At 64.6% G+C, this 451,034-nt stretch carries 417 protein-coding genes, 4 tRNA genes, 1 other RNA gene, 4 pseudogenes and 1 riboswitch (1 of these 427 only partly in view); of the genes and pseudogenes, 214 read left to right on the top strand and 212 right to left on the bottom strand.

Annotated elements, in window-relative coordinates; all coding sequences use genetic code 11:
• Positions 1-756, top strand: the 3' portion of a protein-coding gene (locus V9L20_RS03215) for a type II secretion system F family protein (RefSeq protein WP_258504941.1). Its footprint begins 153 nt before the window's first position; only the last 756 of its 909 coding nucleotides appear in the window; its start codon lies beyond the left edge, outside the window; its stop codon occupies positions 754-756.
• Positions 757-772: 16 nt separating this feature from the next.
• Here the strand turns inward: V9L20_RS03215 and V9L20_RS03210 are convergent, their stop codons facing one another.
• From V9L20_RS03210 to V9L20_RS03200, 3 genes are all read right to left on the bottom strand, one after another.
• On the bottom strand, positions 773-1,468 hold the full coding sequence (locus V9L20_RS03210; RefSeq protein WP_337295469.1) for a response regulator transcription factor: 696 nt from the start codon (positions 1,466-1,468) through the stop codon (positions 773-775).
• Positions 1,469-1,490: 22 nt separating this feature from the next.
• Positions 1,491-3,179, bottom strand: a complete 1,689-nt coding sequence (locus V9L20_RS03205; protein ID WP_258504944.1) for a sensor histidine kinase — start codon at positions 3,177-3,179, stop codon at positions 1,491-1,493.
• 338 nt (positions 3,180-3,517) lie between these two features.
• A tRNA-Ala gene (locus V9L20_RS03200) sits at positions 3,518-3,593 on the bottom strand.
• A gap of 103 nt (positions 3,594-3,696) precedes the next feature.
• Between V9L20_RS03200 and V9L20_RS03195 the strand changes: the two genes are divergently transcribed.
• Positions 3,697-4,563, top strand: coding sequence for an alpha/beta hydrolase (locus V9L20_RS03195; RefSeq protein WP_337295468.1), 867 nt, complete (start codon positions 3,697-3,699; stop codon positions 4,561-4,563).
• A gap of 21 nt (positions 4,564-4,584) precedes the next feature.
• Here the strand turns inward: V9L20_RS03195 and V9L20_RS03190 are convergent, their stop codons facing one another.
• On the bottom strand, positions 4,585-5,562 hold the full coding sequence (locus V9L20_RS03190; RefSeq protein WP_337295467.1) for a GMP reductase: 978 nt from the start codon (positions 5,560-5,562) through the stop codon (positions 4,585-4,587).
• Positions 5,563-5,767: 205 nt separating this feature from the next.
• Between V9L20_RS03190 and V9L20_RS03185 the strand changes: the two genes are divergently transcribed.
• The 3 genes from V9L20_RS03185 (at position 5,768) to V9L20_RS03175 (ending at position 13,618) form a co-directional block, all read left to right on the top strand.
• Positions 5,768-8,173, top strand: a complete 2,406-nt coding sequence (locus V9L20_RS03185; RefSeq protein WP_337295466.1) for a UvrD-helicase domain-containing protein — start codon at positions 5,768-5,770, stop codon at positions 8,171-8,173.
• Positions 8,174-8,294: 121 nt separating this feature from the next.
• Positions 8,295-12,101, top strand: a complete 3,807-nt coding sequence (locus tag V9L20_RS03180) for a DUF2339 domain-containing protein (RefSeq protein ID WP_337295465.1) — start codon at positions 8,295-8,297, stop codon at positions 12,099-12,101.
• Positions 12,098-13,618: a DUF3999 domain-containing protein gene (locus V9L20_RS03175; protein ID WP_337295464.1), complete on the top strand. Its 1,521-nt coding sequence runs from the start codon at positions 12,098-12,100 to the stop codon at positions 13,616-13,618. Before V9L20_RS03180 ends, V9L20_RS03175 begins: the two co-directional genes overlap by 4 nt.
• Positions 13,619-13,652: 34 nt before the next feature.
• Here the strand turns inward: V9L20_RS03175 and V9L20_RS03170 are convergent, their stop codons facing one another.
• The 3 genes from V9L20_RS03170 to V9L20_RS03160 are packed head-to-tail and all read right to left on the bottom strand — an operon-like array spanning position 13,653 to position 15,936.
• The gene (locus V9L20_RS03170; RefSeq protein ID WP_337295463.1) at positions 13,653-14,474 is read right to left on the bottom strand and encodes a BPSS1780 family membrane protein; all 822 of its coding nucleotides are present in this window, start codon (positions 14,472-14,474) and stop codon (positions 13,653-13,655) included.
• 9 nt (positions 14,475-14,483) lie between these two features.
• Positions 14,484-15,530, bottom strand: a complete 1,047-nt coding sequence (locus tag V9L20_RS03165) for a homoserine kinase (RefSeq protein ID WP_337295462.1) — start codon at positions 15,528-15,530, stop codon at positions 14,484-14,486.
• Positions 15,531-15,573: 43 nt separating this feature from the next.
• Positions 15,574-15,936, bottom strand: a complete 363-nt coding sequence (locus V9L20_RS03160; RefSeq protein ID WP_337295461.1) for a hypothetical protein — start codon at positions 15,934-15,936, stop codon at positions 15,574-15,576.
• A gap of 97 nt (positions 15,937-16,033) precedes the next feature.
• Here V9L20_RS03160 and polA point away from each other — a divergent pair, with 97 nt between their 5' ends.
• Positions 16,034-18,856 carry a DNA polymerase I gene (gene polA, locus V9L20_RS03155; RefSeq protein WP_337295460.1) on the top strand — a complete coding sequence of 941 codons (2,823 nt, stop codon included), beginning with the start codon at positions 16,034-16,036 and terminating at the stop codon, positions 18,854-18,856.
• On the opposite strand, the gene V9L20_RS03150 is transcribed toward polA, so the two are convergent.
• Positions 18,812-20,350, bottom strand: a complete 1,539-nt coding sequence (locus V9L20_RS03150) for an MFS transporter (protein ID WP_337295459.1) — start codon at positions 20,348-20,350, stop codon at positions 18,812-18,814. The genes polA and V9L20_RS03150 overlap by 45 nt on opposite strands.
• An 83-nt stretch (positions 20,351-20,433) precedes the next feature.
• Here V9L20_RS03150 and V9L20_RS03145 point away from each other — a divergent pair, with 83 nt between their 5' ends.
• Genes V9L20_RS03145 through V9L20_RS03135 form a run of 3 tightly spaced genes read left to right on the top strand, consistent with a single transcriptional unit; the run spans position 20,434 to position 23,594 of the window.
• Positions 20,434-21,396, top strand: coding sequence for a LysR family transcriptional regulator (locus V9L20_RS03145; protein ID WP_337295458.1), 963 nt, complete (start codon positions 20,434-20,436; stop codon positions 21,394-21,396).
• Entirely contained in the window at positions 21,393-22,688 is a 1,296-nt protein-coding gene (locus V9L20_RS03140; RefSeq protein WP_443098533.1) for a M20/M25/M40 family metallo-hydrolase, read from the top strand. The genes V9L20_RS03145 and V9L20_RS03140 overlap by 4 nt, the downstream gene beginning before the upstream one ends.
• A 3-nt stretch (positions 22,689-22,691) precedes the next feature.
• A complete protein-coding gene (locus tag V9L20_RS03135; protein ID WP_093018504.1) occupies positions 22,692-23,594 on the top strand; it encodes a LysR family transcriptional regulator in 903 nt (300 codons plus the stop codon).
• 15 nt (positions 23,595-23,609) lie between these two features.
• On the opposite strand, the gene V9L20_RS03130 is transcribed toward V9L20_RS03135, so the two are convergent.
• On the bottom strand, positions 23,610-24,830 hold the full coding sequence (locus tag V9L20_RS03130) for a D-amino acid dehydrogenase (RefSeq protein WP_337295457.1): 1,221 nt from the start codon (positions 24,828-24,830) through the stop codon (positions 23,610-23,612).
• Between the two features lie 235 nt (positions 24,831-25,065).
• Between V9L20_RS03130 and V9L20_RS03125 the strand changes: the two genes are divergently transcribed.
• The 5 genes from V9L20_RS03125 (at position 25,066) to V9L20_RS03105 (ending at position 29,169) form a co-directional block, all read left to right on the top strand.
• Positions 25,066-25,953 (top strand): transporter substrate-binding domain-containing protein, encoded by an 888-nt coding sequence (locus V9L20_RS03125; protein ID WP_337295456.1) that lies wholly within the window; start codon positions 25,066-25,068, stop codon positions 25,951-25,953.
• An 18-nt stretch (positions 25,954-25,971) separates the two neighbouring features.
• Complete coding sequence (locus V9L20_RS03120) at positions 25,972-26,709, top strand: aspartate/glutamate racemase family protein (protein WP_337295455.1); 738 nt, start codon at positions 25,972-25,974, stop codon at positions 26,707-26,709.
• Between the two features lie 131 nt (positions 26,710-26,840).
• Entirely contained in the window at positions 26,841-27,740 is a 900-nt protein-coding gene (locus tag V9L20_RS03115; protein WP_337295454.1) for a dienelactone hydrolase family protein, read from the top strand.
• 105 nt (positions 27,741-27,845) lie between these two features.
• Complete coding sequence (locus V9L20_RS03110) at positions 27,846-28,820, top strand: ZIP family metal transporter (RefSeq protein ID WP_337295453.1); 975 nt, start codon at positions 27,846-27,848, stop codon at positions 28,818-28,820.
• Between the two features lie 133 nt (positions 28,821-28,953).
• Positions 28,954-29,169, top strand: coding sequence for a hypothetical protein (locus V9L20_RS03105; protein ID WP_126749779.1), 216 nt, complete (start codon positions 28,954-28,956; stop codon positions 29,167-29,169).
• A gap of 25 nt (positions 29,170-29,194) precedes the next feature.
• Here V9L20_RS03105 and V9L20_RS03100 read toward each other — a convergent pair whose 3' ends face one another.
• Positions 29,195-30,376, bottom strand: a complete 1,182-nt coding sequence (locus V9L20_RS03100) for an NAD(P)/FAD-dependent oxidoreductase (protein ID WP_337295452.1) — start codon at positions 30,374-30,376, stop codon at positions 29,195-29,197.
• 201 nt (positions 30,377-30,577) lie between these two features.
• On the opposite strand from V9L20_RS03100, the gene V9L20_RS03095 reads away from it, so the two are divergent.
• Positions 30,578-31,279: a helix-turn-helix domain-containing protein gene (locus V9L20_RS03095; RefSeq protein ID WP_258504976.1), complete on the top strand. Its 702-nt coding sequence runs from the start codon at positions 30,578-30,580 to the stop codon at positions 31,277-31,279.
• Positions 31,280-31,301: 22 nt separating this feature from the next.
• Here V9L20_RS03095 and V9L20_RS03090 read toward each other — a convergent pair whose 3' ends face one another.
• Genes V9L20_RS03090 through V9L20_RS03060 form a run of 7 tightly spaced genes read right to left on the bottom strand, consistent with a single transcriptional unit; the run spans position 31,302 to position 37,581 of the window.
• The gene (locus tag V9L20_RS03090) at positions 31,302-31,940 is read right to left on the bottom strand and encodes a DUF3299 domain-containing protein (RefSeq protein ID WP_337295451.1); all 639 of its coding nucleotides are present in this window, start codon (positions 31,938-31,940) and stop codon (positions 31,302-31,304) included.
• A gap of 4 nt (positions 31,941-31,944) precedes the next feature.
• Positions 31,945-33,207 (bottom strand): ABC transporter permease, encoded by a 1,263-nt coding sequence (locus V9L20_RS03085; RefSeq protein ID WP_337295450.1) that lies wholly within the window; start codon positions 33,205-33,207, stop codon positions 31,945-31,947.
• A 10-nt stretch (positions 33,208-33,217) separates the two neighbouring features.
• Positions 33,218-33,964, bottom strand: coding sequence for an ABC transporter ATP-binding protein (locus V9L20_RS03080; protein ID WP_337295449.1), 747 nt, complete (start codon positions 33,962-33,964; stop codon positions 33,218-33,220).
• A 4-nt stretch (positions 33,965-33,968) separates the two neighbouring features.
• Positions 33,969-34,556, bottom strand: a complete 588-nt coding sequence (locus tag V9L20_RS03075; RefSeq protein WP_337295448.1) for a DUF2796 domain-containing protein — start codon at positions 34,554-34,556, stop codon at positions 33,969-33,971.
• Positions 34,553-35,461, bottom strand: coding sequence for a sulfurtransferase (locus V9L20_RS03070; protein ID WP_337295447.1), 909 nt, complete (start codon positions 35,459-35,461; stop codon positions 34,553-34,555). The genes V9L20_RS03075 and V9L20_RS03070 overlap by 4 nt, the downstream gene beginning before the upstream one ends.
• A gap of 37 nt (positions 35,462-35,498) precedes the next feature.
• A complete protein-coding gene (locus tag V9L20_RS03065) occupies positions 35,499-36,416 on the bottom strand; it encodes a DMT family transporter (RefSeq protein ID WP_337295675.1) in 918 nt (305 codons plus the stop codon).
• Positions 36,417-36,438: 22 nt separating this feature from the next.
• Positions 36,439-37,581, bottom strand: coding sequence for an aromatic ring-hydroxylating oxygenase subunit alpha (locus V9L20_RS03060; RefSeq protein ID WP_337295446.1), 1,143 nt, complete (start codon positions 37,579-37,581; stop codon positions 36,439-36,441).
• Positions 37,582-37,864: 283 nt separating this feature from the next.
• On the opposite strand from V9L20_RS03060, the gene xseB reads away from it, so the two are divergent.
• From xseB to V9L20_RS03040, 4 genes are all read left to right on the top strand, one after another.
• The gene (xseB, locus tag V9L20_RS03055; protein ID WP_126749770.1) at positions 37,865-38,131 is read left to right on the top strand and encodes an exodeoxyribonuclease VII small subunit; all 267 of its coding nucleotides are present in this window, start codon (positions 37,865-37,867) and stop codon (positions 38,129-38,131) included.
• Positions 38,128-39,042 (top strand): polyprenyl synthetase family protein, encoded by a 915-nt coding sequence (locus V9L20_RS03050; protein WP_337295445.1) that lies wholly within the window; start codon positions 38,128-38,130, stop codon positions 39,040-39,042. The genes xseB and V9L20_RS03050 overlap by 4 nt, the downstream gene beginning before the upstream one ends.
• 39 nt (positions 39,043-39,081) lie before the next feature.
• Positions 39,082-40,938 carry a 1-deoxy-D-xylulose-5-phosphate synthase gene (dxs, locus tag V9L20_RS03045; protein ID WP_337295674.1) on the top strand — a complete coding sequence of 619 codons (1,857 nt, stop codon included), beginning with the start codon at positions 39,082-39,084 and terminating at the stop codon, positions 40,936-40,938.
• Positions 40,939-41,050: 112 nt separating this feature from the next.
• Positions 41,051-42,133: a TRAP transporter substrate-binding protein gene (locus tag V9L20_RS03040; RefSeq protein WP_126749767.1), complete on the top strand. Its 1,083-nt coding sequence runs from the start codon at positions 41,051-41,053 to the stop codon at positions 42,131-42,133.
• Positions 42,134-42,236: 103 nt separating this feature from the next.
• Here the strand turns inward: V9L20_RS03040 and V9L20_RS03035 are convergent, their stop codons facing one another.
• Together V9L20_RS03035 and V9L20_RS03030 are read right to left on the bottom strand one after the other, a co-directional pair.
• Positions 42,237-44,051 carry a TRAP transporter large permease gene (locus V9L20_RS03035; RefSeq protein ID WP_337295444.1) on the bottom strand — a complete coding sequence of 605 codons (1,815 nt, stop codon included), beginning with the start codon at positions 44,049-44,051 and terminating at the stop codon, positions 42,237-42,239.
• An 11-nt stretch (positions 44,052-44,062) separates the two neighbouring features.
• The gene (locus V9L20_RS03030) at positions 44,063-44,662 is read right to left on the bottom strand and encodes a TRAP transporter small permease subunit (protein WP_258504994.1); all 600 of its coding nucleotides are present in this window, start codon (positions 44,660-44,662) and stop codon (positions 44,063-44,065) included.
• Positions 44,663-44,854: 192 nt separating this feature from the next.
• Here V9L20_RS03030 and V9L20_RS03025 point away from each other — a divergent pair, with 192 nt between their 5' ends.
• Positions 44,855-46,144 carry an SUMF1/EgtB/PvdO family nonheme iron enzyme gene (locus tag V9L20_RS03025; protein ID WP_337295443.1) on the top strand — a complete coding sequence of 430 codons (1,290 nt, stop codon included), beginning with the start codon at positions 44,855-44,857 and terminating at the stop codon, positions 46,142-46,144.
• 32 nt (positions 46,145-46,176) lie between these two features.
• Here the strand turns inward: V9L20_RS03025 and V9L20_RS03020 are convergent, their stop codons facing one another.
• From V9L20_RS03020 to V9L20_RS03010, 3 genes are all read right to left on the bottom strand, one after another.
• Positions 46,177-47,613 (bottom strand): MFS transporter, encoded by a 1,437-nt coding sequence (locus V9L20_RS03020; protein ID WP_337295442.1) that lies wholly within the window; start codon positions 47,611-47,613, stop codon positions 46,177-46,179.
• 50 nt (positions 47,614-47,663) lie between these two features.
• Positions 47,664-48,770 (bottom strand): substrate-binding domain-containing protein, encoded by a 1,107-nt coding sequence (locus V9L20_RS03015; RefSeq protein WP_337295441.1) that lies wholly within the window; start codon positions 48,768-48,770, stop codon positions 47,664-47,666.
• A gap of 71 nt (positions 48,771-48,841) precedes the next feature.
• A complete protein-coding gene (locus tag V9L20_RS03010) occupies positions 48,842-50,197 on the bottom strand; it encodes an aspartate aminotransferase family protein (RefSeq protein ID WP_337295440.1) in 1,356 nt (451 codons plus the stop codon).
• A gap of 107 nt (positions 50,198-50,304) precedes the next feature.
• Between V9L20_RS03010 and V9L20_RS03005 the strand changes: the two genes are divergently transcribed.
• On the top strand, positions 50,305-51,261 hold the full coding sequence (locus tag V9L20_RS03005) for a LysR family transcriptional regulator (protein ID WP_337295439.1): 957 nt from the start codon (positions 50,305-50,307) through the stop codon (positions 51,259-51,261).
• Between the two features lie 351 nt (positions 51,262-51,612).
• Here V9L20_RS03005 and V9L20_RS03000 read toward each other — a convergent pair whose 3' ends face one another.
• Complete coding sequence (locus V9L20_RS03000) at positions 51,613-52,398, bottom strand: FadR/GntR family transcriptional regulator (protein ID WP_337295438.1); 786 nt, start codon at positions 52,396-52,398, stop codon at positions 51,613-51,615.
• A gap of 188 nt (positions 52,399-52,586) precedes the next feature.
• Between V9L20_RS03000 and V9L20_RS02995 the strand changes: the two genes are divergently transcribed.
• The 10 genes from V9L20_RS02995 to V9L20_RS02950 all read left to right on the top strand — a co-directional run bounded on the left by V9L20_RS02995 (position 52,587) and on the right by V9L20_RS02950 (position 62,321).
• Positions 52,587-53,792 carry an ABC transporter substrate-binding protein gene (locus tag V9L20_RS02995; RefSeq protein WP_337295437.1) on the top strand — a complete coding sequence of 402 codons (1,206 nt, stop codon included), beginning with the start codon at positions 52,587-52,589 and terminating at the stop codon, positions 53,790-53,792.
• A gap of 26 nt (positions 53,793-53,818) precedes the next feature.
• On the top strand, positions 53,819-54,679 hold the full coding sequence (locus V9L20_RS02990; protein ID WP_062362478.1) for a branched-chain amino acid ABC transporter permease: 861 nt from the start codon (positions 53,819-53,821) through the stop codon (positions 54,677-54,679).
• Between the two features lie 8 nt (positions 54,680-54,687).
• A complete protein-coding gene (locus V9L20_RS02985; protein ID WP_337295436.1) occupies positions 54,688-55,656 on the top strand; it encodes a branched-chain amino acid ABC transporter permease in 969 nt (322 codons plus the stop codon).
• Positions 55,653-56,426, top strand: coding sequence for an ABC transporter ATP-binding protein (locus V9L20_RS02980; RefSeq protein WP_337295435.1), 774 nt, complete (start codon positions 55,653-55,655; stop codon positions 56,424-56,426). The genes V9L20_RS02985 and V9L20_RS02980 overlap by 4 nt, the downstream gene beginning before the upstream one ends.
• Positions 56,423-57,136, top strand: coding sequence for an ABC transporter ATP-binding protein (locus tag V9L20_RS02975; RefSeq protein WP_337295434.1), 714 nt, complete (start codon positions 56,423-56,425; stop codon positions 57,134-57,136). Before V9L20_RS02980 ends, V9L20_RS02975 begins: the two co-directional genes overlap by 4 nt.
• A gap of 34 nt (positions 57,137-57,170) precedes the next feature.
• Positions 57,171-58,427, top strand: a complete 1,257-nt coding sequence (locus V9L20_RS02970; protein WP_337295433.1) for a Zn-dependent hydrolase — start codon at positions 57,171-57,173, stop codon at positions 58,425-58,427.
• Entirely contained in the window at positions 58,424-59,896 is a 1,473-nt protein-coding gene (locus tag V9L20_RS02965) for a M81 family metallopeptidase (protein WP_337295432.1), read from the top strand. The genes V9L20_RS02970 and V9L20_RS02965 overlap by 4 nt, the downstream gene beginning before the upstream one ends.
• Positions 59,897-59,992: 96 nt before the next feature.
• Positions 59,993-60,751: an ABC transporter permease gene (locus V9L20_RS02960; RefSeq protein WP_157612973.1), complete on the top strand. Its 759-nt coding sequence runs from the start codon at positions 59,993-59,995 to the stop codon at positions 60,749-60,751.
• Positions 60,752-60,765: 14 nt separating this feature from the next.
• Positions 60,766-61,467 (top strand): ABC transporter ATP-binding protein, encoded by a 702-nt coding sequence (locus tag V9L20_RS02955; protein ID WP_337295673.1) that lies wholly within the window; start codon positions 60,766-60,768, stop codon positions 61,465-61,467.
• Positions 61,464-62,321, top strand: a complete 858-nt coding sequence (locus V9L20_RS02950; RefSeq protein ID WP_443098532.1) for a substrate-binding domain-containing protein — start codon at positions 61,464-61,466, stop codon at positions 62,319-62,321. The genes V9L20_RS02955 and V9L20_RS02950 overlap by 4 nt, the downstream gene beginning before the upstream one ends.
• Before the next feature lie 499 nt (positions 62,322-62,820).
• Here V9L20_RS02950 and V9L20_RS02945 read toward each other — a convergent pair whose 3' ends face one another.
• From V9L20_RS02945 to V9L20_RS02915, 7 genes are all read right to left on the bottom strand, one after another.
• Positions 62,821-63,165 (bottom strand): hypothetical protein, encoded by a 345-nt coding sequence (locus V9L20_RS02945; RefSeq protein WP_337295431.1) that lies wholly within the window; start codon positions 63,163-63,165, stop codon positions 62,821-62,823.
• Positions 63,166-63,219: 54 nt separating this feature from the next.
• A complete protein-coding gene (locus tag V9L20_RS02940; RefSeq protein ID WP_337295430.1) occupies positions 63,220-63,630 on the bottom strand; it encodes a hypothetical protein in 411 nt (136 codons plus the stop codon).
• Positions 63,627-64,076, bottom strand: a complete 450-nt coding sequence (locus V9L20_RS02935; RefSeq protein ID WP_337295429.1) for a hypothetical protein — start codon at positions 64,074-64,076, stop codon at positions 63,627-63,629. The genes V9L20_RS02940 and V9L20_RS02935 overlap by 4 nt, the downstream gene beginning before the upstream one ends.
• Complete coding sequence (locus tag V9L20_RS02930; protein ID WP_337295428.1) at positions 64,073-64,792, bottom strand: RHS repeat-associated core domain-containing protein; 720 nt, start codon at positions 64,790-64,792, stop codon at positions 64,073-64,075. The genes V9L20_RS02935 and V9L20_RS02930 overlap by 4 nt, the downstream gene beginning before the upstream one ends.
• Positions 64,793-64,997: 205 nt before the next feature.
• A complete protein-coding gene (locus tag V9L20_RS02925) occupies positions 64,998-65,381 on the bottom strand; it encodes a hypothetical protein (protein WP_337295427.1) in 384 nt (127 codons plus the stop codon).
• A gap of 89 nt (positions 65,382-65,470) precedes the next feature.
• Positions 65,471-70,108, bottom strand: a complete 4,638-nt coding sequence (locus V9L20_RS02920; RefSeq protein ID WP_337295426.1) for an RHS repeat-associated core domain-containing protein — start codon at positions 70,106-70,108, stop codon at positions 65,471-65,473.
• 148 nt (positions 70,109-70,256) lie between these two features.
• Positions 70,257-70,436, bottom strand: a complete 180-nt coding sequence (locus V9L20_RS02915; RefSeq protein WP_337295425.1) for a hypothetical protein — start codon at positions 70,434-70,436, stop codon at positions 70,257-70,259.
• Between V9L20_RS02915 and V9L20_RS02910 the strand changes: the two genes are divergently transcribed.
• Positions 70,435-70,812 carry a nuclear transport factor 2 family protein gene (locus V9L20_RS02910; protein WP_337295424.1) on the top strand — a complete coding sequence of 126 codons (378 nt, stop codon included), beginning with the start codon at positions 70,435-70,437 and terminating at the stop codon, positions 70,810-70,812. The two genes, V9L20_RS02915 and V9L20_RS02910, sit on opposite strands and share 2 nt — an antisense overlap.
• A gap of 12 nt (positions 70,813-70,824) precedes the next feature.
• Here the strand turns inward: V9L20_RS02910 and V9L20_RS02905 are convergent, their stop codons facing one another.
• Positions 70,825-71,961, bottom strand: a complete 1,137-nt coding sequence (locus V9L20_RS02905) for a helix-turn-helix domain-containing protein (protein WP_337295423.1) — start codon at positions 71,959-71,961, stop codon at positions 70,825-70,827.
• A gap of 185 nt (positions 71,962-72,146) precedes the next feature.
• Here V9L20_RS02905 and V9L20_RS02900 point away from each other — a divergent pair, with 185 nt between their 5' ends.
• Genes V9L20_RS02900 through V9L20_RS02870 form a run of 7 tightly spaced genes read left to right on the top strand, consistent with a single transcriptional unit; the run spans position 72,147 to position 79,809 of the window.
• On the top strand, positions 72,147-72,644 hold the full coding sequence (locus tag V9L20_RS02900; protein WP_337295422.1) for a (2Fe-2S)-binding protein: 498 nt from the start codon (positions 72,147-72,149) through the stop codon (positions 72,642-72,644).
• Positions 72,645-72,657: 13 nt separating this feature from the next.
• Entirely contained in the window at positions 72,658-75,108 is a 2,451-nt protein-coding gene (locus tag V9L20_RS02895; RefSeq protein WP_337295421.1) for a xanthine dehydrogenase family protein molybdopterin-binding subunit, read from the top strand.
• Between the two features lie 22 nt (positions 75,109-75,130).
• Positions 75,131-75,922 (top strand): FAD binding domain-containing protein, encoded by a 792-nt coding sequence (locus tag V9L20_RS02890; protein WP_337295420.1) that lies wholly within the window; start codon positions 75,131-75,133, stop codon positions 75,920-75,922.
• A gap of 60 nt (positions 75,923-75,982) precedes the next feature.
• Positions 75,983-76,885 (top strand): AAA family ATPase, encoded by a 903-nt coding sequence (locus V9L20_RS02885; protein ID WP_337295419.1) that lies wholly within the window; start codon positions 75,983-75,985, stop codon positions 76,883-76,885.
• 24 nt (positions 76,886-76,909) lie between these two features.
• Complete coding sequence (locus tag V9L20_RS02880) at positions 76,910-78,124, top strand: vWA domain-containing protein (RefSeq protein WP_258505026.1); 1,215 nt, start codon at positions 76,910-76,912, stop codon at positions 78,122-78,124.
• Positions 78,125-78,154: 30 nt separating this feature from the next.
• Positions 78,155-78,763, top strand: a complete 609-nt coding sequence (locus V9L20_RS02875) for a CoxG family protein (protein WP_337295418.1) — start codon at positions 78,155-78,157, stop codon at positions 78,761-78,763.
• 14 nt (positions 78,764-78,777) lie between these two features.
• Positions 78,778-79,809 carry an XdhC family protein gene (locus V9L20_RS02870; RefSeq protein WP_337295417.1) on the top strand — a complete coding sequence of 344 codons (1,032 nt, stop codon included), beginning with the start codon at positions 78,778-78,780 and terminating at the stop codon, positions 79,807-79,809.
• 26 nt (positions 79,810-79,835) lie between these two features.
• Here V9L20_RS02870 and mnhG read toward each other — a convergent pair whose 3' ends face one another.
• The 21 genes from mnhG to gyrA all read right to left on the bottom strand — a co-directional run bounded on the left by mnhG (position 79,836) and on the right by gyrA (position 102,239).
• Positions 79,836-80,201 (bottom strand): monovalent cation/H(+) antiporter subunit G, encoded by a 366-nt coding sequence (gene mnhG / locus V9L20_RS02865; RefSeq protein WP_337295416.1) that lies wholly within the window; start codon positions 80,199-80,201, stop codon positions 79,836-79,838.
• Entirely contained in the window at positions 80,198-80,476 is a 279-nt protein-coding gene (locus V9L20_RS02860; protein WP_157612985.1) for a K+/H+ antiporter subunit F, read from the bottom strand. Before V9L20_RS02860 ends, mnhG begins: the two co-directional genes overlap by 4 nt.
• The gene (locus tag V9L20_RS02855) at positions 80,473-80,964 is read right to left on the bottom strand and encodes a Na+/H+ antiporter subunit E (protein ID WP_337295415.1); all 492 of its coding nucleotides are present in this window, start codon (positions 80,962-80,964) and stop codon (positions 80,473-80,475) included. The genes V9L20_RS02860 and V9L20_RS02855 overlap by 4 nt, the downstream gene beginning before the upstream one ends.
• Positions 80,961-82,661: a monovalent cation/H+ antiporter subunit D gene (locus V9L20_RS02850; RefSeq protein WP_337295414.1), complete on the bottom strand. Its 1,701-nt coding sequence runs from the start codon at positions 82,659-82,661 to the stop codon at positions 80,961-80,963. Before V9L20_RS02850 ends, V9L20_RS02855 begins: the two co-directional genes overlap by 4 nt.
• A complete protein-coding gene (locus tag V9L20_RS02845; RefSeq protein ID WP_157612988.1) occupies positions 82,661-83,014 on the bottom strand; it encodes a Na+/H+ antiporter subunit C in 354 nt (117 codons plus the stop codon). Before V9L20_RS02845 ends, V9L20_RS02850 begins: the two co-directional genes overlap by 1 nt.
• Positions 83,014-85,956 (bottom strand): monovalent cation/H+ antiporter subunit A, encoded by a 2,943-nt coding sequence (locus V9L20_RS02840; RefSeq protein ID WP_337295413.1) that lies wholly within the window; start codon positions 85,954-85,956, stop codon positions 83,014-83,016. Before V9L20_RS02840 ends, V9L20_RS02845 begins: the two co-directional genes overlap by 1 nt.
• A gap of 83 nt (positions 85,957-86,039) precedes the next feature.
• Positions 86,040-86,417, bottom strand: coding sequence for a fluoride efflux transporter CrcB (crcB, locus tag V9L20_RS02835; RefSeq protein WP_258505037.1), 378 nt, complete (start codon positions 86,415-86,417; stop codon positions 86,040-86,042).
• A gap of 30 nt (positions 86,418-86,447) precedes the next feature.
• On the bottom strand, positions 86,448-87,749 hold the full coding sequence (locus V9L20_RS02830) for a TRAP transporter large permease (RefSeq protein WP_337295412.1): 1,302 nt from the start codon (positions 87,747-87,749) through the stop codon (positions 86,448-86,450).
• Positions 87,742-88,251, bottom strand: coding sequence for a TRAP transporter small permease (locus V9L20_RS02825; protein ID WP_337295411.1), 510 nt, complete (start codon positions 88,249-88,251; stop codon positions 87,742-87,744). Before V9L20_RS02825 ends, V9L20_RS02830 begins: the two co-directional genes overlap by 8 nt.
• Before the next feature lie 21 nt (positions 88,252-88,272).
• Entirely contained in the window at positions 88,273-89,241 is a 969-nt protein-coding gene (locus tag V9L20_RS02820; protein ID WP_258505043.1) for a TRAP transporter substrate-binding protein, read from the bottom strand.
• 215 nt (positions 89,242-89,456) lie between these two features.
• Positions 89,457-89,822, bottom strand: a complete 366-nt coding sequence (locus V9L20_RS02815; RefSeq protein WP_337295410.1) for a ComEA family DNA-binding protein — start codon at positions 89,820-89,822, stop codon at positions 89,457-89,459.
• A gap of 146 nt (positions 89,823-89,968) precedes the next feature.
• On the bottom strand, positions 89,969-91,147 hold the full coding sequence (lapB, locus tag V9L20_RS02810) for a lipopolysaccharide assembly protein LapB (protein ID WP_258505046.1): 1,179 nt from the start codon (positions 91,145-91,147) through the stop codon (positions 89,969-89,971).
• A complete protein-coding gene (locus tag V9L20_RS02805) occupies positions 91,137-91,478 on the bottom strand; it encodes a LapA family protein (protein WP_337295409.1) in 342 nt (113 codons plus the stop codon). Before V9L20_RS02805 ends, lapB begins: the two co-directional genes overlap by 11 nt.
• Before the next feature lie 49 nt (positions 91,479-91,527).
• Positions 91,528-91,854 carry an integration host factor subunit beta gene (locus V9L20_RS02800; protein WP_258505049.1) on the bottom strand — a complete coding sequence of 109 codons (327 nt, stop codon included), beginning with the start codon at positions 91,852-91,854 and terminating at the stop codon, positions 91,528-91,530.
• A 71-nt stretch (positions 91,855-91,925) separates the two neighbouring features.
• The gene (gene rpsA / locus V9L20_RS02795) at positions 91,926-93,614 is read right to left on the bottom strand and encodes a 30S ribosomal protein S1 (protein ID WP_126747498.1); all 1,689 of its coding nucleotides are present in this window, start codon (positions 93,612-93,614) and stop codon (positions 91,926-91,928) included.
• Positions 93,615-93,818: 204 nt separating this feature from the next.
• Positions 93,819-95,831 carry a bifunctional 3-phosphoshikimate 1-carboxyvinyltransferase/cytidylate kinase gene (locus V9L20_RS02790; RefSeq protein WP_337295408.1) on the bottom strand — a complete coding sequence of 671 codons (2,013 nt, stop codon included), beginning with the start codon at positions 95,829-95,831 and terminating at the stop codon, positions 93,819-93,821.
• Position 95,832: 1 nt separating this feature from the next.
• Positions 95,833-96,714, bottom strand: a complete 882-nt coding sequence (locus V9L20_RS02785; RefSeq protein WP_337295407.1) for a prephenate dehydrogenase — start codon at positions 96,712-96,714, stop codon at positions 95,833-95,835.
• Positions 96,715-96,728: 14 nt separating this feature from the next.
• On the bottom strand, positions 96,729-97,850 hold the full coding sequence (gene pheA, locus V9L20_RS02780) for a prephenate dehydratase (RefSeq protein WP_157613000.1): 1,122 nt from the start codon (positions 97,848-97,850) through the stop codon (positions 96,729-96,731).
• A 24-nt stretch (positions 97,851-97,874) separates the two neighbouring features.
• The gene (gene serC, locus V9L20_RS02775; protein ID WP_337295406.1) at positions 97,875-99,008 is read right to left on the bottom strand and encodes a 3-phosphoserine/phosphohydroxythreonine transaminase; all 1,134 of its coding nucleotides are present in this window, start codon (positions 99,006-99,008) and stop codon (positions 97,875-97,877) included.
• 1 nt (position 99,009) lies between these two features.
• Positions 99,010-99,597, bottom strand: a complete 588-nt coding sequence (locus tag V9L20_RS02770) for a DUF2059 domain-containing protein (RefSeq protein WP_258505055.1) — start codon at positions 99,595-99,597, stop codon at positions 99,010-99,012.
• Positions 99,594-102,239 (bottom strand): DNA gyrase subunit A, encoded by a 2,646-nt coding sequence (gene gyrA / locus V9L20_RS02765; RefSeq protein ID WP_337295405.1) that lies wholly within the window; start codon positions 102,237-102,239, stop codon positions 99,594-99,596. The genes V9L20_RS02770 and gyrA overlap by 4 nt, the downstream gene beginning before the upstream one ends.
• Before the next feature lie 223 nt (positions 102,240-102,462).
• Here gyrA and ompA point away from each other — a divergent pair, with 223 nt between their 5' ends.
• The 16 genes from ompA (at position 102,463) to ntrC (ending at position 118,840) form a co-directional block, all read left to right on the top strand.
• Positions 102,463-103,116, top strand: a complete 654-nt coding sequence (gene ompA, locus V9L20_RS02760) for an outer membrane protein OmpA (protein ID WP_126747491.1) — start codon at positions 102,463-102,465, stop codon at positions 103,114-103,116.
• Between the two features lie 125 nt (positions 103,117-103,241).
• Positions 103,242-103,973, top strand: coding sequence for a bifunctional 2-polyprenyl-6-hydroxyphenol methylase/3-demethylubiquinol 3-O-methyltransferase UbiG (ubiG, locus tag V9L20_RS02755; protein WP_337295404.1), 732 nt, complete (start codon positions 103,242-103,244; stop codon positions 103,971-103,973).
• Positions 103,970-104,638 (top strand): HAD-IA family hydrolase, encoded by a 669-nt coding sequence (locus tag V9L20_RS02750; protein ID WP_337295403.1) that lies wholly within the window; start codon positions 103,970-103,972, stop codon positions 104,636-104,638. The genes ubiG and V9L20_RS02750 overlap by 4 nt, the downstream gene beginning before the upstream one ends.
• 12 nt (positions 104,639-104,650) lie before the next feature.
• Positions 104,651-105,035, top strand: a transfer-messenger RNA (tmRNA) gene (gene ssrA / locus V9L20_RS02745).
• A 144-nt stretch (positions 105,036-105,179) separates the two neighbouring features.
• A complete protein-coding gene (locus tag V9L20_RS02740; RefSeq protein WP_337295402.1) occupies positions 105,180-106,775 on the top strand; it encodes a class I SAM-dependent methyltransferase in 1,596 nt (531 codons plus the stop codon).
• A 52-nt stretch (positions 106,776-106,827) separates the two neighbouring features.
• Positions 106,828-108,564: a gamma-glutamyltransferase gene (ggt, locus tag V9L20_RS02735; RefSeq protein ID WP_337295401.1), complete on the top strand. Its 1,737-nt coding sequence runs from the start codon at positions 106,828-106,830 to the stop codon at positions 108,562-108,564.
• A gap of 56 nt (positions 108,565-108,620) precedes the next feature.
• A complete protein-coding gene (locus V9L20_RS02730) occupies positions 108,621-109,355 on the top strand; it encodes a pseudouridine synthase (protein ID WP_337295400.1) in 735 nt (244 codons plus the stop codon).
• Positions 109,356-109,432: 77 nt separating this feature from the next.
• Complete coding sequence (locus V9L20_RS02725) at positions 109,433-110,440, top strand: YncE family protein (protein ID WP_337295399.1); 1,008 nt, start codon at positions 109,433-109,435, stop codon at positions 110,438-110,440.
• Between the two features lie 76 nt (positions 110,441-110,516).
• Positions 110,517-111,263: a polysaccharide deacetylase family protein gene (locus V9L20_RS02720; RefSeq protein ID WP_337295398.1), complete on the top strand. Its 747-nt coding sequence runs from the start codon at positions 110,517-110,519 to the stop codon at positions 111,261-111,263.
• A gap of 10 nt (positions 111,264-111,273) precedes the next feature.
• Complete coding sequence (locus V9L20_RS02715) at positions 111,274-112,248, top strand: sterol desaturase family protein (RefSeq protein ID WP_337295397.1); 975 nt, start codon at positions 111,274-111,276, stop codon at positions 112,246-112,248.
• 38 nt (positions 112,249-112,286) lie between these two features.
• Positions 112,287-113,162: an EI24 domain-containing protein gene (locus V9L20_RS02710; RefSeq protein WP_337295396.1), complete on the top strand. Its 876-nt coding sequence runs from the start codon at positions 112,287-112,289 to the stop codon at positions 113,160-113,162.
• Entirely contained in the window at positions 113,159-113,959 is an 801-nt protein-coding gene (locus V9L20_RS02705) for a competence/damage-inducible protein A (RefSeq protein WP_337295395.1), read from the top strand. Before V9L20_RS02710 ends, V9L20_RS02705 begins: the two co-directional genes overlap by 4 nt.
• A gap of 146 nt (positions 113,960-114,105) precedes the next feature.
• On the top strand, positions 114,106-115,521 hold the full coding sequence (gene glnA, locus V9L20_RS02700) for a type I glutamate--ammonia ligase (RefSeq protein WP_126747480.1): 1,416 nt from the start codon (positions 114,106-114,108) through the stop codon (positions 115,519-115,521).
• 143 nt (positions 115,522-115,664) lie between these two features.
• Complete coding sequence (locus V9L20_RS02695) at positions 115,665-116,183, top strand: hypothetical protein (RefSeq protein ID WP_337295394.1); 519 nt, start codon at positions 115,665-115,667, stop codon at positions 116,181-116,183.
• Between the two features lie 15 nt (positions 116,184-116,198).
• Entirely contained in the window at positions 116,199-117,278 is a 1,080-nt protein-coding gene (gene glnL / locus V9L20_RS02690; protein ID WP_126747478.1) for a nitrogen regulation protein NR(II), read from the top strand.
• A 23-nt stretch (positions 117,279-117,301) separates the two neighbouring features.
• Positions 117,302-118,840 carry a nitrogen regulation protein NR(I) gene (ntrC, locus tag V9L20_RS02685; protein ID WP_337295393.1) on the top strand — a complete coding sequence of 513 codons (1,539 nt, stop codon included), beginning with the start codon at positions 117,302-117,304 and terminating at the stop codon, positions 118,838-118,840.
• 21 nt (positions 118,841-118,861) lie between these two features.
• On the opposite strand, the gene V9L20_RS02680 is transcribed toward ntrC, so the two are convergent.
• Together V9L20_RS02680 and xth are read right to left on the bottom strand one after the other, a co-directional pair.
• Positions 118,862-119,368 carry a hypothetical protein gene (locus V9L20_RS02680; protein WP_337295392.1) on the bottom strand — a complete coding sequence of 169 codons (507 nt, stop codon included), beginning with the start codon at positions 119,366-119,368 and terminating at the stop codon, positions 118,862-118,864.
• 5 nt (positions 119,369-119,373) lie between these two features.
• Positions 119,374-120,159 (bottom strand): exodeoxyribonuclease III, encoded by a 786-nt coding sequence (gene xth / locus V9L20_RS02675; protein ID WP_337295391.1) that lies wholly within the window; start codon positions 120,157-120,159, stop codon positions 119,374-119,376.
• Positions 120,160-120,899: 740 nt separating this feature from the next.
• Between xth and V9L20_RS02670 the strand changes: the two genes are divergently transcribed.
• From V9L20_RS02670 to V9L20_RS02610, 13 genes and pseudogenes are all read left to right on the top strand, one after another.
• A complete protein-coding gene (locus V9L20_RS02670; protein ID WP_337295390.1) occupies positions 120,900-121,790 on the top strand; it encodes a LysR family transcriptional regulator in 891 nt (296 codons plus the stop codon).
• 393 nt (positions 121,791-122,183) lie between these two features.
• Complete coding sequence (locus V9L20_RS02665) at positions 122,184-122,825, top strand: hypothetical protein (RefSeq protein WP_337295389.1); 642 nt, start codon at positions 122,184-122,186, stop codon at positions 122,823-122,825.
• A 150-nt stretch (positions 122,826-122,975) separates the two neighbouring features.
• Positions 122,976-125,891: a beta strand repeat-containing protein gene (locus tag V9L20_RS02660; protein ID WP_337295388.1), complete on the top strand. Its 2,916-nt coding sequence runs from the start codon at positions 122,976-122,978 to the stop codon at positions 125,889-125,891.
• Between the two features lie 217 nt (positions 125,892-126,108).
• Positions 126,109-133,377, top strand: coding sequence for a hypothetical protein (locus tag V9L20_RS02655; protein WP_337295671.1), 7,269 nt, complete (start codon positions 126,109-126,111; stop codon positions 133,375-133,377).
• 2 nt (positions 133,378-133,379) lie between these two features.
• Positions 133,380-140,618: a prealbumin-like fold domain-containing protein gene (locus V9L20_RS02650; protein WP_337295387.1), complete on the top strand. Its 7,239-nt coding sequence runs from the start codon at positions 133,380-133,382 to the stop codon at positions 140,616-140,618.
• Between the two features lie 2 nt (positions 140,619-140,620).
• The gene (locus V9L20_RS02645; RefSeq protein ID WP_258505086.1) at positions 140,621-141,526 is read left to right on the top strand and encodes a response regulator transcription factor; all 906 of its coding nucleotides are present in this window, start codon (positions 140,621-140,623) and stop codon (positions 141,524-141,526) included.
• Between the two features lie 89 nt (positions 141,527-141,615).
• Complete coding sequence (locus V9L20_RS02640; RefSeq protein ID WP_126747474.1) at positions 141,616-141,795, top strand: DUF3606 domain-containing protein; 180 nt, start codon at positions 141,616-141,618, stop codon at positions 141,793-141,795.
• Positions 141,796-141,841: 46 nt separating this feature from the next.
• The gene (locus tag V9L20_RS02635; RefSeq protein ID WP_337295386.1) at positions 141,842-142,765 is read left to right on the top strand and encodes a cation diffusion facilitator family transporter; all 924 of its coding nucleotides are present in this window, start codon (positions 141,842-141,844) and stop codon (positions 142,763-142,765) included.
• A 108-nt stretch (positions 142,766-142,873) separates the two neighbouring features.
• Positions 142,874-143,062: a hypothetical protein gene (locus tag V9L20_RS02630; protein ID WP_157613021.1), complete on the top strand. Its 189-nt coding sequence runs from the start codon at positions 142,874-142,876 to the stop codon at positions 143,060-143,062.
• Positions 143,063-143,245: 183 nt separating this feature from the next.
• On the top strand, positions 143,246-144,742 hold the full coding sequence (locus V9L20_RS02625) for an ATPase domain-containing protein (protein WP_258505092.1): 1,497 nt from the start codon (positions 143,246-143,248) through the stop codon (positions 144,740-144,742).
• On the top strand, positions 144,739-146,277 hold the full coding sequence (locus tag V9L20_RS02620; protein WP_337295385.1) for a hybrid sensor histidine kinase/response regulator: 1,539 nt from the start codon (positions 144,739-144,741) through the stop codon (positions 146,275-146,277). The genes V9L20_RS02625 and V9L20_RS02620 overlap by 4 nt, the downstream gene beginning before the upstream one ends.
• Positions 146,278-146,284: 7 nt before the next feature.
• Positions 146,285-147,298 carry a lysylphosphatidylglycerol synthase domain-containing protein gene (locus V9L20_RS02615; protein WP_337295384.1) on the top strand — a complete coding sequence of 338 codons (1,014 nt, stop codon included), beginning with the start codon at positions 146,285-146,287 and terminating at the stop codon, positions 147,296-147,298.
• Positions 147,277-148,023: pseudogene (locus V9L20_RS02610) on the top strand (DNA polymerase ligase N-terminal domain-containing protein); the annotation flags it as partial. The gene V9L20_RS02615 and the pseudogene V9L20_RS02610, both read left to right, overlap by 22 nt.
• A gap of 236 nt (positions 148,024-148,259) precedes the next feature.
• On the opposite strand, the gene V9L20_RS02605 reads toward V9L20_RS02610, so the two are convergent.
• From V9L20_RS02605 to V9L20_RS02595, 3 genes are read right to left on the bottom strand one after another with little or no spacing between them, the layout of a single operon-like run.
• Positions 148,260-149,504 carry a phosphorylase family protein gene (locus tag V9L20_RS02605; RefSeq protein WP_337295383.1) on the bottom strand — a complete coding sequence of 415 codons (1,245 nt, stop codon included), beginning with the start codon at positions 149,502-149,504 and terminating at the stop codon, positions 148,260-148,262.
• Complete coding sequence (locus V9L20_RS02600; protein WP_337295382.1) at positions 149,501-149,953, bottom strand: response regulator; 453 nt, start codon at positions 149,951-149,953, stop codon at positions 149,501-149,503. The genes V9L20_RS02605 and V9L20_RS02600 overlap by 4 nt, the downstream gene beginning before the upstream one ends.
• Positions 149,950-153,489 carry a hypothetical protein gene (locus tag V9L20_RS02595; RefSeq protein ID WP_337295381.1) on the bottom strand — a complete coding sequence of 1,180 codons (3,540 nt, stop codon included), beginning with the start codon at positions 153,487-153,489 and terminating at the stop codon, positions 149,950-149,952. The genes V9L20_RS02600 and V9L20_RS02595 overlap by 4 nt, the downstream gene beginning before the upstream one ends.
• Positions 153,490-154,228: 739 nt before the next feature.
• Here V9L20_RS02595 and V9L20_RS02590 point away from each other — a divergent pair.
• The gene (locus V9L20_RS02590; RefSeq protein ID WP_337295380.1) at positions 154,229-158,101 is read left to right on the top strand and encodes a PIN domain-containing protein; all 3,873 of its coding nucleotides are present in this window, start codon (positions 154,229-154,231) and stop codon (positions 158,099-158,101) included.
• A 99-nt stretch (positions 158,102-158,200) separates the two neighbouring features.
• Here V9L20_RS02590 and V9L20_RS02585 read toward each other — a convergent pair whose 3' ends face one another.
• Positions 158,201-158,842, bottom strand: coding sequence for a hypothetical protein (locus V9L20_RS02585; RefSeq protein WP_337295379.1), 642 nt, complete (start codon positions 158,840-158,842; stop codon positions 158,201-158,203).
• Positions 158,843-159,225: 383 nt separating this feature from the next.
• On the opposite strand from V9L20_RS02585, the gene V9L20_RS02580 reads away from it, so the two are divergent.
• Complete coding sequence (locus tag V9L20_RS02580) at positions 159,226-162,306, top strand: NACHT domain-containing protein (protein ID WP_337295378.1); 3,081 nt, start codon at positions 159,226-159,228, stop codon at positions 162,304-162,306.
• 685 nt (positions 162,307-162,991) lie between these two features.
• On the opposite strand, the gene V9L20_RS02575 is transcribed toward V9L20_RS02580, so the two are convergent.
• The 13 genes from V9L20_RS02575 to V9L20_RS02515 all read right to left on the bottom strand — a co-directional run bounded on the left by V9L20_RS02575 (position 162,992) and on the right by V9L20_RS02515 (position 177,389).
• Complete coding sequence (locus V9L20_RS02575) at positions 162,992-163,648, bottom strand: LutC/YkgG family protein (protein WP_337295377.1); 657 nt, start codon at positions 163,646-163,648, stop codon at positions 162,992-162,994.
• Complete coding sequence (locus V9L20_RS02570) at positions 163,645-165,114, bottom strand: lactate utilization protein B (protein WP_337295376.1); 1,470 nt, start codon at positions 165,112-165,114, stop codon at positions 163,645-163,647. Before V9L20_RS02570 ends, V9L20_RS02575 begins: the two co-directional genes overlap by 4 nt.
• Positions 165,111-165,881, bottom strand: a complete 771-nt coding sequence (locus V9L20_RS02565) for a (Fe-S)-binding protein (RefSeq protein ID WP_337295375.1) — start codon at positions 165,879-165,881, stop codon at positions 165,111-165,113. The genes V9L20_RS02570 and V9L20_RS02565 overlap by 4 nt, the downstream gene beginning before the upstream one ends.
• A gap of 50 nt (positions 165,882-165,931) precedes the next feature.
• Positions 165,932-166,876, bottom strand: coding sequence for an AEC family transporter (locus tag V9L20_RS02560; RefSeq protein ID WP_337295374.1), 945 nt, complete (start codon positions 166,874-166,876; stop codon positions 165,932-165,934).
• A gap of 81 nt (positions 166,877-166,957) precedes the next feature.
• The gene (locus V9L20_RS02555; RefSeq protein ID WP_337295373.1) at positions 166,958-167,830 is read right to left on the bottom strand and encodes a cyclopropane-fatty-acyl-phospholipid synthase family protein; all 873 of its coding nucleotides are present in this window, start codon (positions 167,828-167,830) and stop codon (positions 166,958-166,960) included.
• A complete protein-coding gene (locus tag V9L20_RS02550) occupies positions 167,827-168,105 on the bottom strand; it encodes an acyl carrier protein (RefSeq protein WP_337295372.1) in 279 nt (92 codons plus the stop codon). The genes V9L20_RS02555 and V9L20_RS02550 overlap by 4 nt, the downstream gene beginning before the upstream one ends.
• 53 nt (positions 168,106-168,158) lie before the next feature.
• Positions 168,159-169,109, bottom strand: a complete 951-nt coding sequence (locus tag V9L20_RS02545) for an acyl-CoA desaturase (protein WP_337295371.1) — start codon at positions 169,107-169,109, stop codon at positions 168,159-168,161.
• Entirely contained in the window at positions 169,093-171,807 is a 2,715-nt protein-coding gene (locus V9L20_RS02540; protein WP_337295370.1) for an AMP-binding protein, read from the bottom strand. The genes V9L20_RS02545 and V9L20_RS02540 overlap by 17 nt, the downstream gene beginning before the upstream one ends.
• Before the next feature lie 2 nt (positions 171,808-171,809).
• Entirely contained in the window at positions 171,810-172,244 is a 435-nt protein-coding gene (locus V9L20_RS02535; RefSeq protein WP_124962111.1) for a PaaI family thioesterase, read from the bottom strand.
• Entirely contained in the window at positions 172,241-173,227 is a 987-nt protein-coding gene (locus V9L20_RS02530; RefSeq protein ID WP_337295369.1) for a TauD/TfdA dioxygenase family protein, read from the bottom strand. Before V9L20_RS02530 ends, V9L20_RS02535 begins: the two co-directional genes overlap by 4 nt.
• Positions 173,228-173,359: 132 nt before the next feature.
• Positions 173,360-174,235 (bottom strand): LysR substrate-binding domain-containing protein, encoded by an 876-nt coding sequence (locus tag V9L20_RS02525; RefSeq protein ID WP_337295368.1) that lies wholly within the window; start codon positions 174,233-174,235, stop codon positions 173,360-173,362.
• 139 nt (positions 174,236-174,374) lie between these two features.
• Entirely contained in the window at positions 174,375-176,855 is a 2,481-nt protein-coding gene (locus tag V9L20_RS02520; protein ID WP_337295367.1) for an arsenate reductase (azurin) large subunit, read from the bottom strand.
• Positions 176,856-176,867: 12 nt separating this feature from the next.
• On the bottom strand, positions 176,868-177,389 hold the full coding sequence (locus V9L20_RS02515; protein ID WP_337295366.1) for an arsenate reductase (azurin) small subunit: 522 nt from the start codon (positions 177,387-177,389) through the stop codon (positions 176,868-176,870).
• Between the two features lie 225 nt (positions 177,390-177,614).
• On the opposite strand from V9L20_RS02515, the gene V9L20_RS02510 reads away from it, so the two are divergent.
• From V9L20_RS02510 to V9L20_RS02435, 17 genes are all read left to right on the top strand, one after another.
• Complete coding sequence (locus V9L20_RS02510) at positions 177,615-178,583, top strand: Bug family tripartite tricarboxylate transporter substrate binding protein (RefSeq protein ID WP_337295365.1); 969 nt, start codon at positions 177,615-177,617, stop codon at positions 178,581-178,583.
• A gap of 108 nt (positions 178,584-178,691) precedes the next feature.
• Positions 178,692-179,060: an ArsR/SmtB family transcription factor gene (locus V9L20_RS02505; protein ID WP_337295364.1), complete on the top strand. Its 369-nt coding sequence runs from the start codon at positions 178,692-178,694 to the stop codon at positions 179,058-179,060.
• A 7-nt stretch (positions 179,061-179,067) separates the two neighbouring features.
• Entirely contained in the window at positions 179,068-179,415 is a 348-nt protein-coding gene (locus V9L20_RS27300) for an ArsR/SmtB family transcription factor (RefSeq protein ID WP_185738444.1), read from the top strand.
• A gap of 369 nt (positions 179,416-179,784) precedes the next feature.
• The gene (locus V9L20_RS02500; RefSeq protein WP_337295363.1) at positions 179,785-180,615 is read left to right on the top strand and encodes a phosphate ABC transporter substrate-binding protein; all 831 of its coding nucleotides are present in this window, start codon (positions 179,785-179,787) and stop codon (positions 180,613-180,615) included.
• Between the two features lie 51 nt (positions 180,616-180,666).
• Entirely contained in the window at positions 180,667-181,566 is a 900-nt protein-coding gene (gene pstC, locus V9L20_RS02495) for a phosphate ABC transporter permease subunit PstC (RefSeq protein WP_337295362.1), read from the top strand.
• The gene (pstA, locus tag V9L20_RS02490; protein WP_337295361.1) at positions 181,567-182,466 is read left to right on the top strand and encodes a phosphate ABC transporter permease PstA; all 900 of its coding nucleotides are present in this window, start codon (positions 181,567-181,569) and stop codon (positions 182,464-182,466) included. It abuts the gene before it with no gap.
• A 3-nt stretch (positions 182,467-182,469) separates the two neighbouring features.
• Positions 182,470-183,303, top strand: a complete 834-nt coding sequence (locus V9L20_RS02485) for a phosphate ABC transporter ATP-binding protein (protein ID WP_337295360.1) — start codon at positions 182,470-182,472, stop codon at positions 183,301-183,303.
• Between the two features lie 245 nt (positions 183,304-183,548).
• Positions 183,549-184,904 carry a 3-phosphoshikimate 1-carboxyvinyltransferase gene (gene aroA, locus V9L20_RS02480; RefSeq protein WP_337295359.1) on the top strand — a complete coding sequence of 452 codons (1,356 nt, stop codon included), beginning with the start codon at positions 183,549-183,551 and terminating at the stop codon, positions 184,902-184,904.
• A complete protein-coding gene (locus tag V9L20_RS02475) occupies positions 184,901-186,415 on the top strand; it encodes a hypothetical protein (RefSeq protein ID WP_337295358.1) in 1,515 nt (504 codons plus the stop codon). The genes aroA and V9L20_RS02475 overlap by 4 nt, the downstream gene beginning before the upstream one ends.
• A gap of 35 nt (positions 186,416-186,450) precedes the next feature.
• Positions 186,451-187,494: an Ldh family oxidoreductase gene (locus V9L20_RS02470; RefSeq protein WP_337295357.1), complete on the top strand. Its 1,044-nt coding sequence runs from the start codon at positions 186,451-186,453 to the stop codon at positions 187,492-187,494.
• A gap of 208 nt (positions 187,495-187,702) precedes the next feature.
• The gene (locus V9L20_RS02465) at positions 187,703-188,713 is read left to right on the top strand and encodes a permease (RefSeq protein WP_337295356.1); all 1,011 of its coding nucleotides are present in this window, start codon (positions 187,703-187,705) and stop codon (positions 188,711-188,713) included.
• A 66-nt stretch (positions 188,714-188,779) separates the two neighbouring features.
• Positions 188,780-189,634 carry a transglutaminase-like domain-containing protein gene (locus V9L20_RS02460; RefSeq protein WP_337295355.1) on the top strand — a complete coding sequence of 285 codons (855 nt, stop codon included), beginning with the start codon at positions 188,780-188,782 and terminating at the stop codon, positions 189,632-189,634.
• A gap of 38 nt (positions 189,635-189,672) precedes the next feature.
• Positions 189,673-190,002, top strand: coding sequence for an ArsR/SmtB family transcription factor (locus V9L20_RS02455; RefSeq protein ID WP_337295354.1), 330 nt, complete (start codon positions 189,673-189,675; stop codon positions 190,000-190,002).
• 218 nt (positions 190,003-190,220) lie between these two features.
• On the top strand, positions 190,221-191,333 hold the full coding sequence (arsB, locus tag V9L20_RS02450) for an ACR3 family arsenite efflux transporter (protein ID WP_337295353.1): 1,113 nt from the start codon (positions 190,221-190,223) through the stop codon (positions 191,331-191,333).
• 278 nt (positions 191,334-191,611) lie between these two features.
• Positions 191,612-192,100: an ATP-binding protein gene (locus V9L20_RS02445; RefSeq protein ID WP_337295352.1), complete on the top strand. Its 489-nt coding sequence runs from the start codon at positions 191,612-191,614 to the stop codon at positions 192,098-192,100.
• A complete protein-coding gene (locus V9L20_RS02440) occupies positions 192,097-192,408 on the top strand; it encodes an STAS-like domain-containing protein (RefSeq protein ID WP_337295351.1) in 312 nt (103 codons plus the stop codon). Before V9L20_RS02445 ends, V9L20_RS02440 begins: the two co-directional genes overlap by 4 nt.
• Before the next feature lie 2 nt (positions 192,409-192,410).
• The gene (locus V9L20_RS02435; protein WP_337295350.1) at positions 192,411-192,854 is read left to right on the top strand and encodes a hypothetical protein; all 444 of its coding nucleotides are present in this window, start codon (positions 192,411-192,413) and stop codon (positions 192,852-192,854) included.
• A gap of 166 nt (positions 192,855-193,020) precedes the next feature.
• Here V9L20_RS02435 and V9L20_RS02430 read toward each other — a convergent pair whose 3' ends face one another.
• Entirely contained in the window at positions 193,021-193,371 is a 351-nt protein-coding gene (locus V9L20_RS02430) for a hypothetical protein (RefSeq protein WP_337295349.1), read from the bottom strand.
• A 138-nt stretch (positions 193,372-193,509) separates the two neighbouring features.
• Here V9L20_RS02430 and V9L20_RS02425 point away from each other — a divergent pair, with 138 nt between their 5' ends.
• The gene (locus V9L20_RS02425; protein WP_337295348.1) at positions 193,510-193,728 is read left to right on the top strand and encodes a hypothetical protein; all 219 of its coding nucleotides are present in this window, start codon (positions 193,510-193,512) and stop codon (positions 193,726-193,728) included.
• Between the two features lie 15 nt (positions 193,729-193,743).
• On the opposite strand, the gene V9L20_RS02420 is transcribed toward V9L20_RS02425, so the two are convergent.
• Together V9L20_RS02420 and V9L20_RS02415 are read right to left on the bottom strand one after the other, a co-directional pair.
• Positions 193,744-194,151 (bottom strand): hypothetical protein, encoded by a 408-nt coding sequence (locus V9L20_RS02420; protein WP_337295347.1) that lies wholly within the window; start codon positions 194,149-194,151, stop codon positions 193,744-193,746.
• 31 nt (positions 194,152-194,182) lie between these two features.
• The gene (locus tag V9L20_RS02415) at positions 194,183-194,659 is read right to left on the bottom strand and encodes a hypothetical protein (RefSeq protein WP_337295346.1); all 477 of its coding nucleotides are present in this window, start codon (positions 194,657-194,659) and stop codon (positions 194,183-194,185) included.
• Here V9L20_RS02415 and V9L20_RS02410 point away from each other — a divergent pair.
• Positions 194,658-194,858, top strand: coding sequence for a hypothetical protein (locus V9L20_RS02410; RefSeq protein WP_337295345.1), 201 nt, complete (start codon positions 194,658-194,660; stop codon positions 194,856-194,858). The genes V9L20_RS02415 and V9L20_RS02410 overlap by 2 nt on opposite strands.
• A 187-nt stretch (positions 194,859-195,045) precedes the next feature.
• Here the strand turns inward: V9L20_RS02410 and V9L20_RS02405 are convergent, their stop codons facing one another.
• Complete coding sequence (locus V9L20_RS02405; protein ID WP_337295344.1) at positions 195,046-195,897, bottom strand: hypothetical protein; 852 nt, start codon at positions 195,895-195,897, stop codon at positions 195,046-195,048.
• A gap of 338 nt (positions 195,898-196,235) precedes the next feature.
• Entirely contained in the window at positions 196,236-197,687 is a 1,452-nt protein-coding gene (locus V9L20_RS02400; protein WP_337295343.1) for a hypothetical protein, read from the bottom strand.
• 225 nt (positions 197,688-197,912) lie between these two features.
• On the opposite strand from V9L20_RS02400, the gene V9L20_RS02395 reads away from it, so the two are divergent.
• The 5 genes and pseudogenes from V9L20_RS02395 (at position 197,913) to tnpC (ending at position 202,671) form a co-directional block, all read left to right on the top strand.
• Complete coding sequence (locus tag V9L20_RS02395) at positions 197,913-198,647, top strand: hypothetical protein (protein ID WP_337295342.1); 735 nt, start codon at positions 197,913-197,915, stop codon at positions 198,645-198,647.
• 215 nt (positions 198,648-198,862) lie between these two features.
• Entirely contained in the window at positions 198,863-199,609 is a 747-nt protein-coding gene (locus V9L20_RS02390; protein ID WP_337295341.1) for a hypothetical protein, read from the top strand.
• Positions 199,610-200,373: 764 nt separating this feature from the next.
• The gene (tnpA, locus tag V9L20_RS02385) at positions 200,374-200,721 is read left to right on the top strand and encodes an IS66-like element accessory protein TnpA (RefSeq protein ID WP_337295340.1); all 348 of its coding nucleotides are present in this window, start codon (positions 200,374-200,376) and stop codon (positions 200,719-200,721) included.
• Entirely contained in the window at positions 200,718-201,050 is a 333-nt protein-coding gene (tnpB, locus tag V9L20_RS02380) for an IS66 family insertion sequence element accessory protein TnpB (RefSeq protein ID WP_337295339.1), read from the top strand. Before tnpA (V9L20_RS02385) ends, tnpB begins: the two co-directional genes overlap by 4 nt.
• Before the next feature lie 57 nt (positions 201,051-201,107).
• Positions 201,108-202,671, top strand: a pseudogene (tnpC, locus tag V9L20_RS02375) (IS66 family transposase).
• A gap of 54 nt (positions 202,672-202,725) precedes the next feature.
• On the opposite strand, the gene V9L20_RS02370 reads toward tnpC, so the two are convergent.
• A complete protein-coding gene (locus V9L20_RS02370) occupies positions 202,726-203,184 on the bottom strand; it encodes an SRPBCC family protein (RefSeq protein ID WP_337295338.1) in 459 nt (152 codons plus the stop codon).
• Positions 203,185-203,247: 63 nt separating this feature from the next.
• On the opposite strand from V9L20_RS02370, the gene V9L20_RS02365 reads away from it, so the two are divergent.
• Together V9L20_RS02365 and V9L20_RS02360 are read left to right on the top strand one after the other, a co-directional pair.
• Positions 203,248-203,616: a MerR family transcriptional regulator gene (locus V9L20_RS02365; RefSeq protein ID WP_337295337.1), complete on the top strand. Its 369-nt coding sequence runs from the start codon at positions 203,248-203,250 to the stop codon at positions 203,614-203,616.
• Positions 203,617-204,996: 1,380 nt separating this feature from the next.
• The gene (locus V9L20_RS02360; protein ID WP_337295336.1) at positions 204,997-205,263 is read left to right on the top strand and encodes a helix-turn-helix domain-containing protein; all 267 of its coding nucleotides are present in this window, start codon (positions 204,997-204,999) and stop codon (positions 205,261-205,263) included.
• Between the two features lie 54 nt (positions 205,264-205,317).
• Here V9L20_RS02360 and ligD (V9L20_RS02355) read toward each other — a convergent pair whose 3' ends face one another.
• The 5 genes from ligD (V9L20_RS02355) to V9L20_RS02335 form a co-directional block, all read right to left on the bottom strand.
• On the bottom strand, positions 205,318-207,831 hold the full coding sequence (ligD, locus tag V9L20_RS02355) for a DNA ligase D (protein ID WP_337295335.1): 2,514 nt from the start codon (positions 207,829-207,831) through the stop codon (positions 205,318-205,320).
• Between the two features lie 134 nt (positions 207,832-207,965).
• Positions 207,966-208,439, bottom strand: a complete 474-nt coding sequence (locus V9L20_RS02350; protein WP_337295334.1) for a hypothetical protein — start codon at positions 208,437-208,439, stop codon at positions 207,966-207,968.
• Positions 208,436-210,358 carry a hypothetical protein gene (locus tag V9L20_RS02345; RefSeq protein ID WP_337295333.1) on the bottom strand — a complete coding sequence of 641 codons (1,923 nt, stop codon included), beginning with the start codon at positions 210,356-210,358 and terminating at the stop codon, positions 208,436-208,438. The genes V9L20_RS02350 and V9L20_RS02345 overlap by 4 nt, the downstream gene beginning before the upstream one ends.
• Positions 210,355-211,845 carry a site-specific integrase gene (locus tag V9L20_RS02340; protein WP_337295332.1) on the bottom strand — a complete coding sequence of 497 codons (1,491 nt, stop codon included), beginning with the start codon at positions 211,843-211,845 and terminating at the stop codon, positions 210,355-210,357. The genes V9L20_RS02345 and V9L20_RS02340 overlap by 4 nt, the downstream gene beginning before the upstream one ends.
• Positions 211,842-212,615: a tyrosine-type recombinase/integrase gene (locus tag V9L20_RS02335; protein WP_337295670.1), complete on the bottom strand. Its 774-nt coding sequence runs from the start codon at positions 212,613-212,615 to the stop codon at positions 211,842-211,844. The genes V9L20_RS02340 and V9L20_RS02335 overlap by 4 nt, the downstream gene beginning before the upstream one ends.
• 440 nt (positions 212,616-213,055) lie before the next feature.
• Here V9L20_RS02335 and ligD (V9L20_RS02330) point away from each other — a divergent pair, with 440 nt between their 5' ends.
• Positions 213,056-214,930, top strand: coding sequence for a DNA ligase D (ligD, locus tag V9L20_RS02330; protein WP_337295331.1), 1,875 nt, complete (start codon positions 213,056-213,058; stop codon positions 214,928-214,930).
• On the opposite strand, the gene V9L20_RS02325 is transcribed toward ligD (V9L20_RS02330), so the two are convergent.
• From V9L20_RS02325 to V9L20_RS02310, 4 genes are all read right to left on the bottom strand, one after another.
• Positions 214,917-215,159 carry a hypothetical protein gene (locus V9L20_RS02325; RefSeq protein WP_281149893.1) on the bottom strand — a complete coding sequence of 81 codons (243 nt, stop codon included), beginning with the start codon at positions 215,157-215,159 and terminating at the stop codon, positions 214,917-214,919. The two genes, ligD (V9L20_RS02330) and V9L20_RS02325, sit on opposite strands and share 14 nt — an antisense overlap.
• A 161-nt stretch (positions 215,160-215,320) precedes the next feature.
• Positions 215,321-216,406 (bottom strand): phosphatidate phosphatase App1 family protein, encoded by a 1,086-nt coding sequence (locus V9L20_RS02320; protein ID WP_337295330.1) that lies wholly within the window; start codon positions 216,404-216,406, stop codon positions 215,321-215,323.
• Positions 216,407-216,441: 35 nt separating this feature from the next.
• A complete protein-coding gene (locus V9L20_RS02315) occupies positions 216,442-216,963 on the bottom strand; it encodes a dihydrofolate reductase (RefSeq protein ID WP_337295329.1) in 522 nt (173 codons plus the stop codon).
• Between the two features lie 19 nt (positions 216,964-216,982).
• Entirely contained in the window at positions 216,983-217,822 is an 840-nt protein-coding gene (locus V9L20_RS02310; protein WP_258505100.1) for a thymidylate synthase, read from the bottom strand.
• 36 nt (positions 217,823-217,858) lie between these two features.
• On the opposite strand from V9L20_RS02310, the gene nthA reads away from it, so the two are divergent.
• Genes nthA through V9L20_RS02295 form a run of 3 tightly spaced genes read left to right on the top strand, consistent with a single transcriptional unit; the run spans position 217,859 to position 219,533 of the window.
• Positions 217,859-218,500 carry a nitrile hydratase subunit alpha gene (nthA, locus tag V9L20_RS02305; protein ID WP_337295328.1) on the top strand — a complete coding sequence of 214 codons (642 nt, stop codon included), beginning with the start codon at positions 217,859-217,861 and terminating at the stop codon, positions 218,498-218,500.
• Positions 218,497-219,162, top strand: coding sequence for a nitrile hydratase subunit beta (gene nthB / locus V9L20_RS02300; RefSeq protein WP_337295327.1), 666 nt, complete (start codon positions 218,497-218,499; stop codon positions 219,160-219,162). The genes nthA and nthB overlap by 4 nt, the downstream gene beginning before the upstream one ends.
• Entirely contained in the window at positions 219,159-219,533 is a 375-nt protein-coding gene (locus V9L20_RS02295) for a nitrile hydratase accessory protein (protein ID WP_337295326.1), read from the top strand. Before nthB ends, V9L20_RS02295 begins: the two co-directional genes overlap by 4 nt.
• Positions 219,534-219,674: 141 nt before the next feature.
• Here V9L20_RS02295 and V9L20_RS02290 read toward each other — a convergent pair whose 3' ends face one another.
• Positions 219,675-221,117 (bottom strand): FAD-binding oxidoreductase, encoded by a 1,443-nt coding sequence (locus V9L20_RS02290; protein ID WP_337295325.1) that lies wholly within the window; start codon positions 221,115-221,117, stop codon positions 219,675-219,677.
• Positions 221,114-221,521 (bottom strand): DUF2069 domain-containing protein, encoded by a 408-nt coding sequence (locus tag V9L20_RS02285; RefSeq protein WP_337295324.1) that lies wholly within the window; start codon positions 221,519-221,521, stop codon positions 221,114-221,116. Before V9L20_RS02285 ends, V9L20_RS02290 begins: the two co-directional genes overlap by 4 nt.
• A 64-nt stretch (positions 221,522-221,585) precedes the next feature.
• Between V9L20_RS02285 and V9L20_RS02280 the strand changes: the two genes are divergently transcribed.
• A complete protein-coding gene (locus tag V9L20_RS02280) occupies positions 221,586-222,797 on the top strand; it encodes a YihY family inner membrane protein (RefSeq protein ID WP_337295323.1) in 1,212 nt (403 codons plus the stop codon).
• A 6-nt stretch (positions 222,798-222,803) separates the two neighbouring features.
• On the opposite strand, the gene V9L20_RS02275 is transcribed toward V9L20_RS02280, so the two are convergent.
• Positions 222,804-223,142, bottom strand: coding sequence for an Mpo1-like protein (locus V9L20_RS02275; RefSeq protein WP_337295322.1), 339 nt, complete (start codon positions 223,140-223,142; stop codon positions 222,804-222,806).
• A 100-nt stretch (positions 223,143-223,242) separates the two neighbouring features.
• On the opposite strand from V9L20_RS02275, the gene V9L20_RS02270 reads away from it, so the two are divergent.
• Complete coding sequence (locus V9L20_RS02270) at positions 223,243-223,626, top strand: thioredoxin family protein (RefSeq protein WP_337295321.1); 384 nt, start codon at positions 223,243-223,245, stop codon at positions 223,624-223,626.
• A gap of 2 nt (positions 223,627-223,628) precedes the next feature.
• Here the strand turns inward: V9L20_RS02270 and V9L20_RS02265 are convergent, their stop codons facing one another.
• Positions 223,629-224,573 carry a LysR family transcriptional regulator gene (locus V9L20_RS02265; RefSeq protein ID WP_337295320.1) on the bottom strand — a complete coding sequence of 315 codons (945 nt, stop codon included), beginning with the start codon at positions 224,571-224,573 and terminating at the stop codon, positions 223,629-223,631.
• A 112-nt stretch (positions 224,574-224,685) separates the two neighbouring features.
• Here V9L20_RS02265 and V9L20_RS02260 point away from each other — a divergent pair, with 112 nt between their 5' ends.
• Together V9L20_RS02260 and V9L20_RS02255 are read left to right on the top strand one after the other, a co-directional pair.
• The gene (locus V9L20_RS02260; RefSeq protein ID WP_337295319.1) at positions 224,686-226,104 is read left to right on the top strand and encodes a M20 family metallopeptidase; all 1,419 of its coding nucleotides are present in this window, start codon (positions 224,686-224,688) and stop codon (positions 226,102-226,104) included.
• A gap of 20 nt (positions 226,105-226,124) precedes the next feature.
• Positions 226,125-227,114, top strand: a complete 990-nt coding sequence (locus V9L20_RS02255; RefSeq protein ID WP_337295318.1) for a Bug family tripartite tricarboxylate transporter substrate binding protein — start codon at positions 226,125-226,127, stop codon at positions 227,112-227,114.
• Between the two features lie 7 nt (positions 227,115-227,121).
• On the opposite strand, the gene V9L20_RS02250 is transcribed toward V9L20_RS02255, so the two are convergent.
• The 3 genes from V9L20_RS02250 to V9L20_RS02240 are packed head-to-tail and all read right to left on the bottom strand — an operon-like array spanning position 227,122 to position 231,702.
• Positions 227,122-227,937, bottom strand: a complete 816-nt coding sequence (locus V9L20_RS02250; protein ID WP_337295317.1) for an alpha/beta fold hydrolase — start codon at positions 227,935-227,937, stop codon at positions 227,122-227,124.
• Positions 227,938-227,980: 43 nt separating this feature from the next.
• Positions 227,981-230,398, bottom strand: a complete 2,418-nt coding sequence (locus tag V9L20_RS02245; RefSeq protein ID WP_337295316.1) for a hypothetical protein — start codon at positions 230,396-230,398, stop codon at positions 227,981-227,983.
• Complete coding sequence (locus V9L20_RS02240; protein ID WP_337295315.1) at positions 230,395-231,702, bottom strand: O-acetylhomoserine aminocarboxypropyltransferase; 1,308 nt, start codon at positions 231,700-231,702, stop codon at positions 230,395-230,397. Before V9L20_RS02240 ends, V9L20_RS02245 begins: the two co-directional genes overlap by 4 nt.
• A 143-nt stretch (positions 231,703-231,845) precedes the next feature.
• Here V9L20_RS02240 and V9L20_RS02235 point away from each other — a divergent pair, with 143 nt between their 5' ends.
• A complete protein-coding gene (locus V9L20_RS02235; RefSeq protein ID WP_337295314.1) occupies positions 231,846-232,286 on the top strand; it encodes a CBS domain-containing protein in 441 nt (146 codons plus the stop codon).
• A 134-nt stretch (positions 232,287-232,420) separates the two neighbouring features.
• On the opposite strand, the gene V9L20_RS02230 is transcribed toward V9L20_RS02235, so the two are convergent.
• Positions 232,421-233,413: a Bug family tripartite tricarboxylate transporter substrate binding protein gene (locus V9L20_RS02230; RefSeq protein ID WP_337295313.1), complete on the bottom strand. Its 993-nt coding sequence runs from the start codon at positions 233,411-233,413 to the stop codon at positions 232,421-232,423.
• 8 nt (positions 233,414-233,421) lie between these two features.
• On the bottom strand, positions 233,422-234,513 hold the full coding sequence (add, locus tag V9L20_RS02225) for an adenosine deaminase (protein WP_337295312.1): 1,092 nt from the start codon (positions 234,511-234,513) through the stop codon (positions 233,422-233,424).
• An 87-nt stretch (positions 234,514-234,600) separates the two neighbouring features.
• Between add and V9L20_RS02220 the strand changes: the two genes are divergently transcribed.
• Positions 234,601-235,557 carry a LysR family transcriptional regulator gene (locus V9L20_RS02220; protein WP_337295311.1) on the top strand — a complete coding sequence of 319 codons (957 nt, stop codon included), beginning with the start codon at positions 234,601-234,603 and terminating at the stop codon, positions 235,555-235,557.
• Between the two features lie 12 nt (positions 235,558-235,569).
• On the opposite strand, the gene V9L20_RS02215 is transcribed toward V9L20_RS02220, so the two are convergent.
• Entirely contained in the window at positions 235,570-236,787 is a 1,218-nt protein-coding gene (locus tag V9L20_RS02215; protein ID WP_337295310.1) for a polyhydroxyalkanoate depolymerase, read from the bottom strand.
• Between the two features lie 101 nt (positions 236,788-236,888).
• Between V9L20_RS02215 and V9L20_RS02210 the strand changes: the two genes are divergently transcribed.
• Complete coding sequence (locus V9L20_RS02210; protein ID WP_258505127.1) at positions 236,889-237,545, top strand: glutathione S-transferase; 657 nt, start codon at positions 236,889-236,891, stop codon at positions 237,543-237,545.
• Between the two features lie 14 nt (positions 237,546-237,559).
• On the opposite strand, the gene V9L20_RS02205 is transcribed toward V9L20_RS02210, so the two are convergent.
• Genes V9L20_RS02205 through V9L20_RS02180 form a run of 6 tightly spaced genes read right to left on the bottom strand, consistent with a single transcriptional unit; the run spans position 237,560 to position 241,698 of the window.
• Positions 237,560-237,907, bottom strand: a complete 348-nt coding sequence (locus V9L20_RS02205; RefSeq protein WP_126747444.1) for a DOPA 4,5-dioxygenase family protein — start codon at positions 237,905-237,907, stop codon at positions 237,560-237,562.
• A 6-nt stretch (positions 237,908-237,913) separates the two neighbouring features.
• Entirely contained in the window at positions 237,914-238,534 is a 621-nt protein-coding gene (locus V9L20_RS02200; RefSeq protein ID WP_337295309.1) for a DUF4166 domain-containing protein, read from the bottom strand.
• Positions 238,531-239,577, bottom strand: a complete 1,047-nt coding sequence (locus tag V9L20_RS02195) for an SRPBCC domain-containing protein (RefSeq protein ID WP_337295308.1) — start codon at positions 239,575-239,577, stop codon at positions 238,531-238,533. The genes V9L20_RS02200 and V9L20_RS02195 overlap by 4 nt, the downstream gene beginning before the upstream one ends.
• A gap of 56 nt (positions 239,578-239,633) precedes the next feature.
• Positions 239,634-240,593, bottom strand: a complete 960-nt coding sequence (locus tag V9L20_RS02190) for an SAM-dependent methyltransferase (RefSeq protein ID WP_258505132.1) — start codon at positions 240,591-240,593, stop codon at positions 239,634-239,636.
• Between the two features lie 20 nt (positions 240,594-240,613).
• Positions 240,614-241,039, bottom strand: coding sequence for a thiol-disulfide oxidoreductase DCC family protein (locus V9L20_RS02185; protein ID WP_258505134.1), 426 nt, complete (start codon positions 241,037-241,039; stop codon positions 240,614-240,616).
• 56 nt (positions 241,040-241,095) lie between these two features.
• Positions 241,096-241,698 carry a GbsR/MarR family transcriptional regulator gene (locus tag V9L20_RS02180; RefSeq protein ID WP_258505135.1) on the bottom strand — a complete coding sequence of 201 codons (603 nt, stop codon included), beginning with the start codon at positions 241,696-241,698 and terminating at the stop codon, positions 241,096-241,098.
• 118 nt (positions 241,699-241,816) lie between these two features.
• Between V9L20_RS02180 and V9L20_RS02175 the strand changes: the two genes are divergently transcribed.
• Positions 241,817-242,911, top strand: coding sequence for a PA0069 family radical SAM protein (locus V9L20_RS02175; RefSeq protein ID WP_337295307.1), 1,095 nt, complete (start codon positions 241,817-241,819; stop codon positions 242,909-242,911).
• A gap of 138 nt (positions 242,912-243,049) precedes the next feature.
• The gene (locus V9L20_RS02170; RefSeq protein WP_337295306.1) at positions 243,050-243,541 is read left to right on the top strand and encodes a gluconokinase; all 492 of its coding nucleotides are present in this window, start codon (positions 243,050-243,052) and stop codon (positions 243,539-243,541) included.
• 31 nt (positions 243,542-243,572) lie between these two features.
• Here V9L20_RS02170 and gnd read toward each other — a convergent pair whose 3' ends face one another.
• The 11 genes from gnd to V9L20_RS02115 form a co-directional block, all read right to left on the bottom strand.
• Complete coding sequence (gnd, locus tag V9L20_RS02165; RefSeq protein WP_337295305.1) at positions 243,573-244,991, bottom strand: decarboxylating NADP(+)-dependent phosphogluconate dehydrogenase; 1,419 nt, start codon at positions 244,989-244,991, stop codon at positions 243,573-243,575.
• Between the two features lie 105 nt (positions 244,992-245,096).
• On the bottom strand, positions 245,097-245,705 hold the full coding sequence (locus V9L20_RS02160) for a 3'-5' exonuclease (protein ID WP_337295304.1): 609 nt from the start codon (positions 245,703-245,705) through the stop codon (positions 245,097-245,099).
• On the bottom strand, positions 245,702-246,121 hold the full coding sequence (locus V9L20_RS02155; RefSeq protein WP_337295303.1) for a TfoX/Sxy family protein: 420 nt from the start codon (positions 246,119-246,121) through the stop codon (positions 245,702-245,704). The genes V9L20_RS02160 and V9L20_RS02155 overlap by 4 nt, the downstream gene beginning before the upstream one ends.
• Before the next feature lie 43 nt (positions 246,122-246,164).
• Positions 246,165-246,554 carry a VOC family protein gene (locus V9L20_RS02150; protein ID WP_337295302.1) on the bottom strand — a complete coding sequence of 130 codons (390 nt, stop codon included), beginning with the start codon at positions 246,552-246,554 and terminating at the stop codon, positions 246,165-246,167.
• 28 nt (positions 246,555-246,582) lie between these two features.
• Positions 246,583-247,086 (bottom strand): GNAT family N-acetyltransferase, encoded by a 504-nt coding sequence (locus tag V9L20_RS02145; RefSeq protein WP_258505149.1) that lies wholly within the window; start codon positions 247,084-247,086, stop codon positions 246,583-246,585.
• A gap of 49 nt (positions 247,087-247,135) precedes the next feature.
• Entirely contained in the window at positions 247,136-248,011 is an 876-nt protein-coding gene (gene fghA, locus V9L20_RS02140) for an S-formylglutathione hydrolase (RefSeq protein ID WP_337295301.1), read from the bottom strand.
• Positions 248,008-248,934, bottom strand: a complete 927-nt coding sequence (locus V9L20_RS02135) for an alpha/beta fold hydrolase (protein WP_337295300.1) — start codon at positions 248,932-248,934, stop codon at positions 248,008-248,010. The genes fghA and V9L20_RS02135 overlap by 4 nt, the downstream gene beginning before the upstream one ends.
• Before the next feature lie 22 nt (positions 248,935-248,956).
• Entirely contained in the window at positions 248,957-250,063 is a 1,107-nt protein-coding gene (locus V9L20_RS02130; RefSeq protein ID WP_055799863.1) for an S-(hydroxymethyl)glutathione dehydrogenase/class III alcohol dehydrogenase, read from the bottom strand.
• Between the two features lie 51 nt (positions 250,064-250,114).
• Positions 250,115-250,753: a glutathione S-transferase family protein gene (locus tag V9L20_RS02125; RefSeq protein ID WP_337295299.1), complete on the bottom strand. Its 639-nt coding sequence runs from the start codon at positions 250,751-250,753 to the stop codon at positions 250,115-250,117.
• Complete coding sequence (locus tag V9L20_RS02120) at positions 250,750-251,613, bottom strand: aromatic ring-hydroxylating dioxygenase subunit alpha (protein WP_337295298.1); 864 nt, start codon at positions 251,611-251,613, stop codon at positions 250,750-250,752. Before V9L20_RS02120 ends, V9L20_RS02125 begins: the two co-directional genes overlap by 4 nt.
• 8 nt (positions 251,614-251,621) lie before the next feature.
• Complete coding sequence (locus tag V9L20_RS02115; protein ID WP_337295297.1) at positions 251,622-252,317, bottom strand: Rieske 2Fe-2S domain-containing protein; 696 nt, start codon at positions 252,315-252,317, stop codon at positions 251,622-251,624.
• Positions 252,318-252,392: 75 nt separating this feature from the next.
• Here V9L20_RS02115 and aroQ point away from each other — a divergent pair, with 75 nt between their 5' ends.
• Positions 252,393-252,833 (top strand): type II 3-dehydroquinate dehydratase, encoded by a 441-nt coding sequence (aroQ, locus tag V9L20_RS02110; protein WP_337295296.1) that lies wholly within the window; start codon positions 252,393-252,395, stop codon positions 252,831-252,833.
• A gap of 19 nt (positions 252,834-252,852) precedes the next feature.
• Here aroQ and V9L20_RS02105 read toward each other — a convergent pair whose 3' ends face one another.
• From V9L20_RS02105 to V9L20_RS02015, 19 genes are all read right to left on the bottom strand, one after another.
• A complete protein-coding gene (locus V9L20_RS02105; RefSeq protein ID WP_337295295.1) occupies positions 252,853-254,406 on the bottom strand; it encodes a SpoVR family protein in 1,554 nt (517 codons plus the stop codon).
• Complete coding sequence (locus V9L20_RS02100; protein ID WP_258505161.1) at positions 254,403-255,695, bottom strand: YeaH/YhbH family protein; 1,293 nt, start codon at positions 255,693-255,695, stop codon at positions 254,403-254,405. The genes V9L20_RS02105 and V9L20_RS02100 overlap by 4 nt, the downstream gene beginning before the upstream one ends.
• Positions 255,696-255,758: 63 nt before the next feature.
• Positions 255,759-257,681, bottom strand: a complete 1,923-nt coding sequence (locus V9L20_RS02095; RefSeq protein ID WP_126747425.1) for a PrkA family serine protein kinase — start codon at positions 257,679-257,681, stop codon at positions 255,759-255,761.
• Between the two features lie 629 nt (positions 257,682-258,310).
• The gene (dnaJ, locus tag V9L20_RS02090) at positions 258,311-259,447 is read right to left on the bottom strand and encodes a molecular chaperone DnaJ (RefSeq protein ID WP_258505162.1); all 1,137 of its coding nucleotides are present in this window, start codon (positions 259,445-259,447) and stop codon (positions 258,311-258,313) included.
• Between the two features lie 97 nt (positions 259,448-259,544).
• The gene (gene dnaK / locus V9L20_RS02085) at positions 259,545-261,482 is read right to left on the bottom strand and encodes a molecular chaperone DnaK (protein WP_337295294.1); all 1,938 of its coding nucleotides are present in this window, start codon (positions 261,480-261,482) and stop codon (positions 259,545-259,547) included.
• Positions 261,483-261,599: 117 nt separating this feature from the next.
• A complete protein-coding gene (gene grpE, locus V9L20_RS02080) occupies positions 261,600-262,175 on the bottom strand; it encodes a nucleotide exchange factor GrpE (RefSeq protein ID WP_337295293.1) in 576 nt (191 codons plus the stop codon).
• 152 nt (positions 262,176-262,327) lie between these two features.
• Entirely contained in the window at positions 262,328-262,678 is a 351-nt protein-coding gene (locus V9L20_RS02075) for an FKBP-type peptidyl-prolyl cis-trans isomerase (protein WP_012746856.1), read from the bottom strand.
• Positions 262,679-262,771: 93 nt separating this feature from the next.
• The gene (locus V9L20_RS02070; RefSeq protein WP_337295292.1) at positions 262,772-263,227 is read right to left on the bottom strand and encodes a winged helix-turn-helix transcriptional regulator; all 456 of its coding nucleotides are present in this window, start codon (positions 263,225-263,227) and stop codon (positions 262,772-262,774) included.
• 176 nt (positions 263,228-263,403) lie between these two features.
• Entirely contained in the window at positions 263,404-264,255 is an 852-nt protein-coding gene (gene asd / locus V9L20_RS02065; RefSeq protein ID WP_258505166.1) for an archaetidylserine decarboxylase, read from the bottom strand.
• 150 nt (positions 264,256-264,405) lie between these two features.
• Entirely contained in the window at positions 264,406-265,398 is a 993-nt protein-coding gene (locus tag V9L20_RS02060; protein ID WP_258505168.1) for a Bug family tripartite tricarboxylate transporter substrate binding protein, read from the bottom strand.
• Between the two features lie 35 nt (positions 265,399-265,433).
• Complete coding sequence (locus tag V9L20_RS02055; protein WP_337295291.1) at positions 265,434-266,522, bottom strand: lactonase family protein; 1,089 nt, start codon at positions 266,520-266,522, stop codon at positions 265,434-265,436.
• The gene (locus tag V9L20_RS02050) at positions 266,519-267,505 is read right to left on the bottom strand and encodes a Bug family tripartite tricarboxylate transporter substrate binding protein (RefSeq protein WP_258505172.1); all 987 of its coding nucleotides are present in this window, start codon (positions 267,503-267,505) and stop codon (positions 266,519-266,521) included. The genes V9L20_RS02055 and V9L20_RS02050 overlap by 4 nt, the downstream gene beginning before the upstream one ends.
• A gap of 67 nt (positions 267,506-267,572) precedes the next feature.
• A complete protein-coding gene (locus V9L20_RS02045) occupies positions 267,573-268,334 on the bottom strand; it encodes an SDR family NAD(P)-dependent oxidoreductase (protein WP_126747416.1) in 762 nt (253 codons plus the stop codon).
• Between the two features lie 30 nt (positions 268,335-268,364).
• Positions 268,365-269,972, bottom strand: a complete 1,608-nt coding sequence (gene garD / locus V9L20_RS02040) for a galactarate dehydratase (RefSeq protein WP_337295290.1) — start codon at positions 269,970-269,972, stop codon at positions 268,365-268,367.
• Positions 269,973-270,006: 34 nt separating this feature from the next.
• Entirely contained in the window at positions 270,007-271,305 is a 1,299-nt protein-coding gene (locus tag V9L20_RS02035; protein WP_337295289.1) for a TRAP transporter large permease, read from the bottom strand.
• Positions 271,296-271,742, bottom strand: coding sequence for a TRAP transporter small permease (locus V9L20_RS02030; RefSeq protein ID WP_260590673.1), 447 nt, complete (start codon positions 271,740-271,742; stop codon positions 271,296-271,298). The genes V9L20_RS02035 and V9L20_RS02030 overlap by 10 nt, the downstream gene beginning before the upstream one ends.
• Positions 271,743-271,942: 200 nt before the next feature.
• Positions 271,943-272,911 (bottom strand): TRAP transporter substrate-binding protein, encoded by a 969-nt coding sequence (locus V9L20_RS02025; protein WP_126747413.1) that lies wholly within the window; start codon positions 272,909-272,911, stop codon positions 271,943-271,945.
• Between the two features lie 35 nt (positions 272,912-272,946).
• Positions 272,947-273,846: an SMP-30/gluconolactonase/LRE family protein gene (locus V9L20_RS02020; RefSeq protein ID WP_337295288.1), complete on the bottom strand. Its 900-nt coding sequence runs from the start codon at positions 273,844-273,846 to the stop codon at positions 272,947-272,949.
• Positions 273,847-273,854: 8 nt separating this feature from the next.
• A complete protein-coding gene (locus V9L20_RS02015) occupies positions 273,855-274,688 on the bottom strand; it encodes an NAD-dependent epimerase/dehydratase family protein (protein WP_337295287.1) in 834 nt (277 codons plus the stop codon).
• 188 nt (positions 274,689-274,876) lie between these two features.
• Between V9L20_RS02015 and V9L20_RS02010 the strand changes: the two genes are divergently transcribed.
• The 6 genes from V9L20_RS02010 (at position 274,877) to V9L20_RS01985 (ending at position 281,134) form a co-directional block, all read left to right on the top strand.
• Positions 274,877-275,692 carry a FadR/GntR family transcriptional regulator gene (locus V9L20_RS02010; protein ID WP_337295669.1) on the top strand — a complete coding sequence of 272 codons (816 nt, stop codon included), beginning with the start codon at positions 274,877-274,879 and terminating at the stop codon, positions 275,690-275,692.
• A gap of 81 nt (positions 275,693-275,773) precedes the next feature.
• On the top strand, positions 275,774-276,751 hold the full coding sequence (locus V9L20_RS02005; RefSeq protein WP_337295286.1) for a Bug family tripartite tricarboxylate transporter substrate binding protein: 978 nt from the start codon (positions 275,774-275,776) through the stop codon (positions 276,749-276,751).
• A gap of 67 nt (positions 276,752-276,818) precedes the next feature.
• Positions 276,819-277,730: a 5-dehydro-4-deoxyglucarate dehydratase gene (kdgD, locus tag V9L20_RS02000; protein WP_337295285.1), complete on the top strand. Its 912-nt coding sequence runs from the start codon at positions 276,819-276,821 to the stop codon at positions 277,728-277,730.
• Between the two features lie 50 nt (positions 277,731-277,780).
• Positions 277,781-278,230, top strand: a complete 450-nt coding sequence (locus V9L20_RS01995) for a nuclear transport factor 2 family protein (protein ID WP_337295284.1) — start codon at positions 277,781-277,783, stop codon at positions 278,228-278,230.
• Positions 278,231-278,258: 28 nt separating this feature from the next.
• The gene (gene gudD, locus V9L20_RS01990) at positions 278,259-279,614 is read left to right on the top strand and encodes a glucarate dehydratase (protein WP_337295283.1); all 1,356 of its coding nucleotides are present in this window, start codon (positions 278,259-278,261) and stop codon (positions 279,612-279,614) included.
• 83 nt (positions 279,615-279,697) lie between these two features.
• A complete protein-coding gene (locus tag V9L20_RS01985) occupies positions 279,698-281,134 on the top strand; it encodes an aldehyde dehydrogenase family protein (RefSeq protein WP_337295282.1) in 1,437 nt (478 codons plus the stop codon).
• A 21-nt stretch (positions 281,135-281,155) separates the two neighbouring features.
• On the opposite strand, the gene V9L20_RS01980 is transcribed toward V9L20_RS01985, so the two are convergent.
• Positions 281,156-282,394, bottom strand: a complete 1,239-nt coding sequence (locus tag V9L20_RS01980; RefSeq protein ID WP_337295281.1) for an MFS transporter — start codon at positions 282,392-282,394, stop codon at positions 281,156-281,158.
• Between the two features lie 73 nt (positions 282,395-282,467).
• Here V9L20_RS01980 and V9L20_RS01975 point away from each other — a divergent pair.
• Positions 282,468-283,307, top strand: a pseudogene (locus V9L20_RS01975) (LysR family transcriptional regulator); the annotation flags it as partial.
• Between the two features lie 49 nt (positions 283,308-283,356).
• Here V9L20_RS01975 and V9L20_RS01970 read toward each other — a convergent pair.
• Positions 283,357-284,910 carry an ABC transporter permease/substrate-binding protein gene (locus tag V9L20_RS01970; protein ID WP_443098531.1) on the bottom strand — a complete coding sequence of 518 codons (1,554 nt, stop codon included), beginning with the start codon at positions 284,908-284,910 and terminating at the stop codon, positions 283,357-283,359.
• Between the two features lie 113 nt (positions 284,911-285,023).
• Here V9L20_RS01970 and V9L20_RS01965 point away from each other — a divergent pair, with 113 nt between their 5' ends.
• Positions 285,024-286,076 (top strand): ROK family protein, encoded by a 1,053-nt coding sequence (locus V9L20_RS01965; RefSeq protein WP_337295280.1) that lies wholly within the window; start codon positions 285,024-285,026, stop codon positions 286,074-286,076.
• Here V9L20_RS01965 and V9L20_RS01960 read toward each other — a convergent pair.
• The 5 genes from V9L20_RS01960 to V9L20_RS01940 form a co-directional block, all read right to left on the bottom strand.
• On the bottom strand, positions 286,073-287,614 hold the full coding sequence (locus V9L20_RS01960; protein ID WP_337295279.1) for an efflux transporter outer membrane subunit: 1,542 nt from the start codon (positions 287,612-287,614) through the stop codon (positions 286,073-286,075). The genes V9L20_RS01965 and V9L20_RS01960 overlap by 4 nt on opposite strands.
• 15 nt (positions 287,615-287,629) lie before the next feature.
• Positions 287,630-288,748, bottom strand: a complete 1,119-nt coding sequence (locus V9L20_RS01955) for an ABC transporter permease (protein ID WP_337295278.1) — start codon at positions 288,746-288,748, stop codon at positions 287,630-287,632.
• A gap of 13 nt (positions 288,749-288,761) precedes the next feature.
• Complete coding sequence (locus V9L20_RS01950; RefSeq protein WP_258505196.1) at positions 288,762-289,898, bottom strand: ABC transporter permease; 1,137 nt, start codon at positions 289,896-289,898, stop codon at positions 288,762-288,764.
• Positions 289,895-291,703 (bottom strand): ATP-binding cassette domain-containing protein, encoded by a 1,809-nt coding sequence (locus V9L20_RS01945; protein WP_337295277.1) that lies wholly within the window; start codon positions 291,701-291,703, stop codon positions 289,895-289,897. Before V9L20_RS01945 ends, V9L20_RS01950 begins: the two co-directional genes overlap by 4 nt.
• A gap of 165 nt (positions 291,704-291,868) precedes the next feature.
• The gene (locus V9L20_RS01940; RefSeq protein WP_337295276.1) at positions 291,869-292,879 is read right to left on the bottom strand and encodes an HlyD family efflux transporter periplasmic adaptor subunit; all 1,011 of its coding nucleotides are present in this window, start codon (positions 292,877-292,879) and stop codon (positions 291,869-291,871) included.
• Between the two features lie 97 nt (positions 292,880-292,976).
• On the opposite strand from V9L20_RS01940, the gene V9L20_RS01935 reads away from it, so the two are divergent.
• A complete protein-coding gene (locus V9L20_RS01935; RefSeq protein ID WP_337295275.1) occupies positions 292,977-293,699 on the top strand; it encodes a TetR/AcrR family transcriptional regulator in 723 nt (240 codons plus the stop codon).
• On the opposite strand, the gene V9L20_RS01930 is transcribed toward V9L20_RS01935, so the two are convergent.
• From V9L20_RS01930 to V9L20_RS01920, 3 genes are read right to left on the bottom strand one after another with little or no spacing between them, the layout of a single operon-like run.
• Positions 293,677-295,056 carry a phospholipase D-like domain-containing protein gene (locus tag V9L20_RS01930; protein WP_337295274.1) on the bottom strand — a complete coding sequence of 460 codons (1,380 nt, stop codon included), beginning with the start codon at positions 295,054-295,056 and terminating at the stop codon, positions 293,677-293,679. The genes V9L20_RS01935 and V9L20_RS01930 overlap by 23 nt on opposite strands.
• A gap of 40 nt (positions 295,057-295,096) precedes the next feature.
• Positions 295,097-295,771 carry a glutathione S-transferase family protein gene (locus tag V9L20_RS01925; protein ID WP_337295273.1) on the bottom strand — a complete coding sequence of 225 codons (675 nt, stop codon included), beginning with the start codon at positions 295,769-295,771 and terminating at the stop codon, positions 295,097-295,099.
• 56 nt (positions 295,772-295,827) lie between these two features.
• A complete protein-coding gene (locus V9L20_RS01920) occupies positions 295,828-296,949 on the bottom strand; it encodes a 5-methyltetrahydropteroyltriglutamate--homocysteine S-methyltransferase (protein WP_337295272.1) in 1,122 nt (373 codons plus the stop codon).
• Between the two features lie 145 nt (positions 296,950-297,094).
• On the opposite strand from V9L20_RS01920, the gene V9L20_RS01915 reads away from it, so the two are divergent.
• From V9L20_RS01915 to V9L20_RS01875, 9 genes are all read left to right on the top strand, one after another.
• Positions 297,095-298,201 carry an aromatic ring-hydroxylating dioxygenase subunit alpha gene (locus V9L20_RS01915; RefSeq protein WP_337295271.1) on the top strand — a complete coding sequence of 369 codons (1,107 nt, stop codon included), beginning with the start codon at positions 297,095-297,097 and terminating at the stop codon, positions 298,199-298,201.
• Positions 298,198-298,971: a GntR family transcriptional regulator gene (locus tag V9L20_RS01910; RefSeq protein ID WP_337295270.1), complete on the top strand. Its 774-nt coding sequence runs from the start codon at positions 298,198-298,200 to the stop codon at positions 298,969-298,971. The genes V9L20_RS01915 and V9L20_RS01910 overlap by 4 nt, the downstream gene beginning before the upstream one ends.
• Positions 298,972-299,013: 42 nt before the next feature.
• Positions 299,014-300,000: a PDR/VanB family oxidoreductase gene (locus V9L20_RS01905; RefSeq protein WP_337295269.1), complete on the top strand. Its 987-nt coding sequence runs from the start codon at positions 299,014-299,016 to the stop codon at positions 299,998-300,000.
• Between the two features lie 154 nt (positions 300,001-300,154).
• Positions 300,155-301,330 carry an ABC transporter substrate-binding protein gene (locus V9L20_RS01900; RefSeq protein ID WP_337295268.1) on the top strand — a complete coding sequence of 392 codons (1,176 nt, stop codon included), beginning with the start codon at positions 300,155-300,157 and terminating at the stop codon, positions 301,328-301,330.
• Between the two features lie 315 nt (positions 301,331-301,645).
• Entirely contained in the window at positions 301,646-302,518 is an 873-nt protein-coding gene (locus V9L20_RS01895) for a branched-chain amino acid ABC transporter permease (protein ID WP_258505215.1), read from the top strand.
• Positions 302,519-303,508, top strand: coding sequence for a branched-chain amino acid ABC transporter permease (locus tag V9L20_RS01890; RefSeq protein WP_337295267.1), 990 nt, complete (start codon positions 302,519-302,521; stop codon positions 303,506-303,508). It abuts the gene before it with no gap.
• The gene (locus V9L20_RS01885) at positions 303,505-304,266 is read left to right on the top strand and encodes an ABC transporter ATP-binding protein (protein ID WP_337295266.1); all 762 of its coding nucleotides are present in this window, start codon (positions 303,505-303,507) and stop codon (positions 304,264-304,266) included. Before V9L20_RS01890 ends, V9L20_RS01885 begins: the two co-directional genes overlap by 4 nt.
• Positions 304,259-304,963, top strand: coding sequence for an ABC transporter ATP-binding protein (locus V9L20_RS01880; protein WP_337295265.1), 705 nt, complete (start codon positions 304,259-304,261; stop codon positions 304,961-304,963). Before V9L20_RS01885 ends, V9L20_RS01880 begins: the two co-directional genes overlap by 8 nt.
• Positions 304,964-304,993: 30 nt before the next feature.
• Positions 304,994-306,694, top strand: coding sequence for a tannase/feruloyl esterase family alpha/beta hydrolase (locus V9L20_RS01875; RefSeq protein ID WP_337295264.1), 1,701 nt, complete (start codon positions 304,994-304,996; stop codon positions 306,692-306,694).
• A 21-nt stretch (positions 306,695-306,715) separates the two neighbouring features.
• On the opposite strand, the gene V9L20_RS01870 is transcribed toward V9L20_RS01875, so the two are convergent.
• The 3 genes and pseudogenes from V9L20_RS01870 to V9L20_RS01860 all read right to left on the bottom strand — a co-directional run bounded on the left by V9L20_RS01870 (position 306,716) and on the right by V9L20_RS01860 (position 309,372).
• Positions 306,716-307,447 (bottom strand): DsbA family protein, encoded by a 732-nt coding sequence (locus tag V9L20_RS01870; RefSeq protein WP_258505220.1) that lies wholly within the window; start codon positions 307,445-307,447, stop codon positions 306,716-306,718.
• Positions 307,441-308,334: pseudogene (locus V9L20_RS01865) on the bottom strand (MBL fold metallo-hydrolase); the annotation flags it as partial. The pseudogene V9L20_RS01865 and the gene V9L20_RS01870, both read right to left, overlap by 7 nt.
• A 135-nt stretch (positions 308,335-308,469) precedes the next feature.
• Complete coding sequence (locus tag V9L20_RS01860; protein WP_337295263.1) at positions 308,470-309,372, bottom strand: LysR family transcriptional regulator; 903 nt, start codon at positions 309,370-309,372, stop codon at positions 308,470-308,472.
• 118 nt (positions 309,373-309,490) lie between these two features.
• Between V9L20_RS01860 and V9L20_RS01855 the strand changes: the two genes are divergently transcribed.
• The 3 genes from V9L20_RS01855 to V9L20_RS01845 are packed head-to-tail and all read left to right on the top strand — an operon-like array spanning position 309,491 to position 312,703.
• Complete coding sequence (locus V9L20_RS01855; RefSeq protein ID WP_337295262.1) at positions 309,491-310,465, top strand: hydroxymethylglutaryl-CoA lyase; 975 nt, start codon at positions 309,491-309,493, stop codon at positions 310,463-310,465.
• A complete protein-coding gene (locus tag V9L20_RS01850; protein ID WP_337295261.1) occupies positions 310,462-311,676 on the top strand; it encodes a CaiB/BaiF CoA transferase family protein in 1,215 nt (404 codons plus the stop codon). The genes V9L20_RS01855 and V9L20_RS01850 overlap by 4 nt, the downstream gene beginning before the upstream one ends.
• Positions 311,677-311,716: 40 nt before the next feature.
• A complete protein-coding gene (locus V9L20_RS01845) occupies positions 311,717-312,703 on the top strand; it encodes a tripartite tricarboxylate transporter substrate binding protein (RefSeq protein ID WP_337295260.1) in 987 nt (328 codons plus the stop codon).
• Positions 312,704-312,725: 22 nt separating this feature from the next.
• Here the strand turns inward: V9L20_RS01845 and sugE are convergent, their stop codons facing one another.
• The 4 genes from sugE to rpoD form a co-directional block, all read right to left on the bottom strand.
• Complete coding sequence (gene sugE, locus V9L20_RS01840; RefSeq protein WP_337295259.1) at positions 312,726-313,046, bottom strand: quaternary ammonium compound efflux SMR transporter SugE; 321 nt, start codon at positions 313,044-313,046, stop codon at positions 312,726-312,728.
• 20 nt (positions 313,047-313,066) lie between these two features.
• On the bottom strand, positions 313,067-314,200 hold the full coding sequence (locus V9L20_RS01835) for an HPP family protein (protein ID WP_337295258.1): 1,134 nt from the start codon (positions 314,198-314,200) through the stop codon (positions 313,067-313,069).
• Positions 314,201-314,204: 4 nt separating this feature from the next.
• The gene (locus V9L20_RS01830) at positions 314,205-315,440 is read right to left on the bottom strand and encodes a multidrug effflux MFS transporter (protein WP_126747377.1); all 1,236 of its coding nucleotides are present in this window, start codon (positions 315,438-315,440) and stop codon (positions 314,205-314,207) included.
• Between the two features lie 89 nt (positions 315,441-315,529).
• On the bottom strand, positions 315,530-317,797 hold the full coding sequence (gene rpoD / locus V9L20_RS01825; protein ID WP_281149989.1) for an RNA polymerase sigma factor RpoD: 2,268 nt from the start codon (positions 317,795-317,797) through the stop codon (positions 315,530-315,532).
• Here rpoD and V9L20_RS01820 point away from each other — a divergent pair.
• A complete protein-coding gene (locus V9L20_RS01820; RefSeq protein ID WP_337295682.1) occupies positions 317,712-318,284 on the top strand; it encodes a hypothetical protein in 573 nt (190 codons plus the stop codon). The genes rpoD and V9L20_RS01820 overlap by 86 nt on opposite strands.
• Here V9L20_RS01820 and dnaG read toward each other — a convergent pair.
• Positions 318,221-320,203: a DNA primase gene (gene dnaG / locus V9L20_RS01815; protein ID WP_258505232.1), complete on the bottom strand. Its 1,983-nt coding sequence runs from the start codon at positions 320,201-320,203 to the stop codon at positions 318,221-318,223. The genes V9L20_RS01820 and dnaG overlap by 64 nt on opposite strands.
• Positions 320,204-320,296: 93 nt before the next feature.
• Between dnaG and V9L20_RS01810 the strand changes: the two genes are divergently transcribed.
• Complete coding sequence (locus V9L20_RS01810; protein ID WP_258505233.1) at positions 320,297-321,238, top strand: YihY/virulence factor BrkB family protein; 942 nt, start codon at positions 320,297-320,299, stop codon at positions 321,236-321,238.
• Here V9L20_RS01810 and V9L20_RS01805 read toward each other — a convergent pair.
• Together V9L20_RS01805 and V9L20_RS01800 are read right to left on the bottom strand one after the other, a co-directional pair.
• Positions 321,186-321,944: a 3-hydroxyacyl-CoA dehydrogenase gene (locus V9L20_RS01805; RefSeq protein WP_337295257.1), complete on the bottom strand. Its 759-nt coding sequence runs from the start codon at positions 321,942-321,944 to the stop codon at positions 321,186-321,188. The genes V9L20_RS01810 and V9L20_RS01805 overlap by 53 nt on opposite strands.
• Before the next feature lie 226 nt (positions 321,945-322,170).
• Positions 322,171-322,722 (bottom strand): phasin family protein, encoded by a 552-nt coding sequence (locus V9L20_RS01800; protein WP_126747372.1) that lies wholly within the window; start codon positions 322,720-322,722, stop codon positions 322,171-322,173.
• A 185-nt stretch (positions 322,723-322,907) separates the two neighbouring features.
• On the opposite strand from V9L20_RS01800, the gene V9L20_RS01795 reads away from it, so the two are divergent.
• Complete coding sequence (locus V9L20_RS01795; RefSeq protein WP_337295256.1) at positions 322,908-323,834, top strand: histone deacetylase family protein; 927 nt, start codon at positions 322,908-322,910, stop codon at positions 323,832-323,834.
• A complete protein-coding gene (locus V9L20_RS01790; protein ID WP_337295255.1) occupies positions 323,831-324,274 on the top strand; it encodes an acyl-CoA thioesterase in 444 nt (147 codons plus the stop codon). The genes V9L20_RS01795 and V9L20_RS01790 overlap by 4 nt, the downstream gene beginning before the upstream one ends.
• 67 nt (positions 324,275-324,341) lie before the next feature.
• On the opposite strand, the gene V9L20_RS01785 is transcribed toward V9L20_RS01790, so the two are convergent.
• Both V9L20_RS01785 and V9L20_RS01780 read right to left on the bottom strand, forming a co-directional pair.
• On the bottom strand, positions 324,342-324,749 hold the full coding sequence (locus V9L20_RS01785; protein ID WP_258505237.1) for a hypothetical protein: 408 nt from the start codon (positions 324,747-324,749) through the stop codon (positions 324,342-324,344).
• Positions 324,750-324,835: 86 nt separating this feature from the next.
• Positions 324,836-325,069 carry a CsbD family protein gene (locus V9L20_RS01780; RefSeq protein ID WP_157613120.1) on the bottom strand — a complete coding sequence of 78 codons (234 nt, stop codon included), beginning with the start codon at positions 325,067-325,069 and terminating at the stop codon, positions 324,836-324,838.
• A 174-nt stretch (positions 325,070-325,243) separates the two neighbouring features.
• Here V9L20_RS01780 and pncB point away from each other — a divergent pair, with 174 nt between their 5' ends.
• From pncB to V9L20_RS01755, 5 genes are read left to right on the top strand one after another with little or no spacing between them, the layout of a single operon-like run.
• A complete protein-coding gene (gene pncB, locus V9L20_RS01775) occupies positions 325,244-326,464 on the top strand; it encodes a nicotinate phosphoribosyltransferase (protein WP_157613121.1) in 1,221 nt (406 codons plus the stop codon).
• A gap of 25 nt (positions 326,465-326,489) precedes the next feature.
• The gene (locus V9L20_RS01770; RefSeq protein ID WP_258505241.1) at positions 326,490-327,902 is read left to right on the top strand and encodes a sodium:proton antiporter; all 1,413 of its coding nucleotides are present in this window, start codon (positions 326,490-326,492) and stop codon (positions 327,900-327,902) included.
• Between the two features lie 13 nt (positions 327,903-327,915).
• Complete coding sequence (locus V9L20_RS01765) at positions 327,916-328,902, top strand: 2-hydroxyacid dehydrogenase (protein WP_337295254.1); 987 nt, start codon at positions 327,916-327,918, stop codon at positions 328,900-328,902.
• Between the two features lie 50 nt (positions 328,903-328,952).
• Positions 328,953-330,308 (top strand): DNA recombination protein RmuC, encoded by a 1,356-nt coding sequence (locus tag V9L20_RS01760; RefSeq protein ID WP_337295253.1) that lies wholly within the window; start codon positions 328,953-328,955, stop codon positions 330,306-330,308.
• Entirely contained in the window at positions 330,305-331,468 is a 1,164-nt protein-coding gene (locus V9L20_RS01755; protein ID WP_258505243.1) for an MFS transporter, read from the top strand. Before V9L20_RS01760 ends, V9L20_RS01755 begins: the two co-directional genes overlap by 4 nt.
• Before the next feature lie 39 nt (positions 331,469-331,507).
• Here the strand turns inward: V9L20_RS01755 and V9L20_RS01750 are convergent, their stop codons facing one another.
• The 4 genes from V9L20_RS01750 to earP form a co-directional block, all read right to left on the bottom strand.
• Positions 331,508-332,371, bottom strand: a complete 864-nt coding sequence (locus V9L20_RS01750) for a TIGR00730 family Rossman fold protein (RefSeq protein WP_337295252.1) — start codon at positions 332,369-332,371, stop codon at positions 331,508-331,510.
• Between the two features lie 61 nt (positions 332,372-332,432).
• Entirely contained in the window at positions 332,433-333,212 is a 780-nt protein-coding gene (locus V9L20_RS01745; protein WP_337295251.1) for a crotonase/enoyl-CoA hydratase family protein, read from the bottom strand.
• Between the two features lie 85 nt (positions 333,213-333,297).
• Positions 333,298-333,852 carry an elongation factor P gene (gene efp / locus V9L20_RS01740; RefSeq protein WP_012746921.1) on the bottom strand — a complete coding sequence of 185 codons (555 nt, stop codon included), beginning with the start codon at positions 333,850-333,852 and terminating at the stop codon, positions 333,298-333,300.
• Between the two features lie 176 nt (positions 333,853-334,028).
• Complete coding sequence (gene earP, locus V9L20_RS01735; protein ID WP_337295250.1) at positions 334,029-335,126, bottom strand: elongation factor P maturation arginine rhamnosyltransferase EarP; 1,098 nt, start codon at positions 335,124-335,126, stop codon at positions 334,029-334,031.
• Positions 335,127-335,215: 89 nt separating this feature from the next.
• Between earP and V9L20_RS01730 the strand changes: the two genes are divergently transcribed.
• The 4 genes from V9L20_RS01730 (at position 335,216) to V9L20_RS01715 (ending at position 340,207) form a co-directional block, all read left to right on the top strand.
• Positions 335,216-336,661, top strand: coding sequence for a M20/M25/M40 family metallo-hydrolase (locus V9L20_RS01730; protein WP_337295249.1), 1,446 nt, complete (start codon positions 335,216-335,218; stop codon positions 336,659-336,661).
• A gap of 77 nt (positions 336,662-336,738) precedes the next feature.
• Positions 336,739-338,700 (top strand): excinuclease ABC subunit UvrC, encoded by a 1,962-nt coding sequence (gene uvrC, locus V9L20_RS01725; RefSeq protein ID WP_337295248.1) that lies wholly within the window; start codon positions 336,739-336,741, stop codon positions 338,698-338,700.
• Between the two features lie 56 nt (positions 338,701-338,756).
• Positions 338,757-339,323 (top strand): CDP-diacylglycerol--glycerol-3-phosphate 3-phosphatidyltransferase, encoded by a 567-nt coding sequence (gene pgsA, locus V9L20_RS01720; RefSeq protein WP_126747358.1) that lies wholly within the window; start codon positions 338,757-338,759, stop codon positions 339,321-339,323.
• On the top strand, positions 339,320-340,207 hold the full coding sequence (locus V9L20_RS01715) for a DMT family transporter (RefSeq protein ID WP_337295247.1): 888 nt from the start codon (positions 339,320-339,322) through the stop codon (positions 340,205-340,207). The genes pgsA and V9L20_RS01715 overlap by 4 nt, the downstream gene beginning before the upstream one ends.
• A 16-nt stretch (positions 340,208-340,223) precedes the next feature.
• Here V9L20_RS01715 and V9L20_RS01710 read toward each other — a convergent pair whose 3' ends face one another.
• A complete protein-coding gene (locus V9L20_RS01710; protein ID WP_337295246.1) occupies positions 340,224-341,186 on the bottom strand; it encodes a LysR substrate-binding domain-containing protein in 963 nt (320 codons plus the stop codon).
• 70 nt (positions 341,187-341,256) lie between these two features.
• Here V9L20_RS01710 and V9L20_RS01705 point away from each other — a divergent pair, with 70 nt between their 5' ends.
• From V9L20_RS01705 to V9L20_RS01680, 6 genes are all read left to right on the top strand, one after another.
• The gene (locus V9L20_RS01705; RefSeq protein WP_337295245.1) at positions 341,257-342,171 is read left to right on the top strand and encodes an alpha/beta fold hydrolase; all 915 of its coding nucleotides are present in this window, start codon (positions 341,257-341,259) and stop codon (positions 342,169-342,171) included.
• The gene (locus V9L20_RS01700) at positions 342,168-343,253 is read left to right on the top strand and encodes a tartrate dehydrogenase (protein WP_337295244.1); all 1,086 of its coding nucleotides are present in this window, start codon (positions 342,168-342,170) and stop codon (positions 343,251-343,253) included. Before V9L20_RS01705 ends, V9L20_RS01700 begins: the two co-directional genes overlap by 4 nt.
• A gap of 213 nt (positions 343,254-343,466) precedes the next feature.
• Complete coding sequence (locus tag V9L20_RS01695) at positions 343,467-343,739, top strand: HU family DNA-binding protein (protein ID WP_007830705.1); 273 nt, start codon at positions 343,467-343,469, stop codon at positions 343,737-343,739.
• Between the two features lie 27 nt (positions 343,740-343,766).
• Positions 343,767-343,842 (top strand) — tRNA-Val (locus V9L20_RS01690).
• Between the two features lie 75 nt (positions 343,843-343,917).
• The gene (locus V9L20_RS01685; RefSeq protein ID WP_337295243.1) at positions 343,918-345,828 is read left to right on the top strand and encodes a SurA N-terminal domain-containing protein; all 1,911 of its coding nucleotides are present in this window, start codon (positions 343,918-343,920) and stop codon (positions 345,826-345,828) included.
• A gap of 60 nt (positions 345,829-345,888) precedes the next feature.
• Positions 345,889-346,563, top strand: a complete 675-nt coding sequence (locus V9L20_RS01680) for a histidine phosphatase family protein (RefSeq protein WP_337295242.1) — start codon at positions 345,889-345,891, stop codon at positions 346,561-346,563.
• 41 nt (positions 346,564-346,604) lie between these two features.
• On the opposite strand, the gene V9L20_RS01675 is transcribed toward V9L20_RS01680, so the two are convergent.
• Positions 346,605-346,937: a hypothetical protein gene (locus tag V9L20_RS01675; RefSeq protein ID WP_126747351.1), complete on the bottom strand. Its 333-nt coding sequence runs from the start codon at positions 346,935-346,937 to the stop codon at positions 346,605-346,607.
• Between the two features lie 20 nt (positions 346,938-346,957).
• Positions 346,958-347,206 carry a GlsB/YeaQ/YmgE family stress response membrane protein gene (locus V9L20_RS01670; RefSeq protein WP_126747350.1) on the bottom strand — a complete coding sequence of 83 codons (249 nt, stop codon included), beginning with the start codon at positions 347,204-347,206 and terminating at the stop codon, positions 346,958-346,960.
• Positions 347,207-347,415: 209 nt separating this feature from the next.
• On the opposite strand from V9L20_RS01670, the gene V9L20_RS01665 reads away from it, so the two are divergent.
• The 3 genes from V9L20_RS01665 (at position 347,416) to V9L20_RS01655 (ending at position 348,820) form a co-directional block, all read left to right on the top strand.
• A complete protein-coding gene (locus V9L20_RS01665) occupies positions 347,416-348,048 on the top strand; it encodes a YbhB/YbcL family Raf kinase inhibitor-like protein (protein ID WP_337295241.1) in 633 nt (210 codons plus the stop codon).
• Positions 348,049-348,123: 75 nt separating this feature from the next.
• Positions 348,124-348,199, top strand: a tRNA-His gene (locus V9L20_RS01660).
• Positions 348,200-348,475: 276 nt separating this feature from the next.
• Entirely contained in the window at positions 348,476-348,820 is a 345-nt protein-coding gene (locus V9L20_RS01655; protein WP_258505272.1) for an H-NS histone family protein, read from the top strand.
• A gap of 87 nt (positions 348,821-348,907) precedes the next feature.
• Here V9L20_RS01655 and V9L20_RS01650 read toward each other — a convergent pair whose 3' ends face one another.
• Positions 348,908-349,894, bottom strand: coding sequence for an NADPH:quinone oxidoreductase family protein (locus tag V9L20_RS01650; RefSeq protein ID WP_337295240.1), 987 nt, complete (start codon positions 349,892-349,894; stop codon positions 348,908-348,910).
• Between the two features lie 128 nt (positions 349,895-350,022).
• On the opposite strand from V9L20_RS01650, the gene surE reads away from it, so the two are divergent.
• Genes surE through rlmD form a run of 5 tightly spaced genes read left to right on the top strand, consistent with a single transcriptional unit; the run spans position 350,023 to position 354,981 of the window.
• Positions 350,023-350,781, top strand: a complete 759-nt coding sequence (gene surE / locus V9L20_RS01645) for a 5'/3'-nucleotidase SurE (protein WP_126748846.1) — start codon at positions 350,023-350,025, stop codon at positions 350,779-350,781.
• A gap of 2 nt (positions 350,782-350,783) precedes the next feature.
• Complete coding sequence (locus tag V9L20_RS01640; RefSeq protein WP_258505276.1) at positions 350,784-351,557, top strand: protein-L-isoaspartate(D-aspartate) O-methyltransferase; 774 nt, start codon at positions 350,784-350,786, stop codon at positions 351,555-351,557.
• Between the two features lie 11 nt (positions 351,558-351,568).
• The gene (locus V9L20_RS01635; protein ID WP_337295239.1) at positions 351,569-352,459 is read left to right on the top strand and encodes a peptidoglycan DD-metalloendopeptidase family protein; all 891 of its coding nucleotides are present in this window, start codon (positions 351,569-351,571) and stop codon (positions 352,457-352,459) included.
• 4 nt (positions 352,460-352,463) lie between these two features.
• Positions 352,464-353,468, top strand: a complete 1,005-nt coding sequence (locus V9L20_RS01630) for a sigma-70 family RNA polymerase sigma factor (RefSeq protein WP_337295238.1) — start codon at positions 352,464-352,466, stop codon at positions 353,466-353,468.
• 52 nt (positions 353,469-353,520) lie between these two features.
• Positions 353,521-354,981, top strand: coding sequence for a 23S rRNA (uracil(1939)-C(5))-methyltransferase RlmD (rlmD, locus tag V9L20_RS01625; RefSeq protein WP_258505281.1), 1,461 nt, complete (start codon positions 353,521-353,523; stop codon positions 354,979-354,981).
• Between the two features lie 61 nt (positions 354,982-355,042).
• On the opposite strand, the gene V9L20_RS01620 is transcribed toward rlmD, so the two are convergent.
• On the bottom strand, positions 355,043-355,744 hold the full coding sequence (locus tag V9L20_RS01620) for a Bax inhibitor-1/YccA family protein (RefSeq protein WP_258505283.1): 702 nt from the start codon (positions 355,742-355,744) through the stop codon (positions 355,043-355,045).
• A 163-nt stretch (positions 355,745-355,907) separates the two neighbouring features.
• Between V9L20_RS01620 and V9L20_RS01615 the strand changes: the two genes are divergently transcribed.
• Positions 355,908-356,315, top strand: a complete 408-nt coding sequence (locus tag V9L20_RS01615; protein ID WP_028258861.1) for a GlcG/HbpS family heme-binding protein — start codon at positions 355,908-355,910, stop codon at positions 356,313-356,315.
• Between the two features lie 195 nt (positions 356,316-356,510).
• On the opposite strand, the gene hemP is transcribed toward V9L20_RS01615, so the two are convergent.
• The 5 genes from hemP to V9L20_RS01590 all read right to left on the bottom strand — a co-directional run bounded on the left by hemP (position 356,511) and on the right by V9L20_RS01590 (position 359,061).
• Positions 356,511-356,723, bottom strand: coding sequence for a hemin uptake protein HemP (hemP, locus tag V9L20_RS01610; protein WP_018903010.1), 213 nt, complete (start codon positions 356,721-356,723; stop codon positions 356,511-356,513).
• A gap of 95 nt (positions 356,724-356,818) precedes the next feature.
• Positions 356,819-357,232 carry an ExbD/TolR family protein gene (locus tag V9L20_RS01605; protein WP_126748853.1) on the bottom strand — a complete coding sequence of 138 codons (414 nt, stop codon included), beginning with the start codon at positions 357,230-357,232 and terminating at the stop codon, positions 356,819-356,821.
• 5 nt (positions 357,233-357,237) lie between these two features.
• Positions 357,238-357,954 carry a MotA/TolQ/ExbB proton channel family protein gene (locus V9L20_RS01600; protein ID WP_258505287.1) on the bottom strand — a complete coding sequence of 239 codons (717 nt, stop codon included), beginning with the start codon at positions 357,952-357,954 and terminating at the stop codon, positions 357,238-357,240.
• Between the two features lie 22 nt (positions 357,955-357,976).
• Positions 357,977-358,681: an energy transducer TonB gene (locus V9L20_RS01595; RefSeq protein WP_443098541.1), complete on the bottom strand. Its 705-nt coding sequence runs from the start codon at positions 358,679-358,681 to the stop codon at positions 357,977-357,979.
• A 107-nt stretch (positions 358,682-358,788) separates the two neighbouring features.
• Complete coding sequence (locus V9L20_RS01590; RefSeq protein WP_258505289.1) at positions 358,789-359,061, bottom strand: (2Fe-2S)-binding protein; 273 nt, start codon at positions 359,059-359,061, stop codon at positions 358,789-358,791.
• Positions 359,062-359,324: 263 nt separating this feature from the next.
• Here V9L20_RS01590 and V9L20_RS01585 point away from each other — a divergent pair, with 263 nt between their 5' ends.
• From V9L20_RS01585 to V9L20_RS01570, 4 genes are read left to right on the top strand one after another with little or no spacing between them, the layout of a single operon-like run.
• The gene (locus V9L20_RS01585) at positions 359,325-361,766 is read left to right on the top strand and encodes a TonB-dependent receptor (protein ID WP_337295236.1); all 2,442 of its coding nucleotides are present in this window, start codon (positions 359,325-359,327) and stop codon (positions 361,764-361,766) included.
• Positions 361,767-361,812: 46 nt separating this feature from the next.
• Complete coding sequence (locus V9L20_RS01580; RefSeq protein WP_258505291.1) at positions 361,813-362,499, top strand: Fe2+-dependent dioxygenase; 687 nt, start codon at positions 361,813-361,815, stop codon at positions 362,497-362,499.
• Between the two features lie 37 nt (positions 362,500-362,536).
• Complete coding sequence (locus tag V9L20_RS01575) at positions 362,537-362,839, top strand: PepSY domain-containing protein (RefSeq protein WP_337295235.1); 303 nt, start codon at positions 362,537-362,539, stop codon at positions 362,837-362,839.
• An 11-nt stretch (positions 362,840-362,850) separates the two neighbouring features.
• A complete protein-coding gene (locus V9L20_RS01570) occupies positions 362,851-363,405 on the top strand; it encodes a cytochrome b/b6 domain-containing protein (RefSeq protein ID WP_258505293.1) in 555 nt (184 codons plus the stop codon).
• A gap of 50 nt (positions 363,406-363,455) precedes the next feature.
• Here the strand turns inward: V9L20_RS01570 and bfr are convergent, their stop codons facing one another.
• The gene (gene bfr / locus V9L20_RS01565; RefSeq protein ID WP_126748857.1) at positions 363,456-363,932 is read right to left on the bottom strand and encodes a bacterioferritin; all 477 of its coding nucleotides are present in this window, start codon (positions 363,930-363,932) and stop codon (positions 363,456-363,458) included.
• A 262-nt stretch (positions 363,933-364,194) separates the two neighbouring features.
• Here bfr and ahpC point away from each other — a divergent pair, with 262 nt between their 5' ends.
• The 7 genes from ahpC (at position 364,195) to V9L20_RS01530 (ending at position 372,718) form a co-directional block, all read left to right on the top strand.
• Positions 364,195-364,758, top strand: a complete 564-nt coding sequence (gene ahpC, locus V9L20_RS01560; protein WP_157613151.1) for an alkyl hydroperoxide reductase subunit C — start codon at positions 364,195-364,197, stop codon at positions 364,756-364,758.
• 89 nt (positions 364,759-364,847) lie between these two features.
• Entirely contained in the window at positions 364,848-366,404 is a 1,557-nt protein-coding gene (gene ahpF / locus V9L20_RS01555; protein ID WP_337295234.1) for an alkyl hydroperoxide reductase subunit F, read from the top strand.
• Positions 366,405-366,646: 242 nt separating this feature from the next.
• On the top strand, positions 366,647-368,785 hold the full coding sequence (locus V9L20_RS01550) for a TonB-dependent hemoglobin/transferrin/lactoferrin family receptor (protein WP_337295233.1): 2,139 nt from the start codon (positions 366,647-366,649) through the stop codon (positions 368,783-368,785).
• A 44-nt stretch (positions 368,786-368,829) separates the two neighbouring features.
• Positions 368,830-369,933 carry a hemin-degrading factor gene (locus V9L20_RS01545; protein ID WP_337295232.1) on the top strand — a complete coding sequence of 368 codons (1,104 nt, stop codon included), beginning with the start codon at positions 368,830-368,832 and terminating at the stop codon, positions 369,931-369,933.
• 45 nt (positions 369,934-369,978) lie between these two features.
• A complete protein-coding gene (locus V9L20_RS01540) occupies positions 369,979-370,878 on the top strand; it encodes a heme/hemin ABC transporter substrate-binding protein (protein WP_337295231.1) in 900 nt (299 codons plus the stop codon).
• Positions 370,875-371,915 (top strand): FecCD family ABC transporter permease, encoded by a 1,041-nt coding sequence (locus V9L20_RS01535; RefSeq protein WP_337295230.1) that lies wholly within the window; start codon positions 370,875-370,877, stop codon positions 371,913-371,915. The genes V9L20_RS01540 and V9L20_RS01535 overlap by 4 nt, the downstream gene beginning before the upstream one ends.
• Positions 371,912-372,718, top strand: a complete 807-nt coding sequence (locus V9L20_RS01530) for a heme ABC transporter ATP-binding protein (RefSeq protein WP_337295229.1) — start codon at positions 371,912-371,914, stop codon at positions 372,716-372,718. The genes V9L20_RS01535 and V9L20_RS01530 overlap by 4 nt, the downstream gene beginning before the upstream one ends.
• Before the next feature lie 36 nt (positions 372,719-372,754).
• Here the strand turns inward: V9L20_RS01530 and ppsR are convergent, their stop codons facing one another.
• The gene (gene ppsR / locus V9L20_RS01525) at positions 372,755-373,576 is read right to left on the bottom strand and encodes a posphoenolpyruvate synthetase regulatory kinase/phosphorylase PpsR (protein ID WP_021006527.1); all 822 of its coding nucleotides are present in this window, start codon (positions 373,574-373,576) and stop codon (positions 372,755-372,757) included.
• A gap of 192 nt (positions 373,577-373,768) precedes the next feature.
• Here ppsR and ppsA point away from each other — a divergent pair, with 192 nt between their 5' ends.
• The 7 genes from ppsA to dnaB all read left to right on the top strand — a co-directional run bounded on the left by ppsA (position 373,769) and on the right by dnaB (position 380,090).
• A complete protein-coding gene (gene ppsA, locus V9L20_RS01520) occupies positions 373,769-376,162 on the top strand; it encodes a phosphoenolpyruvate synthase (protein WP_337295228.1) in 2,394 nt (797 codons plus the stop codon).
• A 205-nt stretch (positions 376,163-376,367) separates the two neighbouring features.
• Complete coding sequence (locus tag V9L20_RS01515) at positions 376,368-376,928, top strand: hypothetical protein (RefSeq protein WP_337295227.1); 561 nt, start codon at positions 376,368-376,370, stop codon at positions 376,926-376,928.
• Positions 376,929-377,043: 115 nt separating this feature from the next.
• Positions 377,044-377,418: a 30S ribosomal protein S6 gene (rpsF, locus tag V9L20_RS01510; RefSeq protein ID WP_126748861.1), complete on the top strand. Its 375-nt coding sequence runs from the start codon at positions 377,044-377,046 to the stop codon at positions 377,416-377,418.
• A gap of 7 nt (positions 377,419-377,425) precedes the next feature.
• On the top strand, positions 377,426-377,743 hold the full coding sequence (priB, locus tag V9L20_RS01505) for a primosomal replication protein N (RefSeq protein WP_242631045.1): 318 nt from the start codon (positions 377,426-377,428) through the stop codon (positions 377,741-377,743).
• A 21-nt stretch (positions 377,744-377,764) separates the two neighbouring features.
• Positions 377,765-378,046: a 30S ribosomal protein S18 gene (gene rpsR / locus V9L20_RS01500; RefSeq protein WP_007830781.1), complete on the top strand. Its 282-nt coding sequence runs from the start codon at positions 377,765-377,767 to the stop codon at positions 378,044-378,046.
• Between the two features lie 12 nt (positions 378,047-378,058).
• Positions 378,059-378,511: a 50S ribosomal protein L9 gene (gene rplI / locus V9L20_RS01495; RefSeq protein ID WP_126748862.1), complete on the top strand. Its 453-nt coding sequence runs from the start codon at positions 378,059-378,061 to the stop codon at positions 378,509-378,511.
• A gap of 172 nt (positions 378,512-378,683) precedes the next feature.
• Positions 378,684-380,090 carry a replicative DNA helicase gene (gene dnaB, locus V9L20_RS01490; protein WP_157613155.1) on the top strand — a complete coding sequence of 469 codons (1,407 nt, stop codon included), beginning with the start codon at positions 378,684-378,686 and terminating at the stop codon, positions 380,088-380,090.
• Here the strand turns inward: dnaB and V9L20_RS01485 are convergent.
• From V9L20_RS01485 to V9L20_RS01455, 7 genes are all read right to left on the bottom strand, one after another.
• Positions 380,084-380,824 (bottom strand): helix-turn-helix transcriptional regulator, encoded by a 741-nt coding sequence (locus tag V9L20_RS01485; protein WP_337295226.1) that lies wholly within the window; start codon positions 380,822-380,824, stop codon positions 380,084-380,086. The genes dnaB and V9L20_RS01485 overlap by 7 nt on opposite strands.
• Positions 380,824-381,291: a 6-O-methylguanine DNA methyltransferase gene (locus tag V9L20_RS01480; RefSeq protein WP_337295225.1), complete on the bottom strand. Its 468-nt coding sequence runs from the start codon at positions 381,289-381,291 to the stop codon at positions 380,824-380,826. Before V9L20_RS01480 ends, V9L20_RS01485 begins: the two co-directional genes overlap by 1 nt.
• Positions 381,288-381,755 (bottom strand): GyrI-like domain-containing protein, encoded by a 468-nt coding sequence (locus V9L20_RS01475; RefSeq protein WP_258505306.1) that lies wholly within the window; start codon positions 381,753-381,755, stop codon positions 381,288-381,290. The genes V9L20_RS01480 and V9L20_RS01475 overlap by 4 nt, the downstream gene beginning before the upstream one ends.
• Before the next feature lie 54 nt (positions 381,756-381,809).
• A complete protein-coding gene (locus V9L20_RS01470) occupies positions 381,810-382,187 on the bottom strand; it encodes a VOC family protein (RefSeq protein ID WP_337295224.1) in 378 nt (125 codons plus the stop codon).
• 163 nt (positions 382,188-382,350) lie between these two features.
• A complete protein-coding gene (locus V9L20_RS01465) occupies positions 382,351-384,162 on the bottom strand; it encodes a PhoH family protein (protein WP_337295223.1) in 1,812 nt (603 codons plus the stop codon).
• A 211-nt stretch (positions 384,163-384,373) separates the two neighbouring features.
• A complete protein-coding gene (locus V9L20_RS01460; RefSeq protein ID WP_007830801.1) occupies positions 384,374-384,850 on the bottom strand; it encodes a peroxiredoxin in 477 nt (158 codons plus the stop codon).
• A gap of 135 nt (positions 384,851-384,985) precedes the next feature.
• A complete protein-coding gene (locus V9L20_RS01455; RefSeq protein WP_258505309.1) occupies positions 384,986-385,369 on the bottom strand; it encodes an Mth938-like domain-containing protein in 384 nt (127 codons plus the stop codon).
• A 100-nt stretch (positions 385,370-385,469) separates the two neighbouring features.
• Here V9L20_RS01455 and V9L20_RS01450 point away from each other — a divergent pair, with 100 nt between their 5' ends.
• The 6 genes from V9L20_RS01450 (at position 385,470) to V9L20_RS01425 (ending at position 391,648) form a co-directional block, all read left to right on the top strand.
• The gene (locus tag V9L20_RS01450; protein ID WP_337295222.1) at positions 385,470-386,699 is read left to right on the top strand and encodes a pyridoxal phosphate-dependent aminotransferase; all 1,230 of its coding nucleotides are present in this window, start codon (positions 385,470-385,472) and stop codon (positions 386,697-386,699) included.
• 25 nt (positions 386,700-386,724) lie between these two features.
• On the top strand, positions 386,725-388,047 hold the full coding sequence (locus V9L20_RS01445) for a homoserine dehydrogenase (RefSeq protein ID WP_337295221.1): 1,323 nt from the start codon (positions 386,725-386,727) through the stop codon (positions 388,045-388,047).
• Between the two features lie 21 nt (positions 388,048-388,068).
• The gene (gene thrC, locus V9L20_RS01440) at positions 388,069-389,484 is read left to right on the top strand and encodes a threonine synthase (RefSeq protein WP_337295220.1); all 1,416 of its coding nucleotides are present in this window, start codon (positions 388,069-388,071) and stop codon (positions 389,482-389,484) included.
• An 84-nt stretch (positions 389,485-389,568) separates the two neighbouring features.
• Positions 389,569-390,114 (top strand): molybdopterin-guanine dinucleotide biosynthesis protein B, encoded by a 546-nt coding sequence (gene mobB / locus V9L20_RS01435; protein ID WP_337295219.1) that lies wholly within the window; start codon positions 389,569-389,571, stop codon positions 390,112-390,114.
• A complete protein-coding gene (locus V9L20_RS01430) occupies positions 390,107-391,384 on the top strand; it encodes a molybdopterin molybdotransferase MoeA (protein WP_337295218.1) in 1,278 nt (425 codons plus the stop codon). Before mobB ends, V9L20_RS01430 begins: the two co-directional genes overlap by 8 nt.
• A gap of 12 nt (positions 391,385-391,396) precedes the next feature.
• Positions 391,397-391,648, top strand: a complete 252-nt coding sequence (locus V9L20_RS01425; protein WP_258505314.1) for a MoaD/ThiS family protein — start codon at positions 391,397-391,399, stop codon at positions 391,646-391,648.
• Here V9L20_RS01425 and V9L20_RS01420 read toward each other — a convergent pair.
• Positions 391,635-392,531: a 4-hydroxy-tetrahydrodipicolinate synthase family protein gene (locus V9L20_RS01420; protein WP_337295217.1), complete on the bottom strand. Its 897-nt coding sequence runs from the start codon at positions 392,529-392,531 to the stop codon at positions 391,635-391,637. The two genes, V9L20_RS01425 and V9L20_RS01420, sit on opposite strands and share 14 nt — an antisense overlap.
• A gap of 26 nt (positions 392,532-392,557) precedes the next feature.
• Between V9L20_RS01420 and V9L20_RS01415 the strand changes: the two genes are divergently transcribed.
• Positions 392,558-392,764: a hypothetical protein gene (locus V9L20_RS01415; protein WP_337295216.1), complete on the top strand. Its 207-nt coding sequence runs from the start codon at positions 392,558-392,560 to the stop codon at positions 392,762-392,764.
• A gap of 20 nt (positions 392,765-392,784) precedes the next feature.
• Positions 392,785-393,261, top strand: coding sequence for a molybdenum cofactor biosynthesis protein MoaE (locus V9L20_RS01410; RefSeq protein ID WP_309953354.1), 477 nt, complete (start codon positions 392,785-392,787; stop codon positions 393,259-393,261).
• Between the two features lie 13 nt (positions 393,262-393,274).
• Here the strand turns inward: V9L20_RS01410 and V9L20_RS01405 are convergent, their stop codons facing one another.
• The 4 genes from V9L20_RS01405 to V9L20_RS01390 all read right to left on the bottom strand — a co-directional run bounded on the left by V9L20_RS01405 (position 393,275) and on the right by V9L20_RS01390 (position 397,673).
• The gene (locus tag V9L20_RS01405; protein WP_337295215.1) at positions 393,275-393,817 is read right to left on the bottom strand and encodes a hypothetical protein; all 543 of its coding nucleotides are present in this window, start codon (positions 393,815-393,817) and stop codon (positions 393,275-393,277) included.
• Positions 393,818-393,870: 53 nt separating this feature from the next.
• On the bottom strand, positions 393,871-395,550 hold the full coding sequence (locus V9L20_RS01400; protein WP_337295214.1) for a hypothetical protein: 1,680 nt from the start codon (positions 395,548-395,550) through the stop codon (positions 393,871-393,873).
• A 3-nt stretch (positions 395,551-395,553) separates the two neighbouring features.
• Positions 395,554-396,261: a hypothetical protein gene (locus tag V9L20_RS01395; protein WP_337295213.1), complete on the bottom strand. Its 708-nt coding sequence runs from the start codon at positions 396,259-396,261 to the stop codon at positions 395,554-395,556.
• A gap of 419 nt (positions 396,262-396,680) precedes the next feature.
• The gene (locus V9L20_RS01390; protein ID WP_337295212.1) at positions 396,681-397,673 is read right to left on the bottom strand and encodes a Bug family tripartite tricarboxylate transporter substrate binding protein; all 993 of its coding nucleotides are present in this window, start codon (positions 397,671-397,673) and stop codon (positions 396,681-396,683) included.
• Positions 397,674-397,783: 110 nt separating this feature from the next.
• On the opposite strand from V9L20_RS01390, the gene clpB reads away from it, so the two are divergent.
• A complete protein-coding gene (gene clpB / locus V9L20_RS01385; protein ID WP_337295211.1) occupies positions 397,784-400,405 on the top strand; it encodes an ATP-dependent chaperone ClpB in 2,622 nt (873 codons plus the stop codon).
• A gap of 9 nt (positions 400,406-400,414) precedes the next feature.
• A complete protein-coding gene (locus V9L20_RS01380; protein ID WP_337295210.1) occupies positions 400,415-400,753 on the top strand; it encodes a hypothetical protein in 339 nt (112 codons plus the stop codon).
• 16 nt (positions 400,754-400,769) lie between these two features.
• On the opposite strand, the gene V9L20_RS01375 is transcribed toward V9L20_RS01380, so the two are convergent.
• From V9L20_RS01375 to V9L20_RS01350, 6 genes are all read right to left on the bottom strand, one after another.
• The gene (locus V9L20_RS01375) at positions 400,770-402,590 is read right to left on the bottom strand and encodes an AMP-dependent synthetase/ligase (RefSeq protein ID WP_337295209.1); all 1,821 of its coding nucleotides are present in this window, start codon (positions 402,588-402,590) and stop codon (positions 400,770-400,772) included.
• Entirely contained in the window at positions 402,587-403,432 is an 846-nt protein-coding gene (locus V9L20_RS01370; protein ID WP_337295208.1) for an ABC transporter ATP-binding protein, read from the bottom strand. Before V9L20_RS01370 ends, V9L20_RS01375 begins: the two co-directional genes overlap by 4 nt.
• A gap of 3 nt (positions 403,433-403,435) precedes the next feature.
• Positions 403,436-404,620: an ABC transporter substrate-binding protein gene (locus V9L20_RS01365; protein WP_337295207.1), complete on the bottom strand. Its 1,185-nt coding sequence runs from the start codon at positions 404,618-404,620 to the stop codon at positions 403,436-403,438.
• A 16-nt stretch (positions 404,621-404,636) separates the two neighbouring features.
• Positions 404,637-405,674: a branched-chain amino acid ABC transporter permease gene (locus V9L20_RS01360; RefSeq protein ID WP_258505324.1), complete on the bottom strand. Its 1,038-nt coding sequence runs from the start codon at positions 405,672-405,674 to the stop codon at positions 404,637-404,639.
• 336 nt (positions 405,675-406,010) lie between these two features.
• On the bottom strand, positions 406,011-406,892 hold the full coding sequence (locus tag V9L20_RS01355) for a branched-chain amino acid ABC transporter permease (RefSeq protein ID WP_337295206.1): 882 nt from the start codon (positions 406,890-406,892) through the stop codon (positions 406,011-406,013).
• Entirely contained in the window at positions 406,889-407,752 is an 864-nt protein-coding gene (locus tag V9L20_RS01350) for an ABC transporter ATP-binding protein (protein ID WP_337295205.1), read from the bottom strand. Before V9L20_RS01350 ends, V9L20_RS01355 begins: the two co-directional genes overlap by 4 nt.
• Before the next feature lie 169 nt (positions 407,753-407,921).
• On the opposite strand from V9L20_RS01350, the gene V9L20_RS01345 reads away from it, so the two are divergent.
• The 3 genes from V9L20_RS01345 to arfB are packed head-to-tail and all read left to right on the top strand — an operon-like array spanning position 407,922 to position 410,228.
• The gene (locus V9L20_RS01345; protein ID WP_337295204.1) at positions 407,922-408,575 is read left to right on the top strand and encodes a TetR/AcrR family transcriptional regulator; all 654 of its coding nucleotides are present in this window, start codon (positions 407,922-407,924) and stop codon (positions 408,573-408,575) included.
• A gap of 44 nt (positions 408,576-408,619) precedes the next feature.
• Positions 408,620-409,804: an acetyl-CoA C-acyltransferase family protein gene (locus V9L20_RS01340; RefSeq protein ID WP_337295203.1), complete on the top strand. Its 1,185-nt coding sequence runs from the start codon at positions 408,620-408,622 to the stop codon at positions 409,802-409,804.
• Between the two features lie 16 nt (positions 409,805-409,820).
• Entirely contained in the window at positions 409,821-410,228 is a 408-nt protein-coding gene (gene arfB / locus V9L20_RS01335) for an alternative ribosome rescue aminoacyl-tRNA hydrolase ArfB (RefSeq protein ID WP_157613180.1), read from the top strand.
• Here the strand turns inward: arfB and V9L20_RS01330 are convergent.
• Positions 410,197-410,727 (bottom strand): hypothetical protein, encoded by a 531-nt coding sequence (locus V9L20_RS01330; protein WP_337295202.1) that lies wholly within the window; start codon positions 410,725-410,727, stop codon positions 410,197-410,199. The two genes, arfB and V9L20_RS01330, sit on opposite strands and share 32 nt — an antisense overlap.
• 114 nt (positions 410,728-410,841) lie before the next feature.
• Between V9L20_RS01330 and V9L20_RS01325 the strand changes: the two genes are divergently transcribed.
• Positions 410,842-411,411: a DUF3299 domain-containing protein gene (locus V9L20_RS01325; protein WP_337295201.1), complete on the top strand. Its 570-nt coding sequence runs from the start codon at positions 410,842-410,844 to the stop codon at positions 411,409-411,411.
• A gap of 6 nt (positions 411,412-411,417) precedes the next feature.
• Here V9L20_RS01325 and V9L20_RS01320 read toward each other — a convergent pair whose 3' ends face one another.
• From V9L20_RS01320 to V9L20_RS01295, 6 genes are all read right to left on the bottom strand, one after another.
• Positions 411,418-412,302 carry a LysR family transcriptional regulator gene (locus V9L20_RS01320; RefSeq protein WP_337295200.1) on the bottom strand — a complete coding sequence of 295 codons (885 nt, stop codon included), beginning with the start codon at positions 412,300-412,302 and terminating at the stop codon, positions 411,418-411,420.
• An 18-nt stretch (positions 412,303-412,320) separates the two neighbouring features.
• On the bottom strand, positions 412,321-414,057 hold the full coding sequence (locus V9L20_RS01315; protein ID WP_337295199.1) for a SulP family inorganic anion transporter: 1,737 nt from the start codon (positions 414,055-414,057) through the stop codon (positions 412,321-412,323).
• A gap of 67 nt (positions 414,058-414,124) precedes the next feature.
• On the bottom strand, positions 414,125-415,333 hold the full coding sequence (locus tag V9L20_RS01310) for a beta-ketoacyl-[acyl-carrier-protein] synthase family protein (protein WP_337295198.1): 1,209 nt from the start codon (positions 415,331-415,333) through the stop codon (positions 414,125-414,127).
• Positions 415,330-415,572 carry an acyl carrier protein gene (locus V9L20_RS01305; protein WP_337295197.1) on the bottom strand — a complete coding sequence of 81 codons (243 nt, stop codon included), beginning with the start codon at positions 415,570-415,572 and terminating at the stop codon, positions 415,330-415,332. The genes V9L20_RS01310 and V9L20_RS01305 overlap by 4 nt, the downstream gene beginning before the upstream one ends.
• Positions 415,573-415,666: 94 nt before the next feature.
• On the bottom strand, positions 415,667-416,383 hold the full coding sequence (locus V9L20_RS01300; RefSeq protein WP_337295196.1) for a phosphatase PAP2 family protein: 717 nt from the start codon (positions 416,381-416,383) through the stop codon (positions 415,667-415,669).
• Between the two features lie 92 nt (positions 416,384-416,475).
• Positions 416,476-417,372: an AraC family transcriptional regulator gene (locus tag V9L20_RS01295; RefSeq protein WP_258505336.1), complete on the bottom strand. Its 897-nt coding sequence runs from the start codon at positions 417,370-417,372 to the stop codon at positions 416,476-416,478.
• Positions 417,373-417,460: 88 nt separating this feature from the next.
• On the opposite strand from V9L20_RS01295, the gene V9L20_RS01290 reads away from it, so the two are divergent.
• Positions 417,461-418,714: an MFS transporter gene (locus V9L20_RS01290; RefSeq protein WP_258505337.1), complete on the top strand. Its 1,254-nt coding sequence runs from the start codon at positions 417,461-417,463 to the stop codon at positions 418,712-418,714.
• A 54-nt stretch (positions 418,715-418,768) separates the two neighbouring features.
• Positions 418,769-419,521, top strand: a complete 753-nt coding sequence (locus V9L20_RS01285; RefSeq protein ID WP_337295195.1) for a sulfite exporter TauE/SafE family protein — start codon at positions 418,769-418,771, stop codon at positions 419,519-419,521.
• Between the two features lie 17 nt (positions 419,522-419,538).
• Here the strand turns inward: V9L20_RS01285 and arsC are convergent, their stop codons facing one another.
• The 9 genes from arsC to V9L20_RS01240 form a co-directional block, all read right to left on the bottom strand.
• Positions 419,539-419,922, bottom strand: coding sequence for an arsenate reductase (glutaredoxin) (gene arsC, locus V9L20_RS01280; RefSeq protein WP_337295194.1), 384 nt, complete (start codon positions 419,920-419,922; stop codon positions 419,539-419,541).
• Positions 419,923-419,931: 9 nt separating this feature from the next.
• Positions 419,932-420,618 carry a glutathione S-transferase family protein gene (locus V9L20_RS01275; RefSeq protein ID WP_337295193.1) on the bottom strand — a complete coding sequence of 229 codons (687 nt, stop codon included), beginning with the start codon at positions 420,616-420,618 and terminating at the stop codon, positions 419,932-419,934.
• Between the two features lie 32 nt (positions 420,619-420,650).
• Positions 420,651-421,166, bottom strand: coding sequence for a 6,7-dimethyl-8-ribityllumazine synthase (locus V9L20_RS01270; RefSeq protein ID WP_258505341.1), 516 nt, complete (start codon positions 421,164-421,166; stop codon positions 420,651-420,653).
• 108 nt (positions 421,167-421,274) lie between these two features.
• Positions 421,275-421,448: riboswitch (FMN riboswitch) on the bottom strand.
• A gap of 114 nt (positions 421,449-421,562) precedes the next feature.
• The gene (locus tag V9L20_RS01265; RefSeq protein ID WP_337295192.1) at positions 421,563-422,654 is read right to left on the bottom strand and encodes a DNA glycosylase AlkZ-like family protein; all 1,092 of its coding nucleotides are present in this window, start codon (positions 422,652-422,654) and stop codon (positions 421,563-421,565) included.
• A gap of 336 nt (positions 422,655-422,990) precedes the next feature.
• Complete coding sequence (locus tag V9L20_RS01260; protein ID WP_337295191.1) at positions 422,991-423,869, bottom strand: sugar phosphate isomerase/epimerase family protein; 879 nt, start codon at positions 423,867-423,869, stop codon at positions 422,991-422,993.
• Positions 423,870-423,958: 89 nt separating this feature from the next.
• A complete protein-coding gene (locus tag V9L20_RS01255; protein ID WP_337295190.1) occupies positions 423,959-425,146 on the bottom strand; it encodes a dihydrodipicolinate synthase family protein in 1,188 nt (395 codons plus the stop codon).
• 10 nt (positions 425,147-425,156) lie between these two features.
• A complete protein-coding gene (locus V9L20_RS01250; RefSeq protein ID WP_337295189.1) occupies positions 425,157-426,320 on the bottom strand; it encodes a Gfo/Idh/MocA family protein in 1,164 nt (387 codons plus the stop codon).
• 51 nt (positions 426,321-426,371) lie between these two features.
• A complete protein-coding gene (locus V9L20_RS01245) occupies positions 426,372-427,355 on the bottom strand; it encodes a tripartite tricarboxylate transporter substrate binding protein (RefSeq protein ID WP_337295188.1) in 984 nt (327 codons plus the stop codon).
• Positions 427,356-427,500: 145 nt separating this feature from the next.
• Positions 427,501-428,157 carry a TetR/AcrR family transcriptional regulator gene (locus V9L20_RS01240; protein WP_126748897.1) on the bottom strand — a complete coding sequence of 219 codons (657 nt, stop codon included), beginning with the start codon at positions 428,155-428,157 and terminating at the stop codon, positions 427,501-427,503.
• 93 nt (positions 428,158-428,250) lie between these two features.
• On the opposite strand from V9L20_RS01240, the gene V9L20_RS01235 reads away from it, so the two are divergent.
• Positions 428,251-429,969, top strand: a complete 1,719-nt coding sequence (locus V9L20_RS01235; protein WP_337295187.1) for a thiamine pyrophosphate-binding protein — start codon at positions 428,251-428,253, stop codon at positions 429,967-429,969.
• Between the two features lie 99 nt (positions 429,970-430,068).
• Here the strand turns inward: V9L20_RS01235 and V9L20_RS01230 are convergent, their stop codons facing one another.
• Both V9L20_RS01230 and V9L20_RS01225 read right to left on the bottom strand, forming a co-directional pair.
• On the bottom strand, positions 430,069-430,509 hold the full coding sequence (locus V9L20_RS01230; RefSeq protein WP_019653319.1) for an SWIB/MDM2 domain-containing protein: 441 nt from the start codon (positions 430,507-430,509) through the stop codon (positions 430,069-430,071).
• Positions 430,510-430,664: 155 nt separating this feature from the next.
• Positions 430,665-431,591: a DMT family transporter gene (locus tag V9L20_RS01225; RefSeq protein WP_337295186.1), complete on the bottom strand. Its 927-nt coding sequence runs from the start codon at positions 431,589-431,591 to the stop codon at positions 430,665-430,667.
• A 37-nt stretch (positions 431,592-431,628) separates the two neighbouring features.
• Here V9L20_RS01225 and V9L20_RS01220 point away from each other — a divergent pair, with 37 nt between their 5' ends.
• From V9L20_RS01220 to V9L20_RS01170, 11 genes are all read left to right on the top strand, one after another.
• The gene (locus V9L20_RS01220; RefSeq protein WP_443098540.1) at positions 431,629-432,057 is read left to right on the top strand and encodes a gamma-glutamylcyclotransferase family protein; all 429 of its coding nucleotides are present in this window, start codon (positions 431,629-431,631) and stop codon (positions 432,055-432,057) included.
• A 254-nt stretch (positions 432,058-432,311) separates the two neighbouring features.
• Positions 432,312-433,631 (top strand): isocitrate lyase, encoded by a 1,320-nt coding sequence (gene aceA, locus V9L20_RS01215; protein WP_337295184.1) that lies wholly within the window; start codon positions 432,312-432,314, stop codon positions 433,629-433,631.
• A gap of 325 nt (positions 433,632-433,956) precedes the next feature.
• Entirely contained in the window at positions 433,957-435,864 is a 1,908-nt protein-coding gene (thrS, locus tag V9L20_RS01210) for a threonine--tRNA ligase (RefSeq protein WP_126748902.1), read from the top strand.
• A gap of 104 nt (positions 435,865-435,968) precedes the next feature.
• Entirely contained in the window at positions 435,969-436,583 is a 615-nt protein-coding gene (gene infC, locus V9L20_RS01205; protein ID WP_157616638.1) for a translation initiation factor IF-3, read from the top strand.
• A gap of 165 nt (positions 436,584-436,748) precedes the next feature.
• Positions 436,749-436,952: a 50S ribosomal protein L35 gene (rpmI, locus tag V9L20_RS01200; protein WP_007832497.1), complete on the top strand. Its 204-nt coding sequence runs from the start codon at positions 436,749-436,751 to the stop codon at positions 436,950-436,952.
• Between the two features lie 24 nt (positions 436,953-436,976).
• Complete coding sequence (gene rplT / locus V9L20_RS01195) at positions 436,977-437,336, top strand: 50S ribosomal protein L20 (RefSeq protein WP_012747009.1); 360 nt, start codon at positions 436,977-436,979, stop codon at positions 437,334-437,336.
• Between the two features lie 115 nt (positions 437,337-437,451).
• A complete protein-coding gene (gene pheS, locus V9L20_RS01190; protein ID WP_337295183.1) occupies positions 437,452-438,528 on the top strand; it encodes a phenylalanine--tRNA ligase subunit alpha in 1,077 nt (358 codons plus the stop codon).
• A 39-nt stretch (positions 438,529-438,567) separates the two neighbouring features.
• On the top strand, positions 438,568-441,009 hold the full coding sequence (gene pheT / locus V9L20_RS01185) for a phenylalanine--tRNA ligase subunit beta (RefSeq protein ID WP_337295182.1): 2,442 nt from the start codon (positions 438,568-438,570) through the stop codon (positions 441,007-441,009).
• Between the two features lie 5 nt (positions 441,010-441,014).
• Positions 441,015-441,386 carry an integration host factor subunit alpha gene (locus tag V9L20_RS01180; protein ID WP_012747012.1) on the top strand — a complete coding sequence of 124 codons (372 nt, stop codon included), beginning with the start codon at positions 441,015-441,017 and terminating at the stop codon, positions 441,384-441,386.
• 73 nt (positions 441,387-441,459) lie between these two features.
• Positions 441,460-441,921 carry a MerR family transcriptional regulator gene (locus V9L20_RS01175; RefSeq protein ID WP_337295181.1) on the top strand — a complete coding sequence of 154 codons (462 nt, stop codon included), beginning with the start codon at positions 441,460-441,462 and terminating at the stop codon, positions 441,919-441,921.
• Between the two features lie 26 nt (positions 441,922-441,947).
• Positions 441,948-442,024: transfer RNA gene (locus V9L20_RS01170), tRNA-Pro, on the top strand.
• A 97-nt stretch (positions 442,025-442,121) separates the two neighbouring features.
• Here the strand turns inward: V9L20_RS01170 and V9L20_RS01165 are convergent.
• Genes V9L20_RS01165 through V9L20_RS01155 form a run of 3 tightly spaced genes read right to left on the bottom strand, consistent with a single transcriptional unit; the run spans position 442,122 to position 443,680 of the window.
• Positions 442,122-443,258: a site-specific integrase gene (locus tag V9L20_RS01165; protein ID WP_337295180.1), complete on the bottom strand. Its 1,137-nt coding sequence runs from the start codon at positions 443,256-443,258 to the stop codon at positions 442,122-442,124.
• A complete protein-coding gene (locus V9L20_RS01160) occupies positions 443,236-443,460 on the bottom strand; it encodes an NrdR family transcriptional regulator (protein ID WP_436317981.1) in 225 nt (74 codons plus the stop codon). Before V9L20_RS01160 ends, V9L20_RS01165 begins: the two co-directional genes overlap by 23 nt.
• 22 nt (positions 443,461-443,482) lie before the next feature.
• On the bottom strand, positions 443,483-443,680 hold the full coding sequence (locus V9L20_RS01155; protein ID WP_337295178.1) for a hypothetical protein: 198 nt from the start codon (positions 443,678-443,680) through the stop codon (positions 443,483-443,485).
• Positions 443,681-443,809: 129 nt separating this feature from the next.
• Here V9L20_RS01155 and V9L20_RS01150 point away from each other — a divergent pair, with 129 nt between their 5' ends.
• Positions 443,810-444,589 (top strand): DUF4145 domain-containing protein, encoded by a 780-nt coding sequence (locus tag V9L20_RS01150; RefSeq protein ID WP_337295177.1) that lies wholly within the window; start codon positions 443,810-443,812, stop codon positions 444,587-444,589.
• Here the strand turns inward: V9L20_RS01150 and V9L20_RS01145 are convergent.
• Positions 444,501-444,800: a hypothetical protein gene (locus V9L20_RS01145; protein WP_337295681.1), complete on the bottom strand. Its 300-nt coding sequence runs from the start codon at positions 444,798-444,800 to the stop codon at positions 444,501-444,503. The genes V9L20_RS01150 and V9L20_RS01145 overlap by 89 nt on opposite strands.
• Before the next feature lie 11 nt (positions 444,801-444,811).
• Here V9L20_RS01145 and V9L20_RS01140 point away from each other — a divergent pair, with 11 nt between their 5' ends.
• The 6 genes from V9L20_RS01140 to V9L20_RS01115 all read left to right on the top strand — a co-directional run bounded on the left by V9L20_RS01140 (position 444,812) and on the right by V9L20_RS01115 (position 447,285).
• Positions 444,812-444,955 carry a hypothetical protein gene (locus tag V9L20_RS01140; RefSeq protein ID WP_337295176.1) on the top strand — a complete coding sequence of 48 codons (144 nt, stop codon included), beginning with the start codon at positions 444,812-444,814 and terminating at the stop codon, positions 444,953-444,955.
• Positions 444,956-445,109: 154 nt separating this feature from the next.
• Positions 445,110-445,457 carry an IS66-like element accessory protein TnpA gene (tnpA, locus tag V9L20_RS01135; protein ID WP_337295175.1) on the top strand — a complete coding sequence of 116 codons (348 nt, stop codon included), beginning with the start codon at positions 445,110-445,112 and terminating at the stop codon, positions 445,455-445,457.
• On the top strand, positions 445,454-445,666 hold the full coding sequence (locus tag V9L20_RS01130; RefSeq protein WP_337295174.1) for a hypothetical protein: 213 nt from the start codon (positions 445,454-445,456) through the stop codon (positions 445,664-445,666). The genes tnpA (V9L20_RS01135) and V9L20_RS01130 overlap by 4 nt, the downstream gene beginning before the upstream one ends.
• 555 nt (positions 445,667-446,221) lie before the next feature.
• A complete protein-coding gene (locus V9L20_RS01125) occupies positions 446,222-446,461 on the top strand; it encodes a hypothetical protein (protein WP_337295173.1) in 240 nt (79 codons plus the stop codon).
• Positions 446,462-446,491: 30 nt separating this feature from the next.
• Positions 446,492-446,746: a hypothetical protein gene (locus V9L20_RS01120; protein ID WP_337295172.1), complete on the top strand. Its 255-nt coding sequence runs from the start codon at positions 446,492-446,494 to the stop codon at positions 446,744-446,746.
• The gene (locus V9L20_RS01115) at positions 446,743-447,285 is read left to right on the top strand and encodes a hypothetical protein (protein ID WP_337295171.1); all 543 of its coding nucleotides are present in this window, start codon (positions 446,743-446,745) and stop codon (positions 447,283-447,285) included. The genes V9L20_RS01120 and V9L20_RS01115 overlap by 4 nt, the downstream gene beginning before the upstream one ends.
• A gap of 115 nt (positions 447,286-447,400) precedes the next feature.
• Here the strand turns inward: V9L20_RS01115 and V9L20_RS01110 are convergent, their stop codons facing one another.
• Positions 447,401-448,123 (bottom strand): hypothetical protein, encoded by a 723-nt coding sequence (locus tag V9L20_RS01110; protein ID WP_337295170.1) that lies wholly within the window; start codon positions 448,121-448,123, stop codon positions 447,401-447,403.
• A 335-nt stretch (positions 448,124-448,458) separates the two neighbouring features.
• Here V9L20_RS01110 and V9L20_RS01105 point away from each other — a divergent pair, with 335 nt between their 5' ends.
• A complete protein-coding gene (locus V9L20_RS01105; protein ID WP_337295169.1) occupies positions 448,459-448,875 on the top strand; it encodes a hypothetical protein in 417 nt (138 codons plus the stop codon).
• A complete protein-coding gene (locus V9L20_RS01100; RefSeq protein WP_337295168.1) occupies positions 448,853-449,431 on the top strand; it encodes a terminase large subunit domain-containing protein in 579 nt (192 codons plus the stop codon). The genes V9L20_RS01105 and V9L20_RS01100 overlap by 23 nt, the downstream gene beginning before the upstream one ends.
• 1,333 nt (positions 449,432-450,764) lie before the next feature.
• Here V9L20_RS01100 and V9L20_RS01095 read toward each other — a convergent pair.
• Positions 450,765-451,013, bottom strand: coding sequence for a hypothetical protein (locus V9L20_RS01095; protein WP_337295167.1), 249 nt, complete (start codon positions 451,011-451,013; stop codon positions 450,765-450,767).
• Between the last annotated feature and the right edge of the window lie 21 nt (positions 451,014-451,034).

The raw sequence follows: 451,034 nt of genomic DNA, 5'->3' as shown, positions 1-451,034 counted from the left end.
GGCCCTTTCGCCCAGCTGTCTTCGCCCACGGGCGATGGCGAGACGTCTCCGCTGCGGCTGAAGTTCCTGAACGCGGGCATCCGCCACCCGGACGCGAGCCTTTTCTACTTCGGCTTGAAGACGCTGCTGCCGCTGGGCTTTGCGGGGCTCGCCTTTGTGGCGGTACGCGCGGCAGGCGCGGACGACGGAGTCACGACCTTGCTGTGGCTGGCGGTGGTGGCGTTGTTCGGCTGCTATCTGCCCAACATCGTGCTGCGCATGATGATCAAGGAGCGACAACGCGACATCTTCGAGAATTTCCCCGATGCCGCCGACCTGATGCTGGTGTGCGTCGAGGCAGGCCTGGGGCTGGACGCCGCGCTGGTCAAGGTCACCGAGGAAATCCGCGTCAAGAGCGAGGCCCTGGCGCAGGAGCTGCACTGGACCAATCTCGAGATGCGCGCCGGCGGCACACGCGAGAAGTCACTGCACAACCTTGCGCTTCGCACCGGCGTGGAAGAAATCGGAACCTTCGCGACCATGCTGACCCAGGCCGACCGCTTCGGCACCAGCGTGGGCGAGTCGCTGCGCGTGTTCTCGGACGACCTGCGCCACAAGCGCCAGGTTCGCGCGGAAGAGCTTGCCGCGAAGGTCCCGACCAAGATGCTGCTGCCGCTGGTGCTGTGCATCTTTCCGTGCATCTCGATGGTCATCCTGACGCCCGCGGCCATCCGGGTGATTCGCATCATCTCGCCGATGCTCAGTGGCGGGCTTTGAAGCCCCGACGCCCCGTTCAGTGGGGCGCGGCGGCGTCGAGCTGGTGCTTGATGGCGTAGATGTACAGCTCGAGCCGGTTCGCCACGCCCAGCTTCTGGTAGATCGACGTGAGATGGTTGCGGAACGTGTGCTCGGTCACGAAGAGCCGCGAAGCCAGCGTCTTGTTGGGGGCGCCGCTGCCCTGGACGACCGCCTGGATGACCTGCCGCTCTTTCTGCGTGAGGCTGGCCAGCCTGGCTGCTTCGGGGTTGACCTTCGCGGGCTTCCTGGGCGCGGTCAGTTCCGAGAAAACACGGCTCATGGCCTGCGGGTCGACGCACAGCTCGCCCTTGTGCACGCGCTCGATCGCGTCGAGCACCTGCTCCGCGGAAGCGTCCTTGTGCAGCACGCCCCTTGCGCCGCGCAGCACGGCAAGATCCAGCGTCTGCTGGCTGCGCTCCCCGGTGAGGATGAGCGCACGCGACACCTCGTTCGACAGCAACATCGGAAGAATGTCCAGCGCAGACCGGCCGCCCAGGTCCAGGTCGAGCACGATCACGTCGGGCGCGAATTGCCCGGTTCGCTCCAGCGCGTCTTCGCAGCAGTTGGCGGTGGCAACGACCTTCATGCGCGGCTGCTCGCCGTCGATCAGTCTCGACAGGCCCCACAGCATGGTCTGGTGGTCGTCCACCAGCATGACGCCGATGGGCTGGGTGGTGGTAGCGGGTTGCATGGTTGCACCTCTTCCTTCTTCATCAGATGGGTATTTCGACCAAAACGGCCGTGGCGCCGCCCGCGCCCTGGGTGACTTGCGCGCGGCCGCCAAGGGCCGCCGCGCGTTCGCTGATGGAGCGGGGGCGGAAGTTCGCGAACTCCGTGCCGCAGCTCTCGTTTTCGATCCGGATGTGCAGCTTGCCGTTCGTGCAGCCGATACGGATGCAGCCGCGATGTGCGTGCGTGTGCTTGCAGATGTTGTTCAGCCCCTCGCGCACCAGCTGAAGCACTTCGGCCGTCATCCGGTCGTCCAGGTGGACGTCGCTTTCGAGCAGGATCGCAATGTCGATCCCATAGAGCGTCTTGATGCGCGCCGCCTGCTTGTGCAGGTGCGGAAGAATGAATTCGCAGCGCGCGTCGCCGCCGTGCTTGACGGCGCCGGCATAGCGCCGCAGGTCCGTCACCACGCTCTCGGCCATGCTGGCCAGCTTTTCAAGGTCGTCGATCAGCGGGTTGTCGGCGGCCGCCTTTTTGCGCAGGGCGCTCAGCCCCAGCTTGAGGCCGATGTAGGGCTGGATTGCCGTGTCGTGCAGGTCCAGCGAGATCTTCAGGCGCTCCTTCGAAGCTGCTTCCGAAGCCATCCGGTCCAGCACCTCGATGGTTTCGATCACCGGGAAGACGTGTCCCATGATGTGCGCCAGGAACAGCGCATCGGACTTGCGGAATTGCCCGTCGCGAGACGACACGAAGACCCGGCCCTCGCCCAGCCGCATCGGCAGCGGTGCGCTCATGAAGGAGCGGGCCTCCAGCATTGCGGCAACGGCCGAACTGCGGCGTGCTCCGTGTTCGTCCAGCGCAAACCAGCGGTGGTTGCGCGGCTCGCAGGCATGGCCCTCGGCCCGCAGCCAGTTCAGCGGCCAGGGCCGGCGGTTGTTCAGCACGATGCGTTCTCCGGACAGCGCCATGAGCGGCGAGTCGGAAATGCGGTTGATCGTCTCGACGCTGACGGCGTCCGCCGCATCGCCTTCCTTGAGCGTGCGCATGACCCAGCTGCCGGTTTCCGAATCCCGCATCAGCAGGATGCAGTGGCTCGCCTTGAAGAAGTCGAGCGTTCTTTCCATGGTGCTGGCAATCGTGCGGTTCACGCCGAACCGGGGGTTCGACAGCCGGCTTACCTGGCCCAGCAGCGAGAGGCGCCGCCGCAGCTCGACCTTCGATCCGCCCCAGTGGCCGATCATGTGCCCCAGCGCCAGCAGGAACGTGGTGCGCATGAGCAACTGCGGCGTGTAGGTGTCGGTACCGGTGGCCAGGCTGCAGGCGGCGAACGACGCCACGGAGGCCATCGTCACCCTGGCACCTTCTTCATAGCCCCAGCGGAACGACGAAGTGAGGATGACGAAGAAGTAGAAGAGAAAGTAAAGGCTCGGAAGACCGCCCGTTACGAATATGAGCACCGTGAACCACAGCACATCGAACCAGTGGATCGCCTTGCCCCGGAAATAGCGCTGTCCTGTGCGTGTGCAGATGTAAACACTGACGCTGTAGAGCAGGTAGCTGGCGAATGCCAGCCACATGGGGCTGCTGATGTGCCTTTGTGCCTCGCCTGCGTCAACCGCAACCGCCAGCACGGCGGAGATCGACAGCACCAGCCGCATCCTTGCGACCATGACCGCGTCGGCGGTAAGGTTGAAGTCGGTCCCGCAGTCCGGGTCGAAGGAGGTGGCTGGCACGGCGTTGTTCCAGTACGTTGAGCAATCTCATGCTCCGCTGGTGTGTCCGGAGGGCCGCCAGCCTTGGCGTTCCGGAAAATTGAGTACTGGGCCCGCTCTGTTCACGTTTGATACCAAAGGTTTAATGTGAAGATTTCACAATACTACTTTGGTAGTCAAATGCAATACTTTGTTTCTGTGGTTACGCGGGTAATTTTGTTACCAAATGAAAACTTTCGTCTTCTTTTATGTAACTGTAACCGGCGGCTGGTGAAGGGCGCAACAGCGATAAACCGGAGTCAACGCCAGTGCAAGAAAAAAGGGCTCGGAAGAAATCCGAGCCCTTTTTGCATGGGTGTTGGTGGAGAGGATGAGGATCGAACTCACGACCTCCGCATTGCGAACGCGGCGCTCTCCCAGCTGAGCTACCCCCCCAACGCAGGCCGGATTTTAACCAGAACACCCCTGCAAGCGCATGCGGCAAACCCAGGATGCGCCAAGATGCACGGTCTCCAAAAAAGAAGGAAGCAGGAACCGCATGGCATCGCACGACCCCGCCTGGCTGGAAGGCATGTACAACAACCTCGCGAGGGTGAAAGACCACCCGGCGTACTTCAAGCGATGGGCGGGCGATTCCGTTGCCGCGCGCGAGGCCCTCGCCGGCCGGATCGACGTGCCCTACGGCCAGGGCATCAACGAAACGCTCGACATATTTCCCGCTCCCGTGCCCGGTGCGCCGGTGCTGGTGTTCATTCACGGCGGCTATTGGCGTGCGATGGACAAGCGCGATCATTCCTTCATTGCGCCCGCATTCAACGACCGCGGCGTGTGCGTGGTCATGCCCAACTACGCGCTGTGCCCCGGAACGGCGGAGCAGCCCGTGACCGTGCCGGGCATCCTCATGCAGATAGTGCGTGCGCTCGAGTGGACCTGGCGGAACGCCGCGAGCTTTGGCGCGGACCCGTCGCGCATTACCGTGGCCGGGCATTCGGCCGGCGGCCACATGGCGGCCGCGCTGCTCGCCTGCAACTGGAAGGCGCTTGCGCCCGATCTTCCGGCGCAAGTGGTGCGCAATGCGTTGTCGATCTCGGGCCTTTACGACCTTCGGCCGCTGCAGCGCACGCCGTTCCTCGCGAACGTGCTCAAGCTCAGCGATGCGGACGCGTTGCGCGCCAGCCCGGCGCTGTGGCCGGCCCCGGCGCGCGGCCAGCTGCATGCGGTGGTGGGCGGCGATGAGAGCGAGGAGTTCCTGCGCCACAACGAGTTGATCCGCGAGGCATGGGGCCGCAACACCGTGCCCGTGTGCGAAACGCTGCCGGGCCTGAACCACTTCAGCGTCGTCGATGCGCTGGCCGATCCCGCCCACAGCTTGCATCGGCAAGCGGTGCAACTCCTGGAGGCTTGACCATCGAGCCGGGCAGGGCGCCTACATCAGCAGGTGCTCGCCCGCGTTGTCGCCGCCCAGCGTGACGTAGTTGACCTTCCGGATGTCCATCAGCGCACGGCCGCCGGCGTAGCTGATGGAGCTCTGCACATCCTGCTCCATCTCTACCAGCGTGTCGGCCAGCTTGCCCTTGATGGGCTCGAGGATGCGCTTGCCCTCGACGTGCTTGTATTCGCCCTTGTTGAAGTCGCTGGCCGAGCCGTAGTACTCCTTGAAGAGCACGCCGTCGACTTCGACCGTCTTGCCCGGCGATTCCTCATGGCCCGCGAAGAGCGAGCCGATCATCACCATCGACGCACCGAAACGCACGCTCTTGGCAATGTCGCCGTGGTCGCGAATGCCGCCGTCGGCAATGATCGGCTTGGCGGCCACGCGCGCACACCACTTGAGCGCGCTGAGCTGCCAGCCACCCGTGCCGAAACCTGTCTTGAGCTTGGTGATGCACACCTTGCCCGGGCCGATGCCGACCTTGGTGGCATCTGCGCCCCAGTTCTCCAGGTCGATCACGGCTTCGGGCGTGCCAACGTTGCCGGCAATCACGAAGGAACCCGGCAGCTTCTGCTTCAGGTAGCCGATCATGTTCTTCACGCTGTCGGCATGGCCGTGCGCAATGTCGATGGTGATGTATTCGGGCACCAGGCCCTCGGCCGCCAGCTGGTCGACCGTGTCGTAGTCGGGTTTCTTCACGCCCAGCGAGATGGAGGCGAACACGCCCTTGCCCTGCATCTCCTTGACGAACTTGACGTTGTCCAGGTCGAAGCGGTGCATCACGTAGAAGTAGCCGTTCTGCGCAAGCCAGAAGCAGATCGACTCGTCGACCACCGTCTTCATGTTGGCCGGCACCACCGGCAGGCGGAAGCTGCGCGCGCCCAGCGTCACGCTGGTGTCGCACTCCGAGCGGCTTTCCACGCGGCACTTGCGCGGAAGCAAAAGGATGTTGTCGTAATCGAAAATCTGCATGACCAGGCTCCTGAAAAGGAATCGTTGAAACGAACGAATGAGCGCTTGGTCCGGCCGGTTTCCGGGGCGTTTCGGAAAAGAAACGCCCACAAAAAACCGGACGCAAGAAACTTGGGCCCGGTGATTGATTTTACGCAGGGTGTCGAAGGCAGGTCTTCCAGTTCTTCGTATAACCCGCATACGAGTTGGTTTCTACAATCGACGGATGTTGTTTAACGAACCTGCGGCTGATGCCAACCCCTCGGAACTGCCATTGCTGCAGAACCTGAACCCGGAGCAGCGCGCCGCGGTCACCCTTCCCGCGGGCAATGCCCTCATTCTTGCCGGTGCCGGCTCGGGCAAGACGCGGGTGCTGACCACCCGCATCGCCTGGCTGCTGCAGACCGGCCAGGTTTCCGCCGGCGGCATCCTGGCCGTGACCTTCACCAACAAGGCCGCCAAGGAAATGATGACGCGGCTCACGGCCATGCTGCCGGTCAATGTGCGGGGCATGTGGATCGGCACCTTCCACGGCCTGTGCAACCGCCTTTTGCGCGCGCACTGGAAGCTGGCCAACCTGCCTTCCATCTTCCAGATCCTCGACACGCAAGACCAGCTTTCGGCCATCAAGCGGCTGATGAAGCAGTTCAACGTGGACGACGAGCGTTTTCCGGCCAAGCAGACGCAGTGGTTCATTGCGGGCGCCAAGGAAGACGGACTGCGCCCGCGCGACGTGGAGATCCGCAGCGACGACGACCGAAAGAAGGTCGAGCTGTACCAGCTCTACGAAGAACAGTGCCAGCGCGAAGGCGTGGTCGACTTCGGCGAGCTCATGCTGCGCAGCTACGAACTGCTGCGCGACAACGACCCGGTGCGCGAGCACTACCAGCGGCGCTTCCGCCACATCCTGATCGACGAGTTCCAGGACACCAACCGGCTGCAGTACGCGTGGATCAAGATGCTTTCGGGCAACACGGTGGCGGGCCAGTTCACGCCCGGCCAGAACAGCGTGATTGCGGTGGGCGACGACGACCAGAGCATCTACGCCTTTCGCGGCGCGCGCGTGGGCAACATGGCCGACTTTGTGCGCGAGTTCGACGTGCAGCACCAGATCAAGCTCGAGCAGAACTACCGCAGCTACAGCAACATTCTCGATTCGGCCAACGAGCTCATCAGCCACAACAAGAAGCGCCTGGGCAAGAACCTGCGCACCGACCAAGGCCCCGGCGAGCCGGTGCGTGTGTACGAGTCGCCCACCGACCTGGCCGAGGCGCAGTGGATGGTCGAGGAAATGCGCCAGCTCGTGCGCGATGGCTTCGACCGCAAGGAAATGGCGGTGCTCTACCGCAGCAATGCACAGAGCCGGGTGATCGAAACGGCGCTTTTCAACGCCTCGGTGCCGTACCGCGTGTACGGCGGCCTGCGCTTCTTCGAGCGGGCTGAAATCAAGCACGCGCTGGCCTATCTGCGCCTGCTCGAGAACAAGGACGACGACACCAGCTTCCTGCGCGTGGTCAACTTTCCGCCGCGCGGCATCGGCGCGCGCACGCTCGAGCAGCTGCAGGACGCGGCGCGCACGGCCGGCCGCTCGCTGCACGATGCGGTGAGCGTTGTCGGCGGCAAGGCGGGGGCGAACCTTACGGGCTTCGTCGCCAAGATCGACGTGCTGCGCGAGCAGACGCAGGGCGTCAGCCTGCGCGAGATCATCGAGCTGGTGCTCGACCACAGCGGCCTTGTCGAACACTACAAGGCCGACCGCGAAGGCGCCGACCGCATCGAGAATCTGGAAGAACTGGTGAACGCGGCCGAGAGCTTCGTCACTCAGGAAGGCTTCGGCCGCGATGCGGTGGCACTGCCCATCGACGAACTGCGGCAGTCGCCCGCCAGCCAGGGCATTGACCTGACCCGCCCCGTGGTCGACGAGCCGCTGGCGCCCGACGCCGAAACCGGCGAAACGCTGAGCCCGCTGGCCGCGTTCCTCACGCACGCGGCGCTCGAATCGGGCGACAACCAGGCACAGGCCGGGCAGGACGCCGTCCAGCTGATGACCGTTCACGCGGCCAAGGGCCTGGAGTTCGACTGTGTGTTCATCACCGGCATGGAAGAGGGCCTGTTCCCGCACGAAAACTCGATGAGCGATTTCGAAAGCCTCGAGGAAGAGCGCCGCCTGATGTACGTGGCGATCACGCGGGCACGCAAGCGCCTGTACCTGAGCCATTCGCAAACGCGCATGCTGCACGGCCAGACGCGCTACAACGTGAAGAGCCGCTTCTTCGAAGAGCTGCCCGAAGGCGCGCTCAAGTGGCTCACGCCCAAGAACCAGGCCTTTACGCCCTCGGCCTTCGGCTACGGCGGCGGCTATGCGAGCACGCGCGGCGGTGGCGGCAGCTACAGCAGCGGCAGCGGGTACGGCAGCAGCAAGGACACATTCGCGAGCCCGCCGGTGCCGCCGCAGAAAACCGCACCGTCGCACGGCCTGCGGTCGGGCATGCAGGTGTTCCACAACAAGTTCGGCGAAGGCACCGTGCTGTCGCTCGAAGGCACGGGCGACGATGCGCGCGCGCAGGTCAAGTTCACGCGGCATGGCGTCAAGTGGCTTGCGCTGTCGGTCGCCAAGCTCACGCCGGTGTAAGCGCCGCCAAGTTTGCTATTAAACAAATAGCTGACCGTGCAATAGCCACGGGCGTTTGCGGCGGTTTTTAAAGAAGCAATCGCCGTACACTCCATGCTCGCCAAAACAAGGGGAGCTGGGGATGTGGTTCATTGGCATGATTGCCGGCCTTTTCATAGGGGCCATCGCAGAGTCGGTTCCGGCTGCGCTGATATTGGCCGTCGTCGGAGCTTTCGCGCTGTCGAAAATCGTCGGCAAGAAGAGCACCGCCGAGCCTGAGCGTACCGAGGCCGAGCGCGCGCAGCCTCCCGGCATTGCATCCGCGTCCGGCACCGCTGCGTCAACGGCCCCGGCGGGCGGCATGCTGAAGCTGCAGCAACGCGTGGCCGAACTCGAACAGCGCGTGAGCATGCTCGAGCGGCGGCTCACGCAGGGCGCTGGCGAAGCGGCGCCTGCCGATGAACAACCCATGTCGGCAGCGAGTGCCCCCGCGACGCTCGTGGCGCAGCCGGTTCCCCAAGCCGCGCCGGCGACGCCGATCCCACCAGCTACGCCGAGCCCCCTCGCGCGGCCTGCGCAAGCGGCCGCAGCCGCAGCCGCCGCAGCGCGTGCCTCGATGCCGGCCACGCCGTCCGCAGCCGCCGAACCAACTCCCGCACCGGCACCAGCCAAGCCGCCGGTTGCCGCGCCAGCACTCCAACGGCGCCTGCCTCCACCGCCGCCCCCGCCAGCAATTCCGCTGCGCGACCGCCTGCCCGCACCCATCGCCAACCTGATCTTCGGCGGCAACATGCTGGTGAAGCTCGGCGTGCTGATCCTGTTCCTGGGGCTGGCCTTTTTGCTGCGCTACACGGCCGAGCGGGTGACGGTGCCTGTCGAGCTGCGCTATGCCGCCGTGGCGCTGGTGGGCGCGGGCCTGCTGGCACTGGGCTGGTTCCTGCGCCGCAAGCGCACCAGCTATGCGCTGATCCTGCAGGGCGCCGGCATCGGCGTCTTCTATCTGACGACGCTCGCGGCGATGAAGGTGCACGAGCTGCTGCCACCGACGGCCGGCTTCGCTTTCCTGTTCGGCGTGGCCGCGCTGAGCGCGGTGCTGGCGGTGCTGCAGAACGCACCGCTGCTGGCCATTGTTGCGGCGCTCGAAGGCTTTGCAGCGCCGGTGCTTGCCTCCACCGGGCAGAACCGGCCCGTGGGCCTCTTCACCTACCTGCTGGTGCTCGACGTCGGCATTGTGCTCATCGCCTGGTTCAAGGCCTGGCGGGTGCTCAACCTGATCGGCTTTGTCGGCACCTTCACGCTGGCTGCGGGCTGGGCGCAGAAGTACTACACAGACGACCAGTACGGCATCGTGCAGCCGTTCCTGTTGGTGTTCTTCCTGATGTTCGTCGCGGTGGGCCTGCTGTTCGCGCGCCGCACGCTGTTCGACGCACCCGTGCAGCCCGCACAGCCGCTGGCCACCCGCGCGCTCGACACGCTGCGGCGCGCGGGCCGGGTCGACAGCTCGCTGGTGTTCGGCACGCCGATGGTCGCATTCGGCATGCAGTACCTGCTCATGCAGCCGTGGGAATACGGCGCCGCCTTCTCGGCGATGGCGCTCGCGGCCTTTTACCTGGTGCTGGGGCGGCTGGTGTTCGCCACACAGCCCAAGGGCCTGGCGCTGCTTGCGGAGGCCTACGCCATCGTGGGCGTGATCTTCGGCACGTTGGCCATTCCGCTCGGCCTCGAAGGCCGCTGGACGGGCGCGGCCTGGGCGGTCGAGGCAGCTGGCATGTACTGGCTGGGCGCGCGGCAAGGGCGCGTGTATGCGCGGGCGTTCTCGTTCCTGGTGTTCGCCGGTGCGGTGTGGAAGCTGCTCGAAGCCACGCAACTCGATGCGGCGCCGGGGCATCCGCTGCTGCAGGGTTCGGTGATCGGCCCGATGCTGGTGGCGGTGAGCGCGTTCGCGATGTGGGCCATTCACCGGCGCGCCAAGCTCGACGAGGGCAACGGCTGGGAAGCGCTGGTGGGCACCGCCTTGCCGTGGCTCGGCATGGGCGCGCTCACGCTGCTGCTGTGGCAGTGGTTCACGCCGCCGTGGGCGGCGGCTGCGACGGCTTTGCTCGCCTCCGCCGCTTTTGCGGTGGCGGTGCGCTTCAAGCTCCGGCCCCTGGCTTTCGTGACCTACGGCATGCAGGCGCTGGCGGTGGCTGGCTTCATCGCCACCCTGCATCGCGCGGCCGATGTGCGCGGCAGCGCCGACGAGGTGCTGGCAAGCGGCTGGCAGGGCGCGGTGGTGGCAAGCCTCATTGCGCTGAGCCTGCTCGGCAGCGCCGCATGGTCGATGCTGCAGGCGCACCGCGCCGCATTGGCACGCGGCATTCAGCCGGTGTGGTCGCTCGGCAATGCCGTCGCGGTGATCGCCGGCGTGGGCCTGCTGCACCTCGCAATGCTGTTCCAGGTGAGCCTGGCGCAGGCCGCGCTGCTGTGGCCGCTCACGGCCACGGTCGTGCTTTGGGTGGCGCTGCGCATTGCGCACAAGCCGCTCGCCGCGTTGGCGGGCGTATTGCAGGCCGTTTCGGCGGTGCTGTACGTCTTCGGCCAGATCTGGATCTTCGACGGCAATACCCCGCCGTCGGCCTTCGCGCACCTCGGCTTCTGGACACCGGTGGTGCTGGGGCTCGCAGCCCTGCTGGCCGGCGCGTGGATGAGCGGCGAGGCATGGCGGCGCGCCACCGAAGGCACCACCACGGCCAAACGCACGCGCTGGATCAACGACTGGTGCGCCAACCCGGCCGTGCTGTGGGCACCGGTGATCTGGGGGCTGGGCTGGTGGCTCTTCGGCTGGCTTGCCGAAACCGCCGCAGTGCTGCAGCGCAACGCAATGGCCGGCCATGTGGCCGCGGCTGCTTTCGCCGTCGTGCTGGTCACTTCGGCGCTGTCGGCCGTGGTGGCGCACCGGCGCGGCTGGCCGCAGTTGGGCCAGGCCACGTTGGCCACGCTGCCGGGCCTGGTGCTGATCGCGGCCTACGGTGTGGCCTTGGCTGCGCCGCTGGTCTACGTGCCTTCGAGCGCGCTGGGCTGGGCGGCCTGGCCGCTGGCGCTGCTGTGGCACCTGTGGCTGCTGCATGCGCAAAAACGCTGGCTTGCTCCGGCGGCGCTGGCGCCTTTCCACGTGGCGGGTTTCTGGTTCTTCCTGCTGCTGGCGGCGCGCGAATGCCAATGGCAGCTGGGGCGCATCGGCGCGGAATGGTCGAGCTGGCAGCTGCTGGGCTGGGCCATGGTGCCCGCCGTCGCGCTCTGGCTGCTGCGCTCGCGCGCACTGCTGCAACGCTGGCCGCTCTCCGAGTACCGCGCCGCGTATATCGAGTTCGCGGCAATGCCGGTGGCTGCCTACCTGCTCGCATGGGTGTGGGTGACCAACGGCACGAGCCCGGGCAATGCCGCGCCGCTGCCCTATGTGCCGCTGCTGAACCCGCTGGAACTGGCGCAGTGGCTGGTGCTGTTTGCGCTGGTGCTCTGGTGGCGGGCCTTGCCGCAAGGGTCGTTCGCGCGCGTGCAGCCGATGGTGGCAAAGGGCGTGCTCGGCGTTACCGGCCTGGCACTGCTGAGCGGCGCGGTGCTGCGCACCTGCCACCACTATGCGGGCGTGGAATGGCGCTTCGATGCGCTCTATGCATCGTGGCTCACGCAGGCGGCGCTCTCGATCACCTGGGCGATCTGCGGCGTGATCGCGATGGTGCTCGGCCACTCCCGCGGCGTGCGCACGCTGTGGGTCGGCGGCGCCGCGCTGCTGGGCGTTGTGGTGTTGAAACTGTTCTTCGTCGAGTTGGCGGACCGGGGCGGCCTGTTCCGCATCGTGTCGTTCATTGCGGTGGGTGCATTGCTGCTGCTTGTAGGTTATTTCGCCCCGGTGCCGCCGAAGAAAAACGAAATGGAGAAAGATGTGTTGGCTGAAGGAGGTGCAGCATGAAGCTGGGTAATGAACCCTCGCACTGCGTGGTGCGAATTGGTCTGGCCGTGGCGTTGGCAACGGCCGGGTTCGGTGCTGCCTGGGCGCAGCCTCCCGCCACCGCGCCCATCGCCTTGCAAGGCAGCGGCCCGTACTACCGGCTCACGCTGCCGCTCGGCATCTACGCCCACGCCGCCTACGGCGATCTGCGCGACCTTCGGGTGCGCAATGCGGCCGGCAACGCGGTGCCCTACGCATGGCTGCGCAACGACGCGGCGGAGCCTCGCCTTGCGTCCAAAGAGGTGCCGGTCTTCGCGCTGCCTGCAAGTGCCGCGGATGCATCTGAAGACGCGGCGCTGAGCTTCAAGGTGCGCCCCGACGGCTCCCTGGCGCTCGCCCGCAGGCCCGCGCGCAAGCAAGCCGAGGCCGCGCAATGGCTCATCGATGCGAGCCAGCTCAAGGGCAGCCTGCTGCAGGCGCGTTTCGAAATGGCGCCCGAGGCGCGCGGCCTGTTCGCCTTCAGGCTCGAGGCCAGCGACGACCTGCGGAACTGGCGGCCCGTCGGGGGCGAAGAGCAACTGGTGCGGCTGGCCCATGGCGGACAGACCATCGAGCGGCTGGCCGTCGACCTGGACAACGTGCAAGCACGGTTCCTGCGCCTGCGCTGGAGCGATCCGAAGAACGGCGCGCCGCTGACCAGCGTGGCGATCGACAGCGTGCAAGAGGTGGAACCCGTCGCGCCGCTCGAATGGTCGGGCGCGCTGAGGCCGGAGCGCTGCGGCACCGACCATTGCGACTACGCGTTGCCGCGCGGCGTTCCGGTCGAAAGCCTCCGCGTCGACCTGGCCGACGTCAACACGCTGGCGCAGGTCGGGATTTCAGGACTGCCTGCTGCCGTTCCGTCGGCTGCCTCCGAGCCGCCGCGCGCGTCGCGCAATCCGCTGTATGCCTTGCGGCACCAGCAGCGCCGGCCGGTATCCTCTTCTTCAGGCACGCCGGGCGAAGTCCCGCTGCTCGACACCGTGGTGTATCGCCTCGCGCAGGCCGGCGGCGAAGCGCGCTCGCCGCTGCTGGCGCTCGACGGCACGAGCTATTCGCACCTGCGGCTTCGCACCTCGGGCCCGGTGAGCCTGCTGGGCGCAACGCCCCCGACGATTTCGGTGGCCGCCACGCCGCGCACGCTGGTGTTCCTGGCACAAGGCGCCGCGCCGTTCTCGCTCACGTGGAGTACGGCACCCGAAAAGAACGCAGTGCAGGGTAGCGCGCCGGGCGCGGCCCTGGCGCTGGCCACGCTGGTGCCGGGCTACAACCCGAACAAGCCCGTGGCGGCAGACCAGGCCACCGTTGCGTTGCCGCCGCCGCCGGTGGCGGCCGTCGATGCCGTGGTGGCAGCTACGGCGCAGCTGCCGGTGCCCACGCAGCCGGATCCCTCGCGCAAGTGGTGGCTGTGGGGAGCGCTGGGCGTCGGCTTTCTGCTGCTGGCCGGCATGGCGTGGTCGCTTTTCGCCAGCCTGCGCAAGGACCGAGCCCCGGCTTGATGACGAGATTCCGGCCGCGGGCCGGGGGCTCGCCTCAGTTCGGGTCGAAGCTGTCGCGGAAGGTGAACCAGGTCGAGCTCATCGACATGGCCGCGAGCACCAGGGCAGAGCCCACGATCAATATGTTTCCCATGGCCGCGGCGGCGCCGCCTCCGCCAACGCCGATCAGCACCGTGGCCACCAGGCCCATGCCGATGCCCGCGAGCAGGAACACGCCGAGCCATGCGAGGCCGAACAGTGCATAGGCGCCGAAGTTGCGAAACACCGCGACCACGCTGAAGAAGATGCTCTTCACCGGCTCCACGCCATGCCAGTGCACCAGTGCCGGCGCATGCCACATGGCGAGCGACAGCGGCAGGTTCAGGCACATCAGGAACATGCGCGCCACGTGGAAGTCGCTGCTCGCCATGATCTCGGGCGTCAGCGCTTCGTCCAGCAGGTAGGCCTTGGCCAGCTGCCCGCCGTCGATGAACGAGGTCAGCAGCACCGCGAACACGAAGTACACCGCGGAGATCACACCCAGCTTGACCAGCGAGCGCCATTCGGTGCGCATGGCGGTAATTACCGCCACGAACATGGCGGAGCCGGTGGGGCGCTGTGCGTGGCCGGTGGTGCCGATGCCCTCGGCGTTGTCGGTGTAGGCGATCGACGTGGCAACCATCAGCCCCAGCGTCATGAAGGGCAGGAGCACCGGCGCCAGCACGCTACCGAGCAGCGGCAGCAGCGACGCCGTCGAGATCAGCGCCATCAGCAGGAAGAACAGCGAAATGAAGGCAAGCGGCTGCCGCCAGAAGGTCTTGAGTCCGAGGCGGACCCATGTAGCGCCGGTTCGCGCCGGCACGAGGTTGAGTTTCATTTTTAAGGGTCAGGCGGCCAGCGGCTCGAGCGATTGCGCCATGGCATGCGGATGGGAGGCGCGCCCGCGCAGCACGCGCTCGAAGTGCGCGGGATCGTGCGGCTTCAGCATGCTGGCTTCGCGCGGAAGATGAAAGTCCCAGAGCCGCGAAATCCAGAAGCGCAATGCCGCGGCGCGCAGCATGGCGGGCAGCAGGGCGCGTTCGGAGGCATTCAGCGGACGCACGGTTTCGTAGGCGGACAGCAGCGAGTCCGCGCGTTCGGCGTCGTGCTCGCCGGTGGGCAGGTCGATGGCCCAGTCGTTCAGGCACACCGCGAGGTCGAACAGCCAGGTGTCGGTGCCTGCAAAGTAGAAGTCGAACACGCCGGTCAGGCGCGGCGCCGCGGCGGCGTCGTCGCCGGTTGCGAACATCACGTTGTCGCGGAACATGTCGGCATGCACCGGGCCGCGCGGCAGTGCGGCATAGGCCGAAGTATCGGCCACATGGTTCTGGTAGGCCAGTTCGGCGCGCAGCAGTGCGGCTTGGGACTCGTCGATGTAGGGGAGCACCACGGGAACGGTCTCGTTCCACCACGCCAGGCCGCGCAGGTTCGGCTGGATGCGCGGAAAGTCGCGCGCCGCCAGGTGCATGCGCGCCAGCATTTCGCCCAGCTGGGCGCAATGCGCAGTGCCCGGCGCCAGTTCGCTGCGGCCCGAGAGCCGTTGCACCAGTGCGGCCGGCTTGCCCGCCACCTTGAGCAGCAGCTCGCAAGGCGCGTTCGCGGGAATCGTCAGCGCATGGCCCGACGGCGGCGCGATGGCCGGGTCGGCCACGGGTTCCGGCACCGGCAGGCCGCGGCCTGCCAGGTGCTTCATGAGACAAAGGTAGTAGGGGAGCTGCTCGGCGCTGAGGCGCTCGAACAGGGTCAGCACGAACTCACCGGTTTCGGTGGTGGCGAAGTAGTTGGTGTTCTCGATGCCGCCCTCGATGCCGCGCAACTCGCGCAGCGGGCCCAGGCCCAGGCGCTGCACGAGCGCGTCTGCCTCGCCGAATTCGACTTCGGTAAAAACTGCCATGGCGGTGCTCAGCGCTGCGCTGACGATTGAACGCGCAGCACGGTCAGAACTTCATCACGTTCCAGACGCGCGGGCCGTTGCCGTTCGAGTCGGCCGAGCCCGGGCGTGCGGTGCCTGCGTCGTTGGGCAGCACTTCATAGCCGGGCACGTTGGCCTTGGGCTTCACGTTGATGCTTTGCGTGCGTCCGCCGTAGCGGACCTCGTCGACCGAAGCGCCGCTGTCTTCGGTGTGGATGTGCTCGACCTTCTGGTTGCGTCGGCCGTCGGGTTGCTCCTGATTTTGTAGCGGCTCGGCCGGTGCAGGCACCCGGGCGGGTGCGGACTGCGCCTGAACGGCGGCAAAAGGAGCGGCAAAGGCCAGCGCCAGCAGAATGCGGCGGGCGACCAGGAGTGTGGGGCTAGGCATGCAAGGATTGTAGGCTTGGCGCCGCTTTCGAGGTGTCGGTCGCCAGCGTACGCCGCCGTGGTTCAGGGCGCCGCGCCGGGCACGGCAAAATGGCCTGATGACCGACAAGAAAACGCTGCTGCTCGTCGATGGCTCGAGCTATCTCTACCGCGCCTTCCATGCCATGCCCGACCTGCGGGCCGTGCCCGGCGACCCGAAGAGCCCGGCCACCGGTGCCATCCGCGGAATGATCAACATGATGACGGCGCTGCGCCGCGAGGTTCGCGCGGACTACGCGGCCTGCATCTTCGACGCGCCGGGCAAGACGTTTCGCGACGACCTGTATCCCGAATACAAGGCCAACCGCTCGCCGATGCCCGACGACCTGCGCAGCCAGATCGATCCCATCCACCAGGTGGTGAAGCTCATGGGCTGGCCCGTGCTCTGCGTGCCCGACATCGAGGCCGACGACGTGATCGGCACGCTCGCCAAGACGGCCGCGGCGCAGGGCGTCGAAGTGATCGTGTCCAGCGGCGATAAGGACCTGAGCCAACTGGTGGACGAGCACATCACCATCATCGACACGATGAACGGCAAGAAGCGCGACGTGGCCGGTGTCACGGCGGAATTCGGTGTGCCGCCCAACCTGATGATCGACTACCAGACGCTGGTGGGCGACGCGGTCGACAACGTGCCCGGCGTCGAGAAGGTCGGCCCCAAGACAGCGGCCAAATGGCTGCTCGAATACGGTTCGCTCGATGCGCTGATCCAGCGCGCCGCCGAGGTGAAAGGCCAGGCCGGCGAGAACCTCCGCAAGGCCTTGGACAAGCTGCCGCTGAGCCGCCAGTTGGTCACCATCCGCACCGATTGCGACCTGGCCGGGCACGTCACAGGCCTGCCTTCGCTCGAAGGCCTGCCCGTCGGCGCCCCGCAAACGGCCGAGCTCAAGCCCTTCTACGAAAAGTTCGGCTTCAAGAGCCTCGTCAAGTCGCTCGAGGCCATGGAAGTGCCGCCCGAGCTGATCGAGGAAAACATCAAGAAGCAGCAGGCCCGTGGCGGCGCTGCGAGTGCCGACCAGGGCGGCCTGTTCGATGAATCGTCGAACCTGGGCGCCATCGAAGCTGCATCGCCCGCGAGCAACCTGAAGTACGAAACCATCACGACCTGGGAGCAGTTCGACGCGTGGCTCGCAAGGCTGGAGGCCGCCGACCTGGCCGCCATCGACACCGAGACCACGTCGCTCGATGAAATGGTTGCGCAGATCGTCGGCGTGAGCTTCAGCGTGGAGCCCGGCGAAGCGGCCTACGTGCCGCTCGCGCACAACTACGGCGATGCGCCCGCACAGTTGCCCATCGACGAAGTGCTCGCCAGGCTGAAGCCGTGGCTCGAAAACCCCGAGAAGAAAAAGCTCGGCCAGCACATCAAGTACGACCGCCACGTGTTCGCCAACCATGGCATCGAAGTGCAGGGCTATGCGCACGACACCATGCTGCAGAGCTATGTGCTCGAAGCGCACCGGCCGCACGGGCTCGCGAGCCTGGCCGAGCGGCACCTGGGGCGCAGCGGCATTTCGTACGAAGACCTGTGCGGCAAGGGCGCGCACCAGATTCCGTTCAGCCAGGTCGAAATTGCCAAGGCCGCCGAGTATTCATGCGAGGACAGCGACCAGACGCTTGACGTTCACCTGGCGCTGTGGCCTCAGATCGAGCGCGACGAAAAGCTGCGCTTCATCTATCAGCTCGAAATGGATTCGAGCGAGGCACTCTACCGCATCGAGCGCAACGGCGTGCTGATCGATGCGCCCACGCTCGCCGCGCAAAGCCATGAGCTCGGCACGCGCATCATGGCGCTGGAGCAAGAGGCCTACGAGATCGCCGGGCAACCGTTCAACCTGGGTTCGCCCAAGCAGATCGGCGAGATCTTCTTCACCAAGCTGGGCCTGCCGGTGGTCAAGAAAACGCCGAGCGGCGCGCCGAGCACCGACGAAGAAGTGCTCGAGAAGCTGGCCGAGGACTACCCACTGCCGGCCAAGATCCTGGAGCACCGCGGCCTGTCCAAGCTCAAGGGCACGTACACCGACAAGCTCGGCCAGCTGGCCAACCCGCGCACCGGCCGCGTGCACACGCACTATGCGCAGGCAGTGGCGGTTACCGGGCGGCTGTCGAGCAACGATCCCAACCTGCAGAACATTCCGATCCGCACGCCCGAAGGCCGCCGCGTGCGCGAAGCTTTCATTGCGCCGCCCGGCAGCGTGATTGCAAGCGCGGACTACTCGCAGATCGAGCTGCGCATCATGGCGCACATCAGTGGCGACGAGTCGCTGTTGCGCGCGTTCCGCGAAGGCATCGACGTGCACCGCGCCACTGCGGCCGAGGTGTTCGGCTCCACGCCTGACCAGGTGTCGAGCGAGCAGCGCCGCTATGCCAAGGTGATCAACTTCGGGCTCATCTACGGCATGAGCAGCTTCGGGCTGGCGCGCAACCTGGGCATCGAGACCAAGGCCGCGGCTTCGTACATCGAGCGCTACTTTGCGCGCTATCCGGGCGTGAAGGCCTACATGGACGAGACCAAGGCGCTTGCGAAGGAAAACGGCTATGTCGAGACCGTGTTCGGCCGGCGCCTTTACCTGCCCGAGATCAATTCGCCCAACGGCCCGCGCCGCGGCGGCGCCGAGCGCGCGGCCATCAACGCGCCGATGCAGGGCACGGCGGCCGACCTGATCAAGCTCAGCATGATCAAGGTGCAGGACGTGCTCGACGCCGAGAAGCGCGCCACCAAAATGATCATGCAGGTGCACGACGAACTGGTGTTCGAAGTGCCCGAGGCCGAGGTCGAATGGGTGCGCACCGAAATCCCGCGCCTGATGGCCGGCGTGGCCGAGCTGAAGGTGCCGCTGCTAGCCGAGATCGGCATCGGCCCCAACTGGGACAAGGCTCACTGAGCGACGGCCGCGCCTGAAGAAGGCGTGGCTCGCAAGCGCCAGCAATCCCACGCCGACGCCGGCGTAAAGCATCACGTCGCCGAACCCCTGGCGCAGGGCGGCCTGCGCGAGCGCCGGCGCAACCGCATCCGGCACGACGTCCAGCTTGCCCGCTGCCACGCCCTGCGCCAGTTGCAGCAGTTCGCCGGCACCTGCGCGCAGGCCGGCTTCGCTCAGGTGGCGCGCAATGCCGCTCACCAGCACGAAGCCCATCAGCGCGATGTTCAATGCGAGCGTGATCAGCCGCGCGCTGAAGTCGATGCCCGAGGCCATGCCCGCGCGCGCGGCCGATACCGCGCCGGTGCTCGTGTTGGTAACGGGCGAGTTCGTGAGGCCGAGCCCGACGCCCGCGGCAAGGCAGGCGGCGATCACCACCGCATCGATGCCGCGCGCATTGCCCGCGGCCATGAGCAGGAAGGCCACGGCCATCAGGCCGAGGCCGCCGGGAATCACCCGCTCGGCGCCATGGCGCAGCGCCAGCCGCTCGGCCAGCGGCGGCACCAGCAGCGTGGGCAGTGTGTAGGCCAGCAGGGCCCAGCCGGCGTGCATCAGGTCATGGCCCAGCGCCGACTGGAAGTGGATCGGCAGGTAGATCATGAAGGGCCAGAAGCTGAGGTTCATGCCGACCGAACCCATCATTGCGCCGTTGAAGCGATGGATGCGAAAGACCGAAAAGTCGAACATGGGGTGCGCACTGCGCCGCTCGGCCGCGACGAACAGCGCGAGGAGCGCCAGCGCGCCCGCCAGCAGCGCCAGCCCCACGCGGTTGCCGAAGCCCTGCACCGTGCCCAGCGTGATGAAGTAGACCAGCGCGAACACCGCAAGCGTGAGCGTGAGCATGCCCGCCACGTCGAGGCGGTGCGCGTCGGGGTCGCGCGACTCCTGCACGCTGGCGCGCACCAGGCCCAGCGTGAGCAGCGCCAGCGGCGCGTGCACCAGAAAGACCCAGCGCCAATCGGCCAACGCCACGATGGCGGCGCCCACCAGCGGACCGAAGCCCAGCCCGATGCCCGCAACCACGCCCCACACTGCAAAGGCGCGCGAGCGCGCCGCCGGTTCACGGAACTGCTGCGACAGGATGGCGAACTGGCAGATCATCATGGTGCCGGCGCCCACGCCCTGCACGAAACGCGCGGCAATCAGGAGCGGCGCGCTCGTCGCCCAGCCGCACGCCAGCGACGCCATGCCGAACAGCCAGAGGCTCGCCACCAGCACGCGGCGGCGGCCATACCGGTCGGCCAGGGTGCCGGCCGCCATCAGCACCGAGGTGCAGGCCAGCGTGTAGGCATTCATGATCCATTGCGCGTCCTGGAAGTCCGCGTGCAGCACGCGCTCGAGCTCCGGAAGGATCACCGGCACGCTGGAGATTTCGAGGCCGAACATGAGTGCGACGAGGCAGATGGCCGTGAGCGCGGCAGCATCGCGGCGGGGGGTGGAAGTAGAAGACGGTGTCATGCCGTCATCTTGTCGGGAAACAGGTTCTTCATTGAGGACATCGATTCGGCAGATTCGGGAACCAAAAGGCACAATCCCAAGCCATGACCGATCGTTTCGATGGCATCCAGACTTTTCTCGAGGTGGTCGAAAGCGGCAGCCTCACGTTCGCGGCCGAGCGGCTGAACCTCACGCGTTCGGCCGTGGGCAAGGCACTCGCGCGGCTGGAGGCGCGGCTCGGCGTGCGCCTGCTCCAGCGCACCACCCGCAGCCAGACCCTGACCGAAGAGGGGCAGGCCTATTACGAACACTGCCTTCGCGCGCGGGCCGAACTGGAGGCGGCGGAGTCCGGACTCGAAAGCGGCCGGCGCGAGCCGCGCGGCCGACTGCGCGCCAGCGTGCCGCTGGCCTTCGGCCACCACTACGCGGCGCCGGCGCTGCTGGGCCTGATCGAACGCTATCCGCAACTGCAGGTAGACATTGCCATCAGCGACCGCGTGGTCGACCTGGTGCAGGAGGGCTACGACCTGGCGGTGCGCATCGGCGAACTGCCCGACACCGACCGGCTGGTGGCCCGCCGGCTCGGCGAGCAGACCATGAGGCTCGCGGCCGCGCCGGCCTACCTGGCGCGCTTCGGGCGGCCGGCTGACGTGGCCGCGCTGGCGCAGCACCGGGGCATCGACTATTGCGGTCCTGGTCAGTCGCAGCGCTGGGAACTGCGCGATCCGCAAGGCCGCGCGCACACCGTGCATCTGCCCTGGCATGCGCGGCTGAACGACCTGCAGGCGGTGGCCGACGCGGCCATTGCAGGTGCCGGGCTCGCCTGGTTGCCGAACTGGCTGCTGGCACGCTACGTGCAATCCGGACAGCTCGAGCCCGTGCTGGCCGACCACCGCGCCGCGGCCATGCCCATTCACGTGCTGTGGCCGCGCTCGCGCCACATGCCCGCCAAGACGCGCTGCGCTGTCGATGCGCTGGTCGCCGCGATGCCGGCCTGCATGGAAGAATGCCGAACCCGCCCGGTGTACACCGTGCGGACCAGAAAAACACAAGGAAGCCGTTCATGACCCTGTTCCCCGTTCGTTCCTGGTGCCGCGCAGGCGGCGCACTCCTGATGGCCGCAGCCTGCCAGGCCGCGCTGGCCGCACCCGATGCGCGCATCGCCTCGCTGGCGGCCGAGCAGAAGCAGCCGCTGCTCGATTCGCTGTCGCAGCTCGTGGGCATCGAGTCCGGCAGCCGCGATCTTGAGGGCCTGGAGAAGATCTCCGACCTCATCGCCGGCAAGCTCAAGGCGCTGGGCGGCGAGGTCGAGCTCATCGACACCAGCGCCGAGGCCTACCGCATGGAGGACACGCCCGAGAAGATGGGCCGCGTGGTGCGGGCCACCTTCAAGGGCACGGGCAAGAAGAAGATCATGCTCATTGCGCACATGGACACGGTCTACACCGTGGGCATGCTCGGCAAGCAGCCGTTCCGCGTCGAAGGCGACAAGGCCTACGGCCTCGGCATTGCCGACGACAAGCAGGGCGTGGCGGTCATCATCCACACAGTAGCAATGCTGCAGGCGCTCAAGTTCAAGGAATACGGCACGCTTACCGTGCTGATCAACGGCGATGAGGAAATCAGTTCGCCGGCGTCGCGCGGGCTCATCACACGGCTCGGCGGCGAGCACGACGCGGTGCTGTCGTTCGAGGGCGCCTCGGTCAAGGAAGACAAGCTTTCGCTTGCCACGGCGGGCATTGCCTCGGTCACGCTCAACGTCACGGGCAAGGCATCGCATGCGGGCTCAGCGCCCGAGCTGGGTGTGAACGCGCTCTACGAACTCTCGCACCAGGTGCTGCAGATGCGCGACCTGTCCGACCCGGCAACGGGCCTGAAGATGAACTGGACCATCTCCAAGTCAGGCAGCAACCGCAACGTGATTCCGGCCAGTGCCACCGCCAGCGCCGACGTGCGCGTGCTGAAGGTGAGCGACTACGACCGCATCGAGCAGCAGGTGCAGGAGCGCGTGAAGAAGCAGCTGATCCCCGAGGCCAAGGTCGAGCTGAAGTTCGAGCGCCGCCGTCCGCCGCTCGAAGCCACCGACGCCTCGCGCGCGCTGGCCGCGCACGCGCAGCGCATCTACAAGGACGAGATCGGCAAGCCGCTGGGCGCCGACGACAAGGCCGCCGGCGGCGGTACCGATGCGGCGTTTGCCGCGCTCAAGACCAAGGCCCCGGTGGTCGAGCGCTTCGGCCTGCAGGGCTTTGGCGCGCACTCGGCCGACGCCGAATACGTGCTGATCGATTCCATCGAACCGCGGCTCTATCTTGCGACCCGCATGGTGATGGACCTCTCGCGCAACAAGATCGGCAACTGACCGATGCGGCTGCGCCATATCGAGGTCTTCAACGCCATCATGCTCACGGGCAGCGTGAGCGCGGCGGCGCGGCTCATCAACATCACGCAGCCGGCGGTGAGCCGCACGCTGCAGCATGCCGAGCTGCAACTGGGCTTTCCGCTGTTCCAGCGCGCCAAGGGCCGGCTCACACCGACCACCGAGGCGCTCACGCTGTATCCGCACATCGAGCGGCTGTTCGCGCAACTCGACGAGGTGCAGCGCCTGGCGGCCAACCTGCGTGCGGGCAGCGATACCGGCGAGCTGCGCATCCTGAGCGTGCTGGCATTGAGCTACGAGGTGCTGCCGCGCGCGCTCAAGGCCTTTCGCGAAAAGCATCCGGGTTATTCGATCACCGTCGAGTCGCTGCATTCGCCGCAGATCATGTCGGCGCTGCTGCTGCAAGAGGCCGACGTGGGCTTTGTCTTCAGCCCCGCGGTGCACCCCTCGCTCACGCAGGAAACGCTTGCGGACACGCGCATGGTGTGCATCGCGCCGAAGGGCATGCTTCCGCGCGCACTGGTGCGCAATGGGTCGGTGGCGCTGCATGACCTGGTCGACCGGCCCGTCATCGGGCTGGACAGCCGAGACCCGGTGGGCACCAGCCTGAGCCAGGCCTGCCGCCAGGCCGGCGTGGGCTTTCAGCAGGCGGTGGTCACGGTGCAGACCTATCACGCCGCGCTGTCGATGGCCCACCACGGGCTGGGCGTGGCGCTGGTCGATGGCTGCACGGCGCGCTCGGCCGACGGCACCAAGGTCGACGTGCTGGCGCTGGAGCCGCACATTCCGGTGCCGGTGCGCGCATTGCGGTTTGCGGGAAAGCCCGATTCAGTGGCGGTACGCGGCATTACCCGCTGCATGCGCGAGGCGATAGAGCAGGCGGCCTGAACCTCGTGGCGTGGCTCAGGCTGCGGCGGGCTCCAGCGCATCGGCAATCCGCCGCGCCGAGCCGAAGGCCAGCGTGAAGCCCAGCGCGCCGTGCCCGGTGTTGAACAGCATGTTCGAAGGCGCGCTCGGCAGCCGCCCGATGATCGGCAGGCCCTTCGGCGTGGCCGGGCGCATGCCCGTCCACGGATGCAGTTCTTCGAGCGGGCTCGCATGCGGGAACACGGCGCGTGTCGCGGCTGCCAGCGTTTCGATGCGCGTCGCCGGAATGCTCGCGTCGTGCCCCACGAGTTCCGCCATACCCGCCACGCGCAGCCGTGAGCCGATGCGCGCGAACACCACCTTGCGTGCACTGTCGGTCACGTTCACGCTGGGCGCTGCACCGGGCGAAGGATCGACATCGACCGTGATGCTGTAGCCCTTGAGCGGGTACACCGGCAGGTAGGCGCCCAGCGCGCGCCCGAGCTTGTGCGAGGCCGATCCCAGTGCCATGACGAAGGCGTCGGCCTCCACGTCGCCATCGCTCGTTTTCACGGCGGCCACGCGGCCGTCGCTGCGCGCGAAGCCGTGCACGTCGGCGCCGAGCAGAAAGTGCACGCCGCGCCCGCTGAGCACGCGCATCAGTTCGGCGCAAACCTTCAGGCAGTCGGCTGCGCACTCGCTGGGCGTGTAGACGGCCCCGGCCATCTGGCCGCGATAGCCGGCGAGCGCGGGCTCGATGGCGGCGCATTCGTCAGGCGACACGATGCGCTGCTCGCTGCCCATGGCGCGCTGCAATTCGAGCTGCGCGCGTGCGCCTTCGAGCGATTCGGGGCTGGCACAGAGCACCAGCTTGCCGGTGGCGGAAAAATCGCAATCGGGCGCAACGTCGGCCTGCATGGCCTCGAACCCGCTGCGGCTCAGCGCGGCCAACGCCAACAGCTGCGCCGTGGTGTCGCGCGAGGTCTGCGCATTGCAGGCCGCAAGAAAGGCCAGGCCCCAGCGCCACTGCAGCGGATCGAGTTGCGGGCGTAGCTTGAGCGGGGAGGAGGGCGAGAGCAGCAGCTTGGGCAACTGCTTCCAGATCGAAGGATCGGCCAGCGGCTGCACGTACGAGTAGCTGAGCTGCGCGCCGTTGCCGCCGCTCGCGCCCGCACCAGGGGCCGCGCGGTCGATCACCGTGACTTGATGGCCCAGGCGTTCGAGTTGCCAGGCGGTGGCCAGGCCCACGATGCCGGCGCCGAGCACACACACATGCATGGAGGCAACTTTCCGAAAGAGGGGAGCAAAGAGAGGGGAGTGCTGAATGTAGGCGCGCGCACGCCAGCCCGGAAATGCCAAAAGCGCGGTGGCCCATAGCCAAAGCGCATGCCTTGGTGCCCGGTCTTCCTAACCCATAACCTTTGGGTATGGCCTAGGGTTCATTTGGAATTGTCGCCATGTGTCACTCCTTCTTACACTGGTCGCTCTGTTCAACCAACTGAAGAAGGCTCGCATGAAACTCTCCGCATTGGTGGCCGCTGCTGCCGTGGTGCTGCTTACCGCCACCGGCGTCCAGGCCGCCGACACGCTGGCCAAGATCGCCGAGTCCGGCAAGATCACGCTCGCCTACCGCGAGTCGTCGGTGCCCTTCAGCTACCTGGACGGCCCCAACAAGCCAATCGGTTTCTCGGTCGAACTCTCCAACGCCGTGGTCGAGGCGGTGAAGAAAAAGCTCAACAAGCCCAACCTGCAGGTACAGCTGATGCCGGTGACCTCGCAGAACCGCATTCCGCTGATCACCAACGGCACGGTGGACCTGGAGTGCGGCTCCACCACCAACAACACCGCGCGCGGCAAGGACGTGGCCTTTGCCGTCAATCACTTCTACACCGGCACGCGCCTCTTGACCAAGAAGTCCTCCAAGATCAAGGACTACGCCGACCTGGCCAAGAAGACGGTGGCCAGCACCACCGGCACCACCAACGCGCTGGTCATGCGCAAGTACAACACCGAGAAGAACCTCGACATGGACATCGTGCTCGGCAAGGACCACGCCGACGCCTTCCTGCTGGTGGAAAGCGACCGCGCCGTGGCGTTTGCCATGGACGACATCCTGCTGTTCGGCCTGATTGCCAACGCCAAGAACCCGGCCGACTACGAAGTGGTGGGCGAGGCGCTGCAGGTCGAGCCCTATGCCTGCATGCTGCCCAAGGACGACCCGGTCTTCAAGAAGCTGGTGGACGACACCTTCACCGGCATGATGAAGAGCGGCGAGTTCGAGAAGCTCTATACCAAGTGGTTCATGTCGCCGATCCCGCCGAAGAACGTGCCGCTGAATCTGCCCATGAGCCAGCAGCTCAAGGACAACCTCAAGACGCCGTCCGACAAACCGGCGACCTGACGCGAGTGGACGTACGCAATGGCTTCGACGAACGTAGTGGGCATTCTGGGCGGCATGGGCCCTGCGGCGGGGGCGGACTTCGTCCGGCTCTTCGTGCAGGCCTGCGCCCAGCAGATGCGCGCTCGCGGGGAGCCGGTGCGGGACCAGTCCTTTCCGGAGCACTGGCTGGCGCAGGTGCCGGTGCCTGACCGAACCGACGCGCTGGGTTCGGCAGAAACCGGCGCGCACCAGCCGCTCGAGCCGATGCTGCAGGCACTGGGGCGGCTGGCCGCGCTGGGCAGCCGGGCCGTGGCCATTGCCTGCAACACCGCGCATGCCTGGCATTCGCGGCTGCAGGAACGTTTTCCGCAGGTGGAACTGCTGCACATGGCGCGCGAGGTGGCGCAGCATCTTGCCGCGCAAGGGGCAGGCAATGTGGCGCTGATGGCCACCGAGGGCACCTACCGCGTGCGCCTCTATGAACATGCGCTGGCCGAAGCGGGGCTCGATTGCCTTGTGCCGCTGCAGGAAGAACGCCGCATCATCACGCGCGGCATCTTCGACGGCGTGAAGGCCGGAAACATGCGGCTGGCCGAAGAATGTTTTTCGCAGGTGGCGCTGCGGCTCGCGGAACGCCACGGGCCGGTCACCATCATCATGGGCTGCACCGAGGTGCCGCTCGGCCTGCAGGGCTCGACCGCGGTCGCCGGGCTGAACCTGGTCGATCCGGCGCAGGTACTGGCCGCCGCATTGGCGCGCCGCGCCTATCGCGACTGAAGACTTTAGGCCGCACTGCAACCCTGTTGACATCCGGGCCCTTGGGATACGGACCGCGCTGAATTCGCCTACATTGCGGCGTGCGTTTTCACGCATGTCCCTTGTCCGACGATTCAACTGGAGCCCTTCCCATGTCCCTTCGCGACGACAGCCGTTCCGATTTCGATTCGCTTCGCCCCGGCGAGAGCACAGAGCAGGGCGCCACGCGCCGCACCGCACTCAAGGCCGCCATCGGCGTGGGCTATGCGGCCGCCGTGATGCCGGTCGTGGCACAGACCGCCGTCAGCACCTCGGCCGAGGGCCTGAAGGCCGGGCCGATCAAATACACCGTCAACGGCTTCGAGGTGCCCGGCTATGCGGCCGCGCCGGCCGGCAAGACCGGCCTGCCGGTGATCCTGGTGATCCAGGAAATCTTCGGCGTGCACGAATACATTGCCGACACCTGCCGCCGCTTTGCGCAGCTCGGCTACCTGGCCATTGCCCCCGAGCTCTATGCGCGCCAGGGCGATCCGCGCGGCTACACCGACATTCCCAAGCTGCAGGCCGACATCGTGACCAAGGTGCCCGATGCGCAGGTCATGGCCGACCTGGACGGCGCGCTCGCGTATGCCGCGGCCAACGGCGGCAATGTTGCCAAGGCAGGCATCACCGGCTTCTGCTGGGGCGGCCGCATCGTGTGGCTCTATGCCGCCACCGGCAAGGTCAAGGCCGGCGTAGCCTGGTACGGCCGCCTGGTCGGCCAGCCGAGCGAATTGACGCCCAGGCACCCCGTCGATGTGGCGGCCAGCCTGCAGGCGCCGGTGCTCGGCTTGTACGGCGGAAAAGACCAGGGCATCCCGCTTGACACGGTTGATAAGATGAAAGCAGCGTTGGCAAATGGAACCCCGGCTGCCAAGGCTTCGAGCTTCGTCGTGTATCCCGAAGCAGGCCACGCGTTCCATGCCGACTACCGCCCGAGCTATGTGAAGAGCTCGGCCGATGACGGATGGCAGCGAGCCACGGCCTGGTTCAAAGCCAATGGCGTCGTCTGACGACGGCCTGTAGCCACTCACCGCCGAAGGCCGTCCACGTGACGGCCTTTCTCTTTTTATGAACGTTGTCGGGCGTCGGTGCCCATCGAAATTGCGCAAGCAGCTATGAATTTGATAGTGATCATCGCGGCGACCCTGGTTGCCGGCATCGGAAGCGTGTGGCTCGCGGCCTTGCTCTTGCGCGTGGGCGTGCGCAGCGGCTCGGGCGGAGTGAATTCGCAGCACCTGCTGAGCCTGGCTGCGGGGGCGCTGCTTGCCACCGCGTTCATGCACCTGTTGCCCGAGGCCTTCGAAAGCCGCATTCAGCCCGCGCTGCTGTTCGGCGTGCTGCTGTTCGGCCTGGTGTTCTTCTTTCTGCTCGACAAGGCCGAGCTCTGGCACCACGGGCACGAGCATCACCATGGCAGCCCCGCGCCAGGGCCGGTCGGCGCAGGGCACCAAGCGAATCACGCCGCGCACGATCATGCGCACGGCCACGCCCACGACCATGACCACGCCGACCACGGCCATTCGCACAGCCACGCGCCTCGCGCGGGCGGCGGCTGGGCCGTGCTCACCGGCGACAGCGTGCACTGCTTCGGCGACGGCATCCTGATTGCGTCGGCCTTCATCGCGGACATCCGCCTTGGCCTGGTGGCCGCCATTGCGGTGCTCGCGCACGAGGTGCCGCACCACATCGGCGACCTTGTCGTGCTGCGCCAGAGCTCGGCCAACCAGCGCGCGGCGCTGGTCAAGGTGTCGCTCGCCGGCACCATGACCATGCTGGGCGGCATCGTCGGATGGTGGCTGGTCGACCAGCTGCACGGCTGGTTGCCTTACTTCCTGGTGCTGGCCAGCAGCAGCTTCGTCTACGTGGCGCTGGCCGACCTGATTCCACAATTGCAAAAGCGCCTGCCCGCACGGCAGACCGCGGCGCAGATCGTGTGGCTGGTGGTGGGCATTGCACTCGTCACGCTCGTGAGCCGGCTTGCGCACGGCGAGCACGATCATGGCCACTCGGAACACGGTCACGCCGAGCACGGCCACTCGGAGCACGGCCATTCTCACGAAGGCGAAGGAGCCCCGGCGCACAAGGACTGACCTACAGCGCCGGCTCGATGGATACGTTCCGAAACCGACGCTGTTCCGGGGAATTGACGCACGGCACCTGAAAGAGGTGCAACATTGGGGGTCTGACGAATGTCTCGCTCATCCCATCGCCGAGGAACCGATCATGAACAACGTCGACGCCAAGAAGCGCCCCGCTCCGCCATCGCCCGAAGATGACGACGACGATTCGCCTGTCGACGACTTCGAGGAATCGGAATCGGAAGCCGCGGACGACCTGTCGGATGCAACCGGCATCGACCTGACCGATGCCAGCGAACTCGACGCCGACAACGTGCCGGCGGACGAAGAGTTTGCCCGCGTGATGAACGCGCCCGACTAAGCCGCTTTCGACGAGCTCTCTCGAGCTATCCAGCTGTTGCCGCAGCCGCTGCTGCCGCTGCTGCACGCAAGCGCTGCGGGCCGAGCATTTCGGCCGTAAGACCGAAGCCCGCAATGCGCTGCGGCACAGGCAGGCCCCGCGCGAGTGCCGCACATGCCTCGCCCATGGCTGCCGAAGTCTGGATGCCATAGCCACCCTGCGCCGCAAGCCAGAAGAAGCCGGGCGCCTCTGGCTCGAAGCCGCCCACCAGGTCGCCGTCGGCCACGAAGGAACGCAGGCCCGCCCAGGTGCGGGTGGGGCGGCGAATGGTGAGCGTGGTGGCTTCCTCGATGCGGTGGATGGCGAAGGCGACGTCCAGCTCTTCGGGCTGCACGTCCTGCGGTTCGACCGGATCGGCATTGGCCGGAGAACCGAGCAGCATGCCGGCGTCGGGCTTGATGTACCAGCCTTCATCGGCGCTGAACACCATGGGCCAGTGCGCCACGTTGCTGCCTTCGGGCGGCGCGAAGATGAAGGCCGAGCGCCGCCGCGGCTCGATGCCGATGGGCCGCACGCCCGCCAGTTGCGCAATGGTGTCGACCCACGCGCCCGCCGCGTTGATGACCACCGGCGCTTCGTAGACGACGTCGCCTGCCGTCACGCGCCAGCGGTCGTCCACGCGCTCGAGCGCGGTCACGCCGGCGTCGCACACTAGCTTGCCGCCGGCCTGCCGCATGCCGCGCAGATAGCCCTGGTGGATGGCGTGCACGTCCATGTCGGACGCATCGGGCTCATAGACGCCGCCCGCCACCTGTTCGGGCCGCAGCGCCGGCACCATCTCGATGGCTTCTTCGCTGCTGAGCCGCTGTGCGCCGGTGTTCATGGCGCGCAGCACCTCCCAGTGGGCTTCGAGCTCGGCCACATGATCGGCGTCGGCCACCATCAACGCGCCGCGCGGCGTGAGCAGCGGGTGCTCGGCAAAGCCCTCTGGCGGATGTTCGAGAAACGCGCGGCTTGCCATGGTGAGCGCGCGCACCTGCGCCGTGCCGTAGCTTTCCATGAAAAGCGCGGCCGAGCGGCCGGTGGAGTGGTAGCCGGGCTGGGCCTCGCGTTCGAGCAGGATCACGCGGGCATGCGGCGCGAGCCAGTATGCCACCGAGGCACCGGCAATGCCGCCGCCAATCACGAGATAGTCGGCCGCAACGGGCGCTGGTGTGTTGGAAGTCATTGGCGGAGTGTAGGTAGAAATTTGCGTATACGCAAATTTGCCCCGGGCCTGCTGAGAGGAGGTGGGACGCACCATGGTGGTGAAATTTGCGTCTCCGCAATTTGCGCATACGCAATTTCCGTGCATCGGCTGCGGGTACCGTGGCACGGATTCGGGCACTGGACTGGCAGAATCGTGCTGCACTACAAGAGAAAGCCAAGCGTGAATCCACACACGGGCAACAAGCCGCGAGCCAAGCCGGGGACAAAGCCGAAGGACGAACAGCCGGCGCTGGACCGCACCACCTTCGGCAACCGCCTGCGCACCGCGCGCAAGCGCTTCGGCTGGACGCTGGCGCAGCTGGCCGAGCGCTCGGGCGTGTCGATCACCACCATCTCGCGCGCGGAACGCGGGCAACTCGCGCTCGGGTACGAGAACTTCACCGCGCTGGGCCGCGCGCTCGAGATGGACATGAACGCGATGTTCGCGGGTGCCGGCGTCAAGCCCGCGCAGCTCGACGGGCCGGTGGTCACGCGCGCGGGCAAGGGCGTGGTGTACCGCGGCCTTTCAATCGCCTACGAGTTCCTGGGCACCACGGCCGCAGGCAAGCAGATGAGCCCGATCGTCGGCACCGTGCACGCGCGGCGCATTCACGGGCCCGAGGACTTCGTGAGGCATGCGGGAGAAGAGTTCGCCTATGTGCTTTCAGGCGAGATCGAAGTGCATTTCGACAACGGCAAGGTGGTGCGCCTTGCGCGCGGCGATTCGCTGTATTTCGACAGCCGCATCGGCCACGCCTACGTGAGCGTCAGCCGGCAGCTTGCAAAGATCGTGGGCATGACCACGGCGGAAAGCGGGCACATGAAGTCGGCGCGCGAGGCGCCTGAGGCGCCCGCTCCAAAGCCGGTACGCAAGGCCCGCTGAGGCGTCGCGCCACTGGGCCGGTCTACTTGGCGCCGCCCGAATACTTGGTGACGCTCGTCGCGTTCACGTGATAGCCGCTCACGCCCATCATCGAGTCGTTGCGCATGGTCTGCAGCTTGCCGGTGACCCACACGGTGTCCATGGCGCGGAACTTGGCGCCCTTTGACGTGACCACGTGCAGGATCTGGTTGGCCGGCGGCGGCGGCGTGTGAATGCAGGCGCCGAAGTAGGGCACGAGCAGGAACTCGGTCACTTCGCCCTTGGCTTCTTCGAGCGGCACGATGAAGCCCGGGATCTTGATCTCGGCGCCGTTCATCGCGGGATTGGTCGGCGCGTTGTTCGACACTTCCTGCATCTTCATGAGCAGCTCGTTGGCGCGCGGGTCGCCGTCGTTGAGCGAGCTCAGGTCCATGCCTTTGAACTCCTTGGCCGGGTCCCAGTCTTTCGGCACCAGTTCTTCCCAGGTGATCTGGCGCGGCTGGCCCGGCGTGCCCTTGGCTGCAGCAGCAGGTGCGGCCTTGCCGCCGAGTGGGTTCGATGCGGTCGTGTCCTTGGGCGCGGGGTCGGCGGCCCATGTCGCGGCTGCGAGGCCCGCACCGGCGAGCAGCATCGAAAGCCGGGTGAAAGCTCGGAACGTGGGGGTCTTCTTTGCAATGCGCATGGTTTCAAATCCTGGGTGAGAGACCGTCGGCAAGAGAGAGCCGGTAGGCACGAACGCCGGGCAGCAAGCTGGCAAGCCAGCCGGCCACCAGCAGGCTCGCCATCAGCAGCCATTCGTTCAGTGTAGGTTCTGAAAGGCTCAGTGTCAGCCCGAACTGCGACTGCAGCCATGGCGCGAGCAGGGCAATGCCCAGCACCGCCATGACCACACCCAGCGCCACGCCCAGCACGGTGACCATGGCGCCCTCGAGTGCAAGCAGCGCCAGCACCTGGCGCAGGCCGGCGCCCACGGCGCGCAGCACGGCAAGTTCGCGCCGCCGCTCGTTCAGGCTCGCCATCACCACTGAGACAAGGCCCGCAAGGCTCACCAGTGCGACCAGTGCCGACATCAGCAGCAATGCGTTTTCGCCGATGCCGATCACGCTCCACAGTTCGTCGAGCGCCACGCCCGGCAGGATGGCCATCAGCGGTTCGCCGTTGTAGGTGGAAATCCAGCGCTGCACGCCGAACACGGCGGAGCGGCTCTTCAGGCCCACGAGCGCGGCCGTCACGTTCTTGGGCGTGAGGTCGAACTTGCGCACCTGCTCGGCCGGGATCTTGACGCCGGGCATCGGCGCGCCGCCCACCCATTCGAGATGAATGGCCTCCATGGCCTCGAGTCCGATGTGCACCGTGCGGTCGACCGGCGTGCCGGTGCGGGCGAGCACGCCCACCACCGTGAAGGGCTTGTCGGCATGTTCGGCCGAATTGAGCTCGCCGCTGCCGTGGGCAAGGGTGATCTTCTGGCCGACGTGGTAGCCGAGCTTGTCGGCCACTTCGGCGCCCACCACCGCATCGAACAGCGCGCTGAAGGGCTTGCCCTCGCGCAGCTGCAGCGACTGGCGGTTGCCGTAGCGAAAGCGGGTGAAGTATTCGGGCGAGGTGGCCAGCACCGAGAAGCCGCGGTGCGAATCGCCGAGCGAAAGCGGCACCACCCAGTCGACGCCCTGGTGCGCGGCCAACGCCTGCACGCTCTTCCACGAGATGTTGTTGGTGGCCGCGCCGATGCGAAACACCGAATACAGCAGCAGCTGCGTGGAGCCCGTGCGCGCACCCACGATCAGGTCGGTGCCCGAGACGGAGGACGCGAAGTTCTCGCGCAGCTCGGTGCGGATGCGCTCCACACCCAGCAGCAGAAAGGTCGACAGCGCAATCGAGAACACGGTGAGCGCGAGCGTGAAGCGCCGGTTCCAGGCGCTGCGCCAGGCAATGGAAAAAAGGGCGCTCATCGGCGTGCCTTCATGCGTCCGCCGCCATTGCCGCGGTTGCTGCGCGATTGATGTCGGGCAGCAGCACATGCCGTGCAAAGCGCTGCGCAATGCGCTGGTCATGGCTCACGAACACCAGCGCGCTCTGGTTGGTTGCGCAGGCCGTCAGCAGCACGTCGAGAAAGGCCTCGCGCCGGTCTTCGTCGAGTGCGGAAGTGGGCTCGTCGGCAATCACCACCTCGGGATGGCCGATGAGCGCGCGCGCGGCCGCCACGCGCTGCTGCTGGCCGACCGACAACTGCATGGCCTGGCGCTTCCACAGGTTGTGGTCGAGACCCATCTGGTCGAGCAGGTGTTCGGCCTGTTCACGGGAGCTGCCACCGCGAGCGGCCTGCGCCTCGCGCCGCTGCGAGAAGCGGCAGGGCAGCAGCACGTTGTCGAGCACGCTCAGGTACGGCAGCAGGTTGAACTGCTGAAAGATATAGCCCACGTGCGCAACACGGCAGCGGTCGCGCGCGGCGCCGGAGAGCTGCGACCAGTCGTGCCCCAGCAGCGTGACGCGGCCTTCGTCCGCCACCAGCACGCCGGCCAGGAGCGACAGCAGCGTGCTCTTGCCGCAGCCGCTCGGGCCGTGCAAGAAGACCAGTTCCCCGGCCGTGATGCGCAAGGCCTCGATGTCGATGCAGGGCGTTTTCATGCCAGGCCACGCAAAGCACAGCGCTTCGGCGGCGAGCACAACGCGCAGCGGCGCCGACTCGGCCTCGGGGGCGATGCTCACGGTGTCACTTGCCCCAGCCAAGGCGCACGGGCTGGCTCGCCTGCGCACCGGCCGGGCGCTTGAGCTGGCGCTTGAACTGCCCTTGGGCCGAAGCAATCTGCGAATCGATCTGGCGCGTGCCCTTGAAGGCGGTGAACAGATTCACGTCGATGAACTTGGCCGCGGCCGCGTTGGTGCAGTTGAAAGAAAAGGTGGCGTCCAGGTCCGCATGGCCGGGTGGCTCGTTCGGGTCGGGGTTGCCGAGGCCCAGCGCGCTGGAGCGCAGGTCGACCGGGCCGAGCTTGCAGTTGGCGGCGGGGTCGACAACAAAGAGCTTGTCCGCTGCGCGCAATTGCGCGATGGCGTCTTCGGCGGTTTTCTTCTCGGCAGCCGTCTTGGGCGCGCGCTCGAAGCCAACGATGTTGTCGAGCGGCGACTCCATGTCGATCACCACCGTGGGGCCGTCGATGGCCACGTCGAGCTTGATCTGGCCGTGCACATGCGCGTGCTGCTGCTGGGCCTGCGCGGAAATCGAAAGAAAGGGTGCTGCAAACAGTGCAGCTGCTGCGAATGCGAGTCCGGATGAAATGCGTCGAAGTCGGATGTGTTTCATGGTTCTGCGCCTTGCCGGGTCGGCAGCCCCGGCGTGTTGCTCCATTCGCTCCAGCTGCCGGCATAGAGCGCGGTCGTCCCAAGCCCTGCGATCTGCATCGCAAGCAGGTTGGGCACCGCGCTCACGCCGCTGCCGCATTGGTGGACAACCGTCGCCGGATCGCGTTCCGCGAGCAGCGCTTCGAACTCGGCACGCAATTGCGATGCCGGCTTGAACTTGCCGTCGGGGCCGAGGTTTTCGGCGAAGGGCCGGTTCAGAGCCCCGGGGATGTGACCCGCAATCGGGTCCAGAGGTTCCATCTCTCCGCGATAACGCGCGGCGGCACGCGCGTCGATCAGCTGCTGGTCAGGCTGGCCGAGCCGGCGCGCTACCGTTTCGGTCGTCACGAGTTGCGCGAGCGGCTCGCCCGGCACAAAGTTCGACTGGAAGCGCGCAGGCTCCTCGCGGCTTGTGACTTCGCCGCCCGCGGCTTGCCATGCCTGCAGGCCGCCGTCGAGCACGGCCACTGCGTCGTGGCCCATCCACTTCAGCATCCACCAGAGCCGGCCGCAATAGTTGGCGCCGTTGCGGTCGTACACCACGGCCTGCATTTCGTTCGAAAAACCGATGCTCGACAGCCAGGCCGCGAACTTCTCGCGGCTCGGCAGCGGGTGGCGTCCGCCCGAGGCCGGCACGCCGTCTTCCTGGGCCACCACCACGTCGCCGTGCGCACCGGGCACACCGTGCTTCGCGCTGAGATCGGTGTCGAGGTTCGCAAACACGGCGCCCGGAATGTGGGCGGCGGCATATTGCTGCGCGCCGGCGTCGGGCTTCATGAGGTCGAAGCTGCAGTCGAAAACCATGAGCGGCGTACCGCCGGCTTGCAGCTGCTGGAGTTGTTCGACGCTGATGAGGGTGGTGTACATGGCGGGCTCCTTCGTTGTCGATGGGGTTCGATGCGATTCAGTGTTCTTCGGCCGGCGCCTTGGGCACTGCCCGCTGGCGAAGCACGGTGGCTGCGATGCCGCTCACGATGATGAGCGCCATGCCGGCCCAGCCGGCGGCATCGATGCGGTCGTCGAACAGCACCACGCTGTAGAACGCCGCGAAGACGATGCCGGAGTACTGCAGGTTGGCCACCACCAGCGTGCCGGCCTGCGTCTTGGCCGTGGCATAGGCGCGCGTCATGCAAAGTTGCCCGAGCGCGGCCAAAAGGCCGATCGGCAGCAGCCACAGCGCATGCTGCCACGTCCAAGAATTGCCACCCGAAAACCCGGTCGTGGCCGTGGCAAAGGCGCCGGCCACGGCCGAACCGACCGCGAAATAGAACACCGTGCGCAGTTCGGGTTCGCCGATGCGCGACAGCGCCACCACCTGCATGTACGCGAATGCGGCTGTGAGGCCGGACAGCAGGCCGAGCAGTCCCGCAAAGCCCTGGCTCGCATCCACGCTGGGCTTGAGCATGAGCACCACGCCCACAAAGCCGGCCAGCACGGTCAGCGCGAGCGTGCCCTGCAGCGGCGGGCGCTCGACACGGCCATCGCGCCCGGGCACCGGCACCCAGGCCAGCAGCGTGCCGCCGACCAGGAAGGCCGCAATCCACACGCTGCTCATGTAGTTGAGCGTGACGGCCGTGGCCAGCGGCATGTGGGCAATGGCATAGAACCACGCGCCGAGCGACACCACGCCGATGATGCTGCGCCAGGCATGCATGCCGGGATAACGGGTGCCGAGGGAAACGCCGCGGTTGCGCGCCAGCAGCCACAGGAACACGATGCCGATCAGGCCGCGGCCGAGCACCATTTCGCCGCTGTTGAACCAGGCCGAGGCGATCTTGACGACCACGCTCATGGTGGCGAACAAGAAGGCGCCGAGCACCATCCAGAGTGCTTGCACTATGGACTCAGGCGTTGTTCTGCATTGCGCCGCGGTACCACTCGTGGAACTGCTGCATGCCGTCTTCCATCGGGCTCTGGTAGGGGCCGCTCTCGTCGTCGCCGCGCAGCATCAGCGCGCGGCGGCCGGCATCCATGCGCTCGGCAATCTCGTCGTCTTCCACGCAGGTTTCCATGTAGGCGGCCTGCTGGGCCTCGACGAATTCGCGCTCGAAGGCGACGATTTCCTCGGGGTAGAAGAATTCCACCATGTTGAGGGTCTTGGTGGGGCTCACCGGGTGCAGTGTCGACACCGTGAGCACGTGCGGATACCACTCGATCATCACGTGCGGATAGTAGGTGAGCCAGATCGCGCCGTACTTCGGCGGCTTGCCCTCGCGGTACTTGAGCAGCTGCTCTTGCCACTTTTGATAGATGGGGCTGCCCGCGCGGCCGAGCCGGTTGGCCACGCCTACGGTTTGCACCGAGAAGTTGCGGTTGAACTCCCAGCGCAGGTCGTCGCAGGTCACGAAGCTGCCGAGGCCGGGGTGGAACGGACCGACGTGGTAGTCCTCGAGGTAGACCTCGATGAAGGTCTTCCAGTTGTAGTTGCACTCGTGCAGCTCGACGCGATCGAGCGCGTAGCCGGTGAAGTCAAGGTCGGCGCGCGGGCCGAGCTCGGCCATGTCGGCTGCCACGTCGCGCCCCACGCCGTTTGCGCCGCGCTCGAACAGGAGGCCGTTCCACTCCGTGAGCGGATAGTTGTGCAGGTTGAGGCAGGGGTCCTGGTCGAAATGCGGCGCGCCGATCAGCGTGCCCGTGGTGCGCGGGTCGCTCGCGGCGTAGGTCCAGCGATGCAGCGGGCAGACGATGTTGCCGCCGGTCTGGTTGTCGAGCTGGCCGCGGCCCTGCAGGATGAGCGCCTGCCGGTGGCGGCACACGTTGGAAATGAGTTCCACCCCCTTGGGCGTGTGCACCAGCGCGCGGCCCTGGTGCTCTTGCGGCAGCGTGTGGAAGTCGCCCAGTTCGGGCACCGCCAGGCGATGGCCCACGTAGCGCGGACCTTGCGCGAACAGCGTTTGCATTTCGCGCGCGTAAAGCGACTCGTCGAAGTACGCGGAAACTGGAAGTTGGCTCGTGGCCTGCTGCAGTTGAAGACTTAAATCAGACATGGAGGACCTGACCAAGCTCCCCACAGGGAGAAAAAAGAGAAAAACGGAAGGCGCCGTCTGGGAGGGCAACGGCCCGAAGAGTTGTGCCGGCGCGGCCGGCAGGGGAACACGCGATTGTACCCAAGGGGGCACCGCAGTGCCCGCAGCCTTTCGTATGCCATTGCGGCAGATCCGGAACCGCGGCGTCCGCTCATCGGTGCGCCCTTTGCCGGGCGCTCCGGGAAGACCGGCGGCCATTCGGTTCCCCGCCCTAAAATGCCCGATTTCATACTTGTTCTCTCGCATGCCCAAGGTCCCTTCTTCCGCCGCCTCCAGCCCGGCGCCCACGCCCGACACCGGGCCGCTGCCGGCCAGCTACGAAGCCGGGCTCCAGGAGTTGGAACAATTGGTTGCAGAGCTCGAGTCGGGCCAACTGCCGCTCGACCAGTTGCTTGGCAGCTACCAGCGCGGTGCCGCGCTGCTCGCTTTTTGCCGCGAGAAGCTCCAGGCTGTCGAAGACCAGATCAAGGTGCTGGACGCGGGCAGCCTCAAGCCCTGGACGGCCGAATGAGCGCCGCGGTAGTGGACTGGGACGCCGCGCGGCTCACCAACTGGAGTGAACCGCATCTGGCGCGTGTAGAAGCCGCGCTGTCGCGCTGGGTCGGCGTCGATGCACCGGTGCTGCTCGGCGACGCGATGCGCTATGCCGTGCTCGACGGCGGCAAGCGGCTGCGGCCTTTGCTGGTGCTGGCCGCGAGCGAAGCGGTGGGCGGCAATGTGGCCGCGGCGCTGCGCGCGGCCTGCGCAACCGAACTCATCCATGCCTATTCACTTGTGCACGACGACCTGCCCTGCATGGACAACGACGTTCTGCGCCGGGGCAAGCCCACCGTGCATGTGAAATTCGGCGAGGCCGATGCGCTGCTGGCCGGCGATGCCTTGCAGGCCTTGGCCTTCGAACTGCTGACGCCCGAAGGCGACGAGATTCCCGCAGCCACCCAGGCCACGCTGTGCCGCCTGCTAGCGCGTGCCGCAGGCAGCCAGGGCATGGCCGGCGGGCAGGCGATCGACCTGGCCAGCGTCGGCCTGGCGCTGAATGAAGCGCAGTTGCGTGAAATGCACCGCCTGAAAACCGGCGCGCTGCTGCAGGGCAGCGTCGAGATGGGTGCCGCCTGCGCCGCCAACGTGGCGCCCACCGCGCTGGCCTCGCTGCGCGACTACGGCGCCGCCATTGGTCTGGCGTTCCAGGTGGTCGACGACATCCTCGACGTGACCGCCGATTCGCAAACCCTTGGCAAGACGGCCGGCAAGGACGCGGCCGCGGACAAGCCCACTTATGTCTCGCTGTGGGGCCTCGACGGCGCGCGTGCGCAGGCAAAACAGCTGCTCGCCGAATCGCTCGCGGCACTCGAGCGCAGCGGCCTCGCCGATACCGCGGCACTGCGTGCGCTGGCCCACATGGTCGTCGACCGCGACCGATGAACTGCTGAACAGATGGACAAGAAGAACCACGACGCTCCCATGGCCCCGCTGCTTCCCACGCTCCACGATCCCTCGCCCATCCGCCAGTTCGACCGGGCCCAGCTCAAGCAGCTGTCCGACGAAGTGCGCGCCTGCGTGCTCGACAACGTCTCGCGCACCGGCGGGCACCTGAGTTCCAACCTTGGAACGGTAGAGCTCACGGTCGCGCTGCACCATGTGTTCAACACGCCGCACGACCGCCTGGTGTGGGACGTGGGCCACCAGACCTATCCGCACAAGATTCTCACGGGCCGGCGCGAGCGCATGCCCACGCTGCGGCAGATCGGCGGCATCTCGGGCTTTCCGCAGCGCAGCGAGAGCGAATACGACACCTTCGGCACCGCGCACTCGTCGACCAGCATCTCGGCCGCGCTCGGCATGGCCATGGCCGCCAAGCAGAAGGGCGAAGACCGCCATGCGGTCGCGATCATCGGCGACGGCGCGCTCACGGCCGGCATGGCCTTCGAGGCGCTCAACAACGCCGGCGTGTGCGACTGCAAGCTGCTGGTGATCCTGAACGACAACGACATGTCGATCAGCCCGCCAGTGGGCGCGCTCAACCGCTACCTTGCGCAGCTGATGAGCGGCAACTTCTACGCCGCCGCCAAGAACGTGGGCAAGAGCGTGCTGCGCGCCGCGCCGCCGCTGTTCGAGTTGGCCAAGCGCTTCGAGCAGCATGCCAAGGGCATGGTGGTTCCGGCCACGCTGTTCGAGCAGTTCGGCTTCAACTACGTGGGCCCCATCGACGGGCACGACATCGATTCGCTGGTGCCCACGCTCGAAAACCTCAAGCACCTGGACGGCCCGCAGTTCCTGCACGTGGTCACCAAGAAGGGGCAGGGCTACAAGCTGGCCGAGGCCGACCCCGTGGCCTATCACGGCCCCGGCAAGTTCGATCCTCAGGTGGGGCTGGTCAAGCCCGTCGCCGTGGCCAAGCAGACCTTCACGCAGGTCTTCGGCCAGTGGCTCTGCGACATGGCAGCGCATGACGGCCGCCTGGTGGGCATCACGCCGGCCATGCGCGAAGGCTCGGGGCTGGTCGAGTTCGAGCAGCGCTTTCCCGATCGCTACTACGACGTCGGCATTGCCGAGCAGCATGCCGTGACCTTCGCGGCCGGCCTTGCATGCGAAGGCCTGAAGCCGGTGGTTGCCATCTATTCGACCTTTCTGCAGCGCGCCTACGACCAGCTGATTCACGACGTTGCCATCCAGAACCTGCCCGTGGTGTTTGCGCTCGACCGCGCGGGCCTGGTGGGTGCCGACGGCGCCACGCATGCGGGCGCCTACGACATTCCGTTCCTGCGCTGCATTCCCAACATGAGCATTGCGTGCCCGGCCGACGAGCGCGAATGCCGCCAGCTGCTGTCGAGCGCCTACGAACAGAACCATCCGGTGGCCGTGCGCTATCCGCGCGGGGCCGGTGCCGGCGTTACGCCGCACCTGGCGCTCGATGCATTGCCGTTCGGCAAGGGCGAAGTGCGCCGCGAAGGCAAGCGCATTGCGATCCTCGCGTTCGGCACCTTGCTGTACCCCGCGCTCACCGCGGCCGAATCGCTCGACGCGACGGTGGTCAACATGCGCTGGGCCAAGCCGCTCGACGTCGAGCTGCTGCTGCAGGTGGCGGGCACGCACGACGCCATCGTCACGCTCGAAGAAGGCGCGGTGATGGGCGGCGCGGGCAGTGCGGTGCTCGAGGCGTTGCAGGCGGCCAACGTTCAGAAGCCGGTGCTGCAGCTGGGCCTGCCCGACCGCTTCATCGAGCATGGCGATCCGGCCAAGCTGCTCGCGTCCATCGGCCTCGACGCGACGGGCATCGAAGCCTCCATCGCTCGGCGCTTCGGCTCCGTCGCAGGGTAAACCCCGGCGGGTTGCCTGTAAGCAGGTTTTTACAATCGCCACGACTTACGAAAGTCGTCGACGCGGCCACAAGCCGCGTTTCGTTTTTTCCAATGCACTCGGAGTGAATTCAATGGATCGTCGTTCCCTCATTAAAAACGCCGGCATCGCTGGCGTTCTGGCCGCCGGCATTGCGCCCGCAGTTCATGCGCAGGCCGCCGTCCGCTGGCGCCTGGCCTCCAGCTTTCCCAAGTCGCTGGACACCATCTACGGCGGCGCGGAAGTGTTTGCCAAGGCGGTCAAGGCCATGTCGGGCGGCAAGTTCGAGATCTCGGTTCACGCCGGCGGCGAGCTGATGCCTCCCTTCGGCGTGGTGGACGGCGTGCAAAACGGTTCGGTCGAGATGTGCCACACCGTGCCTTACTACTTCTACGGCAAGAACCCCGCATTCGCGCTGGGCTCGGCCATTCCGTTCGGCCTGAACTCGCGCCAGATGAACGCGTGGATGATGCACGGCAACGGCCGCAAGCTCATGAACGAGTTCTACGCCAAGTACAACATGCTGAGCCTTGCCGGCGGCAACACGGGCTGCCAGATGGGCGGCTGGTACCGCAAGGAAATCAAGTCGCCGGCCGACTTCAAGGGCATGAAGATGCGCCTGGGCGGCGGCCTCATCGGTGACGTGATGACCAAGCTCGGCGCGGTGCCGCAAAGCATTCCCGGCGGCGAGATCTACCAGTCGCTCGAAAAGGGCACACTGGATGCGGCCGAATGGGTCGGTCCTTACGACGACCAGAAGCTCGGCTTCAACAAGGTTGCGCCGTTCTACTACTACCCCGGCTGGTGGGAAGGCGGTCCTGAAGTGGACTTCTTCATCAACCAGAAGGCGTTCGACGGCCTCTCGGCAGAGAACAAGGCCATCGTGGAAGCCGCCGCGGCCGTCGCTTCGTCCGACATGCTCGCCAAGTACGACGCGCTGAACCCCACGGCGCTGAAGCAACTGGTGGCGTCCAAGACCAAGGTGCTGCCGTTCTCGCAGGCCGTGCTCGACGCGTCCTTCAAGGCTTCGATGGAAGTGTTCGCAGAGAACGACGCCAAGAGCCCCGAGTGGAAGAAGATCTACGCCGACCTGCGCACGTTCCAGCGCGACCAGGTGCTGTGGTTCCGCTTCGCCGAATCGGCTTTCGACAACTTCATGTCCAAGCAGAAGCTCTGATACGCGGCTTCGGCCCGGCAAAGAAAAAGCCCGCATCGCGCGGGCTTTTTTTCGTCTGGGGCCTGCGCGCGGTGCGCAGGCCCTGGAGCACGGGTGAGGGGGCTTACTTCTTTTCCCGCTCCATCGATTCCAGCATGGCCTTCATCGGGTCGTCCTCGGCCGCGGGAGCCGCTGCACCGCCCGCGGGCGCGGAGGCTCCGGACTCCGGTGCGGGCGCGGTGCCCGCGTCGGGCGCCGGCACTTCGGGGGCGGGAATCTCGGGCGCAGAGCCCGGCATGTTGGCTTCCATCTCGCGCATGACCTTGTCGAGGTCGTAGACCTCTTTTTCGTCCAGCCCGCTCGACACGATGCCCGGGAACGCAATGATCAGGCCCACCATCGTCAGCTGGATCAGCAGGAACGGCACGGCACCCCAGTAGATCTGCATCGTGGTGACGGGCTCGATCATCTGGCCCGTGACGCGGTCCTTGTAGGCCTTGGTGGGTGCCACGCTGCGCAGGTAGAAGAGCGCAAAGCCGAACGGCGGATGCATGAACGAGGTCTGCATGTTCACAGCCAGCAGCACGCCGAACCAGATCAGGTCGATGCCCAGCTTGTCGGCCACCGGGGCCAGGAGCGGCACCACGATGAACGACAACTCGAAGAAGTCGAGGAAGAACGCCAGGAAGAACACCATGACGTTCACCACGATCAGGAAGCCCAGCTGGCCGCCCGGCACCTTGGCCAGCAGGTGCTCGACCCAGCGCGGTCCGTCCACGCCCTGGAACACCAGGCCGAAGATCGTTGCGCCGATCAGGATGAACACCACGAAGCACGACAGCTTGGTGGTGGTGTTGAGCGCCTGCTTGAGCAGCGACATGCTCATGCGCCCGCGCACCATGGCCATGATGAGTGCGCCAATGGCACCCATGGCGCCGCCTTCGGTGGGCGTTGCAACGCCAAGGAAGATGGTGCCGAGCACCAGGAAGATCAGCAGCAGCGGCGGAATGAGCACGAAGGTCACGCGCTCGGCCATGCGCGAGAGCAGGCCCAGGCGCGTGACGCGGTTGATGACCGCGATGACCAGCGCCAGCAGCACGCCGGCACACATGGAGACGACGATGGTCTCGTCGGTGGCCACGCGCGTGACTTCTTCGCCCTTCCACCACGTGTGGATGTCGGCAATGTGCCGTGCGAACCACACCGACGCAACCACGCAGACCGCGGTGAGCACCAGCAGCGAGGGGCCGCCGCTCTTGCCGTTGTCTTCGCGCATCGTACGTGCTTCCGGCGGCAGCGCCGGCACCCATGCCGGCTTGAACACCGCGAGCAGGATGACGTAGAGCGCGTACATGCCCATCAGCAGGAAGCCGGGCAGGAAGGCGCCCTTGTACATGTCGCCGACGCTGCGGCCGAGCTGGTCGGCCAGGATGATCAGCACCAGCGAAGGCGGAATGATCTGCGCCAGCGTGCCCGAGGCCGCGATCACGCCCGTCGCCAGGCGCCGGTCGTAGCCGTAGCGCATCATGATCGGCAGCGAGATCAGGCCCATCGAGATCACCGATGCAGCCACCACGCCGGTGGTTGCCGCGAGTAGCGCGCCCACGAACACCACGGCCAGCGCCAGGCCGCCGCGAATCGGGCCGAACAGCTGGCCGATGGTCTCGAGCAGGTCTTCGGCCATGCCGCTGCGCTCGAGGATCAGCCCCATGAGGGTGAAGAACGGAATGGCCAGCAGCGTGTCGTTCTGCATGATGCCGAAGAGCCGCAGCGGCATGGCCTGCAGCAGCGCTTCGGGCAACAGCCCGAGTTCGATGCCGACGAAGCCGAAGAACAGCCCGCAGGCGCCCAGGCTGAATGCAACGGGGAAACCGACCAGCAGAAAGCAGATCAGGCCCGCGAACATCAGCGGGGCGTAGTTCTGAATGATGAATTCCATGATGGTCCGATTCAGCTGGATTTGGTTTGGGCTTCGGCCAGCCGGCGGATCGACTCGGCGAGCTCTTCTTCAGCCGTTTTTTCGCCACGCTTGGCCGTCGGATCCTCGATGCGGCCCTGCAGGAAGGCAATGCGCTTGATCAGCTCGGACCACCCCTGCAGCATCAGCAAGCCGAAGCCGAGCGGAATCATTGCGTAGATCGGCCAGCGGATCAGGCCGCCCGCGTTGTTCGACATTTCGCCCGAGCGGTAGCCCTGCATGAAGAACGGAATGCCGTACCAGAGCACGGCCAGGCAGAACGGGGTGAGAAAGAAGACAAAGCCGATGATGTCGATCCAGATCTGCCCGCGCTTGGACAGCTTGCCGGCGAGTACGTCGACCTTCACGTGCTCCTGGTTCAGCAGCGTGTAGCCCGCGGCAATCAGGAACGATGCCGCGAACAGGTACCACTGAACCTCGAGATAAGCGTTGGAGCTGATGTTGAAGGCCTTGCGGACTACCGCGTTCAGGGCGCTGATGACCGTGGACGCAAGGATGAGCCAGATCACGTACTTGCCGATCTGGCCGTTCAGCCAATCGACCGCGCGCGAAAATCTGAGCAGGAAATTCATGCTCTTCTCCAGAAGAATGGATGCTTGGATGCAGAAGCGGCCCGGACTCGGCCGGCAGGCGGCGGTCGGAGCTTTTGCGGACGCGCGATTTTATCGGCGCGGGAAGCCGTTTTCAGGCGGGGCCGGGCGGTGTATTCCCGTAGACGCGCCCGCCGTGCGCCACGCTGGTGCCGCGGCTCGCCATAATGAAACATGCCATCGTCGCCGCCCCTGCTGCCCACGGGCCTGCCGCACTCCATCGATTCGCCCGACATGCGGCGAGCCGGCCGCGAGCTGCTGTCGCTGGCCCTCATGGACGCGCGCAACCACACGCTTCACCTGCTGTCGCTTTATGAAGAGGCGCTGGGTTCGCCCGATCTTGCGGTGCCACGCACCGAAGACGCGGGCGTGGTGCCGCCGGTCTGGCTGGCCGGGCACATCGGCTGGTTTGCCGAATGGTGGATCGGCCGCAACACGCAGCGTGCCTTCGGCGCCGATTGCCCGGTGCGCCCGACGCGGCTGGCCGCCATCGATCCGCATGCCGACAGCTGGTGGGACCCCGCCCAGGCCACGCGGGAGCGGATCTGGGCGCCCGGCCTGCCGGACCTCGGCCAGACCAAGGCCTACCTGCTCGAAACGCTGGAAAGCACGCTCGAGCTGCTCGAGCATGCGGCCGAGACCGACCCGGGCCTGTACTTCTATCGCCTCGCGCTTTTCCATGAGGACCTGCGCGGCGAGCAGTTCATCGTGATGGCGCAGACGCTGGGGCTCTCTCTCGGCATCGAGCCGCTGCCGGTTTCGGTCACGCGCGAGCCGCTGGTGCTGCCTTCCACGCAATGGGAGCTCGGCCTGCCGGCCGGCGGCGGATTCGCCTTTGCGCAGGAGCAGGGTGCGCACCGCGTCGACGTGCCCGAATTCGAGATCGATGCCCAGCCCGTGACCTGGAACCAGTTCATCGAGTTCGTCGACGAAGGCGGCTATGACCGCGAGGAGCTCTGGCACCCCGAAGGCTGGCGCTGGCTCTCCGCGCAGATCGATGGACGGCGCGGGCCGCGGCATGTCGAGCAGATCGGCGCTGCGCGCAACGGCACCGGCGGCTCGGTGCTTCAGCACCGTTTCGGTGCAACCGTGCGTGCGGCCGGCCACCACGGCGCCGTTCACCTGAGCTGGTGGGAGGCCGACGCCTGGGCGCGCTGGGCCGGCCGGCGCATCGCAACCGAGGTCGAATGGGAGATTGCGGCGCACACCGCCGCGCGGCGCGGCTTTCGTTGGGCCGACGTGCACGAATGGACGGCGGGTACGCTGCGGCCATGGCCCGGCTTCAGGGCCGACCCGTGGAGCGGGGGCGGAGAGTTCGACCCGACCCCTGCGTTCGGCCAGGCCCGCGTGCTGCGCGGCGCGTCTTTCGCGACCCGGGCACGCCTGCGCTCACCACGCCGCCGCGGGTTCGCCTTGCCGGGCCGCGACGACGGTTTCTTCGGCTTCCGGACCTGCAGTCTGTAACTCGCCCCGAGCCCTCGCGCATCTGCGCCGCTTCAATGGCCGCCGTCACCTGACGACAGCGGCGGCGCCACTTCCTCCAGCGGCTTGCGCTCCGCATCGGCCGCATAGCGCAGCGCCAGCAGGCCCGCCACGATGACCAGCGCGGCGCCGATGAGATAGCCCACCATCACGGCGCCCCGGCTGCTGGTTTCGATGAGCGCGCCGAACAGCACCGGCGCCACGAAGCCGCCCGCGCCCATGCCGATGGCGTAGAAGATGGCGATGGCCATCGCGCGCATCTCGAGCGGGAACACTTCGCTGACCGTGAGATAGGCCGAGCTCGCCGCCGCCGAGGCCAGGAAGAACACCGCCGACCAGCACAGCGCCTGGCTGCGCGCGTCGAGCCAGCCCATCATGAAGGCCCAACCGGTCAGCGCGAGCCCGACGCCGGCCAGCACATAGGTCAACGCAATCATCTTGCGCCGGCCCACGCTGTCGAACAGCGGGCCCAGGAGCAGCGGCCCCAGCACGTTGCCGAGCGCAAACGGAAAGATATACAGCGCCACGTTGTCATCGGCCACGCCGTAGAAGCGCGTGAGCACCAGCGCATAGGTGAAGAAGATCGCGTTGTAGAAGAAGGCCTGCGACACCATGAGCGCCACAGCGACCACGCTGCGTTCGCGGTAGCGGCGCAGCAGCACGTGCGCCACTTCGCGCATTGTCGGGCTCCGGCGATTGCCAACGTAGGCGACGCGGCCCTGCGCTTCAGGCAGCGGCCCATGCTGCGCCTGCACTTCGGCCTCGATGGCCTCGACGATGCGCAGCGCCTCGTCGGCGCGGCCGTGCGCCATCAGCCAGCGCGGGCTTTCGGGCACGTTGCGCCGTACCAGCAAGATGGCCACTGCCAGGACCGCACCCAGCGCAAAGCCCGCGCGCCAGCCCCATACCGGCCCGATCACGCGCGCATCGAGCAGCACTAGGCTGAGCGCGGCCCCCAGCCCTGCGCCAATCCAGAAGCTGCCGTTGATGGCAAGGTTCACGCGGCCGCGCACGCGGGCGGGAATGAGTTCGTCGATGGCCGAGTTGATGGCCGCGTATTCGCCGCCGATGCCCAGGCCCGTGATGAAGCGGCAGAGCACGAAGAAGGCGAAATCCGACGAGAACGCTGTGGCCAGCGTGCCCAGCGTGTAGACCACCAGCGTGACGAGAAAGAGTTTCTTGCGCCCGAGCCGGTCGGTAAGCCGGCCGAAAAGCAGGGCGCCGATGACCGCGCCGGCAATGTAGATCGAACCCGACCAGCCGATCTGGGCGGCGCTGAGGCCCAGTGTGTCGGGCCTCTCGAGCACGGCGCCTATGGAGCCGACCAGGGTCACTTCGAGGCCGTCGAGCACCCAGGCCACGCCGAGCGCGATCACCACGCGCCAGTGCCAGCGAGACCAGGGGAGGCGGTCGAGCCGGGCCGGAATGTCGCTGTGCACAGCATCCGTCATGGGCACAACCTTAACTTATTGGCCAACCGGCGTTGCCTTTGCCGGCAATTTCAGTGCTTGTGCGCCTTCTCGCGCTGGAAGGTCCACCACGGGAGCAACTCGCGCAGCGACTGCACTTCGCCGCTGCCCGCGGCTTGGTAGCCGAGCAGGGTGCCGAGCAGGTGCTGCCAGCTTGCACTCTGCAGCACCGCCACCAGCGCCCGCGTAGCGGGCTGATCGAGTGCCGACTTCAGACAGGCCAGGTGATAGCGCTCATGCACCAGCGGCACGAATCCGAGGCCTTCGGCGTGGGCGGCCGATTCAACCCCGAGTCCGGCATCGGCCTGGCCCGACGCCACCGCGTGCGCCACGGCGGCATGCGAGGTTTCGCAGCGTTCATAGCCCATGAGCGCAGCGGCATCGAGGCCCGCCTGCGACAGCAGTTCATCGAGCAGCACGCGCGTGCCAGTGCCGATCGTGCGGTTGACATAGCGTGCGCGCAGCCGCGCCACGTCCGCCAGCGAGCGCAGTCGCAGCGGATTGCCGGGCGCCACGAGCAGGCCCTGCGTGCGCCGCGCAAAGCCGATGAGCTTGTGCTGCCCGGGCTTGAGCAGCGGCTGGTAGGTGCGCTGTGCCAGCGAACCCTGCGGCGGATGCTCCAGCGTGTGAAAGCCCGCCATCACGCAGCGGCCCTGGTTCAGCGCGCGTATCGCGTCGACGCTGCCCGTGAAATGAATGTCCAGGTGCAACTGCGCCGTGCCCGCCGCATGCGTGCGCAGCAGCGCCAGAGCATCGTCGTGGCTTGCCTGCAGGCTCAGCACATGGGTGCGGTCATCGAAGGCGAGCGCGAAGGCACGCTCGAGTTCGGCATGCATTGCTTCGATCTGCGGTGCCAGTCGCGCCTGCGCCTGGCGCTCGGCCCACAGCAGCTTGTCGCCGAATTCGGAAAGCTGCGCCCGCTGGCCCTGCTCGCTCTGCACCAGTGCATGGCCGAGCGTCTGTTCCCAGTGCTTGAGCTCACCCCACACGTGGCGGTAGGAGAGGCCGAGCGCGCGCGCCGCGGCCGAGATGGAGCCGTGCTCGCGCACCGCCTGCAGCAGTTGCATCAGCGGATTGCGAATCTGCCGCGAACCGCTGCGGCGGGGACGGATCGCGTAGGAAAGGTCAATCTGTTGCACGGAGGCTGGCGGGAGGGAAATGAAGGCCGGCTCATTATGCAGAGCCGCCCATCGCCAACCGCCGCCGTGCGCTAGTTCGTTTCGGCCAGTGCGTCGGCCAGTGCGTTGACGAGGCGGTCGATCTCAGCTTTTTCGGCAATGAAGGGCGGCGCAAGCTGGATCGTGTCGCCGCCATAGCGCACGTAGAAGCCCTTCTTCCAGCAGTTCATCGCAATCTCATACGGCCGGCGCGCCGCCTCGCCCGCCAGGGCAGCGATGGTGATGCCCGCAGCCAGGCCGTAGTTGCGGATGTCGGTGACGTGCTTGCTGCCCTTGAGGCTGTGCACCGCATTCTCGAAATGCGGTGCAAGCGTTTTCACGCGGCCGATCATGTCTTCCTTCTGCAGCACGTCGAGCGCCGCAAGGCCGGCGGCGCAGGCCACCGGATGCGCGCCATAGGTGTAGCCGTGCGGGAACTCGAGCATGTAGTCGGGCCCGCCGGCTGCCATGAAGGTGTCGTAGATGTCCTTGTTGGCAACCACCGCGCCCATCGGCTGCGCGCCGTTGGTCACCTGCTTGGCAATGTTCATGATGTCGGGCGTCACGCCGAAAGCCTCGGCGCCCGTGAGCGCGCCGCAGCGGCCGAAACCGGTGATCACTTCATCGAAGATCAGCAGGATGTTGTTCGCCGTGCAGATGTCGCGCAGGCGCTTCAGGTAGCCCTTGGGCGGAATCACCACGCCGGCCGAACCCGCGAAGGGCTCCACGATCACGGCCGCAATGTTCGATGCGTCGTGCAGCGCAATCAGGTCGAGCAGGCGGTCGGCCAGCTCGGCGCCGTTTTCGGCCATACCGCGCGTGAAAACGTTGGCCGCAATCTGCGTGTGCGGCAGGTGGTCCGCTTCGACCCCTTGGCCGAAGAGCTTGCGGTTGGCCGCAATGCCGCCCACCGAAATGCCACCGAAGTTGACGCCGTGGTAGCCCTTTTCGCGCCCGATCAGGCGCGTCTTGCTGGCGAGGCCCTTGGTGCGCCAGTAGGCGCGCGCCATCTTCAGCGAAGTGTCGGCGGCTTCGGAGCCCGAGCCGGTGAAGAACACGTAGTCCAGGCCCGCTGGCGTCAGTTCCTTGATCTTGTTGGCCAGCTCGAAAGAGAGCGGATGGCCGAACTGGAACGCGGGCGAGTAGTCGAGCTTGGCGATCTGCCGGCTGACCGCCTCGGTGATTTCGGGGCGGCCATGGCCAAGGCCCGAGCACCACAAGCCCGAGAGGCCGTCGAAGATCTTGCGGCCGTCGCCGTCGGTGAAGTAGGCGCCCTTGGCCTCCACGATCATGCGCGGATCGGCCTTGAAGTTGCGGTTGCCGGTGTAGGGCATCCAGTGCGCGTCGAGCCAGGCGGCGTCGGTGCGCAGGGCGGGCGTCGGTTCGATGGCGGGCGTTGCAAGGGTCATGGCGCTTCCCGCGCAGGGCGGGCTCCAAAAGGTAATGAGGTGTGCAGATTGTTGGCACGGCATTCAGTGTGGAGAATGGCGCAATATCAATGTTCACTTGACGTTTCATGCAAGTAAAAGCCAAAGCCCAAAACAGTGCCCAGGGCACGCGCAACCGCGCCGTTCTGGGGCAACTCAGCGACATGGACCTGCGGCTGCTCAAGGTGTTCAAGAGCGTGGTGGACTGCGGCGGCATGGCGGCGGCGGAGCTGGAGCTGAACATCGGCACCTCCACCGTGAGCCGGCACGTGAAAGACCTGGAAACGCGGCTCGGGCTGGTGTTGTGCCGGCGTGGGCGAGCGGGCTTTGCGCTCACGGCCGAAGGCCAGCGGGTATACGACGAGACGCTGCGGCTGCTGGCCTCGGTCGACGCCTTTCGCGGCAGCATCGACGACATCCACAACCGCATGGGCGGGCAGCTGGAGGTGGCGCTGTTCGACAAGACGGCCACCAACCCGAAGGCGCGCATCGGCGAAGCCATTGCCCGCTTCACGGAACTCGCGCCAGAGGTGAACCTGGCGGTGCACGTAGGCTCGATCAACGCCATAGAGCAGGGCGTGCTGGAGGGCAATTTCCAGATCGGCATCATTCCGGCGCATCGCGCGTCGAAGAGCCTGGTGTACGCCGACCTGTTCGACGAGACGATGCTGCTTTATTGCGGCAAGGGACATCCGCTCTTCGAGAGCAACAACGCAAAGCTCACATGGGCCAAGTTGCGGGAGCATCACTTCGCGGGACTAGGCTATCACTCGCCGAACATGGAACTGAGTCATCGGGCCAAGCTGTCGCGCAAGGCGACGGGCTTCGACCAGGAGGCGATTGCGACGCTGATTCTTTCGGGGCGATTTCTCGGCTTCTTGCCCGACCACTATGCGCAGGTGTTCGAGGAGCGCGGGCTCATGAAGCCTGTGCTGCCGGCTCGGTTCAACTACGCGTGCCGGTTCGTGAGCTTGCTGCGGCGGTCGCCCAAGCCTTCGCGGGCTGTGCTGGCGTTTCAAGACTGCTTGGAGAAGGCGCACGCCTGAATTGCCGCTCTGGTTGGTTTGGCGTCGGTGTGATTCAGGGCGGCGCTCCCGCCGACGGGGTACCTTGCTCCGCGAATGTCCCCCGGCCTGCGGCCTCCTCCTTTATTTCGCTGCGCAAGGCACCCCATCGACGTGATCGTTGTTCAGGGCGGTGGTTGATCGCACGGAACAAGCGCGGCGCCCGGTGTGCACAGGGCATCGGGTGCTCCCCGCAGCGAAATAAAGGAGGAGGGCGAAGCCCGGGGGACATTCGCGGAGGGGAGTACCCGGTGGCCTTTGCACACGCCCTGAACAGCAGCGCCCTGAACAACAACCAGAAAAACAGCGCCCCGAATCAGCAGCGCTGAAGAATCACCGCTGCCCGCTAGGCAACAACAAATGCTTGGCCCCGATATGCGCCTCCATCTCATGCATGTGCGCCTCGGCATCGACCATGTGCTCGGCCATCAGCCGGCGCACCTCATCCGCATCTTCCCGCCGGTAGGCCAACAGCAACTGCGTGTGGTAGTCGACATTGGCCTCGCCAAAGTGGTGATGGTCCAGCGCCTTCTTGTAGACCACCAGGTCGCGCAGCAAGTCATTCAAGAAGCGGCACATGAATGAGAGCACCGGATTGGGGCAGGCCTCCGCCAGCATCGTGTGAAACGCGAGCTCGGCCTCACGCTGCGTGCGCAGTTCATCTTCGTTCGTGGGCTCCAGCGTGCAAAGGCGCACATTCGCTTCCAGCCGTTCGAAATGTTCGGGCGTCAGCTTGCCGATCACGCTCACCGCCAACTCGGGCTCCAGCACCTTGCGCAGCTGGTAGATGTGGTGGCCGTCCAAGTGATGAAAGTGCAGAAAGTTGCGTAGCGGCTCCGACGCGTGGTCGACCGACACCTGCTGCAGATACGCCCCGCCGCCCGGCCCCGTGCGGATGGAAATCAGCCCGCGCACTTCCAGCGCCTTCAACGCTTCGCGCACCGTGCTCTTCGAATAGCCGAAAAGCTCGATCAGCTCCTTCTCATTCGGCAGCCGGTCGCCCGGCTGCTTGCGCTCGGCAACGATCCAGCGCTTGACGTCCTCGACGATGACGTCCGAGAGCTTTTGCCGCTTGGGGCGGTTCTGCCCAAAGGCCATGGCGTCCTGCGTCGATTTCATGCGTGGCGAGTCATTTCTGGGAGTGATGGGGCATCTGGAGCAGGTATCGCGCCCGGCCTTGCCCGGATTTTGGCACGGGCATTGCTAGCGGGTTTTTACCAGCATATTAATCATATTTATCCGCTTAAATTCGCAGCCGACCTGAGCCGCACCTTTCTCTTTCCTCCCAACCACGTCCGGAGAATTCCATGCAACGCAGACACCTTCTTCAGCTTGCCGCCCTGTCGGCCGCTCCCGCCTCGCTCCTGGCCGGCCGCGCCGCCTTTGCCCAATCGGCCGAGGCCATTCGCTTCGGCTGCCCGGTGCCCATGTCGGGCGCCTTCGCGGCCAACGGCAAGTTCGCGGACCTCGGCATGAAGCTGGCCATCGAGCAATACGGCAGCGTGCTCAAGCGCCCGCTGGCCTACACGGTGCTCGACACCGAAGGCAAGCCGGCCACCGCCGTTCGCAAGGTGCAGGAAGCCTCGCAGCAGCAAGGCGCCAAGTTCTTCGCGGGCGGCATCCTGTCGTCTGAAGCACTGGCCATGGGCAAGGAGGCCGAAAAGGCCGGCGGCGTGTTCATCACCACCGCGGGCGCCGACGAAATCACGGGCAAGGACTGCAACCCCGCCACGTTCCGCTGGTCGGTGCCCACCTTCGGCGCCATCGAGCAGACAGTGCGCCCGCTGATCGCTTCCATGCCCAAGGCCAAGCGCTGGTACACCATCACGCCGCAGTACGTGTTCGGCGAAGGCCTCCTGGGCGCGGCCAAGAACATCTTCCAGGAGAAGGGCATCGAGCACGTGGGCAACAGCTACCACTCGCTCAACGAGAAAGAGTTCAGCGGCTACCTCACCAATGCGATGGCCGCGAAGCCCGACGTGCTGCTGCTCTTGAACTTCGGCGCGCAATCGTCGGCCGCGCTGCGCCAGGCGGTGAGCTTCGGCATGCACAAGAACATGACCATCCTCATGGCTTGGGCCTCGGGCCTGGAGCAGTTCGACGAACTCGGCGCCGACCTGTGCGACGGCGTGTACTTTGGCGCGCAGTACTGGCACACCGCAGACACAACGCTCAACAAGGACCTGGTGAAGCTCACGGCCGACAAGCTGAAGATCGTGCCCAACTACAGCCTCGCGGGTTCATACATCTGCACCAAGATCCTCATCGACGGGATCGTGAAGGCCGGCACCGTGGATCAGAAGGCAGTGATCGCCGCGCTTGAAGGCATGAAGTACGAGGGGCTCACCGGCACTGAAGAAATCCGCAAGGCCGACCACCAGGTCGTCAAGGACTACTACCTGCTCAAGGGCAAGGCCAAGTCGAAGATGAAGAACGCGGCCGACTATGTGGACGTGGTGAGTTCGGGCAAGTCTTTCCTGCCCGTCGACAAGACCGGCTGCAAGCTGGCCTGAGGCCGCAAAAGGACACCGACGCGCCCATGACCGTCTACCTGCTCCAGACCATCAACGGAATCGGCATTGGCATGCTGTATTTCCTGCTGGCCGTTGGCTTGTCCATCGTGTTCGGCCTGCTGCGCTTCGTGAATTTTGCGCACGGGGCTTTCTATCTGCTGGGCGCGTACCTGTGCTTCCAGGCCATGCAGTGGGGGCTCGACTTCTGGGCTGCGCTGGTGCTGGTGCCCTTGTTCGTGGGCGCGCTCGGCTGGCTGGCCGAAAAGCTGCTGCTGCGCCGCGTCTATGCCAAGGCACACGAGTTCCACATCCTCGTGACCGTGGGCCTTGCGCTGGCGGTACAGGAAATAGTCATCGTGTTCTGGGGACCGCTCGGCAACAGCGTGCCGACGCCCGACCTGCTGCAGGGCGTGGTGATGTGGGGCAGCTTCATCTATCCCAAGTACCGGTTGTTCGTGATCGGTTTCACCGCCGTGCTCGCGGTGCTGCTGTGGTGGGTGCTCGAAGGCACGCGCCTCGGTAGCGCGGTGCGCGCGGGGAGCGAATCGACCGAGATGGTGTCGCTGCTTGGCATCAACGTATTCCGCGTGTTCAGCCTGGTGTTTGCGCTGGGCGCAGCCACCGCGGCGCTGGCGGGTGTGCTGGCCGCGCCGATCCGCGGTGCGGAGCCTTTCATGGGTGTGGAGGCGCTCAGCGTCGCTTTCGTGGTGGTGGTGATCGGCGGGCTCGGCAGCTTTGGCGGGGCGCTGGTCGGCGGCCTGCTGATCGGCATCGTGCAAAGCCTCATGAGCACCATCTGGCCGCCGGGGGCGAGCCTGATGATCTACGTTGCAATGGGTGCGGTGCTGCTGCTGCGCCCGCATGGCTTGCTCGGCCGCAGAGGATGAACATCGCCATGCCAAGAAAAGTAACTTTCCTCCTGGCGCTCGTCGTTGCGCTGGGCCTTCCGCTGGTGCTGCGCTCGGGCTCGCTCGCGAGCGAGGTGCTCATTTATGCGCTTGCCGCGCTGGGCTGCAACCTGCTGCTGGGCTACACGGGCCTGCTGTCGTTCGGCCAGGGCATCTTCTTTGGGCTGGGCAGCTACACCATCGCAATTCTTCTCACGCGGCTGCAGCTGCCGATGCCGCTCGCGCTGCTGGCCGCCATTGCCATGGGCGCCCTCGGTGCGGCGGTGGTCGGCTGGGTGGCCATTCGCCAGCGCGGCACCTACTTCGTGATGCTCACGCTGGCCTTCGCGCAGATGTTCTACTTTGTGGCGTACACCGCTTCCGGCCTCACGGGTGGCGACAACGGCCTGCTCGACGTGCCGCGCCCGGCCTTCATGGACACGCCCTGGAAGTACTACGCCTTCGTGGCGGTGGTGTTCCTCATCGCCTTCGGCCTGCTGCTGCGCGTGACCGATTCGGTGTTCGGCCGCACGCTGCTTGCCATTCGCGACAACGAGGACCGCGCCGCCGCGGTGGGCTACGACCTCAAGCGCTTCAAGCTGCTGGCCTTCGTGATCTCGGGCGCCGTCACGGGCCTTGCGGGTGGGCTGCACGCGATGATGACCGGCATTGCGCCGCTCTCGAATGCCGAGTACCACACCAGCGAAATGATCCTGGTCATTACCGTGATCGGGGGCACCGGCAACCTGTTCGCCTCGGTGCTGGGATCTGCCTTCTACGTGCTGCTGGCCGACTGGCTCTCCACGCTGTGGCCGCGATGGTTGCTCTTGCTGGGCCTCCTGCTGATCGGCGTGAGCATCGGCATGCAACGCGGCCTTTGGGGCCTGGGTGAAAGCGTGTGGCGCCGCGTCTTCCGCAAGGAGCGGGCCGCCAAGAGCGCATTGCAAACAACTCCGGCGCAAGGGGAAAAGGCATGAGCGAAGAACCGGTACTCATCGAAGCCATCGGCGTCACCAAGCACTACGGCAAGTTCGCCGCGCTCGGCGGGGTCGACCTGAAGATCAGGCGAAACACGGTGCACTCGGTCATCGGCCCGAACGGCGCCGGCAAGACCACGCTGTTCCACATGCTCACAGGCACCGGCAGCACGACCGATGGCCGCATCCTGTTCGATGGCCACGATGTGACCCGCGAGCCCGACCACAAGCGCGTGCAGCGCGGCATGGCGCGCTCGTTCCAGGTGACCAGCCTGTTCGCGAGCTTGCCGGTGCGCGAGAACCTGCGCGTCGCGGCACAGGGCATCGCGCCGCGGCAGGCCATGAACTGCTGGCGCGCGCCGGTGGGCGAACGCGCCTGCGCCGAGACGGTGGCCGAGGTGCTGGAACGCGTGGGCCTCACGCGGCTGGCCGACGTGCCCGCCAGCGAGCTTTCGCACGGGCAGCAGCGCCGCCTCGAGGTGGGCATGGCGCTGGCCGCGAAGCCCAAGGCCATCTTCCTGGACGAGCCGACCTCGGGCATGGGCATCGACGATCTGGACGACATGAAGCGACTGATCCGCGGGCTGCGCGACGCGCACACCGTGGTGCTCATCGAGCACAACATGAACATCGTGATGGACATTTCCGACACCGTGACGGTGATGCAACTGGGCCGCGTGCTGGCCGAAGGCTTGCCCGGCGACATCCGGGCCGATGCGCGCGTGCGTACGGCCTACCTGGGCAACATGATCACCGGAGGCAAGGCATGAGCGGGAAGAACATCCTCGAAGTCGAGGCGCTGCACGCGCACTACGGCAAGAGCCATGTACTGCAGGGCGTGTCGATGACGGTGGGCGAGGCTGAACTGGTCACGCTGCTCGGCCGCAACGGCGCGGGCAAGTCGACCACGCTCAAGAGCATTGCCGGTGCGGTCACGCCAACCAGCGGCCGCGTGCGCTTTCAAGGGGCGGACATCGCGGGCATGCCGCCGCACCGCATTGCCACGCGCGGCGTGTGCCTGGTGCCCGAGCATCGCGGCGTCTTCAAGCTGCTGACGGTGGAAGAAAACCTGCTGCTCGGACAGCGGCGCGACTCGCCCTGGCAGCTCGACGACATCTACCGCATCTTTCCGCGCCTGAAGGAGCGACGCCGCAATGGCGGTGGCCAGCTTTCGGGCGGCGAGCAGCAGATGCTGGCCATTGGCCGCGCGCTGATGAACCACCCGCGCCTGCTGATTCTCGACGAGCCCGTGGAAGGCCTTGCACCGGTCATCGTGGAAGAAATCGTCGCGCAGCTCAAGCTCATCAAGGCGGCCGGCGTGGCCATCCTGCTGGTGGAGCAGAACCTGGAAGTCTGCGTGCAACTGGCCGACCGGCACTACATCCTGGAGCAGGGCGTGGTGGTGCACGAGGCCGGCAATGCCGCCTTCATGGCCGACCACGATGTGAAAGACCGCTACTTGGGCGTGGGCCTTGCTTGAGGCCTTCGAACCCCTTCATCTTTTTTGCAAAGCCATGAACTCACCCACCCAACTCCGCATCAACGGCGACCGCCTCTGGAACTCGCTGATGGACCTGGCGAAGCTCGGCGCGACCGAGAAGGGCGGCGTCTGCCGCATTGCACTGACCGACCTCGATCGGCAGGGCCGAGACCTCTTTACCCGCTGGGCGCGTGAAGCCGGCTGCGAAGTGCGTGTCGACCAGATCGGCAACATCTTCGCGCGCCGCGCGGGCCGCGACAACACGCTCCCGCCGGTGGTTACGGGCAGCCATATCGACACCCAGCCCACGGGCGGCAAGTTCGACGGCAACTATGGCGTGCTGGCGGGGCTGGAGGTGATCCGCAGCCTGAACGATGCCAAGATCGTGACCGAGGCCCCGCTGGAAATTGCGGTGTGGACCAACGAGGAAGGCTCGCGCTTCGTGCCCGTGATGATGGGCTCGGGCGTGTTCGTGGATGCCTTTGCGCTCGAGCACGCGCTGGCGCAGCGCGACACCGAGGGCATCAGCGTGGCCGAAGCGCTGGCTTCCATCGGCTACTCAGGCAGCGCGCCGGCTTCGGCCGCGGCATCGCCGGTGGGTGCGTATTTCGAGGCGCACATCGAACAGGGGCCGGTGCTCGAGGCGAATGAACGCGTCATCGGCGTGGTCGAGGGCGCACTGGGGCAACGCTGGTACGACGTGGTGGTGCAGGGCATGGAAGCCCACGCCGGCCCTACGCCCATGGAACTTCGCAAAGACGCATTGCTCGCGGCCTCCGAGCTGGTGATCGAAGTCAACCGCATCGCGCTGGCCCATGCGCCGCACGCGCGCGGCACGGTGGGTTGGATCGACAACTATCCGAACTCGCGCAACGTGATTCCAGGGCGCGTGAAGCTCAGCGTCGATCTGCGCGCGGCGGACGACGTGGTGCTCTCGGCCATGGATGCCGAACTGAAGGAGGCCGTGCAGCGCATTGCCGCCAAGGGCAAGGTCGAGGCCACGGTGGAGCAGGTCGTCTACTTTCCGCCGCAGCCCTTCACTCCCACGCTGGTGTCGGCCATTCGAGAGGCGGCGCAGGCGCAGGGCATGACCTGGATGAACGTGATCAGCGGCGCGGGGCACGACGCGGTGTACCTGGCCCGCGTGTGTCCCACGGCAATGATCTTCGTGCCTTGCCTCGACGGCATCAGCCACAACGAGATCGAGGATGCGCAGCCCGACCACCTCGAGGCCGGCTGCAATGTGCTGCTGCAGGCCATGCTGCAAAGCGCGGGAGTGGCGTCGCAATGAAGGTGCTGATCGCAAGGCTCAACCACGAGACCAATACCTTCTCGCCGGTGCCCACGCCACTCGCGGCCTTCGGGCCCGATGGCCCCACGTTCGGCGAGCAGGCCTACAGGGACAACAAGGGCATGCGCACCGCCATGTCGGCCTTCATCGACCTGGCCGAGCAGGCGGGAGCGACGCTGGTCACGCCGGTGTCGGCCTCGGCCAACCCCAGCGGGCCGGTCGATGCGAAGGCCTACACCACGCTCACGCAATGCATCGTCGATGGGGCGCCGGGCTGCGATGCGATCCTGCTCGACCTGCACGGCGCCATGGTGGCGCAGAACAGCGCCGATGGGGAGGGCGACCTGCTGGTGCGGCTGCGCGCCGCGGCACCTGGCGTGCCCATTGGCGTGGCGCTCGACCTGCACGCCAACGTCACGCCCGCGATGATCGGCAATGCCGATGTGGTCGTCGGCTTCAAGACCTATCCGCACATCGACATGTACGAGACGGGTGAGCATGCCGGCCGCCTGCTGTTCGACCTGCTCGCGGGACGCAGCAAGCCCGCAATGCGCTGGCACCCGCTGCCGTTGATGGCGCACACGCTGCGCAGCGCGTCGTTCACGGGCGCAATGCAGCGGGCCATCGAGGCGGCACGCGAAGCCGAGAAGTCGGAGTCGCTCGCGGTGTCGATCTTTGCCGGCTTCTCGTTGTCGGACATCGAGGCGCCCTGTATGAGCGTGGTGGCGGTCGATGCGCAATCTCCCGAGCGCGCGCAGGCCACGGCCGACCGCATCGCGGCGCGGATGTGGGAAGAGCGTGAGGCGTTCATCTACCGCAGCGAGCCTCTGACTGAATCGGTGGCCCGCGCGAAGGCAATCGCCGAGGGCGCGACGCGCCCGGTGCTGCTGCTCGACCATGGCGACAACTGCATGTCCGGCGGCAGCTGCGACACCATGGATGTGCTGCAGGAAGCGCTGGCGCAGGGACTCGAGGGCATCGGCGTGGGCCCGCTGTGCGACCCGGAAGCTGTGGCCGAACTCATTGCGGCAGGCGAGGGCGCCACGCTCACGGTCGCGCTCGGCAACAAGGTGTCGCTGGAAGGCATCGGCCTGTCGAAGAAGCCCGTCACGCTGACCGGCACGGTGCGCAGCGTCAGCAACGGCGAGTACGTGATTACCGGCCCCACCTACACCGGCCAGCGCAGCAACATGGGCCGCACCGTGCTGTTCGACATCGGCGCGGCGCGCATCGTGGTGACCGAGCGCACGCAGGAGCCCTGGGACATCGGCGTTTTCGAATGCGCTGGGCTCGATCCGCGCAAAGAGCGGTTCGTGCTGCTCAAGTCGCGCATGTACTGCCGGCCGGTGTTCGAGCCGATCTCGGCCGCCCTGGTCGAGTGCGACAGCCCGGGCGTGACCAGTTCGGACTACAGCCTGTTCCCGTTTTCCAAAGTGCGCCGGCCGGTGTTTCCGCTCGACGCGATCTGAGCGAATGAGGTATCCCGACTACCTATGCAAAAAGTTGCATAGGTAATTGGAGGTACACCCCGATACTGCGGCGCTTCCACCCATGAAGCCCACCGCGTGAACACTTTTGCACAGAGCGCCGTCGCCGCTTGGCAGCTGCTCGTGTCGGGCGATCCGGTGCTGCTGGCGATCGTCGGGCGGTCGCTCGCGGTCAGTGCCAGTGCGTGCGCGCTGGCTTGCGGGCTGGGCCTGCTGCTGGGGGCATGGCTTGGCGTGGCGCGCTTTCGCGGCCGCGCCGCGCTGCTCACGGTGCTGAACACGCTGCTGGCGCTGCCCTCGGTGGTGGTCGGGCTGGTCATCTACCTGCTGCTGTCGCGCTCCGGGCCGCTCGGGTTCCTGGGTTGGCTTTTCTCGTTCAAGGCCATGGTGCTCGCACAGACGGTGCTGGTGCTGCCGGTGGTTACGGCGCTCACGCGACAGACCATCGAAGACGCCGAGCGCGCACACGGCGAGCAGCTGCGCTCGCTGGGCGCCGGGCCGCTGGTGCGCGCGCTGCTGCTGGTGTGGGACGAGCGCTACGCGTTGCTCACCGTGCTCATCGCGGCTTTCGGTCGCGCCGTCTCGGAAGTGGGCGCGGTGATGGTGGTGGGCGGCAACATCGACGGCTTCACGCGCGTGATGACCACCGCCATCGCGCTCGAAACCAGCAAGGGCGACCTGCCGCTGGCGCTGGCGCTGGGCATCGTGCTGCTGGGTGTGGTGCTGGTGCTCAACCTGGCCATTGCCGCCGTTCGCGGCTGGCGCGAGCGCGTCGACGGCGGCGGGGGCGAAGGCAGCGGCCTTGCGGCCTGGCGCCGGCCGGAGGTGCGGCCGTGAACGAACAGGTGCAGATGGCGAGCGCCGACAACACCGTGTTCGCGCTGTACGGCGTCGATGTTCGCCTCGGGCGCGTGGCGGCGCTGCAGGGCGCCACGCTCACCATTGCAGCCGGCGAGCGCGTGGCGCTCATCGGCGCCAACGGCAGCGGCAAGACCACGCTGCTGCGGCTGCTGCACGGCCTGGTGCCGCATGCGGCCGGGAGCTTCACCAGCGCGGCGCCGCGGCGCCATCAGGCCATGTTGTTCCAGCGCCCGCACATGCTGCGCGCCTCGGTGGTCGTCAACGTGGCGATGGCGCTGTGGCTGCGGGGCACGCGCTGGCGCGATGCGCGCCGCGCCGCCATTCCGGCGCTGGCGCGCGTGGGGCTCGAAGACCTGGCTGACCGGAATGCCCGCGCCTTGTCGGGCGGCCAGCAGCAGCGGGTGGCGCTGGCACGTGCCTGGGCGCTGCATCCGGCGGTGCTGCTGCTCGACGAGCCCACCGCCAGCCTCGACCCCACCGCCAAGCGCGAGGTCGAAACGCTCATTGCCGAGGCCGCGGTCGGCCGCACGCTGGTGTTTGCAAGCCACAACCTCGGCCAGGTGAAGCGGCTGGCGAGCCGCGTGGTCTATCTGGAGCACGGCCGCGTGCTGGCCGATTTGCCTGTGCATGATTTTTTCCATGGGCCCCTGCCTGAAGAGGCCCGCCTGTTCGTCAAAGGAGAGTTGGCATGAATCCGTTCTTCAAGCGCCGCGGCAATGCGGGCATCCGGGCCTCGCTGGCGATGGCTGTTTTCTTCATGGCCGCGGGGGCCGTGCAGGCCGAGGCCATCACCATGGCCTCGACCACGTCCACCGAGCAGTCGGGCCTGTTCGCCCATCTGCTGCCGGCCTTCAAGAAGGCCAGCGACATCGACGTCAAGGTGGTGGCGGTGGGTACCGGCCAGGCCATCGACATGGCCAAGCGCGGCGATGCCGACGTGCTGTTCGTGCACGACACCGCGGCCGAGGAGAAGTTCGTGGCAGAGGGCTTCAGCGCCAAGCGTTATCCGGTGATGTACAACGACTTCGTGCTCGTGGGCCCGAAGGCCGACCCGGCCGGCGCGAGCGGCAAGGACATTGCCGCCGCGCTGAAGAAGATTGCCGCGGCCAACGCACCTTTTGTTTCGCGCGGCGACAAGAGCGGCACCGACGCCGCCGAGCGCCGCCTCTGGACGCAGGCCGGCGTGGCCGAAGCGGGCCAGCCCGTGCCCAACGACCGCAAGGGCTCGGGCTACAAGGAATGCGGCTGCGGCATGGGGCCGGCGCTCAACATCGCGGCGTCGTCGGGCGGTTACGTGCTGGCCGACCGCGGCACCTGGCTCAGCTTCAAGAACCGCGCCGATCTTGCGGTGCTGGTCGAGGGCGACAAGCGGCTCTTCAACCAGTACGGCGTGATGGTCGTGAGCCGGGCCAAATTCCCCTCGCTCAACAGCAAGGGCGCGCAGAAGTTCGTCGATTGGGTGATCTCGCCCGCGGGGCAGCAGAGCATTGCGGCCTACAAGATCGGCGGCGAGCAGCTGTTCTTTCCGAACGCGCTGGCGAACTAGTTCATTGGGTTCCGTCGAGCTCTGACGCTAGATTCCATTGAGTACTCACCCTTCCGCTGTGTGAGAGTCTCGGGTACTGTCTTGCAGTTCACCCCGCTATGGAGCAAACCCGTTGCTATGCCAGAAGAAAGCCAAGATGAGCGCTTGTACCAGCCACCATTGACCAACAAGAAGGCCGAAGCTGACACCAGCTAGTGGCCCACGCCTTACGCCCGTTTTTGCGAGGACGCGCGCCCCGAGAAGACAACACAGAACTCCGAGTGCCGCGAGATACCCTCGGTACCACTCTGTTGCCCACAGCGTGTGAGAAGCCACGATTGTGGTTATAGAGGCAGCGATGAAAGGCGCCCATATCACTAAAAACGCCGTAAGTCCTTCATTGCCTGCCTTTGAAGTAGTCATAGCTCACGCCTCCAAGGGTCAAGTCTCATCGAATCCGTGTAGCTCAACGGGTTCCGATAGCTGTAAGCGCCATCCAATTCGTGGGTGATTCTCGGCCTCACGGCGACAGCCAGTGCGACGTGGCAAGCACATGCCCATCATCCGCAAGCTCGAATGACCAAGCTTCGAACCCCCTTGGCTGCAGGCGGTTGTAGTACCACGCCCTGCGCACGCACGGCGATTTGCACGGGCTGCTCGCATAAAGCGAGTTGACCTTTTGACCGTAATCAAACTCATGGGGTGTGCCCATCAGTACGACGAGTTCACGTTCAGTCATGCTTGGAGAGACTTTTGCGAAGGCAGCTTCTATGCGAGAGTGATTGAAGGCGCAACCACCGAGATACAGAACAGCGACCGCACAGCTCACCAAAGCCAGTCGCCCCAGCAGTCCACGGGCGGTCATGGCGAGCCTCCATTGAAGCTCGGCAAACAGAGTAAGCCTACAGGCCTCATCGCATCATTTCGTCGCATGAGCATTTAAATAGTCCTGAACCTCTTGGCTCAAGACGACCTGTTTGGCAACGTCGGCTACTTGACTTGGAGTGACAGTAAACAGTGCATCCTCGGGCAGCACCTTGACATCTGGCAGTGTGTCGCTGTTGGCAATGATCCACACGTAACCGTGATCGCTCCCCTTCGAGGGCAGTCCAACCGCGTCGTACTCCGAACCCAGCGCATGTTTGCGAACCAAGGGCGCGCCGGCATGCACCCGGCTTCTTTCTTGCGATTCAACTCCTTCGAGCACGGAGTATTCGCGCTTGGTCGCCATCTCGCCCGACCGCGTGGGATGCGGTTGATCGCCCTGACGATCCGAACACCCGACTACCATCGCCGCCACCGACAGCAGAACATGCACCAGTTTTTTCATTTGCGGTCAAACGCCTTCAGGGCGGCCGGAACAGGATTGCTTTTTTTAATAGACAGTTCGCTCTTGCCGTAGGGGCCAGCGATGACGCAGGTGCTGTATGGGAACGGATTGCCCGGCGGCTGGATGCAGCTGCGTATACCTCCCGCGTTCAGCGCTTGATTTGTCCGAGTGGCGCAGGTGTCATTGGCTGCTTGCCCGGGGGACCTGAGCGGATCAGGCAGCGGAACACCTTCCCATGATTTGAGCGACTCGATCATCTTGGCTTCCTGCTCAGGCGTCGTGGGAATGATGATCACAGTGGTATCGCGGTAGCCCGCTTGCTTGCCGAGATAGTCGGTCAAACTGGACTCTCGCGACGTTCCCGTGCCATAGCTATAGACCCCTTGTCCCGTGAAGCCGATGGCAACGTGACCTGCCGGATTGCCCGATGTTGGGCCGCCGATCATGACGGCTGTGTCCAGTCCTTTGGGATCCGTGAAGTTGAGTGGATTGGCACCCACATAGATGCCTCTGAGCCACCCGCGAGCCCAATGGGATCGGACTGCATATACCGCCCGGTGACCGGATCGTAGAACCTGTTGTGGTTGTAGAGCAGCCCTGACTCTTGATCCTCTACTTGCCCCGGATACCGCAGGTCGAAGTTCGCCAGCGTCGTAGTGCCTGTTATGGCCGGGTTCACCTTCGGGCTCACGAATCGTGTTTTTCCTGTCGTGGACGCCACCTCTCCAAACGCACCCGTCACCCACTGCCACGCCACCTTGCCATCCGTCTGCGTCAGCCTTCTGGGCGTGTTCAGGTGGTCGCTGTGGATGGCGTATTGGGTTCCTTTCACCAGTGCGGCCAGTGGCATCGGCCCGCTGGCCGTAGGCAGGTAGATGATCTCCGTCGCCCCGGTGGCAGCTTGGCTGTTGTACAGGCCCAGGGCCATACTTTCCATGCCTTGCTCTGCCTCGCTGTACAGGGTGATGGTGTTCTGACTGGCATCGAGTTTACGCACGCGCTGGCCCAGCAGGTTGTGCTGGTCGCTGGTGGTGAAGCCCACGCCGGTGCCGAGGTCCTGGATCTCGCTCAGGAAGCCGCGGCTGGCGTTGGGTGCGCAGTTTTTAAGACGAAATTGGGCTCTTGCACTTGTTCTGCGGGCGCAAGCAGCTGTTGATTTCATAGTGAAACTGCGAGAGTGCATGCGTCAGAGATTTTAGGTGGTCTGAATGAGAGCGGTATTGCACTTTCGAGTTGAGACCACCCCAACAGGCAGAAGACAAGACTTGACCCCAGCGGCCGGTAGTGTGGATGGCAGCCTCGAATTAATTTGAGCCTTTAATCACGAGCCCCTTTTTCCGTTCCGCCTGCTGTCACTATCGCCATTCCTAAATCGACTCATCCCAAAGCGAGAGACCGTGAACGTCAAACTCCACCGCATCACCTTCGCTCGGCCTTAAATTACCGAGATCAGCTAGAGACAGCGTAAATGCGGCATCACCAGCAACAACATAGGTAGTTCGATTCCCCATCGGCTCAGAGTGATGGGAAATCATTTTTACCTCGCCACGCACGTGATAACTAAACGCTTCAGCAAGCGGCACTATCTGATGCTGTCGATCTGCCCCAGTGCGCAGGCAGCTTATGCTCTCGTGGGCAATTTCAACGTCGATCTCATTGTCAAGATAGGCTTGAACATTTTCATCGGCAGGAACAAATCTCGCCCACCCATGAAACATGGTGCATCTAAAATGCGCCGGATAACCAATCATGTTCGTACATCCGAGTGGCTTAAGGTCGAGCGGATCAATTTCATCTATAAATATTTTCACAGTTCCTCACATTGGTTTTATGAAACGATTTAGTAGGTGGGCCAGTGGGCGGCACTCGAATTAGAAGGGACTGGGTTACCAAAAATATCTGTCGAACTACCTTGGCCACTGCGCCCCGTTCCAGTCCCGGGCAGATGGCCATGACCATGGGGAGTCGTATTTGGCCCATGACCCTGCGGATTATTACGCATGTAATTCGACCCATTGGGATAATAGGTATGCGTGTCAGGACTATTGAGCCGATGCGGTGGATATGGCCCAGTACTTCCCCCAACAGGCTCTAGCATCACATTGCCGTTTGAATCCGTGATGAACCTACCTATGGGGACGCCGGCCCTTGTACACGCCTGTGCGTTCTGGTAGCCACGAAGTATCCCTATCAATGAAGCAACATCTCCATTGTTGTATGCACTGCCACGCCCCGTACTTGGCTGAACCGTTGGGTACGAGTAGCTGGGGTTGTATTGCCTAATTTGGCTCAACAAAGTTTGCACGCGTGAAGCCGCGAGACCACCCGAATAGGTGACGGATGGCGGCGGTGCCTGCCGCACTTGCAGCCCCTCAGGATCAACAAAACTCAGCGGATTCCCCCCCACATACCCAAACCGGTTCCACCCGCCCTCCAGCCCGATGGGATCACTCTGCATGTAGCGCCCGGTGGTCGGTGAGTAAGAGCGGAAGTAGTTGTAGCTCAGCCCGCTCTCCGCATCGGCATACTGCCCCGGATACCGCAGGTTGAAGGTCACCGGCGTTGCGGTGGTCGTTCCGGTCGTCGGCACGGTCTCCGGCCCCGCGAACCTCTTTGCCGCAGTTGTGGGTGCGGTCTCCCCAAACGCCGAGTAAGCCCACTGCCACATCACTTGCCCGCTGCCGCTGGTGATACGCCGCGGCGTATTCAGGTGGTCGCTGTGCACCGCATACATCACACCGTTGATCACCGCCGCCACCGGCATCGGTCCGCTGGCCGTAGGCAGGTACACGTACTGCGTGTTGCCCCCGCTGCTGGCCCCGCCCATGCCCGTCTCGGCCAGAAGCGTGCCGTCCTCGTCGTAGACGAAGGCGTAGCCCAGCTTCTCCGCATCCACCGTTGATGGCGTCCAGCCCTTGGCGAAGAACGCCTCCAGCGCGCTGCCCGTCGTGCCCTGCGCCGGATACACCGGCTCGGTCTTGAAGACTCGCTGACCCAGCGCGTTGTGCGCATACCGCGTGGTCGGGCTGCTGTCGGTGCGGCCCACGGTGGCGTTGGAGAAGCGCCCCTCGGCGTCGTAGCTGAAGCCGTTGAGTCCGTCGCTTGTCAGGTCGCGGTTCGCGTTGAAGGCATAGTTGACGCTGGTGGTCGTGCTTCCTACCGTTTGACTGAAGCCCATGGCCTGGTTGGAGTCAGACGACGACAGCGCGTAGCTTCTGTTCGTGCTTTGCGTTCCAATCCCTCTCGTGCTGGTCTTGCGGTTGCCATTGGCGTCGTAAGTGAAGCCGGCCGTGTTCGCTGGATTCGTCGCAGTGGCCGGGGTAATGACGTTGAAGCCAGTCACGCGTCCCGTGGGGTCATTGGTCACGCTCCAACTGATGTTGGCATTGGTCACCGTGCTGTTGGTGGCGACCGTGTCCGCAGGCCCGAAAAGATTCTGCGTAAGACTCGTGATCCGCCCGGCGGCGTCGTAGGCATAGCTGCTGAACTCGGTGGCGGTCATGCGCCCTGCCGTGTCGTAGGCGCGCAGGGCGTACAAGGTCGTGGCGGCATCGCTGTCGGCAAAAGCCCACCCCCACTTGAACGGCTGACCCAGCGGGTTCCAGAAGATGTTGGTGACCAGGGGTTGACCCCCCCAGTTCATCTGGATGATGCGCCCGACCGCGTCGTACGCATACGTGAGCACGGCGCCACCCGGATAAGTGACGCTGCCGGGCAGCCCGTTGGCCAGGTAGCTGTAGCTGACCTGCTGCACCGCGCCGTTGGCCAGGGTCTGCTTCTTGAGGGTGACGCGCCCGAAGGCGTCCCGGGTGTAGAGCGTGGTGGCGCTGCGGTCGGCGATGCTGGCGAGGTAGCCTTTGTTCACGCCAGTGGTGCCATAGGTGAGTGTGGTGGATTTGCCGTCCGCGAAAGTGATCACGGTCGGGCGTCCCAGCAGGTCGCGCGTCACGGTGGTGGACTGGCCGAGCGCATCGACGATGGTCTTGGGCAGGCCCAGGGCGTCGTAGGCGACTACGCGCTGGCCTGTGTCGGCGCTGTTCTCGACCGTGGCGTTGCCCTGGGCATCGCGGCCGTAGTGGGTGGTAACGCCCTTGAAATCTCTTGCTGCGGTGACGTCGTCCAGCGCGTTGTAGGCCAGGGTGGCGCTGGCATTGGCCGGGTCGGTGATGGTGGTGACGCGGCGCAGGCCATCCAGGCCGAGCTGGGTGCTCTGGTTCAGGCCATTGGCAGTCGTGATGCGTTCGCCATTGGCGTCATAAGCGAAGCTCACGCTCTGATTCACGCCCTCCGTGGCGGTGCTGACGCGGTTGATGGCGTTGACGCTTTTCACCGTGGTCCAGGCGATGTTGCCGCCGCTGGTCTTAATCTGTTCGACCGTCCGGTTGCCCATGGCATCCAGGGTGAAGGTACCGGATTCGCCTTGCTTGTTGCGCCAGCCCGTCAGGCGATGGGCGGCGTCGTAGGTGTAGCTGAACGCCTGGCCGGTGGGCAGCGTCAATGTGGCGAGGGTGCCGGTGGGGTTGTAAGTGAGCTGGGTGGTCAGTTGCCCGCCGACGGTCTGGGTCAACAGGCGGTCGCGGGCGTCCCATGCGTAGGTGGTGACCAAGCCGTTGGGCGCGGTCTGGCTGAGCACGCGGTTCGCGCTGTCGTAGGTGTAGGAGGTGACGTGGCTCAGCGGGCGCACAACGGTGAGCACGTTGCCTGACGTGTCATAGGTGTAGCTGGTGACGCCGCCGTTGGGGGCGGTCTCCGTCGCCAAGAGGCCTTGCGGGTTGTAGGTCCAACTTCGGGTCTTGGTGGTGCTGGGGCTGACCAGGGTGTCGGTGACGGCTTCGCTGAGCTTGTTGCCCTGGGCGTCGTAGGTGAAGGCGGTGCTTCGGCCGGCTTCGGTGATGAGCACGGGCAAGGCGAAGGTGGGGTGCCATTGCGTGGTGGTGGTCTGGGCTTCGGGGGTGCCGGCTGCGCGCACCACGGTGAGCGGCAGGCGGCGTGCGGTGTCCCAGGTGGTGGTGGTTTGAACGCCCTTGAAATCGGTCTCACTGGTGATGAGGCCGTTCGCATCCTGCACGCGGCTGGCGGCGTCGGCTTCGCCTTCGCCCGAGGGCAAGGAGCCGGATGTCACTGCGAGCTTGCCGGCGGTGGTGGCATAGCTGTAGGTGCGGCTGGTGCCCAGTGCGTCGGTCAGGGTCGATGTGTTTGCCGCCGGATAGCCGACATTGACGCGATCGGCGCCGCCGGCGAGTTCACTCATGGTGGCCCGGCCTTGGCTGTCGTAGCCGAAGCTACCCCAGCGCGCACCGTTTTCGTCGGTGATGCCGGTGAGGGCCTTGGGGAAGGCAGCGTTTTCGTAGAAGAAGCTGCGGGTCTTGCTGTCGGGGTAGGTGACTGTGGACAGACGGCCTGCCGCGTCGTAGCTGTAGCCTAAGACTTTGCCGCCCGGGGCGCTGACGCTGGTGAGCTGGCCGGCGCTGTTGTAGGCCAGGGTCAGCGTGCGGCCGAAGGGATTGGTGACGGTGGTCAGCTGGCCCGCGCCGTTATAGGTATAGCTGCTGACCCAACCATTGCGTTCGGTGCGCGACAGCAGTTTGCCGGCGGCATCGAAGGCGAAGCTGCTGTTGTCGTCGGCACGCTTGTAGGTCCAGTTGGCACCGTTGGGATTGAAGGTATCTGTACCGCCGGTATCGGGTGTCCAGGGTCCCGCGACCTCGGCTTGGGTGAAGCGACGAAGGCTGCCGTCGGGGCTCACGATGCTGGCCGTAGCTGGGGTCGTTGTGGTTTTGGCGATGAGGGCCAGCCGCAGGGCGTGGATGTGGGTCCAATGGGTGCCCAGTGCAGCGCCGGGCTCGGTGCCGGCCGCCCAGATGCTGCGGTAGATGCGCGCAAAGCTCAGCGCGGCGGGGCCGCTGTCGCTCCAGTCGATTTCGTCGCGGGTTTTGATGCCGCTGGCGGGAATGATGGGGTTGCGCGTGCATTGGCCTGCGACCGGAAAACCACCTGAATTAGCATCGCCAGCCGGTTCCGCGGTTGCGGGATCGGTGCCAGGGCCACCGCATTGGCCGGGCGAGGTTTCGGTGGTGTTGGGCGGACACTGGGTTGTTGTTTTAACTCCACCGGTAACGGTGAGTAACGTAGCACCAGTGGTTGAGTTGACGTAGCTGAAAACACACGCTGGTGGGTTGCTTTGTACGCCGTCCGACCTTACGCGGAGGGCTGTTCCGATTGAACTGTAGTAATTGGTCATTGCAGCCGCCCAATCACTGCAAACCGTGGCGAGGTTCGTGCTTTGTACGACGCCTCCTCCGGGGACATCCAGGGAATAGATCACTTGTCCCGGCATGTCCGCACGCGCAGCCGAGAGGCAAAAGATCAGGAGAGCCAAAGTGGCCAGCACTTGGCCTAACCAGCAGGTCACTCTTCTGCGGCAATCGCCGATACCCAAGTCACGACGCACGGTGGCGCCAACAATCTCTGTTGTCATGGTTTTATTCCCCCTGAAATTTCTTGTCGCCGGTCGCTTGGCGCGCGGCTTCTTCTCATCGCTTCAAGCAGGCCTCAGGTCCGTTCACCCGGGCTGCAAGCGCAAGCTTTGACGTCGGAGCCTAGCCAGTTAATGGCGGCAGCTCAAATTAGGTTTCCTGGCAGTTGACATTGATCGCCGCTCGTCGCTTTTCGAGCGGAGTGCCGGCTACTCTGTTATCCGAGCGCGCCATGACCTCCCAGGTCATCGACGCCTGAATCGCCCGGCGCGACCATTCCTTCACCCCGCGATGTTGCGGGTCGAGAACTTCGAAAGGAATCGTCATCATGAACACCGCCGCACACGACGCCACTGCCATCGCCCAACGCTACATCGCCGTCTGGAACGAGACCGATGCCGCACGCCGGGCCGAGCTGATCGAAGCCCATTGGGCCGCCGACGCGCGCTATGTCGACCCGATGGCGCAGGCCAGCGGCCGCGAGCAGATCAGCGCGCTGGTCGGCGCGGTGCACCAGCGCTATCCGGGCTTTCGTTTCAACCTGTTCGGCAAGGCCGAGGCGCATGGCGACAACCTGCGCTTTTCGTGGACCCTGGGGCCAAGCGGTGCCGAAGACCTGATCCAGGGCACCGACTTCGCCCAGCTCGACTCTGGCAAGCTGCGCTCGGTGACCGGCTTTCTCGACAAGGTGCCGGTCGGCGCCTGAACGCCGGGGCTCTTAGTCGACAGATCCGGCGGGCCGCCCGCGCCACAGCTTGCGGTAGACCGTGGCGCGGCTGATGCCGAGGGTGCGTGCGGCTTCGGCCACGTTGCCGCGGGCGTCGGTCACGGCCTTGCGGATCAGGGCGGTTTCAACGTCGCGCAGCCGGGGCTGGGCTTCGGGCGCCGCGCCCCGCGAGCCCTTGCCGCCGCGCCGGGGCTGAACCTGCACGCGCAGGCTCGACCAGAGCGGCACTTCGAGCACGGCGTCGCCGCGCCGGGCGGCGTCGAACAGCATGTTCAGCGGCAGCGCGAACAGGTCGTTGCAATGCAGGGCATGCCGGCTGCGCGCCAGCGGCTGGTGCAGCATCTGCCGCGCTGCAGCATTGGCGCCCGTGACGTTGCCGTTGGCATCCACGCACAGCAGGCCTTCGGTGGCTTCACTGCTCGGGCAACCCGGCCACGAGAGGTGCAGCCGCAGTTCGCAGGGTTCGTTCAGCACCAGCATGTTCTCGATGCTGCGCGCCGAAAGCATGGCCAGGTGACGCAGTTCCGGCCGCTCCACCACCTGCACGCCCGTCAGGTCGAGCATGCCGATGCAGTTGCCCTGCGGACCGAAGAGCGGCGCCCCGGCGCAGCTGTAAACGCTGGTGTCCTCGAAGAAATGTTCGCCGCGGTGCAGCCACACCGACTCCTGTTCGGCCAGCGCGGTGCTGATGGCGCTGGTGCCGACCGCGCGCTCCGACAGATCGACCCCCACGCGCGCGATGTTGCGGGCATGGCGGCTGGCGGTGTCGGTGCCATCGGGAAGCGGGCCCACGTCGACCACCACGCCGTCGGCATCGGTCAAGACCGCGAAATAGCGCGTGTCGGCAATGGCGCGGGACACCCGCTCGATCACCGGCCGGGCCGCTGCCACCAGCGCCCGGTTGCGTTCGGCCACTTCGCGAATGGCCGACTGGGCCACGGGGTTGAAGCTCACGCGCTGCTGCGGTTGCCGCCCTGCTTCGATGCAGCGCTGCCACGAGCGGACGATCCACGGTTCGATGCGCGTGGCGGCCCGCGATCGGGCGGCCTCGCCGTGAATCAGCTCCCGCCGGGCTTGCGCAATGGCGAGGGCGCGCTCGGGAAGGGGCGAAACGGTGGAGGCGGACATCGGGTCGGGGTTCGCTCGGATGGAAGGCGTTTTTTTATGAAGCTTGCCGGACCGCAAGTTGTTCCATTTTGAGAATTTCGTGCGCGCTGCGCAAGCTGCGAGGGTTTTGCCTAGGATAGTGCACGGGGCCGGCATCCAAGATGCCATTCGCTGAACCAGCCATCACCTTCAACGGAGACAGCCAAATGCAGGTAGCTTTTACGGTCAACGGCCGACCGGCCACGGTCGACGCTCCCCCCAACACTTTTCTGGTGCACGCGATCCGCGAGCATCTTCATCTCACCGGCACCCATGTGGGCTGCGACACCGCCCAATGCGGCGCATGCACCGTGCACCTGAACGGGCGCGCGGTGAAGTCGTGCAACATCCTGGTCGGGCAAGTGGCCGGCGCAGAGATCACCACCATCGAGGGCGTGGCCCAACCCGACGGCACCATGCACCCGATGCAGGCTGCCTTCAAGGAGTGCCACGGCCTGCAATGCGGCTTTTGCACCCCCGGCATGGTCATGAGCGCCATCGACCTGTGCACCCACCATCCCAAGTCGAGCGAATCCGAGATCCGCGAGCTGCTCGACGGCAACCTGTGCCGCTGCACGGGCTACCAGAACATCGTCAAGGCCGTGAAGATGGGCGGCGAGGCCATGGCTTCGGGCACCCCGGTCAAAACCACGGCCACGGCCTGAACGGAGCGGCATCATGGGTGCTTCCGACTTCTCGAACCTGCCCCACATCGGCGAGGCGCTGCGGCGCAAGGAAGACTATCGCTTCCTGACCGGCGCGGGCAACTACACCGACGACATCACGCTGGCCAACCAGAGCCATGCGGTCTTCGTGCGCTCGCCGCACGCCCACGCCGTCGTCAATTCTGTCGACACGGCCGAGGCGCTCAAGATGCCCGGCGTGGTCGGCATCTTCAGCGGCAAGGACATCGAAGGAAAAATGGGTGGCCTCCCTTGCGGCTGGCTCATCAACAACCCCGACGGCACCCCCATGAAGGAGCCGATGCACCCGATCCTTGCGATCAACAAGGTGCGCTACGTGGGCGACCATGTGGCCATGGTGGTGGCCGAAACGGTCGAGCAGGCCAAGAACGCGGCCGAGGCGGTGGTGGTCGACTACGACGTGCTGCCCGCGCTGGTGAGCGTGGCCGACGCGGCAAAGACGGCGAGCGGCGTTACCTTGCATGACGAGGCCCCCGACAACCGATGCTACAAGTGGGCGCTGGGCGACAAGGACGCGGTGGATGCGGTGTTTGCCAATGCCGCGCACGTGACCAAGCTCGACCTGGTCAACAACCGGCTGGTGCCCAACCCGATCGAGCCGCGCGTGGCCATCGGCAGCTATAGCCGCGGCACCGACGACTACACGCTGTATGTGTCCAACCAGAACCCGCACGTCGAGCGCCTGCTGATGACGGCCTTTGTGCTCGGCCTGCCCGAGCACAAGGTGCGCGTGATCGCACCCGACGTGGGCGGCGGCTTCGGTTCCAAGATCTTCTTGTACGCCGAAGACGTGTGCCTGACCTGGGCCGCCAAGCAGCTCAACCGCAACATCAAGTGGACGGCCGAGCGCTCGGAGTGCTTCTTGTCCGATGCACATGGACGCGACCATGTGAGCCACGCCGAAATGGCGATGGACAAGGACGGCAAGTTCCTGGCGATGCGCGTGCACACCGACGCCAACCTGGGCGCCTACCTGTCAACCTTCTCGACCGCGGTGCCGACCATCCTCTACGCCACGCTGCTCGCGGGCCAGTACACCACGCCGCAGATCTACGTCGAGGTCGATGCGTGGTTCACCAACACGGCGCCAGTCGATGCCTACCGCGGCGCGGGGCGGCCCGAAGCCACCTACCTGCTGGAGCGGCTGGTGTCGCGCTGCGCCTGGGAAATGAACCTGGGCCAGGACGAGATCCGCAAGCGCAACTTCATCACCACCTTTCCGTACCAGACGCCGGTGGCGCTGCAGTACGACACGGGCGACTTCCATGCCTGCATGGACAAGGCAAAGGTGCTGGCCGAGGTCGAAGGCTATGCGCAGCGCAAGTCGGCGAGCGAAGCCCAGGGCAAGCTGCGCGGCATCGGCTACTCGAGCTACATCGAGGCCTGCGGCATCGCGCCCTCGAACATCGCCGGGGCGCTCGGCGCGCGGGCCGGCTTGTTCGAATGCGGTGAAATCCGCGTGCACCCGACCGGCAGCGTGACGGTGTTCACCGGCTCGCACAGCCATGGGCAGGGCCACGAGACCACCTTTGCACAGGTGGTTGCGGCGCGGCTGGGCATTCCGGTCGACAACGTCGATGTGGTGCACGGCGACACCGGTCGCGTGCCCTTCGGCATGGGCACGTATGGCTCGCGCTCCATTTCGGTGGGCGGTGCGGCCATCATGAAGGCGCTCGACAAGATCGAGACCAAGGCCAAGAAGATTGCCGCGCACCTGATGGAGGCGAGCGATGCCGACATCGAGTTTGCCAACGGCGAGTTCACGGTCAAGGGCACCGACAAGAAGATTCCGTTCGGCCAGGTGGCGCTCACGGCCTATGTGCCGCACAACTACCCGCTCGACAAGCTCGAGCCCGGGCTGAACGAAACCGCCTTCTACGATCCGACGAACTTCACCTTTCCGGGCGGCACCTACATCTGCGAGGTCGAGGTGGACAAGCAGACCGGCGAGGTTCGCGTCGACCGCTTCACCGCCGTGGACGACTTCGGCACCATCATCAATCCGATGATCGTCGAGGGCCAGGTGCACGGCGGGCTGGTGCAGGGCATTGGCCAGGCGCTGCTCGAAAACTGCGTGTACGACAACGAGACCGGCCAGCTGCTCACCGGCAGCTTCATGGACTACGCCATGCCCCGGGCCGCCGACTTTCCGCAGTTCAAGCTCGACACCGTGTGCACGCCCTGCACGCACAACCCGCTGGGCACCAAAGGCTGCGGCGAGGCGGGCGCGATCGGCTCGCCGCCCGCCGTGATCAATGCCGTGCTCGACGCGCTGGCGCCGCTCGGCATCAAGGACCTCGACATGCCTGCCTCGGCCAGCCGCGTGTGGGAGGCGATGCAAAAAGGCAGCGGAAGCGCGGCGGCGGATGCACAGCCGCAGGAGCCCGCACTCTCCGCAAGCACCCAAGGCCGCCCGGCTCCCTGAACATATAAGAAGGAATCACACCATGTACGCCTTCACACTCGAACGGCCCTCTACCGTGGCCGATGCGGCCAAGCTGGTGACCGCCGGCGCCAAGCCGCTGGCCGGCGGGCAAACGCTGCTTGCTTCCATGAAGCTCAGGCTTTCCGCGCCCGAGCGGCTGGTGGACCTTGGCGGCGTCAAGGAACTCACCGGCATCAAGAAAGACGGCAGCGCGATCACCATCGGTGCCATGTCGCGCCACCTCGACGTGGCCAACAACCCCGACGTGAAAGCCGCCTTCCCGGCGCTTGCGGACCTGGCCTCGCGCATCGGCGACCGGCAGGTGCGCGCGATGGGCACCATTGGCGGGTCGGTGGCCAACAACGATCCGGCCGCGTGCTATCCCAGCGCGGTACTGGGCTCCGGCGCCACGGTCATCACCACGAAGCGCGAGATCGCGGCGGACGATTTCTTCCTGGGCCTGTTCACCACGGCACTCGAAGAAGACGAGCTGATCACCGCGATCCGCTTTCCGGTTCCCAAGCGTGCCGTGTACGAAAAGCTGCGCCAGAAGGCATCGAACTTTCCATTGGTCGGCGTGTTCCTCGCGCAGTACGACAGCGGGGTGCGGGTTGCCATTACCGGCGCGGGCAACGGCGTGTTCCGGCATGCGGGGCTCGAAGACGCGCTCAATAAGAGCTTCACGGCGGCGGCCGCCGCAGCCGTGAAGATCGATGCGAGCGAGCTCAACGGCGACCTGCATGCTTCTGCGGCCTACCGCGCCAACCTGATCAGCGTGCTCACGCAGCGCGCGGTGACCAAGGCGCTGGGCTGAAGCAGCCAGGCGAGAAACGGAAGGCGCGACGACATCTCGCGTCTTCCGCTACGCTTTGCCATGATCTTCCCGACCATCGATTCTCTTTCGGACGGCTTGATGAAGGCCGGCTACTTTGCCGACCGACGCCTGGCGACGGCCGTGTTCCTTGCGCTCAAGCTGCAGCGCCCGCTGCTGCTCGAGGGTGAGCCCGGCGTCGGCAAGACCGAGCTGGCCAAGGCGCTGTCGACCGCACTCGGCCGCGAGTTGCTGCGCCTTCAGTGCTACGACGGGCTGGAACAGCGCGAGGCACTTTATGAATGGAACTACGCCGCACAACTGCTGCACATGCGCGCGGCCGAAGCCACCGGCGCGGCGTGCGATGTGGAAGCCGAGGTGTACCAGCCGCATTACCTGATTCGCCGCCCGCTGCTGCAGGCGCTGCAAACTCCGGCGCCCGGCGCCGTGCTGCTGATCGACGAGGTCGACCGGGCCGACGAGCCCTTCGAGGCCTTCCTGCTCGAATACCTTGGCGAATACCAGGTCAGCATTCCCGAGCTTGGCACGGTGCGCGCCGTGGTGCCGCCGGTCACCATTCTTACCAGCAACCGCACGCGCGAGCTCAACGATGCGGTCAAGCGGCGCTGCCTGTATCACTGGCTCGACTACCCCGAGCGCGAACGCGAGCTGGCGATTGTGCGAGCACAGGTGCCGCAGGCCGGTGAGCAGCTTTCGGCCCAGGTGGCCGCTTTCGTCGCCCGGCTGCGCGATGCGCCTTTCGTCAACGCGTTCCAGCGCGCGCCCGGCATTGCCGAAAGCGTCGAATGGGCGAGGGCGCTGATTGCGCTCGATACGGTCGAGCTCGACCCTGAAGTGGTCGTCGACACCGCGGGCATCCTGTTCAAGCAGCGCGACGATGTGGCCGCACTCACGCACGAGCTGGCGTCCGACCTGCTGAAGCCCGAGGAGCCGGTCGCGCCCTGAGCGTGGCTTGCCAAGGCAGCCCGCATGACAGGTATCCAGCAACTAGGCGATGTACGCAGTGGCAAGCTGGCCGGCAACATCACCGCTTTTGGCCGCGCGCTGCGCCGCGCCGGTGTGCGCACCGATGCCATGCGAATCTCCCTCGCCGCCGAAGCGGCCACGCTCGTGGGCGTGGAAAGCCGGCTCGACCTGAGCGCCGCCATGGAAGCCGTCATGGTGAGCCGCGAACAAGACCGCATGGTGTTCCGCGAACTGTTCGATGCGTGGTTTCGCGATCCCGAACTCGCCAACAAGCTGCTCGCGCAGATGCTGCCGAGCGCCGAGGGCAAGGCCGAACCTTCCAAGCGCCGACCGCGCGTGCGCGAGGCACTCACCGCGCCGCGCGACCCGGCCAAGCCTGCCGTAGCCGCCAAGCCCGATAAGGAGGTCGAGTTCGATGCCGCCATGACGTCGAGCGACCGCCAGCGTTTGCAGCATGCAGACTTCAATGCGCTCGGTGCTTCGGAATACCGGCTGGTCGAACGCCTGGCGCGCGATATCTCCTTGCCCATTCCTTCGCTGCCGTCGCGCCGGCTGCGCCCGGCCAACGATGCGGGCTCGCAGCATGCGCGCATGCACTGGCCCGGCGTGCTGCACGAGGCGGCGCGCACGGGCGGCGAAATACTTCGCCTGCCGAAGCTGAGCCGCCGCGAACAGCCGTTGCCGCTCCTGGTGCTGGTCGATGTGTCCGGCTCGATGGAACGCTATGCGCGGCTGCTGCTCGCGTTTCTGCATGCAGCCACCCGCCGCGCCGGGCGCCGCGATGTGTTCGCCTTCGGCACGCGCCTGACCGACCTGACGCCTGCTTTCCGGCTGGCCGATACCGACGCCATGCTGGGCGCGGCCAGCCTTGCCATTGATGATTTCGCGGGCGGCACGCGGCTGGGCAGTTCGCTGGCCGAGCTTCGCCGCGCGCATGCGCGCCGGCTCACGGGCCGCCGCACGCTGGTGCTGGTGATCAGCGACGGGCTCGACACCGGAGAGCCCGCGCTGCTGGAAAGTGAGCTGCTCTGGCTCAAGCGCCATTCGCGCCGGCTGCTGTGGCTCAATCCGCTGCTGCGCTTCGAGGGCTACGCCCCTTTGGCGCGTGGGGCCGGCGTGCTGCACCGGCATGCAGATGCGATGCTGGCAGTCCACAATCTCGGTGCCCTCGAACAGTTGGCCGCCAGCATCGCCGCACTGATGCGATCCGGCCGCTAGGCCTTACAGGAAACAAGAAGGAAACCCACCATGGAAATGCTCGGCAACCGCCGCCTCGGCATCACGCAACAGCAGGCGTGGGAAGCGCTGAATGATCCCGAGACGCTCAAGAAGTGCATTCCCGGCTGCGACAAGTTCGAGCTCACGGGCGACAACCAGTACAGCGTGGCGCTGGCCGTCAAGATCGGCCCGGTGTCGGCCAAGTTCAACGGCAAGGTGATGCTTTCGGACATCGTGGCGCCTGACGGCTACAAGCTCACGTTCGAAGGGCAGGGCGGTGTTGCGGGCTTTGCCAAGGGATCGTCCAGCGTGACGCTCAGGCCGCTGGACGGCGCCGCAGCCGAGCCGGCGCCGGCCGGCTGCGAACTCGACTACACCGTGCAGGCGCAGGTCGGCGGCAAGATCGCCCAGCTCGGGCAGCGCCTGATCGACGGCGCGGCCAAGTCGACCGCTGACGACTTTTTCAAGCGTTTCGAGGCCGAGATGCAGAGCCGTTACGGACCGCCCCCCGCGGCCGCCGAAGAAACGACGGAGGCACCCGCGGAAAAAGCAGGCGTCATGTCCGGTCTCATGAAGAAAATGGGCCTCGGCAAGAAGGACGACAAGGACGCGTCCGCCGCGCCGGGGAACGAAAGCTGAGGGCTGGCGACGCCATGGAAAATCTCGATGTGATGGTGCTGCGCACGCTGCGCGACTGGCGTGAGGCCGGCAAGCGCGCGCTGCTGACCACGGTGGTGCGCACCTGGGGCTCGTCGCCGCGGCCGGTCGGCTCGATCATGGCGCTGGCGGACGACGGCGCGGTGGTCGGCTCGGTTTCGGGCGGCTGTATCGAGGACGACCTGATCGCCCGCTACAGCCACGCCCACGCGAACAACGGTCAGGGCGAAGAGGTGCCGCCGGGTGCGCCGCCCAAGCTCGTGAAGTACGGCATCACGGCCGACGAGGCCCATCGCTTTGGCCTGCCCTGCGGTGGCACGCTGGAGCTTCTGCTCGAATACGACCCCGACGCCGCCTTGCTCGCCGACCTTGTGGCCGAACTCGAGCAGGGCAAGCTCATGCAGCGCACGGTCACGCTCGCCAACGGTGCCGTGCGGCTGAACGAAGCCGAGGCGCCGGACGAGCTCAAGGTAAACGACGCGGAGCTCACCAACACCTTCGGGCCCGAATACCGCATGTTGCTCATCGGCGCGGGGCAGCTGGCCGAATACTTGGCCACGATGGCCAAGTTCAGCGGCTTTGCCGTGACGCTGTGCGACCCGCGCGCGGAGTACCGCACCGCATGGTCGCTGCCCGGCGTGGAAATCACCACCGAAATGCCCGACGATGCGGTGCTCGCCTTCAGGCCCGACCGGCGCAGCTGCGTGGTCGCGCTCACGCACGACCCCAAGCTCGACGACCTGGCGCTGCTTGAAGCCCTGCAGAGCGAGGCTTTCTACGTAGGTGCGATCGGCTCGCGCCGCAATGCCGATGCGCGGCGCGACCGCATGATCGAGCACTTCGACCAGACGGCCGAATCGCTCGCGCGGCTGCGCGGCCCAATCGGCATCTACATCGGCAGCAAGACGCCGCCGGAAATCGCCGTGAGCGTGATGGCGGAGATTCTCGCGGTGAAGAACGGCGTGACGCTGCCGCGCGAAATGGAAGTGGCGCGCGCCAAGGGCCTGCAGCAGCTCGCGATGAGCTGAGGCCCCGGCCGGCTTTTCTGCTCAGTTCAATTCAGCGGGCCCGACTTTGCCGCGGGTGGCACGTCGCCGCCTTTTTGCCGCTCGCGAAAGAGTGCCGCGCGCATCAGGAAGATGGTGGTGATGGGAGCCGTGAGCGCAATGAAGAGAACGATCAGCACGGCGTGCAGGAACAGGCTGTAGCCCTGCACCGAGAAATAGACGATGGTGGCAATCGTCATGCACCACACGCCCACCGTGGCGCCGAGCGTTGGCGCATGAATGCGGCGGAAAAAAGTGGGCAGGCGCACGAGGCCGAAGGAGCCGATGGCGGCGAAGGCTGCGCCGAGCACCGCGAACACGGCGGTGACGATTTCGGCCCACAGCGGCAAAGGCCCAATGATGAAGTCGTTCATTCGATGACCTCCCCGCGCAAGAGAAACTTGGCCATGGCCGTCGAGCCGACAAAGCCGAACAGCGCCGTCAGCATGGCCGCTTCGAAGTACACATTGCTCGCATAGACGATGCCGAGCACCAGCATCATCAGCATGCCGTTGATGTAGAGGCAGTCCAGCGCCATCACGCGGTCTTGGGCGGTCGGCCCGGCCAGGAGGCGGGTAAGCGCGCAGAGCATGGCCACGGCCAACAACAGGAGCGCCAGCTTCAGGGCCCAGAAGAGTACAGGCGTCATGATTCGAAGATCTCCATCAGGGGGTGTTCGTAGCGCTGCTTGATCATGGCGACGAAGGCGGCTTCGTCGTCGACGTCGAACACGTGGATCAGCAGCACGCTGCTGTCGAACGAGATTTCGCCCCAGGCGGTGCCGGGCGTGAGGCACATGATCATGGCCAGCACCGCAAGCCCGTTCGGGTCGCGCAGATCGAGCGGCACATTCACGAACTTCGATTCGATGCGCGATGTGCGGCGCGTGAGCAGCCGGCGTGCCACGAAGAGAGCCGATTGCAGCATGTCGGCCACCGCCCGGCCTGTGAGCCGCAATGCAACCCAGGGCTTGCGCATGCGCACGGCGGCCGGCCGGAGGCCCTTGGTGAGCAGCGGCACCGCAATGGCCAGCACCGCGGCCGATGCCAGCGTGGCGGCCTCCAGCGACTGGTTGAGCAGGAGCCAGACCGCGAACAGCGCAATCGACAGCGGCGGCGAAGGAATCCAGCGCTTCATGGTGCCGTGCCCTTCTGCGCAGGCACGGGGTTGGGCACCTGCCGTGCATTGAGCACGGCATCGCGATACGCAGTCGGCGTGCGCAGTCCTTCGGCGGTGATGAGTGCGTGGCGCATGACAGGGCCGGCCCATATCGTCAACGCCACGCAGGCCGCAAGCAGGCCGGCCACCGGCAGCACCTCGAGGGCGGGCAGCGCGGGCATGGTGGGATGCGGCTGGGTCCAGAAATGGCGGATGCCGGTGCGGCTCAGCGCAATCAGCGCCAGGAAGCCCGACACGAGCAGCAGCGCCAGAAAGATCCATGCCGGCGTGGAGGTGCCGCTGGTCACGAAGGCGCCGGAGAGCATGGCGAACTTGCCCACGAAGCCCGAGAGCGGCGGCAGGCCCGCGAGCAGCAAGGTGCAGCCGATGAAGCTCAGGCCGAGGAACGCCACGCCGGCGGGAATTGCGCGGCCATAGAGCGCCTGCGCCTCGTCGTCGAGGTTCACGTCGTCGAGCACGCGCAGGTCTTCCGCCAGGAAGGGCGCGTTGCCCGCCGCTTCGTGTGGCGCAACGCTCATGCCGGCGTTGCGCCAGCGTTCGATCATGTCGATCAGCAGGAAGAAGGCGCTGACCGCGAGCGTGGAGCTCAGCAGGTAGTAAAGGGCGCCGGCCCATACGGCAGGCTCCCCGAGCCCGATGGCGGCCAGCAGCGTGCCGGCCGACACCAGCACGCTGAAGCCCGCCAGGTTGGAGAGCCGCTGCGTGCCGACGATGCCCATGGCACCCGCGAACAGCGTGGCAAGCCCGATGGCGATGAGTGCGGACTGGCCGAACGCGGCCGAGGCGCCGGCGTCCGGTGCAAAGAGCAGCGTCCACAGCCGCAGCAGCGTGTAGATGCCGAGCTTAGTCAGCAGCGCAAAAACCGCGCCCACCGGCGACACCGCCGCGCTGTAGGCCGGCACCAGCCAGAAGTTGAGCGGCCATGCGCCGGCCTTGGCGAAGAACGCGGTCGCGAGGATGGCGGCCGCCGCATGCACCAGGCCGCGATCGGCCGGCGCGAGCTCGGCGATGCGCACGCTCAGGTCCGCCATGTTGAGCGTGCCCGTCACGCCGTAGAGCAGCGCCGCGCCGATGAGGAAGAGAGACGACGCGGCCAGGTTGATGGCGATGTAGTGCAGCCCCGCCTGCACGCGCAGCCGGCCCGAACCATGCAGCAGCAGGCCGTAGGAGGCAGCGAGCATCACCTCGAAGAAGACGAACAGGTTGAACAGGTCGCCGGTGAGAAAGGCGCCGTTCAGGCCCATGAGCTGCAGCTGCAGCAGCGGATGGAAATGCACGCCGGCACGGTCCCAGCGCGAAGTGGAATAGATCGAGGCCGCGAAGGCGACCACGCCCGTGAGCGCCACCATCATGGTCGACAGGCGGTCCGCCACCAGCACGATGCCGAAGGGCGCTTGCCAGTTGCCGGGCAGGTAGACGCCGATAGAGCCCGGGCCGTCGCCGGTATCGGGCGCATTCACCCAGCGCAGCAGCGCCAGCGCCGCCAGCAGGCCCACCAGCCCCGAGACCACGCTCAGGGCCGACTTGGCGCGGCGCCGGTTTTCTCCCAGCAGCAGCATCAAGGCCGCGGTAAGCAGGGGCACGAGGATCGGCACCGCCACCAGATGCGGCATGCTGAAGTCGAGCAGGCGGTCGAGCAGGTGAACCGGTTCCATCACTCGGCCGCCTCCTGCCGTTCTTCACCGTCCACATGGTCGGTGCCGGCCAGGCCGCGCGAGGCCAGCAGCACCACGAGGAACAGCGCCGTCATCGCAAAGCCAATCACGATGGCTGTCAGCACCAGCGCCTGCGGCATCGGATCTGCGGTGTTGGCCAGCGTGGACGTGAAGCCCTTGACGAGCACGGGCTCGCTGTCGAGTTTGAGCCGCCCCATGCTGAAGATGAAGAGGTTGACCGCGTACGAGATGAGCGTGAGGCCCATGATCACCTGGAAGGTGCGGGGGCGCAGCAGCAGGTACACGCCCGAGCCGGTGAGCACGCCGATGGCGAGTGCGAGCACGATTTCCATCAGTGCACCCCCTCCACGGCTTCGGATCGGGCCTGTGCTTCCTTTTCGGCCTGCTCGTCGGCCCAGCGGTGGCTGCGTATGGACTGGTGGGCCAGCGCGGTAAGAATGAGCATGGTGGCGCCGAGCACCAGCGCGAACACGCCGATGTCGAAGAAGAGGGCGCTCGGCACGTGCAGCTCGCCCAGCACCGGAAGATGCAGGTGAGCCGTGTGCGTGGTCATGAACGGATAGCCGAAGATCACCGCGCCGCTGCCCGTAACCAGCGCCAGCAGCAGGCCGACGGCGATCCAGCGGCGCGGATAGATGCGCAGGTGCTCTTCCACCCATTCGGTGCCCGAGACGATGAACTGCAGCAGCAGCGCCACCGACATCACCAGCCCCGCCACGAAGCCGCCGCCCGGCGAGTTGTGGCCGCGCATGAAGAAGTAGACCGCGACCAGCACCGCGAGCGGCAGCAGCAGCCGCACCAGCACGGCCGGCACCATCAGGTAGCCCACGGCGGTGTCCTTGGCGAGGCGCGGGTTCAGCAGGTCGCTGCTGCCGTCATCGGCCTGCAGGCGCTGCTGCACCGGCAAGGCCATCGATTCGCGTGCCGGACGGAAGCGGCGCAGCAGCGCATACACGGTGAGCGCCACCACGCCAAGCACCGTGATCTCTCCGAAGGTGTCGAAAGCGCGGAAGTCGACCAGCATCACGTTGACCACGTTGGTGCCGCCGCCTTCGGTGAGTGCGCGCTCCAGGAAGAAAGGCGAGATGCTCTGCGGAAACGGCCGCGTCATCATCACCCAGGCCAGCGCCGACATGCCGCCGCCCGCGGCAGCCGCCACCAGCAGGTCGCGCCCGCGCCGGCCCCATGGGCGCAGCCTGGCGCGCGCGGGCTGGATCGCGTCCTTGCTGCGCATCGGCAGCCAGCGAAGCCCCAGCAGGATCAGCACCGTGGTGACGGCTTCGACCACGAGCTGCGTCAGCGCAAGGTCGGGCGCCGAGAACCAGATGTAGGTGACCGAGCACACCAGGCCCGCGCCCGAGGCCAGCATCAGCGCGGCGAGCCTGTGGAACTTGGCCTGCCATGCCGCGGCCAGCGCGCAGGTGCCGCCGATGAGCCAGGTCATTGCGAACATGGTCGAGAAAGGCAGCAGTTCGCGGGTGCCGCGCGCCACGGGCGCGGTCCAGAGCGAAACGGCGGCGCCCGCAGCGGCTACTGCAATCAGCAGCAGCAATTGCGTTTGCAGGCGCCGGGTGCCCAGCACGCGCCGGCTGCGACGGCCGGCTTCGCTGAGTTGCGCGAGCAGATGTTCGAAGATGACCTGTCCGTCAAAGCGGTGCAGCAGCGGCGTGTGCTCGAGGTCGCCTTTCGCACGGCGTCGGCGCTGCGAGAGGTAGAGCGCCATGCCGCCGGCCAACGCCACGAAGCTCATCGCCAGCGGCAGGTTGAAACCGTGCCACACGGCCAGGCTGTATTCAGGCAGCACGCCGCCGACCACCGGCGTGGCGGCAGCGGCCAGCAGCGGGCCGATGGACCACGCCGGCGCCACGCCGACCACCAGGCACACGAGCACCAGCAGCTCGACCGGCACGCGCATCCAGTGCGGAGGCTCGTGCGGCTGCCGCGGCACGTCGGGCCCGCAGGGTGGCCCGAAGAACACGTCGAACACGAAGCGCGCCGAATAGGCCACGCTGAAGACGCCCGCAACGGTCGCGATGATCGGCAGGCTCACGTTGATCCACGGCGTTGCCTGGATGAACACCGTCTCGGCGAAGAACATCTCCTTCGAGAGAAAGCCGTTGAGCAGCGGCACGCCGGCCATCGAAGCGCTGGCAATTACCGCCAGCGTGCCCGTGATCGGCATCAGCCGCATCAGGCCGCTGAGCTTGCGGATGTCTCGCGTGCCGCTCTCGTGGTCGATGATGCCGGCCGCCATGAAAAGCGACGCCTTGAAGGTCGCGTGGTTCATGACGTGGAACACCGCCGCCACCGCTGCCAGGGGGCTGTTGAGCCCGAGCAGCAGCGTGATGAGCCCCAGGTGCGAGATGGTCGAATAGGCCAGTAGCGCCTTCAGGTCGCGCTGGAACATGGCAACAAAGCCGCCGAGCAGCAGGGTGATGGCGCCCGCGCCGCCCACCAGCCAGAACCACATCTCGGTGCCCGAGAGCACGGGCCATAGCCGCGCCATCAGGAACACACCCAGCTTCACCATGGTGGCCGAATGCAGGTAGGCCGAAACGGGCGTGGGCGCCGCCATGGCGCGCGGCAGCCAGAAGTGGAACGGGAACTGCGCGCTCTTGGTAAAGGCGCCGAGCAGTATCAGCACCAGTGCGGCCGGATAGAGCGCGTGCGCACGAACTGCGTTGCCGGAAGCGAGCACCACGTCGAGCTCGTAGCTGCCCGCAATGCGGCCCAGCACCAGCACACCGGCCAACAGGCAGAGTCCGCCGGCACCGGTAACGGTCAGCGCCATGCGTGCGCCGCGCCGCGCATCGCGACGGTGATGCCAGTAGCCGATCAGCAGGAACGAGAAAAGGCTGGTGAGCTCCCAGAACAGCACCATCTGGATGAGGTTGCCCGAGAGCACCACGCCCACCATCGCGCCCATGAACGCGAGAAAGAACGAGAAGAAGCGCGGCACCGGGTCGGAGGCCGACATGTAGTAGCGCGCATAGAGCACCACCAGCGCGCCGATGCCGAGCACCAGCATGCAGAACAGCCACGCAAAGCCGTCCATGCGAAACACGAGGTTGAGGCCGAGCTCCGGCAGCCACGCGATTTCCTGCCGCAGCACATTGCCGTGCGCGATCTGTGGAAAGAGCCATGCGGCCTGCACCGCGCAACCCAGCGCAACGAGCCCCGCCAGCGTCGACTCCCGGTTGCGCGCGTTCGACGGCATCAACGCGGCCAGCACGCTGGCAATGAAGGGGAGTGCGACGAGAAAGACCAGGGGCATTGCGGTCGATTCTATCGACCGGCCCTCTGGAGGGACCTTCTAGAAACCCGGGAACTCCGCGCGATTTAGGCGCGGGCGCGGCGTCAGGCGGCCAGGGCCTGAACGCTGCGGATGCCCAGCCAGGTGAAGAACAGCGAGCCGCCGAGATGTGCTGTTGCCGTGAGCAGGGCTACGCCCAGCCGGCCTTCGAGAAGCATGGTCACCACTTCGGCCGAAAAGCTCGAGAACGTCGTGAGCCCGCCGAGGAAGCCGGTCACCAATGCGAGCCGCCAGACGGGATCGAGATCGGGCAGCAACTGGAACGAGGCAATGGCCACGCCGATGAGATAGCCCCCGATCAGGTTGGCGGCCAGGGTGCCCCACGGCATGAGCCCCCCGGCCCCGAACCAGAGCGCGAGGCCCCAGCGCGCCAGCGCGCCGACGGAGGCGCCGACGCAGATGGCGAGAATCGGAAGCAGCATCGGCCTATTGTCGGGGACGCTTGTCCCTGTTCATGGCGCCATTTGCTGAGGCAGCCAGGTGACCAGTTGCGGCACGAAGTAGATGATGAGCACGGCCGCCACCATCAGGAAGAACATCGGCAGCGTGACGCGGGCGATGTAGAGCAGGTCTTTTCCCGTCATGCCTTGCAGCACGAACAGGTTGAAGCCCACGGGCGGCGTGATCTGCGCCATCTCGACCACCAGCACGATGAAGATGCCGAACCAGATCGGATCGATGCCGGCGGCGGTAACCGTCGGCATGATGACGCCCATGGTGAGCACCACCATCGAGATGCCGTCGAGAAAACATCCCAGTACCACGTAGAACGCCGCCAGCATCACGATCAGCTGGAACTTCGAGAGCCCGAGCGAGCCAATCCATTCGGCCAGGTGGCGCGGCAGACCGATGTAGCCCATGGCGAGCGTGAGAAAGGCCGCGCCCGCGAGAATCAGCGCCATCATGCAGTAGAGCCGCGTGGCGCCGAGCAGCGCTTCCTTGAAGCTGTGCCAGCTCAGCGAACCCTGCGCGGCCGAGATGATCATGGCGCCCACCACGCCCACCGCCGCCGCTTCGGTGGCAGTGGCAATGCCTGCATAGATGGAGCCGAGCACCGACAGGATCAGCAGCGCAACCGGGATCAGCGACAGCGAGGCCCGCAACTTCTCGACGAAGGGCAGCTTGGCATCGGCCGGCGGAATGCGGTCGGGATGGCGCAGCGACCAGAAAACGATGTACCCCGAGAACAGCAGCGCGAGCAGGATGCCGGGGATCACGCCTGCGATGAACAGGCGTGCGATGGACACATCGGCGCTGACGCCGTAGACGATCATGATGATCGAGGGCGGGATCAAGAGCCCCAGCGTGCCGGCCCCGGCCAGCGTGCCGATGACCATGTCGTCGGGGTAGCCGCGGCGCTTGAGCTCGGGCAGGCTCATCTTGCCGATGGTGGCGCAGGTGGCGGCGCTCGAGCCCGACACCGCTGCGAACACGGCGCAGCCCACCACGTTGGTATGCAGCAACCGGCCCGGCAGGCTTTGCATCCAGGGTGCGAGACCCTTGAACATGTCCTGCGAGAGCCGCGTGCGGAACAGGATCTCGCCCATCCATATGAAAAGCGGCAGCGCGGTGAGTGTCCAGCTCGAGGCCGAACCCCAGATGGTTACCGCCATGGCATCGCCCGCGGCGCGCGATGAGAAAACCTGCATGGCGATCCATGCCACGCCGGAGAGCGTGAGGCCGATCCACACACCGCTGCCAAGGATCAGGAAGAGCGCGGCAATCAGCAGGCCTGCAACGGCAATGTCACTCATGGCGCAGGGCCTCCGTTTCGACCGGCTTGGCCGGTCTTCCGCGCCACTCGATCACGAACTCGTCGAAGGCTGCAATGGCGAACACCAGCGCGCCGACTGCCATCGAGAGCTGCGGCAGCCACAGCGGGGTGGCGTCGTTGCCGGTGGAAATGTCGTGAAAGTCGTGGGACTGATACACCAGCCGCACGCTGTACCACGCGAACAGCAACGCGAGCAGGGCGCCCGCGCCCATGGCCCAGCGTTCGAGCCAGCGCTGTGCGGACGGAGGCAGGTTCTGCAGCACCAGGGTCACGCGAATATGCTCGCCGCGCTTGAGCGTGTGCGCGAGTGCAAGAAAACCGGCGCCGGCCATCAGGTACCCCGCATAGGCATCGATGCCCGGAATGTTGAAATGAAGCTGCCGGCCGATGATGGAGAGCAGCACCATCACCAGCAGGCCGATCATGAAAAGCGCCGCCAGGGCGGCGGCGCTGTTGTAGAGGAAATCGAGTGTCTTTCGCATCGCAAGCTGTTCGGCGATGCGTCACATCTTCTTGTAGGCGTCGACCACCGCCTGGCCGTCGGGGCCGGCCTTTTCGATCCACTCCTTGAGCATGGTGTCGCCGACCTTCTTCATGTCGGACTTGAGCGCGGCGGAAGGTACGTGAACCGTCATGCCGTTCTTCTTGAGCAGGTCGAGGTACTCGATGTTCTTCTTCTTCGAAACTTCCCAGCCGCGCTTCTCTGCATCGGCGGCCGCCTTCAATACGGCGTCCTGCGTGGGCTTGTCGAGCGCGTCGAAGGCCTTCTTGTTCATGAGCAGCGCGTTCTTCGGCAGCCAGGCCTGCGTGTCGTAGAAGTTCTTGATGTACTCGTAGGTCTTGGTGTCATAGCCGGTGGAGCCGGACGACATGTACGACTCGATCACGCCGGTGGCCATGGCTTGCGACAGTTCAGCCTGCTGCACGGTGACCGGCTGTGCGCCGACGAGTTCGCCGATGCGCGCGGTGGCGGGGCTGTAGGCGCGCCACTTCACGCCCTTGAGATCGGCGGCCGAGGCGATTTCCTTTTTCACGAAGATGCCTTGTGGCGGCCAGGCCACTGCGTAGAGCAGCACGATGCCCTGTTCGGCCAGCTTCTTCTCGAGCACGGGCTTCTGCGCCTGGTACAGCTTCCAGGCGGCGTCGTAGCTGTCGGCAAGGAACGGGATGCCATCGGCACCGAACATCTGCCATTCGTTCTGGTAGTTGACCAGCAGGATCTCGCCGAGTTGCGCCTGGCCTCCTTGGACCGCGCGCTTGATTTCGGGCGCCTTGAACAGCGAGGCGTTGGCGTGCACCGTGATCTTGAGCTTGCCGCCGCTGGCCTTGTCGACGTCGCTGGCGAACTGCACGTTGTTCTCGGTGTGGAAGTTGCTCGCCGGGTAGGCGGTGGGCAGATCCCACTTGGTCTGCGCGAAGGCTGCGGCGCCGAGGGTGAGACCAGCGAGGGCAATACCGAACTTGTGATTCATGAGCGCTCCGGAACGTATGAAAGTGAAAACGAAAGCGAGCATACGTGCAAATTCCGGGCCACCGCTGAGGCATTTCCCTGCCACGCGGCCGCGCGCGACGGTCGCTTGTTCCCTTTGCAGCGCGCACAAAAAAAGCCGCCTTGCGGCGGCTTCGGTTATCGCGTTGCCGAGGTGCCACGAGGGGCGGCACCGACCGGTAGACGGTGGGTGTGCGATCAGGGCTTGGCGGGCTTCGCGTCGGCGGCGGTGGCCTTCACGGGCTTTGCTGCCGTTTCCGCCTTGGCGGCCTTGGCGGGGGGCGGTGCACTGGCTTGGCCACCGAAGGCCTGGCCGTTGACCGTAAGGCCTTCGGCTGACAACTTTTCTGCCTTCTTTTCCTTCACGCCCTTGATGCGCTGCATGAAGTCGGGCCAGTCCTTGAACTCGCCTTCCTTGCGGGCGTCGAGGATGCGCTTGGACATTGCGGGGCCCACGCCCTTGATGCCGTCGAGATCGGCCGCAGTGCCCTTGTTGACGTCGACAGCGGCGAACGAGGCAACCGCAAACAGCATGGCCATGGTGGCCAGGATTTTCTTGAACATGATCGAACTCCCTGATTTGTTGATTTGAGTGTTTGCCGACGGAGGTGCCGGCTCGCGTTCAACGAATGCAGGGAAGGGGCGTTGACGGCCTTGCGTGCCGCAAGGCCCCTGGTGACCATTGTTCCGAACCATGTTCGGAACGTTGCTCAGAGTTCTTCGACGCGGCGCGGCGGATAGCTGTCCCAGGCCTGGCAACCGGGGCAGTGCCAGAAGTACTGGTGCGCCTCGAAGCCGCATGCGGCACAGCGGTAGCGCATGAGCGGACGGGTGGCCTGGTCGAGCGCGCGCTGCACTTGGGGGTGGAACTGCTCGTGCTCGAAGCGCTCGCCGGCCAGCCAGCGCGATGCGGCGACCAGAGAGGGTTGCTGGGCGAGATGCGCGATGTAGCCGTCGCGCGGCGCGAGCGGTTGGCCATCGGCCGCCGGAACGGCCGCGGTCGGCGAACCGCCGAGTGCCATCAGCGCCTCGAGAACGTCGATCGACGGCGAATCGGCATAGCGCCGTTGCAGCAGCGCGAGCGCTTCGCCTTCGCGGTGCGCGGCAACGGCGGCTTGCTGCAGCGCCGGCGCATACAGCGGCAGCGCGAGCGGGGCGGTGTCGCTCAGGGCAAGCAGGGTGTCGAAGGCTGCGGTTGCCTCGCCGTTGCGCAACTGCAGCGTGGCCGAATCGATGGCCGGGCGCGGTGCCTGCGGCGCCAGTGCCACGGCTTCGGAAAGCAGCCGGCTGGCCGTGGCCAGGTCGCCGGCCGCGACCTGCTCGGCGGCCTGTTCGCACAGATGGTGCGCCCGGCGCGTGCTGTAGCTTGCCTGGTCGGACTCATCGAGCTTCTGCGCCACGTCAGCGGCCTGGGTCCATTCGCGCGAGCGTTCGTAGATGGCCAGCAGCGCCAGCCGTGCTTCGTTCTCGTAGCGCGTGCCTTCGAGCTTCTGAAGCGCGGCTTCGGCGCGATCGAGCAGGCCGGCGCGCAGGAAGTCTTGCGCGAGTGCGTGCTGCGCGCGCTCCCGGTCGGCGCGGCTCAGGTCGCCGCGGCCCAGCAGGTGCTCGTGCACACGCACGGCGCGCTGGTATTCGCCGCGGCGGCGGAACAGGTTGCCGAGCGCAAAGTGCAGTTCCTGCGTGTCGGGGTCGTTCTGCACGGCCTCTATGAACGCGTCGATGGCCTGGTCCTGCTGCTCGTTGAGCAGGAAGTTGAGGCCGCGGAAATAGGCCTTCGGGGCTTGCCTGTTTTCGAGCTTGAGCTGCCGGATGTCGAAGCGCGATGCGAGCCAGCCCAGCACAAAGGCGACGGGCAGGCTGATCAGCAGCCAGCTGGGATCAAAGTCCATGTTGACGTACGGCGGGAAGGTCGGTGGCGGAGATGGCGGGAGCCGGCGCTGGCGCGGTGGCGATCGCCGACCCCGCGGTTGCGGGGGGGTGCTGCGGCGCGGAGGGCTGCTGGGCTGCCGCGGCGGCGCGGTGCTTCCACCATCCGGGCAGCATGCCGAGCGCGCCCACCACGAGTCCGCCGGCGAAGGCTGCGAGCACGACGAGCACCAGCGGCGCGCGCCAGTGGGTGCCGAAGAAGAAATAGACGGTCGCGTCGTGCTGGTTGTTCAGCGCGAAGGCGAAAAGCGTAAAAAAAATGGCTGCCTTGAGCAGCCACAGGAGGTATTTCATAGCCATTCCCGTTGCCGGGAGCATTCTACGTTTGCATCATCCATGCGGATCAGGGCTTGCTGCTCCTGGCTTCCTTGCCGCCACCGAGTTCGGCGGTCTTGGCATCGACCGCTTCGCGCAGCGCCTTGCCCGGCTTGAAGTGCGGCACCCGCTTTTCGGGAATCTGAACGCTTTCGCCCGAACGCGGGTTGCGGCCGATGCGCGGCGGACGCCGGCTGACCGAAAAGCTGCCGAAACCGCGGATCTCGATGCGATGCCCGCGCACCAGCGCGTCGCTCATCGCGTCGAGGATGGTCTTGACGGCGTATTCGGCATCGCGGTGCGTCAGCTGCGCAAAGCGCGCTGCGAGTTCTTCGACGAGGTCAGAGCGGGTCATAGGCCAAACAAAAACGTGGACGAAAAAAAAGACAGAGCGGCCCCAGGGCCTGCTCTGTCTTCTGGCTCAGCTTACTTGCTGTCGTTGTTGTCGAGCTTGGCGCGCAGCAGGGCGCCCAGGCTCGTCGTGCCCGCGTTTTCGCGTGCCGACTGCTGGCTCAGGTTGGCCATGGCGCCTTGTTCGTCGACCATGTCCTTCTGCTTGATCGACAGCTGGATGTTGCGGGTCTTGCGATCCACATTCAGCACGATGGCAGTGACTTCGTCGCCTTCCTTCAGCACGTTGCGGGCATCTTCCACGCGGTCGCGCGAGATTTCCGAAGCACGCAGGTAGCCGAGGATGTCTTCGCCGAGGTCGATTTCAGCGCCGCGGGCGTCAACCGTCTTGACCTTGCCGGTCACGATCTGGCCCTTGTCGTTCACCGTGGTGAACGTGGTGAACGGGTCGCTATCGAGCTGCTTGATGCCCAGGCTGATGCGCTCGCGGTCGACGTCGACTGCCAGCACGATGGCTTCGACTTCCTGGCCCTTCTTGTAGTTGCGAACGGCGGTTTCGCCAGCTTCGTTCCACGAGAGGTCCGAGAGGTGAACCAGGCCGTCGATGCCGGCAGCCAGACCCACGAACACGCCGAAGTCGGTGATGGACTTGATCGGGCCCTTGACGCGGTCGCCGCGCTTGGTGTTTTGCGCGAACTCTTGCCACGGGTTGGCCTTGCACTGCTTCATGCCCAGGCTGATGCGGCGCTTGTCTTCGTCGATTTCGAGGACCATGACTTCGACTTCGTCGCCCAGCGAGACGATCTTGTTCGGAGCGATGTTCTTGTTGGTCCAGTCCATTTCGGAAACGTGCACCAGGCCTTCGATGCCGGGTTCGAGTTCGACGAACGCGCCGTAGTCGGCAATGTTCGTGACCTTGCCGAACAGGCGGGTCGATTGCGGGTAGCGGCGCGAAACGCCCATCCATGGGTCGTCGCCCATTTGCTTGAGACCCAGCGAGACACGGTTCTTCTCGGTGTCGAACTTAAGGATCTTGGCGGTGATTTCCTGGCCGGCCTGAACGACTTCGCTCGGGTGGCGGACGCGGCGCCATGCCATGTCGGTGATGTGCAGCAGGCCGTCGATGCCGCCGAGGTCGACGAACGCACCGTATTCGGTGATGTTCTTGACGACACCGCGCACGACTGCGCCTTCCTTCAGGGTTTCCATCAGCTTGGCGCGCTCTTCGCCCATGCTGGCTTCGACCACGGCACGGCGCGACAACACGACATTGTTGCGCTTGCGGTCGAGCTTGATGACCTTGAATTCCATGGTCTTGTTTTCGTACGGCGTCAGATCCTTGATCGGACGCGTATCGATCAGCGAGCCCGGCAGGAATGCGCGGATGCCGTTGACGAGCACCGTGAGGCCGCCCTTGACCTTGCCGCTGGTGGTGCCGGTGACGAAGTCGCCGGATTCCAGGGCCTTCTCGAGCGCGAGCCACGAGGCCAGACGCTTGGCGGTGTCGCGCGAGAGGATGGTGTCGCCGTAGCCGTTTTCAACGCTGCCGATGGCAACGGAAACGAAATCGCCGGCCTGGACTTCGAGTTCGCCCTTGTCGTTCTTGAACTCCTCGATCGGCACGTACGCTTCGGACTTGAGGCCGGCGTTGACGACGACGTGGTTGTGTTCGACACGCACGACTTCGGCCGTGATGACCTCGCCGGTGCGCATTTCGGAACGCTTCAGGGACTCTTCGAATAGGTCGGCAAAAGATTCAGACATTTATGGTTCCTTCCGTCAGGCAGGGTTGGCAGGCGCTCATGCGAAATTGCGTGCGGCTGCTGTAGGTCTGGAGACGGCGGTTTTGTGGGCTTTTTGGATATAAACCCGGGTTGGTTGAACAACCAGCCGGCCGGTGCGCTGTCGCGCGAGAAGAGCCTGCTGGAGCGGTATGCGCCACCCGGAACACCCGGCTGGCGCGAGCCTTCAAGCGGACTTGAAAGGCTGTACTTGCTGCCACCAGTTCAACACCGTATCGATCGATTGTTCGATGGACAGCTGGGAGTTGTCGAGGTGGCGCGCATCCTGCGCCGGCTTGAGAGGTGCAACGCTGCGGGACGAGTCCCTGGCGTCGCGCGCTTCCAAGTCGGAGCGAAGACTGTCAAGTGTAGTCGAAATACCCTTTGAAATCAACTGCTTATGCCGGCGCTCGGCCCGCTGGGCGGCGCTGGCCGTCAGGAACACCTTGAGCTCTGCATCGGGGAAGATCACGGTGCCCATGTCGCGCCCGTCGGCCACTAGGCCGGGAAGCTGCCGAAACCGCTGCTGCAGGGCCAAAAGTGCCTCGCGCACCGCGGGAAGCGTGGAAACGCGCGAGGCGTCCATGCCCGCGGCTTCGGTGCGGATTTCATCGCTCACATCTTCGCCGGCCAGCAAGACCTTGCCCTCGGCAAAGTGCAGGGGCAGGGTGCGCGCCATGGCGGCAATCTGCGCTTCGTGCTGCGAATCGGCGCTGAGCCCGGCGCGCCGCATGGCCAGTCCGGTGACGCGATAGAGCGAGCCGGAATCCAGGTAGTGGTAGCCCAGCAGGCGCGCCACCTCGGCGGCGAGGGTGCCCTTGCCCGAGGCGGTGGGACCGTCGATGCAGATCACGGGTATTTCCGTGGCCTCGGCAACCGAGAACAGGGTTTCGAAGTAGTCCGGAAAGGTCTTGGCGACGCAATGCGGCTCGAGAATGCGCACCGGTACCCGGGCCGGGTTGAACGCCGCGAGCGAGAAGCACATCGCCACGCGATGGTCGTCGTAGGTGCGGATAGCGGCAGCCTGCCAATCGGCCGGCGCGAGCGGATGCACCCGGATGAAATCGGGGCCGGATTCAACGGTGCCGCCAAGCTTTCTCAGCTCGTTGGCCATGGCGTCGATGCGATCGGTTTCCTTGACCCGCCAGCTCGCAATGTTGCGCAAGGTGCTCGGGCCGTCGGCATAGAGCGCCATCACGGCCAGCGTCATCGCGGCATCGGGAATATGGTTCGCGTCCAGGTCGATGGCCTTGAGCGGCCAGGCGCCGCGGCGCACTTCGAGCCAGTTGGGCCCGCTGTCGACCTGCGCGCCCATTTGCCGGGCCGCGTCGATGAAGCGGATGTCGCCCTGGATCGAATCTGCGCCGACGCCTTCGATCCGGAGGCCGTCGCCGCCCGAACTGCCGGCGGCAATGGCCCCGAGCGCTATGAAATAGCTGGCGGAGGACGCGTCGGCCTCGACGTGGATATCGCCCGGCGAGCTGTAGCTGCTGCCGGCCGGAATGGTGAAGCGCTCCCAGCCGTCGCGCCGCACCGTGATGCCGAAGCGCGCGAGCAGGTTCAGCGTGATCTCGATGTACGGCTTGGAGATGAGTTCGCCCACCACCTCGATGACGATGTCCTTGCGGGCGGCGAGCGGCAGTGCCAGCAGCAGGGCGGTGAGAAACTGGCTCGACACGTCGCCCCGTACGCGAATGGGCACATCGAGCACCAGCGCGCCGTGATCGACCGGGCTGATGCGCAGCGGCGGGTAGCCAGGGTTGCCGAGGTAATCGATGCGGCAGCCGAGCTGGGTCAGCGCATCGACCAGATCGCCGATCGGCCGCTCATGCATGCGCGGGACGCCGCTCAGTTCGAAATCACCGCCGAGCAGCGACAGGGCCGCGGTCAGCGGGCGCATCGCGGTGCCGGCGTTGCCGAGGAAAAGCGGAAGCAGCTTGCCCTTGGACTTCAGTTGCCCGCCGATGCCGGTCACACGCAGCGTGCTGCCCGCGGCGTCGATGCCGCAGCCGAGCGCGCGCAGCGCATCGAGCATCACGCGGGTGTCGTCGGAGTCGAGCAGGTCGTGGATGGTGGTGGTGCCGCTCGCGAGCGCGGCCAACAGCAGCACGCGGTTCGTAATGCTCTTGGAGCCCGGCAGCTGAACGGTGCCCGCAGCCGCGGCCAGCGGGGGAATGTCGAGGAATGCCGTCGAGAACATGTCAGGAGTCCTGGGAGGCGTCGGTGTTGGGCTGCCAGGCGGCGCGCGCCTTTTTCGCGGCGGCAATCGACTGTTCCAGCGCCTGGGCGTCGGCGGCGCCCATCAGCGCTTCGAGGTCGAGCAGTGCCTTGCGGAAGGCCTGCGACTGCAGCAGCACCTGCTCGCGGTTGGCGAGCAGCACGTCGCGCCACATCACCGGGTCGCTGGCCGCAATGCGAGAAAAATCGCGAAAACCCGGCCCGGCAAGGCTCAGGAAGCGGTCGCCCTGCGGCTGCGCGATAAGGGCGTTGACATAGGCAAAGGCCAGCAGGTGCGGCAAATGACTCACGGCGGCGAAGGCACTGTCGTGCTCTTCGTGCGTCATGGTGACCACGTTGGCGCCGATGCCGCTCCAGAGCTGCGAAGCCCGTTGCACGTTGGAACGCAGCGTAGCCTTGACGGGCGTCAGCACGACCTTGCGACCGGTGTAAAGCGAGGCCTCGGCATGTTCGATGCCCGACACCTCCTTGCCGGCGATCGGGTGGGCCGGAACGAAGTTGGCGAACTGGCTTTGCAGGCCATTGCGCGCGGCTTCGATCACGTCGCCCTTGGTCGAACCGACGTCCATGACCAGCGTATCGCTCGACATCCCGTGGCGGATGGCCCTGAAGGTGGCTTCCGACGCAGCCACCGGCACCGCGAGCAGCACCAGGTCTGCCCCTGAGACCGCGAGCAGCGCCGAGGGCGCCACCACGTCGATCACGCCGAGCTGGCGGGCCCGCTCGGTGGTGGAAGGCGACTTGCTGTAGCCGACGACCCGTTTCACAAGCTTTGCGCGCTTGAGCGCAAGCGCAAAGGAGCCGCCCATGAGGCCGCAGCCGATCAATCCCAATTGCTCGAACATGGTGCGCGTCCGGCTCAGGCTTTGACGGGATAGGCGCCAAGCACCTTGTAGAAGGCGCAGAGGCCGCGCAGTTCGGCCAGTGCCGCAGCCACATTGGGCTGCGAAGGATGGCCGTCGAGGTCGATGTAGAAGTAGTACTCCCACTGGCCGGTGCGCGCGGGGCGCGACTCGAAACGGGTCATGGACACGTTGTTGAGCTTCAGCGGCACCAGCAGGTCATGCACGGCGCCGGGGCGGTTGGGTACGGAAACGATCAGGCTCGTGCAATCGCGCCCCGATGCCGGCGGCATGGCGAGCGTCTGGGGCAGGCAGATCACGGAGAAGCGGGTGCGGTTGTACGAGTCGTCCTGGATGGCGTGCGCAACGATGTGCAGGCCGAAGCGGGTGGCGGCGCGTTCACCGGCCAGCGCAGCCCAGGCCGGGTTCGTCGCCGCGAGCCGCGCGCCTTCGGCGTTGCTTGAGACCGCCCGCCGCTCGGCGTTGGGCAGGTGCTTCGAAAGCCAGGTCTGGCACTGCGCAAGCGCTTGCGGATGGGCGAGCACCGCTTCCACCCCGTCGAGCGTGTTGCTGCTGCGCAAAAGATGGTGCCGCACCAGCAGGCTGACCTCGCCGACCACGTGGGTGGGCGAATGCAGGAACAGGTCGAGCGAACGTGTGACCACGCCTTCGGTCGAGTTTTCGACGCCCACCACGCCGTATTGGGCGCTGCCGGCCGCCGTGGCATGAAACACCTCGTCGAAGCTGGCGCAATAGATGAGGTCGGCGGCACCGCCGAAGTATTCGATGGCGGCCTGCTCGCAGAAGGTGCCCTCGGGGCCCAGCACGGCAACGCGCTGCGGCGATTCGAGCGCCAGGCAGGCCGACATGATCTCGCGCCAGATGGCAGCCACATGCAGGTCCTTGAGCGGGCCTGCATTGCTCTTTTGCATCTTCTCGATGACTTGCGCCACGCGATCGGGGCGGAAAAACGGCGTGCCTTCGCGCTTCTTGACCTCGCCGACCAGCTCTGCCACATGGGCCCGCTCGTTGAGCAGGCTGAGCAGTTGCTGGTCGAGCGAATCGATCTGCACGCGCAGACCGGCAAGGCTTTCGGAGTTGTCGGGAGAAGAGGGCGGTGTTGGAGCGGAGGCGGTCATCGGTGCGAGCAGCTGGGCATGCGCCTAGGCATGCGATCGCTCGAATTCTCGCATGTAGCTCACAAGTGCCTGTACGCCTTCCAGCGGCATGGCGTTGTAGATGCTCGCACGCATGCCGCCGACCGACTTGTGGCCCTTGAGCTGCAGCAGGCCGGCTTCCCGGGCGCCCGCCAGAAAGGCGTCGTTGCGGCTTTCATCGGCCAGGAAAAAGGGCACGTTCATGCGCGAGCGGCAACTCGGGTCGATCTTGTTCACGTAGAACGAAGACGCGTCGATGAACCCGTACAGCAGGCTCGCCTTGGCGATGTTGCGCTGTTCGATGGCGGCCACGCCCGTGAGCGCGCCTTCGGTCTGCTGCAGCAGCCACTGGAAAGTGAGCCCGGCCATGTAGATGCCCCACGTCGGCGGGGTGTTGTACATGGACTTGTTGTCGGCCACGATCTTGTAGTTGAACGCACTCGGGCAGATTTCGAGCGCATGGCCGAGCAGGTCGTCGCGCACGATGACGAGCGTGAGGCCGGCCGGCCCGAGGTTCTTTTGCGCGCCGCCGAATGCAAGGCCGACGCGGCTCCAGTCGACGCTGCGCGAGGCCACGTGAGACGAAAAATCGATGACCAGCGGCGCGTTGCTGCCAAGGGCCGCAAGATCGGGCAGCTGCTGGAACTCGATGCCGTTGATCGTCTCGTTGGTGCACAGGTGCACGTACGAGGCGTCTTGGCTCAGCTGCCAGGTCGAGGGATCTGGCAGCCTGGTGTGATGGTCGCCTGCGTTACTTGCGGCGACGTGCGCAGTGCAATAGCGCTGCGCTTCTTTCTGGGACTTGATGCTCCAACTGCCGGTGATCACGAAGTCGGCGGTTTTACCGCGCGACAGGTTCATCGGCACGATGGCGTTTTCGCCCAGCCCGCCACCCTGCATGAACAGGATGTGGAAGTTCTCGGGTACAGCCAGCAGCGTGCGGATGTCGGCTTCGGCCTGGGTGCAGATCGCACCGAACTCCTTGCCGCGATGGCTCATTTCCATCACGCTCATGCCGCTGCCCTGCCAGTCGAGCATTTCGGAGGCGGCGCGTTGCAGCACCGCCTCCGGCATGGCGGCCGGACCTGCGGAAAAATTGAATGGACGCGTGCCGACCGGCTTGGGCTGCTGCTGAGTCACGTCACTTCTTGGCGGGAGCCTTGGCCGGGGCCTTGGCGGGAGCGGCGCCTTGCTGGCCGCCGGTGGGTGCACCCAGTGCCTTGGCCACGTTTTCGTCGAGCGCGCGCATCTTCGGTTCGATGGTGGCGCGCGTTTCGGTCACGAGCTTTTCGGTCAGCGCGGTCTGCATCTTGGGGTTGAGTTCCTGATACTTCTTGCTGAGCGGCGAGTTGATCCAGGCCAGCAGCTGCTTGAGTTCGTCTTCGGTGAAGTTCTGCTCGAGCAGCGGGGTCAGGGCAACGGGTGCCAGTTGCACGGCCTTGTCGCGCACGATCGGGTAGGCGTCGTCGAAGTACTTCTTGAGTTCGGCGTCGGCGGCCTTGGCAGCCGATTCACGCTTGGCTTCGGGCACCTGCGTTTGCAGGTACTGGGAGCCGGCTTGCGCAATTGGAGAGCTCGATTGCTCGACCAGGCCGCGTGCCAACGACTCGATGCCGGGGCGCTGCACGTCGATGAACTGCTTGATGAGCGCAGCTTTGTCCTGGGCCATGGCGGCCATCGAGCTGCCAGCCAGGGCGACAGTCAGAAGTGCGAGCTTGAATTTTTTCACTGAGGGTTCTCCGTTGAAGATATGGAAGTATCGTCTGCGCCCGGCTCGATCTCGCCGTTGGCGTCGTTCTCGACGATACGCTGTAGCCCGCTTAGTTTGGCGCCTTCGTCGAGCCCGATCAGCGTGACGCCTTGCGTTGCGCGACCTAGTTCACGAATCTCGGCAACCCGGGTGCGCACAAGCACGCCCTTGTCGGTGATGAGCATGATCTCATCGTCCGCATGCACGAGGGTGGCGGCAACGACCTTGCCGTTGCGCTCACTCTGTTGAATCGCAATCATGCCTTTGGTTCCGCGGCCATGACGCGTGTACTCGGTAATGCTTGTACGCTTTCCGTAACCATTTTCGGTGGCGGTGAGCACGCTTTGCTGCTCGTCCTCGGCCACCAGCATGGCGATGACGCCTTGTCCAGGGTCGAGCGACATGCCGCGCACGCCGCGCGCGTTGCGGCCCAGCGGACGCACGTCTTCTTCGTCGAAGCGCACGGCCTTGCCGCCGTCGCTGAACAGCATCACGTCGTGCTTGCCGTCGGTGAGCGCCGCGCCGATGAGGTAGTCGCCTTCATCGAGGTTCACGGCAATGATGCCGCCCTTGCGGGGGTTGTTGAATTCGTCGAGCGTGGTCTTCTTGACCGTACCCATCGAGGTGGCCATGAACACGTACTGGTCGGCCGGGAAGTTGCGCTTTTCGCCGGTGAGCGCGAGCGCCACGTTGATCTTCTCGCCCTCTTGCAGCGGAAACATGTTGACGATGGGCCGCCCGCGCGATCCGCGGGAGCCCGCGGGCACTTCCCACACCTTGAGCCAGTACAGCCGGCCGCGGTTGGAGAAGCACAGGATGTAGTCGTGCGTATTGGCGATGAAGAGCTGGTCGATCCAGTCGTCTTCCTTGGTCACGGTGGCCTGCTTGCCGCGCCCGCCGCGCTTTTGCGCGCGGTACTCGTTCAACGGCTGGCTCTTGATGTAGCCGCTGTGTGAAAGCGTGACCACCATGTCGGTGGGCGTGATCAGGTCTTCGGTCGAGAGATCGTAGGCGCTGTGCTCGACCAGGCTGCGGCGCGCGCCGAGCTTCGATTGGCCGAACTCCTGCTTGATGGTGCCAAGCTCTTCACCAATGATGACCGAGACGCGTTCAGGCTTGGCAAGGATGTCGAGCAGGTCGTCGATCTCGGCCATGACCTCCTTGTATTCGGCAACGATCTTGTCCTGCTCGAGGCCGGTGAGGCGTTGCAGGCGCATTTGCAGGATTTCTTGCGCCTGGGTTTCCGACAGGCGATAGAGGCCGTCGGAGCCCATGCCGAATTCGCGCTCGAGGCCTTCCGGCCGGTAGTCGTCGGCATTGACCACGCCGCCGTCGGCGCGTGAACGCGTGAGCATCTCGCGCACCAGCTTGCTGTCCCAGCTGCGGGTCATGAGCTCGGCCTTGGCAACGGGCGGCGTCGGCGCGTTGCGGATGATCGAGATGAACTCGTCGATGTTGGCCAGCGCCACCGCCAGGCCTTCGAGCACGTGGCCGCGTTCGCGGGCCTTGCGCAGCGTGAACACGGTGCGGCGCGTGACCACTTCGCGGCGGTGCTGCAGGAAGACCTCGATCAGGTCCTTCAGGTTGCACAGCTTGGGCTGGCCGTCGACCAGCGCCACCATGTTGATGCCGAAGGTGTCCTGCAGCTGCGTCTGCTTGTAGAGGTTGTTGAGCACCACTTCGGGTACTTCGCCGCGCTTGAGCTCGATGACAAGGCGCATGCCCGACTTGTCGGACTCGTCCTGGATGTGGCTGATGCCTTCGATCTTCTTCTCGTGCACCAGCTCGGCCATGCGCTCCTGCAGCGTCTTCTTGTTGACCTGGTAGGGGAGCTCGTCGACGATGATCGCCTGGCGTTGGCCGCGGTCGATGTCCTCGAAGTGGCACTTGGCGCGCATGACCACCTTGCCGCGGCCGGTGCGGTAGCCGTCTCTCACGCCATTGATGCCGTAGATGATGCCGGCGGTGGGGAAGTCGGGCGCCGGCACGATTTCCATCAGCTCGTCGATGGTGGCCTGCGGATTGCGCAGCATGTGCAGGCAGGCGTCCACCACCTCATTGAGATTGTGCGGCGGAATATTGGTGGCCATGCCCACCGCAATACCGCCGGAGCCATTCACCAGCAAATTAGGCAGTTTGCTCGGCAGGACCTTGGGTTCTTTTTCGGAACCGTCGTAATTGTCTTGAAAATCGACCGTTTCCTTGTCGATATCGGCCAGCATTTCGTGCGCAATTTTGGCAAGCCGGATTTCCGTATACCGCATTGCGGCCGCGTTGTCTCCGTCGACCGAGCCGAAGTTACCTTGTCCGTCCACCAGCATATGGCGCATGGAAAAGTCCTGCGCCAGCCGCACGATGGTGTCGTAGACCGACTGGTCGCCGTGCGGGTGGTACTTACCGATCACGTCGCCCACGATGCGGGCGGACTTCTTATATGCACGGTTCCAGTCGTTGTTGAGCTCGTGCATGGCGTACAGCACGCGCCGGTGCACGGGCTTGAGGCCGTCGCGGGCGTCGGGAAGCGCTCGGCCCACGATCACGCTCATGGCGTAATCGAGATAGCTGCTGCGCATTTCCTCTTCAAGACTGATGGGCAGGGTTTCTTTGGCGAAGGAGGTCATGAGCGAGAGGCTGGCGGCAGAAGGCGGAATTTTACGCTGTGAGGGGTGTCGTACCGCCGCAACACAAGGCCGCTATTCCGCCTCCGTCCTACGCTTCCGGGAGGCGCTGCGGGCTGTTTGCCAAAGACCCTATGGCACAATCGCCTCAACGTTTTGGGTGGTGGTCACTTAAAGCGTCCTTGATTCGCAGCGCGGCTGCGGCTTTTTCCCCAAGAGGAGAACCATGAAGAAACTGAATAAAGTGGCGATGATGTTTGCAGTCGCTGCGCTCGCCACTGCCGCCGGCGCGCAGACCCGTGTCACCGCTGCGAATGGCGGTCCTACGATCGACAACTGGCAAAACGGCACCGGCGAACTGGTTTGGAAGAACGGCACGAACGAACTGTGCTGGCGTGATGCCAACTGGACGCCGGCTACCGCCGCCGCCGGTTGCGACGGTGCTCTGGTTCCGGCAGCTCCCGCTGCAGTGGCTCCCACCCCGGGCGCACCGGCTCCTACGCCTGCTCCGCAAGTCGCTGCTTCGAAGGTTACCTTCGCTGCTGACGCATTCTTCGACTTCGACAAGTCGGTTCTCAAGCCTGAAGGTCGCGCCAAGCTGACCGACCTGGTCTCGAAGATCCGTGACGTCAACCTGGAAGTGATCATTGCCGTGGGTCATACCGACTCGATCGGTTCTGACTCCTACAACCAGCGTCTGTCGGTGCGTCGCGCCGAAGCCGTCAAGGCCTTCCTGGTCTCGCGCGGCATCGAACGCAACCGCGTCTACACCGAAGGCAAGGGCGAGAAGCAGCCTGTTGCGGACAACCGCACCAAGGAAGGCCGCGCCAAGAACCGCCGCGTGGAAATCGAAGTGGTCGGCACCCGCGCCACCCGCTGATTCGATTGAATCGCTAAAAGAAAACCCCGCCTCGGCGGGGTTTTTTTATGCCTGTCGAATTCCTCGGGGCGGTCCCAACCGTCTTTCCAGTGCTCGCGGCGCAATCTCCGTTTCATAATCGGGGCATGACAGATAACGTGAATGCCGATCCGGCGGAACTTGCCAAGTTTTCCGAACTTGCTCATCGCTGGTGGGATTTGGACAGCGAATTCCGTCCGCTCCACGAAATCAATCCGCTTCGCCTGGAATGGATTGACGGTATTGCGCCGATTTCGCAGCGCAAGGTGCTCGATATTGGCTGCGGCGGAGGAATCCTCGCCGATTCGATGGCCCGAAAAGGCGCCGATGTGCTCGGCATCGACCTGGCGAGCAAAGCGCTCAAGGTTGCCAAGCTGCACGCGCTCGAGGCCGAAACCAAGGGCGTCAAATACCGCGAGATCAGCGCCGAGGCATTGGCCGCGGAGCAACCGGGCAGTTTCGACGTCGTGACCTGCATGGAAATGCTCGAACACGTGCCGGAGCCCGCTTCGATCGTTCAGGCCTGCGCCACCTTGGTCAAACCGGGCGGTTGGGTGTTCTTTTCCACCATCAACCGCAATCTGAAGTCTTTCATGCTGGCGATCGTCGGCGCCGAATATGTCCTGGGCATGTTGCCGCGCGGCACGCACGAGTATGCAAAGCTGATCCGGCCCAGCGAGCTTGCAGCCCATTGCCGCGCCGCCGGGCTCGACTTGCGCCATACGCGGGGCATGGAGCACAACCCGTTGACGCGGCGCTACTGGCTCAGCGGCGACACCAGCGTCAACTATATGTTCGCAACGCAAAAACCGGCCTCGGCGACGGGATCCCAAGCGTGAGCGGCGCAGCAGTGCAAGCCGTGCTGTTCGACCTGGACGGCACGCTGATCGACAGCGCGCCCGATCTCGGCGCCGCGGCCGACAAGATGCGTACTGACCGGGGCCTCGAGTCGTACCCGCTGGAGCGCTACCGCTACATGGCGGGCGCTGGTGCGCGGGGCATGCTCGGCGTGGCCTTCGGCATCACACCCGACGCGCCGGAATTTCCGCAGTTGAGGGAAGAGTTCTTCGTTGCCTACGAAAACCGCATGCTGCTCAACACGCATGTGTTCGACGGCGTACAGGCGCTCATCGACGCCATCCGCGCGCGCGGGCTGGCGTGGGGCGTGGTCACCAACAAGTCGGCAAGATTTACCGATCCGCTGACCCGCGCGATTCCTCTTTTCGAGAGCGCGGGCGCTATCGTGAGCGGGGATACGACGCCGTTCTCCAAGCCGCACCCCGAGCCCTTGCATGAAGCGGCACGCCGGCTTGGAATCCCGTCGAGTGCCTGCATCTATGTGGGAGACGACGAGCGCGACATCATCGCGGGCCGCGCCGCCGGCATGAAAACCGTGGCGGCAACCTACGGCTACATGGGGCCGCAGGCCGACGCCACGCTCTGGGAAGCGGACGCCGCAATATCTTCGCCCATGGAGCTCTTGCAGTTTCTCAACCCGGCCTAAAATACGGGTCTTGGGGCTGCACTGGTTTCGACGTGGGTTCGGAGTCGCAGCGGGGCATGTCGAGCTGAATGCGCTCGTAAAACAGATTCAAACAAACTAACTGCAAACGACGAACGTTTCGCACTCGCTGCTTAATTGCCAGTGAGCCTTGCAACAGTTGGCCGATGGGCTGGGCAAGGGGGTCTGGAGCAATCCTGACCTCCCGGCTGCAAGGATAATTACATGGGCTGGCTCCGATCCGGGTACCTTGGGTCGGGGCGAGAAAATAGGGTGCTGGCGTCCGGTTTAGCGTGTGACTGCGCGACTCCGGATGCGAGACTTAAATCAGATCACTAAACATGTAGAACTGCGCGATGAAGGCTTGCGGACGGGGGTTCAAATCCCCCCAGCTCCACCATTCATCACAAAAAAGCCAACCTTCGACAGGTTGGCTTTTTTTTGCCTGGGCGCAAGGCTATAGTCAGCGGGCGCTGTCACGCCGCCATCGCTGTCTGCTCCTCGCAAAGGGCATCGCTGCCCGTCTGACCCAAAAAAGGACGCCGTGCCCGATTCACTGACTTCGACTCTCACCAGCTACTACGACGAGGTGCCCTACGAGTCGCATCCGTTCCCGCAAACCGCTGTCGAGCACCTGGAAGCCCTGGCTTTCCTGTTCGGTCTCGAAGCGCCGCCGCCGGCCAAGGCGCGAGTGCTCGAACTCGGCTGCGCGGCAGGCGGCAACCTGATTCCGTTTGCGGCGCGCCATCCTGAATCAAGCGCCCTGGGCCTCGATTTGTCGAAGGTGCAGGTGGAGCAGGGCCTCACGGCCATTTCGCGCGCCGGATTGCCGAACGTGGAGCTGCGGGCATTCAATCTCGCGGAGGTCGATGCCTCGTTCGGCCAGTTCGACTACATCATCTGCCACGGTGTCTACAGCTGGGTGCCCGGGCCGGTGCAGTATGCGATCCTGCGCGTGTGCTCCGAGAACCTTGCGCCCAATGGCGTGGCTTATGTCAGCTACAACGTGTACCCGGGCTGGAAGGCGAGGGAGATCGTGCGCGACGCGATGATCCTGCGCGGCGCTCCGCGCGACACGCCCGAAGAAAAGCTGTCTTATGCGCGCGGCATGCTCGAATTTCTCGAGCAGTCGGCGCGGCCGGACAGCGTTCTGAAGAAAACGCTCGAGGAGACGATGCCCATCGTGCGCGGCTCCAGCGGCTATTACCTGCTGCATGAATTTCTCGAACCTTGCAATGCGCCGTGCTACTTCAAGGAGTTTGTGGCGCGTGCCGAGGCGAACGGCCTGAGCTACCTGGCAGACGCGGAGCCTTCCACGATGTTCGTGCAGAACTACGGAGAGAAGGTACGAGAGCCGCTGCTGCGCGAATGCGGCGGCAGCCAGATTCTCATGGAGCAGTATCTCGACTTCCTGGTCAACCGCACTTTTCGCCAGACCTTGCTGGTGAAACAGGGCCGCGCCGCCGATATCCGCTACCGGCTCGACCCGGTCCGGATCCGCAGTCTTGAATTCGCGGGCGTGTTCGCCGCCGAGGACGGCACTGCATTGACGCTCGATGCACGCGAGCAGTCTTGTAATGCGCTGCGCAACCTGAAGGTCACGCTGCGCCTTCCGGTGCACAAAGCCGCGGCCCAGGCGCTCGATTCGAACTATCCGGCCAGCCTGTCGCTCGAGGCGCTGGTTGCCTCGGTTCTCGCCGCAACGGGCGAGCCCCGTACCTCGGTCGAACCCATCGTGATGTCGATGCTCGAGGAATTGCTGATCCTCGGCGCGGTTCGGATCCGGCGTACACCGGTGCGGGCCGCAACGCAGGTGTCCGCGCTGCCGCTGGCGTTGCCGTCCGTACGCACCGCGCCGGGCCTGGCGCTGTCCGCTGCGAACTCAGCCACTGTCTGCAACCAATGGCATGAATCCATGGGCCTCTCCGCGCTGGAGCGCTGCCTTTTGCCGCTGCTCGATGGCGCGCATTCGCACGGCATGCTGGCCGACTATCTCGCGGCCGAGGTGGAGGCCGGCCGCCTGCGCTTCGTTCACAACGACAAGCCGCTGACCGATCCCTCCCTGCTGAAGGAATTTGCGCTCAAACAAGTGGAGCTCGGCTTGAGCGACCTGCGGCGCAAGGCGCTGCTCGTTGCCTGACGGCCTGGTGCTTGCCGTTTCTCACTACAAGATTCAAGAAGGGATTTTCTCCATGCAGCAATTCCAATGGACTCCGACATTGCGCGCCGCCGTCGCGGCCGCGCTCGTGCTCACCGGCGCGGGCGCTTCGCACGCCGCATCGCAGGCGCCCGTTGCGGCCGAGCACGGCATGGTCGTGAGCGCGCAGCATCTGGCCACCAAGGTGGGCGTCGACGTTCTCAAGCGCGGCGGCAACGCCGTCGATGCCGCGGTGGCCGTGGGCTATGCGCTGGCGGTGGTGTATCCGGCGGCCGGCAACCTCGGCGGCGGCGGTTTCATGACCGTGCAACTGGCCGACGGCCGCAAGACCTTTCTCGATTTCCGCGAGAAAGCGCCCCTGGCCGCGACGCCCAACATGTACCTCGACAAGGACGGCAACGTCATCAAGGGCCTGAGCACCAACGGCCACCTGGCCGTGGGCGTGCCGGGCACCGTTTCGGGCATGGAATACGCGCGCGAGAAATACGGCACCATGAAGCGCGCCGACCTGATCGCGCCTTCGATCCAGCTGGCCGACCAGGGCTTTGCGCTGGAGCAGGGCGACATCGACATGCTGCGCACCTCCACCAACGACTTCAAGAAAGACCCGGTCTCCGGCGCCATCTTCCTGAACAAGGGCGAGCCTTTCGCGGTCGGCCAGAAGCTGGTGCAGAAAGACCTTGCCAAGACGCTGCGCGCAGTCAGCGCCAAGGGTGTCGACGGCTTCTACAAGGGCTGGGTGGGGCAGGCGATCGTCGCCTCCAGCCAGGCCGGCAAGGGCATCATCACCCAGGCCGACCTCGACCAGTACAAGACGCGCGAGCTGGCGCCGGTCGAGTGCGACTACCGCGGCTACCGTGTAGTGTCGGCGCCGCCGCCGAGCTCGGGCGGCGTGATCATCTGCGAGATGCTCAACATCCTCGAGGGCTACCCGCTCAAGGACCTGGGCTTCCGCTCGGCCGAAGCCGTGCACTACCAGATCGAGGCCATGCGCCATGCCTATGTGGACCGCAACAGCTACCTGGGCGACCCGGACTTCGTGAAGAACCCGCTCGACCGCCTGCTTGACAAGGGCTATGCCGAGAAGATCCGCGCGGCCATCGACCCCAAGAAGGCCGGTGTCTCCAAGGACCTCAAGCCCGGCGTTGCGCCGCACGAAGGCAGCAACACCACGCACTATTCCATCACTGACCAGCAGGGCAATGCGGTGTCGGTCACCTACACGCTGAACGACTGGTTCGGCGCCAAGGTCACTGCCGACAAGACCGGCGTGCTGCTGAACAACGAGATGGACGACTTCACCGCCAAGATCGGCGTGCCCAACATGTACGGCCTAGTGCAGGGTGAGGCCAATGCCATCGCCCCGGGCAAGCGCCCGCTGAGTTCGATGAGCCCGACCATCGTCTCGAAGGACGGCAAGCCGGTGTTCGTGGTCGGTACGCCGGGCGGCAGCCGCATCATCACGGCCGTGCTCCACACCATCCTGAACGTGGTCGACTACGGCATGAACGTGCAGGAAGCCGTCGATGCGCCGCGCTTCCACCAGCAATGGCTGCCTGACGTGACCAACGTCGAAACCTTTGCCATCAGCCCCGACACCCGCAAGATCCTGACCGACATGGGCCACAACCTGGGCGTTCCCCAGCCGGCCAACCACATGGCGGCGATCATCGTCGGCGCGCCGTCGCTGGGCGGCAAGCCGGTGGGCGCCAACCGCTTCTACGGCGCCAACGACCCGCGCCGCAACACCGGCCTTGCCGCCGGCTACTGACCCTGCAAACCAAAGGCGGTCGTGCCATGCCGGCGCGGCCGCTTTTTTTCATTTCCATGCACCTGCAAGACATCCTCTATTCCCAAGGCTTCGGCACGCGGCGCGTGTGCGCGGGGCTGATCCAGCAAGGCCACGTGACCATCGGCGGCAAAACCACCGACGACCCCTTCGACGACCTCGATCCGGAGGGCCTGCTTTTCACCGTGCAGGGCACCGAATGGGCGTATCACGAGAAGGCCTACCTGATGCTGCACAAGCCGGCCGGAACCGAGTGCTCGCAAAAGCCTTCCACCTATCCGAGCATCTACACGCTGCTGCCGTCGCCGCTGCGTCTTCGGCCCAACAAGGGCGCGGTGCAGGGCGTGCAGGCCATCGGCAGGCTCGATCAGGACACGACCGGGCTGCTGTTGCTGACGGACGACGGCCAGTTCATCCACAAGATGGGCTCGCCCAAGCACCATGTTCCGAAGGTCTACGAGGTCACGGCCAAGCACCCGGTGGACGCTGCGCAAATCGAAAAACTGCTGGCCGGCGTGGTGCTCGACGACGATCCGAAGCCGGTGCGCGCCGCCGCCTGCGAGTCGGACAGCCCGCTGCACCTGCGGCTGACGCTCACCGAAGGCAAATACCACCAGGTCAAGCGCATGCTGGCGGCCGTGGGCAACCGGGTCGAAGGGCTGCACCGCTCGCGCATCGGGCAACTGGCGCTGCCCGAAGACCTGGCACCGGGCCAATGGCGATGGCTCACGGCCGAACAGGTCGCGGCATTGCGTGCAAAAACAACGGTATAGGCGTTGCAAACACTGCCGGTCAGCCGCCGGTCGGGTCGGGCCGTTGATAATCGAAAGCACTCTTTCGGAACTTCCCCTTGCGATTCCTTGCCCGACCGAATGGCCGCCTTGCGGCCTTCCTGTTTTCTTGCCTGACGGTCTGGGCGGCACAATCCGCCGCCGCTGCGCCCCCCGAACCCCCGCCGATCTTCGTGCTCAATTCGCTCGACGCCAGCGTCAGCGTGATCAATCCGGTCGACTGGACTGAAAAGCAGCGCATCGCCACCGGCAAGGAACCGCACCACATCTACATGACGCCCGACGAAAAGTCGGTCATCGTGGCCAATTCGGCGGGCGACTCGCTGACTTTTCTCAACCCGAGAACGGCCGAAGTGCAGCGGGTGGTCTACGGCATCATCGATCCGTACCAGCTGCAGTTCTCGCGCGACATGAAGTGGTTCGTCACGGCGGCCAACCGGCTCAATCACGTCGACGTCTACCGCTGGGACGGCAAGGACCTGAAGCTCGTCAAGCGCATTGCCACCGGCAAGACGCCCAGCCACATCTGGATCGACCACACCAGCACCGTCGCCTACGTGACCATGCAGGACAGCGACGAGCTCATCGCCGTCGACCTGGCGACGCAGACCATCCGCTGGCGCACCACCACCGGCGCCATGCCGGCCGACATCTACGGCGTGCACAACGACAGGACCCTGCTCGTGGGCCTGACCGGCAGCGACGGCGTGCAGGTGTTCGACGTGGCGGGCGCCGAGCCCAAGCTGGTCGGCAAGATCCTGACAGGCAAGGGTGCCCACGCCTTCCGTTCGGCCGGCGACGGCAAGAGCGTCTTCGTGAGCAACCGCGTGGCCAACACCATCAGCCGCATCGACCTGGCGACGCTCAAGGTCAGCGCCACCTACGCGGTTCCGGGCGGCCCCGACTGCATGGATGTGTCCGCCGACGGCAAGACGCTGTACGTCACCTCGCGCTGGGCCAAGAAGCTCAGCGTGATCGACCTGGACAGCCAGAAGGTCGTGCGCCAGGTCAATGTCGGCCGTTCGCCGCACGGCGTCTGGACCCTGGCCCATGCGAAAAGAATCTGAACGGGTTCCGTCGGCAAGCCGGCAAGGCCGGTTCCGCGGTGTTCCAGGAGTTGTCTTCGCCGTCGCCTGTGCCGCCATGCCGGCTGCCTGGGCGCAGGGCGCCTCGTGCGAAAAGCCGGTCTACCTGACCTTCGACACCGGCCACATGGGCGTTGCTCCGCTGGTGGCCGACGTGCTCAAGCGCCAGAACGTACGCGTTACCTTCTTTGCCGCCGCCGAGCGCACCCAGACCGATGGCGACAGCCTCGACAGCCACTGGGCGCCATGGTGGAAGGCGAGGGCGGCCGAAGGCCATGAATTCGCCTCGCACACCTACGACCACGCGTACTGGCGCGGCGATCTCAAGGGCGTGGCGCCGAGCTTCCGCATCAAGCCCTCGTCGGGAGCGTTCGCGGGCCGCGAGTTCACCTGGAGCGCGGCCGAGTACTGCGCCAACATCGGCAAGGCGTCCGAGCGGCTGGCTTTCATCACCGGCAAGAAGCCGCTGCCGCTGTACCGCGCGCCGGGCGGCAAGACCTCGCCCCGCCTGCTCGCCGCGGCCAAGGCCTGCGGCTTCGAGCATGTGGGCTGGTCGCCGGCCGGCTTCCTGGGCGACGAGCTGCCGAGCGAGAAGTTCAGCAACGAAAAGCTCCTGGCGCAGGCGCTGGATACCATCCGCCCCGGCGACATCCTGCTCGCGCACCTGGGCATCTGGTCGCGCAAGGACCCGTGGGCGCCGGCCAATCTCGAGCCGCTGATCGTCGGCCTCAAGGCCAAGGGCTTCTGCTTCGAAACGTTGCGCCAGCATCCGCAATACCGCGCCTGGATCGCATCCCACCCTTGAGGCTGTCGTCGTGATCGATTGGTTGACGGACTCTTTTTCCGCGCTGCAGGGCTGGTTCTTCGAGACGCTGATCCAGCCGCTGGTGTTCGCGGTCGGCCTCGGCGGCTGGACCGAAGACGCCTTCGACGCCACCGGCTGGCTGCTGGTCGGGTTCATTCAAGTCGCGGTGCTGCTCATGGTCATCGGACCGCTGCAGCGCTGGCGCGCCGTCGAACCGGTCACCGACCGCCGCGCCATCCGCATCGACATTCTCTACACGCTGATCCATCGCCTCGGCCTGTTCCGGCTGACCATGTTCTTCACGCTCGAGCCGCTGTTCGACGAAGCCATCGGGAGCCTGCGCATCGCGGGCTGGGGCACGTTTCACCTCGATGAAGCCTGGCCCGGCGTCACCGACGTGCCGTGGGTCGCCTTTGCGATCTATCTGGTGGTGCTCGACTTCGTGGGTTACTGGATCCATCGTGGCCAGCACCAGCTCAACTGGTGGTGGGGCCTGCATTCGCTGCACCATTCGCAGCGCCAGATGACCATGTGGAGCGACGACCGCAACCACTTGCTCGACGACATCGTGCATGACACGCTCATCGTCATCGTGGCGCAGCTCATCGGCGTGGCGCCCGGCCAGTTCATTGCGTTCGTCGCGTTCACGCAGCTCAGCGAAAGCCTGCAGCACGCCAACCTGAAGCTCGGATTTGGCGCCATCGGCGAGCGGCTGTGGATCAGCCCGCGCTTTCACCGGCTGCACCACAGCATCGGGCTGGGCCACGAGTCGCGCGGCGCCCATACGCTGGGCGGCCACAATTTCGGCGTGCTGCTGCCCTGGTGGGACATGCTTTTTCGCACGGCCAACTTCGAGAAGCGCTACGACCCGACCGGCATCCGCGACCAGGTCGAGCCCGCCGCCGATGGCCGGGTGCGCGACTACGGCAGCGGCTTCTGGGCCCAGCAGTGGCTCGGGCTGAAGCGGATGGTCGGCCGCGGCTGACCGCCCGGGCGGCGCCCAGGCGTTATCCTTCGCACCCAATGCGTCTGCTTCTCGACTCTTTCTGGCGTGCCGTTGCCTATTGCATGCTGCCGCGCGTGATCGTGCTGTCTTTGCTGCCGCTCGCCCTGATGGTGCTGCTGGCCGCAGGCTTCGGCTATTTCTACTGGGACGCGACGGTGGCATGGACGCGCGAGGCGCTCGAGGCCTGGCCCCTGCTGGCGAGCTTCTGGGGCTGGATCGGGCGGCTCTTTTCGGGCGATGTCACGGCCATGCTGGCACCGCTCGTGGTGGTGTTTGCCGCCACGCCGCTGATCGTGGTGGTTTCGCTGGTCATCGTGGCCGGTTTGATGGCGCCTCCGTTGACCGCACTGGTGGCGCACCGCCGCTTCCCCACCCTCGAGCGTAAGAAGGGCGCATCGTTTTTCGGCAGCGTGGCGCGGTCGCTGGGCCTGACGGTGCTGGCGCTGGTGGCGCTCGTCGTCTCGATGCCGCTCTGGCTCATTCCGCCGCTGGTGCTCATCCTGCCGCCGCTGATCTGGGGCTGGCTCACCTACCGCGTGATGAGCTTCGACGCGCTGGCCGAACACGCAAGCCCCGAAGAGCGGGCCACGCTCCTGCGCGCGCACCGCCTGCCGCTGCTGTGCATCGGCGTGCTGTGCGGCTACCTGGGCGCCGCGCCCAGCATCGTCTGGGCATCGGGCCTGCTGTTCGCCGCTGCCTTCTTCGTGCTGGTGCCGCTCGCGATCTGGATCTATACGCTGGTATTCGCCTTCTCATCGCTCTGGTTCGGCCACTACTGCCTCGATGCCCTGGCGCAGCTGCGGGCGCAGCGTGCGGCAGCCGTGGCTTCGTCCGGCGGCGCACCGGCCATCGAAGCCGACCAGGCCGTTCTTTCTCAATGGAAATCCCCATGACCCGCGCATTCGGCCTGATCGTCGTCGGAGACGAAATTCTTTCGGGCAAACGTGCCGACAAGCACATGCCCAAGGTCATCGAACTGCTCGCCGCCCGCGGCCTGCAGCTTGGCTGGGCCGAATACGTTGGCGACGAACCCACGCGCATCACGGCCGCGCTCGGCCGGGCCTTTGCTTCGGGCGACATCGTTTTCTCGACCGGCGGCATTGGCGCCACGCCGGACGACCACACCCGCCAATGCGCCGCTCAGGCGCTGCGGGTGCCGCTCGAACTGCACCCCGAGGCCGAACTGCTGATTCGCGAACGCATGCAGGACACGGCGCGCGAGCAGGGCATTGCCTACGAGCCCGACCGGCCCGACAACATTCACCGCCTCAACATGGGCGTGTTTCCCAAGGGCGCGACGATCATCCGCAACCCCTACAACAAGATTCCGGGCTTCAGCGTCGATCACGTCCATTTCGTGCCCGGCTTTCCCGTCATGGCCTGGCCGATGATCGAATCGGTGCTCGACAGCCGCTACGCCGACATGTTCACCAGCGGCCAGTCGGCGGAAAAGTCGGTCATCGTTTTTGGTGCGATGGAGGCAACCCTCACACCGCTGATGCAAGCCATCGAAGCCACGCATGCCGGCGTCAAGGTGTTCAGCCTGCCGAGCGTCGACCATCCCCAATATGGCCGGCACATCGAACTCGGCGTCAAAGGCGACCCGGTGCTGCTCGATGCCGCCTATTCCCAGCTGATCGAAGGGTTGCACGCCTTTGATGCCAAGCTTGGCCCAGAATTGGTGCGCTGAAATCGAGAGCACCAAATTGGTGATTATTCGCCTTCTTTTGGGGTTTGTACCCGTCGCCGGAGCCTCTCCGCAAGGGGCGACAATGGCACAGAAACTGCATCCCCCGTCCCTGTATTCCTAACCACCATCCAACTCAGGAGAAACTGATGGCAAAGACCGTCGCCGATGTACTCAAGCTCGTCAAGGAAAACGAGGTCAAGTTCATCGACTTCCGCTTCACCGACACCCGTGGCAAAGAGCAGCACGTGACCGTGCCGGTCTCGGCATTCGATGAAGACAAATTCACCTCGGGCCACGCGTTCGACGGCTCGTCCATTGCTGGCTGGAAGGGAATCGAAGCTTCGGACATGCAGCTCATGCCCGACCCGAACACTGCCAACATCGACCCCTTCTTCGAAGAAACGACGCTGATCCTGACCTGCGACGTGATCGACCCGGCCGACGGCAAGGCCTACGAGCGCGACCCGCGTTCGCTCGCCAAGCGCGCCGAGGCGTACATGAAGGCTTCGGGCCTGGGCGACACCGCCTACTTCGGTCCGGAACCCGAATTCTTCGTGTTCGACGGCGTTCGCTGGAAGAACGACATGTCGGGCTGCTTCGTCAAGATCGAGTCCGAAGAAGCCTCGTGGAACACCGACAAGGAATACGAGCACGGCAACACCGGCCATCGCCCGGCAGTCAAGGGCGGCTACTTCCCGGTTCCCCCGGTCGACAGCTTCCAGGACATGCGCTCGGAAATGTGCCTGGTGCTCGAATCGCTGGGCATTCCGGTCGAAGTGCATCACCATGAAGTGGCCAACGCCGGCCAGATGGAGCTCGGCACCAAGTTCAGCACGCTGGTTCAGCGCGCCGACTGGGTCCAGCTGCAGAAGTACGTGATCCACAACGTGGCCCATGCCTACGGCAAGACCGCCACCTTCATGCCCAAGCCCATCGTCGGCGACAACGGCTCCGGCATGCACGTGCACCAGTCGGTCTGGAAGGACGGCAAGAACCTGTTCGCCGGCGACGGCTATGCAGGCCTCTCGGACTTCGCGCTGCACTACATCGGCGGCATCATCAAGCACGCCCGTGCCCTGAACGCCATCACGAACCCCGGCACCAACAGCTACAAGCGCCTGGTGCCCGGCTTCGAAGCCCCGGTGAAGCTGGCCTACTCGGCCAAGAACCGCTCGGCCTCGATCCGCATCCCGTTCGTGGCCAACCCGAAGGGCCGCCGCGTCGAAGCGCGTTTCCCCGATCCGCTGATGAACCCGTACCTCGGCTTTGCTGCACTGCTGATGGCCGGCCTCGACGGCGTGGAAAACAAGATCCATCCGGGCGAAGCCGCCAGCAAGGACCTGTACCACCTGCCGCCGGAAGAAGACGCGCTGATCCCGACCGTGTGCCACAGCCTCGACCAGGCTCTGGAATACCTCGACAAGGACCGTGCGTTCCTGACCAAGGGCGGCGTGTTCACCGACGCGTACATCGATGCGTACATCGAACTGAAGATGCAGGAAGTCACGCGCTTCCGCATGGCGACCCATCCGGTCGAGTTCGACATGTACTACTCGCTCTAAGTCGGCGGGCGCAAGCCCCTGACGGGTAAGTAAGACAGAAAGGACGGCTTCGGCCGTCCTTTTTGCTTGGCGCGGAACATCTTGTCACCGATGGAGTCGAATTGCAGGAAAATGCGCCTTTGTCGCGGCATCCACCGATTCACATGAAGACTGCTTCCCTCATTTTTCTGGCTGGTTCATTGTTGGCCCTCGCCCTGCCGGCGTCGGCCCAGGAGCGCGTGTGGCGCTGCGGCAATGAATACACCAACAACTCGACCATTGCGCAGCAAAAAGGCTGCAAGGTCATGGAAGGCGGCAACGTCACCGTCGTGCAGGGCTCCGGCATGCCGGCCCCGGCCGCCAGGTCGTCGAGCGGCGGCGGTGGCTCGTCTGCCGCGCGTGCGCCGGCCGGCAGTCCGCGTGTGGAAGGCGTCGACCAGCGCGCCCGCGACGGCGAGGCCCGTTCGGTGCTCGAAGCCGAGCTCAAGAAGGCCGAAGCTCGCCAGGCCGAGCTTCAAAAGGAATACAACAACGGCGAGCCCGAGAAGCAGGGCAGCGAAGGCCGCAACTACCAGAAGTACCTCGACCGGGTGGCTGAAATGAAGGCCGAACTCGCGCGCAACGAGAGCGACATTGCAGGCATTCGCCGCGAACTCGGCCGCCTGCCGGCCAAGCAGCAGTAAGCATCAGGACATTCAATGGCATTTGGGAAGAAGGCGGCCGGCGCCAATCCGCGCTTTCAGTCCTTCGACCTGCTGTCCACGCTCATTGCAGTGGTCAGCACCAACGGTTCGGTGCTGTTTGCCAACGCGGCCCTGGAAGACGCGCTGGGCACTTCGCGCCGCACGCTCGAAGGCTCTCAGTTCGGGGCCTGCTTTCATGAGCCGCACGTGCTGCGCACCGCCATCGACGGCGCTCGCAGCAACGACTTTGCCACCCTGCGCTACGAAGCCTTCCTGCGCCGCGTCAATCATGAATTGATGCCGGTGCAGGTCACGCTGGCGCAGGGCGACAAGTCGGGCGAGCTCATCATCGAGATGTCGCCGCTGGAGCAGCAGGTGCGGCAGGACCGCGAAGAGCGCTTGCTCGACCAGGCGCAGGCCAACAAGGAACTCATCCGCAATCTCGCGCATGAAATCAAGAACCCGCTGGGCGGCATTCGCGGCGCGGCGCAGTTGCTGCAGATGGAAGTCGAGTCGCGCGACCTCATCGAGTACACGCAAGTCATCATCCATGAAGCCGACCGGCTGCAAACGCTGGTCGACCGCCTGCTGGCCCCGCACCGTCGCCCGCACGTGGTGGGCGACGTCAATATCCACGAGGTGTGCGAGCGCGTGCGCTCGGTCATTCTTGCGGAGTTTCCGCGCGACCTGCACATCGAGCGCGACTTCGACGTCTCGATTCCGGAGTTTCGCGGCGACCGCGAACAACTCATCCAGGCCACGCTCAACATCGTGCACAACGCGGCGCAGGCCCTTGCCGAGCGCCGTGCGGCCGGCGACGCGCAGATCACTTTCAAGACGCGCATCGCCCGCCAGGTCATATTCAACAAGCAGTGGTATCGATTGGCACTGGAATTGCATGTCATCGACAACGGACCGGGTGTGCCGGACACGATCAAGGACCGCATCTTCTATCCGCTCGTATCGGGAAGAGAAGGCGGGACAGGGCTTGGATTGACGCTCGCACAAACTTTTGTGCAACAGCATCACGGCGTGATCGAGTGCGACAGTGTCCCGGGCCGAACCGATTTCAAGATACTGATTCCGCTGCCCTAGCAGCCACGGCAACAAGGAGATGCATGAAGCCGATCTGGATAGTTGATGACGACCAATCGATCCGCTTCGTGCTGGAGAAGGCCTTGTTGCGCGAAGACCTGCCCACGCGCAGCTTCACCAACACGCGCGAGGTGCTGGCCGCCCTCGAACTTGCCGCCGACGACGAACAGCAGGGCCCCCAGGTCCTGGTGAGCGACATCCGCATGCCCGGCGGCTCCGGGCTCGACCTGCTCGACAAGATCAAGGCCAAGCACCCCGGCCTGCCCGTCATCATCATGACGGCGTTCTCCGACCTGGACAGCGCCGTTTCGGCCTTCCAGGGCGGCGCCTTCGAATACCTGCCCAAGCCGTTCGACCTGCCGCGCGCTGTCGAGCTCATTCGCCGTGCCGTCGACGAAAGCCAGCGCGAGGAAGTGGCCGAAGAACGCATGGTGGCCGCGCCCGAAATGCTGGGCCAGGCGCCCGCCATGCAGGACGTGTTCCGCGCCATCGGCCGCCTTTCGCAGAGCAACGTCACGGTGCTCATCACCGGCGAATCGGGTTCGGGCAAGGAACTGGTCGCGCGTGCGCTGCACAAGCATTCGCCGCGCGCCAACGGCCCCTTCGTGGCCATCAACACCGCAGCCATTCCCAAGGACCTGCTCGAGAGCGAACTCTTCGGCCACGAGCGCGGCGCTTTCACCGGCGCGCAAACCATGCGCCGCGGCCGCTTCGAACAGGCCGAAGGCGGCACGCTCTTTCTCGACGAAATCGGCGACATGCCGTTCGACCTGCAGACGCGCCTCTTGCGCGTGCTGAGCGACGGACACTTCTATCGCGTGGGCGGCCACAACTCGGTCAAGGCCAACGTGCGCGTGATCGCGGCCACCCACCAGGACCTGGAGCAGCGCGTCAAGCTAGGGGGCTTCCGCGAAGACCTGTTCCACCGCCTCAACGTGATTCGCCTGCGCCTGCCCGCGCTGCGCGAGCGCGGCGAAGACGTGCCCGCACTCACGCGGCACTTCCTGCAGGTGAGTGCGCGCCAGCTCGGCGTCGAGCCCAAGCGCATCTCCGACGCCGCATTGGCCAAGCTCGCCGCCTTCAGCTTCCCGGGCAACGTACGCCAGCTCGAGAACATCTGCCACTGGCTCACCGTGATGGCGCCGGCCCAGCTCATCGAAGCCAAGGACCTGCCGCCCGAAGTCATGGCCGCTGGAACCGGCGCGGAAGCGCATGCGCACGCCGGTGAAGCTGCCGTTGCTGCAACCCAGACCGCCGTGCAGCCCGCACCGCTGCTGTCACCCAGCCCCGAGCGCGAATTCGCTACGCCAAGCGCCGCGCCCGAAGCCGCTGAAGGCCTGGTGGGCGCCAGCAGCTGGGAGAGCGGCCTCGAGGTCGAGGCACAGGCGCTGCTGGCCGCCGGCCGCACCGATGTCTGGGATGTACTGTCGCGCCGCTTCGAATCGCGGCTCATCCTCACCGCGCTGGCCAACACCCGCGGCCGCCGCATCGAAGCCGCTCAGAAACTGGGCATCGGCCGCAACACCATCACCCGGAAAATCCAGGAACTGGGCATCGAGTAGCTCGGCCCTGCCGGGCCTTGGCTAGCGGCTTCGTTGGCCAAGCGTCAACGAGTCGAGCTGGAAGTTTTCACTCTTGTCCCAGAGCCAGGTGTCCACATAGGTGTGGCCGCCCAGGCGCCCGGGGCTCGGCAGGGGTGATGCCGCCTTGATCAGAGCCGCGATCTTGCCCGGCACTTCGGGGGCATGGCTCGGCACGCGGCTGAACGTCACGTTCGTGACGTTGCCATTGGCATCGAGCTCCGTCTCGACCACCACCACCGCATACACCAGCGGCGGAATCTTTCCCTTGTAGATGCGCTGCGCGTAGGTCTTGTAGATCTGCCGCGCGCCGGTCTTGCGGTAGGCCCGCACGGCCGGCGTTTGCGCCGTGATCAGGCGCACGGTCGGCACGTCGGTCTTTGCGCCTGCCACTTCATCGGGCGCGGAGGTGGCGGACTTGTCATCGCCGGTTTTGTCCGCCGGCTTCAAGGCCGAGCAGGCGACAAGTGCCAGTGCGGCTGCAACGGTTGCCAGAGTGCGAAGAGTCATTTTCATCAGGTACCTTGGTCGAGATCGAGCACCACCGGTGCATGGTCGCTTGGCTTTTCCCACTTGCGCGGCACGCGGTCGATGATGCAACCCTTAACGCGCGGCACCAGCGGTTCGCTCACAAGAATGTGGTCGATGCGCAGCCCGCGGTTCTTCTGATAGCCGAGCATCCGGTAGTCCCACCACGAATAACTCTTCTCGGGTTGCTCGAAGAGGCGGAAGCTGTCCACCAGCCCAAGCTGCAGCAGCGCCTTGAACTGCTCGCGCTCCTCCGTCGTGTGATGAATCGTTTCCGCCAGCCCCACCGGGTCGTAGCTGTCCCGGTCTTCGGGTGTGATGTTGAAGTCGCCCAGCAGAACCAGGTTCGGATGCGTCGCCATTTCGGCCCGCAGCCATTCGCGCAGGGCGCGCAGCCAGCCCATCTTGTATTCGAACTTGTCGGTGCCCGGCGCCTGGCCGTTGACGAAGTAGCCGTTCACCACGCGCAGCGGGCCGGCCGCCGTGTCGATGGTGGCGGCGATCACCCGCGACTGGTCGTCGGTAAAGCCGCCGATGTTCTTTGCCACGTCCCGCATCGGCGCCAGGCTCAGGATGGCCACGCCGTTATAGGTTTTCTGGCCAAACACCGCGCATTCGTAACCGGCCGACTTGAGCACCTCGAGAGGGAACTTGTCGTCGCTCATCTTGAGCTCCTGCAGGCACAGCACGTCGACGGGGTTGGCAATCAGCCAGTCGAGCACATGCTGCAGGCGGGCGGTGAGGGAGTTGACGTTCCAGGTGGCTATTTTCATCAAACGCTACGTTGTTGATTCGGAGGGCAGCCTTGCGGCATGGCGTGGGTTTGCATTTTTACCCGACTGCACACCCTGCTTGGGGTCGCTGCGCCGTCGGCAGCGGGCTTGGCGCCGGGTGGGGCGAACTTTACCCCCGATATTTTGCGGATGGCCCGGCCCCAGCGCAGTGGGGATGGCCCGCAGACCGGCATGCATCGTCGAGGTGCATCTCGCGTTGCCCGGGTTGTCTGACAACAGTTGCGAATCCGCACATCTATGTGCCGAGATTGCGGAAAAGTTCTCAAAACTGACCGGTATTGGCCTTGTTACAGTTGTTAAGATTTAGCCATGCTTTCATTTTCTATTAACACCATTTTGGTGCAAGCAACAATTCGGACGACCGTGGTCGCGCGGTAACTCTGTATCTGCCGGCGAAAAGACTCGCCTGCAATCTCATTGAATATAAAAATCGCAAGCTGGTGGGGCAGCGGCGTTGGATGATTGCGCCTGAAAATATTTAATTCCAACAACGAATTGGATTGGAAAAAGTGGCGCAGATTGGATCGACCTGGGTCGGAGACAAATAAAGCGGAAGGTTTATTGAGTTTTGGAGGGCGCTGGCTAAAGCGGTTGCACGTCGGTGCAGTTGCTTGTTATCGCGGCCTGATCGGGGAAGAGCTTTTTTTGTCGAGCTGAACGACTCTTGTCCAACGTGGAGGTTGGACACGCGGGAGTTCCGCTCAGGTTCGGGGGGAATCATGGATCTGTTGATGTCGGATGTGCGGCTTTTCGTGAAGGCTGTGGAGGTAGGAGGGCTGACCCAGGCGGCCGACGCGCTGAGCGTGCCCAAGGCGTCTGCGTCCCGGCAGCTCAAGCGGCTGGAGGCCTTGGTCGGCCATACGCTGCTGCACCGGGGAGCGGGCCACTTCGGCCTGACGGGGGAGGGGCGAGAGTTCTTTTCCACGGCCAAGGAGGTTCTGGAGGCGGTCGACCAGGCCCTGTCGCAGCTCTCCAACACCAATGAAGCCCTCACGGGCCAACTGCGGATCTCGGTTCCCGGATATGTCGGCCGCGAGTTGCTCTCGGCCCATCTGTCGGGCTTCATGGCTGCGCACCCGCAGCTAAAGCTCACCGTCGACGTAGGCTCCGACCGGGTGGACCTGTTCCGCGAAGACACCGACGTGGTCATCCGGGTGGGGCTTGAAGGCTGCGAAGACCTCGTGGCAAGGCGCATCAAGAAGCAGCCCCTTGTGCTGTGCGCCACACCTTCATACCTCGAGCGTCATCCGCAGATCCAGACGGTCGACGACCTTGCGGGGCACTACTTTTTGACCAGCGGCCCGGAGCGGCACGCCATGGAAATGGTCATTCCGGGCGTCGATCGGGAGTACATCGTCAGGGCCGCGGGCGTGTTTCGCGCCAACGATCCGGAGTTGCTGCTGAGGCTTGCCTGCTCGGCCGGCGGCATCGCGCTGGTTCCGCTGCTCTGTGCCAAGTCGGCAATCCAGGGCGGCTCCCTGGTAACGGTGCTGCCGTCCTTCGAATTGACGCCGGAAGAGTTGAATCTGATGTATTTGCCCGCGCGGCGCAATACCCGAAAGATCAGAACCTTCGTCGATTTCATCTTCAAGGCTCTAGAGCAAGCCTGATTCGGCTTTTTTGCCACAGCTAAAGCCCTTCGCGGGCTTTGGCGGCTTTTTCACGTCCCTTCTTTTTGCGGCGCCTTCAGCCGGATTTATGCACGTCGATTGCAGGGATGGACTTGCGCGTTCCAAAGTCCTTCCACGTGGTCGTCGGAAAAATCACAGGCGAGTTGTCGAAAGTGGAACTGCCGATCTCATATTTGACATCCGGATTTGGCATTCGCCGCAGGCAAAATACTTGTTGGTTACAAGTGCAAGCAGGAGTATTTATTTTCAATAATTAATTTCTAAAAAATGATTGCCGGTATGAATCAATTTATTAGAAGTATTTCTGCCTAATTCTTGTCCTCGCCGGCAATTGCTGTCGGCCTGCCGTGTGTTCGTTGAACTGGAGCAACCATGCTTATACAAAAACTGACTCAAACTCTTCTGCGCAAGGCTGCCAGGCTGCCCGCGCTGGCTGCAACCTTCGGCGCAGGCATGCTCGCCGTGGCCACTCTGGCGGCGCCAGCTTCTGCGCAGCCTGCCGCTGCCCGGTCGGCCCCCGCTGCCGACAAGACCGTCTCCGTTGCCTTGACGCAGTTCAAGGTGGTGAAGGGCGCCGACGGCAAGGAGCAACTGCTGGACGCTTCTTCGGTCAAGCCCGGCGACGTTCTCGAATACCGCGCGACCTACACCAACAACACCGGCAAGACGGTGTCCGGCCTGGTTGCCGATCTGCCCATTCCTGAGGGGCTCGAGTACCTGCCGCGCAGCGCCAAGCCGGGCGCCGCACTGGTCAAGGCAGCCACCAAGGACGGCGTCTACGCCGCCGAGCCGCTGGTGCGCAAGGCCGCAAACAACAAGACCGAGCCCGTGCCCTACAGCGACTACCGCGCCCTGCGCTGGACGCTCGGCCAGTTGCCCGCCGGAGGCGAAGCCGCCGTAACCGCGCGCGCCAAGGTCGAAGTGGTGGTTCCGCCCGAGCCCAAGACCTCCGCCCTCGCTCCGCAGGCGCCACCCGTTGCCGTGCAGTCCGCTGCGGGCGCGGCCTCGCGCTGACCGGTCGGCGGTGGTTTGCCTCCTGGCTTTTCGTTTTTCTGTTTCCTTGATCCCTTTGCTATTGCGCGCAACCCGGCCGCTGTCTTCCGTTCGCGGAATGCCTGAGCCGGGTTTTTTTTGTTCCTTTTTTGACAACCGAGGAGAAACCACGTGAGTCCCACCTTGCCAACCCGGCGCATCGGCTTCAGGCCGAGAGCCACATGGGCTGGTGCCGCAGTTTTGTCGCTGGGCTTCCTGTTTGGAAGCTCGAGCGCACTTGCAGCGCCGCCGCCCGCCAACACCGTCATCGGTAACCAGGCTTCGGCCACCTATTCGGATTCGTCCGGCACCACGCAATTGGCCACCTCCAACCTGGTGCAAACCACGGTGCAGCAGGTCGGCTCGTTCACGCTGGACACGTTCAACCAGGTCACGACCACGATCGTCAACACCAAGCTCGGCGCCGCAGGCTCGGTGGTGTACGCACCGCACATCTTGACCAACACCGGCAACGGCTCGGACACCTTCACCATCACGGTGGATGCCGACAACGATGCCTTCTCGAAGGTCGAGGTCTATCCCGACGCCAATGGCGACGGCATGCCCGACAGCACCACGCCGCTGTGTACCGCAGCGCCCGCCGCAGTCTGCAGCGTGCCCGCGCAGACCGTGCCCGGCAACAACGGCACGTTCCAGTTCGTCGTGGCCTACACGATCCCCGGCACGGCCACCACGCCGACCACGCCGTTCGACACCGCCACCATCACGGCCACTCCGGGCACGCCGGCGCTGTACACGGCGCCGAACACCTCGGCAGCGGACAAGGACCAGGTCAACCTGACAACACAGGCCGCCTTCGGTGCCACCAAGTCGATCGGTGTTCCGGCAGTGGCGGCCCCTCCCGGCGCGGCCTGGCCGCTCGCGAGCACCGGCGGTCCGCGCTCGTCGTCGGCTTCGTGCTCGACGACCTGGGGCGCAGGTATCGCTTCCAGCGACAGCTGCAAGTACACGGTCTACACGCTCACCTTCAACAACACCGGCGGAGCGCCCGGCAAGTTCGCGCTGTCGGACACGTTGCCATCGGGCTTCACCTATGTCGCGGGTTCCGCCGTCTGGAGCAGCGCTCCGGGCGTGGCGCTCGGCGACGGTGCCGGTGGCGATCCGGCGGGTATCGATTTCCGGGTGGCTGGCAGCACGCTGAACGCCGTCGTGAACTCGCTCGGCCAGAACGTCACGCAGACGATCAGCTTCGTGGTGCTGGTGAACAACACGGCTGTGGTCGGTACCTCGACCACGACCAACGTGGGCCAGTACAACCCGACGGATTCTCCGACCGCCACCGCAACGGCGATCGGTACGCTGGGTTCGACCACCAACCCGGCGGCCTACACCGTCGTCGCCAGCTACGGCCTCGTCGTGGGTACCAACCCCTCGACGGCGGCAACGGCAGTCGACACGGTGGCTGGCACGCCCAACGGCACGGCGGCCGACACGACCACGCAGCCCTCGGTGGTTGCCGGCGGCAGCGTCAAGTTCCCGCAGACGGTGTTCAACACCGGCAGCGGCGTCGACAGCATCAACCTGAGCATTGCCAACGGTAGCTTCCCGGCCGGCACGACCTTCCTGCTGTTCGCGGCGGACGGCGTGACGCCGCTGCTCGACACCACCGGCGACGGCGTGCCCGACACTGGTCCGATTCCGGTCGGCGGCAGCGCCAACATCGTGGTGCAGGCCAACGTTCCGGCCAGCGCCACGGTGGGCTCGGGTCCGTTCAACGCGGTCCTGACCGGCCGCTCGGCGAACGACCCGACCAAGCTCGACGCCACGCTCGACCAGGTCACCATCGTCGTCGGTTCGCTCGTCGACCTGACCAACAGCGCAGCCGGTACCGGCTCGGGTTCGGTGGCAGGCGGTGACTTGGGCCCAGGCCCCAGCCCACAGCCGACCACGACCAACAGCACGCCTGCGGGCACCGGCACGATCTTCACGCTGTTCGTCAAGAACAACGATGCAGGCGGCCCGGCAACGCAGACCTACACGCTGGCGGCCAGCCAGTCCACCGGCTTCCCGGGCACGCTGCCGGCGGGCTGGACGGTGAAGTTCGTGGCAGCGGGCGGTACCTGTGCCGCAGCGGCCATCACCGACGTGACCGTGGCTCGCGGTGCGCAGCAGCAAGTCGATGCCTGTGTGACGCCTCCCGCGACGCAAACGCCTGTGACGGCCCAGCCGATCTACTTCCGCGTGCAGTCGACCGCAGTGGCATCGACCGGCGTGCTCGTGTCCGACGCCAAGCAGGACGCGGTGACCGTGACCACGGCAGCAACGCTGGGGGCCACGCTCACGCCCAACAACGTCGGCCAGGTCGCTCCGGGCGGCACCGTCGTGTATGCGCACACGCTGACCAACACCGGCAACCAGAGCTGCGGCGCGTACACGCTCACGGCCACCGTGCCAGCCGCCGACGCGGCGCTGGGCTGGACCACCGCGATCTACCTCGACGTCAATGGCGACGGGCAGATCGATGCGCTGGATACGCTGGTGACCGGCCCCATCGCCGGACCGCTGGCTGCGGGCACAACGCAGAAGCTGCTGGTGCGCGTGTTCGCACCGGGCGGCGCCAGCGCCGGTGCAACCGACACGACCACTGTGACGGCCACGTTCACGGACCCGGCGCCGAACTGCGGCACGCCTTCGGCCACCGACATCAGCACCGTGATTACCGGCCAGATCCGCGTCCTCAAGACGCAGGCTGCCGATATCGCCTGCGACGGCACGGCTGACGCCGCCTTCGCTGCAACGCCGCTGTCGCTGAAGCCCGGCCAGTGCATCGTGTACCGGGTCGTTGCGACCAACGAAGGCACTGCGCCGATCACCAACATCGCGATCAACGACGCAGCACCTGCGTTCACGAGCCTGACGGGTGCCACGCAGCCGCCGGCGCTCACGCAGTGCGTCTCGACCGGCGTGACCGGCACCGCGCTGGCCTATGCCCAGACGCCCACTGCGGTGAGCTGCGGCAGCGCGGCCAACACCGTGGCCCCGGGTGGCTCGGCCACGCTGACCTTCGCAGTGCGGATCAACCAGTAATGCGCGATTGAGTCGCCGGCAGGCCTCTCCAGGCCTGCCGGCTTTACGCGAGGCGCCGCCTTCACGGCTGCGCTTCGCCTTTTTCCCCTGCTGCTTTTCGGCGCGTGTGCCCTTGCACGCGCGCATGGCAGCGGCAGAGGAAAAAGACCCAGGTATTCACGGCCCCAGCAGGCGCCGACGGAAGGTAAGCGGAGTGCAATTCTTGTCTGACTCATTGATGGGCTGCCGCTCGCAGCGATGGCGCCAAGCCGGCGCCACGCTCGCGATCGGCCTGGCGCTGTTGCTGGCGCTCCTCCTGACGCTGTTCCTGGCGTCCACCGTGCATGCGGCCCCCGCGCCCGGTGGCAGCGTCATCCGCAACGTGGCCAAGGCCAGCTATGTGCCGGCCGGCTTTGCGCAGACCGAAACCTCCAGCTCCAACAGCGTGGTGGCGAACGTCCTCGCGGTCGAGGCGCTGGTGCTCACGCAGGACCAGGCCGTCAACCGTCCGCCGGCCACCGTGGTCACGCTGAACCACCTGCTCACCAACACCGGCAACGTGCCTTCGAGCTATGCGCTGGGCTTTGCCAACAACGTGGGCGGCTGCGCGGCCGACACGCTCGACCTTTCGACCCTGCGCGTCGTGCGCGACATCAACAACAACGGCGTGGCGGACCCGGGCGATCCGGTGCTGCCGCTCGGCGCACCCGGTACGCTGGCGCTGCGGCCCGGCGAAACGGCCTCGCTGCTCGTGCAGGGCACGGTTCCAGCCACCGGTGCCGGCGTTGCCTGCGCCGCGCTCACGGCGACCACCGCGTTGCAGAACCTGAGCGCCACCAACCGCGACACCGTGACGGTGGGCGACATGGCGGTGATCTCCATCACCAAGAGCGCGAGCTACCCGGGTGTCATCGTGTCGGGGCAGACCCGTATCGACTTTTCGGTCTCGGGCACCAACATCGGCGCGCGCGATGCGCAGCCCGCCAATGTTGCCGCGCCGACAGGCACGCCGGTGCTCGTGAACGGCGCGCCCACCAGCCTGGTGCTGGTGCGCGACCTCATTCCCGTCGGCACGCAGTACATCGCCGGCACGCTGCAGAGCACCGCCGCGGGCGCGGTGCGGCTGTTCCGCATGCCGGGCGATCCGGCCTTCAGCTACCGCACAGCGGACGACGCCGCGGCCGTCGAAGTAGCAATCGGCGTGCCCGCGGCCGTGTCGCGCAACGCCTCCATCGCCATGCAGTTCGCGGTGATTGTGCGCGCGGACCAGACCGGCGATATCCGCAACACCGCGCAGAGCTACTACAACGACGGTACCGCACCGGTGGTGTCGCCATCGAACACCGTGCTCATCACCACCAGCCAGAGCCGCATCGGCGTGGCCAAGACCGCGTCGACGCCGCGCGCCAACCGCGGCGCCGACGGCCTGCTCGACGGAACCGCGACCGTGCGCTTCAGCGTCGACGTGCGCAACTACGGGGCCGTGTGGCTCTACGGCGTGCAGGCGGCCGACCTGCTCGAAGGCAGCGGCGCCAGCCAGTTCGGCAGCTACACCAGCGCGGCCGTGCCCGGCCCCAATCAATACACCGTCGTGCCCGGCTCCATTGCCATTGCGGGCAACCAGGGCAACGGCACGAGCGGCACAGTGGCCGCGGCCAACAACTCGTTCACCGGCACCGCCGCCGCACAGAACCTGCTGGCGCCGGGCGCCGTGCTGCCGGTCGGCGCGCAAGTCACCGTGCAGTTCGACGTTCGCATCAACGTCAACGGCCGCACCGGCATGCTTCTCAACAGTGTGCGAGCGCAGGGTGCGCTCACGCCCGGCGGCGCGCCGGTGGCTTTCGACGATTCGGTCGACGGCACCAGCCCCGACCCGGACGGCGACGGCAACCCGAACAACAACACCGCACCCACGCCGGTGTCACTGCAGCTTCCTTCGCTGTCGCTCACCAAGAGCGCTTCGCTGCCGCGGCGCGTGGCGCAGGGCGTCTACGAAATCGACTACCGGCTGCTCGTCAACAACACCGGTGTCGCCCCCGCACCCCACGTGCGCGTGATCGACAACCTGAACTGCACCTTCGACATGGACAAGCCCGAGGGGCCGGTCGCCTCTTGGGAGCTGGTGGGTGCGCCCAAGGTCCGCAGCGGGCTGCTCAATCCCGCGGGCAGCTTTACCGGCCGCGCAGCCTGCGACCGCGAAGCGCTCGCGAGCGCCGACGCCTTCCGGCTGCCGACCGAGGCGGTGCTCAGCCTCACCGACGGCAGCCGCGGGCTGGAGCCCGGGCAAAGCGAGGAAATCAGCTTCACCGTTCGCCTGACCCAGAAGCCCGGCGCAGGCGACCGCCGCGTGGCCATCGACAACAAGGCCTGGGCGGCGGCGTTCGACCAGAACACCATCAACGTCACGCCCGCGATGCTGGTTGCGGCCACTGCCAACTCGGCGCAGTCGCTGCTGGCCGACCCGGCCGGCACGGTCTACAACGCCGTCACGCGGGCGCCTGTTCCCGGCGCGGTGGTCACGTTCACCCGGCAGTCGTGCAGCAGCGGTTCGGTCACGCCGATGACCGCGGCCGAAATCTACGGCGGCTCGTCGGACACCTACACCTTCAATGCCGACGGCAGCGTCTCGATGACGACCGGCGCGGACGGCAGCTACCAGTTCTACCTGCAGTCGCCGCCGGCCACGGGCCTGTGCACGTACTCGCTGCATGTGGTTCCGCCGGCCGGCAGCGGCTACGTCTATCCGTCGCAGCTGATTCCCGTGACGGCCGGCACCTTCGGCAGTTGCGGTCCGGTGGTGCCCAGCGCGCTGCCGCCCAAGGGCGCGGAGCCGACCACGCACTATTTCTCGGTCACGTCCGGCTTCAACGCTTCGAACGAAGCGTGCGACGTGGTGCACAACCACATCCCGCTCGACCCCGGCAATGTGCTCGGCCTGGTGCTGCGCAAGGAAGGCAGCAAGCGGCAGGTCGAGTTCGGCGACTTTCTGGACTACGCGCTGACGGTGACCAACAAGACGGGTACGCCGGTGACCGGCATCTCGATCAGCGACAGCCTGCCGCCGGGCTTTGCCTACGTGAGCAACAGCGCGCGCCTGAACGGAGCGGCCACCGCCAACCCGGTCGGCGGCGCGGGCCCGAAGCTGGTGTTCAACTACCCGACGCTGACGCTCGGCGTCGATCAGATGGCCATGGTGCGCTACCGCGTGCGCGTTGGCGTGGGCGCACCCACCAACGGAGACGCCATCAACCGCGCGCGTGCCTATTCGGGCCCGATGCAGTCCAACCTCGCGAACTGGACCGTGCGCGTCACGGGCGGTGTGTTTTCGGACGAGGCCTTCATGTTCGGCAAGGTCTACATGGACTGCAAGGCCGATGGCAAGCAAGAGGGCAGCGACGAGATCGGCGTGCCCGGCGTGCGCCTGTTCATGGAAGACGGCACCAACGTCGTCACCGACGTGGAGGGCAAGTGGAGCCTCTACGGACTCAAGCCGCTCACCCATGTGCTGCGCGTGGACCAGACCACGCTGCCGCCCGGCGCCCGGCTTGAAATACTCGACAACCGCAATGCCGGCCGCCCCGAGAGCCGCTTCGTCGACTTGAAGAAGGGCGAGTTCCACAAGGCCAACTTCATCATCGGCAACTGCGACAGCCCGGCAACGCTGGCCGACGTGGTCGCGCGCCGCGCCGCCATCGCCGCCATTCCGGACACCGAGGCCGAAGCCCAGGTACGCATGCGACTGAATCCCGAAGGGCAGATCGTTCCTGTGGGCGACTTGCGCTCGCTGCCCGCCAGCGGCCAGGCGCTCGCGAGCGGCAGCACCGGCTCGACCATGACCACCTCCGCACCGCTGATCATGATGCCCGATGCGCCGGCTAATGCCAGCAGCTTCGTCGGTGCCGCGTCGGGCAGCATGAGCGGCACGCTGGGTACCGCCGCATCGGCCGGATCGGCCTCATCGACGCCCGCCGGCAGCCTGTTCGCAGCGCTCAACGGCCTGCCGACCGCTGCGCAGGGAGCATCGGCCGCGGGCGGTGCGGCAAGCGGTGTCGGCGCGTTCGCGAGCCGGCCGGTCAATACCTCCGCCGCCATGCTGGAGCCGCGCAGCGCACCGCTGCTGCCCGAGGCAGTGCCCAGCCCCATCGAGCTGGAAGTGTTGCTGCCGCAGATCGAAAGCAATGCGCTCGGCTTTCTCGGCCTGAAGGACGGCGACACCGTTGCCGGCCAGTCGATCAACGTGCGCGTCAAGGGCGAGGCCGGCCTGGCGTTGCGCCTCACGGTCAACGGCCAGGCCATCGATGGGCGGCGCGTCGGCAAGAAGACCCAGCTGCCGTCGAAGAGCATCGGCGCCTGGGAATACATCGGTGTGGTGCTGCAGCCCGGAACCAATCGCCTGCAGCTCGACGCAGTGGACGATTTCGGCAACGTGCGCGGCAGCGAGCAGATCGGCATCGTCGCGCCCGACAAGCTGGGCGGCATCCAGGTCGACCTGCCCGAAACCGCTTACGCCGATTTGCGCACGCCGGTGGCCGTGAAGGTTCGGCTGGTCGACGCGGCCGGCGTGCCGGTGACCGCGCGCACCCAGCTCACGCTGGAGGCCGACCGCGGCCGCTGGTTCGACGAAGACCTGAACCCGGCCGAGCCCGGCACCCAAGTGTTCATGGAAGGCGGAGCCGCCGAGTTCCGGCTGCTGCCGCCGGGCGAGGCGGGCGATGCGCGGATTCGCGTGACCGCGGGCAGCTTCGTGAAGGAAGTGCGGCTTGCGCTGCTGCCCGAGATGCGCCCGATGATCGGCGTCGGCATCGTCGAAGGCGTGCTCGACTTCACCAAGCGCGGCAGCGTGCCGCTGGGCGCCATGCCCGCGGGCGCGGCCTTCGAGGCCGAGCTGACGGGGCTGACCGACGAGCGCGAGAACCGTCGCGCGGGGGCCCGCGCCGCCTTCTTCTTCAAGGGCACCGTCAAGGGCGAGTACCTGCTCACCGCCGCCTTCGATTCCGACAAGGCGCGCAAGGACCGCCTGTTCCGCGACATCCGACCCGACGAGTTCTACCCCGTGTACGGCGACTCGTCCGTCAAGGGCTTCGATGCGCAGAGCACGCAGAAGCTGTACGTGCGCATCGACAAGAACCGTTCGTTCCTGCTGTACGGCGATTTCACCACCAGCAGCAGCACCGAGGTGCGCAACCTCAGCCAGAGCAATCGCGCACTCACCGGCCTGAAGCACGTGTATGAGACGGCCAACGTGCGTGCCACCAGCTATGCGTCCCGCACCGCGCAGACGCAGCAAGTGGAGGAGTTTCGCGCCGTCGGCACCTCCGGCCCTTACTACCTGAGCGCGACCGGCGGGGAGTTTGTCGACAACAGCGAGCAGATCGAGGTGGTGGTGCGCGACCGCAACCAGCCCGACATCGTGCTGCAGCGCACGGCGGTCACGCGCTTCGTGGACTACACGGTCGAGCCGCTCACGCGCCGCGTGCTGTTCACGCGTGCCATCGCATCGGTCGACGCCAATCTCAACCCGCAATCGATCCGCGTCACCTACGAGGTCGACAGCGGCGGGCCCAAGTTCACCGTGGCCGGCACCGACGTGCAGGTCAAGGTGGGCGAGCGCCTGCAAGTTGGTGTGGTCGCCAGCACCGACCAGAACCCCGAAAACCACCGCAAGCTGCGCGCGCTCACGGCGGTGGCCCGCCTGGGCGACAACACCACGGCCGCGGCCGAACTGGTGCGCACCGAGTCCGACGAAAAGGGCAAGGGCGAGGGCGGCCGCATCGAAGTGCGCCATCAGGACGAGAAGCTCGCAGTGGTGGCGCTCGCCAGCAAGACCAGCACCGGCTTCGACAACCCGGGCGCGAGTTTCTCGGCGGGCCGCACCGAGATTTCGGGCCGTGCCGAATACAAGATCGACGACAACACCGCGGCACGCGCCGAAGTGCTCTACAGCAAGGACGCACTGCTCGAAGGCGACCGCAAGGGTGCGAGCGCGAGCCTGCGCAAGAAGCTGGACGACAACGTTGTGGCGGAAGTCGGCCTGCGCCACGGCCAGAGCAACAGCGGCCTGGCCTCGGGGTCCGGCTTCGACTACGGCGAGATCTCCACCTACAACGGCAACCTCGGCAGCCGCGTCGGTGCCGGCAACGTCACGGCGCTGGGCGCCGCCGCCACGGCCAACAGCAGCGCCGAAAGCGAGAGCCTCACCACCGTGCGCGCGCGCCTCTCGGCACAGGTGCCGGGTGTGCCGCTGGCCCAGGTGTTCGTGGAGGGCGAGCAGGACCTGAAGGATTCCGACCGCCGCACGCTGGCCATCGGCGGCAACTACGCGATCACCGACAAGACGCGTGCCTATGCGCGCTACGAGCTCATCTCCAGCCTGTATGGCGATGCGCAGCTGGACGCCACGCAGTCCAACAACGTCGGCATCCTCGGCATCGAGAGCAACTACATGGACGGCGGGCGCATCTACAACGAGTACCGGCTCGCCGACAGCGTTGATGGCCGCAGCGCGCAGGCAGCCATGGGCGTGCGCAACACATTCAAGCTCACCGACCGCTTCAGCCTGACCGGCGGCCTGGAGCACACCCGCCAGATGGGCGGCTACACCAACAGTGCCAACAGCGGCACCGGCTACGCGGGCGGGCTGGGCGAATCCACCGCCGTCACGGCCGGCGTCGAATACCTGACGGACAACTACAAGCTCAGCGGCGTCCTCGAAGGCCGCAAGGGCGACGACGCGAACACGCGCCTCTTTAGCGCCGGCTTCGGCTACAAGATCAGCCCCGCATGGAGCCTGCTGGCGCGCAGCGTGGTGAGCGACAGCGAAGGGCAGGGCACGAACGGCGGCAACGAGCGCCACCTGCAGCGACATCAGGTCGGCCTGGCCTACCGCCCGGTGGACAGCGACACCTGGAATGCGCTGATGCGCTACGAGCGCCGCTCGGAACGCATCGTGGGCAACGGCAACGCCGCCGGCGCGCTGACTGGCGGCAGCGCCTTCGGCAGCGGGTTCGGCAACGCCACCCTGCCGGGCAGCACCACTGCGGACATTCTCTCGGCACACCTGAACTACAACCCGGAGCGTGGCAGCGTGCTGAGCGCGCGCTACGCGGGAAAGATTTCGCGCGTCGACGACGGCTTTTTGGCCAGCACCTACTGGGCGCACCTGCTGCACGCGCGCTACACCCGCGACCTCAACAAGGACTGGGACTTCGGCATCCAGGCCGGCCTGCTCTACGGCAAGGGCGGCTCGCTGCAGAAGACCGCGGGCGTGGAGCTCGGCTACCAGATGGCGAAGGACCTGTGGATTTCCGCCGGCTACAACTTCGTCGGCCTGCACGACCGCGACCTGACGGCCAACGAATACACCAGCAAGGGTGCGTACATCCGGCTGCGCTTCAAGTTCGATGAAACGGGGCTCGGCTTTCCGTCGGCCGGTGCCGGTGCCGCTGCTGCGCCTGCACCGGCGCCGGCGCCCGCATCTCCAGAAGAAAAAACCAGTTCAGAAAAATGAACATGCAAAGACTCAAGAACACGCTGGGCTCCATTGCGGGCCCGGCACGGTGGTGGCTCCTGTGCGCGGCGTGGCTCGTGGCCGTGCCGCTTTCCGCGCATGCGCAGCAGGTGCTCAGGCCGCAGACCGGCACGCTGATCAACGGCACCATCGTGGGCGTCAATGCCGGCGGATCGTGGCGGACCTCCTGCATCACCGGTTTTCCAACCGGCCTGACGATGTGGGAGCGCTATCACGGCGCCACGGTCAACGGCACTTTCGCCAACCTCACCGGCGGCTTGCGCGCGTACGAACTGCGCTGCTCTCCGTTCACGGTGACCGAAGGCGCGGCCGCCGCGACCATCACCTGGGGCGCGCCGGCCCAGCGCGGGGTTGCAGGCCGTCCCATCGATGGCATGACGCGGCGCGGCCCGCAGGCCTGCCCGGCCGGCACGGTGATCGCGGTGCTCGGCGGCGTCGACCGCATGTTCAATGGCGGGTCGGGCAACATCTACCCGACGCAGATCACCTTCACCTGCCGGCCGGTCTCGGTGGTGGCGGGCGACTGGTTCCGCGTGGCGGCCACCGGGGGCGCAAGCTACACGCTGGGCATCACGACCAACGACGGCGGCACCGGGCCCGGCTCGGCGGTGCCTGGCCCCGTTCGCGCCCCGCGCACCGTTTGCGCATATTCGGCCACCAACACCTGCAACGGCCTGGAAGACCTTGGCGGCGGGGAACTGATCGACGGCTTCTCCGGCGTGCGAAGCGAGTTTCCGGACGCGCGCGTGTCGCAGCGCATCAGCTTCGTCAACTACGCATGGAGCCAGGCGCTCGGCCCCAGCACGAACACCGCCACCTGGCGCCCGACCGCGGGCCGCTTGCCGTTCTACCCGCCGACGGTGGCCAACAACATCGCCCGCTACCAGGACAACTACGAGACTTACGTGGCGGGCGGCAGCGCCTACAGCGGCAGCGCGGTGCCCCCGAGCGGTGTCAGCGTCTACAACTTCGTCAGGACCGGCACGTGCGCTACCTCGCACACGCTCGCGACGCAGGAGGACTACACCTGCACGAACATCATCACCGGCCGGCCCGACCTGCAGGTGCGAGTCACCGTGCCGCCGGACGCCTGGACCAGCCACGGGCAGGAACGCAACGTCAGGCTCACAGCCAAGAACTTCGGGCCCGGGCGCACCACGGCCACCGACAACTCGACCGCGATGCTGGTCCTTCCCGCCGGATGGAACACCGGCACCTTGCCCGCCAACTGCGCAAAGGCCGGCTCGCCGGTGGTGGTGACCTGCCAGCTCAACCCCACGCTGCTCGCGGGTTCGAGCGGACCGGGCATGACGGACGGTGGCGAAGCCAACTTCGACATTCCCGTGTTTCCGCAGCCCACCGTGGCGGCCGGCAGCTACCCGGTCGTCAATGGCGCACGGGTTTGCGTTCAAGCGGCATCCCCGGGCAACCCGCACTACTGCACGGTGCCCAATGATGCGACCGCGAACAACGACGACGGCATTGCGGTGGATGAAACCGACACCATCGTCCTCGCCTATCTCACGCCGCCGCTGATGCCGCCGCGCGTCACGACCACCGTGGTATCGAGCGGCGGCGTGGGTTCCTTCGCGTTCACCGGCACCAACGATGCGGCGCCTGTCAGCCCCATCGTCACGACGGTGGCCGGCCAGGGTGAATCGGGCCCGACCAGGGAACTGGCGGTCACGCGGAGCGCAACGTTCCTGCAGCAGGCCGTACCGCCCGCTGGCTTTGCGCTGCGCGCCATGTCGTGTACCGGCATGGCCCCGGGCGGCACCGCAACCTACGACCTCGCGCTGCGGCGCGTGACCCTGGATGCGGCCGCCACCGACTACGGCGCCAACATCTCCTGTACCTTCACCAACACCCGCGTGGTCGTGACCGTCAGCAAGGTGACCGAGGGCGGAACGGGCAGCTTCTCTTTCACCGGCTCCAACGGCTTCGCCGCGCAGAGCATCACCACCTCCGCGGCCAACACGCCGGAGGAGGGCGATCCATCGGGCCTGACCACCGTGGGCGCCGCAACCACCATCACCGAAGGCGTGCCGCCTGTCGGCTGGCGGCTCAAGGGCATCGCCTGTACGGGCATGGGCGCGGGCGGCACGGCCACCGTCAATCTTGCGGCACGTGCCGTCACGCTGAATGCGGCGGCCACGGCGGCCGGCAGCAACATTGCGTGTACCTTCACCAACACCAAGCTGCCGACGATGACGGTCAGCAAGGTGTCCATCGGCGGCACCGACAGCTTTGCCTTCACCGGCACCAACGGCTTCACCGCCACCAACGTGACGACGGAAGACGACGGCGTTGCCATTGCCGCAGCGGAACAGGTGCTCACGGCCGCGAACACCGCCACCAGCATCACCGAAAGCGTGCCGCCGCCGCCCTATGCCTTGACCGGCATCAGCTGCACGGGCATGGGCCCGGGAGGCACCGCCACGCCGAACCTGGCCACGCGCACCATTGCGCTGAACGCCGCGGCCACCGCACCGGGCAGCGACATCAACTGCACGTTCACCAACACGGTCCAGCCGCAGCTCAAGCTGGTGAAGACCGCCGGCGCTTCGAGCTTCGCGGTGGGCGTGCCGTCGAGCTACACGCTCACGCTGAACAACATCGGCCCGGTCGCAACCACCGCCCCTGCGACGATCAGCGACACCGTGCCCGCCACGCTGGCGCTCGGCACCATGCCCGCCGGCTGCAGTGCAAGCGGGCAGGTCGTGAGCTGCACCGTGCCTGCGGGGCTCGCCGGCACCACCGGCACTGCGGCCTTCGTCATTCCGGTCACGCCCTTGCCGGGCGCCTCGCCGAGCGTGGCCAACACCGCGACGGCCACCGGCGGTGGCGACCCGTTGTGCAATGCCACGGGCAACTGCACGAGCAGCGTGACCACGCCGGTGCTGGGCGAACCCCGCATCACCCTGCGCAAGACCAAGACCAACGTCACCGGCACCCACAACTTCGGCTTCACGCTGACCGGCGTTACCAACCCGACGGACAGCATTGCGGTGACCGCGCTGGCCACGCCGCAGCCCTCCGCCACGGTGCACGTGGGCAAGCCGGGCGTCGAGGCGACCGTGCAGGAGTCGAGCGTGCCCGCGGGCTGGCCGGCCAACCCGGTGTCGGTGTCCTGCCTGGACTCCGCAGCCGCGACGAGCGGCAACCCGACCACGCAGCTGGCCATACTCAACGGCAACACTGCAACCCTGCCCGCGAGCGTGATGCGGCCCGCGGCGGCCATTGCCTGTACCTTCACCAACACAGCCACTGCGCGCATCGCGGTGGACAAGACCGCTTCCGCGACCGCGGGAGCCGGCGGCAGCATCGTCTACGGCCTGAGCTTTGCCAACACCGGCCCGGTGGCCACCGGCACCACGCTGGTGGTGAGCGAGCAATTGCCGCCCGGCGTGGTGGCCAATTCGGTGGTGCCCGGCACCGGCGTCACGTCGGTGAGCTGCGGCACGCTGCCGAGCGCTCCCGGTGCGCTGCTCAACTGCACCATGACGCTGCCCGCGGGCGGCATTCCGGCTACCACCGGTGTGCGCGGCTTCACCCTCAACGCGACCGCGCCCATCGTCCCGACAGGTACCGTGCTGACCAACTACGCCAGCACCAACGTGAACGGCGCGGGCCTGCCGGTTACGGCAGCCGGCCCCGGTTGCGTCTCCAGCAGCGCGGTGAGCTGCGACAACGCGCAGACCACCATCGTGGTCGGCCCCGCGGCCGGCAGCCAGTCGGGTGTGCGCGTCGTCACCGACAACCAGCTGGCCAACGGCACCGCGCAGGACGTGCTCGAAGCGTTCATCCGCGACGAGTCCGGCAGCCCGGTCCAGGCCGGCACGGTGGTGACCTTCGGCGCCACGCCGAACGTCGCCTTCAACGGCGGCGCTGTCGGCGCGGCCGGAAGCTGCACCACCACCGCGGCAGGCCTTTGCCAGGTGAGGGCAACCAGCACCGTGCCCGCCGTCTACAGCACCACGCAGGTCACGGTCGGCGGCGCTGTGCTGAGCGGCAACTTCAGCGTCGGCGAAGACAGCTACCTGCCGAGCCCGCAGCCCTACCGCTTCGGCAGCCGGCCGACCGTGACCATCCGCAAGACCTCGCTCGGGGGAGTTGGCACCTTCAGCTTCACCGGAAGCAACGGCCTGGTGGCACGCAACATCACCACCACGGTGGCCGGTACGCCGGTCGCGACGGCGGTGCAGACGCTCACAGCGGCGAATATCGCCACCACCATCACCGAAGGCGCACCGCCGGCCGGCTATGCGCTGATCGATGCCTCGTGCACGGGCCTTGGCGCCGGCGGATCGGCCTCGCGCAACGGGCGCGTGCTCACGCTCGACGCGGCGGCCACCGCGCCCGGCAGCAACATCGTCTGTACCTTTACCAACGCATTCGACGCGAACCCGCCGCCGCCGCCCGTTGCGCCGACAGTGATGTGCTCGACCAACGCCGCGGTGTTCAACACCGGCTTCGACGGCCCCGTCGGCCCGCCGCTGACCACCGGGCGCGATCCGGTGTGGGAGTCGGGCGTTGGGACCGCCACCGGCGGGCCCGGCAGCGTTGCCACCTGGGCGCGTTCGTATATCGGGAACAAGGCGCCGGCCAGCTGGATCGCGTCTCCTTTCGGCAACGCGAACTGGATCTCGCAGTACCCGACGACGCATACAGGCAGTGTCGACGTCTACCACCGGTTCACCTTCAACATGGCGCCGTCGGTCAATCCGGCGAGCTTCGCGCTGAAGCTGGACTTCTATTCCGACAACTCGGTCGCGGGCGTCTACATCAACGGGGTGCTGCAGAGCCTGCCGGGCGTGCCGCAGGGCGGCGCCACGCCCTACACCTACGGAGGTTTCCAGGCAGGCACGGGAGCCAGCACCACGCTGGCCAACAACTGGCAGTCGGGTTCGAACACGGTGGTCGTCCACGTCAAGAGCGGCGCCCCCGCGCAGGGCTTCCTGGCCCAGGCCACCACCAGCGCGCTGTGCGCGCCCGCGACGGTCAACCTGCAGAAGAACACCCTCAACGGCGCCGGCGGTCCCTTCACCTTCAACCTGACCAACACCACGCAGGCCAGCGGCACGGTCAGCACCGTTGCCGCCGGTACGCCGGCGCAGGTGGACGGCAACACGGCCGCGGCGGGCGTGCAGACCTTCAGCGCCAGTGCGAGCAACAGGGTCATCAGCATCACCGAACCCGCGGTGCCCGGCTGGCATCTGACCGGTGCAAGCTGCACCGACGCGGGAGCACCGGTCGGCAGCCTCGGCACCGGCGCGAGCGGGCGCACCTACACCATTCCCGCGACCAGCGTGCAGTTGGGCAAGTCGCTGCAATGCGTGTTCACGAATTCCGCCTCGGCCACGGTGACCATCCGCAAGGTGTCCCTTGGCGCGACCGGAACCTTCGGCTTCAGCGGAAGCAACGGCCTCGCGGCGCAGAGCCTCACGACCACCGCACTCGGCACGCCGGTTGCCGGCGCCATCCAGACCCTGGCGGTGCCGAGCACGGTGACGACCATCACCGAAGACCCGCTGCCCACCGACTACGCGCTGACCGGCGTGAGCTGTACCGGCCTGGGCGCGGGCGGCACCGCCACGCCCGACCTGCCGAACCGCAGAGTGACGCTGGATGCGGCCGCCACGGCGCCGGGCAGCAACATTGCGTGTACCTTCACCAACACCTACACGCCGCCGTATCCACGGGTGCAGATCGTCAAGACCACCATCGGCGGCAGCGGCAGCGACCTGTTCCGCTTTGCGCTCAGCGGCCTTTCGGTGGCAAGCGACAGCATCACCGTGGTGGGTGACGACAGCGTGGAGGGCGCAGCCAATATCACCGGCACGGCCGGAGTCGGCGTCACGATCAGCGAAACCTCGCCTCAGGGCTGGCCGGCCAACCCGGTGAGCGCCAGCTGCGTGGACTTGAACAGTGCCACTCCGGCCGCCACGTTCGGCACGCTGACGGGCAATCAGCTGGCCATTCCCGCGATCAACATGGTCGCCGGGGCGGCCATCACCTGTACGTTCGTGAACGGCTATCCCAAGAACGTGACAGGCCGGGTGTTTCTCGACAACGGCACGGCGGGCGGCATTGCGAACGACGGACTCATCAATGGCGGCGAGACCGGGCTGAGCGGCATCGGCATGCGGCTGACCGATTGCGCGGCAACCACCTTCTCGACCGCCGTTACCGACGGCACCGGCAAGTACGCGCTGGCCGTGCCCTTCACCATCGGCACGGGCGACGCGCTGTGCGTGGAAGAAACCAACACGGTGTCGCGCATCTCCACCGGCGCCTCGCTGGGCGTCGTGCAGTTGCCCTCGGGCCAGGCCGTAACCAACACAGGCACCGCCTACACCTACACCCGCGATGGCACGCCGGACCGCATCGCCTTTACCTGGAACAGCAGCGGCCATGCGGACCTGAACTTCGGCGATGTCGACCGCAACACGCTGGCCACCGACGGCGCCAAGAACGGCCTTCCGGGCAGCACGGTGAGCTTTCCGCACACCTTCACCGCGCGCACCGGCGGCGAAGTGAGCTTCGACATTTCGAACTCCGTGGACACGCCGGCGCTCAGCGGCTGGAGCGGCAAGATCTTTGCCGACACCGGCTGCACCGGCGCGCTGCAGGCCGGCGCGGCGCTGCTCTACCCGCCGGCCGCGCCGATGACAGTGGTCGCGGGGCAAAACGTGTGCATCGTGATGCAGGAGTTCATTCCCGCCAATGCGATGAGCGGCTACAGCAACACCAGCACCGTGCAGGCCAGCTTCGTCTTCACCAACGCCAGCCCGGGCCTGAACGCCACCTACACGGTGACCGACATCACCACCGTGTCGACCAGCACGCTGGAGCTCCGGAAGGAAGTACGCAACGTGACGCAGGGCGGCAGCTTCGGCATCAACAACCAGGCCAAGCCGGGCGAGACGCTGGAGTACCGCATCACCTACACCAACAATGGCACGACGCCGATCAGCGGCTTGACGGTCAACGACACCACGCCGCAGTACACCGCGTTTGCCGGCGCGCAGGCGGACACCACGCCCGCCACGCTCGCAAGCTGCCAGAAACACACGCCCGCCAATCCGCCCCCGGCAGCTGCCGTGGATTGCGCCGCCACGCAAACGGAGGGGGGAACGGGCGCGCTGAGCTGGAAGTTCACGGGCCCGCTGGACCCCGGCGCCTCCGGAACCGTCCTCTTCACAGTCAAGGTGAACTGAACATGAGCAGTCCAATTTCAAACGTCGTGACCATGAACCCGGTGGATGCCCGAAGCGAATTCGCCAAGGGCTCCGTGTTGGCGGCCGAAGCCGTCAACGACAGCAGCGAGCCGGGTGCCCGCCCGACGGCGGCATGGCACCGCAGGGCCCTGCAACCGATGATGTTCGTGCGGCCCGAAGGCGCGCGTATCGCAGTGGTCGACCCCGAGCTGCGCACGCGCGAATACGCACGGCGCGCCGTCAGGAGATTCGGGCACCAGCCCACGGCCTTTGCGAGCACCGCCGAGATGGCCGGCGCAGGGGCTGCGCCCACGCTCAAATTCGACATGGTCTTTCTGGCGCTGGCAAACGACGCCGAGTCGTCCCTGCTGCAGCTGCAGGAGGTCAAGGCGCTGGTCGGGCACCGCACGCCGGTGCTGTGCCTTGCTTCGCGCAAGCAATTGCAGTCGCTTTCGGACCTGCACTGGAACGCGACCAACGAAGTGATCGTGAGCCCGACCTCGTTCGTCGAGTTCTGCTGCGTAGCTCGCATGTTCATGCGGCGCTTCGGCGTGAGCGTGCCCGACGCCGACCCGACGTGGGACTGCTATCGTTTTTCTCTCACGAGCGACGTGGTGGAGGTATCGGGCGAGAGGTCTCAACTGCGTGCGGTCGAATTCGACCTTGCGCTCGAGCTTTTCTGCCATGCGGGCCACACGCTCACGCGCGACTGGTTGTATTCGTCCGTGTGGGACAAGGGCGAAGACACGCAGTCGCGTTCTCTGGACGTCAGCATTTCCCGCCTGCGGCGCACCCTGGACCTGAAGAGCAACGGCTGGGACCTGCGGGCCGTGCAGGGTCTGGGATACCGGCTGGAGCGGCTCCATGGAAAGAACCGTGCCACTGACTCGCCCGGCGCGCGCGTGTAGAACTTGTCCTGCAAGAACCATGGAAGGCGACCGGCAAAGCGTGTTTTTCCGGCGGTGAAACTGCCGTCTCCAACAACCTGGAGAGCCCGATGCCGGACGATATGGAGATTCGCGTTCCGCAGAACGACGAGCACATCGACATCACCGACCTGAAAGAGGTCGACTACTGGACCAAGTGGTTCGGCGTCAGCGAAACGCGGCTCCGGTTGGCGGTGGCATCCGCGGGCACCTACAAGGACGACCTGCGGGTCTACCTTGGCCTTCCCTGAAGAGCAGCGGGGCCGCGGGCCGAGTTTGGGCCGCACCCCCTGATGGATGGCTGAATCCAAGGTTGCCATCTACGGCGCGATCGGCGCCAACGTGGCCATTGCCGCGACCAAGTTCGTGGTGGCCGGCATCACCGGCAGCTCGGCGATGCTGTCCGAAGGCATCCATTCCGCGGTCGATACCTTCAACGGCGTATTGCTGCTGGTGGGCATCAGGTTGAGCCAGCGGCCCGCAACGCCCGAGCATCCGTTCGGCCATGGCAAGGAGCTGTACTTCTGGAGCCTGATCGTCGCGGTGCTCATCTTCGGGCTGGGCGGGGGTGTGTCGTTCTACGAGGGCATCCAGCACATCCGCAAGCCGGAGCCGATGCGCGACCCCACCTGGAACTACGTCGTGCTGGCCCTGGCCTTCGTGTTCGAAGGCACCAGCTTTCTCATCGCGTTGCGGCAATTCCGGGCCCAGGCGCGGGGCGTGCCTTTCTGGCGCGCGCTCGGGCAAAGCAAGGACCCGACCACCTATACCGTGCTGGCCGAAGACTCCGCGGCGCTCATCGGCCTGGCCGTGGCCGCGCTCGGCATCTACCTGAGCCACCGCTTCGGCATGCCCGAACTCGACGGCGCCGCCTCGGTGGTGATCGGCCTGTTGCTGGCGGGCGTGGCGGTGCTGCTGATCGGCCAGGCGCGCGGGCTTCTCATCGGCGAGGGCATCCGCCCCGAGACGGCGCGCGCCATTCGCAGCCTGGCCATGGAGCAGCCCAGCGTCAGCGACGTCGGCCATGTGCTGTCGATGTACATCGGGCCCGACGAGGTGCTGGCCATCGTCGATGTGAACTTCAAGGAGGGCACGGCCACCGGCGAGGCGGCCGACGCCATCACGGCCATCGAAGGACAGGTGCGCGCGCGCTTTCCCATGATCCGGCGGCTTTTCATCGAGGCGAGCGAAGCGCCGGTGGAAGCCGTCGTGCCTGCCTGAGGCGCCGGGCCGCATCGTCGGCCTTGGCTGACCCGCGCTCACGTCTTTGCCTGAGCGCTCCGGCCCTGCGCTTGCGCCACTGTCGGGCCTCACTCAGGAGATAGCCGCATGAATACGCCTACACCGCCGCCGGCCTCGCGCCCGAAGCGCTCGCCAGACGAACCCGAGATCACGCAGGAAGAATCCGTGCCCACCGACGGCAGCGACACCGAGGGCGAGGAAATGATGAAGAAGGTCGAGAACAAGAAGCTCGAAGACCCGGGTTCGGCCGAGCACAAGACGCCCGAAAAGTCTTGAGTGGCGGGAGCTTTGTCTTCTCGCGAAAAAGGCGCCGCCCTACAGGTAAGGCTCTGCCCCTTAGCTAAAAATCATTCCTGCGGGCATCGACTTGCCCGGCCTGCGGAGTCATTTTCCCGCAGGCAGATCGCAAACAGACAACAGCGTAAAGAAGGACTGTCTGTCCATACGATGGAGGAAAAAATGAAGATCGACGCCGCGACGGGGGCCACGCAGGAACGCTTGATAAAGATCGGCGTGCCCGGCCTCGACGATGTTCTGGGAGGCGGCCTCACGGCCAATCGCCTCTACCTGGTCGAAGGCACGCCTGGCGCCGGCAAGACCACCATTGCGCTCCAGTTCCTGATCGAAGGGGCCAAGCGCGGCGAATCGGTGCTGTATGTCACCTTGTCCGAAACGGGGCATGAGCTCAGGGGTGTCGCAAATTCCCACGGATGGGACTTGAGCGGCATCGAGGTGCGCGAAATGCTCCCTTCGGAAGCCGCGCTCGAGCCCGACGAGCAATACACGATGTTCCATCCCTCGGAGGTCGAGCTCAGCGAAACCACGTTGAGGATCCTGTCGGATGTCGATGTGATCAAGCCCTCGCGGGTCGTGTTCGATTCGCTCTCCGAGTTGCGCCTGCTGGCCGGCAGTTCGCTGCGCTACAGGCGGCAGATCCTGGCGCTCAAGCAGTTCTTTGCGGGCCGGCAGTGCACCGTGCTGCTGCTCGACGACATGACCGCCATGAAGCACGACCTGCAGGTGCAGAGCATCGCCCATGCGGTGCTGCGGCTCGAGCAGATCAGCTCCGACTACGGCGCCGCGCGGCGCCGGCTGGTCGTCAGCAAGTACCGCGGCCAGCAGTTTCGCGGCGGCTATCACGACTACCGCATCGAGCGCGGCGGCCTGCGCGTGTTTCCGCGCCTGGTGGCTGCAGAACATTCGACCGCGCTCACGCAGGTGCGGATTCCGAGCGGCATCGAGTCGCTCGACGCCCTGCTGGGCGGCGGCATAGAGCGGGGAACGAGCACGCTGTTCGTCGGCGCACCGGGCACCGGCAAGTCGACCGTGGCGGTGCAGTTCGCGCTTGCCGCGGCACAGCGCGGCGAATGCGCGGCGCTCTTCGTTTTCGACGAGAGCATCAACACCTTGCGCACGCGCTGCGAAAGCATGGGAATGGACCTGGGGCCGCACATCGATGCCGGCCGCATCAAGGTAAGGCAGGTCGACCCCGCCGAGTTGTCGCCCGGCGAGTTCGTGCACCTGATCCGGCTGGCAGTGGTGGAGTCGGGTGCGGCGGTGGTAGTGATCGACAGCCTGAACGGCTATCTCAACGCCATGCCGGACGAGCGGTTTCTGATTGCGCAGCTGCACGAACTGCTCTCCTACCTGGGGCAGGCGGGCGTGGCCACGCTGCTGGTCGGCGCGCAGCACGGCCTTATCGGCATGCAGATGCAGACACCCGTGGATGCGAGCTACCTGGCCGATGCCGTGGTGCTGCTTCGCTACTTCGAGCTCGAGGGCGAAGTGCGCCAGGCGATCTCGGTGCTGAAGAAGCGCGGCGGGGCGCATGAGCGGAGCATCCGCGATTTCTCGATGACCGCCACGGGCCTGAAGATCGGCGAGCCGCTGCGTAACTTCAGGGGCATCCTGTCGGGCATTCCGGTTCCCATCGACGGCGTGCAGCCCCAATCGTGAGCGCAGCACCGGCACCCGTCGAGCAGCGCATCCTGTTGCGAACCGCGACCTCCAGGGACGCCGTCATGGCCAATGCCGTATTGGCTCGCGCTCAGATCGACACGCACTCCTGCGCGAACCTGTGCGAGCTGGTGCGGGAACTGCAGGTGGGCGCGGGCGCGGTCATGCTGGCGGAAGAGGTGCTGGCCGATCCGGCCGCGGCCGCGTTGAACGAGGTGCTGGGTTCGCAGGCGCCGTGGTCCGACGTGCCGGTGCTCATTCTTGCCCGCCAGGGCGCGGATTCGCGCGTCATTGCCGAGGCCATGGACAAGCTCGCCAACGTCACCGTCATCGAACGCCCGATGCGGGTGGCGTCGCTCATCAGCACAGTGCGCACGGCGCTGCGCGCGCGCAACCGCCAGTACCAGTTGCGCGACCTGCTCGACGGGCTGCGCGAAGCCGACCAGCGCAAGACGGAGTTTCTAGCCACGCTGGCGCACGAGCTGCGCAATCCGCTCGCACCCATGAGCACCGCGCTCACTCTCCTGATGCGAAAGCCGCATGAGGCCGCGGAAGCCCTGCGCTATTACGAGTTGATGGGCCGGCAGATCGACCACATGGTGCGGCTGGTGAACGACCTGATGGAGGTCTCGCGCATCACGCGCGGCAAGATCGAACTGCGCATGGAAGCAGTGGCGCTCGAATCGGTCATCAAGGACGCCATCGAACTGAGCCGCCCCTTGCTCGAAGGCTCGAGGCACGAACTGACCACGGAGCTGCTCGCCGAACCGCTGGTGGTGCGGGGCGACGGCGTTCGCCTGACGCAGGTCTTTTCGAACCTGCTCAACAACGCCGCCAAGTACACGGCCCCGGGCGGCAAGATCAGGATTGCGCTGCGCAAGGAGGGCCGCCAGGCCGTGGTCGAGGTCTGGGACAACGGCACCGGCATCGCATCCGAAATGCTGGAGTCGATCTTCGAGATGTTCGTTCAGGTCAGCGGCACTTCCAAGGCGGCGCAAGGCGGGCTGGGCATCGGGCTCACGCTGGTGAAGAGCCTGGTCGAACTGCACGGCGGCAGCGTCGAGGCCACCAGCGCGGGCCTCGGGCGGGGCGCGATGTTCTGCGTGCGCCTGCCGCTCACGCGCATCGGGGCGGACCTGCCGAGGCCGCAGGGGACGGCCATTCAAGGCTGGCCGGCTTCCTTGCCCGGCACGGTGCTGATCGTGGACGACAACCGCGATGCGGCCGACGCACTGAGCGACCTGCTGAAGTCGCTCGGAGCCTCGACCCATGTGGCCTACAGCGGCGACGCCGCATTGCGTGCGGTGGCCGAAGGCGTGCTGCCGGGCCTTGCAATCCTGGACATCGGCATGCCGGGCATGGACGGCTGCGAACTCGCCATCAAGCTGCGTGCCAATCCCGCGCTCAGGGGGCTGATCCTCGTCGCATTGACCGGCTGGGGCCAGCAGGGCGACAAGGACCGCATTGCCATGGCGGGGTTCAACCACCACCTGCTCAAGCCGCTCGATCTTGCGGCGCTCGTCTCCGCTCTGTAGCAACACCATGAACCACGACGCCACCACGCTCTCGGCGGCCGGCCCTTCGCCCATGAAGCCGTCGCTGTGGCGGCGCTGCCGCCGCTGGCTGCTGCCGCTGCTCGGGCTGGCAGTGCTGGGGCTGCTGCTTTCGCACGCGCACAAGGTCGACTGGGCGGGTGCATGGCATGCATTGCAGCGCTATCCGGCCATGCTGCTGCTCGGCGTGCTGGGCATCGCAACCGCGAGCCACGCGCTGTACGGATGCTTCGACCTCATCGGCCGGCGGCACACGCGCCACCGCGTGCCCCGCTGGCGCACCTGGGCCATCGCGGTCACGAGCTATGCCTTCAATCTCAACCTGGGGTCGCTGGTGGGCGGCATCGCGCTGCGTGCACGGCTCTATGCGCGCGCCGGGGTGGACGAAACCACCGTGGCGCAGATCGTCGGCATCAGCCTGGCAACCAACTGGCTGGGCTACGGGCTGCTGGCGGGCGGCCTGTTTGCGGCGGGTGCCATCACGCCGCCGCGCCAAGCCAACATCGGCACGGACGCACTGCGCGTGCTTGGCGTGGTGATGATCCTGCTGGCCGCCGCCTACGTGGTGGCATGTGCGTTCTCGCGCGGGCGCCAATGGCAGGTGAGGGGGCGGCGGCTGAAGCTTCCTTCGGCGCAACTCGCGCTGGTGCAGCTCACGCTTTCGACCGCCAACTGGGCGTTGATGGGCTGCGCCATGTACCTGCTGCTGGGCCGGCAGGTGCCGTATGCGACCACGCTGAGCGTGCTGCTCGCCGCTTCCATCGTCGGGGTGATCACGCCGATTCCGGCCGGGCTGGGCGTGCTGGAAGCCGTGTACCTGGCGCTGCTCTCGGGCACCGTGCGGCAGGGCGCGTTGATGGGCGCCGTGCTGGCGTACCGCGCGCTCTACTACCTGCTGCCGCTGGCCGGCGGCGTCGTGCTTTACCTTTTGCTCGAACGCTACGCGGCGAGCCATCCTCAGGACGCGGGGAGCGAGACACCATGGCGCGCGCAAACCCGCTGAAGCGCTACAAGGAAAAGCGCAACTTCGGCGTTACGCCGGAGCCGGAGGAAGGCGGCGCATCGGCACCCGGCACGCTGCAGTTCGTGGTGCAGAAGCACTGGGCGAGCCGCCTGCACTACGACTTTCGCATCGAGCTCGATGGTGCGATGAAGAGCTGGGCAGTGCCCAAGGGACCGAGCTACGACACGCATGACAAGCGCATGGCGGTGCACGTCGAGGACCATCCGATTTCGTACAACCAGTTCGAAGGCGTGATACCGCCCAAGCAGTACGGCGCGGGCAAGGTGATCATCTGGGACAAGGGCACCTGGACGCCCATTGGCGATGCGCGCAAGGGCTACAAGGCGGGGAACCTCAAGTTCGAACTGCATGGCTACAAGCTGCGCGGCAAGTGGGCGCTGGTGCGCATGCACAGCAGCAAGGACGACAAGCAGGATGCGTGGCTGCTGATCAAGGAGCACGACGACTACGCCCGCCCGGCCGCCGAGTTCAGCGTGGTCGACCAGTTTCCCGACAGCGTGGCGGAGATGCCGATGCCTACGCCCGGCGCCGCGGCGCCCGCGGCCAATGCGGCACCCGCACGTGCAAAACGCGGCAAGGCATCGGGCGGCGGCATGCCGGCCGATGCGGTGAAGGCCGCCATGCCCGCCAAGCTTTCGCCGCTGCTTGCCACGCTGGTCGACGGCCCGCCGCCCGACCCCGACAACTGGTTCTACGAAATCAAACTGATATAGGTACTGGAACCTGTTGCTTTTGCCAATACCCCGGGATTCGAATCAGCTGTTGCATTACGATTTGGCCCCGTTGCGATTGAGTGCAAGCGCCAAGCTCGTCAGTTCAATAACTACCGTTGCCTTTGCCGCTGCTACTATCCAAGCATAGCTCGTTAGCGCCGATCAGAGAACGTGAGCAAACCCATCTGGCAAGCAGTACCGCTAGATCCCACGAATTGGCACAAATTCTACTCAGAGATAGTCTGGCAGAGATCAGCGCCGTAACGCGTTAAAAATTCGACGACGACCGACGCGCTGGTATACGAAGCATATTTTTGATATTTATCGTCCTTCAAAAAGCTCGCATAATCGCAAACTGCCTTTGCACTAAAAAAAAGAGGCCGGGGGCGCGATGATTTTCTAACTGCGGAATAGATTCCATATGCCTCCATCTCAAGGCCGATCGTATTTCGATGCTGTTGCTTTCTAATGTCTGAAAACACGCCAGCATCTGCGATCACAGCAGGACCGGTTGCAGATGGACCAACAAAAATCTGGGGGCGAGCCCTCGGCTTATCTCCGGGCCAATTTGCATGTATCGCTGACAGAAAGCTATCGTCGCCGCTCATTTGATCAAATCTGGAGCTGATCTCCGACGCCACCTCTATATAATCAGGTGCATGGGTCACTGTCCGAGTGCCATCAGGCACAACGGTAATTTTTGAGCTCATGCTGTAATCCCAGCAGGGACTCGCGACGATTACGTCGCCGTAGCCGACCTTATCCTCATATCCGGCACAAATTCCCGCCATCGCCACGATTTTTGGGCGATAGCGTTCTATCAATTTTGCCGCTAACAGTGCCGCTTCCGTCGATCCCATTCGAAGACAAGTGCCTGCGACTAAAGCCAAAGTCCGTTCGCCGGATTTCAACGTGCCCTTCTGTATGTATGTCGAACTGTCCATTAGTGTTGGGTCATCAAAAACAACCCCAGTTCGGGTCAAAGCTTCGAATTCCGGCGTTTTAAGCGCGGTTATTAGACATACGTCAACCCCGAAACCTAACGCGTCTTGTGCGGCTTCACTATCAATTGCGTGAGTGATCATCGCTACCAAGCGGCGCTCCCATGCCACTCCGCCAGTTGTTCTAAGTAAAACCCAAGGCTTGTCCTGAAAAGCTACACTTGCTAAATCGTCTTCTTGACCAGAAGCTGTAATTCCGATAATGTATTTCGGAGTCTTTAACTCGTCGTCTTCCTCGAGGTGATCAAGCAGGCGTGATCCCCCATCTGCAATTGGTTCGCTCCACGGCACTTCGGGGAGAAACATATCCAGCACGAGTACGTCAAACTGCAGTTTTTGCAAGAGCACTAGGGCGTCTCGGATATTGCTCGCGACAGATACATCATCCGCCGTCAGCGAAGGCCGACCTACCAGCTGAACCAGTGCGGAGTATTTATTCGGATTGTCATCAACGATCAAAACCTTGGTCATAAGGCATCCACAAAATCTTTGATTCTTCTTGCCCACGCATCAGTGCTATGGGTGAAATGAATAAAACCCATATAAAGCCCAGGAAAATCCTTGGTTAGCGCCTCATCCAAATCTTTCAACTTTACCTCCTTGCCGATCTCTGTCTTGAAGCCAGGCAACTGGGTCACTAACATGACCCGTGATGATATTTCGAGTTCCCACATGTAAGTGAGAATCTGACGACCTCCGAAATCCTGCTGCCGTCCACTTGATGATGCATTAGCTCCTTCATTGAAGGTAGGCAAAGACATATCCAGCAGCACGCAGTCGAAGGTCGTCTCGTCAAGACGGCGGATTGCTTCGTTCACCGACTGCGCAAACGTAAGCTCAACCGAGGCGGCGCGAAGGGAGTCAATGATTTGGGTTTTTTTAGGCAGATCGTCCTCGACTAGTAGAATTCGCTTGGTCATTGCGACTTCCCAGTTAAGAAAAATTCTGGCACAGAAAAGAACACGCGGAAGGTTCTATTGTCAACAACGCCGAACTCTAAGGTCTTGTCGTCTGCTCGCTCATAGTTGAGCGTCGACGCTAGCCGTACCAAGCCCGTTTTGTTTTTCTTTTTTGCAACAGTATCGAATTGTCCTAATTCGATCTGCTTCAGAGCAGTAGCTACATTTTCTTCTATGGACCCAATATTTTTATCTTCGGCGATTGCACTTCTTACTTCCACCTCGACAAACCCAGGGTCGCTCCAGCCAATGCTAATCTGAACAGCGGGCGCGACACCGTCAGAACGAGAGCCCTCGAAATAGCCGGAATGCTTGATAATGTTTCCGAATATCAGAAATGATACATCGTTGATGATTTGAAATGCGGTAGGGTGCAACAGCACATTCGCTCGTTCCGTAACTACCCACTGTACCGCGGGCTCGAATCGCGGATGAAGATGGCGTAAGGAAGTAATTCCAATTTCAATTCCCGTCTTCAATAGGTAAGTGGAGCCCGCATTCGTAAATTGCGGTGGACTGAACCATTTTGAAACCTTTAGGGCTGCCTGCTCAATATCGCCTTTTGCGGCGTCAATAGTCGCGATTAATAGGGGCAGCTGCTTCGTTATATTTTGTATTTCTGTTGAGAGGCGTTCGAGTTCGGCGCGGACTTCTCCAGCCAATGTTTCCGTAACGTATTCGGCCGCCTCTGATAGTGATTGCTTAAGAGTTGGCCAAAAAAATGTCGTTGTGCAAAATTCCACGAACTGCTCAATGGTAGCAGTTGGAGATAAATTCAGTTTTGTTTGAATAAGCCAATACTTGAGAAGGTTCCTCTTCTTCAGCTCATCGGTCGGCCAAAGTGTTATTAAACCTTCATTGTTGTGAATCGTGCGGACATAGACAAATCTACTAATCGCCCCGTCGATAAGCGAGTCAATGCTTTTTGAGAAGTTGTTTAATACCTTATCGATGGCGTTCCTTTGTTCTTTGCTCTTGAATTCTACGTCGTTCAGCCAATGAATATTTGTTTCATACTGATTCGACGAAGAGTCAATCTTTGTAATTAGCCGTCGAGCTTCCAAAGGACTTCTGAAGCCACCCTCTAGTGAGCCGTGTCGAACTCTGGACCCTAGAAATGCGTCTAAACCGAACCGCGGGAGCGTGAGGAATGCGGTGGCGACAGCCTCGATGAGTTCGGCTAGTAGAGAGTCTGCGCTGATATCGTAGCCATCTAGAAAATTCACCACCTCAGCTTCAAAGCCGCTTTTCCTGAGAAGCGCCAGCAAGCTTCGTTCAAGTGCCTCCCCAGAGGCCTCTAAGCCCGCCCCCATATAGTCTAGGTATCGGAGGAAGAGTTCGTTTAGGTTCTGGTGACACCATCGTTGCAAGCCAAGTAGGTCGACGTAAACACGCGAGCTCTCCACTTGCTGAACACCATCCTCGATCGATAGTCGCCTTGTGAGCTCAATAATTTCGGAGTTATATTCAGTCGCGTGCTCTGGGTCCAATTCGGAAAGCGCGATGCAAATCAAAAGTCGCTCTTTTTCAAGATCTGCAGGGCTGTTAAATTCGGAACTCAGTTCCATGATTTCTTGGGTGCATACGTACCGAAGAAAGAAGAGTAGTTGGTTGGGCTCGAAGGCGGCTTTCAGATGAGGTAATTCTGATGGCTTTGCAACTCCGTGCGCTTTGTGAAATTGCTTCCAAGCGACTTTTAAAGCGACGTCTTTCGTGTTTTCCCGCGTTTGCGAGATATACAGAAAAAACCCGATCGAAAGGCAGATGTCGCGCTCTAGTTGCTTGAGATCTCTAAAGCCGCGGTTTTCAATTATTCTGGTTAAGGGTAGTGAGCGGAGCAGGGTTGGTTTTTTTATCGCCGTGCGGACGGTATGCAGTAGGGCATCAAAAATATTGCCCTCGTCTAGATTAAACCAAGCGCGCAGAATCGTGGCTTCTTGCTGCATATAAACATTGGCAGATTTTTCAATTCGAGAAATTTCTTCGAGTCCTCTAGAAAAATCTCCGGTCGATTTGCAATGTGTAACCGTCGCAAAACCGATTGCCTCTGGAGAGAGGCCGATCAAGACTGGCTCATGTTTTTTAGATCCGCGGGCTAAGCCTTCGTAAAGGAATGCTGGCGTGGAGGATTCATTTGCCTCAAGAAATTGAGTGCCCTGAGTTGGCCCCAATAAACTTAGAAGTACCGGCAAAGGCAGCGAACTCGCTCTCACTGCAGACGCCACTGCGATGTCGCCGAGCACGCTTGTGCTAATTTCATCAAGCAAGGCATTGATGCTTGCCGAAATGGGTAAGCAACGAAAATTGAGGGCTATGCGTTCGAGCGCCTGAGCAGCCTCGTTGTTTTCACTCTCTTGCGCGAGATAGTCGCCCATCAGAGTTATGATTTTCGCATTAAGTCCCTCGCTCACTATGTCGCAGTTGTGGCCCATGGCCAAAAGGCGGGCCGCAACAAGTATGGATGTGAAATCATCCGGGTGAGCACGAAGGCGTTGATAAGTTAGTTCTGCAGCGCCTTCATAGTTTCCTTGTAAGAACGCATCGATGTGCTCGCTTGGATCTACCTCAATTTCTGCGCCGACGGCTTGCGAGTAGAGGGTTGATAGGTTGGAGAGGCATGGGTCCTGTATGCCTGCAAGGGAGTTAATTGCTGAAAGAACTTCTTTTTCACTAGTTCCTGAGATATCTTTAAGCCATGATAGGATGTCTATCAAGGTGTCATAGAGATCTAGTGGAGAGCTAGAAGCTTCGAAGCTTAAAATTTCACAAGCCTGGATGAGCGTCCGAGGAGGATTGCCGATCAGCTTGTATAGAACATAAGCCTCGTGATCGGAGGATAGCTTCCATGATTTTATTTTCTCACGCAATCGGCTCTCGTAGCTTGCTTTGCTAACTCTTGATTCATTTCTTTCGCCGATATTGCTCGCGAAAAATCCCGCAAAAGTCCTTCTTCCTTCCTCAACGATTGAACCGATGTAAATCTTCGGGGACTCGAACCCTCCCGCCACCGCTTTGATCGCGATTCTATTTTCGATTGCCCAAAGTGACAGCCCGCAAGATTTATCTGACTCATCAAGCAAAGTTTCCGCCCTGACAAGGTCACCCGTCAACAAAGAGGTGATGAATTCTTGTCGGATTTTAACAAACTTGTTAATTAGAGCGGCATTCGATTTAATGATCGTTGCGGCCCACCGTATTTCTTTGTGAATGCTGGCTGCATCTAATGGAAGTACTGACTGCAATCGCCCATGTTTCTTGATGGGCTTGGCGGATGGAATTGCGACATCTTGGATCGGGCTGAGCATGCTGATTTTGTAAAGGCGCTCAAAGTTTTGCGCAGGACCATCGTTTTTGACGCTGTCAAGAGCACTCCGCATCGCCCCCCAGTTTTTCTTTTCTCCGACCGCACCTCTAAGACGGTTCAGAGGGGTCGTTGGCTTTGAGGCGCTCCTCGAGTCGTTTTTTCGTCGTTTTTGGCTTTGCATCTGACTGTTCATTTCCTGAAATGCATGTTACGAGTATGTACCGATTCGTCTACTGCATCTTGTATCGCTGAACTTGGGAAAAGGATCTTTTTGTGTCACAACGCGGCGAGGCGTCGCTACTTGGTTCTCTAGTGGAAGTCTCGGCCTTTGGTGCCGCGGCCAACGTCCAAGCTTGCATCAGCAGTGTTCGCCGGCAGACTGGTTTCTACTTTTCGACGTGATAGGCTGGCCTTGCATCTCGCAAGCCGGGTAGTCCGCCAAATCGCTCGGACTTTGCGCGAGCTAAGGCAGGCGTGGTCTCTGAGAGCTTCTCGATCTGCGATCTCAAGCTGCCACCTAGCTCGATAGCCCAAGGAGCGCCCTCAATTCGTTGCTTCGTTTCCAGGCGATGGGCTTTGAGCTCTCGGTGTCGAAGTGCCCACCGAATGCGCCCATCAAGGCCAAGATCATGCTGTGGGCCCGCGCAAATCGACCACCGTGGCTGTGCTCGTGACGCGTGGCGAGACCTTGGCGAGCTGCTCAGCGCAGGGCATGTTCTAGCCTAGACATTCTTTGTTCTTGAAGAACCATCGTGCGACGACATCCTAGGAGTTGGTCCACAGGGCCGGCGCCGATCCGTCGAGCACGTTGGTTGCCGATGACTGCCGAATACAGGTCAGCCGACACCTGGAAGAAATAGCGGACACTTCAGCCGAGCGGCGGGTCGCCTAGCTTCTTAGCTCAAAAGAGCTTCCGTATCCGGGAGACATATTTGGCAGTCAGCAACGAACTTCAGGTCCCCATTGGCGAGGAAGATTTCGAGGCAATGTGCCTCATGCTGTACAGCCTAGTATGGCGAACCCACGACCTGATGCGGGTTGGGCGCTCTGGACAGGGCCAGTTCGGCGTTGACATCCTCGGGCACGATGGCAGGCGCAGTGTCGGTATTCAGTGCAAGCACTACGTGCGGACCAAATTCACGCTGGCGACTGTCACCGACGACGTCGCGGCCGCCGACAAGGCAAGCCTCGACATTCAGCATCTCCTGTTTGCGACGACGGCGCCCGCCAAGGCCGAGCTCGTCAAGACTGTGCATGAACTAAGCAATCGCCGTCGTGCCGAGGGAAAATTCACCGTCTCCGTAGATTTCTGGAACGGGATTTCCGACCGAATCAAGCTGCATCCCGAAGTCGGGCGGGCGTTCATTCCTGGCTTTCCGGGCAGCACTCTGCTTACCATCGAAGAAACCGCAACGCAGACGCTGACCCTTGTGCAGGGATCCGCGGCGAAACAGGAGGTGTTTCATCAGCAGCTTATCGACGCGATGAGCAACGTGTCGACCAGTCGGGCGGCGCTGGCGCCCGACGCGCGGGGGGACGAAGCCGATCCTGGGGTGGTGGCGAGCCTTGACCATGTCAGAGACCGTCTGCGCGCGGGCGCGACCACAGACGCGAAGAACCTCCTGACAAGCCTTGGGGATCCATCGGCCTTCAGGGACGAATTCTCCAAGTTTCGCTGGCACACCAACGGGGCTGCCATCGCCATGCTGGAAGGCGACCAAGAGGGCGCTGCGCAAGGGTTTCTCGACGCGTTCAAATTTGCACCCGACGACGAGAAGGCGCACGTCAACCGGGTCCACGCATACTTCATCCGCAAACAGTTCGAAACCGCCGACGTCGCGTGTGACGAAGCTCTGGCGAAGTTCCCGGACAGCGCGCCATTGTGGGGAATGAGCGTGCATATGCGCCGCGCGAACAACCGCTCTGCCCCGGAGGTGCCGACCCACATTCTCGACCAAGCGGACTACCTGTTCTCGAAATCTCGGCTGCTGGGGGCGGAGGGCGATCATGAGGGTGCGGTCTCGATGCTGCGACGATGCATCGAGCTGGACGGAGGAAGTCTGGATGCGCGCCGGGCGCTGCTCGCCGAAGTGCTGGGCTGGGCCGCACTGGACCCCGTGGCATCGCTCATCGGGCAGCTTCCCGATCAGCAGCGCCTGGCACTGACAGACGCCTTGGAGCGCTTCGAGCCGCTGGAATCGGTTCTGGCAGGCCAGCAGGCCGACGTTATCTCGCAGGAGCTCGCAACGAACGCTGTTTCTGCCCTGGTCGTCTTGCGGCAGGTTGCGCGCGCGCAGCGCATCGGGCAACAGTTGCTCCCGCGACATCCGCAGTTGGAACAGCTGCTGCGTGTGCACATATCGGATCTCGCCAATAGGGAAGACATTGACGGGGTACACGCCCTCACCGATCACCGACTCGAAGAATTGCCGGCCTCGGTTCTTGCTCAGCTTGCCGAGATTGCCGCGCACCGGGGTGACGTTCCGTGGACCAGCGCGATTCTGGCAACTGCCAAGGCTCGGTTCGCTGGCGACGAAAGGGTTCAGCGGATCATCCCGTTGGAATATCTCGCGCAGTGGCATAGCGGTGAGCGCGATCAGGCACTTGCGGGAATCCGAGAGTTCGTGGCGCTCCATCCTGATGACGTTCTTGCCGCACTGCTTGAGGGGCGTTTCCTCCAGACCCTTGGCAAACGCACTGAAGCCATCGCCATTGCGCGTGCGAGTCTCAGGAGGTTGCTATCCAACGAAACCGGTATTAGCGTCGCTAGCGTCGCCATGGTGTCCGTGGCAGATATGTTTCTGAGTCTGCAGCTCTACGACGATGCGGCTGGGCTCTTTGAGCGACTGGTTCACGCGCCAGGCGCGGACGAGTTTTCGGAGAAGTTGCTGGTCTGTCTGATCCAGACAGACCAGCGCAGGAAAGCCCAGCGTCTGTTGGATGCACTGCCAGCAGAGGTGCGTTCGCTGCCTAGGATTAGACGCCTCGAGATCAGCCTTGCAGCGCGGATGGGGCACTGGCCCCACATGCGAGTCCTTCTCGAGCAGGAGCTCGCAGTAGATCCAGACGACGTTGAATTTCTTCTTGCGTATGCGGATGTCCTATTCCGACTCGGGGACCGTGCAGGCTCGCGTGCATTCGCGGTGCGTGATCCTTTGCTTAAGCACGCGAAGCCGGCGCAAGAGATCGCCTTCGCCCGATACCAAATGAACAGCGGCGCGGCGGAGCTTGCGGTGATGCGACTCTTCCGACTGTTTCGCGCCCACCCCGGCAACTCGGAGTTCGCCGGTCACTTCCTTGCGCAACTTTTGCTCGGCGAGCAAAGCGCCACGCTCACGGCCAACTCCACGATCGGGCCAGGATGCGCGGTTCAGCTCAAGCACGGAAGCGAACTGCTCACCGTCGCGATCGACTACCCAGATTCCACTGCAGCGGGTGCCTGGCCGGAACTGGTGTCCGCCAGTTCAGAGCTTGCGAGTCGCCTCACGGGGCTTCACGTTGGCGGCAAGGTGAACTTGCGGCGAAACATGTTCGAACAGGAATTCGAAGTTGTCGGCATTAACTCACTGATCAGTTTTGCAATCGCGAAAGCGCAAGAACTCATTGCGGCGCAGATCAACTCCAATGGACCCCTATGGAGCTTCCGGGTCCTCAAGGACGATGGAGAGGTTGACGTCGACTTGCTGCAGCAATCAGCACGCGAACGTCGACTGCAGATAGAGAGGAATTTTCAGCTCTACAGTCAGCACAGGCTGCCCACCTGCGTCTTGGCCGCGCTGTCCCAAACGGATCCGGTAACGTTACAGCTGGAATGGCCATCGAAGCTGGCTCCGCTGTACGTTGGCGTGGGAAGTGCCGAGGAACGCGATGCGGCTCTTGCGCAGATGGCCCACGGCGAGCGGCCGTTTGTGGTCGACCTGTTGACACTCGCCGAGCTTGTTCGTCTTGGGGCATCTGGGGCCATGGCGGCCCTGCCCAGAAGACCACTGATCGCCCAGACGCAGCGGGAGCGGCTGCTAGTTATCCTTGCTGCCATGCGCGAGCCGCGCACCGCCGCCAACATGAGCGAGCAGGGTGGGCGCCTGCAAATTGTGGACATACCACGCTGGTACTTCACCCGGCGCAAACGACTGTTGGCGAGCATTCTCAAGTTCATGGACACGTCGTGTGACGTCGTCCCGGTGTCCGGCCCGGAGACGTTGACCGAGGAGCATCGACGCTTGGCACAAGTCCTCGAACGAGATGCGGTGGACACGCTCTATCTGTGCCTTGAACGCAACGCCATGCTGCTGTCCGAGGACGGCGGATTGCGTGGGTTGGCGTCGAGCGTCGACGTGAAAACCTCAACGAGCCTTCAGCCCCTCTTGATGCGGGCGGTCGCACTCGGCCATCTCACGCGAAAGCTGTACGTCTCCGCGCTCGAGACCAAGCTGCTTGCAAATCACGACTTCGTCAGCGTCGGCGCCGAAGACTTATTGGCGATGGCGCTCAAAACTCCGCGCCGTATGTCCTCTGCAGTGATGAGCGCGCTGCAGAGCTTTCGGAGACCTTCATTGGACATCGCCTCCGGGGTCAACGTGAGCATTGCGTTTATCGACATTGCTTCGAAGCAGATGGATCCTGCGATTCTGGGCCGCTATTGCAGCCTATTCCTAGCGGTGCTGACCGATGGCCGTCCGCAGTTCACCCAAGGGCTCGTAAGGCTGATGGCGAAGCATCTCAGATCCCTTGTCGGGCGCAACGGCCGCCGCATTCCGTCACATGCACGGCGGGCCTTCGAGTGGAAGCTGTTGAAACGCAGGTGATTTCGTAAGCAGGCCTCACCGAAGTATGCGCACGGTTGCGCGGGTGCACTTGATGGTGTCGCCTAGCACTGGCGCCGCGTGACCGGCGTCGCCGACCGGTCACTTGTCGGTAGTCTCCGAAGCGGCACCCGCGCGACGGGTGATGGAGATCGAGTTTGTGAAATACGCGGGAATTCCGTCTTGAGAATCTTCACCTGTCACCTGCTTTCGGCAGATGACTTCGAAGGTCAATGCTGGGTCCATGATAAGCGTCGAACCATACACCTTCAAGCGCTTTTCGCAGCTGGTCTTAGAAGGGAACACGACGTGGCCGCCGCGCACAGCGTTCGTGCCTTTATTCAATCCAAAAAAATCTTGGAAGCGCTCGATCTCCTTCTTAATTTGTCCTTTAGCAGGATCGAATCCCTTTAGTTCGACCAAGTGTATTTGCTTCGCGGCGGTAGCGATGACGTCTACTTTCCCTTTTCGGAGGATGCTGCCGACCGCGTCTTTCCTAATGGCAAACCATTGTTTGTTGGTAACAAACCCTTCAAGGACTTGGTAGACAGCCTTATGGGTCGGACGTTCCAAACGGATCTCCACATCAAGGCCGTTCACGTTGTCGTACCCATCGGAGAGCGCGTCCGCAACGGCAATCGTCATTAGGTATTCGGGTTTGATGTCGAACATCTCCTTCGCGTAGCGCCAATGCCGTTTGACGCCGGCGTCGAGGCCAGAATGCAGTTGATCGATCAGTGGCATGCGTTGTAGATTTAGCTAATTGACAAAATTCAACGTCGGCGCCCCGAGCATTGCTTCGCGTACGCCGAAGTGCACATGCAATGGGTGCCACAAGGATCCCGAGCATGCCACACAGTCCAGGGAGCGGAGGCATCGGGGATGGGAGCCTGACGCGGCTCCGCCTAGCCTGATCGTCCGCAACCTGACTCATGGCGGCCGGTAGACCACACTTCACCAGCGTCGGCAATCGCCGCATTGCTGTCGGCGGCGTTGTCGGTGCGCGACCTTTTAGCTTTTGGAGAGGAGGACACACACGATCCGCCCTTTGCTGAGTTAAAACGCAGAAAGCATCAGTTCCCTCAACGGGGTCCGCTAGGATGTCATCCACAACGACCGAGGTGGCCATGGAAGAGGGATTCGGCAAAAGCCAAGCATGGGATGCGGCTAGGCATATCTTCGAAATTTTGTGGAATTGGGAGGATGGCGGCAGCTTGACGCGTTGGCTCTTGTTCATTGTCGTACTCCTCGTCTTCTGTGGGCTCGTGGCCGCGGTAGCCTTAAAGGCTGTCTCTAAGCTGCTGGAAGTAGTCGTAAAAGCCTCGGAGCTCTACAAAAGCAGCGGGCTACCGGTACCCATGTCCGCTGAGGACCGTCAGCTAGTGCGGCAGCGAGCGCAGTTTTGCACCGTGCTGAGCGCGGACCTCGCACAACTAGCAAAGTTCGAGAGCTGGAACGATCAGTGGTTCACGGACTTAGAGGCTGAGGTCGAGAGCGAAGGAGGTTACTACCCCACGGCACTGAGCCGGCTACTGCGAAAACCCGCAGACGGCCTGCGCAAAGAGAAATCGCTCGTTCGTGCGCTCACTAAGAGCACCGAACGAGCAGTTCAATTGGTAGGCGAGCCTGGGGCCGGCAAGAGCGTGGCTTTGCGCCACCTCGCGGCGCAAATCGCGAGAAAAGGTCAACGATCCAAGGCTCGCAAGACGCTGGTTCCGCTGTATATCAATCTTCGCGAAATGCCGACAGGCGACTTGGAGCGGGTCACTGCAGACGCCATCAAGGAGTTTGTTCTTGACAACATCCGACGCGGAGACTCGGACACTACCGCCTTCGTGCGCGACAACTGGGCGAAGTACCGCGACGACGGCGTGTGGTTCTTCCTATTCGACTCGTTCGACGAAATTCCGGCTGTGCTCCACGCTGAGAAAGGCAGCGCCGCCGCAAACGCCTATTCACAGGCCATCCGGCAGTTCCTCGAAGGCATGGGAACTTGCAAGGGAGTATTGGCATCACGCGAGTTCAAGGGGCCAGAAGCCCTAGCTTGGAAAAAGTTCAGGATCTTGCCCTTGAACGCAGAGCGGCAGCGAGCGCTAGTTAACAACGCGATCTTGCCGGCACGCCATGTCCAAATCGTGTTGCACCACTTGGCGCAGGGCGGCCAATTGGGCGCTACGCCGCTATTCCTAACGCTGCTGTGCCGTCACGTGAAACTCGAAGGCAAAGCCCCGACCAACGATCACGACCTGCTATCAATCCACCTCGATCGCTTGGCAGGAAAGGACGCAGACTACCTGCAGCGTCGCTACGGACTCCAACCAGCACAGTTGTTGATTGGTGCTGAGCATTTGGCCCGCTTGTTTGCAGAGCAGTCTGTTTTAGGGCTGGCCCCTAGTCTGGACCAGATCGCAGCGCTGGTCGACCCATCGGAGCTGCCGGGTCGCGACCTCCAAAAGCTGCTCGCAGCCTTGGTTGATTGCAAGATCGGTCGGGCAGACGTGCCTAACGCCCTACAGGGGGACCGACGCTTCGCGTTCGCCCATCGCCGCTACCAAGAGTCTCTGTTTGTCCGTTATCTGGTTGGACACCCCAATCACCTTCCACCTCGCGAGTTGCTTTCCGACCCACGTTGGCGCGAGTACGCCGTCACCCTGCTGCAGACCGAACCTATGCAGTCGTTGCGATCGTTGGTGTCCGAGGCAATATCCATCCTCGATGTGGCACCCAGCACCTGGACGATCGCTGTACCGCCTGTACCATCCGAATGTGGGTACTTCGAGTGGAGCGGCGAGCAGGCGGTGTACTTGCTGGAATTGCTTCAGGAGGGCTTGGCTCGCCGCATGGAGGACGTTCCTGATGCACTTCGTGCCGCCGTGGCACGCTACCTAGTTCTCCGATGGACTGCCGGAGACACCAAGGACCAATGCGAAGTTGTTCGTCTAGGTGCACTGTTGCCGCAAGTTGAGCTTACAACCTACCTCACAGAAAGCTTTGGGAACGGTACGCCCAATGCACAGGCTGCTGCATTCAAGCAAGCTCCCGCCGTTAGAGGCAACGCACCACGAGCGCTAACTGAAGCGGTGCTGCGCCGCCTGTCTAATGAAATCCTGGCAGCTTCCGACCTTTCGAAGCTCATCCAGATAGAAGCACTTGCATCTCGGTTGCCGAGTTCCTGGGGTGCCATGCACGTCTATCGACGCAATATTTTCCTGCGACGAGTGTTAGGGAGCGTGCGGAAGGCAACAAGGCTGGTATTTCCCTACCGCTTGTTTGCGCTTGGGCCCGAACTGGTGGCCCGAAGGCTATTTCCGTTCGCGGCAAAGCGGCAGTTCCGTGAGTCGGCGACACCGCTGCTCGTACTCGGAGCCGGGATAGCGATGGTGAGTGGTTGGGCAGTTGCAGCCACCGCGCGCTATCTGGGAAGCGCCAAAAGAGGTACTGCGAGAAATTACCAGGAGCCGCAAGTTGGCGAGTGGACGATGCGCTTTTCCACGCTGGACGGCATGCCGACATTGGGATTGATTCTCTGTCTGCTCGCCGTCTGTGCCTTCGTGCTTTTGCTGCTGATCTACAGCTTGCGCCATGAGGGTGATCGCTTGGGCGGGAAGTTCTTGTTCAGTTGGGCCGTACGAACGAAGACTTGGCAGACCCTTGGTGCCGTACTTGCTACTTTGCTCGCTATGGGCGCAGTCCTCGGCATTGTCGGCTGGATATTGGGAAGTGCGGCCTACATGATCTATGCGTCCATCGACAACAAGCCACCACCCCTTTCTAAAGGCGCACTAGGCGCCTTGCTGACAATATCTGCGATTTATGCGGCCGGGATCGCGGTACTCGCATTTCTCGCCTTGAGAGCCCACCGCCTTCGCCAGCTATTCGCTGCATTCCAGGGCAGTTACTCAAGCGAGCTCGACGCGATAGCCGCCTTCGCCGAAATCCGTTCGCTGCCGACCGTGTTGAGCCATTGGCCCAGCCTAGTTAGAGCTCCCCACCTCAACCGCTCACTGGCATCGTGGTTGGGCCATTCATTGCAAAATTCCGATGTAACTGCCCCACAGTCTGTGAAAGGCAAAGACGGGCGGCCTGCAGAATCCATAATTAAGACGTGCTTGGAACAGCTTGAATCACGACGCGATGCGCTCGACGACGATGCCGCGGTTCTTTCCCCTGCGCAGTGGCCGACGGCGCACAGAGGAACTTCGATGTGAATTTGACGCGCAACACGCGCGGTCGACAGCGACTGACGGCGGTCGCGGGCATCATTCTCGACGCCAGCGACTTAGTCGCGAACGCGCCCAAGTGCTATCAGTTTCGGGATCTGAGGCAGCATCGAATGCCTGAGTCGGTTCGAGTAGTCTTGCGCCTTCTTCTTGGCTGAGCGTCTGCACCGGGGTAGCGCAGATGCGTCGCCCGGATGTGTCGAGCGAGTCACGGAATGGCGCTCCCGGCTGTCGCTGTTGCGGATTCGGCCAGGCCTGCAAGCCTCGTCATCAGGAGACGACGCCAGGAGCCCTCAGGCACGCGACCATGGCTCGCAACCTGCGCCTCGGTCTTCTTCCTTCTCCGCATCAAGCGACACCTGCTTGATGTTTGAAGGCATCATGGAGATGTAGATTCGACCGAGTGTATCCGTCCACGATGGCAAGCGCCGCAAGGGGTTCGTGGAGTTCGCGCGCGGGAGCGAGCGATGCCGCAAGACGGAAAGTACTTCTTTGACGACACTGCGGTACCTGGGATTGAGAGATTCCAGTCCGCAGGAGCGCAGCACCGGCTGAGGACATCTCGCATCGCTCCTGCGTATTCTTGACACACGCGAATTTCGATTCTCAACGTAGTTAACTCGTCTAAGGTCCACCCGCCGCTTACAGCCATGCCCGGGGCGTAACGGACCTCTTAACTGTCGAACAAAATGACCACATGCAAGTGGCAGGGGCCGTGCGCACCAAGCACAAGGCTACCTTCGATGTCGGTGGTGCCGCTCGCGCCGGTAATGAGATTCACGTTGCGGTGCGGCGGGCTCTGCGGGTTCAGCGCGGCCGCTGCATAGTCGTCGAGATACATGACGATGCTGTGCGCCCGCACTAACACGATGTGATGCAGCGGCAGAAAGTGCGCAAGCACCGGTGTTTCAGGCCCTGATTCGAACACCAGCGAGCCGGTTTCCGCGATGCCCGCACGCGCGATGCCGACGCCCACGCATTCATCGACCTCGGGCGCGTCGTGCAGCGCAATGCTGTGCCAGTCGAGGGCCCGCAATTCGGCCACCGGCTGGAGGGCCACATTGCGCGGCAAGCCCTTGGCCAGGAGATAGCGTTCGACGGCGGTCGGCAGCTCGGCAAGATTGCCGATGCGGTCCAGCGAGGCGGCGACCTTTGGCGAGCTGATACGCGCCGCAAATATGTCGACGGGCACCATGCCGTCGAGGGCCGGTCGCGCCGCCGGTAGGTCATCGAGTAGGCGGTCTGCTTCTTCCTTCACCTGGTTCGCGTCAACCGAAAGGCGGCCCAGGGCATTGCGAACAGCAGCCAGGATATCTTCGCGTGCGTTCATCGTGGTGCTCCCGGGGTCGTCTTGCCGGACTGCGTGTCGCGGTACATCGCAAGAAAACTCCGTTCGGCCGGCGCGGGAAAGTCGCGGTGCCGCGTCCAGGCGCCCAACAGCGGCATGCGTTGAATCAGGCCGTTCTTGCGAAAGAGCCGCATCACGCGCAGCGCGAGCGCGGTGCCCAAGTGAAAGAGCCGGGGGCGTGTCGCTGCGAATGCGAAGAGGCCGATGCCGATGCGCGCTGCCGGCGGTTCCAGCCCTTCGCGCCACGAACGGTCGCGCCATCCGCGCATCAGCGTCGGCAGCGGTATGTCCACCGGGCATACCTCGCGGCAGCGGCCGTTGAGCGTGCAGGCGTGGGGCAGATCGCGCGCGGCCTCGAGCCCGTCGAACACCGGCGTCAGCACGGCGCCCATCGGCCCCGGGTACACGCCGCCATAGGCGTGGCCGCCGATCTGGCGGAACACCACGCAGTGGTTCATGCAGGCGCCGCAGCGAATGCAGCGCAGCATTTCCTTCAACCCTTCCTTCAGCATGCGCGTGCGGCCGTTGTCCACCAGCACGATGTGGAATTCTTCCGGTCCGTCGCGGTCGCCCGGCTGCCTTGGGCCCCGATGCAGCGTGGTGTATTGCGTGATGTCGCCGCCGGTTGCGGACCGCACCAGCAGCCGGAGCATCGCCATCGCATGGGAGGCGCTGGGCACCAGCTTCTCGATACCGGCGGTGACGATGTGCACGCGCGGCGGCGAGGTCGTGAGCTCGGCGTTGCCTTCGTTGGTCACGGTGCAGGTCGAACCGGTGTCGGCAATGAGAAAGTTCGCGCCCGAGATGGCCACGTCGGACGAGAAGAACTTGTCGCGCAGTTCGCGCCGGGCGCTGTCGACCATCGCCTCGATGGTCTCCTCGCCGTGCGGCACCCGGTGGGATGCGTGGAACATCGCCGACACCTGCTCGCGCGTTCGGTGCATCGAAGGCCAGATGATGTGCGAAGGCGTGTCGCCGCCAAGCTGGACGATGTGCTCCGCCAGGTCGGTCTCGACGCGGTCGATGCCCGCTTCGTCGAGCGCATGCGGCAGGCCGATTTCCTCGCCGAGCATCGACTTGCTGCGCGTCACGCGTTTTGCTCCGGCGTCGCGGCACAGCCCGATCACGATGCGCGATGCCTCGCCCGCGGTCGAGGCCCAGTGCACCTTGGCGCCCGACGCGATGGCATTGCGCTCGAACGCCAGCAGGTAGTGGTCGAGGTTGGCGATGACATGGTCCTTGATGCGCTTGCCCAGCACGCGCGCCTTGTCGAACTGCGGAAAACCTTCGACTGCGTCGGCGCGCTTGCGCTCCGCGGTGCCGGTGGTGCGCTCGATGGCGATCTGCAGCACCGGGTCGGCCAGCGCGGCCTCGGCGCGGGCCTGGAAGCGCAGCGGGTGAACGCGTGCGTGCCGCGCATCGGTTGTGGTGGTGGATGTGCTGCTCATCGGGGCTCGGCGATAGCGGGAGCATCGGCCATGCCGGCGAGCACCTCGACGGTGTGCAGCACGCGCACTTCGGATTTTCGGCGGCTGAGCTTGCCGGCCATGTTCATCAGGCAGCCAAGATCGCCGCCCAGCAGCAGCTGCGCACCGGTGCGCTCGACGGCGGCCGCCTTCTCCTCGACGATGGCATTGGAGATAGGCGCGTACTTGACGCAGAACGTGCCGCCGAAGCCGCAGCAGACGTCATGTCCTTCGAGCGGTCGCAGTTCCAGCCCGCGGATCTTGCCCAGCATTGCGCGAGGCTGCGCATGCACGCCGAGCTCGCGCAGGCCCGAGCAGCTGTCGTGGTAGGTGGCGCTGGCCTCGAGCGAGCGCCGCTGCGGCGCGTAGCCCATCACGTCGACCAGGAAGCTCATGATCTCGTGGGTGCGCGCCGCAAGGCGCCGGGCACGCTCGGCCCAGGCCGGGTCGTCGGCCAGCGCTTCCTCGTAGTGGGCCTTGACCATGCCGGCGCAGGAGCCCGAGGGAATCACGACGTGGTCGAAGGGCTCGAAGGTCTCGATGAACTGGCGCGCCAGCACCGCGGCGTCGCGGGTGTCGCCGCCGTTGAAGGCAGGTTGGCCGCAACAGGTCTGCTGCATCGGAACTTCGACGGTGCATCCCGCCTCTTCGAGCAGCTTGAGCGAGGCGAAACCCACGTTCGGCCGCATGGCGTTGACGAGGCAGGTGGCGAAAAAGCCGACACGGACGGCCGAGGGGGATGTGTTCATGAGTCTCGTGGGGTGGGGTATCGCATATCAAATGAAAGCTCGGTCGCGGCTCAGACCCCGAACCATCCGAGCAGCACGCTGAGCGTGGCGAGCGACGCGACTGTCGAGATGATCATCATCGACGAGGTCTCTTCCGCCAGCACGTCGAAGCGCTGCGCGATGACGAAGCAGGTCGAGGCCAGCGGCATTGCCGAAAGCACCACCAGAATCGCCAGCAACCGGCCTTCGATGCCGAAGAGATGGCGCGCAATCGCCCATCCGATCAGCGGCTGCACGATCAGCTTGATGAAGGTGAAGACCGAAGCCTGCGAATAGGCGATGCGGTGCGTGTGCCCCGCAAAGAAGAGCCCGGTGGCCACGAGCGAGCAGGGAATTGCGGCGCCGCCCAGCATGTCGCACAGGCTCGAGACCGCGGGCGGCGGCGCGCCGTACCAGGCGGCGCAGGCAAAGCCCAGCACGAAGCTGATCATCAGCGGGTTCTTTGCAAGCGACCAGGCAATGCGCCCGACCAGCTGGGCGCGGGACGCCGCCGTTTGCCGGCTGCTTTCGATGAACAGCACGGTCATGCTCACGCCGACAACCGCGTTCGCGATCGTGGCCAGTACGGCCAGCAGCGCGGCGTCCTTGCCGAAAGCCGCAACGCACAGCGGAATGCCGACCATCGACGTATTGCCGCAAGAGGTGTTGAAGCCGCGCACCGCCATGGCCGCGATGCCGTCGCGCTGCCATGCAAGGCTCACCGCGCCCGCGAGGAAGTAGCCCACCAAGAGCGCCACCGTCCAGGCGCCGAGGAACTCGGCCTTGAAGATTTCGGCCCGCGGCGTGCGCGCAATCACGATGAAGAGCAGCACCGGAAACGCGAGGTAATACACGAACCGGTTCAGCCCTTCGGCATAGGCGGGCTGCATCCAGCCCAGGCGCTTGACCGCATAGCCTGCGGCCAGCAGGGCGAACACCGGGAAGATGGTTTGCAACAGACTGGCAGTCGCCGACATGGGTTTCCTTTTCTCTCGTTCTCTGTTTTCTTCTTGTCTCCCCCGTCGGCGGGCGGTGGCGGGGCAGTGGAGCGGGCTGGTTCAGTGCAGCCTCCGCGGCGTCTCGAGCTTGCGCAGCTGCAGGCGCAGCAGGCCCATCGTTCCGGTGTGAAAGCCGATGGCCCAAAGGTGCAGGTATTTGTCGTAGCGTGTGACCGCTTCCTCGCCCACCAATGCCACCGCCTCGGCACGCCGCTGGAGCAGGCGGCGGCGCCATTCGAGCGAGGTGCGCGCATAGTGGTGGCGGTCGTTGCGCAGCGAAACGATTTCGAACAGGTGCTCGCTGGCGCCGGCAATTTCCGACAGGCGCGGCAGGTCCGATTCGGGAAAGATCTGGCTCGCAAAGAAGGGGCTGAAGTCTTCGCGGCTGGAGTTCTCGTAGGACATGGTCTGCAGCGACAGGCAGCCGCCCGGCGGCAGCCACTCGTGGCAGCGGCGGAAAAAGCCGCGGTAGCCCTCGATCTTTTCCTCGGGCGACTGGTCGAGCTTGGCAAAGTGCTCGAAGGCGCCGACCGAAATGATTGCGTCGTAGGGGATGGTCGGCGAATGGTCCGACCAGCTCTCGACGCGAACATCGACACCCGGCCATTCCTGCTGCGCGATGTGGGCGGCCTGTTGCGTGGCCAGCGTGAGGCCCGTGGCCTGCGCCACGCCCGCGGTCTGGACTAGGCGGTTGAGCGTCGCGCCCCAGCCGCAGCCGATGTCGAGCACGCGCTGCTGGCCGCGCGCACCCGACTTTTCGATGTGGTAGTCGATCTTGGCGATTTGCGCGGCTTCGAGCGTGTCCTGCCCGTCCCAGAGCGCGCAGGAGTACGTCAGGCTGCGGTCCAGCCACAGGTTGTAGAAGCTGTTGCCGATGTCGTAGTGAAACTGGATGGCCTGCGCCGAGGCGCCTGGGTTCGCCAGCGCGCTCATCGCTGTGCCTCTGCGGCAGCTTCGGCGGCCTTGGCGGTTTCGGCCAGGTGCTGCGACAGCTTGCGAATGGTGGGGTAGTCGTAGATGACGGTGGCGTCGAGCTCGCGCCCCAGGTGCTCGCCCAGCGCCACGCTCACGCTGACCGCGGCCACCGAGTCGAGTCCGTAGCGGTCGAAGCGCGCGGTACGGTCGACCTCCTGCGGAGGCATCTCCAGGATTTCACCGATCAGGTCGGCGAGCCAGTTCTCGATGTCTTGCTGCTGCTGTGTGCTCACGGGCATTTCTCCTTCGGTGGGTGGGTCGGTGCGTTGGGCCGTTCGTCGGTTTGTCAGTTGCTTTTGAGCTTCGCGTCGAGCGCGTGCTTGCCGGGCCGCCCGACGTCCCAGGCGAGGCCCGTCTTCTCCAGCGCTGCGACGAACAGGCCGCTGGGATCGAACTGGTACCAGCGAAAGCGCAGCACCGCGGCGGTGGGAAAGGCGTGATGGTTGTTGTGCCACGACTCGCCCAGTGTGAAGAGCGCGAGCCATCCGTTGTTGGTGCTGCGGTCGCGCGTGGCAAAGTCGCGCCGGCCGAAGATGTGGGTGAGCGACGTGATGCTCCAGATCATGTTGTGGCCCGCGTAGATGCGGATCAGCCCGCCCCAGGCCAGACCCTGCAGCGCGCCGATCCAGCTGCCGTGAATCCAGCCGCCGGCCAGCGCGGGCAACGCGAGACCCGCGGCAACCCAGACGAAGTAAAGGTCGTTGACGCGCGAGATCAGCCGGTCGCGCATCAGATCGCGCGCATAGAAGGCCGAGTTCGGTACCTCGTGGCCGAAGCTCCAGGCCATGTAGGAGTGCCAGAAGCCTGCGAACCCCGCGCGCAGCGGCGTGCCGTCTTCCAGCACATAGGGTGAATGCGGATCGCCCGGCGCATCCGAATGCTCGTGGTGGCGGCGATGCAGCGCGACCCAGAACTTGAGCGTTCCCTGCATCGCCATCGAACCCATGATGGCGAGCGCAACCCGCACCGGCGTCTTCGCCTTGAAGCTCTGGTGCGTGAACATCCGGTGATAACCCACCGAGATGCCGAGCCCGGCAATGGTGAAGAACACCAGGAAGATCGCCAGTTCGGCAAGCCCGGGTAGATGGCCCGCGACCGCGAGCCCGCCCGCGAGCAGAATGCCGGCCGCGCTCAGCACCACGACGGCAATGGCATGGCGGCGCTGCGAGCGCCGCATGCGGGGACTCTCGATCGTGCGGGCAATGACAGGACGGCGCGACTCAGCGATGCTGGACATGGCGTGCTCCCGAAGCCGGCTCGCTGCCGGCCAGCATGTTCGCGATCCGTTCGGCGGAGGCAGACCGCACGTTGCTCACCAGCCCGAGACGTGCCAGCAGCCGGATCAGGTAGCCGCCGATGTCGATCTGGCTGGCCTTGATGCCGAAATAGGCGGAGGCCGGAAAAGCGTGGTGGTTGTTGTGCCAGGCCTCGCCCAGGGTCGGCAGCACCAGCCACAGGTTGTTGCGGCTGCTGTCGGCCGTGCCGAAGGGCCGCGAGCCGAACATGTGCGTAACCGAGTTGATGCAGCTCGTGGCGTGAAAGCTCAGGAACAGCCGCACGAAGCCGCCCCACAGCAGCCCCTCGGCCGCGCCCCGCAGCGTGCCGGTGAAGGCCCAGCCCAGCAGCGCGGGCAGCACCAGCCCTGCGGCCACCAGGGCGTAGTAATGGCGGCTGACGCGTGAGACCACCGGATCGCGGATCAGGTCCTTGCAGTAGTGCAGCGCGTTGGAGAGTTCGTGCGTGAACATCCAGCCCACGTGCGCGTGCCAGAACGCGGCCATGCCGCGGATCGGCGCGCTGTCGTGAAAGAGCGGCGAGTGCGGGTCGCCGGGCGCGTCGCTGAACTGGTGGTGGCGCCGGTGGTTGGCAACCCAGTAGGTGGGCGAGCCTTGCGCCGCCATCGAACCCAGCACCGCGAGGCCGGCGCGCACCGCCGGCCTCGCTTCGAACGCACCGTGCGACAGCATGCGGTGAAAACCCACGGTCATGCCGAGCATCGTGAGCACGTACATGGCGGCCATCAGCCAGAGCGCTGCGGCGCTCACGCCGGATTGCACGGCGAGCACCACGGCCACGATGGTTCCGGCGAGCGAAAGGCCCGAGATCGCGAAGGCGTGCAATTGTTGCGCCTGGCGCAGGCCCTGGGCGGCGACCGTGGGGCTGCGCAGGGGATGGGTATGGCCGCGCGCCGGGGGACCGCCATCGCCGCGGTCGTCGTTTTCCGCCTTGCGCCGTTCGCGCCCCGCCAGCGGCAGCGTGCCGTCGAGAAAAGCCGCGCGGCAGGCGCGCCGCTGCACCTTGCCGCTCGAGGTCTTCGGGATGGCGCCCTGCACAATCAACGCGAGCGCATGCAGCCGCACCTGGTGCACCGCGGTGATCGCTTCCGTCACGTCGCCCAGGATCTGCGCTTCATCGAAGCTGTCGCGGAATTCGCGGTTCAGTTCCTGCACCACGACCAGCCGCTCTTCGCCGTTCACATCGACCGGAAAGGCCGCGCCGCAGCCGGGCCGCAGCGCCGGGTGACTGGCCCAGACCGTGCGTTCGATGTCCTCGGGATAGTGGTTGCGGCCATGGATGATGATCAGGTCCTTGAGGCGCCCCGTGAGGTAGAGCTCGCCGTCGTGCAGCAAGCCAAGATCGCCGGTGCGCAGGTAGCTGCCTTCGCCCACACCGTCGAGCGACGCAACGAAACTGCGCGCGCTCGCCGCCGGTTGGTGCCAGTAGCCCTTGGCCACGCTCGCACCCGAAACCCAGACCTCGCCCACCTGGCCCGGCGCGCACGGCGCCAGCCGGTCGGGGTCGACGATGTGGATCTGCTGCCCCGCCCAGGCATGGCCGCAGTTCACCAGCACGCGCGCCTCGGGGGCATCGCTGAGCACTGCATCTCGGCGCTCCAGCAGCGCCCGGTCGAAGCGCAGGCTCGCGGGCGCGACCGACCGGCCCCGGCCCGAAACGAACAGCGTGGCTTCGGCCAGGCCGTAGCAGGGATAGAAGGCTTCGCGGCGAAAGCCCTGCGGCGCGAAGCACTGGCTGAAGGCATCGATCACCTCGGCGCGCACCGGCTCGGAGCCGTTGAACGCAACCTCCCACGAAGAGAGATCGAGCGCCTCGCGCTGCGCCGCACTGATCCTGCGAACGCACAGCTCGTAGGCGAAGTTGGGCGCACCGCTGAAGGTGGCGCGGTAACGCTCGATGGCTTGCAGCCACGCCACGGGCCGCTTGAGAAAGGTGGTGGGCGAAAGCAGCACGCACGCCACGCCGAGATACATTGCTTCGAGCACATTGCCGATCAGGCCCATGTCGTGAAACAGCGGCAGCCAGGTCACGATGGTCGTGCGCTGCGGGTCGTGCCCGAAGGCTTCGGCCATCATCCGCAGGTTGTGCACGAGGTTGCCGTGGCTCACCATCACGCCCTTGGGCTCGCCCGTCGAGCCGGAGGAATATTGCAGGTAGGCGATCGAGTCGGCCGACAGCGCCGGCGCCTGCCAGGCCGCCGCCGATGCCTCGCCGTGCGGGATGTCTCCAACGCGCAGCCACGCCAGCGATCGCAATGCCTCGGGCATTGCGGCCAGCGCCGCGTCGCTGATCTCGTGCGTCAGGATCGTGCGCGCACCCGAGCTCGCCACGATGCCAGAGAGCCGCCCCACGTCGCGCGCCGTGTGGGGGCAGGGCACGCCGATCGCGCCGGCGTACACGCAGCCGAAGAACGCGGCCACGAAATCGAGCCCCGTCGGAAAGACGAGCAGCACCGGTTCGCCGGGCGCCACGGTGGCCTGCAGGCGCGCGGCGATCGCAATGGCGCGCCGGTGCAGTTCGCCGAAGCTTGTGCGCGCGCATTCCGCCGCGCTGCCGTCCAGCAGGATGTAGGCGGGCGCGTCGCCCCGGCGTTCGGCATGCGCGCCCAGAATGTCGACCAGCGTGGTGTGCTCCTGCATACCTACCTCGCCAGGATGCGGGCTGTCGCCGATGCCGTGGCCACCAGCTGGCCGGCCTCGGTGGTCAGCCTGGCCTCGACGAAGCACACGCCCGCTGCCTGGGAGCGGATCCAGCCCTCGCCGATGAACTTTCCAGGCTTGCCCGGCCGCATGAAGTTCGACTTGATCTCCAGCGTGGGGGCCATCTGCCCCGGCCCCAGCGTGCACATCACCGCCAGGCCGGCGGCGTTGTCCAGCATGGCGCACATCATTCCGCCCTGCAGCACGCCCGCGGGGTTCAGGAACTCCTCGCGCGCAAGCATCTCGCCGCGGATGTAGCCGTTTTCGCTGTCGAATTCGAGCGTATGCCATCCCAGCAGCACCGCCACCGGCGGGTGCGGCGCGCGGCCTTCGTGGATGTCGAGGAACGATGGCGCCAGCGCAAGGTCGCGCTTCATTGGCTGGCGCCCGCAGCGCGTTCGCCGGCAAGAGTGGTGCGGTGCATCACCCGCCGCAGTGCCTGCTCATTGAAGGGCTGGGCCCAGTGCATGAGCGAGCGGTTGTCCCACATCATCACGTCGCCGGGCCACCAGCGGTGCTTGTAGATGTACTTCTCCTGCACCGCAAGACCCACCAGCTCGTCGAGCAGCGCCTTGCTGTCGGCCGCGCTCAGCCCGACCACGTGCGAGATGTGGACCGGGCTCAGGAACAGCGAGCGGCGGCCGCTGTCAGGGTGGGTGCGCACCAGCGGATGCACGGCCACGGGGACGGCCGCTTTTTCTTCCGGCGACAACGGCGCAAGGTTGCCCACCGCGCGGCGAGACACCTCGAAGTCGTGCACCGCCTGCAGCCCGTCCACCCGCGTGCGAAGCGCGGCGGGCAAGTCTTCGTAGGCCTGCTCGAGATCGCAGAACCAGGTTTCTCCGCCCTGGCGGGTCAGCTCGATGCCGCGGAACACCGACCCCTTGCTTGGCACCGCACGGTAGCTGCTGTCGATGTGCCATTGCTGCGTGACATGAAGGTAGCGCACCGTGTTGTGGTCCGCGGGCAAGTGATTGCCCTCGGTGTCCACGTTCGATACGCGGAAGATCTCGCTGTGGGTGTTCGCGCGCACCGCCTTCATCGGAAACTCCTCGAGCGGGCCGAAGTATCTGGTGAAGGCAATCTGCTGGGCGTCGTCGACGTGCTGGTCGACAAAGATCAGTATCTTGTAGCGCACCCACGCGGCGTACAGCGTGCGAACGGTTTCGGCATCGAGCGGCTGCGAAAGATCGAGGCCGTGGACTTCGGCGCTCAGCCGGTTCCCGAACGGGTCAGGCCGGATCTCGAACGGCACGCCTTCTCCGGCGCTCCGGCCATCCCATGCATGCCGGTTGTCCGGCGAATGGGCGAAAGGAAAAACCTGTGCTGCGGCGTGCGCACCCTGGGCCTGCTTTTCCATCGTGGCGTCTCCATGACGAGGTGAACACCCCTCGCTTGGCGCAAAGTGTGGTCGGCGCATTCCGCGCCAAACTGAAAATTGGAGAGGCCCGATCTGAAAAAAATTCAGACCACCGACGGCTGAATCATTCGCTCAGTTGCGCAAAGCCTCGCGCAGCCAATTGACGAAGGTCGCGCATTCCCAGCGCTCCATGGCCCCGTGCCGCCAGCAGAGAAAGTAGGCGTTGGGTGAGGGCACACTCTCCGGCGAAAGCCGCACCAAGCGCCCACTATCCAGCCAAGCTCTGCCTAGCTTCAGGCGCAGCAGCGCAACGCCTAGGTCTTCTACAGCCGCGTCCAGCATCAACCCGAGATCATTGAACTGGTTGCCGACGGTTGGCTCCGGCAGGGTGATGTCGTAGGCCCTGAACCAAGTCCGCCAAGATTCAAGGGGTGTGCGCAGCAGGTGGGCGCGCGAAACGGCTCTAGCGGTAGCAAAGCCAAAAAAGGGCCCATGACTGCGCAAGTAGCTAGGACTGCAGACGGGGCTCACTTCATCGACCTGCAATTGGATGCACTCGCGGTCGTGGAACGGGCCCATGCCAAAACGAAGCTCTATATCGGCTTCTTCGGCTGTCATGTTCCGCACTGGCGTCGTCACCTGCAGCATCAGCTCGATATCGGGGTGCGTATGACAGAAGGCCGCTAGCCGCGGCAGCAGCAGTTGACGAGAAAAGGTCGGCGTCACCGCCACACGCAGTTGCCGCACCGCCGACCGCCCTTCGCGCCCGGGTATCTGCTGCAGTGCTTCTATCGCCTCGCGCACGCGTGCCAGATATGAGATTCCGTCGGCGCTGAGACTGAAGTCATGTCCTGCGAAGAAGCGCAGCGCGAGTCGCGATTCGAGTTGGCGGATGCGATGGCTCACGGCACTGGGAGTGACACTGAGCTCTTCGGCAGCGCGATTCACACTGCGCAGTCGCGCGACGGCCTCAAAGGCAAGAAGCCCTTGTGTCGAAGGAAGATGCATTGAACCACCTCATCCGAGTATGAATCTCGCCACGCGGCTGCGTAATTTTCCAGGGAAAGCAATGAAAATTACACCCTACTTCGGGCGGCTTGTGTATGACTCGGTGCTGGAGCCTAGGTCTGAGCGCCGTTACACACATTCATGTGAAGTTTCGTTCCTTAAATGAAACCGGCTTCCTGCCATTGGCAAATGAGCTAACTCGTCGAATGCTGGCCCACACGCCCTTGTAGTAGGGGATCACGTTCCGATCGGTCCAGTCAGTCGTGAGATTGCCTGCAACGCCGCTGAAATAGCCGAAGAGCATGAAAGTCTGACCAGCCTTGATGGATCTGGTCGGATACACCAGTGCGTACGTACCACCGTAGTCGTTGAAAACCTCTACAACGTCACCGGCGCCCAACCCTGAAGCTCTGGCGTCATCCTGGTTCATCTCGAGGTACGCCATGGGGTAGCGGTCTTTCACGTGCTCGTTGTACTGATCGTGATACGCGGTCTGCCACACCTCGTTAGCTCGGCCATTGTTGATCCAGAACCTATGCTTTTCTTTTTGATCCGCAACCGGCTTGGGGAGGCCGTTCCACACAGCAGGCTTGAACGCAGCTTTGCCATCCTTCGTGTCGAACTTGCCATCGGTATAGACCATCTCCGTGCCGATTAGCCTTCCGTTCTTGACTTCCTTGATGGGCAGCTGCACGCCGTTGTTGCCGGCCTTTCGCAGCAGCTCGTAGGTGGCCAGATAACCGGTATCGCCGCCTTGGCTTTCGATAACCGCAACGCCTGGCCTCCCGGCTTGCCTGAAGCCATCGTTGAAGGCGTCCTCCTCGGAATTCCAGTCGAAGCCCTCGAACTGAGCTGCCTTGCTTTTGTTGCCGGCTTGGGTGTAGAGAGTTTTCAACGCATTGGCGATATCTGCGGCGATGAGGCAGTCCGGCTTGGCGGATCCCGGAGGATCCATGAACTTCTCGGACAGCCGCAACCGGCGCTCACCATTCATCGACGTCAGGTTCATCTCCCCCGGATGCGCGGCCGGCATCAGCAGCTGAGCCGCTTCCGCGAGCTTTGTGGGGTACAGGTTGATTCCCACGACGAAGAGGCCGCCCTTGTTCTTGCACGCGTCGTAGATGATGTCGACCATGGTGGCTACATCGGCTCCACGCGCCCTGGCCATGGCTTCGCGAACGACGTTCGCTCTGCGGGTGAGCGCTTCGCGATGCCGTTCGGCGTTGTTGGTGCTCTGGAATGGGTTGGTACCCCAGATCGTGTACATGAGACCGCGGCCCTGGATGACCTCCTGGTCAATGTAGATCTTCTTGTCGCCAGGGTATTCGGGGCGCGTGTAGCCCTCCTGGTGGCCGCCCATGCGCACCACCCCCGTGCCGCGACGTCCGACGTTCTGCGTCGCAATGACTAGGCTGACCAGCGCACTCTGGATCACGTAGTTGTCGTTGCCCCAGATGATCCCTTTCTCGTAAGGATGCATCGTGCGCGGACGATGGCCAGAAGCCTTCGGCTTGTAGGCCCACTCGGCGGCTTGCTTGATCTTGTCGACCGATAGGCCGGTGATCTTGGATCCATCGACGAGCGACATGCGATTGGTCTTCAGCGCCTCCTCGAAGCCTGTGGTGCGTTGGGCGATGAACTCCTCGTCGTGCCATCCCTGGTCGACGACGTAAGTGAACAGCGTGTTGAACAGCGCGGTGTCGGTGCCGGGTTCTAGGTCCAGGTGCAGCACGTTTTCCTTGCCTGCCACTTGCTCGGCGATCGCAATGGTCGAGGTACGCCGGGGATCGACGACGATGAGCTTCGCCGCGGCCGCCGTCTCCCCCGGAAACCACTTCTTCTTTTTCTCGACCGTACCGCCAGACAGGTTGGGCACCCAGTGGTTCAGGAAGTAATTGGTCTGGGTTTCGTAGGAATTGCAGCCCGTGGCCAGGATGCAGTCCGCTAGCTCGGCGTCCTCGTAGCTATTGTTGAGCTCGCCGATGCCCATCTCGCGCGTGGCATGGCATTCGGAGTTGTAGGCAGGCCGGTTGTGGATGCGGACCATAGGCGTCTTCAGCGCAGAGAACATCAGCTTGCCAGTGCCCCAGGTGTTCTCGAAGCCACCGCCTGCACCGCCGTGGTCGAAGCAGTCGAACATCAGGCCTGACGGGCCATCGGCGTCCAGGATTTTCTTCGTCACCCCCGCGTAGATGGCCAGCGCCTCGTTCCAGTTGGTGTCGAGCCATTCATTGCCGCGGAAGATGCGTGGCGTCTTCAAGCGGTCCTTGCCGATGCCGTCCGCCGAGTACATGTACGAACCCATCCGGCCGCCACGCACCGACGAGAGACCGCTGTTGACCACGCACTCCTTGTCCGGAACGACCATGATGTTCCAGCGCTTGCCGGCCCGGTCGGTGATGGTGTTGGTCATCGCCGGCGTCATCGTGATCGCCATGGGTGGCAACTGCTTGCGAAAATCCATCCCGAGCGCGTTGTCGCCAGGGGCGCGCCCGCCTTCACGGCTCGCATCCCATTTGTAGACGTGATAGCCGCAACCGACGATGCAGAAGTGGCACGTCATGTTGGTTTTTTGGGCATCCTTGGCGGGCAAGGCAATGCGGTCTCGAATGTCGGTCATGGCCTTGCCCCCTTAAAGCACGTTGGACTGTCTGCCATACAGCAGGCCGTTGATGGAGATGGCCTGCACGCTGTCACTGCGCGGGTCGTACTCCAGCAACACCTGCGGGAGGTCTTCCGTTGCCTGTCCACAGACCATCTGGCCGCTTGCCTCGGGATCGAACACGGAGAAGTGGCAACCGCACTTGAATGTCCGGGTGCCCGCGTCGTAGGCGACAGGGCAGCCCATGTGCGAACACATACCGCTGTAAGCCACTATGTCTTGGTTGGGGCCGACGCCGCCGGGTACCGGCGAGCCCGTGCGAATGGCGTAGCACGGCGAACTCGGGTCGGGATAGGTGAAGCTGATTGCTTGGTTGACCGGCATAGCGGCGGCTTTACCGAGCGACCGCCTCGGGTAGCTCAAAGTCGTCGCTCCCGGAGGCGATGCTGCCACTGCCCCCTGAGCCGGCGTCAAAGTAGACGTTGCGAGTGCAGCGGCGCTGCCGCTGCTGGACAGCATAAAAATCCTGCGGCTGACTTTCGAGTCCTTCATTGTGTGTCTCCAAGTTCTATCCACGGAAAACTAGTACTTATCTATATAACTAGATAACCAGTTATATAGATGATAGCATCGCCCCGCCTTATTTAGGCGGTGAGTGGGTGCCGAGTTTTTGGCGATTCCGCGAACTCTCCTTTGCGCAGACGGCTTGCGCAATGAGATGGGACGCTCACGGCATTCACGTTTCTTCTGCCCTTAGTCGTCAATGAGGAGACTGAAATGAAACGTCGTGATATGTTGATCGCGTCTGCAAGCATTGCTCTGGCCAACAGAACAGCAATAGCAGCACCGGAATTCCCTAGGAGCGACACCCTGATCCGGTACGTGGTGCCCTTCGCGCCAGGGGGGCTCACGGACGTCATGGCGCGCACTGTCGCGCAGAAACTCGCCGAGGCCTGGAAAATCTCGATAGTTGTAGAAAACAAGGCAGGCGCGAGTGGCCAAATCGGCGCCGAACAGGTAGCTCGATCCGCATCGGATGGCAGTAATCTCCTCGCCATCACGTCTAACCATGCAGTGAACGTGGCGCTCTTTCCGAACGCTGCCTACAACCTCGTGAAAGATCTCCGTCCGGTTGCCTTGCTGGCGAACTCTCCGATGCTGGTCGTCGTCCCTGCGAGCAGCCCGCTCAATGACTTTAGGGATCTGATGGCCGCATCAAAAGCTCGGCTCCTCACCGCTGGGTCGAGCAGCAACGGGAGCGCAACACATCTCACAATGGCTCTCTTCAATGACCTGAACCAGACGCGGATGACCCATGTGCCCTATAAGGGCGGCGCACCTTCAATGCTTGATCTAATCAGCGGACGGCTTGACGTGATTTTTTCTAATTTCCCGGAGTCGATCGTGCACGTAAAGGCTGGGAAACTGAGAGCTCTCGCCATCTGCAGCGCTGCTCGTCACCATGTCGTCCCGGACGTCCCCACCACAAGTGAAGCGGGAATGCCCGAATTGAACGTCGAGAGCTGGACTGGCCTGATGCTTCCGGCTAAGACGCCCGATGGAGTCGTGGACCAGTATTCTCGTGAAATAAGCAGAATCATGCGCATGCCGGATGTCCAAGAACGAGTGAAAAGCCAGGGCTTTCGTCTCAACTTCCAAGGACCAGAAGAATTCGCTCAATTTCTGAACACCGAAATCAGTCGATGGGGTCGAATCATTAAAGTAGGAAACATCTCCCCAGAATAGATTGTCTCGGCGACGAGGCTGCACCCGCCAAAATGAATGCAAAAGTTCAAGACTTTCTGCGGCGAAATTGATCTTGCCAAAATGAAATATTTCAATTAGCGTTGAATAATGGATCAAAATCAGGCTGTAAAGTCGCTCGCAGCTTTGGCGCAGCCGCTGCGGCTCGAAATTTTTCGAGCACTGGTGGCGGCAGGGGAGGCAGGTGCGACACCGGGAGTTCTGGTTGAACAACTAGGGGTGCCCAGTACTTCATTGTCATTTCATCTAAAGGAGCTCACGCACGCCGGCCTGCTGAGCCAAGAGCGGTGCGGCCGACATCTTGTGTATCGGGTGATCTTTGGCCACATGTCGGCATTGATAGGCTACCTGGTCAAGAACTGCTGCGATGGGGCTGGCTGCGATCTGGACGTACCAGGCCCCGATGCATGTTGCGTCCAAGACCCGACAGAGAACATTGCCATACAACTAGTGCTATAGTGTAGTAATGGATAAGTGCACTCCCCCACGATTGTCTGTCGACCAAGCCGCTCCGATGCTCGCGGCCCTCGGAAGCCTGCCGCGCTTGGCCGTGTTCCGGTCGCTTTTGCGCGCCGGACATGAGGGCTTGAACGTCACTGCGCTTCAGTCCGTTACAGCCCTCCCAGCCTCAACGCTGAAACATCACTTGGCCGCCCTCGTTGACTCTGGCCTCGTCGCACAGCAACGGACTGGTCGCGAGGTCAATTGCACTGCTCGATTTGAAGAAATTCGACACCTCAGCGGATTCTTGCTGCGAGAGTGCTGCTTCGACGTGGGGGAGGCGCTTGAAGAGTCCAGTGAAATGAGTGGATAGGGTCCTTTTTTTTCTCCCGAAACAACTATTTCTCTAGTTATCTAGATTCATCCGAGAGGCATCAACATGACCGACTACGAAGCTGTAAGAACCTTGATTGTGTGGGCACCAATCGCTATCGCTGCGGTCCTTGCGACAGGACTGGTGCTCTTCGGAGCAGTCCAGTTATGGGCCCGGCGGCGCGCGGCTGGACGTCGCGCGCAGTTGGGCCCGAGATTTGTCGACACGAGGTACTAGCAGGCAAGCCTCATCGACGAGACAGCTGTCGCTGTCAAGAGGCGTTACACCTATCTATATATTTGGTTATCTAGATATATAGTTGTTTCAGCGTTCCGCATCGTGGACGCCGAGATCCAAAGGAGGCCAGGTGTGACGAAACTTTGCAGAGTCGTTCAGATGACGATTGGGGTGGCAGTTCTCGCTTGGCATGCGATTGCCGCTGCAGATCAAGCACCTACATCGGCGCGGATTACCGTCACCGGAGCGAGCACGCTCGCTCCCCTGATCTCGGATCTTGCGAAGTCCTTTGATGCGGCGAACCCGAACGTGCGTACAGACGTGCAGTCGGGCGGGTCTTCGCGCGCAATCACCGACGTTCGGAAAGGGACCGCCCAAGTGGGCATGGTTTCGAGGGCGCTGTACCCTGATGAATCTGATCTAAAGGCTTTGCTTATCGCGCGCGACGGTATCGCGATGGTTGTGAATGCGGCCAATCCACTTAAGGCATTGACCCGCGCTCAAGTCATAGATATCTACTCGGGAAAGATAAAGAACTGGTCGGCACTCGGTGGGCCTGATATGCCTATCACCGTGGTCAGCAAAGCAGAAGGTCGCTCAACCCTGGAAATCTTCTCGAGCTACTTCGGACTGCCATACCGTTCCATCAAGGCGCACGTCATCGTTGGAGACAACCAGCAGGAAATTATGACGATCTCCGGCGCCAAAGGGGCCATCGGGTATGTGTCGATTGGATCGGCGGAGTTTGAGCAAAAGAAGGGTTCACCCATCAAGTTGCTGCAACTCGATCAGTACGTTCCGTCCACAGGGAACGTCGCGAGCGGGGCGTACCCGATCAGCCGCGAACTTAACCTCGTATCCCGTGAGCCGCTGTCGCCAGAAGCTAAACGCCTTTTGGCATTCGTGAGCGCGCCTTCGGCCAAACCATTCATCCAGGCTCATTTCTTCGTGCCCATGCCATAGAGCGAGTTCGGTCGGAGCGTCGATCAACATCACTCATCAAAAGGGCAAGCAATGAACGTCTCGTGGTATGACCAGTCGAGATTCATCCCTAGTCACGGGCGAAATCTGGACAGGATGGTGTTCGTCGGAACATGCGTGGCTGCACTTGTTGCGTCATCGATTCTTGCACTGATAACGTTGTTCCTGATTAGCGAAAGCTGGCCTTTCTTATCGGATGTGGGCGCCTTGCGCCTCCTGTCGGATGAAGAATGGGCTCCCAAGGGCGACGTCTTCGGGCTCGCGCCAATGTTGGTATCAAGCGTTTTGCTCACCATCGGCGCTCTGCTGCTCACTACGCCGTTCAGCATCGGCTTTGCCGTGTACTGCTCGTTCTACTCCCGTAAACGCATCGCAGCCGGTTTGCTCAGGCTGGTGGATATCAGTGCGGGTATCCCAACCGTCATCTATGGCTTCTGGGGGCTTGTGGTGGTAGTGCCCATCATCAATTCGATTGCGCCACCTGGAGCAAGCATCCTTGCGGGGATTCTGGTCCTAAGCCTGATGATATTTCCGACGATCACCGTCATCACGCAAGCGGCGATCGAGGCGGTTCCCAAGACCTACATCTATGCCTCCACCGCACTCGGCGTAGGTCGTGCAGCCACGATTCGCCATATCGTATTTCGACAAGCTCGCGCAGGTGTCTTGGCCGCCATGACGCTTGGCGCTGCGAGAGCTATTGGCGAAACCATCGTCGTGCTGATGGTGTGTGGGAACGTCGTTCAGATGCCGTCGTCGTTCTTCGATCCGGTGCGGGCTCTCACTGCGAACATCGCGCTCGAGATGCAGTACGCGATGGGGCTTCATCAGGCTGCACTCTATGCAACGGGGCTGACAGTCTTGATGGTGGTCGCATTGCTCGTTCTGCTGAGCGGCCTCTATGCACAACGTCAAGCCAGAGAGGACAGCTAAATGAAAGCAGTGCTATTTCTTCTCTACGCCGGATATCGTCGTGCAGGCGGACTTAAAGAAGTGACGTCGACGGCATGCATCTACGCGCTCACAGCCATCGCGCTCGCAGCGTTGATAGCCCCGATCGCTCACATAGTTATTAACGGCGTGAGTTCGCTTTCCATCGACTTCATCGTCCAAGAACCTGCGGAATCCGGCCGCGCCGGTGGAATCGGCTCGATCTTGATCTCCACATTCCTGATCGTCGCAATCAGCTTGGCTGCCGCGCTTCCCTTGGCCCTTGGAACAGCGGTGCTGCTGAGTGAATTCATGCCGCGAAGCAAAGTCGTTATGCCAGTGGTGCGCAATGCCCTCGACGTGCTCGCCGGAGTGCCTTCCGTCGTTTTCGGGCTCTTCGGACTGGCCTTCTTTTGTCGCCAACTCGGGATGGGTTACTCCATCTTGGCAGGTGGGCTCACACTCGCTTGCATGATTCTGCCTGTGCTCATTCGCACCTTCTGCAATGCGATTGAATCGGCTCCGCCCAGCTACAAATTGGCTTCAGCGTCCCTCGGAGTTTCGCGGACCGCCACGCTCTGGCACATCACTCTGCCGGTCGCTCTGGCTGGACTCACATCCGGCTGCGTATTGGGTCTGACTCGCGCGTTTGCTGAGACAGCCGTTCTGCTGTTTACGAGTGGCTATTCCGACAGGATGCCGGCGTCAGTGATGGATTCCGGCAGAAGCATTTCCGTGCACATATACGAGTTGGCTACAAACATACCTGGTGGCCAGAACGCAGCTTATGGCTCGGCACTGGTTTTACTGACCTTGCTTGCCGCCATCAGCATGGCAATCCATTTCGCGTCCGTGAAGCTGCAGTCGAAGTTTCTCGGAGTCACCCTGCCGACGTGGAGATGATCGATGGAATATTGCGCTCAAGAGTTCCTGGACATGCACAAAGCGGGCGTATCAGCAGCCCCGGTAAGTCCGCCCGCAAGTAAGTGGTGTTTCGACATCACAGATTTGGACATCCGATACGGGGATCGAAAAATCATTGGTGGCACCACGCTACAGATCGCGGCCAACGCTGTTACAGCGATCATGGGGCCTTCGGGTTGCGGGAAGTCCACGTTCCTTTGCTCATTGAACAGGCTGACGGACCTGGAGCTCGATTGCAGAGTCACCGGGCAGGTCAAGTTTCACAGGAGCGATGAATCGCATGTCTCCGCACCGATTGTTCTTGGCCGTCAGGTTGGCATGCTTTTTCAGCGTCCCAATCCCTTTCCATTTTCCATAAGACGCAATCTCGAGTTTCCGCTGCGTCAGCACGGGCTCGTAGACAAGAAACGAACAGCCGAGATCATCGAAAACTCGCTGATCGACGTAGGTCTTTGGGACGAGGTAAAGGACAAGTTGGACATGTCAGCGATGGCGCTTTCCGGAGGCCAGCAGCAGCGCCTTTGCCTGGCTCGTGCTCTTGTGCTCAATCCAAGTGTGTTGCTTATGGATGAGCCCTGCAGCGCGCTCGATCCGATATCAACGCAGAAGATAGAAGCGCTAATCAAGCAGTTGGCGACCAAGCGAACAGTGGTGCTTGTCACACACAACATCGCACAGGCTCGACGGGTCGCTGACTACATCGCGCTTTTCTGGCATGACGGCTCCTCGGGAACTCTCGCAGAGCACGGGCCGGCCGGCAGGATCTTTGAACAGCCGACCACTGATTTTGCGCGCTTCTATTTTGCTTACGAGTAGCGCTCCGTGACGCAACCAACCAGCTGGCTGCATGCCGAACCGAGGTTTGGCAGAACAGCGTTCCGACAAACGCCAGCCGACGAACTCGACGCGACTGCTGCTTCACGCGTGGCGGCATTCGAACTGAATGATGAACCCGCAGTTGTCGAGGATGCGCTCAGCTGGGAGCTAGGTTTTGACTTATGGGGCTTGGGGCACTACTGACCTCCAGCCATTTTGTGCAGTGACCAATCGATTGGAGAAACATGACCACCGTTACCAAGTCCGAAAAGCCAGTTCTCGATCTGGCTTCCTTCAAAATACTGCGCACGTCCAAAAAGCCCTTTGTGGCGGCAATCCCGGGGTCGAAGTCCTATACGAACCGCGCGCTCATCTTGGCGTCACAACGGATCGGACGAACCGAGCTCGTGGGCGCACTTCACTGTGAAGACACGGATCTGTTGGCAGCTTGCCTCAACTCCTTTGGTGGTCTCTCCGCCGTCAAGACGAGCGATGGGTTTGTTGTTGAACGAACAAGTGAAGCACTTCAAGCTCCGGCCGAACCCGTGTATGTTGGAGGCGGCGGGACCCCCGCCAGATTGTTGATCGCCTTCGCGGTATCTGCAGAGGGCGACACGATCATTGACGGCAACGCACGTCTTCGCGAGAGGCCGATGGGGGACTTGCTCACCGCACTGACCGGGATGGGGGTTCGCTATACCTGCCTGGGGCAATCTGGCTGCCTGCCGGTGAAGATCAGCGGAGGCCGGATTGGCACCACCGAGTGGAGCGTGAGCGGAGCTAAGTCATCCCAGTTCTTGACCTCCCTGCTTCTGGCCGCTGCGCAACAGGATCGACCCATAACGATAGAGGTCGAAGGTGATTTGGTTTCCAAATCGTACGTTGAGATGACTCTCCACATGATGCGGCAAGTCGGCCTTCAGGTGGAAACTTCCGATCTGAAGAAGTTCGTCGTTCAGCCCGGCGTACCGGTCAGCGACAGAATCAATGTCGAAGTCGACGCGAGCGCGATGTCGTACTTCCTGGGTGCAGCTGCACTCACTGGGACGACAGTTCTCATCCCTGGTATTGCTCAAACATCGAAACAGGGCGACGCAGGGCTGGCTACGCTACTGGAAGAGATGGGCTGCACGGTTTTGTGGCGCCCCGAAGGTCTGCAACTTACCGGCCGACCGCTCACGGGACTTGTGGCAGATATGGACACCATGCCCGATACCGTGTTGACACTGGCCGTTGTGGCATCTCAAGCGACAAGCGAAACTCGTGTCACCGGCATCGCCAATTTGAAGATCAAGGAGTGTGATCGTATCCACGCTATTGCCGCGGAGCTGAATCGTTTGGGAGTGCTGGCAGTGGGGGGGGATGACTTTGTCGAGGTGACTCCATCACGTCAGATCGCTTCGGCGACGGTGAGCACCTACAACGATCACCGCGTCGCAATGGCGTTCAGCCTTCTCGGGTTGATTCATGATGGCGTGAGGATCGAGAATCCCGCGTGCGTAGAAAAGTCCTTTCCGAGTTTCTGGAGGGAGCTTTCGCGATTCGTTAATCATCACAATGCCGCCGTGATGTCTGTCGAGACGAGCGAGGTGCCGGCGTGAAACGCGCTGCCCTGGTGATCGTAGATGGCGCGGGCATTCGAACCGAGACAAGCGGGAACGCAGTCACGTCGTCCACGATGCCGTTCTTATTCAATTTGCTCGGACGACTCGGGCATGCGGTGCTTGAAGCATCGGGCCCACCGGTGGGCTTGGAGCACGGAATGGTTGGCAACTCGGAAGTGGGCCACACCATCATCGGCGCCGGGTTCGTGCCTCCGAGCTCCTTGCAGCGCATCAACGATGGCTACGTCAGTGGGGGTTGGGCAGAGCACCCGAACTGGAAGACTCTGGGGCAAAACCCGCGGATTCACCTGGTCGGCCTGCTGTCAGAAGCAGGAGTGCACGCCCACTGGCGCACGATCAAGCAGGCGTGGGAACTGGCAACACGGCAGTGTCCCCGAACCGAGGTGGTTGTCCACCTGATCCTTGATGGCGTTGATTCGCCTGCCGGAACTGCCGTCGATTTCCTTCGTCATTTCGATGAGGAGGGCATCGATCGGGTTGGCCTGATCATGGGGCGGAGGTGGTTCTGTGACCGCAGCGGCGACGCGGGCATTACCAGCGTCTTCGTGGAGGCGTTGATGGGAAAAGGAGGCATCCCCGCTTTTACCTTCGACGCGCTGCGCTCACATATCGCCGGTGCGTCGGAGAGTACCTTCCCAGCGCATCATCGAGGCGCCGCATTCGTCTGCGCGGGAGAACCGGTCCTTCTGCTGTCTCACCGGGCCGATCGCGCTCGGCAAAGTGCGGTCGCTCTTGCCGAGTTTTGCCCTGTTTACCCTGTTGTGGAAATCGGGAGCGGGGCAACTGATGCCCATGCTTTTTTCCCAAATGCGCCCTTGCGCGTCGGGCTTGGATTTGAGCTTGCAAGCCACGGCGTCCGCAACACGCGAATTGCAGAGAGCAGCAAATTTCCCCATGTGACGCGTTTCTTCAACGGACTGCATGCGATGCGCGAGGATGAACGCAGCATTTGCGTCCCGGCTATTCCGGATGCCGAGCTTGCCGAGAACCCGCAAATGTCCCTCGATCAGGTTCTCACTGCGGCTCGGAACGTGATCCTCTCCGAGCATGCGCCTCACGCACTCATCATCAATATCGCGAATCTAGATCAGGTGGGCCATCTCGGCCTCATGGAACCTGCATGCATGGCGGCCCGACACGTCGACAGGGCGATCACGGAACTCTATGGCTTGTGCCAATCCCATGGTTGGGAACTCATGATCACAGCTGACCACGGGAACGCGGACACGATGATCGGATCGGCCGGTGAGCCATTCAACTCGCATTCCGATTCGCCCGTTCCACTGATCATCGTTCCCAGCGATGGCTCTAGCCCTGCCTGGCTATCCACGGAGGGAACGCTCGCAGCTGTGGCACCGACGTTCCTGACGCTTCTCGGTCTGAATTCGCCAGACTCGATGCATCCATCGTTGATAGCGCGCAATGGTGAAAGTGTTGCTCCTGCGCATGAGATGCCGTCGTGCGCTTGCGCCGTGGCAGCAGCGTAAAAAATCCAAACTCCCGAAGTCGATAAGGGTCTGAAATGGCTACTGAAAAAATCTGGATGGCGGAGTCGACCCTCCGCGAATCTGCCGGCGCCGCGCTCAAGAGAGAAGGTTTCACCGACGCGGAGATCGAATCAACGCTCAATAGCTGGCTGTATGCGGAGTACTCTGGCAAAGCGAGCCACGGATTCGAGCGGCTCCCCTGGTTGCTCGAAATGATTCGCAGCGGGAAGATTGTTCCAGGCAGGGACACATCCATAGCGAAGAATGGTTTCCACATCCATATCAGTGGAGATTGCGCATTGGGATACAGCGCAGCAGATCTGGCAGTAAGCGAGGCTATTCACTCAGCTGCAAAGAGTGGCGTGAGCTTTGTCACTGTGTCGGGTTGCTATCCAACGGGATGCATGGGCCAATACACGGAAGCGCTTGCCGAATCCGGACTGATCGGAATCGCGGTCTCCCACAGCCCCTCTCGGGTGGCCCCATATGGTGCTACGTCGCCCGTTTTCGGCACCACGGGGCACAGCTTTGGATTCCCAAGCGCGGGGGAAATGCCCTACGTCTACGACTCTTCCGTCGGCTCCGTAACCAATGGCGACATCATGAAGGCTTTCCGGGAAGGCGCGCCGGTGCCCGCTCGGCTGTTCAACGGGGCAGACGGCGCCGAGGCGGGCTCCTTCGAAAAAATCATAGCCGCCAACGGAACGTTCAACGGGGTTATCGGCGTTGCTGGAGAGCGCCACGCTCATCGCTTTTCCGGCTTGGCGGGCAGCTTGGAGCTACTGCTTCGTCTGGCCTTGCTACCTGTCGGAGGCAGCAGCCGAGCGGACAACTACTCCATCTTCATCGCCATCGACCCAGGCTGGTTTGGGGATGCGTCCGCGTATCGCGATCTGGTGCATTCGCTGCAAGAAGCCGTAAGGGATGCGAGGCCCGAACATGATGGGGAGCGGGTGCGTTTCGCTGGTGAGCAAAGTTGGCAGAGGCGCTCACATAACCGGTCAGCGGGAGGTATTCAGATCGATGCCTCTTTGCACAGTCAGTTGCTGCAGGAGCGCCAAGACGAGATGGAGATCTAATTTTCTCAAAAGAACTACATATCTAGTTTTTTAGATGTAAACTGGTCTACCACCTTCCGACCAAGGAAGCCCTCGAACGCTGACGTTCGACTATCTACATAGCGAGGACATCATGGAAACCAATGCTTCACACTCGAATCCGGCGGTCGGGAGTTGCTGCCCAAAACCGGTCCTGGCGGCCACTCCCTCGGTTTCAATCGGAACGCGAGTGACGACTGTCTGGGGTCGACTCGACAAACCATTGCTCGCGATTGCTGCGATCGTTGTCGGGATCGCACTGATTCAGCCGAACCAGCTCGCACCCTCGCTCGAATTCGCGGGCAATGCGCTGCTCAACATCGCCCCATGGCTGATCCTTTCGATCTGTCTGGCGGCCTATGTGAGTGCGAGCCGAGCCGATCGACTCATCGCGTTGGCGTTCACGGGAAGGCCGACGCGCATGGTTATCTTCGCCGCACTGATCGGTGCAGCCTCTCCCTTCTGTTCCTGCGGTGTTGTGCCTATCGTCGCCGGCTTGATTATCGCGGGCGTGCCGCTTGCGCCGATCATGGCGTTCTGGATGAGCTCCCCGCTGATGGACCCAACCATGTTTGTCATGACTGCGGCGAGCTTGGGGCTTGAATTTGCGGTGATCAAGACCGTGGCTGCGGTGGTAATCGGGCTTTTCGCAGGAGGGGTCACTCATTGGCTCGTGCGTGCAAAGTGGATCAATGAGGTGATGCGCAATGCAGTGGCCCCCAAGAAGTGCTGTGGCGCGAAGAAAGCGGTTGCGGCCAAGCCCGTATGGAAGTTCTGGACGTCGGCAGAATCTAAGGGCTTGTTCATCGATAGCGTGAAGACGAATGGATGGTTTTTTCTTCGGTGGATGGTGATTGCCTTCCTGCTTGAGAGCCTCATGACGGCCTATTTGCCGGCGGACAAGGTGACCGCATGGCTCGGCCAGGGCGGTGGCGCTATTCCTCTCGCGATCGCCATCGGCATCCCAAGCTACTTGAACGGCTACGCCGCGCTGCCTTTGGTGAGCGGTCTGATCGATCTGGGCATGAGCCAAGCTGTCGCGCTGGCGTTCTTGGTCGGGGGAGGTGTGACCAGCATTCCTGCGATGGTCGCGGTGTGGGCGCTGGTAAAGCCCCGCGGGTTTGCGCTGTACATGGCGTTGGCTGTCTCTGGCTCCTTCTTGGTTTCGTACGCATACGCTGCTTTCCTAGCGGTCCGCTGAGCGCTGCGGTTTTTGTGTCAGAAGAACCTTAAAAGACGGAGGTGAACCATGCATGGAGAGTACCTGTTGAGCGTCAGCCTTGCCGACGAACGTCCTCCCGAAAAGTCCTGGGGTTTGCTGCTTCCTACCCCTCCTTCTACCGGAGACCAGCGGCACCGCAGCGTCAAGGTCAGTGAGGACTGGCAGACGCAGCAACTCGTCGCGCGCGGAGGGATCCAGGGAGCCGTGCTGGCGACGTCGCCGTCGGGAAACTATTCGGCCCCAATCGAATTCGAGATCGAGTTGAGGCAGGGATCGATGATCAAAGAGCATTTCTTCGAACGAAGCGGCAGGAGCACGGATCCGCAAGCGGACGCGCGCCAAGTCTTCGCTGATCTTGACCTCCCGAACAACGCCACAGACGCAGAGAAGCTGCGAAAAATTGTGGATTGCATCAGCCAGAAGTACGACTACGGCCATGACTTTCGGACCGATCTCCCGCTGACTTGCGATCGTCTCAGAGGGAATTGCTTGGACATCAATGCAGCGCTGATCAGGCTGCTCCGCGTCGCTGGTATTCCGCACGCCTACTACATCGGATTTTTCTTCGAGAAGAACAAGAGCATTGGCGGTAGGCATTGTTGGGTCAGCACACTCATAGACGGACGCCAGGAGGATTGGGACATTGCCCACCACCTGCGCCAGGATGCAATTCAGGTTTCGTCGTCCCTCAACCCATTGCCCGGAATCCGATTCGCAATGAGCACAGGTTGGGATCTGATCTTTGATCTTCCTTTTGGAACCTTCGAAGTTCCACACCTCGCGACGCCACGATGGCTGTTAAGCGATGGAACGGCCATGGATTGTCCGGTCAAGGTCTCCTACGAGCGTCGAGGTTCGACAGAGGACTTGTCTAGCGAATTGAGCGAGGCCTCGACCTAGTAGATCGCAGTGACAAGAAAGATGAGGAGGCATGCGTCGTGAACGAAGTAGACATTGTCAAAGCTCTATCCGCACTCGCTCAACCCGTCCGGCTTGAGATGTTTCGAGCATTGACGGGGGCAGGCCGTGCAGGCATGACACCCGGCACGATGGCGCAAACGTTGCGGGTCTCACCAACTGCGCTCTCTTTTCATTTGAAAGAACTCGCGAACTCTGGTCTGGTGACGCAGGAAAGAGCTAGCCGCAACATCATTTATAGATCGGCACCAGAGGAGATGAATTCGATCCTGACGTTTCTGAGCAAGCACTGCTGCAGAGAAATAGAAGAAGGTGCCTATCCAGATAAGGATAGAGCGGGTATGCAGTAAGAGGGGGATGCCCATTCCGTCGTTCAAGCTAGAGTTCGAGCCCGCAGTTCGCTGCGCGCGTAGCTCAACGTCCGACAGGGCTCAGGTGCGTTCGAGGAACTCCATCATTTCTGGAACCCGAAGCTACAGACAGCGTACGAGAGCGATTTGACGATTCCACCTTAGATTGGGGTCAAATGTCAGCCCTCACAGCGCGTTGAAGAACTTCCAAGCAAATCATGGCAACTGCTCAAACGGTCAAAGTCTCTTCTCCCATCGGCTTCTTCGAGCGCTACCTCACGATCTGGGTCGCGCTGTGCATCGTGGTGGGCATTGCGCTGGGCCAGTGGCTGCCGGGCGTGTTCCGCGGCATCGCCTCGCTGGAGGTGGCCAAGGTCAACGTGCCGGTGGGCGTGCTGATCTGGGTGATGATCATCCCGATGCTGCTGAAGATCGACTTCGCGGCACTCGGGCAGGTCAAGGCGCATTGGCGCGGCATCGGCGTCACGCTCTTCATCAACTGGGCGGTGAAGCCCTTCTCGATGGCGCTGCTGGGCTGGATTTTCATTCGCCACGTGTTCGCGCCGCTGCTTCCGCCGACGCAGCTCGACAGCTACATCGCGGGCCTCATTCTGCTGGCCGCCGCGCCATGCACGGCGATGGTGTTCGTGTGGAGCCAGCTGTGCAAGGGCGACCCGTACTTCACGCTGTCGCAGGTGGCGCTCAACGACGCGATCATGGTGGTGGCCTTCGCGCCCGTGGTTGCGCTGCTGCTCGGGCTCTCTTCGATCACCGTGCCCTGGGACACGCTGCTGACTTCGGTCGGCCTGTACATCGTGGTGCCGGTGATCATTGCGCAGCTGCTGCGAAAGCATCTGCTCAAGAAAGGCACGGCGCACTTCCAGGCCGTGGCGGCACGGCTCGCGCCGTGGTCGATCTCGGCGCTGCTGCTCACGCTGGTGCTGCTGTTCGCCTTCCAGGGCGAGGCCATCATCCGGCAGCCGCTGGTGATTGCGCTGCTCGCGGTGCCCATCCTCATCCAGGTGTTCCTGAACTCGGGGCTGGCTTACCTGCTCAACCGCAAACTGGGCGTGGCGCATTGCGTGGCGGGCCCGTCGGCGCTGATCGGCGCCAGCAATTTCTTCGAACTTGCAGTGGCCACGGCCATCAGCCTGTTCGGTTTCCAGTCGGGCGCCGCGCTGGCCACCGTGGTGGGCGTGCTGATCGAAGTGCCGGTGATGCTGCTGGTGGTTGCCGTGGTCAACCGGTCGCAGGGCTGGTACGAAAGAGGTGCTAAACCTCGAGCAATCAATCCGCTCGCTCGTTCCGGCGTCAAGCTCGACCATCATTGATTGCTTGCCTTCACCCTACGCCTGCGGTTTCACGAAATCCTAGTCAGCCTGCTATTTAAAGCTCAAGCGATACAAAACAAAGCCACGTCGTGAAATGCGAAAGACCGCAGCGGGCCTGTTTGCAGATGCAGATTGACCGATCCTGCCGACCGGAAGCGATCATGTAGTCGTGGCGGTAGCCTCTCCGGAACGCGAAGGGCGAAGAGCGCCTGTGAGTGGGCCTCAGCTCACTCAAATGTTGAGCCGCACCGATCGTATATGGGTCACAATCGCCGCCCATGCGCGTCGCCATTCTTTCTCTTCATACATCGACTCATCAGATGCCGGCGCACGCCGCGCTTCAAACAGTCATGGAAATGGCTGAGAACGAAGCATTACCGGAGGCCGCCTGGGAGCTGCTCGTAGAGCTCATCTACAACATATACGAGCACGCCGGCACAAACACCGCCAACGACACGCCGTGGCGCGTCGAGATAGTGCCGGAAGCAGACGTGGTGGAGCTTCGAGTTTTTGATGGCGGTGTGGGGATCGCGGGGGAAGAGTTGCCGCGACTGTTCGTGGAGCGAGTATCCCCGCTGCATTTTCGTGGCAAGGGACTTCTTGCCCTAAAAAAGCACGCCATGACAGGCGCCGTGAAGGACGCCAAGGTGTCCTCTCGCGGCACCACCGTCCGGTTCCAGGGCAGCCACTCAACGGTGACTGGAATGCGGACCTCTGCGCCTGGCGTCGAAATAACTGCTTTGTGCCGTCGGAGCGGTTTCCAATGAGCCACCAGACCATTCGATTGAAGGACTGGACCAGGCTGCCGGCTGGTCGCAGCCGCGGAGACGGCCCCTACTCTGGCGAGGCATTCCGTGATGACGTGCTGGTCCCGGCACTGCGTAGGCACGACAGCGTCACGCTGGACTTGAATGACATCTACGGCTTGGCAGCATCGTGGACGGAAGAAGTGTTTGGCGGCTTAGTACGCGTCGGCGAGTTCACTCCAGAACAACTCCGCAAACGCTTGGACCTTTCGCTAAATTCAGCGCTTCGGATCAGCCAGATCGAGTCCTACATCGCGGATGCGGCCTGAGCATGGATCTCAACTTCCTCATCGGCGGCGCGTTCGGTGCGCTGCTCGGCGCAGCCATCGCGATCTGGCGGTCCCGGTACTCCGCAAAGTCGACGGACCTGACTAAACGGGTAGAGACGATAAACGCCATCATCGACGCGCTTTCCGACTCGGCCTCGCGGGCGCGCACGCGGCTCGGCGCCGAGAAGGACGGCCTACTCTCCAGCAAAAGCTACTGCGTTGCGCTTCAAGGGCGGCTCGAAGATGCTATCCAGCGCCTGCACACCGACTACGGCAAGTTTTCTGACCACAAGCTAAGCGGTGCGTTTATCGAGTTCGCAACAGCTTGCACCGGCGGCACCTTCGACGAATCCGAAGACGAGTCGGAGTCGACAATCCGCTTCATCTTGATTTCGGGCGGTCGTCTCAAGGACCGTATCTCAGAAGCCCGCATGAAGCACTACTAGTCGGCTCGCACTGCGGCTCGACCTGTGCAACTGCATGGAATCTAGGTCCGGTCGGGGCGGCTGTTGGAGACGGCCGCTCCTGGCGGCATGGAGCCGTTCGCATCACTCAAAGCAGCTCCCGCTAGAAGTCCTCGCTCGTAGAGTACAGCGCAACTGCCATCCGTGTTTAGCCGCTGTCGCTGCTCATGTCCAATTTCAAACCGCGGGCTCGCAACGCAGCTTGCAGCGATGCGCTTTCCTCCTGAGAAAATCCATCGAAGTAGATCTGCAGCATCTCCCCGCAGCTGAGAAACAGCTCTTTGCCTGGCACCGCCCAAAGTTGGACCCCGTGTCCAACCGCAGCTGAAACGAAAACGACAGCTTCTTCTGGTGAGATCAGAATGATTTCCTCGCCTTGATTGCTCCAGCCTGTGATCTCGGCGCTGACCGGGTGCTCGAACTCCCATCCCAATGAGCGCAGTACCTCGAGCAGCTGTGCGCAGCTCTCCGGCGGGAGACGGGCAATCTCTTTGGTCATGGGTTAGAAATCGTAGCGGTTACGGTACGGCTCACGAAAGTCGACCGCATCGTGAACGATTTCCAGCGGATTGACGAATGTTGACATTCCTGCCGGCCACGCCCGCTTAACGTCTCCTCAACAACAGGGGAGATCAAGATGGGTCAGATGGCTGTCATGGTGAGCGAGTCGGAGCCCGGCGATTTCCGCTTCTCGCTCTTGGGTGCGGTCGACGGTCCGACCGGGTTGTTGAGCTTTCGGCCGTTCGCGTCCGATCAGACGGCGCACTCCAGCGAAATGGAAGCCTGGATTGCCGGCGCGAGCGCGGTCGCCGACTACCTTGTGCGTCCGATCGCGCGTCCAAAGGAGCCGGCATAAGTTGATTGACCGTCCTTACACAGCACGAACTGCGAAATAGGCCTCGTCGGTGTCGCCCAGATCGCGAAAGCCCGCCGTCCTGGCCGCATCGAAGGCCTTGATCCAGCGCTTGGCCAGTGCGATCTCGTCTTTGGTGAGATCGCTTTCGCCTGACTCGCTCGCGTTCTGGAACGCGCGCAGCGCCGACACCACCTCATGGCCCAGTTGCCGGTCGAGCTCGCGCCGGAAGCGTTGTTCCGCCACCTTCACCGCATCGGCCGCCGAATGCGGATAGTCCGAGAGCCGCACGAGGTAAGCAACGCGCGGCTCCGGCTCCACCTCTTCGAACCGGAACGGCGTGTCGTCATCGCTGGCCTCCTGCGGTGCGACATCGACCGGTGCCGTGGATATCGGCTGCGGGAAGAAGAGTTCGGCTTGGTCCATGGTCATCTCCTTGAGCAAGTTCGCAAATGCGCTATGCAGTTGCACCGAGGCTGGAACCGCCGCGGCGCGATGGCCAGCGCTGCAGCGCCTTCGCAATCATCTCGTCGTGGCGCTGTGCCTCCAGGCGGGCCGCCTTCGCATCGGGCGGGGCAGGCCGCGGCACCGGGCGACAGAACCAGCGCTGCGGGTAGATGTCGGCCTTGATGTTCTTGAGCGCCCGCCCACGCGGATTGATCTCGGTGCCTTCGATGAAGAAACCGCCCCGCACCTCGAGCATGGACGCGCGGTTGAGCAGCGGGATCACGTAGCTCTCCTGGTCGTCGGCCAGCAGCATCGCGATCATCAGGCTGCGCCCCGGGCGCGGGTCGTGGATGCGCGGCACGTAGAGCAGCTCTCCGATGCGGCGCGTGTGCTTGACCGCCTCCTTGGTGGAAAGCGCCTGGCCCTCGAACCGGTATCTAAACACTTCGCAGTACACCTGTATGAATATACAGTAGTATGGCGGCATGGAAGACGACATTCCGACCGATCTGTGGATCTACTATTGCGCGCAGCAGCTCAAGCGCCATTGGCGGACGGTGGATCCTAAGCAGCTCGAGGAACTGGCCACCGATCTGGCGCGCGAGGCGCATCTGCGCGCGCTGTCGCCGAGGGCGGCGGCGCTCAAATGGCTCGAGCCGGTGATGATTCCAGGGGAGGTCAGATAGTGAGGGATCTCGGTGCTCGTGAGGTTGCGGAGCGCCTAACCACGCGATGACGCGGCGGCAGATTCAAAACTGCGCTGCAGTAGCTCCTCGGTTGATTGCATCTGCTGCAGCAGATCTGAGTCCATTCGCACTTACCGACGTTGCTTACAGGACAGTCACCGAGCCTACACAGGGCGACTTGGAGCCGTCAACCGTTCAGGCGCTCTTTCACCTCGGACTGGAGCGCTTTGAAGGTCTCTCCAAAGCGAGCAGCGTTATCTGGTACTTCATCAAGCATGAAGTAGGCTTTGAACCGTTTCTCGACGACAAGGGGAAGTCGTTGGATGAACTTGCGTCTCAAGGATCCAATGGATGTAGCGACACCTTGAGCAGCATGAATTTTTCTTTGACGCCGCGCTGTCTTCGCAATTCCGTCCCTCGTTGCGTGTTCGCCCAGATACGCGGACATCAGCTGCCTCCACCAGAATTCCGCGGTGACGATCGCCATTTGCCCCTTCTCCAAGCTCCGACTGCTCCAACTCCGAAAAGCTGCGCCAAGGTCGGTCGTCTCGACGAGCTGCCGGTAGAAGTCGCGGAAGTGGCCGAGGAGCTCAGCCGGGTGAACTTCGTGCGATGGGCCGATCAAGCCGAGGCAGGGTGCGCCGCGACCGGTGTCGATACCGCTCACGATCCCAGCACCGTGGCAGCACGACAGAACGACAAAAAGCTGGAACTGACAGGCTTGGTTGATCGGGCGCAGGAGGTTGCAAAGCTCCTGCCAACCGATTTCGCTGCCATTGGCGAACTCTAGGCCTTCATCAGAGCCATGACATTCGATGTGCAGCCATGGCAGGTGGCCCTGCTGGGAGTTCGTGAGCAGCTCTGCCAGCACGTCCCTGAAGCCTTGGGCGCTTTCGGTTGTGTAGTGGCCCATTGGCAGGGTGAAGTCGGCCCCCTCGATGATAGGTTTAAGGTAGTCGAAGAGGATCTGACCAGTCTTGACCTCGTGCGGCTCAAGGGACTCAATGATGTAGAGGCGGTTGAATCGAAGAAAGGTCATTGTTTCGCGGGCCTAATTAGCAGCGCTGTCACCCGACGGCACTTTGTTCACAATGAACGCCTCGTGGCGCACAGATGAACTCTACGACAGCTCAGCCCGCCTCGCCTGCCCCCTGAATACGATCTCCGCCCCAGAGCGTGCGACCTTCGCTTCGTTGCCCGAAGCGGTCAAGGCTAACGCTGAATTCGGAATCAGAAAGCTGGCAGCCAGCGTTTGAAATCAGCGGCCCCCATAGGCGGCCCGCTGAAATGAAGTGTTAGCGGCGTGGTTGAATTGCTCGCGGCGGAAACCAGTTGAGGACCAACATCACGCACGAGAACCACCGACGATCGCCGGCCTCAAGTCTTCGACGCCGAGGTCTTGTTCTCACGCCCCGCATCGATGAGCACGATGTCCTCACGGTCTTGAAGCTTCAGCTCGCGAAGGGCGTTCATCACCTTCTCCAACTCGGCCTCAGAGAAGTACAGGATGACCTTGATGGCCTTCGTGGTTTGGCTGGCCTTGGCGTATACCTCGACCTGCTTCTCAAGATTGCGTCGAAGGCTTGAATTGCTGGCCAGCTTGAACTCCACCAAGCTGGCGTTCTTCTTCCCCTTGGACACCTTGTAGTCGGCGGGGCCGCGGCCGTTATTGACTTCGGCATTCACGTCGTAAACAGTCGCATACCAAGTCAGCCGGTACATGACGTGGAGGTCGCTCTCGCGCTTCACCGGCTGCCCATCCACGTAGAACACACGGTATCCGTCGTTGTCCTCAATGACGTGTTTCAGGTACTTCACGCGCTGCAGCGCTTCCTCATACGAGTCGCCGCGCTCGTAGAACTCGGTACCCACCAGGTGCTTCAGCACCAGTTCGCGGATGTTGTCCACGAATTGCCTGTGCGTCTCCTGCACCTTTCGGCTGCTCACCACGTGGGCCTCGGAGGCGTGTTCTTCTTTCCACTTGATGTAGTGGTCGATCAGTTCGGTGAACTGCTCGATGGTCTTCAAGGCCGCCGCCTTGCGCTCGTCCTGCGTCGAGTGCTCGTTGATTTGCCGGAGGAAGTGGTCGTTGACTTGCGCACGCAGATGCTCGTCCGGCAACGATGTCCGCAGCTGAATAAACTGGCTAAGCATGTCGCCCTGATTAATCCAGGCCTCGTCGCGCGTCAGGATGTCGCAAGGGGTCAGGATGACGTAGTCGTCTTCATGCCAAGGCAGCACGAAAAGCCCTGACTGCCAGCGACGTGTCTCGTAGTTGAACCTGACGCGCTCCACGTTCACGCGCTTCAGCTGGGCGGGCTGCAGGTGCTGCATGGCGAAGTCTTCCGTGTACTTCAGCAAGTATCCCTTGATGAGATTCGTGGTGAAGTCGCTCAGGTGGTCTCGGCCAACGCCGCCGCTGAGCAGGCCCAGCTTCTCCAAGTGGGAGCTCTTCGTAAGCGTCTCTTCGCCGAAGTTTCGGAACACCCGCTTGAAGTTCCTGGCCAGCGCGTCCGCGAAATGCCGGCCAAGGCCGGTGCCGCTGTTCCCTTGGCGGCTGAACCCCAGCCAGTTTTGCTTGACCTCTCGAAAGAACAGCCACTGCGAGATTGCCCCTTCGGTCAGTTCGTCGGCCTGAGCGCGATCCCGCACGAAGACGAGGTACTTGATGATATCGGCATGCAGCTCCCGAAGCTCGGGGCGCTCACTGTCGAATAGCAGAAACGGGTCGACGAACAAGGGCAGGTCGTTGACCAGCGCAATGTTGAACGCGCCATGAGCCTCGAGCAGGTCTTGCGCGATGCCGAACACGTCGGAGAAGTAGATCATCCGGTCCTCCCTTTTAAGTTCTTGGGCATGCACCGAGGCTTTCGCTCATTCAGCACAGATGAATTGTCGCGCAGCCACAGAAGCTGTTCAGGTACTCGGACTCGTTTTACGATTGACGAGGACCCGGTAAGGCTGTGTACCGCCCACAGAGACATGCCTGGCGTCGACTTTGGTCCGCAGATTCCCGAGGGAACTAGACTTGCAAAGCAACGCCGAACGAACTTAATGACTCCAATCCAATCCGCTTGGGAAGCTCTGTCCAACAGCATGCGTCTGTATGCTGAGTCGAGCCTCAAGTTCAAGCAGCTTTTCGACGTCGACGCAGAAGAGGCCGTGGCGAATCATGACCGTGCCTTTGAGGCAAAGCTTGAGGCCTTTCATCGACTTTATGACCTGACGAAGGGTCTTTCCGGGTTTGAGTACTTCAAGCACGCGGATACGGCTCTGCTGGTGCACCTTCGAAACGCGATCCATCACCGAGACCACGCACTCTTCGTCAGCTGCAATTCCATGCTTCACGGGGAAGGGGGCATCGGCACAAAGGCTGGTGCGGCATATCTGCTAGCCAGCTACGAAGGGATGACGCCGCCGACCTCGAAGTTCTTCCTCCCATTGCACGACTTTTACAAGCGGCTCGGGCACAGCTCTGTGAAGCAGCCGGACGTGCTACGCGCGATGTGGGAAGCGGACATCTCTTTCGCCGCGATTTCCCAAGCCGGAATCAGTCAGCAGTTCCCCGACGGACAGGTCTACGTCGACGTGATGCCCATCTTCATTTCTGCGATTCAGCGGGCGACTTTGTGGCTGTCAAACTCAGGAGTTGAGGCCGTCGGCTTCGACGGCAAGACTTACGCCGAGCACTTCAAACGCATCGAACCCGTAGACCTCAGCAAGCTCAAATTGTCGACCCTGCGCATTCCTTTGATCTTCGCTTCGCCGTCAAGCGACAAGCTTCCTTGACTTGCAATAGCTGTGGCGCCGGAGTTCTATCGTCGGCCTTAGCGCCTCCGGCCGGGATGGCGCGCACGCCGAAATGGCTTAATATTGGCGCCAAGGCGTCTGAGCCGAACCTGTTCCCGGGTTAAAGCAGACATAGCACCTCGCGCCACCGAACGGACTTCAATCCGGGTCGATGCGTAATCGGGAAACGTCGACCACGCAGATTGGAGTGCCGTATGGCCGCTACACCCCTGTGCGAGGCACCTCTCGCCGCGCTCAAGAAGTCGCTCCGCGACGAGTTCCCCCACGTCAAGTCATCGCACCTGAGCGAAGCCTTGGCCCACAGTCTGGGCTTTCGCACCTATGCGGCCTTGCAGGCTGCGATGGTCGGGCCCGAGCAAGACCGCCCTTTCGCATTGCTGCAGACGCGGCGCTTCGTGGAGCGACTAAAGCAGCTCGGGTACGAGGACGACCCCGAGTTCGATTTCGAGATGACCATCATCACGCCGGTGCCAGGCGTGGTCTCAACCATGCCCGACTCGGCCTTCGAGATTGAGTACAAGACTTCCCGCCGGAAGGCTTGGCGCAACCTTATGGTGTGCGCTGTGAACGCTGGCCTGGAGCGGAAGCTGTTTACCCTGCGGCCCGGCGACAACCGCTTCCCAGATGACATGCGCCGTGGCGAGGTGTTCGACTTCGTGCTGCCCAACGGCATGGCCGCGCGTGGGTCCGTCTCGGACGCGGGCTTCAACGAGCTATCCGTGCACGCGGCAGTGAATCCCAAGGGCGATACGGTCCGCGCCTATAACGCCGGATTCCACGCTGGCGACGCATTCGGTACCACCTGGGTCGAGCGCGAGCGCGGCGCCTGGATGCAGTCGTCAGACAGCTCATTTAGCTGCCGGAAGGCGCTGCTAGAGGCGCTAGCTGCGCTGCAGGTGGAGCCGATGGGCTACGGGGACCGCGGGCGCGTCATCATGTAACGCATCGGGGGCGGTCCCGAGGTAATCGCCCTCTGCCAAGTTCAGCCAGGGCTGAGCGCAAAAGCCGCCCGAGGCCGGTTTAAGGATGCTGCTGCGCTGCAGCATACCCGCGACCAGTGTGGCCCCGCCTCTTCTTGGGACCTTCGCAAGGAGTAATCATGGCAAAGCCCCCATATCACCCTGCTGTCCCGCCGACTTGGTGCCAACGAAATCGTGTGCGCGCCACTTCATCCACCGCAGTTCAGACCTTACTCGATCAGAACCGGTCGCTGTCGGCGTGAGGAGGCGGCTCGAGGCAGACAGCCGCACTCACAGGGTTTCGCGTGTTGCCGGCCAGCTTCACGGTGATTCGCCAGGGATGGGAACGCAGAAGACGCAAAGCGCCGAAGCGGCGGATGTGCTGCGACGCTTTGTCGAAGAAATGACAGCTTCGAGTTTTGTAGCGGATGCGCTTCGGAGGCGTCGCATCGAAGGCGCATCGGTAACGCTTGCAGCGACTGCCGAGGGGCTATTGGAATCGCCGCTCTTTTGCGACCGGCTCGGCTTGTGTTTCTAAGCTGTCCTAGTCATGACTGAATGGGCGTAGCTGAATCTTTATGGGCGATGGATCGAACTCAATCTCTTCCATGCCAGCGAACCCGCTCAGGAGCGCAAGGAGAGATGGCTCACTCCGCAGATGATCGGTAAGCGCGCGGTGATCCCGTCTTGAGCTTGGCCCCAGTGTCTACGACGATGGTGTCCACCAAGGATTTAGGTGGACACCTATGGAAGACTCCAAGCGCGTGAGCCGGCGGCGCCACGCGGCCGATTTGAAGCGGCAAGTGTTGGCGGCGTGCGCAGAGCCCGGGGCGTCTGTGGCTCAAGTGGCGCTGGCCCATGGCCTCAACGCTAACCTCGTTCACAAGTGGCGCCGCATGGTCGACGCGAGAGGCACCGCCTCGAAGGCCAGCGACCCGCAAGCCGAGTTCATCTCGCTCACGTTGGCGCCAGGCCCCGCGGTCGTAGATGACATCCACCTTGAGCTTCGCCGAGGCGCGATCGCGGTGAACGTGACCTGGCCGTTGAGCGCGTCAGGCCAATGCGCCGCCTGGCTGCGCGAGATCCTCAGGTGATCCGGGTCGACGCGCTGTGGCTGGCCGTCGAGCCGTTGGACATGCGCGCAGGCACCGAAGCGGCACTGGCGCGCGTGGTTCGTGTCTTCGGCGCCGCGCGCCCGCACCACGCCTACCTGTTCGCTAACCGGCGTTCGAATCGCATGAAGGTCCTGGTGCACGACGGCATCGGCATCTGGCTGTCGGCACGACGCCTGCACCAGGGCAAGTTCGTCTGGCCCAAGGACAGCGGCACCACCCTCAGCCTGACCCCTCCCCAGTTTGACGCGCTGGTGCTCGGACTGCCGTGGCAGCGGATCGGCGAAGCTGGAGTGATCTGCGTGCTGTAGTGCAATTGCCGAATGTGCTGATGCGTGGACACGCACGCTGGGGCACCATCACCTTCCGTGATCGACACGGCCGACCTTGACCACCTGGACGCGCAGCAGCTGCGCGAGTTGGTCCTCTCCCTGAGGAGAGGGGCTGCAGCCGACAAGCTCGAGATCGCACGCCGCGACCACGAGATCGCGTTCAAGCAGGCCTCCATCGACAAGCTCACGCACGAGATGGCCGTGCTCAAGCGGTTGAAGTTCGCCGCCAAGTCCGAAGCCTTCAATGTCGAGCAGAAGAGCCTGCTGGAAGAGACCATCGACGCCGATTTGGCAGCGATGGAGCGTGAGCTGGAACAACTCGCGACCGTGCCGTCTGCGCAGCGTGAGAAGCAACAGCCCAAGCTGCCCGCGCACTTGCCGCGCCGGGAGATCCGCCACGAACCCGAGAGCACCACCTGTGCCTGCGGCTGCACCCTCCAGCGCATCGGTGAGGATGTGGCCGAGAAGCTCGACTACGTCCCGGCGTGTTCACTGTCGAGCGCCACATCCGGGGCAAGTGGGCCTGCGCCCAGTGCGAGACCATTCACCAGGTTCCCGTCGATCCTCACATCATCGACAAGGGCATCCCGACGGCTGGGCTGCTCTCGCAGGTGCTGGTGGGCAGCTGGTGGGCAAGTACCTGGACCACTTGCCGCTGTACAGGCAAGAAGCCATCTTCGGTCGCGCGGGCCTCGCCATATCGCGCTCGACACTGGCCAGCTGGGTCGGGCAGTGCGGCGTGCAGCTACAGCCTCTGGTCGATGCGCTCAAGCGCGAGATGCTCGAAGACCGCGTGCTGCATGCCGATGAGACGCCGGTGGCGATGCTCAAACCCGGCAACGGCAAGACACACCGGGCGTACCTCTGGAGCTACTGCACGACCAGCTACAGCGCGCTGCGCGCGGTGGTGTTCGACTTCGCCGACAGCCGCGGCGGCCAGCATGCGCGCGCCTTCCTCGGGCTGCCGGGCGAGCATGGCTGGCGCGGCACACTGGTGTGCGACGACTTCAGTGGCTACAAGGCATGCTTCGAGCTCGACGTCACCGAGGCGGGCTGCTTGGCGCACGCAAGGCGCAAGTTCCACGAACTCTGGGCCAATCACGGCAGCCCGGTCGGCGAGCAGGCGCTGAAGTTCTTCGGCGAGCTCTACGCCGTCGAACGCGAGGTCGCCGAGCTTGAGCCTGAGGATCGAAGGCGAATACGACAAGAGAGGTCGCGCAAGGTGGCCGATGCCCTGCAGCAATGGCTCGCCGGGCAACGGCAGAGGGTGCCGGATGGTTCGGCCACGGCCAGGGCAATCGACTACAGCCTCAAACGCTGGCAGGCGCTCACGCGCTACATCGACGACGGCGATCTGCCGGCGGACAACAACTGGGTGGAGAACCAGATCCGCCCGATCGCCATCGGACGATCGAATTGGCTGTTCGCGGGATCGCTACGGGCAGGCCAGCGCGCCGCGGCCATCATGAGCTTGATCCAGTCGGCGCGCATGAACGGGCACGACCCGTATGGCTACCTGCGCGATGTGATGGCACGCCTGCCCATGCAGCGCACCAGCCAGATTGGCGAGCTGCTGCCGCATCGCTGGCAGCCAGCCTGACAGCACTCTCAGGAACACGACCGCAACCCGCGGTCAAGATGGGTCGCCGCGCGCTTACGCCTGTCCGGATTCCAAGATCTTCTTTAGACGACGCATTGCCGCATCGGCGCGCTTCTGCATCAACTGTCGAGCGAGGGGCAAAACCGTCCAGCGCGCCATGGGCGCGCTGTTTCTGCTTAGCATGCGCCATTGCACCTTGCACGCATTCAACCCGGCATCCTGGAACTGAATCTCCATGCGCGGCCTCAACAGCGCAAGGGCACCCTCCGTGACGATTCTCCAAGGCGGGTCGACTTCAATCACTCGAATGCCAACAGAGCGCCGGCCACGCAGCGGCATGAGAAATATCTCGTCGTACTGCTTTCCAACGGTGGCCGGTGCAACGTTGTCGCGTGACGTGACTTCCACTACCGCCGGGAACCATTGGGCGAAGTTTGTGAGATTCGTCACGTAGTCGAAGACCCTCACTCTAGGGAGTTCGATGACGACGCTTGTGCTGCCGAGCAAATACATAGGCATCTCCTTGAATTGAAGGTGATGCTAAAGTGTGAACCCCAGTTCACAGTCAAGAACTTTATGGAGATCGCGGAACTCGAAGCGCAAACTGGTCTTGGCCGTGACGCCATCCGGTACTACGAGCGGCGCGGCTTGCTGGGCAAAATCCCCCGCAGCGCGAACAACTATCGCGACTATCCTTCGTCGCTAATAAAAGAAATCAAGCTACTGCGCAGCATGCAGGCGCTCGGCTTTTCTTTAGACGAGATTCACGAGGTGCTGAAGGGATTGCGCTCGGGCGGGATCCATTGCATGGCGGGTGCCCGCCTGCTGGCTGAGAAGCGGCAAAGTGTCGAACAGCAGATTCACAGATTGCGGGAAGTCAGCAGTCTGTTGGCGCACGAGCAGTCGCGCTTGGAGGAACGGGCTCGCCGTCATGACCGGCGATAGCATCAAGCCTGGCCCATCGGGGCTAATGCCCGCTATTGGCCGATTCCTGAAGTCTAGCCTTGGAGCGGGTGAGCGGCTACCCATCAAGATGGGATCGCTAGCCGCTTACGATGATCGGACACCACATGGCCAGAAGAAGAGCGATCAAGGTCGTCGACGCCGTCGGCCGAAGGCCAGCGATGCGAGAGGGGTTTGTCGATTGTGAAGCTGATTCTCCTGAGCTTATGTGGCGAGTGAAATGACGAGCCGGGTAGAGCGACGCCTTGGATAAGCTCGTCAATCGAACTTCCATCCGCTCTAATCGAAGTCAATACCGCGAGGCTGTGCCACGGCGGCGCAGTGCGATGACTCATCTGAGTGGTGTGGTCATTGGCGCGCGATCTGCTCGTTCTCCGGATCGGGAAAGACACAGAAGAAATGTGAACTCATCCGAGCATCTGCGAAAACCTTAGGCGGCGAAATGGAGAGGAGGGTAGTGGCGTCTGCAAAGTCTCGCTAGAGCTGTCGCTTCTCGGAAGATTGAGTCTCGAGAATCTGACGCTTTCCTTTTGCGAGATGCTCTGCGTCGCTAGGGACCGACTCACTTGCTCGCATGGCCGTGCGAGCGCGCTCGTCTTCGATCATCTTGAATCGTTTTCGCAGTTGCTCCCTGAACTCCTGAGTTTGGGTTAGTCGCAAGACAGATCGGGAAGACATTTACTTCTTCAGGTGGTGCTACTAGTTCCCTGGCCGAGCTGCGAGCTCGTCGATTGCTCTCACACAGCTGTGAGAGCGTCCAAGTCTGCGGATTGGGTGCCATGCCATCGCAGGCATTCTTTCCTAACTTGGTGAGGCGTGTACCCGCACAGAGGATCAACGTAGGTTCCGAAGTCCGTTTCGAAGAGCCAAGCAGGACACTGCTCCTTCCCCCTCACGCTACATTCCCATATTGCGAGACATCTTGCAAGCTGCGGGGCGCTCTGCTTTGTCATATGTGCCGGTAGGACCACATGAAGCTTTGTACTCTCCCATGTCGTCTCGCCCAAAATGAAAATCACGTCGATTGTCCTAGTCGCCACGTAACGGCTCCAGAGCTGGCTTCCGTCTACTTGGGAAGGCTGCGGTAGAACTTCGACGTACCAAAGTGGCACATCGAGGCACCGCTCGGCCCAGTGGAAGCGATGTACGTGCGGATTCTCATCGCAGAACGCAGCCGAGGAGATTTCGAAGTGCTGGTCAACGCGGAGCATGACGATCCTTGAATTTGGGCGTAGGCAACTCGCGCAGCAGGTGCGCCTGACCATGCGGGCATCGTGGCTCAAACGAGCAACATCCAGAGTTTATTCGATTTTCGCATATTCCAATTTCGAATTGAGCCTCAGGGTCACAAGGAAGTGGCCCATGCAAAAGACAATCTACAGCCGGGAAAACCGACTGGTTCTTGAACTCTTGAAGGAATTCAGGATGGCCAGGGGACTGACCCAGGCAGAGCTCGCCAAGCGCACAAAAATGCTCCAGAGCAATGTGTCAAAGGTCGAAACGGGACTTCGACGGATCGACTTTGTCGAGCTTCGGCATTGGCTCATCGCGTTGGACTTGGATATCAACACATTCGCGGAGGAGTTTGAGGCGCGGCTGCCGCTGCTGGCTTCTGTGCGAAAAGATTGAGGTGCACTGGATGCTGGACGCCGGGCGCGCGAGATCACCGGAGCTCCATGAGGGCTAAGGGCTGAAGTCGAGCAGTTTCATGGCCGAGCCCAGCCTTTGGGCGGAGGTCGCATAGGCAGCCCACGGGCTATTTCCTTTGTCAAGCCTCGTGTGGATGTTCTGGACCGTCCATTGGTCGCCGCTTTTGACCTTCTGTACTTCTGACCACTCGATAGGGACTGAAACGCCAAGTCCGGGCCTGGCTCTTGCTGACCAAGCGCAAATCGTGGTCGCTCCGAAGCCGTTGCGTAGGTAATCGATGAAAATCTTTCCCAGCCGGTTCTTTGGGCCGCTCTTGGCGACAAAGATCTTTGGCAGCGTGCGCGCCAAATGTCGGACTATTGCTTCCGAGAAGTCCTTCACAGTGTCCCAGCCATATTGCCTTTTCAGTGGGACAACCACATGGAGCCCCTTACCGCCACTGGTTTTTACAAATGAGGTGAGCCCGAGCTCGTTCAGGAACACTCTCACCAGCTCGGTAGCTTGCAGCATCATCGGCCACTCGACGCCCTCTCCAGGATCGAGGTCAAAGGTCATCCTATCCGGCTTGCCTATCGAGGTCTTGACGGCGTTCCAAGTGTGGAATTCGATCACGTTCATCTGCGCTGCGGAGATCAAGCCTTCCGAAGTCGCGACCTCTAATAGCTGATCATGTCCTGGCCAAAGCGCCGGATCGAGCTCGCGGATACCAGACATGGTTCCTTTGTCCAGGTGCTTTTGGAAGAACAGCTCACCGGTGATGCCTTTAGGCGCACGCACAAGAGAGATTGGGCGCGCTTTCAAATGCACCACCATCAACGGCGCTATCAATCCATAGAAGCGCACAAGCTCGATCTTGGTGAGGCCGCTTGCGGGGTCGACTATCCGTTCTGGATTTGACACTCTAAACTTCGCGGGCAGTGTGCGTGTGACGGCCTGTTCCAAATCTTCGTCAGCTCGATGAACCGGCTTTTCATGGACGATTGCCTTCGCTGGTTTGTCTGCTCGAAGGCCCTTGAATGATGGATGCCGGATGTGACCGCCAGAGGTCCATTCGGAGAAAGCGACCTCCGCGACAAGGAGCGGCTTCACCCAGTGAGCGTGTCGATCATCATCGGTTTTGTCCTTGAAGGGACGCACGCCGGTTTCGATCTTCTGCATTTTTTGCAGCAGGTCGCCAAGTTTCTTTTGATCGAAGCCCGTGCCAACTTTCCCCGCATAGACGAGCTCGCCCTTATCGTTGTTCACTCCTACAAGGAGCCCGCCGAATCCCGTGCGGGAGCCCTTCGGATCCGTGTAGCCGCCGATGACAAATTCCTGCCGAAGGTTGCACTTGAGCTTGATCCAGTCTGCCGATCGGCGCCCGCTATAGATGCTCTCCTTGCGCTTGCCCATGATGCCTTCGAGACCCAACTTGCAAGCCGAAGCAACGATGTCGCTTGGGGGCGCGTCAAAGGTCTCGCTGAAACGGATCTCGCTTGGGCAGTCGGCGAGCAATTGTTCCAAGTACGCACGCCGGTCGGTGAGTGCCACGTTAGTGAGGTCGTAGCCATCGTAGTAGGGCAAATCGAACAGGAAATAGAGGATGCCTCCCGTTTTCGAGTTGTCGAACGCATTTTGCAGCGCTTGGAAGTTTGGTTTCCCGCTCTCGTCTAGTACGACGATTTCGCCATCGATCCAGCCGGGCTTGAGCTTCATCGCTTTGATAGCGCGCACCAGGTGCGGCACCCGTTCACTCCAATCGTGGCCATTGCGCGTCAGCAGTCGGACCTCGCCTCTGTCGATACGGGTGAGCATGCGATAGCCGTCTAGCTTCAATTCGTAAATCCAATCCTCGGGACGGTCTGGAGGCGCATCAACGAGCGTCGCTAGCACAGGCGCCAGTTTGGCCGGAAGTTCGGCTTTCACAGCGCCCGCGGGCACAGACTTCGCACTGCGGGGACCGGCGCGTCTTGGAGAAGCTGGCGCGGCTGTCGCCGTTGATCTCGCCTCTACTTCCGGCATCGGAAGGTTCGCGACGCTGTCGGGGAACTCGTCTGTCACGCTGAATTCGCCCGCCGGCCGCTCGTAGTCGTCACGCTCCTTTATAAGCAGCCAGGCGTCTTGCGTTTCCGCTTTACTCTTGATTCGAACGAGCGCCCATTTGCCACGCAGCTTATGACCGTGCAGTTCGAACTTGAGATTGCCTTCGCGATATCCTTTGTGCGGATCGCCGATCGGTACCCAGGTTCCCTTGTCCCAGATGACGACCTTGCCGGCGCCGTACTGCTTTGGCGGAATTTGTCCTTCGAAAGTGTTGTAGGCGATAGGGTGGTCTTCAACATGGATTGCCATTCGGCGATCGCGTTGGTCGTAGCTTGGGCCCTTTGGCACCGCCCAGCTCTTCATCGCACCTTCGAGTTCTATTCGAAAATCGTAGTGCAAGCGGGTTGCCCAATGCTTTTGGACTACGAATGGCCGGGCGTGTAGATTTTCCCGACCGCCTTCTTTCGGCTCTGGAGTGATGTCGAAGTTGCGCTTCGCCTTGTACTTCGCAAGCGGATTTGCCATGGCGTACGATCCGACAAGCTGCGATTCGACGCTGTCGTCCGAAGGCTATTTCTATCAAAGAACATCTCTGACAACGGCGATGTCGTCGCGACAGGCTTAGTCTTCCTCTCTCGCGGCGCCGAGGCATCGCCTCCTCATCGATCCTTAGAATCAATTCGGCTTTCGATAGGCAGGCGGACGACTCGGCCGACGTTTGGCACGGCTCCAAGATCCTTGAGCGAATCTCCGACCGACTTGTACTCCCTCCAAAACCGTTCGAGTGCAGCGGTTCCTCCGGCAAGCTGTACTGAGCGAATGAGAGCGGCGTGAGCTGCGACTAGATGCCGCACTTGGTCTTCGAGGTGTTTTACTCGCTTTGTCCTTTCGGAGAGTCTTTCGGATGTGCTTCTCGAGGAGACCTGCTCTGCGGCAGCACTTGCTTCTCGCTGTTGTCGCTGCGCATGCTCAATCAGCGACTTTCGCGACTCATTTCGAGTGAAGGCAGATGCGTTCTTCAACAATGAATGACGTCGGGCCACCTCGCGTACCGTGACCGCGATGTTGTCGCGAAGTAACTGGTCGAGCACACTGGACAGTTCCGAGTTGTTGGCATCGAGCAGCTTTCTCATGAGAACAAATCCTTCGGGCCCGCTGCATGGTCCGCACCATCGGGAAATAGGATTTGGCTTGGTTGCGCATCCAGTGCGGCAGATACGCCTGCAATAAGGCGCTCGGCGTGAGATATCTGGTTCTTTCGTCCGGTCGTGTAGAGCGGCCTCTCCGCAGCGGCCTCGCGCATGGCAATGAGATTAGCCTTCAGTTGCCGCAAGGTAGCGACATGTTCAGTGTTGCCACTCGCTGCGAAATGCTTACAGTTGTCAAAGCACTTCAGATGCCGAGCACATGGATTCACTGCAAAACTGGTCGTGCAAAAACCATAGGGCGTCACATGGAACCCGTCTGAGTTAGCGGCTAGATAGCGGAATGCTGCGCTGTCTCCGTGTTCCACTTGGATCGTCTTGAAAGACCGACCAATATGACTTTTGGCAGCCACTCCGGATACCACCATCTTCGCAACGAGCTCCTGCGGGCTTCCGGCGGCGATAACAGCGGAGGCTGCTTGAGGAAGGCTCACGAAGCGAAGGCGTTCGGCAAGCGACCGATGATCATATTCGTAGCTCTGTGCTACCGTCTTCCGTCCGAACTGATGAGTGATCGCTGTGTCGGGTACGTTCTGCCTAAACAGCTCCGTGTTCATCAGATGTCTCAATGAATGAGGCTTTAGAGACATTTTTTCCGCGCCTTCCGCCCGCCCGTATTTTTTGAAAAAGCTCACGGAACCGCTTCCCCTGCTTCGACCAAGTGCGTTGTACAGACGCGGCAATGTGGGGGTTTTTATCTGAACATCTGAGGATAAAAGATCCGAAAGAGGATAGGGAGCAACCTCTCCCACGGTGAGGAAGAGCCGTTCAGCAGTAGTCACTGAATGGCCCGAGGCAGTAAGGAAGGAGCGGATGTCGGAAGTAGGGTGTCGATGCGGCTGCTTCATCTGAGTCAGCAAGACCGCGCGCAGCGAATCCGTCGCGCTGATTGCCAGCTCGACCGCTCTCACCACAAGCTTTTCGAAGGCAGCAGGTACCCATTGAAACTCTTCGACCAAGAGGCCCGGAGCACTTCGCTTTCCAGCGAAGTAGCGTAGCCTCAAAGACCGACCAACGCCACCCACTTCGCCGGCGGGCAGCCCAGTCACGTGATCCAGATGGTTGTGCCATAGCAGGCAGTCTTTAGGCAAAGTGACGACTTCTTCGATCCGAAGTCCAGTCATGATCACAATGCGCAAGATGAAGAACCGCATCGCGTCGTTGTGTGAAACCGGATCTTCTTGAAAAGCTATTCTCGTGAGTTCAAAAAGTGCGTCTTGGTCGGGCAACTTTTCGCCTGATAGACGAGCTCCGAGGGATTCGAGGAGTGGACTTCGGTCTCGCTTGCGCGATGCCGGTCGAACAGGGCAGTGCCTGGACAGGAGGTTCTCGTCGATGTACTTGCCAACCATGCCAATGTCACGTTTCGCTTTATCGCTCCAGTCTCTGAGAGAAATCATTGCATCAAAATCTTCTCCTCTTAGATCCCAAGGCATGCGATTAGTTGTTGAGAACAGACGTCGACATGCCATAGCAAGTATTTGGGCGCTGTCTGCTGAGCGTCCTCGTCTGCACTGCTCGACGATGATCGCTTTTATGAAGTCTTGAACTTCTGGTGACAGTGACGCTCCGATCGGAAGACGCGCAATCGACCAACCTGCGGCTATCGCATCGCAACGCAGATCGTTATCGATACCGAAACCACCTGTGCCTGCCGTGTATCGCTGGTGGCTACCATTCAGACGTCTTAGATCCCAGTTAGTCCCGTCTATCGCATTACCTTCCTCGTCGATTGAGATCTTCCAGGTCAGCCCAACGATCTCGGCCTTCTTGCGTTTGTCAGCGATGTACTTGATGTAGGCAGTGGAAGCAGTAGGCTGCGCTGTGGTGAGTTCGTTTGCCTTCATCGTTCATCTCCTCCTAGCTGATCGATCGTGGCCAGTGCTTGCTGCGCTCCGGACAGAGCAGCAGTGAGTTGTCGATAGGCAGGATTTGCATCAGACAGTCCGCGGAGCAAATAGACTTGGATTTGCTCGCGCATGCCCGCTATTGCTTCTTCATGCGATCTTCGATTGAGCGCCGGCATAAATTTGGGGCAGCCATAGCAGGAGGTCACGGGGTTGTAGCTACAGCTCCCCTGGCCGACTTTGCAAATTCCCACGCCGGTAACCAAGCGACTACCGACCACCGCGCCTACTTGTTCGTCTTCTGAAGCCGCGCTGAGTTGCTCAACAGAGATAAATGTCTTGTCTGCAAGCGTCCTGATCGACGTGTAGAGCTTGGATGCTCCGAGGGCCGAATTGATCAGGTCAGCTTGCTTAAGACTCGCTTGTATGTACGTCCGAGCGGAATGTTCATAAGTGTGCCCCAGAAAATGTTGGATGCTCTTTCTACTGTGACCAGCGTCGGCCAGGGTCTGGGCCGCTGTATGTCGTAGCGCGGGGGCAGTACACGTGAGTCGGAGCTTGAATTGCTTGCAAGCGGCCTTGGCATTGCTCCAAAGCGCAGTTGAGTCGCTAGTGCGAAAGAGGCGCGAGCGGCTATCGGAAATAGCAGAACGGTGGAGCCGGGAGATCAGGGGTACCCACTCCGGCTTAACTTGACGAAGGATCTCGAACTCGTTCCCATGCTTCTGCTTTGCTGCGTGAAACGAGACGACGCACGCGAAGTCGCCGGATGCGTCCGTGAAGAATTGCACATGCTCAGTTCGTAGGCACAAGACCTGAACAGGTCGAACTCCATGCTGAAAAATTAGGCTTAGTCCAACCAGCCCCTCTATATTCGCGTCGCATAGATCATTTGATAGAGAGGCGGCGTCGAGTACATGTGCGATCGCACCTTGAAGATCGGGGGATACAAGTTCCGCTCGACTTAGTCGAATGGCAGTACGACGCTGCACCTGTTCATTAGCCCGAGTATCCAAGCTCGAAACGAGCGAATAGAACTTTGTTTTCCAATGTCCGACCTCGGCCTTGCAGGTGACCTTCAGGATTTTCTTGACTACCCAGCTTTGCCGAACCGACATGGGAGTCTTTTCCCAGGCGCTCCTTATGTTTTCGGGCGACGTTCGGAGCATCCGCTCGACCATTTTCCAGTCTCGAACAACGACTGCGGCTAGCTTGACGATCTCACCCGGCGAGCTCTGCGTGAGGAGTACGAGCCTGCGCTGCAAGACACCCAGATCGCCGTGTGCAAAAGAAAAGGTTCTTTGTCCTCCCTTGTGCAGTATGTTCCATTTTGATTCGCTCCCGCTAATTGTGCAGGTCTGGTCGACATACTTGTCATAGACCCGGATTGTCTGAGGCGCGACCGGCCAGTTCCATCGCCATATGGGTAGCTTTCTCGCATTCTGATCAGCTCGCGACGGAGATAATGGAGCAGGCGATGCAGTCATTTTCCGGTTTCTCGTAGTAGGTTTACCTTGGTGTCGAACAAGAGGTTCCAAGTGCGAATAAGGTCGTCCTCAATCGCAGCTCTCGCGTAGTGCTCGGGCATTGAGGAGGAATACGACCAACCGAAGAACGCTCTCATGCGCTGTAGTGCTAGCTCTCGATTTGAGTCCAGCGCCATGAACATTGAATATCGCGCAGTGGCGCATGTATGCCGTAGGTCGTGCGGGGAGACCGTCTCCTTGCCGCCGGTCCGCTCGGAAAAGTGTGCACGCGCCTCGTCAGTTAGTGCCCGGGTGAGTTTTTGGAAGAGCTTCGTAACCGATTCCGCCGACAAGGGGGTCCCGGTTTTCGATGTGAGAAGAAACCCATGTGGTGCTGTTGTCTGCCTATGCACGGCTACGTAGTATTCGAATAAGTCCGCTAAGCCGGCGGAGATCGGAATCTGCCTGTGCGCGTGAGCTGTCTTCAGACTAGGCCTAGTCGTACGATCATCAGTCCCAAAGTGCGTGGTGACGTTTAGCCAACTCACCAGTTCGCGTGTATTAGGGTCTACATCGCTTTTGGCGGAGTCGGCTTGGAGAAGAAGAATCTCCCCGCGCCGGAGTCCTCCTAATAGAAGTAGATTGACTATCAGCCAGTTTCGCCATTTCGTAGCCTCTCCTTTGAACGGATTTCGTAATGAGTGCGGATCTGCGATCGAGAGAAGGTCTGTGACAGTCAAAGTAGGAAGTGCTCGAACGAACTGAAAGTGGCCATACCGCGAATGGCGCATCTTTCCCATGCCGAAAAGCAGCGAGGAAAGCGAACTCCAAGCATCGCTCGAGGTTGCCAAGCGACGGGCGAGCACTTGAACAAAGCCTCTGACGCAATCCCAGCGTTGCACCGCACTCGTTGTGTAGTCCGGATCGGCGGTCAGATCGGCGTAGAAGGCTTCCACGAATAGCTGCGTCCGAGCCGCGTCGTGAATGGAGATTGCATCGTCGAAGGAGTCCGAGCCGAACCGCTCGTCACAGTAGATGTAAAACGCATCGATGTGGCGAAGCCGTAGCTTGAGCGTGTTCTCGGATAGGGCTTGCCCCTGAACACTCAATGACCACGCGGTTGCCCAAAACCGAGGCATTGACCGTCGTCCATCGACTATCACGAAGGGGGGGAGAGCCTCTGTACGGACTAGCATGAAACGCAACGCATTGGGGTTACCTCTTATGGAGCGTGGTTTGGTCCTGGCTCAAAAGCAACAAAAAAGTGTACCTATTAAAGTTCGACGGGTATCGCCTGCTCGCACGAATCGACGCGAATAAAGACGTGCAGCTCATCACGCGCAACGGGCACCACTGGAGCAGCCGCATGCCGCAGCTGGTGCGCGCCATCAAGGGCATGAAGCTCAAGCCCGGGTGGCTCGACGGCGAGATCGTGGTGCTCAACGAATCGGGAAGCACCGACTTTCAAGCCTTGCAGAACGCCTTCGACAAGGAGAAGACCAGCAACATCGTCTACTTTCTTTTCGACCTGCCGTACTACGACGGCTTCGACCTCACGGGCGTGCCGCTCATCGAGCGCCGGGCCTTGCTGCAGTCGCTGCTTGCCAAGGCGCCGCCTGAAATCCGCTTCAGCGAAATCTTCGATGCGCCGCCCGAAGACATCGTGGCTTCGGCCTGCAAGATCGGGCTGGAGGGCGTGATCGGCAAGCGCAAGAACAGCACCTATGCGTCGCGCCGCTCACCCGACTGGATCAAGCTCAAGTGCTCGCGGCGACAGGAGTTCGTGATCGGCGGCTATACCGATCCGAAGGGCTCGCGAGTGGGTATCGGCGCATTGCTGATCGGCGTGCACGACGAGAAGGGCGACCTCGTTTATTCAGGCGCGGTGGGCGCGGGCTTCAACGGCCGCACCCTCAACGAAATGCTCGAAAGGCTGAAGCCGCTCGGCACCGACAAGCGCCCGTTCAAGGACCCGACCGAGAACGACCGCCGCGCGCATTGGGTCAAGCCGGTGCTGCTGGCCGAAGTCACTTTTTCGGAATGGACGAAAGACGGCCACGTGCGGCACCCGGTGTTCCACAGCGTGCGCACCGACAAGCCCGCCAAGGCCATCATCCGCGAGAAGCCGCTTCACCAGCCGAAGGCCAAGGCGGGGAAAGAGGCCAAGCCCGTGCCGGATGCCGGGCCCGAGCCCTCGGCCACGATGCCGGCCAACTTCAAGGTCTCGAATGCCGATCGCGTGGTCGACCCGACCACCGGCATCACCAAGGTCGAGGTGGTGCGCTTCTACGGCCTTGTCGCGCCGCTGATGATGGAGCACCTGAAGAGCCGGCCAGTGTCTTTCGTGCGTGCGCCGCAGGGCATCAAGGGCCAGCTGTTCTTTCAGAAGCACCTCGACGAGGGCCAGATGGCCGGTGTGCGGCAGCTCGATCCGGCGCTGTGGCCCGCGCACCCCGAGCTCATCGAAGTGGCCAACCCCTTGGGGCTGTTGAGCGCGGCGCAGATGAACGTCATCGAGCTCCACACCTGGAACGCCGTGAAGACGCTCATCGGCAAGCCCGACCGCATGACCTTCGACCTCGACCCGGGCGAGGGCGTCGGCTGGCCCATGGTGCTGCAGGCGACGGAGCTGATGCGCGTGGTGCTCGACGAGCTCGGCCTGCCGTCTTTCTGCAAGACCAGCGGCGGCAAGGGGCTGCACGTGGTCGTGCCGCTCAAACGGCAGTACGACTGGGACACGGTCAAGGATTTTTCGCAGGCCATCGTGCGGCACATGGCCCGCACGGTGCCGCAGATGTTCGTCGCCAAGAGCGGGCCGAGCAATCGCGTCGGCCGCATCTTCATCGACTACCTGCGCAACGGCTTCGGCGCCACCACGGTGTGTGCATGGTCGGTGCGTGCCCGTCCGGGCATGGGGGTGTCGGTGCCGGTGGAATGGGCCGAAGTGCCAACGCTTGCAAGCGGCGCGCAGTGGACGCTCCGAAACATCCATGCCCGGCTCGACCGCGGCAACGACCCGTGGGCCGGCTATGCGAAGGCCGCGATCAGCCCGGGTGCCGCGATGAAGCGGCTCGGATTCGAGCCCGCAAAGCTCAGAGCTCGATGAAGGCGGAGGTGGCCTTGTTCAGCGCCAGCATGCCCTTGGCAGTGATCGATTCCACTTGGGCGAGATGGCGTATGGCGCGGTCGTCCGGCGCATGGCCGGAAGACGGCGGGATGAAAGCAGTCACCAGCTCGGCCGCACGCAGCACGCGCACCCTGTCGATATCTGCTGGCGTGTGGACGACGTATGGCAATTTCTGTTCGGCGATGACTCGAAGAAACTCCATGGACATGAGCCGTCTCCTTGTCTAGATGGCGGTACAAACATTTTGCGGAAAAAATCACGTTTGTGCCTAATCCCTGCGCCGCACACGACTTTTTGATGTGTACTGAAGTGTTCGTTTTTGCCCGAAGGTGAAACGAAGGTGCTGATTCCGGTGGCGACTGAAACCGCTTACCGCGAGGCCTGCATCGGCGCCGGGCCCCGGTCGGCGGGAAGAATTTGCCATCGCGCGGCGTCGATGCCCTCGAACGCCGTTGCGTAGCGCTCGGCAGCACTGCTTTCACCGGTTACATCGCGTATCGCGATGCTGTCGATGCGGCTGGGATGGGCGCGCGCCACCTGCCCATAGATTTCAGGATCGCTCTCGCCCGAATCGCCCACCAGCATGAACCGGCGGTGCGGGAAATCGGCCAGCAACTGCTCGATGATGCCGAGCTTGTGCGCGCGCGAATCCTGGTCGCCCGGAATCAGCGTGCGCCAGCTCGTGCTCTCGCGCAGGTGCATGCTGCCGCTGGGAAAGCCGGCATCGCGAACGAAGTCGGCCAGCGCGGGGTAAAGCTGCATCGGGCTGGCCGAGAGATAGTGGAACCGCGTGCCCGGCGTTTGCGACAGCGCGCGGTAGTAGGCCGCCATGCCGGGCGCCGCCTCGAAGCGCCGCGCAAACGTGTTCAGCAGCATCTCGCGCCGGTCGCGCACCTGCGTGCGCTTGATGGTGTCGTCGATGTCCGAAATGATCGACAGGCCCTCGGCGGGAACGATCAGCGCCTGGCCCCTGAAGCGGTGCAGCAGTTCGCCCGGGCCGGTCACGGCATGGAACTTCAGCCATTCGTCCGAAGGCGATGCCTTGGGTGCGTCGATCACGATCCGCATGTCCATGCGGCCGTTGGCGCCCGAAGGCGGCGAGCTCACGCGTGCGGGGCTGCCGTCGAAATCGATGTCGAACACCTTGCCTTCTTCCGACTCGGCATGGAACAGCGCCGTGCGCTGGTTGAAGCGCAGGCGCGCCGCGGGCGAGAGCTTGTTCAGGCTCAGGCCCAGGTAACGCGCGAAGGCGGCGTTCAGGCCCCAGCGCCGCTCGGGCTCGTACACCCAGGCGTGAATGTCGACCTCGAACCGGCCGTCGCTGGTGGGGCGCGCCGTGCCCGGCATGAAGAGCGCCTCTTCATCGGGTTCGAGCCGCTCGGCCGCCTGCAGCGCACGCATCGGCGCCAGGCCGCAAAGCAGTGCGGCGCCGGCCAGGAGGGAACGACGCCGCATCGGCGGGACAGCAGGGCGTTGTCGGATGCCGCCGCTCATGCCTTGGGCGATCCCACGCGTTCGTAGGTCACGAAGCTGAAGTGGAGGCCTTCCTTGGCCGAGACGTGCGGCTCGCGCTTTGTCTCGCGCCACTGCGCAGGGGAGAGTTCGGGCGCGTGCGCATCGCCTTCGTAGTCGTGCGCGAGCTCGGTCACCACGGCGTACTGCGCGAGCGGTTCGGCTTCGGCATAGATCTGCGCGCCGCCGATCACCCACACGTCGGGCACCTGCGATTCTTCGCACAGCGCGAGCGCTTCCTGCAGGCTGCCCACGCGGTGCGCGCCTTCGGCTTTCCAGTCGTCCTGCCGTGTGATGACGATGTTGTGCCGACCTGGCAGGGGCTTGAAGCGCGGCGGCAGCGAATCCCAGGTCTTGCGGCCCATGACGACCGGCGCGCCGGCCGTCTGCTGCTTGAAGTGCACCATGTCTTCGGGCAGGTGCCACGGCATGGTGCCCTTGGCACCGATCACGCCGTTGGCGGCGCGGGCGAAGATGAGGTGCAAACGCGGTGTAGGCATATCGGGCGGAGCAGTGCGGTCACACAGCCACGGGCGCCTTGATCGCCTCGTGGTGCTTGTAGTCGAGCATTTCGAAGTCTTCGTACTGGTAGTCGAAGATCGAAGCCGGCTTGCGCTTGATGTGGAGCGTAGGGTACGCGTAGGGCGTGCGGCTCAGCTGCAGCGCCACCTGCTCGGCGTGGTTGCTGTAGATGTGGCAGTCGCCGCCGGTCCAGATGAAGTCGCCCACGTCGAGATCGCATTGCTGCGCCACCATGTGCGTGAGCAGCGCATAGCTCGCGATGTTGAACGGCACGCCAAGAAAAATGTCGGCGCTGCGCTGGTAGAGCTGGCAGCTCAGCTTGCCGCGCTCGCCGGGTGCCTGCGGCGGCGCCACGTAGAACTGGAAGAAGGCGTGGCAGGGCATGAGCGCCATCTTCGAGAGCTCGGCCACGTTCCACGCGCTCACGATGATGCGGCGCGAATCGGGGTTGGTCTTCAGCGTCTTGATGACTTCGGAAATCTGGTCGATGTGGCCGCCGTCGGGCGTGGGCCAACTGCGCCATTGCACGCCGTACACGGGGCCCAGGTCGCCGTCTTCGCGCGCCCACTCGTCCCAGATGGTGACGCCGCGCTCCTTGAGCCAGTTGTTGTTGCTGGAGCCGGTTAAAAACCACAGCAGTTCCTGGATGATGGACTTCAGGTGCACCTTCTTCGTGGTCACCAGCGGAAAGCCTTCGTTCAGATCGAAGCGCATCTGGTGGCCGAACACGCTCTTGGTGCCCGTGCCGGTGCGGTCGCTCTTGAACACCCCGTGGGTGTCCACGTGGCGCATGAAATCTTCGTACTGGGAGCGGACGGGGCGGGCGGTCGAGGTCATGTTGGGAATTTTACGGGGCGGCGCTAGCATCGGCAGATGACCGGCCCCGACCACTCCCATGACCACTCCCACAACCACAGCGAACTCGGCGAAATGGACCTGCGCGTGCGGGCGCTGGAAAGCGTGCTCACGCAAAAGGGCTATATCGACCCCGCCGCGCTCGACGCGCTGATCGACACCTATCAAACCCGCATCGGGCCGCGCAACGGGGCCAGGGTGGTGGCGCGGGCCTGGGTCGACCCAAACTTCCACGACTGGCTGATGGCTGACGCCACGGCCGCCATTGCTTCGCTCGGCTATACCGGCCGCCAGGGCGAGCACATGGTGGCAGTGCAGAACACCGACGAGCAGCACCACATGGTCGTCTGCACCCTCTGCAGCTGCTATCCCTGGCCGGTGCTCGGCCTGCCGCCCACCTGGTACAAGAGCGCGCCATACCGCTCGCGCGCCGTGAAAGACCCGCGCGGCGTGCTGGCCGACTTCGGCACGGTGCTGCCCGAGACGACGCGCATCCGCGTCTGGGATTCGACCGCCGAGGTGCGCTATCTCGTGATTCCGCAGAGGCCCGCCGGCACCGAAGGATGGAGCGAAGACGAACTCGCCAGCCTCGTCTCGCGCGATTCGATGATCGGCACGCGCCTTGCCGATGCGCCAGCTGCCGCAAGGAGCGCCGCATGAGCTACGTGACGCAGGCCGACCTGGGCGGCCAGCCGGGCTTCGGGCCGGTCACGCCCGAGCCCGAGGGCGAACTCTTCCACGCCGGCTGGGAACCGCGCGCGCTGGCGCTCACGCTTGCCATGGGCGCAACCGGCTCCTGGAACATCGATGCGAGCCGCGCGATGCGCGAGACGCTGCCGAACTACCGCGACCTGAGCTATTACCAGATATGGCTTGGGGCGCTCGAGCAACTGATGCTGCAGCGCGGGCAAGTGTTTCCCGACGAGATCGCGACCGGCGAGATGCGCCATCCGGCCGCGCCGGTCGCCCGCGTGCTGCAGGCCGCGAACGTGCCCGCGGTGCTCGCCAAGGGCTCGCCCACCGAGAGGGCCGCAGCGGGCCCTGCGCGCTTCACCGTCGGGCAGGCCGTGCGCATGCACATCGGCAAGGCCGACCATCACACGCGGCTGCCCGGCTATGTGCAGGGCAAGCGCGGCACCATCGAACATGTTCACGGCGCGCATGTGTTCGCGGATGCGAATGCGCAGGGCCTCGGCGAACAGCCGCAGTGGCTCTACACCGTGGTTTTCGAGGAAGCCGAGCTCTGGGGCAATGCGGCGCCGCGCCAGAACCTCTCGGTGTCGGTCGATGCGTGGGAAAGCTACCTGGAAGCTTCCGCATGAAGATCGACATGCCACCACTCGCGCTCGCACCCGGCATGCCGCGCGATGCCGATGGCCCGGTATTCCGAGAGCCATGGGAAGCGCAGGCCTTTGCGATGACGCTCGCGCTGCACGAGCGTGGCCTGTTCAGCTGGGTGGAGTGGGCCGAAGCGCTTGCGGCGCAGATCTCCGACGCGCAAGCCGCTGGGGACCCGGATGCTGGCGACACTTACTACCGGCATTGGCTCGCCGCGCTCGAAGGCCTGGTGGCCCGCAAGGGTGCGAGCTCGGGCGACGAACTCGCGCGCTACCGCCACGCCTGGGACCACGCGGCCGACCGCACGCCGCATGGCCAGCCGATCGAGCTGCGCGGCGAAGACTTTCCACGTTGAGGGTTTTGTCTTGCTCCTTCCCCCGTTGGGGGAAGGTTGGGATGGGGGCTGCCCTTCGCATTCGTCGCAGCGCGGGGTTGAAGGCCGCGTGCCCCCACCCCGGCCCTCCCCCGGGAGGGGAGGGAGAAATATCCGCAGGCCCTAAACGCGGATCACGCGGCCCGGGTTCAGGATGTTCTTGGGGTCGAGCCCGCGCTTGATGGCGCGCATCATCTCCAGCGCCACGGGCGACTTGTGCTTCTCGAGCTTGTCGACCTTGAGCGAACCCACGCCATGCTCGGCCGAGAACGAGCCGCCGAACTTCTCGACCGCGTCGTACACCAGCGTGTTGATGCGCTCTTCCTCGTTCTTCAGGAAAGCCTTGGTGTCGATGTTCTCGGGCGCCTGCACGTTGTAGTGCAGGTTGCCGTCGCCCAGATGCCCGAAGTTGACCAGCCGCACGCCCGCAATCTCGCGCGCCAGCAGCGCATCGGTCTCGGCCACGAAGGCCGGAATGCTTGACACGGGAATCGAGATGTCGTGCTTGATGTTCAAGCCCTCTTCGGCCTGCGCGAGTGGAATGCTCTCGCGGATGTGCCAGAGCTGGTGCGCCTGCGCAAGGTTCTCGGCCACCACCGCGTCGGTCACGCAGCCGTCTTCGAAAGCCGTTTCGAGCAGCGCCTCGAAGCGCGCGCGCGCATGGTCTTCGGATTCGTTGTCGGAGTTCTCCAGCAGCACGCAATACGGCACGGCCTCATCGCCGATGAAGGGCACGCGCAGTTGCGGCATGTGCTTGTCGACCAGGCTCAGCGCAAACTTGCCCATCACCTCGAAGCCGGTGAGGCCCGAGCCCAGGTGCTTGTGCGCAAGGCCGAGCATCGTGACCGCGTGGTCGAGCGATGGCACCGCGGCCCAGGCCGTGAGCTGCGCGGCGGGCAGGGGGTAGAGCTTCATCGTCGCTGCGGTGATGATGCCGAGCGTGCCTTCGCTGCCGATCATCAGGTCGCGCAGGTCGTAGCCGGTGTTGTCCTTGCGCAGGCCGCTGGTGCCTTCCCAGATTTCGCCTTGCGGCGTGACCACTTCGAGGCCCAGGCACAGATCGCGCGTGTTGCCGTAGCGAACCACCTGCGTGCCGCCGGCATTGGTTGCAAGGTTGCCGCCGATGGTGCAGCTGCCCTCGGCGGCAAGGCTCAGCGGGAACAGGAAGCCTTGCTTCTCCGCCGTCTCCTGCAGCGTCTGCAAGATGCAGCCGGCCTCCACCGTCATTGTGAGGTTGGCCGCGTCAACGGTGCGAATCGCGTTGAGCCGCTGCAGGCTCAGCACCACCTGCGTGCCGCTGTCGTCGGGAATGGAGCCCACTGCCAGCCCGGTGTTGCCGCCCTGCGGCACGATGGCCGTGCCGGCCGCGGCGCAGGCCTTGACCACGTCGGCCACCTGCTGCGTGTTGGCGGGCCGCACCACGGCCAGCGATTTGCCGCGCGCGCGCTTGCGCCAGTCTTGCTCGTAGGCGGCCAAGTCGCCCTCGTTCAGCACGTGCTGCGCACCGACGATGGCGCGCAGCTGGTCGATGAGGGGAGCGGAAGAAGAGGTCGTCGTTGACGTCATTGAGCGGAAGCCTCCAGTTGGCGGGCAGCCTTGGCATTGCGAAGGCGCAGCCGCACATGCCAGGCGCAGGCGGCAAAGAGCATGAGGCACAGTAGCACCTCGACCAGCGCGAGCACTTGCCCCACGCCGTTGGTGTCGCTCCACGCGCGCACCACGCCCTCGGTGAAATAAAGCCAGATCATCAGGCTGACCCAGCGGTAGGTGTACATGCGGTTCTTGTAGAGCCCCGCAAGCGGAATGACAAGCGGCAGCACCTTCAGCGCCAGCAGAGAACCGCCCGGCCGCAGCGGCGCGAGCCACAGCTCCCAGGCCAGCCCCAGCACGATCAGGCCGACGACGCTGCCCACGGCAAGCCAGCGGGTGGCGCGGACGGAAGAAGAGGCCTGCGGCGTGATGATTTGCATGGAGTGAACACCGCGGAACTGGCGACACGGAGTGTGCGAAGACGAGGAGAGGGATCGGGTTCTTATGATACCGGCCATGAATCGTCGTCAGCTGTGGAGGGATCTTTCGCGTTTTCCGTGGGGCAACACCGCGGCGGTGCTGGGCGAGCGTTTTCGCGAAGACCGCCTGGGGCTGACCGCCAGCAGCCTTACCTTCACCACCACCATTGCGATGGTGCCGTTCTTCACCGTGGCGCTGGCGCTCTTCACGGTGTTTCCGATGTTCGCCAAGCTGCAGGGGCGGCTGCAGCGCTGGTTCATAGAAAGCCTGATTCCGGACAACATTGCGCGCCAGGTGCTGGGCTACCTGAACCAGTTCTCCAGCAAGGCCGGCGGGCTGGGCATCGCGGGCCTGGTGGTGCTGCTGATTACCGCTATCGCGTTGATCCTCACCATCGACAAGACGCTCAACAACATCTGGCGGGTGCGCTCGCCGCGGCCGCTTGCGCAGCGCGTGCTCATCTACTGGGCCGCCATCACGCTTGGCCCGCTCATCCTTGCGGTGAGCCTGTCGACCACTTCTTATGTGTTTGCCGCGTCGCGCGACGTGGTGGGCGGAAGCATCCTGAAGCTGTTCTTCGACACCTTCGAATTCGTGCTGCTCGCGGCGGGCATGGCGTCGCTCTACCACTACGTGCCCAACACCAATGTGCGCTGGTCGCATGCGTGGGCCGGCGGCTTCTTCGTGGCCGCGGCCATCGAAATTGCCAAGCGCGTGCTGGGCTACTACCTGAGCCTGGTGCCGACCTATTCGGTGCTGTACGGCGCCTTTGCCACGGTGCCGATCCTGCTGGTTTGGATCTACGTGGCGTGGGTCATCGTGTTGCTGGGGGCGGTCATCGCGGCCTATCTGCCCAGCCTGCTGACCGGCGTGGCCCGCCGCGGCGGCCGGGCGGGGTGGCCGCTGCAGCTGGCCATGGAAGTGCTGCAGCACCTGGCACGCGCGCGCGCCACGCCGGCCAAGGGCATGGGCGCGACCGAGCTCGTCACGCGCATGCGGGTGGACACGCTGCAGCTGGTGCCGGTGCTCGAAACCCTGGTGGTGCTCGACTGGATTGCGCCGCTCGCCGAAGAAACGCCGAACGAAGACCCGCGCTACGTGCTGTTGGCCGATCCGTCCACGCCGATCGAACCGCTGCTCAGGGAGCTGCTGATGCCGCGCGCCGAGCCACTCGAAGACCTGTGGCAAAAGGGGCCGCTGCGATCGCTGCGTCTGGGCGACGTGCTCCTTATTTAGTAGCGGTCAGATCTTGACCCTGCCCAGCCAGATGTCGCGGTACATCGCCCAGTCGCCCATGAACGAATAGAGCGGGCGCTTGAACGAGGCGGGCCGGTTCTTCTCGAAGCCGAAATGCCCGATCCAGGCAAAGCCATAGCCCGCCACCAGCCCAGCCAGCAGCCAGAGCGGATCGCGCGTGACCACCAGGGCCACCAGGCACACCAGTGAAATGGTCGAGCCCACGAAGTGCAGGCGCCGGCAGGTGCGGTTGGCGTGCTCGGTCAGGTAGAACGGGTAGAACTCCGCAAAGCTCTTGAAACGTCGCGGATCGACAGCAGATTCCGGGGCAGTCGTGGTGTTCATCGTGCGAGTCTCCTGGGCGCCAAAGGCGCTTTGTTCATAATAGCCACGACCTTCCGGCCGCACCACTGCGGTTTGTATTCACACTTTCACAGCATCAGCTTTGAGCGCTCTTCCCGCCGCCCCCGAATCCGCCGAGCCGGCCGGCGCCGCGCCATGGGTCGTGTGCCTGTGCGCTGAATGGTGCGGCACCTGCCGCGACTACCGTCCGCTGCTGGAGCAGGTGGCGCGGGCGCATCCGCAATTCCGCTTTGCGTGGGTCGACATCGAAGACCACGCCGAGATTGCCGATGCGTTCGACGTGGAAACCTTTCCGACGCTGCTGATCGCCGGTGTCGAGGGCACCCGCTTCCTGGGCCCGCTGCTGCCGCACGCCGAAACGCTCTCGCGCATGCTCGGCGCGCTGCAGGCGCCGCAGCCTTCCAGCCTGGACGTCGACCTGCTGCTGGCCGTGCTCGAGAAGCGGCCGGCTGAATTCGCGGTCTGACCTTACCCCGGCGCGCCGGAACGCGCGCGCCCCAGCTTGCGCCGGCCCGCGCCGGCAATGGCATTCACCATGTGCCGCACGAATTCTTGCGCCAGCGGTGTGAGCGTTCGGCCTTCGAGCGCCAGCACCTGTAATTGCCGCTGCTGCAGCGGCGCCTCGGCAAACGGGCGCGCCACCACCTCGCCCGCGTCGATGAGGTGCGTCACTGTCAGGTGCCCGGAGAGCATCACGTCCGGCGTACGCAAGAGCGGCAGCAGCACGGATGAAAAGTTGCTGACGAAGATTGCGCGGTACTGCAGGCCCTGCAGGCTGCACGCCTGGTCGAACAGCTGCCGTGCGGTGACGCCCTTGTCGCCCACGGCCAGCGGGTAGCGCACGGCATCTGCAACCGACACCACGCGCTGCCGCGACAGCGGATGGTCCGGGCGCAGCACCGCGAACACGGGTGCATTGGCCGAATGCTCGATCTTCAACCCGGGCTCCGGCGCCACGACGTATTTCAAGGCGATGTCGGCCTCTCCGCGGGCAAGCAGCGCGCTCACACCATCGGGCGAGCCCACATGCAATTCGAGCTGTGTGCCCGGATGCGACGATTCGAAGCTGCGCATGAGTTGCGGCATGAAGTGCGCTGCGAACCCTTCGGTACACGCGGTGCGAATGCGGTGCGCGCTGCGGCCGCCGAGGTCGCGCACCTGTTCGAAGACCTGTTCGATGTCGAGCTGCGCATTGCGCAAATGTGCCGCGAGCCGCTCGCCGGCTGCGTTGAGTGCCATGCCGCGTGCGTGGCGCTCGAACAGCGGCGTGCCCAAGCTGTCTTCAAGCTTGGCGATCTGCCGGCTGACCGCGGACGAGGCCACGAACAGCCGCGCCGCCGCCTGGCTGACCGAGCCGCTGCGCGCCACCTCGAGGAAGTGGCGCATCGGAATGCTGAGAAGCGGTGGTGCCATGAGGGGTCGAAGCCTTGCCTTGAAGGCAATGGTAGCTTGCCAAAACGATGCTGGAAGCATCGCTCTCCAGGCCTTGTACTTGCTGCACCCCACGGACACAGGAAAACTCTTCATGCAACGTACCGACAGCCTTGCCGCTGCCGCCGCCTATTTCGACGACGGCGGCTTCTTCGCCGACCTGCAGCGGCGCATCGCCTTTCGCACCGAAAGCGACACCGGCGCCGCCACGCCCGCACTCGGTGCCTACCTGCGGGAGGAACTGGTGCCGCCGCTGATTGCGCTGGGCTTCGAGTGCGAGATCGTCGAGAACCCGGTGCCCAGCGGCGGGCCGTTCCTGATTGCGCGGCGCATCGAAGACCCCGCATTGCCCACCGTGCTGAGCTACGGCCACGGCGACGTGGTGAGCGGGCAGGACGCGCATTGGGACGAAGGCCTCGGGCCCTGGGCGCTCACCGTGCGCGGCGACCGCTGGTACGGGCGCGGCACGGCCGACAACAAGGGTCAGCACACCATTGCGCTGGGCGGGCTGGCAGCTGCGCTGCGCGCGCGGGGCGGGCGCCTGGGCTACAACATCACCTGGCTGGTCGAAACAGGCGAAGAGGCCGCGTCACCGGGCCTGCACGCGGTGTGCGAGCAGCAGCGCGACAAGCTGCGCGCCGACCTGTTCATTGCCAGCGACGGGCCGCGCGTGAGCGCCGAGCGGCCCACGCTTTTTCTTGGCTCGCGCGGTGCCGTCAACTTCAGCCTGCGGCTGCGTGCACGGGCGCGGGGTTACCACTCGGGCAACTGGGGCGGCGTGCTCGCCAACCCCGCCACGGTGCTGAGCCACGCGGTAGCCTCGCTGGTGGATGCGCGCGGTCGCATTCTGGTCGATGCCCTGCGCCCGCCGGAAATTCCGCAGGGCGTGCGCAAGGCGCTGGCCAATATTGGCATCGGAGGCGGGGCCGACGACCCCACGCTGGACGAAGGCTGGGGCGAGCCTGGTCTGAGCCCCGCGGAGCGGCTCGTGGCGTGGAACACCATCGAGGTGCTCGCACTCGGCGCCGGATCGCCCCAGCAGCCGGTGAACGCGATTCCCTCCGAGGCGGTCGCGCATTGCCAGTTGCGTTTCGTGGTCGGAACGCCGTGGCGAGACTTGGCGAACATCGTGCGCGCGCATCTCGACACACACGGCTTCGGCAACGTCGAGGTGCAGGTCACGCTCGAGGGCGCTGCCACGCGGCTCGATGTGGAGAACCCCTGGGTCGACTGGGCCCGGCGCTCCATCGAGCAAAGCAGCGGCCAGCGCATCGACCTGCTGCCCAACCTCGCGGGCTCGTTGCCCAACGACGTCTTTGCCGACCTCCTGGGCTTGCCCACGCTGTGGGTGCCGCATTCCTATCCGGCTTGTGCGCAGCATGCGCCCAACGAACACCTGCTGGCGCCACTCGCGCGGGAGGGTCTGCAGATCATGGCGGGCCTGTATTGGGACCTGGGCGAACCGGGGCTCGCGCCGTGGGCGGCCGAGAAAAAACAGCACGCCGCCTCCTGATTTTTCTTCTTGGACGAACCATGAAAACTGCTCTTTCCCATACCCTTCGAAGCCTGCTGGCCTGTGCTTCGGCCTTCATCGCCCTGCATGCGCCCGCACTCGCGCAGGACGCCTGGCCGGACAGGCCCGTGAAGCTGGTCGTGCCCTTTCCGCCGGGCGGCGGCACTGACATCGTCGCGCGGGCGATGGGGCAGGGCTTGTCGGAGCGGCTCGGCCAGCCCGTGGTCATCGACAACAAGCCCGGCGCCTCCACCATCATCGGCACCGATGCGGTCGCCAAGGCCGCGCCGGACGGGTACACGCTGCTGCTCTCGGGCTCCACCAGCTACAGCGTGAACCCCGCGCTTCGCGCCAAGCTGCCCTACGACCCGGCGCGCGATCTCGCGCCCATTGCCATCGTCGCGCGCACGCCGCTGGTGCTGGTGGTGGGGGCCGGAACGCCATGGCGCTCGCTGCCCGAGCTCATTGCCGCCGCCAAGGCCAAGCCGAAGAGCATCCGCTACGCAACCTTCGGCGCCGGCTCGGGGCCCCACCTGGCGGGCGAATTGCTCGCGTTGGCCGCGGGCATTCAGCTGCAGGACATTCCGTACAAGGGCAGCAGCCAAGGCTCGATGGCGGTGATCGGCGGCGAGATCGAGATCGGCATCGACACCGTGGCCGCCGTGGCGCCGCATGTGCGCTCGGGCAAGCTGCGTGCGCTGGGCATCGTGGGCGCGACGCGCTCCAGCATGCTGCCCGAGGTGCGCACCCTGGCCGAACAGGGGCTGCCAGAAGCGACCTTCGACGCCTGGTACGGCTTTGCCGCGCCGGCTCGCACGCCGGCACCGGTGCTCGACAAGCTGGCGCGAGCGGTCACCGCAACCATGAGCAGCCCGGCCTTGCAGGCCCAGCTTCGCACGCAAGGCATGGAGCCGGTTGCAATCGGCGCGGCGGCGTTCCGCAGCCAGATGGAGGGCGAGATCTCGCGCTACCGCGCGCTGGCCCATCGCGCGGGCATTGCGCCCGAATAACGTTGGCTCAGGCGGGCGTGCCGACGAAGTCGCGCAGCGCAAACAGCACTTCGTCGGGTGCCTCGCTCATCAGCGAGTGCCCCGCATGCACCGTGACGACTTTGCCCTGCTTCGCCTTGCCGGCGAGTGCCTTGGTGGCGCGCGGCGGCGTCATCTGGTCGGCATCGCCAAGCAGGAAGAGCACCGGGCATTGCACGGCTTCGATGGCTTGTTCGCCGTTGGCGTAGTCGTTGCAGGCCTTGAAGCCGATGTGGAACACGTTGGCGCTGCGGTTGCTCGCGAGCACGCGGCGCATCAGCGCGCGCGAGCTGCCGTAGAGCCACGTGCCGGGGCCTAGCGAGGAGGGCGGCGGTGCAAGCAGCGAGTGCGAGAAGTTGTTCACCATGGTGATGGCACGCTGCGGATCGTTGAGGGCGCCGTCGAGCAGTGCGGGCGACACGGTCATCGGGTAGGCGGTGCCCACCAGCGCAAGATGCGTAACACGCTCGGGCGCGCGTGCGGCGGCTTCGAGCGCAATGAGCGAGCCGAAGCTGTGGCCCACCAGCGCAGCCTTTTGCACGCCGGCGGCGTCGAGCAGCGCAATGACGAACTGCGCGGCCTCTTCCACGCTGGCGGGTGGCGGCCCCTCGCTCTTGCAATGGCCGGGCAGGTCGAGCGCGAGCACGTTCCAGCCGTGGTTGGCGAACCAGCGGCTTTGCAGGATCCACACGCTGTGGTCGTTGAGCACGCCGTGGATGAACACCACGGTGGGCTTGTTTGCATCGAAGGCTTTGCCGCCTGTGTAGCAATAGGTGCGGTGATGGTTGACATCGAACGTGCTCATGCGTGTTCCTCGGTTCCTGTCTCAGTCGATTTCTGCGTCGGATTCATTGGGCTGCCGCACGTGCCCAGCGATCGAGGCGCTTTATCGCGCGCTCGAACAACTGGCTCGCCGCCCGGGCAAGCGCCGCGTCGCCGGGCTCGATGTGGCGTCCGCTGCCCGCGCCGTCCTGCAAGCCGTAGATCGGATACGCAGCAGTGCTGTCGGTAGCTGGCACCACCTGGTAGATGAAGTGGTACGGGTCATATGCCAGGTCGGGCAATGTGGGGTCGGTGTCGAGCTTGCGGTCGATCGTCAGGCTTACCCATGTGGCGCCGGCATCGTTGATGTTGGGCCCGATGCGGCAGGTGCCGAGATTGATGTCGCGGCTATGGTCCACGCCCAGGCTGTGCAGCTTCTCGATGGTGGCAACAATGCGCTCTACCGTGATGCTGCCGGTGAGCTGCTGCCACGCGGCGTTGGCTTCCGCCACGCGGCGCTGCAGCTCGGGCCACACGGGCGGCAATTGCGTCGGCGGGATGTCTTTCCATTCCGCTGGCGGTGCGTGGCCCGTCGGGCTGTGGGCCAGGCACAGCCGCTGGCTCGATCCCTTGCCGCGAAGACGGCCGAATATGCCGGGCTGTTCGCTCAGCACGCCCAGGTGCCAGGTGGGCACAGGTGCAGGGCTGTCGCCGTCGGTTTCATGGTTGCCTTGGCGTATCTGCACGTAGATCGGCTGATTCCCGATTTCCGATTCGCCGTTCTTGCGTAGTTCGAACTGCCAGCCGCTTGCTTCGGGCTGCAAGCGCAGCACCGCATAGCCGTCGTTCAGGGCCAGCAACTCGGTCCAGCCCAGCATCGTTGCGACATCTGGTGCATGGCCGTCCGGCAGCGCGGGCTGCTCGGCGGCAGGCGTATTCAGGGCCTGCGCGCAACGCTCGGCCTGGGCTTCATCGCCCAGCAGCCGCCAGGCCTGGGCGAGGTGCTGGCACAAGCCATCGCTCAGGCGATCGCTTGCGAGCAGCTCGCGCGTGATCTGTTCCACCCGCGGCCGCTGCCCCAGTTTGGCGGCAGCCTTGGCCGCGAGCGCCATCAAAGCGACACGGCGCGTCTCGGCGGGAATGTCGGCAATGAGCTCCTGCAGGGGCGTATTCGCCTGCGCATTGCAGTGGGCCAGGACCTCGAGCACCTGCGCCGGCTGTTCCAGCTGGTCGTAGGCCCAGGCCACTTCGTCGGCCAATTGTTCGGCCGGCCACTGGCTGCCGAAGGTGTGGTTCAGCACCTTCCACGACTCGACGGCACCAGCCCATTGCCCGCTGCGGGTCTGGCAGTTCAGCCGCCCATGGTATTGCTCCCAGAACGGCGACACCGCCCAGCCCTTCTCGTGCCAGGGGATGGCTTCGGCAAAGCGCTCCTGCCGGTAGTAGCCGTTGATCGCGAGGTTGTTGCACAGCATCGCGTAGATGTGAGGTTCGGCGTCCAGAGGGCCGCCTTCGCCCGTGGCGAAGTAGTGCTCGAAGCGCGCCGCGCCGAGCTCATAGGCCTCGGCCTCGACCGCGCTGACGCGTGCAAGGTGGATGGTGTTCGTATAAAGGCCTTCGCGCTCCTTCAGCAATTCGACCACTTCGGCAAACTCGCATCCCGCGCTGTAGTAGTCGCCGCCGCCCAGGTTGCGGTGCTCGGCCCAGCGGATGCCCTCCAGGTCGAAGGGCTGGCCCATCTTGTAGTCGAGCAGCACGCGCCAGACCTGTGCACGCGGGTCCGGCACCTGCGCCATGTAGGTGTCGAGGTCGGCCGCAGCGCCTTCGAGGTCGCCGGCGTACTCGCGCACCCGGGCACGGATGCGCAGCGCCGCTGGCAACCCACCGGTACGCTCGTACATCGCTGCGATGGCGCGCGCGTGGCCCTGCTGGTCGGGGTCGTCGGCCTCGGGGAGGGAGGCGCGCATCAGTGCGGTCCAGACCCAGTGATGGGAATGGTCCTCGCCGAGCGAACGCAGGCGTTCGACGATCGGCTGGATTTGCCTGTCGAAGCACTCGCCGGCCTTGAACATCGCGTCGTGATAGAGCCGGCCGGCCACGTCGTGCTCGCCGTCTTCCCAAGCCCAGTCGGCCGCCTCGTACCAGGCGGCAGGCAAGGCGATGGAGCCCAGGCGGGCCACCGCCTCGAGGATCAGGGCGCGCGATTCGGGGCCGCGGCCCAGCCGGCGTGCCAGGTGGGCCTGCTCGTAGAGCGAGAAGCCGGCCTCTTGCCAGTGGTGGGGCGTGCGCGGCCGGGTGGCAAGCAGCGCGGCGCGCTGGCGCTCGTACATGTCCATGGCTTCGTCGCCGCGGTCGAGTGCGCCGAGCAGGCGTGCCTTGCGCAGCAGCAGGCCGGCGTCGCCGGGATGCTGGCCCAGCGCGTCGTCGGCCATTGCCAGTGCGGCTTCAAGCCGGTCTTCCTCGTGCAGCGCGTCGATGGATTCAATGGATGCCTCTACGCTCATGCGGCTTTCTCCGCAGCCTTCAGCGCCCGCTTCAGGTCGTCGATCAGGTCCGCCGGATCTTCAAGACCGATCGAAAGCCGGATCGTCCCTTGCGAAATGCCCGCACCCGCCAGCGCCTCGTCGGTCATGCGGAAGTGCGTGGTGCTGGCCGGGTGGATCACCAGGCTGCGGCAATCGCCCACATTCGCCAGGTGGCTGAAGAGCTTGAGCGCCTCGATGAATGCCTTGCCCTGCGCGCGGCTGCCCTTGATGTCGAAGCTGAACACCGCGCCCGCACCGCGTGCGCCGTGGCGCAACAGCTTTTGCGCCAGCGCGTGGCTCGGGTGCGATTCGATCAGCGGATGGCCCACGCGCGACACGAAGGGGTGGCTTGCGAGAAATTCGACCACCTTTTGCGTGTTGTCGATGTGGCGCTCCATGCGCAGCGGCAGGGTTTCGATGCCCTGCAAGATCAGCCAGGCGGTGTGCGGGCTCATGGAGGCGCCGAAGTCGCGCAGGCCTTCGCGCCGCGCGCGCAGCAGGAATGCACCGACCGTGCTCTCCTCGCTGAAGACCATGTTGTGAAAGCCGTCGTAGGCCTGGGTCAGCTCCGCAAATTTGCCCGACTTTTCCCAGTCGAAACTGCCGCCGTCGACCACCACGCCGCCAATCACGGTGCCATGGCCCGAGAGGAACTTGGTAGCCGAGTGGTAGACGAGGTCGGCGCCCCAGTCGAAGGGCTTGATGAGGTAGGGCGAGGTGAGCGTGGAGTCGACCAGCAGCGGCACACCGGCTTCGTGGGCAATGTCGCTCACCGCCGGAATGTCGAGCACGTCGAGCCCGGGGTTGCCCACGGTTTCGCCGAAGAAGAGCTTGGTTTCGGGGCGCACGGCGGCACGCCAGCCGTCCAGGTCGCCGGGCTTCACGAAGGTGGTTTCGATGCCGAAGCGCCGCATCGTGTAGTGCAGCAGGTTCTGCGAGCCGCCGTAGAGCGCGGTGCTGGCCACAATGTGCGAGCCCGCGCCCATGAGCGTGGCGATCGAAAGGTGCAGCGCCGCTTGCCCGCTGGCGGTGGCAATGGCGCCGATGCCGCCTTCGAGCGCCGAAACACGCTGCTCCAGCACCGCATTGGTCGGGTTGCTGATGCGCGAATAGACATGGCCCGCGCGCTCCAGGTTGAAGAGCGCGGCCGCATGGTCGCTCGACTCGAAGACGAAAGAAGTGGTGAGATGGATCGGCACCGCCCGCGCGCCGGTGGCGGGGTCGGGTGCGGCGCCGGCGTGCAGCGCCAAAGTATCGAATCCGGGGTCGGAATAGCCGGGCATGAGGACCTTTCTGGGTTCGTTCGCAATGCCCCGTTACGTCTGCTAATCATGCGCGCGCATCATGGGCGTGGGAGTCGGCGCCGATTGTGGGCTATATTCAATTCGGCACCGCCGCCGAGAACGATTTCCGAGAGGAGCACACGATGAAAGTCAGCGACATCCTTCGCGTCAAGGGCAACACGCTCTTCACCATCACGCCTGACGACCTGCTGGCCGAAGCGGTCAATACCATGGCGGAAAAGGACATCGGCTCCCTGGTGGTCATGGAACACGGCGACTTGGTCGGCATGCTCACCTTCAGGGAAGTGATCGTGGCCCTGGTCGACAACGGTGGCCAGGTGGGCGGCACGCTCGTGCGCAAGGCCATGGACGACGCGCCCGTCACCTGCACCCTCGAAACCGAGCTCGACGAAATCCGCCGCATCATGCTGGAGCGCCACGCGCGCTACATGCCCGTCATGGACAAGCGCATGCTGATGGGCGTGATCAGCTTCTACGACGTGGCCAAGGCGGTGGTCGACAGCCAGAACTTCGAGAACAAGATGCTCAAGGCCTACATTCGCGACTGGCCTGAAGAACAATAGGCTCGCCCCAGTCTTCGCGCACTTCGTGTCGCTTCGCCAACCCCTACCGGGGGCAACACCAGAGGCCCGGCAAAGCCGGTTCCTCGGTGTTCCACGAAAAAGCCTAACGGTGCTCCGGGCTCGGTTTCGGGTAGTTATTCCTTGATATTGGCCGACTGCACGATCTTCTGGTTGCGGGCGTATTCGGCCTGAACAAACTGCCCGAACTGCTCGGGCGTGCCGCTGCCCGGCAGGGCGCCTTGCTCGTTGAGCTTGGCACGTACCTGCTCTTCGGCCAGCACCGCGTTCAGCTCCTGGTTGAGGCGCGCCACCACGGCGGGCGGGGTCTTGGCGGGCGCGAAGATGCCGGTCCAGCTCACCATGTCGTAGCCCTTGAGGCCGGGCATCTCGTTGAAGGTGGGCACGTTGGGCAGTGCCGCCAAGCGCTGGCCGCCGGTAATGCCCAGCGCCCTCAGACGGTTGCCGTTCACATGCGGAATGGCGCTGGTGCTGACCAGCATTGCCAGGTCGACCTGGTTGCCGATCACGTCCGTGGCAATCTGCGCGCCGCCGCGGTAGGGCACGTGGGTCACGAAGATGCCGCTGCGCTGCTTCAAGAGTTCCATGGCCAGCTGCAGCACCGTGCCCACGCCCGAGGTGGCGTAGTTGTAGGCGCCGGGCTTGGCCTTGGCGAGCTTCACGAAGTCGGCGTAGGTCTGCGCCTCCAGGCCGGGGCGTGCCACCAGCACCATCGGCGCGGTGTTGAGCATGCCCACTGGCGCCAGGTCCTTGAGCGGATCGAACTTGAAGGCCGAGGGATTGACGAGCCGACCGATGGCGATGGCGCTGTCGGGCCCGACCACCAGCGTGTAGCCGTCGGGCGCCGCGTTCACGGCCTTGGCCACGCCGATGGCGCCGCCCGCGCCGCTCACGTTTTCGATGACGACCGACTGCTTCAGCCGCTCGGCGAGCCGCGTGGCGACGAGGCGGGCGTTGACGTCCACGCTGCCGCCGGCCGTGTAGGGAACGATCAGCGTGATCGGCTTGGCGGCGGGCCAGGCGGCCTGTGCGAGTGCCGCGGCGGGCAGCATCGCGCAAAGGGCGGCGGCAAGAAGAGTGCGGCGGGGCAGGCTGAAGGGTTGGGTCATGGCTTGGCTCATTGCGGGTGGGCGGATTGCGGTTCTTGTGCAAGGCGGGCGCGCAGCGCGTCGAATTCCTGGCTCCATTGCGTGCGCCATGCGCGGCGCTGGGTGTCGTCGATCCATGCGCCGTCGAGCCCGTTGTGCATGAAGCCGCGCAGGTCGTCCAGCCCGAAGCCGAAGTCGCGCACCATCATCAGCCAGGCCTGCGTGGGCGTGACCTTGTGCAGCGTCGGGTCGTCGGTGTTGGGATGGATGCGCAAGCCCAGGCCGGGCATGCGCCGAATGGGGTGGTCAAGTGCCCAGCGCTCCGGCGGCAGGGTGCGCAAGTAATAGGAGTTGGTGGGCACCACGGTAAAGATCACGCCGCGCTCGGCGCACTGGCGCGCGAAGTCGGGCTGATCGACCACCGTGTAGCCGTGGTCGATGCGGTCGACCTGCAGCATGTCGAGCGCGGTGCGCACATTCGTCCAAGGCATGCCGAACTCGCCCGCGTGCGCGGTGGCCTTGAGCCCAGCGCGCCGGGCTTCGGCGTACGCCTCGGCAAAAAGCTCGGGCGGCCTGTTGACCTCTCTGTAGTCGATGCCGATGCCGATCACCTCATCGCAGCGGTGCGCCTTGACCCACTCCACCATTTCGACGGCAGCCTCCGGGCTGGCCTCCCGGTCGATGGCTGCGATGAGGCGGCCGGTAATACCGAACTCCTGCTGCGCGTCCTGGATGGCGCGCACGATCGCGCACTGCGCCATCGAATACGGAATGCCGGAGCCGTGCACGGTGCCCGTCGGGTTCCAGAAGAACTCGGCGTAGCGCACGTTGTGGGCCGCGGCGTCCTCCAGGTATTCGAGTGTCAGCTGGTACAGGTCGCCGGGGCTGCGAACCAGCTGCGCGTCGAGTGCTCGCAGCACACGCAGCACGCCGACGGGCTTTTCTCCGCGCGTGTAGAAGCCTTCGATTTCGTCGGCCGCCAGCGGCGAACCGGCGCGATGGTTGAGTTGCTTGAAGGTCTCGTGGCGCACCGTGCCGAACAGGTGGCAATGCAGCTCCACCTTGGGCATCGCATGCAGCATGGATTCCAGCGTGAGGCGCGGCAGATCGAGGCGGGTCATGCCGGGCAGTCTAGGGAGCGGCGCCTCATAAGCAAAATTTTGAATTTCTATAATTTGATTCATTGAATCAATCGCCTACCCAACTCCATGGCCTCTTCGCCGCTTCGGGCGCTCACGCTGCGCCAGCTTCAGTTCTTCTCGGTACTGGTGGAAGAAGGGCACTTCGGCCGCGCGGCGCGCCGGCTGGCCATTACCCAGCCGGCGCTGAGCAATGCCATCAAGCAGATGGAAAAGCTGCTGGGCGCGGAGTTGCTGACCCGTTCCACCCACCGGCTGGAGCTCACGTCGGTGGGCGCCGAGGTGCTGGCGCGCACCGACTTTTTGGTCAATGCGTTCGATGTGGCGCTGCGCGATATCGAGAGCACGGTGCAGCGCGGGCGGGCTTTCGTGCGCGTGGGGGTGATTCCTTCGGCGAGCGGGCGCGTCACGGCCGCGGCGAGTGAATTTCTCGAAACCGGACGGCGCGAGGTCGAAATTGCCTGGCGAGACGCGCCGTCGACGGTCTTGCTGGCCGAACTCCGCAGCGGCCAGCTCGACATGGCGGTTGCCGCCATCACGGAGCCACCAGGCGGCCTGACCTGCGTCGACCTGTTCCGCGACCCGCTGGTGCTGGTGGTGCGGCGCGACCACGCATTGGCCGCGGCCGATGACGCGAGCTGGGAGGCCATCGGCAAGGAACGGCTGGTGCTGTTCGAGAGCGGCAGCATGCCGGCACTCGGCAACCCTGCCCGCGCGCAGTTCGAGCAGGGACCCGAGCCCTACCGCGTCAGCTATTCCGAAACGCTGTATGCGCTGGTGCGAAGCGGCCAGGCGCTGGGACTGATGCCGCGGCTCTACACCTCGTCGCTGCGCGATCCTGAACTGGTGGTGGTCCCGTTGTCGAAGCCGCGCATCGAGCGGCGGGTGGTGCTGGCCTACCTGCCGGGGCCGATGCGCAACGTGGCGGCGCAAGAGCTGATTGCGTTTCTGCGCGAGCGGCTCCCCCAGGCCGGCGAAGCCGCGGTGCGGCGCGTGGCTGCGAAGGGGGGGCGAAGCCGGCGCTGAACGCTGATTGATCTAGTGCAGCTCAGCCGCAGCGTGAATGGTTTCCCGCACCCGCGGATAGATCTGCGCATTCCACTTGCTGCCGCTGAAAACGCCGTAGTGGCCCACGCCGGCCTGAAGATGGTGCGCCTTCAGGTAGGGCCGGATCCCGGTGCACAGGTCTTGCGCCGCCACCGTCTGGCCGACCGCGCAGATGTCGTCGCGCTCGCCTTCCACCGTGAGCAGCGCGGTGCGGCGGATGGCGGCCGGGTTCACGGTGCGGTCGCCCACCGTGAGCACGCCGCGCGGCAGGTCGTAGGTCTGGAACACGCGCTCCACCGTCTCCAGGTAGAACTCGGCCGGCAGGTCGTTCACCGCCAGGTATTCCTCGTAGAAGGCGGCAATGGTGCGCGCCTTCTCGATCTCGCCTTCGACAAGATGCTTGGCCATATCTTCGAACTGCTTCTTGTGGCGCTCGGGGTTCATGCTCATGAAGGCCGAAAGCTGCAGGAAGCCCGGGTACACGCGCCGCATCATGCCGGCATGTGGCCACGGCACGTGGCTGATCAGGTTGCGGTGGAACCACTCGATGGGCTTGCTGGTGGCAAGCTTGTTCACCCCGGTGGGGTTGATGCGGCAATCGACAGGGCCGGCCATAAGCGTGAGGCTGCGCGGCGTGGCGGGGTTGTCGTCTTCGGCCATGAGCGCGGTGGCGGCGAGCGCAGCCACGCACGGCTGGCAGACCGCGACCATGTGCACGCCCGGGCCGACGGCCTCCAGAAACTGGATGAGCTGCAGCGTGTAGTCGTCCAGGCTGAAGCCGCCATGCCACAGCGGCACGTCGCGCGCGTTGTGCCAGTCGGTCAGGTACACGTCGTGGTCGCGCAGCAGGGTGCGCACGGTTTCGCGCAGCAGTGTCGCGAAGTGGCCCGACAGTGGTGCAACCAGCAGCACGGGCGGGTGCACGACTTTCGTGTCCTTGCGGAAATGCAGCAGCGTGCCGAAGGGCGAGACCAGTGTTTTCTCTTCGTGCACGGGGGTTTCCGCGCCATCGACCAGAACGCTGTGAATGGCGTAGTCGGGCCGCGAATGGGTCAACCGCATGCGCGAGAACACCTCGAACTGCGCCGCCATGCGCCGCACCACGGTGCGTTCGGTGCCGTCCCTCCAGAGTGCCTGGCCGAGGTACTGGGCTGCGAGCCGGGAGGGCGAGAGCAGGTCGGCTTGGTTCTGGTAGGCCCGGTACAACATGAAGGCAGTACAGGCAAGTTGCGGGCCAAGCGGTGGCACAGGCCTTGCACGGCCATGGGAGCCAACCCGGCAGCAAGGCAGACCCGCCAAGGAGACCCACGATGGCCAAACCCGTTCTCACCATCAGCAGCAAGAACTACGGCGCCTGGGCGCTGCGTGGCTGGCTGATGTGCAGGCTGGCCGGGCTGGACTTCAGCGAAAAGATCATTCCGCCCGACGATCCGGCCATGAAGGCCGAGATGCTGCTGCTCTCATCGTCGATGCTGGTGCCTTCGCTGCAGCACGGCAGCGTGAAGGTGTGGGACACGCTGGCCATCGGCGAATACCTGAACGAGATCAAGCCCAAGGCGGGGCTGCTGCCGGCCGACATCCAGGCCCGTGCGCATTGCCGCGCAATCTGCGGCGAAATGCATTCCGGCTTTGCTTCGATGCGCGGCGCCTTGCCGATGAACATCAAGGCCCGCTTTCCGGGTTTCAAGATCTGGTCGCGTGCGCAGGCCGATATCGACCGCATCGTCGCCATCTGGCGCGAGTGCCTGAAGACCTATGGCGGCCCCTTCCTGTTTGGCAAGCAGCCCGGCATGGCCGACGCCATGTACGCGCCGGTGGTCACGCGCTTTCTGAGCTACGACGTGCCGCTGGACTCCGTTTGTGCCTCTTATTGCAAGCGCGTGATGGACTTGCCCGCCATGCAGGAGTGGGTGACGGCCGCGAAGCAGGAACCCGAGGAAATCGACGAGTTGGACGCGGAGTTCTGAGCGGGGCCGCCCGCCTAGTGCCGGAACATCCGCAGGTCGAGCGCGCTTTCTTCGCCAAGCCACATGGCGTGCGCCGTGTGGTCGGCCAGGTCGTCGCCCGTGACGCCGTGCACAAAAATGTCGAGGCCGTTGCGGTTGGCCTCCAGCCATTCGATCACCTGGTCGAACTCGGCCGCGTCGAACGCCAGCTGGCAACTCCAGTGCGGATGCGGCCCGACCAGCCGCTCGTGCACCCGGCCGACCACCACCATCAGCTCGCGGCCCGCGCGCTCGCACAGCTGCCTTGCCTGCGCGACCGTGTCGGGGCCGAAGTAGACGTGGGCGTGGTATTGCGGATAGAGGTTTTCAGGGCGGCGCGGCATAGCGGCTCATTGTGGCCCTAACCTGAAGCGCCCGCTGTAGCGGAATACGTCGCCGAACCAGCGGTGGCGCAGCACCATCTTCATGGTGAAGCCGTCGGCATCGGCCGGATCGGGCCGCTCCTCAACGTAGGCCGTGCCCAGCAGCAGGCCCAGCGGCAGCGGCAAGCGCAACTTGCCAAGGCGCCAGATGTAGCCTTTGTCGCGAAACACCAGCGCGCCTTCTTCCGCGCTCACGGCCAGGCGCATGCCGATGCCGAAGCGCACGTATTCGACCACCTCGCTGCCGCGTTCTGCCACATGGGCCATGTGCGAACGAAAGTGGAACGGCGCGCGGCCTTCGAAGCGGAAGACACGGTCCCAGTACAAAAGAGCGTCGTCCGGCCGGCAGCGGTAGTGCACTTCGATCGGCACGCCGGTGCCGGTGTAGGGAACGAGTGCCCCGAACAGGCGGCCGAAGGGCATGAGCAACCGTGCCCAGGGTGCGTGGTGCACTTCGTCCATGGTGCCGCGCACGCACACGTGGGCATTCGAAAACGGCGCCATGGTGTAGTGGCGGCGGATCACGCCGCCCAGCCGCTCCCAGGCGGGGCCGAGCACTTGCTGGAAGACGGGCCGGCTGTCGTTCATGCGGCCGCCGCGGCTGCTTCGCTGCGCACCTTGTAGAAGCGCAGGATGTGCTCGGAAAAATCGCCGAGGAGAAAGTGCGCCACGCGGTCGGCATACCAGTTGAAGCGCGTGCTCACGCGCCATGAAACGTCGATGCGAAGCTCCGTGCCGCCGTCGCGCGGCGTGAGCGTGTAGGCCGAGTCGCGCAAGTCGAAATAGTGGCCGCCGATGAGTACGTGGTCGTCCAGCGCACCAGCCGGAAAAGAGTCGGGCGAGAAGCGGTAGCGCCATTCCACGCGCTTCAGCGGCTGCCAGTCGGTAACGACCTCGTCGAAGTGCACGTTCTTCTGCCATTGCACCTTGCGCACGCGGCCTTCGGGCGTTTGCTCGGTGACGGCCGCCACGGGCATGGGTACGCCGATGCGGTACGCCCATGCATCGCCCACTTCGGTGGGGCGAATGTCGCGCACATCGTTGAGCTCATGCCACACGCGCTCGGCGGGCGCGGCGATGAAGACCGTGCGCGACGTTTTCGAGATCAGCTCCGGGTTGGGCAACTGCGGCTCGATGGCGCCGAGCAGCAGCGGCAGCACCGCAAAGCTGTAGAGCGCCGGCTTGGGCCAGTTGGTAACGCGGCAGACCAGCCCCATGGCCAGCCCGCCAAGGCTGCCCATGAAGGCGAACATCGGCACGATCACGATGGCGCAGATCATTCCCTCGATGTAGACCAGCAGCGTTCCGACCACGAACAGCGCGGTGGCGACCCAGGGCGCCCAGATGTAGTAGCCCCAGCCGCGCCGCTCGATTCGCTCGGCCATATAGACCGTGACGGCACCGCACACCGCGGGCGCAAGGTAAATGAAGGAGCCCAGCATGGCCGAGAAGCGCTGGCCCGGCAATCCGCTGAAGGCGATGCGCAGCACGAAGGCGGCCGCGGCGCCCACCAGCAGTGGCCAGAACCATGCGAAGGGCATGCGGCGTATTGGCGGCTCCTGCATTTCTGCGGCGCTGGTCGCGGTGGGCGGCAACTCGCGCGGTGTGGCTTCTTCGGGTTCGGTGCTCATGAAGGTTTCTTCTCCTCGTTGTGTTTGCTGTCTTGTTGTTTCGGTGGCGCTTGTTGTCAGCCGCTGCGCCTGGCGGTCACCATGCAGTAGTCGAAGTCGCGCCAGAAAACGCCCAGCACCAGGGCGCAGTAGCTCGCGACGATGTGCTTGCGGCGCCAGGGGCTGAGCTTGCCGCGCGCCTTCCAGAGTTCGGCCAGCGCAAAGCGCGTGGCCAGCGCCGGAATGTGCAGCGCGCTGGGCGCGACGCGCCAGCGCAGCGACTGCACTTTGACGTCTTCGAACCCGTTGTCGCGCAGCGCGGCCACAAAGTCTTCCTTCACGGCCAGCGTGGGCACGGCCCAGCTGTCGGCCCACAGGCGATGGAGCCAGCCGGCTATTCGGCCGGGCTGGCGCCGCAGCAGAAAGCCGTCGACCACCGCCAGCCGAGCGCCGGGCTTCAGCAGGCGTGCCGCCTCGCGCACGAAATCGGCCTTGGCCGTGCCGCTGGCGTAACAGGCGCTCTCCACCGCCCATGCGCCGTCGGCTTGCGCCGCCGGCAGGCCGGTGCGCGTGTAGTCAGCCTCGATGTGCGCCATGCGATCGGCCACGCCGGCCCGGGCGTCGAGCCGGGCGGCGATGCTGTTCTGCACCGCCACGTTCGTGACGGTGACGGCATACAGCGACGGGTCTTCGCTCACCAGCGTGCGCGCGGTGGCGCCGGCGCCGCAGCCCAGGTCGATCACGCAGCGGCGGGGTTGCGCGGCTTCCTGCTTCGAATCTGGAGCATCGGGCTCGTCGAGCTTCAGTGCGCGGCCGACCGCGCGGTTCATCTCAACGAGCATGCCTTCGCGCCGCAGCGGATTGAGCCCGAGCCGCCAGAAGCCGAAGTGCATGTTGTAGCTGGGGCTCCATGCGCGGTAGTCGTCGGCCACCTCGGTGAAGTAGTCCTGCGTGTCCGCGCGTGTGATGGCCGGGTTGGACAGCGGAGCTTCAGGCGTCTGCGCCGCACGGAAATCGGGCTGGAAAACATTGGGCACAAAAAGCTCCTTTTTTCTTTTCAGATTCGGCAATTGCCGCCGGCACATGTGGCCGACGAGCGGGCGGCCTTTCCGGCCAGCAGGGTGACCAGCCAGCGCGGCAGCCGGTAGCGGTTGCGCGCAAGCACCGCATAGGCGCGGTCGGCCAGCGGCGCGACGAGCGGCAGGTCGAGCAGGAAGCTGCCGCTCGGCAGCCCGACGGCATCGCGGCAGGCCCGAATGGCGGGGACGCCCTCGAACACCTGCCCGGTGGCGTCTACCGCGTGAATCGCCGTCATCAGCGCCTCGCGCGGCGCCGGCCCTTCGCTGAAGCCCGGCGGCGAGCAATCGACCAGTTGCAGACGCCCGGCGGCATCGCGCGCCTTCATGCCGTTCATCTCGGCCGCGCAGAGGGCGCAGGTGGCGTCGTAGTAGACGGTGAGGGGGTAGGTGACAGCAGGGTGCATGGTTTTGTTTCGTTATTTCTGTCAAAACAGAAATGATTGGGCAAAAAAAGAGAAGCTCAGATCATCGGCAGGCTGGCGTGATGGGCATCCGGGTCATCGTCGTTTTTCTTCGGTGCCGTGGGCGCCGCCGGAGCTGCATCGCCGCGAACGAACTTCTGCACGCTGGCGCCCAGCGTCAGCACCTTGTCGAGCGTGCCGGGCGAGAGCCGCAGCATTTCGTCGGCCCACGTGGCGAGCTTGCTCATCAGGTCCATGGTGGAGCGAATGCGGTCTTGCGCATCGGCAGGCTCCTTCTGGAAGTCGGGGCTCGAGACGATTTCGCGCAGCACGCGGATGGTGGGATCGAACTCGCGTTCCTTGCGCTCGCGCACCACGGTGCGAAACAGCTCCCACACGTCGACGCTGGTTTCGAAGTAATCGCGGCGGTCGCCGAGGATGTGCGTGACCCGCACCAGGTTCCAGGCCTGCAGTTCCTTCAGGCTGTTGCTCACGTTGGAGCGGGCCACGCCCAAGGTGTCGGAGAGCTCTTCGGCATGCATCGGCTTGCCGTGCGCAAACAGCAGCGCATGAATTTGCGAAACCGTGCGGTTGACACCCCACATGGAGCCCATCTCGCCCCAGTGGAGGACGAACTTGCGTTGGATGTCGGTGAGTTCCATGCCTCGAAGTCTAGGATTTTAGAAATTTCTGTCAATAGAGAAATGCAAATTCATTTGCACATGCCGCTGGTTTGGAATACTGTATGTATAAACAGTAGTTAAAAGAAAGGTGCGCCACATGCCAGCTGCCCACATTCCCATCCACATCATCAAAGGCCGGGGCGCGGCCACGCACTTGGCACATCGCTTTTCGCGTGATGAGCGCAATGCGTTCGACGACGGCTGGGGCACGCTCGAAGAGGGCGCGGCCGAAGCCGAAGGCCTGCTGCCGCTGGCGACAGAGGTGCGCTTCGAAGACGTGAAGTCGGTGCTCAACCAGAACGAATCGCCCGACGTCTCGTTCGATCGTTCGCTCAACCCGTATCGGGGCTGCGAGCACGGCTGCATCTATTGCTTTGCACGGCCCACCCACAGTTACCTCAACCTCTCGCCGGGGCTCGACTTCGAAACCAAGCTCATTGCCAAGCGAAACATCGTCGAGGTGCTGCGTGCTGAACTCGGCCGAAAAAGCTACAAGCCGAGCCATGTCGCCATCGGCACCGCCACCGATTGCTATCAGCCCATCGAGCGCGAACTGCGGCTCACCCGTTCGATCATCGAGCTGCTGCAAGAAACACGGCACCCATTTGCGCTGGTCACCAAATCGAGCGCTGTGGAGCGTGACCTCGACCTGATCGCGCCCATGGCCGCCCAGCACCTGGCCGCGGTGTACGTGACCGTCACCACGCTCGACGGCGAGCTGGCCCGCAAGCTCGAGCCGCGTGCCGCCGCGCCGCATCGGCGGCTGCGCACCATTCGCACCCTGGCCGAGGCGGGCGTGCCGGTGGGGGTGAGCGTGGCGCCGCAGATTCCGTTCGTCAACGAAGACATGGAGCAGGTGCTCGAGGCAGCCTGGGAGGCCGGTGCGCGCAGCGCCTTCTACACGGTGATCCGCCTGCCGTGGGAGGTGGCGCCGCTCTTCAAGGAGTGGCTGGCGTTGCACTACCCGCAGCGGGCGGACCGCATCATGGCGCGCATCCACGAAATGCGCGGCGGCAAGGACTACGACGCCGACTTTGCCACGCGCATGAAGGGCACCGGCCTCTGGGCCGACCTGATCCGCCAGCGCTTCGAGAAGGCGGCAAACCGCATCGGCTTCAACCGCGAACGCATTCCGCTCGACCTGGGCGCCTTTCGGCCGCCGGGTGCGGCGGGGCAGGGCAGTCTTTTCTGAGGGCTGGTCCCGTGCGGCCTGCAGCCGGGCATCGCATCAAATCCGCTTCAAAATAAGCGGTAGATTCAACCCACCGGCGGCATCGGCCGTCCGGCCTTGGCTGCAAAGGTACGCATGAACGGGATATGGATAGTGGTGATGGGAGTTTCAGGCTGCGGCAAATCGAGCCTGGGGGCGGCGCTTGCGACCGCCTTTGCGCTGCCGCTGATCGAAGGGGACGACCACCACCCTGCGTCGAACGTCGAAAAAATGCGCCAGGGCATCCCCTTGACCGATGCCGACCGCGCCGGCTGGCTTGCCACGCTGGGCCGTGCGCTTGCCGACAAGCCGCAGGGCGCGGTGCTGACTTGCTCTGCGCTCAAGCGCGCTTACCGCGAGCAACTGCGTGCGGCCGTGCCGGACCTGCGGTTCGTGTTCATGGCCATCGAACGCGACGAGGCCGAGCGGCGCGTGGCCGCGCGTGCGGGCGCGGGCGAGCACATGTTCCCGGCCAGCCTGGTGGCCAACCAGTTCGCCACGCTCGAATCGCCGGTGGGCGAGGCCGGCGTGGTCGCTGTCGACGCGACCGCACCGCTGCCGGAACTGGTGGCGCAGGTGAAGCGCGAAATCCCTGAAGCTGCGCAGGGGTAGGGCGCAGGCCCCTCTGCGCGGCGCGCCCGCGTTAGATCACTTCAGGCCAGTTGGTATGGAAGAACTCGCCCGCGGGCTTGTCGACCCGCTCATAGGTGTGCGCGCCGAAGAAGTCGCGCTGTGCCTGCAGCAGGTTTGCCGATAGGCGCTCGGTGCGATAGCTGTCGTAATAGGCCAGCGACGCGCTGAACGCCGGCACCGGAATGCCGTTGCTCACCGCCAGCGCCACCATGTCGCGCCAGTTCTGCTGCGTGCGGTTGAGCAGGTCCTTGAAGAAAGGGTCGAGCATCAGGTTGCCCAAACCAGGATCGGTACGGTAGGCGTCGGTGATGCGATTCAGGAAGCGCGCGCGAATGATGCAGCCGCCGCGCCATATCGCCGCGATGCGGCCGAGGTCGAGCTTCCACTCCTTCTTTTCGCCCATGGTCTTGATCAGGTCGAAGCCTTGGGTGTAGCTGATGACCTTCGAGGCATAGAGCGCATCGTGCACCTTGGCAACGAGCGCCTTCTTCTCGAGCGAGAGCGCGGCCTTCGGCCCCTGCAGCAGCTTGCTTGCGGCCACGCGCTGCTTCTTTTGCGAAGACAGCACGCGTGCTTCGACAGCCGCGTTGATGGTGCTGATGACCACCGCGTTCTCGGCCGCGTTGATGAGTGTCCACTGGCCCGTGCCCTTCTGGCCCGCCTTGTCGAGAATGACGTCGACGATCGGCTTGCCGGTTTCCGGGTCTTTCTGCTCGAGCGCCTTGGCGGTGATCTGGATCAGGTAGCTCTGCAGCTCGCCTTCGTTCCATTCGTTGAAGACCGCGGCCATCTCGTCGGTGGTGAACCCGGCCGCCTTGAACAGGCTGTAGGCCTCGCAGATCAGCTGCATGTCGCCGTACTCGATGCCGTTGTGAACCATCTTCACGTAGTGGCCCGCGCCGCCGGGGCCGATGTGAATCACGCAGGGCTCGCCGTCGACCTTGGCTGCAATGCTCTCGAAGATCGGCTTCATCACCTCCCACGTGGAAAGCGGCCCGCCCGGCATGATCGAGGGCCCCTTGCGCGCGCCTTCCTCGCCGCCCGAGACGCCCGCGCCGATGAAGCGCAGGCCCTTGGCTGAGAGGTACGCATCGCGGCGTTCGGTATCGGTGTAGAGGCTGTTGCCGCCGTCGATGACGATGTCGTCCTTGTCGAGCAGCGGAATCAGCTGCTCGATGACCTGGTCGACCGGCGCGCCCGCCTTCACCATGATCTGGATCTTGCGCGGCTTGGCAAGGCTCTGAACGAACTCCTCCAGCGTCTTCGCGCCGACCAGCTTCTTGCCCGGATTTGCGGCGACGAAGGCCTCGGTGGTGGCTTCGGTGCGGTTGTACACGCTGACCTGGAAGCCGCGGCTTTCCACGTTCAGCACCAGGTTCTGGCCCATCACGGCCAGGCCGATCAAACCGAAATCGCTTTTGTTGCTCATGGCCCTTCTTTCCTGTGCGATAGATGTGATCGGCATTGTGCCGGGGGTGCCGCGGGGCTGCTGCTGGAGCGCGCCTATGGCCGAGCGGGCCGCAGGGGCGGCAGCTCAGCCGCCGAAGAGCGCATCGAACACGCGGATCGAGGCATACGCATCGTTGGCCGCGTAGCGGATCTGCGCTTCGGTCAGCTGCTTGTTCGCCCAGTTCGACGTGGTCGCCTTGCGCGACTTGACGAAGCGCCGGTTGAACACCAGCGCCACAGCCGTCTTCACGCCCACCGACTTGCGATAGCCCTGGCGGCGAAACTCGGTGTCGATGTCGAACACCGCCTTCGGTTCGATATTGAGGCGGTTGCGTATGAGCGTGAGATCGCTCGAAAGGCCGAAGCCGACCTTCTTGAGCTCTGTCGAGGCGAGCAGCGCCGCGACGACCGGGTTGCATTCGGTGCGGTGCAGCTGGAACAGCCACGCCTTCTTACGCGTGGAAAACTGCACCACGTGTGGGCCGCCAGACACCTCGTTCTTGGCGAAGGTGGGTTTCGATTCGGTGTCGAAGCCTGCAACGCCGGCGGCCAGCAGCTCGGCGGCGGCGTGCTCAGCGTCTTGCAGCGTGGTGACGACGACGATGTCCTGGAGGCCGAGGCCCTCGAAGGCTTCCAGCAGAGCGATCTGCTCGCGTTCGGGAAGGGGCGGCAATGCGGTAATGTCGCCGCTCACGAGGAGGCTGCTTTCTTTTTCTTCACTGGGGCTTTCTTTGCTGGTGTTTTCTTGGCGGCCGACTTGCCAGCGGCGGTTTTTTTCTGCTTTGGCGGCTGGCCCGAGCGCAAGGCCGCTTCGTAGGCCCGGCGACCCCAGAGCGCGGCTTCGTGCCGGTCCTCGAAGAGATCGGCAGGGGCCTGCCGGTACGACATCGGCATGGTTTTGCCGTTGCGCTCGTAGGTGAACGGCGGCAGATTCAGTTTGTCGAAATGCTCGGCGCTGTCGGCATCGGACTTCAGGTAGAGCGTGTCCTTGGCAACGAGGGCGATCATCCGCCCTTCGTGCCACACGCCGTGCCCGCCGAACATGCGGCGCGTCTGGATGCGGCCGAGGCGCTCGAAGATCTCGTGCAGGCTTTCTACAAACTCACTCATGGCACTGGCCCGGCGGCACTCGCCCGTGGGGCGGCTCCGCAGCTCATGCGGTGATCTCGATGCGGTTGCCGTCCGGGTCGAGGACCACGCTTTCGTAGTAGCCATCGCCGGTGCGGCGCGGTCCGTCGAGCAGCGGGTAGCCGTCGGCCTTCAGGCGCTGCGTGAGCTCGTCCACGGCCGCATCGGAACCCACGCTGATGGCCAGGTGCGTCCAGCCCATGCGCTGCGCGCCGGGTTCGGCGGGTAGGGGCGAGAGGGTACTTGTGGACATGGCCTCGATGCGGGCGCCGTCGCCCAGGCTCAGGAAGCACGATGCAAAACCCTTGGCCGGGTTGACATAGCCTGCGCCGGCCGTGGCGCCGAAGTAGTCGACGTAGAAGCGCTTGCAGCGTTCGAGATCGGTGGTCCAGAGAGCGATGTGATCGATGCGCATGGAAAGACAAGACGGAGGAAGAGGGCACTCAGCCGGTACGTCGCGGCTGTCGTGTCGTGCCCTGCGGAAACCAATGGTAGGCGACCCGTTCGCGTCCGCTGGTGGGGTGCCGGTCGACCGCGCCGCGCACGAGGCCGTAGCGCTCATAGAAGCGCTGCGCCGCGGTGTTGTTGATGGCGACATGAAGCTTCCAGCCGTGCGGCATGCGCACGCTGGCTTCATCGAGCAGCGCCTGCCCGAGGCCCTGGTTGCGCAGATGCGGTTCGACGAACAGCTGCGCCACGTATTCGCGCCGGGCAAGCAGCACCATGAAGGCGAGCACCTGGCCTTCGCGCTCGGCCAGCACCACGTCGGCCGGGGGTACGAATTCTGTTTGCACGCGCCGCAGCCAGTGCGTGATCGGCTCGATCACGGTCGCCCTGCGGTTGGCCGCTATCCAGGCCCGGCGCCAGATGCCGGCCAGCACCAGGCTCTCCTCAGGGGCGCCGTCGCGAGAGCGCAATTGGAACGCGGGAATCTGTGCTGCAGACATGCGACTCATGATACGGCGCCCGTGTGCCGCGGTCGATACGAGTGGCCGATCAGCCACGCAAGGTTTGGGCGTGGTGGGCGAGGTGATCTGCCATGAAGGTCTGGATGAAGTAGTAGCCGTGGTCGTAGCCCTCGTGGCGGCGCAGCGTGAGCGGCTGTCCCGCGGCAAAGCAGGCGGCCTCGAAGGTTTCCGGGTACAACTGCTCGGCAAGGAATTTGTCGGCGAGGCCCTGGTCGATCAATATGCCTTGCGGATACGGCGCGGCGGTCTGCGATTTCATGAGCGCGCTGGCGTCATGCGCAAGCCATTGCGCGCGGTCGCCGCCGGGCTCTCCCAGGTAGCCGCTGAACGCCTTTTCGCCCCACGGGCATTGCGTGGGCGCACAAATGGGCGCAAATGCCGAGAGCGACTTGAACCGCCCCGGGTGACGCATTGCCAGCGTGAGCGCGCCGTGGCCGCCCATCGAATGGCCGAAGATGCCAAGGCGCTGGTCGTCGACCGCGAAGTGCTTTGCCACGAAGGGCAGCAGCTCATGCACGATCCAGCTTTCCATGCGCCAGTGGGCCGACCACGGGGCCTCGGTCGCGTCGAGGTAGAAGCCCGCGCCAATGCCGAAGTCCCAGTTGGCGGTGGCGCCCGGCAGGCCTTCCACGGTGCTTCCGCGCGGGCTGGTGTCGGGAGCGATCAGCGCCAGGCCCAGGCTGGCCGCCATGCGCTGCGCGCCAGCCTTCACTGCAAAGGTTTCTTCGTTGCAGGTGAGCCCTGCAAGGTAGAGCAGGGCGGGCACGCGCTCGTGGGCGGCTTGCGGCGGCAGGTAGACCGAGAAGCGCATCGGCAAGCCGATTTCGTGCGAGGCATGCTCGTGAAAGCTCTGCACGCCGCCGAAGACGTGGTGCTCGGAAAGGGTCTTGAAGATGTCGGTCATCGGAAGTTGTTGTTGGGCTGCAGTGCGGGCACCAGTTCGAGCACGGCGTCTGCAAAGATGCGAGGCGCCTCTTGCGGCATGTTGTGGCCCACGCCGGGCACCAGCCGGTGCGAGCGTGGTCCGCTGAAGCGGTGCGCGTGGGCAGAGGCTTCGGCGGGCGGACGCACACCATCGTCCAGGCCGTCGAAGGTGATGGTGGGCACCGATATCGCAGGCTGCGCGGCCAGGCGGCGCTCGATGTCGGCGTAGGCCGGGTCGCCCGCCACCAGCCCGAAGCGGTGGCGGTATGAATGAATCACCACGTCGACGAAATCCGGATAGTCGAAGGCTGCCGCGCTGCGCTCGAAGGTGGCGTCGTCGAACTCCCACGTCGGCGACCAGAGTTGCCACAGCAGGCGGGTGAGCGCCTTGCGGTCCTTCGCCAGCCCCGCCCGGCCGCGCTCGCTGTGAAAGTAGTACTGGTACCAGAGGCTGTGTTCGTTCGCGGGCGTGTCGGGCTCCATCGCCTTGGCGATGTCCTGGATGTTGTAGCTGTTGAATGAGACCAACCCCGCGCAGCGCTCGGGCCAGAGTGCCGCCACCACGCACGCTGCGCGGCCGCCCCAGTCGTAGCCGGCCAGCACCGCGCGCTGGATGCGGAGTGCGTCGAGCAGCGCGAGCAGGTCGGCGCCGAGCGCGGCCTGCTCGCCGGAGCGCGGCGTGGCATCGCTCAGGAAGCGCGTGGCGCCGTAGCCGCGCAGGTAGGGCACGATGGCGCGGCAGCCCTTGTCGGCGAGCATCGGCGCCACTTCGGCGTAAGTGTGAATGTCGTACGGAAAGCCGTGCATCAGCAGCACGGGCGGGCCGTCGGCGGGCCCGGCCTCGTAATAGGCGATTTCGAGAACGCCCGCTTCGATCTTGCGCAAGGGCTCCATGCGGTTCATGGCGGGCGTTCTCCTCCAGAGGCTAGTAAAGCACCACGCCGCGGATCGACTCGCCGCGCTTCATCAGGTCGAAGCCCTTGTTGATGTCTTCGAGCGGCATGGTGTGGGTGATCAGGTCGTCGATGTTGATCTTGCCTTCCATGTACCAGTCGACGATCTTCGGCACGTCGGTGCGGCCGCGCGCGCCCCCGAAGGCCGAGCCTTCCCACTTGCGGCCGGTGACCAGCTGGAACGGGCGCGTGCTGATTTCCGCGCCGGCTTCAGCCACGCCGATGATGATGCTGCGGCCCCAGCCCTTGTGCGTGCATTCGAGCGCCTGGCGCATCACCTTGGTGTTGCCGATGCACTCGAAGCTGTAGTCCGCGCCGCCGTCGGTCAGCTGCACGATGGCATCGACCACGTTTTCGGTGTCCTTCGGGTTGATGAAATGCGTCATGCCGAACTTGCGCGCCATGGCTTCGCGCTCGGGGTTCAGGTCGACGCCGATGATCTTGTCGGCGCCCACCATCTTGGCGCCCTGGATCACGTTCAGGCCGATGCCGCCGAGGCCGAACACCACCACGTTGGCGCCGGCTTCCACCTTGGCCGTGAAGATCACCGCGCCGATGCCGGTGGTCACGCCGCAGCCGATGTAGCAGACCTTGTCGAACGGCGCGTCTTCGCGGATCTTGGCGAGCGAGATTTCGGGCGCCACCGTGTAGTTGCTGAAGGTCGACGTGCCCATGTAGTGGAAGATCGGCTTGCCGTCCAGGCTGAAGCGCGAGGTGGCATCGGGCATCAGCCCCTTGCCTTGCGTGCCGCGGATCAGCTGGCAGAGGTTGGTCTTGCGCGACAGGCAGAACTTGCACTGGCGGCATTCGGGCGTGTACAGCGGGATGACGTGGTCGCCCTTTTTCAGCGTGGTGACGCCGGGGCCCACGTCGACCACGATGCCCGCGCCTTCATGGCCGAGGATGGCCGGGAAGATGCCTTCAGGGTCGGCGCCGGAGAGCGTGTAGTAGTCGGTGTGGCAGATGCCGGTGGCCTTGATCTCGACCAGCACCTCGCCGAACTTCGGGCCCTCGAGGTCGACGGTTTCGATGGTGAGGGGGTCTCCGGATTTCCAGGCGACGGCAGCTTTTGTTTTCATGGGGCTTGAGGGCAAAAAGGAGAAGAAGGACAAGGATACCCAGACCGGCGCTCAGGCCGGGCCGGCAGCAAAGATACCCGACATTCCGATGAAACCGGGCAGATGGCGAAAGTCCCACGCCCAGCTTCGCAGCGCGGGGTATTCGTCCAGGGGAATGCCGCCTTCGCCGGCCAGCGCCACATAGGGAAAGCAGGCCAGGTCGGCCACGGTGGCGTGTTGCCCGACCAGCCATTGCAGGCCGTCGCAGGCGCGCTCGGCCAAGTGGTCGTCCAGTAAACGAAAGGCCGCATGCGCGCCGCGCCGGCAGGCTTCGATGTCGAGATTTTCGTAGCCGAACGCGTCGTGCAGCCGGGCCGCCGATGCGGTGCGGGTGATTTCATCGGCGGTGGCGAACCACATCGCGATCTGGCCGCGCAACTGCGGGTCGTCCGGGTACCAGCGGCGCCGTGCGTCGTACTTGCTGGCGAGATAGACGAGGATGGCTTGCGCGTCGCGCAGCACAAAACCGTTGTCGTCGATCACCGGAATCTGCCCGAGTGGGTTGACGTGCGCGAGAAATGCAGCCGACTTGTGCTCGCGGCCGGGGTGAAAGTCGACCGGCACGCTCTGGTAGCCGAGGCCCAGCCAGGCCAGCATCTGCCGCACCTTGAAGCAGTTGCCGGAAAGGGCGTAGTCGAAGAGCTTGATCATGCGGCTTGCCTCACGCCAAAGCGCATGCCGCGCTCGCGCAGCCAGCGCCGGTAGGTGACGGAGGTCGTGTCGCCGCGCGTCGGCGTTTCGGCGCGGCCTTCGAGCGGCATGCGCCTGAAGGCGTGGTTCTCGAGAATCGGCTTGTCCTGCCCGAAGATCGTCTGCTGGAAAGCGATGAGTTCGGCGTCTGTCGAGGTGTCGTCGTAGCAGGCGAGCAGCGTGTGGGCGATCACGTGCTCGTCATCGAGCGGCTGCAAGAACAGCGCGATGGCATCGAGCTCACCGGCGCGGTGGCTCGACTTGTAGAGCATGGCCGTGAGCGGTTGCATGACGCGGTATTTGTAGGTCACCTCGGCGCCGCTGTCGTGGGCGGCCGAGGCGCGGGGTTGCCAGAAGCGGCAATCGGTGGCCCAGATTTCCTGGGTGGCCGGGTCGACTTGCACCTGGTACTTTGCCACCTCGGTGTGCGGCACCTTGCCCAGGAAGCCGGCGTGCACGAAGGGAAAGTGCGCCATGTCCAGAAAGTTCTCGATCACGCGCAGCCCCGATACGGCCACGCCGATGCTGCCGCAGTCGACCATGCGGCGCCCGGGTTCGCCATATTCGGGAAAGTCGAACAGGGGCCGCGTCGGCTTGCCGCTTGGGCAGACCCAGAGATAGCCGTAGCGCGACTGGATGGCCAGCGTTTGCGTACCGAGCCGGCACTGCGGGGCACCGGCCGCGTCGCTCCACACGTGCAGCGTTTCGCCGAGCAGGCGAGTCGTGCGGGGCTGCGCATCGGGGCTGCCGGCGAGCGTCGTCGAAGGGCCGACGACCAGCCAGTCGTCGAGCATGTTGGGATCGTCTGTGGTGAAGGGCATGGTTCTCTTCAGGCTGCCGATTGCGGTCGTCGACTTTCTTCTTCTTCGATCTCGCTGCGGAGGCTGCGTGCGGCGATGTGCAGCGTCTTCATTGCGGCGGTGCCGGGCGCGGCATCTGTCCAGAGGTGAATGAAGGCCAGCTGCGGTTGTGCAGCGAGCACCAGGGCCGCTGTGCCGGAATGGCCGAGCGGCCCGCGCCATGACGCCGTTGCCGCACTTGCCCTGAAGCCGCGCCGGGCGAGTGCGTCGCGCACGCTTGCCGCATCGGCGCGCACGGCGAGCGTGCGGCAGAACGACCAGCCGGCGGGCACGACGTCGTCTTGCGGCGGGGCTTGCGCGGCCTCGCCAGCGAGGTTCACCCACAGCATGCCCGCTGCATCCACGGCGCTGAACACCTTCGCGCACAGGTTGCTTGGCGGCGGCATGCCGGGATGTGCGGGAATGCTCATGCACTGCCCGCTGCCGGCGGCGTACTGCCAGCCGTGGTACGCGCAGGAGAGGCGGTTTTCCACCACCTGGCCGAGCGTGAAGCGCACGCTGCGGTGTGGGCAGCGGTTCTCCCATGCCTGCGGTGCGCCATCGGCCGAACGCCAGAGCGCAAGCTCCTGTCCCTGGGCAAAGCCTGCAACGATGTTGGCGCCGGGGCGCACATCGGCCGAACGGGCCACCGGATGCCAGGCTGAAATGCTGTCTGCGCTCATCATGATGCGCGCTACCTTAGCGCAAGTCCCAGGCGGGGCGCACACTCATAATGGAGGCATCGCCAGACGCCACTCATCATGAAGAAAATACTCGTCCTCAACGGCCCCAACCTCAACCTGCTTGGCACGCGCGAGCCCGAGCAATACGGACGCGACACGCTGGCCGATGTCGAGCGCCTGTGCAAGGACGCAGGCGCCGCGCATGGGGTGGAAATCGAGTGCCGCCAGTCCAACCACGAGGGCGTGCTGATCGACTGGATCCATGAGGCAGGCCGCGAAGTGGCCGCGGGCAACATGCTGGGCGTGGTGATGAACCCGGGCGCCTACACGCACACATCGATTGCGCTGCACGACGCCATCAAGGGTGCGAGCGTGCCGCTGATCGAACTGCACATCTCGAATGTGCATGCGCGCGAGGAGTTTCGCCACCGCTCGTACATTTCGCCGGCGGCGCGCGGCATCATCGTCGGCCTGGGCGTGAAAGGCTACGCACTGGCCATCGCGGCGCTGGTGCCCTGAGCCGCTCGGGCAGTTCCGATCAGTCGGTCTGCCTTGGAGCCGCGGCCTTCCAGCTGCGGCTGATGTGGCCCTGGGAGTCGACGCTTTCCAGGTGAACGTCGAAGCCCCACAGCCGGGCGACGTGCTTCAGCACTTCTTCGGCATCGTCGTGCAGCGGCAGGTTGTTGCGCTGCGTGTGGCGCAGCGTCAGCGCGCGGTCGCCGCGCATGTTGACGTTCCACACCTGGATGTCGGGCTCCCTGCTGCTGATGTCGTATTGGCGTGACAGCGATTCGCGCAGCGCGTGATAGCCGCTGTCGTCGTGAATGGCGGACACCTCGAGCTCGGGCTCGCTTTGGTGGTCGCGAATCGCGAACAGCCTGAAATCACGCATCGTCTTCGGGCTCAGGAACTGGCCGATGAAGCTCTCGTCCTTGAAGTTGCGCATTGCATAGTCGAGCGTCTTGACCCAGTCGGTACCCGCAAAGTCGGGGAACCAGCGCTTGTCTTCCTCGTTGGGCTTTTCGCAGATGCGGCGCAGCTCGGTGAACATGGCAAAACCCAGCGCGTAGGGGTTGATGCCGCTGTAGGCGCGATGTCCCACAGGCGGCTGAAAGATCACGCCCGTGTGCGAACTGAGCCACTCCATCATGAAGCCGTCGGCGAGCTGGCCGCGGTCGTACATGGTGTTGAGCAGGGTGTAGTGCCAGAAGGTCGCCCAGCCTTCGTTCATGACCTGCGTCTGGCGCTGCGGATAGAAATACTGCGCGATCTTGCGCACGATGCGCACCACCTCGCGCTGCCAAGGCTCGAGCAGCGCGGCGTTCTTCTCTATGAAGTAGAGCAGGTTCTCCTGCGGCTCCGAAGGAAAGCGGCGGGACGAGTCGGATTCGGTGGCGTGTTCGCTCTTGCGCGGCAGGGTGCGCCACAGGTCGTTCACCTGCTGCTGCATGTAGCGCTCGCGCTCGGCGCGCTGCGTGCCCTCTTGCGCCAGCGACCGCTTTTGTGGACGGCGATAGCGATCGACGCCGTAGTTCATCAGCGCGTGGCAGGAGTCGAGCAGCTGCTCCACCGCATCGAGGCCATGGCGCTCTTCGCATTCGGCGATGTAGTGCCGTGCGTACACGAGGTAGTCGATGATCGACGACGCGTCGGTCCACATCCGGAACAGGTAGTTGCCCTTGAAGAAGCTGTTGTGGCCGTAGGCCGCATGCGCAATCACCAGGGCCTGCATGGCCATGGTGTTTTCTTCCATCAGGTAGGCAATGCAGGGGTCGGAGTTGATGACGATCTCGTAGGCCAGCCCCATGTGGCCGCGGCGGTAGTTCTTCTCGGTGGCGATGAACTGTTTGCCGTAAGACCAGTGGCGGTAAATCATGGGCATGCCGACGCTGGCGTAGGCATCCATCATCTGCTCGGCGGTGATCACTTCGAGCTGGTTGGGGTACACGTCCAGCCCGAAGCCCTTGGCCGTCTTCGCTATCTCCGTGTGATAGGTCTCGATGAGGTCGAAGGTCCAGTCCGACGGACTGGGCAGGCGCTCCAGGCGGCCGGTGGAGTTCGTGCGCTCGAGGGAAGGGTGGTCGGAAGTCATGCGGGCACCCCTTCCTTCTTGAAGAGGTCGCGGAACACGGGGTAGATGTCGCTTGCGTCCGATACCTTGCGCATCGCGAAGTTGGGCTGCAGGCCCTCCAGTTGCGCGTATTCCTGCCACAGGTTCTGCTCGGTTTCGGCCACCTGCACATAGGCGTAGTAGCGCACCACCGGAAGGATGTTTTCGACCAGCAGCTCGCGGCAGCGCCCGCTGTCCTGGTGCCAGTTGTCGCCGTCGCTTGCCTGCGCGCCGTACACGTTCCATTCGCCGCTCGGGTAGCGGGCCTTGATGATCTCGTCCATCAATACCAGCGCGCTCGACACCACGGTGCCGCCGGTTTCGGTAGCATGGAAGAATTCTTCTTCGTTCACTTCCTGTGCCTGCGTGTGGTGGCGCAAGAACACGAGGTCGATGCGTTCATAGTGCCGCGTGAGAAACAGATAGAGCAGCATGAAGAAGCGCTTGGCCATGTCCTTGCGGGCCTCGTCCATGGAGCCCGAAACGTCCATCAGGCAGAACATCACCGCCTTGGCGCTGGGCACAGGCGTCTTCACGCGGTTGCGGTAGCGCAGGTCGATGGGGTCGATGTAGGGCACATGCCGCGCGGTTCTGCGCAGCTCTTCAATGTGCTCTTCAGTCTCGCGGATTTCTTTCTGGATGAAAGGCTGCTCCGCCTGCGGATGCTGCTTCAGGTGCAGCAGGTGCGCCTCCAGGCGCCGCAGTTCCTTGCGCGGCTCGCCGCCGAGCGCAATGCGCCGCGCGAGGGCTCCGCGCATCGAGCGCACCACGTGCAGGTTGTTGGGCGTGCCGTCGTTCGTGAAGCCGGCGCGGTGGCTCTTCCATTCGGGCACTTCGGCAATCTGCGTGCGAATGAGGTGCGGCAGCGCCAGGTCGTCGAAGAACACGCGCATGAACTCTTCGCGCGTGAGGCGGAACACGAAGTCGTCCTCGCCTTCGCCGCCGTCCCCGGCCTCGCCGCTGCCCGAGCCGCCGCCGGCCTGCCCTTCGGGGCGTGCAATGCGGTCGCCCTTCAGGTATTCCTGGTTGCCCGGGTGCACGTATTCGCGGTCGCCGCCGCGCGCATGGCCGAACACCGGTTCGGACACATCGTGGCGCGGCAGGGTGACATCTTCGCCTTGCTCCAGTTCGCGGATGTTGCGCCCGCTGACGGCGCGTCGCACGGCTTCCTGGATCTGGCCTTTGTAGCGTCGGAGGAAGCGCTCCCGGTTGCCGATGGATTTGTTCTTGCCCGAGAGCCGGCGGTCGATGATCTGCTGCAGGATGGCCACGATGATGTCAAAGCTCCTTGCAAAAAGGGGGCGAGGCCCCGGCCTCGCCGCTATGGACTACCGCTATGAACTCTTGCGTACCCGCAGGTACCACTCGCAGAGCAGGCGAACCTGCTTGGCCGTATAGCCCTTTTCGACCATGCGGGTCACGAAGTCTTCGTGCTTCTTCTGTTCGTCGGCACTGCTCTTCGTGTTGAAGCTGATCACCGGCAGGAGTTCCTCGGTGTTGGAGAACATCTTCTTCTCGATGACCGCGCGCAGCTTTTCGTAACTCGTCCATGCGGGGTTGCGCCCGGCATTGCCGGCCCGCGCACGCAGCACGAAGTTGACGATCTCGTTGCGGAAGTCCTTCGGATTGCCGATGCCCGCGGGCCGCTCGATCTTCTCGAGTTCGGCATTGAGCGCGGCCCGGTCGAAGACCTCGCCGGTGTCCACGTCGCGGAACTCCTGGTCCTGGATCCAGTAGTCGGCATAGGTGACGTAGCGGTCGAAGATGTTCTGGCCGTATTCGCTGTAGCTCTCCAGGTAGGCCGTCTGGATTTCCTTGCCGATGAACTCGGCATAGCGCGGCGCCAGCAGCTCCTTGATGTAGCTGATGTACTTCTGTTCTGTTTCCGGCGGAAACTGCTCACGTTCGATCTGCTGCTCGAGCACATACATCAGGTGGACCGGGTTGGCGGCCACCTCCGAACTGTCGAAGTTGAACACCTTGGAGATGATCTTGAACGCAAAGCGGGTCGATACGCCGCTCATGCCTTCATCAACCCCGGCGTAGTCGCGGTATTCCTGGATCGACTTGGCCTTGGGATCGGTGTCCTTCAGGTTCTCGCCGTCGTACACCTGCATCTTGCTGTAGATGCTGGAGTTTTCGGGCTCCTTCAGCCGCGTGAGCACCGAGAGCTGGGCCATCATGCGCAGCGTGCCGGGAGCGCAGGGCGCCTTTGCCAAGGATGAGTTGCGCACCAGCTTCTCGTAGATCTTGATTTCTTCCGACGCGCGCAGGCAGTAGGGAATCTTGACGATGTAGATCCGGTCGAGAAAAGCCTCGTTGTTCTTGTTGTTGCGAAAGGCCTTCCATTCGCTCTCGTTGCTGTGCGCCAGCACGATGCCGTCGAACGGAATGGCGCCGAAGCCTTCGGTGCCCTTGAAGTTGCCTTCCTGCGTGGCGGTAAGCAGCGGGTGCAGCACCTTGATGGGCGCCTTGAACATTTCCACGAATTCGAGCAGGCCCTGGTTGGCCAGGCACAGGCCGCCGGAGTAGGCGTAGGCGTCAGGGTCGTCCTGGGCGTAGGTCTCGAGCTTGCGGATGTCGATCTTGCCGACCAGCGAGGAGATGTCCTGGTTGTTCTCGTCGCCCGGCTCGGTCTTGGCAACGGCAATCTGGCGCAGCACGGAAGGGTAGCGCTTGACCACCTTGAACTGGCGGATGTCGCCGCCGTACTCTTCAAGGCGCTTGACGGCCCACGGCGAGAGGATGCGGTTCAGGTAGCGGCGCGGGATGCCGTATTCCTTTTCAAGAATCTCGCCGTCTTCCACCGCGTCGAAAAGACCGAGCGGCGTTTCGTTGACCGGCGAACCCTGGATGGCATAGAACGGCACATGCTCCATGAGCTGCTTCAGGCGCTCGGCAATCGAGCTCTTGCCGCCGCCGACGGGGCCCAGTAGGTAGAGGATCTGCTTCTTTTCCTCGAGGCCCTGGGCGGCATGCCTGAAGTACGACACCACCTGCTCGATGGCGTCCTCCATGCCGTAGAACTCCTTGAACGCGGGGTAGATCTTGATGACCTTGTTCGCGAAGATCCGCGAAAGCCTGGGATCGTTGCGCGTGTCGACCAGCTCGGGTTCGCCGATTGCCTTGAGCATCCGCTCGGACGCAGTGGCATACGCTGTGGGATCGCGTTTGCAAATATCCAGGTAGTCCTGCAGCGAGAGGACTTCCTCGCGGGTGCGCTCGTAGCGGGCGGCAAAGTTGCTGATCACATCCATGGTCACGCCTCCATCAAGTCTGCGGGTTTTATTAACCCGAAGCCTGCAGCCGCAATGCGTCGCAACTTTTTAAAGGTGTGCCCGCCCCATGGCTGCAAGCCGTGGAAAACTCCCTTAATCACATCTGCACAAACAGCATAAAGCAAAGAGTGCACCCGGAATATTGTTTGTTAAATCAGAACCACAGTGCCGAGTAAAGTTCCCAAGAAAAACCCGCACCATTTCTCAATTCCAGCTAAATTCCAAGGTTCGGCAAACGGACTCGGTGCTATCCCGATGCCCAGTGAAAATACCTATGGCAATCGGTCTATGCACTCATTGCTTCTTTTCCGGGGAAAGCACCTCCTATTGAGCCCCCCACGGCCCAAAAACGGTTACACCACAATAACGCGCCATGTGCTGTTTGGGTTTATTGCTCAAACCAAAAATATATAAAAGCAATCTGCGCGCCATCTTTTGATGGGCAAGTCGCGCATGTCCGCGTGGGAACGCGCGCCAATCGCCGGTCGGCGTGGTTCTGGCGGGAGCCTTCATGGTGCGCGGCACCGAACAAGGTCGGCAGGCACCGTTCGCGTGCATGAACGAAGACAGGGGCCGCATGGGCCCCTGTTCTTGCTACTTCAGCTTCTTCAGCTGAAGAATTCCTTGGCCTTGTCGAGCCAGCCCTTGTCGGTGGGGCTGTGCTTGTCGCCGCCCTTCTTGAGCGACTCATCAAGCTCCTTCAGCAGCTTGCGCTGGTGCTCGGTGAGCTTGACCGGCGTTTCGACGCGCACGTGGCAATATAGGTCGCCCGGGTAGCTCGACCGCACGCCCTTGATGCCCTTGCCACGCAGGCGGAACTGCTTGCCGCTTTGCGTGCCGTCGGGAATGTCGATGGCGGCCGGGCCCTTGAGCGTGGGCACGCTGATCTCACCGCCCAGCGCGGCCGTCGTCATGCTGACGGGCACCACGCAGTGCAGGTCGTCGCCGTCGCGTTCGAAGAGCTCGTGCTTCTTGAGGCGGATCTCGATGTACAGGTCGCCTGGCGGCCCGCCATTGGTACCGGGCTCGCCGTTGCCGGTGCTGCGGATGCGCATGCCGTCGTCGATGCCCGCGGGGATCTTGACCTCGAGTGTCTTGTTGTTCTTGATCTTGCCCTGGCCGTGGCACACCGTGCAGGGCTCGGGAATGATCTTGCCGCTGCCATGGCAGGTGGGGCAGGTCTGCTGCACGCTGAAGAAGCCCTGGCGCATTTGCACGGCGCCGGCGCCGTGGCAGGTGGTGCAGGTGATGGGCTTGGTGCCGGGCTTGGCGCCCGAGCCGTGGCAGGTGCCGCAGTCATCCCAGCTCGGAATGCGGATCTGCGCTTCCTTGCCTTCTGCGGCTTCTTCGAGCGTGACCTCCATGGCGTAGCTGAGGTCGCTGCCGCGGAACACCTGGCGCCCGCCGCTGGTGCGGCCGCGGCCGCCGCCGAACACGTCGCCGAAGATGTCGCCGAACGCTTCCGCGAACCCGCCGAAGCCCTCTGCACCGGGGCCGCCGCGCATGTTGGGGTCGACGCCGGCGTGGCCGTACTGGTCGTAGGCCGCGCGCTTCTGGCTGTCCGACAGCATTTCGTAGGCTTCCTTCACCTCCTTGAACTTGGCCTCGGCGTCCTTGCTGGTGTCGCCGTGGTTGCGGTCAGGGTGGTGCTTCATCGCGAGCTTGCGATAAGCCTTCTTGATTTCTTCCTCGCTCGCATTCTTGGGAACGCCGAGGGTTTCGTAATAGTCGCGTTTTGTGGCCATGGCTGGTTCGGTCGGGGCGGGCGTGAAGCCGTAACTTGAAGCGAGAAAGGCTGGAACACCCGCTCAGGTATTCCAGCCTTGTTCGAAAGACTGAGGATCAGTCCTTCTTGACTTCCTTGACTTCGGCGTCGACCACGTTGTCATCGGCCGGTGCGCTCGCAGCTTCCGGGCCAGCGGCAGCACCCGGGCCGCCGGCGGCGCCTGCCGCGGCCTGCGCCTCGGCATACATCTTTTCGCCGAGCTTCTGGCTTGCGGTCATCAGCGTGTTGGTCTTTTCCTCGATCGAGGCCTTGTCCTCGCCCTTCAGGGCTTCTTCCAGGTCCTTGATCGCGGCTTCGATCTTTTCCTTCTCGCCGGCGTCCAGGCTCGCGCCGTGTTCGCCCAGCGACTTCTTCACGCTGTGCACCATGGCTTCGCCCTGGTTGCGCGCCTGCACGATTTCGAGCTTCTTCTTGTCGTCGGCTGCGTTCAGCTCGGCGTCCTTCACCATCTTCTGGATCTCGTCTTCAGAGAGGCCCGAGTTCGCCTTGATGGTGATCTTGTTTTCCTTGCCGGTGCCCTTGTCCTTGGCGCCCACGTGCAGGATGCCGTTGGCGTCGATGTCGAAGCTCACTTCGATCTGCGGCGTGCCGCGCGCTGCCGGCGGAATGCCCTCGAGGTTGAACTCGCCGAGCAGCTTGTTGCCCGCGGCAATGTCGCGCTCGCCCTGGAACACCTTGATGGTCACGGCCGGCTGGTTGTCCTCGGCCGTGGAGAAGGTCTGCGCGAACTTCGTCGGGATCGTGGTGTTCTTCGTGATCATCTTGGTCATCACGCCGCCCATGGTCTCGATGCCCAGCGACAGCGGGGTCACGTCGAGCAGCAGCACGTCCTTGCGGTCACCCGAGAGCACCTGGCCCTGGATGGCGGCGCCGACGGCCACGGCTTCATCGGGGTTCACGTCCTTGCGCGGCTCCTTGCCGAAGAAGGCCTTCACCTTTTCCTGCACCTTGGGCATGCGGGTCATGCCGCCGACCAGGATCACGTCGTTGATGTCCGACACGCTGATGCCGGCGTCCTTGATGGCCAGGCGGCAGGGCGCAATGGTGCGCTCGACCAGCTCGTCGACCAGGCTCTCGAGCTTGGCGCGCGTGAGCTTGATGTTCAGGTGCTTCGGGCCCGAGGCATCGGCCGTGATGTAGGGCAGGTTGATGTCGGTCTGCGCACTGTTCGACAGTTCGATCTTGGCCTTTTCGGCCGCTTCCTTCAGGCGCTGCAGGGCCAGTACGTCCTTGCTCAGGTCGACGCCTTGCTCTTTCTTGAACTCGGCAATGATGTAGTCGATGATGCGCTGGTCGAAGTCTTCGCCGCCCAGGAAGGTGTCGCCGTTGGTCGACAGCACTTCGAACTGCTTCTCGCCGTCCACGTCGGCAATTTCGATGATCGACACGTCGAAGGTACCGCCGCCGAGGTCATACACGGCAATCTTGCGGTCGCCCTTGTCCTGCTTGTCCAGGCCGAAGGCCAGGGCCGCGGCGGTGGGCTCGTTGATGATGCGCTTGACGTCCAGGCCCGCGATGCGGCCGGCGTCCTTGGTGGCCTGGCGCTGTGCATCGTTGAAGTAGGCCGGCACCGTGATCACGGCTTCCGTCACCGCTTCGCCGAGGTAGTCTTCGGCGGTCTTCTTCATCTTGCGCAGAATGTCGGCGCTCACCTGCTGGGGTGCGATCTTCTTGCCGCGCACTTCCACCCATGCGTCGCCGTTGTCGGCCTTGGCAATGGTGTAGGGCATCAGGTCGATGTCCTTCTGGACTTCTTTTTCTTCGAACTTGCGGCCGATCAGGCGCTTGATTGCGTAGAGCGTGTTCTTGGGGTTCGTCACCGCCTGGCGCTTGGCCGAGGCACCGACCAGCACTTCGCCGTCTTCCTGGTAAGCCACGATCGACGGTGTGGTGCGCGCACCTTCCGAGTTCTCGATCACACGCGTGGTGTTGCCTTCCATGATCGACACGCACGAGTTGGTGGTGCCGAGGTCGATGCCGATGATCTTTGCCATGTTCTTTACTCCTGAAAGCCTGAAAAATATGTTGTTATGAACTTGTGGATAACCCGGCGCGATTCAAGGTATGAAGCGTGGATTTCCTGTGGGAATCGTGTGTATCGGTAGAGCGGATTACTTGGGCGCGCTGACCGTGACCAGCGCCGGGCGCAGCACGCGCTCGTTGATGGTGTAGCCCTTCTGCAGCACGCTCACCACGGTGTTGGGCTCCTGCTCGGGCGCGGGCACCACCGAAATGGCCTGGTGCTGATGCGGGTCGAACTTGGTGCCGGGGACCGGAGCCACCTCGATCACCTTGTTGCGTTCGAGCGCGCTCTTCAGCTGGCGCAACGTGGCTTCGGCACCTTCGCGGATCTGTTCAGGCGTGGCGTCCTTGATGGCCAGGCCGGCTTCGAGGCTGTCCGTCACGGGGAGCAGGCTCTCCGCAAAGGCTTCGACCGCAAACTTGCGCGCCTTGGTGATCTCGTCGTCGGCGCGGCGGCGGGCGTTCTGCACGTCGGCCTGCGCGCGCAGGTACTGATCGGCCAGTTCGGCATTCTTGGCCTGCAGTGCGGCGAGCTCGCCTTGGGCCGCGACCAGGGCGTCTTGCGCCTCGGCTTCGTTGGCAGCCTGTGCGGCCTCCAGTTCTTCGGGGCTTGGCTCGCCTTGCAGCATTTGAGAATTCTGTGCGGATTGTTGCGGGTCAGACATTTTTCAAAGAACCGGCGTGTGCCGGGAAACAAACGATAGCCAGCCACTTGGGGCTGGTCAGGGGCATTTCAAGCGAAAAAATGCGGCCTGTAGGGCCGCGGAGGCATGAAAAAGGCCCGGAACCGGGCCTTCGTGCCAAGGGCTGGCTGCGATCAATGGGCGTCGAGCAGCTCGACGTCGAACTTCAGCGTGGCGTTCGGAGGAATCACGCCGCCGGCGCCGCGTGCGCCATAGCCCAGCGATGCGGGAATGATCAGCGTGCGCTTGCCGCCGATCTTCATGCCGGCCACGCCTTCGTCCCAGCCCTTGATGACCTGGCCGGCGCCCAGCGAGAACGCGAAGGGGTCGTTTCGGTCGCGGCTCGAATCGAACTTGGCGCCTTGCACGCCGTCGTTGTAGAGCCAGCCGGTGTAGTGCACGTGCACGTGTTGGCCGGCCTTGGCTTCGGCGCCGTCGCCCACGGTGGTGTCTTCGTATTGCAGGCCGGAGGGAGTGGTAGGCATGTGAACGCTCCTTGCGTCAATTTGGATGATGAATGGATGGACCAGCGAAGGCCAGAAGTTTACCGATGCCCCGCGGCGGCCCTGCCGGCCTGCTCAATTGGCAGGGTCGGCGGGCGGGGTAGATGATGAGGAGGGCGGGGCGGACGGTGCCGGCGCCGAAGACTCCGCCGAGCCGGAAGCAGCGGGTGCCGCAGGCACGGCAGGGGCCGGCGATGAAGCAGGCGCGGCAGGCGCCGGTGCCGCGGCCTTCTTGACCTGCCCCAGCTGCCACTTGCCCGCAAAGGCCTGCAGGTCGGACAGCCGCTTGAGCAGGTCTTGTCCGCTCACCGTGAGGCTGTAGCCGTCGCCGCCATGGCTGACGAGACCGGCCTCGCGCAATTCCTTGATGCGCGTATTGAGCGTGTTGGGAGTGATGCCGCCGACGCTGTCCTGCAGCAGCCTGAAGGTTTGCGCATGCCCGTCGCGCAGCGCCCAGAGCACGCGCAGTGCATAGCGCGCTTCGAGCAGTGCGAGCAGCTGGCTGATGGCTGCGTTTTCCTTAGTACTCATCGACATCATCTCCTCGGGGCTGGGCGGGCCATCGGTCCTGGCGGCAGGGCCGGTGCCTCGCGTTCTTGTTGGCTTGCTATGGCCGCTCGTTGGTCGGCGACTATAGCGCAAGGATCACGATGCTACTAGTTTTATAGCTACGGGTGCATGCTGCATGCGGGCCCTGAGACAAAGCCTCACAAATTGACAAAATCGGCCATGGCTTCACCCAGGCGAACGGCACGGGTCGGCGACCAATCGGGGTTGAACACCAGCGCAGGCGCCGGGAACAGCATGACCACGGTGGAGCCGAGCAAGAAGCGTCCCATCTCGTCACCCTTCTTCAGCACGATCTCCTGGTCGGCGTAGTTCCATTCGCGCAGCTCGCCGCCGCGCGGCGGATTGACCACGCCGTGCCACACGGTGGCCATGCTGCCGACGATGGTGGCACCCACCAGCACCAGCACGAAGGGGCCGCGCCCGGTTTCGAAAACGCACACCACGCGCTCATTGCGCGCAAACAGGCCGGGCACGCCGCGCGCGGTGGCGGGGTTGACCGAGAACAGGTCGCCGGGCACGTAAATCATTCGCAGCAGCCGGCCGTCGCATGGCATGTGAATGCGGTGGTAGTCCCTGGGGCTCAGGTAAAGCGTGGCAAAGCTGCCGTGCGCGAAGCGGGCGGCCAGCGTCGAGTCGCCGCCGACCAGCGCGGTGGTCGTGTAGTTGTGGCCCTTGGCCTGGAAGATCTGGTCGCCCTCGATGGCGCCGAACTGGCTGATTGCGCCGTCCACCGGGCACACCAGATCGGCGTCGGCCAGCGGCCGCACGCCCGGCTTGAGCGCGCGCGTGAAAAACTGGTTGAAGCTCTTGTAGTGGTTGATGTCCGACTCGAGCGCTTCGCCCATGTCGACACCGTACTTGGCCACGAAGCGCCGGATGATCCACGTGGTGACGGCGCCGCGTTCCTTGCCTGCGACCCAGCCGGCAAAATTTGTCAGTGCCTGCTTGGGAAACAGGTATTGGTGCAGTACGGCTGAGCGGTCGGACACGTGTGAATGGCCGGGCAGGCCTGGAATGCAAATCGGAGGGGCATTCTATAAAGGCCCCCGGCGTCCGGACGTAGGAAGCTTCCCTTGTATCGCGCACCCGGGCAACCGGGCGCGCAAGCGGGCAGGGGGCTCGCCGGCCCCCCGGCGAAATCAATCCGCCTTGATGCCCGCCGCCTTGATCACCTGGGCCCACTTCTCGACTTCGGATTTCTGGAAGGCCGCGATCTTTGCCGTGCTCAGGTCCGCGGGCTCCATGCCGAAGCCCTTGAGCTTCTCCTGCATTTCGGGCGTTGCAAGAATCTTGCGGATCTCGGTGTGCAGCCGGTCGACGATGGGCGCCGGCGTGCCCGCGGGCACGAAGATCGCCTGCCACGACAGCACCTCGAAGTCCTGCAGGCCAGCAATGCCGGATTCCGCAACCGTCGGCACGTCGGGCATCGAAGCCAGGCGCTTGGCCGAGGTCACGGCAATCGCGCGCAGCTTGCCGCTCTGCACGTGCGGGCCCGCCACCACGCTGGTGTCGAACATCATGTCGACCTGGCCGCCGATCACGTCCTGGATGGCCGGGCCGCTGCCCTTGTACGGAATGTGCGTGAACTTGACGCCGGACTTGAACGCCAGCAGCTCGAGCGAGAGGTGCTGCGACGTGCCCGTGCCGGCCGACGCCGACGAAAGCCCGCCCGACTTCGTCTTGCTGGCTTCCAGCACGTCCTTCAGGGTCTTGTAGGGGCTCGCCTGGTTCACCACCAGCACCAGCGGGTTGGTGCCGATGAGCGTGACGGGCGCAAACGACTTCTGCGGGTCGTAGCCGAGCTTCGGATACAGGCTGATGTTGATGGCATGCGAGCTGATCGTGCCGCCCACCATCGTGAAGCCGTCGGGTGCCGCGCGCGCGCCGATTTCGGAGCCCACGCTGCCGCCGGCGCCGCCCTTGTTGTCGATGATCACGCTCGTGCCCAGCACCGTGCCCAGCTTCTGCCCGATCAGGCGAGCCAGCACGTCGGTGGTGCCGCCCGCGGGAAACGGCACGAGATAGGTGATGGCCTTGCCCGTGGGCCAATTGCCGGTGCCCTGCGCAAAGGCGGGCAGGCCCACGGCAATCGAAGAGGCGAGGGCGGTGCGGATGAGTGTGCGGCGTTGCATGGCGAGGTCTCCTTTGATGATGTTGCAGGTCGTCGTCACGGCGTGTCGACGATTTCGATCCAGTTCGGGTTCTTGCCCACGCTGATGCGCGAGGGCTTGCCCAGTGCGCCCGTGGCGGGGTCGATGGCGTACAGCGCAACGCTGTGCGACTCCTGCCCGGCGGCAATCAGGTAGCGGCCGCTCGAATCGATGGCAAAGCCGCGCGGCGTTTTCTCGGTCGGTGTCTGGCCGAGCGGTTTCAGCTGTCCGGTGGATGCATCCACCTGGAAGGCCGAGAGCGTGCTCGACGTGCGTTCCGATGCATACAGATAGCGCCCGTCGGGTGTCAGGTGCAGATCGGCCGCCCAGGGCTTGCCGGTGAATCCGGCCGGCAGTGTGGTGGTGCTCTGTTCCAGCTTGAGCGTGCCGCGCGCGGCGTCCCAGGCGTACACGTGCAGGCTCGCGTCGAGTTCGTTCAGCAGGTAGATGCGGCGCTGCGCCTTGTCCCAGACGAAGTGGCGCGGGCCCGACTTCGCGGTGGACATGGTCAGCGACGGATCGTTGGCCGAGAGCAGGCCCTTGTCCGCATCGAAGCGCCAGGTCGACACGTTGTCTCCGCCCAGGCTGGTCGCAAGCACGAAGCGGTTGCTCGCGTCCGCGTGGATCGCGTGCGCGTTCGGCCCCGTTTGCACCAGCTGCTGGATTGCGCCCGCGGCGCCGTCCTTGCCGATGGCGTTGACCGAGATCTTGCCGCCCTGGTAAGAGGCCGCGAAGAGCCATTTGCCGCTTGCATCGAGATCGATGTTGGCCATGCTGTCGGCCAGGGGCGCTTCGCCGATTTTCTGCAGCTTGCCGGTGGCCGGGTCGATCGACATGCTGACCACGCGGAACGGCTGCGAGCGCAGCGCTGCATGCAGCACGCGCTTGTCGGGGCTCACCGCCATCGGCATCACGGTGCCGCCGACATTCAGCGCCTGCACCGGCTTGAGCACGCCGAGCGCGCGGTCCAGTTCGAGCACCGAGACCTCCTGGCTGTCGGCATTGGACACATAGACCCAGGTGCCCGCCGAGGCGTGCCCCGCGGCAGCCAGCGACAGCAGTGCAACCGCGCCGCGAAGCGGGCGAAAGATGGGCGTGCGGTTCATGGCTTGATGTTGAGTTTGGCGATCAGCGCCTTGAAGTACGCGTTGTCCTTGGCCAGCGTTTCCTTGAACACCGCGCCGTCGGTGTAGACATAGCCGAGGTTCTGCTTGTCCATCACTTCATGCATGAGCGGCTCGGCCGCCGTCTTGGCCGTGATCTCGCGCAGCTTTGCCATCACTTCGGGCGGCGTGTTCTTGGGCGCGCCCAGGCCGCGCCACGTGCCGATCGACAGGTCGATGCCGCGCTCCTTGGCAGTGGGCACCTTGTCGAAACCCTTCACGCGCTTGTCGGCCATGACCATCAGCACCTTGAGCTTGCCGGATTGCACATGGGTCGTCACCTCGGCCGGGCTCACCGCCACTGCCTCGATGTGCCCGCCCAAGAGGGCCAGCACCGCGGGCGCCGCGCCCTGGAAGGGAATGTGGCCGAACTTGGTGCCGGTCTTGTCTTCGAGCGCCGCCGCGGCCAGGTGCCAGATCGAGCCGTTGCCCGAGTTGCCGACGCGAACGCTTTCGGGCGACTTCTTCGCCGCGGCCAGGAACTCCTCGATGGTGTTCCAAGGTGCGTCGGCCTTGACGGTGATCGCGGCCGGGTCGGCGTTGAGCTGCGCAATCGGCTGGAAGTCGTCGTAGTTGAACTTGGCCAGGCCCAGGTGCGGCAGCGTGAGCAGCTCCACCGTCAGCACCGCGAGCTTGTAGCCGTCGGGGCGGGAGTTGATCACCTCGGTCCAGCCGATGGCGCCGCCGGCGCCGGGGCGGTTGACGATCACGATGCTCTGCGAGGTGTGCTTGCGGCTCGCTTCGGAGAACGCGCGCGCCAGGCCGTCCGTGCCGCCGCCCGGCTGGTAGGGCACCAGCAGCTCGATGGCGTGGTTCGGAAAGTTGCTGCTGTTGCTCTGGGCCGTGGCCAGTGCCGCGTAGCCGAGCGAGAGGCTTGCCGTCGCCGAAAGGGCGGCCAGGCCGCGCAGGAATCTGCTTCTTCTCATTGGTTGTTGTCTCCGTTATTGATCTTGATTCCGCAAGCCTCAGAAAAGGCTGAAATTCGTCTGGCCGTCAGGGCATGTATTGCCCGCCGTTCACCTCGATCACCTGGCCCGTCACATAGCCCGAAAGCTGCTCGGAGGCCAGGTAGAGGAAAGCACCCACGCATTCGTCAGGCGTGCCGATGCGTCCCATCGGAATGCCGGCGCGGAACGACTCGAGCATGGCGGGCGTGGAGAAGCGGTCCTGGAACGGCGTCTGAATGACGCCGGGCGCCACCGCGTTCACGCGGATCTTGTCGCCGACGAGCTCCCGTGCGAGACCGTGCGTGGCCGTGCTCACAAAGCCCTTCGAGCCCGCATACAGGTAGGCGCCGGGGCCGCCGCCGGTGCGTGCCGCCACCGAAGTCACGTTGATGATGTTGCCGCCACCGTGGGTGCGCATGAGCGGCACCACCTCGCGCGCAAACGCAAGCACCGAGCGTGCGTTGATGTGCATCACTTCGTCGAACAGCGCATCGTCGAACTCCGCAATGGGCACGCGCTTCACCAGGCTGCCCGCGTTGTTCACCAGCACGTCGATGCGGCCGAAGCGCGCGGCCGTCTGCTTCACGCATTCGCGGATGGCGGCGGTGTCGAGCACGTCGCCCTGCAGCGCGAAGGCGTCGCCGCCGGCCTTGCGGATGGTCTCGACGACCTGGTTGGCGGCATCGGCCGAGCTGTTGTAGTGCACCGCCACGCGCATGCCGCGCGCCGCGAATGCAACGGCCACGGCCGCGCCGATGCCGGTGCTGGCACCGGTGATGAGCGCTGTCTTGCCTTTGAGGTCTTCCATGGTGTTTCCTTTCGAGGTCGTCGAATGAAGTCAGGTCACGGGAGCGGGGTTGAACAGCACCAGCGCGTTGTGCAGCTTCCACTGTTCGGCCCAGGTTTTCTTCCTGCCGCTGGCCACGTCGAGCATCAGGCGGAACATTTCCCAGCCCACGTCTTCGATGGTGGCGTCGCCATCGGCAATGCGGCCTGCGTTCACGTCCATCAGGTCGTGCCAGCGGCGCGCAAGATCGCTGCGCGTGGCCACCTTGATCACCGGCACCTCGGCCAGGCCGTAGGGCGTGCCGCGGCCCGTGGTGAACACGTGCAGGTTCATGCCGGCGGCCAGCTGCAGCGTGCCGCAGATGAAGTCGCTGGCGGGTGTTGCGGCGTAGAGCAGGCCTTTCTGCCTTGCCTTCTCGCCCGGGGAGACTACGCCCGAGATCGGCGCGCTGCCGCTCTTCACGATCGAGCCCATGGCCTTTTCGACGATGTTCGAGAGCCCGCCCTTCTTGTTGCCGGGCGTGGTGTTGGCGCTGCGGTCGACGCGGCCGCGGTCCAGGTAGGCGTCGTACCACGCCATCTCACGGATCATGGCTTCGGCCACTTCGGGCGTGGTTGCGCGCGAGGTGAGCTGGTCGATGCCGTCGCGCACCTCCGTCACTTCCGAGAACATCACGGTGGCGCCGGCGCGCACCAGCAGGTCGGTGCAAAAGCCCACGGCCGGGTTGGCCGTGACGCCCGAGAAGGCATCGCTGCCGCCGCACTGCACGCCCACCACCAGCTCGCTGGCCGGCACGGTTTCGCGCCTGCGGGCGTTCAGCCGCTCCAGGTGTTCTTCGGCCTGCCGCATGATCGAATCGATCATCGACATGAATCCCACGTGGGCGTCGTCCTGCAGGCACACCACGTCGAGCTTGGCATTGGCCGTCTCACCGATGTCGGCCACGTTGCGCTCATCCACCAGCGCAATGCTGCCGGGCGGCAGCAGCCGCTCGGGCTGCAGCTTTTCGCAGCCCAGGCTGATGACCATCACCTCGCCGCCGAAATTCGGGTTGAGGCTGATGTTGCGCAGCGTGCGGATCGGGATGACCGCATCGGGCGCATCGATGGCCACGCCGCAGCCGTAGCTGTGCGAAAGGCCCACCACATCGTCGACGTTGGGGTACTTCGGCAACAGCTCGGCCTTGATGCGCTGCACCGCGAAGTCGACCACGCCCGCCACGCACTGCACGGTTTGCGTAATGGCGAGGATGTTGCGCGTGCCCACCGATCCGTCCAGGTTGCGGTAACCCTCGAAGGTGTAGCCCTCGAGCGGCGGTGGCGCAGGCGGCTTGACGGTGGCGATCGGCAGGCCCTCGAGCTCGCGCGCGGCGGGCATCCTGAGCAGCCGCTCGTGCACCCAGCTGCCGCGCGGAATGGCCTTGAGCGCGTAGCCGATCGGCACGTTGTAGCGCACGACGGCGTCGCCTTCGGCCAGGTCGGTCAGCGAGACCTTGTGGCCCTGCGGCACGTTGTCGACCAGCACCAGGCCGTCGGCGAACGTGGCGCCGGCCTTCAGCCCGCCATCGTTGGCAACAATGGCGACGTTGTCCGCCGCGTGCATGTGGATGCGGTGCGGCGGGCGCGCCGCCGCGGAAGAGGGGAGGGGTGAGTCGGCCATCGGGAAACGAGCGTTGCGTTGCGGGTCTTTGCTGTTACTTCACCGCGTTGACGAGGTCGGGCAGCCACATCGAGAACGCCGGCACGTAGGTCACGAGCATCAGGCAGATCAAGAGGGCACCATAGAACGGCCAGATCGACCGCATCACCTGCCCGACCGATACCCCTCCGATCGCACACCCTATGAACTGCGTGGTGCCCACCGGCGGCGTGTTGAGGCCGAGCGCGCAATTGATCAGCATGACGATGCCGAACTGCACCGGGCTCATGCCGAACTGCATGGCAATGGGCAGGAAGATGGGCGTGCAGATCAGGATCGTCGCGGCCATGTCCAGGAAGGTGCCCAGCACGAACAGCAGCACGTTGATCATCAGGAAGATGACCCACGGATCGCTCGAGACGCTGGTCATGAGCTCGCCGGTCTTCTGCGGCACTTCGTACAGGGCCATGAAGTAGCCGAAGGCGGAAGAAATACCGATCAGCAGCAGCACCACGCCGGTCGTCTTGCATGCCTTGGCGCAGGCCTTGAGAAAGTCCTTGCGGCTGAGCGAGCGGTAGACAAGCACCGTGACGCCCAGCGCCCACAGCACGGCCGTTGCGGCCGATTCGGTGGCGGTGAACACGCCCGACAGAATGCCCGCCAGGATGATCACCACGATCATCAGGCCGGGCAGCGCCCCGATGAACGCCGCCAGCACCTCGCCCCAGCCGGGGAAGGCGCCGCGGATCGGATAACCGCGGCGGATTGCCACGTAGTAGGCCGCGGCCAGGTTGCACAGCGTGAGCAGCAGCGCCGGAATGAGGCCGGCCAGAATCAGGCTCAGCACGCTGACCGACGCAATGCCGGTGGTCGCGAGCGTGAAGATGATCAGATTGTGCGACGTGGGCATCAGCGCACCCACCAGGGCCGCGTGCGTCGTCACGTTGACGGCGTAGTCGGCGTCGTAGCCTTCCTTCTTCATGAGCGGAATCATCACCGAGCCCATGGCCGAGACGTCGGCCACTGGCGAGCCGGCAACGCCGCCGAACAGCGTGCAGCCGATCACGTTGCTCATGCCCAGGCCGCCGCGCACGTGGCCCACCAGGCTGTTCGCAAAGCGGACGATGCGCTGCGCAATGCCGCCGTAGAGCATCAGCTCGCCGGCAAACACGAAGAACGGAATGGCCAGGAAAGAGAAGATCTGCATGCCGCCGACCATCTTCTGGAACACCACGGCAACGGGCAGGCCCGCATAGAGCACCGTTGCGACGGAGGCCAGGCCGATCGAGAACGCGACCGGTACGCCCAGCACCAGCAGCACCAGGAAAACGAGAGAGAGGACAGTCAGTTCCACGCGGGCACCACTTCTTCATCGCGCAGCAGGGCGACGATATGTTCAATCGAAAAAAGCACGATCAGGAGGCCCGCGATCACGAGCGCCAGATAGTCCAGACCCACCGGAATGCCCATCATGGGCTTGATGTCGGTCCACTTGAGCGAGGTCCAGATCCAGCCGCTCCACGCCATGATTCCGCCGAAGAGCGCAACCAACGCATGAATCAGCACTTCGATCTTCAGGCGCAGCGATTCGGGCAGCAGCACCACCAGCGAGTCGAGCCCGATGTGGCCGGCATCGCGCACACCCACGGCAACGCCGAGCGCGGTGACATACAGCACCAGCTGCAGCGCAAGGCCTTCAGCCCACGTGGGCGTGTCGTTGAAGACATAGCGGCCGACCACCTGGTACTGAACGCACACGATGATGGTGATGAGCATCGCCACGGCGAGCATCAAGCTGGCCTTGGAGAGAAATGCGCAGAAGCGGGAATAGGCGTGGTTGGACGGAGGGCGTCCGTTCGGATTGACCAGGTCTTCGAGCTCGACCGGCACTCCGGTCGCCATCGTGTCTACCGCGGGAACGGTAAGTGTCATGGGAATTTCCCTGAATATGGGTGGGGCCCTCCCCGCAGAACGGGAAGGGCCGGGGCACGCTACTTGTTGTCTTGCACGGCCTTGACCAGGCGCTGCAGGTCAGGCGTCGAGATGAACTTGGTGTAGACCGGCGTCATGGCCGAGCGGAACGAGGCCTTGTCCACGTCGGCAACGATCTGGGCGCCGCCCTTGGTCACGACTTCGAGCGACTTGGCTTCCTGCTCGTCCCATTTCTTGCGCTGGAACGCGACCGATTCCTTGGCCGTGGCGCGGAACAGGTCCTGGTCGGCCTTGGGCAGCTTGTCGTAGATGGCCTTGGACATCACGAGCATTTCAGGCGCCATGGAATGTTCGGTGCGCGAATAGAACTTCACTGCTTCGTAGTGCTTGAAACCGTCGTACGAAGGAATGTTGTTTTCAGCAGCGTCGATAAGACCGGTCTTGAGCGCGGTGAACACCTCGCCAGCGGGCATTGGCGTGGCGTTGGCGCCCATGGCGCTCACCAGTGCAACCCACAGGTCGGACTGCTGCACCCGGATCTTCAGGCCCTTGGCGTCGGCCAGCGTCTTCACCGGCTTCTTGGCGTAGATGGAGCGCGCGCCGCTGTCGTAGAAGGCCAGGCCGACCAGGCCTTCGTGCTCGCAGCCCTTCAGGATTTCTTCACCGATGGGGCCGTCGAGCGACTTGCGCATGTGGGCGATCGAGTCGAACAGGAAGGGCATCGTCGGCACCAGCGTCTTGGGGCAGATCGAGTTGAGCGCGCTGATGTTCACGCGGTTCATTTCGAGCGCGCCGATCTTGACCTGGTCGAGCGTTTCCTTCTCGCTGCCCAGTGCGCTCTTGTTGAACACCTTGATCTTGTATTTGCCGTTGCTGCGCTTGTCGAGCAGTTCGCTCATGTGCTTGACGGCCGCGACGGTGGGGTAGTCGTCGCTGTTGTGCACGTCGGCCGAGCGGAACTCGACGGCGCCTGCAGCCATGGCGCACAGGCCGGCGGCCAGCGCAATCAGGTGGCGGTTGTATTTCATTTGTCTTCCTCTTCGGGTTGGTGGTTAAAAAGCAATCAGAAACGGCATTCGGGTTCCGGCAGACCCTTGATGCCCGGGCGCAGTGCAAAAACGCCGCCCGCCAGCGGTTGATCGGACAGGTCGCCGCCGGGGCGGATCGATGTCACGTAGAGCGTGTCGAGTTGCGGGCCGCCGAAGGCGCACATTGCGGGCTTCTTGACAGGCACTTCGAGCGAGCGGTCGAGCTTTCCGTCGGGCGTGAAGCGGTGCACCAGGCCTGCGTCGTTGCCGCAGATCCAGTAGCAGCCGTCGGCGTCGACCGCGGCGCCATCGGGGCGGCCCGGCAGCGGCTTCATGTCGACGAACACGCGGCGGCCATGCGGAGTGCCGGTGTCGATGTCGTAGTCGAAGGCCCAGATGGTTTGAACCAGCGGATGCGAGTCCGAGAGGTACATGGTCTTGCCGTCGGGGCTGAAGGCGAGGCCGTTCGGAACGATCATGTGTTCGAACTGCGGGCGCAATGCGGCACCCGCGTTCACGTCGGCCTGGTAGCGGTAGACGCGGCCAACCTCGTGCGCGGCCGCCATGTCCATCTGCATGGTGCCTGCCCAGAAGCGGCCCTGCCGGTCGCAGCGGCCGTCGTTGAAGCGCATGCCGTGTTCGGCATGCGCCGCGCCGGCAATGGGGCTCGCGGCCAGCGTGCCGTCGGCGCGCGTTGCGATTGCGAACAACCCGCTTTCCATGCCGGCAATCCATTCGCCCGGGTGGCCCGCGCGCGGCGCGATGCAGGCGAGCATTTCGTCGCCGGTCCAGCGGCTGTGTTCACCCGTTGGGGCGTGCCAGCGGTGCAGGTGCCTGGCCGGAATGTCGACCCAATAGAGCGCCTGTTCATCCGCGCGCCAGACCGGGCTTTCGCCGGTCGCGCACTGCACGTCGAGAACAAGTTCGGCTTTCATGCCGGCAGTCATCGGGCGTCGCCGAACGGGCCTTGCGCCGTGAAGGCGCCGCCCTGGTAGATGGCATTCGGATCGGTCGGCGCCACGGGCGGTTGGGCCTCGACCTTGTCGCGGAACACTTCGGAGGTGTCCTGCGGCACGAAACCCAGGTGCGCCGCCGCGCTGTTGTCCCACCACACATCGCGGTTGGCCGACATGCCGTAGACCACGGTGTGCTTCACGTCGGGCGTGAAGAGCGATTTTTCGATCAGCGTTGTCAAATCGCGGTAGCTCAGCCACGTGCTCATCATCCGGCGGTTCAGCGGCTCGGGGAAAGACGAGCCGATGCGGATGCTCACGGTCTCGATGCCGTAGCGGTCGAAGTAGAACTGCGCCACGTCTTCGCCGAACGATTTGGAAAGGCCGTAGTAGCCGTCGGGCCGGCGCGCAACGCCGGCGTCGAGCCGTTCGTTCTGCTTGTAGAAGCCGATCACGTGGTTCGAGCTCGCGAACACCACGCGCTTCACCCCGTGGCGGCGGGCGGCTTCATAGATATGGAACACGCCCTTGATGTTGGCTTCGAGAATCTCCTCGAACGGACGCTCGACCGAAACGCCGCCAAGGTGCACGATGGCGTCGCAGCCCTCGACCAGCGCATGCACCGCGGCTTTGTCCGAAAGGTCGCAAGGCACGGTCTCTTCGTGTGCCCCCTCGGAAGGCGCGAGCGCTGCAATGTCGGAAAGGCGCAGGATCTCGGCATAGGGGCGCAGGCGTTCGCGCAACACCTTGCCCAACCCGCCGGCCGCACCGGTAAGCAGAATCCGGTGGAGCTTGTTGTTTGAAACTTGTGAGGACGTCGACATGTTTATTGGCGCGTGAATGGGTGGGTTCCTGTCGGCCGTGAATCCAGGCGGCCTAATCAGGCGGCAAACTTCATCCGGATATCGAGTCAGTCCAAATAACCGGCCGATGGATAGAGCGGCACTTACGAAGGATTGGAGTGATAAGTTATCTGTTGTCGTACAACTAATAGGGGATTATTATCTTGACCATGGTCCAAACGGCTACGGGTAATCCCTCAATTTCGGATGCGGCGACGGAAGTCGCCGGCGGCGGCTCCTTTGTGGGGCGCGCGCGCCCGCGCGGCCTGGCCCACGGGCTGGTCGAAGACCTGGGCGAAAAAATTCGCAACCAGTCGCTGCGCCCGGGTGACAAGCTGCCCACCGAATCGGCCATCATGAAGTCGTTCGGCGTGAGCCGCACCGTGGTGCGCGAAGCGCTGTCGAAGCTGCAGGCCGCCGGACTGGTGGAAACGCATCACGGCGTCGGCACCTTCGTGCTGCAGCCACGCGCGGCGGGTATGTTCCGGCTCGATTCGACCGACATTGCCAACTCGGTCGACGTGCTGGCGGTGCTCGAGCTTCGCATCAGCCTCGAGACCGAATCCGCAGGGCTGGCCGCCTCGCGCCGCACGGAGGAGCACCTGCTGGCCATGCGCCAGGCGCTCGACGATTTCGAACGCAACGTGGCGGTGGCAGGGGACACGGTGGCGCCGGACTTCCGCTTTCACTTGCAGATCGCCCAAGCCACGGGCAATCCGTACTTCGCGGACATCATGAGCCACCTTGGCACCACGATCATTCCGCGCACGCGCATCACCGCCATTCGCAACTATGACCGGCGCGGCGAGTACCTGAGCCGCGTGAACCGCGAGCACGAAGAGATCTACGCAGCGATTGCGCGCCGCGATCCTGAATCGGCCCGCGCGGCCATGCGCATCCACCTGACCAACAGCCGCGAGCGGTTGCGCGTGGCGCAGGAAGCGGCCCAGCAGACGGCCGCCACCACACCGCCGACGTCGTCCTGAGCGAAATTTCCAGCAATACGCTGGACAATCGTTGTTTGTAGTTGTACGATGACTGACAACACAAACCAGCTGGAGACTTGAATGAGTTTGAAAAGACGCGATCTGATGCTCGGCGCCCTCGGCGGCGGTGTACTTGCAGCCAGCGGCGCTGCGCATGCAGCCGACAACTGGCCATCGAAGCCGATTCGTATTGTGGTGCCTTACCCGCCGGGCGGTTCGTCCGACATCATTGCCCGCTCCATCAGCCAGCCGCTCTCGGAAGCACTCGGCCAGCCGGTCATCGTCGAGAACAAGCCGGGCGCCAACGGCAACCTCGGTGCCGACTACGTCGCCAAGTCCAAGCCCGATGGCTACACGCTGCTGCTGTGCGACGTGGGCGCGCTCGCCATCAGCCCCTCTGTCTACACCAAGCTGCCGTTCGATCCCTCGAAGGACCTGCGTGGCGTGACCATGCTGGCTTATTCGCCGCACTTGCTCGTGGTGCACCCGTCGGTGCAGGCCAACAGCCTGAAAGAGCTGATTGCGCTGTCGAAAAAGTCGGACATCAATTTTGCCGTGACCGCCACGGGCAGCGCGCCGCACCTTGCCGGCGTGGCGCTCGAGCGTGCCAGCGGCGCGCGCTGGCAGTACGTGCCCTACAAGGGCGGCGTGCAGGCGGTGCAAGACACCGTGGCAGGCCAGACCCAGATCCTGATGAACGGCATGCTCGCCACCCTGCCGCACGTGCAGAGCGGCAAGCTCAAGGTGCTCGGTGTTTCCAAGTCGACGCGCATGCCGCTCATCGGCGAAGTGCCCACGATTGCGGAGCAGGGCGTGTCCGGCTTCGAGTCCGGCACGTGGCAGGGCGTGCGGGTTGCCAAGGGCACTCCGGACGCCATCGTGCAGCGCCTGAACAAGGAGTTGATCACCGTCATCCGCTCGGCCGACATCCGCTCGCGCCTCGCAGGGCAGGGCGCCGAGGTCGTGACCATGGCGCCGGCCGAGGAAGAGCAGTTCTTCGGCAAGGAGCGCGTGCGCTGGGCCAAGGTGGTTGCCGACGCCGGCATCAAACTCGACTGATCGCGCTGCGAGCGCGGCACCTTTTTTCTTTGATCTTTTCTTCCATCCTCACGTTTTCTTCATTCCTATGAACCCGCAAGAACTCAAGACCATCATGGGCTCCGGCCTGCTCTCGTTCCCGTTGACCGACTTCGACGCGAACGGGGACTTCAACAAGAGCAGCTACGAGAAGCGTCTCGAGTGGCTTGCTCCCTACGGCGCAAGCGCGCTGTTCGCGGCCGGCGGCACGGGTGAGTTCTTCTCGCTGACGGGCGACGAGTACCCCGGCATCATCAAGACCGCGGTCGACACCTGCCGCGGCGTGGTGCCGATCATCGCGGGCGCCGGCGGCCCGACCCGCTTTGCCATCCAGTGCGCGCAAGAGGCCGAGAAGGCCGGCGCCCACGGCATCCTGCTGCTGCCGCACTACCTGACCGAAGCCGGCCAGGAAGGCCTGGCCGCGCACGTCGAGGCGGTTTGCAAGAGCGTGAAGTTCGGCGTGATCGTCTACAACCGCGCCACCAGCCGCCTCAAGCCCGACACGCTGGCCGGCCTGGCCGAGCGCAACCCGAACCTCGTCGGTTTCAAGGACGGCATCGGCGACATCGAAGCCATGGTTGCCATCTACCAGAAGATGGGCGATCGCTTTGCCTACCTGGGCGGCTTGCCCACGGCCGAGGTGTATGCCGCGGCCTACAAGGCCATGGGCACGCCGGTGTATTCGTCGGCTGTCTTCAACTTCATTCCGAAGACCGCCGTGCAGTTCTACGAAGCCGTGCGCGACGACGACATGGCCACCCAGCATCGCCTGCTGAAGAACTTCTTCATGCCGTACCTGGAGCTGCGCAACCGCACGCCCGGCTACGCAGTGAGCATCGTCAAGGCCGGCGCCAAGATCGTCGGCCACGACGCAGGCCCGGTGCGCGCACCGCTCACCGACTTGAAGCCCGCCGAGATGGAGCAACTGAAGGCGCTCATCGACGCGCTCGGCCCGCAGTAAGCAGAACGAACAGCCGAATCAATCAACAACAACAACGGAGACAACGACATATGTTCATCAAGAAGCTTTTTCTGGCCGCCGCATCGGCCATGGTGTTCACGGGCTGCGCGATGATGCCCGCGGGCGGCGGCGCATCGGCGGAGCCGGCGGTGGCCGCGGCCGCCGAGCGGCTGCGCGTGGCAATGATCGATCCGACCCCGGCCGCCCTTGGCGCGCTGGTGGCCGACGACCTGAGCTACGGCCATTCGGGCGGCCGGGTCGACACCAAGGACAGCTTCATCGGTGACCTGGTTGCCGGCAAGTCGGACTTCGTCAGCATCACCATCACCGAGCAGACCATCAAGGTGGTCGGAGGCGATACGGCCATCGTGCGCCACACGCTGGCGGCCGATACACTGGATTCGGGCAAGCCCGGCAAGGTGGCGCTGAAGATCCTCGGCATCTGGAAGAAGCAGGGCAACGACTGGAAGTTGCTGGCCCGCCAAGCCGTGCGCATCTAGCATTCGCTCTCCACCAGGTTTCGCGCAAATGACAAATCCAGCTTCCATCTCTTCCGTTTCCGGCGCGCCTGTGGTCACCGGCATGCGCGTGGTGCCCGTCGCGGGCCACGACAGCATGCTGATGAACCTGAGCGGTGCGCACGGGCCGTTCTTCACGCGCAACCTGCTGATCCTGACCGACAGCGCCGGCAACACCGGCGTTGGCGAAGTGCCGGGCGGCGAGAAGATCCGCCAGACGCTCGAAGACGCGCGCGGCCTCATCGTGGGCCAGCCCATCGGCAAGTACAACGCCGTGCTCAACAGCATGCGCAGCGCCTTCGCCAACCGCGACAGCGCGGGCCGCGGGCAGCAGACCTTCGACTTGCGCGTGACCATTCATGCGGTCACCGCCGTCGAGGCGGCGCTGCTCGACCTGCTGGGCCAGCACCTCGGAGTGCCGGTGGCCGCACTGCTTGGCGAAGGCCAGCAGCGCGACGCGGTGCAGATGCTCGGCTACCTGTTCTACGTGGGCGACCGCAAGAAGACCGACCTGCCGTACGAGAGCGACCCCGGCGCCGACAACGACTGGTTCCGCCTGCGCCACGAAGAAGCGATGACGCCCGAAGCCATCGTGCACTTGGCCGAGGCCACGCATGCGCGCTACGGCTTTACCGACTTCAAGCTCAAGGGCGGCGTGCTGCGCGGCGAAGAAGAGGTGGAGGCCATTCGCGCGCTGCACGAGCGCTTTCCGCAAGCGCGCGTCACGCTCGACCCCAACGGCGGCTGGCTGCTGCAAGACGCCATTCGCCTCTGCCGCGACTTGCACGGCGTCATGGCCTATGCGGAAGACCCGTGCGGTGCCGAAGGCGTGTTTTCAGGCCGTGAGGTCATGGCCGAGTTCCGCCGTGCCACCGGCCTGCCGACCGCCACCAACATGGTGGCGACCGACTGGCGCGAGATGGTGCACAGCCTCTCGCTGCAGTCGGTGGACATTCCGTTGGCCGACCCGCACTTCTGGACCCTGCAGGGCTCCGTGCGCGTCGCGCAGCTGTGCCAGGCCTGGGGCCTGACCTGGGGCTCGCATTCGAACAACCACTTCGATGTGTCGCTTGCCATGTTCACGCACGTGGCGGCGGCCGCGCCGGGCAAGGTCACGGCCATCGACACGCACTGGATCTGGCAAGACGGCCAGCACCTGACCAAGGCGCCGCTGCAGATCGAGGGCGGCTTCGTGAAGGTGCCGACTCGCGGCGGGCTTGGCGTCGAGCTCGACATGGACGAGGTCGAGAAGGCGCATCAGCTCTACCTGAAGCACGGGCTGGGTGCGCGCAACGATGCGCAGGCCATGCAATACCTGATCCCCGGGTGGACTTTCGACAATAAAAAACCATGTCTGGTCCGCTGAAGGTTTAGTCTCCCGTTTCCATTTCCGCAGCCGGACACCCAGTGCCCGGCTTCTTTCTTTTCATCGAGCAGCAAGGAAAACACATGCAAAACTTCGACAACCTGATCGGCGGCGAATGGCGCGCGGGCAGCAGCTACAGCCCGAACGTGAACCCCAGCAACCTGGCCGACGTGCTGGGCCAGTACACCCAGGGCGATGCCTCGCACGTGGAAGCCGCCGTGGCCGCAGCCACCGCCGCTTTCCCCGCCTGGGCCACCGGGAGCGTGCAGGCACGCTCCGACGCGCTGGACAAGATCGGCACCGAAATCCTCGCGCGCAAGGAAGAGCTCGGCACGCTGCTCGCCCGTGAAGAGGGCAAGACCAAGGCCGAAGGCATCGGCGAAGCCACCCGTGCCGGCCAGATCTTCAAGTTCTTCGCCGGCGAATGCCTGCGCCTGTCGGGCGAGGTGCTGCCCTCGGTGCGCCCCAACATCGGCGTGGAAATCACGCGCGAGCCCGTCGGCGTGGTCGGCCTCATCACCCCCTGGAACTTCCCCATCGCCATTCCGGCCTGGAAGATCGCCCCGGCCCTGGCTTTCGGCAACTGCGTGGTGCTGAAGCCCGCCGACCTGGTGCCCGGCAGTGCCTGGGCCCTGTCCGAAATCATCCACCGCTCTGGCATTCCCGCGGGCGTGTTCAACCTGGTGATGGGCCGCGGCAGCGTCATCGGCAACGCGCTCGTCAACCACCCGGGCATCCATGCCATCAGCTTCACCGGCTCGGTGGGCGTGGGCCGCAACATCGCCATCCAGTGCGTGACCAACCACAAGAAGGTGCAGCTGGAGATGGGCGGCAAGAACCCGCAAGTCATCCTGGACGACGCCGACCTGGCCCAGGCCGTGGAGCTGAGTGTGCAAAGCGCCTTCTATTCCACCGGCCAGCGTTGCACGGCTTCCAGCCGCCTGATCGTCACCGAAGGCATCTACCCCAAGTTCATCGAGGCGATGAAGGCCCGCATGGCCAAGATCAAGGTGGGCGATGCGCTGGCGCAGGGCACCGACATCGGCCCCGTCTCGTCCAAGTCGCAGCTCGACCAGGACATGGAATACGTGGCCATCGGCAAGGGCGAAGGCGCCACGCTGGCCGCCGGCGGCGAGCTGCTCAAGCTGGAGACCGACGGCTACTACATGTCGCCCACGCTGTTCAGCGAAACGGCGGCCGCCATGCGCATCAACAAGGAAGAAATCTTCGGCCCGGTGGCGAGCGTGATCCGCGTCAAGAACTACGAAGAAGCGCTGGCCACGGCCAACGACACGGAGTTTGGCCTTTCTGCAGGCATTGCGACCACGAGCCTGAAGTACGCCACGCACTTCAAGCGCCACAGCCAGGCCGGCATGGTGATGGTGAACCTGCCCACCGCGGGCGTGGACTACCACGTGCCGTTCGGCGGCCGCAAGGGCTCGAGCTACGGCCCGCGCGAGCAGGGCAAGTACGCGCAGGAGTTCTTCACCACGGTGAAGACGGCCTACACGCTGGCTTGATGCTCTCCCGGCCACCCGCCTTCAAAGCGGGTGGCCGCTGCGCGCCATGGAGCGCCGCAGCCCCAGTGCAAGCAGCACACCGCTCGCGCCCGCCAGTGCGACGATGACGGCCGCCGCCGCCCAGCCCATCGAATCCACCGCACCACCGACGATCACGGGGCCGATCATCTGGCCCAGATTGCTGCCCAGCATGAGCAAGCCCATCGACATGGGTACCAGCCGCGCATTCGGTGACACGATGGGAGAGGTGCCGATCAGCGTTGCAGGGAGCAGGCCGCCCGCGCCCGAAAAAGCCAGGCACAGCAAGAACGCCGGCACCGCACCGAGCACCGGCAGGAAGATGCCGATGGCCGAGAGCCCCATCAACGCGCTGGCCACAGCCGCCAGCAGCCAGCGCGCCACGCCGCGTTTCAGCAGCACGCCGGCTGCAAGATTGCCCGCCACATTGACGCAGCAGGCCACCGCGCTCAGCGACCCTGCCGCCGCCATGCCTACGCCCATGCGCTCGATCAGCAGCACCGGCAGAAAGCTGAAGAGCGCGAAGAACTGCAGGCTGTAGATCACGAACGAGGCCGCAATCAGCGCCGGCGCGCCGGCCTTGGCGGTGGCGGCCGCATCGCGCGCCATGCTGTGCCATGACACCGGCGCGGCACTGGCGGCACCACGCGAAACGCCAAGCAGCAGCAACAGCGCGAGCAGGGCCGCAAGCGCGGCATTGCCCAGCCAGAAGCCGCGCCAACCGTCGAGCAGCGAGCCGCTGAAGAGCGCAATCGCAATGCCGGCGGGCATGAAGCAGCTCCAGATTGCAAAGGCCAGGTCCTTGCCGCCGGGCGAGACCATGCGTTGCAGCACCGACGGTCCGGCAATGGTGATCAGCACGAAGCCCAAGCCCTCGACAACGCGGCCGGCCAGCAGCATGGCCATGCCGTTTGCCAACGCGCCCGCCGTGCTGCCGGCGGCAATGGCCAGCAGCCCGGCGAGCACCAGGCGCCTGTCGCCGGCGCGTGCGACCCAGGCGCCGACCGGCACGGCGCCGGCCACGCCCAGCAGCGAGAACATCGCCATCAGCCAGCCGACCATTGAGAGGTCGAGCCCGAAATCGGCGCGCAGCTGCGGCACCGCAATGGCGACCTTGCCGACCTGGAGAGAGGCCACCACACCGGCGGCCACCACCAGCGCCACGCCGCGCCAGTGCGTTGAAGAAGACGAGAGGGGGAGGGCGGCGGGCGAGGCGCCGGCCATTTCGAATTGCTTCTGCATGCCGCCACTTTGCGGCGAATGCATGATCAATGAAAGCGAATAATATCGGCCAAGTCAATCGATTGAGAAGATCATGCTGGACATCCTCACGCTGAGTCAGATGCAGATGTTCGTCGCCGTGGCCGACGCCGGGAGCTTTCGCGCGGGCGCCGCGCGGCTGGACCGCGTGCAGTCGGCCGTGAGCCATGCCATTGCAAATCTTGAAGAGCAGCTGCAGGTGCGGCTCTTCGATCGCTCGGGCCACAAGCCGGTGCTCACGCCCACGGGCAAGGCGCTGCTTGGCGACGTGAGGGTCATCCTGTCGAAGGTCGAGGCGCTGCGCTCGCGTGCGCAGGGGGTCGAGCAAGGCATCGAGCTGGGCCTGGCGATAGCGGTCGACACGCTTTTTCCGCCCGATCTCCTGGCCAGCGCGCTGCGCGGCATGCATGCGGTCTACCCGAGCATCGCCATCCGCGTGGAATACAGCTCGATGGGCGGCACCATCGATGCATTGAGTTCGGGCCGGTGCGATCTGGCCATTGCGGCCTTCGGCCATGCCGAAGAAAAAATCAGCCGCGAGTTCCTGATGGTGCTGCATACGCTGGCGGTTGCGGCGCCTTCCCATGCGCTGGCCGTCCATGCGCGGCAACGCGGCGCCAAAGGCCTGGACACCGCCGCGGCGGAGCACGTGCAGATCGTGGTGGAAGACCCGAGCACGCTCAGCCGGGGCTACGACATCGACGTGCTTTCGCCTTCGACCTGGCGCGTGACCGACATGTACGCCAAGCTTGCGCTGCTGCGCGCCGGCCTGGGGTGGGGAAAGATGCCCTCATGGCTCGTGGCGGACGACCTGGCCGCCAGAACGCTGGTGCAATTGCCGGTAAGCCGCATCGGTCCTGAAGGCGCAACCAGCCAGCAGTGCCACTTTTGCCACCGTGCCGACAAGACACAGGGCGCAGGCGCCGCGCTGCTGCGCGAATGCCTCATGGCGGAAGCGAAAGCGGCGGCGCCCGGCGGCGGCGGCGCATCAGCATTTCCACGAGCTCGAAAATCCCCTCGCTCAGCAGTGCCAGCGCCGCGGCCGGCAGCGCCCCGGCCAAGAGCAGCTCGCGGTCGTTGAGCGCGAGACCGGTCACGATGCGCTCGCCGAAGCCGCCCGCGCCGATGAACGCCGCAATGGTCGCCGTGCCGATGGAAATGGCCGTGGCTGTTCGAATGCCCGCCAGCAGCGTCGGCAATGCAAGCGGCAGCAGCACCAGCCGCAGACTCTGCGGCGGCGTCATGCCAAGCGCGGTGCCCGCCATGCGCAGGCCGTTCGGCACTTCGGCAAGGCCCGTTACCGTGTTGCGCATGATCGGCAGCAACGAATAGAGCGTGAGCGCAATCAACGCCGGCAATGCACCGATGGCGCCGAGCAGTGAAATGAGCACCGCGAGCAATGCGAGCGACGGCACGGTCTGCAAGATGCTCGCAATACCGAGCACCGCCGCGCGCAGCCGCACATGCGAAAACACCAGGATCGCGAGCGGCACGCCGATCAGGATCGCCACGCCCACCGAGACTGCCACCAGCACCAGGTGCTGCCTCGTGAGCTGCCAGAGGTCGGGCCCGAACAGCTTGGCGGTGAAGCCGCGCTTGGCTTCGCTTGCCTGGGCCTTGCCGCCGGTGCCCGTGCCGGCCAGGAAGTCGCGCGCAATCGCATCGAAGGGCACGCTCTGCAGCTCGGCGCGCGCATTCATCGCGATCATCGCGCGCTCGTCGATGCGGCCTTCGAGCGCCTGCAGCGCGGCCCACGCCTTGGGCAGCCGCGTGGGCAGGTCGAGGCGATAGAGCAGCACGGCGTCGTAGCGCGGAAAGTACTTCTTGTCGTCTTCGAGCACGCGCAGGCCGAGGTGGTCGATCTTGGCATCGGTGGTGTAGATGTCGATCGCATCGATCTGCTTCGCGGCCACGGCTTCGTAGGCCAGGCCGTGGTCGAGTCCGGTCGGCGTCTGGGTGAAGCCGTAGCGCGCGGCAAGGCCCTTCCAGCCGTCGGCGCGGCCGATGAACTCGTTCGACAGGCCGAGCTTGAGCTCGGGGTGGCGCGCCAGGTCGCTCAGCGTGCGCAGGCCCAGCCGTTCGGCATCGGCCGCGCGCACCGCGAGCGCATAGCCGTCGTTGAAGCCCAGCGGAACGGCCACGCCCAGGCCCAGCGGTGCCAGCGCGGCATTCATGGCTTCGCGCGTGTCGGCCGGCGAGCCCTTCAGGATTTCCAAAGCAATGGTGCCGGTGTATTCGGCGTACACATCGATGGCACCCGAACGCAGCGCCTCGTAGACGATGGCGGTGTTGCCAAGGCCCTGGCGCACCACGGGCGGCGATGCGGTGTGCGGCGCCGCCGTCTGCGCCAGCAGCTCGGCAAGGATGTACGACTCCGTGAAGCGCTTGGAGCCGACGCGCAGCGTGCCGTCGGCCGGCTGCGCCGATGCGGTGGCGCCGAGCCAGGCCATGACGAACAAGAGCCAGGTGGTGCGCAGGATGCGGTGGGGCAGGTGCATCGGGGGCCAGTGTATAGAGATCGAGGGCCGTCGGGTGCACCCGCCAATCTCCTACAAACCTTGGTGCGGGCAACCGATGCTTTGTAGAAGCGGACTCATCCATATTGGCTGCCATGAACAAGAAAACCCATCTCCTGCCCGGCCCTGACGTTCACGGCCTGCGCGAACTCCCGGGGCTGCGGGTGGAGGGCTACAGCCTGCAGCTGCGCGACAAGGACGGCTTTGTGGGCGATCAGGCCAGCCAGACCGCGTTCAGGGAACTGCTCGAGCGCTGGCGCAAGCGCCGCCGCAAGGCCGGCACCGACCCGCTCGGCAAGGAACACTCGCGCGACCTCAGCAAGAAGCAGCTCGACCGCATGCTGCAGAAGACCTCGGCCGCCGGCGACCTGATGCACGGTGCCATCGAGGAATTTGCCGAGGAGCTGGCCTTCGTGATCCAGCGCTTCACCCGGCAGCCTTCATGGAAGAAGGTCGAGCGCATCGTGGTGGGCGGCGGCTTCATCGAAAGCGACGTGGGCGAGCGCGCCATTCTGCAGACGGCAGCCATTCTTGAAGACATGGGCGTGCACGTTCAGCTCGGCCGGCTGTCGCACGATGTGGACGATGGCGGCCTGATCGGCTGGGTGCACCTGACTCCGCGCGCCATGCTGAAGAAGCACGACGCCATCCTGGCGGTGGACATCGGCGGCACCAACGTGCGCTGCGGCATCGTGAAGACGCGCCAGAGCAAGGCCTCGGACCTCTCGCTCGCCAAGGTGGTGAAGCGGGAGAAGTGGCGCCATGCGGACGACGGGCCGAACCGCACCGACATGGTCGAGCGCATCGCGCTCATGCTCGAAGACATGGTTCGCTATTGCGAGCGCAAGGACATCCGCCTCGCGCCCTTCATCGGCATTGCGTGCCCCGGCCTCATCCGCAAGGACGGTTCGATCGAGCGCGGAACGCAGAACCTGCCGGGGGATTGGCAGAGCCGCGCGTTCCACCTGCCCAGCGCGCTGTGGCGGCGCATGCCGATGATCGGCTCCGGCCCCACGCTCATCCTGATGCACAACGACGCAGTGGTGCAGGGCTTGAGCGAACTGCCTTTCATGCGGGATGTGTGCCACTGGGGCGTGCTGACCATCGGCACCGGCCTTGGCAACGCGAGCTTCACCAATACCTTCTAGCCCGGTGCGCCCGGTGCACTCGAAGTGGGCGGAACATTGCCGCCGAGGGCCTTGTACACGGCCACCAGCCCCACCGCCAACCGACTCGTGCTTTGCGCCTGGTCGCGCCGTGCCTGCAGCAGCGTGCGGCGGGCGTCGAGCTCGACGCCGAAATCCGTGAGCCCGTTGGCATAGCGCGCATGGGCCAGCGTGAGCGCGTCGCGGCTGTGGCGCTCGCGCTCGGCCAGCTCGGCGTGGCGCTGGCGTTCGGCGGCATAGGCATTCAGCGCGGAATCGATCTCGTGCCACGCCTTGAGCACGGTCTGCTGAAAGGCCACGGCCGCCTCCTGCTGCTGCAGTTCGCGCAGCGTGACTGTGCTCCGGCGCCGGCCGTTGTCGAAGATGGGCAGGCTGATCGACGGGCCGAGGTGCCACTGCCGGCTGCCCCATTCGCCGAAACGTTCGCTGCCCACCGATTCGAAGCCGAAGCCTGCTCCCAGTGTCACGCGCGGGTAGAGGTCCGCCACGGCCACGCCGATGCGCGCGGTGGCGGCATGCAGCTGCGCCTCCGCCGCGGCAATGTCGGGCCGGCGGCGCGCCAGGTCGGAAGGCAGGCCGAGGGCGAGCTCGGGCAGCGGCGGTGCCTCGGGCATGTCGCTTGCGCGGCCGGCCTCCGGCGCCGCAAGCTCGGCGTTCAGCGTACCGGGCATGGCGCCGGTCAGCAGCGTGATCTGGTTCATCGCCTGCGCCTCCTGCTGCAGCAGCGCCGGAACGCGCGCCTTCAGTTCGGCCAGTTGCGTGCGCTGCCGCGTCGGATCCAGGTCGGTGACCAGGCCGCCATTCGCACGCGCCTGCACCAGTTCGAGCGATTCGGCGGCGGCTTCGATGTCGGCGCGCGCCAGGCGCAACTCGCGCTGTGCACCGCGCAGTTCGAAGTAGTTGCGTGCCACCTCGGCCTGCACGCTCAGCTGCACCTGGCGCAGCAGCGCCGCCGATGCGCCCGTGTCCGCATCGGCGGCTTCGATGCTGCGGCGCACGCGGCCCCACAGGTCGATTTCCCACGACGCATCGAAGCCCGCCTGGTAGAGGTTGTAGGGCTCGCTGAGCGTGCGAATCAACTGGTCGCGGTTGGACACCGACGAGCCCAGTGCGTCGATCATCCGCGTGGCGGCACCGGTCTCGCTTTGCCGCTGTCGGTTGACACCGCCGCTGGCATTGAGTTGGGGGCCCTGCTGCGCGGCCGCCGCCGTGCGCTGCACGCGGCTTTGCGCGAAGCGCAGGGCGGCGGTCTGCAGGTCGTGGTTGGCCGCGAGCGCAAGCGCCTGCAGGCGGTCGAGCAGCGGATCATTGAAGGCTTTCCAGTCGCCGGACGCAACGGCCGTGGGCGCTGCATTCCGCTCGGCACCGAGGAGCGCTGGCGAGCCGCCGTGCCATGCGGACCAATCCGCCGGCGCCTGCGCCTGCGCGGGCCGGTGGTCGGGCCCCACGGCGCACCCCGCAAGAAGAAGCGCGATCGCGGAACAGGAGAAAGAAAAGAAGAGGGTTCGTGGTGCGGACATGCAAGGCTCCCGGGTTCAGGCCAGGCGATGGCGAAACAGCCAGGCTGCCAGCGGCAGCGTGACAAGGGCGATGATCGAAAGCGGAATCAGGTTGTGCCACACGGTGGCGAGGCCCACGCCCTCCAGGTACACGCGCTGCACCAGGTCGATTGCAAAGCGCAGCGGGTTGGCCATGGTGATCACCTGCAGCACGTGCGGCATGTTGCGCACCGGCGTGGTCAGGCCCGACAGCAGCATCATCGGCATCAGCAGCACGAAGGTGTAGAGCATGGCCTGCTGCATGTTGGCCGACACCGCCGAGATCGACAAGCCGATGCCCACGCTGGCCACGGTGAAGAAGACCAGCCCGGTATAGAGCGTGGCCAGCGAGCCCGCCATCGGAATGCCGAACCAGAACAGCGCCACCAGCAGAATGAGCGTCGACTGCGCAAGGCCGACCAGCACCGGCGGCAGCGCCTTGCCGATCATGATTTCGAGGGGCGACATCGGCGTGACCAGCAGCTGGTCGAAGGTGCCTTGCTCACGCTCGCGTGCCACCGAAAGCGCGGTGAGCAGCAGCGTCTGCAGCATGCTGAGCGCGGCGATCAGGCCGGGCAGCAGGTTCCACCGCGTCTCGAGGTTCGGGTTGAACCAAGCGCGCGATTCGATGGTGAGCGGGGCCATTCGCGCGCCGGCACGCGTGCGCAACTCGGCGTTGTAGCGCTCGACCACCGAGCCCACATAGCCGGCCGCCGAACCCGCGGTGTTCGAGTTGCGCGCATCCAATATCAGCTGGATGGCCGCGGGCTGGCCGGCGCTCAGCCGCTGCTCGAAGTCGGGTGCGATCTGGATCACCATCAGCGCCTTTTCGGTGTCGATCACCTCGCGGATATCGGCCTGCGTGCGCAGCGTGGCCACGCGATGAAAAACGCCGGTGCTGTCCAGGTGCGCAATCAGCTCCGTCGAGGCACCCGTGCGGCTCTGGTCGAGCAGCGCATAGGGCACGTTCGAAAGGTCGTACGTGGCGCCGTACCCGAAGATGAGGCTTTGCATGATGGCCGGAACGAACAGGATCACGCGGCTTGCCGGATCCTTGAGGATCGCGAGCAGCTCCTTGCGGCAGAGGTTGGCGATGCGCAGCAGAAAATCGGTCATGGGGCGCCTTCCTTCAGTCGAGGCTCTTGCGCGTGACAGCGCGGGCAAGCAGCAGCAGCCCGACCGCATAGGCCACGAGGATTGCGCAGTTGCGCCAGATCAGCGGCCAGACGTCGCCCGCGAGAAACAGCGTCTTGATCAGGTCCATGAAGTAGGTGGCCGGCAGCACATGCCCGATGGCGCGCACCACCGCGGGCACATTGCGCAGGTCAAACAAAAAGCCCGACAGCATCATCGAAGGCATGAAGGTCGCGATCAGCGCTACCTGGCTTGCAAGAAACTGGTTGCGCGTGACGGACGAGATCACGAGGCCCAGGCTCACCGCCACGATCAGGTAGAGCATCGAGCTGAGCACCACCGCGAACAGCGAGCCGACCATGGGCACCGCGAACAGGAAGCGCGCGGCCAGCAGGCACAGCGCCAGGCCCAGCATGCCCACTGCAAAGTACGGAATGATCTTGGCCACCAGTATTTCCACCGGCCGCACCGGCGTGACGAACAGCGCCTCGAGCGTGCCGCGCTCCCATTCGCGCGCCATCACCAGGGCAGTGAGAAATGCGCCGACCAGCGTCATGATGAGCACGATGAGGCCAGGCACCAGGTACCAGGTGCTGGTGTTCGCGGTGTTGAACCACATGCGCTGCTCGACGGTTACGCGGCCGATGACGGGGGCGTCTGCGCCGGTGGTGCGCCCGCCGCGGTCGGCCTGCCGCACGGCCGTTTGCGCGAGAGCGCCGCTCACATAGGCCAGGATGATGGTCGCGCGCCCCGCGTCCGCGCCGTGCACGATGAGCTGCACGCGCGCGTTGCCCGCGGCCAGCGAGCGCGAAAAGTCGGCCGGCACGCGCACGATGCCGTCGATCTTGCGCTCGCGCATCAATGCCTCGGCGTCGTGCATGGAGCCGAGCAGCACGGGCGCGATGGTGGGCGAAAGCTGCAGGCCGGCAATGGCTTCATGCGCCGTGGGCGAGGCGTCCTCGAGCACCACGCCCACCGGTGCGTTCTTCACGTCGAGCGACATGCCGTAGCCGAAGATCAGGATCAGCACCATCGGCAGCAGGATGCCGATGGCCAGGTTGCTGCGGTCGCGCAGCAGTTGGCGAAACTCCTTGCGCGTGAGCGAAATCAGCCGGGTCCAGAAGCCGCTCATGCCGCCACCTTCTCGCTTTCCTTCTCGCCTTTTTTCTGGCGCTCTTGCCGACGCGCTTTCTCGACGATGCCGATGAACGCCTGTTCCATGTCGATGCGCTGTTCGCTTTGCTCGCCGTCCATCGCCTGCGCGCGCACCTCCAGCGGGGTGCCGATGGCCAGCACCTTGCCCGTGTCCTGGATCACGATGCGGTCGCAGTATTCCGCCTCTTCCATGAAGTGGGTCGTGATGACGACGGTGGTGCCGCCTTCGGCCAGGGCCGTGATGCGGCGCCAGAACTCGCGGCGCGCGAGCGGGTCGGCGCCGCTGGTGGGTTCGTCCAGAAAGAGAATCTCGGGTTCGTGCAGCAGGCCCGTTGCCATGGCAAGGCGCTGCTTGTAGCCGCCGGGCAGCTGTCCGCTGGGCGCGTCGAGTTCGCGCTCCAGGTCGAACTGGCGCAGCACGGTGTCCATGCGCGCCTGCAGCTTCTGTCCGCGCAGGCCGTAGGCGCCGCCGAAGAACGAAAGGTTCTCGCGGACGGTAAGGTTGCCGTAGAGCGCGAATTTCTGCGACACGTAGCCGATGCGCTGCCGGGCCTGCGCGCGCGCATGGCGCAGGTCGACACCGGCCACGCGCAGCTGGCCGCCGCTTGCGGGCAGCAGGCCGCAGAGCATGCGAAAGGTGGTGGTCTTGCCCGCGCCGTTGGGCCCGAGCAGACCGAAGATTTCGCCGCGCCGCACGGAGAAGCTGGTGCTTGCCACGGCCACGAAGTCGCCGAAGCGGCGCACCAGGTCTTTCACTTCGATGACCACTTCGCCGGGCTCGCCCGCGGCCGGAGCAAGGCTATCGGCCACCGCTGGCTGCGCTACTGCAGCGGGCGCCTGCTGCGTGCGCAGCAGCGTCATGAAGCCGTCTTCAAGCCGGGGCGGCACCGGCTCGGCACGGGCGCCGGCCAGCAGCGCCGCAAGCGCGGCGTCGCCGGTGCCGGACCGGCGGATGAAGCGCACCTCACCGCCGTGCGGCACGGCATCGACGATGTCTTGCTGCGCATCGAGCAGGCGGGCCTGCATCAGGCGCGGTGCCTCGCCCGGCGGCGGCGTGGCGACGAAGCACAGGCCTTCGGCGCGGTCGCGGATCTCGGCCGGCGTGCCTTCTGCGACGAGCTGGCCTTCGCGCAGCACGAACACATGGCTGCAGCGCTCGGCCTCGTCGAGGTACGCGGTGCTCACGATGACGGAAAGCTGCTCTTCATCGACCAGCTGCTGAACGATCTGCCAGAGCTCGCGCCGCGAGAGCGGATCGACGCCGACGGTGGGCTCGTCCAGCAGCAGCAGGTCGGGCGAGCGCACCAGCGTGCAGGCCAGGCCGAGCTTCTGCTTCATGCCGCCCGAGAGCTTGCCCGCGGGGCGGTCGGTAAAGCGGCCGAGGTCCGTCATTTCCATCAGCCGCGCATAGCGTTCGCGCCGCTGCGCGGACGGCACGCCGTGCAAGTCGGCGTAGAGGTCCAGGTTCTCCTGCACGCTCAGGTCTTCGTAGAGGCCGAAGCGCTGGGGCATGTAGCTGATGCGGTCCTGCACCGCTTGCGGGTCGGCGGATACATCGATGCCCAGCACGCGCAGTTCGCCTTCGTCGGCGCGCATCAGGCCGGCCATGAGCCGCAGCAGCGTCGTCTTGCCCGCGCCGTCGGGCCCGACCAGCGCGGTGAGCGTGCCGGCGGGGATTTCGAGCGATACGCCGTCGAGCGCGTGCACGGCTGTCTTCGACGCCTTGACCGTGAAGCGCTTGTGCAGCGAGCGTCCGCTGATGGCCGGCTCAGCGCGCAGCATTCAACGTCCCTCCGGGCATGCGGTCTTGCTCCTTCCCCTCCCCCCGGGGGAAGGTTGGGACGGCGGCAGGGCAGAGCGCCCGATGGACACGCCGCTTGCCCCCACCCCGGCCCTCCCCCGGAAGGGGAGGGAGCAATGCGCAACGCCGGTCGATGAGGCCCATCATCATGGCTTGCCGTTCGACGAAAGCTGCAGCCGCACGGTCGCCGGCATGCCGAGCCGCAGCCGGTCTTCCTTGTCGTCGACCATCACGCGTATTTCATACACAAGGCTGCTGCGCAGCTCTTCGGTCTGCACCGTCTTGGGCGTGAACTCGGCCACCGACGAGATGTAGCCCACCTTCCCCGCCACCGGCCGGTCGGGATGGCTGTCGGTGGTTACGCTGGCCTCCTGGCCGGGGCGCACGCGGCCGAGGTCGGGTTCGGCCACATAGGCCCGCACCCACTTGGGATCGGCGATGGCCAGCGTGAAGACGGGGCGCTGCGGCGAGGCCATGTCGCCGGGTTCGAGCAGGCGGGCGCGCACCACCGCATCGATGGGCGACTTGAGCTCGGCTTCGGCCAGCTGGTGGTTCATGAGCGCGAGGTCGGCGCGAGCCGATTCGAGCTGGGCCTGCGCTTGCGCGATGTCTTCCTTGCGCGGGCCGGCAATGGCGAGCTGCTGCGCCTTGCGCGCGTTGTCCAGTTGCGCCAGCGCCACCTTGCGGCGGGCCTGCGCGCTGTCGAGGTCCTGCTGGCTCACGGCGCGTCCGGCCGTGGTCTGGCCGATGGCCTGCAGCCGCGCGAGCTGCTGCTGCGCCAGGTCAGCATCGGCCTGCGCGGCGGCCACCTGGGCGCCGGCCTGCGCCAGTTCTTCGGGGCGGCTGCCGGTCTTCAGGCGCAGCAGCGCCTGCTCCTGCACGCCGATGCGCGCCTGCGACTGCGCCACGCGCAGCGCGAGCGAGCGGGTGTCGAGCTTGCCGAGCAACTGCCCGGCGCGCACACGGTCGCCTTCGCGCACCGCGAGTTCCGCCACGCGCTCGTTGGCGTTGAAGGCCAGCGAGACCTGGCGCACATCGACATTGCCATACAGCACGAGCGTGTCGGACGGCGGGGCCGAGCGATGGACGTACCACCAGCCGCCCGCCGCGGCAGCGAGCGCCACGAGGGCAACGGCGATGAGAGGTTTCTTGTTCATGAGCGGTTCCTGCCGGGTTCCAGACTTGGAGTGGCCGCATATTATCAAATTGAAATTTGAATTTGAAGTATTTTTTCAATTCGTTTAACCTAGGGCCATGGCTTCCCGCTCTTTAAGCACCCGTTCTCCCGCTCCACGCTCCACTGCCGCGCGCACCCCCCGCACCGACGGCAACGCCACCCGACTGCACATCCTCGAGACGGCAGGCCAGCTGTTCGCGGAACGCGGCTTCGCCGAAAGCACCAGCAAGGAAATCTGCACCCGCGCCGGCACCAACATGGCGGCGGTCAATTACCACTTCGGCAGCAGGGACGGCCTGTACGAGGCCGTGCTCATCGAGGCGCACCGCCAACTCGTGAGCATGGACGAGCTGGTCAGCCTGGCCAGCGTGCAGGCCGACCCCCGGCTCAAGCTGCGCACCTTTCTCACGCACCTGATGGAGATGGGCAGCCAGCCCAAGGCACCGTGGGGGTTTCGCGTGGTGCTGCGCGAGGCGCTGTCGCCTTCACCGGCGCTGCCGGTGATGGTGCGCCAGGCGGTGCTGCCCAAGGCCAAGCTGATCCGCGGGCTGATCGGCGGCATCATGGGCCTGCCCGACGAGCATCCCTCGGTGCAGCGGGCCATGCTCTTCGTGGTGCTGCCGTGCATCGTGATGACGGTGGCCCCCAAGGACCTGCGCAACGAGGTGCTGCCGGCCCTGAAGAACACCGAGGGCTTGGCGGACGACCTGATGCGCTATGTCTTCGCCGGTCTCGATGCCGTCGCGAAGGAGGCCAAGGCCGGGGCGCCCACCGCTGTTACAGCTGGAAAGCGACGGTAAGCAGCAGCCCTTCGGCCACGTCGCGCAAGAGGCCCGGTCGCCGCGCGCGATAGGGCTCGCCGGCCGAAGCCGTGGTTTCGATCCACTCGGCCAGCCAGTCGATTTCATGCAGGCCGTAGAACACCACGGCCGCCTCGTGGTTGAGCAGCAGGCTGCGCAGGTCGAGGTTGATCGATCCGCACATGGCCAGTTCGTTGTCGACCACCACCGCCTTTGCATGCGCCATGAAGGGCAGCATGCGAAAGCTCACGCCCGCGCGGGCCAGGTCGCGCATGGCGCGTGCGCGCACGAAGTCGGCCAGTCGGTGGTTCGACTGCGCGGGCATCGCGATGGTGACCTGCACGCCGCGCCGGGCGGCCAGCCGCAACGCATCGCGCAGGCCGTCGCCGGGAACGAAGTAGGGCGTGATGGCAAGCACGCGGTGCTCGGCCCGAAAGCAGGCATCGATCAGCAGCGCGTGGGCGGTGTCCTCGGTCTGGTCGGGGCCGCTCGGCAGGAACTGCGCCATGGCGCAGCCCGGGCCTTCCTGCACGTCGTCGGCCGTGATGGCGCGCGCCTTGCGGCCGCGCACCGAGCTCCAGTCATGGTCGAACTGCCGGGCCGCCGCCGCAGCCACGCTGCCGCGCAGGTCGAACGAAAGATCGTGCCAGGCCTGGGGGTATGTCTCGCTGCCAGTGAAGTATTCGCCCGCCAGGTTGCGCCCGCCCGACCACAGCCAGCTGTCGTCGGCAATGGTGAACTTGCGGTGGTTGCGCAGGTTGCGCGGCCCGATGCGGCGCAGGCTGAAGAAGGGGCGGAACACCGCGACCTCGCCGCCCGCCGAACGCAGCACTTCGAAGTGGCGGCGCGGCAGGGTCAGCGCGCCGAAGCCGTCGAGCAGCACGCGCACCTTGATGCCTTCGCGCGCGCGCCGCGCCAGCCGCTCGATGACGGCGCGGCCCATGGCGTCGTCGCCGATGATGAAGGTGCACACGTCGATGCGCTCGCGCGCGCCGTCGATCACCTGCCACAGCGCCTCGCGCGCGGCCTCGCCGTCGGCATGCAGGCGGATCGCGCAGCGCCCCGGCGGCGCTAGGCCGAAGCTCTCGATCAGGTCGGCCGCCCAGTGCCCAGGGGGCACCGAGCGCGGCGGCCGCGGCGAGCCCGCCGGGCGCAGCTTGCGCTGGCCGAACAGCAGGTAGGCCGGCAGGATCAGGTAGGGCATGAGCACCAGCCCCATGACCCAGGCAATGGCGGTGGTGGGCGCACGCTGTTCGCGGCGCGCGCGGGTGGTCAGTATGTAGACCAGCAGCGCGAAGGTGACGACAAGAAAATGCTGTGAGGGTGAGGGCAGCCAGTCGAAGCTCGTGTTCGGCATGCGGCAATGATGCCTGAGGACCGGGTGGCGCCGCCAGCGATCAGCCGGGCATCAAAAACGAGGCCACGTCGCGCCCCTCCGAGGCGAGAAAGCGCATCATCGGCTCGACCACCGTCCGCACCGCAGGCCGTTCGCCCATGCGGCTGCGCCAGGCCACGAGCCGCGGCGTGGCCTCGGTCATGCGGGCACCCTTGCGATCGGCAAAGATGCAGGCCATGTAGAAGGCGATGTCGGCAAAGGAATAGGGGCCGGCAAGGTACTCGCGCGTGGCCAGCAGGCCTTCCATCTCGCCGTAGAAGCGCGCGCAGGCGGCGCAGGCCGCAACGGCCGGGGCGCTTTGCATGTCGTGCTGCAGGCCGAAGAGCCTGATCACGTTGGGGAAGAAGACCTCGTCGGACTTCTGCTCCAGTTGCCGCGCGCGGGCCCGGTCGGCAATGCCCTGGGGCCACAGCGCGAGGTGCGCGGGGCCCGGGTAGCGGTCTTCGAGGTATTCGAAGATCTGGGTCGAGTCGAACAACTCGACCTGGTCGTCGATGAGCACCGGCACCTGCTGCTTGACGGGGTTCACGCGCAGCACCTCGGGATGCTTGGGCTCGTAGGCGTCGTCCTTGGTGAAGGGCACCATCACCAGTTCGAAGTCGATGCCTTTTTCGAGCGCGGCGATCTGCACCTTCGCGCCGAACATGCTGAGGGGGCCTGAGTAGATGGTCGTCATGTTGCCAATTTGACCAGAAGAGGCGCTCGGACCCCCGCCGAGGGGGCCGCGTTATTTCAGGTCGAGCCCCACACCTCTTGCGCCGTCTCGACCACCAGGCGCAGCTTGTTGCGTTGCGCTTCCACCGCAATGTTGTTGCCGTGCACCGTGCTCGAGAAGCCGCACTGCGGCGACAGCGCGAGCTGCTCGAGCGGCGCGTACTTGGCGGCCTCTTCGATGCGGCGCTTGAGCTCGTCCTTGTCTTCCATCTCGCCGAACTTGGTGGTCACGAGGCCCAGCACCACGGTCTTGCCCTTGGGCAGGTAGCGCAGCGGCTTGAAGTCGCCCGAACGCGCGTCGTCGTATTCCATGAAGTAGGCGTCCAGGTCCATCTCCTTCAGCAGCGCCTCGGCCACGGGCTCGTAGTTGCCCGCCGCGGCGTGCGTGCTCTTGAAGTTGCCGCGGCACAGGTGCATGGCCAGCAGCATGCCCGGCGGCTTCTGCGCCACCACCTTGTTGATGAAGGCGGCGTAGCGGTGCGGCAGCTCGTTCGGGTCGTCGCCGCGCTTGCGGGCCGCTTCGCGCATGTGCTCGTCGCACAGGTAGGCCAGGTTGGTGTCGTCCATCTGCACGTAGGTACAGCCGGCCGCGGCCAGCGAGCGCAGTTCGTCGCCATAGGCCTTGGCCACGTCGTCGTAGAACACCGGGTCGAGCTCTGGATACGCGTCCTTGCTGATGCCGGCGCGGCCGCCGCGGAAGTGCAGCATGGTGGGCGAGGGAATGGTCACCTTCGGCGTGCGGCCCGCGGACACCTGACTCTTGAGGTACTGGAAGTCGGCCAGCTGTATGTCCTTGACGTGGCGCACCTTGTCGATCACGCGCATTGCGGGCGGCGCCAGTTCCTCGGTGCCGTCGGGCTTGCGGATGGTGACCGGGATGTCGGTCTTCACGCCGCCGAGCTGGTCGAGAAAGTCGATGTGGAAGTACGTGCGGCGGAACTCGCCGTCGGTAATGCTCTTCAGGCCGATGTCTTCCTGGAACCGGACGATCTCGGTGATGGCCTTGTCTTCGACCTTGCGCAGCTGCTCGGGCGTGATCTCGCCCTTGGCGTTCTGCTCGCGCGCTTCGAGCAGGTATTTGGGACGCAGAAAACTGCCGACGTGGTCATAGCGGGCGGGCAGGGCGGCGTGCTGGGACATTGAATATCTCCGTCGTGGCTGTAAACGAATCGAGCATCGTATCGCCTTAGAAATTCGCTCGTCTGTATACATCGATCTCAGTAATTACCCTGAATTCAGCGATTTCCAGTGGCTTTTTTCTGATTTCTGTATACATTGAGTATTCATGAAGACGCCAAAGCCCACTTTCCCGCTGAACGCCTGGTATGCCGCCGCCTACGACGTCGAAGTGCGTCACGCGCTGCTGCCGCGCACCATCTGCAATGAAAAACTGGTGCTGTTCCGCCGCACCGACGGCCAGGTCGCCGCACTCGAAGATGCCTGCTGGCACCGGTTGATGCCGCTGTCGCTCGGCAAGCTCGAAGGCGACGAGGTGGTGTGCGGCTACCACGGCCTGGTCTACAACAGCCAGGGCCGCTGCACCCACATGCCCAGCCAGGAAACGCTCAATCCCTCGGCCTGCGTGCGCAGCTTTCCGGTGGTGGAGAAGCACCGCTTCGTCTGGATCTGGCCCGGCGATCCGGCCAAGGCCGACCCGGCGCTGGTGCCCGACATGCACTGGAACGACGACCCGGCCTGGGCCGGCGACGGCAAGATGATTCGCGTGGCCTGCGACTACCGCCTGGTGGTCGACAACCTCATGGACCTGACACACGAGACCTTCGTGCACGGCTCTTCCATCGGCAACCGCGAAGTGGCCGAGGCGCCCTTCGTTGCCACGCACGGCGACCGTTCGGCCACCGTCACGCGCTGGATGGAAAGCATCGACGCGCCGCCGTTCTGGGGCGGGCAGATTCGCCATGCGCGCGGCTACACCGGCAAGGTCGACCGCTGGCAGATCATCCGCTTCGAGGGGCCATGCACCGTGAACATCGACGTGGGCGTGGCCGAGGCGGGCAGCGGTGCGGTGCCGAAGGACGGCAACCCCGGCGACCGCAGCAAGGGCGTGAACGGCTATGTGCTGAACACCATCACGCCCGAGACGGACAAGACCTGCCTCTACTTCTGGGCCTTTGCGCGCAACTACTGCCTGGGAGAACAGCGCCTTACGCATGAGCTGCGCGAAGGCGTGGCCAGCATCTTCCGCGAGGACGAGATCGTGCTCGAGGCGCAGCAGAAGGCGATGGACGAGCGCCCGGACCACCAGTTCTACAACCTGAACATCGACGCCGGCTCAATGTGGGCGCGCCGCCTGATCGACCGCATGATCGAGAAGGAAAAGCCCGCGCGCGCTGCGATTCCGATCCGTCCTGTCGAGAAGCAGGCCGCATGAAGGTCGCAGCCGTATCACCCGTCGAGCCCGGCGACAGCGGCGGCTCGCAGGCCGTGAAGGCGCAGCTGCGGCTGCGCGAAATGATCCTGGCCGGCGAACTGCCCGGCGGCGCGCGCATTGCCGAAGTGGCCATCTCCGAGCAGCTCGGCGTCTCGCGCACGCCGGTGCGCAGTGCGCTCATGCGGCTGGAGCAGGAAGGCCTGCTCGAGGCGCTGCCCAATGGCGGCTACGCGGTGCGCACGTTTTCCGAACGCGACGTGGCCGACGCCATCGAATTGCGCGGCACGCTCGAAGGCCTGGTGGCGCGGCTCGCGGCCGAGCGCGGCGCGGCGCCCGTGGTGCTGCGCGAGGCGCGTGCCTGCCTGGCACGCATCGACGAACTGCTGCGCGAACCCGCGCTCGACGATGCGGCTTTTTCGCGCTACGTCACGCACAACGAAAAGTTCCATGCGCTGCTCTGCGAAATGGCGGCAAGCCCGGTCATTGCGCAGCAGCTCGAGCGCGTGATCAACCTGCCGTTCGCGTCACCTTCGGGCTTTGTCGTCGTGCAGGCCAATTCGCCCGCCGCGCGCGACATGCTCGTTATTGCGCAAGACCAGCACCTGCAGGTGCTCGACGCCATCGAGGCCGGCGAGGGCTCGCGCGCCGAGGCGCTGATGCGCGAGCACAGCCGCATTGCGCGCCGCAACCTGCGCGAGGCGCTGCACGGCACGCCTGGCGCCGAGCGGCGCGCACTGCCCGGCGTGCAATTGATTCGCCGGCGTGGCTGAGCAAACGTCCTTCCTGTTCTTTTTTTTCTGTTGGTGTTCCCGATGAAAAGCGATCTTCAATGGATGCAGGCGCAGGTCGTTGCGCTGCGCGACGTTACGCCCACGGTGCGTGAGTTCGAACTGCGGCCGGAGCCGGGCTTTGCCACCACCTACGAGCCCGGTTCGCACCTGCAGGTGCAGGTGATGACGACGCAGGGCAAGCTGCAGACACGCTCTTACTCGCTGGTGGGCGAAGGCGACGGCCAGTGCTGGCGCATTGCCGTGAAGCGGCTCGACGACGGCCGCGGCGGCTCGCTCGCAATGTGGCGCCTGGCCGTGGGCGACCGGTTGCAGGTGAGCGCGCCGCAGAACCACTTTTTGCTCGACACCAGCGCACCGGGCTACCTGCTGGTGGCCGGCGGCATCGGCATTACGCCGCTGGTGCTGATGGCCGAGCGCCTGGGCGAGCATGCGCGGCGCACCGGCGTGCCCGTGAAGATGCTCTATGGCGCGCGTCATGCCGGAGAGTTCGCTTATCTCGATCGGTTGCGCCAAGCGTTGGGCGACGGCGTTGCGGCACATGAGGGCGCATCGCCCATCGACTTTGCAGCGGCCATCGCCGCGTTGCCGCAATGCGGCCAGCTCTACACCTGCGGGCCGGTGCCCATGCTCGAAGCCGTCAAGCGCGCCTGGCAGGCTGCGGGCCGCGCCCCGGCGGACCTGCGCTTCGAAACCTTCGGCAGCAGCGGGCGCCTTGCGACGCAGGCTTTCACGGTGCGCATTCCGCGCCACGACCTGGCGATTACCGTGCCGGCCGATTGCACCTTGCTTGAGGCACTGGACGCCGCCGGCGTGGAAACGCTGTGGGATTGCAAGCGTGGTGAGTGCGGCTTGTGCGCCATGGACGTGCTTGCGGTCGACGGAGAGGTCGACCACCGCGACGTATTCCTGAGCGAGCACGAGAAGCAGGCGGCCACTCGCATCTGCGCCTGCGTGTCGCGTGCCGTGGGCACCCTCACGCTCGACTCTTCGTACCGGCCCGACAGCTGAAAACCCCCTGCGCGATCATCGCGCAGTTCATTTATTCATCGCGCAACAATGCCCCGGCTCGGGGGCGGAGTAGGTGATTGCCTGCTCCGCCGCATGTTGCAAAGTGTTGAAAAATGGCCCCTGGTTCGCATTCCGTCTCTCCAAGGAAAATCTCATGCAAAGACGACAACTCATCCAGACCGCAGGCCTCACGGCGCTCGCGCTTTCCATGTCGCTTGCCAGCGCGCAAGACAGCAACAAGTTCAAGATCGGCCTCATCCTGCCCATGACGGGCCAGCAGGCCTCCACCGGCCGGCAGATCGAAGCAGCGGCGCGGCTGTACATGGCGCAGAACGGCGACACGGTTGCGGGCAAGAAGATCGAGCTGATCGTCAAGGACGACGTGGCCACGCCGGACGTGACCAAGCGCCTGGCGCAGGAACTCATCGTGAACGACAAGGTGAACGTGATCGCCGGCTTCGGCGTCACGCCGGCCGCGCTGGCCGCAGCCCCGCTGGCCACCCAATCGAAGACGCCGCAGGTCGTGATGGCCGCGGCCACGTCGAGCATTACCGAAGCCTCGCCCTACGTCGTGCGCAGCAGCTTCACGTTGCCGCAGGTGTCGGTCGCCATGGGCGACTGGGCACCCAAGAACGGCGTGAAGTCGGTCGTGACGCTGGTGGCCGACTACGGCCCGGGCAACGACGCAGAAAAGTTCTTTACCGAGCGCTTCCAGCTCAATGGCGGCAAGGTGGTCGAGAAGCTGCGCGTGCCGCTGCGCAACCCCGACTTCGCTCCGTTCCTGCAGAAGGTGCGCGATCTCAAGCCCGATGCGCTGTTCGTCTTCGTGCCCTCGGGCGCGGGCGCGGCGGTGATGAAGCAGTTTCTCGAACGCGGCATGGACAAGGCCGGCATCCGCATGATTGCCACCGGAGACGTGACCGACGATGACCAGCTCAACGACATGGGCGACGGCGCGCTGGGCGTGGTCACATCGCACCACTATTCGGCCGCGCATCCTTCGCCCACCAACAAGAAGTTTGTCGAAGCGTTCCAGAAGGCCAACCCGAAGATGCGCCCCAACTTCATGGCCGTGGGCGGCTATGACGGCATGCGCGTGATCTACGAAGCGCTGAAGGCCACCAAGGGGCAGGGCGGGGGCGACGCACTGCTCGCAGCCATGAAGGGCCAGATCTTCGAGAGCCCGCGCGGTCCGGTCTACATCGATGCGCAGACGCGCGACATCGTGCAGGACGTGTACCTGCGCAAGGTCGAGAAGAAGGACGGGCAGCTCTATAACGTCGAGTTCGATGTGATCAAGGGTGTGAAGGATCCGGGCAAGGCGAAGTAATTGCCTTCAGGGCGCGCACCCGCCGACGGGGTACCTTGCTCCGCGAATGTCCCCCGGGGCTGCGCCCCTCCTCCTTTATTTCGCTGCGCAAGGCACCCCATCGACGGGTGCGTGATTCAGAGCGGTTGTCGATCAGGAGTACACCCAGAGCGTGCCCAAGTGCACAGGGCATCGGGTGCTCCGCGCAGCGAAATAAAGGAGGAGGCCGAAGGCCGGGGGACATTCGCGGAGGGGAGTACCCGGTGGCCTTTGCACAAGCCCTGAACAACAGCGCCCAGAAAGCCAGCCGCGCAAAAACGTGGCGGAAAAAATGACATGTTGACCATTCTTTTCGACGGTATCGCCTACGGCATGCTGCTCTTCGTACTCGCAGTAGGCTTGGCCGTGACGCTCGGGTTGATGAACTTCATCAACCTGGCCCACGGTGCATTCGCCATGGCCGGCGGGTACCTCACCGTGTTTGCAATGCAGAAACTCGGCGTGCCGTTCCTGGCCTGCCTGCCGCTTGCTTTCATTGTGGTGGCCCTGGCTGGCGCATTGCTCGAGCGTACGCTCTACCGGCCCATGTACGGCAAGCCGCACCTCGACCAGGTGCTGTTCTCCATCGGCCTTGCCTTCATGGCCGTGGCGGCCATCGACTACTTCGTCGGCTCGTCGCAGCAGAACATCCAGTTGCCCGAATGGCTGCGCGGCCGTACCGAAATCGGCGACGGCGCGCTGCTGCTTGGCATGGGGCACTACCGGCTCTTCATCATCGCCGTGTGCGCCGTGCTCACCGTGGTGCTTCAGCTCATTCTTTCGAAGACCCGCTTCGGCAGCCGCTTGCGCGCGGCCGTGGATGACCCGCGCGTGGCTTCGGGGCTGGGCATCAACGTCAACGTTGTGTTCCTGCTGACCTTTGCGGTCGGCTCAGGCCTTGCTGGGCTCGGCGGTGCACTCGGTGCGGAAATCCTCGGGCTCGATCCGACCTTTCCGCTCAAGTACATGATCTATTTCCTGATCGTGGTGTCGGTCGGCGGCACCTCGTCGATCACCGGGCCGCTCGCGGCTGCGCTGCTGCTCGGCATTGCCGACGTGGCGGGCAAGTATTTCATTCCCAAGATGGGCGCGTTCACCGTTTACCTGCTCATGATCCTGATATTGATGTGGCGGCCGCAGGGCTTGTTCACGCGCAAGGGAGGCCGCTGAATGAACGAGCCTTCAACCTACCAGTCGGCCCTGTTGCACAAGGCGCGCTGGCGCCCGCTCGAATTCGTGGTGTGGGCCGTGGCGTTTGCGCTGCCGTTTCTCATGCCTTCGCATTCGCTGCTGGTCAACGAGATTGCCATCGTCGCGCTGTTCGCGATGTCGCTCGACTTGATCCTCGGCTACACGGGCATCGTGTCGCTCGGCCATGCCGCCTTCTTCGGCTTTGGTGCGTATACGGCCGCGCTGTTCGCCAAGCTCGTGATGCCGGACCCGACCGTGGGCTTGTTGGTGGCCACCGTGCTGTCGGCCATGCTCGGTCTCGTGGCCAGTGTCACCATTTTGCGGGGCAGCGACCTCACGCGGTTGATGGTCACGCTCGGCACCGCGCTGCTGCTGCTCGAGCTTGCCAACAAGCTCGACTGGCTCACCGGCGGTGCCGACGGGCTGCAGGGCGTGGTGATGGGGCCCGTGCTCGGCCTGTTCGAGTTCGACCTGTACGGCCGCACGGCGGCCTGGTATTCGCTGGCCGTGATGCTTCTGCTGTTCCTGGTGATGCGCCGGATCGTGCATTCGCCCTTCGGCGCCACGCTGAAGGCAATTCGCGACAACCGGCTGCGTGCCATGGCCATCGGCATTCCGGTGGTGTCGCGGCTCGTGGTCATCTACACCGTGGCGGCCGGCATTGCCGGTGCCGCGGGCGCGCTGCTGGCGCAGACCACCGGCTTTGCCTCGCTCGACGTGCTGGCCTTCGACCGCTCGGCCGACGTGCTGCTGATGCTGGTGATTGGCGGCGTGGGCTGGCTCTATGGCGGCGTGGCGGGCGCCATCGTCTTCAAGCTGCTGCAGAACTGGCTCTCGGCCGTAACGCCGCAGTACTGGATGTTCTGGATCGGCCTGCTGCTGGTGCTGCTGGTGCTCGTGGGGCGCGACCGCGTGCTCAAGCCGTGGACGTGGCTGGGCGCCGGCAAGAAGAAGGGCGGTGCATCGTGAGCGAAACCGTACTTTCGACGCAAGGCCTGGTGATGCGCTTCGGCGGCATCACGGCCACCAACAACGTCACCATGGAACTCAAGCGTGGTGCGCGCCATGCGCTGATCGGCCCCAACGGCGCTGGCAAGACCACGCTCATCAACCTTTTGACCGGCGTGCTCGTGCCGACCGAGGGCCGCATCTCGCTGCTCGGCGAAGACATCACCACGCTGGCCCCGCACAAGCGCGTGGCGCGCGGGCTGGTGCGCACCTTCCAGATCAACCAGCTGTTCGATTCGATGACGCCGCTCGAAACGCTGGCGCTCGTGGTGTCGCAGCATCAGGGTGCCGGTGCGCAATGGTGGCGCCCGCTGGGCTCCACCAAGGCCGTGACCGAACGTGCTGCGCAACTGCTGGAGCAGTTTCACCTCGGCGACGTGGCCCGGCAGCAGACCAAGTTCATGGCCTACGGCAAGCGCCGCCTGCTGGAGATTGCGATTGCGCTGGCCTGCGAGCCGCGCGTGCTGCTCCTCGACGAGCCCGTGGCGGGCGTTCCCGCGGGCGAGCGCGAAGAGTTGCTTGAAACCGTCGCCGCATTGCCGGCCGATGTGTCGGTGCTGCTGATCGAGCACGACATGGACCTGGTGTTCAGCTTTGCCGACCGCATGACCGTGCTGGTCAACGGTACGTTGCTGACCGAGGGCGACCCCGAAACCATCGCCAACGATCCGAAGGTGAAAGAGGTCTATCTGGGCCACGGGGAGCACGCCCATGTCTGAGTTGCTGCGCATCGAGAACCTGAGCGCCGGCTACGGCGAGGCCGTGGTGCTGCACGACGTGGCCTTTTCACTGGGCGAAGGCCAGACCATGGCGCTGCTGGGGCGCAACGGCACGGGCAAGACCACGCTGATCAACACGCTGGCCGGCGCAACGCGGCAACACGGCGGCAGCATTTCGCTGGGCGGCCTCGCGCTGCACAAGCTCGCGCCGCATCAGCGCGCGGCAGCCGGCATCGGCTGGGTGCCGCAAGAGCGCAACATCTTCAAGTCGCTCACGGTGCATGAAAACCTCACCGCGGTGGAGCGCCCCGGAAAGTGGAACCCGCAGCGCGTCTACGAGATGTTCCCGCGCCTGGCCGAGCGCAAGACCAACCTGGGCACGCAGCTTTCGGGCGGCGAGCAGCAGATGCTCGCCGTAGGTCGCGCGCTGGTGCTCAACCCCCGGCTGCTGCTGCTCGACGAGCCGCTCGAAGGCCTCGCGCCCATCATCGTGGAAGAACTGTTGCGCGCCATCCGCCGCATCACGCAGGACGAAGGGCTGGCGGCCATCATCGTGGAACAGCACCCGCAGGCGATCCTCGCGATTTCCGACCACGCGGTGGTGCTCGACCACGGCACCATCGTGCACACCGACAGCGCGGCGGCATTGCGCAGCCAGCCGCAGGTGCTTGAAAGATTGCTGGGCGTGGCCCGGTAACTGTCCCGGCAAACAAAGGAGACACACAGCATGGCGATCCCGAAGACAGTGTTTTGCGGGGGCGCCGTGCTGGCGTCCGCCATCTTGCTGGCTGCTTGCAGCACCACCACAGGGCCGCAGAGCCTGTCGCTCGGCGGCAATCCTGCAGCATCTTGCGCGGCGCTCGTCGCCCCGGTGGCGCCCGCGGCCATCGGCCTGCCGAGCAGCGCGGCGACGATCGACTCGGCCACCCTCGTTCCCGCCGCCGCGCTTGCGGTGGCCGAGCGCGCGGGCACCCCGGCGGCGCGCATCACGCCGCCGACGCCCGCGCACTGCAAGGTGCTCGGCCGCATTGCGCCGCTCGATGCGGCGGCGCCGCCCATCCTGTTCCAGGTCAACCTGCCGCTTGCGTGGAACGGGCGCAGCGTGCAGTACGGCGGCGGTGGTTTCAACGGCGTGCTGATCACCGGCCTTGCGCTGGTGCCGGGCGCGCGCTTCGAGCAGCCCACGCCGCTCGCGCAAGGCTATGTGACCTACGGCACCGATTCCGGCCACCAGAATGTGCAGGGCCAGCCGCCGCAGGCCTTTGCGCTCAACGACGAGGCGCTGGTGAATTTTGCGCACGCCTCGTACAAGAAGGTGCGCGACGTGGCGGTGGCGCTGATGCAGCGCGCCTACGGACAGGCGCCGCAGAAGCTGTACTTCGTGGGCAGTTCCGAAGGCGGCCGCGAAGGGCTCACCATGGCGCAGCGCTACCCGCAGGATTTCGACGGCATCTTCAGCCGCGTGCCGGTCATCAACTGGACAGGACTGCAACACGCCGGCACGCGCAACGGCATCGCCACCATGGGCGAAGGATGGCTGCGGCCCGCGCAGGTGCAGCTGGTGCACAGCGCGGTGCTCGCGTCATGCGACGCCACCGACGGTGCTGCGGACGGCATTGTGTCGAACCCCGTGTCCTGCCTGCAGCGCTTCGATCCCGCCAGCCTGCGCTGCGCCGCCGGTACCAGCGGCGACAACTGCCTGAACGATGCGCAGGTGCAGGCGGTGCGCACGCTGCGCTCGCCATGGCGCTCACCCGTGCCGCTGGCGAATGGAGTGACCGAGTACCCGGGCTGGGGCATCGGCGGCGAAGGCACGCCGGCCTTTGCAGCCACGGGCGGCTGGAACGCGTGGTGGACTGGCACTGCCGCGCCCACGGTGCCGCCGCAACAGAGCAACGGCATTGCATGGTTCTACGGCAGCGGGGCGCTGCAGTATTTCTATGCGCGCAATCCGTCGCTCGACGTGCGCAACTACCGCGCGGAAGACTTCGCTGCGCGCATTGCCACGGTGTCGCAGCTGATGGATTCGACCAATCCCGATCTCGGCGCGTTCCAGGCTCGCGGCGGCAAGCTGCTGATGCTCGAGCACATGGCCGACTACGCCCAGAGCCCGTTCGCGGGCATTCGCTATTACGAATCGGTGGTGGCGCGCATAGGGCGCGACAACGTCGACCGCTTCATGCGCCTTTACACCGCGCCGGGCGTGGACCACGTGGGCGCCGGCGCGCCCGCCAATGTCGACATGCTCGGCGCGCTGGCCGACTGGGTCGAACGCGGCCGTGCGCCGGCCGGCCTGCAGTTGGCCGAGCAGGAAGTGCAGCCGCCGTTCAGGGTCGTGCGTGCGCGCCCGCTGTGCGAATGGCCGCTGTGGCCGCGCTACACGGGTGGCGACGCATCGCAGGCGGGCAGCTTTCAGTGCAGCAGGTAACAGCGCGAAGGCTGTGATGGCCTAGATTGCGCAGCTGCCGGGGCCGCACGATGCCTGGCCGGCCCCAGCCTTTGCCGCAGCGCCAAAAGGTGCTGCAAGCGTGGCCAGTTGAGCCTTCCACTCGTCGGCGCGGCCGAGCCACGGACCGATGTCGATGCGGCTCGCAGTGCCATCGGCGTGTGCCAGCACAAAGGTCGGAAAGCCCTGGCCACCTGCGCGCTGCAGCAGCTGCCGGCTCTCCGCGATATGCCGGGAGGTCGCCTCGCCGGACAGTCGTGCGAACGCCGATGCAAAGGCCTCGGCATCGAAGCCAAGCTCCGCGGCCACCGAGGTGAGCACGTCCAGGTCGGCAATGCGCCGGCCTTCGACATAGTGCGCGCGCTGCAGCCGGTGGATCATGTCGAGGCCGCCACCTGACCGCAGCGCCTCAGCCGCAAGCACTGCGGTAGTCGGCGGCTCCGAGTCCATGACCGCGCCGATGTCGCGCAGCAGCCCTTCGAAGTAGCCTTCGCCGAAGGGCTGGTCGGTGAGCTCGGCAATGCGCCGGTCGTGCGGCATCACGTAGTCGCGCCACTGCGCGGTGATGGGCCGCCGGTTGGCACCGGTCATCATGCCACCGCCGTGGAACTCGACCCTGAGGCCCGGCACGCTGCGCGCCGCGTCGACCAGCGGTGCGGCCGCGTAGCACCAGCCGCACATCGGATCGAAGATGTAGTGCAGCGTGGGGCTGTTGCTGTCGTTCACTGCGGCCATTTCATTTCTCCCTTGATCACCTTGGCGCTCAGTTCGAGCGACGAAGCGTGCTGCAGCTTGGGGTAGCGCTTCTTCATGGCGGCGACCAGCGCGGCCGAGTCCGTGGCCTTGGCGGCCTCGGTTTCGAAGGCCTGCAGGTAGCTGCGCGTGAACTTCACCGAAGCCACCGAGTAGGGCATCGATCCATCGGCATTGGGTTCGAAGTGACCGGGCACCACGATCTTGGGGCGCAGCGCTTCGATGCGGCCGAGCGTCTTGATCCAGTCGCGCCGCGATTCGGGCGTTTGCGTGTCGGCCACCCACAGGTGGATGTTGGCCGACACGGGCACGCCGCCGACCACGGCCTTGATGGAGGGAATCCACGCGAAGGTGCGCGCAGGCGTCGGGCCGTCGAGGCCCACTACCTGGATCTTGCGGCCTTCGAGTTCGATGCTGTCGCCGGCGAGCGGCTCCGGCACGACCAGCGCCTTGGGTGCGTTCTCCTTCAGGATGGGGCCCCAGTGCGCGAGCTTGCCGTCCTTCGATGCCTGGATGGCGGCCACGGTCTGCGGCGTGGCGACGATCTTCGCGTCGGGGAAGGCGGCCTGGATCACGTCGAGGCCGAAGTAGTAGTCGGGGTCGCTGTGGCTGATGTAGACCGTGGTCAGCTTCTTGCCGGTGGCCTTGATCTTCTGCACCAGCGCCTCGGCATCGTTGCGCTGGAACTGCGCGTCGATCAGCACCGCATCGGCCTGGCCGGTCACCAGTTCGGAAGACACCGGGAACATCGACTTGGCTCCGGGGTTGTACACGTCGAGCTTCAGCGGCCCGGCCGCATGGGCTGCGAGCGAGGCGAGGGACAGCGTGGCGGAAAGGGCGGCAGCGGAGAGAAGGCTTCTGCGGAACATCTCGGGTCTTTCGGTTGAATAGGCTTGATGGGTGACAACGTGACAGGCCCGATGGTAGGTTTCTATAAAAGAAACAAAAATCCCGATTCGACCAACGAATAGTTTCTGTTTTCGGTCGAATTGCATTCCGGGCGGTCAGTCCGTGGCGCACTTTTCGAGATGCGCCACCAGCAACTGCGCCGCCAGCGACAGTGTCTCTTCGCCGCGAAAGCAGATGGCGAAGCGGCGGCGCGCCCAGGCGTCGGTGAGTGGCATGAGCCTGAGTCCATAGGCGTCGGCAAAGGGCTGCGCCACTTCCGCGGGCACCACGCTGATCGCCAACCCCGCGCGCACCACGCGCAGCGCGGCGTCGAAGTTGCTCACCAGTACGCGATAGGCCAGCGGCTTGCCGGCGACGGCGGCTTCGCGCGCGAGCATCAATTGCACGGCGCTCAGCGCCGGCATGCCGACGAACTCGTGCTCGAGCACATCCTCGAAGCGCACCTTGCCGCGGCGTGCCGCCGGGTGCGACGGGTGTGCGACCACGGCGAGGTGGTCGGTGCGGTAGCTGCGCCGCTGCAGGCCTTCGAGGTCGGCGGCGTCCCAGCACAGGCCAATCGATGCGCTGCCCTCGCGAATGCCGCGCACGATCTCGGGGCTCACGCGCTCTTCCATGTCGACCCGGATGTCGCGGTGCGCCGGGTCCTGCAGAAAGTTGGCCACGTCTTCGGCCAGCGATTCGGCCATGACCGAGGCCGACGCGAGGATGCGCACATGCCCCCGCGCTCCGCTTGCATATGCAGCCATGTCGCGCTCGATGCGCTGCGCGCTGCCGAGCATCGCGCGCGCATGCTCCAGCAAGGTTTCGCCGGCCGGCGTAGGCACCACGCCGCGGCGCTTGCGCAGCAGCAGCGGCGTGCCCACAGCGTCTTCGAGCTGCGCGAGCCGCTTGCTGATGGCCGAGCCGACGATGCTGGCTTGCTCCCCGGCGCGCGCGATGCTGCGGGTTTCGCACACGGAAACGAAGAGGCGGAGGGTGGTCAGGTCGAGGTCTCTCATGTGGTTGCCGGGTCTTGAGATGTGGTATTCCATTTTGGAACGAATTGGCTTCCAAAATCTATTTTCTGATTCGAATGGGAACTCCTAACATCGGCGCCAGACCACGAAGGAGACACCTTTGAACGATGTATCGGTAGCAGCACCCGCCGCTCACGCCTTTTTGCCGCCCAGCGCGGTCGTCCGCGAAGTGGGCCTCCGCGACGGCCTGCAGAGCATCGCGAGAACGCTGCCCACCGCGCAGAAGCTCGGGTGGATTCGCGACGCGCATGCCGCCGGGCAGCGCGAGATCGAAGTCGGCTCCTTCGTGCCCGCCCGCCTGCTGCCGCAACTGGCGGACACGGCCGAACTGCTGGCCTACGCGAAGACGCTGCCGGGGCTTTTCACTTCGGTGCTGGTGCCCAACCTGCGGGGCGCGGAACTCGCCATTGCGGGTGAGGCCGACCTGATGATGGTGCCGCTGTCGGCCAGCCATGCGCACAGCTTGGCCAACCTGCGCAAGACGCCCGACGAAGTGGTGGCCGAGGTCGCCCGCATCCGCGCCGCGCGCGATGCCGCGGGCTCCAAAACGATGATCGAGGGCGGCGTGGGCACCGCCTTCGGCTGCACCATCCAGGGCCACGTAGATACGGAAGAGGTGCTGCGCCTGATGCAGGCGCTGCTCGATGCGGGGGCTGACCGGGTGGGCCTGGCGGACACCGTCGGCTATGCCGATCCCGCCATGGTCCGCAGCCTGTTCGAGCGCGCACGGCGCATCGCGGGCGACCGCCTCTGGTGCGGCCACTTCCACGACACGCGCGGCCTCGGTCTTGCCAACGTGTATGCCGCGCTGGAAGTCGGCATCTCGCGCTTCGACGCCTGCCTGGCCGGCATCGGCGGCTGCCCGCATGCGCCGGGCGCGAGCGGCAACGTCGACACCGAAGACCTCGTCTTCATGCTCGAGAGCATGGGCGTGCGCACCGGTGTCGATCTGCCGAAGCTGCTCGAACTGCGCCAGCGCGTGGCGGGTTGGCTGGAAGGCGAGACGCTGCAGGGCACCGTGTGGCGCGCCGGCTTTCCGAAGACCTTTGCGGCGGGCGCCGGAGTCGCGGCATGAACGACACCACGACGAAGCCCGAGGAAAAGCGCCTGCCGCTCACGGGCATCCGCGTGGTCGAGTTCACGCACATGGTCATGGGCCCGACCTGCGGCATGGTGCTGGCCGACCTGGGCGCGGAGGTCATCAAGGTCGAACCCATCGAAGGCGACCGCACTCGGCAGCTGCTGGGCGCTGGCGCTGGCTTTTTCCCGATGTTCAACCGCAACAAGAAGAGCATTGCGCTCGACCTCCGCCACCCGCAAGGGCTCGAGGCGGCGCTGCGCCTGTGCGCCACCGCCGACGTGGTGGCGCAGAACTTCAGGCCCGGCACCATGGACAAGTACGGGCTCGGCTATGCCGCGCTCGGCAAGCTCAACCCGCGGCTGGTGTATGTGAACCACACCGGTTTTCTGCCCGGACCCTACGAGCACCGCACCGCGCTCGACGAGGTGGTGCAGATGATGGGCGGCCTCGCCTACATGACGGGCCGGCCCGGTGACCCGCTGCGCGCGGGCACCAGCGTAAACGACATCATGGGCGGCATGTTCGGCGCAATCGGCGCGATGGCCGCGTTGATGCAGCGCATACAGACCGGCAAGGGCCAGGAGGTGCAGTCCGCGCTGTTCGAGAACAACGTGTTCCTGGTCGGCCAGCACATGCTGCAGTACGCCATCACCGGCCAGGCCGCGGCGCCGATGCCCGAGCGCATCTCGGCCTGGGCGCTGTACGACGTGTTCACCGTGAAAGACGGCGAGCAGATTTTTCTGGCCGCGGTGAGCGACGCGCAATGGCGGGTGTTCTGCGATGCGCTCGGCTTCGACGACCTGAAGGCCGACCCCGCCTTGCGCACCAACAACGATCGGGTTCGCGTGCGGCCCGCCTTGCTCGCAGACTTGCGCGGCCGGCTGGCCGACCGCTCGGCCGCCGAACTGTCGGCGATCTTCGAGGCGCGCGGCCTGCCGTTTGCGCCCATCGTGCGGCCTGAAGACCTCTACGACGATCCGCACCTGAAGGCCACCGGCGGTCTTGCCGACATCCGCCTTCCCGACGGCGAGCGCGCAGGAGAAACCGCGCAGACCACGCTGTTCCCGATCACGCTGGGCGGCGAGCGACTGGGCGTGCGGCTCGATCCGCCGATGCTCGGCGAACACACGCGTGAGCTGTTGGCCGAACTCGGCTATGCCGAGGCGCAGGTGGCGGCCATGCAGGCCGAATTGGCCATCGCCTGAGCGCGATTTTTCTTCGAAAACCATAAAGAGAGACAAGACCATGCACACGATGCTTCCCCCGATGACCCGCCGCGCCGTACTGGGTTTTGGCGCTGCCGCCGCCGCACTGGCTGCGTGCCCCGCGCTCGCGCAGGGCTCCGACAAACCCATTCGCTTCATCCTGCCGATCAGTGCCGGTTCGGGCGTGGACGCCATCGCGCGCGCGGCATCGGTTGCGCTCGGCAAGGCCTTCGGCCAGCCGGTGGTGATCGAGAACCTTCCCGGCGCGGGCGGCATCACCGGCACTTCTGTGGTGGTCAAGGCCGCGCCCGACGGGCTCACGCTCGGCATGGTGTCGAACAACCACGTCATCAACCCGGCCGTGTACAAGAAGATGCCCTTCGACGCCATCGCGGACGTGACGCCGATCAGCATCGTGGGCGCGACGCCACTGGTGCTGGTGGTCAACCCGAAGCTCCCCGCCAAGAATGTGAAGGAACTGGTGGCACTGCTGCGCGCCAAGCCCGACACCTACAACTACGCTTCGTCGGGCAACGGCACCATCATCCACCTGGCCGGCGAGATGTTCATGGAAGAGGCCGGCGTGAAGGCGCGGCACATTCCCTACAAGGGCACCGGCCCCATGGTCACCGACATGATCGCGGGCCAGGTCGAGATGGGCGTGGTGGCATTGCCCGCGGTGCAGCCGCACCTCAAGAGCGGTGCGCTGCGGGCCATAGGCCTGTGCAGCGCGCAGCGCTCGCCGGCGGCGTCCGATATCCAGACGATTGCGGAGCAGGGCTTGGCCAACTACGCGGTCGAGGGCTGGTTCGCGGTGATCGGCCCGCCGAAGATGCAAGCCGCCGACATCCAGCGCGCGCACGCCGCGGTGGCTGCGGCTTTCACGAGCGAAGAGGTGCGGGACGCCATGGACAAGCAGGGCAACGTCATCAAGCCCACATCGCCCGAGCAGGCCGCGAGCTACTTCCGTAGCGAGGCAGCGCGCTATGCGGCGCTGGTGAAGAAGGCGAACGTGGTGCTCGAATAGCGGCAGCGCCCGCCGCAACCGCTCAGGCCGGGCTCGTGAGCTTGAGCCCGAGAATGCCCGCGACGATCAGGCCGACGCAGATCAGCCGCGCCGCGTTGGCGGGCTCATGGAACAGCACGATGCCCAAAATGACCGTGCCCACCGCGCCGATGCCGGTCCACACCGCATAGGCCGTGCCCACGGGCAGCGAGCGCATGGCCCAGCCCAGCAGCACCACGCTCAGCACCATCGAAATGGCGGTGCCGATGGAGGGCCACAGCCTGGTAAATCCTTCGGTGTACTTGAGACCGATGGCCCAGCCCATTTCGAGCAGACCCGCCACCAACAACACGACCCACGCCATGTGCGCTCCTTGAAAAGGTTTCAGTTCTCGGGCCGCACGGCGCGGTAGAGCGCGCGCACGAAATCCGACTGCGTGATCATGCCGGTGAGCCGCCTTTCATGGTCGATGATGGGGATATGGTGGTGGCCGCCCTCGGAGAACAGCGGCACCAGGTCGACCACCGGGCGGTCGGCGCTGGCGACGCGCACCTGGCGCGTCATGATCTGGCCGACCACTTCCGGCTTGTTCGACACCACGGTACGCGTGGCGCGTATCAGGTCGCGCAGGCGTCCCGCAATGCCTTCGTGGTGCTCGAGGTCGAGCATGCGAAAGAAGTCGGCCTGCGTGACGATGCCCACCACGCGGCGCGTGCGGTCGATGACGGGCAGCGCCTTGATGCGGCGCTGGTTCATCAGCGTCCAGGCCTCTTGCAGCGGCGTGCCGAACTCCACCGACACCGGCTCGCGCGACATGATGTCGGCGCAGTGCAGCGTGCCGAGGCGCCGCTTGTACGACTCGAGCTCGGTCTGCTGGATGAGCGATTCGAGGTCGTCGCGGCTGATGTCCAGCACCTGGTTGTAGCGGGCCAGCACCGCGTCGATGTCGGCCTGGCTGAAGCGGGCGTCGGCCGAGGGCGGCCGCGCCACCTGCACGTGCGGATAGCGCCTGCCGGTGAAGCTGTTGTAGGCCACGCCGGCCAGCACCAGCAGCAGCGAGTTCACGAGGGTGGGGAACAGCGCCGCCGAAAAGTCGGTGGTGTGCGTCAGCACCGCGAGCAGCGCGGCGGCACCGCCCGGAGGATGCAGGCTGCGCGTCGCAAACATCAGCCCGATGGCCGCGCCGACAGCCAGCGCCGCGGCCCAGGCCGCATCCGGCACCCAGCGCACGCAGGCAATGCCCACCAGCGTGGACAGCGTGTTGCCCACGATCACCGACCAGGGCTGCGCCAGCGGGCTCGCGGGCACCGCGAACACCAGCACCGCGCTCGCGCCCATCGGCGCAATCAGCCAGATGCTGATGCCCGCCGCCTCGGCCATCCAGCGGCACAGCAGCGCGGTGATGAGCAGGCCGATTGCCGCGCCGCCCACGGCGCGCATGCGCTCGCGCACGTCGACGGTGTTGCGGCCCGGCAGCCAGGCGCGCGCATGCGTCAGCAAAGCGGAAAGCTGCGGCATGGCGTCAGACCTCCGCCGCCACGCGGCGGCCGATTTCGGGCCACTGCCCGTGCAGCCAGACCCAGGCGACCAGGCCGATGCCCAGCATCAGCATCGAGGTCAACGCCAGGGCCAAGGTGGAATGCATGACCAGCGGCGCCACCACGCCGGCAACAATGCCGTTGGCAGTGGAGCCGATCACGGCCTGCAGCGACGAGGCCATGCCGCGCCGCTCCGGATGGAGGTCGAGCACCAGCAGCGTGACGACCGGCACCATCAGCGCCCAGCCGAAGGCGAACACCGCGAGCGGCCACAGCGCCCATGCGGCGTGCGCGGTGAACAGCGCATTGGCCGCAACGTTCACCAGCGATGTCACCAGCATGATCAGAAAGCCGTCGCGGATCTGCCGCTTGGGCGCCACCTTGCCCGCCATGCGACCGCTGGCCCATGCGCCGGACATGATGCCGCCGATGGTCAGCAGGAAGAACCAGAAGAACTGCGTCGGCGCCAGGGCGAGGTGATCGCCCAGGAAGGCGGGCGCCGCCAGCACATAGAGGAACATGCCGTTGAACGGAACACCGCTTGCAAAGGCGAGCAGCAGAAAGCGCGGATCGGAGCACAGGTCCCAGTAGCCGCGCATCAGGTGGCGCACCTGGAACGGCTGGCGCTGGCTCTGGTGCAGGGTTTCGGGGAGCAGCTTGTAGTTGGCCACGAACAAAATCACGCCGACCGCCACAAGGAACCAGAAGATTGCATGCCAGCCGGCATGCACAAAGAGAAAGCCGCCGACGATGGGCGCAATGGCCGGGGCCACGCCGAAGTAGATGGTCACCTGGCTCATCACGCGCTGCGCGTCGGCCGGCGGGAACATGTCTCGGATGACCGCGCGCGAGACCACGATGCCCGCGCCGGTCGACAAGCCCTGAAGCCCCCGGAACAGCACCAACTGGGCAATGTTCTGCGACAACGCGCAGCCCAGCGAGGCAATGGTGAACACCGCAAGGCCCCACAGCACCACGGGCCGGCGGCCGAAGCTGTCCGACAGCGCGCCGTGGAACAGGTTCATGAACGCGAAGCCGAACAGGTAGGCCGAAAGCGTCTGCTGCATTTCGGCGGGCGTGGCGCCGATGGAGCGCGCAATGCCCGAGAACGCCGGAATGTAGGTGTCGATGGAAAAGGGACCGAGCATGCCCAGCACTGCGAGCAGCACGGCAAGCGCCCAGCGCGGGGCCAGCCAGAGCTTGTCTGCATCGGGATTCATGAGGTTTGCTCCATTTTTCTTATCCGAAGGCCAAAAAAGAAAGCGCCCTTGCGGGCGCCTCCTCGTCAGAGAAATACCGGGAGACCGGCTTAGAGCGTATCAATAAAGCTGCGCAGCTTGTCCGAACGCGAAGGATGCTTGAGCTTGCGCAGGGCCTTGGCTTCGATCTGGCGGATGCGCTCGCGGGTCACGTCGAACTGCTTGCCGACTTCTTCCAGCGTGTGGTCCGTGCTCATCTCGATGCCGAAGCGCATGCGCAGCACCTTGGCTTCGCGCGGCGTGAGGCTGTCCAGGATGTCCTTGACCACGTCGCGCAGGCCCGCCTGCATTGCGGCCTCGATGGGGGCCGTGTTGCTGCTGTCCTCGATGAAGTCGCCCAGGTGCGAATCGTCGTCGTCGCCGATGGGGGTTTCCATCGAGATCGGCTCCTTCGCAATCTTCATGATCTTGCGGATCTTGTCTTCCGGGATCTCCATCTTCGCGGCCAGGATGCTGGCGTCGGGCTCGAAGCCGAACTCCTGCAGATGCTGGCGCGAGATGCGGTTCATCTTGTTGATCGTCTCGATCATGTGCACCGGAATGCGGATGGTTCGAGCCTGATCCGCGATGGACCGGGTAATCGCCTGGCGGATCCACCACGTGGCGTAGGTCGAGAACTTGTAGCCGCGGCGGTATTCGAACTTGTCGACCGCCTTCATGAGGCCGATGTTGCCTTCCTGGATCAGGTCGAGGAACTGCAGGCCGCGGTTGGTGTACTTCTTGGCGATGGAGATCACGAGGCGCAGATTGGCCTCGATCATTTCCTTCTTGGCGTCGCGCGAGGACGATTCGCCCTCGTTCATGCGCTTGTTGATTTCCTTCAGCTGCGTGAGGGGCACCACCACGCGCGACTGGATGTCGGCGAGCTTTTGCTGCAGTTCCTGCACCGGCGGAATGTTGCGCGCGAGCACGGCGCTCCAGGGCTTGCCGGAGGCGGCCTGCTTCTCGACCCACTTCAGGTTGAGCAGGTTCGACGGCACGCGGTTGCCGTTCTTGTCGTAGCCCGAGAAGTCGCGAATGAACTCGTCCTGCGGGAAGCCGCACTTGTCCACGATGATGCGGCGCAGCTCGCGCTCCTTCTTGCGCACGTCGTCGACCTGCGTGCGAACCAGGTCGCACAGCTTCTCGATGGTCTTCGCCGTGAAGCGGATCGTCATGAGCTCGTCGGACAGGGCCTGCTGGGCCTTCTGGTAGGCGGGCGTGCCGTAGCCTTCCTTGTCGTAGATCTTGTGGACCTTCTCGAACATGACGGCAATGCGGTCGAAGCGCTCGAGCGCGTCGCGCTTGAGTTCTTCGAGCTTCTTGGTCAGCGCCTTGGAGCCGCCCTTGCCGTCGTCGTCGTCTTCCTCGTCGAATTCGTCGAAGTCTTCTTCGGCCACGTAGTCGTCGGCCTCGTTGGGGTTCGAGAAGCCGTCCACCACGGTGGAGATGACGACCTTGCCTTCACGGATGTCCGCGGCCAGGCGCAGGATTTCGGCGATGGTGGCGGGGGAGGCCGAAATGGCTTCCATCATGGCCATGAGGCCGCCTTCGATGCGCTTGGCGATTTCGATTTCGCCTTCGCGCGTCAGCAGCTCGACCGTGCCCATTTCGCGCATGTACATGCGCACGGGGTCGGTGGTGCGGCCGAATTCGCTGTCCACCGTGGAGAGCGCGGCTTCGGCTTCTTCTTCGGCTTCTTCCACCGTGGTGGCGGTGGGCGCGGTGTTGTTCAGCAGCAGGGTCTCGGCGTCGGGCGTTTGCTCGTACACCGCCACGCCCATGTCGTTGAGCATGGTGACCACGACTTCCATGGTCTCGGCGTCGACCAGCTTGTCGGGCAGGTGGTCGGAGATTTCGCCGTGCGTGAGGTAGCCGCGGGTCTTGCCCAGCGTGATCAGGGTCTTCAGGCGCGAGCGGCGCTTGGCCAGGTCTTCCTCGGAGAGCACCGTCTCGTCGAGGCCGAATTCCTTCATCAAGGCGCGTTCCTTCGCCTTGCTGATCTTCATGCGCAGCGGCTTGACCTTTTCCTCGGTCGTCGTTGCGGTTGCGGGTTCGTCGCCGACCAGGTCTTCCTCGATGTCCGACAGGTCGATGTCGCTTTCGGGCGCGTCATTGCCGGCCTTGGGCTTGCGGCCGCGCTTGGCACCGGTGGCGGGCGCGGCAGCACCGGCGGCCTTGGGCGGGCGGCCGACTTTCTTGGCGGCAGGGGCGGCGGCAACCGTCTTGGCGGCGGCTTTTTTCGGATCGTCGATGGAGGTCGATTTCGTGGGCACGGTTTTCACTTTCGTTGCGGCTGCCGATTTGGACGCGGCGGCACCCGACTTAGTTGCCGGCATAACGCCGGCTTTCAACGGTTTTTCTGCGACAGACTTTGCGGCGACGCCTTTGGCGAGTGAAGGAGCAGGCTTCTTTGAACTGGGCATACGACCTCGTTACAGCAAGATGGACCAAGCGAAATCACAGGGGCGCCGCCACATGGGCAGCACCGCCACGGCCCGTGCACAGGCACGGACGAGACACAAAGCCCGCGCACAGGCACGGACAAGACAATTGGGAAAGAGGAAGAAATTCCTCGTCAGGCAAGATGTCGGGCGAACATTTGGTGTGCAGTCCTTGCGGTTATTGACCCTTTCCGACGGATTTTTTCCGTTGGAGTGCGTTGCGCTAGGGGTCGGCCCGGAGGTGCTGCTGTCGCTCTTGCCTAATTTCGCCAGTTGCGAAGCCTTACATTATAGCCTATTGCGCAAATTTCAAGCACTTTATGCACTGGAGGGCTTCAACCGGGTGCGCAATTCGAGCCTTCGCGCCTCCAGGGCCTTGTAGCGCTCCAGGGCCTTCGGGTCCGTGCCCACAGCGGCAATGGCCTCGCTCTGCTGGGCTTTCAGGCGGTCGTCGAGCATGAAATCGAGCACGCTCGACAGCTCCTTGACCGCATCGGCGAGGTGCTGGTCTTCTTCACCCTCGGGCACCGGCGCCGCTTCGGACACGCTCATGAGCCGTTCCGCCAGCGGTTCGAAGTCGAGCCCGCGCATGCCTTCGCGCAACGCCGCCCAGGGCTGCACGCCGTGCTCGTGCAGCTGGCTGTCCAGCCAGGTAAAAAGCGCCCCGTGCTGGCCCGGCAGGTCGCACAGCATCACATGGAGCTCATGCGAAAGGGCTTCCCACTGCGCCATGTTCGACAGCAGCAGCCGCACCGCCACGTCGGGCCGGCTCGGCGGCTTGCCGCGGCCGCGCAGGGGCTCGATGGGGGCCTCGAACTTGCCGCCCCAGCGCTTGCCCTTGATGAATTTGCCACGGGGCTTGCTGCCGCTATCGCTTTCGTAGCGGGGCGGTTCGTATTCGGCCGGGGGCGGCATGTCGGGGTAGTCGAACGGATCGCCCGGCTCGCCGGAATGCCGCGGCGCGGGTGCCGCCGCCGCCTTGCGCGGGCCCGGCGTGGCGGCCCAAAGCTCCGACAGGGCCTTGGCGTCCAGCTGCACCAGCGTGGCGATCTCGCTCAGCATCTGCCGCTTGAGCGCGCCGTCGGGCATGGCGCTCCAGAGCGGCCGCGCGTTGCTGCTCATGTGGGCGCGGCCCTCGGCGGTGGTGAGGTCGCAGCCCTCGCGCGCGGCCTCGATCATGAAGCGCGAGAGCGGCGTGGCCTCTTGCACGAACCGCGCGAACGCGTCGGCGCCGAATTCGCGGATGAAGCTGTCGGGGTCGTGCTCGGCCGGCAGAAACAGGAACTTGATGCTGCGCACGTCGGTGGCATAGGGCAGGGCACCGTCGAGCGCCTTGCGCGCGGCGCGCCGGCCGGCCGCGTCGCCGTCGAAGCTGAACACCACCGATTCGGTGAACCGGAAGAGCTTTTGCACGTGCTCCGTGGTGCAGGCCGTGCCCAGGGTGGCCACCGCATTCGGAAAGCCGAGCTGGGCCAGGGCGACCACGTCCATGTAGCCCTCGGTCACCAGCGCATAGCCGCGCTCGCGGAAGGCGGCGCGCGCCTCGTACAGGCCGTAGAGCTCCCGGCCCTTGCTGAAGACCGGCGTTTCGGGTGAGTTCAGGTATTTGGGCTTTTCGTCGCCGAGTACCCGCCCGCCAAAGCCGATGCATTCGCCCTTGACGTTGCGGATGGGGAACATCACGCGGTCGCGGAAGCGGTCGTAGCGCTTGGCGTCCTCGGCGCCGTCTTCGGTGTTGACGATGACCAAGCCGCTTTCGGCGAGCAGCGGGTCGTCGTAGTCCGGAAACACGCTGGCCAGGGCGCGCCATCCGGCCGGCGCGTAGCCGATGCCGAACTGCTTGGCCACTTCGCCCGAAACGCCGCGGCCCTTCAGGTATTCGATGGCGCCGGGCGCCTGCCGCAGCGCCTTGCGGTAGGCCTCGCCGGCCTTTTCGAGCACGTCGGTCAGGGTGGCCTGCTTCTGGCGCTGGTTCGCGGCGCGGGCGCGTTCGGCGGGCGAGGCGTCGTCCTCGGGCACCTGCAGGCCATATTGGCCGGCCAGGTCGTGCACCGCCTCGACAAAGCCCATGCCTGCATGCTCCATGAGAAAACCGATGGCGTTGCCGTGCACCCCGCAGCCGAAGCAGTGATAGAACTGCTTGGTGGGGCTGACCGAGAAGGAGGGCGACTTTTCGCCGTGGAACGGGCACAGGCCCATGAAGTTGGCGCCGGCCTTCTTCAGCTGCACATAGCGCCCGACGATCTCCACCACGTCGGCGCGCGCGATGAGTTCCTGGATGAAAGAAGCGGGGATGGTCATGTAGGCGAAGAGCGGCAAATCATACGCAAGCGGCGGAACGCCTGCGCCGGGCGGCATACTGCCCGCACCGGATGAACGCCCCGGAATTCACGCATGAAGACGCCCAAGCCATTGCAACACGTCGCGCCGCTGCTGCGCCACCCCCTCCGATTCATGTGGGACGCGCTCAAGGCGTTTCGCGCGAACCAGGGCCTGCTGCTGGCGGGCGCCGTGGCGTATTACGCACTGCTTTCCATCGTGCCGCTGCTCATCGTGAGCGTGATCGCGATGTCGCATGTGATCGAACAGGCGGAATTGCTGCGCACCATCGGCCGGTACCTCGAGTGGCTGCTGCCCGGGCAGTCCAAGGCCATTGTCGGGGAACTGTCGAACTTCCTCGACCACCGGGACGTGATGGGACCGGTGCTGCTGGTCACGATGATCTTCTTCAGCTCGCTGGCCTTCAGCATTCTCGAAAGCGCAATGGCGGTGATCTTTCATCACCGCAAGGCGGACCACAAGCGCCACTTCGCGGTGTCGGCCGTCATGCCCTACATCTACATCCTGTGCCTGTGCGTGGGGCTGCTGCTGGTCACGCTGGTTTCGGGCGCGCTGCAGCTCGTGGGGCAGGAAAGCGTCGACCTGTTCGGGCGCAACTGGTCGCTGTCGGGCGTGTCGGGGCTGCTGCTCTACCTGCTCGGGCTGGGCGGCGAGATCTTCATGCTGACTTCGCTCTACCTGGTGATGCCGGCCGGGCGTATGTCGCTGCGCCACGCGCTGCTGGGCGGCGTGACGGCGGCGCTGCTGTGGGAGGCCACGCGGCACGTGCTGATCTGGTACTTCTCGACGCTCTCGCAGGTCAACGTGGTCTACGGCTCGCTCACCACGGCCATCGTGGTGCTGCTGAGCCTGGAGATTGCCGCCACGCTGGTGCTGCTGGGGGCCCAGGTTATCGCGCAGTACGAGCGCCTGGACCGTACCGGCAGCACGGCGGTGCCGCCGCTTACCGGGGCGGAAGTCGAATCGCTCCGTCGAGACGAATCACCTCGCCGTTGAGCATGTCGTTCTCGATGATGTGCCTGGCGAGCTTGGCGTAGTCCTCGGGCGTTCCCAGGCGCGAAGGGAAGGGCACGCTGGCGGCCAACGCGTCCTGCACTTCCTGCGGCATGCCGAAGAGCATGGGCGTGCCGAAGATGCCGGGGGCGATGGTCATGTTGCGGATGCCGTTGCGGGCCAGGTCGCGCGCAATGGGCAGCGTCATGCCGACCACGCCGCCCTTGGAGGCGCTGTAGGCCGCCTGGCCCATCTGCCCGTCGTAGGCCGCAACCGAGGCGGTCGAGATCAGCACGCCGCGCTCGCCGGTGGCTTCGGGTTCGTTCTTGCTCATGGCCTCGGCCGCGAGGCGAATCATGTTGAAGCTGCCGATCAGGTTGACGGTGATGGTCTTGCTGAACACGGCCAGCGCGTGCGCGCCGTTCTTGCCGACGGTCTTCTCGGCCGGCGCAATGCCCGCGCAGTTCACCAGGCCCACCAGCTTGCCGAGCTTCTGGGCCGCGGCAACCGCCGCCTGGCCGTCGGCTTCCTGGCTCACGTCGCATTTCACGAACACCCCGCCGATGTCCTTCGCGACGGCTTCGCCTTTTTCAGCCTGCATGTCGGCAATGACCACCTTGCCGCCATTGGCGGCCAGCATGCGCGCCGTGCCTTCGCCGAGGCCCGAAGCGCCACCGGTCACGATAAAAACCTTGCCGTCGATCTGCATTGAGAGTCTCCTGAAATAAGACCCGCATTATCCAAGCCAGAAACACCGAGGAACCGGCTCTGCCGGGCCTCTGGTGTTGCCCCCGGTGGGGGGAGGGAGAAGCGACACGAAGTGCGCGCAGCCTGGGGACGAGCAAAAGTGCTCGAAAAAAAAGGCCTCATCCGGAGATGAGGCCCTGAATTGGATCCGTGAGGACCCAAGGAGACAACTGGTGGTGGTCGGCGGCTTAGCGCTTACGAGCGGTGGTCGCGGTCTTCGCGGCGGCGACGGCTTGCGACGACACGGCGTTGAAGTTGGCTTCGGCAACGTCCGACGCTTGCTTGACGGCCTTCTGGACCGATTCGAAAGCGTTGTTGGCGGCAGCCACGGCGCTCTTCAGCACGGCAACGGCGGTTTCCGACCCGGCGGGTGCGTTCTTGGAAGCGCTGTCGACCAGGCCGACGAAGGTTTGCTGGGCTTCAGCAGCCTTGGCTTCGAAAGCCTTGGTGAACTCGGCGCCGGTGCCTTGGGCGATGTCATAAAGATGACGGCTGTAGGCGGCGGTCTTTTCGGCCAGGGGCTGGAACAGGCTGGCTTGCAGCGTCAGCAGTTCTTGCGCGTCCTTGACGTTCAGGGCAGCTTGGGCGGTGCCGGCGGCTTCGGCCAGGGCAGCCTTGGAAGCGGTCACGTTCAGTTCGACGAGCTTCTCGACGCCTTCGAAAGCCTTGGTGGTCAGGCCGAACAGGGTTTCGAGGTTTGCTTTTTGGGCGGCGAGGATTTGGTCAGCGGTCAGTGCCATGTGGAATCTCCAGTAAGGATGATGGTGGTCGGTTCACGTTGCGCTGCCTCGTCGTCTTTGTTTTTGTTGCGGTGCAGCATGGCCTCAAGTATAGGCAGCACAGCTTTGCGATCAAGGGGGTTTTGCTGCTTTGCAGCAATTTAGAACACACTTTCTAAATTCGGCCCGCGCCCCAGAATGCAGCCATGCGCGCCTTCTATTCCGGTCAGTTCGTCCTGCCTTTGCCGCCCGGCCACCGCTTTCCGATGTCCCGCTATGCGCTGCTGCGCGACCGGCTGCTTGAGCACCTGCCCGGGGTGGGCATGGACCAGGCGCCGCGCGCCACCGACGGCGAGCTGGCGCTGGCCCACACCCCGCAGTGGATAGCGGCCATCAGCGACGGCAGCGTAAGCCCGCAGGCGATGCGGGAAATCGGCTTTCCCTGGAGCGAGGCGATGGTCGAGCGCTCGCGCCGCTCCACGGGGGCAACCATCGCGGCCTGCCGCGCTGCATTTGCCGGCGGCGTGGCGGCCAACATGGCAGGCGGTACGCACCACGCCTATGCCGACAAGGGCGGGGGGTTCTGCGTCTTCAACGACGCTGCCGTGGCCGCGCGGCTGATGCAGGCCGAGCATGGGCGCAGCGGCCGGCAGCTGAAGGTGGCGGTCATCGACCTTGACGTGCACCAGGGCAACGGCACGGCGAGCATCTTTCGCAACGACCCGAGTGTCTTCACGCTCTCGCTGCACGGCCAGAAGAACTTTCCGTTCCGCAAGGAGGCGAGCGACCTGGACGTCGAGCTGCCCGACGGTTGCGGAGATGCCGACTACCTCACGGCGCTCGAGCATGCGCTCGACGAGCTGGACCGGCGCTTTTCGCCTGGGCTGGTGATCTACCTGGCGGGTGCCGACCCCTTCGAGCGCGACCGGCTCGGGCGGCTCAAGCTGACGTTCGACGGCCTGGAGGCCCGGGACCGGCGGGTGTTCGACTGGACCTGGCAGCGCCGCATTCCGGTGGCCTTTGCCATGGCCGGCGGTTACGCCAGCGACATTGCCGAGACGGTGCAGGTGCAACTCGGCACCTTCAAGGTGGCCTTCGAGTACTGGCGCCGCTGGCAAAATGCCGCGCGATGAGCTCCGCCACCAAACCCACGCCGAATTCCCGGAGCGGCTACCGCGCGTTTCGCAGCATCCCCACGCGCTGGGCCGACAACGACATGTACGGCCATGTCAACAACGTCGTCTACTACAGCTGGTTCGACACGGCGGTGAATGCGCTGCTGATCGAGCGCGGCGCGCTCGACATCCACCAGGGCCAGACCATCGGCTTTGTGGTCGAGACGCAGTGCAACTACTTCGCGCCGATTGCTTTTCCGCAAACGGTGGAAGCCGGCATCCGCGTGGCCCAGGCGGGCCGGTCGAGCGTGCGCTATGAGATTGCGCTCTTTGCGGAGGGCTCGGACGCGGCGGCAGCGCAGGGCCACTTCGTGCATGTGTATGTCGACCGGGCCACGCAGCGGCCGGTGCCGCTGCCCGAGGCGCTGCAGCAATTCGTCGACTCCCTGAAGACCTGACCCCATGAAAAACGGCGCCCGAGGGCGCCGTTTTTTTTGCCGCGATCCGGTGGGGACCGCCGCGGTCTTACATGGTCTTCTTCATGGCCTTGACGTCGGCCTTGCCTTGGGCTTCGTCGGCCTTGGCCTGCTTCTCGCAGGCAGACTTGGCATCGCCCGCCTGGTCGTCGCACTTTTCCTTTGCGACTTCGTACTTGGCCTTCACCTTTTCTTCAGCAACCTTGCGTGCGTGTGCATCGCTCGGCTTGTATTGCTGCTCCAGTTCGGCCTTGGCCACGTTCTCGGCGCCCTTGGCTTCCTTCTGGCAGACGTCTTTTGCGTTGTCCTTCATTGCGTCGCACTGGGCCTTCGCGGACTTGTAGTCGGCTTCGATCTTGTCCTTGGCGGCCTTGTATTCGTCCTTGGTCATCGCGCTGGCGTGCGTGGCCATGAAACAGGTCGAGGCGAGAGCGAGCATGAGCAGATGTTTTTTCATTTTGGTGTTCTTTCTTTTTGAAGTTGAAAAAGTGAATTTGGAAAGAAGTCAGGACGCGGGGCGGCCTTCAGGCCACCCGGCAGGCGTCAATACTTTTCGTACCAGAGGGTGTCGGGCGTGCGGCCGTCGCGCGATTCCCATTCCTTCACCTGTTTTTCGGCCTCGTCGCGGCTGATGCCGTGGCGTTCCTGGATGCGGCCGAGGAGCTGGTCGCGCTTGCCGGCAATGACGTCGAAGTCGTCGTCGGTCAGCTTGCCCCATTGCTCCTTGACCTTGCCCTTGAGCTGTTTCCAGTTGCCTTCGATGGTGTCCTTGTTCATGCGAATCTCCTTGTACGGTTGATTCGGCGGGCTGTTGGCCGCCGTGAACAAAATGTGGCGGGACCGATTCACCCTGGCGGTAGGACGTGCAGTGCAGGCCCCGTAGGCACAAGCCGACGCTGCCCGTGATAATCGAACGCACGCCGAAAAGCTTGAGACAACGCGCGCCGCACCATGATCATTCACAGCCTGCTCGACACCGACCTCTACAAGTTCACCATGATGCAGGTCGTCCTGCATCACTTTCCCGGCGCCCGGGTCGAGTACCGGTTCAAGTGCCGCAACCCCGGCGTCGACCTGGCGCAGTTCGCCGGGCAGATACGGGAAGAAGTGCGAAGCCTCTGCTCGCTGCAGTTCCGGGACGCCGAGCTGGCCTACCTGCGGTCGATGCGTTTCATCAAGAGCGACTTCGTCGACTTTCTCGGGCTCTTCCGGCTCAACGAGAAGTACATCAACATCATTCCGCAACCCTCGGGGGAGCTCGAGATCCGCATCCAGGGGCCGTGGCTGCACACCATCCTGTTCGAGATTCCGGTGTTGGCCATCGTGAACGAGGTCTACTTCCGCAACACGCAGAAGAAGCCCGACTTCGAGGAAGGCCGGCGGCGCCTGGAGACCAAGATCGGGCAGCTGCAGGACGCCGGGCTGGCCGATCTCAAGATTGCCGACTACGGCACGCGCCGCCGCTTTTCCAAGGACTGGCATGAAGAAGTGCTGCGCACGCTCAACGCCCGGCTGGGCGCGGTCACGCCGCCGACGCTGCATCCCAAGCCCGGTGCGCGGCTGCCGCAGCTCGCGGGCACCAGCAATGTGCTGTACGCCATGAAGCTGGGCCTTATTCCGCTGGGCACCATGGCCCATGAATACCTGCAGGCCTGCCAGGCGCTCGGCCCGCGGCTGCGCGACAGCCAGATCTTCGGCTTCGAGAGCTGGGCCCGTGAATACCGCGGCGACCTGGGCATTGCGCTGTCCGACGTGTATGGCATGAGCGCCTTCCTGCGCGACTTCGACCTGTACTTCTGCAAGCTGTTCGACGGTGCGCGCCACGACAGCGGCGATCCTTTCCAGTGGGGTGAACGCATGCTGGCGCACTACGCGGCCAACCGTGTCGATCCGCTCACCAAGACGCTGATCTTCAGCGACGGCCTCACGGTGCCGCGCACCATCGAGCTCTACCAGCAGTTCCGCGGGCGCTGCCAGCTGGCTTTCGGCATTGGAACCAATCTCACCAACGACCTGGGCTACGAGCCGCTGCAGATCGTCATCAAGATGATCAATTGCAACGGCCAGCCCGTGGCCAAGCTGTCGGACACGCCGTCCAAGAATATGTGCGAGGACGAAAAATACCTGGCGTACCTGCGCCAGGTGTTCGAGATCGAACAGCCTCCGGCCTGACGCCCGTCTGGTACGGTACGGCCCCATGAAAAAAACAGTTCGCCTGGCGGCGGCCGCAGTGCTGCCGATGATGTTTCCCGCGCTTGCCATGGCTGCCGAATTCGACGGCAGCAAGCTTTCGGCGCTCTGGGGTGTTCCGTTCGCGGGCATCCTGCTGTCGATTGCGCTGCTGCCGCTGCTGGCCCCGGGCTTCTGGCACCACCACTACGGCAAGATATCGGCCGCCTGGGCGCTGGCGTTTCTTCTTCCCTTTGCCGCAATCTACGGGGCGCCGCTGGCCGGCGCCCAGCTGGTGCATGCGCTGGTGGAGGAGTACATCCCCTTCATCATCCTGCTCACCGCGCTGTTCACGGTGGCGGGGGGCATCCACATTCGCGGCAACCTGCATGGCGCGCCCGGGCTCAACACGGCCATTCTTGCGATTGGCGCTGTGCTTGCGAGCTTCATGGGGACCACGGGCGCCTCGATGCTGCTGATCAGGCCGCTGATCCGCGCCAACGACAACCGCGTGAGCAAGGCGCACGTGGTGGTGTTCTTCATCTTCATCGTGTCGAACGCGGGCGGCTCGCTCACCCCGCTGGGCGACCCGCCGCTGTTTCTCGGTTTCCTGAAGGGCGTCGACTTTTTCTGGACGGCGCGGCACATCCTGCCCAACACGCTGTTCCTGGTCGGCCTGCTGCTCGCGCTGTTCTACGTGATCGACCGCCATCACTACCGCAAGGAGGGCGTGCTGCCGTTCGACCCGACGCCCGATACCCAGCGCGTCGGCTTCGACGGCGCGGCCAATTTCTGGCTGCTGGGCGGCATCATCTTCTTCGTGCTGCTCTCGGGCATCTGGAAGTCGCCCACGGGCTTCGATGTGTTCGGCACGCGTGTCGGCTTGCCGGGGCTGGTGCGCGACATCGGCCTGATCGCCATCACGCTGCTTTCGCTCAAGATCACCTCGGCCAAGGTGCATGCCGACAACCAGTTCGAGTGGGGCCCGATGGCGGAGGTGGCCAAGCTGTTCGCGGGCATCTTCCTGACCATCATCCCGGTGATTGCCATGCTCAAGGCGGGCGTGCACGGGCCCTTCAGCTCGGTGGTGGCGGCGGTGACCCGGCCCGACGGCCTGCCCGATCCGGCGATGTACTTCTGGGCCACCGGCATCCTGAGTTCGTTCCTGGACAACGCGCCGACCTACCTGGTGTTCTTCAATACCGCAGGCGGCGATGCCGCCACTCTCATGACCACCTACGCCACCACGCTGGCGGCCATTTCGGCCGGCGCCGTGTTCATGGGCGCCAACACCTACATCGGCAACGCGCCCAACCTCATGGTCAAGGCCATTGCCGAGAGCCGGGGCGTTCGCATGCCCAGCTTCTTCGGCTACATGGCATGGTCGGTGGCCATCCTGATACCGCTGTTCGTTCTCTCCACCTTCATCTTTTTCCGCTAGGCGCAGACAAATCATGAGCAAGCCCAAGATCCTGGTCGCACGCGCGATCTTTCCCGAAACCATCGAACGCCTCTCCCAGCACTTCGAAGTCGAGTCGAACCAGGCCGACGAGAGCTGGAGCAAGGAGCAGCTGATCGCCAAGCTCCAGGGCAAGCAGGGCGCCTTCACCACCGGCAGCGAGCGCATCGATGCCGCGGTGCTCGACGCATGCCCCGACCTGAAGATCTGCGCCAACATGGCCGTGGGCTACAACAACTTCGACGTCGATGCGATGGCCGCGCACGGCGTGCTGGGCACCAACGCGCCCGACGTGCTCACCGAGACCACGGCCGACTTCGGCTTTGCGCTCCTGATGGCCACGGCCCGCCGCATTACCGAAAGCGAACACTTCCTGCGCGCGGGCAAGTGGCAGAAGTGGAGCTTCGACATGTTCGCCGGCTCCGACATCCACGGCTCGACGCTCGGCATCATCGGCATGGGCCGCATCGGCCAGGGCATTGCCAAGCGCGGCGCGCACGGCTTCGGCATGAAGGTGGTCTATCACAACCGCTCGCGCCTCGACGCTTCGCTCGAGGCCGAATGCAAGGCCAGCTACGTCAGCAAGGAAGAGCTCCTGAAGACCGCCGATCACGTGGTGCTGGTAGTGCCGTATTCGCCCGCTTCGCACCACACCATTGGCGCAGCCGAAATTGCGCTGATGAAGCCGACCGCCACGCTGGTGAACATTGCGCGCGGCGGCATCGTCGACGATGCGGCGCTGGCCGTGGCGCTGCGTGAAAAGCGCATTGCGGCGGCGGGCCTGGACGTGTTCGAAGGCGAGCCCAAGGTTCACCCCGATCTGCTGACCGTGCCCAACGTGGTGCTCACGCCTCACATTGCGAGCGCCACCGTGCCCACGCGCCGCGCCATGGCCGAGCTTGCGGCCGACAACCTCATCGCCTGGTTCGGCGGCAAGGGGCCGCTCACGCCCGTCACGCCCGTTCCGGCGGCCGGCAAGTAACACCCACAAATCCAAGTGAAAACAGCGATCCCATTTTGCAATCGACCGACTTGATTCTTCTTCTGCTGGCCGCCTTTGCCGTGGCGCAGCTTGTGCTGGTGATCTGGCTGCTCGCACGTCGCCAGCCCAAGCCCGACCACAGCGAAATGCTCACTGCGCTGGCCGCCATGGGCGCGGCCAACGAGCGCACGGAGCGCGAGCTGCGCCACGAAATCGGCGAGAGCTCGCGCGGCGCGCGGCAGGAAACTGCGCAGGCCTTTGCCACCTTCCAGCAGGCGCTGGTGCAGCAGGGCGCCGAGGCCACGCGCACGCAGAACGCGCAGCTCGATGCTTTCTCGCTGCAGCTCGCATCGCTGCAGAAGAGCCTGGCCGACACGCTCAACACACAGCTGCAGGGCCTGAGCGATTCCAACGCACGCCGTCTCGCCGAAGTGCGCGAGACCATGGAAGCGCAGCTGGCGCAGCTGCAGCAGAGCAACACCGCCAAGCTCGACGAGATGCGCAAGACCGTCGACGAGAAGCTGCAGAGCACGCTCGAAGCGCGGCTGGGCGAAAGCTTCAAGCAGGTGGCCGACCGGCTCGAGCAGGTGCACAAGGGCCTGGGCGAAATGCAGACGCTGGCGGTAGGCGTCGGCAGCCTGCAGCGCGTACTGACCAACGTGAAGACGCGCGGCGTGTTCGGCGAAGTGCAGCTCGAGGCACTGCTCGAGCAGGTGCTCACACCGGACCAGTACGCCAAGCAGATCGAGACCAAGCCGCGCAGCGGCCAGCGGGTCGACTTTGCCATCCGATTTCCGGGCCGCGGCGACGATGGCGCGCCGGTCTGGCTGCCGATCGACGCCAAGTTTCCGCGCGACGACTACGAGCGCCTGATCGATGCGCATGAGCGCGCCGATGCGGCCGGGGCGGAGCTTGCCGCGAAGGCCCTCGAGGCGCGCATCCGCAGCGAAGCGAGGTCGATTGCGGAGAACTACCTTGCCGCACCGCACACCACCGATTTCGCGATTCTGTTTCTGCCGGTCGAAAGCCTTTACGCCGAGGTGCTGCGCCGCCCGGGCCTGATGGACGCCATCCAGCGCCAGCACCGCGTGACGCTGGCGGGGCCGACCACCTTGCTTGCCATGCTCAACAGCCTGCACATGGGCTTTCGCACGCTGGCCCTCGAGCAGCAGGCCTCGGAGGTCTGGAAGGTGCTGGGGGCGGTCAAGACCGAATTCGAGCGCTATGGCGAATGGGTGTCGCGCATCAAGGAGCAGGTGGCCAAGGCCTCCGACACGCTCGACAAGGCCGACACGCGCGCCAAGCAGATGCGCCTTGCGCTGCGCAAGGTCGAGGCGCTGCCCGAAGCGCAGTCGCAGGTGCTGCTGCCCCCCACGGCCGACAGCGAGGGCGACGACACCCCGTGAAAGGCTCCGAACTGCTGCGCGTGATCGGGGCCCAGGTGTGCCTGCACGCCACCATGGCCGGCATGCGGCTCGCAACGCCGCTGCTGGCGCTGCAGCAGGGGTACAGCGCAGCGGCGGTCGGCGTGCTGATTGCGCTGTTCGCGCTCACGCAGGTGTTTCTTGCGCTGCCGGCGGGCAGGTTTGCCGATAGGCACGGCTTCAAGCGGCCGCTGTGGCTTTCGGTCCTGGCGGCTTCGGGCGGTGCGGGCCTCGTGGTGATCTTTCCGGTCTTCCCGGTCATGTGCCTGGCGGCGCTGCTGACCGGCGGTGCCACGGGCGCAACGGTCATTGCGCTGCAGCGGCATGTGGGCCGCTCCGCCACCAACGCCACGCAACTCAAGCGCGTGTTCAGCTGGCTCGCGATTGCGCCCGCGGTCGCCAATTTCGTCGGCCCGTTCGTCGCCGGCATGCTGATCGACCACGCCGGCCGGGCTCCTGCGGACATGCTGGCATTCCGGGTCTGCTTTGCGGCCATGGCTCTGCTGTCCATCGCCTGCTGGCTGTTTGCGCGCGGCGCGCACGAACCTCCGCCCGTCGCGCCCGCGGCAGGGGCCGCACCGACGCGGGCCTGGGACCTGCTGCGCGAACCGATGTTCCGGCGCCTGCTGTTCGTGAACTGGCTGCAGTCGTCGAGCTGGGACGTGCATGCCTTCGTGCTGCCCGTGCTGGGGCACGACCGCGGCATCAGCGCTTCGGTCATCGGCTCCATTCTTGGTGCCTTTGCCATTGCGGCGGCCGCCATCCGAGTCGTGCTGCCGCTCATCGCCTCGCGCGCGTCGGAGCGCAGCGTGATCCTGATTTCGACCATCGTCACGGCGGCGGTGTTCGCGGTCTATCCGCTGCTCGATTCGGCCTTGACCATGGGGCTCTGCTCCGTGGTGCTGGGCTTCGCGCTCGGGGCCGTGCAGCCCATGGTGATGAGCATGCTGCACCAGATCACGCCGCATGAGCGGCACGGTGAGGCGCTGGGCCTGCGGCTCATGACCATCAATGCATCGAGCGTGGCAATGCCGATGCTGTTCGGCTCGATCGGCGCGCTGATCGGCATTGCCGGCGTTTTCTGGGTGGTGGGCGCCGTGGTTGCGCTGGGCGCCCGGGCCACCTGGGGCTTGAAGGCCTGAAAGCCCGAAAGGCCGAAGGCCTGGCGCCCTCTGGCGGGCCTACAGCTTGTAGAAGCGCTTGATGGCGTCCCACGCGTCTTCGGGCGCGTCGACGTATTCGAACAGCTTCACATCCGTCGGCGAAATCACGCCTTCCTCGACTAGGAAGTCGAAGTCGATCAGCTTCTTCCAGTAGGCCGAACCGAACAGCACGATCGGCACCGGCTTCGACTTCTTGGTCTGCACCAGCGTAATCACTTCGAACAGCTCGTCGAGCGTGCCGAAGCCGCCCGGAAAGGCCACCAGCGCCTTCGCACGCATCATGAAATGCATCTTGCGGATGGCGAAGTAGTGGAACTTGAAGCTCAGTGCCGGCGTGACGTACGGATTCGCTTCTTCTTCCATCGGCAGCGCAATGGCAAGGCCGACCGAAAGGCCGCCGCCTTCATGCGCGCCCCGGTTGGCCGCCTGCATGATGCCGGGGCCGCCGCCGGTGCAGACGAAGAGCTTGTCTTCGGGCTGCTTGCCCTCGCTGTATTGCGCCACCAGCTTGCCGAAGGCGCGCGCCTTCTCGTAATAGTGCGAGCTGCGCGCCAGCCGGCGCCAGCGCTCGGCCGCGACGGCATCGCCGTTGGCTTCGGCCTGGGCGACCAGCGCGGCAGCTTCTTCCTCGCTGCGGAAGCGGGCGCTGCCGAACACCACCACGGTGTTTTCGATGCCGTGGGCGCGCTGCTCGAGGTCGGGCTTCATCAGCTCGAGCTGCATGCGGATGCCGCGGGTTTCGCGGCGCAGCAAGAACTCGGGGTCCGCGAAGGCGATGCGCGAGGGATCGGGGTCGAGCGGGAGGCCTTTTTCCGAATGCGTCTTGAGCGTGGCCCAGGCATCGGCGAGGCGTTTGTCGTGAAGGTCGTGCGTGTTGTTCATGGAGGAATCAGACAGGAAGACGGGTGCATTGTGCAGCCTTGCAACCGGCATGCCCGCCGGTTCAGAAAGTGCCGTGCCGCCCCGCACCTCGCACAAAACGCTCGGCGCCCGCAGCGCCTTCGGCCGCGACGATCGGAACACCCAGGCGTCCCTCCTGCTGCAGCGCCTCGGCGAGCGGCAACTCCCACTGGGCGTAGGCGGAATGGCGATCCGCCAGCATGCATTGCTGTGGAAAGGCCGCAATCTCGCGCGCAAGCGCTTCGGCTGTCTCGCGGGCCTGGCCCTTTGGCACGAGGCGGTTCACCAGGCCCATGGCAAGCGCTTCCTGGGCACTTACGGGCCGGCCCGTCAGGATGAGGTCAAGCGCGCGGCCCATGCCGACAATGCGCGGCAGCCGCACGGTGCCGCCGTCGATCAGCGGCACGCCCCAGCGGCGGCAGAACACGCCCAGCACCGCATCTTCTTCGGCCACCCGAAGGTCGGCCAGCAGGGCCAGTTCGAGCCCGCCGGCCACCGCATGGCCGCTGATGGCGGCAATCAGTGGCTTGCTCAGCGCCATGCGAGTCGGCCCCATGGGCGCGGAGCCGCCACCCTCGGGGTCGAGCTCATTGCGCCGGGCAGGATCGGCGACCGCGCCCAGGTCAGCGCCAGCACAGAAGGTGCCGTGCTCGCCCCACAGCACGGCCACGCGCTGGCTTTCGTCGGCTTCGAAGCGCTCGAAGGCGGCGCGCAGCGCGTCGGCCATGGGCCGGTCGACGGCATTGCGCTGCTTCGGGCGGCTCATGACGATGGTGCTGACCAGCCCATCGATTTCGGTGCGAACGCTGGCGTACGTGTTCATGAGGGCAAAGGGTACGCCCATCAACGAAAAAAGGCTCCTTTCGGAGCCTTTTGTCAGGGTGGCGGTTCGGCCCGCCAGCAAGCGCTTAGACGCGCTTGCGGTATTCGCCGGTGCGGGTGTCGATTTCGATCTTGTCGCCTTGCGAGACGAAGAGCGGAACCGGCACTTCGAAGCCGGTTGCGATCTTGGCGGGCTTGAGCACCTTGCCCGAGGTGTCGCCCTTGACGGCCGGCTCGGTCCAGGTGATTTCGCGCTCGACGCTGGTGGGCAGTTCGACCGAAATGGCCTTGCCGTCGTAGAACACCACTTCGACGGGCATGCCGTCTTCGAGGTAGTTCAGGGCGTCGCCCATGTTCTCGGCTTCGACTTCGTACTGGTTGTACTCGGTGTCCATGCACACGTACATCGGATCGGCGAAGTAGGAGTAGGTGCACTCCTTCTTGTCGAGCACGATCTGGTCGATCTTGTCGTCGGCCTTGAAGACCACTTCGGTGTTGAAGTTGGCGATCAGGCTCTTGAGCTTCATGCGCACGGTGGCGGAGTTGCGGCCGCCGCGGCTGTATTCGGTCTTGAGGACGACCATCGGGTCCTTGCCGTGCATGATGACGTTGCCGGCGCGGATTTCTTGAGCGATTTTCATATCAGGTTCTCTGGATGTTGGCCGCTCGGTGCACGGGGCCATGGGCGACGTTTGCAATGTTGCGGTGCAACGTCTTGCCGGCGTTCTTGGCCCCGCGGTACATGTCCCGCGGCAGGTTTGGCGGACAGCATCTCGGATCTGTGTAATCCGGGCCGAAATCCGCAAAGCCCGCTATTTTAGCTTTTTCCGGCGACCAGATGCCGCAATTGAGCGACCAAGTCCTCTTGCGTGCACAGCTTTTCGCGGGCCGCCAGTACGCTTTCATGCCATGCCCCCGGTATTTCGAGAGGGGGCAGAGGGCTGTCGCCGAAGCCGTTCCAAGCGTGGTGGAACTGCCGCAGTGACGGCGGCGCGCCGAGCCAGTCGAGCCAGGCGCCGAGCTTGACGTGGTGCGCATCATCGTCCTGCGGGTAGATTTGCCACACGAGGGGTGCGCCGGCCCAGAGGGCGCGCACCAGTGAATCTTCGCCGCGCACGAAGTTCAGATCGCAGGTCCACAGAAGATGGTCGAAATCGGGCTGCGTGAGGTAGGGCAGGTATGAAATTGATAGCGCTCCCCAGCCTGAAAACCCGTGGTCCGGCCGTTGCCGGCTTGAAAAGAACGCCCTGACCGCATGGGCGGCGCGGCCCGAAGTCACCAGGAGCCGGGTCGGCTGCGAATCTGCCGCCAGTTGCTCGAGCAGGGTCGCCAGCGCCGGGGGTTCGTAGCAGAAGAGCGACACGAGCCGCTCGCCTTTGCGCCAGGGGATTTCCTGCGCCGCCAGCCATTCCCCGCGGTCGAAATGCGCCCGCCGTTCCAGGAGGCCGGGCTCTCGCAGCAGTCCCCCGGTGGCCGGCGTGAAGCCGGGATAGAAAAAGCGCTTGGTCAGCCCCGCACCAGGTCCCTTGAACACCGGGGAAGGCAGCCCGTGCAGCCGTTCCACATAGGGCTCGGCCGACAGGTATTCGAGATTGATCCACGCCCGGCCCGGTCCGCCCGCGGCCGGCGGCTCGGCAAAGCGGGCGATCAACTCGGGTGCCGGTTCGCAGCCGAAGGCTTCGATCAGCACGTCGGGCGGCGGGGCTGCGGCGGCCTGCCGGATGGCCGCGGGGTCGAGCCAGTCGACCACGCTCACGCCCTCGCACCCGGCGGGCGCCATCCAGTGCAGCGCCGTGGCGTCATCGATCCACAGCCGCAGGCGCTCGCCGAGCGCTGCCAGCTGGCTGGCCAGCCGCCAGCACACGCCCAGGTCGCCGTGGTTGTCGATGACCTTGCAGAAGATGTCCCATTGCATGGCGCCAGTGTGCCCGTCTTCGGCGGGCCGGGGCAGTGGTGGCTGCTTGGTATGCTGGCCGGCACCACAACATCCCGGAGCGAGAAACCATGCGTATGAAGACCCGCCGTTCGCCGCTGTTCCCTGGTTGCCTTCGCACGGCGAGAACCGTGCTCGCCCTGTCCTTGGCCTTGGGCGGCGTCGTGGGCGCCTCGGCGCAGACCACGCCGTCGCTCACGCCGCAACAGCAGCGGTTTCATGGCATCTACAAGGAGTTGATCGAGATCAACACCAGCCATTCGGTGGGCGACAACACGCAGGCGGCGCGTGCCATGGAAAAGCGGCTGGTCGATGCGGGCTTTGCCCCGGGCGACATCCAGATCTTCGAGCCCTTCCCCAAGAAGGGTAACCTGGTGCTGCGCTTCAAGGGCAACGGCAGCAAGAAGCCGTTGCTGCTGCTGGCGCACCTCGACGTGGTCGAGGCCAAGCGCGAAGACTGGAAGACCGATCCGTTCAAACTGCAGGAAACCGGCGGCTACTTCACGGCCCGGGGTTCCATCGACGACAAGGCGATGGCCGCGGCGCTTGTGTCGGTGCTGGGGCAGCTCAAGCAGGAAGGCTTCAAGCCCAGCCGCGACATCATCCTCGCGCTGACGGCCGACGAAGAGCGCGGCGATGCGCTCAGCAACGGCGCCTTCTGGCTCATCAACAACAAGCCCGAGCTGCTGCAGGCGGAATTCGGCATCAACGAAGGCGGTGGCGGGGAGCTGCGCGGCGGCAAGCCCAACCTGCACCGCATGCAAGTGGCCGAGAAGATGTACACCACCTACATGCTCGAGGCGCGCGACGTGGGCGGCCACAGCTCGGTGCCGACCAAGAGCAATCCGATCTATGCGCTGTCGGCGGGCCTGGAGCGGCTGGGCAACTACGCCTTCCCGGTCAAGCTGGCCGATGTCACGAAGACCTATTTCGCACGCAGTGCGCCGTTTGCCACCGGTCAGCTGGCCGACGACATGCGCGCCATCGGCAGCGGCAACCCCGATGCCGCGGTGATCGAGCGGCTTTCGGCCAACCCGGCCTACAACGCGCAGCTGCGCACCACCTGCGTGGCAACCATGGTGCAGGCGGGGCATGCCGAAAATGCGCTGCCGCAGTCGGCCAAGGCCACGGTCAATTGCCGCATCCTGCCGCATGACGACCCCGAGGAAATCGAACGCCTGCTGACCCAGGCCATCGGCAACGACAAGATCGTGGTGCGCAATGTCGGCAAGCCGCTGCGCAGCCCGGCCTCTCCGCTGAACGGCGATCTCGTGAAGACGGTCGAATCGGTGACGCAGGCCATGTGGCCGGGCGTGCCCGTGGTGCCGGCAATGAGCACGGGCGCTACCGACAGCCGCTTCATGCGCAACGCCGGCATTCCGATGTACGGTGTGACGGGCATGTTCCTCGACCCGGCGGACGCGCGCGCCCACGGGCTGGACGAGCGCATCGAGATCCAGCGGCTGTATGACGGTCGCGAGTTCCTGTACCGGCTGGTGAGCGAACTCGCCAAGTAGCTCCGGGTCATAAGGAAACGCGGCGGCCGAGCTGGTCGCCGCGTTTCTGCTTTCTTCAGCGCGCCACAATAGCCGCCATGTCAGACGTGCATTCCGATCAATTGCTCAGCGAAGTCGCGGCCCTGCCGCAGCTGCCGGGCGTGTACCGCTATTTCGATGCGGCCGGCGCGGTGCTCTATGTGGGCAAGGCGCGCAACCTCAAGAAGCGGGTTGCGAACTATTTCCAGAAGAGCCATGGCGGCACGCGCATCGGCCACATGATCTCGAAGATCGCGCGCATGGAAACCACCGTGGTGCGCTCCGAGGCCGAGGCGCTGCTGCTCGAGAACAATCTCATCAAGACGCTCAAGCCGCGCTACAACATCCTGTTTCGCGACGACAAGAGCTACCCGTACCTGAAGATCGCCTCGCACGAGTTTCCGCGGCTGGCCTACTACCGCGGCGCGGTCGACAAGAAGCACCGCTATTTCGGGCCGTACCCGAGCGCCTGGGCGGTGAAGGAGTCGATCCAGCTGCTGCAGAAAGTATTCAAGCTGCGCACCTGCGAAGACACGGTGTACGCCAACCGCACGCGGCCTTGCCTGCTGTACCAGATCAAGCGGTGCACCGGGCCGTGCGTGGGCTACGTCACGCCCGAGGCCTATGCGCAGGACGTGGCCAGCGCCGAAGCCTTTCTGATGGGCGACACGCAACTGGTGTTGTCGAAGCTCGAGGCACGCATGACCGAGCACGCGGAGAAGCTCGAATTCGAGCAGGCGGCGGAGCTGCGCAACCAGATGTCGGCGATTTCTCGTGTGCTGCACCAGCAGTCGATCGAAATTGCTTCCGACAAGGACGTGGACATCCTCGCCGTCAAGGTGCAGGGCGGCAAGGCATGCGTTAATTTGGCAATGGTGCGCGGCGGCCGCCACCTGGGCGACCGCGCCTACTTTCCGGTGCATGTGGAAGACGCCGCGCAAATCCATCATGGCGAACTCGATGCGGAAGAGGGCGTGGTGCCCGCGCCGGCCGATTCGATCGAAGTGCAGGTGCTCGAGGCCTTCATTGCCCAGCACTACATCGACGTGCCGGTACCCGCCACGCTGGTGCTGAGCCATCTGGTGGGCCGCGAGCTGATCGAAGCCATCTCCCAGCAGGCCGGCTCGCGCGTGACGGCGGTGTTCCAGCCGCGCGAGCAGCGCCGGCACTGGCTCGAAATGGCCGAGACGAACGCGGGCCTGCAACTGGCACGCCTCCTGGCGGAAGAAGGATCGCAGCAGGCGCGTACCCGCGCACTCGCCGATGCGCTGGAGCTCGCGCCCGACGACCTCGACAACTTTCGCATCGAGTGCTTCGACATCTCGCACACCGCGGGCGAGGCCACGCAGGCATCCTGCGTGGTGTTCGAGCACCACACGATGCAGAACCGCGAGTACCGCCGCTACAACATCGAGGGCATCACGCCCGGCGACGACTACGCGGCCATGCGCCAAGTGCTGCATCGCCGCTACGGCAAGCTCGCCGAGGCAATGGCGGCCGAGACCGACGCGCCGCCCATGGGCGACGCCGCGGGCGCGGGCAGCGATGCACCCGCGAGGACCAAGGCCGCGCGCATGCCCGACCTGGTGTTGGTCGATGGCGGCAAGGGCCAGGTGTCGATGGCGCGCGAAGTGTTCAGCGAGCTGGGCCTGGCGCTCTCGCTCATCGTGGGCGTGGAGAAAGGCGAGGGCCGCAAGGTCGGGCTCGAGGAACTGGTGTTTGCCGACGGCCGCGAGAAGGTCTACCTGGGCAAGGACTCCGCTGCCCTGATGCTGATCGCCCAGATCCGCGACGAGGCGCACCGCTTCGCCATCACGGGCATGCGTGCCAAGCGCGCGAAGGTGCGCGTGGGCGGCAGCCAGCTCGAAGACATTCCGGGCATCGGGCCGAAGCGCCGGGCGCGCCTGCTGCAGCGTTTCGGTGGAATCCGCGGCGTGGCGGCGGCCAGCGTCGAGGACATCGCATCGGTCGAAGGCATTGCCACCGACCTTGCCGAGGAAATCTATCGCGCACTGCACTGACGCCGATTTGCCCTTTGGCCTTCGGCCGGTCACGCGCGCATGACACAATCGCCCGCATGTTCTGGACCCTCCCGACCATCATGACCTGGACGCGCATCGTCGCGATTCCATTGATCGTTGGCGTGTTCTACCTGCCGATCGCCGAGCCGATGCGCAACCTGATTGCCACGGTGATGTTCATCGTCTTTGCCGCCACCGACTGGCTCGACGGCTATCTGGCGCGCAAGCTCAACCAGACCTCGTCCTTCGGCGCCTTCCTCGATCCGGTGGCCGACAAGTTCCTGGTGTGCGCCGCGCTGCTGGTGCTGGTGCACCTGCAGCGCGCCGATGTGTTCGTGGCGCTGATCATCATCGGCCGCGAGATCGCCATCTCGGCGCTGCGCGAATGGATGGCGCGAATCGGCGCTGGCAAGAGCGTGGCGGTCCACATGATCGGCAAGGTGAAGACCACGGTGCAGATGGTCGCGATCCCGTTCCTGCTCTATGACGGGCGCCTGTTCAAGGTCATCGACACGGGCCTCTGGGGCCAGTGGCTGATCTGGATCTCGGCGGTGCTCACCGTGTGGTCGATGGTCTATTACCTGCAAAAGGCCATTCCCGAGATCCGGGCCCACAGCAAATGACGGCGGCGGCCACGGCACGTGGCTCCGGGTGGCTGCGGGCCATGCCGGCGGTCTTCGTGCTGATCTGGAGCACGGGTTTCATCGTCGCGCGGTACGGCATGCCGTATGCGCCGCCCCTCAAGTTCCTGGCCGTGCGCTATGCACTTTCTCTCGTGTGCTTCTGCATCTGGGTTGCGCTGGCGCGGGTTGCTTGGCCGAAGGAGCGCGCGCAGTGGGGGCACCTTGCGGCCACGGGCGTGCTGATGCAGGCGGGTTACCTGGGCGGCGTCTGGGCTGCTGTGCATGCGGGCATGGGCGCGGGGCTGGTGGCGCTGATGGTCGGCATCCAGCCGGTGCTGACCGCCATCTGGCTTTCGTTCACCGGCGGGCGCATTTCGCAGCGCCAATGGGCAGGGCTGGTCCTGGGATTTGCCGGCCTGGTGCTCGTGGTCTCGCGCAAGTTCGGGCAGGGCACTGAAGTCAGTGCGTTGACGATGGGGCTCGCCGTCATGGCGCTGCTTTCGATTACCGCGGGCACCCTGTACCAGAAGCGCTTCGTCGCGCCGTGCGACGTTCGCAGCGCCAGCGCCGTGCAGATGGCGGCGGCGTTGCTCGTGACCTTGCCCTTTGCGGTCATGGAAACGCAGGGCATCGAATGGAACGTGTACTCGACCGGCGCCATGGCGTGGTCGGTGCTGGTGCTGTCGCTCGGCGGCAGTTCGCTGCTCTACATGCTGATCCAGCGCGGCACGGCCACCGCCGTTACCAGCTTGCTGTACCTTGTACCGCCATGTACCGCGGTGATGGCCTGGCTGCTGTTCCGCGAGCCGATCACGCTGGTGACCTTGCTGGGCATCGGGCTGACCGCGGCGGGCGTAAGCCTGGTGGTGCGCAGCGAGCGCTGATCGGGCGCGTTTTCTTTCAGCGCGGCGAACCGGGCTTGCCCGGCTTCCAGGGCTCGCCGCGGAACTGTTCGGCCAGATGGTCGAGCAGCAGGCGCACACGGCGCGGCGTCTTGGGCCGCCAGGGCGCAATCCAGTGGATGTCCGCATCGGGCATGGCGTAGTGGGGCAGCACGCGCACCAGCTCGCCGGACGCCAGTTGCGGCGCAATATCCCACAGGCTGCGCAGCATGATTCCGTGGCCGGCCAGGCACCAGTCGCGCACCATCTCTCCGGAATTGCTTGTCAGCGGCCCTTGCACGCGCACGCGCGCCGTGCTGCCGTCGCGCGCGTGGCGCAGCGTCCACAGCGCGAACTGGTGCTGGTTGACCTCGCCGTTTTCGCGCGCCACCAGGCAGTCGTGCGTGCCCAGCGCGTCGACCGTGGCCGGCAGGCCGCGCCGCTCTATATATGAAGGAGAGGCGGCAAGCACGCGCTGGTTGCGCGCGATGCGGCGCGTGACCCAGTCGGCCGCGCGGCGCTGCTGCACGGCCCAGAGCCACAGCGCGCCGTCGTAGCCTTCGGCGCCGAGGTCCGGGAGCCGCTCGGTCAGCAGCAGCTCGATCTGCAGCCCGGGGTGCCGCGCCTGGAACGCGGCCAGCGCGGGGCCGAGCCAGCGCCGACCGAAGCCGAAGGTGGCGGCGAGCCGTATCGTGCCGACCAGTTCGTTCTGCCGTTCGCCGAGTTCGCTTTCGAGAGCCGCAAAACCCTCGAGCAGCGCCCTGGCATGCAGGCAGACAGCCTCGCCCTCGGCCGTGACGCTGAGCCGGCGCGTGGTGCGCTCGAACAGCCGCTGGCCCAGCCGCGCCTCGAGTGCGCCCAGTCGCTTGGTCACCACCGAAGGCACCACGTCCAGCGTGGCGGAAGCGCCCGCCAGGCTGCCCTGGTCGCGAATGGCCAACACCAACTCCAGGTCGCCCCGGTCCATCGACAATGAATTCATGCCAGATTGGAAAGTATGAATTGGCTGATTGTTGCTTGATGGCCGGCAGAGCGCAACGCACAATGGCTGCGTGACTGCTTCTTTCTTCGACTTTCCTGAATTCGACATCGGACGCAACGGCGTGCGCGTGCATGGCCGCATCGGCGGCCGCGGCGCTCCGTTGCTGCTGTTGCATGGCCATCCGCAGACGCACCTCATTTGGCACCGCGTGGCACCGGCGCTTGCCGAGCGGTTCACGGGGGTGGCGGTGGACTTGCGCGGCTACGGCGACTCTGGCCGCCCCGCGGACGACGCCGATCACGTGACCTACAGCAAGCGCGAGATGGCGCTCGATGCACTCGCCGCCATGCGGCACCATGGCTTCGAACGCTTCGGCGTGCTTGCGCATGACCGCGGCGCGCGCGTGGCGCATCGGCTGGCGGCCGACCATGCCGCCGCGGTCGACCGCATGCTGCTGCTGGACATCGCGCCCACGCTCTCGATGTACGGGAACACCACCGAAGCGTTTGCTCGCGCTTACTGGCACTGGTTTTTCCTGATCCAGCCGCCGCCGCTGCCCGAGGCGCTGATTGCTTCGGACCCTGTGCGCTACGTGCGCAGCGTGATGGGCGGGCGCCACGCGGGGCTCGCGCCCTTTGCGCCCGAGGTGCTGGCCGAGTACGAGCGCTGCGCCGCAATCGCGGGCACGGCCGAATCCATTTGCGGCGACTACCGGGCCTCCGCCACCATCGACCTGGTGCATGACCGCGCCGACATCGACGCCGGCCGGCGCCTTGAGCAGCCCCTGCGCGTGCTGTGGGGCGAACACGGCGCGGTAGGCCGATGCTTCGATGTGCTGGCGCTCTGGCGCGAATGCGCCGGGCAGGTTTCGGGCCGCGCCTTGCCGTGCGGCCACTATGTTCCGGAAGAAGCTCCCGGCGAGGTGCTCGCCGAAGCACTCCAGTTTTTTACTCCCCCTCTCCAGCAAGAAGGAACCAGACCATGACCACCCACAGAATCGCAGTCATCGCCGGCGACGGCATCGGCAAGGAAACCATGCCCGAAGGCCTGCGCGTGGTCGATGCCGCGGCGCGCAAGTTCGGTATCGACCTGAAGTTCGACCACTTCGATTTCTCTAGCTGGGATTACTGCGAGAAGCACGGCAAGATGCTGCCCGACAACTGGAAGGACCAGATCGGCGGACACGATGCGATCTACTTCGGCGCGGTGGGCTGGCCCGAGAAGATTGCCGACCACGTGTCGCTGTGGGGTTCGCTGCTGCTGTTCCGCCGCGAGTTCGATCAGTACATCAACCTGCGCCCCGCACGGCTGATGCCCGGCATCATCGCACCCGTGGTGCGCCGCGACGGCACCCCGCGCGAGCCGGGCGAGATCGACATGTACATCGTGCGCGAGAACACCGAGGGCGAATACTCGAGCATTGGCGGGCGCATGTACGAAGGCACGCCGCGCGAGATCGTGGTGCAGGAAACGGTGATGTCGCGCGTGGGCGTGGACCGCGTGCTCAAGTTCGCCTTCGAGCTTGCGCAATCGCGGCCGAAGAAGCATTTGACGAGCGCGACCAAGTCGAACGGCATCTCGATCACCATGCCGTATTGGGACGAGCGCGTGGCCGAAATGGCCAAGAACTACCCGGGCGTGAAGCTCGACAAGTTCCATATCGACATCCTCACCGCCCACTTCGTGCAGCGGCCCGACTTCTTCGACGTGGTGGTGGCCAGCAACCTGTTCGGCGACATCCTGTCCGACCTGGGTCCGGCATGCACCGGCACCATCGGCATTGCGCCCAGCGCCAATCTCAACCCCGAGCGCACGACGCCTTCGCTGTTCGAACCGGTGCACGGTTCGGCGCCCGACATTGCCGGCAAGGGCATTGCCAACCCCATCGGACAGATCTGGTGCGGCGCGATGATGCTCGAGTTCCTGGGGCACAAGAAGGCGCACGACGCGATTCTTTCCACCATTGAAAAGGTGCTCGCGCCCCAAAGCGGAGCACCGCGCACGCCCGACATCGGCGGCAAGGCGAGCACCAGCGACTTGGGCAAGGCAATTGCCGAAGCGCTTTGAAATAGAGTTCACGAAAGGCCCCTAAAATCGCGCGCTCCGCTGTTCTGCATGGCCTCGTGTCGTATTGACACCCTGCAGACCAGTGGTTGTAATCCTCGCTGGCAGTGCGCTGCCGAGGCGTCAGTCCTGCCACACTTCTTGCGTCGCGTCATTTCGCGGCCAGGTCGCACTGACGAAAGCCGACCAACTTTATTTCTTCGACAAGGGGCCCTTGTGAACAAGACCGAACTGATTGAGCACATCGCAAAAAACGCCGATATTTCCAAGGCAGCCGCCACGCGCGCGCTCGAATCCACCATCGGCGCCATTCGTACCACGCTCAAAAAAGGCGGCTCCGTGTCGCTGGTCGGTTTTGGCACTTTCGCAGTGGGCAAGCGGGCTGCTCGCACCGGCCGCAATCCCCGGACCGGCGACGCGATTAAAATCAAGGCCGCCAAGATTCCGAAGTTCCGTCCGGGCAAGGCGCTGAAAGACGCGCTCAACTAAGACGTAGACTCGGAGAGTTTCCCGGTGGGGTGCTTAGCTCAGTTGGTAGAGCGGCGCCCTTACAAGGCGTAGGTCGGGGGTTCGAGCCCCTCAGCACCCACCACCACCGATGCAAAGGCGAACACAGGTTCGCCTTTTTTATTGCCGTTCGACATCCGTCGCAAGAGAGTGTTCAAGCATGTTTGATTTCTTCCGCAAGTACAACAAGATCGTCATGATTTTCTTGTTCTTGCTGATCATTCCCTCGTTCGTCCTCTTCGGTGTGGACCGCTACCAGGGCTCCGGCAACGAGGAAAAGGTTGCGCGTGTCGATGGCAACAACATCACCCGTTCCGAATGGGACGCACAGCACCGCAACGAAGTCGACCGCATCCGGCAGCAGTCGCCGAACGTCGACCCGACGCTGCTCGATTCCGATGCAATGCGCTATGCCACGCTGGAACGGCTGGTGCGCGACCGCGTGCTGGCAGCCGCTGCGGCCAAGTCGAACATGACGGTGTCCGAAGAGCGGCTGACCCGCATCTTCGCGCAGGACGCGGGCCTTGCCGCATTCCGCACGCCGGACGGCAAGTTCGATCGCGAGACCTTCCAGCGCGTGACCGGCCGCACGCCGGAGCAGTACGAGGCCGCGATGCGCGCCGACCTTGCAACGCAGCAGGTGCTGCTGGGCATTTCGGGTACGGCGTTCACGCCGCCCGCGCTGGCTGCCGCCACCATCAACGCCTTTTATGACAGCCGCGAGATCCAGGTCGCACGCTTCACTCCCGATAGCTTCGCATCGAAGGTGACGATCAGCGATGCCGACATCGAGACCTACTACAAGGACCACACGGCGCAGTTCCAGGCCCCCGAGCAGGCCAGCATCGAGTACCTGGTGCTCGACCTCGAAGCGGCGAAGAAGAACGTCTCGGTGAACGAGGCCGACCTCAAGACCTACTACGAACAGAACAAGGCGCGCTTCGGCACGAAGGAAGAGCGCCGCGCGAGCCACATCCTGATTACCGCACCGGCCAGCGCGTCGGCGGCCGATCGTGAGAAAGCCAAGGCAAAAGCAGAACAACTGCTAGCCGAAGTGAAGAAGGCACCCACCACCTTTGCCGATGTGGCGCGCAAGAATTCGCAGGACCCTGGCTCCGCCGAGAAGGGCGGCGACCTCGACTTCGTGACCCGCGGCGCAATGGTCAAGCCTTTCGACGACGCGATGTTCGCGCTCAAGAAGGGTGACATCAGCGACGTGATCGAAACCGAGTTCGGCTATCACATCATCCGGCTGACCGACATCAAGCCGGCCGTGGTGCCTCCGTTCGAGCAGGTGCGCGCCACCATCGAGAGCGACGTTCGCGCACAACAGGCAACGCAGGAGTTCGCAAAGGCCGCGGAGGCCTTCACCGACGCGGTGTACCAGCAGCCCGACAGCCTCAAGCCCGCGGCGGAAAAGCTGAAGCTCACGATCCAGACGGCAACCAATGTGGCGCGCACGCCCGCACCGGGCGCCACCGGCGCGCTGGCGAGCCGCAACTTCCTGAGTGCGTTGTTTGCGCCCGATTCGCTCGACCGCAAGCAGAACACCGAAGCCATCGAAGTCGGTTCCAACCAGCTCGCATCTGGCCGCGTGACGCAGTACTCGCCGGCGCGTCCCATTCCGTTGGCCGAAGTGAAGGACAAGATCCGCGCGCAACTCGTCACCGAACGCGCCGCGGTATTGGCAAAGACCGAAGGCGAAGCCAAGCTCGCTGCCTGGACGACGAAGGCCAACGGCGCAACCTTTGGCGCACCGGTCACGGTTTCGCGCCGTGAATCGCAGAGCCAGCCGCTGGCGATCATCGATGCCGCGCTGCGTGCCGATGCGTCCAAGCTGCCCGCGCTGGTGGGTGTCGAACTGGGCACCCAGGGCTATGCGGTGGTTCGCGTGACCAAGGTCGTTCCGCGCACGCCTTCGGCCCCTGAGCAGGCGCAGCAAGAGAACGCGCAGGTCGGCCAATCCGTGGCTGCCGCGGAAGACGTGGCGTACTACAACATGCTGAAGGAACGCTTCAAGGCCGAGATCCTCGTGCCGAAGCCAGCTGACACGCTGCCAGCGGCACGCTGACCCGGCGTTCCGTCACACGAGGGACAAGCGCGCAATGCGCTTGTCGCCAGAATCGCATGCATGGGAACCCTCTATCTCGTGCGCCACGGGCAGGCCAGTTTCGGCGCTGCCGACTACGACAACCTGAGCGAGCTCGGACACAGGCAGTCCGTGCGGCTGGGTGAATACTGGCGCGAGCGCGGCATGCACTTCGATGCGGTGATCACGGGCACCCTGAAGCGGCATCGGCAGACCTGGGAGGGCATTGCACAAGGGCTCGGACTGCAGCGCGACGACGTGCTGCCATGGCCCGGGCTCAACGAGTACGACAGCGAGGCTGTTATTGCCACCATCCACGAAGGCAAGCTCGAGAAGCCCGATTCTCCCGAGATGTACCGCCACCACTTCCGCCTCTTGCGCAACGGCTTGGGCGCCTGGATGCAAGGCAGGACCCAGCCTGCCGGCATGCCGAGCTATGTGGACTTTCTGGCGGGCGTGACCACGGCGCTCGACCACGTGCGCGACCGCCACCATGGTGCAAAAGTTCTGGTGGTGTCGAGCGGCGGGCCGATCAGCACGGCGGTCGGACATGTGCTTGGCACGAGCGCGGAAACGACCATCGAACTCAATCTGCGCATTCGCAACACGGCGGTGACGGAGTTCGCCTTTACGCCCAAGCGCCACATGCTCGTGACGTACAACACCCTGCCGCACCTGGATGCCCCTGCCTACGAGGGCTGGATCACTTACGCCTGAATCTGCAGCGCCAGAAGAGGGCGTTGAAGGAGGGCGTCGGTTCAGGCCTGCCAGACGCCATAGCCGTTCGCGCGCAGCCGGATGCCGAGTTCGACCTCCATCGACCGCGCGTCCTCGTAGCTCATCGGGTTGTAGCGCTCATAGAGGGCGGGCAGCAGCCGCAGGCCGAACTCCTGCACGAAGGTGTTCGCCTGGATGCCGGCCTTGTGCTTGTCGAAGCGAATGTCCGGGTCGAGCCCGGTCATTCCGACATAGACGAAAGGCTTGCCGAGTTGATAGTCGGGATTGGCCCGCCTGAAGCGGCCATGGTTCCATACGCGGTCGTCGAGCTCGACCACGTAGACATGATGCTTGGCGCGTGGTTTGCGCGGCATCCCTACGCAGCCCCCCGGAATCAGCTCTTGCGCTTGATCAGGCCGTAAAGAACAAGCAGCACGATCGCGCCGAGCACCGACGCGATGAAACCGGCGCCCTGGCCCGCGGTGTACCAGCCCATGGCTTGGCCGACATAGGTCACGATCAATGAACCCGCAACGCCGATCAGCGTGGTCACGATGAAGCCGGCGGAATCGTCGCCCGGCTTGACGGCCCGCGCAACCAGACCCACGATGAACCCGATCAGAATAGTCCAGACGATGCTCATGAAGAAGTTCCTTTGGCGGTGAATTGGAAGAAGCGGGAAAGCATTGCCCGTTGATTCGGGCGACGATCATGATAGCGGAGCAAAACCGGCTCCACGGGCCGGGAAATACATCGGATTTGCGTTCGAGAAATTTGGCGCGGACGACCGCCAGCTCTTGTATGCAGCGGCGTCCTACAGGGTGAACTGCCGGACGGGGCTATACCGAAGCCATGCTCGAAAAATTGCCTGAAGTCATTGGCCACGCCCTGCACGGCGTGCGTGCCGGCCTGGACAAGATCGTTTTCAATACGCTCGGAATGCGGCAGGGCATGGCGTCCATCGCCCTGACCAGCGTGGCATTCGTGGACCATGGGCCGCTGCCCCCGCGCTATACGGCCGACGGCGAAGGCTTGTCGCCGCCGCTTCAGTGGGCCCAACTGCCGGCGGAAACCACTTCGTTGGTGCTGGTGGTGGAGGATGCCGACTCGCCAACCCCGAATCCGCTGGTGCATGCGATCGTGGTGGGGCTGCGGCCGAGCGACGGCAAGCTCGACGAGGCCGCAATTCCGAGCCGCGACAACGAAGGCACTGCCGGCCTGCAGGTTGGCCGCAACTCGGGACTGCAGGCCGCGTGGCTACCGCCGGACCCGCCTCCGGGGCACGGCGCGCACCGCTACGCCTTTCAGTTGTTTGCGCTCGGCAGCGCGCCCTCGTTTTCGTCCACGCCGGGGCGCGACGAAATATTCGAAGCGCTGCGCGAGCATGCACTGGCGAGCGGCCTGCTGATTGGCACCTGCGAAAGGCCGGACGGCTCCATCAAGATCGAGAAGACCGCGCCGGCGGGCCCTTTGGCAACGGGTTGAGCAGGGTTTCAAGCGTCTTTGAATGCCCCGTTGGCGAAAACGGGAGTTTTTGACGCTACAATTGCGGGCTCTTCGGTGGCTGTAGCTCAGCTGGTAGAGTCCCAGATTGTGATTCTGGTCGTCGTGGGTTCGAGTCCCATCAGCCACCCCAAATACTTTCCCTGACTGCTATTGCGCAATAGCGTCCAAGGGACATCAACGCCGGGCCAGCCCCGGCGTTGTCATTTCCGGCTGTTGCTGCCGTTGGGGCTTAACCCCCTTGTATTCCCTCTTTTTGTTCGATAAGAACGCGCGAGCCAAGTGCGCTTTGCATTGTGCGCCGCCGCAAACTAACGGTGCGCCCCGGGTTTTTTCTGGTACCGGCATGCTTGTTTTAAATTGGAATTGAATTAAAATCCGCCCCGTTTCCAATTTTCAGGAGTCCACAATGGCTTCGACCCTTGCCGATATCAATTCCCAGATCAAGAAGCACGACGAGCTGATTGCGCAATTGCGCAAGCAGGCCGAAGACCTTCGCAACCAAGAACGTGCGGGCGTCATTGAAGAGGTGCGCAAGAAAATCGCCGAATACGGTTTGACCGCTTCCGATCTGAAACTCAGCGCACGCGGCGGGTCGGTCAAGCGCGGCAACGCGGTTCCCGGAGCCAAGGCAGCGGCCAAATACCGCGGCCCGAGCGGTGAAACCTGGTCTGGCGGTCGTGGCCGCAAGCCGCGTTGGGTGACTGAAGCCTTGGCCGCCGGCAAGTCGCTTTCCGAGTTCGAGATCAAGTAAACGCTCGACAGGGCCTTCAGCCAATAAAAAAGCCCGCATCTGCGGGCTTTTTTATTGCGAGCGTGGAACCAACCGGGCGCAGGGCGCTCAGTTCACCATGACGAGTTTTCCTTTGACGCCGCGTGAGCCCATGTGGGCGTAGGCCGCTTTCAATTCTGCCATCGGCATCGTGCTGTCGATCACGGGCTTGATCTTTCCCTGGCCGTACCACTGCGCCAATTCAGCCATCATTTGTGCATTGGCCTTGGGCTCGCGCTTGGCAAAATCGCCCCAGAACACACCAACCAGCGATGCGCCTTTCAGCAGCGTCAGATTCAATGGCAGCGACGGAATCGGGCCCGATGCAAAGCCGACCACCAAATAGCGGCCGCGCCAGCCGATCGAGCGAAATGCCGGCTCCGCAAAATCGCCGCCCACCGGGTCGTAAATGACGTCAGGCCCCTTGCCGTCGGTCGCCGCCTTGATGGCGTCGCGAAAGCCGTTTGGAAGCGTATGCGTCGTGTAGTTGATGGTGACATCGGCGCCAATGGAGCGGCAGAGTTCGCATTTCTCGTCGGTGGAAGCCGCCGCAATCACTTTTGCACCGGCTGCCTTTGCGATTTGTATGGCCGCGGTGCCCACGCCGCCGGCGGCACCCAGCACGAGCACAGTTTCCCCGGCCTTCAGCTGCGCCCGGTCCATCAGCGCATGCCACGATGTGGCATAGATCATGATGAACGCCGCCGCGTCGACATGGCCGAAGCCTTCCGGCAAAGGCATGCAAAGCGCGGCCGGCGCCAGCGTGTGGGTTGCGAAGCCTCCGGTTCCCGAAAGGCACGCCACGTTCTGGCCGATCGAAAGATGCGTGACGCCTTCGCCCACCGCCTGGACGATGCCGGCGTATTCCGAACCGGGCACGAAGGGCAGGGGCGGCTTGATCTGGTATTTGTTCTGGACGATCAGCAGATCGGGGAAATTGAGGCTGGCAGCCCTGATTTCGATCAGCACCTGGCCCGGACCCGGCGTTGGTGTGGGCAGTTCCTTCCAGGTCAGCGCATCGACGCCGGTGGGGTTTTCGCAAAGCCATGCGTGCATGCTCGGGTCTCCTTGGATGAGTCGTGTGTGGGCAATGAATGCGAGGCGATGATAGGGGGCGCGGCAGGGCGCCGTTGTCCCTGCTGCGACGCACCCGGCGCCTACAATCCGGGGCACCCAGAAGCACCATGAAGATACTTATTTCCAATGACGATGGCTTTCAGGCGCCGGGCATCGTCGCATTGCACGACGCCCTGAAAGACATCGCCGATGTCGAGGTGGTTGCACCCGAGCACAACAACAGCGCCAAGTCGAATGCGCTGACCTTGGCCGCACCGCTCTATGTGCACAAGGCGCACAACGGTTTTCGCTACGTCACGGGCACACCGGCCGATTGCGTCCATATCGCGCTCAAGGGGCTGCTCGACTACCGGCCCGACCTGGTGGTGTCCGGCATCAACAACGGCGCCAACATGGGCGACGACACCATCTACTCGGGCACCGTCGGCGCGGCGATGGAGGCATACCTGTTCGGCATTCCGGCCATTGCGTTCTCGCAGATCGAAAAAGGCTGGGCGCATGTCGATGCGGCCGCGCAGGTGGCGCGCCGGCTGGTTCAGCGGATCGAGAGCGAGCGCATGATCGAAGGCGGCGCTTTCCTGCTCAACGTGAATGTGCCGAACCGGCCGTTCGAGGAGCTCAAGCCGATCAAGGTTTGCCGGCTCGGCCGCCGCCACGCGGCGGAAAAGGTGATTACGCAGGAAAGCCCGCGCGGCGAAACGATGTACTGGATTGCGGGCGCCGGCAGCGCCAAGGACAGCGGCGAGGGCACCGACTTTCACGCAACCGCCGCCGGCCACGTGGCACTGACGCCGCTGCAGATCGACCTGACCGATCACGCCAACCTGGGGCAATGGCGCGAGACGGTAGCCCGTCTCGGCAACTGAGCATGGCCACGCAACGGCCTGGTTTCCCGGTTCGCCTGACACCCACCGCATCGGCCGCCACGCGAGGGCGCATGCCCGCCGTGCCGGCCAAGCCAATGGTGCCGGCCACCCCCTCGATGGCTTCCGACGCCGTGCGCGCGCGCATGGTGCAGAAGCTCGCCGCCCAAGGCATTACCGACCCCCGCGTGCTGCGGGCGCTGGGCGCGGTGGAGCGGCATCGTTTTGTCGACAGTGCGCTGGTCAACCAGGCCTATGAAGACACGAGCCTGCCCATCGGGCTGGGCCAGACCATTTCCAAGCCCAGCGTGGTGGCTCGCATGATCGAGCTTCTGCTGGGTGCGCCTGCCTTGGTGGGCAAACCGCAAGAGCGGCTCGGACGCGTGCTCGAAATCGGCACTGGTTGCGGCTACCAGGCTGCGGTGCTGAACCATGTGGCCACGGAGGTCTACAGCATCGAGCGCTTGCGCGGGCTGCACGAGCGCGCGCGCGCCAACCTGCGGCACTTCCGGCTCGCGACCGTGCACTTGATGCTCGGCGACGGCATGGTTGGCTACGCCAAGGGTGCGCCCTACGCAGGAATCATCGCCGCCGCTGGCGGCGAAGCGGTCCCGCAAGCCTGGACCGATCAACTCGCAGTGGGCGGACGCATCGTCGCGCCCACGCAATCGGCGGGGGGCGGACAGGCCCTCGTCGTCATCGATAAAACCGCCCGTGGACTGGAGCGCCGCATTCTTGAGGCGGTTCACTTTGTCCCCCTAAAATCGGGCATCGCTTGAAGGAACAACACATGCAGGGTTTTGGCAATCGGAGTTGGTGCGCTGGTATCACGTTGGCCGTTGTGCTCGTGATCGCGGGCTGCGCCGCACCGCGAGGGCCGGCGCCGGTCGAAGACCGTGGCACGATGACGCGCGCCCCCAATGCGGCACCCGGAGGCCCGCTCATCACCACCGATGCGTCGGGCAAGCCGCTGCCCGGCATCGAGAACTATGGCAAGCCGGGCTACTACGCTGTGCGCCCCGGCGACACGATTCGCCGCATCGGAATCGAAACCGGCCAAGGCTGGCAGAACATTGCACGCTGGAACAATCTCGAGAATCCCGACCTGATCGAAGTCGGCCAGGTGCTGCGCGTGGTTCCTCCGGTGGGGCCGACGTCCACCACCGTGGCGGCCGCGGCCGCTCCCGCCGAGGGCGCCGTAACCAAGCCTGTGACGCCGCCCGCGGTGTTGCCCGCGGCGCCCGCGAGCGCGGCGGCCAGCAAGCCGCCGGTCACCGCATCGCCATCGGCACCCGCCGCCAATTCGGGCGACGAGGATCTCGGCTGGATCTGGCCCGCGCACGGCACGCTCATCGCAGGGTTCGACGACGCCAAGAACAAGGGCTTCGATATCGGCGGCAAAGCCGGCGACGCAGTCCTGGCCGCGGCCGATGGCCGCGTGGTCTATGCAGGCGCGGGCCTGCGCGGCTACGGCAACCTGATCATCCTGAAGCACAACAACACCTACCTCACGGCGTATGCGCACAACCAGACGCTGCTCGTGAAGGAAGACCAGTCGGTGCAAAAGGGACAGAAGATCGCCGAAATGGGCAACAGCGACGCGGACCGTGTCAAGCTGCACTTCGAAATCCGTCGCCAGGGCAAGCCTGTCGATCCGGCACGCTACCTGCCGAGCCGGTAATGCCATGGCCGCCTCTCGCCCCCGTCGCACACTGCCTGTGCGCCGGGCGGTGGGCAAGGGCGAAGCGGCCGCAGACAACAATCCAGAGAGCACGCCCGCAAGGCCCGGCCGTGCTGCCGCAGACCCGATTGCGTTTGCCGAACCGCTAGGCGGCGAGGGCGCGGATGCCCTGACCATCTACCTGCGGCAGGTGCGGCGCACGGAACTCTTCACGCCCGAGCAGGAATACCAGGCCGCATGCGCTGCCCGCGCCGGCGACTTTGCAGCGCGGCAATCGATGATCGAACACAACCTGCGGCTGGTTGTGAACATCGCCAAGGCGTATCTGGGCCGCGGCGTGCCGCTCTCCGATCTGATCGAGGAAGGCAACCTCGGCCTGATGCACGCGATCACCAAGTTCGAACCCGAGCGCGGCTTTCGCTTTTCCACCTATGCGACGTGGTGGATCCGGCAATCGGTCGAGCGAGCCGTCATGACGCAGGCGCGTGCAATCCGCCTGCCCGTGCAGGTGGTGCGCGAACTGCAGCAGGTGCTGCGGGCCCGCCGCACGCTGGAGGGCGATTCAGACTTCCTGGCGAACCGGCCCGACGGTGTGCGGGTGGAAGACATCGCCGCATTTCTGGGACGCGAAGTGCAGGCAGTGGCGGAGCTGCTGGCGCTTGCGGAGGCGCCGCGCTCCCTGGATGGCGGCGACGCGCACGGCGACGAGGGCTTTATCTTGGCCGACACCGTGGCCTCCGACGACGAGCGAAGCAGTCCGACCGACGTGACCCACACGCACGAGGTCGAACGCCTGCTCGACCAATGGGTTCATGCGCTCGATGCGCGCGAGCGCGAGGTGCTCGAAGGTCGCTACGGCCTGCATGACCGGGAGCCCGAAACGCTCGAGGTCCTGAGCGTTCGGCTGGGCCTGACGCGGGAGCGCGTGAGGCAGATCCAGAACGAGGCGCTCGCCAAGATGCGCCGCCAGCTGGTCCGCTCCGGTGTGGGGCGCGACGCCTTGTTCTAGGCGGCGCCGGCGCAGCCGCGGGAGGCCGGGCCGGCGCTGAGACAATCGGGGGATGACGGAATCCACTGAAGAAAAGAAAGTCCCCACGAAAGCGGCCGGGAAGACCCCGGCCAGCGCCCCGGACGAATGGCTCAAGGTCGAGTCGCTCGACCTGGACGCGCAGGGCGTCGCGCACAACGCCGAGGGCATGGTCGTGTTCATCGAGGGCGCCTTGCCCTTCGAGGAAGTGCAGCTCAACGTGCACCGGCGCAAGAACAACTGGGAGCAGGGCACGGTCACCGCAATCCGGCGTGAATCGTCGCAACGCGTGCGCCCGGGCTGTCCGCATTTCGGGCTGCACACCGGCGCGTGCGGCGGTTGCAAGATGCAGCATCTGGACGCCGCGGCGCAGGTGGCGGTGAAGCAGCGTGCGCTCGAAGACAACCTGTGGCATCTCGGCAAGGTGCGGCCCGAGAACGTGCTGCGGCCGATGGAAGGGCCGGCCTGGCACTACCGATACCGCGCCCGGCTCTCGGTGCGCCACGTGGTCAAGAAGGGCACGGTGCTGATCGGGTTTCATGAGCGCAAGAGCCGGTATCTCGCCGACATGCAGGTGTGCCCGGTGCTGCCTAAGCAGGTCAGCGACATGCTGATGCCGCTGCGCGCACTCATCGGCTCGATGGATGCACGCGAGACCTGCCCGCAGATCGAACTTGCCTGCGGTGATGCGCCGGGAACGACCGCGCTCGGCACAATCGCGCTGGTGCTCAGGCACCTGGAGCCGCTGTCCAGCGCGGACATCGGCCGCCTGAAAGCGTTCGCGGCGCAGAACCCCGGCGTTCAATGGTGGCTCCAGGCCAAAGGCCCCGAGACAGTGAAGCTGCTGGAAGAGGGCGGCACGCCGCTGTCGTACGAACTGCCCGAGTTCGGCGTCACCATGCCGTTCAAGCCGACCGATTTCACGCAGGTCAACCCGCACATCAATCGCGCGCTGGTGGGCAAGGCGCTGCGCCTTCTCGATGTGCAGCCGCAAGAGCGGGTGATCGACTGGTTCTGCGGGCTGGGCAATTTCACCCTGCCGCTGGCCAGCCGTGCGCGCGAGGTGCTGGGCATCGAAGGCAGCGACACCCTGGTGGCGCGCGCAAGCGACAACTTCAAGAAGAATGAACCTGCCACGCTGGCCAGGCGGGCGCTTTCGCCGACCCGGTTCGTGGCGCGCAATCTCTTCGAAATGACGCCCGCCATGCTGGTGGCCGACGGCAGCGCGGACAAGTGGCTGGTCGACCCGCCGCGCGAAGGCGCTTTTGCGCTTGCCAAGGCCATGGCCGACCTGCACCTGCAGCCGGAACTGAGAACCGACGGCTGGACGCCGCCGAAGCGCATCGTGTACGTGAGCTGCAATCCGTCCACCTTGGCGCGCGATGCCGGCCTGCTCGTACATCAGGCGGGGTACCGGTGCACGTTTGCCGGGGTGATCAACATGTTTCCGCACACGGCGCACGTGGAGTCGATTGCGGTATTCGATCTGGCATGAAAAAAGGGCCCGAGAGGGCCCTTTTTTAGTTGGCGCCGCGGGGCGCCTTCGCTCGGTTCGATCAGTCGCGTTCGCCGCCGGCAATGCCCAGCAGGGCCAGCAGGCTCTGGAACACGTTGAACAGGTCCAGGTAGAGCGCGAGCGTGGCGCTGATGTAGTTGGTTTCGCCGCCGTCCATGATCTGCTTCAGGTCATAGAGCATGAAGGCCGAGAAGATGCCGATGGCGGCCACCGAGATGGCCATCATGCCGGCGCTCGAGCCGACGAAGACGTTGATGATGGAGCCCACCATCAGCACCATGGCGCCGACGAAGAGCCACTTGCCCATGCCGGACAGGTCGCGCTTGATCACGGTGGCCAGCGAAGCCATCACGAAGAACACGCCGGCGGTGCCGCCGAACGCGGTCATGATGAGCTCGGAGCCGTTCTTGAAGCCCAGCACCATGGCGATGAGCCGCGACAGCATCAGGCCCATGAAGAAGGTGAAGGCCAGCAGCACCGGCACGCCGGCGGCCGAGTTCTTGGTTTTCTCGATGGCGAACATGAAGCCGAAGGCGCCGCCGAGGAAAACGATAAGGCCCAGCCCGCCCGTGAGCGAGCGGGTAATACCGGTGCTCACGCCGATCCATGCGCCCAGCACGGTGGGCAACAGGCTCAGGGCGAGCAGCCAGTAGGTGTTGCGCAGGACGCGTTGGCGCTCAGCCTGCGGCAGCACCTGGCCGTAGCCGGTGGAAGTGTCGAGGGTGGTCACGCGGTCGTTCATGGCAGTAGCTCCTTGGGTTGCTGCACTGACGCAGTTGGGCGCATTCTAGGGTTCTGCAAGAGGGGGTGATACAAAGACCGTATGGATGATGGTCCTAAGGGCGCCGGGACCGGCCGGCTCTTTGGCCGTTATGCTCTTGGGTTTTACGCAACCGACGCTCCAAATGAAGACCAAGTCCTTCCTCGAACTCGCCGACGTCAAGGCCATTGCCGCAGCCGCGGAAGCCGAAGCCCTCAAGAACAACTGGGCCGTCACCATTGCCATTTCGGACGACGCAGGCAACCTGCTCTGGCTCCAGCGCCTGGACGGGGCTGCGGCCCTGTCTTCGCACATTGCACCGGCCAAGGCCCATACGGCAGCCATGGGCCGCCGCGAAAGCAAGGTCTACGAAGACATCATCAACGGCGGCCGCACTGCGTTTCTCACGGCGCCGGCCGTGCAGGGCCTGCTGGAGGGCGGCGTGCCGATCGTGAAGGACGGCCAGGTGATCGGCGCCGTGGGCGTGAGCGGCGTCAAGTCGAACGAAGATGCGCAGATTGCCAAGGCCGGCATCGCAGCGCTCGGCCTTTGAAGTAATTCGTCCGGCGGGCTGTGCCCCGCTGAAAGCAAAACGCCGACTTCAAGGTCGGCGTTTTCTTTTCGGGTATTCAGCGTGAAAAAAAGCTTGGCTAGTCGGCGAACCGTTGGCTAGCAAAAAACGACCCTTCGGAGATGAATCTCCTGGAGTCGCCCCACGATGAAACTTGCGTGAAGGGCGGGCTGATGCTTACTTGGTAAGAATCAGCTTGCCGAGTTTGGTCGCCTGAAGACGATAGAGGGAGCCGTTGTGCATGATGCCCACGGTCTTGCTTCCCTTGAGAAGCTCCGTGCTTTCGACCATCGGCGCCGGACGGGGGGCCTGGATGGACGCATGTCCGCCACCCGATTGGTCGAGCGACGGATGGCTCAGAACAGAAAAGGCGTTCGGTTTGGCTTGCATCTGAAATTCCCCTTATCGAAGCGATGAGTGAATGATAATGATTCGCAATAAAAAGTCAATCGCGGCGATCAACTTTTTTTGCGGCATTCAGTGACTTACTTCGCGTCGGGTTCGGTAATGAAGCCGATCTTGCGCACGCCTGCCTCGCGGGCCGCAGACATTGCCTTGGCCACGCGCTCGTAGCGCACTTCCTTGTCGCCGCGGATGTGCAGCTCGGGCTGCGGGTTCTTGGCGGCCTCGGCCGCGAGGCGGCCAGGCAGCTCGCCGTCGGCGATCTTCTGCTCGTTCCAGTAATAGTCGCCCTGGGCAGAAATGCTGAAGAGGATGTTCTCCGGCTTGGCCTGCTCGGGCTCGCTGGTGGCGCGGGGGAGGTCGATGTTGACCGCGTGCTTCATCACCGGCACGGTGATGATGAAGATGATGAGCAGCACCAGCATGACGTCGACCAGCGGCGTCATGTTGATCTCGTTCATCACCTCATCGGGTTCGTCCTGGGTACCGAAAGCCATGATGCTCAGCCCTTCTTGAGCGGAACCACGATGGCGTCCCCGCTGCCGCTTTGCACGCGCGCGCCGGTCACGAAGTAGGCGTGCAGGTCATGGGCAAAGCTGTTGAGCTTGGTCAGCACGAACTTGTTGCCGCGAACCAGCGCGTTGTAGCCCAGCACCGCCGGAATGGCCACTGCCAGGCCCAGCGCAGTCATGATCAGCGCCTCGCCGATGGGGCCTGCCACCTTGTCGATAGTGGCTTGGCCGGCCGAGCCGATGCTCATGAGCGCGTGATAGATGCCCCACACCGTGCCGAAGAGGCCGATGAACGGCGCGGTCGAGCCGACGGAAGCCAGGATGGCAAGGCCGGTTTGCAGGCGCGCCGTGAAAGCGTCGATGCCGTTGCGCAGTGCGCGCGTGATCCAGTCGCTCACGTCGAGCGCATCGTGCAGATGGGCCTTGGTGTTGCGGTGGTGCGCAGCCGCTTCACGGCCTTCGAGCGCCAGTGCGCGGAACGGGTTGCTGTCGTCCTTGCCGAGCTTGTTCAGCGCGGTTGCAAAGTCTTCGCTGTGCCAGAAGTCCTGCGAGTGCTTGGCAAGGCGCTTGTATTTGATGACGTCGAGGGCCTTGACGATGATCACGATCCACGACGCAAGCGACATGCCGATCAACAGCACCGCGACGGCCTTGGTGACGAAATCGCCCTGGTTCCAGACGTTCATCAAGCCGAATTGGGATTCCATACGAAGTTGCTCCAGAGAAAAATTAGTTCAATTTGAAGGAGAAGGGCGCCCGCAGCAGGTAGGTCGTCTGTGCGTTGCCTCCTGTTTGCCTGAAGGGCGTGACCTGGGCGGTTCGGGCGGCGCTCAGCGCCGCTTCGTCGAGGCGTTCGAAGCCGCTGGATTTGTAGAGTTCGACCCGCTTGGCGAAGCCTTCGCTGTCGAAGTAGATCGAGACGACCGTCGTTCCCGATTCGCCCAGGCGCCGGCTCATGCTCGGGTAGACGAGCTTGGGCTCTCTTATATAGCGGGTCTGGCCCTCAGAGATCTCGATCATCCGCGGTGCCGGCGGGGCGGGGGGCGCGGGCGGCGGTGCGGGTGGCGCAGGCGGAGCCGGGGCCTCGACCGGGGGTGCGGGGGGAGGCGGCTCGGTCACGCCCACGGGCGCAGCGGGGGCGGGTGTCGGCTTGGGTTCGCGAACTGCCACCGGGCGGGGCGGAGGCTTGACGGCCTCGGGCTTGCGCTGGGGGGGCGGCGGCGGTGGGGGAGGCGGCGGCTCGGCCGGCTTGGGTGGTTCGACGAACTGGCTCAGTATTTCTACAGGAATCACCACTTCGGCAGCGCGGCGCAACAGGCCGCTTTGCAGCGCCCACAGCGCGGCTGCATGAAACAGGATCACGCCTCCGGCAATGAGTGCATTGCGCGAGAGGCCCAGAACGGAGGGAGGGGGGGCAAAGCGGTCAGACACGATCAACCAATTCGAATGCGGGCACGCACGGAACGCGCCCCGATTGCAGCAAAACCGCTACGACTACTGTTACTTACGAAAGATCCACCAGACGGAGCCTGCGACGAGTATCAGGCTGCCGCCGATTGCCGAGAAGAGTTCCATGCCTTGCTTTCCGAAATGGAGGTGGCAAGCTGGATCGCACTCGTTCCGGATTCGCGGTTCAACGCGGCGACCGGGTGCGAGGCGCTGCACTGCGCGACGATATCGCGCGCACAACCTTCACATTGACCACACTGGGTGGCCACGCCAAGCTCGAATTGCACTTCGTCGAAAGTCATGCCGGCCCGCACATGACGTGCGATTTCACGGTCGGAGACTCGGCGGCAGACGCAAACGATCATGGCGGTGAAAGCGGCAGTGGCTGGCTGGTTTGGGTTCGAGCCGATTATAAATACGAATCTCTCGCATTTTCAATAACTATGGCCGGAGAGAGGCCTTCCGTACTGTTATGGGAGAAAGTAGCATTTTGACAACAGCGAATCTAAATGTGAATGATTAAGACTACGCCGGCACTACACTCCAGCCCAATTTCGGCAAGCCACTACCGTTAAAGCGGTCCCAGCCAGCCATTCAAACCAGCCGTTTGGCTTTCTGGGAGGTCATCTTGTCCAATGTTGCCGGTCGGCGCGCTCGTGTGTCGCGCCCCAAGTCTTCTTCTGTTTCCGCCGCCGGCAGCCTGCCGCGAGAAGCGGCAGTCCTGCCTTTTGGCGCGCTGATGCTGGCCGCTTCGGTCAGCAGCTGGGCGCAGACACCGCCGGCCACGGTGCAGGGCGGCACGCTCGGAACCGTCACGGTGACCGAGCAGGCCGAAGCGCAGGGCAAGGACCAGGTCCAGACCAGGAAGACCAACATCGGCAAGGGAACGCAAGAAATCCGCGATATTCCCCAGTCGATCAACGTCATCACAGAGAAGCTGATCGACGACGTCAAGCTCGACACCCTCAAGGACGCCTTGCACTACTCGGCTGGCATTACCTTCGCGGCAACGGAGAACGGCACCGACCAGGACATCCGTCTGCGTGGTTTCCCAGTGGCCACCGTGGGCGACCTGCTGATCGACGGCATGCGCGACCCTTCGCAGTACGACCGTGACACCTTCAATCTCGAGCGCATCGAGGTGCTGCGCGGCTCCGCTTCGATGATTTTCGGACGCGGCTCCACGGGCGGCGTGATCAACCAGGTCTCCAAGAAGCCCTTGCTGGCCGACCAGACCGACGTGGAAGCCACGGTCGGCTCGCGCGGCTACTACCGCACCACGGCGGACTTCAACGTTCGCACGGGCGAAACCTCGGCATTGCGAATCAACGCAATGTGGAACAAGGCCGACAACGGCGGTGCCAAGATCGACAAGTACGGCATTGCGCCTTCGTACAGCTGGGGCGTCGGCACGGCCAACGAGTTCACCGTGGGGCTGTTCCACCTGAACGTGGACAACGTTCCGCTATCGGCGGTTCGCTGGGTGGCGACCGGCCGGCAAGGCATTACCGGTTACAGCGCAACCGGCGTGCCGACGGTCGGCAGCCTGGGCACCCTCGCGCCTGTCAAGCCCGGCAGCTTCTACGGCACCACGGCCGACAAACTCCTTGGCAAGGCTACCTACGGCACGGCTTCGTGGCTCCATCGCTTCGACGACGGCGGCGAACTGCGCACCCAGGTGCGCTCGGGCACCTTCGACCGCAACCAATGGTCGACGGCCGCCGGGGCCAGCACCACGTTCGGTGCCCCCACCACGCTGGCCAATTTCAGCGAATACACGATGCTCACCCGCAGCGGCCTGACGCCGCGCAAGGATGAGTACAAGGGCACCTACCTGCAAAGCGACTACAGCAAGGAGCTGAACTGGGGCGGCATGAAGCACCAGCTGCTGGCCGGTGTCGACGCCTCGAAGGAGGAGGCGAGCCGCTACCAGAACGACGCCTTCTTCAACAACAGCTTCCGCGGCCGCGCGCTGGGCTCGCGAGCCAACACCTTCGTCGGCACGCCGAACGACGGTGCGGGCCTGAGCGGCACGTTCGTGGAGCCGGTGTACCGCGATTCCAGCGCCTATTCCGCGAAGTCGGTCGGCATCTACCTGCAAGACCTGGTCCAGGTGGCGCCCGATTGGAAGGTCCTCGGCGGCGTGCGCTATGACCGACTGAGCGGTGATTTCGACCAGTACACCTATTCGAACCCCGCCTGCGTGAGGCCCACTCCGGCACCGCGCGGCTATACGCAAACGGCGAATTGCAGCGACCGTCGCGAGCGCTATTCCGCCGGCAGCCCGTTCCCGACCGTCACCAGCACCCATCTGTCGCAGGGCGCATGGAGCTACCGCGCCGGCGTGCTGTACCAACCTTCGATCACGCAGTCATATCACCTGTCGTACAGCACCTCGTTCAACTCGTCGGCCGACACCTATCAGTATGTGTCGCCCCAGACCGCGGGCACGCCGCCCGAGAAGAGCCGCAACATCGAACTGGGCGCCAAGCTCGACTGGCTCGACGGCAAGCTCTCGACACGGGCGGCCATTTTCCGTACCGAAAAGACCAACGAGCGCACCACCGATTCGGACTTCGCGGGCAGCTCCTATCTGCTGTCGGGCAAGCGCCACTCGCAGGGTCTCGAGCTCGACGTGGTGGGCCGCCTCACCTCGCAGTGGGAGGTGTATTTCTCGTACTCTTTCATTCCCAGGGCGACCATCGACCAGGTGGGCAGCACTGCAACGCCCGGTACCGTGGGCTCGCGTGTCGGCCTGACGCCCAAGCACAGCGGCGCGGCATGGATCAGCTACCAGGCCACGCCCAAGCTGCGCATTGCAGGCGGCGTGCGCGGCGCATCCGAAAACCGGCCGCTGCAAGGCGTCACCGGTGCCGCCAGCCTGGCCAACAGCACCCCCGGCTATGTGGTCGGCGACATGATGCTCGAGTACAAGTTCACGCCCGACCTGTATGCGCAGCTCAACGTGAATAACGTGACGAACAAGCTCTACGGCGATCAGCTCTACCCGGGCTTTGCAATTGCCGGTGCGAAGCGCACGGTGCTCTTCACGGTCGGGGCGCGCTTCTAAAGGTCTCTTGAGTTTCTAGAATAGCCAACGCCGTTGCTCCTTACACATGCTCTTGCACATTCGCGAAGTGCTCTCGCTCGACGAGGTTCGTCAAGCCAGGGAAATTCTGGGCCAAGCACCTTGGGAGGACGGCCGCCTGACCGCGGGCGAGCAGTCCGCCAAGGCGAAGAACAACGAGCAGTTGCGGGAAGACTGCGAAGAAACTCGTGCCGTTCAGCAACTGCTGCTAAGGGGCCTCGAGCGGCACCAGGTTTTCTTCTCGGCCGCGCTGCCGAAGCAGATTTCGCCGCCGCTGTTCAATCGCTACGGCGGTGAGTCCAACAGCTTCGGCAATCATGTGGACAGCGCGGTTCGTTTTCTTCGCGACGGCTCGGGACGGGTGCGCACCGATATCTCGTGCACCCTGTTCCTGGCCGAACCGAGTGAATACGACGGCGGCGAACTGGTCATCGAGGACACCTTCGGCACCCAGCGCGTCAAGCTTGCCGCCGGCGACATGGTGCTCTATCCGGGCACCAGCGTTCACCGGGTGCTGCCCGTCACGCGGGGCTATCGGCTGGCGAGCTATTTCTGGATCCAGAGCATGGTGCGCAGCGACGAACAGCGCCGGCTGCTGTTCGAAATGGACAACCATCTGCGCCACCTTCGCAGTAAATATGGCGAGACCGACTCCGGCGTGATCGGCCTCACGAGCACCTACCACAACCTGCTGCGCATGTGGCTCGACATTTGAGCCGCGGCATGGCGCCTGCCTGTCAGGAAACGCATTCATGATGAACAAGTCACTTCTTCCGGCCGCAGCAGTCGCGGCCGCAATTTTCTGGTCCGCATCGGCGTCTGCCCAGTTTGTCGACCACGACGCTGTCAAATGCGCACCGGTTCCCAAGGAGCAAATGCGTCCGCAGATGGAACTGCAACGCAAGCTGACCGGCGAAGGCTGGAAGGTTCGCCAGATCAAGAACTTCAATGGCTGCTACGAGGTCTACGGCTTCGACGAAAAGGGCCAGCGCACCGAAGCATTCTTCGACCCCAAGACCTTCGAGAAGGTCGGTCAGGTGAAGCAGCCGTCCTGAGGATGCGGAAGGTGCGTGCAGCGCCAGCGCGTTCGTCGGCGCAGGTCTGGGCGCTTTGGTTGCGCGCAACGCATTGGGCGCTGGTCGCCGCCATTGCCGTGGCGTGGTTCAGCGGCGAGGCGTTGCTGCGGCAGCACGAACTTGCGGGCTACGCGGCGCTGGTTCTGGTTGCGGTCCGCTGCATCGGCGGATGGCTCGGAGGCCGCTATGCAAGCTTCAGGCAGTTTGTGCGGCCTCCGTCGCAGGTGCTGCGCTATGCGTCCGAAGTGCTCGCACGGCGCGAGAAGCGCTACCTGGGCCACAACCCGCTCGGCGGCTGGATGGTCGTCGCCTTGCTTGCCACGGTAACGGCTGTCGGCGTCACGGGCTGGATGTATTCGCTGGATATGTTCTGGGGATTGGCGTGGGTGGAATGGCTTCACCGCACATTGGCCTGGACACTGGTGGCGCTGATTGCGCTGCATCTGGCCGGCGTCGCTTTCACGAGCTGGCGGCACCGGGAGAACCTGGTCAGCGCCATGTTCAGTGGGCGCAAGCGCCCCGAAGAGCCGGGCGACATCGCCTGACGGCGGCACCTCGCTCGCCGAAAAGGGGCCTGGCGGCCCCTTTTCGGAGTTCAGCCGATCTCGCCCATCTGCGACTGCAGGTAGTTCTGCAGCCCGACCTTGTCGATCAGGTCGATCTGGGTTTCGAGGAAGTCGATGTGCTCTTCCGTGTCGTCCAGAATCTCTTGCAGCAAATCGCGTGACACGTAGTCCCGAACGGTTTCGCAGTACGCGATGCCGTCCTTGATGGTGGCTTGCGCGCCGGTCTCGGCACCCAGGTCGCAGCCGAGCAATTCGGGCACGTCTTCACCGATGTTCAGCTTGCCCAGATCTTGCAGGTTGGGCAGGCCGTCCAGCATGAAGATGCGGTCCATGAGCTTGTCGGCGTGCTTCATTTCGCCGATGGATTCCTCGTATTCCTTCTTGGCCAGCTTGTCCAAGCCCCAGTGCTTGAGCATGCGGTAGTGCAGGAAATACTGGTTGATTGCGGTGAGCTCGTTCTTGAGCTGCGCCTGCAGATGTTCGATGACCTTGGGGTCGCCCTTCATGATTGTTTTCCTTGTTCTGAAAGTAGGGATTGTGAGAGGGGCGAGCGAGCTCTTGCAAGCAATCCCATGCTCCGCTGGTCTGCATGCGTTTGATGGTGATACACGTTCGTATTCGAGCAGGAGGCGAGGGTGACCTTGCCTTTGGTTTTCATAGGCCGCAGCGATACAGTCGATAGCTGATTACTATGAATTTGTCTTATTTGGTAGCTATACTCATGGCTCGCACTTATTTTTGTCCACCCGCAGCATCCAAGGAAGCAACATGTCCCTGATCAACACCCAAGTCCAACCCTTCAAGACCCAGGCCTACCTCAACGGCAAGTTCATCGATGTGTCCGACGAGACGCTCAAGGGCAAATGGTCCGTGCTGATCTTCATGCCGGCGGCATTTACCTTCAACTGCCCGACCGAAGTCGAAGACGCGGCCGACAACTACCCCGAGTTCCAGAAGCTGGGCGCCGAGGTCTACATCGTGACCACCGACACGCACTTCTCGCACAAGGTGTGGCACGACACGTCGCCCGCCGTGGGCAAGGCCAAGTTCCCGCTGGTGGGCGACCCGACCCACGCGCTGACCAACGCTTTCGGCGTGCACATCCCCGAAGAAGGCCTGGCACTGCGCGGCACCTTCGTGATCAACCCCGAAGGCATCATCAAGACCGCCGAAGTGCACTCCAACGAGATCGCCCGCGACGTCAAGGAAACCCTGCGCAAGCTGAAGGCTGCGGTCTACACCGCCGCTCACCCGAACGAAGTCTGCCCGGCCAAGTGGAATGAAGGCGACAAGACCATCGCTCCGTCGTTCGACCTCGTCGGCAAGATCTAAGCGTCCCGCGCGAAAGCCCGGGCGCTCACGAGGCCCCGGGCTTTTTTGCCCCAAGTTGATAGTCTTAAGTTATCGAAAGAGAGTCCCTCATGCTTGACACCAGCACCAAAGCCCAATTGAAGAGTTACCTCGAACGCGCCACGCAGCCGATCGAGATAGTCGCCTCGCTCGACGACAGCAAGGCCTCGGGCGAAATGCTGTCGCTGCTGAAGGACGTTGCCGAAGCGTCGCCGCTGGTCAAGCTGACCGAAAGCCGCGACGACAACCATCGCAAGCCCTCTTTCTCGGTCAACCGCCCGAGCGAGAACCATGGCCCGCGTTTTGCCGGCCTGCCGATGGGCCACGAATTCACCTCGCTGATCCTTGCGTTGCTGCAAATCGGCGGCTATCCCCCCAAGGTCGAAGACGCCGTGCTCGAGCAGATCCGCGCGCTCGACGGCGACTTCGAGTTCGAGATCTACGTTTCGCTCACTTGCCACAACTGCCCCGACGTGGTCCAGGCGCTGAACCTGATGGCGATCCAGAACCCTCGCATCCGCACCACGATGATCGAAGGCGGCACCTTCCAGGACGAGGTCAAGGAACGCCAGGTGATGGCCGTGCCCACCGTCTTCCTGAACGGCACCGAGTTCGGCCAGGGCCGCATGAGCCTGGAAGAAATCCTCGCCAAGATCGACACCAGCGGCGTCGAGCGCGAGGCGAAGAAGATCGCCGCCAAAGACCCGTTCGACGTGCTGATCGTCGGCGGCGGCCCCGCAGGCGCCGCGGCTGCCGTGTATGCAGCGCGCAAGGGCATTCGCACCGGCGTGGCATCGGAGCGCTTCGGCGGCCAGGTGCTCGACACGCTCGGCATCGAGAACTTCATCTCGATCAAGGAAACAGAAGGACCGAAGTTCGCCCATGCGCTCGAAGAGCATGTGCGCGACTATGACGTCGACATCATGAACCTGCAGCGCGCCAAGGCGCTGGTTCCGGGCAAGGACCTCATCGAGGTGCAGCTCGAAAGCGGTGCTTCGCTCAAGAGCAAGTCGATCATCATCTCGACCGGCGCACGCTGGCGCAACATCAACGTGCCCGGCGAGCACGAGTTCAAGAACAAGGGCGTGGCGTATTGCCCGCATTGCGACGGCCCGCTGTTCAAAGGCAAGCGCGTGGCGGTCATCGGCGGCGGCAACTCGGGTGTCGAAGCGGCCATCGACCTGGCCGGCATCGTGGGCCACGTCACGCTGATCGAGTTCGACACCGCGCTGCGTGCCGACGCCGTGCTGCAGCGGAAGCTCAAGAGCTTGAGCAACGTCGACGTGTTCACGAACGCGCAGACCACCGAGATCACCGGCGACCAGAAGGTCAACGGCCTGGTCTACAAGGACCGCGCGACGGGCGAGCTGAAGAAGGTCGAACTCGAAGGCGTGTTCATCCAGATCGGCCTGGTGCCCAATACCGATTGGCTCAAGGGCGTGGTCGAACTGACGAAGCACGGCGAGATCGTGGTCGACGCCAGGGGGCAGACCTCGGTACCGGGCGTGTTTGCCGCGGGCGACGTGACGACAGTGCCGTTCAAGCAGATCATCATTGCGGCAGGTGATGGTGCCAAGGCGGCGCTGGGCGCGTTCGATCATTTGATCCGCACGTCGGCACCGGCTTGAGCGACTGGAAAAACTGTAGCCCGAGTAGGTTGCAAGTTGTACAAATGAGAATTATTCTCATACAATAGTGATCAAGGGCAGCACGCCCTTTTCCGCCAGCCAGGTCAATGGGCGCAGCACTTGCGCCAAGGTCCAGCAAGCAGTTCTTCAACTGTTTTCTGGACCTTTTTCGTGGCCTCCCAATCAACCTACCCTCCCAACGTTTTGCACTTCTGCCCTGGCTGATTGCCACCGGCTTCGGCATGTCCGCGCCTGCCTGGTCCCAGCAGCTCGCAGTACTGAATGAAGTGGTGGTGAGCGGCTCGCGTTCTGAACAGGCCAGGGACGACTTGCCGGTCAGCGTGGAGGTCATCAATCGGGAAGACATCGAGTCCAAGCAGATCAACGACATCCGCGATGCGGTGCGCGATCTGCCCAATGTTTCAGTCAAGCGCTCGCCAGCGCGCTTCGGGCTGGCGCAGGGCAACACGGGCCGCGACGGCAACGCCGGCTTCAACATTCGCGGGCTCGACGGCAACCGGGTGCTGCTGCTGACCGACGGCATCCGCACGCCGCGCAGCTACGTCTTCAGCGCCAACGCCTTCGGCCGCGACTACTTCGACATCGGCCTCGTCGAGCGCATCGAGATCATCAAGGGTCCGGCTTCGGCACTCTACGGTTCGGACGGCCTGGCCGGCCTGGTCAACTTCGTGACCCGCGAACCCGCGTCTTTCCTGCGTGAAGGCCGCAGCTTCGGTGGGAGTGCAAGCATCGGCTACAGCGGCGACGACAACGGCATGCGCGGCGGTGTCACGCTTGCCGGCAAGGCCAACGACACGTTGCAGTGGCTCATTTCGGCCAACGCAGGTCGCGCCAGCGAACTCGAGAACATGGGCACGCTCAATGTGCCCAATGTGGACCGCACCACGCCCAATCCGCAGCGCGACAGCAACCGCTCGCTGCTGGCCAAGGCCATTCTCACGCCCAACGCAGACCAGCGGCATTCGTTCACCTTCGAGCACATCGAGAAGACCAGCCGCTACGACCTGCTCTCGGGCATTGCCAAGCCTCCTTATGCGTCCACCTCCGTGGTCGGCCTCAACGCGAAGACCGACCTGGAGCGCGACCGCTTTACCTACGAAGGCCGGCTGCGCCTGAACGCCGCCGTGGCCGACAACCTGCTCGCGGTCGTGAGCTACCAGAAGGCCGAGTCGCGCGAGTTCATCTATGAGGACCGCTTCACCGCTGCCGACCGCACGCGCGACGTGACCTACGACGAGAACACCTGGCAGCTTGGCCTGCAGGCCGACAAGACGCTCCGCATGGGTGAGTGGGCGCAGAAGATCACCTACGGATTCGACTACACGCGCACCAACGTCGAGAACCTGCAGACTGGCCTCGTGCCGCCCACCGGCGAGAGCTATCCGCTCAAGCGCTTTCCCGATACGCGCGAAACGTCGTCGGCGTTCTACGTGCAGGATGAATTCATCCATGACCGCTGGAGCATCACGCCCGGCATTCGCTTCGACCGCTTCTCGCTCGACGCGAAGCAGGCCGGCTTCAACGCGCAGGCCGTGTCGCTGTCAGGCTCGGCTGTATCGCCCAAGCTGGGCGTGCTGTTCCGTGCCACGCCGCAATGGAGCGTCTACGGCAACTACGCATCCGGCTTCAAGGCGCCCAACGCGTTCCAGGTCAACAACTTTTTCGAGAACGTGATCCAGGGCTACAAGACGATTCCCAACCCGAATCTCAAGCCTGAAAAGAGCCAGAACATCGAACTCGGCGTGCGCGGGCGCACCGGCGTCCTGAGCTTCGACGTGGCTGCGTTCACCGGGGACTACAAGAACCTCATCGAGAACGACAAGCTCGTCGGCGGCCGCGGCATTCCGCGCATCGATCCGCTGGTGTACCAGTCGGTCAACGTGGGACGCGCGCGCATCAGCGGTTTCGAAATCAAGGGCGAGCTCGACTTCACCGAAAACGGCACCGGCTTTTCCGTGCCTTTTGCCTATGGCCAGACGCGCGGCCGCGACCGCACCAACAACCGGCCGCTCAACTCGATCGATCCGCAGAAGTTCAGCGCCGGCCTCAAGTACCAGGCGCCGTCCTGGAGCGTGCGCCTGGACGCAGTGCATCACAGCGCCAAGGAGTGGGAGGACGTCGATCGCAGCGAAGTGACGACCGGCCTGCAGTTCCGCACCCCGCAAGCCACCACGCTGGACATCAGCGCGCAGTGGCGCATCAAGAAGGACCTGCGCCTCAACGCCTCGGTGACCAACCTCACCAACAAGCGCTACTGGATGTGGAGCGATGTGCGCGGGGTGACAACAACCTCGGCCATTCGCGAGGCCTACACGCAGCCGGGCCGAAGCTTCAATGTCTCGCTCGTGGCCGACTTCTGAAACTGCCTCATGGCAACCCAGCAAATCAAACAACAGGAAACCCGATGACCTTGGAAGAAATTCGAGCTCGCTTCTCTGAACTGCGTGCCAAAGGCATGCGCCACAAGGATGCCGCCGCCGCCATGGGCTTGTCCGAAGGCGCGGCCATTGCGGCGCACACAGGCGCGCACGACAAGGCCCTGCGCGCCACGCGGCTCAACGGCCCATGGGTCGAACTGCTGCAGGCACTGGAGCTGTGCGGCCCGGTGCTTGCGCTGACGCGCAACGAGACCACGGTGCACGAGAAAACGGGCGTCTACGAGAAAGTCTCCGGCAGCGACAAGATGGGGCTCGCGTTGGGCGAGGCCATCGACCTGCGCCTTTTCTTCAGCCGCTGGCACGCAGGCTTTGCGGTGAATGAAGCGGCGGCCAATGCGGGCGTGCCGCCTTCGCTGAGCCTGCAGTTCTTCAATGCGCAGGGCGTGGCGGTCCACAAGATCTTCGCGCGGGACGCCACGGACCGCGATGCATTCCAATCGGTCGTCGACACGTACACCGCACCGGAAAGCACGGTGCAGTTCGAGCCGGCTGAAGACAAGGCCGTACCGCGCGACGACGGCACCATCGATGCACGCGGTCTCTCCGATGCATGGCGGGCCATGCAGGACACGCACGAGTTCTTCGGGCTGCTGAACAAGTTCGAGGCCGAGCGCCAGCAGAGCTTTCGCCTGACCGAAGGCGAGTTCACGCAACGCGCCGAACTGCACGCCGTTCGCGACCTGCTGCTCGAGGCGTCTTTCGACGGCACGCCGATCATGGTGTTCGTGGGCAGCCCCGGCTGCATACAGATTCACAGCGGCCAGGTGTCGCGGATCGAGCCGATGGAAATACCCAGCAGAGACGGGAACGCGCCGCCCGTTCGCTGGCTCAACGTGCTCGACACCGGCTTCAACCTGCATCTGCGGGAGGACTGCATCCAGAACGTGTGGATCGTCGAAAAGCCCACCAGCGACGGCATCGTCACCTCCGTCGAGGCCTTCGACAAGGACGGTGAGCTGATGGCCATGTTCTTCGGCGCGCGCAAGCCCGGCGTGCCCGAGCGCGAAGAGTGGCGCCGCATCGTGCGGAATCTTCCGCGTTCAACTCGGGCGACCGCGCAGTCCGCGTGAACGTCGCCAAAGACGCATCGTGCCTTGACTGTGATCCGATATCCAATGAGCGAACTTCACCTTGATCCGACTCCTTGCGCTGTGCATCGCCGCAAAGCGCTGCGCCTTCTCTCGGCCGCTTCGTTCGGTGCCGCCGCGCTACCCTTGTTCGCACAGCCGGCAAAGCTTCCGAGGCTGGTGACCGTGAGCGGTGCCATCACCGAGGTGGTGTATGCGCTCGGCGCGGAGGGCCAGCTCGTCGGCACCGACACCACCAGCCTTTACCCGGCTGCCGCACGCGGCACGCCCAAGGTCGGCTACATGCGGCAGTTGTCCGCCGAGGGGCTGCTGTCGCTGAAGCCGGATGCGATCATCGCGACCAATGAATCCGGTCCAGCGGTCGTGCTCGACCAGGTTCGCAGCGCCGGGGTCAAGATCGAGGTCATTGAGGCCGACCACACCTGGGGCGAGGTGCAGCGCAAGGTGCAGGCCGTTGGCCGTGCGGCCGCCAGGGAGGCGCAGGCGCGTGAACTGCAGGCCAGGCTCGATGCCGAATGGGCGCAGGTGCAGCAGCGCATCGGCGCTGCGAAGGGGCGCAAGCCGAAGGTGCTCTTCGTGCTGTCGCACAGCGCGAGTCCGCAGGTGTCGGGCGAGAAGACGGCGGCGCATTCGGTGATCGGCTTTGCGGGCGGCGTCAATGCGATGAGCGGCTTCCAGGGCTACCGTCCGATGACGGCCGAGGCCATGGCCAGCGCCGCGCCCGACGTCATCCTCACGAGCACCCAGAGTATCGAAGCCCACGGCGGCGTCGACCGGTTCTGGCAACGGCCCGAGCTCGCGCTTACGCCGGCTTATAGAAAGCGCGCGCTGATCACGCAGGACGCCTTGCTGCTGCTCGGCTTCGGTCCGCGCCTGCCGGCGGCGATCGGCGAGCTCCACGAGAAATTCCAGGCGGCGCTGGCATGAGCCAGCGCCTCGGTTTTGGAACCGTGTTGTGCGGCAGCATGCTGCTGCTCGCGGTGGCCTTTGCAACGGGAGCGATTTCGGGCGCCTATGCCATCAGTCTCTCGCAGCTCTGGAATGTGTTGGCCTCAGTGGGGCAGGGCAGTGCGGGCAATCCGTCGCCCGAGCACCTGGTGTTCCTCAACATTCGCCTGCCGCGGCTGATCCTCGGCATGGCGGCCGGCGCCGGGCTCGGCATGGCGGGCACCCTGATGCAGGGCCTGTTCCGCAATCCCTTGGCAGACCCCGGGCTGATCGGCATCAGCAGCGGGGCGGCGCTGGCAGCGGGCATCACCATCGTGCTCGGTGCCTGGTTCTGGCCCGTGCTGCCGCGCACGCTGGGAAGCTGGACACTGGTGGCCATGGCTTTCGGCGGCGGCTTCATCGTGACCCTGCTGATCTACAGCCTTTCCCGCAGCGAAGGCGGCACGCGCATGGCGCTGATGCTGCTGGCGGGCATTGCCATCAACGCGCTGGCAAGCGCGGGGCTCGGCCTGCTGAGCGTCATGGCCACCGACGAGCAGTTGCGCAGCCTGCAGTTCTGGCTCCTGGGCAGCCTGGGAGGCGCGCGCTGGAGCGCGGTGTTGCTCGTGTGCGCGGCGGTGTTTCTTTCTTGCTGGGCGGCGGCTTCACTTGCTTCGCCGCTGAACGCCATTGCGCTCGGCGAGGCGCAGGCGGCGCTGCTCGGGGTGGACGTCGAGCGCACCAAGCGGCGCGCCGTCGTCATCACGGCGGTGGCCGTGGGGGCGATAACGGCCACGACCGGAATCATCGGCTTCATCGGGCTGATTGCGCCGCACTGGGTGCGCATGCTGGCCGGGCCTGATCACCGCGTGGTGCTGCCGGCCTCGGCTCTGCTGGGCGCCGTGCTGGTGCTTGCAGCCGATACGGTGGCGCGGACCGTGATTGCGCCTGCCGAGTTGCCGCTGGGCGTGCTCACCGCGTTGATCGGCGTGCCCGTGTTCTTGCTGATGCTGCGGCATTTCAGGGGGCGCATATGACGTCGGCCGAGCACAACCGGGCGCCGCTGCTGTCGTGCGCGGAGGTGGAGGTTCGCATGGGCGCCAAACTGCTGCTGGCCAACGCCTCGGTAAACCTGGCGCCGGGCCGCGTGACGGCCATCCTCGGCCCGAACGGCGCGGGCAAGTCGACCCTTCTGTCGGTGCTTTCAGGCCAGCGCGAGCCGACGCGGGGCAGGGTTGTGCTCGACGGCCGGCCGCTCGCGGACCATGGCATGGCGGCGCTGGCGTTGCGTCGCGCGCTGATGCCGCAGGAAAGCGCGGTCGCGTTCGACTTCACCGCGCAGGACATCGTCGCACTCGGCCGCTATCCGCACCGCCGCGCACCGGCTCGAGACGAAGACGACATCATCGGCCGCGCCATGGCGCTGACCGATGTCACGGCGCTGGCGACCCGCATCCTCAATACCTTGTCGGGCGGCGAAAAAGCCCGGGTTCATCTGGCGCGTGCGCTGGCGCAGCTGTGGCATCCGCGTCCGGACGGCGCCACCCGCTGGCTGCTGCTCGACGAGCCCACCGCGGCGCTGGACCTCGCGCACCAGCATTCGGCGATGCGGTTGCTTCGGGCCTGGGCGGCGCAGGGCGTGGGTGTGGTCGCCGTGCTGCATGACCTGAATCTCGCGCGCCGGTACGCCGACCAGGTCGTGGTGCTCGGTGCGGCGGAGGGGCTGCGGCAGGGGCCAACGGCCGAAGTGCTGCAGCCGGAGTTGATCGAGGCGGTCTGGGGCATGCCCTGCCAGCCGGTCAGCAGTGCCGATGGAACGCTGCAATACCTGTTTGGCTAGCGGGCGAGCGATGCCGTTGAAGCTGGCGCTTCAGCTTCAGTAGGTCAGCCGCTCGGGCTTCAACTCCTGCAGGATGGTGGTGGCAATTTCCTCGATCGACTTGGTGGTCGTCGAAAGCCACCGGATGCCGGCCCGGCGCATCATGGCTTCGGCCTCGCTCACCTCGTTGCGGCAGTTCTCGAGGCTGGCGTAGCGCGAATCCGGCCGGCGTTCATTGCGGATCTGGCTCAGCCGCTCGGGCTGGATGGTCAGCCCGAAGATCTTCTTGCGATGGGGCATCAAGGCCGGCGGCAGCTGGCGGCGCTCGAAATCTTCAGGAATCAACGGGTAGTTGGCGGCCTTCAGGCCATGCTGCATGGCCAGGTAGAGCGAGGTTGGCGTCTTGCCGCTTCGGCTCACGCCCACCAGGATCACGTCCGCGCCTTCCAGGTCGCGGTTGCTCTGGCCGTCGTCGTGCGCCAGGCTGAAGTCGATGGCGGCGATGCGGGCGTCGTATTCCTTGCTCTTGCTGACGTCGCTGAAGCGGCCGATGCGGTGGTTCGACTTCACGGCCAGTTCAATTTCGAGCGGCCGCACGAAGGTGCCGAACATGTCGAGCAGCATGCCCTTGCAGCCGGTCTCGATGACTTCAAGCACTTCCATGTTGGCCAGCGTGGTGAAGACGATGGGGCGCACGCCCTCGAGCTCGGCCGTGTGGTTGATCTGCCGTACCGCCTGGTGCGCTTTGTCGACCGTGTCGGTAAAAGGCAGCCGGACATGGCGCGGTTTCATCTCGAACTGCGCGAGCACGGCGTTACCGAAAGTTTCAGCGGTGATGCCGGTGCCGTCTGAAATGAAGAAAACAGTGCGTGTATGCATGGTGTAGCTCTTGCGGCCTTGTCCTGCGGCGCGTGCAATCTCGCCACGCCTACAATCCGGGCCATTATCGGGAATCCGCTTTCCCTTGACCCAATTCTTTCCATGCACGCCGCGCCAGCACCCAAAAGCAACGACAACGATCGTGCCGCGCCGCCTGCATGCAGCACCGGTTTCAACTTCTGGAGCTTTCCCATGTCTGCACTTTTCGACGCGACCGCCCTGGTCGTACCGTTTGAAAACCTGAGGATGACCGACGTCGAGTCGGTCGGCGGCAAGAACGCCAGCCTCGGCGAAATGATCTCGCAGCTGCCGCAGGGTGTGCGGGTGCCCACGGGTTTTGCGACCACGGCGCACGCGTTTCGCCAGTTTCTGGCCCACGATGGGCTCGCCGACAAGATCAGCAAGCGGCTTGCAGCCCTGGACACCGAAGACGTGCGGGCGCTGGCCGCAGCCGGTGCTGAAATTCGCGCCATGGTCGAGGCCCAGCCTTTTCCGGCCGATCTGCAGAAAGCTATTACCGAAGCGTTCGCAAAGCTGAGCGCCGGCAATCCCGCCGCCTCTTTTGCCGTGCGCTCCTCGGCCACGGCCGAAGACCTGCCCGACGCTTCCTTTGCCGGCCAGCAGGAGACCTTCCTCAACGTGGTCGGCATCGAAGACGTGCTGCACAAGATGAAGGAGGTTTTTGCCTCGCTCTACAACGACCGCGCCATCAGCTACCGCGTGCACAAGGGCTTTGCGCACGACGTGGTGGCGCTCTCGGCCGGTGTGCAGCGCATGGTCCGCTCCGACCTGGGCGCGGCCGGCGTGATGTTCACCATCGACACCGAATCGGGCTTCGAAGACGTGGTGTTCATCACCTCGAGCTACGGCCTGGGCGAAACGGTGGTGCAGGGCGCCGTGAACCCCGACGAGTTCTATGTGCACAAGCCCACGCTGCGCGCCGGCAAGAAGGCCGTGATCCGCCGCAATCTCGGCTCCAAGCTGATCCAGATGGAGTTCGCGACGCCCGAAGAGAAAAAGGCCACCGGCAAGCTGGTAAAGACCACCGACGTGAAGGCCGAGCAGCGCAACCGCTATTCGCTGAGCGACGCCGACGTGGAGCAGCTCGCCAAATACGCGCTGGTCATCGAAGAACACTACGGCCGCCCGATGGACATCGAGTGGGGCAAGGACGGCACCGACGGCCAGCTCTACATCCTTCAGGCGCGTCCTGAAACCGTGAAGAGCCAGCAGCAGGGCAAGGCCGAGCAGCGCTACAAGCTGCTGGGCAAGGGCGCAGTGCTGGCCGAAGGCCGCGCCATCGGCCAGAAGATCGGCACCGGCCCCGTGCGGCTCGTGCACAACATCAGCGAGATGGACAAGGTGCAGGCCGGCGACGTGCTCGTCACCGACATGACCGACCCGAATTGGGAACCGGTGATGAAGCGCGCTGCCGCGATCGTCACCAACCGCGGCGGGCGCACCTGCCACGCGGCCATCATTGCGCGCGAACTCGGCATTCCGGCCGTGGTGGGCTGCGGCGACGCCACCGACCTGCTGAAGGAAGGCACGCTGGTGACCGTGAGCTGCGCCGAGGGCGACACCGGCTTCATTTACGACGGCCTGCTCGAAACCGAAGTGACCGAAGTGCAGCGCGGCGTGATGCCCGAGATCGACATCAAGATCATGATGAACGTCGGCAACCCGCAGCTGGCCTTCGACTTCGCGCAACTGCCCAACCATGGCGTGGGCCTCGCGCGGCTCGAGTTCATCATCAACAACAACATCGGCGTGCACCCGAAGGCGATCCTCGACTATCCGAACGTCGACAACGACCTGAAAAAGGCCGTCGAGTCGGTGGCCCGGGGCCACGCGTCGCCGCGCGCCTTCTACGTCGACAAGGTGGCGGAAGGCATTGCGACCATTGCCGCGGCCTTCTGGCCCAAGCAGGTCATCGTGCGCCTGTCGGACTTCAAGTCGAACGAGTACCGCAAGCTGATCGGCGGCAGCCGCTACGAGCCCGAAGAAGAAAACCCGATGCTCGGCTTCCGCGGTGCCGCCCGCTACCTGAGCAAGGACTTCGGCGAAGCCTTTGCCATGGAATGCGAGGCGCTCAAGCGCGTTCGCAACGACATGGGGCTCACCAACGTGCAGATCATGGTGCCCTTCGTGCGCACGCTGGGTCAGGCCGAGCGCGTGACCACGCTGCTTGGCGAGCACGGCCTGAAGCGCGGCGAGAACGAGCTCAAGCTGATCATGATGTGCGAGGTGCCGAGCAACGCCGTTCTGCCCGAGGAGTTCCTGAAGTTCTTCGACGGCTTCTCGATCGGCTCGAACGACCTGACCCAGCTCACGCTCGGCCTGGACCGCGATTCGGGCCTCGAACTGCTGGCCGCCGACTTCGACGAGCGCGACTTGGCCGTCAAGGCGCTGCTGAGCCGGGTCATCAAGGCCTGCAAGGCCGAAGGCAAGTACGTGGGTATCTGCGGCCAAGGCCCCAGCGACCATCCGGATTTCGCGCTTTGGCTGGCGGAAGAGGGCATCGAATCGATTTCCCTGAACCCCGACAGCGTCATCGACACCTGGCAGCAGCTCGCCAAGCGCTGACGAAAAAAGGGCGGTTGTAACCGCCCGGTAAGGCGGTCGTGGGAATCCCCATTGGGGAAATTCCCGCTTCCGCAGGGCACAAATGAATCAAAATGTGTTCTTTATGCCAGACTTGTGACGCTCACAAGGGCGGCAGTCGCTTGCGGGTTGCGCATGGCGAAATTGCCAGTCGCGCAAACCGGCGGTACATCGCGGAAGAAACATCATGATTCTTGTCAAGACAGAAGCCGGACAGCAGGTGTTCAAGGACCGTTCGGTGCCGCTTTCGCCGCGCCAGCGCACGGCGTTCATCCTGTTCGACGGCAAGCGCTCGGTCGATGAGGTGCTGGCTGCGGGAAACGGCATTGCACGCGAAGAGATCGACCAGATGGTCGACCTGGGGCTGCTCCAGCCAGCGGCGGGAAGCAAAGCGGCTGCGGCGCCCAAGGCACCCGAACCCGCCACCGCAGGCAAGACGGCGGCAACCGCCGCGCCGCAGCCTTCCGGCGGAAGCAGGCCACCCGAGTCAGCAAAGCCGAAGCCGGCCGAACCCGCGCCCGCGCCCGCGGCCGCGCCCGCTGCGGGCCGCAGCCGGCAGCAGCGCTACAAGGACGCCTATCCCATCGCCACTCAGCTGACTGGAGCCCTCGGGCTGATGGGCTTCCGGCTCAACCTGCAGGTCGAAGGCACCACCAGCTATGAAGACCTGGTGGCGCTGGCGCCCAAGATACGCGCCGCGGTGGGCGCCGAGAAGGCGGCGGCCCTCGACAAGGCCTTGAACGACTGAGCACTGGACCAACGCCGTGCCTATAGTGCTACAATAGCCGGCTTTGCCTTGCCACACTGCGCCCGACGCTGCAGGTGGCTTTTCCTCTTCCACGGAAGAATCCACAAGGAGTGCCATGCGTCACTACGAAATCATTTTGCTGATCCACCCGGATCAGAGCGAACAAGTTCCGGCCATGCTGGAGCGCTACAAGGGCCTGATCACGGCCGGCGGCGGCAAAGTCCACCGCGTTGAAGACTGGGGCCGCCGTCAGCTGGCCTACCAGATCAACAAGCTCAACAAGGCGCACTACCTGTGCGTCAACATTGAAGCCGAACAAGCCGTGATGGGCGAACTCGAACACGCGTTCAAGTTCAACGACGCCGTGCTGCGCCACCTCACCGTCCAGAAGAAGAAGGCCGAAACCGGTCCTTCGTCGATGATGAAGACGGTCGAGCGCGAAGAAGCCCGCAAGGCCCAGCAGGCCGAGTACGCCGCCAACAACAGCTGATAGCGGCGTGACCGCTGCCGCTGCTGCGGCAACCGGGGTCAATCAGCTCCTGCTGACAGCCTCCGTTGCCGAACTCGGAACCTTGCGATACACGCCCGCCGGCCTTCCCGCCATCGACCTGAAGCTCGAACACGAGTCGACGCTTCAGGAGGCAGGAAAAGCCAGGCAGGTGAAAACGGCCCTCAAGGCCGTTGCCTTCGGCGCCATCGCCGAACGGCTCGCAACGCAGTCGATGGGTAGTCTCTGGTGTTTTCAGGGATTTCTCGCGACACCGGGCAACGGCAAGCATCCGGTCCTGCACATTCAGGATTTTCAGCAAAATTAATTTTCGACAAGAGGTCCCCAAATGGCCACGTTCAAGAAATTCAACAAAGACAAGCGCCCGAAGCGCAACACCCAGTCGCTGCTGTTCAAGCGCAAGCGCTTCTGCCGCTTCACCGTCGCTGGCGTCGAGGAAATCGACTACAAGGACATCGACACGCTGCGTGACTTCATCAGCGAAAACGGCAAGATCATCCCCGCACGCCTGACCGGCACGCGCGCGATCTACCAGCGCCAGCTCAACACCGCGATCAAGCGCGCACGCTTCCTCGCGATGGTGCCGTACAGCGACCAGCACCGCGTCTAAGGAGCAAGCACCATGCAAATCATTCTTCTGGACAAGGTTGTCAACGTCGGTGGCCTGGGCGATATCGTCAAGGTCAAGGACGGCTACGCACGCAACTTCCTGATTCCGTCGGGCCGCGCCCGCCGCGCCACCGCTGCCAACAAGGCCGAATTCGAAGCCAAGCGCGCCGAACTCGAAAAGGCTGCGGCCGCCAAGCTGGCCGAATCGCAAGCCCAGGGCGAGAAGCTCGGCGGTACGACCATCAAGCTGACCCAAAAGGCTGGCGTTGACGGCCGTCTGTTCGGCTCGGTCACCAACGGCGACATCGCCGAAGAGCTCGGCAAGCAAGGCTACAAGGTTGCCAAGTCGCAAGTGCGCCTGCCCAACGGCCCGATCAAGGTCGTCGGCGACAGCACCGTGAGCGTTGCGCTGCACACCGACGTGGTGGTCGACATCACCGTGACGGTCTACGGCGAAACCGCCTGATCGTCATTGCGGCGCCTTGTGCGCTGCCGCAAAAGCCGCCTCCGGGCGGCTTTTGTTTTTGTGCCTCTGGGTTTTCCACTCCGTTGCACCGGAAGATCACCGTTTATTCACAACCTTGTCCACACGCGCAACGCCGTGCGCGGCTTAGCATGCAGGGTTGCAAGGGAAGTCCATGTCCGCCGTTTTCTCCTATGCCGACAATGACCCGTCGGCCGATCGCCAAGTTGCCAAACTCCGCATTCCGCCTCACTCGATCGAGGCCGAGTCGAGCGTGCTCGGCGGCCTGCTGCTCGACAACGGCGCATGGGACCGCATGGGCGACCTGCTGGTGGACGGCGACTTCTACCGCCACGAACACAAGCTGATCTACGCGGCCATCGGCGGGCTGATCAATGCCAGCAAGCCGGCCGACGTCATTACCGTTTACGAGCAGCTGCAGGGCCTGGGCAAGGCCGAGGAAATTGGCGGGCTGGTCTACCTGAACTCGCTCGCGCAATATGTGCCAAGCGCGAGCAACATTCGCCGCTACGCCGAGATCGTGCGCGAGCGCTCCATCTTGCGAAAGCTGGTATCCGCCAGCGACGAGATCGCGACCAACGCCTTCAACACGCAGGGCAAGTCGGTCGACAAGATCCTGGACGAGGCCGAGCAGAAGATCTTCAACATCGGCGAAGAAGGCACGCGGATGAAGCAGGGCTTCCAGAGCATGGACGCCCTGGTGGTCGAACTGCTCGACCGCGTGACCGAGATGGCCGAGAACCCAAACGACATCACGGGCGTGCGCACGGGCTTCTACGAGTTCGACAAGATGACCTCGGGCCTGCAGCCGGGCGACATGATCGTGCTGGCTGCGCGTCCCTCCATGGGCAAGACCTCGCTGGCCATCAACATTGCCGAGCACGTGGCCCTGAACGAAGGGCTGCCGGTGGCGGTCTTCTCGATGGAAATGGGTGCCTCGCAGTTGGCGGTGCGTATCGTCGGCTCGATCGGGCGCATCGACCAGGGGCACCTGCGCACCGGCAAGCTCAGCGACGAAGAGTGGCCGCGCCTGACAGAGGCCATCGAGAAGCTGCGCAATGTGTCGCTGCACATCGACGAAACGCCGGGCCTCTCTACCAGTGAGCTGCGGGCCAATGCACGCCGGCTCGCGCGGCAGTACGGGCGGCTCGGCCTGATCGTGGTCGACTACCTGCAGCTCATGTCGACCAGCATGAGCGGCGACGAGAACCGCGCGACCGCGGTGGGCGAAATTTCCCGCGGCCTGAAGATGCTCGCCAAGGAACTCAAGTGCCCGGTGATCGCGCTGTCGCAGCTGAGCCGAGGCGTTGAAAGCCGTACCGACAAGCGCCCCATGATGAGCGACTTGCGCGAATCCGGCGCCATCGAGCAGGATGCGGACATCATCATGTTCATCTACCGCGACGACTACTACGACAAGAACAGCAAGGAGCCGGGCGTGGCCGAGGTGATCATCAGCAAGCACCGGAACGGGCCCACGGGCACCGTGAAGCTGGCTTTCCTGAAGCCGCTCACCAAGTTCGAGAATCTGGCCAGCTACGGCAGCAGCGACGACTACTGACGCTGCGGACTTAGCGTGGCCGCTGCTGTTTCCGCAGCGTTGCATTCGGCCGCAGCCCGCGCCTTCAGCTGGCGCATCATGTCGGCCAGTGTCTTGCCCGCTTCGTCGCGAAACCGCTCCGGCAGCACATCGACCGCATCCATGCGGTCGAGGCGAAAACCTCGAAAGTCGCTGCGCAGCTCGCACCAGGTCGAAAGCGTCCAGACCTTGCCCCAGTAGAAGCAGCCGAGCGGACGCACAGTGCGCTCGCTGGCATCGCCCGATACATCGCGATAGCTGAGGCGCAGCTTCTGGTGCGCTTCGACGGCCTCGCGCAAGATCTGCAGCCTGGCTCGGATGGTGTCATCCAAGCCCAGCGCGGGAGCATAGAGCGCCAGCGCCTCAGCCGACACGCGTGCCGCCGCCGGCAGCACCGAAAGAATCTTGCCCAGCCCCGTTTCGATGTTGCGCGCCAGCGCCGGATCGACCCAGCTCTGCGCGAGCCGGGCCGCGGCCACGAGCGCTGACGCCTCTTCCTGGCTGAACATCAGCGGCGGCAGCTCGAAGCCCGCACCAAGCCTGTAGCCCACGCCCGCTTCGCCTTCGATGGGCACGCCCTGGTGCTGAAGGTCGGCGACGTCGCGGTACACGGTGCGTTCCGACACTTCCAGGCGCTGCGCCAGGAAGGCGGCCGTGGTGAGCCGCCGGCCGCGGATGATCTGCACGAGCTGGAACAGGCGGTCGGCGCGGCGCATCAGTGTGTCCGGGCCAGTTTCTTCGCGAAGTCTTCGACGAAGTAGCGCTTGCCGCGCTGCACGACTGTGTGGCCTTCGGCCTCGAGCCTTGTCATTTGCGCCTCGATGCCACCCGGATATTTGGCGTTGAGCTCGCCGCCGATCTTGAGCGTGCGCCAGTAAGGCGTCTCGGCCTCCGCCTGCACGGCTTCTGCGGCCGCATGCGCGACCATGTGCGCAAAGATCGCCGTCGTCACCGTGCAGCCGATGGTGGCACCGTGGCGCACGGCAATGTTCTCGCCAATGCCAGAGACGGTGGCGAGCCGGCCTTCCGGAATTTCCCGCATCGCCTCTTCGACCTCGCGGGGTGAGGGCGTCGCGATGGTGCCCTCGCCGTGCCGCTTGCGCAGGGGTGGAGGAATCTCCTTGACGTTCGGCAGGTGAGGGTAGCCGGCGAGCCTGTCGCGCCAGCTCTTCTTGGTGCTCATGAAATTCCGATGTGGATCGCCACTTTGTCAGGCCCGTCGTACGCTTCGAAATCGCTGCGGTAGCGGCGCGTGATTGTGGGGTTTGCCTCGAAATACTGCCAGATGCGCTGCCAGGTATCGATCACCATGTGCGGCATTTCACCTTGGCCGGAAAAGACGAGGTAGTCACCGGCTTCGATGCCCACTGCCCCTGTTCCGTCCGAAACGGCCACACCCACAGTCACGTCGAACGCGCCATGGGCGTCGGACTCATAGCCGGAGTACACGCCGAAGATGCGGGCGTCCTGCGTGCGGTGGGGCGTCGAGCGGTAGGTCTCCTCGGTGAAGAAGCGGTTCCACAACGGGCCGATGCGGGCCGTGGCAGCGTCGTTCTCTTCGCTGTTCTTGGTGCGGGCCGTGAGGCCCGCGACCTGAAATTCGCCATGGTGCTGGCGGACCGGTTCCATCTGGTTCTTCTCCTGCATGAATGATGTCTTGATGTTGTTGGGGCCGTGCTGCGAAGCGCTGCGGCTCGTCGATCAGGCAAGGGCGTGGAGCCCGACTTCGTTGCCCTCGGTATCGCGCAGATGGGCAATGAAACCCATACCCTCGGGCAGCGCCGATTTGGGCGCCACGATCTGGCCGCCGGCCGCCTCGACGCGGGCAAGCACGGCATCGATGCTCGGCATGCAATCGAGGTAGATGCGGATGCCGCTGCCCGCGCGTGCGCTGGGATTGGCGTTGGCACCGGCCTGCAGGGCACCGCCCGTGGCCGGATTGTCGTAGGGAAAGACGGCGAGCGTTTCACCGCCGAACTCTTGGCGGCGCAGCGTGCGGCCAAGAACGGTTTCGTAGAAGGCTTGCGCACGGTCGATGTCGGCGACCGGAATCTCGAACCAGCTGATGGCGTTTTGCATGAAGTGCTCTCTTTCGTTTGTGCGTTGAAGGAGCCTCGATGGTGCGGACAGGCTCCTGACAACGTCGTGTCAGGAGCCTGTCACCACGGACGAAAAAAAGCCCGCGCATGCTCCTGGGAGCATGCGCGGGCCTTGATTGCTCGGCAGTCGCGGGGAGGGCGGCCTAGAGCACGTCGCTCGCGAAGTCGGCCAGCCGCGAACGCTCGCCGCGCGCCAGCGTGATGTGCCCGCCGTGCGGCCAGCCCTTGAACTTGTCGACCGCGAAGGTCAGGCCCGAGGAGCCTTCCGTGAGGTACGGCGTGTCGATCTGCGCGAGGTTGCCCATGCAGATGATCTTGGTGCCAGGGCCAGCGCGGGTGATCAGCGTCTTCATCTGCTTGGGCGTCAGGTTCTGCGCTTCGTCGATGATCACGTACTTGTTCAGGAAGGTGCGGCCGCGCATGAAGTTCATGCTCTTGACCTTGATGCGGCTGCGGATCAGCTCGTTGGTGGCCGCGCGGCCCCATTCGCCGGCGCCGCCACCATCGCCCTTGGCCAGGAACTCGAGGTTGTCGTCGAGCGCGCCCATCCAGGGGCCCATTTTTTCTTCCTCGGTGCCAGGCAGGAAGCCGATGTCCTCGCCCACGCTCACCGTGGCGCGGGTCATGATGATCTCGGTGTAGCGGCGGTCGTCGAGCACCTGCGTCAGGCCCGACGCCAGCGCCATCAGCGTCTTGCCGGTGCCGGCCGTGCCGGTGAGGGTGACGAAATCGACCTCTGGATCCATCAGCAGGTTCATCGCGAAGTTCTGCTCGCGGTTGCGCGTGTTCACGCCCCACACCGCGTTCTTGCCCGAGCTGTAGTCCTTCAGCGTCTTGAACACCGCGGTCTTGTCGCGGATTTCGGTGACGCGCGCATACATGCTTGGCTCGCCCGGCGCCTCGAAGTACACAAACTGGTTGATGTACAGGTTGGGCACCAGCGGGCCGCTGATCCGGTAGAAGGTGCTGCTGCCGCTTTGCCAGCTTTCGACCGTCTTGCTTTGGCGCGTCCAGAAGTCGGCCGGCAGCGCGAGCGAGCCCGCGTAGAGCAGGTCGCCGTCCTCCAGCGTCTTGTCGTTCTGGTAGTCGTCGGCGGCCAGGCCGAGGGCGCGCGCCTTGACGCGCATGTTGATGTCCTTCGACACCAGCACCACCTCTTGCTTGGGACGGCCGGGCTGGTCCTTGGCGTACTGGTCGCGCAAAGCCTGGACCACGCCGAGGATCTGGTTGTCCGCCTTGCCCTGGGGCAGGCTGACCGGCAGCGAATAGTCGAGCGGCGCGGTCTGGAAGAACAGCTTGCCGCCGGCCTCGCGGTGGCCCGTGGTGTCGAGTTTCAGGCCCTTGGCAATGTCGGCGTCTTGCGCTGCCGCCAGGGCGTCGAGCGTGCGGCTGGTCTGGCGGCCGTTGCGGGCCACTTCCGTGGTGCCCTTCTTGTGGCCGTCCAGTTCCTCGAGCACGATCATCGGCAGGAAGATGTCGTGTTCCTCGAAGCGGAACAGGCACATCGGGTCGTGCAGAAGCACGTTCGTATCGAGCACGAACAGCTTGGCCGGTCCATTGGACTTGGCGCGCTTGGTGCGGGCCGGAGCCTGCGGCACCGCCACTTGCGCCGGCGCCGGCACATAGGCCGCCGGTGGTGTTTCAGGCTCGCCGCGGGCAGCGGGCCGGTGCTCCCGGTTTCGGTCCTCGTTGCGTTCCTGGTTCCGCTCCTGGTTGCGGGACGAGGCAGGTTTCGACCGGCCACGCGTCGCAGGGGCGGCCTCCGCGCTGCCGCCGACCGCTTCCGCGGCATTGCGGTCGAACAATTCCAGGGGCTGGGAGCCGCTCGTCGAGGCCGAGTCGGCGCGCGATTCGCCTGAGCGGCGCGATCCCTTGTGCGAGGAGCGGGCGGGTGCATCGTGCGCATCCGGCGAGAGCAATGCGGCGCGTTTCGTGGGGGCGGGAGGCAATGGCATGTGTCAGGTCGCTCGCAGGAGTTGGAAACCAGAAAACGAAAAAGCCGCCTGTAGACCAAGGCGGCTTTGTTCGGGGGATGCGGTCGTGGAGCTCAACGGCATGAGGCCATTATGCACACCGGCCGTGACGCGTCTCGTGCTCTTTGCACCGTTCGTTGGGCATTCCCCACGAAGCGAAGCAAAAGCGCACAGAAGGCGCTTCTTGTAACTGTCAGGCAGCCTTCTTGAGGGCCTTGACGGCCTTGAGCACGTCGTCGACATGGCCGGGGACCTTGAGGCCGCGCCATTCGGCCTTCAGGATGCCGTCGGCGCCGATGAGGAAGGTGCTGCGCTCGATGCCCTTGACCTTCTTGCCGTACATGATCTTGTTCTTGACCACGCCGAACATGTGGCACATTTTTTCTTCGGTGTCGGCGATGAGTTCGAACGGGAGTTCGAGCTTGGCCTTGAACTCGTCGTGCGACTTCATGTTGTCGCGGGACACGCCGAACACGGTGGCGCCGGCTTTTTCGAAGTCCTTGTAGCGGTCGCGAAACTGCATGGCTTCGGTCGTGCAACCCGGAGTGTTATCTTTCGGGTAAAAATACATGACCAGCACGTGGCCGAGGTGCGAGGTATTCGAGACTTTCAAGCCGCCCGTGGCGTTGGCGTCGAATTCAGGAATGGGTTTGTTGACAACGATCGCCATGAAACTTGTTTTCTCCGTTGGTTTCCATTGAATCGAGCTCTTTCGGGCAGACTCGATGAATGGAGGATTGGTCGTTGCTAACTGAGGGCAGCTGGCCTGTTCGCAACCCGGTATTTTACCCCGAAAAGCGCCCCCTCAGCCATCCTGGGGCGGTTCGACCAGCAGGGCGGCAATCACATGGCGGCCTTCGCCGGCCAGGATGTTGTAGGTACGGCAGGCGGCAGGGGTGTCCATGGTTTCCACGCCGGTGCGCCTGGCCATGAGCGGCTGCAGCCAGGCGGCCTGTGGAAAACGGATGCGCGATCCGCTTCCAAAAATGATCAATTCCGCGCCAAGCGAGGCCAACTGAGCGAAATGCTCGGGCCCCAGCTGGTCGAAGCGTGTGCAATTCCATTCGAAGCGCTCGCCCCGGGAGCCGACCACCACGCTGCCCTCGACCTTCTCGTTGTTGATCGCAACCCACCCGGGGCCGTGAGCGGTAAGGGACTGGGCGTCGGATTTGTCGGGCTGGAGCTTCATCGGGGCACTGGGAACTGTGGTCAAATTATAGGTTTTCCCCAGTGACACGAGGCCTCCAAGGGCCTTTCGACATCGAGTAACCCGCGCCCGGGAGGGCCCTTTGAAGCAGTTCAAGAAATCGGCCAAGCTGGCCAATGTGCTCTACGACATCCGCGGCCCCATCATGGACGCCGCGAAGCAGATGGAGGAAGAGGGCCAGAAAATCATCAAGCTCAACATTGGCAACCTGGCTGTGTTCGGTTTCGATGCGCCCGAGGAAGTGCAGCAGGACATGATCCGCAACCTGCCGGCCTCGGCGGGCTATTCGGACAGCAAGGGCATCTTCGCGGCGCGCAAGGCCGTGATGCACGAAACGCAGAAGCAGGGCATTGCCGGCGTCACGCTCGACGACATCTACCTGGGCAACGGCGCGAGCGAACTGATCGCCATGGCCACCAACGCGCTGCTGAACGACGGCGACGAAATGCTGCTTCCGGCGCCCGACTACCCCCTGTGGACGGCCGCATCGAGCCTTTCGGGCGGCACGCCGGTGCACTACCTGTGCGACGAGGCCAACGGATGGATGCCCGACCTGGACGACATCCGCGCCAAGATCACGCCCCGCACCAAGGGCATCGTGGTCATCAACCCCAACAACCCCACGGGTGCGCTCTATTCCGACGAATTGCTCAAGAGCATCGTGGCCATTGCGCGCGAACACGACCTGGTGATCTTCGCGGACGAGGTCTACGACAAGGTGCTGTACGACAACGTCAAGCACACCGCCATCGCGAGCCTTTCGACCGACGTGCTCACGCTCACCTTCAATTCGCTTTCCAAGAGCTACCGTTCGTGCGGCTATCGCGCGGGCTGGCTCGTGGTGTCGGGCGACAAGAAGCGCGCGCGGGACTACATCGAGGGCCTGAACATGCTCTCGAACATGCGTCTTTGCGCCAACGTGCCCGGCCAGTGGGCCATTCAGACTGCCCTTGGCGGCTACCAGAGCATCAACGACCTGGTGGGCGACGGCGGCCGCCTGCGGCGCCAGCGCGACCTGGCCTACGAGCTGATCACGGCCATTCCGGGCGTGAGCTGCGTCAAGCCCAGTGCGGCGCTGTACATGTTTCCCAAGCTCGACCCGAAGATCTATCCCATCGAGGACGACCGGCAGTTCTTTCTCGAGCTGCTGAGAGAAACCAAGGTCATGCTGGTGCAGGGCACGGGCTTCAACTGGGCCACGCCGGACCACTTCCGCATCGTGTTCCTGCCTCATGAGGACGACCTGCGCGAAGCGATCCACCGCATTGCCAGATTCCTGGAGCTGTACCGCCTGCGCAGCAAGACCGACTGACACGAACCCTCAACGCGAATCTCCAATGAAACCCATTCAAGTAGGCCTGCTCGGTGCAGGCACGGTCGGTAGCGGCACCTTCAAGGTGCTGCTGCGCAATCAGGAAGAAATCAAGCGACGTGCGGGCCGGGGCATCGAGATCACGATGGTGGCCGACCTCGACCAGGCGCGTGCGCGCGAAGTGGCGGGCGAGGGCGTGCGTGTCGTCTCCGATGCGCGCGACGTCATTGCCAATCCGGACATCGACATCGTCATCGAACTGATCGGCGGCTACGGCATTGCGAAGCAGCTGGTGCTCGAGGCCATTGCGGCCGGCAAGCACGTGGTCACGGCCAACAAGGCGCTGCTCGCCGTGCACGGCACCGAAATCTTCGCGGCCGCGCATGCCAAGGGCGTGATGGTGGCCTTCGAGGCCGCGGTGGCCGGCGGCATTCCGATCATCAAGGCGCTGCGCGAAGGCCTCACGGCCAACAGCATCCAGTGGCTGGCCGGCATCATCAACGGCACCACCAACTTCATCCTCTCCGAGATGCGCGACAAGGGGCTCGACTTCGCCACCGTGCTCAAAGAGGCCCAGCGCCTGGGCTACGCCGAAGCCGACCCCACCTTCGATATCGAAGGCGTGGACGCCGGCCACAAGGTCACGCTGATGAGCGCCATTGCCTTCGGCATTCCGGTGCAGTTCGACAAGGCGCACATCGAAGGCATCACCAAGCTTGCCGCGCAAGACATCAAGTACGCCGAGCAGCTCGGCTACCGCATCAAGCTGCTCGGCATCACCAAGCGCACAGCGCAGGGCGTCGAGCTGCGCGTGCACCCGTCGCTGGTGCCGTCGAAGCGGCTGCTTGCGAACGTGGAGGGCGCGATGAATGCGGTGGTCGTGCATGGCGACGCCGTCGGCACCACGCTGTACTACGGCAAGGGCGCGGGCAGCGAGCCGACCGCCAGCGCGGTGATTGCCGACCTGGTGGACATCACGCGCCTGCACACGGCTGATGCCGCGCACCGCGTGCCGCACCTGGCCTTCCACCCCGACGCCATGAGCGACCTGAAGGTGCTGCCGATGGCCGAGGTCGTCACCAGCTACTACCTGCGCCTGCGCGTGGCCGACCAGGCCGGCGTGCTTGCCAAGGTCACGGGCCTGCTTGCCACCGCCGGCATCAGCATCGACGCGGTGCTGCAGCGCGAAGCCGACGAAGTGGGCGGCGAAGGCTCCACGCAGACCGACCTGATCATCCTCACGCACGACGCGCGCGAAGGCACCGTGAACGACGTGCTCGCCGAACTGCAGGCCCTGCCCACGGTGCTGCAACCGATCGTGCGTATCCGCAAGGAAGAGCTGTCCTGAGGGCGGCGCAAGAGAACCATCGTGAACTACCTGAGCACCCGCGGGCACCCGGACCGCAAGCGTTTCTGCGAAATCCTGCTTGAAGGCCTCGCGCCGGATGGTGGGCTTTACCTGCCCGAGCACTATCCGCAAGTCGATACCGCCACGCTCGCGAAATGGCGCGACCTGCCGTACGCGGAGTTGGCGTTCGAAATTCTCTCGCTGTACATCGACGACATTCCGCCGGCCGACCTGAAAGCCATCTGCGCCAAGACCTACACGCACGAAGTGTTCGGCAGCGAAGAAATCGTGCCGCTGCGTGAGCTCGAAGACGGCGTGTACCTCGAAGCCCTGTCCAACGGCCCGACGCTGGCCTTCAAGGACATGGCGATGCAGCTCCTGGGCAACCTGTTCGAATACGAACTGGCCCGCCGCGGCGCCGAGCTCAACATTCTTGGCGCCACCAGCGGCGACACCGGCAGCGCCGCCGAGTACGCCATGCGCGGCAAGAAGGGCGTGCGCGTCTTCATGACCTCGCCTGACGGCCGCATGAGCCCGTTCCAGCAGGCGCAGATGTTCAGCCTGCAGGACGAGAACATCCACAACATTGCCATCACCGGCGTGTTCGACGACTGCCAGGACATCGTCAAGGCGGTGTCGAACGACCTGGGCTTCAAGCGCAAGTACCGCATCGGCACGGTCAACTCGATCAACTGGGCGCGCCTGCTCGCGCAGGTCGTCTACTACTTTGCCGGCTACTTCCAGGCCACGGCGGGCAACGACAAGCCGGTGAGCTTCACCGTGCCGTCGGGCAACTTCGGCAACGTGTGCGCGGGCCATGTGGCGCGCATGATGGGCCTGCCCATCCACACACTGGTGGTTGCCACCAACGAGAACGACGTGCTCGACGAGTTCTTCCGCACCGGCATCTACCGCGTGCGCGCGGCGGCCGATACGCACGAAACCTCGAGTCCCTCGATGGACATCAGCAAGGCCAGCAACTTCGAGCGCTTCGTGTTCGACCTGGTGGGCCGCGATGCCGCCAAGCTGCGCTCGCTGTTCGTCGATGAACTCGGCAGCCAAGCCCGCTTCGACCTGAGCGGCGAACCTGCATTCAAGCAGGCGGCAGAACGCTTCGGCTTCAAGAGCAGCCGCAGCACGCACGCCGACCGCCTTGCGACCATTCGCGACACCGAGAAGCGCTTTGCCACACTGGTCGATCCGCACACGGCCGACGGCCTGAAGGCTGCGCGCGAGCACCTCACGCCCGGCGTGCCGATGGTGGTGCTCGAGACCGCACTGCCGATCAAGTTTGCCGCCACCCTGGTGGAAGCGCTCGGCCATGAGCCCGCGCGGCCGGCCAGGTTCGAAGGCATCGAAGCGCTGCCCAAGCGCGTGGTCAAGCTCCCGGCCGATGTGGAGGCCGTGAAGGCCTACATCGCCCAGAACTGCGACTGATCTTCGCCATTTGCCGCAATGGCTCTCCCGCATCCGCGCATTTGCATTCGGCTGTCGACCAGCTAGCAGCCACAGGAACTCGTCATGAAGGTGATCGGCTTTTCCGGGTACTCGGGTTCGGGCAAGACCACGCTGGTCGAGCGACTGATTCCGGTGCTCAGGCTCCACGGGCAACGCGTGTCGGTGGTCAAGCATGCGCACCACAAGTTCGACATCGACCATCCTGGCAAGGACACCTACCGCCACCGCGAGGCGGGGGCTTTCGAGGTGGTCGTGGCATCGGACAAGCGGCTGGCGCTGATCCGCGAATTCGAGCAGCCCGCGCAGCTCACGGTGCATGACCTCATTGCGGAGCTTCACGACGGCGTCGACTGGGTGCTGGTCGAGGGCTTCAAGCACAGCGACCTGCTGAAGATCGAAGTGTGGCGTGCGCCCGAAGCAGGCCAGGCGCCTCGGCCTTCGAAGTACATCGACGATGCCTTCGTGACGGCCATTGCCACCAACGCGCCCGAAGGGCTGCCGGCGCCTACCAACCTGCCCATGTTCGACCTCGACGACATCGAGGGCATCGCGCAGTGGCTGATCGACAGCGGAACCCGCTTCGAATACAACCCCGAACATCATGGCTGACACCGCTCCTCACTCGCGCCCGCCGCTGATGGCGCTTGACGAAGCGCTGGCAACGCTGCTCGAAAAAGCGGCACCCAAGCTGCCCGCCGAAAGCGTCGCCACCTTCGATGCGGACGGCCGGGTGCTCGCGCAAGACCTGGTCTCCGCGCTCACCGTGCCGCCGCGGGACAACAGTTCGATGGACGGCTATGCCGTGCGCACGGCGGACTGCGCTGCGCCCGGCGCCTTGCTCCAGGTTGCGCAGCGCATCCCCGCCGGAACCGTGGGCACGCCGCTGGCGGCCGGCACGGCGGCACGCATCTTCACCGGCGCGCAGATTCCCGAGGGCGCCGATGCGGTCGTCATGCAGGAAGACACGCAGGCCGTGCCGCAGGAGGGCGGGCTTGGCGCGGTGCGCATCCAGATCGCTCCCACCGCCGGCCAATGGATTCGCCGCGCTGGCGAAGACGTGGCGTCCGGCGACGTGGTGCTGCGCAAGGGCGAGCGCCTGACGCCCGCCGCACTCGGGCTCGCCGCGAGCATCGGCTTCGACCGGCTCCAGGTGGCGCGGCGCCCGCGCGTGGCGCTGCTGTCCACCGGCGACGAATTGGTGATGCCCGGCGAAGTCGCACCCGAGGCCATGAAGCCCGGCGCGATCTACAACTCCAACCGCTTTTTCATGCGCGCCTTGCTGCATCGGCTGGGCTGCGAGGTGAACGACCTGGGCATCGTGCCCGACAAGCGCGAAGCCACCATCGAGGCGCTGCGCGGCGCCGCCGAGGGCAGCGACCTGATCATCACCACGGGCGGCGTGTCCGTGGGAGAAGAAGACCACATCAAGGCCGCGGTGCAGGCGCTTGGCGAATTGCAGCTGTGGTCGCTCTCGATGAAGCCCGGTAAGCCTTTCGCCTACGGATCGATTCCCAGGGCGGGAGGCGACGCGAAGGGCCGCTGCCACGTGACCGGACTGCCCGGCAATCCCGTCTCCAGCTTCCTGACTTTTCTGCTGCTCGTGCGCCCCTTTCTGCTGACGCTCCAAGGCGCCACGCGCGTGGCGCCCGAGCCCGTGCCGATGCGTGCCGACTTCGACTGGCCGCGTGCCGACAAGCGCCGCGAGTTCCTGCGCGCGCGGCGCAACGCAGCCGGCGGACTCGATCTGTTCGCCAACCAGAGCTCGGGCGTGCTGACGTCGATGGTGTGGGGCGACGGCGTCATCGACAACCCGCCCAGCCAGTCCTTCAAGGCCGGCGACACGGTGAAGTTCATTCCCTTGGCCTCGCTGCTGGCCTGAAGCGCATCTCACATGAAGGTCCAGATCCGTTATTTCGCCTCCGTGCGCGAGGCGCTTGCCACCAGCGGCGAAACCGTCGAAACCGGCGCCGGCACACTTGCCGCCTTGCGCGATGAACTCATTGCCCGCGGCGGGGCATACGCCACGGCCCTTGCACGCGGCAAGGCCGTTCGCATGGCGCTCGATCAGGTCATGAGCGACGAGGCGGCCGCGCTGCGCGAGGGCGCCGAGGTCGCCTTCTTCCCGCCCGTTACGGGCGGCTGAGCCGGGCGTCGAGTTCTACCAACCGGTCGCGCAACGCATCGGATGCGCGAGTCATCGGCGAGCGCAATTCATCGCTCATCGATCCGTCATGCGCCAGCAGCGCCTTGAGCGGCGCCGGGTTCGGTTCGGCAAACAGCATCTCTATCAACGGCTGCAGCAGCTGCCACTCGGCGCGCGCTTCCGCAAGCCGGTTGTCGGCCAAGAGGCGCAGCACCTGCACAAAGCGGCGGGTCTGCACATGGCCGCTTGCCGCGATGGCACCCACCCCGCCTTCGGCCACCGTACTGAAGATCTGTTGGTCTTCGCCGGACAGCACCTGGAGCCTGCCGTCCGCAATCACGGCGCGTGTCTTGGCCATGTCGCCGCCGCAATCCTTGATGCCTCGAATGCGCGGATGCTCGGCAAGGGTCAGCAGTGTTTCGCGCGCAATGGTCGCGCCGGTGCGGTAGGGAATGTCGTAGACCAGCACCGGCGCGGCGCTGGCGTCGGCAATGGCGCGGAACCATTCGAGCAGACCGGCCTGCGACGGCCGGATGTAGTGCGGCGCGGGCACCTGCAGCCCTGCCAGGGGCCGTTCGGTGAGCCGCCGTACCCAGGCCGTCGTCTTGCCCAGGTGGTAGCCCGACAGGCCCATGATGATCGGCAGCCCGCCGGCGGCAGCCTGCACCGTGTCGAGCGCGGCCAGTTGCTCCGCTTCATCGAGCGCCGCGGCTTCGCCCGTCGAGGCGCAGACCACGAAGCCTGACACGCCGTCATCGGCGAGCCGGCGTGTCAGGGCCGAGAGCGCAGCGTGGTCGACGGCGCCGCCGCGAAACGGCGTGACAAGAGGAATCCAGAGGCCCGAGAAATCAGGATTGGAGGAGGGGTTTGACGATTGCGGCACGCAGGCTTCCTTCGAGGAATCGACCGATGGAAAAGAACCGTCGTTCGATGCGCGCGCAACCCAAATCGGGGCCAAGGCCTTTGCAGGTTCCGTCGCTCATCCGACGACGGAACCGCAGCTCCGGTCAGACGAGCTTTGGTTTTTTGGCTTTGCTGCCTTGGCGCGCGCGGCTGCTTCCCAAGTGCGAAAGCACTGTGAAGAGCGTGGCGTGGCAAGGCATTGCCGAAGTCTAGCGCGGTGCCACAATCCCGGCATGAGCGATGCACGCGTTTCGATCCAGACAGCCGATTTCGACCTGGGACAGGAGGTCGCCGCGTTGCGTGCCGGCGACAAACGCGTGGGCGCGGTGTGCAGTTTTGTCGGCACGGTCAGGGACCGCAACGACGGCAGCAACATCGCATCGATGGAGCTGGAGCACTACCCCGGCATGACCGAGAAGGCCATCGAAGCCATGATCGACGAGGCGCACAAGCGCTTCGACATCCTGGGCGCACGCGTCATCCATCGCGTGGGCCTGCTGCAGCCGCTCGACCAGATCATGATGGTGGCGGTGGTCTCGGCCCACCGCGGCCAGAGCTTCGAGGCCTGCGAGTTTCTGATGGATTATCTGAAGACGCAGGCGCCGTTCTGGAAGAAGGAACAGACGCCTGAAGGCGCGCGATGGGTGGATGCGCGTGTGAGCGACGATGCGGCGCTGGCGCGCTGGGGCATTGATGTCGGCAATGCGTGAATCGCGGCGGGCTTCAGCGGGGCTCGACTAGAACATAGTCGCCAAAGCGCTGCCGGTCCTTCTTGCCCACTTTGGCGCACAGGCGGCCATCGCACAGTGTGACATCTGCCTGGTTGTAAGCCTTGAGCAGGTCGGCCGACACTTGATTGGTACGAATCTCCTCGTAGTAGTGCCAGGACAACCAGCCCCCGCCAGCCAGAAGAAGCACGAGACTGCCCAGTGTGATGCCGGCAACTTTCCAGATCAAATGCTTGTGCAGCGTTTCAGCGCGCAGCAGTTGCGAGTTGAGTGCGTTCGACGCTTGCTGCAACCGCTCGCCCGCCTCGCGCAAGCGCTGTTCATAGGCGGCTACTGGCCGCTCGATTCCTGATCGGACGCCGCCCATCACCTCGTCGGGAATGCGGCGAAAGTGCTCGTCGGCCGACTGCCGCACCACACCCGGCATCTGTTGCGCGAGGTGGCGCAACTGTCCGCTGGCGTGCTCGCAGCGACGGTCGAATTGCTCGACAAGTGCCGCAATCTTGCTGATCAAAACCATGCTTTTTTCTTCGTTCATTTCTTCCCTTTCCGCTCCCGTTTCCGAGCCGTTCAATGGCGATCTACTGGGCGTTACATGCGCATGACCGGGCCACTGACCTGGGCGGCCTGCTGCAGTTGGGCTTGGTGCTGTGCGGCCAATTGCTCCTGCTGGTCTACGGCGGCAACGGCTTCGGCACGCAACTCGCGTCCGGGTGGTAGATCGGCCAAGGTCTGGGTCATCTTGCGGAAGGAAGCGTCGTCGCCCGACTGCGCGGCGGCAAGCATGCGGTCGAGATAGGCGGAGAAGTCCGCTGTGGGCGAGAGTTCCCGCTGCGCCTGGGGTGTGCCGGACGGCTGAACAGACTCCGGATCGCGCGGATCGCCAGCGTTTGCGCCAAGCGATCCCGTCGCGCCGGGAACCACCGGCACATGCTGATGGCTGTTGGGAACGCCGGCCGGCGTGTTGGTGTGATCGAAATGACGCGGTGCCGGCGGCAACTGGCTGGTGTCGTTATAGGGCTGCGGCGTTCCGGGATTTTTTCCGATGGTGATGCCGTTCCGCTCCATCAAGTCTTCGCGCAGCCCCAGGCGAGACATGTCGAATTGCATATTCGGCGCTAGGCCGTTGACGGGCTGGGCGTAGGAGCGCTCCATATCGATGGCGCGCCCCACCGCATGGGCGCCGTAGTAGTTGCGGTAGTCGGAGTCGCCGTGAAAGCCGATACCGGTGGTTTGATTCTCCGGTACGCCGGGCGTCCCTTTGGGCGGCTTGTCGAAGTAATACTGCCCCGCCGCGACTATGTTGGCGGGGGTCTGCGACAGGGTGGTGTCGGGGTTGAAGGCCAGCCCGGGGCGGGGTTGAGCGGAGTTGGAATTTCTGTCGAGCTCGACGAAATCTCTTACTCTGAAATTTCGGGTTCCCAGCATGTTATCGAGCCCTGCGTGTGGCGTGATCTGCTGCTGCCTGCTCAACAACGCATTCCACCCCGCAATTTGCGCACTAGCCTCATCTTCACGCGAAGCCTGGGTCAGCCTGCCGATGGCTCCGGTGTAGTCATGCGCAAGGCTGTTGCTCTGGGCGATCTGCCAAGTCTCGGTGTTGAAGGACTGACTGGCCGCAGTCATGGCGGCATGGTTGAAGGCATGTTGGACTTCATGGCCCAGCACAAAGGTCATGTCCACCGAATTGAATGGGGTCGAAAGACTTGTGGGCGGCAGGCTCATGGTTTTTGTGGTCCCGTCGTAGGTGCCGCCGGCCACCGTCCCGCTGAGGGGCACAAAGTGCTGTAAGGGCGCCTTCTGCCCAGGCCCAGGTGGCGTAACCGCCTTCTTGATCTCCTGCGCCAGTGCTGGTGAGCCATTGATGGTCGATTGCAGGTTGTTCACCATCTCCTGCGTGATCGGACGGCAGAGCTTATTGACAGGGTCGTCGTAGTCGCTGTGCGCAAAACGCAAGGACATGTCCTGCAAACGCAGCGTTGCGATCAAGTCTGCACTGGCAACTGCGCCGGTAGGAGCAAAACTGCTGGCCGGCAGGGTGACCACCCCCGAAACGATCTCATAGGTACCCGCCAGATTCGGTTGGGTGCCGACCTGCGGCAGGGCAAATCCTTTGAGATGGCCTTCGGCGGCGTTCTGATTCAGACTTTCCAGCAGCCGGGCATCGCTGGCGACAGCAGCACGCAGTTGAGCTTCCTGCGCGGGAGTGACACCGGGTTGGGCTGCGAATTGGGAGAGGGCTGTATCCAGTTGAGGATCGAGGATGGGCATGGCTTACCTCTTTCCGAAGCGCATGGCGGTGATGGACTCCACGCACGCGTGACGCAGCTTTTCGTCAGGAACATCTGCTTCGCGTCGGGGGGTGATCTGCACCACAACGTTGTTGCGCGTAAAAAAATAGACGGGCAAGCGCCGGAATTGAGGGGGAGAGGGCTCCAATTGCCCTGTTTGCTCGTTGCGGCGCGGATAGGGGTGTAAGGCGTCGTATCGCGCCAAGTCCTCCCGTTCCCGGAAGCCCATGCTCTTTAGTGCCGTCACATAGGCGCCGTAGTCAATGGCGCAGACTGGGCCCATGTCGGCAGTTTCGCTTTTGCCGAGGAACTCATAAGTAATGTTCTTCGACTCTGACAACTGAGGATGGTCATAGTAGGAGAAGACGTAGTACCAATCCGACGCTGGCAAATGCATTCCGAAAGCGTGCGATGTCCGTGATGGCATCTCGTACAGAGGCAATCGCATCACCTCCCGCACCCGCTCCAACGACAACTCGTCGAAGGATGTGAGGCTGTCGATCAGCTTGAGCATTCGCCGGCCCATTTCTTTCGGCGTGAGGTCGGGGTGCTCGTCCAGTGTGTGGGGACGGTAGGCTTTCGCAGATGCATTCATCGGCATGGTCTTTTTGGAGTCAGGCGCGGGGTCATGAGCACAGGCGCTCAGGGCCAGTGTGGCAATCACTGGCAATATGAGTTCGCGCGCAATCATCGGGACGCGCCTTGGTTCGGCTGGACCAGCAAGTGAGCGTTGCTGGAGACGTCAGCGCGCAGTTGCGCCTTTTGCGCGGGAGTGACGCGAGGCTGGGCTGCGAACTGAGCCAGCGTCGTTTGCTGTTGGGAGCTGAGGTTGGTCATCACCCATTGTGGTTGGCCGGATTGATCAAAGCCGCAGTGCTGCCCCGACTGCGGCAAACGAACCGTGAAAGAATGCAGCTCTCCGGCGCGCGTGAGCCGTGGCAAGGCTGGCGCGCTGGGGCACTACGGCCAGCAATGCTTGATTCTCTTTTCCCTTTCTCTTTGAGGAGGGCGGAGTGAGAGCAGCGGCGCCTGTTTTGAGCGCCGCGCTTATAGGCGGCTCAGTGCTCTCACCCCAACCCTCTCCTCAGGGAGAGGGAGAGACAGGAAAGCTCAGAGGGGCTTGAACCCGCTCGACTGAATGATCCGCTCCCAAGTCTGCGTATAGCTGCGCACGCGGCCCGCAAACTGCCCTTGCGGCTCATACGCCACGGTGAGCCCCATCGTCGTCAGCTTCTGCTTCACATCGGGCATGGCCAGCACCTTCTGCAGCGCTTCGCCGTATTTGTCGATGACCGGCTGGGGCGTGCCCACGGGCGCGAAGATGCCGTAGTAGGGCAGGTCTTCCAGGTTCGAGAAACCCAGTTCGGTGAAGGTCGGCACGTTCAGAAGCACGGCCTGGCGCTTGGCGCCGATGGAGGCGACGATGCGCACCTTGCCCGCCTTGTGGTTCTCGATGAAGTCGGGCACCGAGGCAATGCCCGCGGTGATCTGGTTGCCCAGCATGTCCGCCGTCATGGGCGCGCTGCCGCGGTAGGGCGCGGGCTGCACGTCGATCTTGTATTTTTCCGAGATCATTTTTACCAGGAACTCGGGAATCGAGGCGGGCGCGGGGATGCCGATGGTTTCCTTGCCGCCGCGCTGGGTGCGAATCCACTTCACGTACTCATCGATGCTCTTGGCCGGCGTGCCGCCGGACACTGCGAGCACGTTGGCGAAAGTGGCGAAGCCGGCCACGGGCACGAAGTCGGTCGCGGGGTTGAAGCCCGGGTTCTTGACCACCTGCGGCAGGATGGAAATCGAGTGGTCATGCGAAAGGAACAGCGTATGGCCGTCGGCCGGGGCGGCCTTGAGCGCTTGGGCCGCGATTTGCCCGCCTGCACCAGCGCGGTTTTCGACCACCACCGGCACGCCCAATACGTCCTTGAGTTTTTCGCCCAGCGTGCGTGCAATGGCGTCCGTGCCCGCGCCGGCCGGAAAGCCGACCAGGATGCGGACGGGCGTGCCTTGCGCCTGCGCAACGCTTGCGAGGCCCAGGGCCGCTACAAACAGACCGACGCCGAGCGCCCGGCGAACCGGATGAGGGCGCAGCATTGAAAAAACCATGATCGACTCCATTCCAAAAATGACGAGGCACAGTGCAATAGCCGTGCCCGATGCGCCGGACATCTTGAATCGCGCCCGAACAGTCCTATTTTGAGTGCAGGAATACCACCATGCGACAAGACAAACTCACCACCAAGTTCCAGGAAGCGCTGAGCGACGCCCAGACGCTCGCGCTCGGCAACGACAACGCCTATATCGAACCAGCCCACCTGCTGGTCGCCATGCTGCGCCAGGAAGACGGCCCGCGCGCCCTGCTGGAGCGTGCCGGCGTCAATGTGCAGGGCCTGGCGGGTGCGGCCGAGGCCGCCATCAAGAAGCTGCCGCAGGTGCAGGGCCATGACATCGTGCAGGTTGGACCCGAGCTCGGCAAGCTGCTGCAGGCCACCGAGAAAGAAGCCATCAAGCGCAATGACCAGTTCATTGCGGGCGAGCTCTTCCTCTTGGCCGTGGCCGACAGCAAATCGGACATCGGCCGGATCGCGAAGGAAAACGGCCTGAGCCGCAAGTCGCTCGAATCGGCCATCGACGCCGTGCGCGGTGGGCAGGGCGTGAACAGCGCCGATGCCGAAGGCCAGCGCGAAGCCCTGAAGAAATACTGCCTCGACCTGACCGAGCGTGCCCGGCTGGGCAAGCTCGACCCGGTCATCGGCCGCGACGAGGAAATCCGCCGCGCCATTCAGGTGCTGCAGCGCCGCACCAAGAACAACCCGGTGCTCATCGGTGAGCCCGGCGTGGGCAAGACCGCCATCGTCGAGGGCCTGGCGCAGCGCATCGTCGCGGGCGAGGTGCCCGAGTCGTTGAAGGGCAAGCGCGTGTTGTCGCTCGACATGGCCGCGCTGCTGGCCGGCGCCAAGTTCCGCGGCGAGTTCGAAGAGCGCCTGAAGACCGTGCTGAACGAACTCGCCAAGGACGAAGGCCAGACCATCGTCTTCATCGATGAGCTGCACACCATGGTGGGCGCCGGCAAGGCCGAGGGCGCCATGGACGCCGGCAACATGCTCAAGCCCGCGCTCGCGCGCGGCGAGCTGCACTGCGTGGGTGCGACCACGCTCGACGAGTACCGCAAGTACATCGAGAAGGACGCTGCGCTCGAGCGCCGCTTCCAGAAGATCATCGTGGGCGAGCCCAGTGTCGAAGCCACCATCGCCATCTTGCGCGGCCTGCAGGAAAAATACGAAGTGCACCACGGCGTGCAGATCACCGACCCGGCCATCGTGGCCGCAGCCGAACTGTCTGACCGCTACATCACCGACCGCTTCCTGCCCGACAAGGCCATCGACCTGATCGACGAGGCCGCGGCCAAGATCAAGATCGAGATGGACTCCAAGCCAGAGGTGATGGACCGCCTCGACCGCCGTCTCATCCAGCTGCAGATCGAGCGTGAAGCCGTGCGTCGCGAAAAGGACGAAGCCTCGCAGAAGCGCTTCGGCCTGATCGAGGACGAGATCGCGCGCCTGCAGAAGGAGATTGCCGATTACGACGAGATCTGGCAGGCCGAGAAGGCGCAGGCGCAAGGCAGCGCGAAGATTCGCGAAGACATCGACAAGATCAAGTTCGAAATCGAAGAGTGGAAGCGCAAGGGCGATTTCAACAAGCTCGCCGAGCTGCAATACGGCCAGCTGCCGGCGCTGGAGAAGCGCCTGCACGAGGCTGAAGAAAGCGAAGCGAACAAGGGCAAGTCCAGCGCGCCGACACTGCTGCGCACGCAAGTGGGCTCCGAAGAAATCGCCGAGGTCGTGGCGCGCGCCACCGGCATTCCGGTTGCCAAGCTGATGCAGGGCGAACGCGACAAGCTGCTCGTGATGGAAGACAAGCTGCACGAACGCGTCGTGGGGCAGGACGAGGCCATCGGTGCGGTCGCCAACGCCATCCGCCGCTCGCGCTCGGGCCTTTCGGATCCGAACCGCCCGACCGGCTCGTTCCTGTTCCTCGGTCCCACGGGCGTGGGCAAGACCGAGCTCTGCAAAGCGCTCGCGGGCTTCCTGTTCGACAGCGAAGACCACCTGATCCGCATCGACATGAGCGAGTTCATGGAGAAGCATTCGGTGGCCCGCCTCATCGGCGCGCCGCCGGGCTACGTGGGCTATGAAGAGGGCGGCTACCTCACCGAGGCCGTGCGCCGCAAGCCCTACAGCGTGGTGCTGCTCGACGAGGTCGAGAAGGCGCACCCCGATGTGTTCAACGTGCTGCTGCAGGTGCTCGACGACGGCCGCCTGACCGACGGCCAGGGCCGCACGGTGGACTTCAAGAACACCGTGATCGTGATGACGAGCAACATCGGCTCGCCCATCATCCAGTCGATGGTGGGGCAGCCGGCCGAAGACATCAAGGAAGCGGTGTGGGACGAGCTGCGGAACCACTTCCGCCCCGAGTTCCTGAACCGCATCGACGAGACGGTCGTGTTCCACGCGCTCGACGCGAAGAACATCGAATCGATTGCCGCGATCCAGCTCAAGGTGCTGCAGGCGCGGCTCGCCAAGATGGACCTGGCGCTCGAGGTGTCGCCCGCGGCGCTGGCCGAAATTGCCAAGGTCGGCTTCGACCCGGTGTTCGGCGCCCGGCCGCTGAAGCGCGCCATCCAGCAGCGCATCGAGAACCCGCTCTCGAAGCTGCTGCTCGACGGCAGCTTCGGGCCGAAGGACACGATCGAAGTCAACACCGACCCGATCCGGAACCCTGGCCATTTTTCGTTTACGAAGGCCGGGGAACCATCGGAGGCTGTTGCGGCCTAAAGTCGGATGATGAACTTCATTTTTCGCGTCATTCTTCTGCTCCTGGGGTTGGTTTTCGCGGCCAGCCTGGCGGCGGCGGTCACGCTGTTGGCCGCTGTGTGGGGCGTGCGCTACGCCTGGGGCCGGATCACGGGCAAGCCCGTGACGCCCTGGATGGCCTCGATGGGTGGGCGCTTCGACCCGCGCTCGGGCTTTGAGCGTTTTCGCAATGCGGCAAAGCCGGCCGAACCCAACGCCGCGGACGTGGCCAATGCGCGCGCGCGCGGCGAATCGGTGCGCAGCCCGCTGTCGCTGCGTCCGGCCGGCGACGTGACCGACGTGCGGGCCCGGCCTGCTCGCGGCGAGTAAGCCGCCCCGGCACCGATCAGGCGCGGTACAGCGCCTCGATTTCTTCCGTGTAAGCCTTGTAGATGCTGGAGCGCCGCACCTTCATGGTTGCGGTGACTTCGCCGTCGTCGTGGTCCAACTCTTTTGTGAGCAGGTGAAAACGCCGGATCTGCCACACCTGCGCGAGCTTGTCGTTGCCGCGTGAAACTTCCGATTCGATGAGCGCGCGCACGCGCGGCTCTTCCACCAGCGAGCGGAAATGCGTGAACGGAATGCGCTCCGCCTCGGCCCACTTGCCCACCGTTTCGTAGTCGATCTGCAGCAGCGCGCCGACGAACTTGCGTCCGTCCGCCACCACGATGCATTCCTTGATGAAAGGGCTGCCCTTCATGGTGTTCTCGATTTCCGAGGGTGTGAGGTTCTTGCCGCCGGCCGTGATCATGATGTCCTTGAGCCGGTCGACGATGCGCAGTTGGCCGTCTTCTTGCCGCACCACGTCGCCTGTGTACAGCCAGCCGTCGCGTATGGAGGCGGCGGTGGCCTCGGGGTTCTTGTAGTAGCCCTCGAACACCATGTCGCCGCGCACCAGCAGCTCACCCGCTTCGCCGATGCGGTGTTCGGTGCCCAGCGTGGGCACGCCGACGGTGCCTATCTTCACGGCATCGCGGCGATGGCCCGCGATCATGCCGGTCGATTCGGTGAGCCCGTACACCTCCACCAGCGGCACGCCCAGCGTGCGAAAGAAGCGCACCACGTCGGGCGGAATCGGCGCCGCGCCGGTGAGTGCAATGCGCGCGCGCCGCAGGCCGATGAAGTTCTGCAGCGCGCGCAGCACCGTCCAGTAGTGCAGTGCGAAGCGGCCGCGCTCGGCCACGGTCCATGTGTTGCGCGGCTTTTCGGCCAGCGGCGCGCAGGCGGCAATCGCACGGTTGAACAGCGCCCGTTGCAGCCGGCCGGCCTCCTGCATCTTGATGCTGATGCCGGCGTGCAGCTTTTCCCAGATGCGCGGCACGCCCAGGAACATGGTGGGCGCGACTTCGCGCAGGTCTTCCTGCACGGTGCGGATCGATTCGCCGAAGTTCACCTGCGAGCCCAGGTACAGCGGCACAAAGGCCGTGAGCATCTGCTCGGCCACGTGGCACAGCGGCAGGTACGACAGGTGCGTGGTGTCGCCGTCCAGCGCCAGCCGCTCGACGATGCCGGGCACCACGCCCCGGATGTTGCGGTACGAGATCATCGCGCCCTTGGGCTTGCCGGTGGAGCCCGAGGTGTAGATCATCAAGCCGATGTCGGCCAGCGTCTGGCGCTCGAGCGCGGCGTCGACGAGTGCGGTGCCGTCGCGCGCCTCGGCCTCGGCGCCGGCCTGCTCGACTTCCGCGAAGGTCGAGACAAGCGCGCGCACCTCGGGCGGGTAGCTCGCGAGGCCCTTGGTCTCGATCACCACGATCCTGCGCAGGCGCGGCAACTGGTCGATGGCGTCCAGCACCTTGTCGGTCTGCTCCTGGTCCTCGCAGACGATCACTTCGATGTCCGCATGCGCGACCACGTAGGCCACCTCGTTGCTCGGGCTGGTCGGGTACACGCCGACGGTGACCGCGCCGGTCAGCCCCGCGCCCAACTGAGCGATCAGCCATTCGACCCGGTTCTCCGAAATCACGCCGAGGTGGCCGCCCGGCGCAAGGCCCATCGCATGCAGCCCAAGGCCGAAGTGCGTGGCGCGCCGCAGGTAGCCGCGCCAGTCCAGCGGATGCCAGATGCCGAAGTCCTTTTGGCGGATTGCGATGCGATGGGGCCGCAGCCGCGCCTGCTCGCGCAGCATCTGCGGCAAGGTGAGCGAGGGAAGCGCAGCATCGGTCATGAGAGCCAGCGCTTGCGGCGCTTGTAGTGCTTGAGCGCGCGGAAGCTGCGCGACTCGCCGCTGCCGCCCACGCCAAGGTAGAACTCGCGTACATCGGGGTCGGCGGCGAGCCGCTCGGCGCTGCCGTCGATCACCACCTTGCCGCTTTCCATGATGTAGCCCGTGTGCGCAATGGCCAGCGCCACGCTCGCGTTCTGCTCGACCAGCAGCATCGAGGTGCCGCGCTCCGCATTGATGCGCGCGATGATCGTGAAGATGTCCTCCACCAGCTTGGGCGAGAGGCCGAGCGAGGGCTCGTCGAGCAGGATGAGCTTCGGTTGCGCGACGAGCGCGCGGCCGATGGCCAGCATCTGCTGCTCGCCGCCGGAAAGGTAGCCTGCCAGGCCCTTGCGGCGTTCGTGCAGGCGGGGGAAATAGGCGTACACATCGTCGAAGTTGCGCGGGGTTGCGGTGCCTGTGCGGCCCGTCAGCGCATAGGTTGCGGCCACGAGGTTCTCCTCGACGGTGAGGTCCTCGAAGATGCGCCGGCCTTCCATCACATGGCTGAGCCCCCGCCGCACGAGTTGCTGCGGCGCGAGCTGTGCGGTGGGTGCACCGTCGAATACGATGCGGCCCGCTTCCACCTCGCCGTCCTCCAGCGCCAGCAGCCCAGACACCGCTTTCAGCGTGGTCGACTTTCCTGCGCCGTTGCTGCCCAGCAGTGCCACGATCTGTCCGCGTGGCACGGCGAGCGACAGCCCGCGCAGCACCTGCACGACCTTGTTGTAGACCACCTCGATGTTGTTGACCTCCAAGACAAGGTCAGCCCTTTCGAAGGCGGGCGCAGCCGCGGACAGGTTCATGGTTCAGTTCAGCGAGATCCAGTCCGAGGCCGCCACCATCTTCTGCGCCTTCATGTCGGCCTTGTAGACGCGGCCCACCGGAATCGAGTTGCCCTTGATGGTGATCGGCGTGCCGATGATCCCGCCGGTGTCGAAGTCCTTGATGGTGTTGAGCGAGGCCTTCAGGTTCTTGCCGTCCAGCGGCTTGCCCGCATCCAGGGTGCGCTTGGCAGCCTCGGTGAACAGCATGGCCGTGAGAAAGCCCTGCGTGTAGGCCGTGCTCTGGTACTCGGGGCGCAGCGCACGGATCTTGTCGAGCATCGGCGCCTTGGCCGAGGTGTCGTAGTAGTAGCGGTAGGGCATCACGCCCATGAAGCCGTCGGCGCCTTCGCCCATCTTCATGACGGTGGAGCTGTCCATGGTCCAGAAGGTGCCCATCCATTTGCTGGTCATGCCCATCTGCTTGCCCTGCTGGATGAACTCGGGGATCGGCGCGAGGATGTAGCCGTGGAAGATGGTGTAGTCGGGCGCGGCCCGGCGCAGCTTGATGACTTCGGTCGACACGTCGACGCTGCCCGGCGGTGTCATGAGCTTGACCGGCACGGTGAGGCCCAGCTTCTTGGCGGCCGCCTCGCTGGCCTCGATCGGGTCGCGGCCAAACTCGGAGTCGGAGTACACGAAGGCCACCTTGGCACCCGGCTTCTCCTTGGCGATGTGGCGCAGCAGGATGCCGAACTGTTCGGTGTAGTCGGGCCCGACCAGGAACTGGTTGGGGTACTTGGCGGAGTCGTTCAGCTCGGTTGCGAACGATGCGCCGGCCATCAGGATCTGGCCGTTGCGGTCGAGCTCGGGGTTGATGGTCTTGGAGAAGCCGGTCGAGTCGCCGTAGTAGAGGTTGACCTTGTTCTGGCTCGTGATCTTCTTGAAGGCCGCCACCGACACGTCGACCTTGTAGCCCGTGTCTTCGGGCACGTAGCGCAGCTTGCGCCCCTTGATGCCGCCCGCGTCGTTGACGATCTTCACGTAGTCGGCAATGCCGGCGTTGATGCCGACGCCCGCAAAGGCGAACACGCCGGTCATCGGAATCGAGCCGCCGATGACGATGTCTTCGTTACCCTGCGCGCTGGCAGCAAATGGAACAGCGGCTGCGAGGCCGGCGGCAATCAGCAATGCGCGGCGGTGCTGGAAAAGCTTCGGTGTCTTGGGCATGCGTGTCTCCTGCGGTCTAGTTACGGAAGGGCCATAGATGAAAGAAGCGGCGGATGCGCCGCCACACTTCTGCGAGCCCATGCGGCTCGAACACCAGAAATCCGACGATGAGCAACCCGAACACGACGGTGCGCACGGGTGAGAGAAACACGGTCATCTCGACACCGCCCGGCAGCAGGTCGACCACCAGCTTGAGCAGCTCGGGCACCATGGTCATGAACACCGCGCCGAAGATCCCGCCGAGGATCGTGCCCATGCCGCCGACGATGATGGCGGCCAGGAAGAAGATCGACATCAGGAGCGGAAAGCTCTCGGGCGTGACCACGCGGAAGAAGTAGGCCCACAGCCCGCCCGCCACGCCGGCATAGAACGACGAGAGCCCGAACGACAGCAGCTTGTAGCGCAGCAGTGGAATGCCGAGCACCTCGGCCGAGATGTCGCGGTCGCGGATGGCGATGAAGGCGCGGCCCACGCGCGTGCGAAACAGATTGGCTGCGCCCAGCACCATGAGCACCATCACGGGCACGATCACCCAGTAGAGGCGGAACGACGTGTCCAGCGGCAGCCCGAAGAACTGCGCCGGCGGCAGGGAGAGGCCCGAGGTTCCGCCCGTGAGCTTGAGGTTGGCGAACAAAAAGTGCGCAATGAATGACGCGGCAATGGTTGCGATGGCCAGGTACAGGCCCTTCACCCGCAGCGAGGGAAGGCCGACGACCAGCCCGCCGAGCATGGCGACGATGCCGCCTGCGACGATGTTCAGCACGAAGGGCGTGCCTAGCCGGGTCTGCATGATGGCGACGGTGTAGGCGCCCAGGCCCATGAACGCCGCCTGGCCCAGGCTCACCAGCCCTGTGTAGCCGGTGAGGATATTGAGGCCCGTGGCGCTGGCCACGTTGATTGCGACAAGGCAGGCGAGATAGAGCCAGTAGTCACTGGCCATGAACGGGAACAGCACCAGCAGGGCTGCGCCGATTGCCAGCCATGCCTTCTGGGTGCGTGAGTCGAACAGCGCCGCATCGGCTGTGTAGCTTTGCTTGAGGGTGCCTATGCGCATCGGTTTTCCCTCTTCTTGCGGGTTTTGCGCTGCTGTTCGGGGCGCGTGCAAAGGCCACCGGATACTCCCCTCCGCGAATGTCCCCCGCCTTCGGCTCCTCCTTTATTTCGCTGCGGGGAGCACCCGGTGCCCTGTGCACTGGGGCACGCTCTGGGTGTACCGCTGATCAACGACTGCTCCGTATAACGCACCCGCTGGCGGGGTGCCTTGCGCAGCGAAATAAAGGAGGAGGCCGCAGGCCGGGGGACATTCGCGGAGAAAGGTACCCCGTCGGCGGGGGCGCACCCTGAACAACAAGCCCTAACCACGTTCCAGCGTGCAAAAGAGAGAGTCATCTCAAAGCCTCTCGATCTCATGCGTGCCGAACAGCCCATAGGGCCGCACCATCAGCACGAGCACCAGCACGATGAAGGTTGCGAGAAGCTTGTATTCGCCGCCGAGATACGAGCCCGCGAGCGCCTCCACCAATCCGATGAACAGGCCGCCGACCAACGCGCCCAGCACGCTGTCGAGCCCGCCTACGATCACCACCACCAGCACCGACAACCCGAACACGCCCATCGACGACGAGATGCCGCCAATGGCGCCGACGATGATGCCGGCCACCGCGGCGATCATGGCCGAGGCCACCCATGCGAGCGAGAACACGCGGGGTACGTTGATGCCCATCGAGTACGCCGCGGCCTGGTCCGACGCCGTGGCCCGCAGCGCCACGCCGCCGCGCCAGAAGCGGAACAGCAGCAGCACCAGCCCGATCAACACCACGGCAATCAGTGCGCCATAGGCAATCTTGGGAGCGAGGAACGCGTCGCCGATCATCACCGGTGCGTTGGGCAGGAACTCCGGCAGCCGGCGCTGGTCGGCGGTCCAGATGATCTCCACCAGCCCCACCAGGATGGACGCGAGCCCGACCGTGACCATGAACACCGAAATCGGCGGCTCGCCCAGGAGCGGCCGGATCATGGTGCGTTCGATCACCGCGCCCAGCAGCCCTGTGCCGATCACCGAGCCCAGCACCGCGAGCCAGATCGGCAGCGAGAAGCTCGCGGCGAAAGCAAAGAACAGGTACGCGCCGATCATCAGCATCTCGCCGATGGCGATGTTGACCACGCGCGTGGCCTTGTAGACCAGCACGAAGGCCAGCGCGGCCAATGCATAGAGGCCGCCGCCCGCGATGCCCGTGAGGGCGATTTCGAAGAGATAGGCCCAATCCATCATGCGGCCGCCTGCGCCATGGACTCGCCGCGCAGCTTGCGCCGCAGCTCGCCGACATCGCCCGCGCCCAGGTAGGCGCGAATCACTTCGGGGTCGGCCTGCACCTGCGCCGGCGTGCCCTGCGCAATGACCTGGCCGAAGTTGAGCACCACCACGTGGTCCGACAGGTCCATCACCATGCCCATGTCGTGCTCGACCATCAGCACCGTGACGCCCCACTCACGACGCACGTCGAGGATGAAGCGCGCCATGTCTTCCGTCTCTTCGCGGTTCATGCCGGCCACCGGCTCGTCGAGCATCAGCACCTTGGGCTGCATTGCCAGTGCGCGCGCCATTTCCACGCGCTTTTGCAAACCGTAGGGCAGGGCGGCCACGGAGGCGTGGCGGATGTGATCGATCTCGAGGAAGTCGATGATCCGTTCTTCCACGTCGCGGCGCAGCTCGGCCTCTTCGCGCCGCGCCCGGCCCAGGTAGAAGAGGGCGTCGAACACATTGGTCTTCAGGTGTGCATGCCGGCCGAGCTTGATGTTGTCGAGCACCGTCATGCCGCGGAAGAGCGCAATGTTCTGGAAGCTGCGCGCCAGCCCGAGCGCCGCCCGCTTGGGTGCGGGCAGGCGGGTGATGTCCTCGCCCTCGAACAGCACGCGGCCCTGCGCGGGCTTGTAGAAGCCCGATATGGTGTTGAAGAGCGATGTCTTGCCCGCGCCATTGGGGCCGATCACCGCGGTGATCGAGCCCGCGGCCACGCCGAAGCCCACGTTCGTCAGCGCCTTCACGCCGCCGAACGAAAGCGTCAACGCCTCGACCTGCAGCACGGTGGAGGCAGAGGCGGGAGAGGCGTCCCGTGAGGGCTCGTCAGGCATGGCTCGCAGCGTTGGGATAGGGTCAGGGTTTGTGTCCAGGGGCAGAAAAGCTACTGGCCCGTAAAATTCCTACTGGCGGGTAATGTCACAGTTCGCCGCATCGCGCGGCATCAGGACTTTCCCCGCCCGCACAAACCCCATGCCCCGCCCAGCCCTCATCGCATCCTCCATGGCTTCTCCCTGGGAGCCCGCGGACAAGCGCGCGCAGCAGCGCGAGCTCAAACGCAACGCCGTGCTGCAGACGGCCGCGCAGCTCTTCAACGAGCGCGGCTTCCATGCCACCTCGCTCGACGACATTGCCGAGCGGCTCAATGTCAGCAAGCCCACCGTCTACTACTACGTCGAGAGCAAGGACCAGATCCTGCTGGAGTGCGTGAAGATTGCGCTCGACCTCATGCAGGCCGGCATCGACGAGGTGCGCGCCGCGGGCGGCAGCGCCATCGACCAGCTCAAGGCCTGCATGCGCATCTACTCGAGCGTGGTGACGCAGGACTTCGGCATGTGTGTGATCCGCATCGGCGAAGACCCGCTGCCAGATCCGCTGAAAAAGGAGCTGCGCGGCCTCAAGGCCGGTATCGACGGGCAGTTTCGCCGGCTCATCGCGGAAGGCGTGGCCGAGGGCTCGCTCGCGCCCTGCGATCCGAAGATGGCGGCTTTCATGCTGGCCGGCGCGCTCAGCTGGATCGGCCGCTGGTACCGCCCCGACGGCGACCTCACGCCCGACCAGATTGCCGACCAGGGCATCGAACTGCTGTTGAATGGCGTACTGCATCGCCCGGCCGCCGGCGCGCGCCGAAAGCCCGCCGCGGTAAAGGCCCGGTGAGCGCCCGCCCAAACGAATCTTTTCCAATCCAGGAGACCCGCCCCATGACCCAACGCGACATCTTCGTGGTCGGCACCGCCCGCACCGCCATCGGCACCTTCGGCGGCTCGCTGAAGGATGTGCCCAACACCCAGCTGGCCACCACCGCAGTCAAGGCGGCCATCGAGCGCAGCGGCGTTGCGGCCGATGCCATCGGCCACGTGGTGATGGGCAACGTGATCCCCACCGACGTGAAGGACGCCTACCTGAGCCGCGTGGCAGCCATCGACGCGGGCTGCCCCATCGAGACGCCGGCCTTCAACGTCAACCGCCTCTGCGGCTCGGGCCTGCAGGCCATCGTGTCGGCGGCGCAGGCCATTGCGCTGGGCGACTGCGACATCGCCATTGGCGGCGGCTCGGAGTCGATGAGCCGTGGCCCGTACTTCGACACCTCGGCCCGCTACGGCGCGCGCATGGGCGACGCAGTGCTGGTCGACTACATGCTCGGCATCCTGCATGACCCGTGGGAGAAGATCCACATGGGCATCACCGCCGAGAACGTGGCCGCGCGCTACGGCATCACGCGCGAGCAGATGGACGAGCTGGCCGTGGCCAGCCAGCAGCGCGCCGCCGCCGCCATTGCCGCGGGCCGCTTCAAGGAACAGATCGTTCCGGTGGAGGTCAAGACGCGTAAGGGCGTCGTGCTGTTCGACACCGACGAGCACGTGCGCGCCGACACCAGCGTCGATACGCTCTCGAAGATGAAGCCCGCCTTCAAGAAGGACGGCCTCGTGACCGCCGGCAATGCCTCGGGCATCAACGACGGCGCCGCCGCCGTGGTGCTGGCAGAGGGTGGCCGCGTGAACGCGCTGGGCCTCAAGCCGCTGGCGCGCCTGGTCGGCTACGCGCACGCCGGCGTGGAGCCCGCCTACATGGGCATCGGTCCGGTGCCCGCCACGCGCAAGGTGCTGGAGCGCACCGGGCTGAAGGTGGGCGATTTCGACGTGATCGAGTCGAACGAGGCCTTTGCGGCGCAGGCCTGCGCGGTCATCAAGGAGCTGGGCTTCGATCCGGCCAAGGTCAACCCCAACGGCTCGGGCATTTCGCTCGGGCATCCGGTGGGCGCGACCGGCGCGATCATCACCACCAAGGCGATTGCCGAGCTGCACCGCACGGGCGGCCGCTACGCGCTGGTGACGATGTGCATCGGCGGCGGCCAAGGCATCGCGGCCGTGTTCGAACGCGTTTGAAGGCACACTTGCGGGCATGCTCCGCCCACCCATCCTGATCGACCCCGACGAGGTCGAGATCAGCGCCATCCGGGCGCAGGGCGCGGGTGGGCAGAACGTCAACAAGGTGTCGAGCGCGGTGCACCTGCGCTACGACATCCACGCGAGTTCGCTGCCCGCCGACGTGAAGGAGAGGCTGCTCGCGCTGCGCGACAGCCGCATCACGCAGGAGGGCGTTTTCGTGCTGAAGGCGCAGCAGCACCGCACACAGGAGATGAACCGCGCCGACGCTCTGGCGCGCCTGCAGGCCGTGGTCGATAGCGTGGCCACGCCGCCGCGCGTGCGGCGCCCCACCAAGCCCACCTACGGCTCGAAGCAGCGCCGGCTCGAAGGCAAGAGCCAGCGCTCGCAGATCAAGAACCTGCGCGGGCCGGTGCGGGACTGACCGGCTTGCCGCCGCGCAGCCGCTTGACCTGCAGCGTCAAGCCGATCAGGTACAGCGCGCCGAGCACCGCGGTGATCGCCTTGAGCTCAGGCGCATCGGCGTTCGGCAACAGCGGGGCGCCCAGCGGCAGGCGCGTCAGGGTTTCGGTAAAAGCCGGAATCCAGTGGAACAGGAAGCTTGCCGAAAAGGCCGCGGCTTCGATGTAGCGAGACGCCTGGCCGAAGAAGGCGCCGCGCCCGGCGGCCGCCCCTAGGGCGAGCGCTGCGAGCGTGAGGATGCCCAGTGCATGCGGCTTGCCGAAGCCGCCGTGCTGGAAGATGCCGAAGCCCGTCAGGCAAGTCAGCACGGTGGTCCACACGAAGATCCGGCCCCAGCCGGTGCGCAGCGTGATTTCCTTGTAGCGGAACAGGGCGATCAGCCCCGCGATCACGGCGATCAGGCTGATCGCGGTATGAACAATGCCAAGGGACGTGAGTCCCAGCCATCCTGTCGCTGCCATGCCGGATCTCCTCGGAGTCGTGGTCGCGAGATTCTGCCGGCCGGTGGGCAATTTGTCTCCTTCATTAAGGCCCCGCTAAGCTGCCTGACACGGGCCGCAAGCACAATAGGCGCCATGAGAGCCCTCTTTTGCCGCGCCTTGCCGGCTTTGCTGCTTGCCCTGGCCGCATTGGCCCTGACGGGGTGCGGGCCGGCTTCCGAGGGCAGCCCGGCTGCAATCGGCGCGGTGCAGGAGCTCAAGTGGGAAGAGCTCGTTCCCAAGGACTGGGACCCGACAAAGCGCTACCGCAACATCAGCCTGGAATCGCTGCGCGACAACGATCCGCGCGCGGTGCAGATGCTCGACGAGATGCGTGCCGTTTGGGACAACGCGCCGGTCAACGTGGCGCTCGACGGCACCGCTGCGCGGCTCTCGGGCTTTGTGGTGCCGCTGGACGACACGCAGGGCGGTATTCGCGAGTTCTTGCTGGTGCCCTATTTCGGTGCCTGCATCCACACCCCGCCGCCGCCCGCCAACCAGATCGTGCACGTGATCGCATCCGATACGGTGAAGGGCCTGCATGCGATGGATACGGTGCGCGTCAGCGGGCTGCTGAAGGCGGCGCGTTATTCCTCGGCGGACATGGGCGTGAGCGGCTACGAGATCAAGTCGGCCTCGGTCGAGCCCTTTGTCGCGGCGCGCTGAGCCTCGTCAGCCCATGCGCTGCGAAAGAAAATCCAGAAACGAAGTGATCCGCGCCGACAGCTGCGTGTTGCGGTAGTACACCGCATTGACCGGCTGGCGCACGTCGACCGTTTCCTTGGCCAGCACTTGCACCAGTGCACCGCTTGCGCGGTCGGCGCCGGTCATGAAATCGGACAGGCAGACGATGCCCGTGCCCGCCAGTGCCAACTGGCGCAGCGTTTCGCCGCTCGAGGCGGCGAGCGTGGGCGTGATGGTCCACTCGTCGCCATGCACGCTGCGCAGCGGCCAGCGGTTGAGCGATTCGGGCTGCGTAAAACCCAGCAGTGCGTGGCCGCCCAGGTCTGCCACCTTGCGCGGCTTTCCGTGCGCTTCGAGGTAGGCCGGGCTTGCGAGCACGCGCAGCCTGTGCGTGCCGAGCGGACGGGCGTGCAGCGTGGAGTCGCGCAGCGGCCCGATGCGGATCGCAATGTCGGTGCGGCGCTCCAGCAGGTCGATGGGCAGGTCGTCGGTGTCGAGCTCCAGGCTGATCTGCGGAAACAGCCGCCGGAACTCCGGCACCAGCGGCACGATGGCATGCAGCATGAAAGGCGAGGCCGCGTTCACCCGCAAGCGTCCGGCGGGCTGCTGGCGCCGCGCGGCAAGCTGCTCTTCCGCTTCGTCGATGGCGTCGAGGATGGCGCGCGTGTGCAGCAGGAAGGCGGCGCCTTCTTCCGTGAGTTCGAGCCGCCGCGTAGTTCGCCGCAGCAGCGTGGTTTCCAGCTTCTGCTCGAGCCGGCTCAGCGCGCGGCTGATGCCCGACACCGTCTGCGAGAGCTGTTCTGCGGCCGCGGTGATGGAGCCGGTGTCCACCACGGCGCGAAACGCGACCAGTTCTTCGATGGTGGTCTTCATTGCAAGAAGTGCCGCCTGTCAGGCGACGGCTTCGCCCTGTACCGGCGCGGGAGGCACCGCTTCGGCGGCCTGCGTCAGCGCCGCCAGTGCCTCTGAATCGGTGCGGTAGCTGAAGAGCATCGGCCCGGGCGCGAGCAGTCCAGCACGCTCCAGCACCTGCATCGCGGGCAGCTTCAGCCCGCTCAGATGCAGCCGCACGCCCTTGGCTTCCATCATTCGCCGGATGGAGCCGAACACTTCGGCCCCCGTAATGTCTATGCGATTGATGGGCTGGGCGAAGAGGCACACGTCCGTCAGGTCAGGCCGCTCGGCCAGCGCGACCGTGAGCGCGCGCTCGAGCGTGGAGGCCGATGCGAAGTCGAGCTCGGCATCCATGCGCAGCGCGTACAGATGCGGCGCCAAGGGCGGCAGTTTCCAGAGATTGCGGTCGCGCAGGCTGCCGTCGGGGTGCAGGCCCACCTCGATGATGCGCGGATGCAGGTGGCGGTACATGTAGTGAGCCAGGCTCGCGAGCAGCCCGCCCAGCACGCCCCAGTAGATGCTGGGCGCCGTGGCAATCGTCAGCACGAAGGTACCGAACGCAATGCCCGCCTCGATGCGCGACACGCGCCAGAGCGCGGCAAAGCTCGCCGGCTTGACCAGCCCGAGAATGGCCGTGACCACCACCGCCGCCAGCACCGCCTGCGGCACGTGATAGAGCAGCGGCATCAGCCACAGCAAGGCGCCGGCCACCACCGCCACGCTGAACAGCGTCGCCCACCCGGTCTGCGCGCCCGCATACAGCGTGATGGCCGAGCGCGAGAACGACGAGCTGGTGGGAAAGGCGCCGGAGAAGCCCGAGGCCAGCTTGGCCAAGCCTTGGCCGATGAGATCCTGGTTCTCGTTCCAGAGCGTGCCCGCGCGCGCGTTGTCGACCTTGGCGCTCGATGCGGTCTCGAGAAAGCTCACCAGCGTGATCATCAGCGCCGGCAGCACGAGTGCGCCGAGCGTTGCTGGCGGCAGAACTCCCGGCCAATAGAACGAAGGAAGGCCCGAGGGCAGGCTGCCCACCACCGCGCCGCCACGCAATGCGTAGTTGAGCGCCCAGCTGATGGCCGCGGCTCCAGCCACCAGCGCCATGGTGGTGGGGAAGCGCGGCGCCAGGCGCTTGCCGAGCCACAGCACCGCAATGCTGCCGAGCCCGAAGGCAACGGCCACCAGGTCGGGCGGCGGGCCGCCCTGCAGCACCTGCGGAATGGTGCGCCCGGTGAAGCCCAGCAGCGCCGGCAATTGCGAAATGGCGATGAGCACCGCGGCACCTTGCGTAAAGCCGATCAACACCGGCGAATTCACCAGCCGCAGCAGCCAGCCGAAACGCCCGGCGCCCAGCACGACCTGGATGGCACCCGAAATCAATGTGAGCCACACCGCCATCGCCACCCATTCGGAACTGCCGGGCACCGCCAGCGGCGCAAGCGATGCGCCCACCAGCAGGCTCGTGAGCGCCGTGGGCCCGACCGACAGCCGCTGCGATGAACTGAAGATCACCGCAACAAGCGCCGGGAAGAGCGCCGCGTAAACACCGGTGACCAGCGGCATGCCCGCCAGGGCGGCGTAAGCCACGCCTTGGGGAATGACCATCAGCGCCACGGTAATGCCCGCCATGGCCTCGTTGCGCAGCAGCGCAGCCGAGGGGCGCGGCCAGGCGAGGCAGGGAACCCAGCGCGAGAGGCGTTGGCGCAGGGAAGAAGAAGAGGGGGAGGCTGCCGGATTCATGAATAAGGAGGGGCACTCTGTTCCGGCGTCAGCTTACCCCCGGCACCGTGCGCTGCAGCCGGTCGCGCTAGGCCCTGCGAAAGAGCAGCACCGAGTTGGTCCCGCCGAAAGCGAACGAGTTGCTGATGGCGGCCTGGAGTTCAGGCGCGGCGGTTTCGCCGGGCTTGACCAGGTTCAGGCTGCAAGCGGGATCGATCTCGCTGCAGTGCGCGTTGGGCGGCAACTGGCGCCGAAGCAGCGCAAGCACGGTGATGACGGCCTCGACCGCACCGGCGGCGCCGAGCATGTGCCCGTGCAGCGCCTTGGTGGAGCTGACGCGCAGATGTTCAAGGTCGTCGCCCCAGACCTCCGCGAGCGCGTTGCGCTCGACCACGTCGCCGATGCGCGTGGCCGTGCCGTGCGCGTTGCAGTAGCCCACGTCGCGCGGCTGCAGGCCGGCCTGGCGCAGGGCGGCGCGCAATGCGCGGGCCTGCCCGGGGGCGTCGGGCTTGGTGAGGTGCGTCGCGTCGCTGCTGAGGCCCCAGCCCGCGAGCGTGGCGTAGCTGCGGGCGCCGCGGCGGCGGGCGCGCTCGGCCGATTCGAGCACGATGAACGCCGCGCCCTCGCCGAGCGCAAACCCGTTGCGGTCGGCCGCGAAGGGGCGCACGGCGCCGGCTGCTTCGCCGGGCTGGAAGGTGGCCAGCGTCTGCATGGCCTGCCATGCCAGCACGACGCCCGGCACGATGAGTGCCTCGCTGCCGCCGGCAATCGCCAGGTCGACTTCGCCGCGTTGAATGGCCTTGGCGGCTTCGGCAATGGCCACCGACGACGAGGCGCAGGCGACCGAATAGGTGAGCACCGGCCCCTGCACACCGTTGCGCATGGCCACGTGCGCCGCAGGAGCGTTGGGCATGAAAGCCGGAATGGTGAGCGGCGGCACGCGCATGCCGCCGCGGTAGGCCGCCTCGAGCGCCGCGGCGCCGCCCATGCCGCAGCCGGCGTAGACGCCGATGCGCTCCGGGTCGGCGTCTGCGCGGTCGAAGCCCGCATCCTGCAGCGCGAGATCGGCGGCGGCCACCGCAAGCTGGCTGACGCGGTCGACGCCGGCGAGCTGCAGCTTGGTGAACCAGCGTGTTTCGTCGAAAGCCACGGTGGCCGCGGCGGCCGGTTTGGGCAGGTCGGGAAAGATCGGGCGGATGGCCGACTGGCCATCCTGCAGCGCCTGGAACAGCGCATCGGGCTCGCCGCCGTGCGGCGCCATGACGCCCAGGCCGGTGACGTAGACCTCGTGGTTCACGCTGCCTTCGCGGCCCTGACCTTGTCGACGAGCAGCGCCAGTTCGCCCAGCGTGTCGATGTTCGCGTCGTCGTCGGGCATGGTGATGCCGAAGTGGTCTTCGATGGCAAACAGGAACTCGGCCAGCGCGAGCGAGTCGAGTCCGCCGGTGTCGCGCATCGATGCGTTGGGATCGAGCTTCGACGGTTCGATACCGTACTTCTCGTGGATCAGGTCCTGCAATTCCTTCAGCGAACTCATCGTGCGATGCCTGTTGTCGTGTGCCGGCCGCTGATCGATCGCCACCCCTCAGGGTGCTCCATGGGATCGACCCCTTCCTCGCTCGGCGTGTGGGTCAGTGATGGCCAATGATATCCGCTCCCACCAAAGTAGTCGGCCGGTTCCGGTAGGCCGGCCGCCATCGCAGGGAGGGGAGCGCAAAGGCCGTTCCCAGCAGCGCGCCGGCCACTGCGTCGAGCACCACGTGCTGCTTCACGGCTAGTGTCGAGTAGGCAATGGCGGCAAACCAGATCCAGTTGACCACACGCAGAAAGACTGGCGTGCGCGCCTCGCGCAGCACGTGGTCCAGGCGTATGGCCGTGAAGATGGCCACGGCCACGTGCATCGAGGGGCAGGCGTTGCCCGCAGCATCCACGCCCTGCAGCATCGCAAAGCCCGGGTAGCCCGACACATCGATGGTGAGCGGCGGTATTTGCGTGGGCCAGAAGTAGAAGAGGCCCAGGCCCGTGAGGCACAGCGCGCCGATCCACAGTCCGTAGACCACCAGTTCCCGAAAGCCCAGTTGCAGTCCGGGCGCAATGCCGACATAGAACCAGAGCGAGAGGTAGGCGCCCAGCGTATAGGGCTGGAACGGTATCAGGTGGTCCAGCGCCGTGAGCGGCATCACCGTGACCGGGTACGCCGGGTTGCGCAGCAGATGGAAATAGCCGATGAAGAAGAGCCAGGTGAAGGCCGTGGTGCCGATCGCCTTGAGCCAGAAGAGGGAGCGGATGCGCTCGCCGATGTCTGCGGTCCAGGTCAGGGGGCGGTGCGATCGGGAAATGGGCGCCATGGGGCAGGTCGGTCGGGTCCGTGGTTTCTTGGGCCCGCCGATCTTGCCAGAGCGCCATGACGGCGCCATGCGGCTGAAGCGATTGCAGCGGGTCAGGCGAGCGCGGCCGATCGCTTCCGGTGCTGGAACGAGGTTGGCGAGCGCCCCGTCGCTGCCTTGAACATGGCGCAGAACGCGCTGTCGGTCGCATAGCCGCTGGCCGCGGCCACCTGGCTCACGGCCATGCCGCGCGCCAGCAGCGGCAGCGCATGCGCCATCACGGCCTGCTGCCGCCATTGCTGCCAGCTCATGCCGAGCTGGTCGCGAAAGAGCCGCGCCACGGTGCGCTCGCTCGCGCCGATGGCGGCGGCGCGCTCGGCCAGCGTGGCCCGGTCGGCGGGGTTGCGCAGCAGCGCTTCGCAGAGCTGGCGCAGCCGCTTGTCGGTGGGCAGCGGCACGTCGATGCGTATCTGGGTGGCACGCTCCAGCTCGTCGACGAGCAGCGGGGCGATCATGCGTTCGCGCTGCGGTGCATGCGGATCGGCGGGCGGCAGGCCATCGGGCGTGGTGTCGAGCGCGAGCATCAGCGCGCGCAGCAAGGGACTGATTTCGAGCACCTCGCACTTTTCCCATGGCGGGCCGAGCCAGGCATGCAGATAAACGGTGCGCAGCTCGGCATCCTCGATCAGCATGATGCTGTGCGGCATGTTGGCCGGCACCCAGACCGCGCGGGAGGGCGGCACGATGTAGCTGCCGTCCTGCGTGCTGAGCCGGATCACGCCGCGGGTCGAGAAGGTGAGTTGCGGCCAGGGGTGCTGATGCAGTTCGACGAAGGTGTCTGCGCTCAGGAAATGTTCCTTGGCGCGCAGCGGACGCACCGCGTCGGGTGCGTAGAGGTGCGGCGTGAGCGAGGCGACGCTGGTGACCGGTGCCACGTTCGGGCCGCGTGGCTTGGCGGCGCGCGGGCTTGTGGAATCGGTTGAAAAAGAGGTGGAAACGGCGCTTGGCATGGTTTCGACAAATGTTGTCGCTGTATCGCCATTCTGCCGCGACCTGCGGGCATAGCATCGGTGCCTGCCCGGTTTTTTGTAGCAATCCATGTCTTCAACTTCCTCCCCGACAGCCACCCCTTCCACCAGCCTGCGCAGCGATGCCCAGCTGATCGGCCTCGTCGGCCTGGCCCATGCCATCAGCCACTTCAGCCAGCTGATCCTGGCGCCGCTGTTCCCCTGGCTGAAGGACGCGTTCAACGTGAGCTACACCGAGCTTGGCGCGGTGCTGACGGTGTTCTTCGTGGTTTCGTGCGTCGTGCAGGCGGCCTCGGGCTTCATCGTCGACAAGCTCGGTCCGCGGCCGGTGCTCTTCGTGGGGCTTGGGGCGCTGGCGCTGGCGGCTTTCGGCTATGCCATGGCCCAGAGCTACTGGATGCTGCTGGCCTGCGCGATCGTGGGCGGCATCGGCAACGGCGTGTTCCACCCGGTCGACTACACGCTCTTCAACCGCAAGGTCGCGCCGACGCGGCTCGGCCATGCGTATAGCGTGCACGGTATCACCGGCAGCTTGGGCTGGGCGCTGGCACCGGCTTTCGTGGTGCCGATTGCCATCGCCTTTTCTTGGCGCGTGGCGCTGGCATCGGCAGGTGCGCTGGCCATCGTGGTGCTGCTGGTGCTCTGGGTTTACCGCAGCGTGCTGTCGCTCGATGTGAAGGCGGTGCAAAAAGCCACCGGCCACGGCGAGCCCGCGCCCATCGGCGGCGAGTTCGACTTTCTGCGCATTCCGGCCGTGTGGATGTGCTTCGGCTTCTTCTTTTTGTATGCCGTCGTGATCAGCGTGGTGCAGACCTTCGCGCCGGTGGCGGCGGGCCATCTGCACGCGGTGCCGGTGGCGCTGGTGGCGGTTTGCCTGACGGTGTACATGGTGGCCAGCGCGGCCGGCATGGTGGCGGGCGGCTTTCTCGCTTCCGATCCGTCGCGCTGCGAGCGCATCGTGGGAACGGGCTTCGGCATTGCGGCGGCCGTGGCGCTGGTGCTGGCCTTTGCGCAGTTTCCGCCGGTGCTGGTGCCGGTGCTGTTCGGCGTGATGGGTTTCGTGTCCGGCGTGGCCGGGCCTTCGCGCGACCTGCTGGTCAAGCGATCGACGCCGCCCAACGCCACGGGGCGCGTCTACGGCGTGGTGTATGCGGGCCTCGATATCGGCCAGGCGCTGGCGCCGCTGGTGTTCGGGCGGCTCATGGACCATGCCCAGTACACGAGCGTGATCGTCGGCCTGGCGCTGGTGCAGGGCGTGCTGATTGCCAGTGCCTTCAATGTGACGAAGGTGCGCCGCACGGCACTGGTGCCGGCCTCGGCCTGACGCGTCGGGCGCCGCCAACATGGCGGTAAGCATGCGGTCGATATCATCGGCCGCATGCAGGCCTTGTATGTGTATGTGATCGCCGGCGCCGTGCTGGCGGGCTTTGTGCAGGGCCTGTCCGGTTTTGCGTTCGGCCTGGTGGCCATGTCGGTCTGGGCCTGGACCCTGGAGCCGCAACTGGCCGCCGTGCTTTCGCTGTTCGGCGCGCTCACCGGCCAGGTGATTGCGGCGGTCACGGTGCGCCGCGCTTTCGACAGGCATGTGCTGTGGCCCTTCGTGCTCGGCGGGCTGGTCGGCGTGCCTTTCGGCGTGTGGCTGCTGCCGCACCTCGATCTGGTGCTCTTCAAGGTTTGCCTCGGCGTGCTGCTGGTGCTGTGGTGTCCTGCCATGCTGATGTCGCAGCACCTGCCAAAGGTGACCTTCGGCGGACGAATCGCCGACGGCATCGCGGGAACCATCGGCGGCGCCATGGCGGGCATCGGCGGCTTCTCGGGCACCATTCCCACGCTCTGGTGCACCTTGCGCGGCTTCCAGCGCGACACGCAGCGCGCGGTGATCCAGAACTTCAATCTTTCGATGCTGCTGGTGGCGTTTGCAATCCACCTGGCGACCGGCAGCATCGGCCGTTCGATGGTGCCGCTGCTGGGCGTGGTGGCGCTCGCCGTCGCGGTGCCGGTGCTCTTGGGCGCGCGGCTCTACATCGGCATCAGCGAGGCGGCGTTCCGCAAACTGGTGCTGGGGCTGCTGACAGCCTCTGGCGTGGCGATGCTGGCCTCGGGCGTGCCTGCACTGCTGCAGCGCGGCTGAACCGCGGGCTTGCGTCTCTACGCAGTCGGCAAAATCTCGCGCACGCGCGCCCATGGCCGGCACATCAGCGTGCCGCGCGGTGAGACCACGATGGGCCGCTGCAGCAAGATGGGGTGGGCGACGATGAAGTCGAACAACTGGTCGTCGGTCCATTTCGGGTCGGCCAGCTTCAGCTCTTCATAAGGCGCTTCCTTCGTGCGCAACAGGTCGCGCACGCCCATGCCCATGGCCTTTGCCAAATCGCGCAGCTTCCTCTTCGATGGCGGTGTTTCCAGGTAGAGAACGATCTCGGGTTCCACGCCGCTCTCGCGGATCAAGCCCAGCACGTTGCGCGACGTGCTGCAGTTGGGCTTGTGGAAGATGGTCATCGGATACGCAGTGGTCGGGGTGCGTGCGGTCATACGTCGTCGTCAGTCTTTCTGCACCTGCGGGTCCAGCGAAAAAGGAAAGCGCTCCGCCCAGAAATCGGCCAGCCGGGGATCGGCGTCCACGCGCCGCACCACCTGGGCCATGCGCGGCGCCACGCGGTAGAAGCGCTTTCGATGCGGCGTCCAGCGCGACAGCACGGTCACGTAGAGGTCGAGCATGCTGATCTTCTCGCCGAGCAGGTAGGGCGCGGGTTCGTCGATCTGCGTGTCCATCAGGTGCCAGCAGTGCGCAATGCGCTCGGCCGAACGTTCGAGCATCGCGGGCTGGGCTGCAGGGTCGGGCGTGAGGCGCGTGGGATCGTCGCGTACCCAGTACAGCGAATAGATGGCCGCCGGCAGGTAGACCATCCAGCGCAGATAGCGCGCGCGCAGCGGATCGTTGGGCGCGGGGCAAAGCCCCGCCTCCGGATAACGATCGCCAAGCCAGATCAGGATGGCCGCGCTCTCGGTCATTACCTCGCCCGAAGGCAGCACGAGTGCGGGCACCTGGCGCATCGGGTTGATGCCCGACACGCGCTCGCGCTCGGATTCGCCCTCCCACGGAGAGACGTCGACGGTGTCGACCTGCGCACCGATCAGCGTCAACGCCGCATGAACGGGCGTGGCGCCGGAACCGGGCGCACCGTAGAGGGTGTAGCGGTCGTTCGAAGGAGCGGATGAAAAAGTCATCCGCCCAGATTACTGCAGCAGCCTGCCGCTTGTCACGCGGTGGCCAGCAGCGCGTCGACCTTCTTCAGGCCTTCGAGGGTCTTCACGCAGGCCTCGGCCACTTCGGTGCCCTTGACGGCAAAGTGGCGGTGGAAGTACTTGCGATGCTCCACATGCTCATGGAAATGGTGCGGCGTGAGCACGGCCGAGAAAATCGGCACGTCGGTTTCGAGCTGCAGCGACATCAGCGTGCTGACCACGGTGCTGGCCACGAACTCGTGGCGGTAGATGCCGCCATCCACCACCAGCGCGCAGCCCACGATGGCGGCGTACTTGCCCGAGTTGGCAAGCCGTTTGGCGTGCAGCGGAATCTCGAAGGCGCCGGGTACATCGAACACGTCGATGAGGTCGCGCGCCACGCCGAGCCGTTCCATTTCGGCAAGAAAGGCGTCCCGCGCCTGGTGGACGATGTCGGAATGCCACTGCGCCTCGACAAAGGCGATGCGCTCGCCGCGCGGATTGCCCGACGCGTTGATGGCGGAAAGGGGAAGGTCGTTGATCTGACTCATGGTGTGCCTCTTGAAAGCAGGTTTCCTGAATCAGGGCGCACGAAACCGCACGCCAGACCACGCGCCATTGCACCGGAGACGGCAAAGCACGCGGGCCAGCCCGCATTTTCGCGCTCTCTTTCATCCGGACTGTGACCGTCGGCTTCGGAATTGCACCGAAATCTGCTGACCCCGCAGCCTGTTTGTTGCAGGCCGCGGGCGCTCGCGGGCTCGTGCGGTTCATCTCTCGAAGAAGCCGCCATTACCGCCGGTGGGGAGTTTCACCCCGCCCTGAGAACGCTTGCCGTCCGGCATGCCGGGCGACGCCGCGATTCTAGGAGCGGGCGCCGACATGGGTTGTCGCCCGCGCGCCAGACCTTCTGCGACGCGGGGATTTTCTTTGCAGACGACCGCGGTTCAGCGCTTCATGAGGAACTGCGTCATGCGCTGCAACTCGTCGTCCAGCGCCGCACTGAAGGCCGCATCGCGCGGCTTGCGGTCGACATAGCCGAACGCAGGATGCAACCGGCCTTCAGGTGCGGTGACGTTGGCCCAGCCTATGACTCGGTCGTGCCACAGCATCGGCAGTGCGTAGTAGCCGAACCGCCGCTGGGGCGCCGGCGTGTAGGCCTCGAACTTGTATGTCCAACCCCACAGCAGCTCGAAGCGGCGGCGGTCCCACACCACGGGGTCGAACGGTGCGAGCAGGCGCACTTCATCATCAGGCGCGTGGCGGCGCGAGGCCGGGTTCTCGCTGGCCGGCCAATACCAGGTGGTGCCGTCGATGCGGCAGCTAGCAAGCTCTTCACGTGCAAGGCGCAATGCGGCCTGGGTCTGCGCCGAGAGATGCGGCGCGCCGTACCCGAGTAACCGCACTAGGTACGTCAGGCTCGCAGCCGGCAGCGGTGCGTATTTGCGCACCACCAGGTCGATGAGCGCGGCGGCGCGTTGGGCACGGCCGGAGGGGCTTTCGTCGGCGGGCGCATGCGTAACGGCTTCGTAAACACGCGTGCCGCTGTCGCGCCGCACCACGCGCAGCATGCCGCGATAGTGCAGCCCGTCCAGCAGCCGCGTCGTCGCATTGCTGAAGCCGCCCCAGTAGTTCTTGACGCTGCCATGTGCAAAGTGCTGTTCGACTTCACGCGGATGCACCGGCCCGCGCTCGCGCACGAAGGCCAGCACATCGGCTGCCTTGCGGCGGGTATCCGCGTCCCATGGCTGCCTGGGTTCGCGCGGATGCATCAGCGCCAAGTGCTCGCGCGGAAGAAAACCGTAGTTGACGAGGCAGTCTTCCTCGATGGCCAGGCGCGTGTAGCGGCTTTCAAGATCGCCCGCGCGGTAGTCTTTTACGCGGTGGCGCAGCGTCAGGTCTTGCGCGCGTGCAGGGGCTCGGATCGGGTCTGCCTGAACAAAGCCGAGCTGGCGGATCGCGCCGGGGAGGGTGGTGGGCTTGAAGAGCGTGCGGGCAATTGCATAGCGACGCAGGTCGTCGAGGGTCGGGGTAGCCATGGGCGAATTGCAGCACAAGTGGCTGTTTTTCGTAGCGCTGCTGTTTCGGGGCGCGCACCCGCCTACGGGGTACCTTACTCCGCGAATGTCCCCCGGCCTGCGGCCTCCTCCTTTATTTCGCTGCGCAAGGCACCCCGCCAGCGGGTGCGAGTTCAGAGCACTGGTTGATCAGCCGTACACCAGCGGCGTGCCCAGGTGCACAGGGCATCGGGTGCTCCGCGCAGCGAAATAAAGGAGGAGGGGCGCAGCCCCGGGGGACATTCGCGGAGGGGAGTACCCGGTGGCCTTTGCACAAGCCCTGAACACGACCCCGAATGCGCCCACAGGCAAAAAAATTCAAACAGCCTTCTTATGCCGTTCAATACACACATCGAGCGTCTCGTCACCGCTCCGCTGCCACCAGTCGAGGTTCGAAAAGATCTCGACTTCGCTGAACCCCGCAAAGCCCGCCTCTTCGACCCAGCCGCGGATTTTCTTGAGTTCCACGACGCCGTCGCCCATCATTCCGCGGTCAGACAGCAAGTCGCGTGTCGGCGTGAGCCAGTCGCAGACGTGGTACGCCAGCAGGCGCTCGCGGCCGGCGCGGGCGATCTGCTGCTGCAACTTCGGGTCCCACCACACGTGATAGATGTCCAGCGCCACGCCCAGCATGCCGCTCTTGCCCGCATCGAGCTCGTCGCAAATGTCCAGTGCATGTTCGAGCGTGTTGATGCAGGCGCGGTCGGCTGCTTGCATGGGGTGCAACGGCTCGATGGCGAGCGGCATGCCGACTTCGCGGGCGTACTCCAGCGAGGCGGCGATGCCGTCGCGCACTTCGCCGCGCGCACGGCCGATGTCCTTGTAGGCCGCTTTGCCGTCGAGCGCGCCGGGCAGCGCGCCGACCACCAGCACCAGGCACGGGGCGTTCAACGTCTTGGCCTCGTCGATGGCGCGGCGGTTGTCGTCCAGCGCTGCCTTCAGGCCTGCCGCATCGGGCGCGGGAAAGAAGCCCCCGCGGCAGTAGCCCGAGAGATCGATGCCGTGCGTCTTCAACTGCTTCGCGATCTTGTCGAGCCCGACGGCGGCCACCTGGTCGCGCCAGGGGCTGATCGCACGGATGCCGCGTTCGGCGCACTGGTCGATGATGCGGTCCAGCGGCACCTCGGCGCCCGACTGCTTGCGGATGGTCGCCGTATTGATCGACAGCCAGTCGTGGTTCTGGGAGAAATCGCGCATGGGTCAGTGCCCGCCCGGCCGCCCGAAGGGCACTGAACGCCCCCTCGGGGGGCAGCGATACACGAAGTGATGAGCGTGGGGGCGCATGACTAGCCTTCCACGCCGTGCAGCGCGAGCAATGTCTTCATGCGCCGCACCGCCAGTTCCGGCTGCTCCAGCAGGTTGGCCGCATCGGCCAGCCGGAACAACTCGGCAAAGTGCTGCAGCGACCGCGTGCTCTGCTGGCCGCCCACCATCGCGAAGTGCTTCTGGTGGCCGTTGAGCCAGGCCATGAACACCACGCCGGTCTTGTAGAAGCGCGTGGGCGCCGCAAAGATGTGGCGCGACAGCGGCACCGTGGGGCCGAGAATCGCGTGGAACTTCTCGGTGTTGCCTTGCGCCAGCGCGCCCAGCGCCGCACTTGCTGCGGGCGCGATCGCGTCGAAGATACCCAGCAGCGCATCGCTCTTGCCGTGCGTTGGCTCGCTGCCGAAGCCGTCGCCGGCAATCAGCTCGGCGTAATTGAAGTCGTCGCCGGTATACATGCGAACACCTGCTGGCAGGCGGCGGCGCATGGCGATTTCCTTGTCCTTGTCGAGCAGCGAAATCTTGATGCCGTCCACCTTGTGCGGATGCGCGGCAATCACGGCGAGGGCCGTGTCCATCGCTGCGTCCACATCCTTGTTGCCCCAGTAGCCCGCAAGGGCCGGGTCGAACATGTCGCCGAGCCAGTGCAACACCACCGGCTGTTTGGCCTGGCTCAGGATGCGGTCGTACACGCGCTCGTAGTCGGCGGGGCTCTTCGCCACGCGGGCGAGGGCGCGGCTGGCCATGACGATCAGCTTGCCGCCAAGCGCCTCGATGGCGGCCATCTGCTCTTCGTAGCCGCGGATCACGTCGTCGACGCTCTTCACGTCGTCGATGTTCAGGTGGTCGGTGCCGCAGCCCGAAGCCACCAGCGCGCCGGGCACGTCCTTCGCCGCGTCGAGCGAACGGCGGATGAGCTCCAGCGAGGTCGGCCAGTCCAGGCCCATGCCGCGCTGCGCGGTGTCCATGGCTTCTGCCACGCCCAAGCCCAGCGAGAACAAATGGCGGCGGTAGGCGATGGTGGTGTCCCAGTCGACTGCAGCGTGCAGCCACGGGTCCACCGCGGCCAGCGGATCGGCCACCACGTGTGCGGCCGAATAGGCGATGCGGTTGAACTTGACGCCCGCTTCGGGCTTGACCGGCGCGGTGCCGCGCAGGGCGTACGGTGCGAGCGAGCCGCTCGCGGTGGGAAGGGTCAGCGAAAATGCCATGCTGCCTGCCTCAGACTTTCAGCGCGGGCACGTCGATCCAGCGGCGTTCCTTCCACGACTCGAGCGCGGCCTCGACCAGCTGCACGCCCTTGGCGCCTTCAGGCAGCGTCCACTTGTAGGGCTCGTTCTCGACCACGTGGCGAATGAAGTGCTCCCACTGGATCTTGAAGCCGTTGTCGTACGCCTGCGAATCCGGAATCTCCTGCCACTGGTCGAAGAAATTCATCATCTGCTTCTCGTCCGGGTTCCACACCGGGCGCGGCGTGGCCACGCGCGACTGGGCGCGGCAGCTCGACAGGCCCGCCACGGCCGAGCCGTCGGTGCCGTCGACATGGAAGGTCACGAGGTCGTCGCGGCGCACGCGCGTGACCCAGCTCATGTTGATCTGCGCAATGACCGGCTCGCCGTTGTGGCCGGTGAGCTCGCAGGTGGCGTAGGCGGCGTCGTCGGCGGTGGCCTCATAAGGCTTGCCGGCTTCGTCCCAGCGCTTGGGAATGTGGGTGGCGCCCAGGCACGACACCGACTTGACCTCGCCGAACAAGTTGTCCAGCACATAGCGCCAGTGGCACATCATGTCCAGGATCATGCCGCCGCCGTCTTCCTTGCGGTAGTTCCAGCTCGGGCGCTGAATGGGTTGCAGGTCGCCCTCGAACACCCAGTAGCCGAACTCCAGGCGCACGCTGAGCATGCGGCCGAAGAAGCCCGCGCGGCGCAGCATGTCGAGCTTGCGCAGGCCTGGCAGGAACAGTTTGTCCTGCACTGCGCCGTGCTTCAGGCCCGAGCCTTCGGCCAGGCGAGCGATTTTGACCGCTTCGTTCAGGTTGGTGGCAATCGGCTTCTCGCAGTACACGTGCTTGCCGGCGCGGATGGCCTTGGCCAGCAGCGTGGGGCGCATCTGCGTGGTGCCGGCGTCGAAGAAGATGGTGTCTTCCTTGTTGGCCAGCGCCGCGTCCAGGTCTGTGCCCCAGCGCGCGATGTTGTGCGTCTTGGCAAGCGCTTCCATCTTCTCGGCGTTGCGGCCGATGAGGATCGGGTCGGGCATGACCTTGTCGCCGTTCGACAGCGTGACGCCGCCTTGTGCGCGGATCGCGCAGATCGAGCGGATCAGATGCTGGTTCATGCCCATGCGTCCGGTGACGCCGTGCATGATGATTCCGAGTCGTTGTGTAGCCATGTCTTCAGCCGAAAAAGAGTTGGGGAGAAAAGGGAGAAAGAAGAGGGCGGATTACTGCGCGGGCGTCAGGCCGGCAGCCTTGACCAACGCCGCGTTGGTCTTGATTTCGTCCTTGATGTAGGCGTCGAACTGCTCGGGCTTGAGCGTCCATGCATCGGCGCCCAGCTTCAGGAAGCGTTCCTTGACCTCGGGCGAAGCAAGCGCCTTCGCCACTTCGTCGTGCAGCCGGTTGACGATGTCGCGCGGCGTTTTGGCCGGCGCCATCATGCCGATCCAGAAGTTGAACTCGGAGCCCGGCACACCGGCTTCGGCCGTGGTCGGCACATCGGGCAGGGCGGCCGCGCGCTTGGGCGAACCGACCGCCAGCGCCAGCAGCTGGCCGTCCTTGATCTGGCCGATGACCGGCGCGATCGGCGAGAAGTAGTAGTCGACCCGGCCCGACAGCACTTCGGTCACGGCCTCTGCCGAGCCCTTGAACGGAATGTTGGTGGCGTCGATCTTCGCGGCCAGCTTGAACTTCTCGGCGTTGAGGTGGGTGGCGCTGCCCTGGCCTGCCGATGCGAAGTTGATGGTGCCGGGCTTGGCCTTGGCTGCCGCGACCAGCTCCTGCAGCGTCTTGATGTTCTTCGACGGCGAGATCACCAGCGCATTGGGCAGCGACGAGATGGGCGTGACGGCGGCAAAGTCGTTGACCGTGTCGAACGGGAGCTTTGCGAAGGTGGACGGGCTCACCGTGTGCGACGACGAGTGAATCATGATCGTGTAGCCGTCCGGCGCGGCCGTGGCCACGGCCTGTTGGCCGATGGTGCCGCTGGCGCCGCCGCGGTTGTCCACGACCAGTGTCTGGCCCATGCTCTGGCCCATCTTGTCCGCGATGGCCCGGGCAATGATGTCCGTGGTGCTGCCGGCCGCGAACGGCACGATCACGCGAATGGGCTTGTTGGGATACCCGTTTTGCGCCGATGCAAGCCCTGGCATCAAGGCGGCGAGGCAGGTGAGCGTGGCGAGTGCAGTGGTGCGTACAAGTTGCTTCATGGTTGTCTCCGTGCGGTCGGGCCGCCTTGTCTTGATCGATTAATTCACCAATAAGTGAATTAGACAATTCTAGGAAGGCTGGCGCCGCGGCGCAACCGCCGCTGATTGGTAAATACCCGGAGATGGAGGAAGGGCGCCCGAAGGCTCAGTGCAGCACGTAGCCCAGCACGAGATCGGTCATATGCGAGAGGCGCTGCGCCATCGCCTTGGGCGCGCGCAGGTCACGACCGAAGACGGCCGAGAGCGTGTGGTTGTTCGACAGGTAGAAGTAGCACAGCGAGGCGATCGAGATGTAGAGCTGCACCGGGTCGACGCCGGCACGGAACAGCTTGTCGCGCTTGCCACGCTCCAGCACGGTGTCGAGCAGTTGCACCAGCGGCGAGTTCATTTCCTGGATGCGCTCGGAGCGCTTGAGGTGCGCGGCGCAATGCAGGTTCTCGCTGTTGAGCAGCGTGATGAACTCGGGATGCTCGAGGTAGTAGTGCCAGGTGAAGGAGACCAGTTGGCGGATGGCCTCGACCGGATCGATCTCGTCCAGGTGCAGCTGCTGCTCGGCCTCGCGGATGTCGGCATAGGTGCGCTCGAGCACCGCCAGGAACAGGTCGTCCTTGCTGCCGAAGTAATAGTAGATGAGGCGCTTGTTCAGCCCCGCGCGCGCGGCGATGCTGTCCATGCGGGCGCCGGCCAGGCCCCGTTGCGCAAACTCGTCGCGTGCCGACGCAAGAATGGCCAGCTGCGAGCGATCGGCATCGCGGGAGCGCGGCTCGATGGCTTCGGGTGGGGAATCTTTCGCGGCTTTCATCGCACGAATTTAACCATTTGGTGAATTAACGCAAGGCGTTGGGAGCGGGCGCACATAATTCCGAAGACATTTGCAGCTGAGGTTCGACTTCTCATGAGTACATCACAACCCGCCGGCCACCTGATCGTCGAATGCCTGGTCGAGCAGGGCATGGAGATCGCGTTCGGCGTTCCGGGCGAAAGCTTTCTTGCCGTGCTCGACGGCTTTCACGCCTACCGCGATCGCGCGCGGTTCATCGTCAATCGCCAGGAGGGCGGCGCCGCATTCATGGCGGAGGCGCACGGCAAGCTCACGGGGCGGCCGGGCGTGTGCTTCGTCACCCGCGGGCCGGGGGCCACGAATGCCTCCATCGGCGTGCACAACGCTTTCCAGGATTCCACGCCGATGGTGCTGTTCGTCGGCGACGTGGGCAGCGACTTTCGCGACCGGGAAGCCTTCCAGGAAGTGGACTACGGCAGCTTCTTCGGGCCGAGCACCAAGGGCTTTGCCAAGCGCGTGGAGCGCATCGACGACGCGGATCGCATCCCTGAGTACGTGGCGCGCGCGTTTTCTACAGCGATGAACGGAAGGCCCGGACCGGTGGTGCTGGTGCTGCCTGAAGACATGCTGCGCACGCGGACCGCGTCGCGCCCGCTGCCGCGCGTGGATGCCGTTCAGCCCTGGAGCGACCCCGGCTCACTGCGCACCTTGCGCGAGTTGCTGCTTCAGTCGCAGCGGCCGCTGGTGATTGCGGGCGGCGGCGGCTGGACGACGCAGGCCGCGCAGGCGCTGCAGCGCTTTGCCGAGAACTGGCGGCTACCCGTTGCCAATGCGTTCCGCTTTCAGGACACCTTCGACAACCATCATCCGCTCTACGCGGGCGACGTCGGCATTGCCATCAATCCCAAGCTCGCGCAGCGCGTGAAGGACAGCGACCTGATCATTGCCATCGGCCCGCGGCTGGGTGAGATGACGACCGGCGGCTACACGTTGCTGGAAGCGCCGAAGGCCAGGCAGAAGCTGGTGCACATCCACGCGAGCGCGGAGGAGCTCAACCGCGTCTACCAGGCCGACCTGGCCATCAACGCCGGCATGAGCGCCGCGGCACGCAGCCTCGAGGTGCTGAGTGCGCCCAATACCTTGCCGTGGGAGGAGTGGGCCGCGCAGGCGCACGCGGACTACGAAGCGAACCTGGAGCCGCAGGCGCTCGCGGGCATGCCGGCTGAAACGCCGCGCGGTCCGGTCGACATGGCGGAGGTGGTCGCGCTGCTGCAGAAGCACCTGCCGCCGGATGCGGCCATCACCAACGGGGCCGGCAACTTTGCGAGCTGGGTGCACCGCTATTTCCGATATCACGGGCTTGCCAAGGGCAGCAAGACGCAGCTGGCGCCCACCAGCGGCGCCATGGGCTATGGCGTGCCAGCGGGCATTGCGGCCAACCTTGCGACCGGCCGGGTGGCCTTCACGATTGCGGGCGACGGCGATTTTCTGATGACGGGGCAAGAGCTCGCTACGGCCTCGCAGCATGGCGGCAAGAGCATCATCGTGCTGCTGAACAACGGCATGTTCGGCACCATCCGCATGCACCAGGAGCGCGAATATCCGGAACGCACGAGCGGCACTGCCCTCCGCAACCCCGACTTCTGCGGCCTGGCGCGGGCCTATGGCTATGCCGCCGAACGCGTGACGGAAACCGCACAGTTCGAAGCCGCGCTGCTGCGCGCACTGGCGGCCGATACGGGCACACTGATCGAAATTCCGCTGGACCCCGAGGTGATCACGACGCGCGGCACGCTGGCGTCGATCACGCGTGCGGCGCAGGCGCGGGGCTGAACGAGCAGGGCGCGCCGAGCGCCGCGCGCGGCGAAAAAAAAGCCGGCATGTGCCGGCTTTTTGATTCGGGAGCGCGATGAACGCGCAGTACCCGAGCGCTTACTTGACGTGCTTGCCGATCAGCGCGGCCAGTTCGAACATCGACACTTGCGGCTTGCCGAAGATTTCCTTCAGCTTGGCGTCGGCGTTGATGTTGCGCTTGTTGGCCTTGTCTTGAAGGTTGTTCTTCTTGATGTAGTCCCACAGCTTGCTCACGACTGCGGTGCGCGGCAGAGGCGTCGAACCGACCACAGCGGCGAGTGCCGGGCTGGGGGTCAGGGCCTTCATGAACGCGGCGTTGGGCGTGCGCTTCTTGGCGGGAGCGGCCTTCTTTGCAGGAGCCTTCTTCGCCGGTGCAGCCTTCTTCGCAGGAGCAGCCTTCTTTGCGGGAGCTGCCTTCTTCGCCGGTGCGGCCTTCTTCGCAGGAGCCGCAGCCTTCTTGGCGGGAGCGGCCTTCTTTGCCGGAGCTTTCTTGGCCGGAGCCTTCTTTGCAGTTGCCATGGTTGATTTCCTTTTTTGGTTGAACAGTCACCAATGAAAAACTTGCGTCTCCAGTGGCATTGCGGATGCTAAAGGAGAAAAAACGCGTTTCCAAGGGAAAAAGAGCTTTTTTCATTGGGAGTTGTTGTTTTTTCAGAGGGGAGAACCCGAGGTTTTCACCTCCGGCGTTCAGGCCAGGTGGCCAGCACCACACCAATGAGCGCGAGCGCGAATGCAAAGAGCTGTGCTGCGGAGAGGCTTTCGCCCAGCACAAGCACGCCCACAAGGGCCGCGCTCACAGGCAGCATCACCGCGAAAACACCGGCTTGCGCAGCGGGCACATGGCGCAGGCCCGTCATCCAGAGCCACACGGTCCAGATGCTTGCTGCGAGTGCGTAGACAACGAGCAAGGCCCAGGTGCCGATGCGCACCGCCGAGAAGTCGAACTGCAGTGCGAACCAGATGCCGAAGGGCATCGACAGAACGAAGCCCCAGAGGTTGATGAGCGACGAGATCCGCTTGGGCCCCAGGTGGCCGGTGAGCGACTTGCCGATCACCGCGTAGGCTGTCTCGCAAAGCACGGCGCAGAACACGAGCAGGTTGCCAAGCCAGGGCATCGATGTGGGCGCCCTGCCGTCTGTGCTTGCCGGTGCGTGCGCGGGCGTGAGGGCCAGCAAGCCAATGCCGAGTGCGGCGCAACCGATGGCAAGGCCGATGCGCACCGTGATGCGTTCGCGCAGGAAGAGCCAACTCGCCACCGCCACGGCCGCAGGAATGGACGCCATGATCACGCCCGCGGACACCGCGCTGGTGAGGCTCACGCCGAACAGCATGAAGATCGAGAACAGGAAATTGCCGAGGAACGACTCCAGGAAGACGAGGCCGCGTGTGCGCGCGCTCATGGGCGCTTCGTCCGGCGCGCGTCGAAGCCAATGCGGCATGGCCAGTGCTGCGATGCCGAACCGCAGCCATGCGAGCAGCAGCACCGGAAAGGCCGCCACCAGCGGTTTGGAAAGGGCGACGTAGCCGCCGACGAGCGACATGCTCAAGGCCAGGCAGCCATAGGCCACAAGACGGCTGGAGGCGGGAGCGGCGGTGTTCAATAGACTGGACGGCTTGTTGGGAACGATGGATTCAATGATGCCGCAATCGCTGAGTTTCGATGGCGCACCGGCCGTGCGCACACCAGGCCATGTCTTCGTCTACGGCACCCTGCGCCGCGGCGGGCGCAACGACATCGCGCGCTTTCGGCCTGAACCGATCCATGTGGCCGACGCCGCCATCCCCGGCACCTTGTACGACCTGGGCGCATATCCCGGTTTGGTGCTGAACGGAAAAGGACGCGTGCTGGGCGAGATCTACCGCATCGAGCCCGAGGTGGAGGCGGCGCTAGACGTGCTCGAGGAAGTTGCGGACGACGACTCCGGCGAATACATCAAGCGACGTGTGACGGTGGATGCCGGAACCGGGCAGTTCGAATGCCTGGTCTACGAAATCCATCCGAATCGGATCAATGGGCGTGCGGTGATTGGCAGCGGGGACTGGATTGCGCATGCCGCTGCCAAGTGAGTGATATGAGTGGGCTGCCGCGATGGCTTTTCACAGCTGAAGCGGTGATTGCACATTGCGAAATGAGAGGCTGCTGCATTGCAATATTTTTTCTCGATATGAGAAAAATAATTTTGCATGGAGAAATATTGTCGTAAGTCCTTGATTTTGTTGGGCTAAAAATATGTCTTCTATAAGACATAAGAGTGTTGCTTGCGCTTAAAGTAACTCCACGGCCGCAGCGCCCAACCTTCAATCAACCTCACGGAGTGACCATGCCCCAGACCCTTACCGAACAACTGAGCCGCGAACAGCAAATTGCCGCCCTCGAGAAAGACTGGGCCACCAATCCCCGCTGGAAGGGCATCAAGCGCGGCTACAGCGCGGCCGACGTGGTGCGCCTTCGCGGCTCGTTCCCCATCGAGCACACGCTGGCCCGCCGCGGTGCCGAGAAGCTCTGGGAGCTGGTGAACAACGAGCCCTACGTCAACTGCCTCGGCGCGCTCACGGGCGGGCAGGCCATGCAGCAGGTGAAGGCCGGCGTGAAGGCCATCTACCTGTCGGGCTGGCAGGTTGCGGCAGATGCCAACAGCTATTCGTCGATGTACCCCGACCAGTCGCTGTATCCGGTGGATTCGGTGCCCAACGTGGTCGAGCGCATCAACAACACCTTCCGCCGCGCGGACGAAATCCAGTGGTCGAAGAACGTGAACCCGGGTGACAAGGGCTATGTCGATTATTTCGCCCCCATCGTTGCCGATGCCGAAGCAGGCTTTGGCGGCGTGCTGAACGGCTTCGAACTGATGAAGGCCATGATCAAGGCCGGCGCCGGCGGCGTGCACTTCGAAGACCAGCTCGCCTCGGTCAAGAAGTGCGGCCACATGGGCGGCAAGGTGCTCGTGCCCACCACCGAGGCCGTGCAGAAGCTCATCGCCGCGCGCATGGCGGCTGACGTTTGCGGCACGCCGACGCTCGTGATCGCCCGCACCGATGCTGAGGCGGCCGACCTCATCACCAGCGACTACGACGAGAACGACAAGCCCTTCCTGACCGGTGAGCGCACCGCCGAGGGCTTCTACAAGACGAAGAAGGGCATGGACCAGGCCATCAGCCGCGCCGTTGCCTACGCGTATTACGCCGACCTGGTGTGGTGCGAAACCGGCACGCCCGACCTCGAGTTCGCCCGCAAGTTCGCTGAAGCGGTGCACAAGGTGCATCCCGGCAAGATGCTGGCCTACAACTGCTCGCCGTCGTTCAACTGGAAGAAGAACCTCGACGACGCGACCATTGCCAAGTTCCAGAAGGAACTGGGCGCCATGGGCTACAAGTACCAGTTCATCACGCTGGCCGGCATCCACTCGATGTGGTTCAACATGTTCGACCTGGCGCAAGACTACGTGCAGCGCGGCATGTCGGCCTATGTCGAGAAGGTGCAAGAACCCGAGTTCGCGGCACGCGACCGCGGCTACACCTTCGTGTCGCACCAGCAGGAAGTGGGCACCGGCTACTTCGACGAGGTGACCACGGTCATCCAGGGCGGCAAGTCCAGCGTCACGGCGCTGACGGGCTCGACCGAAGAAGAACAGTTCCACTGATCGGCCGTTACTCGAACTGCCTGCACAGGCGGTTCGCGGCCACCTACGAGCCCGGCCCCGCGCCGGGTTTTTTCGTCTGGGCATGCAAGACTCGATGCCGACGGCCTGAACCGGCAGCGGATAGAATCGCTGTCTCTGTACCCAACAAGAGCGAGAAAGGCACCCTGGTTATGACACCGCGAACTACTCCGCAAGGATTCAGCGGCTTTTTCTTCTTCGAAGGAAAAGGCCGGTAGACCGCGCACGCTGGTTTCTTCCAGCTCTCACACCAGGCAAAGCGCGGCAATCACCGCGCTTTTTTGTTTTTCCGCCCGAGGTTTTTTCCATGATCCAGATCACGCTTCCCGACAACTCGCGCCGCGAGTTCCCTGGCCCGGTTTCGGTGGCCGAAGTTGCCCAGTCCATCGGACCGGGGCTCGCCAAGATGACGGTGGCCGGCAAGGTCGACGGCAAACTGGTCGACGCCAGCGACGTCATCGACCGCGACGCCAAGCTGCAGATCATCACGCCCAAGGACGACGAGGGCCTGGAGATCATCCGCCACTCGACGGCCCACCTGGTCGGCCATGCGGTGAAGCAGCTGTATCCGACGGCCAAGATGGTCATCGGGCCGGTGATCGAAGAGGGCTTTTATTACGACATCTCGTACGAGCGCCCCTTCACGCCCGAAGACATGGCGGCCATCGAGGCGCGCATGCGCGAGCTGATCGCGCAGGACTACGACGTGGTCAAGAAGATGACGCCCCGCGCCGAAGTCATCGAGGTGTTCAAGTCACGCGGCGAAGATTACAAGCTGCGCCTCGTCGAGGACATGCCCGACGAGCAGGCCATGGGCCTGTACTACCACCAGGAATACGTGGACATGTGCCGCGGCCCGCACGTGCCGAACACGCGCTTCCTGAAGGTCTTCAAGCTGACGAAGCTGGCCGGTGCCTATTGGCGCGGCGACGCCAAGAACGAGCAGCTTCAGCGCATCTACGGCACGGCCTGGGCCGACAAGAAGCAGCTCGACCAGTACATCCAGCGCATCGAAGAGGCCGAGAAGCGCGACCACCGCAAGCTGGGCAAGGAACTCGACCTGTTCCACATCGACGAAGTGGCGCCGGGCGTGGTGTTCTGGCACCCCAAGGGCTGGGCCGTGTGGCAGGCGGTAGAGCAGTACATGCGCGGCATCTACCGCGACACGGGCTACTGGGAAGTGAAGGGCCCGCAGATCCTGGACAAGAGCCTGTGGGAGAAAACGGGCCACTGGCAGAACTACCGCGACAACATGTTCACGACGGAATCGGAAAAGCGCGAATACGCGCTCAAGCCGATGAACTGCCCTGGCCATGTGCTCATCTTCAAGAGCGACCTGCGCAGCTACCGCGACCTGCCGCTGCGCTACGGCGAGTTCGGCCAGTGCCACCGCAACGAACCCAGCGGCGCGCTGCACGGCATCATGCGCGTGCGCGGCTTCACGCAGGACGACGGCCATATCTTCTGCACGGAAGACCAGATCCTCGACGAGTGCATTGCGTACACGGAACAGTTGCAGAAGGTGTATGCCGACTTCGGCTTCACGGACATCCTCTACAAGGTGGCCACGCGGCCCGACAACCGCGTGGGCTCCGACGAGCTGTGGGACAAGGCCGAGCATGCGGTGATGGAGGCGCTGCGCCGCTCGGGCGTTGACTTCATCATCTCGCCCGGCGACGGCGCCTTCTACGGCCCCAAGATCGAATACACGCTGAAGGATGCGCTGGGCCGCCAATGGCAGTGCGGCACGATGCAGGTCGACTTCAACACGGCCGAGCGCCTGGGCGGCGAATACGTGACGGAATCGAGCGGCCGCGCCCACCCCGTCATGCTGCACCGCGCCATCGTGGGCAGCCTGGAGCGCTTCATCGGCATGCTGATCGAACACCATGCCGGCGCACTGCCCGCATGGCTCGCTCCGGTGCAGGTGGCGGTGCTCAATATCAGCGAAGGGCAGGCGGATTACGCCGCTTCAGTGGCGAAAACGCTGCAGAATCAAGGGCTTAGGGTTCAGCTGGACCTGCACAACGAGAAGATTACGTATAAAATACGCAAGCATTCGTTGCAAAAGCTTCCCTATATCCTCGTCGTAGGCGACAAGGAAAAGGAAGCCGGTGCCGTCGCAGTGCGCGCCCGGGGCAATCAAGACCTCGGTGCAATGTCCCTCGAATCGTTCGTACTACGGCTCGTTCAGGATATTGCTGACAAGCGTTGATTTGTCCCGGAAGCACCCTCACATGTGTTGCCTGACCCAATCATGCCGCTTGTTCGCGAGAACTGACCGGCGTCCGCTACAGATTTTGTAGCAACTTTTGAAGGATTCTGACCATCGCTACTGCATTTCGCGACCGCCGCCACCGCGAGGAACGCCAACACCGCCTGAACCGGGAAATCATGGCCCCGGAAGTCCGCCTTGTAGGCCCGGAAAACGAGCCATTGGGTGTTATGAGTCTCTCCGAGGCGTTGCGCCTCGCCGGTGAGGCTGACGTGGATCTGGTCGAGGTCGTTGCCGCGGCCAACCCGCCTGTCTGCCGTCTGATCGAGTACGGCAAGTTCAAGTACCACGAGCAGAAGAAGGCAGCCGAGGCAAAGTCGAAGCAGAAGGTCATCGAGGTCAAGGAAATCAAGTTCCGGCCCGGTACCGACGATGGTGACTACAACATCAAGATGCGCAACATCAAGCGCTTTCTTGAAGAGGGTGACAAATGCAAGATCACGCTGCGCTTTCGCGGCCGCGAGATCACGCACCAGGAGCTCGGTTTGGCTTTGCTGCAGCGCATTCGCGATGAGCTTGGCGACCTGATCGTCGTCGAGCAGTTTCCGAAGCTCGAAGGCCGGCAGATGATCATGATGATCGCTCCGGGCCGCAAGAAGCCGGGCGGCGGTACCGCCAAGCCGGCGTCGTCGGAAACGTCGGCGCCTGCAGCAGCCTGAAAAGGCTGGCTGAGCGACAGAGAGATAGCAGGGTTTGAAGAATTCCGCCCCTGCTGGCTCTTCGAAAGAAGGGCCGGCAGGGGCGGAGTAAAGAAGTGTCTCGGGGCCAACAAGTCCGTGGAGTATCCGCGGCGCCTCACGAGCACAAACTAAAGGAGCATTCATATGCCCAAAATGAAGACCAAGAGCAGCGCGAAAAAACGTTTCCGCGTTCGTCCCGGTGGCACCGTCAAGCGCGGTCAAGCCTTCAAGCGTCACATCTTGACCAAGAAGACCACCAAGAACAAGCGTCACCTCCGTGGTGCCGTGGCAGTGCATGAAACCAACATGGTTTCCGTCGCCGCCATGCTGCCCGGCCGTGGCATTTAACTCAGACGAACAAGGAGTACACACATGCCTCGCGTCAAACGTGGTGTAACGGCTCGCGCCCGCCACAAGAAAGTTCTCGCACTCGCCAAGGGTTTCCGTGGTCGCCGCGGTAATGTCTTCCGCATCGCCAAACAGGCGGTAATGAAGGCTGGGCAATATGCCTACCGTGACCGCCGCACCAAGAAGCGCGTTTTCCGTCAACTGTGGATCGCGCGTATCAACGCCGCCTCGCGTGAACTGGGCCTGACCTACAGCCAGTTCGCAAACGGCATCCGCAAGGCCGGAATCGAGATCGACCGCAAGATGCTTGCGGACATCGCAGTGCACGACAAGGCCGCTTTTGCCGGCATCGTGGAGCAGGTCAAGGCCAAGCTGGCTGCTTGATCCTGTACAGCAGGGCGGCTGTCTTCGTGGCAGCCTCCTGCGCCCACGACACAAGGGCTGGCGCTTGAAAAGGCTCCAGCTCTTTTTTTATTTCCCCCGCCTATTTTTTGTTGCTATGAACGAGTTGGACTCCCTGGTCGACACCGCACGCGTTGCCTTCGCCGAAGCGAAAACGCCCGCCGAGCTCGAGAACGCCAAGGCGCAGTTCCTCGGCAAGTCGGGCCGCATCACCGAGCTGATGAAGGGCATGGCCGCGCTCAGCGTCGACGAGAAGAAGTCGCGCGGCGCCGCAATCAACGTCGCCAAGCAGGCCATCGAGTCCGCACTGACCGAGCGCCGCCAGCAGCTGGCGGACGAAGAGCTTTCGCAACAGCTGCGCGCTGAAGCCCTCGACGTGAGCCTGCCCGGCCGCCGCCGCATCCCGGGCGGACTGCATCCGGTGAGCCGCACACTGGAGCGCATCGAGGAGATCTTCTCGAGCATGGGCTTCGACGTGGCCGACGGCCCGGAGATCGAGAGCGACTGGCACAGCTTCACCTCGCTCAACAACCCGCCGAACCACCCGGCGCGTTCGATGCAGGACACCTTTTATGTCGACCTGAACGGCGACGACGGCATTCCGTACAACCTGCGTCCGCACACCAGCCCGATGCAGGTGCGCTATGCGCATCAGCACATCAAGAAGTACGCGGCCGAGTTCGCGGCCGCAGCCGCAGACACCGCCGGTGCCGTCAAGGCGTCAGAGATCCGTGTGATTGCGCCGGGCCGCACCTACCGTGTCGACAGCGATGCCACCCACTCGCCCATGTTCCACCAGTGCGAAGGCCTGTGGCTTGGCGAGAACGTGAGCTTCAAGGACCTGAAGGTCGTCTTCACTGACTTCTGCCGTACCTTCTTCGAGAGCGACGACCTCGTGCTGCGCTTTCGGCCGAGCTTCTTCCCGTTCACCGAGCCCAGCGCCGAGATCGACATCCAGTTTGCGAGCGGCCCGCTCGCCGGCCGCTGGCTCGAAGTCGCGGGCTCGGGCCAGGTGCATCCGAACGTGGTGCGCAACATGGGCCTCGACCCGGAGCGCTACATCGGCTTTGCCTTTGGCATGGGGCCCGACCGGCTCACGATGCTGCGCTACGGCGTGAGCGATTTGCGGCTGTTCTTCGACGGCGACTTGCGCTTTCTCTCGCAGTTCCAGTAAGCACCCATCCATAGAAAAACCGAATACGAGATCGAAGAGATGCAATTCCCGGAATCCTGGCTGCGCGAGTTCTGCAATCCGCCCCTCGGCAGCGCCGAACTGGCCGAAACGCTCACCATGGGCGGCTTCGAGGTCGAAGAGCGCCGCCCCGTCGCGCCGCCCTTCAGCCGCATCGTGGTCGGCGAAATCAAGGAAGCCGTGCAGCACCCCAATGCCGATCGGCTGCGTGTGTGCCAAGTCGACGTGGGGCAGGGCGCCTTGCTCAACATCGTGTGCGGTGCACCCAATGCGCGTGTCGGCATCAAGGTGCCCTGCGCGCTGGTCGGCGCTGAACTGCCGCCGGGCGAAGACGGCAAGCCCTTTCTCATCAAGCTCGGCAAGCTGCGCGGCGTCGAGAGCCAGGGCATGCTGTGTTCGGCTCGCGAACTGAAGCTCAGCGAAGACCACGGCGGCCTGCTCGAGCTCGATGCCGATGCGCCCATTGGCGCCGATGTGCGCGACGTGCTCAAGCTTGACGACGCGCTGCTCACGCTCAAGCTCACGCCCAACCTTGCCCACGGCCTGAGCGTCTACGGTGTTGCGCGCGAGCTCGCAGCGCTCACCGGCGCGCCGCTCAAGACGCCCGCCATCCCGCCGGTGGCCGCATCGTTTGCCGATGTGTTGCCGGTGAAGGTGGAAGCACCCGAACTCTGCGGCCGTTTTTCGGGCCGCATTGTGCGCGGTGTGAACACCAAGGTGGCCACGCCGGCATGGATGGTCGAGCGGCTTGCGCGCTGCGGCCAACGCAGCGTGACGCCGCTGGTCGACATCTCGAATTACGTGATGTTCGAATACGGCCAGCCCAGCCACATCTTCGACCTCGACAAGATCCATGGCGGCCTCACGGTGCGCTGGGGCAAGGCGGGCGAACAGCTCAAGCTGCTGAACGGCAACACCATCAGCGTCGACGACAAGGTGGGCGTGATTGCCGACAACGAGGCCGTCGAGTCGCTCGCCGGCATCATGGGCGGCGACGCGACCTCGGTGTCCGACGACACCCGCAACATCTACGTCGAGGCCGCCTTCTGGTGGCCCGAAGCCGTTCAGGGCCGCTCGCGCCGCTTCAACTTTTCGACCGACGCGGGGCATCGCTACGAACGTGGTGTCGATCCGAGCCGCACGGTCGAGATCATCGAGCGCATCACGCAGCTCATCATCGAGATCTGCGGCGGCCAGGCCGGCGCCATGGACGACAAGATCCTGAATGTGCCCGAAGCCATGCCCGTCACGCTGCGCGTGGCACGCGCAGCGCGCGTCATCGGCATGCCGCTCTCGCAAGCGCAGTGCGCCGACGCGCTGCGCCGCCTCGGCTTTGCGCTCAGCGAAGGCGAGGGCACATTGACCGTGACCCCGCCGCCGCACCGCTTCGACCTGCTGATCGAGGAAGACCTGATCGAAGAGGTTGCACGCCTGATCGGCTTCAACAACCTGCCGACCACTGCGCCGCTTGCACCCATCACGGCGCGCGTGCGGCCTGAAGCCCGGCGCAGCCGCTTCGCGGTGCGTCGCAGCCTGGCGGCGCTCGGCTACCAGGAAACCATCAACTTCAGCTTTGTCGAGGCGCACTGGGAGCAGGACCTGGCGGGCAACGCCAATCCGGTGAAGCTGCTGAACCCCATTGCCAGCCAGATGAGCGTGATGCGCTCGTCCTTGCTCGGCTCGCTGCTGCAGGTGCTCAAGTTCAACCTCGACCGCAAGGCGCCGCGCGTGCGCGTGTTCGAGCTGGGCCGCGTGTTCATGCGCGACGACAGCGTGACCACCACCGACAGCACCGTGCGCGGCGTACACCAGCCGATGCGGGTGGCCGGCCTTGCCTGGGGCGATGCCGAAGAAGCACGCTGGGACGGCAAGCCGCATCGTGTCGACTTCTACGATGCCAAAGGCGACGTCGAAGCATTGCTCGCGCCGCTGGTGCCGAGCTTCGAGGCGGCCGAACATCCGGCCCTGCACCCTGGCCGTTCCGCGCGCGTGCTGATCGATGGCAAGGCCATCGGCTTTGTCGGCGAACTGCATCCGCGCTGGCGCCAGAAGTGGGACTTTGCGCTGGCCCCGGTGGTTTTCGAGCTTGACCTCGACGCCGTTGCCGCGCGCCCCGTGCCCGTGGCAAAGCCTGTGCCCAAGCACCAGGCCGTCGAACGCGACATCGCCGTGGTGGTGGCCGAGGCCGTCACGCACAATGCGTTGATGCAGACCATCCATTCGGCTGCGGCAGCCCAGGGGCTGCTGCGGGACGCCACGCTGTTCGACATCTATCGCCCGCAACCTGCGCGCGACGGTGCCGTGCCGGCATCGGGCGCCCTGGCGCAAGGGGAGAAGAGCATGGCGGTGCGCCTGAGCTTCCAGGACGACAACGCCACGCTGACGGACGAGCAGGTGGAGCCCGCCGTGCGCGCCATTGTCGAACAATTGAGCGCCAAGCTCGGCGCACGCCTGAGGGGTTGATGAGAATGAACGCCGCGGAATTCACGCTCGAAGCCCTCGAAACGCCCGCACTCACGAAGGCGCACCTGGCCGACCTGCTGTTCGAGCAGATCGGCCTGAACAAGCGCGAATCCAAGGACATGGTCGAGGCGTTTTTCGACCTCATCGCCAACAGCCTGATCGAAGGCACGGACGTGAAGATCTCCGGCTTCGGCAACTTCCAGATCCGTGTGAAGGCGCCCCGGCCGGGCCGCAACCCGCGTACCGGCGAAGCCATTCCGATCGGCGAGCGCCGCGTGGCCACCTTTCACGCAAGCGCCAAGCTGAAGGAACAGATTCACGGAAGCATCGAGCAGAGCGGCACTTCCGAAGTCGAGTGGAGCCTGGGCGCCGAATAGTGCTTGGTGCTGCGCGGGTGCGTAGAGTAATCTCTAAGGTTTCCCGCGCACGGTCTTGATTTCAATGGAAATAATGGAGAAAGCGCTCCCGCCGATTCCCGTCAAACGCTACTTCACCATCGGTGAGGTCGGCGAACTTTGCGGCGTCAAGCCGCACGTGCTGCGCTACTGGGAGCAGGAGTTCACGCAACTGCGCCCCATGAAGCGGCGCGGCAACCGGCGCTACTACCAGCACCACGAAGTGCTCATGATCCGCCGCATCCGCGATCTGCTCTACGACCAGGGCTTCACCATCAGCGGTGCGCGCAACAAGCTGCAAGAGCTGGTGCAGGGCGAGCGCGACCGCCGCAAGGCGGGCATGGTGCCGCTCGAGGGCATGGAGGCCGTCGAAATCGATCAGGAAGAGTTCGATGCGGCCGTTCACGAGGACGATCCCGCATCCGAAAGTGCCGTTCGCACGATCGATCCGTCGCAGTTGCTGCACCTGCGACGCGAACTCTTTGAAATTCGTGAGCTGCTGACCGTCGGACGGTGATTTCAGCCGGCTATAATCGAGAGCTTCGGTGTGTGGCGCAGCCTGGTAGCGCACTTGCATGGGGTGCAAGGGGTCGAAGGTTCGAATCCTTTCACACCGACCAAAATTGCTAGATAGATCAACGGGTTAGAGCCAAAAGCTCTGACCCGTTTTTCTTTGGTTTTGACAAACTCGTAGGTTCCTGACAAACCCGCCCGTTTTCAGCTGTTTCCACGCCCCCCAATTGCCGACGGCAAGGGGGTGCCCGTTGGGATCTTGCGACGGTACACGCGCTTCGTGACCTTCACGTCTTCGTGGTGCAACAGTTCCTGAGCCGAGACGTCCGAGTCGGAATCTGACGCCGCTTTCGCGCGCATGTCGTGAAAAGTGATCTCCCGCGGCTGCAGTCCCAGTTTCTTCCGCACGGCGCCCCAGAGCGTTTTGAACGCTTCTTTGCCGTAGGGTTTTCCCTGTTTTGTGATGAACAGGTAATCGCTGGGCAGGCTGGCCGCACCGCCCCGGTTTTTCTTGCGCAGTTCAAGCGCGCGGGTCAGCGCTCGCCAGAGGTCCGGCGTCATGCTGTATGCCTTGGTGATGTAGCCCTTGCCGTTGCGTTTTTTCGTCACGCGCAGCTCGATCTGCGCTTCGTTGAAGTCGCCGATCCGAATGTCAAAGATCATCCCTTCCCGCGCGCCCGTTTGGGTGCTGATCTCGAGCATGCACTGCAGCACGGGGCTCGCCACGCCGTAGATCTCGGCATAGCGCTCGTCGCTCACGTACTGGTCACGGGGAGTCTCCGGCAGGTACTCGATGCCATCGCAGGGGTTGAAGGTCGTCAGGCCCCACCGCACCCGCGCCAGGCGAAACATGCGCGACAAGAGCTGGATGTCCTTGTTCGCTGATGCCGCGCGGTCGCGGTTCTCGTGCAAGTGCTGGGTGATGACGACGGCGCTCAGATAGTCCGGCAGCATCGCTTGGACCTCGGTCCGGGCGTAACGCTTCGTCTTGAATTTCAACCGCAGTCGGCGGATTCGGCCCTCGTACTCTTTCCGGGTGGCGTCGCGCTTGATCGTCGGGAGCTCGTCAGCCTCGTATTTGCGGATCACCTCCTCGACAGTGCCCACGACGTCGTCGTCTGGAACAGCCGCCACCAAGGCGGGGGAGACATGCTTTTCCCACCAGACTCGGGCTTGGACGGGCGTGGTGCCGCAGCGCATCCGCAGGCCGGCTGCCCTTAGCTTGGCCTCGATCTCCTTGGTGAGTCCGTCCGTGCCACGCCAGTACCAGACCGCCCCGACCTTGCGCATGCCGCGCGGCAGGTCAGGGATCTTCCGGTTAACTGTGCGAGGGCGCGGCATCTTCTATTTCCCGGCTGAGCGTTGCAAACGCCCGGAACGCCTTGACGGTCGATTCCATGCGGGACAGATTCTGCGCGTCCACCTCAACGGTCGTCCATCGGTGGCCACAGGCGCTGCAGCAGCGCAGCCGCATCACCTTGGAGTCAGTGTGCCGGGTCGTCATGACCCGGACCTCTTCGCTGGTGCAGGCGGCGCACCTCATGAGTGCCCTCCGCGGAGCCGGCTCATCGCTTTGCACCCTGGGCCATGACGACCCGCACGATGATGTTGCGCAGGTTGCCGCGATCCGTGACCGGGTGGTGAGCCCAGAACTCCGGGGCCTCCTGATCCAGGTTCTCCATGACCTTGGAAGCCAGCCAGTCGGCGTCGATCACGCCGGCGGGCGGCGGCACCAGGCGCAACGTGGGTCGGCACGCTTTCATTGCGCCTCCGCGATAGCTTCATCGAGCGAGGTCTTCGCAAGCTCGAGCAGGCGTAGTGCAACGTCAACGTACGAATGGCGAACGTCGTCGCACGCCCATGGAGCTGTCGATGTGCCGGGACCTTTTCGGATGAAGGACAACTTACACGGTACGGGAGAGCATCGTTTGTATCGTTGCGCTGGATGCGGACGCGGCGGTTTGGCTTTCATCATTTATCGGGATGGCAGCTTCCCTGGCGCTCGGCACGAGTTGTGGGAATTTCTACAGGAAGTAGGGGAGCGCCTGAGATTGCCTGCAGATACACCGGCGGGCATCGCTGCCGAGTTTCGAGAAGCTGAGAAGTGCCAGTCGAATTGCTGTTACCGCGCCACCGCTGGCATGTTTCGGTCAGTGCTGGATAAAACTCTGCGGGCGAACGGCTACAAGCTCAAGCCCGGCACGAACCTCGAACAGCAGATCGACCTCGCCGGGGCAGATGGCGTTATCACCGAACCGAGGCGACGCCGAGCACATGACGAAGTTCGAGTGCTTGGGAATGACGTGCTACACGATGAGTGGCGTGAAATACCTGCGGCGGATGGAAGCAGCACATCACTATGTTCAGCGAATCCTCGAAGACTTTTACGACGACCGACCGTCCACTCTAACGGTCCTCCGAGCAAAGGGGCGAGTGCCCGACGAGGACAAGCCGGCTGCGAGCACCTGAGCGATGTTTCAGCAGGGGACTCAAAATCCCACCGAAAGTGTGCCGGTCCGATTCCGGCCCCGGGAACGAAAAAGCCCGCACATGGCGGGCTTCGAAGTGTCGGGCGCGACGGCGTTACCAGCCATGTACCTTGTAGTGCTGCGCGGCTTCGATGTAGGCGCCCCGCGTCTCGTCGATGTAGCACAGCCAAGCGCTGTAAATGAGCAGAAGCAGCGAGACCAGTGAAAAGCCCGCCAGCGTCCAAAGCGCTAGGGATGTGTCAGCGGCAGCCGGGCTCATAAGGCTGGGGATCGTCAGCAGCTCGGCCAGCGCCCATCCAACGAGGAACACACACAGAGCTGCGGCGAAGTAAAGCGCCCAGCGCCATCTGCCGAACTTGTGTGCAATCCGTCCCGTATCGAGTAGTTCAAGCATTTCCACCTCCAGTGGCGCGAGCGTACCGGAAAGCGCTGATCTATGCGACGTCGATCACGAGCGAAAAGCCCGTGTTCAAGCTTTCCGAGGTTCCGCGCTACAAGAGCGCATGCCTCAACCTCGCGGCCGACGCCATCCCCTTTTTCTCCGGCTGACCAAGCCCATCGACCCCGTCTACCCTGATGCGGTGACTCCCGTAGGATGGGACGACGACGAGCCGCTCGAGGAGTAAGCGCGCGGTGATCCCGTCTTGAGCTTGGCCGCGGTGTCTATGACGATGGTGTCCACCAAGGATTTAGGTGGACACCTATGGAAGACTCCAAGCGCGTGAGCCGGCGGCGCCACGCGGCCGATTTGAAGCGGCAAGTTTTGGCGGCGTGCGCAGAGCCCGGGGCGTCTGTGGCTCAAGTGGCGCTGGCCCATGGCCTCAACGCCAACCTCGTTCACAAGTGGCGCCGCATGGTCGACGCGAGAGGCATCACCTCGAAGGCCGGCGACCCGCAAGCCGAGTTCGTCTCGCTCACATTGGCGCCAGGCCCTGCGGTCGTAGGTGACATCCATCTCGAGCTTCGCCGCGGCGCGATCGCGGTAAACGTGACCTGGCCGTTGAGTGCGTCAGGCCAATGCGCCGCCTGGCTGCGCGAGATCCTCAGGTGATCCGGGTCGACGCGCTGTGGCTGGCCGTCGAGCCGTTGGACATGCGTGCAGGTACTGAAGCGGCACTGGCGCGCGTGGTGCGTGTCTTCGGCGCCGCGCGCCCGCACCACGCCTACCTGTTCGCCAACGACATGCACAAGCGCGCGGGCCTGATGCCCTTGTGCGCCTTGCTGATGAAGGTTCGACAGCAGGAGGCCGCCATGTCGTAGCCCCATCCTGCCCGGTCTGTGCGAGCGGCTCAATACGCGGGCGCACAGGCTGTAACCGACTACCCGGGTGTGCAAAGTCGGAACGTGGGTGCTGATCCCTAGAGCGTGCGCAGACCACCGATGCGGTGGTGAGAGTCTGGGGTTCGCGTGGGGTGCATCGACCACCGCGCGGCGCTTTCGGCGGGGCTAACGGTCGCGGCTGGAAATGCGCAAGGCACGTCTCCTGTGGTCACACGGGTAGGGGTGCTTTGCGCAATCAACAGAGACTTCAATCACGGCTGAACAGGGCTCTTAGTAGTTACCGATCTGATTTAGTTAAAGGAGAGTTTTCAATGTCAGAAACGACTCACAAGAAAAGCTCATGGCTGACGAAAAAAGCCGGCCCAGCAATACCAAGCCGCCCAACGAAGTACCCACTTTGCCCTATCGAGTTCTCAACCCAAGACCAGGAGGTGTCATGAAAATGACCGAACGAGCAGTCCAACCGGCTGCGAGCACTAGTGCGCGAAGATGCCGTGAGGGATTGCATTTGTCCGATCCCTTCTGGAGCATCAAATGTCGGAAGTTTTTACTCTGCTGTGGAATCGCGACGCCAACGCATTCCACGTCGAACCGCTTGAGCGCGCCTGCGCCAACGGCATGCGTCTTTTCCACAGCAATGTGGAAAGTGGCTGCCGGTTGCTCTTCACGGGCACAAGGGACGAGTGCCTCGCCAAAGCGGACGAACTGCGTCCGGTCCGCGAAGAGCGAGACGTCGTGCGGCGCTTGTACAGCCCGGACCAAAACGGAGCTTAGCGCTGCTGGCGGGAACCGCGAGGTTTCCCAATGAGCATGCGCGAATTCGAGCAGTACCTGAAGGCGTCGGATTTCTTCGCCGACACCATGAACGCCCACCGGGCGGCCACAGCTGAAGTCATCGCCGGCTTTGCCACAGTGCTCAAGCGCCGTGGACAGATGACCGATGTCGAGATGAACGAGCTGCTGCGCCGGCTGGAGGACAGCACCGGTCGCCCATCCGTGGATGGAAGCCGCCGCAACTTGGCTGCGCGCATCGGAGACAGCCTGAAAGGTCGCGGATGAAAGTCATCGAGCGGTATGCCGCCGCGGTCCGGTCGTCCAACCTGGCGATCAACGAGCGCACCACGCGCTCAGACTCTGATGTGCTGGGAGCCATGGGGCTCGCCGCGCGCCAGTTTCCTTTGGCCGTCGCCCTGCAGCGCCTGTTCTTGGGTGACGGCACCGCGGCGCGTGAGCTCGTGGAGATCCTGGCGGACGACGCATGGCGGCAGGCGAGGGCGATGCGCGTGAAGTTGAACCGCGTGCAGGCCTACGACCTGGCGCAAGGTTGTGTCGCCTGGCACCGCAATCCGACTTGTGACGAGTGCGGAGGGCATGGAGCGACGGTCATTCCTGGCAGTAAGACGCTCGGCGTCCGCTGCAAGCCTTGCAAGGGCACTGGCCGCACGTCACTGGCCAAGATGTTCAAGGAGCACTCGGAGGTTGCCGATTGGCTCGTCGCGCACATGGAGCGGCATCAGGCGATGGCCGGACCTGAGGCGATGAAGCAGATCGCGGGCTACCTGGACCTGAAGATCGCCGCCGCTGAAGCGGCGAAGTAAAAAGTCTTTACTCGCTCAACGCTTCTGCTTTAAAATCGTTTGGCCTGTACAAATCCCGGGTGAGCCGGGAACAATAAGAGCAGCTCAGCCCCTTGATGGCGGAGCTATGCGAAAGCTACACATCCTCTATGCCGAGTGTTTTTGTGTAGATCGCTTTGAGGTCTCCTTCTGGCGTGGTCCCGAAGGTAATCGCTCCGCGAAGCACAGGGCGATCTCCGTGAAGCGTCACGTATCGCATCAAAAGGGCTACCTCCTGTGGTTCTGATGGAATCGGCTTTGCGAACTCGGCCCGCACGTTCGCCCCCGACTGCAGAAGACCCATCTCACGGATGATGGGCTTTCCTGGGGCTCCTTCAAGCGAGAGCCAAAAGTCCATGCATGGCGCCCCAGCGTTATAGACTTCCAGGGCAAATTGGGCCCCTCGGATGTTCACAGGTAGGCGCCTGACGCGCACCATGAGGTTCGGAAGCGCCGCACGAAGCATTTCGGCGCGCTCTTGTTCGTGTCTTTCGATCTGCTTATTTAGCGCTTCTACGTCGGTGGCATGCTGTTTCTGGGCGACAGCCACAAGTTCCTTTTGCTGTTCGACGGAGTTCGCAAGCTCTTTCGCTTGAAGCCGTAGGGCGGCGCTGTTTTGGCGCAGCTCGATGCCCTGTTGGAAGTAGCCGAGAACGAGCCACAAAATTGCCAGTGGCCCAAAGGCCCCGGCCAAGAAGTCACCCAGTTCGTTCAGTGGCAGCCGTATGAGGGCACCCCATCGCTGGTGAATCAGATAAGCGAGCATTGCGCCATATGCGGTGGTGGCGAGGATGCCCAGCCGAGTAAAAGCTCTTCCCATTCTTGTCTCCTTCGTGCCGAGTATGCCGGGGAGCCACCGTCTGCACTCAGCCTGCCGGTGCGACGCAGCAACCGATCCCGCCCGGCTTGGTCACCCTGCAAGCCAATTCCTAATCCCCGGGAACCAGCGCCAGCCTTGCGCGTGCGAGCGGCGGGTAAACCGCTCGGTTTTTTCACCATTCGCACTCAGTGGGCGCAGGGCGCGAGTGCTGACCGCATTGGCCCAGCGCTTAGGCGTCAGACGGATGGGCTGCAGCTTCGGACAAGCCGTGAGGCACCCGAAAAGGAGCCGACATGGCAGCAAATAAGGGCGAGAAATTGGCAACGTGCGATGCAATGGGCATCGACAAGCTGACGGAAATGCTGATCGACGGACAGACCCAGACGGCGATTGCCGCCAAGCTCAAGGTGAGCAAGGCAACGCTGATTGCATGGATTGCCGCGGACCCTGACCGTTCCGCGCGCGTGCGCGAGGCGCGCATTGCCGCAGCGAGCACCTACGCCGAGAACGCGGCGGAAGGCCTGCGCGCTGCGGCTGACCCGTTCGCCCTGGCAAAAGCCAAGGAATTGGCACATCACCTCCGTTGGCAAGCCTCGAAGGCCGACCCGCGCAGCTACGGCGACAAGCTGGAGATCGACTCGCGCACGACCTTTACCGACCTGACCGATGAGGCGCTTGACGCGAAGCTGGCGATGTTGGAGGCAAAGCGCCTGGCCGCGGACAAGGGCAATGACGACGCTATCGCGGGCTGAAAAGCTCGAGTTGTTGGCGCTGCACGAAGAACGCGAGCGCCGGGCATCCGGCAACAAGCTGAAGCTGTACCGCGCGTACCCGAAGCAGGCGGAGTTTCACGCTGCGGGCCTAACTTTCCGCGAGCGCCTGCTGATGGCGGGCAACCAGCTCGGCAAGACGTGGAGCGCGGGATTCGAGACGGCGATGCACCTCACTGGGCGCTACCCGGACTCATGGCAGGGCAGGGCATTCGACAAGGCGATTGCGGCATGGGCAGCCGGTGTCACGACCGAGGTAACCCGCGATTCCGTGCAGCGCGTGCTGTGTGGGCGCATCAACGCCATCGGCACCGGCGCCATTCCGCGCGATGCCATCAAAGACAAGTCGCTGAAGCGTGGCGTCTCCGATGCACTGGACACCCTGGTGATTCGGCACGGCGGCGGCGGCGACATACAAGCCGGCGAGAGCCTGCTGGGTTTCAAGAGCTACGACCAAGGCCGCGAGAAGTTCCAGGCGGAAACGCTCGATTGGGTTTGGATGAAGAGCCCGACGACGATATTTACTTCGAGGCCCTGACCCGCACCAACGCGACGGCCGGAAGCCTTGCAATGACGTTCACGCCTCTTAAGGGCATGACGAACACTGTCAAGCGCTTCCTGAGCGAGAAGCCACCTGGAACGCACGTCACGCGGATGGGCGAAGATCCGCGATGTTCCATCGACTGGCACTGGCTGCCTTGTTGCCCCTCGCGTTGTGCGCCTGCTCAATGACGCCGCAGCGTGCGCCCGCGAAGATCGACCCGGCGCCTGTAGCGTTCACGAGCCCGTGTCCGCCCCCTGATGACCTAGTGGAGCCGGCCCCGCAGAAGGAACTCGAGGCGTGGGCCGCGCTGTGGATCGGTGCCTACGGCTGCGAGAAATCGAAGCGCCTGGGCCTGATTGATTCTTGGCCAAGATAGCTGTACTTGTTCAGGGCTTGGCTCACATTTCACCCAAAGGCCTCCGCGAAAGCGTAGGATGAAATGGTTGATCAGCCCGGCTCGTGCTTGCTGGGCGCCGCACAGGCTCGATCTGTTGCAAGTGGCACCGTCCAGGAGCACCACTATGCAGCCCAGCCCTGAATATCTTTGTTGGCGAGAGGCCGAATACCGCGTGACGGATGCCCAAGAGCAACTGCGCTCCTGTATCAGGTTCGACGGATTGGACCCGCATCAAATGGAGATAGCTGCGAAGGTCTGCGTATGCCGAACGGCCGCAGCGCGAGAGCTTTCGGCCCTGTTGGTGTCGATCAAGTTGAAGGCAAACAGCAGCAGGTGGCGCTAAGCCTTGGCGCAGTAACTCGCGCTCATGCGAAGTTGAAAGCGTGGTGCCGCTTTTGCAAGCGCAGCGTCTCAGCGCTGACGTGGCAGCGCTCTGGGGCGATGCGCGCATGCTTATCCACTGCCTTATCCACCGAAACGGTGGAAAACTCTCTCCGAGCTGAGCGCCTCCATAAGCGCCCTAGCTGCGGCATGTTCTGCATTTTTTTCTGTAACCCTGTCTTCCGCAGGCAGACGGTGGACGGTCACCCGCAGGCAGGAGCGCTCCGGTAGATTCGGGCATTCAGCTTGCCTGATTTCTTCCATGCACACCTCCCAGTCGCACCTCGACGATCTCCGGCGCCATGCCTCGCGTTCGCGCGCCGCTGCGATTGAAATTCAGCGCGCTCTCACCAGAAAGCTGGCAGATCCTGAGACCTGCACGCTGGTGACTGATTTGGAGCAGCAGGCTAGCGCTGCCCTCATGAAGCTTGCATTTGCAGCCGAGTCTCTGTATTTGCAAGAAGTCATAAGAAGCAACGCGGCCGTCCTGGAACGGATTGCAGAGGCTCGAAGCCCGGCGATGGGTGGTCGCGGGAGTAGTCACCGCGATTAGCCGGTTCCTTGCTCACGAACACGGGTGTCCCACATCCTCGCAAGCTCGTCATAGCCGTCTTCCGTGATACGAATCACCTTGGCGAACCGTGAAGCCACGTAGGGGCCGGTTGGGTCGAGAGCTTGGATTTCAGCTTCGATCAAACCCGTCGCCAAGAGCACGGAAACAGCGTGAATGTCCTCGGGATCAGTGATACGGGCTGGAAGCTGCAGATGCAGCAGTCTCATCAAGAACAAGTACGGCATTCGACTCTCCGAGTGCCGGCT

Source organism: Variovorax sp. CCNWLW225, assembly GCF_037204045.1.
Classification (GTDB): domain Bacteria; phylum Pseudomonadota; class Gammaproteobacteria; order Burkholderiales; family Burkholderiaceae_C; genus Variovorax.
This window is presented reverse-complemented; position numbering and strand designations above follow the sequence as displayed.

Excerpts from the sequence above, each read along its gene's own strand:
- V9L20_RS03210 (WP_337295469.1), bottom strand. The coding sequence starts at position 1,468 with ATGCAACCCGCTACCACCACCCAGCCCATCGGCGTCATGCTGGTGGAC.
- V9L20_RS03195 (WP_337295468.1), top strand. The coding sequence starts at position 3,697 with ATGGCATCGCACGACCCCGCCTGGCTGGAAGGCATGTACAACAACCTC.
- V9L20_RS03190 (WP_337295467.1), bottom strand. The coding sequence starts at position 5,562 with ATGCAGATTTTCGATTACGACAACATCCTTTTGCTTCCGCGCAAGTGC.
- V9L20_RS03185 (WP_337295466.1), top strand. The coding sequence starts at position 5,768 with ATGTTGTTTAACGAACCTGCGGCTGATGCCAACCCCTCGGAACTGCCA.
- V9L20_RS03180 (WP_337295465.1), top strand. The coding sequence starts at position 8,295 with ATGTGGTTCATTGGCATGATTGCCGGCCTTTTCATAGGGGCCATCGCA.
- V9L20_RS03175 (WP_337295464.1), top strand. The coding sequence starts at position 12,098 with ATGAAGCTGGGTAATGAACCCTCGCACTGCGTGGTGCGAATTGGTCTG.
- V9L20_RS03170 (WP_337295463.1), bottom strand. The coding sequence starts at position 14,474 with ATGAAACTCAACCTCGTGCCGGCGCGAACCGGCGCTACATGGGTCCGC.
- V9L20_RS03165 (WP_337295462.1), bottom strand. The coding sequence starts at position 15,530 with ATGGCAGTTTTTACCGAAGTCGAATTCGGCGAGGCAGACGCGCTCGTG.
- V9L20_RS03160 (WP_337295461.1), bottom strand. The coding sequence starts at position 15,936 with ATGCCTAGCCCCACACTCCTGGTCGCCCGCCGCATTCTGCTGGCGCTG.
- polA (WP_337295460.1), top strand. The coding sequence starts at position 16,034 with ATGACCGACAAGAAAACGCTGCTGCTCGTCGATGGCTCGAGCTATCTC.
- V9L20_RS03150 (WP_337295459.1), bottom strand. The coding sequence starts at position 20,350 with ATGACACCGTCTTCTACTTCCACCCCCCGCCGCGATGCTGCCGCGCTC.
- V9L20_RS03145 (WP_337295458.1), top strand. The coding sequence starts at position 20,434 with ATGACCGATCGTTTCGATGGCATCCAGACTTTTCTCGAGGTGGTCGAA.
- V9L20_RS03140 (WP_443098533.1), top strand. The coding sequence starts at position 21,393 with ATGACCCTGTTCCCCGTTCGTTCCTGGTGCCGCGCAGGCGGCGCACTC.
- V9L20_RS03135 (WP_093018504.1), top strand. The coding sequence starts at position 22,692 with ATGCGGCTGCGCCATATCGAGGTCTTCAACGCCATCATGCTCACGGGC.
- V9L20_RS03130 (WP_337295457.1), bottom strand. The coding sequence starts at position 24,830 with ATGCATGTGTGTGTGCTCGGCGCCGGCATCGTGGGCCTGGCCACCGCC.
- V9L20_RS03125 (WP_337295456.1), top strand. The coding sequence starts at position 25,066 with ATGAAACTCTCCGCATTGGTGGCCGCTGCTGCCGTGGTGCTGCTTACC.
- V9L20_RS03120 (WP_337295455.1), top strand. The coding sequence starts at position 25,972 with ATGGCTTCGACGAACGTAGTGGGCATTCTGGGCGGCATGGGCCCTGCG.
- V9L20_RS03115 (WP_337295454.1), top strand. The coding sequence starts at position 26,841 with ATGTCCCTTCGCGACGACAGCCGTTCCGATTTCGATTCGCTTCGCCCC.
- V9L20_RS03110 (WP_337295453.1), top strand. The coding sequence starts at position 27,846 with ATGAATTTGATAGTGATCATCGCGGCGACCCTGGTTGCCGGCATCGGA.
- V9L20_RS03105 (WP_126749779.1), top strand. The coding sequence starts at position 28,954 with ATGAACAACGTCGACGCCAAGAAGCGCCCCGCTCCGCCATCGCCCGAA.
- V9L20_RS03100 (WP_337295452.1), bottom strand. The coding sequence starts at position 30,376 with ATGACTTCCAACACACCAGCGCCCGTTGCGGCCGACTATCTCGTGATT.
- V9L20_RS03090 (WP_337295451.1), bottom strand. The coding sequence starts at position 31,940 with ATGCGCATTGCAAAGAAGACCCCCACGTTCCGAGCTTTCACCCGGCTT.
- V9L20_RS03085 (WP_337295450.1), bottom strand. The coding sequence starts at position 33,207 with ATGAGCGCCCTTTTTTCCATTGCCTGGCGCAGCGCCTGGAACCGGCGC.
- V9L20_RS03075 (WP_337295448.1), bottom strand. The coding sequence starts at position 34,556 with ATGAAACACATCCGACTTCGACGCATTTCATCCGGACTCGCATTCGCA.
- V9L20_RS03070 (WP_337295447.1), bottom strand. The coding sequence starts at position 35,461 with ATGTACACCACCCTCATCAGCGTCGAACAACTCCAGCAGCTGCAAGCC.
- V9L20_RS03065 (WP_337295675.1), bottom strand. The coding sequence starts at position 36,416 with ATGGTGCTCGGCGCCTTCTTGTTCGCCACCATGAGCGTGGTCGTCAAG.
- V9L20_RS03060 (WP_337295446.1), bottom strand. The coding sequence starts at position 37,581 with ATGTCTGATTTAAGTCTTCAACTGCAGCAGGCCACGAGCCAACTTCCA.
- xseB (WP_126749770.1), top strand. The coding sequence starts at position 37,865 with ATGCCCAAGGTCCCTTCTTCCGCCGCCTCCAGCCCGGCGCCCACGCCC.
- V9L20_RS03050 (WP_337295445.1), top strand. The coding sequence starts at position 38,128 with ATGAGCGCCGCGGTAGTGGACTGGGACGCCGCGCGGCTCACCAACTGG.
- dxs (WP_337295674.1), top strand. The coding sequence starts at position 39,082 with ATGGCCCCGCTGCTTCCCACGCTCCACGATCCCTCGCCCATCCGCCAG.
- V9L20_RS03040 (WP_126749767.1), top strand. The coding sequence starts at position 41,051 with ATGGATCGTCGTTCCCTCATTAAAAACGCCGGCATCGCTGGCGTTCTG.
- V9L20_RS03035 (WP_337295444.1), bottom strand. The coding sequence starts at position 44,051 with ATGGAATTCATCATTCAGAACTACGCCCCGCTGATGTTCGCGGGCCTG.
- V9L20_RS03030 (WP_258504994.1), bottom strand. The coding sequence starts at position 44,662 with ATGAATTTCCTGCTCAGATTTTCGCGCGCGGTCGATTGGCTGAACGGC.
- V9L20_RS03025 (WP_337295443.1), top strand. The coding sequence starts at position 44,855 with ATGCCATCGTCGCCGCCCCTGCTGCCCACGGGCCTGCCGCACTCCATC.
- V9L20_RS03020 (WP_337295442.1), bottom strand. The coding sequence starts at position 47,613 with ATGACGGATGCTGTGCACAGCGACATTCCGGCCCGGCTCGACCGCCTC.
- V9L20_RS03010 (WP_337295440.1), bottom strand. The coding sequence starts at position 50,197 with ATGACCCTTGCAACGCCCGCCATCGAACCGACGCCCGCCCTGCGCACC.
- V9L20_RS03005 (WP_337295439.1), top strand. The coding sequence starts at position 50,305 with ATGCAAGTAAAAGCCAAAGCCCAAAACAGTGCCCAGGGCACGCGCAAC.
- V9L20_RS03000 (WP_337295438.1), bottom strand. The coding sequence starts at position 52,398 with ATGAAATCGACGCAGGACGCCATGGCCTTTGGGCAGAACCGCCCCAAG.
- V9L20_RS02995 (WP_337295437.1), top strand. The coding sequence starts at position 52,587 with ATGCAACGCAGACACCTTCTTCAGCTTGCCGCCCTGTCGGCCGCTCCC.
- V9L20_RS02990 (WP_062362478.1), top strand. The coding sequence starts at position 53,819 with ATGACCGTCTACCTGCTCCAGACCATCAACGGAATCGGCATTGGCATG.
- V9L20_RS02985 (WP_337295436.1), top strand. The coding sequence starts at position 54,688 with ATGCCAAGAAAAGTAACTTTCCTCCTGGCGCTCGTCGTTGCGCTGGGC.
- V9L20_RS02980 (WP_337295435.1), top strand. The coding sequence starts at position 55,653 with ATGAGCGAAGAACCGGTACTCATCGAAGCCATCGGCGTCACCAAGCAC.
- V9L20_RS02975 (WP_337295434.1), top strand. The coding sequence starts at position 56,423 with ATGAGCGGGAAGAACATCCTCGAAGTCGAGGCGCTGCACGCGCACTAC.
- V9L20_RS02970 (WP_337295433.1), top strand. The coding sequence starts at position 57,171 with ATGAACTCACCCACCCAACTCCGCATCAACGGCGACCGCCTCTGGAAC.
- V9L20_RS02965 (WP_337295432.1), top strand. The coding sequence starts at position 58,424 with ATGAAGGTGCTGATCGCAAGGCTCAACCACGAGACCAATACCTTCTCG.
- V9L20_RS02955 (WP_337295673.1), top strand. The coding sequence starts at position 60,766 with ATGGCGAGCGCCGACAACACCGTGTTCGCGCTGTACGGCGTCGATGTT.
- V9L20_RS02950 (WP_443098532.1), top strand. The coding sequence starts at position 61,464 with ATGAATCCGTTCTTCAAGCGCCGCGGCAATGCGGGCATCCGGGCCTCG.
- V9L20_RS02945 (WP_337295431.1), bottom strand. The coding sequence starts at position 63,165 with ATGACCGCCCGTGGACTGCTGGGGCGACTGGCTTTGGTGAGCTGTGCG.
- V9L20_RS02940 (WP_337295430.1), bottom strand. The coding sequence starts at position 63,630 with ATGAAAAAACTGGTGCATGTTCTGCTGTCGGTGGCGGCGATGGTAGTC.
- V9L20_RS02935 (WP_337295429.1), bottom strand. The coding sequence starts at position 64,076 with ATGATCGGCGGCCCAACATCGGGCAATCCGGCAGGTCACGTTGCCATC.
- V9L20_RS02930 (WP_337295428.1), bottom strand. The coding sequence starts at position 64,792 with ATGAAATCAACAGCTGCTTGCGCCCGCAGAACAAGTGCAAGAGCCCAA.
- V9L20_RS02925 (WP_337295427.1), bottom strand. The coding sequence starts at position 65,381 with ATGATTGGTTATCCGGCGCATTTTAGATGCACCATGTTTCATGGGTGG.
- V9L20_RS02920 (WP_337295426.1), bottom strand. The coding sequence starts at position 70,108 with ATGACAACAGAGATTGTTGGCGCCACCGTGCGTCGTGACTTGGGTATC.
- V9L20_RS02910 (WP_337295424.1), top strand. The coding sequence starts at position 70,435 with ATGAACACCGCCGCACACGACGCCACTGCCATCGCCCAACGCTACATC.
- V9L20_RS02915 (WP_337295425.1), bottom strand. The coding sequence starts at position 70,436 with ATGATGACGATTCCTTTCGAAGTTCTCGACCCGCAACATCGCGGGGTG.
- V9L20_RS02905 (WP_337295423.1), bottom strand. The coding sequence starts at position 71,961 with ATGTCCGCCTCCACCGTTTCGCCCCTTCCCGAGCGCGCCCTCGCCATT.
- V9L20_RS02900 (WP_337295422.1), top strand. The coding sequence starts at position 72,147 with ATGCAGGTAGCTTTTACGGTCAACGGCCGACCGGCCACGGTCGACGCT.
- V9L20_RS02895 (WP_337295421.1), top strand. The coding sequence starts at position 72,658 with ATGGGTGCTTCCGACTTCTCGAACCTGCCCCACATCGGCGAGGCGCTG.
- V9L20_RS02890 (WP_337295420.1), top strand. The coding sequence starts at position 75,131 with ATGTACGCCTTCACACTCGAACGGCCCTCTACCGTGGCCGATGCGGCC.
- V9L20_RS02885 (WP_337295419.1), top strand. The coding sequence starts at position 75,983 with ATGATCTTCCCGACCATCGATTCTCTTTCGGACGGCTTGATGAAGGCC.
- V9L20_RS02880 (WP_258505026.1), top strand. The coding sequence starts at position 76,910 with ATGACAGGTATCCAGCAACTAGGCGATGTACGCAGTGGCAAGCTGGCC.
- V9L20_RS02875 (WP_337295418.1), top strand. The coding sequence starts at position 78,155 with ATGGAAATGCTCGGCAACCGCCGCCTCGGCATCACGCAACAGCAGGCG.
- V9L20_RS02870 (WP_337295417.1), top strand. The coding sequence starts at position 78,778 with ATGGAAAATCTCGATGTGATGGTGCTGCGCACGCTGCGCGACTGGCGT.
- mnhG (WP_337295416.1), bottom strand. The coding sequence starts at position 80,201 with ATGAACGACTTCATCATTGGGCCTTTGCCGCTGTGGGCCGAAATCGTC.
- V9L20_RS02860 (WP_157612985.1), bottom strand. The coding sequence starts at position 80,476 with ATGACGCCTGTACTCTTCTGGGCCCTGAAGCTGGCGCTCCTGTTGTTG.
- V9L20_RS02855 (WP_337295415.1), bottom strand. The coding sequence starts at position 80,964 with ATGAAGCGCTGGATTCCTTCGCCGCCGCTGTCGATTGCGCTGTTCGCG.
- V9L20_RS02850 (WP_337295414.1), bottom strand. The coding sequence starts at position 82,661 with ATGGAACCGGTTCACCTGCTCGACCGCCTGCTCGACTTCAGCATGCCG.
- V9L20_RS02845 (WP_157612988.1), bottom strand. The coding sequence starts at position 83,014 with ATGGAAATCGTGCTCGCACTCGCCATCGGCGTGCTCACCGGCTCGGGC.
- V9L20_RS02840 (WP_337295413.1), bottom strand. The coding sequence starts at position 85,956 with ATGCCCCTGGTCTTTCTCGTCGCACTCCCCTTCATTGCCAGCGTGCTG.
- crcB (WP_258505037.1), bottom strand. The coding sequence starts at position 86,417 with ATGCTGCTTCCGATTCTCGCCATCTGCGTCGGCGCCTCCGTCGGCGCG.
- V9L20_RS02830 (WP_337295412.1), bottom strand. The coding sequence starts at position 87,749 with ATGAGTGACATTGCCGTTGCAGGCCTGCTGATTGCCGCGCTCTTCCTG.
- V9L20_RS02825 (WP_337295411.1), bottom strand. The coding sequence starts at position 88,251 with ATGCGAAAGACACTCGATTTCCTCTACAACAGCGCCGCCGCCCTGGCG.
- V9L20_RS02820 (WP_258505043.1), bottom strand. The coding sequence starts at position 89,241 with ATGAATCACAAGTTCGGTATTGCCCTCGCTGGTCTCACCCTCGGCGCC.
- V9L20_RS02815 (WP_337295410.1), bottom strand. The coding sequence starts at position 89,822 with ATGTTCAAGAAAATCCTGGCCACCATGGCCATGCTGTTTGCGGTTGCC.
- lapB (WP_258505046.1), bottom strand. The coding sequence starts at position 91,147 with ATGGACTTTGATCCCAGCTGGCTGCTGATCAGCCTGCCCGTCGCCTTT.
- V9L20_RS02805 (WP_337295409.1), bottom strand. The coding sequence starts at position 91,478 with ATGAAATACCTCCTGTGGCTGCTCAAGGCAGCCATTTTTTTTACGCTT.
- V9L20_RS02800 (WP_258505049.1), bottom strand. The coding sequence starts at position 91,854 with ATGACCCGCTCTGACCTCGTCGAAGAACTCGCAGCGCGCTTTGCGCAG.
- rpsA (WP_126747498.1), bottom strand. The coding sequence starts at position 93,614 with ATGTCTGAATCTTTTGCCGACCTATTCGAAGAGTCCCTGAAGCGTTCC.
- V9L20_RS02790 (WP_337295408.1), bottom strand. The coding sequence starts at position 95,831 with ATGTTCTCGACGGCATTCCTCGACATTCCCCCGCTGGCCGCGGCTGCG.
- V9L20_RS02785 (WP_337295407.1), bottom strand. The coding sequence starts at position 96,714 with ATGTTCGAGCAATTGGGATTGATCGGCTGCGGCCTCATGGGCGGCTCC.
- pheA (WP_157613000.1), bottom strand. The coding sequence starts at position 97,850 with ATGACCGCCTCCGCTCCAACACCGCCCTCTTCTCCCGACAACTCCGAA.
- gyrA (WP_337295405.1), bottom strand. The coding sequence starts at position 102,239 with ATGACCTCCTTCGCCAAAGAAACCCTGCCCATCAGTCTTGAAGAGGAA.
- ompA (WP_126747491.1), top strand. The coding sequence starts at position 102,463 with ATGAAGAAACTGAATAAAGTGGCGATGATGTTTGCAGTCGCTGCGCTC.
- ubiG (WP_337295404.1), top strand. The coding sequence starts at position 103,242 with ATGACAGATAACGTGAATGCCGATCCGGCGGAACTTGCCAAGTTTTCC.
- ggt (WP_337295401.1), top strand. The coding sequence starts at position 106,828 with ATGCAGCAATTCCAATGGACTCCGACATTGCGCGCCGCCGTCGCGGCC.
- V9L20_RS02730 (WP_337295400.1), top strand. The coding sequence starts at position 108,621 with ATGCACCTGCAAGACATCCTCTATTCCCAAGGCTTCGGCACGCGGCGC.
- V9L20_RS02720 (WP_337295398.1), top strand. The coding sequence starts at position 110,517 with ATGCCGGCTGCCTGGGCGCAGGGCGCCTCGTGCGAAAAGCCGGTCTAC.
- V9L20_RS02710 (WP_337295396.1), top strand. The coding sequence starts at position 112,287 with ATGCGTCTGCTTCTCGACTCTTTCTGGCGTGCCGTTGCCTATTGCATG.
- V9L20_RS02705 (WP_337295395.1), top strand. The coding sequence starts at position 113,159 with ATGACCCGCGCATTCGGCCTGATCGTCGTCGGAGACGAAATTCTTTCG.
- glnA (WP_126747480.1), top strand. The coding sequence starts at position 114,106 with ATGGCAAAGACCGTCGCCGATGTACTCAAGCTCGTCAAGGAAAACGAG.
- V9L20_RS02695 (WP_337295394.1), top strand. The coding sequence starts at position 115,665 with ATGAAGACTGCTTCCCTCATTTTTCTGGCTGGTTCATTGTTGGCCCTC.
- glnL (WP_126747478.1), top strand. The coding sequence starts at position 116,199 with ATGGCATTTGGGAAGAAGGCGGCCGGCGCCAATCCGCGCTTTCAGTCC.
- ntrC (WP_337295393.1), top strand. The coding sequence starts at position 117,302 with ATGAAGCCGATCTGGATAGTTGATGACGACCAATCGATCCGCTTCGTG.
- V9L20_RS02680 (WP_337295392.1), bottom strand. The coding sequence starts at position 119,368 with ATGACTCTTCGCACTCTGGCAACCGTTGCAGCCGCACTGGCACTTGTC.
- xth (WP_337295391.1), bottom strand. The coding sequence starts at position 120,159 with ATGAAAATAGCCACCTGGAACGTCAACTCCCTCACCGCCCGCCTGCAG.
- V9L20_RS02670 (WP_337295390.1), top strand. The coding sequence starts at position 120,900 with ATGGATCTGTTGATGTCGGATGTGCGGCTTTTCGTGAAGGCTGTGGAG.
- V9L20_RS02665 (WP_337295389.1), top strand. The coding sequence starts at position 122,184 with ATGCTTATACAAAAACTGACTCAAACTCTTCTGCGCAAGGCTGCCAGG.
- V9L20_RS02655 (WP_337295671.1), top strand. The coding sequence starts at position 126,109 with ATGGGCTGCCGCTCGCAGCGATGGCGCCAAGCCGGCGCCACGCTCGCG.
- V9L20_RS02650 (WP_337295387.1), top strand. The coding sequence starts at position 133,380 with ATGCAAAGACTCAAGAACACGCTGGGCTCCATTGCGGGCCCGGCACGG.
- V9L20_RS02645 (WP_258505086.1), top strand. The coding sequence starts at position 140,621 with ATGAGCAGTCCAATTTCAAACGTCGTGACCATGAACCCGGTGGATGCC.
- V9L20_RS02640 (WP_126747474.1), top strand. The coding sequence starts at position 141,616 with ATGCCGGACGATATGGAGATTCGCGTTCCGCAGAACGACGAGCACATC.
- V9L20_RS02635 (WP_337295386.1), top strand. The coding sequence starts at position 141,842 with ATGGCTGAATCCAAGGTTGCCATCTACGGCGCGATCGGCGCCAACGTG.
- V9L20_RS02630 (WP_157613021.1), top strand. The coding sequence starts at position 142,874 with ATGAATACGCCTACACCGCCGCCGGCCTCGCGCCCGAAGCGCTCGCCA.
- V9L20_RS02625 (WP_258505092.1), top strand. The coding sequence starts at position 143,246 with ATGAAGATCGACGCCGCGACGGGGGCCACGCAGGAACGCTTGATAAAG.
- V9L20_RS02615 (WP_337295384.1), top strand. The coding sequence starts at position 146,285 with ATGAACCACGACGCCACCACGCTCTCGGCGGCCGGCCCTTCGCCCATG.
- V9L20_RS02605 (WP_337295383.1), bottom strand. The coding sequence starts at position 149,504 with ATGACCAAGGTTTTGATCGTTGATGACAATCCGAATAAATACTCCGCA.
- V9L20_RS02600 (WP_337295382.1), bottom strand. The coding sequence starts at position 149,953 with ATGACCAAGCGAATTCTACTAGTCGAGGACGATCTGCCTAAAAAAACC.
- V9L20_RS02595 (WP_337295381.1), bottom strand. The coding sequence starts at position 153,489 with ATGAACAGTCAGATGCAAAGCCAAAAACGACGAAAAAACGACTCGAGG.
- V9L20_RS02585 (WP_337295379.1), bottom strand. The coding sequence starts at position 158,842 with ATGCCACTGATCGATCAACTGCATTCTGGCCTCGACGCCGGCGTCAAA.
- V9L20_RS02580 (WP_337295378.1), top strand. The coding sequence starts at position 159,226 with ATGGAAGAGGGATTCGGCAAAAGCCAAGCATGGGATGCGGCTAGGCAT.
- V9L20_RS02575 (WP_337295377.1), bottom strand. The coding sequence starts at position 163,648 with ATGAACGCACGCGAAGATATCCTGGCTGCTGTTCGCAATGCCCTGGGC.
- V9L20_RS02570 (WP_337295376.1), bottom strand. The coding sequence starts at position 165,114 with ATGAGCAGCACATCCACCACCACAACCGATGCGCGGCACGCACGCGTT.
- V9L20_RS02565 (WP_337295375.1), bottom strand. The coding sequence starts at position 165,881 with ATGAACACATCCCCCTCGGCCGTCCGTGTCGGCTTTTTCGCCACCTGC.
- V9L20_RS02560 (WP_337295374.1), bottom strand. The coding sequence starts at position 166,876 with ATGTCGGCGACTGCCAGTCTGTTGCAAACCATCTTCCCGGTGTTCGCC.
- V9L20_RS02555 (WP_337295373.1), bottom strand. The coding sequence starts at position 167,830 with ATGAGCGCGCTGGCGAACCCAGGCGCCTCGGCGCAGGCCATCCAGTTT.
- V9L20_RS02545 (WP_337295371.1), bottom strand. The coding sequence starts at position 169,109 with ATGTCCAGCATCGCTGAGTCGCGCCGTCCTGTCATTGCCCGCACGATC.
- V9L20_RS02540 (WP_337295370.1), bottom strand. The coding sequence starts at position 171,807 with ATGCAGGAGCACACCACGCTGGTCGACATTCTGGGCGCGCATGCCGAA.
- V9L20_RS02535 (WP_124962111.1), bottom strand. The coding sequence starts at position 172,244 with ATGAAGCGCGACCTTGCGCTGGCGCCATCGTTCCTCGACATCCACGAA.
- V9L20_RS02530 (WP_337295369.1), bottom strand. The coding sequence starts at position 173,227 with ATGGAAAAGCAGGCCCAGGGTGCGCACGCCGCAGCACAGGTTTTTCCT.
- V9L20_RS02525 (WP_337295368.1), bottom strand. The coding sequence starts at position 174,235 with ATGCATCTTCCTTCGACACAAGGGCTTCTTGCCTTTGAGGCCGTCGCG.
- V9L20_RS02520 (WP_337295367.1), bottom strand. The coding sequence starts at position 176,855 with ATGACCGACATTCGAGACCGCATTGCCTTGCCCGCCAAGGATGCCCAA.
- V9L20_RS02515 (WP_337295366.1), bottom strand. The coding sequence starts at position 177,389 with ATGAAGGACTCGAAAGTCAGCCGCAGGATTTTTATGCTGTCCAGCAGC.
- V9L20_RS02510 (WP_337295365.1), top strand. The coding sequence starts at position 177,615 with ATGAAACGTCGTGATATGTTGATCGCGTCTGCAAGCATTGCTCTGGCC.
- V9L20_RS02505 (WP_337295364.1), top strand. The coding sequence starts at position 178,692 with ATGGATCAAAATCAGGCTGTAAAGTCGCTCGCAGCTTTGGCGCAGCCG.
- V9L20_RS27300 (WP_185738444.1), top strand. The coding sequence starts at position 179,068 with ATGGATAAGTGCACTCCCCCACGATTGTCTGTCGACCAAGCCGCTCCG.
- pstC (WP_337295362.1), top strand. The coding sequence starts at position 180,667 with ATGAACGTCTCGTGGTATGACCAGTCGAGATTCATCCCTAGTCACGGG.
- pstA (WP_337295361.1), top strand. The coding sequence starts at position 181,567 with ATGAAAGCAGTGCTATTTCTTCTCTACGCCGGATATCGTCGTGCAGGC.
- V9L20_RS02485 (WP_337295360.1), top strand. The coding sequence starts at position 182,470 with ATGGAATATTGCGCTCAAGAGTTCCTGGACATGCACAAAGCGGGCGTA.
- aroA (WP_337295359.1), top strand. The coding sequence starts at position 183,549 with ATGACCACCGTTACCAAGTCCGAAAAGCCAGTTCTCGATCTGGCTTCC.
- V9L20_RS02470 (WP_337295357.1), top strand. The coding sequence starts at position 186,451 with ATGGCTACTGAAAAAATCTGGATGGCGGAGTCGACCCTCCGCGAATCT.
- arsB (WP_337295353.1), top strand. The coding sequence starts at position 190,221 with ATGGCAACTGCTCAAACGGTCAAAGTCTCTTCTCCCATCGGCTTCTTC.
- V9L20_RS02445 (WP_337295352.1), top strand. The coding sequence starts at position 191,612 with ATGCGCGTCGCCATTCTTTCTCTTCATACATCGACTCATCAGATGCCG.
- V9L20_RS02440 (WP_337295351.1), top strand. The coding sequence starts at position 192,097 with ATGAGCCACCAGACCATTCGATTGAAGGACTGGACCAGGCTGCCGGCT.
- V9L20_RS02435 (WP_337295350.1), top strand. The coding sequence starts at position 192,411 with ATGGATCTCAACTTCCTCATCGGCGGCGCGTTCGGTGCGCTGCTCGGC.
- V9L20_RS02430 (WP_337295349.1), bottom strand. The coding sequence starts at position 193,371 with ATGACCAAAGAGATTGCCCGTCTCCCGCCGGAGAGCTGCGCACAGCTG.
- V9L20_RS02425 (WP_337295348.1), top strand. The coding sequence starts at position 193,510 with ATGGGTCAGATGGCTGTCATGGTGAGCGAGTCGGAGCCCGGCGATTTC.
- V9L20_RS02420 (WP_337295347.1), bottom strand. The coding sequence starts at position 194,151 with ATGGACCAAGCCGAACTCTTCTTCCCGCAGCCGATATCCACGGCACCG.
- V9L20_RS02410 (WP_337295345.1), top strand. The coding sequence starts at position 194,658 with ATGGAAGACGACATTCCGACCGATCTGTGGATCTACTATTGCGCGCAG.
- V9L20_RS02415 (WP_337295346.1), bottom strand. The coding sequence starts at position 194,659 with ATGCCGCCATACTACTGTATATTCATACAGGTGTACTGCGAAGTGTTT.
- V9L20_RS02405 (WP_337295344.1), bottom strand. The coding sequence starts at position 195,897 with ATGACCTTTCTTCGATTCAACCGCCTCTACATCATTGAGTCCCTTGAG.
- V9L20_RS02400 (WP_337295343.1), bottom strand. The coding sequence starts at position 197,687 with ATGATCTACTTCTCCGACGTGTTCGGCATCGCGCAAGACCTGCTCGAG.
- V9L20_RS02395 (WP_337295342.1), top strand. The coding sequence starts at position 197,913 with ATGACTCCAATCCAATCCGCTTGGGAAGCTCTGTCCAACAGCATGCGT.
- V9L20_RS02390 (WP_337295341.1), top strand. The coding sequence starts at position 198,863 with ATGGCCGCTACACCCCTGTGCGAGGCACCTCTCGCCGCGCTCAAGAAG.
- tnpA (WP_337295340.1), top strand. The coding sequence starts at position 200,374 with ATGGAAGACTCCAAGCGCGTGAGCCGGCGGCGCCACGCGGCCGATTTG.
- V9L20_RS02370 (WP_337295338.1), bottom strand. The coding sequence starts at position 203,184 with ATGTATTTGCTCGGCAGCACAAGCGTCGTCATCGAACTCCCTAGAGTG.
- V9L20_RS02365 (WP_337295337.1), top strand. The coding sequence starts at position 203,248 with ATGGAGATCGCGGAACTCGAAGCGCAAACTGGTCTTGGCCGTGACGCC.
- V9L20_RS02360 (WP_337295336.1), top strand. The coding sequence starts at position 204,997 with ATGCAAAAGACAATCTACAGCCGGGAAAACCGACTGGTTCTTGAACTC.
- ligD (WP_337295335.1), bottom strand. The coding sequence starts at position 207,831 with ATGGCAAATCCGCTTGCGAAGTACAAGGCGAAGCGCAACTTCGACATC.
- V9L20_RS02350 (WP_337295334.1), bottom strand. The coding sequence starts at position 208,439 with ATGAGAAAGCTGCTCGATGCCAACAACTCGGAACTGTCCAGTGTGCTC.
- V9L20_RS02345 (WP_337295333.1), bottom strand. The coding sequence starts at position 210,358 with ATGAAGGCAAACGAACTCACCACAGCGCAGCCTACTGCTTCCACTGCC.
- V9L20_RS02340 (WP_337295332.1), bottom strand. The coding sequence starts at position 211,845 with ATGACTGCATCGCCTGCTCCATTATCTCCGTCGCGAGCTGATCAGAAT.
- V9L20_RS02335 (WP_337295670.1), bottom strand. The coding sequence starts at position 212,615 with ATGCGCCATTCGCGGTATGGCCACTTTCAGTTCGTTCGAGCACTTCCT.
- V9L20_RS02325 (WP_281149893.1), bottom strand. The coding sequence starts at position 215,159 with ATGTCCATGGAGTTTCTTCGAGTCATCGCCGAACAGAAATTGCCATAC.
- V9L20_RS02320 (WP_337295330.1), bottom strand. The coding sequence starts at position 216,406 with ATGCGGCGTCGTTCCCTCCTGGCCGGCGCCGCACTGCTTTGCGGCCTG.
- V9L20_RS02315 (WP_337295329.1), bottom strand. The coding sequence starts at position 216,963 with ATGCCTACACCGCGTTTGCACCTCATCTTCGCCCGCGCCGCCAACGGC.
- V9L20_RS02310 (WP_258505100.1), bottom strand. The coding sequence starts at position 217,822 with ATGACCTCGACCGCCCGCCCCGTCCGCTCCCAGTACGAAGATTTCATG.
- nthA (WP_337295328.1), top strand. The coding sequence starts at position 217,859 with ATGACCGGCCCCGACCACTCCCATGACCACTCCCACAACCACAGCGAA.
- nthB (WP_337295327.1), top strand. The coding sequence starts at position 218,497 with ATGAGCTACGTGACGCAGGCCGACCTGGGCGGCCAGCCGGGCTTCGGG.
- V9L20_RS02295 (WP_337295326.1), top strand. The coding sequence starts at position 219,159 with ATGAAGATCGACATGCCACCACTCGCGCTCGCACCCGGCATGCCGCGC.
- V9L20_RS02290 (WP_337295325.1), bottom strand. The coding sequence starts at position 221,117 with ATGACGTCAACGACGACCTCTTCTTCCGCTCCCCTCATCGACCAGCTG.
- V9L20_RS02285 (WP_337295324.1), bottom strand. The coding sequence starts at position 221,521 with ATGCAAATCATCACGCCGCAGGCCTCTTCTTCCGTCCGCGCCACCCGC.
- V9L20_RS02280 (WP_337295323.1), top strand. The coding sequence starts at position 221,586 with ATGATACCGGCCATGAATCGTCGTCAGCTGTGGAGGGATCTTTCGCGT.
- V9L20_RS02275 (WP_337295322.1), bottom strand. The coding sequence starts at position 223,142 with ATGAACACCACGACTGCCCCGGAATCTGCTGTCGATCCGCGACGTTTC.
- V9L20_RS02265 (WP_337295320.1), bottom strand. The coding sequence starts at position 224,573 with ATGGCACCACCGCTTCTCAGCATTCCGATGCGCCACTTCCTCGAGGTG.
- V9L20_RS02260 (WP_337295319.1), top strand. The coding sequence starts at position 224,686 with ATGCAACGTACCGACAGCCTTGCCGCTGCCGCCGCCTATTTCGACGAC.
- V9L20_RS02255 (WP_337295318.1), top strand. The coding sequence starts at position 226,125 with ATGAAAACTGCTCTTTCCCATACCCTTCGAAGCCTGCTGGCCTGTGCT.
- V9L20_RS02250 (WP_337295317.1), bottom strand. The coding sequence starts at position 227,937 with ATGAGCACGTTCGATGTCAACCATCACCGCACCTATTGCTACACAGGC.
- V9L20_RS02245 (WP_337295316.1), bottom strand. The coding sequence starts at position 230,398 with ATGAGCGTAGAGGCATCCATTGAATCCATCGACGCGCTGCACGAGGAA.
- V9L20_RS02240 (WP_337295315.1), bottom strand. The coding sequence starts at position 231,702 with ATGCCCGGCTATTCCGACCCCGGATTCGATACTTTGGCGCTGCACGCC.
- V9L20_RS02235 (WP_337295314.1), top strand. The coding sequence starts at position 231,846 with ATGAAAGTCAGCGACATCCTTCGCGTCAAGGGCAACACGCTCTTCACC.
- V9L20_RS02230 (WP_337295313.1), bottom strand. The coding sequence starts at position 233,413 with ATGACCCAACCCTTCAGCCTGCCCCGCCGCACTCTTCTTGCCGCCGCC.
- add (WP_337295312.1), bottom strand. The coding sequence starts at position 234,513 with ATGACCCGCCTCGATCTGCCGCGCCTCACGCTGGAATCCATGCTGCAT.
- V9L20_RS02220 (WP_337295311.1), top strand. The coding sequence starts at position 234,601 with ATGGCCTCTTCGCCGCTTCGGGCGCTCACGCTGCGCCAGCTTCAGTTC.
- V9L20_RS02215 (WP_337295310.1), bottom strand. The coding sequence starts at position 236,787 with ATGTTGTACCGGGCCTACCAGAACCAAGCCGACCTGCTCTCGCCCTCC.
- V9L20_RS02210 (WP_258505127.1), top strand. The coding sequence starts at position 236,889 with ATGGCCAAACCCGTTCTCACCATCAGCAGCAAGAACTACGGCGCCTGG.
- V9L20_RS02205 (WP_126747444.1), bottom strand. The coding sequence starts at position 237,907 with ATGCCGCGCCGCCCTGAAAACCTCTATCCGCAATACCACGCCCACGTC.
- V9L20_RS02200 (WP_337295309.1), bottom strand. The coding sequence starts at position 238,534 with ATGAACGACAGCCGGCCCGTCTTCCAGCAAGTGCTCGGCCCCGCCTGG.
- V9L20_RS02195 (WP_337295308.1), bottom strand. The coding sequence starts at position 239,577 with ATGAGCACCGAACCCGAAGAAGCCACACCGCGCGAGTTGCCGCCCACC.
- V9L20_RS02185 (WP_258505134.1), bottom strand. The coding sequence starts at position 241,039 with ATGCACCCTGCTGTCACCTACCCCCTCACCGTCTACTACGACGCCACC.
- V9L20_RS02180 (WP_258505135.1), bottom strand. The coding sequence starts at position 241,698 with ATGGAACTCACCGACATCCAACGCAAGTTCGTCCTCCACTGGGGCGAG.
- V9L20_RS02175 (WP_337295307.1), top strand. The coding sequence starts at position 241,817 with ATGCCAGCTGCCCACATTCCCATCCACATCATCAAAGGCCGGGGCGCG.
- V9L20_RS02170 (WP_337295306.1), top strand. The coding sequence starts at position 243,050 with ATGGGAGTTTCAGGCTGCGGCAAATCGAGCCTGGGGGCGGCGCTTGCG.
- gnd (WP_337295305.1), bottom strand. The coding sequence starts at position 244,991 with ATGAGCAACAAAAGCGATTTCGGTTTGATCGGCCTGGCCGTGATGGGC.
- V9L20_RS02155 (WP_337295303.1), bottom strand. The coding sequence starts at position 246,121 with ATGAGTGAGTTTGTAGAAAGCCTGCACGAGATCTTCGAGCGCCTCGGC.
- V9L20_RS02150 (WP_337295302.1), bottom strand. The coding sequence starts at position 246,554 with ATGCGCATCGATCACATCGCTCTCTGGACCACCGATCTCGAACGCTGC.
- V9L20_RS02145 (WP_258505149.1), bottom strand. The coding sequence starts at position 247,086 with ATGTCTGCAGCACAGATTCCCGCGTTCCAATTGCGCTCTCGCGACGGC.
- fghA (WP_337295301.1), bottom strand. The coding sequence starts at position 248,011 with ATGACCGACATCTTCAAGACCCTTTCCGAGCACCACGTCTTCGGCGGC.
- V9L20_RS02135 (WP_337295300.1), bottom strand. The coding sequence starts at position 248,934 with ATGAACCGCATGGAGCCCTTGCGCAAGATCGAAGCGGGCGTTCTCGAA.
- V9L20_RS02130 (WP_055799863.1), bottom strand. The coding sequence starts at position 250,063 with ATGAAAACAAAAGCTGCCGTCGCCTGGAAATCCGGAGACCCCCTCACC.
- V9L20_RS02125 (WP_337295299.1), bottom strand. The coding sequence starts at position 250,753 with ATGATCAAGCTCTTCGACTACGCCCTTTCCGGCAACTGCTTCAAGGTG.
- V9L20_RS02120 (WP_337295298.1), bottom strand. The coding sequence starts at position 251,613 with ATGCCCTTCACCACAGACGATCCCAACATGCTCGACGACTGGCTGGTC.
- V9L20_RS02115 (WP_337295297.1), bottom strand. The coding sequence starts at position 252,317 with ATGATGAGCGCAGACAGCATTTCAGCCTGGCATCCGGTGGCCCGTTCG.
- aroQ (WP_337295296.1), top strand. The coding sequence starts at position 252,393 with ATGAAGAAAATACTCGTCCTCAACGGCCCCAACCTCAACCTGCTTGGC.
- V9L20_RS02105 (WP_337295295.1), bottom strand. The coding sequence starts at position 254,406 with ATGACTTCCGACCACCCTTCCCTCGAGCGCACGAACTCCACCGGCCGC.
- V9L20_RS02095 (WP_126747425.1), bottom strand. The coding sequence starts at position 257,681 with ATGGATGTGATCAGCAACTTTGCCGCCCGCTACGAGCGCACCCGCGAG.
- dnaJ (WP_258505162.1), bottom strand. The coding sequence starts at position 259,447 with ATGGCCACAAAACGCGACTATTACGAAACCCTCGGCGTTCCCAAGAAT.
- dnaK (WP_337295294.1), bottom strand. The coding sequence starts at position 261,482 with ATGGCAAAGATCATCGGCATCGACCTCGGCACCACCAACTCGTGCGTG.
- grpE (WP_337295293.1), bottom strand. The coding sequence starts at position 262,175 with ATGTCTGACCCGCAACAATCCGCACAGAATTCTCAAATGCTGCAAGGC.
- V9L20_RS02075 (WP_012746856.1), bottom strand. The coding sequence starts at position 262,678 with ATGCCTACCACTCCCTCCGGCCTGCAATACGAAGACACCACCGTGGGC.
- V9L20_RS02070 (WP_337295292.1), bottom strand. The coding sequence starts at position 263,227 with ATGAGTACTAAGGAAAACGCAGCCATCAGCCAGCTGCTCGCACTGCTC.
- V9L20_RS02060 (WP_258505168.1), bottom strand. The coding sequence starts at position 265,398 with ATGCAACGCCGCACACTCATCCGCACCGCCCTCGCCTCTTCGATTGCC.
- V9L20_RS02055 (WP_337295291.1), bottom strand. The coding sequence starts at position 266,522 with ATGAACCGCACGCCCATCTTTCGCCCGCTTCGCGGCGCGGTTGCACTG.
- V9L20_RS02050 (WP_258505172.1), bottom strand. The coding sequence starts at position 267,505 with ATGAGAAGAAGCAGATTCCTGCGCGGCCTGGCCGCCCTTTCGGCGACG.
- V9L20_RS02045 (WP_126747416.1), bottom strand. The coding sequence starts at position 268,334 with ATGGAAGACCTCAAAGGCAAGACAGCGCTCATCACCGGTGCCAGCACC.
- garD (WP_337295290.1), bottom strand. The coding sequence starts at position 269,972 with ATGGCCGACTCACCCCTCCCCTCTTCCGCGGCGGCGCGCCCGCCGCAC.
- V9L20_RS02030 (WP_260590673.1), bottom strand. The coding sequence starts at position 271,742 with ATGCTCGCCGTGGCGATGCTCATCACCATCATCGTGTGCGTTCAGTAC.
- V9L20_RS02025 (WP_126747413.1), bottom strand. The coding sequence starts at position 272,911 with ATGAAATACAACCGCCACCTGATTGCGCTGGCCGCCGGCCTGTGCGCC.
- V9L20_RS02020 (WP_337295288.1), bottom strand. The coding sequence starts at position 273,846 with ATGAAAGCCGAACTTGTTCTCGACGTGCAGTGCGCGACCGGCGAAAGC.
- V9L20_RS02015 (WP_337295287.1), bottom strand. The coding sequence starts at position 274,688 with ATGTCGACGTCCTCACAAGTTTCAAACAACAAGCTCCACCGGATTCTG.
- V9L20_RS02010 (WP_337295669.1), top strand. The coding sequence starts at position 274,877 with ATGGTCCAAACGGCTACGGGTAATCCCTCAATTTCGGATGCGGCGACG.
- V9L20_RS02005 (WP_337295286.1), top strand. The coding sequence starts at position 275,774 with ATGAGTTTGAAAAGACGCGATCTGATGCTCGGCGCCCTCGGCGGCGGT.
- kdgD (WP_337295285.1), top strand. The coding sequence starts at position 276,819 with ATGAACCCGCAAGAACTCAAGACCATCATGGGCTCCGGCCTGCTCTCG.
- V9L20_RS01995 (WP_337295284.1), top strand. The coding sequence starts at position 277,781 with ATGTTCATCAAGAAGCTTTTTCTGGCCGCCGCATCGGCCATGGTGTTC.
- gudD (WP_337295283.1), top strand. The coding sequence starts at position 278,259 with ATGACAAATCCAGCTTCCATCTCTTCCGTTTCCGGCGCGCCTGTGGTC.
- V9L20_RS01985 (WP_337295282.1), top strand. The coding sequence starts at position 279,698 with ATGCAAAACTTCGACAACCTGATCGGCGGCGAATGGCGCGCGGGCAGC.
- V9L20_RS01980 (WP_337295281.1), bottom strand. The coding sequence starts at position 282,394 with ATGCAGAAGCAATTCGAAATGGCCGGCGCCTCGCCCGCCGCCCTCCCC.
- V9L20_RS01970 (WP_443098531.1), bottom strand. The coding sequence starts at position 284,910 with ATGCACCTGCCCCACCGCATCCTGCGCACCACCTGGCTCTTGTTCGTC.
- V9L20_RS01965 (WP_337295280.1), top strand. The coding sequence starts at position 285,024 with ATGAACAAGAAAACCCATCTCCTGCCCGGCCCTGACGTTCACGGCCTG.
- V9L20_RS01960 (WP_337295279.1), bottom strand. The coding sequence starts at position 287,614 with ATGTCCGCACCACGAACCCTCTTCTTTTCTTTCTCCTGTTCCGCGATC.
- V9L20_RS01955 (WP_337295278.1), bottom strand. The coding sequence starts at position 288,748 with ATGACCGATTTTCTGCTGCGCATCGCCAACCTCTGCCGCAAGGAGCTG.
- V9L20_RS01950 (WP_258505196.1), bottom strand. The coding sequence starts at position 289,898 with ATGAGCGGCTTCTGGACCCGGCTGATTTCGCTCACGCGCAAGGAGTTT.
- V9L20_RS01945 (WP_337295277.1), bottom strand. The coding sequence starts at position 291,703 with ATGCTGCGCGCTGAGCCGGCCATCAGCGGACGCTCGCTGCACAAGCGC.
- V9L20_RS01940 (WP_337295276.1), bottom strand. The coding sequence starts at position 292,879 with ATGAACAAGAAACCTCTCATCGCCGTTGCCCTCGTGGCGCTCGCTGCC.
- V9L20_RS01935 (WP_337295275.1), top strand. The coding sequence starts at position 292,977 with ATGGCTTCCCGCTCTTTAAGCACCCGTTCTCCCGCTCCACGCTCCACT.
- V9L20_RS01930 (WP_337295274.1), bottom strand. The coding sequence starts at position 295,056 with ATGCCGAACACGAGCTTCGACTGGCTGCCCTCACCCTCACAGCATTTT.
- V9L20_RS01925 (WP_337295273.1), bottom strand. The coding sequence starts at position 295,771 with ATGACGACCATCTACTCAGGCCCCCTCAGCATGTTCGGCGCGAAGGTG.
- V9L20_RS01920 (WP_337295272.1), bottom strand. The coding sequence starts at position 296,949 with ATGTCCCAGCACGCCGCCCTGCCCGCCCGCTATGACCACGTCGGCAGT.
- V9L20_RS01915 (WP_337295271.1), top strand. The coding sequence starts at position 297,095 with ATGAAGACGCCAAAGCCCACTTTCCCGCTGAACGCCTGGTATGCCGCC.
- V9L20_RS01910 (WP_337295270.1), top strand. The coding sequence starts at position 298,198 with ATGAAGGTCGCAGCCGTATCACCCGTCGAGCCCGGCGACAGCGGCGGC.
- V9L20_RS01905 (WP_337295269.1), top strand. The coding sequence starts at position 299,014 with ATGAAAAGCGATCTTCAATGGATGCAGGCGCAGGTCGTTGCGCTGCGC.
- V9L20_RS01900 (WP_337295268.1), top strand. The coding sequence starts at position 300,155 with ATGCAAAGACGACAACTCATCCAGACCGCAGGCCTCACGGCGCTCGCG.
- V9L20_RS01895 (WP_258505215.1), top strand. The coding sequence starts at position 301,646 with ATGTTGACCATTCTTTTCGACGGTATCGCCTACGGCATGCTGCTCTTC.
- V9L20_RS01890 (WP_337295267.1), top strand. The coding sequence starts at position 302,519 with ATGAACGAGCCTTCAACCTACCAGTCGGCCCTGTTGCACAAGGCGCGC.
- V9L20_RS01880 (WP_337295265.1), top strand. The coding sequence starts at position 304,259 with ATGTCTGAGTTGCTGCGCATCGAGAACCTGAGCGCCGGCTACGGCGAG.
- V9L20_RS01875 (WP_337295264.1), top strand. The coding sequence starts at position 304,994 with ATGGCGATCCCGAAGACAGTGTTTTGCGGGGGCGCCGTGCTGGCGTCC.
- V9L20_RS01870 (WP_258505220.1), bottom strand. The coding sequence starts at position 307,447 with ATGGCCGCAGTGAACGACAGCAACAGCCCCACGCTGCACTACATCTTC.
- V9L20_RS01860 (WP_337295263.1), bottom strand. The coding sequence starts at position 309,372 with ATGAGAGACCTCGACCTGACCACCCTCCGCCTCTTCGTTTCCGTGTGC.
- V9L20_RS01850 (WP_337295261.1), top strand. The coding sequence starts at position 310,462 with ATGAACGACACCACGACGAAGCCCGAGGAAAAGCGCCTGCCGCTCACG.
- V9L20_RS01845 (WP_337295260.1), top strand. The coding sequence starts at position 311,717 with ATGCACACGATGCTTCCCCCGATGACCCGCCGCGCCGTACTGGGTTTT.
- sugE (WP_337295259.1), bottom strand. The coding sequence starts at position 313,046 with ATGGCGTGGGTCGTGTTGTTGGTGGCGGGTCTGCTCGAAATGGGCTGG.
- V9L20_RS01835 (WP_337295258.1), bottom strand. The coding sequence starts at position 314,200 with ATGCCGCAGCTTTCCGCTTTGCTGACGCATGCGCGCGCCTGGCTGCCG.
- V9L20_RS01830 (WP_126747377.1), bottom strand. The coding sequence starts at position 315,440 with ATGAATCCCGATGCAGACAAGCTCTGGCTGGCCCCGCGCTGGGCGCTT.
- V9L20_RS01820 (WP_337295682.1), top strand. The coding sequence starts at position 317,712 with ATGGAGGTCGATTTCGTGGGCACGGTTTTCACTTTCGTTGCGGCTGCC.
- rpoD (WP_281149989.1), bottom strand. The coding sequence starts at position 317,797 with ATGCCGGCAACTAAGTCGGGTGCCGCCGCGTCCAAATCGGCAGCCGCA.
- dnaG (WP_258505232.1), bottom strand. The coding sequence starts at position 320,203 with ATGACCATCCCCGCTTCTTTCATCCAGGAACTCATCGCGCGCGCCGAC.
- V9L20_RS01810 (WP_258505233.1), top strand. The coding sequence starts at position 320,297 with ATGAAGACGCCCAAGCCATTGCAACACGTCGCGCCGCTGCTGCGCCAC.
- V9L20_RS01805 (WP_337295257.1), bottom strand. The coding sequence starts at position 321,944 with ATGCAGATCGACGGCAAGGTTTTTATCGTGACCGGTGGCGCTTCGGGC.
- V9L20_RS01800 (WP_126747372.1), bottom strand. The coding sequence starts at position 322,722 with ATGGCACTGACCGCTGACCAAATCCTCGCCGCCCAAAAAGCAAACCTC.
- V9L20_RS01795 (WP_337295256.1), top strand. The coding sequence starts at position 322,908 with ATGCGCGCCTTCTATTCCGGTCAGTTCGTCCTGCCTTTGCCGCCCGGC.
- V9L20_RS01790 (WP_337295255.1), top strand. The coding sequence starts at position 323,831 with ATGAGCTCCGCCACCAAACCCACGCCGAATTCCCGGAGCGGCTACCGC.
- V9L20_RS01785 (WP_258505237.1), bottom strand. The coding sequence starts at position 324,749 with ATGAAAAAACATCTGCTCATGCTCGCTCTCGCCTCGACCTGTTTCATG.
- V9L20_RS01780 (WP_157613120.1), bottom strand. The coding sequence starts at position 325,069 with ATGAACAAGGACACCATCGAAGGCAACTGGAAACAGCTCAAGGGCAAG.
- pncB (WP_157613121.1), top strand. The coding sequence starts at position 325,244 with ATGATCATTCACAGCCTGCTCGACACCGACCTCTACAAGTTCACCATG.
- V9L20_RS01770 (WP_258505241.1), top strand. The coding sequence starts at position 326,490 with ATGAAAAAAACAGTTCGCCTGGCGGCGGCCGCAGTGCTGCCGATGATG.
- V9L20_RS01765 (WP_337295254.1), top strand. The coding sequence starts at position 327,916 with ATGAGCAAGCCCAAGATCCTGGTCGCACGCGCGATCTTTCCCGAAACC.
- V9L20_RS01750 (WP_337295252.1), bottom strand. The coding sequence starts at position 332,371 with ATGAACAACACGCACGACCTTCACGACAAACGCCTCGCCGATGCCTGG.
- V9L20_RS01745 (WP_337295251.1), bottom strand. The coding sequence starts at position 333,212 with ATGAACACGTACGCCAGCGTTCGCACCGAAATCGATGGGCTGGTCAGC.
- efp (WP_012746921.1), bottom strand. The coding sequence starts at position 333,852 with ATGAAAATCGCTCAAGAAATCCGCGCCGGCAACGTCATCATGCACGGC.
- earP (WP_337295250.1), bottom strand. The coding sequence starts at position 335,126 with ATGCAATGGGACATCTTCTGCAAGGTCATCGACAACCACGGCGACCTG.
- V9L20_RS01730 (WP_337295249.1), top strand. The coding sequence starts at position 335,216 with ATGCGTATGAAGACCCGCCGTTCGCCGCTGTTCCCTGGTTGCCTTCGC.
- uvrC (WP_337295248.1), top strand. The coding sequence starts at position 336,739 with ATGTCAGACGTGCATTCCGATCAATTGCTCAGCGAAGTCGCGGCCCTG.
- pgsA (WP_126747358.1), top strand. The coding sequence starts at position 338,757 with ATGTTCTGGACCCTCCCGACCATCATGACCTGGACGCGCATCGTCGCG.
- V9L20_RS01715 (WP_337295247.1), top strand. The coding sequence starts at position 339,320 with ATGACGGCGGCGGCCACGGCACGTGGCTCCGGGTGGCTGCGGGCCATG.
- V9L20_RS01710 (WP_337295246.1), bottom strand. The coding sequence starts at position 341,186 with ATGAATTCATTGTCGATGGACCGGGGCGACCTGGAGTTGGTGTTGGCC.
- V9L20_RS01700 (WP_337295244.1), top strand. The coding sequence starts at position 342,168 with ATGACCACCCACAGAATCGCAGTCATCGCCGGCGACGGCATCGGCAAG.
- V9L20_RS01685 (WP_337295243.1), top strand. The coding sequence starts at position 343,918 with ATGTTTGATTTCTTCCGCAAGTACAACAAGATCGTCATGATTTTCTTG.
- V9L20_RS01680 (WP_337295242.1), top strand. The coding sequence starts at position 345,889 with ATGGGAACCCTCTATCTCGTGCGCCACGGGCAGGCCAGTTTCGGCGCT.
- V9L20_RS01675 (WP_126747351.1), bottom strand. The coding sequence starts at position 346,937 with ATGCCGCGCAAACCACGCGCCAAGCATCATGTCTACGTGGTCGAGCTC.
- V9L20_RS01670 (WP_126747350.1), bottom strand. The coding sequence starts at position 347,206 with ATGAGCATCGTCTGGACTATTCTGATCGGGTTCATCGTGGGTCTGGTT.
- V9L20_RS01665 (WP_337295241.1), top strand. The coding sequence starts at position 347,416 with ATGCTCGAAAAATTGCCTGAAGTCATTGGCCACGCCCTGCACGGCGTG.
- V9L20_RS01655 (WP_258505272.1), top strand. The coding sequence starts at position 348,476 with ATGGCTTCGACCCTTGCCGATATCAATTCCCAGATCAAGAAGCACGAC.
- V9L20_RS01650 (WP_337295240.1), bottom strand. The coding sequence starts at position 349,894 with ATGCACGCATGGCTTTGCGAAAACCCCACCGGCGTCGATGCGCTGACC.
- surE (WP_126748846.1), top strand. The coding sequence starts at position 350,023 with ATGAAGATACTTATTTCCAATGACGATGGCTTTCAGGCGCCGGGCATC.
- V9L20_RS01640 (WP_258505276.1), top strand. The coding sequence starts at position 350,784 with ATGGCCACGCAACGGCCTGGTTTCCCGGTTCGCCTGACACCCACCGCA.
- V9L20_RS01635 (WP_337295239.1), top strand. The coding sequence starts at position 351,569 with ATGCAGGGTTTTGGCAATCGGAGTTGGTGCGCTGGTATCACGTTGGCC.
- V9L20_RS01630 (WP_337295238.1), top strand. The coding sequence starts at position 352,464 with ATGGCCGCCTCTCGCCCCCGTCGCACACTGCCTGTGCGCCGGGCGGTG.
- rlmD (WP_258505281.1), top strand. The coding sequence starts at position 353,521 with ATGACGGAATCCACTGAAGAAAAGAAAGTCCCCACGAAAGCGGCCGGG.
- V9L20_RS01620 (WP_258505283.1), bottom strand. The coding sequence starts at position 355,744 with ATGAACGACCGCGTGACCACCCTCGACACTTCCACCGGCTACGGCCAG.
- V9L20_RS01615 (WP_028258861.1), top strand. The coding sequence starts at position 355,908 with ATGAAGACCAAGTCCTTCCTCGAACTCGCCGACGTCAAGGCCATTGCC.
- hemP (WP_018903010.1), bottom strand. The coding sequence starts at position 356,723 with ATGCAAGCCAAACCGAACGCCTTTTCTGTTCTGAGCCATCCGTCGCTC.
- V9L20_RS01605 (WP_126748853.1), bottom strand. The coding sequence starts at position 357,232 with ATGGCTTTCGGTACCCAGGACGAACCCGATGAGGTGATGAACGAGATC.
- V9L20_RS01600 (WP_258505287.1), bottom strand. The coding sequence starts at position 357,954 with ATGGAATCCCAATTCGGCTTGATGAACGTCTGGAACCAGGGCGATTTC.
- V9L20_RS01590 (WP_258505289.1), bottom strand. The coding sequence starts at position 359,061 with ATGATCGTTTGCGTCTGCCGCCGAGTCTCCGACCGTGAAATCGCACGT.
- V9L20_RS01580 (WP_258505291.1), top strand. The coding sequence starts at position 361,813 with ATGCTCTTGCACATTCGCGAAGTGCTCTCGCTCGACGAGGTTCGTCAA.
- V9L20_RS01575 (WP_337295235.1), top strand. The coding sequence starts at position 362,537 with ATGATGAACAAGTCACTTCTTCCGGCCGCAGCAGTCGCGGCCGCAATT.
- bfr (WP_126748857.1), bottom strand. The coding sequence starts at position 363,932 with ATGAAGGGCGACCCCAAGGTCATCGAACATCTGCAGGCGCAGCTCAAG.
- ahpC (WP_157613151.1), top strand. The coding sequence starts at position 364,195 with ATGTCCCTGATCAACACCCAAGTCCAACCCTTCAAGACCCAGGCCTAC.
- ahpF (WP_337295234.1), top strand. The coding sequence starts at position 364,848 with ATGCTTGACACCAGCACCAAAGCCCAATTGAAGAGTTACCTCGAACGC.
- V9L20_RS01550 (WP_337295233.1), top strand. The coding sequence starts at position 366,647 with ATGTCCGCGCCTGCCTGGTCCCAGCAGCTCGCAGTACTGAATGAAGTG.
- V9L20_RS01545 (WP_337295232.1), top strand. The coding sequence starts at position 368,830 with ATGACCTTGGAAGAAATTCGAGCTCGCTTCTCTGAACTGCGTGCCAAA.
- V9L20_RS01540 (WP_337295231.1), top strand. The coding sequence starts at position 369,979 with ATGAGCGAACTTCACCTTGATCCGACTCCTTGCGCTGTGCATCGCCGC.
- V9L20_RS01535 (WP_337295230.1), top strand. The coding sequence starts at position 370,875 with ATGAGCCAGCGCCTCGGTTTTGGAACCGTGTTGTGCGGCAGCATGCTG.
- V9L20_RS01530 (WP_337295229.1), top strand. The coding sequence starts at position 371,912 with ATGACGTCGGCCGAGCACAACCGGGCGCCGCTGCTGTCGTGCGCGGAG.
- ppsR (WP_021006527.1), bottom strand. The coding sequence starts at position 373,576 with ATGCATACACGCACTGTTTTCTTCATTTCAGACGGCACCGGCATCACC.
- ppsA (WP_337295228.1), top strand. The coding sequence starts at position 373,769 with ATGTCTGCACTTTTCGACGCGACCGCCCTGGTCGTACCGTTTGAAAAC.
- V9L20_RS01515 (WP_337295227.1), top strand. The coding sequence starts at position 376,368 with ATGATTCTTGTCAAGACAGAAGCCGGACAGCAGGTGTTCAAGGACCGT.
- rpsF (WP_126748861.1), top strand. The coding sequence starts at position 377,044 with ATGCGTCACTACGAAATCATTTTGCTGATCCACCCGGATCAGAGCGAA.
- rpsR (WP_007830781.1), top strand. The coding sequence starts at position 377,765 with ATGGCCACGTTCAAGAAATTCAACAAAGACAAGCGCCCGAAGCGCAAC.
- rplI (WP_126748862.1), top strand. The coding sequence starts at position 378,059 with ATGCAAATCATTCTTCTGGACAAGGTTGTCAACGTCGGTGGCCTGGGC.
- dnaB (WP_157613155.1), top strand. The coding sequence starts at position 378,684 with ATGTCCGCCGTTTTCTCCTATGCCGACAATGACCCGTCGGCCGATCGC.
- V9L20_RS01485 (WP_337295226.1), bottom strand. The coding sequence starts at position 380,824 with ATGCGCCGCGCCGACCGCCTGTTCCAGCTCGTGCAGATCATCCGCGGC.
- V9L20_RS01480 (WP_337295225.1), bottom strand. The coding sequence starts at position 381,291 with ATGAGCACCAAGAAGAGCTGGCGCGACAGGCTCGCCGGCTACCCTCAC.
- V9L20_RS01475 (WP_258505306.1), bottom strand. The coding sequence starts at position 381,755 with ATGCAGGAGAAGAACCAGATGGAACCGGTCCGCCAGCACCATGGCGAA.
- V9L20_RS01470 (WP_337295224.1), bottom strand. The coding sequence starts at position 382,187 with ATGCAAAACGCCATCAGCTGGTTCGAGATTCCGGTCGCCGACATCGAC.
- V9L20_RS01465 (WP_337295223.1), bottom strand. The coding sequence starts at position 384,162 with ATGCCATTGCCTCCCGCCCCCACGAAACGCGCCGCATTGCTCTCGCCG.
- V9L20_RS01460 (WP_007830801.1), bottom strand. The coding sequence starts at position 384,850 with ATGGCGATCGTTGTCAACAAACCCATTCCTGAATTCGACGCCAACGCC.
- V9L20_RS01455 (WP_258505309.1), bottom strand. The coding sequence starts at position 385,369 with ATGAAGCTCCAGCCCGACAAATCCGACGCCCAGTCCCTTACCGCTCAC.
- V9L20_RS01445 (WP_337295221.1), top strand. The coding sequence starts at position 386,725 with ATGAAACCCATTCAAGTAGGCCTGCTCGGTGCAGGCACGGTCGGTAGC.
- mobB (WP_337295219.1), top strand. The coding sequence starts at position 389,569 with ATGAAGGTGATCGGCTTTTCCGGGTACTCGGGTTCGGGCAAGACCACG.
- V9L20_RS01430 (WP_337295218.1), top strand. The coding sequence starts at position 390,107 with ATGGCTGACACCGCTCCTCACTCGCGCCCGCCGCTGATGGCGCTTGAC.
- V9L20_RS01425 (WP_258505314.1), top strand. The coding sequence starts at position 391,397 with ATGAAGGTCCAGATCCGTTATTTCGCCTCCGTGCGCGAGGCGCTTGCC.
- V9L20_RS01415 (WP_337295216.1), top strand. The coding sequence starts at position 392,558 with ATGGAAAAGAACCGTCGTTCGATGCGCGCGCAACCCAAATCGGGGCCA.
- V9L20_RS01410 (WP_309953354.1), top strand. The coding sequence starts at position 392,785 with ATGAGCGATGCACGCGTTTCGATCCAGACAGCCGATTTCGACCTGGGA.
- V9L20_RS01405 (WP_337295215.1), bottom strand. The coding sequence starts at position 393,817 with ATGAACGAAGAAAAAAGCATGGTTTTGATCAGCAAGATTGCGGCACTT.
- V9L20_RS01400 (WP_337295214.1), bottom strand. The coding sequence starts at position 395,550 with ATGCCCATCCTCGATCCTCAACTGGATACAGCCCTCTCCCAATTCGCA.
- V9L20_RS01395 (WP_337295213.1), bottom strand. The coding sequence starts at position 396,261 with ATGATTGCGCGCGAACTCATATTGCCAGTGATTGCCACACTGGCCCTG.
- V9L20_RS01390 (WP_337295212.1), bottom strand. The coding sequence starts at position 397,673 with ATGGTTTTTTCAATGCTGCGCCCTCATCCGGTTCGCCGGGCGCTCGGC.
- clpB (WP_337295211.1), top strand. The coding sequence starts at position 397,784 with ATGCGACAAGACAAACTCACCACCAAGTTCCAGGAAGCGCTGAGCGAC.
- V9L20_RS01380 (WP_337295210.1), top strand. The coding sequence starts at position 400,415 with ATGAACTTCATTTTTCGCGTCATTCTTCTGCTCCTGGGGTTGGTTTTC.
- V9L20_RS01375 (WP_337295209.1), bottom strand. The coding sequence starts at position 402,590 with ATGACCGATGCTGCGCTTCCCTCGCTCACCTTGCCGCAGATGCTGCGC.
- V9L20_RS01370 (WP_337295208.1), bottom strand. The coding sequence starts at position 403,432 with ATGAACCTGTCCGCGGCTGCGCCCGCCTTCGAAAGGGCTGACCTTGTC.
- V9L20_RS01365 (WP_337295207.1), bottom strand. The coding sequence starts at position 404,620 with ATGCCCAAGACACCGAAGCTTTTCCAGCACCGCCGCGCATTGCTGATT.
- V9L20_RS01360 (WP_258505324.1), bottom strand. The coding sequence starts at position 405,674 with ATGCGCATAGGCACCCTCAAGCAAAGCTACACAGCCGATGCGGCGCTG.
- V9L20_RS01355 (WP_337295206.1), bottom strand. The coding sequence starts at position 406,892 with ATGATGGATTGGGCCTATCTCTTCGAAATCGCCCTCACGGGCATCGCG.
- V9L20_RS01350 (WP_337295205.1), bottom strand. The coding sequence starts at position 407,752 with ATGCCTGACGAGCCCTCACGGGACGCCTCTCCCGCCTCTGCCTCCACC.
- V9L20_RS01345 (WP_337295204.1), top strand. The coding sequence starts at position 407,922 with ATGGCTTCTCCCTGGGAGCCCGCGGACAAGCGCGCGCAGCAGCGCGAG.
- V9L20_RS01340 (WP_337295203.1), top strand. The coding sequence starts at position 408,620 with ATGACCCAACGCGACATCTTCGTGGTCGGCACCGCCCGCACCGCCATC.
- arfB (WP_157613180.1), top strand. The coding sequence starts at position 409,821 with ATGCTCCGCCCACCCATCCTGATCGACCCCGACGAGGTCGAGATCAGC.
- V9L20_RS01330 (WP_337295202.1), bottom strand. The coding sequence starts at position 410,727 with ATGGCAGCGACAGGATGGCTGGGACTCACGTCCCTTGGCATTGTTCAT.
- V9L20_RS01325 (WP_337295201.1), top strand. The coding sequence starts at position 410,842 with ATGAGAGCCCTCTTTTGCCGCGCCTTGCCGGCTTTGCTGCTTGCCCTG.
- V9L20_RS01320 (WP_337295200.1), bottom strand. The coding sequence starts at position 412,302 with ATGAAGACCACCATCGAAGAACTGGTCGCGTTTCGCGCCGTGGTGGAC.
- V9L20_RS01315 (WP_337295199.1), bottom strand. The coding sequence starts at position 414,057 with ATGAATCCGGCAGCCTCCCCCTCTTCTTCTTCCCTGCGCCAACGCCTC.
- V9L20_RS01305 (WP_337295197.1), bottom strand. The coding sequence starts at position 415,572 with ATGAGTTCGCTGAAGGAATTGCAGGACCTGATCCACGAGAAGTACGGT.
- V9L20_RS01300 (WP_337295196.1), bottom strand. The coding sequence starts at position 416,383 with ATGGCGCCCATTTCCCGATCGCACCGCCCCCTGACCTGGACCGCAGAC.
- V9L20_RS01295 (WP_258505336.1), bottom strand. The coding sequence starts at position 417,372 with ATGCCAAGCGCCGTTTCCACCTCTTTTTCAACCGATTCCACAAGCCCG.
- V9L20_RS01290 (WP_258505337.1), top strand. The coding sequence starts at position 417,461 with ATGTCTTCAACTTCCTCCCCGACAGCCACCCCTTCCACCAGCCTGCGC.
- V9L20_RS01285 (WP_337295195.1), top strand. The coding sequence starts at position 418,769 with ATGCAGGCCTTGTATGTGTATGTGATCGCCGGCGCCGTGCTGGCGGGC.
- arsC (WP_337295194.1), bottom strand. The coding sequence starts at position 419,922 with ATGACCGCACGCACCCCGACCACTGCGTATCCGATGACCATCTTCCAC.
- V9L20_RS01275 (WP_337295193.1), bottom strand. The coding sequence starts at position 420,618 with ATGACTTTTTCATCCGCTCCTTCGAACGACCGCTACACCCTCTACGGT.
- V9L20_RS01270 (WP_258505341.1), bottom strand. The coding sequence starts at position 421,166 with ATGAGTCAGATCAACGACCTTCCCCTTTCCGCCATCAACGCGTCGGGC.
- V9L20_RS01265 (WP_337295192.1), bottom strand. The coding sequence starts at position 422,654 with ATGGCTACCCCGACCCTCGACGACCTGCGTCGCTATGCAATTGCCCGC.
- V9L20_RS01260 (WP_337295191.1), bottom strand. The coding sequence starts at position 423,869 with ATGCGCGATTTCTCCCAGAACCACGACTGGCTGTCGATCAATACGGCG.
- V9L20_RS01255 (WP_337295190.1), bottom strand. The coding sequence starts at position 425,146 with ATGGCATTTTCGCTGACCCTTCCCACCGCGAGCGGCTCGCTCGCACCG.
- V9L20_RS01250 (WP_337295189.1), bottom strand. The coding sequence starts at position 426,320 with ATGGCTACACAACGACTCGGAATCATCATGCACGGCGTCACCGGACGC.
- V9L20_RS01245 (WP_337295188.1), bottom strand. The coding sequence starts at position 427,355 with ATGAAGCAACTTGTACGCACCACTGCACTCGCCACGCTCACCTGCCTC.
- V9L20_RS01240 (WP_126748897.1), bottom strand. The coding sequence starts at position 428,157 with ATGAAAGCCGCGAAAGATTCCCCACCCGAAGCCATCGAGCCGCGCTCC.
- V9L20_RS01235 (WP_337295187.1), top strand. The coding sequence starts at position 428,251 with ATGAGTACATCACAACCCGCCGGCCACCTGATCGTCGAATGCCTGGTC.
- V9L20_RS01230 (WP_019653319.1), bottom strand. The coding sequence starts at position 430,509 with ATGGCAACTGCAAAGAAGGCTCCGGCCAAGAAAGCTCCGGCAAAGAAG.
- V9L20_RS01220 (WP_443098540.1), top strand. The coding sequence starts at position 431,629 with ATGCCGCAATCGCTGAGTTTCGATGGCGCACCGGCCGTGCGCACACCA.
- aceA (WP_337295184.1), top strand. The coding sequence starts at position 432,312 with ATGCCCCAGACCCTTACCGAACAACTGAGCCGCGAACAGCAAATTGCC.
- thrS (WP_126748902.1), top strand. The coding sequence starts at position 433,957 with ATGATCCAGATCACGCTTCCCGACAACTCGCGCCGCGAGTTCCCTGGC.
- rpmI (WP_007832497.1), top strand. The coding sequence starts at position 436,749 with ATGCCCAAAATGAAGACCAAGAGCAGCGCGAAAAAACGTTTCCGCGTT.
- rplT (WP_012747009.1), top strand. The coding sequence starts at position 436,977 with ATGCCTCGCGTCAAACGTGGTGTAACGGCTCGCGCCCGCCACAAGAAA.
- pheS (WP_337295183.1), top strand. The coding sequence starts at position 437,452 with ATGAACGAGTTGGACTCCCTGGTCGACACCGCACGCGTTGCCTTCGCC.
- pheT (WP_337295182.1), top strand. The coding sequence starts at position 438,568 with ATGCAATTCCCGGAATCCTGGCTGCGCGAGTTCTGCAATCCGCCCCTC.
- V9L20_RS01180 (WP_012747012.1), top strand. The coding sequence starts at position 441,015 with ATGAACGCCGCGGAATTCACGCTCGAAGCCCTCGAAACGCCCGCACTC.
- V9L20_RS01175 (WP_337295181.1), top strand. The coding sequence starts at position 441,460 with ATGGAGAAAGCGCTCCCGCCGATTCCCGTCAAACGCTACTTCACCATC.
- V9L20_RS01165 (WP_337295180.1), bottom strand. The coding sequence starts at position 443,258 with ATGCCGCGCCCTCGCACAGTTAACCGGAAGATCCCTGACCTGCCGCGC.
- V9L20_RS01160 (WP_436317981.1), bottom strand. The coding sequence starts at position 443,460 with ATGAGGTGCGCCGCCTGCACCAGCGAAGAGGTCCGGGTCATGACGACC.
- V9L20_RS01155 (WP_337295178.1), bottom strand. The coding sequence starts at position 443,680 with ATGAAAGCGTGCCGACCCACGTTGCGCCTGGTGCCGCCGCCCGCCGGC.
- V9L20_RS01150 (WP_337295177.1), top strand. The coding sequence starts at position 443,810 with ATGAAGGACAACTTACACGGTACGGGAGAGCATCGTTTGTATCGTTGC.
- V9L20_RS01145 (WP_337295681.1), bottom strand. The coding sequence starts at position 444,800 with ATGCTTGAACTACTCGATACGGGACGGATTGCACACAAGTTCGGCAGA.
- tnpA (WP_337295175.1), top strand. The coding sequence starts at position 445,110 with ATGGAAGACTCCAAGCGCGTGAGCCGGCGGCGCCACGCGGCCGATTTG.
- V9L20_RS01125 (WP_337295173.1), top strand. The coding sequence starts at position 446,222 with ATGTCGGAAGTTTTTACTCTGCTGTGGAATCGCGACGCCAACGCATTC.
- V9L20_RS01120 (WP_337295172.1), top strand. The coding sequence starts at position 446,492 with ATGAGCATGCGCGAATTCGAGCAGTACCTGAAGGCGTCGGATTTCTTC.
- V9L20_RS01115 (WP_337295171.1), top strand. The coding sequence starts at position 446,743 with ATGAAAGTCATCGAGCGGTATGCCGCCGCGGTCCGGTCGTCCAACCTG.
- V9L20_RS01110 (WP_337295170.1), bottom strand. The coding sequence starts at position 448,123 with ATGGGAAGAGCTTTTACTCGGCTGGGCATCCTCGCCACCACCGCATAT.
- V9L20_RS01105 (WP_337295169.1), top strand. The coding sequence starts at position 448,459 with ATGGGCATCGACAAGCTGACGGAAATGCTGATCGACGGACAGACCCAG.
- V9L20_RS01100 (WP_337295168.1), top strand. The coding sequence starts at position 448,853 with ATGACGACGCTATCGCGGGCTGAAAAGCTCGAGTTGTTGGCGCTGCAC.
- V9L20_RS01095 (WP_337295167.1), bottom strand. The coding sequence starts at position 451,013 with ATGCCGTACTTGTTCTTGATGAGACTGCTGCATCTGCAGCTTCCAGCC.